We start from the raw sequence: 454,578 nt of genomic DNA on the forward strand, positions 1-454,578 counted from the left end.
CGCCATGTGTTGAGGTATGTGAATCACCGCAAACAATGGTCATGCCAGGTTGGGTGATTCCGAGTTGTGGTCCAACTACGTGGACAACGCCTTGATCGGCATCGCCAAGTGAGTGGATGCGAATTCCGAATTCCTTCGCGTTATTGCGCAAGGTATCGATCTGCAGCTTTGATACAGGATCTGCGATCGGCTTTAAGATATCGAGCGTTGGGGTGTTGTGATCTTCTGTTGCAATTGTCAGGTCTGGGCGGCGCACTTTTCGTCCAGCAAGGCGCAGACCATCAAATGCTTGGGCACTTGTTACTTCGTGAACTAATTGCAGATCGATGTAGAGCAGATCAGGTTCTCCTTGCGCCGAACGAACGACGTGGTCTTCCCAAATCTTCTCTGCCAGAGTTTTACCCATGCTCTTCTTCCTTTAAATCTTGCATCTCATTAGATGGGATGCTAATCTCACTGTGTGGAGAAGAAGAATAGCGGAGTTGGCGTTCTAGATAAAGCGGTAACCATTCTAGGTACGCTCGAATCTGGCCCTCATTCGCTGGCAGAGCTCGTTGCCGCAACTGGCATCGCTCGCCCCACCGCTCACCGTTTAGCCGTTGCCCTTGAGCACCATCGCCTTGTTACGCGCGATCTGCAGGGTCGTTTCGTTCTTGGACCTCGTTCTTCAGAACTCGCAGCTGCAGCAGGTGAAGATCGCTTACTGGCTGCTGCTGCCCCAGCACTTGCTGCGCTGCGCGATGCAACCGGCGAATCTGCACAGTTATATCGTCGCCAGGGAGATATCCGTATCTGTGTTGCAGTTGCTGAACGTTTATCTGGTCTTCGCGACTCTGTGCCAGTCGGTGCTTCGCTAACCATGCAGGCAGGTTCTGCTGCGCAAATTTTATTGGCTTGGGAAGATTCCGAAAAGATTCATCGCGGACTTAAGAACGCAAGATTTACAGCTGCACATTTATCTGCCGACCGTCGCCGCGGATGGGCGCAATCAGTTGGAGAACGCGAAGCAGGCGTTGCATCAGTTAGCGCGCCAGTTAAAGGCCCTAATGGAAAAGTAATTGCCGCAGTATCTATCTCTGGCCCTATAGAGCGTTTAGGACGCCAACCAGGGCGCGTACATGCAGCCGCTGTAGTTGCAACTGCCGCAAGACTTACTGAACATCTCGCCAAAAGTTAATTGTTAAGTAGATCCAACTCTTTCAACACTTGAGAGATTGTTCCAAAACCAAAACCCTTACGTTGCAGAAGCGACTGAATTCTGCGCACCTGCACCTCTGGTTCAAGGCGTGACATGGTGTTGTATTTCTTGAAGGCTAGATCAAAGGCGCTGCGGTATTCGGAGTCGTCATCTATCTCATCAAGTGCTTCATCGATCGCGCTCTGCATTACGCCCTTTTGGCGAAGCTCCCCCGCGATGATTCGCTTTGAGATCTTCTTATGGTTGTGGCGCGACTGCGCCCAGGCTTTAGCAAACTCTTCATCGTTAACGAGGCCGGCTTCTTGCAACCGGAAGATAATTGCTTGCGCAACATCATCTTCTACGCCCCGGGTCTTAAGGTGAGCGAGAAGCTCGCCCTTACTTTTCGCACGAGTAACCAGAGCGTTTAACGCAATGGTGTGTGCTACTTCGTAAGGGTCGGAGCCTTCGCCTCTTGAAACCTTTACAAAATCAAGGCTAATTAGAAATCAACCTCTGCTGCAGCTTCATCGATCGCCGCTACGAGCTCGGCATCAACTTCGATCGGCACAAAGTGTGCACGGATCTTGGTCTCGATCTCATTAGCTAGATCTGGGTTATCGAGAAGGAATGCACGAGAATTTTCCTTGCCCTGTCCCAACTGATCGGCTTCGTATGTGTACCAAGCGCCAGATTTCTTAACGACTCCGATTTCAACGCCGAGGTCGATTAATGAACCTTCGCGTGAGATACCTGTGCCGTAGATGATGTCGAATTCGGCTTGCTTAAATGGTGGAGCCATCTTGTTCTTGACGACCTTAACGCGGGTGCGGTTACCAACGGATTCGGTGCCATCCTTAAGAGTTTCGATGCGACGGATGTCGAGGCGAACAGATGCGTAGAACTTAAGTGCCTTACCGCCGGTTGTTGTCTCAGGTGAACCGAAGAAGACACCAATCTTTTCGCGGAGCTGGTTGATGAAGATCGCAGTTGTCTTCGATTGGTGAAGTGCACCGGTGATCTTGCGGAGCGCTTGAGACATAAGGCGTGCTTGCAATCCCATATGTGAATCGCCCATTTCGCCTTCGATTTCAGCGCGTGGCACAAGTGCTGCAACTGAGTCGACTACAACGAGATCAAGTGCGCCAGAACGGATCAACATATCCATGATCTCTAGCGCTTGTTCACCAGTGTCTGGTTGTGAAACAAGAAGTGCATCGATATCAACGCCGAGCTTCTTTGCATACTCTGCATCGAATGCGTGCTCTGCATCGATAAATGCGCAGATACCGCCGGCCTTTTGTGCATTTGCAATTGCGTGCAAGGTAAGTGTTGTCTTACCTGAAGATTCTGGTCCGTAGATTTCTACGATACGTCCGCGTGGTAGTCCACCGATACCGAGTGCGATATCTAGTGCGATTGAACCAGTTGGGATAACTTCGATGATCGCATTTTGACGATCAGACATTTTCATTACTGAGCCCTTACCAAATTGACGTTCGATCTGGGCTAGTGCGGTGTCGAGCGCCTTTTGGCGATCGGAGGTGTTTTTCTCTTCGGCTTTATTTGCTTTTTCAGCAGCCACGTTTTGCTCCTTTAGATAAGAACGTCTATGCGTGATGCATATTCGTTGGTAGTCGGCCCAGAAGGTACGGAAGGCCGCCGACGGCCTACGAGGCTTATAGAGAGCCTGTGGGCGGAAAGCGGAACCGCTCTGGTTGTGCAGGGATAACTTTATCCGAACATCTGTTCGAAAGGTAGCAGGAGGGGCTGACAAGGTCTTTAGGCGTGTCGCCCTCTAGTTCTCGGTAAGAAGGGGAGGATGCCCAGGTGTTGATCCTGCTACCCCCTTCCGAGAAGAAGGTTGAGACCAACAAGCCAGCGCCCGCGATCAACGTCTACACCGGAGTCCTCTACCAGGCCCTCGGCTGGGCCACTCTTAGCCCTGCGGCGCGTAAGCGGGCGGCGAGCGCAGTTGTGATCATCTCAGCCAAGTACGGAGCGGTGCGCCCCGACCAGTTGATCGAGAGCTACAAGGCGAAGATCGATAACAGCGCGATGCGCGAGCCGGTCGCGAAAGTTCTAGACCCAATCAAGACCCCGCTAATCGTGGACTGCCGTTCATCGACTTATAAAACGGTCTGGCACTCCCCCATAGAAAAGACTGTTGAGATTCAGATTTCAACTGTCGTCGATGGCGTGCGCAAAGTCGTTACTCACATGTCTAAGAAGACCCGCGGTGAAATTGCGCGCGTGCTCTTGCAATCACGGTCGGTGCCAAAGACCCCGGAAGATCTATATGCGATTGTTTCGGAGAAGTATCCATGTGCGCTGACGCCGAGCGATGGAGTAAATCCTTGGGTCTTGGAAGTAATTGCTGTTTAAAGCTTATGGAGTTTTAGCTTTATCCCGATCCAAGCTCCGGTAAAGGCAGTTGCGAAAAATACCCAGCCAGAGAGTGCGAATGACTGTGTTCCAGAGAGAAGAACTCCGACGGTGCAGCCAAGTGCGATCATCGAAGACCAACCGAGAAGCAGCCCACCAACGAGTGCGGTTAAGGCGTTGCGCCAACTAATTTGCTGGAATTTAAAGCGATTACCCGCTAACGCTGCCGCGAATGATGCGATAACGATTCCGAGAATCAACCAACCGTTATTTACGATCGCTGTAGAAACAACTGCGATGCAACCGGCCATTAGATCTAAGCCATCCAGGTTTTGTGGAATCCAACCTTGGCCCTCGAAGTAGGTTCGAGAGGTTGTGCTTATCTGGCGCGTTACACCAAGGGGTTCAATTCGCAGGTAAGCAAAGGTTCCGATTACTCCAAAGATTGCACCGGTAGTTAGCGGACGCCAACGATTGATCAGAAGTGATTGGCGCAGGCTTGCGAGATCAATCTTGTTCGCAACCGGATTTGAAAGTGGCGTTGAGTTTTTACCAAATTTAATGGCAACTACTGCGATCAACGCAAGTAGCAACAGGGTTAAGGCTAGCGATCCGCCATAACCTAGATAATGCGGAAACCAAGTTGTCGGTGCATCGCTAATTGATTTTGAGTACAGCGTGTTCCAACTCTTGAAACCAAGTCCGAATCCAATAAGCGAACCAAATAGCGCAGGGTATGCGCGCAGCGATCCTTGGCCAATGCGGTAGAGATGGCCGCTAATGCAGGCACCTGAGAGCGCCATACCGATTCCGAATGCCAGACCGGCGGCAACCAACGCGGTACTAACTGGTCCGATATGCGCATTAGGTGGAAGGCGATCTGAACTTGTATCAGGCAAGAACTGACCAAAAATAACTGCGTAACCAATTGCACCGACTGCAATGGCGCTAAGGATCGATAAAAACGGTGTTGTGTCACGGTCTTCAATGGCATCTCGGAAGATACAGAAGAAACAGAAGCGACCTCTCTCAAATGCGATTCCGAGAGCGCTACCAATCAAGAGCGAGAGCGCTGCGTTGGTACCAGTTCCTTCGTTATCGCTTAATTGGTATGCGGTGAAGAGCAATCCAATTACTAATAAGGCGGCTAACCCTGTTCTTACAGAATCGCCTTTGCTCCAGGTAGAAACCTCAGTAGAGGTTCCGGAATCTCCGGAACCTCTACCAAAGTTAGTAACTGCGCTAATTACGCTGCTCCCCAAACAGTTCCGGCTGGGTTGTTAATTGGATTTCCAACGCCGTTGCCGTATTCAGTCCAAGAACCGTCATAGTTCTTAACTTCATATCCAAGGATTTCGCTAAGTACAAACCAAGTAAGCGATGATCGCTCACCAATGCGGCAATAGGTGATGATCGGCTTCTTGCCGTCAATCCCCTTATCTGCGTAGAGCTTCTTGAGTTCTGCAACTGTCTTGAAGGTTCCATCAGCATTAACGTTCGCGCCCCATGGCACATTAATGGCACCTGGAATATGTCCTGCGCGAACTGCTAGCTCTTGGAATCCTGCCGGTGCGAAGATTTTGCCGTTGTACTCATCAGCAGAACGAATGTCGACTATATCTGCAGAACCTTTCTTGCGAACTGCAGGGAGCACATCGCGAATCAATGTAGCGCGGATTGATTTATCTGCCTTAGTGGCAACGAAATTGCCTTCTTTTGGTGTTGAAACAACAGTTGTGAATGGTCGACCATCCTTCTCCCACTTAACTCGTCCGCCATCAACTAGGCGAACATCTTCAATGCCGTAGGTATTAAAGATCCATGCTCCCCATGCAGCGAACCAGTTGTTCTTATCTCCATAGAGAACCACTGTTGAGTTCTTGTTAATTCCGGCAGCACGAGCAAGCTTCTGAAAGCGTGTGCCTGCGACGATGTCACGGTTAACAACTTCAACTAGATCTGTGTACCAATTGAACTTAACTGCATTCTTGATATGTCCACGCTCGTAAAGACCAGCTTCGGTGCTTACTTCGATGATCTTTACATCTGGATTATCGAGGTTCTTCTCTAGCCAATCAGCCTGAACAACAGAACGTGCCAAGTTCTTTGGCGCAGCGTTTGCAGGTGTGGATGTTACGCCGGCAATCAAGCCAAGGCTTAGTAAAGCAATAACAATATTCTTCGATCGAGCTACAACATTCTTAAACATACTTATCTCCTTAAAATAGTTTCAAATTTGAAAAATTGATTTAAATAATGGGTTTGGGGGCTTGCTTAAAGACAGCAGGCAGAAGTGTTTACACGGCAGAAATCAATTACGCGACGCTTTGTAAACATGGTGGAAATATAAGTTGTTAACTTGCTAAACGCAACACGCCAATTATTTGCAGATGCGATCTATATATCTTTATTTGTATTTAACAGTTTCATTTGGGTAGGCAGCACACACTGCACGCCATATTTCATGCGGCTCCAGCCCAGATTGCAACGCTTCATCAACGCTCTTACTGCCGAGTTCAGTAATTGCAATGTCTTTGCAGAAAGAAGGAGCCCATTGATCTCCGAATGAGAGAGTTAAACGTTCGCGAAGATCAGAGATACGCATTTAATCGATAATTAAGATTTAAAAGAGGGTGCGATCGACTAAGAGTTCTGCTTGTTCGCGTGACTGTGCCGGGGTTAGTGGTTGCATCGCCTGCCCCATCAGCCAGCGCATTGCAACGCCAGTGCCTGCTGCAGATTTAGTTGCGCTGTACAAACACTTAGCTAGTTCGAGATACAGGGGATGCTCTGCGTGAGAGAGCATTTCAGTGAGCGCTGCTTTATCGTGAACGCGCATCGAAGATAGGGCGCCATCTGTTGAAATATAGAGCGAGAGCTTTTCCAGGGCATCAGCCGGAGTGCCTGCTTTGTTTGCCAGGTCAATCATGAATTCAACTTCTGCCGTAATTAACGCGGAGATAACTGCAGATTTATCACGGTAATGGTTATACAAAGTCGCACGTGATACTTGTGAAGCATCAGCGATTTCAATCATGGAGATATTTGATAAACCAAATTGTGAAATTAATTTCTTGGCGCCTTCTAAAATTGCGCTCTCGGTGCGGCGGTGAGTTGCGCCCTGTGTGGCGTACTTAGGCTGCGTCGACAACGGACAACTTCGCACTCTCTTGAGACTTGAGCTCAAGTGAGACGTTGGTAATCACAGAAGAGAGAGTTAGATCAAGCGCTTCACAGATTGCATTTAATAATTCTGAGGATGCTTCCTTCTGGCCGCGTTCTACTTCAGAGAGGTAACCCAATGAAACACGTGCTTCGCGTGCAACATCGCGCAGTGTGCGTGACTGTTCAGTGCGGGCAGCGCGAAGGGTCTGGCCAACTGCAGTGCGTAGTAGCGCCATGGTGGTCATCCCTTCTCTTATTTATCGCGTTGTCTAAGGATACGCGCAAATGAGGCGATCGCGCTTGCTACGGTGGCGTTTCGCACAACTTCACGTTCACCAGAGAGCGAAAGTTCTATTACTTGAACTATCGGGCCAACGAAGGCTACGAAAACTCGGCCGGCATCAGAGCCATCGGATGGCCCAGGTCCTGCGACGCCAGTGGTTGCAATAGCCCAGGTGGAACCAAATGATTTATTGGCGCCGTGCCCCATAGCAATTGCAACTTCTTCGCTGACAACTGAGCGTTCTGCAATCACAGATTCATCTACTCCCAAGTGCGAAACTTTTATCTCAGGACGATACGCAGTAAGGGAACCAAGGAAAACATCTGAGGCGCCCGGAACAATTGTTAGCGCGTTGCTTAGCCCGCCTGCAGTAAGCGATTCTGCGGTGGAGAGAGTTTCGCCACGAGTGCGCAGCGAGTCATGGATATCGGAGACAAGGCCGAGAATCTCTTTTGAAAGCTCCATGGTGGCTCCGAATTAATCTAATTGGTGGTCTGTGGTCTAAAAGCAGATCGTACATAGTAAGCACCGGTCACGATAGTGAGTGCGATCGCAATATACATAAATCCATCACGGAACCAATAGAGCGAAGGATCTAGCGGCAGAACATAGAAACCTGTTCCGAAACCTTGGAAGGCAGCCTTTATCTTTCCGCCCTTATTCGCCGGAATTACTCCCCGCTTAACAATGGCTAATCTAAAGAAGGTTATTCCTATTTCGCGAGCCAAGATCACGATTGTGATCCACCAAGGCATGCGGTCGAGAATTGATAGGCAGATCATTGCCGTTCCGACCATCGCCTTATCCGCAACTGGATCTAGGAATTTACCTAGCTCGGTAATTTGCTGACGGCTGCGCGCTAACTTGCCATCGAAGATATCGGTCAGACCTAAGATAAAAAATATCCACCACGAAATAATCTGCCAGTTGTAATCATCTCCCCCGTTCATGAAAAGAGCAACTGCGCCAAAGGGAATTAAAACAAGACGTGCAATCGTTAAAGAATTGGGGGTAATAAAAGCAGGAAGCCTCACAGCGCTCGTGCCACCAAATCTGCGCCCATTGAATCGATCACCACAGCATCAATGTATTGCCCAACCTTGAAGTTGGTGCCAATAAATGAAGTTGTGCCGTCGACTTCAGGGCCTTGGTGTGCCGCGCGACCTTCTTGTAGTTCTTCATCTTCGATCAAGACGCGCACGCTCTCGCCAATACGGCCGGCAGCGCGCATAGAAACCATTTCATCGGCTAGCGAGGAAAGGGTTTCCACGCGCTGGCGAATTACTTCTTCTTCAACCTTGTCCGATAGATCTAGCGCTTCGGTGTTGTCCTCATCGGAGTATCCAAAGATACCGATCGCATCTAATTTAGCGGCGCTAATGAAGTTTGCAAGATCGTCGTAATCTTCTTGCGTCTCACCCGGGAAACCAACGATAAAGTTTGATCGGATTCCGGCCTCTGGAGATAGCGCTCTGATCTGAGCAATCAAATGCAAGAATTTTTCAGAATCTCCAAAGCGGCGCATGCGGCGTAAGACCGTAGGGCTGGTGTGCTGGAATGAGAGATCGAAATATGGAGCAACCTTTTCATTCTCGATCATCGCTTGCAGCAGTGATGGGCGCATCTCTGCTGGCTGTAGATAGGAAAGGCGAACTCTCTCGATACCCTCGATCGCAGCGAAGTCAGGAAGTATCTTCTCCATCAATTTTAAATCACCGAGATCTTTGCCATATGAAGTTGTATTTTCACTAACCAAGAAGAGCTCAGTGACCCCATTCTTGGCTAGCCATTTTCCTTCTTCGATGATCTCGGTTGGCTTGCGTGAGATAAATGAACCGCGGAAATATGGAATCGCACAGAACGAACAACGGCGGTCACAACCGGAGGCAATCTTTAGCGGTGCCCAAGGTGCATCACCTAAACGTTTGCGAAAGAGCGAACCGCCTGCGCCAAGTGAAGATGCAAACGATTCATCAATAGCCTCTTGGCGCGCGGCCGGGCGATCAGCAGGTGCATTTGGCAATAACGATCTGCGATCTCGTGGAACATGTGGCGTATGAGCATTTCCAGAAACAATTGATTGCAAGCGGGCTGATATATCTTGGTAATCATCGAAGCCCAAAATGCCATCGGCTTCAGGTAGCGCCTTTGCTAACTCTTGTCCGTACCGCTCGGCCATACATCCAACGGCGACAACCGCGCGCGTGGTTCCGTGGCCTTTTAGCGAATTAGCCTCAAGCAGTGCATCAATTGAATCCTTCTTTGCAGATTCAATAAAGCCACAGGTGTTAACAACAGCAACTTCGGCATCTTCAACTTCGCTAACCAGAGTCCAGCCATCGGCTGCTAGACGGCCGGCAAGTTCTTCGGAGTCGACTTCATTACGGGCGCAGCCCATGGTGACTATTGCAACTGTCCGACTCATTTGTCAGATGGTACAGCGTGCAGAGATTACTTGGATCTAAAAGTCTTACGAATCTCCTGATTACGCGCACCGAGCGGCGCTAATTTCTCTCCATTTAGCGTTAAATCAAGATCTCCCGCATTGCTTAGATAAACACTGATCGATGTTTCTGCGCTAAAGCTCTTGGTATCGCCTTGAAAGATCGGGTCTTGAAAAAGTGTTTTGCCACCGGCAACAACATGAATATTTGAACTTCCTCGCGTTGCCGAAATTGTTAACTTCATTTCTCCATCGGCTGCGGCAGGCACACTTTCAGTTGTGGCAGGTTCTGTAGCCGCTACTGAGGCAGAGGCCGAAGGTGTTGGCGTTGCAGATGGAGTTGTTGTAACAACTGGCGTTACCGTCGTTTCAGAATTCGAAATAATGATTTGACCTACTGCGATTGCAGATAAGAGAACCACTGAAGCGATTACAAGTGACTTAGGCTTAATTGATTTACGTTCCGTCGGTATTCGGGACACATTATTTTCAACCAACATATCGTGAATCTTCCGCGATTCACTGGAGTGCTCCTCGTTGTAAAGATCAATTAGCGTCTGTGGCTCCACGAAAATATGAGCGGCAATGTTGCGAAGATGTCCGCGCGCATATGTATCGCCACCACAATTAACGAACTTATTTTTTTCCATCTCAATAAGCAATCCAGGGCGAATGCTTAACCGTGATGCGAGTTCGTCAATGCTTAGGCCAGCGCTTTCGCGCGCGCCTTGCATAAATTGACCAAGTGACATTTCTGCTCGCAATGCTAAGTATCGGGATTACTGATGAGTAAAGTCTAGAACCGCAATCACCCCAGCGATAGCCATATACGTGAATCCTGAGTGAAATCACCCCCAGAGGTAGTCCCCTATTTGGTTACTGTCACCGCTCTTTAGTAATCGCGGAGCGTGGCGAGAACCGAATCGAGTTCATCAGGCTTAACCATCACAACTCGTGCCTTGGAACCTTCGGATGGACCAACGATTCCGCGAGATTCCATCAAATCCATCAAGCGGCCTGCCTTTGCAAAACCGACTCTAAGTTTACGTTGCAGCATTGAAGTAGAACCAAATTGCGTTCCAACAACTAACTCAATCGCTTGAAGAAGTAGATCTAGATCATCGCCAATTTCTTTATCAACCATCTTTGAAGATTGCGGAGCCACTGTTACATCTTCACGATAGCGAGGCGATAGTTGCTTCTTAACGTGGTTTGTAACCGCTTCAATTTCGCGCTCTGAAACGTAAGCTCCCTGAATACGAATAGCGCGGGAAGCGCCCATTGGAATAAATAAACCATCACCTTGGCCAACCAACTTTTCCGCGCCAGGGCTATCTAAGATAACGCGGCTATCGGCTAGAGAGCTTGTTGCAAAGGAAAGACGTGATGGAACGTTTGCCTTGATGAGGCCGGTAACAACATCTACTGAAGGTCGCTGTGTGGCGAGCACTAAGTGGATACCTGCAGAACGCGCCAACTGCGTAATACGTACAACCGATTCTTCAACTTCACGGGCTGCAACCATCATCAAGTCTGCGAGCTCATCGATGATTACAAGTAGATAAGGGTATGGCTCTACTACGCGATCGCTTCCTGGAGGTGGGATAACTTTTCCAGCACGAACCGCCTTGTTGAAGTCATCTATGTGTCTAAATCCAAAAGTTGAAAGATCTTCATAGCGAAGATCCATCTCGCGAACCACCCAAGTAAGAGCATCTGCTGCTTTCTTTGGGTTGGTAATAATTGGAGTAATCAGATGAGGAATACCTTCATATGCGGTTAACTCAACTCGCTTTGGATCGATTAGGACTAAGCGAACTTCATCAGGGGTCGCGCGCATCAAAATCGATGTAATCATCGCGTTAATCATCGATGACTTACCAGCGCCTGTTGCTCCTGCAACCAACAGGTGCGGCATTTTTGCCAAGTTGGCACAGACAAAGTTTCCTTCTACATCTTTGCCGAGCGCCACCAGCATTGGGTGGTGATCCTGGCCTGCAACAGTTGAGCGCATAACATCGCCCAATGCCACGATTTCGCGGTCGGTATTTGGAATCTCGATACCAACTGCAGATTTACCTGGGATCGGCGAGAGGATGCGCACATCGCTAGATGCAACAGCATATGAAATATTTTTGGCTAACGCGGTAATTCTTTCGACCTTTACCGCGTTTCCAAGCTCTACTTCATAGCGCGTAACAGTTGGGCCACGCATAAAACCTGTTACCTGTGCATCGATTTCAAACTGAAGAAAGACTTCGGTGAGCGCTCCAACAACGGTGTCATTCGCCTTTGATTTCGCCTTTGCAGCAGGGCCGGTGCGCAGTAAATCTTGTGGTGGAAGTGAATAGTTAGAGTCGGCGGTTAACAGGAGTTGTTCAGGACGTTTTCCAGTTGCTGGCGGCGCAGTTGTAGTAGCAGTCGGAGCCTGAACTACGCGAGGAACCTCAACTGTAAATTCTTCATCGAATGACTCTTCATCAATATCTTCTTCAGTTTCATCCGCATGCTGGTTCCAGGCAACCACGGGAGTTTCAAATGGAGGGGTGTCAGTAATTTCAAAGTCGGATTCTTCACGTTGCGGACGCTTTGACCAGAGCCAAATTCCAGTGTTCTTAAGGCGGATACCAACTGAAGAAAGCGGAGTCGCGGTTGTAACTAACAAACCGAAGCAGAACAGCGCGATCAAAAATGGATAGGCCAAGAGCGATGTCATCAAAGCTTCAAGTGGCATAGCTACCGCGTAGCCCAACCAACCCCCACCATGGCGTATTGCTGTTGCACCGGTTGGATTAACCGCACCTAGCGAACCATTTAACAAGTGTGCCAAACCAGATGCGCTAACAACAAGAGTGATTACGCCGACGATGATCCGTGAAGTTGCTTTGTGGCTATCTGGGGATCGGAATAAACGCATTGCAAAATAGAGAATTAAGATCGGTGCAAAGAAACCAATTCGGCCGAAGGCGCCATAGATAACTGCGTAAAGGTTTCGACCTACGAAGTTATCGGCTGCAAACCAAGTTCCAGCAAATGCAGCAAGAGCAAGAATTAAAAGTAGGAAAGCTAGGCCGTCGCGATGATGGGCCGGATCTAAGTCGCGGGCACCTCTAGCCAAGAAGCGCACTGTTGAACCCAGCGCCTTGGCGATAGTTCTCCAAAGGGCGCTAATTGAACGCCCAACAAATGAGAGCGCGGATTGCCCTGCGCCACCTGATTTGCGAGTAGTTGTGCGTTTTTTCTTAGCCACACCTTTAATCTTAGCGGTCAGACCTCAATAACTACGGGAACGATCATCGGACGGCGGCGATGTTTTCCGCCGACCCAACTGCCGATAGTGCGTCGAACTACTTGAGAAAGTTGATGAGTTCCATTTACACCTTCAGAAACCGCGTGCTTTAAGGCTTTTTCGATCTGCCCCTTAACTTCGTCAAAGAGCGCTTCATCTTCATTAAATCCACGTGCATGGATATCAGGGCCAGCGATGATCTTTCCGCTCTGTGACTCAATTACGACTACAACCGAGATAAATCCTTCTTCTCCCAAAATGCGACGATCTTTCAAAGATGATTCGGTGATATCCCCGATGCTCTGTCCATCGACGTAAACGAAACCGCAAGGAACTGCGCCAGCAACTTCGGCAACATGGTCTACCAAATCAACCACGATTCCGTTTTCGATAATAAAGGTATTTTCGCGAGGGACTCCAGATTGAATCGCTAGCTCGGCGTTGGCCTTTAAGTGGCGCCATTCACCATGCACCGGCAGGGCGTACTTTGGTTTCACAATGTTGTAGCAGTAGAGCAACTCCCCTGCGGCGGCATGTCCAGAAACGTGGACCATGGCGTTGGCTTTATGGACAACCTTGGCACCGAAGCGAGTTAATTCGTTGATAACTCTAAATACTGAATTTTCATTGCCGGGAATGAGTGAAGAAGCCAAGATAACTGTGTCGCCTTCACCAACGCGTATTTGATGATCGCCATTGGCCATTCGAGATAGCGCAGCCATTGGCTCGCCTTGTGAACCAGTACAAATCAGAACTACGCGATCATCGTAGTTATCAAGTTCTTTAGCATCGATAACAATTCCAGCTGGCACATTTAGATAGCCCATATCTTCGGCGATCTTCATATTGCGAACCATGGAGCGCCCGATGAAAACGACTTTCCGGTCATTCATCGCTGCCGTGTCAATTACTTGCTGTACGCGGTGAACATGCGATGAGAATGAGGCCACGATTACGCGCTTCTTGGTTGCGGCAATTACGCGATTTAGCGCCGGCATGATCTCGCGCTCAGCAGGTGTAAAACCAGGTACATCTGCGTTAGTTGAATCAACTAAAAAGAGATCGACGCCTTCATCACCTAAGCGCGCGAATGTACGCAGATCGGTAATGCGCCCATCAAGTGGCAATTGATCCATCTTAAAATCGCCAGTGTGAAGAACCGTGCCAGCTTTTGTATGAATGGCAACGGCTAAAGCATCAGGAATTGAATGGTTAACCGCGACGAATTCAACTTCGAATGGCCCGATATCTTCGCGCATTCCCTCTTTAACTTCGCGAGTTAGAGGTGAGATGCGGTGCTCTTTTAGTTTGGCAGTGACTAAAGCCAAGGTGAGTGCTGAACCATAGATCGCGATATCGCCGCGTTCTCGAAGTAGGTACGGAGTTGCTCCGATGTGGTCTTCATGGCCATGCGTTAAGACCAGTCCAACAACGTCATCTAAACGATCGCGGATGTAGCTAAAGTCCGGCAGAATCAAATCAATACCTGGTTGATTCTCTTCCGGAAATAGCACTCCACAATCAACAATCAATAACTTTCCATTTGTTTCAAAGACGGTCATGTTACGACCGATTTCGGCTAATCCGCCGAGTGCGACTATACGAAGCCCACCAGCAACTAACTTGCTAGGAGTACCGAGTTCGGGATGGGGATGCGTCATTGAGTGTTAATCAAAGCTATAAAGAGATACCGCCGGCGATGAGATCTTTGCGCAGTTGCGCGATCTGATCTTCGGTTGCATCTACGAGCGGAAGACGAGTATGGCCACCAGGTAGGCCCATCATATTTAGCGCGGCCTTGGTTAGGATCGCACCTTGAGTGCGGAATGTGCCAGTAAAGACTGGAAGTAACTTTTGGTGAATCTCTAGCGCTTTAGCTGCATTACCAGCGAACCAAGCATCGAGCATCGCCTTTAAATCTTTTCCAACGGTGTGGCCACAAACTGAAACCATTCCGACTGCGCCTACTGAGAGCAGAGGCAAGTTAAGAATGTCATCACCTGAGTAAACAGGGATTCCACAACGCTTAATTACCCAAGAAGTTGAAGCAACATTTCCCTTAGCATCCTTGAGCGCAACAATCTGTGGATGCTCGTAAAGGCTAACAATTGTGTCTGGTTCGATCTCAATTCCGCAGCGACCAGGGATGTCGTACATCATTACTGGTAAATCAGTTGAGCTAGCAATTGCTTTAAAGTGCGCGGCAACGCCTGCTTGTGGTGGTTTGTTGTAATACGGAGCAACAATTAGCAAACCGTCAGCGCCAGCTTTCTCGGTGCGCTTTGCTTGGTTGATTGAATAATCTGTTTCGTTATCGCCTGCACCAGAAACCACAAAAATCTTTGGCCCCACAACGTCTTTTACGACGCGGATGATCTCTTCCTTTTCAGAAGATTTAGTCGTTGGAGCCTCACCGGTTGTGCCATTGACTGCGATTCCATCGTGGCCATTTGCAACAAGATGTGCAGCCAGTTTTTCAACGCCCGGCCAATCGATCTTGCCGTTCTTATCGAACGGGGTCACCATCGCGGTGAGCATACGTCCGAATGGCGCCTCGATTGTCATGGGTGAAACCTACCGTTTTACGGTGCGATCCGTCCAGATTTCTCAAAGGCTCCGTATGTAAGCGGCATTAATTTTGCGAATTCGGCTTCCATTTTTTCGGCAACCATCTCGATTTCACGTTGTGGGTAGCTTGGAAAATGTGAACCTTCACGAGCGGTGCGAAGTGAGAGAAAGTTCATTAAGGCGCGCGCATTCATAGATACATACATCGATGAATATGTAGCAACTGGCAGAACAACGCGTGCAACTTCGCGTGCAACGCCAGCATCAAGCATCTTCTTATAACTGTCATAGGCAACTAAATATGCATCTTTCATTGCTTTAACAGAAATGTCGAATTGCTCTTTCGTGCCATCTTCAAATGTATACGCCCCAGTTTTACCAACCTGAATAAGTTTGCGCTCTTTAGATGGGATATAGAAGACCGGTTTCAATTCACGATAACGGCCAGACTCTTCGTTGTAAGAGGCGATGCGGTGGCGCATGAATTCGCGGAATACAAATATTGGTGCACTAACAAAGAAAGTCATTGAAGTATGTTCGAATGGTGAGCCGTGGCGTTCGCGAGCCAAGTAATTAATCAGCCCTGCAGAGCGCGCAGGATCCTCCCCGATCTCGTCCATTGATTGCTCACCAGCGGTAGAAACACGTGCTGCCCAAATTACATCGGCATCACTGGCGCTGGCTTTGACTAGTTCAACGGTTACATCGTCGCGGAAAATGACTTCATTACTCATGGGCGTCACCTTATATATATGCCGCTACCTCACCGAGGATATCTAGGGCAGAATGCACCCGTGTCTAGAGTGAACCGCGCCACCGCTGCGCAATCTTTGAGCGTTTCGCTCACTGTAGGCGCCTACGGGATCGCATTCGGTGCAGCCTCGGTAGCCGCGGGTTTCACGGTTCTTCAATCTTGCTTGCTTTCTCTCCTCACATTTACCGGCGCATCTCAGTTTGCGGTTGTTGGAGTTCTCGGTGCCGGTGGTAGCGCACTGAGTGGAATCGCAACTGCAACGTTGCTCGGAGTCCGAAACACTTTATATGGGCTAAGAATGGCGCCAGTTTTAAACGTCCGTGGTTTGAAGCGGGTATTCGCCGCGCAGTTAACTATTGATGAGTCAACAGGCGTTGCACTTTCACAAGAAAATTTAGGAGTTCGTGAGGCTCGCCAAGGTTTCTGGTTAACCGGAATCGGCGTCTACGTTTTTTGGAATCTCTTTACTTTAGCGGGAGCGCTCGGTGCGCAAGCAATGGGAAATCCCGCTGCGTGGGGACTGGATGCGGCAGTTCCTGCAGCATTCCTGGGCCTTCTTTGGCCACGGTTAACAAATAAGAGCGAACGTTTATTGGCCGTTGCTGCTTGCACACTGGCACTGGCGATGACGCCTTACTTTGTTCCTGGTTTTCCAATTATCGCGACGGCAGTTCTTGCTGTGATTTTCGGATTGCGAGCCAAGATATGGAAATAAATTTGATTGAACCGTTCTGGCTCGCCGTTATCGGCACCAGCCTTCTGGCTTTTCTACTGAAAATTCTGGGCTACAGCGTTCCAAAAAAGTGGCTCTCAAATCCAAGAGCTCTAAAGATTAATTCGCTGATACCGATTGCGCTACTTAGCGCACTGGTTGCCGTGCAGTCATTCACACAAGATTCACGAATCGTTGCTGATCAGCGAATGGCAGGAGTTGGCGTGGCTGTGCTCGCGCTAATTCTGCGAGCACCGTTTCCGGTTGTGGTTATTTCAGCAGCTGCGACATCGGCTGCGCTATTCCACTTAAATTAAAATTTATTAGATAATTTTTAGCGCTTGTAACTTTGCCTTGAGATCATTATCTGAAGGCTCAGTTAGATGTGTTCCATCTGAAAATACGATTACTGGGATTGACTGGGCTCCCCCGTTGATCTCAATTACCTTGGCAGCAGCTGATTTATCTGCTTCAACATCGATGTGATTTACCTGAACATCAAGTTCTTCAAGGAGGCGCTTCGAACGACGGCAATCTCCGCACCAGTCAGCACCGTACATAGTGATATCTGCTTTAGCCATTTGATTGCTCCTTACATAAATTTCTCAAGGCCGAAGGTCAGCCCTGGTTTTGAAATAACGCTGCGCACACCAAGTAATACACCTGGCATAAATCCGGCGCGATCTAGTGAGTCATGGCGAATCGTGAGGGTCTCACCTAAGCCACCAAGTAAAACTTCTTGGTGCGCGATTAGTCCGCGCAGACGAACTGAGTGAACTGGGATATCGCCAACTGTTGCGCCCCGTGCACCATCTAGCGAAGTCGTAGTTGAATCTGGCATCGCACCTAGCCCAGCTTCTTTGCGCGCCTTCGACATTAGCTCTGCCGTACGCGATGCAGTGCCAGAAGGAGCATCAACTTTATTTGGATGGTGAAGCTCAATGATCTCCGCTGATTCAAAGTATTTTGCGGCCTTGGTTGCAAACTCCATCATTAATACCGCACCAATTGCGAAGTTTGGAGCGATCAAGATACCGACCGATGGGTTAGCAGCGATTAACTTTTCTAGCGTTGCAATTCGTGCAGCGTCAAATCCTGTTGTACCGACGACTGCATGAATCCCGTTATTGGCTAAAAACTCAAGGTTGGCCATTACTGAATCAGGAGTAGTGAAATCAACGACTACTTGAGCACCGCTGCTCTTTAGAGTTTCAAGTGAGTCACCGAGATCAAGTGCGGCAACGAGTTCGAGATCTGCGGCTTCAGTAACAGCCTTAACGACCTCAGCACCCATGCGACCTCTCGCACCAAGTACTCCGACTTTGATCATGACTTCAACACCTTTTCAAATTTCGCTTCGCTCTTAAATGGTCCGACAAGAGCAAGGGTAGGCGATTTGGTGAGAAATTCGTTGGCAATTTCGCGGACATCAGTTGGGTTTACGCGTGAGATCGCTTTTAGGATCTCGTCAAAGCCCATTACCTGGCCGTAGACAATTTCATTCTTACCGATACGGCTCATACGTGAACCTGAATCTTCTTGGCTCAAAACTAGAGACCCACGAACCGCACCTTTTGCGCGCTCAATCTCTTCATGGCTCATTCCGTTTTCTGCAACATCAGCCAGAACTTCACGGATAATCTCGATAACTTCAATCGCCTTTGTTGGATTACAGCCGGCATAGAAACCGATCTGGCCAGAGCCAGCAAATTGTTGAGCGTAGGCATAGACCGAATAAGCAAGGCCACGCTTCTCGCGGATCTCTTGGAATAAACGTGAAGACATTCCGCCGCCAAGTGCCGAAGCTAGTACGCCCATTGCAAAGCGGCGTTCATCACTACGCGCAACGCCTTCCATGCCATAGAACATATGTGCTTGCTCAGTTTTGCGAGTCAATAATCCAACGCTCTGCATTGGCTTGGTCTTGAAAGGTGTATTTGGGCGAATCTGCGGAGATCCCTTAACGTCAAGGAAGTTATCGCGAGAAAGCGCTTCTTCAACCATGGCGACTACGCGCTTATGTTTAATATTTCCAGCAACCGCAACGACGAGATCCTGTGGCAGGTACTTCTTCTTATAGTAGTTAAAGACGCTGCTGCGGGTCATATCTGAAATCGATTTAATAGTACCCAGAATTGGACGACCTAATTGTGTATCGCCATAGTAAGTCTCGGCATATAGATCATGGACTAGATCGCTCGGATCATCATCGCGCATCGCGATTTCTTCAAGAACAACCTTGCGCTCTGCATCAACATCTAAAGCCGAAACAATAGATGAGGTAATTAAATCTGAGACAACATCGATCGCCATAGGTAGATCGGTATCAATTACGCGCGCATAGAAGCAGGTGTATTCCTTGCTAGTAAAGGCGTTCATTTCGCCACCGACTGCTTCGATCGTTGCTGAAATTTCTAAAGCGTTGCGGCGCGTGGTGCCTTTAAATAGAAGATGCTCTAGAAAGTGAGAAGCCCCAGCAACGGCCGGGGTTTCATCACGTGAACCAACATTTACCCAGATACCGATCGCGGCGCTGCGTACCGACGGAACTTCTTCCGTGACGATACGCAGACCGCTAGGTAATACTGTGCGCACTACTGGGCGACGAACTGACATTTAGAGTCTGTTCTCTACTTACTCAGCGCTCGGGGTTGATCCATCTTCGAGAACTGGAACAAGTGAGAGCTTGCCCTTGGGATCGATTTCACCGATCTCAACCTGAATCTTGTCGCCAACCTTCATAACTTCTTCAAGGTTTTCAATGCGCTTTCCACCATGCATCTTGCGAATCTGAGATACGTGGAGCAAGCCATCTTTACCTGGCATAAGAGAAATGAATGCACCAAATGCAGCAAGCTTTACAACGGTACCGAGGTAGCGCTCTCCAACTTCTGGCATTTGTGGGTTAGCGATCGCATTGATCTGTGCACGTGCAGCTTCTGCTGACGGACCATCGACTGCGCCGATGTAGATCGTGCCATCATCTTCGATTGAGATATCAGCGCCAGTTTCATCTTGGATCTGGTTGATGATCTTGCCCTTAGGCCCGATTACCGCACCGATCTGATCTACTGGAATCTTTACAGAGATGATGCGAGGAGCAAATGGACTCATCTCATCAGGAGTATCGATCGCTTCATTCATGACATCAAGGATCGCAAGACGCGCTTCCTTTGCTTGGTGAAGTGCTCCGGCAAGAACTGATGCAGGAATACCATCAAGCTTGGTATCTAGTTGAAGGGCTGTAACGAAATCTTTTGTTCCGGCAACCTTGAAGTCCATATCTCCGAATGCATCTTCTGCACCCAAGATATCTGTCAAAGCAACGTATTCAACCTTGCCATCGACGGTATCTGAGATAAGACCCATTGCAATACCTGCAACTGGAGCCTTTAGTGGAACACCAGCGTTAAGCATCGCAAGTGTTGATGCACAAACAGAACCCATTGAAGTTGAACCGTTTGAACCAAGTGCTTCAGAGACCTGACGGATTGCGTAAGGGAACTCTTCGCGAGTTGGAAGAACTGGAACAAGTGCACGTTCAGCAAGGGCTCCGTGTCCTATTTCGCGGCGCTTTGGTGTGCCAACACGACCAGTTTCACCAGTTGAATAAGGTGGGAAGTTGTAGTTGTGCATGTAACGCTTGTGGTTTTCTGGGTTCAAAGTATCGAGCTGTTGCTCCATCTTGAGCATGTTAAGAGTTGTGATTCCGAGAATCTGAGTCTCGCCACGTTCGAAGATCGCTGATCCGTGAACGCGAGGAATAACTTCAACTTCTGCAGATAGCGCACGGATATCGCGAAGACCGCGACCATCGATACGGATCTTGTCGCGCAATACGCGCTGGCGAACCAACTTCTTAGTGAGTGAGCGGAATGCGGCAGGAACTTCTTTTTCGCGACCTTCGAAGGCAGCAGAAACTGATTCCTTAGTTGCAGCAGAGATCTCATCGATCTTTGTCTCGCGCTCTTGCTTGCCAACAATTGTTAGCGCCTTTGCAAGATCATCCTTGGCAGCCTTTTCAACTGCTGCGAATACATCGTCTTGGTAATCCAAGAAGACAGGGAATTCAGCAGTTGGCTTTGCAGCAACCTTGGCTAACTTCGACTGTGCTTCGCAGAGAATTTTGATAAATGGCTTAGCTGCATCAAGTCCTTGTGCCACAACTTCTTCAGTAGGAGTTGGTTGACCGCTCTTGATTAGCTCGATTGTCTTAGCTGTTGCTTCTGCTTCAACCATCATGATTGCAACATCGCCATCGCTGATGCGACCGGCAACGACCATATCGAATACAGCGTTTTCAACCTGTGAGTGGTTAGGGAAGGCAACCCATTGTCCGTCGATCAAAGCAACGCGAACGCCACCGATTGGACCTGAGAATGGAAGACCAGCAAGTTGTGTAGACATTGATGCTGCGTTGATCGCGATCACGTCGTACATGTGGTCTGGATCAAGGGCCATAACTGTTACAACGATTTGCACTTCGTTACGAAGTCCCTTTACGAATGATGGACGCAATGGGCGGTCGATCAAACGACAAGTAAGAATTGCATCTTCTGAAGGACGGCCTTCGCGACGGAAGAATGATCCTGGGATGCGACCAACTGCGTACATCTTCTCTTCAACATCTACTGTCAAAGGAAAGAAATCGAATTGATCCTTTGGAGTCTTTGACGCTGTTGTTGCTGAGAAGATCATTGTCTGATCGTCTAAGTAAACAGCTGCTGCTCCTGCTGCTTGACGCGCTAGGCGTCCGGTTTCAAAGCGGATTTCACGCTTTCCGAATTTGCCGTTATCGATAACGGCTACTGATGACTGAACTTCTTGACCCTCCATAGGTCCTCCTTTTTATATGAACTTGCTTATGTACCCGAACCAGGTTCGCAAGGAGTTCTCGATTAAAAGTTAAGTAATGAATCGTCGATCGAAGTTCACGCACAGGGATAAACCTTGCGGAAACCACTACCGAGGACCATTAGCTTTAAAGATTAATGAAAAAGCCAAACTCCCCTGGCGGGTAGTTATTTAATTAGCGGCGAATACCGAGCTTTTCGATAATCGCGCGATAACGATTGATATCTGTCTTAGACAAGTACTGAAGGATGCGACGACGCTGACCTACGAGCAACAACAGACCGCGACGGTTGTGGTGATCGTGTGGGTTGGTCTTCAAATGTGTAGTGATGTCTTCAATACGACGTGAGAGCAAAGCAACCTGTGCTTCTGGGCTTCCGGTGTCGGTAGCTGATGAGCCGTACTTTGCGATGATTTCTTTCTTTACTTCTGGTGTTAACGCCATTTCTGGACTCCTTTTAGTTACCGCCACGACGGTGACCGGTTTGATACACGGTCACTCACTTTGATCGTTGGACAGGGGCAAGGTTACCAGCGGGGCTGTGGGTAAAGGAAATCGAGGGATTTAGCCCTCAGTTAACGCTCGTGCGCGATCGCAATCTAACTTCATCTGCGCCAATAGCGGCTCAAGGCCATCGAATTTCAAGGTATCGCGCAGGCGCCAGCCAAATTCAATTGAAGCGTTCTTGTCATAGAGATCTAATCCCTCTTGATCAAGTGCATATGCCTCTACTTGGCGACCACGTACGCCTTCAAATGTTGGATTGGTGCCGATTGAAATTGCTGCAGGCCAGAAGTTAATTCCGACCGTTAGCCATCCTGCATATACGCCATCGGCAGGAATTGTTTGGCCATCAATATTTCCTAAGTTGGCGGTTGGATATCCAATTTCGCGACCACGTTTTTCACCGTGCACAACAACGCCATCTAGGCGGTGTGGGCGAGAAAGTAAGGTGCGCGCTTCTTCAACCTTTCCTTCAACAACTAATTTGCGGATGCGCGAAGAAGAAATAACATCACTTTCTTCAGACTTTAACTCTTGGACATCTACGGTGAAGTTAAAGTTCAAACTATCCTTGATTAGCGACTCGATATTACCTGCTGCTTTATGGCCATAAGTGAAGTTCTTGCCCACGATAACTGTAGAAACGCTCAACTGGCTGACTAGAACATCCTTCACAAAATCTTCCGGAGACATAGCCGCAAATTTCTCGTTGAACTTAAGCACCGCCACTTGATCGGCGTTGTGGATCTTTAACAACTCCACGCGATCAGCCAAGGTGGTCAGCATCGTCGGAGCGCGATCTGGAGCAAATACCTGCATCGGATGTGGATCGAAAGTTAACGCGATTATTGAACGGCCATCGGCGATCTCTTTGGCGCGGTTAAGCAATAACTGGTGGCCTTTATGTACGCCATCGAAGACGCCTATTACGACGACGCTTCCAGAACTCATCTGCCTATTATCTCTGAATTAATTCGCCGCTGCAAAAACCGCTATCGGTTTTGCCTTGCCGGATTCGTTCTGTAAAAGTGCAATTAGGCGGTTATCTGGTGAGAGCGCAGCAAAGATATCTTCACCTGAATTTGAAGGAAGTGGTCTTCCGAATGAGAGTTCGGCAACCTCATCAAGCGCTAACTCGCGGACCGAGAATGTGGCACGCGCAACATCTGCTAGATCTAAAGTTTTAAAATCTTGCGCCTTGAGCGCATCGAAGGTAATCGCCTGATCAATTGCGAATCCCGCAACTCGCGTACGGCGCAACGCTGATAAGTGACCACCAACGGCTAATTCACTGCCTAGATCGCGTGCGATTGCGCGAATGAAAGTGCCAGCCGAACAAGTGACATCGATATCTATTTCGATTCGTGAACCGGTACGGCGAATATCTAGTACATCTAAAGATGAAATTGTGATCGTACGAGCGGCCAGCTCAAATACTTCGCCGGCGCGCACTCGGTCATAGGCGCGCTCTCCTGCAACCTTTACAGCAGATACCGAACTTGGGCGTTGCTGAATCTCCCCCACCATTCTGGAAAGGTCTACTCTAATTTCTTCGTCGGTAATCTTTGAAGCATCAGCTTCAGAAATGACTTCACCTTCTTGATCATCGGTAACTGTTGCCGCACCTAATACAACAGTTGCCAGATAAGACTTGTCGCCATCGGTGATGTACTGCAGTAAACGTGTACCGTTACCAAAACCGAGTACGAGTACACCGGTGGCCATTGGATCTAGCGTGCCAGCATGGCCAACTTTGCGCGTACCAAGGGCTTTGCGCGCAACTGCCACAACATCATGGCTGGTCATGGCAGGTGCTTTATCTACGACTAAGAAGCCATCCATTATTTAGGAGTTAATCTTCAATAACTTTTGGAGCTTTATAGGGATCTGCTCCCCCAGCAAATGTTGCATTCTTACGCAGTTGAGCAACCTCAGCATCTAGAACATGGACCTTATCCAAGAGCGAATCAAGCGCTTTCGCAGATTCAGGAAGTCCATCTTCAAAGAATTCGATAGTCGGAGTAATGCGAGTCTGAAGATCGCGACCTACAGCGCTGCGAATGACTCCTTTTGCGCTCTCAAGTGCAGCGGCAGTTGCAGCGCGTTGTTCTTCATCACCTAATACGGTGTAGAAGATCGACGCGTTTTGCAGATCGCCAGTTACGCGCGCATCTGTGACAGTGACGAAACCGAGACGAGGATCTTTAATCTTCGTCTCAAGCAGCTGCGCCACTACCACTTTGATGCGATCGGCAACTTTCTGAGTGCGATGTGATTGGCCCATGGTTATGCGCGCTTCTTCTCGCGCATCTCAAAGACCTGAATAGTGTCTCCGATTTGCAGATCCTTCATATTGCCAAGGCCAATACCGCACTCGAAGCCTTCTTTAACTTCGGTGGCATCGTCCTTGAAGCGCTTGAGCGAATCAATGGTGAGGTCATCGGCGATGATTTCAGTGCCGCGCATGATGCGCGCCTTGGCATTTCGCTTGATAGAACCATCGCGAACGATTGAACCTGCGATATTGCCGGCCTTTGAAGATTTGAAGATCTCACGGACTTCAGCGTTACCGAGAACGATTTCTTCGTACTCTGGCTTGAGCAAGCCCTTAAGAGATAGTTCGATCTCTTCAATTGCATTGTAGATAACTGAATAGAAGCGAACTTCTACGCCTTCTTGATCAGCATAGATCGCTGTCTGTGGTTCTGGCTTAACGTTAAAGCCAATAACTACAGCAGTTGATGCTGATGCCAAAGTTATATCTGACTTGGTGATTGCACCAACGCCACGGTGGATAACGCGTAGATCAACTTCTGCTCCGACATCGAGTTGCATAAGTGCATCTTCGAGCGCTTCGACAGAACCTGAAACGTCACCCTTAAGGATGAGGTTAAGTGTTGAGACCTTGGACTGCTCCATAAAGTCTTCAAGTGAAACCTTCTTACGCGCCTTAGCAAGTTGCGCGTTACGTTCTGCAGCCTGACGCTTTTCAGCGATCTGACGCGCAGTACGGTCTTCATCTGCAACCAAGAAGGTATCGCCCGCACTTGGAACCGATGTGAAACCGAGAACCTGTACTGGACGAGATGGTCCGGCGCTTTCTACGCTCTCACCGTGCTCATCGAGCATCGCACGAACGCGACCAAATGAACCGCCGGCAACAATTGCATCACCGATTTTGAGCGTTCCGCGTTGCACAAGAACTGTGGCAACTGGTCCGCGACCGCGATCGAGGTGAGCTTCAATTGCAACACCGCGCGCTGAATCTTCGGCAACTGCGCGAAGATCGATTGCAGCATCTGCTGTAAGAAGAATTGCATCAATGAGTTCGTTGACGCCAACGCCTGATTTAGCAGAGACGTTTACGAAGAGAGTTTCTCCGCCGTACTCTTCTGCGATCAAGTTGTACTCAGTCAATTGCTGGCGGACCTTATCTGGGTTCGCGCCTTCTTTATCAACCTTGTTAACGGCAACCACGATTGGGACATCTGCAGCTTGAGCATGGTTTAACGCTTCAATTGTCTGCGGCATGATTCCGTCATCTGCTGCAACAACGAGTACTGCGATATCTGTGACCTTGGCACCACGAGCACGCATAGCGGTGAAGGCTTCGTGGCCAGGTGTATCGATAAAGGTAATCGCACGGTTTACGCCGTCGTGATCATGGTGAATTTGGTAGGCACCGATGTGCTGTGTGATTCCACCGGCTTCGGTCTTTAGGACCTCAGATTTACGTATGGCATCGAGCAAACTGGTCTTACCGTGATCGACGTGTCCCATAACAGTTACAACTGGGGGACGTGCAACCAGTAGATCTGCATCCAGATCGGCAAGTTCTTGCGCAAGATCGATATCGAAATCTTGCAAGAGTTCACGGTCTTCATCTTCTGGGCTAACAATTTGGATTACATATCCAAGTTGTGCACCAAGAATTTCAAATGTGTCAGCATCAACTGATTGAGTTGCAGTAACCATTTCACCTAGGTGGAATAGCGCAGCAACCAACGCTGCTGCATCTGCACCGATCTTTTCAGCGAAATCTGCAAGAGTTGAACCGCGACGCATACGGATCTGAGTCTTTCCATCACCGTGCGGAATAACTGCGCCACCCAATTGTGGAGCTTGCATATTGTCGAATTCATCGCGCAGCGCTTTTCTTGATTTTGGTTTGCGCTTGCTGCTCTTACTTGCATTCTTTCCAAATGCACCTGCAGCGCCGCCGCGACCTGGACCGCGATTAGGACCGCCGCCGGGACGTTGTGGGCCACCAGTCGTTGGTGCACCAGTTGAAGGACCACTTGAACGATATGGACCAGAAGATGCACCTGGTGCACCTGCACCTGCAGGACGTGACTGATAATTTCCAGGACCGCCAGTACCTGCAGGACGTGGAGTATTTGGACGCGCTGCAAAACCTGGGCGAACAGAACCAGGACGCGGTCCTGACATTCCGGGACGTGCACCTGGTGCACCTGCAGGTCGTTGTGGTGGACGTGGAACCGCACCACCAGTTGAGAATGGATTATTTCCGGGACGTGGTGGGCGTGGAACCACAGGTGTTGTTCCACCCGCAGTTGAAAATGGATTGTTGCCTGGGCGCGGTGTAGTTGGTTTGCTTTCTGGCGCAGGAGTTTCCGCATCTGCAGTTGGTGCAGTTGGTGCAGTTGGTGCAGTTGGTGCAGTTGGTGCAGTTGGTGCAGTTGGTGCAGTTGGCGTTGCCGCTGCTTGCGCAGCGCTTTCAGCGCGCGATGCTTTTAGCGCCTCTAAATCAACGCCGAGTTCGGCGGCAAGTTCTGCGGCAAGTTCAGGGTTAACTTCTGCTGTTTTCTTAGCAGCGGTCTTCTTTGCAGCTGCTTTCTTAACTGGCTTCGCATCGGAAACTGGCTTGGCATCGGGATACATCTCGATGAGCTTGCGCACGACTGGCGCTTCTACAGTTGATGATGCTGAGCGGACGAATTCGCCCATTTCTTGGAGTTTTGCAAGGACAACCTTGCTCTCCATACCGAGTTGTTTTGCCAACTCATGTACGCGGACCTTTGACACATTTCTCCTGTCTTGGCCCGCAATCTTTATTCTAGATATTTATCTAGGGATGCGAGCCTTAGTTGTAAGACCTCATAATCTGAACGAGCTCATTTGAGTTTCATATCTTTCGCATCCATATCTTTAAGTTGACTACTGGTTTTCTAACTTTAAACGCTCATCTAAGAACGCTTTAAATTTTGAAATATCCGGCGCTTGCTCCAGCTTGAAGGCTGATTTAAACGCTTTCCGATCTATTGCGGTGTAGCCACAAGATAAGTGGAGCCAGGCTCCCCTACCGTGAGATTTTCCAACGCTTGTTGGAGTAATAACCCCGTCAAGACAGTTGACTCGCAATAGCTGCGAAGGCTCTTGAGATTTACGACAAACGATGCAGGTGCGTATCGGTTTGATACCTCTTTGCATTGCAGCCATTTCTCTAACCTTCAACAAGGGTTAAGGATAGCGAAGGGCGGCTATTTCACCTAAATCCCTGCGTAGCGGGTGCGTTTATTTGGGCCCAATCACCTAGGCGCAGTTGGCGTATCTGGATGGATATCAATGCGCCAACCTGTCAGACGTGCAGCCAATCGCGCATTCTGTCCATCTTTACCAATTGCAAGTGAGAGTTGGTAATCAGGCACTGTCACCTTTGCAGATCGCGTAGCAAGATCAACAATTTCAACCTTGGTAACTTTCGCTGGAGAGAGTGCATGTGCGACAAATTGTGCAGGATCTTCAGACCAATCGACGATATCAATCTTCTCACCGTGTAGCTCTTCCATCACTGCATTTGCGCGTGAACCCATCGGACCAATTAGAGATCCTTTAGGTGACACACCTGCGCGATGTGAGCGAACCGCCAACTTGGTGCGATGCCCTGCCTCGCGGGCAACTTCCATAATTTCAACGATGCGATCTTGGATCTCTGGAACTTCGAGTGCGAAGAGTTGTTTAACAAGCGCAGGGTGGCTGCGCGAGAGCATGATCTCTGGCCCTTTCATTCCCTGTTTAACTTCAACAACGAAGCACTTAATGCGATCGCCATGGTTGTAAACCTCACCAGGAACCTGCTCTTGTGGAGGGATTCGTCCTTCAACTTTGCCGAGGTTGACGTTAATCATCTTGGGATCACGACCTTGTTGCACAATTCCAGAGATAACATCGCCAACTGATGCGCTGAACTCGCCAACGATTTCGGCATCGTTATTGGCGCGCATCTTTAACTTGATGACTTGTCTAACTGTAGAAGTTGCAGTGCGTGCGAAACCTTCTGGTTCATCGCGATCTTCTGAGACTCGTTCGCCAAGCTCGTTAAAGGTTGGAACCCAGATAACGATCTCTCCAGTTTCGCGATCGATGCTGGCACGGGCTTGGCGCTTGGGCGCATCAGTCTCGTAATAAGCGGTCAAAACTCCTGCTTCAATTTCTGTAATCAAATCTTCCAGCGGCATCTGCTTATGGGTTGCCAGCGCAATTAGCGCATCGACATCGACCTGGCCTTTATTCATCGCCAGCCTCGTCAGTTAAATTCTGTGCTTCTTCTTTTCGATTAAATTCGATTTCAACTACCGCGCGCTTAACATCTGCGAAGTTAACGGTATGGGTTTTAATCCGACCCTTGATATTTTCAACAAGCGTGGCAGTTATTTCGTTAAATTCCGTGAGGCGACCTGTGGTAACAGTTCCATCTTGCAGAGTTACCTTTACCAAGCGAGTTAAGTTCTTGGTCCAGTGGCGAGGCAGAGTTAGCGGACGATCAACACCTGGTGAAGTTACCTCTAAGGTAAAAGGTGTTTCATCCATAAAGGTAGCGGTATCAAGCAGCTCGGAGATCAACCGTGAGACAACGGTAACTTGATCCAGGTTTAGCGGGCTTTGGCCATCAACGATGCAGGTAACTATGCGGTGGCTGCCAGCAGATGTTAATTGGACTTCTTCTAGGAAGAAACCGGCTTCAGTAACAGCGGGTTCGATCAACTGGGTAATTGATTGTGTCAGTGACACGTGTGACTCCTTTATTTACTTGTTATTTAGTTTTTTACTACGTCCCAAGTTTAGCACCGTTTAATTTATGGTTAACGCAGTGCGGTAAAGGTATCGAAGGCTACTTTTAGAATCAGCGCTGCTGTTATTCCCATAAAGACTTTTCGAACTAAACCTGAGCCGCCGCGTAGGGCTATGCGAACACCAATTAGCCCGCCACAGACATTTGCGATCGCCAGAGTGAGGCCGATTTTCCAGAGAATTTCACCGTTAACTCCAAAGACCAGAATGGCACCGCCGTTGGTAGCTACATTGACGACTTTAGCTATTGCAGAGGCTGATAGAAATGCAAATCCCATAACTGCAACCAGTAGAAGAATTAGAAAAGAACCGGTCCCTGGGCCGATGATGCCATCGTAGAAACCAATTACTAACGCCGCAACAGCCGAGATCTTCAACCGTTTGCTTTCGCTATGTCGCATGGATTCGATCTGACCTAACTGCGGACGTTTCCAGGTATAGATCAGAACTGCGATTAAGAGCGCAACAACTAGTGGTTTCAAAACTTCTGTTGGAATAAGTGAGGCAAGAGATGCTCCACCCATTGATCCGATGAAGGCAGGTATAGCCATAACGATCAATAACTTCGAGCTCACCTTAATGTTTCGGCGATATGTGAGCGCAGAAACTGTTGTTCCAAAGATAGATGGAACTTTATTTGTTCCGAGAACTACAACAGTTTCAGTTTTCGCAAGGCCAATCAACATTGCAGGAAGTTGAATTAGCCCTCCCCCGCCAGCGATCGCATCAATAAGTCCAGCGCAGAAAGCAGCAGCTGCCAGAAAGGCCAGTGTGTAGAGAGTTAGATCTGCAAACACTTTAGGAAAGTGATGCGATTAGAGTTGTGACGGCAGATATGGCATCGCCAACTGCAACTTCTGATTTCTCTCCTGATTTACGGTTACGGAGTTCAATCTTGCCATCTGCAAGTGATTTACCAACGACGATTATTACTGGAATACCAATTAGCTCGGCATCTTTGAATTTAACTCCAGCGCTTGGGTCGCGGCGATCATCGAGCATTACTGTGATGCCAGATGCCTCAAGCTTGGTTGCGATATCGAGTGCGGTATCGAAAGGCAGATCTTCTTTGCCAGTTGCTACGATATGTACTTTCGCAGGCGCTACTTCTAGCGGCCAAACGAGGCCAATCTCGTCATAACTCTGCTCAGCGATTGCAGCGACCGCGCGCGATACTCCGATTCCGTAAGAACCCATTGTGACGACTTGAGATTTACCGTTTTGGTCAAGCACGGTAAGACCAAGTGCATCTGCGTATTTGCGACCCAATTGGAAGATATGGCCAATCTCAATTGCGCGATCTATAACGACTGCAGTTGAACATTCTGGACATGAATCGCCTTCACGAATTTCAGCAGCTTCAACATATGCATCAGGTGTGAAGTCACGACCGTTAACTACGTTGCGGGCATGGCGATCTTTCTTATTTGCACCAGTTACCCAAGAAGTACCAGGTGCAACGCGAGGATCGGCGTATACAGTGATTCCAAACTTTCCAGCATCTTGTGGACCGATATATCCCTTAACTAAACCTGGGTGCTTTGCAAAATCTGCTTCTTCAAATACACGTAACTCTTCAACGCCGGGCAACCCTGCCTGCAGACGCTTAAGATCGACTTCGCGATCACCGGAAACCAAAACTGATATCGCTTTGTTATCGGCCATCAACAAAACATTTTTTAGAGTTGATGCACCGGTAAATCCACCACCGAATTTCGAATTGAGTACATCAACTAGTGAATCGATGGTTGGAGTATTTGGAGTATCGAGCTCTTCAAGCGCGGGAACTCCTGACGGATCAGCTGGTGCAACCTTGGTGATCATCGCTTCTACGTTGGCGGCGAATCCACACTTAGGACAGAGAACATAAGTGTCTTCACCGGTTGGGCAAGGCGCCAAGAACTCTTCAGATTTAGATCCACCCATCGCGCCAGAGACTGCCTTAACGATGTTGTATTTAAGGTGGAGGCGATCGAAGGTGGTGATGTAAGCATCGCGATGCTTATCATAAGAAATTCCTAGGCCCTCATCAGTTAAATCAAATGAGTAAGAATCCTTCATAACAAATTCGCGGCCGCGGATGATTCCGCTACGTGGGCGCGCTTCATCGCGGAACTTATTTTGAATCTGATAAATGGTCAACGGTAAGTCTTTATAGGATGAATATTCACCTTTAACCATCAAGGTAAACATCTCTTCGTGGGTTGGACCTAGTAAATAATCTCCACCTTTGCGATCTTGCAATCTAAAGAGCGATGGTCCGTACTCTTCCCAGCGATTGGTGGCCTCATATGCCTCTTTCGGCAAGAGCGCTGGAAAATGAACTTCCTGAAATCCAGCCTTATCCATTTCTTCACGGATGATATTTTCGACGTTGCGTAGAGTGATTACGCCAAGTGGCAACCATGAGTAAATTCCAGCCGCGATACGGCGGATATATCCCGCGCGCACTAAGAGCTTATGGCTTGGAACTTCTGCATCGGCAGGATCATCGCGCAGAGTGCGAAGAAATAGGCTGGACATGCGCAACATGGGCGCAACCTTATCGCGTAATTACTTAACTGTGACGGAAGGTTCGCCTGAACCAACGCCAGCGGCTTCCATTTCCTCGGCCAAACGCATCGCTTCTTCGATAAGAGTTTCAACGATCATCGCTTCAGGAACGGTCTTGATTACTTCACCCTTAACAAAGATCTGGCCTTTACCGTTTCCAGATGCAACTCCAAGATCTGCCTCGCGCGCTTCGCCGGGTCCATTTACGACACAACCCATAACTGCAACGCGAAGTGGAACTGTCATTCCTTCGAGTCCAGCTTGGACTTTTTCAGCCAAGGTATAGACATCTACTTGTGCGCGACCGCATGATGGGCAAGAGACAATCTCGAGCTTACGTTGGCGTAAGTTAAGTGATTCGAGAATTGAGATACCAACTTTTACTTCCTCAACGGGAGGTGCTGACATTGACACGCGAATTGTGTCCCCGATTCCTTCTGCGAGCAAAATTCCAAATGCGGTTGCAGATTTGATTGTTGCCTGGAAGGCAGGGCCTGCTTCGGTAACACCAAGGTGTAATGGATAATCACATTTTGCCGCCAAGATGCGATAAGCATTTACCATCGTTACCGGATCATGATGCTTAACTGAAATTTTTAAATCTGAGAAACCATGTTCTTCAAAGAGCGATGCTTCCCAGAGCGCAGATTCAGCGAGTGCCTCAGGCGTTGCTTTGCCGTACTTTGCAAGCAAACGTGGATCAAGTGAACCAGCGTTAACACCGATACGGATTGGGATACCTGCATCGCCTGCCGCTTTGGCTACCTCTTTAACCTTGTCATCAAATTGTTTGATATTTCCTGGATTTACACGGACCGCAGCACAACCAGCGTCGATTGCGGCAAAGATATATTTTGGTTGAAAGTGAATATCTGCGATAACTGGAATCTGTGATTTCTTTGCAATCTGAGCAAGCGCATCTGCATCATCTTGGCTTGGAACTGCAACACGAACAATCTGACAACCGGCAGCGGTTAGTTCAGCGATCTGCTGCAGAGTTGAATTCACATCGGCAGTTAGCGTTGTGCACATCGATTGAACGCTCACGGGTGAATCGCTACCTACCCCGACGTTGCCAACTCGCAACTGCTTCGTCTTACGTCGCGGATGAAGTGGAGCAGGAGGGGCGCTAGGAATTCCGAGATCAACCATGGGGCTATTCTGCACCAAAAATAGGTAATCGGCGATTTAACCGCCGCAGCGCTGCTTAGAAGTTGAGCGAAATTGGATTGAAGATATCTGCAATCAAAAGTAGGACTGTCAGCGCAGCCAAGATCACAAAGACCGTTGCAGTAATAGGTGTGAGCACTTGCACATCAATAGCGGCTGGTCTTGGCTTTCGGCGGATTCGTGCAAAGAGCGCACGAATTTCATCTGCAATAGCTACCGCCATATGGCCACCATCTAGTGGCAATATCGGTAAGAGATTAAAGAGACCTACAAAGATATTTAAACTAGCAACAATCAAAAGAAATGTTCCGAGACGTTCAGCCAGATCTAACTCACCGCTAGCTGCTGCTTGACCAGATACGCGGGCAACTCCGACGACTCCGACTAAACCATTTTGATCTCGTTCTTCGCCACCAAATGTCTGACCCCAAAGTGCAGGAATCTTGGTGGGAAGTTGTACAAGAGAGGTCGCTGATGCTGAAGTAAATCTCCAAGTTAACTCGGCTGCCCGAGTAACTGATGAGATTGGGCTCATCCGCTTGGTTCCGAATTCATTGATAATGCCGAGTACGTAACGTGATGTGCCATCTTCGATATCGGTCATGCGTGGTGCTGCCGAAATATCTTGAATAACACCGCCTCTTTCAATGGTGAAGGTGAGCGGGCGTCCGTCTGAGTTTCGGATCTTTAAAAGTTGATCTTGCCAATCGGTTGAGCGATCACCGTCAATTGCAATGATCTGATCACCTTTTTGAAAACCGGCCGCTGCTGCAGCGCTATTTGCGGCAACAGAATCAATGACGGGTAGAACTTGGTTTACGCCAACGCCAGCTAAGAGGACGAAGAGTAAGAGATAGCCGAGAACAAAATGAAGAAATGAACCAGCACCTAAGACAATTAATTTACGCCCTGATGATGCGCGATAGAAAGCACGGCCTTCTTCACCTTCTGGCATCTCATCGCGTGGAGTCATTCCGTCGATGCGGCAATAACCACCGGCTGGGATGGCTTTGATTCCGAACTCAGTTTCACCACGTTGACGCGACCAGATGCGCTTGCCAAATCCAACGAAGAACTCAGAGACTCGCATTCCGTAACGGCGCGCTGTGAGGTAGTGCCCAAATTCGTGAACCATCACTGAGAAGAGCAGGGCAAAGATAAAGGCGAGGATTCCGACGAGTTGCATTAACGGGCTGCTTTCTGAAGAAGTTCGGTGGCGATTGCTCGCGCATCCTCTTCGATGGCACTGACATCAGATAGATCACGCGGGGCGCTTGCCGATTTTCCGCCGAGCTTCTGGACGACTTCTTCAACTGTTTCCACGATCGAAGTAAAGCCAATTTTTCCTGAGATAAACGAGGCAACGCACACTTCGTTTGCCGCGTTGAAAATTGCAGGTAGTCCGCCGCCGAGCGCGCCACAACGTCGCGCCAAATCAATTGCTGGAAAGCGTTCGTTATCGATCGGTGCAAATGTCCAGGTATGAGATTGCGTCCAATCAATTGGCGCTGTTGCCGCCTTTACGCGATCTGGGTGGTTAATTGCGAAAGAGATTGGCCCCTTCATATTTGGAGGCGATGCTTGGGCAATCGTTGATCCATCTATGTACTCGACCATTGAGTGCACAACTGATTGCGGATGAATAACTGCTTCAATTTGTGAGTAAGGAATCGCAAATAGGTAGTGGGCTTCAATTATCTCAAGGCCCTTATTTACAAGCGTTGCAGAGTTAATTGTTACGACCGGACCCATCGACCAAGTTGGGTGGTTAAGCGCTTCTGCAACAGTGATCGCCGATAAATCAGTGCGGTCGCGAAATGGGCCTCCACTTGCGGTGAGAACTAACTTGGAAACTTCAGATTTCTTTCCACCCATTAGCGATTGCCAGAGAGCCGAATGTTCAGAATCAACCGGCAATAATTGATCAGGCTTTGCCAGAGACATCACTAATTCACCGCCTGCCACGAGTGATTCTTTATTGGCTAGGGCGAGGCGATTTCCCACACGAAGAGCTGCCAGAGTTGGGCCTAATCCAATTGAGCCAGTTATGCCATTTAAAACTACATCGCAAGTTATCGCTGCTATTTCAGTGGATGCCAGCGGCCCATCAATTACCGTTGCATTAGGTAGCGCAGCTTTAATTTGATCAGCGTTCTTAGTAACGCCAATTACGGGAACGTTGAATTTCTTTGCTTGGGAAATTAATAGTTCGGTATTACTGCCAGCTGCCGTTATAGCAACAACGCGAAATAGCGATGGATTGGCCTCAACAATTTCCAGTGCCTGAACACCAATAGATCCCGTTGAACCAAGGATTACTAAATCTTTCACTGCTGCTACCAATTAACTATCTATCGAGAAGATTTTGCGTTGGTGAATACGGAGTTCCGCTACGACGTTTTGCGATCGCAGATAAAGCTTCTAATACAACGCGGTTGGCAAGAATTGCGGTGATATCAGCGCTATCAAATGGAGGAGCAACTTCAACGACATCAATTCCGACAACGGGAAGTTCTAGACAGATACGACGCACTGCTTCAAGTAGTTCACGGCTAGTCATTCCACCTGGTTCGGGAGTTCCGGTGCCTGGAGCCATGCCTGGATCAACCACATCTATATCCACTGAGAGAAATACGCCATCGCATCCATCGGTAAGGGTTGCAAAGGATTCATCAAGAACTTTATTGAGCCCGCGGTGATGGATTTCTGTCATCTCGTATGAGCGCATACCTTGATCGCGCATCCAATTTAAAGTCTTGTCATCTGGCCAATATCCGCGAAGCCCTAGTTGCAGGAAGCGATCGCCACGAACCTGGCCTGATTCAATTAAGCGGCGCATAGGAGTTCCGTGGCCTATCAGCGCACCAAATTGATCTTCACCTGTATCAGCATGAGCATCGAAGTGGATCATGGAAATTTTGCCAAGGCCGCGGTGTTTTGCAATACCTGCAACATCTGCTGAAGCGATCGAGTGGTCTCCCCCAAGAATTACTGGAATCTTTCCAGCGCGCGAAATCTTTTCAGTCGCTTCTTCTAAAACTTTTAAGGATGAAACTAGATCTCCAGGTGGCATCAGCAAATCGCCTGCGTCATAAACCTTTAACGCCTTGAGCGCATCGATGCGCAGGGCAAGGTGTGGGCGCTCAGCATCATGTGGCAGATAATCTCCACCGCGAATTGCTTGCGGACCAAACTTAGTGCCGGAGCGATGTGAAGTTCCGGAATCAATTGGTGCGCCAACAATTATTACATCGGCATCGGCATAAGACTTTGGATCATCGAGATCGCATTGTTGGATACCGAGAAATGTAAAACTTGGTCCATACATATTGCCGTGGTTTGCCATTGGTTAAGGATAGTTGCTAATGATTAAGAATCGAACCCAAGGCCAAGCGAATCCAGGAGTTTTAGCCAGAGGTTGCGCTTGCCCTGGTGTTTATCTGCCTGATTGATCGACCACTGTGTGAGGCGGATAAAAATGAATCTGAGAGGTTCAGGTGGAAATGGCATCGGCTTCTTGCGAACCATCTTTAATCTGGTTCGTTCATTATCTTTACCGTCTAACAAATCGAGCATTACCTGGGCGCCAAAGCGCGTTGAACCAACACCCAAACCTGTGTAACCCAATACATATGCCACGCGTCCTCGATAAGCCATCCCCCAGAAAGGCGAGAAGCGCGAACAAGTATCGATTGCTCCTCCCCAACCATGGGTGAACTTAATTCCTCTAAGTTGCGGGAAGGTTTCTAAGAATGCTTCTGCCAGATGAGCATAAGTTTCGGCATCTGTTTCATACTCTTGGCGCACTTTGCCGCGGAAGTTGTAGATGGCATCGTATCCACCCCAAAGAATTTCATTATCTTTTGTCATTCGATAGTAATGGAACTGATTACCCGCATCAGATAGACCTTCGCGCTCATCCCAACCGATAGATTCGAGTTGTTCCGCGCTCAAAGGTTCGGTAACTAGTTGGAAGTCATAGACAGGTACTACATATTTATGCGCGCGCTTAATCAGTGACTTGAAAACATTTGTAGCAAGTGCAACCTTTGTGGCATAAACGCTTCCATATGGAGTGTGAACGATCATGCCGTTCTTGGTGCGCTCTAAACGATCAACGCGTGAATTTTCAAATATCTTTACACCCAGGCTTATGCATGCTCGCTCTAGCCCCCAAACTAATCGGGCCGGATCAACTAGAGCAGTTCCGTCAGGATCCCAGAGAGCTCCTTTGTAGATTGGAGATTTAATTCGGGATTGAATTTGTTGCTGAGATAAGAGTTCAACGTTGTCTCCGAATGAATTTCGGAGATTGGCTTCTTCCTCTAAGCCCTTCATCTGCCAATCTTCAACTGCAACTCGAAGTTCACCGTTCCATTCGAAATCACATTCGATGCCGTACTTCTTTATCGTCGCCTCGATAGCATCTAAATTCTCACGACCTAGCTTTTCAATGACAGCCATCTCATCTTTAAATCGGCCATACCCATTCATGAATCCATGGGTGAGCGAGTAACTGCAGAAACCGCCGTTACGACCGGAAGCGCCCGCGCCCGTTTCGCGTTGTTCGACAACAACAACTTCGCGCTCGGGATTTGCTTCCTTTGCTAAGAGCGCAGTCCAGAGACCGGTGTAACCGGCACCAACAATGCACAGATCAGATGTCACATCGCCGATAAGAGTTGGATGTGGAAGTGGCTCTAGTGGATCTTCATCCAACCAATAGAGCTGGGGTTGCATCTGCGATAAATGTTTAAGAATAGAAGGATCGATGGTAGCCATCGCTTTTTCCGGGAGCGCCCGGAAATCACCTCTTCAATTACTACTAGTAGTTGTCCCGGGTCCTCCGGAGTCCAACCCCATAACGCAGGTTTCCTGATTTACAACCTGTGGTTCGTTATAGATATCGCTTTATATTAGCGGGCTTTACGGCGATTTACTATCTGACCCGCCAGAACTATCGCAAGGGCAAGGAAGAACATGCTTGAGGCAATTACATTTGCTTGGGCGGGGATACCGCGAGCGGCCGCTGTATAAACAAATTTGGGAAAAGTTATAACAGTTCCTGAGTTGAAATTGGTAATAATAAAGTCGTCAAAGGAAAGACTAAATGCCAATAGCGCAGCGCCTGCAATACCAGGTGCTACCAGCGGAAGTGTTACTCGGCGGAAAGTTTGAAATTCATTGGCATACAAATCCATCGCAGCTTGTTCAAGTCGCGGATCAAGGCTGGCGATTCGCGCCTTCACTGTAACTACAACGAAGGAGATACAGAAAACCACATGCGCAATAACAGTTGGCCAAAATCCTGGGTTGATGTGAAGTACCAGGAAGAGAGAAAGCAACGATGCGCCAAGGACAATTTCAGGGGTAGCCATCGGTAAAAAGATCAAAAGATTTGAGGTTGATCTGCCTCTAAATTTATGGCGGCCTATTGCAAATGCAATCATTGTTCCGAGGATCGTTGAGAAGATCGTTGCCAGTAGGCCGATCTTGATCGAATTTGCTAAGGCGTTACAGACTTCAGGTGCACCACAAGGGTTCTGCCAATTATCGAGAGTAAAGCCCTTCCAGATTAGGTTGCTTTTTCCGGAATCATTAAATGAGAATGCAAAGGTGTAGGCAACTGGAATAAAGAGATAGGTGAAGGCCAAGAACATATAAACGCGGATTAAATTACGTCCAAACCAACGTTGGAATCTAAGAACCGGAGAAATTGTTGGCGCTTTTGCTTCAGCGATCTTCTTGCTCATACCAACTCCTCCGTTCCGGCCTTGCGGATATAGAGCGTTACCAAGATCAAGATTGCGGCCATCAAGGTAAATGAAAGTGCGGCGGCAGTTGGGTAATCAACAATCTTGAAGTAGCGAGATTCAATAACGTTACCGATCATCTTGGTATTTGGGCTGCCCAAGATCGCAGCATTTACATAGTCACCGGCTGCTGGAATAAATGTCAGCAACGTTCCGGCAACTACACCTGGCATTGATAGAGGCAGAGTGACTTTACGGAAGGTAGTAAATCCATTGGCATATAGATCACCTGATGCCTCAAGCGTGCGTGGATCAATACGATCGATCGAGGCATATAGCGGCAAGGTCATAAAGGGCAAGAAGTTATAGGTCATACCCATGACCACTGCAAAGGCGGTTGAAGTTAAAGTCGTGCTATCGCTGATAATTCCGATTGTTCGCAGAGTCGGAACTACGAATCCTTCTTCACCAAGTATCTGCTTCCAGGCAACTGTGCGAAGAATGAAAGATGTAAAGAACGGAGCGACGACTAGAACTAAGAAGAAGTTTTTATATTTGCCTGATTTAAAGGCGATTGCATAGGCCAGCGGATAAGAGATCGCTAGCGCTAGCAACGTTGCGATAAGTGCGTAGATAAATGAGCGGCCGAACTGTTCCTTATTCTCTATAAAGGCATCGATATAGTTTGCGAATCGGAAGGTTTGTTCGTATTGGCCGGTATCTCCCCCGCTTAAGGGCGTCTGGGTAGATGTCTGTGCCAAATTCGCGATCGGCAGGATGAAGAAGGTAAAGAGGAATGCAAAACCTGGCAAAAGAAGGAGGTAAGGCGTTCTGATCTTTTGCATCGAAGTTGCGACTTACTCTTCGTCTAGATCTTCGGGATTTACTTCAGAGCCAGCAGTTACATCTTCATCGCCGCGAAGTGCGAATGTGAAGACTGGCGCCCAAGAAATGTTCACGGCATCGCCCTTATTAAATGGCGCGACTCCATCATCATTTTGTTCAAAGACCATTAGCTCTTGTCCCCAAGGCATTTCCACCTGGTACTGGGTTGATACGCCGATGTAAGAAACATCTTCGATGCGTCCGCCGGTTAGAACGTTTCCGGAGACCGGTGTATCTAGCAACGAAATACGGAATTTTTCAGGGCGAATACCCGCATACATTGAGTTATCTACTGCATGCGAACGGTTCTTAGGAAGTGAAATCTTCTGTCCATAAAGATCGGCGATGATTGAATCGCCATCGTTTCCGGTGATTGTTCCCTTAATTAGATTTGATTGACCGAGGAAGTTCGCAACAAAAGCGGTCTCTGGATTGTCATAGAGATCTGCAGGAGATCCCATCTGCTCGATCTTTCCTTCATTCATAACCGCAATCGTGTCGGCCATAGTCATGGCTTCTTCTTGATCGTGAGTTACGTGAACGAAAGTAAGACCAACTTCTTTCTGAATCCATTTAAGTTCGATCTGCATTTGGCGACGCAATTTAAGATCGAGCGCGCCAAGTGGTTCATCGAGAAGTAGAAGTGCTGGACGGTTAACGATCGCACGAGCAAGTGCGATGCGTTGTTGCTGTCCACCAGATAGCTGAGTCGGTTTGCGACCTGCCAGATGCGGAAGCTCGACGAGGTTAAGAACTTTATTGACTTCGGCATCAACATCTTTAATGCCGCGACGGCGCAGGCCGAAGGCGATATTTTCAAAGATCGTTAAATGTGGGAAGAGCGCGTAGTTCTGAAAAACGGTATTGATTGGACGCTGATACGGCTTTGTAGTCGTGATATCCGTTTCACCTAAGTGAATGCTGCCAATCGTTGGTTCTTCAAGTCCTGCGATCATGCGCAAGGTTGTTGTCTTACCGCACCCTGAAGGTCCAAGTAGTGCAAAGAATGAACCTTTAGGGATGGTAAGTGAAAGATCATCTACCGCCTTGAAATCACCATACTCTTTAGTGATTCGAGTAAGTATTAAATCCCCTCGCGCCGAACTAGCGTCAAAAGACACTTAGTTGCCGGCGGCCTTCTGGAACGCTTCGGTCCAAGCAGTCTCTTCTGTTGGTGTTAGCGAACGGAAGACGCTGAGGTTCTTCATAGTTGCTTCAGTTGGGAAGATGTATTCGCTCTTAGCTAGATCTGGATCGATTTTTTCCATCTCAGCTTGAGCGCCCTTAACTGGAGTTACATAGTTAACGTAGGCAGCAACCTCTGCTGCAATCGCTGGGTCGTAGTACCAGTTGATCAACTTTTCAGCACTTGCCTTAGCTTCTGGAGTTGCAGTTGATGGGATCAAGAGGTTGTCACCTGAAATAGTTCCGCCTGATTCAGGAATTGCGAAGTCGAACTTGCCTTCATTCTCTGATGCCAAGATAAACATATCTCCTGACCAACCGATGACTGCTGTTGCATCGCCTGAAGTCAGATCTTCTGCGTATTCGTTGCCCTTTACGCCGCGAATCCAACCATCTGAAATCTTTCCAGCCATGAAATCAACAGCATTCATGTACTGATCTTCAGTAACAGTTGCAGGATCTGCACCTTGCGCTAGCAAGATAATGCCGATTGTGTCGCGAAGCTCAGAGAGCACAACGATCTTTCCCTTATTTGCTGGAGCAAAGAGATCATCGAGAGTGCGAATACCTTTTGGGTTCTTCTCAGTATTCCAACCGAAACCACCCATGATGCCTTGCCAGGTAAGTGTTGATTCGCGGTTTGGGTCGTAAGAAGGTGATGCAAGAGTGTCGAGAATATTTGTCTTATTTGGAATATTTGCAGCATCAAACTTCTGCGCATAACCAAGGCGAATCCAACGAGCCGCCATCCAGTCAGTTGGGCTGACTAGGTCATAACCAATATCTTCGTTGAGCTTTAACTGCGCTTGAACTTTTCCGTAGAACTCGTCGTTGTCGTTGTAATCTTCAAAGTATTTAGTTGCAATACCAGTTGCTTCAGTGAACTTATCGAGTGTTGGATAAGTCTTATTTTCTTCATCGAAATCTAAGTAGAGAGGCCAGTTGCCCCAACGAACTAATTCACCTGATGCAGCAGAATCTCCGCCTGAACCACATGCGGCGAGCGCACCAGCAGCGCCAACGCCACCGATACCTGCGAGAACTGCGCGACGTGAAACACGTGCGTTGATGATTGAACGTGCTTCTGGTGATAGAGGTGACTTCTTAGCCATGTTGATGGGCTCCTTTTTGATTTTCCGGAACAAGGGACGGTTGTGCAGGGCTCATTATGTAACCGATTTGCCCTGCACGCCAAACAATTTCGCTGTGATTTAGCGAAAATTTATCTTAATTTTTACCCGTTTAGGTTGGTCATGACGTGCTTGATGCGGGTGTAATCCTCGAAGCCGTAGCTCGAAAGATCCTTGCCGTATCCAGAGCGCTTGAAGCCGCCGTGTGGCATCTCGGCAACGATTGGGATATGGGTATTGATCCAGACGCATCCGAAGTCAAAGGCCTTGGCCATACGCATCGCGGTGCCGTGATCCTTGGTCCAGACAGATGAAGCCAGACCGTACTCGACGCCGTTTGAAAGCGCGATCGCTTCCGCCTCATCCTTAAATTTTTGGATCGTAATGACCGGTCCGAAGATTTCAGATTGGATGTGCTCATCCTGCTGACGAAGGTCTGCGATCACAGTTGGCGCGATGAAATAACCGGCGCGATCTAGGGCTGACCCACCTGCGACCACACGCGCATGTGATGGAACGCGATCTAGGAAACCTTTAACGCGCTCGAATTGAGCGGCATTATTTACTGGACCAACGATGACATCTTCATTTGGCATACCAACTGCGATCTCGTTAGTTGCTTGGTGGGCGAGAAGTTTGACCATCTCTTCATACACACCCTCTTGCACCAAGACGCGAGTTGCTGCGGTGCAATCTTGACCTGAGTTGAAGAATCCTGCGATCGCGATACCTGCTGCAGCTGCTTCCAGATCTGCATCATTAAAGACTACAACTGGAGCTTTACCACCGAGTTCAAGGTGAACGCGCTTTAACTGCTTAGCGGCGCTTCCGGCAACTTCCATACCCGCGCGCACTGAACCAGTAATTGAAACCATCGCTGGCGTTGCATGCTCAACAACAGCTTTTCCAGTTTCGCGTTCACCACAAATCACATTGATTACGCCATCAGGCAAAAATTCGCCCATGATCTCGGCCATAAATACTGTTGATGCTGGAGTTGTATCACTTGGCTTAAGTACAACCGAGTTACCGGCAGCAATTGCAGGTGCCCACTTCCAAACCGCCATCATCATTGGGTAGTTCCAAGGTGTTACTTGGCCGCAAACGCCAACTGGTTCGCGACGAATAAATGAGGTCATTCCCTTCATATATTCACCAGCAGATTTGCCCTCTAAGTTACGAGCTGCGCCTGCGAAGAAGCGGATCTGATCAATCATTGGTGGAACTTCTTCAGATGTAGTCAGTCCAATTGGCTTTCCGCAGTTCTCGGACTCAATGGCGATGATTTCATCAGCGCGAGACTCGATCGCATCGGCAATTTTAAGGAGCGCGCGTTGGCGCTCTGAAGGAGTTGAATCACGCCATTCGGTGAAGGCGTTAGCGGCAGCAGACATTGCCTTATCGACATCGGCCACGTTTGAATTCGGTGCAGTAGCAAATGCTTGTCCTGTTGCTGGGTTAATCAGCGTGGTTGTCTCACCCGATGATGAGTCAACGAGCTTGCCATTAACAAAGTTCTGCAACTTTTTCATTTTACTTCTGCCCCTTTACCGCGCGAATTAGTTGATCACCGTGATCAACTGGATGTTTGGAATAACCTTCTAACCATTTAGCAATTGTGTAGTGACCGGATTCTGAGTGAACCCCAGACTTTTCCAGATCTGACTCTTGCAGACGCTTAACAATGTCGAGTGAACCAGCCCGTACTGCAGCAAAGATAGCAATTGAGTTTTCAACTGGTGCGCTTTCATAACCAAGTTGCGGAGCAGTTGCCCAAAGATTTTCGTCATAACCTTGAATAATCGATCCTTCAGGTTCTGCAACTAAACGACGCAAGCGCGCATAAGACTGCGCTTCTGAATCTGCTAAGTGATGAATAATCTGACGAGCAGACCAACCTTCAGCATCTTTAACATCTAACTGATCCGCGGTTACTCCGCGCGCCAAATTTAAAAAATATTGAGTAGAAGATTCGTAGACTGCGGCCAATTCTTGGATGCTCATGCCCTGTGTATTCATGTCTTGGAGTCTATTTACTCTTTTCGGCTGCTGCCAACTGTCCGCAGGCGCCATCTATCTCGCGCCCGCGCGTATCGCGCACAGTCACGGGAACTCCATAGTTCTCCAGGATTCGGACAAACTCTTCCTCGTCTTCGCGGCGCGATGCGGTCCATTTCGAACCAGGCGTTGGGTTAAGCGGGATCAAGTTCACGTGGGCGTTGCGGCTCTTGAGTAAACGCCCCAATAAATCTGCGCGCCAAGATTGATCATTGATATCGCGAATTAGCGCATACTCGATTGAATAACGGCGCCCAGTCTTCTTCTCATATGCATCGGCTGCAGCCAGAACTTCGCGAACATTAAAGCGCGAGTTAATTGGCACAAGTGAATCGCGGAGTTCATCATCTGGCGTATGCAGAGAAACCGCCAAGGTGCAGTTGATGCCCTCATCCATTAACTTCTCAATCCCATTTACCAAACCAACTGTGGAAACTGTTACTGAACGAGCGGAAATTCCTAAACCATCTGGGTTTGGATCTGTGATGTTGCGAAGCGTGCGTACAACTGCGTTGTAATTTGCAAGTGGCTCGCCCATTCCCATAAACACGATATTAGAAAGACGCGCTTCTCCCCCAGGGAGTTCGCCATTTGCACAAGCTCGCGCTGCAGCCACAATCTGTTCGGTGATTTCACCAGCAGTTAGATTTCGAGTTAGACCAGCTTGACCGGTCGCACAGAACGGACAGTTCATTCCGCATCCTGCTTGAGATGAGATGCAAACGGTTACACGATCTGTATAACGCATTAATACAGATTCAACTAAAACACCATCATGCAATTTCCAGAGATCTTTCCGGGTCATGCCGTTGTCAGTAGTTCGTGATGTAACAAGTTGAATTAACTTTGGTGTTAGCGCATCAGCAATTGATTGACGTTCAGCCGTTGGGATATCGGTCCACTCTTCAGGGTTATTAGATAAGTGAGAGAAATAGTGAGTTGCAACCTGCGAGGCACGAAAAGGTTGCAGGCCAAGTTCCTTCGCCCAGATCTTGCGATCAGCAGGAGATAGGTCCGCTAAATGTTTTGGCGCCTTCTTGCGTTGCGGTGGCTCATCGAAAACTAATTTGAGTTCAGGATTTGCATCAGGTCTGGTGCTCATAAAATCCCTGAATCTTGTGCGCGATGCACAATTTCAAGGGCAAGCCATAGCGCAGGAGCGGCAAACAAAACTGAATCTAGGCGATCCATAATTCCGCCATGGCCGGGCAAGAGATTTCCCATATCTTTTATCGCCATATCGCGCTTTAGAGCAGATTCAATTAGATCTCCTGATGTTGCGGTGAAAACAGTTAATAGTCCAGCGAGTGCGCCTAACCACCACTCGGCGCCCATAATGTAATGAAATGCGATAGCGCCACCTGCAATAGTAAATACAAGTGAGCCAAGTAAGCCTTCTATGGTTTTCTTGGGACTGATCTTTGGCGCAAGTGGATGCTTGCCGAAAAGTACGCCAGTTAAATAAGCGAAGGTGTCATTACATCCAACCAAGACTACAAAAGTCATGACGCGCTCTAGCCCATTGCTCGGGCGAGCCAACAAGATTAAGAAGCCTGCTAAAAATGGTAGATAGACAAGTGCAAGTGCGGATGCGGATGCGGTTTTAACAAAGTTAACCGTTCCTCGTGGAAGTAGTAGAACCAAGAGGCAAGGAAAGGCAATTGCAGTAGCTACGGCTAGACCTGAGATTCCGCCGAACCAGGTAGCGGCACATAGGCCAACTGCAGCCGTAGTAAGTGACCAAAGTGGAATATGAATATCAATTGCAGTGAATGCTTTATTTAGCTCGCGAATTCCGAGTACTACCGCAATCGTAACCACTAGGGCAAAAATTGCGCGCTGATAAGCAAGTGCAAACCAAACAAGTGCGATTAGCGATAGCGAGACAGCGATAGAAGGAAGGAGTTTTCTTCCCGCACGCTTATTAATCGCCTCGTTTATCGAATGTAAATCAGACACTTGTTTGTATTAAGAACTTCTAGACCTCTAGAAGTTCAGCCTCCTTATGCTTTAAGAGTTCATCGATCTTGGTGACGTGCTCTGATGTAACTTTTTCAAGTTCTTTCTCGCCACGCGCTAAATCATCTTTTCCAATGTCGCCATCTTTTTCGAGTTTTTCCATAAGTTCTTTGGCGGCACGGCGAATATTGCGGATTGAAACCTTTGAATCTTCCGCCTTACCTTTGGCTACTTTGATGTAATCCTTACGACGTTCCTCAGAAAGTTGTGGCAGTGCAACGCGAATAACCACGCCATCATTGCCGGGATTTACACCGAGATCTGATTCGCGGATCGCCTTTTCAATGCTCGCCATCGCTCCTTTATCAAAAGGGGCAACGATTGCCATGCGCGCTTCGGGTACTTGAATTGAAGCTAGTTGCGAAAGAGGTGTGTAGGTACCGTAATAATCAACCATGATCTTATTGAAGAGCGCAGGGTGAGCACGACCGGTGCGGATCGTTGCAAAGTCATCCTTGGCAACTTCTACAGCCTTATCCATCTTGCTCTGAGCATCGGCTAGAGCACTTGCTACATCTGCCATTTTCTAACTCCTCTAATTTGGTAAAGCTTTGGTAAATCTCTGGGAAAACTTTTTTAAAATTAAGAAACTAACGTGCCAATCTTTTCGCCACGAACTGCGCGTGCGATATTGCCGCTTGCCATCAAATCGAAAACGATGATCGGTAGCTTATTTTCACGGCAGAGGCTAAACGCTGCGGCATCTGCGACAGCGAGTGATTTGGAGAGAACTTCGTTATAGGAAATCTCATCGAACTTTGTAGCTGATGCATCCTTCTTTGGATCTGCGCTATAAACGCCATCAACGCCGCTCTTGGCCAGAAGCAAAGCTTCAGAACCGATTTCAAGTGCGCGCTGTGCGGCAACTGTGTCGGTTGTAAAGAATGGCATTCCAGCGCCTGCGCCGAAAATTACTACGCGACCTTTTTCAAGGTGGCGAATTGCCCGACGCGGAATGTAAGGCTCTGCAACTTGACCCATGGTGATCGCGGTTTGTACGCGAGTGTCAACGCCTTCTTTTTCTAGAAAATCTTGGAGCGCAAGACAGTTCATAACTGTTCCGAGCATTCCCATGTAGTCAGCGCGGGCGCGATCCATACCAACTTGCTGAAGTTCGGCGCCGCGGAAGTAATTACCGCCACCAACTACAACTGCCATTTGCACGCCAGTTTTTACAACATCTTTAATTTGCTTTGCGACATCGCGCATCACATCGATATCTACGCCGATGCCTTTTTCTCCCCCGAAAACTTCTCCGGAAAGTTTAAGGAGCACCCGCCGATACGTTCCTCTTGTACCGGGCATGGGTGCTCCTTTTCTAAAACGTTGTTCTGGCTAGTTTACTGACCTACGCGGAAACGGTGGAATGCCTTGACGGCGGTTCCTGCCTCATCGAGGATCTGCTTGACGGTCTTCTTCGCATCTTTAGCGAAAGCCTGCTCGATCAAGGAAACTTCCTTGACGAAGCCGGTTACGCGACCTTCGATGATCTTTGAAAGTGAAGCCTCTGGCTTACCTTCTTCGCGAGCTGTTTCTTCAGCGATGCGTCGCTCATTTTCGATGAGATCTGCAGGAACATCTTCGCGATTCACAAACTTAGGTGCGAATGCGGCGATGTGCTGGGCAATATCTTTACCAACTTCAGCTGCTTCTTTAGCAAGTGAAACTAGTACGCCAACTTGTGGTGGAAGATCTGGTGAAGTCTTGTGTAGGTAAAGTCCAACTGGACCATCTACAACAGCGACGTTACGAATTTCGATCTTCTCACCGAGTGTTGCGTTGCCTTCATCTATAACTGATTGAACGCTCTTGCCATTAGACATTGTTGAAGCAAGGAATGCCTCAACGGTTGCTGTCTTTGAAGCAAGTAGGTGATCAACTAGTTCATCACCAAGTGCGATAAAACGCTCGCCCTTTGCAACGAAGTCTGTTTCGCAGTTGAGCTCGAGCATTACGCCGAGGTCTCCTGAAACCTTTGCAACTACTAGACCATTTGAAGTTAAGCGACCTTCGCGCTTGGTAACTCCCTTAAGTCCTTTTACACGGATGAGATCGAGGGCTTTGTCATAATCGCCATCTGCTTCATCAAGTGCCTTCTTGCAATCGAGCATTCCTGCTGCAGTTGCTTCGCGAAGACGTTTTACATCATCTGCTGAATAGTTAGCCAATTTACTTATGCCTCCGGAGTTGTTGGTGCTGCTTCAAGTAGCTCTTTTTCAAGCGCTTCAGTTGCCGCGTTCTTTGCAGCATCTGGAGCAGGTGCAGCTGCTGTGCGAGTCTTCATGCCCTCAACAATTGCATCAGTGATAACGCGTGTCAGAAGTCCGATTGAACGGATTGCATCGTCGTTACCTGGAATCTTGTAATCAACTTCATCGGGATCGCAGTTTGTATCAAGGATCGCAATAACTGGGATTCCCAGCTTCTTTGCCTCAGCAACTGCGAGGTGCTCCTTCTTGGTATCAACAACCCAAATTGCTGAAGGCAACTTGGTCATATGACGGATACCGTCGAGGTTCTTAAATAGCTTTTCGCGCTCACGACGAAGAACAAGAAGTTCTTTCTTTGTAAGCAAAAGGTCATTTGCATTCTCAAGAGCTTCAAGCTCCTTGAGGCGCTGAATGCGCTTGTAAACAGTTGGGAAGTTAGTGAGCATTCCACCCAACCAGCGCTCGGTGACGGTTGGCATTCCAACACGTGCAGCCTGCTGCATGATTGGTTCGTGTGCTTGCTTCTTTGTTCCAACGAATAGAACGTGTCCGCCCTTTGCGACGGTGTCCTTTACGAATTCATATGCTTGATCGATAAGTGCAAGTGATTGCTGGATATCGATGATGTAGATGCCGTTGCGCTCTGTGAAAATGAAGCGCTTCATCTTTGGGTTCCAGCGACGTGTCTGATGTCCGAAGTGGACTCCACTGTCGAGGAGTTCTCGCATTGTTACAACTGCCATGGCAGCGTTCTCCTTTTTAGGTTTTTGCGCACAGCGCAATAAACCTGCTCGGTTAATGGCTTAACAATTTGTTAGGCCCGTCGCACCTACAACGCCGACCAACCTTTGAAAATAAATTTCTTAAGTCGGACCGAAGTGGCTTGTATTCCCTGACATTTCAATTACTGAATTGGTCAGTTCATACATAAGTGCTGAGATGTCACCAAAGGTTCCTTTAAAGAATGGCTCTGGTGCAGGGGAAATCTTACCTGTCGCCGAGGGGTGCTAAATCCACCTTCTATGCGCGGGGGTGGGCTTGTTTAAAGGCTTTTTGCAGTCTCTCAGTTGATACGTGCGTATAGATCTGGGTTGTTGCAAGGGATGCATGTCCCAAGATTTCTTGAACCGTGCGAAGGTCTGCGCCTCCTTCTAGGAGATGAGTTGCTGCCGAATGGCGCAGAGCATGTGGTCCTAACTTCACTGCACCTTCCAAAGCTTGTAACGCTTGATAAACAACGGTGCGAACAGTGCGTTGATCAATTCGCTTACCGCGCGCTCCAAGAAAAACGGCACGATCTGATTTATCTCCAGCCAATGATGGGCGACCTTCTTTTAACCAAGCAACGAGTGCGCGCATCGCCGGATTTCCGAGCGGAATCGTGCGCTCTTTATTTCCTTTACCGATTACGCGAATAGTGTTTCGCTCGTAATCAATATCTTGTAGATCAAGACCGCAGAGTTCAGAGACGCGGGCACCGCTGGCATATAAGACTTCGACCATCGCGCAATCACGTTTTGATAGCGGTCCATCTTCATCTGCAACCCTGGTTGCAAGTGCATCCATAGCTAGGCCGGCATCGGCAATGTTTAATACCTCTGGCAAAGTTCGCGCACCCTTTGGGGTTGCAAGCGTTGCCCCCACATCTTTTGCTAGGTAACCCTTCTTAGTTGCCCATTTAGTAAATAAGCGAATCGAAACCGCGCGACGCGAAAGCGTGGTGCGCGCTCCCCCTTTGACTTGCTGGTTGGCGAGCCAAGAACGAATATGTGAAAGCTCGAGTTTAGAAAAGTCAGTTATATCTAATTTTTCTAAGTGTTCGAAGAAAGAATCCAGATCGCCTAAGTAGGCGCGAATTGTGTGGGCCGAAAGGTTGCGCTCGGATTCGAGGTATTTCAGAAAGGCGTCGCGAATTTCGCTTAGTGCAACGCTTCCCATGCGTTAAAGGTTACTCGGGTTTGCGACCTTGGCGCAGTAAGCCGAAGGTGACCGCATCTTCAAGTGCCATCGCAGATGCCGCAATAACGTTTTCGTGAACACCAACAGTGTTCCATTCGCCTTTGCCATCTGAAGTTTCTACAAGTACGCGGGTGATCGCACCTGTGCCAAGGCGTCCTTCGAGGATACGTACTTTGTAATCTGTAAGTTCCAGAACTTCTAGTTCTGGATACAACTGCTTTAAGCCAGAACGAAGCGCGTTATCGAATGCGTTAACTGGGCCGTTTCCTGAGCCTGAGCAAGAGATCTCTTTACCTTGCGCGGTCACAGTTACTTCCGCTTTCGTAACGATGCTCTGATCTTCAGCGCGCTCTACAGTTGTGAGCCAGTGATCAATTGTGAAAAATGAAGGACGCTTGCCAGAGATTTCTTCTAGCAAGAGTAGTTCGAATGACGCATCTGCTGCTTCAAAGGTAAAGCCGCGAGATTCCATCTCCTTTACGCGATCAACTACGCGTCCAACTAATTCGCGATCGCCGCCAAGATCTACGCCGAGTTCTTGTGATTTAAGTTCGATCGAAGCGCGACCGGCCATATCTGAAACCAGCATTCGCATATCGTTTCCGACTGATGCAGGATCTTCATGTTGGTATAAGAACGGATCGACTTTAATTGCAGAGGCATGAAGACCCGCCTTGTGTGCAAATGCGGAGACACCAACGTACGGTTGACGCGCCGATGGTGAAATATTGGTTACTTCTGCGACTGCATGAGAAATTCGGAAAGATTCGCGAAGCGCGTTTGGAGGCAAGACCAATTGCTTCTTCTTTAATTCTAAGTTAGCGATAATTGTTACGAGATCAGCATTTCCGGTTCGTTCGCCATAACCGTTAAGTGTTCCCTGTACGTGTGTGGCACCTGCAGCAACCGCGGCCATTGAGTTTGCAACAGCACACCCAGTGTCGTTGTGGCAGTGGATGCCGATACGGGCAGAAGTCGCAGTTAAAACATCATGAACAACATCGGCAATTTCATCAGGCAGCATTCCGCCATTGGTATCGCAGAGCGCAGCAACATCGGCGCCTGCTTCCATCGCAACGCGGATTACTTCAAGTGCGTAATCGCGGTTGGCGCGATAGCCATCGAAGAAGTGCTCAGCGTCAAGAAATACTCGTTGTCCTTCTTGGCGAAGGTGGGTTACTGAATCGCGAATCATCGCGAGGTTCTCTTCGAGCGTTGTCTTAAGTGCAAGATCAACGTGGCGATCAAATGCCTTTGCAACCAAGGTAACTGCAGGAGCGCCGCTATCGCGAAGCGCACCAAGTAATACATCATCAGCAGCTTTAACGTTTGGGCGACGAGTTGCACCGAATGCCACAAAGATGGCGTTCTTAAGCTTTAACTCTTTCTTAGCAAGGGCAAAGAATTCGGTGTCCTTTGGATTAGCTCCTGGCCAACCGCCTTCGATAAAACCAACGCCGAGATCATCAAGGTGACGAGCGATAGTTAGTTTGTCGTGAACGGAAAGATTTAAACCCTCTTGCTGTGCGCCATCGCGCAGAGTGGTGTCATAGATATGGAAAGCATCAGAGATGGTCATTAGATAACTCGTTTAACCCAGCCGTGCTTATCTGCAGTTGTACCGTGCTGAATTGCGAGCAAATGATTGCGGATTTGCATAGTGATCGCACCAGGCTGTCCATCACCTGTTACCCAAGTACCCATTGCGCTCTTAGCTTGGCCAACTGGTGAAACAACAGCGGCAGTACCGCAAGCAAAGATTTCGGTGATCTCACCGGATGAAACACCGATGCGCCAGTCGTCGATAGAGAGCATCACTTCATCGGTCTTGTAACCAAGATCTTTTGCAGCGGACAAAATTGAATCGCGAGTAATACCTGGCAATAAAGTGCCGGTTAACTTTGGAGTAATAACAGTTGCATCGGCGCCTTCGCCCTTTACGAAGTAAAGGTTCATGCCGCCCATTTCTTCAATCCACTTGCGCTCTTTGGCATCGATCCAAACAACTTGATCGCAGCCTTCTTTTGCGGCTGCCTTCTGTGCAACAAGGGAAGCCGCATAGTTTCCGCCGCACTTTGCTTCACCAGTTCCGCCTTGTGCTGCGCGGACATATTCAGTTGAGATCCAAACAGATACTGCCTTAGATGGATCAAAGTAAGCACCCGCTGGCGTTGCAATAAGAATGTAAGTTGCTTTATTTGATGGGCGAACGCCTAAACCAACTTCGGTAGCGATCATAAATGGGCGTATATATAGAGATTCGCCGACTTTATTTGGAACCCATCCTGCATCTTGCTTTACAAGAGTTTCAACTGTTTCGAGGAAAAGTGCTTCGGGCATTTCTGGAAGTGCTAGACGCGCTGCCGATTTTGCAAAGCGTCGCGCATTTGCTTCAGGACGAAATAGTGCGATTCCGCCATCTGGTTGGCGATAAGCCTTCATACCTTCGAAGATCTCTTGTCCATAATGGAAAACTGCTGTTGCTGGATCAAGTGAGAGCGGCCCGTAAGGAATTAACTCTGGTTCAGCCCAGCCACCATCTTGCGTCCATTCGCAGATAACCATGTGGTCTGTGTAGTACTTACCAAATCCGCCTTCGGCAACCAAAGCATCGCGAGTCGCGGCATCTTTAGCGTTGGGATTTAGTTTGATCTTCATTTTAAAGTTGCGCGAGTAGCGCATCTCCGATTTCTGTAGTGCTTCGCTTCTTATCAGCGCGTGCTAGTAAATCTGCATTTACGGCCGCTTCGATCTCACGAGCAGCATCTGCATAACCCAAGTGGTCCATCATCATCGCAACTGACATAACTGTTGCAGTTGGGTCAGCTAAGTTCTTGCCCGCGATATCTGGCGCTGAGCCGTGTACTGGCTCGAACATTGATGGAAATGCTCCGGTTGGATTGATATTGCCAGAGGCTGCAAGACCAATGCCGCCGCAGATTGCTGCTGCGATATCGGTCAAGATATCTCCAAATAAGTTATCGGTTACGACAACGTCAAAGCGTTCTGGGTTGGTAACGAAGAACATTGATGCGGCATCAACGTGCAGGTAATCAGTAGTTACACCTGGGAACTCTTTGGCAACTTCATTGAAGGTGCGGGTCCAAAGGCTGCCAGCGCGAGTTAATACATTGTTCTTGTGAACAAGCGTTAACTTCTTGCGATCGCGCTTTGCGGCGCGCGCAAAGGCATCACGAATTACTCGCTCAGCACCGCGGCGGGTATTTAGAGATTCTTCAGTTGCGATTTCGGCATCGGTTCCTTCAGCAAGAACTCCGCCAGCGCCAACGTATGGGCCTTCGGTTCCTTCACGAACCACGATGAAATCGATTGGCGCCTTTGTAGCAAGCGGACCAGTTACACCAGCGCGCAAGACAGCAGGACGCAAGTTGATGTAGTGATCGAATGCGAAGCGAAGCTTAAGAAGCAATCCGCGTTCTAGAACTCCACTTGGAACTGTTGGATCTCCAACCGCTCCTAGCAAGATGACATCTGCCTTAGCGATTTCAGCAAGAACGGAATCTGGCAGAACTTCTCCAGTGCGATGCCAATAACCTGCGCCAAGATCGTATTCGGTCTTAGTGAAAGTCACGTCGTACTTTGCGGCGACCTTATCGAGAACGCGAAGACCTTGGGCAACCACTTCTGGTCCAATTCCATCGCCTGCGATAACAGCAAGATTTATATTTTTCATATAGCGCCCATTAGTTCACTAAGGTAACTGAACGGACGAGATCGGCACCAGTTTCCTTAGCAACTGCCGAAACAATTGCATCAGCAACAGGTGAGTCAACGGTGATAGCCATCAACGCTTCTCCCCCAGCGCTAGCGCGGGCAACTTGCATTCCTGCAATATTGATTCCGGCTTTGCCAAGTGCGTTTCCGACTGCGCCAACAACGCCTGGGCGATCGGCATAACGCAAGAAGAGCAAGTTATCGGTTGGTGGAAGATCAAGATCGAAACCATCGATTGCGATGATCTTTTCAACTTTGCGGATACCCATCAAAGTTCCATCAACGGTGATCGACTTTCCATTTGCAAGTGCGCAATGCAAAGAAATCATGCTTCTGTATTCCGGGCTTACTGCATCAGTATCTGACGTTGATGTCAGATTGCGAGCAGCTGCAAGGCCTGGAGCGTTTACATATGTAACATCTTCAGCGCCAGTTGCAAGTAGTGCGCCCTTAAGTGCGCTAATGGCCAAGATTGATGAATCATGCTCAGAGATATCTCCGCGCACATGGACATCAAGATTGGTTGGAAGCTCTCCCGCAATTGCAGTTGCGATCTGCGCCATCTTTTCAACGAGTGGAAGCGATGGACGAATTTCCTCGTGGATTGCGCCACCCTTTACGTTGACTGCATCAGGAACTAGCTCGCCAGCAAGTGCTTTACGAACTGAAACTGCAACGGCAATTCCAGCGCGCTCTTGAGCCTCATCAGTTGATGCGCCCAAGTGTGGAGTTGCAACTACTTGATCAAGTTGGAACAAAGGTGAATCAGTACAAGGTTCGGTGACATAAACATCAAGTCCAGCACCAGCAACGCGACCTTCAACGATCGCATCGTGCAGAGCGGCCTCATCGAGAACGCCACCACGAGCTGCGTTGATGATGCGAACTGAAGGCTTAACTTTCTTAAGCGCTTCTACGCCGATCAAATTTGCAGTCTCTTTAGTCTTTGGCAAGTGAATTGTGATGAAGTCACTTCGAGTAAGAAGTGTGTCTAGATCAACTAGTTCAACGCCAAGCTGTGCAGCGCGGGCTGGCTGTAGGTATGGATCGTAGGCAACTACGTTCATGCCAAATGCCTGCATGCGATGAGCAACTAACTGGCCAATACGTCCGAAGCCAACAATGCCAAGTGTTTTTTCAAATAGTTCAGCGCCGGTGTACTTAGAGCGCGCCCACTTGCCATTACGGAGTGCCGCATGTGCTGGTGAGATGAAACGTGCTGAAGCAAGTAGCAATGAGATGGCAAGCTCTGCCGCAGAGACAATATTTGAAGTTGGTGCGTTAACGACCATTACACCTGCAGTTGTTGCTGCAGGAATATCAACGTTATCTAAACCAACGCCAGCGCGTGCAATAACTTTCAAACCCTTTGCCGCAGCGATTGCTTCTGCATCCATCTTGGTTGCAGAACGGATCAAGACCGCATCGACTCCTTTGCCAAGTTCGGCAAGGAGTTCGGTGCGGTTTGCGCCATCACAATTGCGTACTTCAAAATCCGGGCCTAGCGCTTCTAGGGTTGCCGGACTTAATTCTTCAGCGATTAATACAACAGGTTTAGCCACGCGCAGCGCTTCCTTCTCGGTAATCATCTTTATTTGAAGTCTTGATCCAGCTAAACATCTTGCGAAGTTCGCGGCCTACTCCTTCAATTGGGTGAGCCTCTCCCTTTGCACGAAGCGCCTTGAATTCAGGTGCTCCTGCTTCTTGGTCATCAATGAAGCGCTTCGCAAATGCACCAGATTGGATATCAGCAAGAACTGCCTTCATATTCTCTTTAACGCTTGGGTCGATAACGCGTGGACCAGAGACGTAATCTCCGTATTCAGCAGTATCTGATACTGACCAACGCTGCTTGGCGATTCCACCTTCGAACATCAAGTCAACAATAAGTTTTAGTTCGTGCAGGCACTCGAAGTAAGCAACTTCTGGCTGGTATCCAGCTTCAGTAAGTGTTTCAAATCCGTACATAACTAGTTGTGATGCGCCACCGCAAAGTACTGACTGCTCACCGAATAGATCTGTTTCGGTCTCTTCTGTAAATGTTGTGAGGATTCCGCCAGCGCGAAGTCCACCAATTGCCTTTGCGTAAGAAAGTGTTAGTGGCCATGCGTTGCCTGTTGCATCTTGTTCAACTGCAACGATTACAGGAACTCCACGACCGCCTGCAAACTCGCGGCGAACCAAGTGTCCTGGGCCCTTTGGCGCAACCATGCAAACATCAACATTTGCAGTTGGCTTGATGTAACCAAAGCGGATATTGAAACCATGGCCGAAGAAGAGAGCATCGCCATCTTTAAGGTTAGGCAAGATTGAATCTGTGTAGATGTGGCGCTGTACGTGATCTGGCGCCAAGATCATGATGACCGTGGCTTCCTTAACGGCTTCTGCAACTGTTACAACGCGAAGGCCTTCTGCCTCTGCCTTAGCGCGTGAAGGTGAACCTTCTTTTAGACCAACGCGAACATCAACGCCTGAGTCACGCAGGTTTAGTGCGTGCGCATGGCCTTGTGAGCCGTAACCGATGATCGCGACCTTGCGACCCTGGATGATTGATAGATCTGCATCCTCTTCGTGATACATCGTTGCCACGGTGTTTCTCCTTTTTCTTTTTCGAGTTAGTTTCTTGCTTAGTTTTGGTAATCAGGTTGGGTGTCGTGAACTTCTTTACCTTTGCCTGTCACATCTTTAATGGATATGACGCTGACAAGTTTGTCGAGCTGAGCAATAACTTGCTCGAGAGAGTGGCCTTCTACAGCTACTCCAATAACCATCTTTGAAATTGAGGAATCTTGAGTTGGTCCAACGTTGAGAGTTTCGATGTTGAATGCACGGCGCGAAAAGAGGCCAGCTACGCGGGCTAGAACTCCTGGTTCGTTTTCAACGAGAACTTCAAGAGTGTGTTGACGGCGGCTAGTAGTCATTAGAGCTCCTGTGAATCCCAGTCGGGCGCAGTAGCGCGAGCGATCATGATTTCATCATTTGAAGTTCCGGCAGCAACCATCGGCCAAACCATCGCATCGCGATGTACGCGGAAATCAACAACAACTGGTTGGTCATTGATCGACATCGCTTTCTCAATTGTCTTATCCAAATCTTCCGGGCGTTCGCAAGCAAGACCAACGCAACCCATACTTTCAGCGAGCATCGGGAAGTTAGGAACACGCTTTGATTCGAGGTTGGTATTTGAGTAACGACCTTCGTAGAACAAGGTCTGCCATTGGCGAACCATGCCGAGAGATTCGTTATTGATAATCGCAACCTTGATTGGAATATTGTTAAGTGCACAGGTAACGAGTTCCTGATTTGTCATCTGGAAACATCCATCACCATCTATCGCCCAAACAGTTGCATCTGGTGCGCCAACTTTTGCACCCATCGCAGCAGGAACGCCGTAACCCATGGTGCCTGCACCACCTGAGTTGAGCCAAGTGCGAGGATGTTCGTATGAAATAAATTGTGATGCCCACATCTGATGTTGGCCAACGCCTGCGGTAAAGATGGTGTCGGTACCAGATATCTGACCAATTCTTTGGATTACATGTTGTGGTGACAATGAACCATCTTCAGGTTGGTCATAACCCAATGGATATGTGGACTTAAGCGAATTCATCTGTCGCAACCATGCTGAGAGATCAGGTTGGTTCTTTGCAAGAGCCGCTTTAAGCGCAGGAATAAGAGCTGAAATGGTTTCACGTACATCTCCGACAACTGCAACATCGGCATGGCGGTTCTTACCGATTTCAGCAGGATCAATATCTGCATGAAGAATCTTTGCGTTCGGTGCAAATGTAGAAAGCTTTCCGGTAACGCGATCATCGAAACGAGCACCTAAAGTGATTAGTAGGTCGGCCTTTTGTAGCGCTGTAACAGCGGCTACAGTGCCGTGCATTCCTGGCATACCCATATGCAGCGGATGTGAATCTGGGAAAGCACCGCGTGCCATAAGAGTTGTAACAACGGGCGCTTCAAGAAGTTCAACAAGTTGACGAAGTTCTTTATGAGCGTTGGCCTTGATTACGCCGCCACCAACATAGAAGACCGGCTTTGATGATTGCGCGATTAGCGCAGCAGCATCGGTGATCGCCTGTGCATCAGGAGTTGTCTTTGGGTTGTAACCAGCAAGCTTGATCGAAGTTGGCCAGTTAAAAGAAGTCATCTTCTGTAGCGCATCTTTAGCAACGTCTACGAGAACAGGACCTGGACGACCAGTTGTTGCGATATGGAAAGCCTCAGCGATAACGCCAGGGATTTCATCGGGGTTGGTTACCAAATAATTGTGCTTTGTAAACGGCATGGTGATTCCGCGAATATCAGCTTCCTGGAATGCATCGGTACCGATTGCCGCAGATGGAACTTGGCCGGTGATTGCAATTAGAGGAACTGAATCCATTGCAGCATCCATTAAAGGCGTAACTAGGTTTGTCGCACCAGGACCAGATGTTGCGATACAGACACCTGCGCGCCCAGTAACTTGCGCATAGCCAGTTGCTGCGTGACCTGCGCCTTGTTCGTGGCGAACCAAGATATGGCGAATAGTTGAATCAAAGATCGGATCGTAAGCAGGAAGAATTGCGCCGCCTGGCAGTCCGAACATCACTTCTACATTTGCTGCTTCTAGGCTTTTCACCAATGAAGTAGCTCCTGTCATTGCTGTGCCGTTGGCCGTTGGTATGTGCGCCATCTTCTTACTCCTTTCCGTACTCTCGTTTTGGTTTCTAACTTTTTATTTCTACAATTCATTTTTTAAATGAAAAAACCCTCAGAGGATCTGAGGGCGCGTGCGTTAAAAAGGCACGCGCTATCGAATGACCACCACAATTACTGATGACGAGATGAGCGCGCACTTCTTTGACATACGAGTATTCTCCATCGCAGATGGCAGTTGAGTCAAGGTTTGAGATGTAAGTCTCAAATTGTGAAACTAGCCGCAGACAGCGCCCTTTGAGGCCGAGCCAACGGTCTTGGAATACTTCGCCAGAACCCCACGGGTGAATTTGTGAGGAAGCGGCTTCCATCCAACTTTGCGAGCTTCGAGTTCTGCCGGGTCAACTAAGAGATCTAAGGTGCGCGCCTTGATATCAATGCGCACTCGATCTCCATCTTTTATAAATGCAATCGGTCCACCGTCTACTGCTTCAGGTGCAACGTGCCCAACACATAGACCAGTTGATCCACCAGAGAAGCGACCATCAGTTAAGAGCAGAGTTGATTTACCAAGTCCTGCTCCTTTAATCGCACCAGTAATCATCAACATCTCGCGCATACCTGGTCCACCCTTTGGACCTTCGTAGCGAATCACAACTACATCGCCAGATTGGATCGTTCCATTTTCGAGCGCTTCCATCGCAGCTTGTTCGCGTTCAAAAACGCGCGCTGGTCCTTCGAAAGATTCGATACCTATACCTGCGGTCTTACAGACTGCGCCATCGGAAGCAAGTGAACCACCAAGAATTGTGATTCCGACATCTGTTGAAAGTGGTGTTGAAATTGCATGCAAAATATCGCCATCTACATCTGGAGGATTAATCCCCGCAAGGTTTTCGGCCATAGTTTTTCCGGTAACTGTCATTACATCGCCATGCAATAAACCGGCATCGAGAAGCGCCTTAAGTACAACAGGTACTCCCCCGACTTTATCCATGTCGCTCATTACATAGCGACCGAAAGGCTTTAAATCTCCGAGTAGTGGAACTTTTGAACCAATACGGTGGAAATCATCAAGCGATAAGTCAACTTCTGCTTCGTGTGCAATCGCTAGCAAGTGAAGAACTGCGTTTGTAGAACCACCAAGTGCCATAACGGCGGTGATGGCATTTTCAAATGCGCGCTTTGTAAGAATGTCGCGAGTTGTTAGACCCAGCTTGATCATATTTACAACTGCAGCACCTGATGCAACCGCGAAAGCATCGCGGCGGCGATCAACTGCAGGAGGTGCGGCAGATCCTGGAAGTGAGAGGCCGATTGCTTCGCCAACAGTTGCCATTGTGTTCGCGGTGTACATGCCACCGCAAGCGCCTTCACCCGGACAGATTGCGCGCTCAATTTGATCGACGCGTTCTTGGGTAATTAATCCGCGAGCACAAGCACCAACTGCTTCGAAGGCATCGATGATGGTTACATCTTTGCCATCTACTTGCCCTGGAAGAGTTGATCCGGCATAAACAAATACAGATGCAACATCTATACGTGCTGCCGCCATCATCATTCCAGGCAGTGATTTATCGCACCCAGCAAATGTAACCATGCCATCAAGGCGTTCGGCCTGCATAACTGTTTCAACTGAATCGGCAATTACTTCACGAGAAACAAGTGAGAAGTGCATTCCTTCGTGTCCCATAGAAATTCCATCAGAGACTGAAATAGTGCCGAATTGCATTGGGAACCCACCGGCATCAATTACACCTTGCTTAGAAGCTTTAGCTAAGCGATCTAACGAGAGATTACATGGGGTGATTTCATTCCAAGATGAAGCAATGCCGATCTGAGGCTTTACCCAATCTTCATCACCCATACCGACTGCGCGAAGCATTCCGCGGGCAGGTGCGCGCTCTAAGCCATCTGTGACCAAACCCGAACGTGGCTTCATCTGCGACATGGCAATGAGTCTAATAGACTCCACTCATTCACTTCAATATTTAACCAAATTGCTTAACGTTTCCGAGGAGATTTCTGTGTCAAAAAAGCCCGTCCAATTAGATAAAGATGGTTTAGATCCAAATCGCTGGCGCACGCTCTTTGTGGTTGCCATTTCTCAATTAATGGTCGTTCTCGACTCATCAATTGTAAATATTGCTATCCCAAGTGCAAAGGCTGATCTCGGGATTACCGATGCAAATCAGCAGTGGGTTATCACTGCCTACACCTTGGCTTTTGGTTCTTTGCTTCTAATTGGCGGGCGCATTGGTGACTTCATGGGCCGTAAGAAAATCTTTATCATCGGGCTCGCAGGTTTCGCAGCCGCTTCCGCTCTTGGCGGAGTAGCTGCAAATCAAGAGTTGCTCTTTGCTTCCCGTGCGCTACAAGGTGTTTTCGGTGCCCTTCTTGCACCTGCAGCACTGGCAATTATTTCTGTAACTTTCACAGTACCTGCAGAGCGCGCTAAAGCATTCGGTGTCGTTGGCGCAATCTCAGGCGGAGGCGCAGCCATTGGATTAATCCTTGGCGGAACCCTTACTGAGTACTTCTCATGGCGCTGGTGTTTAGGTGTCAACGTTCCGATCGCGGTATTCGCTGGCTTAATGGCCTTCTTCTATGTCAGAGAATCAAAAGCTGGCGGCGAACATAGCTACGACATTCCTGGTGTTATCACTGCAACTGCAGGTCTCTTCTCGCTGACTTACGGTTTTAATGAAGCAGCGACCAAGGGTTGGTCATCACAGAGCACAATTACATTCTTAGTTGTCGCCGTACTTCTCTTGGTTTCATTTGTTGTAATCGAAGCCAAGGTTTCAAATCCAATGATGCCGCTGCGCGTTGTAACAGAGCGCAACCGCGGTGGTTCATACCTAGGTTCCCTAATCGTCGGAGCCGGTCTCTTCTCGATGTTCTTATTCCTAGGTCTTTACCTACAAGTCGTACTTGGGTACTCACCACTTAAATCAGGTTTTGCATTCCTGCCATTTACTGCAGGAATCATCGTGTTCGCGGGAATTGCTTCTCAGCTCTTGCCTAAATTCGGTCCTCGTCCGCTGATGGTGCCAGGCTTAGTTTTCGCAGGTATTGGTCTGCTTATGTTGACCTTGATTACCCCAGAAACTTCCTACGTAACGCATGTGCTTCCATCGCTTCTCATTATGAGCTCTGGAATGGCGCTGGTCTTTATTCCACTAACTTCAACTTCACTACACGGGGTTAGCAATCAAGATACTGGCGTCGCTAGCGCGATGATCAATACCAGCCAGCAGGTTGGTGGATCACTCGGTACTGCACTACTTAATACAGTCGCGGCAACCGCTGCGACTAACTACATCGCGGCAAACCAAAGTATGGGCGAAAAGGTGCAAGCCTTTGGAATCACACATGGTTTCACAGTTGCATTTACCGTATCTGCTGGCTTGTTATTTGCTGGTGCGATCGTGCTCTTCTTCTTTATCAACGTTGGGAAAGATTCTCTCGTTGAAACAGAAGGCGTTTCAGTTCACTAATAAATTAAAATTAATTAGTTGGCTGACCTAAGTGGCCAAGTAGAAGCTCTCGTACGCGAGCAGCATCTGCTTGGCCCTTTGTCTCTTTCATGACTGCACCGATCAAAGCACCCGCTGCAGGAACATGTCCATTACGGACTTTATCTGCAGTCTCTGCTTGCTCAGCACAAACCTTCTCAATGGCTGCCATTAGCGCGCCATCATCGTTAACAACTTTAATACCGCGCTTTGCCACAACTTCGGAAGGCTTTCCTTCGCCAGCGATTACGCCTTCTACAACTTGGCGGGCCAACTTATCTGTTAGCTCGCCTGCAGCAACTAGCGCAACGATTTCAGCAACATCAGCAGGTGTGATTGAGAGATCTTGAATCGCAGAATCTTTTTCGTTTGCGATACGTGAGATTTCACCGAGCCACCAAGTACGCGCCTTAGTTGGTTCTGCACCAAGCAGAACGGTTGCTTCCACGATATCCAAAACGTCAGCGTTAATCATCGCGGCCATCTCTTTATCTGGAACAGACCATTCCTCTTTCAAGCGCTTACGACGTAGTGATGGGCGCTCCGGTAATTGCTTGCGAAGAGTTTCGATCCAGGCAGCATCTGGTGCAACTGGAACTAGATCTGGTTCAGGGAAGTAACGGTAATCCTCGGCTTGTTCTTTTGAGCGACCAGAACGAGTTAGCCCTGACTCTTCTTGGAAGTGACGAGTCTCTTGCTTAACTTTCTTGCCATCATTTAGAAGTTCAGCGTGACGAATCATTTCACCGCGGATAGCGCGCTCGACAGAGCGAAGAGAGTTTACGTTCTTGGTTTCAGAGCGCGTTCCAAGAACATCAGAACCGATTATGCGAAGCGAAACGTTGGCATCGCAACGAAGCGAGCCTTGCTCCATCTTTACATCCGAAACCTTTAAGCCGCGCAAGATGTCACGGAGTTCGGCAACGTATGCCTTAGCAACTTCTGGCGCGTACTTGCCAGTGCCAGGAACAATCTTGGTAACGATTTCAACAAGTGGAATTCCGGCGCGGTTGTAATCAAGGAGCGAATATTCCGCGCCATGGATGCGGCCAGTTGCGCCACCAACGTGGAGCGACTTTCCGGTGTCTTCTTCCATGTGTACGCGTTCAATTTCGATGCGGAACTGCTTTGGACCTTCTTCAGTTTCGATCTCAACATCGACATATCCATCGAAACAGATTGGTTCGTCGTACTGCGAAATCTGGAAGTTCTTAGGCATATCTGGATAGAAATAATTCTTGCGGGCAAAGCGGCTATATGGCGCGATCTGGCAATTAAGTGCCAAGCCAATCTTGATCGTTGATTCGATCGCTGTGGCATTTACAACTGGTAGCGCGCCAGGTAGCGCCAAGCAGACTGGGCACGTTTGAGTGTTCGGCTCTGCACCGAAAGTGGTGCTGCAAGAGCAGAACATCTTGGACTCGGTATTTAGTTCAACGTGAACTTCTAGACCAAGTACTGGTTCGTACTTTGAAATTACATCGTCATAGGTAAGCGCCATTACTTGGCACCTCCCAAAACTGGAACCTGGTCAATTAAATATCCGCCCCATTTGCTCACCAAAGCTGCTTCAAGTGCGCCACCAACTTCATATAGACGTTGGTCTTGCATCGCTGGCGCCATGATCTGGAAACCAACTGGCAGACCATCTTCATCAGCTAATCCTGCTGGCAGGCTCATTCCGCAAATACCGGCAAGGTTTACCGGAATTGTTGCTACATCTGCCAAATACATCGCGATTGGATCTTCAGATTTTTCACCGATCTTAAAGGCGGTGATTGGTGATGTTGGTGAAACCAATACATCTGCCTTAGTAAATGCCTTCTTGTAATCTTCAATAATCAAGGTACGGATCTTCTGTGCACTGCCGTAGTACGCATCGTAATAACCAGATGAGAGTGCATATGTACCGAGGATGATGCGGCGCTTAACCTCGCGGCCAAATCCTGCTTCGCGGGTTGCGTTCATGACTGTTTCGGCAGATGCGCCATCGACATCGCCTGTCCGTAGTCCATAACGCATAGCGTCAAAGCGGGCTAAGTTGGAAGAGCATTCAGATGGTGCGATCAAGTAGTAAGCAGCAAGTGCATATTCGAAACTTGGGCAATCAACTTCAACGATTTCAGCGCCAAGAGATGCAAGTAGCTCAAGTGATTCGTTAAAACGGGCAAGGACACCGTTCTGATAACCATCGCCCTGCAACTGCTTGATTACGCCGATCTTCTTTCCCTTTACATCTGCGCTACGTGCTGCAGCAACAACGTTTGGAACAGCGGCGTTAATGCTCGTTGCATCCTTAGGATCATGTCCGGCCATGACTTCATGCAAGAGCGCCGTATCTAATACTGTGCGACCAAATGGACCTGCTTGATCAAGACTTGAGGAGTAAGCGATAAGACCGTAACGAGAAACTGCTCCGTAAGTTGGACGAACGCCAACGATTCCAGTTAGCGCTGCAGGTTGGCGAATCGAACCGCCAGTATCAGAACCAACTGCGATGGGCGCTTCAAATGCGCTAACCGCTGCAGCTGATCCACCACTTGAACCACCTGGAGTGCGAGTTAAATCCCATGGATTAAAAGTTGGGCCATAGCCTGAGTTTTCAGTAGAAGAACCCATTGCGAATTCATCCATATTGGTTTTACCAAGAATTACAACGCCGGCCTGCTTTAACTTTGAAACGACAGTTGAGTCATACGGCGGTTTCCAACCCTGCAAGATCTTTGATCCCGCTGTTGTCGGTACGCCTTCTTGGGCTAAGACATCTTTAAGTGCAAGTGGAACACCTGCAAGTGGGTGCAACTTCTTTCCAGCAGCGCGTTCGGCATCAACTTTGGCGGCTTGGGCAAGTGCGTTTTCGCCATCGACATGTAGAAATGCTTTTACCTTTGAATCGACCTCACTGATGCGATCTAAATGGCTTTGGGTAAGCGCAACCGAAGTCGTCTCCCCCGATGTCAGGGATGCTGACATTTGTGCAGCAGTCTTTTTAATCATTCCGCTTCACCAAGAATTTGTGGAACGCGAAAGCGTTGATCTTCTTGTGCAGGGGCCCCAGATAACGCTTGCTCTGGAGTAAGGCTTGGTTGCACCTGATCTTCACGGAAAATGTTTTCAATTGGCTGCGGATGAGATGTTGCCTTAACGCCTTCTAAATCCAGCTCTTGAACTCGCGCTACTGCGTCGAGGATGCTGCCAAATTGTGATGCCAGATTTACGAGTTCATCCTCGGTCATCTCAATGCGGGCAAGCGATGCCAACTTTGCGACATCATCACGGGAAAGGCTGCTCATAGTGTGTGAAGTTTAATGAGAAAGCGGGTTACGAGCGAATTTGCCCATCACCCGTGACGATCCAAGTGGTTGTGGTCATCGCTTCTAAGCCCATTGGGCCGCGGGCATGAAGTTTCTGATTTGAGATGCCGATTTCAGCGCCAAATCCCATTTGTTCGCCATCAGTAAAGCGCGTAGAAGTATTGACCATCACGGCTGCGCAATCAGCAAGTGCGATGAAACGGTCTGCGTTCTCTTTCTTCTCAGTCACGATCGCTTCGGTGTGATTAGTGCCGTACTTTGCGATGTGATCTGCTGCAGCATCAACTGAATCAACAACTCCGACATTCATCTCAAGGATTCCGTACTCGGTGCACCAATTTTCATCTGTTGCAGGAGTTGATGCGATCCCAAACTTTTCAGCAACCTTTTGTGCAGTTGCATCAGCGTGCAAGATAACGCCAGCATCAGATAGCGCCTTGAGCGCCATCGGCAAAAATGTTGGTGCAATGGCTCGGTGAACCAAAAGAGTTTCGGCTGCGTTGCAAACACTTGGGCGATGGGTCTTGGAGTTAATCAAGATTGGAAGAGCTTTTTCAATATCTGCAAATTCGTCAACGTAGACATGGCAAACACCAGCACCGGTTTCGATAGTTGGAACTGTAGATTCATCGACCACCATGCGGATTAGCGCGGCGCTGCCACGTGGAATAACTAGATCAACTTTGCCACGTGCGTTTAGCAGTGCTTTAACGGTTGCACGATCTTCGGATGGAACCAATTGAATTACCTCTGGTGAAATTTTTGTTGTGGCTAGCGCATCTCGGATAACGGTTACGAGAACCTGGTTGCTCGCCGCCGCTGTAGAAGAGCCACGCAACAACGCTGCGTTGCCGGACATTAGCAAGATAACTGCAGCATCTACCGTGACATTTGGACGGGCTTCGTAAACCATTCCGATGACGCCAAATGGAACAGATACTTGTTTAAGATCTAAACCATTTGGCAGAGTTGATTGGCGCAACACTTGTCCAAGTGGATCTGGAAGATCAGCGACCAAGCGCGCGCCATTAGCCATTCCGGCAACTCGAGATTCGGTAAGAAGTAAACGATCCTGCATCTGAGGATGCATATCCTCAGATTTTGCTCGCGCAATATCTTCGGCATTAGCCTTTAAAATCTCGGCACTACGAGTTTCGATAGCGGCAGCAATTGCATATAAAGCAGCCTTGCGTTCGGTACCTGTTGCAGTAGATAGCGTGCGTGCCGCAGCACGCGCCTTTAGAGCTAAATCCGAAACTATCTCGACTGCATCCATTGGAAAAGTTTATCGGTTTCTATTTATCCGAGGAGGACTAAATCATCGCGGTGAACTAGCTCGCGCTCATATTCTGCGCCCAAAGTTGCCGCAAGCTCTTTAGTGGAGCGACCCAGCATCTGTGGGATTTCATGCGAATCAAATGCCACAAGTCCTCGTGCAATAACTTTCTTATCTGCACTCATTATTTCGACAGTATCCCCGGCGATGAATTCGCCTTCAACCGCAGTAACACCGGCAGGTAGAAGTGAAACTCCTCTTTCGAGAATCGCTGTTACTGCTCCAGCATCGAGAATTAAGCGACCGCGTGGAGTTGAGGCATGTGCCAACCAGAGCAGACGCGATGTAGAACGTGTTCCGTGAGATGCAAAGAAGGTTCCGACTTCAGCGCCGGCTAGTGCATTTGCTGCATTAGTAAGCGATGTAAGCAACATTGGAGTTCCCGCGCCCGTTGAGATGCGCGCAGCTTCAATTTTGGTAACCATTCCCCCGCTACCAACGCCGGCAGAACCTGCGCCACCAATATCAAAATTCTCAATATCTGCGATGTGATCGACAAATGAGATTGCTTTTGCGCCCGCATGTGAAGGTGGGGCGTCATAGAGCGCATCAACATCTGAAACCAGCACAAGTAAATCAGCGCCGATTAGTAGCGACACAAGCGCGGCTAAGCGATCGTTATCGCCGAAGCGGATCTCTTGCGTTCCAACTGAATCGTTCTCGTTGATGATTGGCACAACACCGAGTGAGAGCAGTTTATTTAACGTCTGTTGTGCGTTCTGATAGTGCGAACGACGAACCACATCTTCGGTTGTTAAAAGCACCTGAGATGAGACCAAGTTATGGCGTGAAAAGTTCTCGTTGTACTTTGCAATAAGCAAGCCTTGGCCAACTGATGCTGCCGCTTGTTGCGTCGCTAAATCCTTTGGACGGGTTGTTAAACCGAGTGGAGCAAGGCCGGCTGCGATTGCACCCGAAGAAACCAGAACAACTTCAGCACCACGTGAACGTAGTTGGGCAACTGCATCAACGATTTGTGAAACCGCTTGGCTATCGAGGGCAGAACCTGCAGAACCGGTTAGCGAAGATGAACCAATTTTAATGACAACGCGTTTCGCACTTGTAACTGCGCTGCGGCTCATTTACTTATCCTCTGCTGGTGTTGGATCCGTTAAGCGTGGAGTATGTGGGTCCTCCACGTTGTACTCCCATTGTTGCGCAATTTCATCATCACTTAGTTGATCGACAACACGTTCTTCTACAACCCATGAGCCTTCTAGGCGTGAGTCTTCGCCGCGACGATGCAAGTGACCGGCTAATTGTTCGGCGCCAGCTTCAATAGTTGGCTCCCATTCGAAGACAACTTCATTATCGCCAGATCCGATACGTACTTCACTTCCGGCAACCGCTCCCTGCTTGAACAACTCTTTTTCAACTCCGAGTTGTGCCAAGCGATCTGCCAAGTAACCGATTGCTTCAGCGTTCTTAAAGTTTGTCTGGCGAACCCAACGAACAACTTTCTGTCCGCGCACGCTAAATGAACCATCGGCATTGGCGCGAACAGTGAATCCTGAATCATCTACAGCTGTTGGACGCAAGATGATGCGAGTGCGTTCTTCGGTTGCAGCCTCGGCGCGCGCTTTCTGTACTAGGCGTGCCATTGCGTAGAGAAGTTCAGTTAAGCCTGCACGGCTTGCGGCAGAGACTGGGTAAACCTCATAGCCCTTATCGCGCAAAGTTTGCGCAACCATATCGGCCATTGCTTGGCCGTCAGGAAGATCAATTTTATTTAGCGCAATAATGCGCACGCGATCTTCGAGGCCGCCGTACTGTGCGAGTTCAGATTCAATGATTTCAAGATCTGTAATTGGGTTGCGATCTGTTTCTAGCGTTCCGCAATCGAGTACATGTACAAGTGCCACACAACGTTCGACGTGGCGCAAGAACTCAAGACCCAAACCTTTACCTTGTGAGGCTCCTGGAATGAGACCTGGAACATCGGCAACGGTAAAGCGGGTATCGCCTGCTTGAACAACACCTAAATTTGGAACCAAAGTTGTAAATGGATAGTCAGCGATCTTTGGGCGCGCAGCGGAAATTGCGGCAATTAACGAAGATTTTCCAGCGCTTGGATATCCAACAAGTGCAATGTCGGCAACTGATTTAAGTTCTAAGTAGAGAGTGCGTTCTTCACCTGGTTCGCCAAGGAGTGCAAAACCTGGCGCGCGACGCTTTGAAGATGAGAGAGCCAAGTTGCCGAGGCCACCATGTCCACCTTGTGCCGCAAGAAATGTTGTACCTACCCCAATTAAATCTGCAAGTTGATTTCCTTTATCGTCGAAAACCACTGTGCCATTTGGAACAGGAAGAATTAAATCTTCACCGTATGTACCATCTTTACGATCGCCATAGCCTTGTGAACCAGATGTTGCTTTGCGATGAGGTGAATGGTGAAAATCAAGGAGCGTTGTAACGCTGGAATCGACGATCAAGATTATGTCGCCGCCGCGTCCACCGTTGCCGCCATCCGGGCCGCCTAGTGGTTTAAATTTTTCGCGCTTAACAGAGACGCAACCATCGCCGCCTTTTCCGGCAGCGGCATAGAGCGTTACGCGATCAACGAATGTTGTCATCTCTTAACGCTCCCTTCTGGTTTTTACTAAAATTGAAATCCATAAACCGGCCTGATAAATAAAAAGAGCGAGCCACGAACGCGGCTCGCTCTCTTTGAGAAACCTAAATTAAGCGACCGGTGCAACCACGTTCACTACACGGCGACCGCGAGCGCGACCGAATTCAACTGCTCCTGCAGCTAGTGCAAAGAGAGTGTCATCCTTACCGCGACCAACATTCTTTCCTGGGTGGAAATATGTTCCGCGTTGACGAACCAAAATTTCACCAGCGTTTACTTCTTGTCCGCCAAAGCGCTTGATACCGAGGTATTGCGGATTGGAATCGCGACCGTTACGTGTCGAGGAGACACCCTTCTTACTTGCCATTGTTTACGCCCTTTATTTCACGCCGCTAATAGCGGTGATCTTGACTCGAGTTTGCTGTGCACGGAAACCTTGACGACGACGGTAACCGGTCTTGTTCATGTAACGAAGGATGTCGATCTTTGGACCCTTTACTTCGTCAATTACTTCACCGGTAACTTTTACACCGCTAAGAACTTTTGCATCTGTTGTAACGCTGGCACCGTCTACGACAAGTAGCGCAGGAAAAGTTACGGTTGCACCAGCAGCCTGGTCGATACGATCGACAGTGATGGTTTCACCAACGGTGACTTTCTCCTGGCGTCCGCCAGCTTTAACGATTGCGTACACGATTCTTGCTCCAGTTCAGTTCACGCTCATGAGGCCCAGGTGGGCTTCTTTCGAGCAGAGGCTAAGGGTACGGATTTCGTACCCCTAGGGTCAAATTGAGGCTTTTCTAGGCGGTGATGATCCCGCTGGAAGCAGCCCTGCGACGACGTCGCCCGGCTGGCTTGGCTTCTACTTCTACATCCTCATCTACCTCGGTTTTTGAAGACATTTCGGTATCTGTTTCTTCAGTATTTAGAGTTTCATGGAATTCATGTTCGGTTGCTTCAGATTCATCGGCATCGTCATGTGATGCTGATTGTGAATTTACTTGTGGCATCGGCGCCTTCATCTTTACCGGCTCCATATGGATATGAATTCCGCGGCCCGCACATGAATCGCAAGTTGTTGAGAAGGCTTCGATCAAACCTTGGCCAACGCGCTTACGTGTCATCTGCACCAAACCGAGTGATGTTACTTCTGCAACCTGATGCTTAGTGCGATCGCGGCCGAGACATTCAACTAGGCGGCGAAGAACTGCATCACGGTTTGATTCAAGAACCATATCGATAAAGTCGATAACGATGATTCCACCAAGGTCGCGCAAGCGAAGTTGGCGTGCAATTTCTTCGGCAGCTTCCAAGTTGTTCTTGGTAACTGTCTCTTCGAGGTTTCCACCCTTACCGATGAATTTACCGGTGTTGACGTCGATAACGATCATCGCTTCAGTGCGATCGATAACTAGCGAACCACCTGAAGGTAGATAAACCTTGCGATCAAATGCCTTAGCGAGTTGTTCTTCAACGCGGAAGTCAGCGAATAGATCGCCAGTTCCGGTGTACTTCTCAAGCTTGGTCACAAGTTCAGGAGCAATAGATCCCAGGTAAGAACTGATTTCTTCCCATGCTTCATTGCCTTGAATTGTTAACTTGCGGAAATCTTCGTTAAAGATATCGCGGATAACGCGCACTGCAAGATCTGGCTCTGAGAGTAGAAGTGCTGGTGCGTGGAAGTTTGGATTTTCAGATTTCTGATAAATATCTTCCCATTGCGCCTTTAGACGTGCGACATCGTTTGTGAGTTCTTCTTCGCTAACGCCTTCTGCAGCGGTGCGAACAATTACCCCTGCTTCTTCAGGGATTAAGTTCTTTAAGATCGCCTTTAAACGTGTGCGTTCTGATTCAGGAAGGCGCTTTGAAATACCGCTCATTCCGCCGCCAGGAACATAGACAACATAACGGCCAGGAAGTGAGATCTGGCTAGTTAAGCGCGCACCCTTTTGACCGATTGGATCTTTAGTAACTTGTACAAGAACAGGTTGACCTGTCTTCAAAACCATTTCAATTTTACGTGGTTGAGTTTCAGAGATACCTGCAGCATCCCAGTTAACTTCACCTGCATATAGAACAGCGTTGCGACCTTTGCCGATATCAACGAACGCCGCTTCCATAGATGGAAGAACGTTCTGTACGCGACCGAGATAAACGTTTCCGACATAAGAAACGTTGGCGTTACGGTTTACGTAGTGCTCAACCATGACTTTATCTTCGATAACTGCGATCTGAATGCGATCACCAATCTGGCGAACTACCATCTCGCGATCAACGTTCTCGCGACGCGCTAGAAATTCTCCATCGGTAATGATTGTTCCGCGACGGCGATATGGCTCGCGGTAATCTCCACGATTATCGTTACGTCCGCCTCGATCGCGATCGCGATCGCGACCACGGCTACGTGTTCCACGTTCGTTACGTTCTGCGCGAGCAGGACGTTCGGTGCGTTCACGAACTTCGCGGACCTTAACAACTGTTATTACGCCATCTTCATCAACGGTCTCGCCAGGTGTTACACCTTCGCCAGTTGCACGGCGGCGGCGACGACGACGATGAGTTGTACCTTCAGCGGAATCTTCGCTGGAATCCTCTGAAGTATCTGTTCCTTCATCTGAAGTATTTGCATCGGCGCCATCTGCACCCGGCTTACGACGACCGCGACCACCACGACGGCGGCGGCGATTGCGTCCACCACGGCCATCTGAATCTTCTGCATCGGCAGAATCTGGTGCTGCTGCAGAAGTGCTTACCTTCTCGTCAGATCCACTTTCGACTTCAACTTTCTTTGCGCTCTTCTTTGCAACAGCCTTTGGGGCTTTTTCGACCGGAGCTGCCTGAAAAATTGGGACAGGAATCGAAGGCGCTTTCTTCTTCGACTTACTTTCAACCGCCTCCGTTACCGGGGTTGCTTCAACATCTGCGCTTTGTTCAGCAGGTTTCTTCTTACTTGTCTTTTTCACCGCACGTTTGCGCGGTGACTTTGGCTCAATCGCCATGGCACCAAATCCTCTATGCGTTTAATTAAACGCGCTCTGGCTTGTAGATACTCAACTAGCTAGCGCCCCGAACGGGATGCGCACTTGGGTCAAATCCTTCAAGCAAATCTCTGTGGGTACTTCTGTGTTAGTCCGCCGCTGGCTGTGTGCCGCGAATTGGTTCGCGAGCCGCGCTGAACTGTTGGGGTAAGTATGCCAGAAGATGGGGGTAAATCGCGAAATGAGCGGGGTTTGCGCCTGAATTAGCCGCGGTGGCGAGCGTTTACGTTTTGCAATAGACCGAAACCGATCATATTGGCGAACATGCTTGAGCCACCATAAGACAGGAATGGCAGCGGAACACCAGTCATAGGCATCATACCTAGAGTCATACCGATGTTTTCAAATGTTTGAAATGCAAACCAAGCGATAACACCGGTGCAAACTAATTTTCCATAAGGGTCGCTAGATCTTCGGGCGATTCCAAATGCCCGCATCAAAATAATTAGATATAAGAGAATGATAAATCCGCAACCAAGAAAACCTAACTGCTCTCCAGCAACTGTGAAGATAAAGTCAGTTTGTTGTTCTGGAACAAAGCGGCCATTTGTTTGAGGCCCATTAAATAAACCAGTACCAAGTAAACCGCCTGAGCCCACGGTAATTCGAGCTTGGCGAAGTTGATAACCACTCCCCTGCGAATCCGCATTTGGATCAACAAAAGCCTGCAAGCGTTTAACTTGGTAATCATTTATAACGCCGACTTGCACAGCTGCAAAACTTCCTACAACGGCAACAATTATTAAACCTGCAACCCAACGCAGTGGCGCACCAGATACGGCGATGATGGTCACGACCGCGATGCTAATAATAAAAACAGTACCCATATCTGGTTGTGCCAAAATTAAGAGAACGGGGACTGCGGCGATAACTAAGGCCTGCATCACATCTCGGTGAGATGGCGAATCTGAATCGTGGTTTCGTTCAGATAAAATCATTGACATACCTACGATGATTGAAATCTTTGCGAGTTCTGCCGGCTGAACTTGGAATCCACCAGGTAGACCGATCCACGCGTTTGCACCATTTACTTCTTCGCCAATGCCTGGAATCAAAACCAGGGTAAGCCCAACAACGCCGCCGATCCATAAGAACGGCGTGTACGCGCGAATCAATCGGTAATCAATGATCGTGGTTCCCCAGGCAAGTAGCGAACCAATCAAAATATTTACAACATGGCGCTTTAAGTAGTACTCGGGATCTAAACCATTTGCCGCATACCAATTTCGCGTTGCGGCATAAACCAAAAGAGTTCCGATCACCAACAACGCAGCAACGGCAATTGTGAGGATTGGATCAAAACCGGCAAAAGCAGAGGGGCGCTGAGCTTTTCGGTAGTTAATGCGCTGGGACATCAAGCTCATTTGGCACCCTTAACTTTTGTTGCTGGAGAAATCTTCGGCAATCCTACGGGCGGAATTCCACTTGGGAACAAAATCTTCGCTGAACTTACCTTCGATCCCTCAACGCCAAATAAAGTCTCGTAAATCTTGCGCGTTCCTACACCTGATACTGATGCACCAAAACCACCCTGGCTCACCATCATGACGACGGCAAATCTAGGTTTATTGGTTGGACCGTAGGATGCAAACCAAGATGTATCTGCCTTCGCGCTGCCATTTGGATTGCGACCAAAAACTTGCGCTGTTCCGGTTTTTCCACTGATAGGAATCGGAAATGAGTTAAATGCTCCAGCACCAGTTCCACTGATTACAACTTCGCGAAGTGAACCATGAAGGAATTTAATCGTCTCCTTAGTTGCAGGAATTACTCCTAATTTCTCTGGCTTAAACTCCTTGATTACGGTGCCATCAGTTTTCACAATTGCTTTGGCAATAGTTGGCTTCAAAATAGTTCCGCCATTGGCAATCGCGGCGTACATCTGCGCCAGCTTTAGTGGAGATATAACTGTGTCACCCTGGCCAATTGAGAAGTTAACTGCATCTCCTGCGCGAATCTTGTCACCATCTAAACAGTTTTCATATGCGAGTTGTACCAAGAACGCGGTTTGCTGACTCTTTGAGGCGCGCTCTTTGTAATTGCAATAGAAATCTTTATTCTGTTCATACCAAGATTTACGCCATTCGCGATCTGCTAATCGTCCAGATGATTCAGATGGCAGGTCAATTCCCGTCTTTACGCCAACCTGAAATCCTTTTGCCGCGCTAAAGAAGTGGTCCTTTGCATTTGATTTAGGTTTTAGGCCACCATCGCGAAGCCATTCATCAAAGGCGATGCGATACCAAATAGTGTCACAGGAAACCGCAATCGCCTTTTTCATTGAAATTCGCCCCTGCGCTTTGCTTTCGAAGTTTTGAAAGGCGCGCGTACCTACTTCAACTTGTGAAGGACAATCGTAAGAAGCGTTTAAGTCATAACCTGCATTGGCTGCAGCAACTGCCGAAACTGCTTTAAATGTTGAAGCAGGAGCAAAGAGTCCTTGCAGTGCACGCGAAAGCGCTGGCACACCAGCCTTTTCGCTATAGAGATTCTTGGCTTCAGCAACAGTTAGTCCGCGCTCGTATGAATTTGGATCGTAAGTTGGATATGAAGCCAATGCAATTATCTGTCCATTACGTACATCCATAACGACTGCGGCTGCGCCATCTGATGGATATCCCATTGATCGCGCACGTCGCACTGCATCAGCTAGCGCCGATTCGGCAGCGGCTTGAACGCGAACATCAATACTTGTTACTAAGTGATTTCCACCAACTGGCTTTGAATTTTGAGTGGTACTTGTTACCGCCTCTTTGCGGTCAACAATCACCGTTTTTATTCCTGGTGATCCACGTAAATACTCATCGTATTGAATCTCAAGTCCTGCTTTACCAATTGACTCAGATCTGAAATAACTTCTGCCGTTAGCGCCCGATAAATCTTCTTCTGTTAGCGGTCCTATGTAACCAAGTAAATGCGCAGCATTAGCGCCAGCGTTTGCCGGATAGTTTCTGATCGAAACTGGCGTTGCCGAGACTCCGGGATATTGATCTGGGCGTTCAACTATACGTAGGGCAAGTTCAGGGTCTGCTTCTTTAGTTAACGGAATAGGTTGAAAGCGAGATCCGGTCCAGCATCCCGCACGTTCTCCCTTGGCAAGTTCTCCGCAAAGTCTGGTTCTTTGATAGATATCTCTATATTCAATCTTTAGCAAAGTTGAAAGACTTCGCAGAACTGCAACACCTTTATCTGACTGGCGATCCAATTTTGTGCGATCTACGGTGATAGCGACACCGACTCTGTTAAGTGCCAGTGGCACCCCAGATGAATCAACTATTAACCCACGTGTTGCAGGCGTGACAACATCGCGACTTTGAATAGATAGTGCGGCTTCACGGTATTTCGGACCTGCAGCAACCTGAAGATAGAACAAGCGGCCCATTAATCCAAAGAGCAGAGAGAAAATAAAGATTTGTACTACTAAAAGGCTAAGTCTTGCGCGCTGATTCATATCCGACTCTTAACATCAAAGAGCGCTTCATGAATTCTGGTAACAACAGGTAGTAGTAGCGGAGCAAGTGCTGCTGACCAGAAAGCAGAAGAGAACAGTGAGACAAAAATTGACCAAGTGCTGCCAATATCACTGCCAAGGAAGAGTCCAAGAATTAAGTAGATCAAGCGGATTACTACGACTGCTGCCGCGACTGTGAAGACCAATGAAATTGGATTACCTCGGAAGTTATCGTCACCGTAACCAAGATAAGAGACTGCAAAGCCCGCCAGGATCATTATCAAAGTCCACTGCCCCATAGGTCCTGAAGTGGTTTGAGAAAGATCCATTAAGAGACCAGCGCCAAAACCAGTTAGCGCTCCCATTTCTGGAGTGCCGAGCGCAGACCAGAGAAGCGCGAATATTAAAAATAGTGAGAATCCCCCACCGAATAATTTAAATTGGCTAACCACACTCTCTTGCAGAATATAGATAAGTGTAAATATTGGAAGTGAGATAAAGAATCTGCGGGCAAACATTTATGGGGCTGGCGATTCTGATGGTTGAGCGTAGATAGTCACAGTTGGAACTGGCGTTGGAACCGGCGCTCTTGGAACTAGCGCATCGCGTGGATCCTCTTTTGGCGCTGATACAACAACTGCCACAGTGCTAAGTGAAGAGAAATTAACGTAGAGCTTGATGTCAGCAGTTTGGGTTACCGCACCTGCTGCATTATCTACCGCGGTTACTTGGCCGATAGGAACGCCGGGAACAAATGGTCGATTGTTGACGCTGCCGCGAGCCAGAATTACATCGCCGACCTTAAGAGTGGTTTGGTTATCTAAAAGTTGAAGTACCGCTTTGGAGGTTCCTTGACCGCTTAATATTCCAATTTGTTGGCCGCCCGCGACTCTTGCTCCGACTTTAAATGCCGGATCGGTTGCCAGCTGCACCAGCGCGCTATTTGGATAAGAAATTTTCACAACGCCAACTAAACCTAGCCCAGTAATAACCGTCATATTCTGCCGAATACCGTTATTAGTTCCGGCATCAATAGTGATTGTTTGGGTGAATGAAGAAGTAGATCCGAGTGAAATTACTTTGGCATTAACAACTTTATATTTTGCGGTTCCGGCTAGATCAAGCACTGACTTTAATTTTTCAAGCTCGGCATCTGCGTTCTTGCGATCAATTAGCTCTTTGCGCAATTTTTCATTGGCCGCCTTCAAGCGCTCAATTTCTCCACGAGTGCGACCCAGTTGGGTTACGTCAGAGAAGAAATTTCCAACCGGGCGAAAGATTGTGGCGGCAACAGATTGAACTGGCGAAAGCGCAGATTGCGAACCATTACGTAGCCCAGTGATCACTTGTACGCCACGTAGATCTAAGGTAATTAGAAATAGCGCAGTAACAATCAGTGAAATGAGAAGGAGACGACCGCGGTTGTCGCCGCCGCTACGCATCTATAAAACCTATCGACGAGGCTCGGAGATCAAAACCTTTTCAAGGGCTTCGAACTCTTCAATGCACTTTCCGGAACCTTCAACAACTGCATCCAATGGACGGTCAGCGATATGAATTGGCATTCCGGTCTCTTTGCGAAGACGCTCATCTAGACCCTTAAGAAGCGCTCCTCCACCAGTAAGAACAATTCCGCGATCCATAAGATCTGAAGAAAGTTCTGGTGGACATTTATCGAGCGTGCTCTTTACTGCGTTGATGATCGCATTTACTGGCTCTTCGAGCGCTTTGCGAATTTCTGCAGCGGAAACAACGATTGTCTTTGGAAGTCCGGTTGCAAGATCGCGACCACGGATTTCTGCATCGTTTTCACCTTGTAGTGGATATGCAGAACCAATCGCCATCTTGATTTCTTCTGCTGTGCGCTCACCGAGAAGAAGTGAGAATTCGCGCTTAACCCAGTTAATAATTGATTGATCGAGCTCATCTCCACCAACGCGAATTGAAAGGGATGTAACGATTCCGCCGAGTGAGATAACGGCAACTTCAGTTGTTCCGCCACCTATATCTACAACCATATTTCCTGTCGGTTCGTGGATTGGAAGACCGGCACCGATTGCTGCAGCCATTGGTTCTTCGATGATGTAAACCTTGCGAGCACCTGCTGCATAACCAGCATCTTTAACTGCGCGCTGTTCTACACCTGTGATACCTGAAGGAACGCAAACGACGATGCGTGGCTTTGCCAAGTAACGACGGCGGTGAACTTTCTGAATGAAGTACCGGAGCATGCGCTCGGTTGTATCGAAGTCTGCGATAACGCCATCTTTAAGTGGACGGATCGCAACGATATTTCCAGGTGTGCGACCGATCATCTTCTTAGCTTCAAGACCAACAGCAAGGATTCCGCCGGTGTCTTGGTTTACAGCAACTACTGAAGGCTCGTTTAGAACAATGCCACGACCACGTACGTAGACCAGGGTGTTTGCAGTTCCCAAGTCAACGGCCATATCTCGGCCGATAAATGACATTTTATTACTCATGTTTAACCCTTCAGTTAATCGCTTTGCTTTGAATTAATTGGAATTACTTGCCGAAGAAAATTTCGATTTCGCGTGCTGCAGATTCTGGTGAATCAGAACCATGCACGATGTTCTGAACAACTTTTGTGCCTTGATCGCGAGCTAGATCGCCGCGAATTGTTCCGGGCGCTGCAACCGTTGGATCAGTTACTCCAGCAAGGGAACGGAAACCTTCGATTACGCGATTTCCTTCGGCAACTATTGCAACGATCGGACCTGACATCATGAACTCAACTAGTGGTTCGAAAAATGGTTTGCCTTGATGTTCTGCGTAATGACGTTCGAGAAGTGCACGATCTGCCTGCATCATCTTGAGCGCGGTTACAACATAACCTTTCTTCTCTATACGCGAAATAACTTCGCCTACCAATTGGCGGCGTACGCCATCTGGCTTTACGAGGATCAAGGTCTTTTCTGTGCTCACCTGCCTAGTCTATTAGGCATCTGGGTGTGTCCGCTCCATGGCTATTTCGCCCTACTTTTCATCGCCTTTGCGGTCGGCGGGGTTACCTTGCGCCAAAAGGGCGGCGCGGGCGGCCTCACCCTTACGGCCAACAATTATCGCCGCAATCCATAACCCCACGAACATGACATTAACAATCGCCATGGATGGAACAACAAAGCTATATGCAGCCATTGCGATCTGAAGAATTGAACCAAAGATCCAACCTGAGCGCTTCTTGAGAAGTCGAATTGCATAGATCATTAAAAACATAACTACTGCGCCATAAATTAAAGTCAGCGGCTCGCCGCTATCTTTCGCAAGCAACATTGCAAAACCCATAATCAAAAATTCCATGGAAAGCACAGCAGAACCAAGTATGCGCATTATTTGCCTTCCTCAATCGATGACTTCGCATATTTCTTTCGCACCGCAGTGCGAGCTTCGCCAACCGTGACTACTGATCCGGTTATCAAGATAGCTAACGATTCTTCACTAAGTGGACGAACTGAATCCTTAATGGCTTTATCAATTGCATCGGTAAGCGTTGGCTGAGCAAAGACTCGGTCAGCGCCAAATATTTGGGTTGCTAAAGCCTCTAAATCGCCAACTGCCATTGATCGTGCAGCCGAGTTAGTTGTAACAATTATTTGGTTCATTATCGGCTCCAGCGCCTGCAAAATTCCTAGAGCATCCTTATCTGCCATAAGGGCAACAATTCCTGTGACATCATCAAAGGTGAATTCACTCTGAATGGTTTCTGCAATCGCCTTAGCTCCATGCGGGTTATGTGCGGCATCCAAGATAATTGTTGGATCGCGATGAATAATCTCGCAACGCCCTGGTGAGGTCACATTGGCAAACCCGGCGCGCACCGCATCTATATCCAAATCTTGTTCTCCGAAAAATGCTTCAACAGCGATCAAGGCAGCCGCCGCATTTGATGCTTGGTGCTTGCCGTGTAGCGGCAAGAAAATATCGTCGTAATGTCCACGCAAACCTGTAATTGAGATCAACTGACCGCCTACTGCAATCGCGCGAGAATCAATTGAGTATTCAAGGCCTTCACGTGCTACATCAGCACCGACTTCAGCGGCTCTGCGTAGTAGTTCTACCGCTGCTTCGGGCTCTTGTTGTGCCAAGACTACAAAGCCTTGTTCCTTGATAATTCCCGCTTTAGTAGTCGCAATTTCTGCAATTGTGTTTCCGAGGTACTCCATGTGATCTAAGCCGATCGGCATAATCACCGATACATCGGCATCGACAACATTTGTTGCATCCCACTGTCCACCCATGCCGACTTCAATTACTCCGACATCAATCGGATGTTCTGCGAAAGCGGCAAAGGCCAGCGCGGTAATGGCTTCAAAGAATGAGATTGGGTTATCAAACTTGGTATCCATTAAATCTAGGTAAGGGCTGATGTCGTTAAAGGAGAAGATCATCTCTTTAGCATCGATCGGTTGGCCGTTGATACAGATACGTTCTAGATAACTTTCTAGGTGCGGGCTGGTGAAGCGACCCGTGCGTAGACCCATCTCAAATAGAAGTGAATCGACCATACGTGATGTTGTGGTCTTGCCGTTGGTGCCACCGATATGAATCGTTGGATAAGTAAGTTGTGGCGAGCCAAGCATGTCAACGAGTGCTGAGATTCTTTCAAGAGTTGGTGCGATGCGATTTTCTGGCCAGCGCGCGAGCAAAGCTTTTTCGATTGCGTCTATGCGCGCCTGATCATCTGGATTGATGTTATTCATAATTTATATGCGATTTACTTTAGCGCAGCAAGAGCGGCAGTAATGCGTTCGATATCTGAAGTTGTCTTGCCTAACCGCTCTTTGATCTCGACAACGACATCAGCCGGTGCCTTGGCCATAAAGCCAGCGTTGCCTAATTTAACTTCAGCGGTCTGAAGATCTTTCTTGGCGGCGGCTAAATCTTTCTCTAAACGTGCGCGCTCTGCGACTACATCGATTGAACCAGTTAAATCGAGTTCGATCTTGATGCCGCCAATTTCAAGAGATGCAGATGGTGTGAAATCTTTGTCTTCGAGTTTCAATAAGAAGCGAAGAGCGCTGGAGTATTCGAGCACATCGGCAGAGCCAGAGAAACGGCCCGGCACTTTCTGAGAAGGCTTAAGCCCTTGATCATTGCGGAAGCGACGAACTTCAGTAACGACTTCTTGCAGAGTTGAAATCAGTTTCTCTGACTTTTTATCAACGTGTGAACTATCTGCCTTCGGCCATTGAGCGACAACAAGGGACTCTCCCCCGGTGAGCGTGCACCAGAGTTCTTCAGTAATAAATGGCATTACTGGGTGCAGAGTGCGCAGCAGTTGATCAAGAACATGGCCAAGCACGCGTTGTGAATTTGCCTTGTTATCTGAGGCGAAAGTTTCTTTAGAAAGTTCTAAGTACCAGTCGCAGAGGTCATCCCAAGCAAAGTGGTAGAGAGTTTCGCAGGCGCGAGCGAATTCGTAACCTTCGAGAAGTGAATCAACATCGCGCAGAGTTTCGCTAAGGCGAGACAAGATCCAGCGATCAATTGCATTTAGCTCAGAATTTGCTGGCAGAGCGCCGTTTACATTGGCGCCGTTCATCATCGCAAAGCGAGTTGCATTCCAGAGTTTGGTCGCAAAGTTACGAGAACCGCCGATCCAATCTTCAGCCAAAGCTTGATCTGTGCCGGGGTTGGCACCGCGCGCTAAGGTAAAGCGCAGTGCATCGGCGCCGTACTTATCCATAAACTCAATTGGATCAATTACATTTCCGCGACTCTTCGACATCTTCTTGCCGAATTGATCGCGCACTAGACCGTGCAACATGATCGTTTTAAATGGAGCAACGCCATCCATTGCAAAGGTGGACATCATCATCATGCGAACTACCCAGAAGAAGAGAATGTCATAACCAGTTACAAGAACGCTTGTTGGATAGAACTTAGCAAGATCGGCTGATTTCTCTGGCCAGCCAAAGGTAGAAAATGCCCACTGTCCTGATGAGAACCAGGTATCTAAAACATCTGGATCTTGCGTCCAACCTGCGGGTGCAGTTTGGTCAGGTCCAACAACTTCAACTTCACCATTTGGTCCATACCAAACTGGAATGCGATGGCCCCACCAAAGTTGGCGAGAGATACACCAGTCGTGCATGTTATCTACCCACTCAAAATATCTAGGCGCAAGTGCTTCTGGTTCGATCTTTACTTCACCGCTGCGCACAGCATCAGCGGATGCTTTTGCAAGAGGCGCAACCTTTACAAACCACTGCTTTGAAAGTCTTGGTTCAACTGTTGTATCGCAACGTGAGCAATGCCCAACTGCGTGAATGTATGGACGCTTTTCAGCAACAACGCGCCCCATCTCTTTAAGCTTTGCAACTACGGCCACGCGGGCATCGAAGCGATCCATGCCATCGAATTCGGTTCCGGTGCCGGCCATTACGCCGTGCTCGTTCATGATCACAACGAATGGGACGTTGTGACGTACCGCCATTTCGAAGTCATTTGGATCGTGGGCTGCAGTTACCTTTACTGCGCCAGTTCCGAAATCCATCTCCACGAGTTCGTCAGCAATGATCGGAATCATGCGATCTACCAGAGGCAAGAGAACTTCAGTACCAATCATGTGCTTATAACGTGGATCATCTGGGTGAACTGCTACAGCGCCATCGCCCAACATTGTTTCGGCACGTGTTGTTGCAACAACGATTGATTGCTCGCCTTCGCCATAGCGGATCTGCACAAACTCTCCGGCATCATCTTGGTGATCAACTTCAATATCTGAAAGCGCCGTTAAACAACGTGGGCACCAGTTGATAATTCTTTCTGCGCGATAGATAAGCCCAGCATCATGCATCTTCTTAAAGATCGATACAACGGCCTTGGACATTCCTTCATCCATTGTGAAACGCTCGCGCGACCAGTCGACGCTAACGCCCAGGCGCTTCATCTGATCAAGGATTGCTCCGCCAGATTCAGCTTTCCATTCCCAAACTTTCTTAACAAATGCTTCACGTCCTAAGTCATGGCGAGAAAGCCCTTGTGCGCCTAATTGTTTTTCAACAACGTTCTGCGTTGCGATACCGGCGTGATCCATTCCGGGAAGCCAGAGAACTTCGTAACCCTTCATACGTTTCATGCGAGATAAACAATCTTGCAGAGTCTGATCTAACGCGTGACCAATATGTAGAACTCCTGTCACATTTGGTGGAGGAAGAACAATTGTGAACGCTTCTTTTGAAGATGAAGCATCTGCGGTGAAGTAATCAGCTTTCAGCCATTTTGAATAAAGGCTTGACTCAATATCGGCCGGATTAAAGGTCGATGCGAGTTCTTTGCCAGATGGCGAGCTTGAAGACATAGAGCGCAGTCTAGATTATGCGCTCTTCTCCTCTGTACCTTTTTCGCGGCGTGAAGCGCGCTTTGGAATATCGCCAGTGCGTGCAACCAGGGTAGGAGCCACATTTTCATCGATACATTCCTTATTAATGATCACTTTTGCGATATCGCTGCGACTTGGTACGTCGTACATTACAGATAACAGAACAGATTCCATGATCGCACGAAGTCCGCGAGCACCTGTGCCACGCTTTAGCGCAAGCTCTGCAATAGCATCGAGTGACTCGGAAGTGAATTCGAGTTCCACATCGTCCAAGTTAAAGAGGCGCTGATACTGCTTAACGAGCGCATTCTTTGGCTCCGTCAAAATCTGCATTAGCGCCGACTTATCTAGATTCTCGACGCTAGTAAGAACTGGCAGGCGGCCGATGAATTCAGGGATCATTCCAAACTTCAAAAGATCTTCTGGCATTACATCGGAGAAGATATCTTTGCGGTTCTTATCTGTAGCCTCTTGCAGAGTTGCATTAAATCCAACTCCAGCTTTTCCGCTACGCGCTTCAATGATTTTATCTAGACCAGCGAATGCTCCACCGACGATAAAGAGAACATTTGTTGTATCGAGTTGAATAAATTCTTGGTGTGGGTGCTTGCGTCCACCTTGAGGTGGAACTGATGCGACCGTGCCTTCAAGAATTTTAAGGAGCGCCTGCTGAACGCCTTCACCTGATACGTCGCGAGTAATTGATGGGTTCTCTGATTTACGTGCGACCTTATCGATTTCATCGATATAGATGATTCCAGTTTCGGCTTTCTTTACATCGTAATCTGCAGCCTGTAAAAGTTTGAGCAAAATGTTTTCTACATCTTCACCAACGTAACCGGCTTCAGTTAGAGCAGTTGCATCTGCAATTGCAAATGGCACATTGAGCATGCGCGCCAAAGTTTGCGCCATTAGAGTCTTGCCACAACCAGTTGGGCCAAGTAACAAAATATTTGACTTGGCTAGTTCTACGCCGTCTTCGCCTTTACCTTCACCTGATTGCACGCGCTTGTAGTGGTTATAAACGGCAACTGCTAAAGATTTCTTGGCACGGTCTTGACCGATTACATATTGATCAAGGAATTCAAAGATTGCCTGTGGCTTAGGAAGTTCGGTTAAGCCAAGGGTGCTCGCCTCGGCGAGTTCTTCAACGATGATCTCGTTACAGAGTTCGATACATTCGTCGCAGATATAAACGCCAGGACCGGCGATGAGCTTCTTGACCTGCTTCTGTGTCTTGCCACAGAAGGAACATTTGAGCAGGTCGCTAGTTTCACCGATACGAGTCATGGGATAAGAATAGTTTTTTGCCCGAAATTTTGTGGGTTAAATCAGGCTCGAGGTTGTTCGCCCATAGATGAATTACCTGAAGAGTAAGGCGGCTTGGTGGATTTCATCTCCTTAACTCCAGGTACAAATAAGACGATGCCGCAGATGAGTAAGTGAAATACCGCTACGCCGATCAAGAGTTCTTTCTCGCCAAAAACGCTAACCATTGGCCCCGCAAGTGCCATACCTAATGGCATTAAGCCAAGTGATCCCATGTAATCAATGCTAAAGACGCGCCCTTGATATTCGGCAGGAACTTCGCGTTGAACTTGAGTTGCCCAAAAAGCTTCCCAAGGTCCAACTGAAAATCCTGCTGCAAAATATGCCAGGAAGATTAATTCTTTCGAAGAAGGAAAAGCTAAGACTAGAGGTGCAAAGATAAACAATCCCCAGACGACTACTGAAACTAACCCTGGATTTTTAACTTTTGCTTTGATGCAAATAACGGCTGAAATTGCCCCACCCAAACTAAAGAGCGCAGCAGATGTTGCAAAAACTGAGGCTGTTCCAAAATCTCGTTTTGTAATCACTGGCAATAGTACGTTTTCAACTCCGATAACCATCATTAGTTGAACTGATGCCATGAGGATCATCGCTGCGATCCACTTGTAATACCAAACAACCTTTAAGCCTTCACGAATCTCAAGAAAAAATTGGTTCTCTTTCCCAGTTGGTGCAATTGCAGGACCTTCATCTATACGGAGTAGCAAGACCGCGCCGAGAAGAAAGAAAATAGAGGTTGCTATATAGGTTGCGTGCGTTCCCAATGAAACGACAATTACTCCAGCAACTCCTGGTCCAGCAATATGACTACCTTTTAACAAGATTCCGCGGATTACATTTCCAGAGGGAAGCAAGTGATCCGGAATCAGACTTGGAATAATTGCACCAGCAGCGGGACCACCAAATGCGTCGCTAACTCCCATCAGCACAACTATTCCGCCAAGAATCCACATGGAGATACTTTCCGGTCTGATGAAGATGACGATGCTTCCGATAACAGCTCTGAATCCATCAGAAAAAATCAGAATCATTTTTCTTGGCAAACGATCGACCCAGACACCGCCAACGGGAGCAAGTAACACTCCAGATAGAACTCGCGCCGCCAGGATTAATCCGAGTGTTGAAGCAGACCCGCCGGCATCGAGAACGGTTACTGCTAGTGCGATCGGAAAAGCAGACATTGCAATGACAGTGAGAACGTTTGAGATTAGAAGATTTCTATAGGCCTTATATGAAAAAAGAGCGCCGGGTTCGAAATATTTTTTCAACATTTCTAGACCGACGCCCCTTTATTGAGAGAATTAATTAAGAATTAAGCGGAAGGCTTCGCCTTGCGTGAAGACATAACCCTATCGATAATTCCGTATTCAACTGCTTCTGCTGCAGTAAGAATCTTGTCGCGCTCGATATCTTTCTCGATTTCTTCAATGCTCTTGTTTGAATGCTTTGCGAGCATTGTTTCGAGAAGGCCACGCATACGCATGATCTCGCGTGCTTGGATTTCGATATCTGAAGCCTGTCCCCCACCCTCAGATGAAGGTTGGTGGATAAGGATTCGAGAATGTTCTAGACCATAGCGCTTTCCTTTAGTACCACCAGCAAGGATGATCGCCGCAGCTGATGCTGCTTGTCCGAGACAAATTGTTGTGATGTCTGGGCGAACAAATTGCATAGTGTCATAAATAGCGGTGAGAGCTGTAAATGATCCACCAGGTGAGTTGATATAGATCGAGATATCGCGATCTGGATCCATTGATTCAAGAGTTAGCAACTGAGCCATGACATCGTTTGCAACGGTGTCATCAATTGGTTGACCCAAGAAGATGATGCGCTCTTCGAATAGCTTTGTATAAGGATCAAGGCGCTTGTAACCGTAAGCGGTCTTTTCTTCAATTGTTGGAAGAACGTAGCGGTTGGTAATTTCTTGGATATGTTTCATTACTTCTTGCCTCCCGCAACTTGTCCATCATTTGTAGCGATGTGATCGATAAAGCCGTATGCGAGCGCATCCTTGGCGTTGAACCAGTTATCGCGATCGGAATCAGCGATGATCTTTTCTAGAGGCTGACCAGTGTGCTTGGCATTTAGCTCAGACATTGTCTGCTTGGTAATTGCCATTTGTTCTGCCTGAATACGAATATCTGTTGCAGTACCGCCGATGCCGCCCAGTGGCTGGTGCATCAAGATGCGTGCATTTGGGGTTGCAAAGCGTTTTCCAGGAGCACCTGCTGTAAGAATGAATTGACCCATTGATGCAGCCATTCCCATCGCAACTGTTGCTACATCGTTCTTGATGTAATGCATGGTGTCGTAGATCGCCATACCTGCTGTTACAGAACCACCAGGTGAGTTGATGTAAAGGTAGATATCTTTCTCGGAATCTTCAGCGGCTAGCAAAAGCATCTGTGCGCAAATTGCATTAGCCATCTCGTCGCGGAATTCACCGGCAAGGAAGATGATGCGCTCACGGAGCAAGCGGTTGTAGATGTTTTCATCTAGCGCATTGCCGGTTGCTGCCCGAGACATTGATCCGGTCAATTGTGGGTCTTGATAATCCACGTAATCCTCCTGATTGATAACAACTTTTATATGTAGAGACCTTAACAATGCCTGAGGCGAAATGCTTCCCAAATATCGCAAAAAGGGTGCAAATCTACCCTTGTTCGCTCAGGGCAGAGGAGATTGGTTACGAAACGGTCAGCTTGAGCAGGTAGGTCTTCTTGCCATCGGTCAGCGATACCGAAGTTTTACCTTTTTTCAGAATGGTAAGCGATGGATTGGTTTCATAGGTTGATTGCGGGCCGCCTGGAACAAATTTGGCAATTGATGAGTTAATGACTTTGCCTCGCCAGATCTCTGGATTTTCAACTCTAAATACAACTACTCGCCCATTTTTTACTTTGATTGTCTTCGCCTTAAGCGGGTTGACCATGACCGGAGGTATGACTCTTGCCTGTGGTGCAATCTCGTCGACAGTAGCTGTCTCTGACTCATCCGCTGATGAAATCGCAGCTGGGTAGAGAGATGAGAAAAGTAGAACAAATAGCGTTACAAAGAATTTAAGTTGACGCATAAGACCGTCGACTTTAGTGGTGATTATTCCTCTGAATCAATAGGTGCAGCGGGTGGTGTCTGTGGGCGAAGCGCTTCTAGATCAACCTTGTTACCTGATTTGTCGACAACGTTTACGCGGCCAAGAACTCCAGCCAACGCCTTCGTGCGAGAAACCTCAGCGACCAATTGTGAAATCTGACCCGCATCCTGAAGTTGCTTTGCGAATTGCTCAGGCGGCATTCCGTAGCGCTGTGATGTACGGATTAGATATTCAGTTAACTCAATCTCGTTAACTTGAACTTCCTCTGCCTTAACAATTGCATCGAGCAAGAAATCCGATTTGATTGATGTGCGAACTTGGCCATCTACTTCAGCGCGGTGTTCTGCATCTTCAAGTCGGCCTTCGCCTTCTAGGTGTTCATTTACTTCGTCAGTTACCAACTTATCTGGAACTGGAATATCAAGATCATCGATCATCTTCTTAAGTAGCAAGTCGCGTGCTTGTGCGCCTTGTTCCATCGCCTTAACGCGCTTCAAGCGCTCAGCAAAATCAGCCTTCAATTCTGCAATTGTGTCGAACTCTGACGCCAACTTTGCAAAGGCATCATCAACTGGTGGGAGTTCGCGCTCTTTAACTGCCTTTAACTTAATTTCAACATCGCCCTTTTCGTCATCTTTCTGACCTACGAGCTGAGTTTCAAAGTTCTTAACGTCTCCGGCCTTCATGCCAAGAAGTGCAGCATCTAAACCATCGATCATGCGGTTTGAACCGACTTCGTATGAAATGTCATTTGCCTTGCCGCCATCAACTTCTGCGCCATCTATCTTGGCAGTTAAATCAACAGTTACGAAGTCGCCATCTTTTGTTTCGCGTTCAACAGTCATGAGAGTTCCAAAGCGAGCGCGGAGCTCATCTACTTGCTCATCGATATCTGAATCTGTGACAGCGAGATCATCAACTTCGATTGTGATCTTTGAAAAGTCAGGAAGCGTTACTTCTGGACGGACATCAACCTCAACTGAGAAGACCAACTTCTCATTATCGACGTATTCCTTGATATCCACTTCTGGGCGGCCAACGACTAGAACTTCATGTTCACGAGCTGCCATTCCGTAAAACTGTGGGAGTGCGTTGTTGATCGCTTCATCGATTACTGATCCGCGACCTACGCGTTGATCGATCATTGCTGCTGGAACTTTGCCTTTACGGAAACCTGGGATGTTTACCTTTGATGCGACAGCTTTGTAAGCATCAGCTACGTACTCGGTGAGATCTGCGTAAGGAACTTCGATATCGAGACGGACGCGAGTTGAGGAAAGTGTTTCGACCGTGCTCTTCACAAAGTGCTCCTTGAATTAGAGATACAAAGAAAAACCAAAAAATTCTGGTCGGGGCGGGGAGATTCGAACTCCCGATCTCCTGCTCCCAAAGCAGGCGCGCTAGCCACTACGCTACGCCCCGAGGCGCAAGAGGGGAGTCTAGAGTAATTTTTTACTCTCGGTTACCGAGGCAGTAGGCTTAGCCCTCACACGAAACCTTTACAGGTTTTAGCACCTTCCGCGGGTGTAGCTCAATGGTAGAGCCCCAGCCTTCCAAGCTGGCCATGCCGGTTCGATCCCGGTCACCCGCTCCATAGTTTTTATAAGGCCCCGATAGAGCCAACCAAGGTTGAATACATATACCCACTAAGACTAAGCGCATTAGAACCTGTTGATCCTTTGTCATCCGTGACCTTTATAGAAATCCCCACATCTGCAGAAGTCGTAGTGATCACACCAGTTATTACGAAGCTATATCTGTAATAAATCGGTTCAAGCTGAAAATTATCCTGCTTAGTGGGTGTGTAATTAAATCTTGAAGCAGAACTATCTTCATGGATGATATCTATTTCAAAAAGACCGGTTGAGGAGTTACTTAACCCAGTTAAATGAATCGTATAAACATACGACTTTCCCGCTTTAAACTTTGGCAAAATAGATGATGTTGATGAGGTGCGAGCAGATCCAGTGCTGAGCGTCCAATTAGGCAACGCATTTACGTAAACATTTGATGGACCAGTTGCACCAACGGTTCCGGTTTCACCCTTCAAACCCACTGCGCCATCTGCGCCCGCTGTTCCTGTCTCTCCTTTCGCACCTGTAAGACCTGTTGCACCTGCCGAACCGGTTGCACCGGTTGCACCGGTTGGTCCGGGTGATCCTCCACCTCCACCACCAGATGGACCTTGCGGTCCTGTTGCTCCTGTTGCACCAGCTGGTCCTGCAGAACCACTTGAACCTGGTGAGCCTGCTTCACCCTTCTCTCCCTTTTCACCCTTCTCTCCTTGTAAACCTTGCGCACCTATCGGGCCTGCAACGTTTGATGCGGTTGCAATTGTCTTTCCTTCACTTCCATTTTTTCCATCAACACCATTTGCGCCAACTGGGCCTTGTAAATTCTGAGGTAGCGGCCACTTTCCACTTTTCTTTGGACCATAAATCAAAAGGCTTCGTGTGTCTATATAGAAATCACCATCAATACCGATCTTTGATAGTGGCGCACCTTTGCCATTTAATATCGTATTTGGAATCGTTGTTGAAGTTCTGCCGGCGGCTTTTGGCTTATTTGCCGCACTTGTTAACGGCGCAGAAACTATTGAGAGCGTTGTAGCAAGAGCAATTGAAAGTGTGAAAACTACAGACATCCGTTTGCGATTCATGGAACCTCCGGGCCCACTTCGACGAATTGATTATTGAAAAGTGTGAATGCGGTTCCAAGGGGCGCGAAGAGGGCTTTCCCTGAGTTTTTCCTTAGAGCCAATAGGTGAAACCCCGTTTGTGAGCGTGGGCAGATGGCCAAATATTCGCACGGGTCTCACAGGATCTAGGGGTACTTTTCTGAGCATCAGGTAGTTATCTACGGGTAGTCGACAACGAGGGTTTCGACACAATGCTCAACGGGATGAAAGGAAGACATGCAAATGTCGTCAAAGAAAAACGTAATCGCAATCGCGATAACAACGGTTGCACTTACAGTAGCTAGCGTTGGAGTCGGTCAAGCGTCATCAAAAGTTAAATCAGTTTCAACAAAGGTAACTCGTACTTCTTCAACAGGAGTTGCTAATCCGATGTCAGTAAACGGATTAACTCGTGGCGGTGGACATGCTGCAGATCTAGCAGCAACACTTTCTGCTCTTGTTGCAAAGGGAACAATTACCCAGGCTCAAGCAGATGCAATTACTGCAGCTGCAACAGCTGCGCAAGCGGCAAAGGCTGCATCACGCGTTGCCGACCATGCAGCAATGGATGCAGAGCGCGCAGCAACTGAAGCGTTGATTTCAAAGACAATTGGCGTTGACTCAGCAACTATTCGTACTCGTTTAGCAGCAGGTGAATCTCTTGGCGCTATCGCTGGTGCAAAGAAGGCCGAATTAATTTCAGTTTTAGTTGCTGATCACACTAAGCGCATTGATGCCGCTGTAACTGCTGGAAAGTTGACTGCTGCACAAGCAACAACTCTCAAGGCTGACCTAACTACTCACGTGACTGCAGAAGTTGATCGCGTTGGTGGCAAAGGTGCATTTGGCGGTAAAGGTGGCAAGGGTGCAAAGGGTGAAAAGGGCGGACGCGGACACGGTGGTCGCGGACACGGTGGACCAGGAAAGGGCGGCATGGGGGCCGCTCCGACTATTCCAACACCAACTGCTTCACCAGCAGCTACTGCTTAACAAGTAAAAAGGCTTTGGAGTAACAACTTCATAACTCCTCCTAGGGTAAGAAAAACCCGTCGCGAATTCTCCTTCGCGGCGGGTTTTTTGATGCCCTAAAGAGTTGGTTATCCCTAATTAATTGGCTGCGTGAGAGACTTCGCATATGCGTTTACATATCGGTAGTGATCATGCAGGTCTTGAGTTAAAGAATGAACTCCTTGCCCACTTAGTAAATAACGGGCACGACGTTACCGACCACGGGCCTTACGAATATGACGCTTTAGATGACTATCCAGATTTCTGCATCCCGGCTGCTCAAGCAGTTGCGAAAGATGCAACATCTCTTGGCATTGTCATAGGCGGATCTGGCAATGGAGAACAAATCTCGGCAAATAAAGTTAAAGGCGTCCGTGCGGTGCTGGCATGGAATATTGAAACTGCGAAATTAGGGAAAGAACATAACAACGCCAATGTTGTTTCTGTCGGTGGCCGCATGCATTCAATTGAAGAGTGCAAAGTGATAATCGATGCCTTTATCGCCACACCATTTAGCAACGACGAACGCCATATCCGCCGGATAGATAAGATCTCTAAGTTCGAAAGAGAAAATCAGTAACTCTGTGATCTTTCGTTAAACCTTGTCCTTCAAAGCGCGTTAGGGGACGAGACTCTGGTCGATCAATGACTCCCCCAGTAAATAGCTCTGTCTCATTGAATTGCTCAGTAATCCATTCAGCATATGGAACCCAGTCAGTTGCAATATGTAGATACCCACCTGGCTTTAACTTCTTAGCAACTTCACTGATAAATCGTTGATTTACGATGCGGCGTTTATTGTGGCGCTTCTTTGGCCAAGGATCTGGGAAGTAGAGATGAACTCCATCTAGTGCGCCATCAGAGATCATGAAGTGAAAAACCTCAAAGACATCGCGTTCGATTAACTTCACATTTGTTAATTCATATTCATTTAACTTCGCCATTAGCTTTCCAACACCTGGCATATGCACTTCAACGCCCAAGTAATTAACATCTGGATTTGCTTTGGCTATCTGCCATGTGGCCTCCCCCATGCCGTAACCAATTTCCATTACTACGGGTTGAGCTTTTGCGAAAGAGGTAGATAGATCCAATAAAGACTCTTGGAATTCGATACCAAATTTGGCCCACAAAGTATCGCGCGCTATTTGCTGGGCAGGGGTGATCCTCACGCCGCGTAAGCGATAACTTCTATTGGTAACTGGTTCCACAGCACAACTCTTTCATGATTAGACTTACGAGAGCAAAACGGTCCGTTAAGCATCTAAAGGAGTTTTACGTGTCAGGCACAAATATCACGCAGATTGAAGCAGCCCAACGTTCTGAAGTTATCAAGGTTTCGAGTTACAAAATCGATCTTGATCTAACAACTGGTGCAGAGACTTTCTTGGTCAAGACAACAGTTAACTTCGCTGGGCTAAAACCTGGTGCAACTACCTTTATCGACTGTGTTGGTAAGCGCGTAATCAGCGCGAAGTTAAATGGCGCCGACTTCGATCCAAAGTTCGACGGCGAAACCGTCTTCTTGCCTGCGCTAGCTGCAGATAACGTCCTCGAGATTGAACATGAAGGTATCTACTCAAACTCCGGCGAAGGCTTACACCGTTTCGTAGATCCTGCCGATAACGAGGTCTACCTCTACACCCAGTTCGAAACTGGCGATGCCCGTCGTATGTACGCGTGCTTTGATCAACCAGATCAGAAAGCAACATTTACTATCAGCACGATTACTCCAAAGCATTGGGAGGTAATCTCGAACTACGGCATCGAGTCAACCAAAGATGTCGATGGTGATCGTAAGCACATTCAATTTGCTACTTCTCAGGTTATTTCAACATACGTCACAGCAATTGTTGCTGGTGCCTATAAATCTGTTTATGACGAATACAAGGGCGAGAAGACAATTCCGCTGGGAATTTATGCCCGCAAATCTTTCTTCCAGCACGTTGATGCTGAAAATATCTTCGAAGTTACCAAACAAGGCTTTGCCTACTTTGAGAAGACTTTTGGTCTGGCTTACCCATTCGGTAAGTACGACCAGATCGCCGTTGCCGAATACAACTGGGGCGCGATGGAGAACGTCGGCTGCGTAACTTTCCACGAAGATGTTTTGATCTTCCGCAGCAAGGTAACAGAGCGCAACTACATCAGCCGCGCCACAACTATCCATCATGAGATGGCGCATATGTGGTTCGGCGACTTGGTCACCATGAAGTGGTGGCAAGACTTGTGGCTAAATGAATCTTTTGCTGAGTGGGCTTCTTACATGTCCGTTAGCGAATCAACTCAGTACAAGCACGCTTGGACAGAATTTAACTCAGTGCGCAAGAACTGGGCATACCGCGTGGATCAGATGACATCTACCCACCCAATCGCAGTTGAGATGGAAGATCTCGATGCAGTTCGCACCAACTTTGACGGTATTTCATACGCCAAGGGCGCATCAGTGTTGCAGCAACTTGTGGCACACGTAGGTCGCGATAACTTCATCGCTGGCTTGCGTAAGTACTTTGCCAAGCATGCTTACAAGAACACAGAATTAAGTGATCTAATCACTGAACTTGAAGCAGCATGCGGAAAAGATTTAACTGCTTGGGTTAACACCTGGCTACGCACCGCTGGCGTTAATACCCTTCGCCCAGTAATCAAACTAGATGGCGATAAGTACGCATCAGTTTCTGTAAAGCAAGAAGTACCGCCACTGCCACTTGGCTCAAAGGAACTTCGCCCTCACCGTTTATATGTTGGTCTTTTTGATGTAAAGGGCGATGCACTTGTGCGCCGCGAAAGCATTGAGGTAGATATCGCAGGCGAGCTAACTGAGATCAAAGAACTAGCCGGCAAGAGCGCTGCAGATCTTTTGCTCATAAACGATCACGATCAGACCTACGCCAAGCTTCGTTTCGACGATCGCTCAGTTGAGACAATGAAGAAGTACCTTGGCCAGCTAGATGACTCACTAGCCCGCGGACTTATATGGGCATCGCTTTGGGATTCAACTCGCGATGGCGAACTTCCTGCAAGTGATTACATCACCATCGCACTTAACGCGCTAAAGGGTGAATCTGATATCTCGATGATCACTGCAACATTCATGCAGATTGATACCGCTATCTGGGCATATGTTGCACCCAAGAACCGCGAAGCAATTCGCCTTGCTGTTGCAAATGCAGCTGAGGCTTTACTTGATGGTGCAAAGCCAGGTAGCGATCACCAACTTCAATATGCACGCGCATTCGCAAACAACGCCGTTACACCTGCCCAGCTAGATCGCTTAAAGGCGATGCTCGATGGTTCGGTAAACGGCTTGACTGTTGACGCAGAACTTCGCTGGTACATCTTTATCTGCGGAGTAAAGCGTGGAGTATTTGGTCCAGCCGAAATCGCAGCAGAAGGTGATCGCGATAAGACTGCACATGGCAAGCAATATGTTGCATATGCCCATGCTGCGATTCCAACTCATGAGGCAAAGGTTGCGGCATTTAAATCAATCACAACTGATGATTTGAGCAACACGATCCACTCTTATAAGTGCCGTGGCTTTAACGAGAATATCCATTGTGATCTTCTTGAAGCATTTGTTGATGATTACTTTGATGCCATCTTGAAAGTCTGGGAGACCAAGGGCTTTGAGATCGCAGAGACAACGGCAACGCTGACTTTCCCAACTTGGTCAATTAGCGAAGCAACTGTCACGAAGGCGCAGCACTGGCTAGATGTCACAGGCAAAGATTCATCTCATGCTCTGCGTCGTTCAGTTACTGAAGGTCGCGATGCGATGACACGTGCGCTTAAGGCGCGCGCTGTAGACGCTACTCGATAGAGGTTATTGCTGAATCTGTACTTTTTGGCTTCTTGCGATCGCCAGTCATTGCGTAAGTGATTACTGAGATCAAAATGAAGAGCACCGTTGGTGCAGCGAAAAAGTAGGTAAAGGTTTCGACTGCGCTTAAGCCTTCGCCAGCGACTGTGCCATCTTCTTGGTTATCTAACTTCAAGAAGTTAATTGCGGATGCAAGACGAATCATCATGGGCGTAAGTCTAAGCGAATTAAGCGGTGGCTGCTGCCACGCCAAATGGCGCAAGGTATGGAAGCCAACGCGTATCTGTGCGACCTGTGCCAAGAATTCTCCAGGCAGCGCCAACTGGTTCGCGTGGAAGTGAGCGAAGTCTCCAACCTAATTCTTTCAGCGGTTTATCGGCCTTTAAGTGGTTGCACTTATGGCAAGCAGAGACAACATTTTCCCAGTTATGGCCGCCACCACGAGAGCGCGGGATCACGTGATCAATCGAAGTTGCAGGTGCGCTGCAGTAAACGCAGCGTCCGCCATCGCGTGCAAATATTGCGCGGCGTGAAAGTGGGACAGCATGGCGATATGGAATCTTTACAAATTTGTTTAAGCGAATCACAGATGGGAGTTCGATCTGACCTTGCGCGAAGTGCAAGATGCTTCCGGATGCTTCAACCATTGTTGCGCGAGAGTTAAGAACTAAGAGCAGCGCACGGCGTTCTGTAACAACACCTAGTGGTTCATAGGTGGCGTTTAGAACTAGTGAACGAGACATAGCTACCCCAGTTAATTCAGGCGCGTGGCTCGCGCCGATTGGTTTATCTTGCACTAATTTCGCGCGGATCGGGGTATTTGTAGGTCAATTTTAGGTAAAGAATTAGTTAGAGTTTGCGTTATGAGCGAGCAGACCCGCAATATCTTGGAATGGCTAAGCGGGGCCCCGCTTCGCGTCTTTAGCGTCTTGGTAGCCGCCTGGATTGCCCAGAGCATCGGTCACCGCGCAATCGTCAGAGCCGTCAACAAACTTGCGACCGCTGATTTAAAGCCAGGCCCAGGTTTTGCAAAGCGCCAATCTGAGCGCGCCCGAACAACTGGGTCGGTACTCACTTCGATATTGAAGGCGGCGGTTTGGATTATTGCGATCGCAATGATCCTGGGCGAATTCGGATTTAACTTAGGTCCGGTAATTGCATCAGCAGGCGTGATCGGCGTTGCTATTGGTCTTGGTGCGCAAACTTTGGTGCGCGATATCTTGTCAGGAATCTTTATGTTGATCGAAGATCAATATGGTGTTGGAGATCAGATCACAACTTTGGAGATTGAAGGTGTTGTTGAAAAAGTTGGTCTGCGCATAACAACGATTCGCGATAAAAAAGGCGTGCTTTGGTATGTACGAAATGGCGAAATATTAGTTATTGGGAATGCGTCTCAGAAGCATTAACCATTCCGTGCGCGGCCATCTCTAAATATTCGCGCAGCTGCACACGATGAATATCTGACATCTCCATACCTTCGAGTGCGCCCATAGCACAGTTAAGCCAAGCATTGCGCGCCGCTAAATCAATATGAAATCCGGCATGGCGCATACGAAGCCTTGGGTGGCCACGTTCTTCTGAGTAAGTAGTTGGTCCGCCCCAATATTGTTCAAGGAACATCTTTAGGCGAAGTGCTGCACCATGCATATCTTTCTCGGGATACATGGGGCGCAAAATTGGATCTGTTGCGACTCGGGCGTAAAACTGCGAAACGAAGTCGTTGAAGAAAGGCTCTCCCCCAACTTCTTCGTAAAACGTTGTCATGTTCGCAAGACCTTTTCGTCAACATTGCGCGCGATCTGTAATACAAAGTAAGCGGTAATGATGCACATTGCACCGCTTATGTAGAAGGCGACTGCATAATCGCCAAGTTGAACGCGCAAGATGGCGGCCCCGAAGGCAGCGATTGCTCCGCCAATTTGATGGCCTGTGAAAACCCAACCGTAAACGATGCTGGCTCTCTCCGGTCCAAGAATTGCGCGGCAGAGCATGATTGTTGGTGGAACAGTCGCAACCCAATCAAGTCCGTAGAAGATAACAAAGACCAAGGTGGATGCATGAATGTCGGAGAATAAAATTGAAGGCAATAGGAATAGAGAAAGCCCTCTTGTTCCGAAATAGAAAAAGAGCAGCTTTCTCGGGTCATAACGATCAGTTAGCCAGCCGCTAAAAACAGTTCCAATAACATCAAAGATTCCAACCATTGCAAGCAGCGAAGCAGCAAGCGTTGTTGGCATGCCGTGATCGTGCGCCGCAGGAATAAAGTGCGTACCAATCAGACCGCTAGTTGAAAGTCCACAGACAAAGAATGACCCATACAAATACCAGAAATCTTTCTTCTTTGCGCTCTGCTTCAAAGTATCGATTGCTAGCGCGCCGGCACTTAACTCGCTCTTTGCTGGTGGCTGCCAATCCGAATTGGCCCCGTATGGAAGGAGACCAACTTCAGCGGGGCTTTCGCGCAAGAAGAAAAATATAAAAGGGACAACTAAGATTGCAAATGACGAGACAGTTATTGAGACGCTCTTCCAGCCATAAGTATTGGCCAGGTGTGAAAGTCCAGGTAAGAAAATTAACTGGCCGGTTGCAGATGCAGCGGTAAGGACTCCGGTTACTAATCCACGTTTAGCAACGAACCAGCGGTTTGCAACCGTTGCGGCAAATACCAACGCCATTGAACCAGTGCCGATACCGACAATGACTCCCCAGGTAGCAATTAGTTGCCATGGCGCTTGAATAAAAATAGTGAGAAAGGCGCCAATTGAAATAGTTGTTAGCGCCGACATTACGACTCGTCGTATTCCAAACTTCTCCATAAGCGCTGCTGCAAAAGGTGACATCAGCCCAAAGAGAAGAACGTTTATCGCAACCGCTAAGGAAATATCTGAACGAGACCAGCCAAAGGCATCCTCAAGTGGAACGATTAGGACGGATGGCGCCGATCTAAACCCGGCCGTTGCCATAAGCGTTGCGAAGGTAACTGCAACGGCGATCCAGCCTGGGTGAATGCGGCGCGAAACTGGAGCCACTAATTACTCTCTTGGTAGCGCGAGAGGAATTCTCGCTCCGCATCGGTTAGCGGGCGTGACTTCTTGGTCTCCATAGATACAGCAACTTGCACAGTTTTGATCTTTGCAAAGATTTTGCCGCCGTCAGAGATTGTGTAGAAAAGAACAAATGAAGTGTTTCCGATTTTCTCAACAGTTATCTCTACATCAACAAAGCGACCGCCTTCGTATATCGGTTCAACGAAATCAACTTCAGCGCGGGCTACCACCATCTCGATTAGTGATGATTCGCGCATGGCTGCTGAGAATTCCTCAGTGGACCATAAGAACCGCGCCTCTTGAGCAAAGGTTAGGTAATTTGCATTGTTGACATGCCCGAAGGCATCAAGGTCATCCCAACGAACAAATTGCTTGTTGATGTACTTCATTAACGGGTTAGCTTTCGGTAGGTCGCACGATGCGGACGCGCGGCATCTGCACCAAGGCGAGAGATCTTGTTCTCTTCATAAGATTCGAAGTTTCCTTCGAACCAGAACCAACTGGAATCGCCTTCGTAGGCCAAGATGTGTGTTGCTACACGGTCAAGGAACCAACGATCGTGAGAGATCACAACTGCACAACCCGGAAATTCCAGGAGCGCATTTTCAAGTGATCCCAGAGTTTCTACATCGAGATCGTTCGTTGGCTCATCGAGAAGTAATAGGTTTCCACCGAGCTTTAAAGTCAACGCCAAGTTCAAGCGGTTGCGTTCTCCACCTGAGAGCACGCCGGCCTTCTTCTGCTGATCAGGGCCCTTAAATCCAAATGCAGATACATATGCACGAGAAGGCATTTCAACTTGGCCGACCTTTATAAAGTCCAAACCATCTGAGACAACTTCCCAAAGTGATTTAGAACCATCGATACCACCGCGTGACTGATCGACATAGGCGATCTTTACCGTTTCACCAATTTTTACAGTTCCAGAATCTGCTTTTTCGAGACCGAGAATAGTTTTAAAGAGCGTTGTCTTTCCGGCACCGTTAGGCCCGATGACTCCAACGATTCCGTTGCGCGGCAAGGTAAATGAAAGGTTATCGATCAAGATGCGATCGCCAAAACCTTTAACTAAGTTTTCTACCTCAACAACAACATTTCCAAGACGTGGTCCAGGTGGAATCTGAATTTCATCAAAGTCCAGCTTACGCATCTTGTCGGCTTCTGCCGCCATTTCTTCGTAACGAGCAAGACGCGCCTTTGATTTAACTTGGCGCCCCTTTGCGTTCTGGCGAACCCATTCAAGTTCTTCAGTTAAACGCTTAGCGCGCTTGGCATCTTTCTGTCCTTCGATTTTCAGACGCGTTGCCTTGGTCTCTAGATAAGTTGAGTAGTTACCTTCATATGGATAAGCGCGACCACGATCGAGTTCGAGGATCCATTGTGCAACGTTGTCGAGGAAGTAACGATCGTGCGTAATCGCAACGACTGCGCCAGGATATTTATTTAAATGTTGTTCGAGCCACAGAACAGATTCGGCATCAAGATGGTTTGTCGGTTCATCGAGAAGTAAAAGATCTGGTGCTTCCAGGAGCAACTTACAAAGTGCAACGCGGCGCTTTTCTCCACCAGATAGAACCTTCACATCAGCATCAGGTGGTGGACAGCGCAGGGCATCCATCGCCTGCTCAAGTTGTGAATCTAGCTCCCAAGCATTTCGGTGATCTAGCTTTTCTTGAAGGTCACCCATTTCGGCAAGTAACTTGTCGTAATCGGCATCAGGCTGTGACATCTCATCACTAATCGCATTAAAGCGATCGAGCATTGCAACGGTTTCAGCAACACCCTCTTTAACGTTATCAATTACATTTTTCTCTTCATTTAAAATTGGTTCCTGCATCAAGATGCCGACGGTGTAACCAGGAGTTAGGTATGCCTCACCATTTGATGGTTGCTGCAAGCCAGCCATGATCTGCAAGACCGTTGACTTACCAGCGCCGTTAGGACCGACCACGCCAATCTTTGCTCCGGGATAGAACATCAAGGTGACGTCGTCGAGAATTACCTTTTCACCATGCGCTTTGCGCGCCTTTTTCATCGTGTAAATGAACTCAGCCATAGAGAAAACCTTAGTGGTTGGTTTCGGTACAATTAACTAACGACCTCTGCAGGCGCCTGTAGCTCAGTCGGATAGAGCACTCGCCTTCTAAGCGAGTTGTCGCTGGTTCGATTCCAGCCAGGCGCACATGACTACACCTCTGCCCCACCTGATCTGGATCGATTGCGAAATGACCGGACTCGACTTGGCATCTGATGCCTTGGTTGAGATTGCGGTCTTAGTGACCGATTCTGACCTCAATGTAATTGGTGAAGGTGTAGATCTCGTTATCGCAACGACCCCTGAAAAATTGGCGGGCATGAACGAGTACGTAACCCAAATGCACACAACCTCAGGTTTGATCACTGAAATTCCAAATGGAGTAACTGCAAGTCAAGCCGAAGATGCGATTATTAAATATCTCGAATCCACCGAAACTGTTGCAGGTAAATCACCACTTGCGGGAAATTCCGTTAGCGTCGATCGCAATTTCATCGCCCGCGATATGCCCCGCCTTAATGAATACCTGCACTACCGAACTGTCGATGTTTCATCGATTAAAGAGTTGGCACGACGCTGGTATCCCAAGACCTATTTCGCAGCCCCCGCCAAGACCGGCAACCATCGCGCGCTGGGTGATATCCAAGATTCGATCGCTGAACTGGCGTATTACCGCTCAACCTTATTTATCCCGACCGCTACGACAGCCGAGTCAAACTAGATAACAGGTACGACCAGATAACAGGTACTATTGCCTTTCAATCAGCACATGGTGGACGTAGCTCAGCTGGTAGAGCACCCGGTTGTGGTCCGGGATGTCGCGGGTTCGAGCCCCGTCGTTCACCCCAAGTTTTTCTTTCCTACTTAAGCACTAAACGAGAGCGGTAATTATGATCTTCGACGTTGTAGTTGAAATCCCTGCTGGCTCGCGCAATAAATACGAAATCAATCACACAACTGGTGAAGTTCGTCTTGATCGCATGCTCTTTACCGCAACGCGCTTTCCGCACGATTATGGATTTGTAAAGAACACTCTCTCAAACGATGGCGATCCACTCGATGCTTTGATTATGTTGGATGAACCAACATTTCCTGGCTGCGTAGTTTCTTGCCGCGTTATAGGAATGTTCCGCATGACCGATGAAAAAGGCGGAGACGACAAGTTGCTCTGCGTTGCCGCTGGAGACATTCGTAAATCAAATCTCAATGATCTAGACGACGTCCCTGTTTACGAACTCGATGAAATCAAGCACTTCTTTGAGGTTTACAAGACGCTCGAGCCAGGTAAGGAAGTTCACGGCGGAGATTGGGTCGGACACGACGCCGCTGAAGAAGAAATCCTCGCGTCATATAAGCGATATAACGAAACCCACTAAGACTCCCCTTTAGCATTGCTCCATTGCTCCGCCACACATTAGGCGGTACAGATTTCGGAGAGCGCTGTGATTGATGTAAATACTGGTGATACCGCTTGGGTTCTAGCAAGCGCTGCCTTAGTTCTTTTCATGACACCTGGTTTGGCAGTTTTCTATGGTGGCATGGTTCGCGCCAAGAGCGCGCTAAATATGATGATGATGTCATTTGCCGCAATCGGTGTGTCAACGATTATCTGGGTGCTTTATGGATATTCGCTGGCCTTCGGTAAATCAAATGGTGGATTAATCGGAAACTTCGATCACATTGGTTTATCAAATACTTTGGATCAAGTAACTGGTGCAGAAGGTCATCAGATTCCAGTTCTTGCCTTTGCCATGTTCCAATTAACTTTCGCGATCATCACCGTTGCCCTTCTTTCGGGCGCAATCGCAGATCGTGCAAAGTACGGCTCATGGGTTGTCTTCGTAGCCGTTTGGATAACTCTGGTTTACCTACCTATCGCTCACTGGGCATTTGCCACACAAGGCGGTAACGGTGGATGGATCATCGACAAACTTGGCGCACTCGATTTCGCTGGCGGAACTGTTGTTGAAATCAACTCAGGCGCAGCAGCGCTAGCTCTTGCACTAGTTCTCGGAAAGCGGGATGGTTTCAAACGCGATCCAATGCGTCCACACAATATGCCGTTAGTTCTTCTTGGCGCAGGAATGCTCTGGTTTGGATGGTTTGGATTTAACTCGGGATCCGCACTATCTGCAGGATCTCTTGCAGCAACAGCAGTGATTAACACTCAAATTTCTACTGCAGCTGCAGCCATGACCTGGATCGCTTATGAAAAGAAGCGTGATGGCAAAGCAACAACCTTGGGCGTTGCATCTGGTGCAATCGCTGGCGCAGTAGCAATCACGCCTGCATGTGGTTTCTTAAACCCAATGGGCGCGCTAGTTCTTGGACTAATCGCAGGTGTTGCATCTGCTTGGGCGGTAACTCGCAAATACAAGTTCGGATATGACGATTCACTAGATGTTGTCGGCGTTCACGGCATGGGCGGACTTATCGGAATGCTCTTTATCGGTTTGGCAGCAACAGTTACTGCTAATGCTGCAGGTAAAGATGGCCTCTTCTTCAAGGGTGGCACGGACCTACTGCAATCTCAGGTAATCGCGATTGTCGCTGTTGCAACCTTCTCTTTCTGCGCAACATGGTTAATCGCAACCGTGATTTCAAAGACCATCGGCTTCCGAGCATTCCGCGACGACGAACTAAATGGCCTCGATACGACTTATCACGCCGAATCGGCATACGACATAACCGGAAACTCAAACCGGTACTAGAGTTCAAACAAGAGAAGCGAGATAAATATGAAGTTAATAACTGCAATCGTTAAGCCAGCAAAGGTCGACGACATCAAAGTTGCTCTACAAGCAGCCGGCGTTCACGGCATGACCGTCTCTGAAACCCGCGGCTTTGGCCGTCAAAAGGGCCACACCGAAATTTATCGCGGCGCTGAATACACAGTTGATTTCATTCCAAAGGTGCGCATCGAACTTCTTGCAGAAGATGCTGATGCCGCAAACCTTGTAGACATCATTGCAAACACTGCTAACACGAGATCTATCGGTGATGGAAAGATCTGGGTTACCCCAGTTGAAACCGTTGTTCGTGTGCGCACTGGCGAGCGCGGAGCAGACGCTCTTTAATTTGTCGGTGCTTTAAAGCCTGGGCATTTAGCAAGCAGGGATTGCATCGCGGCCTTTTCAGGTGGTGTAACCCAGAGGCCATACTTCGCCTTCACAACTATTTGTTGTGACACATAAGCACATCGAATATTTTTTAGAGGCGGAAGCCAAGTCGCAGCATCGCCATCGCCTTTCTGCGAATTAAGGCGGCCCTTTACCGCCAGTAAATTCATCGGGTCATTGGCAAATTCACGACGTTTCTCGTAACTCAACTTAAAGGCGCCGGTCTGCCAGGCATTTGATAACGCCACAACGTGATCTATCTGCACATCCATGCTGGACTTCACGCCGCGTTCAAATGAGATCTTCTCCCCCGAATACGGATCAACCAATATCCCAGATATAACCACGCAATCGCGGGTCCCTGATTTGAAAACGATTGAAGTTAAATCACGAGACAAAATATCGTTGCGGGTATCGCAGCCATTGCGATCGACATCAGACCATGCCGGACCAAATTGCGATCTCTCGTACCCAGTCTTTGGCGCTCTACCTTTAACGGCCAATGTTTCCAATACCGCTTCCGCTGTCTTGGTTGAAGCCTCAACTGGTACTTGACCCATGAAAACGCCTGCGGCCAATAGCACCGCAATACGTATCTGCCAGCGACTCATGTCACCATCTTCGCGTCAGCCGACGTGTTAGACAAGCCGCGCTGCCCTGATAGGGTCTGCTCTGCATTCAAACATTTGACCGTTTGAATGGGTTGTTAGCTCAGTTGGTAGAGCAGGTGACTCTTAATCACCGGGTCGGGGGTTCGAGTCCCTCACAACCCACGTATGTAAGTAAATCCGAGTTCCATTTCCAAACCTTGGATGTGGTTCAAATCCTTGAATAGTAGATATATCTGCCAAACCTTTATATCCAGTATTTGATCTCTTGACTCCTTTAGTCATAGGGAGAAGATGATTTTGGTTAGCGAATTAACGCGCTTCTAGGAACTGCTTTGAAACAGTCCGTGCCAGAATTGGCTTAGCGTTCGCCCAAGAAATTCCGTAGACCTTTTCAAAGGCTTGATCAAAAGTCATTCCTGACGCATATTTATCCAGTACATCAAAGGTAAATGAAATTCCACCAATCGATGTCAGTGCCTCAACAGCTATAAATCCGATGTCATAAATATGTTTACGTGTTGCTGAATCACATGGCTGCTGATGCTGCAGATCAAAGAATTTGTTGATACTTGCTTCTGAAAAATCAGGTAATCCACGCAGTGGCGGACGAAGCCAACTGCGACGGTTCTTTACGTATTCACTTAAACTTGCGCTGCTAGAAGTTTGCCCAACAACCTGCGGCTGTCCCTCAGAAAACCAGCAGGGAATCGAAAATCTCTTCAAGCCATACTTTTTGTAGATTGATTTCTGGATTGTGTGAGTAGTTTCGTGCGCATAGTGAGATCGTATAATTGCAGTATTTGTGTTTGAAGAGTTTGGTAATCCAGACACACCCTGAATTATCAACCCTGAATCAAGTGAAATATTTCCAAAAGCATTGTCACACTCTGCTTGCGAACTACAAGCTACGCCTACTTGATCTGAAAATGTGTCATTTAATGTGAATGGGGACGCAATCGTGCTGAGTCGAGTTTTTGCCCAATCCCTGTCGGTGAAATTAAACGCAACCACTAGGAATTTGGATTGTTTGGGGAAGTTTCCACCGAGTTGTTGAGCTCTAGAAATTCCATACTCAATTTCTGAGTAGGAATAAAGGATTTTTGTAGATTCACCTTTTTCAACATCCACCTTAATTGGCGTGCTCAAGGGTTGAGCAAAGAGTCTCTCGGCATCGACCCACACAGAATTAGGAATACCTTTGTAATTCGCTTCTAAATCTTCGAATGAAGTTGGCATTGCGGGAACGATTTCAATTTTAGGTGTTGGAGTTGGGGTCGGGGTCGGCGTTACGACTGGCATCGGCGTGGACAACTTCACGCCTTTGTTCCATATAAGTTTTTTGCCGGACTTGATGCATTTGTATTTGATTCCAGAAACAGTTGTAGCTGCATTAAGTTTGGTACAAGGCGCTCCCGCCTTAACTGCGCCAGAAGCCGACATCGCAGGAACCAGAACCATGATCAAGGCAAGAACGACTGCGGATATGGATCGCTTCATAGGATGATCTTAGATTTCCTTCTTAGTCGAGGCTAGTGGTGTTGAGGAGATTTTGAAGTGATTTTGTTACTTACCCAATGATTTCTTTCAATCCACCCACTAAACGATCAATATCGTCGCGCGTGGAATAAGGCGCCAATCCGGCACGAAGAGCACCTGCATCACCGAGCCCAAGCTTGCGAGAAGTTTCCAAGGCATAGAAATTAGATGCCGGAAGTGTCACGGCCTTCTTCGCCATAGCTTTATAGATCTCTGCACTTTCAAAGCCTTTGAATGAGAAGTAAAGCGTAGGCGTGCGTTTCTTAGCATGGCCGTAGAGAGTTATGCCTGGAAGCTCTTTGAGCGAACTTTCCATGTATTCCAAGAGTTCGTCTTCATAGGCTTCAAGCGCACGCATTGAGTTAACAATCTTGTCACGACGGCTTGTGGCACCGCCTGGCGCGAGATTTGCAATGTATTCAATTGCTGCAACGCTTCCCGCCATTAATTCATAAGGCAAGGTACCGAATTCAAATCTTTCCGGAACCATGTTAGTTGCAGGAAGCAACTTATCGTTCTGCAAAGTTTCAAGAAGTGCCGGAGCAGCAGCCAGTGCTGCGCAGTGTGGGCCGAACATCTTGTAGAAGGAAAACCCTATGAAATCGGCGCCAATCTCTTTTGCACTGATTGGTGCGTGCGGGGTTAGGTGAACTGCATCGACATAGAAGAGTGCACCAACTTTGTGGACTGCGGCACCAATCGCCTTTAAGTCGGGGCGAGTACCAATAGTGTTTCCAGCCCCGGTTACTGCAACAAGTTTAGTTTTGGCAGATAAAACGGATTCGACGGCTTCTACTGACAACTCTGTTGTATTTGGATCTAACTGTGCCCACCGAACGGTTGTGCCTACCGCTTCTGCCGCCTGTACCCAGGGGCGAACATTGGAATCGTGATCGAGAGTTGTGACTACAACTTCATCTCCTGGCCCCCAATTTTTGGCAAGGGTGCGTGAAAAATCGTACGTCAGCTGAGTCCAGGATCGGCCATAGACAACGCCACGTGGATCCACATCGATTAAATCTGCAACTGCCGCACGAAAACTTAGAACGATTTCTTCCGCGTTCTTTTCAGACTCAGTATTCACATTGCGATTAGAAATCGGCTTAGTGATGGCATCGGAGATCGTTTTGCCAACAACGTCAGGTACTTGGCTTCCGCCTGGTCCACAGAAAAATGCGAGGCCGGTATTTAACGATGGGAAACTTGCACGGACTTTGTTGACGTCATAGCTCATGTGGTTGAGGCTAACAGCGGTTGCATGAACTTCTCAATAGCAAAAGAGTGTGGTCGTTTACCTGCAAAACTGAGGCTTTCTCCGATACGCTTTTTAAATGACGCAGACTCGCCAGAATTTCACGCTCTCCGTTGGACGCAATCTTGAGTATTTAACCAACGGACTCAAATCAGAGGCCGCGATTATTCTGCATGCCGGAACTACACAAGACATAGCTGGTTGGCAGACCTGGCTTGATTACTTTGCTTCGAAAGGCATATTCGCGCTCTCATTTGGACGAAGTGGATATGCCGGAAGCACCAACCAGCCAGGGCGTATAACTCTTGATGTAGCCAAAGACGTTGCCGAACTTTCCCAACATCTCGGGATAACCAAGTTTGTAAACCTAGGACTTTCTGGTGGTGGGCAACATGCGATTGCTACAGGACTTGATCCTCGTTCAGTTGGCGTTGTAACGGTCGGAAGCTTGGCTCCCTTTGCTGAACTCGGTGAGCGCTTCTATGACGGCATGCAACAAGCTGATCTCGATGAATACGCAGATGCACTGCGCGATATCAACGACTTAATCAAACGTTTTCAGGGTTGGCAAGATGGAAACGTTGCCGATTCCGTTGCTGGAGCAGAATTGAGCGAACGCGATCAATTGGCAGCCTCAAAGCCAACTTGGAAGGTGGTGCTCGATTCCTGCGCCTTCACAATGGAAAAAGGCTGGGATTGGGTGGCAGATGATTACAGCTCATACCTGCAGCCATGGGGTTTTGATCCGCGTGATGTAAAGGTGCCAACAGTTATTTGGCAAGCAGAGTTAGATAAGAACGTGCCAGTTCAACACGGAAAATGGCTTGCAGAACACATGCCAAACAACCGTTTTGATCTCCGCGCCGGTGAAAGCCACTTAGGCCTTTACGTAAACTACGAAGAAGAGATCATGCAGAGCGCAATCGCTCTGCTTACTTCTTCTTAAATCCTGTTGGGCAGACTGGCTTGACGGCAGTCACCCTCTTGGAAGTTTTCCCCTTTACGCATGTGATGGTGGTCTTCTTTGCGACCGCAGGCTTTGCAACCGGAGTAGCAACCGGCTTGTCTGCTTCTTGTGTCAACTTAACGCGAACTGTTGGAGCCGAGTAGGTAAATCCATTTGCTGATAGGTAGAGCCAGCCATTCTTTTCGTTGACTGTAGTTGTGGCAACCTGAGCAGTTCCATCTGAAGAAACGATGCTAATCGTTGCAGATATCGGAGCCTTAGAGAATTTATATAGGCAACGCGCTGCTTCGGAGCTCAAAACTAGATTGTAGTTTCCAACATTGTCCTTGCCGTTAGCATCGTAATGTGGAGAGGAAACCTTGTAATCAAGTGACTGTGTTGCCTCATTGAATGTAGGAGGAGCTGAAACATACATATTGGCATTTGTCGTGACTATGCCCGTCAAATTAGTGTTGTTTGAAAGGCACGCAGACGTGCCCGAACTAAAAATTTCCTGCTGGCTTAGAGTTCTGGCAATCCAAACGGACTTAGTTCCGATTGCCTTGTCTTTAGCTACTTCAAGCCACCATAAATACTCTTTGAAGCCGTTTGCATCGTATTGATCGAATGCCTGCAGCAACTGGACGCTATCTCTTCCCTTGCCTAATTTATCGTCATATACGAAATTTCCGCCCCAATCATTCATGGCGTAGAGGTAGTCGTAAAGACCCTTAGGCATATCTGAATTCTTTACCCAAGCACTTAACACTGGAACAGAAACAGGTCCACCTTCAACTGAGAATATCTGTCTTCCCATCGAATCCGTTGAGATTTTAATTGTTGGATCAAGGAGGCGCCCATGCATAAAACTGGTTAACTGAATACTCGTTCTTATCTCAAGACGATAACGCACATCGTTTGGAAGTGGCCATGCCAGGCCACACTCACCGGTATCGCCAGTATGTGCACCAATTACGAAGCAGCCCATAGTTGGTGTATTTGAATACCAAGCTTTTCCAGATGAGTCTGCTTTTCCAGCTCTAACGCGAATATCTGGGTAAGAAGGATTCTTATCTGAAGACATCGCAAAAATGCCAGAATTAAATTGATATGGAGAGAGCATTGGCTTGCTTCCACCATAACCACCGGGGTGGAAATAATCTGCAAAGACTAGGAATTTATCTCCGCCTTGGTGAGTTATTCCATCAAAGGTCCAAATGGAAGGTAATCCTCCGTCGGGAATCTTTAGACTGGCATCACCTTTAAACGTGTAGTCAGACTTTTCTGGGAAGTTAACGACAAACTTTCCTGGAATTTCTCTGCCGGCTTTAATCGCCGTAACGCCAATAATGCAATTTGTATCGGCATCAGTTTTGCAAACATCGAGTACTGCGTCATACCAAATGTTATCTGCATTAGTGCAATTTGGATCTGAGTATGAGCGGCAAACAAAAGCCTCCTTCTGAACCCACGCACCATTTTTCTGCTCGTAATACATTCCAAGCAACTTAGAGTGACTGCCTGTGATGCGTCCTGCATCTTCAACTAAAATACCTGTGTAACCACCAACGTTCTTAACTGCAGGTCCCTGATCCTGAAACTGTTCAATTGGCTTGGTATCTGCGCTGGCGAGAATCGGAACCGATAGCCCCAAAATCAGAAGTGTTGAAAGTAGGCTCTTGATCAGCTTCTTGGACTTGCGCATTACGGCTCCCCCGCAGATTTAGAACATGGAACTATTTGAAACTTCACCGCATTTGGGGGCTCTTTTTATGCGCCGAAGTGGAAAAGTCATCAAAATTCTCCGCCCGTCTTGTGGGGTTATTGAAAAGCCACGCCTGCTTTTGCGAGTCTGGCGGTCATAGCCGCATACCCGGTGCTGAACTCTGGAGAATCAATCTCTGATTTCCAGCGGCCGCTCGTTGCCGCATCTGGAGTCATTGATTGAGTAAAGAAAGCCTGCATCGCGGGTTCATCCGTCACCTTTAGGAAGCCAAGGAGTTTCTTGTACGTGGCTTCTCGGTTCTTGATTGCGAGATCCTCTAGAGCGATCGTAATTTTCTTTTCTGGCTTAACTGCGGTCAAGGCTTCGTGGCCTGCCAGCAGTCGAGCTTCAATCCAATCCAAACCTTCTAGCGCAGTTGTTGGACCCCACTTCTTGGTCAGTAGCGAAGCTATAACATCGCGAGTATCGCGAACCATATTTACAAATAACGCGTTGGGAAAAAGTTCCTGGAGTTTATTAGCCTCTGGAATATTCATGGGAGTTGTCTCGACCCAATAGATCTCATCTCCGGCACCAAATTGTTTACTAATAAACGTGGCCATGAAGCGACGGGCAGCCCATTTGCGGTTGATCTTTAAATCACCTTCGAGTCTCTTGAGTAATTTTTCCAGATCTGCCTTTGCAATACCTGAGATTAGCCCGCGGCCATGTGGAGGAGGCGCATCAATATCCCACCACTTCTCCCAGATAAATTTATTGAACTCTGCAAGGATCTTAGAAAATCGTTCTTTCTCTTTTCTTTTACGTTTGCGGTAAGTACGAAAGTTAAGAATTGAAACTTTTCCTGCGCTCTTTTCAATCTCGCTGCTATATCCGAATACCACATCGACTAGTCCCGATTTATTGGTGAGGAACTTTATTTCAATAGGGGTGCTCGTTCTGATCTTGGAATGATTTCCAAGCAGATCTCCAACGACGGTAGTTCCGCTGCGGCCGGTTCCGCCCACAAAGACTGGGATGACCTTAGAACTCATTGGGTAAGACTAACTTGCGATGATTCGATAGCCGTTGATTACGATGACAGCTACTCCGACGAGGATCCCGATCTGCTTACGAGGTAACTTCACAACGATGCGAGCAGCGATTGGCGCCATTATGCAGCCACCGAGTGCAAGCCCGCCAACGGCGGCCCAGTTGATATCTAAGCGGTGCAGGTTCGCTAAGAAGCCAACGCTGGCAGAGACGGCAACGATAAATTCTGAGGCGCTCACTGTGCCGATAATTTTGCGAGGTTCTATCTGAGTAGTTGTCATAAGGGTTGGCGTGACAATTGGACCCCATCCCCCGCCGCCAGAAGCATCTACAAAACCACCAGTAAATCCTAGATAAGTTAAAAACCTTGGGTTGGTAACTTCAAGTGAATTCGTATTTACCTGTGGCTGAAAGATATTTCGGTATAAAAGTAAGAATCCAAGCAAGAGAAGAAGTGTTGAGATAAAGACTTTGGCGCTAGAAAGATCTATAGAAGATAGAAAGGTTGCACCTAGCAATGCGCCAATGCCACCTGGGATTGCGAGTTTAAAGAGAATTTTCTTATCTATGTTTTCCGCATGCCAGTGTGATGCGCCAGATACTAAGGTTGTGCCGATTTCAGCGGCGTGAACTGCAGCGGATGCAACCGCAGCAGATGCTCCTAAGGTCAACAACAGAGTTGAGCTAGTTAAACCAAAACCCATGCCGAGAGTGCCATCAATTAACTGTGCGACCGATCCTGCCAAAGCAAAGAAAATCCAGTTCATAGAGCCACCTTAAGTATCGCGCTAACACTGGCATCAAGATCTGCAGTGCCATCGATTGTAATCTCAGGTTTTGTTGGGCGCTCGTAATCTTGACCTACGCCGGTGAAGTTAGGGATCTCTCCCTTGGCTGCTTTCTTATACAGACCCTTTGGATCGCGAGAGATACATACATCTACTGGTGTATCTACGAATACTTCAATGAAATCACCTTCTGCAAATATCGAACGTGCGCGCTGGCGATCAACTTCAAATGGGCTAACTAGCGCTGTAATAACAATTAACCCGGCATCGACCATTAGTTTGGCAACTTCAGAGACTCTACGAACATTCTCTGCACGATCTTCGGGGGTAAAGCCCAAATCAACATTGAGACCCATACGTAGATTGTCACCATCTAATACATAGGCGTGCGCACCTTGAGCATGAAGGCGCTTTTCAAGAAGGTTGGCGATCGTAGATTTTCCTGAACCCGATAGACCGGTTAACCAGATAACTTTTGCACGCTGATTTTTGGCGACTTCGCGGGCTGTTTTATCGACTTCGTAGGCCTGTGCGGTGATGTTTTCACCACGGCGCAATGAGTGGCGAATCATGCCAGCGCCAACTGTTTGGAAGTTGGTGCGATCTACCAGAATAAAGTTACCGAACTCGCGAGACTGCTTATATGGATCTAGTGCGATTGGTTGATTGGTTGCAATTTCAACTTCGCCAATTTCATTCATGGCCAAGGTATTTACTGAGAGGTGCTCACCTGTATGAACATCAATCTTGTGACGAATCTTGGTGATGATTACTGGCGTCTCGCTAGGTCCTGATACGAGAAGATATGAACGGCTATGAATCAAGGCATCTTCATTTAGCCAGACTAGGTTTGCGTTAAAGCGATCAGATGGAGTTACAGCGCTTTGATTGGCGTAAACCAGATCACCGCGAGTTATATCTACCTCTGGCTCGAGTACCAGCGTCACCGCATCCGACTGAGCGGCAACTTTTTGGCTCTGCATGTCAGAAATTATCTGCGCAATCGTTGCTACTTGATTGCTAGGAAAGATCTTTACCTGATCGCCTAATTTGAAGTCACCTAAGTGAACCGTCCCGGTAACACCTCTGAAATCTTCGGCACGAGCGATAGATTGAACGCGCAGGCGAGCAGTTGCTTCTGCGGATTTGCCTGGTTGCCAACCTTGAATCGCCTCAAGCAAAGTCTCGCCTGAATACCAAGGCGTTGATTTGCTTCGATAAACAACGTTATCGCCAGCTAGCGCACTAAGCGGAATAAAGTGAACGTCGGCGATATCAAGGCGCTCTAGAGTCTTTTCAATCTCGCCCTTGATCTCGTTATAGATACTCTCTTGAAACCCAACGGCATCTAATTTATTGATCGCAACTAATACTCGCTGGACTCCCATTAGAGAACAGATAGTTAGATGGCGCAAAGTTTGGGTACGCACTCCCTTTGTAGCATCGACTAAAACTATTGAGATCTCAGCGCGTGATGCGGCAACAGCCATATTGCGCGTGTATTGCTCGTGTCCTGGAGCATCAGAGATGATTAAACGTCGTCCATCAAGAAGTGACATCGAGCGATATGCCACATCAATTGTGATTCCTTGTTCGCGCTCTGCTTCAAGGCCATCTGTAAGCAAACTAAAGTCGATTTCACCCGCTGGAATAATCGAACCCGCGCGACGAACTTTTCGCGTTGAATCGATAGTGTCGTGAGGAACGCTATCGGTCTCAACCAATAGACGTCCGATCAAGGTGCTCTTTCCGTCATCAACGCTGCCACAAGTTAAGAGACGAACAATTGGGGTCTGCATTAGAAGTACCCCTCTTTCTTCTTCTTCTCCATCGAATCTTCATTTGCTCCATCGATTAAACGCGTTGCTCGTTCGCTCAGCTTTACCTTCAGTACTTCGTCAACAACTTCAGAGATCGTTGTTGCAGTTGATTCAACGGCCGCGGTAAGCGGATAGCAACCTAGAGTTCTGAAACGAACCATCTTTGGCTCTGGAACTTCTCCAGGGTTAAGTGGGTAACGATCATCATCGACCATTATTAATTGGTCGCCGCGTTTAACCATGGGGCGATCTTTTGCAAAGTAGAGAGGATTTACTTCAATTTTCTCTTGTTGGATATAGCGCCAGATATCGCCTTCGGTCCAATCTGAAAGTGGAAAGACGCGCATTGTCTGACCAGACGCTAAACGAGTGTTGTAAGAACGCCAGAGTTCGGGGCGTTGATTACGTGGGTTCCAGCTATGGCCTTCATCGCGAACGCTAAAGATGCGTTCCTTTGCGCGAGATCTTTCTTCATCACGTCGTGATCCCCCAATAGCGGCATCTACTTCATAGTGATCGAGTGCCTGCCGTAGTGCAACAGTCTTCATGATGCGCGTGTATTCAGAAATTCCGGTAGTAAATGGATTTGCTCCGGAAGTCGCGCCCTCTTGATTGGTGTGAACAATCAAATTCAATTTGTGATCGGCGACAATCTTGTCGCGGAAGGAGATCATCTCTTTGAACTTCCACGTTGTATCGATATGCAGCAATCGAAAGGGAACTGGAGCCGGATAGAAGGCTTTGATCGCTAAGTGGAGGAGAACTGAAGAATCTTTTCCAATGGAATACATCATCACTGGGTTTTTGAAGGCGGCGGCAGTCTCGCGCAGAATCTCGATCGATTCAGCCTCAAGGGCCTTTAAAATTCCTTCATTCACATGCACGCGCCTACGCTACTGGTTAATCCTGCGATCTACCTGTATTTCTTCTGGCAGCGCGGGCAAAAATGCGATGATCTCGCACCAAATGTGATCCGACGAATAGGTGTTCCACAACGCGGGCATGGCTCATCGGTACACCCATAAGCCGCTAGGGCTTGTTCGAAGAATCCACTTTCGCCATTTACATTTATATAGAGATCATCAAATGATGTGCCACCTTGTTCGATCGCTTCACTCATGACCTCTGTTGCATAACTAATTATCAATGCGATCTTCTTCTTGGAAAGATCGGCGGTAGATACTTCTGGATGAACCTTGGCTCGCCAAAGCGTTTCATCGGCATAGATATTTCCAACACCGCTCATGATTTCTTGGTTTAGTAGCGCGGTTTTAATTCGGATCTTTCGCTTTGCAAACTTCTCAATCGTCTCTTGTAGATCAAAATGCGAATCAAAGGGATCGCGCGCAATGTGCTGGGCTGAACTTGGCACGCCATCATTTGTTTCCTCAACCGATACCCAACCAAAGGTTCGCTGATCATTAAAAACTAACTCGCGCTTGCGCATCTGCTTGGTCAGGTCAAACTGTGCGCGTACATGCTTTGCTCTGGGATGGCCTTGCTGATGAATTAAGAATTGCCCACTCATTCCCAAATGAGCAACTAATACCTGTGGGCGATCCAAAACAAACCAGAGAAACTTGCCACGTCGATTTAAATCGATGATCTTGGCGCCCTGAATTGATTTTAGCGGTGCGATTGATTCAGGTTTAAGCGCGCGTGGATGTAAATCATGCGCCCCAACAATTTTGTAACCTTTAACCAGGCTGACTAAACCGCGGCGAACCGTTTCTACTTCTGGGAGTTCAGGCACAACTTAACCTTTTTTTATCACGCTAAGTGCGGCAAGTGCGCTGTCATAACCCTTATCTTCTTTGCTTCCAGGAAGGCCAGCGCGCGCAGTCGCTTGTTCTAGGTTGTCGCACATAAGTACTCCAAAGCCAATTGGCTTAGATCTGCCTAGCGAAACATCCATTACGCCCTGAGTGACGCCCTGACAGACATAATCAAAGTGCGGAGTTTCACCACGAAGAACAAGACCGACAATGACAGCAACATCAAAGCCTTCATCAAAGGCTAACTGTGCAGCAAGTGGAAGTTCAAAAGAACCAGCAACGGTGCGAACTACAGGATTAGCTATTCCCGACTCTTTAAAACCACGCACCGCGCCGGCAACTAGCGCATCACATATATCTGGATGCCAGGCGGCAGTGATAACAATTGCCTTGAGATGTGGCATTTGTGGAATCTTTACTTCGGGGGCATGTCCAGCCATTAGAGCGCTCCTAACGCGTGGTTTAACTTATCTCGCTTGGTTTCTAGATACTTCTGGTTATGTTTGTTAGCAATTACTTCAAGTGGTGCGGTAGTTAGAGAAATTCCAGTTGCCTTTATCGCGGCAATCTTTTCAGGATTGTTGGTCAATAAAGTTAGTGATTTTACTTTTAAGCGGTTAAGGATCTCTGCAGCATCTTCATAGGTGCGATCATCTACAGGCTGACCGATTGAAATATTTGCTTCGACCGTATCTTGACCAGAATCCTGTAGCACGTAAGCGCGGATTTTCTCAGCAAGTCCTATGCCGCGGCCCTCGTGATCGCGAAGATAGATGACATATCCGTGGCCGTTTTCTTCAATCAGGCGAATTGCTTCTTGCAGTTGCGGACCACAATCACAGCGCTTGGATCCGAATACATCTCCAGTTAAGCATTCGGAATGAACGCGCACTACCGGCTGACTACTTGGAGTCTGGGCAAATTTAAGAACTGCGTGTTCTGCTCCAGTTGGTGAAATATATGTGGAGATCTGCCATTGCGCGCTGCCAAGTGGAAGCTCTGCCCATTCAAGGCTTGCTATATCAGTGCTCTTCTTTTCGGGCAGTACGCGAGATAGTTCATCGATAGAGATCACTTCTAAATCATGCGCTTTGGCAAATTCGGTTATCTGAGAACCGCGCATCATCGATCCATCATCATTTACTAATTCAGAGAGAACTGCACAAGGATTAGATCCAGTTAGTTCGCATAGAGCCATACTTGCCTCGGTATGGCCACGACGTTGGTGTAGTCCACCCGGTACTGATATCAGCGGAAACACATGTCCTGGTCGTGCAAAATCTGTCGGCAGTGAACTGGCATTAGCAAGTGCACGTAGTGTGTTTGCTCGCTCGGCTGCCGGAATACCTGTCGAGCGGCCAGCGATTGCATCGACCGTAACGGTGAAAGCTGTTGTGTGGTTATCTTCATTTCGCTTAACCATAAGTGGAAGTTTTAGCTTCTTGGCAGTTTCCTCAGTAATGATTCCGCAGATGACACCAGATGTGTATCGAACCATAAATCCGATATTTTCAGGCGTGGCTTTATCAGCAAGGAGAATTAAATCTGCTTCGTTCTCGCGATTTTCATCATCGGTTACGACGATGAACTTGCCCGCCTTGAATTCAGACAAGGCTTTTTCTAAATTACTCATTTGTCATCCTGTCCACGTGCAATAAGTCTTTCAACGTACTTTGCTAGAACATCTACCTCGACGTTGAGGGGATCAGAAATCTTTTTGGCAGCAAGATTGGTCTTAGCTAGAGTTTCTGGAATCAACCAGACAGATACTTGATCAAGCCCATCGTTTAGTTCGCCAACCGTCAGCGATACACCTTCAATACAAATAGAACCTTGTGCAACCACGTACTTCATAAGGTGGGCAGGTACTGCAATATCCATGCGCGTCCACTCTTTATCAGCCGAGATTCCAGCAACTTTTGCTACGCCATCAACATGGCCTTGCACGATATGGCCACCAAGGCGATCTTGTGTGCGGGTAGCAAGTTCCAGGTTTACAGGAGAACCAACAACAAGTGCACCTGTCGAAGTTAAGTTGAGCGTTTGCACCATTACATCTACTTCAAAACTCTGGCTGTCAAAAGAAGTAACAGTTAAACAGACACCGTTAACGCTAACTGAATCTCCTTGGGCTATTTGTGCGCAAATTTCGGCGCTCTTGATCTGCAGTCTGGCGCTGCTTTCTTGGCGCGCAATTGCAGAAACTTGACCGACAGCCTGAATTAGCCCTGTAAACATTAGCGCCCACCTTCTTCTTGGTTTGCGCTCTTGATAAGCGTGATCTTTAAATCTGCACCGATTACTTCAACATCTGCGATTTCGAAATCTAAGCGCTCTGAAATAGTTGCAACTCCCAAATCTGAAATAGAGGGAGTGCCTGAGCCAAAGAAAGTTGGCGCCTGATAGAGAATTACTTCATCGATCAAGCCTGCCTTCAAGAGCGCCGTTCCAAAGGTTGGTCCAGATTCAATTAACAATTGGTTGAAGCCACGTGCCGTAGCCAAGGTGATTAGCTCTTGAAGATCACGAGATTTGATGGCAATGGTTTCTGAATCGGCGTTAAGAATCTGCGAGATTGAAGCAATTTCAGAGCTACCCATCACAATACGGACCGGGTTCTTGCCGGCACCTTTACTGGTGAGCAAAGGATTATCGGCTTTTACTGTTGCAGTGGAAGTAACGATGGCATCGCTTTGTGAGCGAAGCACGGCAACATCTGCTCGCGCTAGTTCGCTAGTGATCCATTTAGAAGTGCCATCTGCGGTAGCAACTTTGCCATCCATAGTCGATGCGATCTTCCAAGTAATTCGTGGGCGCTCTTTGACAATCTTGGTTAGCCATGCACGGTTATCGAAGGCTGCTTCACTTTCCAATAACCCATCCTCAACTTCAATTCCCGACGCAAGAAGGTATTCTCCTCCCCCTGCAGCAATCAGATTTGGATCACCAACTGCATAAACAACTTTTTTAATTCCGGCGTCAATAATCGCTTGTGTGCAAGGTGGAGTTTTGCCCTGGTGGTTACATGGTTCAAGAGTTACATAAATGATTGCACCTGCTGGGATACTCTTTGCCGCATTTATCGCAACTACTTCAGCATGATCTGCGCCCTGATGAAAACCTTCGCTGATGAATTCACCCGTTGCGCTTGTGATGACTGCGCCAACAATTGGATTTGGGAAAGTCTTACCAAGGCCAAGGTGAGCACACTCGATGGCGCGCGCCATCGCAGCTTCTGCACTTAATACTTGGTTCATCTTCAACACCCTTTATCGAGATTTGGTGTCGCATCTCGGGGGTGGAAAAAGCGGTGGCAGCCGACGCACTAAACCCTTGAAGCAAAGTTAATTGCGCAAAGGGTGCGACAGCTACACGTTGGTTTTCTCTCATCCGGACTTTAACCGTCGGTTCGGGAATTACACCCAATCCACCGGTCATTGGCTATGACCGGGTCGCAGACTTTCACTGCCGGTTCGAAATTACATCGACCCCGAAAAACAACACGCTGATCATACACCGCAAGGTGGAAGTTAAAAACAAGCCATTTCTCGAACCTTGCGGTTATGGCGGATTAACGCCTTGGGTTTATATGCAAGAAAATTAAGCAACGCCTATCGCATCGACTACGAAGATTAGAGTTTCATTTGGTCCAATTGGTCCGCCGCCTTGTGCGCCATAACCTAGATCAGGTGGAATAACTAGCAAACGTCGTCCACCAACTTTCATTCCCGGAATACCTTGCTGCCAACCAACGATCACATTTGCCAATGGGAAGGTTGCAGGAGAACCGCCGTTCCATGAAGATTCGATTAACTGACCATTTGACCAAGTCATAAGTGTGTAATGCACGGTCATGGTTGAAGTTGGAAGCGCTTCTGCGCCAGTGCCGACGATTATGTCTTTTGTTACCAAGGTTGTTGGTGGGTTACCGGCAGGAGCCCCAATTGTTGGCGCCTCTCCTTGATTAGTTGTGACTGTTGGCAAGTTATCTGATGAAGCGCTCACTTCTTTTTCTCCACATCCGGTTAGTAAAAGGGTACAAATAGCAAATAGTGCTAATACTTTCTTCATTACTTCTTTTCTCCTTCACCAATTTCTTGGATCAACTTAAATTCTCCAGAACCAAGTTGGCCTTGATCGCGGTACATCTCAAGCTTGGCGCGGGTGTCTGCGATATCAAGGTTGCGCATGGTCAGCTGACCAATGCGATCAACCGGACCAAAAGCAGCATTTTCAGTGCGCTCCATCGACAATTTTTCAGGGTGATAGCTAAGCGCAGGCCCAGTTGTGTTGATGATTGAGAAATCATCGCCGCGACGCAGGCGAATTGTTACTTCACCAGTAACGGCAGATGCCACCCAACGTTGCAATGATTCCCGCAACATCAAAGATTGTGGATCTAACCAACGACCTTCATACAGCAGGCGACCTAAGCGGCGACCTTCTGCGTGATAGTTAGCAATTGTGTCTTCATTGTGAATTGCACTTAGCAAACGCTCGTAGGCGATAAACAAGAGCGCCATACCTGGAGCTTCGTAAATGCCGCGGCTCTTAGCTTCGATGATTCGATTTTCGATCTGATCGGCCATGCCTAGGCCGTGGCGACCACCAATTTCATTAGCGGCCTTCATGAGTTCAACAACGTCACTGAAATCTTTTCCGTTAATCGCAACCGGGCGGCCTTGCACAAATTGGATCTTTACATCTTCAGATGCGATCGCAACTGAGGAATCCCAGAATTTAACGCCCATAATTGGATTTACGATCTCAATTGAGACATCTAAGTTTTCTAGATCTTTAGCCTCGTGCGTTGCACCCAAGATATTGGCATCTGTTGAATAAGCTTTTTCAACGCTGTCACGATATGGAAAATTGTGCGCAACAAGCCATTGGGACATCTCTTTACGGCCACCGAGTTCACGAACAAAGTCAGCATCTAACCAAGGCTTATAAATTCTCAAATTTGGATTAGCTAATAGACCGTAACGATAGAAGCGCTCAATATCGTTACCCTTATAAGTCGAACCATCTCCCCAGATTTCAACTGCATCTTGCAACATCGCACGAACCAACAAGGTGCCGGTTACTGCGCGGCCAAGAGGTGTTGTATTGAAATATTGCTTTCCGCCAGAGCGGATATGGAATGCACCGCAAGCGATTGCTGCAAGGCCTTCTTCAACTAGAGAAGTTTTGCAATCAACGAGTCGAGATATTTCGGCGCCATATTCTTTTGCGCGAACTGGTACTGAGTCGATATCTGTCTCGTCATACTGGCCAAGATCTGCCGTGTAAGTGCAGGGAATCGCACCCTTGTCGCGCATCCAAGCAACGGCCACCGAAGTATCGAGGCCACCGGAGAACGCGATGCCGACTTTTTCGCCGACAGGAAGAGATGCAAGCACTTTAGACATACGTGTAAGTCTATCGGTTGAGCAGGGCTGCTAGCGCAGGCTTAACTTTCCAGAGCGAGAGCATCTCCTGATAGCGCTTCTCCTCAGATGAATCGGCAACTGCGCCCGTCTTTACTGCGCGAATCATCAAATTTCGCGGGGTGTGCTCTCCCCCAATAAATTCAATTGCTTCCACGCGATAGCCAGATAGCTTCATTATTTGTATCCGTAAACCATCGGTTATTAGATCGCCCAATCTCTCCTTCATTATTCCGTTCTTGGTAATCATTGACCAAGGTTCAGGTATCTCAACCATCTGGGCTTGAATATCGTGGTGACAGCATGGGGCAAGCAATACCAGTTTCGCACCTGTCATCACTGACCAAGCAAGAGCATCGTCAGTTGCCGTATCGCAGGCGTGTAGTGCAATCGCGACATCTGCGCTCTTCAGGGTTGTCTCAGAAATTTCTTCGGCTCTAAACTCAATCGAATCTGAAATACCTAACTTCTTGGCAATTTCATTATTTCTAGCGCGTGCGCTTTCGCGAATATCAATACCAATTACTTTGACTGCAATTCCCTGACTACGTAAGTACTGGTGGGCAGCAAAGGTTAGGTAGGCATGACCACAACCGAGATCGACGATGGTTAATGGGCTTTTCTCATCTGGTTTATTAATATGCCCGGCTTCAATTGCCGAATTAAGTGACGGAACCAAAAGTCTAAGAAACTCTTCCACCTGTAAGTATTTATCGTTCTTGCTGGCTTTAACTTTTCCGCCAGAGTCTGATATCCCAATTTCGATTAGGAAAGGATCCGACGGATCAAGCAGTCGGCTCTTATTTCGATCATGCGAAAGATCGGCGTTAAATTCACCGCTAGCTCGGCTTATCAGCGCCTCACCTTTCTTGGTGATTCGAAGTGAAATTGATTGATCTTTTTCTTCTAGATGGATATTGGCAAAGCCGGCTTCAAGCAGACCTAACTTCAGAAACTCATGTGGTGAGTAATTCTTAGTAGTCATTGCTCGCCCATCGCTCAGGGCTACCTGGTATTTGATTTCACCTTTGATTAGTACAGGCTTTACATGAATTCGTTCGTTAGGGGTCTGCATATTGCGCCGCCTTCCCGAGAGAACAAGTCTGACAAAGTTATCGGATTTACCGAGCTTCTCTACGATTTCATTGAGCGCATCAGCGAGCGACGTAGCCATGTAATTAAAGTACCGTAATTCTGGAAGTTACTTGCTGATGCTAATTCGGAATCCTGATTGTTACTGCTAATCCGCCTAATTGGCTCTTACTGAGTTCAAGTTCACCGCTATGTTCTTGAACTATCGCTGCGATGATGCTCAGACCCAAGCCTGAACCGCCACTTTCGCGTGAGCGCGATGGATCGAATCTATTCATAAATTTGATTTCACTTCCATATGCCGAATCGGGTAGTCCCGGACCTCCATCTTCGATCCTTAACTCTGCGCGTTTTCCGATATTGCGAAGTGAAACAGAGACGGGAGCATCGCTCGGAGTATGGCGGAGAATATTTGAAAGACAATTTTGTATTAAGCGACTTAGATGATCGCGAGAGCCCTGAACCAAGCAATCATCAGGTATTGCAGTAGTAACTGTCCGCGAGGTATTTAACACTTGGAAATCATTGAGATGGGCTTTAACTAGCTCGTCGAAATCAACTTCTGCAAAATTTACAGGCTTGCTCTCTCCGAGTTCGGCAAGAAGTAAGAGATCATGTATCAAACTCTCCATCCGCTCAATTTCAGAACTAACTCTAGAAAATGCGCGCGCCTGGTCTGAAACTTGCGTGAATTGCCCCTTGCTAAGCATCTCGTTGTAGCCCTTAATGACGGTAAGCGGAGTTCTTAACTCGTGCGAAGCATCACCTAAAAATCTCTGCATACGTTGCAGCGCCTGGGCATCTAACCCACGGTTGTGCCGTCTTAAGAAGTAGATCGAGAAAAATATAGCTAGCGCATCGGCCCCAGCGGTGAATATGCCAAGGTTCTTCAAATTTGATATGAAATTTTCGTTTAACTTATCAAGTGATGATGCGATTACTAGATAGTCGCCTCCAGCAATTGACGCTGATTGAAAACGAAATTCTGTAGGTTTTGCGGTCGTGAAAGCGCCAGCCAAACCCTTTCTTACCAAAGCTAAATCGGTAATACCTGGGTAGATTAAATGAGATTCGTTAATGATCGTCTCGTCGCCCTCTTGCGTGACTAGAGAAAGAGTTAAATCCAAACTTTCATCCTCGATAGTCAAGATCGCAGCGGATATTGCCTCCGATGGAAAGGCGTTAACCCTAGTTACAACTTTTTTAAGTGATTGATCGATCTGCGCTAAATCCGCACTCCGGGCAGCAAGGGTTGCATATCCCCCAATAAGTGTTGAAAGAACTGTTGTTACGATTATTGAGATTACTGCGAACTTGCTACCCGACTTCTTCATGCTTATTTCTGCTCAGATTTTGGCTGCGGTTTGGGTTCCTGTATTACAAAGCCAACGCCTCTCACAGTCTTGATCCCCTCAAATCCATCGCGATGCAATTTCTTACGAAGGTAAGAGATATATGTATCTGCAACGGTGCTCTCAGATTCAAAGGTAATTCCCCATACTTCATCAAGAAGCAAACTCTTACTTAAAACTCGATTCTTATTTTCAACCAAAACTTGCAAAAGTCGGAATTCAGTTGGGGAGAGATCGACTAACTCACCAGCAAAGGAGACGGTATGGCTTGCTTCATCTACCTTTATCGGACCGCACGTAAGATCTGTGCCGCTTGATGTTGAGATCTGTGAGCGACGCAAAATTGCCTTAACTCGCAAAAGAAGTTCTTCCAAGCCAAATGGCTTAGTTACATAATCATCTGCGCCAAGAGTTAATCCGCGCGTTACATCTGCACGATCTGCCCGCGCGCTAAGCATCAGAGCTGGCGTGTTATCTCCGGTAGAGCGAAGCCTTTCAACTAACTCGAAGCCATCCATCAGCGGCATATTGATATCAATTATCAAAAGGTCTGGCTTCTTATTTCTAATTGCCGTCAGCGCTGACATTCCATCTGAGGCGGTGGCTGTCTCAAAGCCCGCGATACGTAGAGCATCGCCCAATAACTCGCGAACTCCGGCCTCATCATCTACGATCAAAATCATCTCAGCCATGCGCTAAGCCTTTCATGTCGGCGATGAAATAGCCAAGCCTCTCGCAGAAATCTCTTCGATAAAGGTGTTTTCACCGAAATTTCACAAACTTAACCTTGATACTTAGGGCTAATTAATAAAGTTGTACTCGAGAAAGCGGAGCCAGGTGAATAAGACTAGAACAGCGGCAGTATCTGCTCTTGTTATTGCCTTTTCATTCGTGGCGCTACCGTTAGCAAGCGCTGACAATAAGAATCCAAACTCTCCATCTCAGACCGAAGTAAATAAAGACTTTAAATCTGCAATCGAGAAATTTAAGCAAGATCAAAAGACATTCTCTGAAGCGGTAAAAGCTTATGAAGCCGCGAGAAGGGCAATCAACAAAGCCTTTAAAGAGAGCGTTGATAAAGCTTTATCTGATGCAAAATCTTTGAGCGCACCGGGTCAGACTCAACTCCAAAAGCGTCAGAGCGCTGTGGCGAAACAGAGCGCTGTTATCGCGGCGACTGCAATCAGAGATGCTGCAATTGAAGCGCTCGGACCAGCTCCAGTACCGCCAACTCCACCTGCTAAAGCGCCACGCATGGAGAAAAGCAAGAAACCACAAACTGGTATTTCACCAAGCCCAGCATCAAATTAATCTATATCTGCAAGAGGTTTATTTCTTAAAGTTTCGCGATCGTGGCTCTTTGATTTCTCGTGATGCTTGCGAATTTGTAGTTCAAAGCTTTTAATCGCTTCATCAAATGCAGCAAGGTCATTAAACTCTGCGGCTTCTGCTCGCATCAGCGGTCCCGCACCATGGGAAGTTAAAATCACTCGATGTGCGTGTTTTCCTTGACGTGGATTTTGTTCATGCAAGATCTCTACTTCAACACGGTCAATGGTGACGTTAAATCTCTCCATGCTCATTAGCTTTTCATGGGCAATCTCGCGAAAATCTTCAGCGAGTTCTGCGTGACGGGCATGAATAACAATCTTCATATTCTCTCCCTATGTAACGACTTAGTGGTTATAACCATTCCACTTATTAGCTGCTTTGGGTAGAGTTAGATCAGAAAATAAAGCCCTTTAAAGAGGTAGCGCTACTACGGCAGCAGTGACCAACGCCGCATAAAGTGCGCTCTGGGCAAAGATCTTAATCGCAGTTTTTCGGTCTGCTGCACGATCTGCCTGATCTGAAACTTTTGAAAGTTTACCGAGAGTTCCAAAATTGAATGTACCTGCAAATCCATAAGCAAGGCAGAAACGTTTACGAGATTGCACCCAGCCAACTGACATGACTAGCGCGGGCAAGAAAATTCCCAAGCGAGATTGCCGGCTTGCCTCGGTAGAGATGAGAGTCGCCGCTGAAGATAAGGTAAGAATCAAACCTAGAACCGCGACCATTCGACGCCGAGTGAGCTCTCCCCCACCGATATTGCAAGTACCGGGTATGTATTCCGTTTGGCTCACTTATGCATCCTCAAATTCATCTTCATCTTCATCAATCCAAGCATCAGCTGGCGCATCTTCTTGGCGCTGTGCCCATGAGAGAAAACTTCCTACCGCCTGAAAGGCGACAGCCAGCACGGCGAAGAACGCCAACGCTCTGCGGAAGAATTTCATAACCTAAAAATACTACCTATCGCGGAGAATTTCCTTATTTAGCAGCGTGCAACGCGGAGTCGATATCAGCCCAAAGGTCTTCAACGTTTTCGCAGCCGACAGAGAGACGGATCAAGGTTTCTGGGACGCTAGAACTTTCGATGGGCCAGCGACGACGTCGCTCCCAAAGTGATTCAACTCCACCAAGGCTGGTTGCATAAGTAACTATCTTGGAAGAGGCGCAGACTTTGTCTGTACTTTCAGCGCTACCGACATATTCGAAGGAGACAATTGCTCCAAAACTCTTCATAAAAGCTTTCGCTTTTTCATGTTGCGAATCAGTAGGCAGACCTGGATATCTAACGTTTCTCACCAATGGGTGCGCGCTCAGGCGCTTGGCAAGTTCAAGAGCGTTCTCGCAGGACTTCTGAAAGCGCAGCGGGAAGGTGCGAATACCGCGCAGCGCCAGCCAAGCTTCAAAGGGACCAGGAATAGATCCATTAAATTTACGCGCATCTTCTAACGTCTTAAATTGCACAGCATCTTCAGTGCTTAGTGAGCCAAGTACAACATCGCTATGTCCGGCTAAATACTTTGTCACAGAATTCATGACGATATCTGCACCTAGGCCTAGTGGCTTCTGACTTAGAGCAGTGGCAAAAGTGTTATCTACCGCAACCGTTACGCCCTTTTCTTTTGCCGCCTTTATGAGTGCGGGAAGATCGGCAACTTCTAAACCTGGATTAGTTGGAGATTCGATCCAGAGCAGCGTTGCACCGGATAACTCATTGATAACTGCTGATGTATCAGCAACAGATACAAAAGAAACCTTTAAGCGATTTGCTGTGGCATAGTTGTTGAGCAGAGTCATTGTTCCTGAGTAACCTTGATTAGATGCGATTACCTTTGCACCAACAGGAAGAGTTGAAAATACTGCAGTGACAGCAGCCATTCCAGATGAGTAAGCCAGAGTGCGTCCGCCTTCTAGCGCGCTGATCGCTTCTTCAAGCGCAAGCCACGTCTCATTTCCGTAGCGACCATAACCAACTGCTCCACCTGCAACAAAAGTTGAGTTAAGTGAGATTGGATGATTCAAAGAACTATCTGGACCTACTGTTGGACGGCCCGCGGTAATTGCGATCGTCTCGGGGCTGAGCCCTTCATCTAAATTCATGACCTAAGCCTAATCCTTTGCCAGCACTGCCATCGCTGCATTATGGCCAGCGATACCGCTTACTCCGCCTCCACGTCGCGCACCAGCGCCTGCCAGAAAAATGTGGGAATCATCTGTTTCAGATCCCCATTTGATTGGGGCGCTCTCGGTTCCATCAATAAATGGAAAATCTAAATCGCGGTGGAAGATATTTCCGCGCGGCAGGCCAAGATCGTTATCCAAATCGATTGGAGATTTTGCTTCAATTGCGAGAGAGCCATCTCTGCAGACAGCTAGTACAGATTCGATTGGATCTTCTAAATATTGATTAAGGCTAGAAATTGCCGCAGCTTTAGCCGCCTCTTTTGCACCACTTGGATCTGCATCAAAGAGCGCAGCCGGAGTATGTAAACCAAAGAGGGTCAAGGTATGGAATCCGCGCTGGCTTAACTCTGGCGAAAGAATTGTTGGATCGGTCAAGGTATGGCAATACATTTCAAGTGGCAGGTCACTCGGGATATCACCAAGCTTTGAAACTTGGTAAGCCTTTTCTAACTGTGAATATGTTTCGTTAACATGGAAGGTACCTGCAAAGGCTAACTTTGGATCTACTCCAGATTTTAGTCGCGGAAGTTTAGATAGCAGCATATTGATTTTCATCTGCGAGCCATCAAGAGATGCGGGAGCCCTCTTGCCACGCAATTTCGCCAGGGTCTGTGGCGCTCCAGCAAACAAGAGATCAGAGGCCACATATTTATTTCCGGATGCTGTACTGACTGCAACTCCGTTAGAACTTGAGTCAATATCGGTTACGTGTGAATTCAAATTAATTTCCACTCCGTTTAATACCGCCACGCGATTTAACTCGGTGACAAATGCGCCCATGCCGCCTTGTGGGACTCGCCATTGCCCGGTGCCATTTCCGATCAAGTGATACAAGAAGCAGCGATTTGCCTGCAAATCTTGGGCAGAAGTAAAGGTTCCAATTAGCGCATCTGTTAACACGACGCCGCGAACAACATCATCCTGGAAGCGATCCTGAATTACCTCACCGATTGGTCGCTCCATCATGAACTTCCAAACTTCCGGAAGACCGATTTCAGATTTCAAATCAGCAGCAGATTTAAGGGGTTGCAACATATATGGAGCAATTCGCTCAGCAAGTACAGCTATTTCGTTATAGAACTCTTGCCACTTCTTGCCTTCTTCATCCCCACCAGTTAGCTCACGAAAACTTTCCGCAGTTCGAGCATCCCAGTTTTGAGAAATCAATAGCCCGCCATCTTTACCGCCCTTTCCATAGGGCGTATATGAAGCGATGGATCGCTCTAAAGTCTTAAAATTAATTCCTAAATCCGAAACTATCTGGTCAGGCAGTAGTGAAACTAGATACGAGTACCGAGAAAGACGGGCGTCGTATTCAGGGAACGGGCGCACGCTAGTGGTGGCCCCACCTAGTTCGGAGGCGCTTTCCAATAGAACCACGCTCTTACCCGCTTTCGCGAGATAAGTAGCGGCTACAAGTCCGTTGTGGCCACCGCCAACAACAATGGCGTCGTATTTCTTATCGGTAGTCATCTGTATTTAATTTATCCCGTGTATTTAAAGCGCACGAGCCATGCGATTGAAAGCTTCAGTAATTATCTCAGGACTGGTTGCAAAGTTAAGGCGAACATAATCTTTTCCGGAGGCGCCATAGATATGGCCCGGATTAAATGCCACTTTCGCACGCTCCACGATTGCAGCACCTGGATCTTCGCCAAGATTTAACTTACTTACATCAAGCCAAGCCAGATATGAACAATGTGGAATCGTGTAGCCAATAGTTGGAATCTTTTCTTTGATAAGTTCGGCGATGAGCTTTCTATTGTGATCTAGTTGTTCAATCACTGTATTTAGCCAAAGCTCGCCTTTTTCAAAAGCAGCCACCGTTGCAAAGGCTCCAAGCAAGGAAGCGCGATAGTGCAAGGCAGGTGGAAGTTCATTTAACTTCTCATGCATCTTCGCACTCTGCGAAATTATAATTGCGCATTTGAGCCCTGCGATATTCCATCCTTTACTAGCCGCGTTCACAGCCACGCCTACTTCAGCGGCATCTTCACCCAGTGCTAACAATGGGGTAAACGGTTGCTCTTTAAAGGTTAGCGGCGCATGAATTTCATCTGAGATAACTATGACGCCGTGCTTCTTGGATAGCGCAACTATGCGAAGTAAATCTTCGCGGCTGTAGACCTTGCCCATTGGGTTATGAGGGCTACAGAGTAAATGAACCTTTAACCCGCTTTGATAAGCCTTTTCAATGCCGGCCCAATCGTGGCTCCAACCTGTTCCATCGGCTTCTTCTGCGTTCTTTATAAATGGAACATCTACCATTGCAATCTTGGTCTCATTAATCCAGGTGTAGAAGTTTTGATAGACAGGTGAGCTGATTAAAACTTTATCTCCCGGCTTGGCGAATACACGCAATAGCTCGACAACGGCAACTCCGACATCAGTTGCGATGCGCACAAAAGTTGGCTCCACATCCCAGTTCCAACGGCGCTTTGCGAAACCAGAAAATGAAGTACCCATCTCGGGGATTGAGCCGAGATATCCCAAATCTGATTTCGAAATCATTTCAGATAAAACTTCGCGAATTCCGTCGGCTACTGGAAAATCCATCTCAGCGACAGGCAGCGGAAGGATGTCATGGGTAAAGCCTCGCCATTTCTCGCTGCGATGTGTCTGTAACTCAGCAAGAGAAGGTGCAGAAATTAGGCGATCGCTCATGTGCGTGAGTATGCCAGTTAAGCCTCGTTTGGTGAAAGGCGGCGCGTTGAATTTCGTACTACAAGCGTTGTTGGAAGAACTAGTGAATGCGGTTCAGCGCTTGGTTTTCTTAACCGTTCCATAATTGACCACGCTGCCATCTCACCCATTAACTGCACTGGTTGTTCGATAGTTGTTAAATCGGTGTATTCAGACATTTCATGGCCATCAAAACCCACAATAGAGAGATCCTCTGGCACTTTTAAGCCGTGGCGGCGAGCAGCTTGCATTGCACCAAATGCCATCTCATCTGATTCGCAGAAGATTGCAGTTGGGCGATTTGGGCGAGCCAATAGATCATCCATCGCTCTTGCTGCCGTGTGCATGGTGAAATCTCCGTGGACCTCAAGTGATGGAACCCATTCAATCTTGTTTTCTTGCAGCGCTTGAATAAATCCTTTACGGCGATCTTGTGGCACACTGAAATTAAAGGGATCATCCGGATGGCCCGACATCAAGCCGATTCTCTTGTGGCCCTGATTTACTAAATGTTGCGTAGCTGTTCTTGCTGCAGCAACATCATCGATTGCAACGCTAGAACATTTGTTATGGTGCATACCAACTAAAGAAACCGGTATTCCTAGATTCAAAATCGAGTCGAACTCTTCTTCAGTTGGCGGCAAACTAATTACGATCAACGCATCTACTCGACCCTTTAGAAGCTGATGTTGAAAGAGTCGTTCGCGGCCTTTCATCTGGCTGAAGTTGTAGAGAAGCAGATCAAAGCCCGCTTCGCGGAGCGCTTGTTCGGCACCACTGATTACTTGCGCGAAGTACCAACGCGAAATGAAGGGCGCAACTACTCCGATGCTGTTAGTTCTGCCGAGTGGGGTTTTATTAGTTGCTGGAGTAATCGGATAATTAAGTTTCTCCGCTGCAGCCATGATCTTTGCGCGAGTTGCATCGTTAACGTGGTGAAAGCCGCGCAGAGCGCGAGAGACCGTGGCAGTTGAAACGCCTGCCTCTTCGGCGATCTCTTTAATGCCCGCCATGGCTCCTCCTTTTATCGCTCCTGCAACCTCTGAAAATTTCTGCAACAGACTATGCAAGAACTGCAAAAGTACGGCAAGAGAGACGTTGGTTGCAAGGGGTGGAGTTTAGTTACTTGTTTTGGCTTATTTGGCTTCCAGGATCATTGAGACAGAGTTGATGCACCAGCGCTGATCAGTTGGAACCTCATAACCTTCGCCCTCAAAGACATGTCCTAGATGTGAGTCACACGATGCGCAACGAACTTCAGTGCGAATTCGTGGCGCAAGCGAGCGGTCTTCGATCAAGGTGACGGCATCATCGGCGGTAGGTGCGTAGAAAGAAGGCCAGCCGCAGCCGGAATGAAACTTGGTTTCCGAACGAAAGAGTTCTGCATTGCAAGCTTTGCAGCGATAAATACCCACAGTTTCGCTATCGGTGTATTCGCCAGTAAATGGACGTTCGGTGGCGCCATTACGTAGTACCTCATATGAAAGTGGGTCGAGTTTTGCCTTTAACTCTTCTTCATTGAGCTCAATTTTTTTCGCCATTAGATGCTCGCTCCTTGGGGAAATGCCGTGCCGGTACTTGAATGGCAGTCATATCCGTTGGGATTCTTCGCTAGATATTTCTGGTGATACTCCTCGGCTAAGTAGTACTCAACGCCAGCGGCGCTAAGAATTTCAGTAACAATCGCACCGATTCCATCTGCTGTGAGCGCGTTTTGGTAGAGATCTCTAGTTGCGAGCGCTTCGGTCATTTGTTCAGGCGTTGTCGTATAGATCGCGCTGCGATATTGGGTTCCGATATCTCCACCTTGCGCATTTAGCGAAGTTGGATCATGCATTGTCCAAAATTCTTCAAGCAGTCTGCGATAAGTAACAATTGCTGGATCAAATTCAACGCAGACCATTTCGGCGTGGCCTGTTGCTCCTGTGCATACAGCTTCATAGCTCGGATTGGCGATTGTGCCGCCCATGTAACCAACGCTGGTATTTGTTACTCCATCAATCTTCCAATAACGCCTTTCAGCGCCCCAGAAGCAGCCAGTTGCGAAATATGCGATCTCCATAGCGCGCATTCTTTCAGGTGATAGCGATTCCTGCTCAGTTAGGTAACCTAGGTCTACCTGCGCCCCCGTAGCTCAGGGGATAGAGCACCGCCCTCCGGAGGCGGGTGCACAGGTTCGAATCCTGTCGGGGGCACGCGACCTAAATCACCTCTCATTTACCAAATCTCTTTCCATTCATCCTTGTTTATCAACCTAGTAACAGGGAGAATTGGTCACTTACGCGAGAAGATTTTGAGCTTTGTCTTGATTTCATCGCGTCTTGGATTTCACTGCATTTACCAGAAGGAGATAACTCATGGATTGGCGACATCAATCAGCATGCCGCGACGAAGATCCAGAGCTCTTCTTTCCCGTAGGCAATACAGGCCCCGCCCTAACTCAAATTGAAGAGGCGAAAAAAGTCTGCAATCGCTGCATCGTTAAAGATGCTTGTTTAGCTTGGGCGTTAGAGAGTGGACAAGATGCTGGCGTTTGGGGCGGCCTCTCTGAAGATGAGCGCCGTGCGCTTAAGCGCCGTGCAGCACGTAATCGAGCGCGCATGATGGAGCAGAACAACTCCATTTAGTTTTAAATCAATTTAAATCGATTTAAATTGGAAAAGTTAAACGCGCTTCGGTTCCTGCAGTTGTACGAACCAGATCAATATTTCCGCGTAACTCATTTTCAGTCAGCGTGCGTACTATCTGCAAACCTAGGTTTGAAGATTCCGCCATTGAAAATCCTTTTGGTAGGCCGACTCCATCATCAAAGATAGTTATCTCGGCGCCACTTTGGCTGCGGGCAACCGTTATCGTTAAATGGTTTCCTGATTCGGCTAGGCCATGTTCTAGCGCGTTATGAATTAGCTCGGTCACAACTAGAGAAAGTGGCGTTGCGATGCGCGGATCAAGAGCGCCAAGTTCTCCCGTACGCGCGATCTGTAACTGACCCATTCGCGGACTCAGGTCTAATGCATGGGCGACTAGTCGATCTAAAACATCATCAAAGGCAACAGATGCTTCGGCGCTACTGGAAAGCGTTTCGTGAACGAGAGCGATAGATGCGATACGGCGGACTGCTTCATTTAACGCAGCACTTGCGGCAGGATCTTCAATGCGCCGTGATTGCAATCTAAGTAAAGCCGAAACGGTCTGCAAATTATTTTTAACGCGATGATGGATCTCGCGAATAGTTGCATCTTTTGTTACTAGTTCGCGCTCACGACGACGAAGTTCTGTAACGTTCTGCAAAAGTACAATTGCACCGATTCGATCGCCACCTGCAAGCAATGGAAGCGCTAACAGATCAACAGTTCCGCCAGCATTTTCAATTTCAACTCTTCGTAGCGCCTTGCCGCTCAAACCTACTTCGATCGCTTCTTCGTGCGCTTCAAGTTTTACGACCGAGACTTTACGTGCGGCTTGTCCGAGATTATTTCCTTCGAGTTCGCCGGCCCAGCCCATTCGGCTAAAGGCCGATTTTGCATTCGGGCTGGCGTAGATAATTGCACCGTTGATATCCAGCCTTATTAGTCCATCTCCAACACGAACTGCCGGATCAAAGAGTTCGCTATGTTCGGTATAAGGAAAAGTTCCTTCTGCCACCATGCGATAAACGTTATGGGCGACTTCTCGATAATTTAACTCAAGGCGACTTGGTTGGCGCATGAGTTCGGCGTTGCGATGTCGCGAAATTACTGCGATTACCTGATCACCGAGAATTACCGGAATTGTCTCTTCCTTAATGAAAATCTCTCCGAACTTTTCTGGTTGTGCATCGCGAATGATTTCGGCTTCCGATAGCGCCTGATCAATTCTGGGACGGGCACCCCATTCGATTTCATCGCCGATTACATCCTGGTTAAAAACGGTGGCAGCCGTTGTTGGGCGAATATGCGCAACCGCAACATATCCAGATGGCCAAGTCTTAAAATCTTTGCGAAGGGGAACCCATAGAATCAAATCAGCAAATGAAAGGTCGGCTAGGAGTTGCCAGTCAGAGGTTAACTCGCGAATGCGCCTAATCTGTTTAGCATCTAACGGGCTTCGATCCCGCAAAAACTCTTCTAATTTAGGCATCGCAAACTACCCTTGTAACCATTCATGGAGCGCTGGTTTTATCTCCTGAGTTGCAAACCAAGTTAGCTCTTCACCATCTGGTGAAACCAAGAAAGCGCATTGCACGTTCTCCCACTTGGCGAGATCCTTTAAAATCACAAAATTTTCACCGTGCTCGGCAATTTCGGGATCGCTAACTTCCAACGCCAAGATAAAGCCAGCACTTGTTGGATTTGCGCGCATCTCTAGCGCTTCATCGGCTGCGAGCATTGAAAGCAGGAATTCGCCTTCTTCTTCATCCATCTCGCTATTTGCTGTTAGAAACTTAATTGTTGGGGCATATAAAGGTCCGCACTCCATAGAATGTGATTCTAGGAATGCGGCGATTTCTTCAACCGTTACTGGAAGATACCCACGCATGGCGCTAAGGGTATAAGAGATTTAAGGCTGGCTTTACTTCCGAGAAATTGCGCTTATCGCCTGCGCGATCTTGCCGATCTCTTTGCGCAGCGCTCCCCTTTCAGAAGCTTGCACCAGAGTTGTGCGTTCATCGATTGCTAACTGGCAAGATCGCGGGTCCCAAGGAAGATTCCACTGAACCGAAGATCTGAGCGGCGCCCGCTTTGAAGCGTTTATCTCTTGATCGCGCTTATTCGAAGAATTTGTCTTCACAAGATGAATCTCGGCAGATATGGAGATATTTGTAAGACTTTGAACAAATTCATCGCATCGTTTCTGCGCCAGAAAAGTTGAGTTGGTTGTAAAGAAAAGTTGATTTGCATTGCGAGCTGCCCAAATCTTTACCGCTGAACTCCAACGTCTATCGGATAGTTCTCGAGCGAGGAATGCCACTGAGCCAAGATCAATAACTATCAGTTCGAACTTTTCTCCTGCAGCCATAACTTTTTCTTCAAAATCTGCGGTTGTCTCTTGGGTTAACTCCATTATTGATAAGTTCTCAGAAAAATCACGCCATCTTGCTTCGCTAGATAACTTACGTTGATCCAAGAGCGATGAGATAGCCGGTGCTTGAAAGCTGGCTTCAATCAGTAGAGTTTTAACGCCTAATAGAGCGCTTTCTTGCGCCAGATTTATAGCGATCGTTGTATTTGCAGTTCCATGCCCAATACCTCCAACAGCAACTACCTTGGCTCCGCACTTTGTATTTGCATGGATCATTGGCGCTCGAAAGCTAGAGGATCTGACATTTTCCAAGATGGCTAAGGTTAAGTTTTCCGGAGAAGTTGGCCTTGCAAAAACGTTGGAAAATCCTCGATCGTTTCCAGAATGATCGGCAAATCCAAAGAGTGAAGTACTAGGTGATTCCAACTTTTCTATCTCAGCTGAGCTAGCTCCGGGTAGGTCTGTTGAGAATAAAAGCAGAAGTTTTTTTCCTGAGTTAACAGATAACGCCCTTTGCAGTTCTGAAAAATCCATTACTCTGGCAACGACGTTCCATCCTTGGCTAAATAGCGCGCGTGAAACCTGTCCCTCAAATTCAGGATCTGCGATTGCAGTTATTACCGTTGGTACTTCTAAGAGATCCATGGGCTACTCCAAGGCGCGAACAATTACCAGTCGCCCACTAACTGTCGCATCGAGCAAGTTGATGATCTGCGAATCGATAAGCGAAATTGTTAGCGCGATATCGGATGAGAAATTGGCAGATTTTCTATCAATCGACCGAATATAGGCGCCCTTTACAACTATTTCTGGCATGCCAATCTGAACGCCGCCCATAGAGGGCTCGGGGACCCAATAGATATTGATCGCCTCGCCTATAGATATATCTATAGGTAAATCCGAACTGCGAACAGCAATTGGTACCTGCTGCGTGCGTTGACTTGGCGCGAGATCGCTAACGTCATCTATAGAAATTAACTCGCCGGCGCTCTGTGCTCTCGTGATAAAACTGCCAATCAGAGTTGTGCGACTTGAAAAGTACCTAGAAGAGCTCTCCCCTAGTGCAACCTTGACCTGTTCAATTTGGTCACCAGATATTTCAACTCCCGGGGCCAGTGCGTTCTTTGCCACCCAGTAACTATCGGTTCTATTTCCTAAAGCGGTCAGCGATAGCGCGGAGATTAGCGCTGCGGCAAATAATGAGACTGCAACGATAAATCTAGTTTGGGCTGCCTTCTTCTGTGTATTCATAGTGGGGTACTAAATGCCATCAGCGCACTTCATCGGCTTGCTTCTCCACAGTAATACTTTCGGATGAGAAGAAGCAGCACTTTAAATTGATGAGTGTTTCTGCATTGCGAGCGACCCTGCGCCATGACTACTCAAAGAGAATATACAGAAGTTAAAAGGGAGCTACGCCTGGTTTCTAGTTGCGAGGATCCAGCGCTATGGACCCATCCGCAGCTAGATCTTTACTCACTTTCCGAGATTGCCAATAAAAAGAAATTTGAGCCGCTTCCCCAGCAAAGTGCGAAACTTTACTTAATCCCATCCAACTTCGGTGAAGAGTATGAACCAGGGTTTGAACCTGTACCCACATCGGCAAGTGAATTGCCTGAGTTACATACTTGGACGATGAAATTTGCTGTAAGCGTTGTAGAAATTTGGGCCGGTCGCCGCCAGCCAGCACAATTGATATCACGCTGCCATCGCCATATCTATATGCAATTGCTAAAGCAGGTGGGAAGTCAGAAAGAGATTGGAAGAATTCGAACCATCCATCAGAGCCAACCCCTAGATGGTATTTGTGAATCAACGATTACCGTTAGATACGGTGATCGACTGCGCGCGATGGTAATCCGATTTGAAGGCGTTGATAAGCGTTGGTTATGTACGGAACTGCGTCTGCTTTAAGCGGCACCGTGGCAACGTTTGAATTTCTTACCTGAACCACACGGACATTGTGCGTTACGGGAAATTTCACCCTTTGTGGAAACACCAGATTCATCGGCTGCTGTGTATTGGAGCGCAGATAAATCAGAAGGTTTCTCAGTGATGCCTGCCGCAACAACTTCGGAGCCATCGCCTTGGACAGAAACTTCAACGTTGAAGACCAAACTTGCAAGCTCCTCTTTGATTCCATCCATCATCGCTGAGAAGAGTTCATAACCTTCGCGCTGGTATTCAACTAGAGGATCGCGTTGCGCCATTGCGCGCAGACCAATTCCCTCTTGGAGGTAATCCATCTCGTAAAGATGTTCACGCCACTTACGATCTAGAACTGAAAGCAATACCTTGCGCTCTAATTCACGCATCACACCTGCACCGAGTTCGAGCTGGCGTTTTTCATAAGCCGCTGTTGCATCTTCCAGGATTTGATCAGCTAAGTAATCGACATCTAACGCTGCGCGTGAGCCAATTTTGGCAATAAGTTCGTCGGCGGTAAAACCAATTGGATATACAAGCTTTAGCGCTTGCCATAGTCGATCAAGATCCCAATCTTCGCCGTAGCCCTCAGCGGTTTCGGCATTTACATAAGCAATTAGCGTATCTGCCAAGAAAGTTTGTACCTGCGTAGAAATATCTTCGCCTTCAAGTACTAGGCGTCGCTCACCATAAATTACTTCACGTTGGCGATTCATTACATCGTCATATTTCAAAACGTTTTTACGGATCTCGAAGTTCTGTGCTTCAACCTGAGTTTGAGCTGAGCGAATGGCATTGCTCACCATCTTTGACTCGATTGGTTCGTTATCTGGAAGACCTGCTGCAGATAAGAATCGCTCAACTAACGCCGAATTAAAGCGGCGCATTAACTCATCTTGCAGTGAAAGATAGAAGCGAGATTCACCTGGATCGCCTTGACGTCCAGAACGTCCGCGTAACTGGTTATCAATACGACGAGATTCATGGCGTTCGGTGCCAAGAACATAGAGGCCGCCAAGGGCAACAACTGCCTCATGATCTTTGGCAACTGCGGCTTTCTGTTTAGCAATTTCTTCTGGCCATGCCGCTTCATATTCAACTGGGTTATCAACAGGTGAAAGTCCGCGTCGTTGAAGTTCGAAGTCAGCCATGAATTCAGGGTTTCCACCGAGCATGATGTCCGTACCGCGACCTGCCATATTGGTTGCAACTGTAACTGCGCCGCTTACTCCAGCACGAGCGATGATTGAAGCTTCGCGTTCGTGATGCTTAGCATTTAGAACTTCGTGAGGAACTCCTGATTTCTTAAGAAGGGCTGAAAGCTCCTCAGATTTTTCAACTGAAACTGTTCCGACGAGAACAGGTTGGCCTTTACGATGACGCTCGACGATGTCTTGGGTAACCGCCGTAAATTTTCCGAGTTCAGTCTTATAGACCAGATCCGCCTGATCCATGCGCTGCATTGGGCGGTTGGTAGGAATTGGGACGACGCCAAGTTTGTAGATCTGTTGAAATTCAGAGGCTTCAGTCATCGCCGTACCGGTCATACCTGAAATGGTTTCGTATAGGCGGAAATAGTTCTGAAGTGTGATCGTAGCCAAAGTCTGGTTCTCATCTTTAATTTCGATGCGCTCTTTAGCTTCAAGCGCCTGATGTAAACCTTCGCTGTAGCGACGGCCCGACAACATACGGCCTGTATGCTCGTCAACGATTAAGAGCTCGCCGTTCATGACAACATAGTCTTTATCGCGCTTGAAAAGTTCCTTGGCGCGGACTGAGTTATTTAGATAACCAATTAACGTTGTATTTGCCGCCTCGTAGAGGTTTTCAATCTTAAGCAGTTCTTCAACCTTGGTCACACCATCTTCAAGAATTCCGATGGTCTTTTTCTTCTCGTCTACTTCGTAGTGAGTATTGCGCTGCAGTTTGTCGGCAATATTTGCAAACTCTACATACCATTTAGTTGCTTTATCCGCGGGTCCGCTGATGATCAAAGGCGTACGAGCTTCATCGATAAGAATTGAGTCAACTTCATCGACTACTGCAAAGAAATGATCTCGCTGAACACAATCATCGAGTGTCCATGCCATGTTATCGCGCAGGTAATCGAAACCAAATTCATTATTTGTACCGTAGGTAATATCTGAGTTGTACGCGATGCGACGCTCAGAAGGAGTCATGCTATTTACAATTACTCCGACGGTAAGTCCTAGGAAGCGATGGATACGACCCATCCATTCGCTATCGCGCTCAGCAAGATAATCGTTAACGGTAACAACGTGAACGCCTCGACCGGCAAGTGCATTTAAATATGAGGGAAGGGTTGCAACGAGAGTCTTACCTTCACCTGTTCGCATTTCAGCAATATTTCCGCGATGCAGTGCGGCGCCACCCATTATCTGTACGTCATAGTGGCGCTGACCAAGTGTGCGCTTTGCCGCTTCTCTAACTACAGCGAAAGCTTCAGGAAGTAAATCATCGAGAGTTGATCCAGCGGCAAAACGAGATTTAAATTCATCGGTCTTGGCGCGAAGCGCTTCATCGGAAAGGGATGAGATCGCAGGCTCAAAGGCGTTTACTTGATCGACAACCTTGCTTAACTCGCGAAGAATCTTTCCTTCGCCAGCCCGCATGATTCGGTCAATAATCTTTGCCATTTACGACCCTTTCCAAACCAATTCCTACCCATTTGGTATCCAGTTACTACAAATCTAGACCCCTTATCGTAGGGGTTTAGCCGTACAACTTGTTACCGCGCCAAGCACGGTAAAACCTGCAGTACGCAAGGCCCGGATCGCCTCGGCCAGGGTGGCCCCAGTGGTGATCAGATCATCAATAACAATAATCTTAGGTCCAGTATTCCCTGCGGAAAATTCAGTGGTGAAATCAGGTGATATTGAAAGCGCCCCAGAAATATTCTCTGATCTATCCATGAGATTTAACTGAGATTGATCTCTTACTTTACGAATATGTGTCAATGGCGATTGGTGAGATAGCCCTACTTCAATTGCTACCTGCGTTGTAATCTCTTGCAAGAAATTTCTGCCTCGTTTTCGATTAGCCGATTTTCTCGAAGGTATAGGTACAAGAGTTGCGGGGCCGTGACGGTTTACAAATAGTTTAAGTGAGTGAACTATTCCATTAACAATTAGTTGATCTGCTGCCTTAATTTGCGACTCCTTTGCGCTTAACAAGACGCGTGAAGCGATCGGAGAATATTGGATAGCAGAAAATACTGGGAAGCTTTCGCCACGACAATTTATCACTCGTTGATAAAAATGCGGATGCCACTGTTTGCGACATTCAGAGCAGATCGAAATTCCTAGCCTGGAACAACCGATGCAACGGGAAGGAAAAATAATTTCGGTGAGGTTAAACACCGCCGGAGTATTGCTTGGAAAATATCCACCCGAATTGAAATTAAATTGGCTGAGGATAATCTTTCGGTTGCGGACGTATTGGTCTACCGGAAATCTGAGATCCGGCAATTAGCGGAAGTGTAAGAACGAAGTGCGCTCCATGACCGAGCGCTCCCCAGGCATCGAGTTCGCCGTTGTGTAACCGTGCATCTTCAAGTGCAATTGAAAGACCAAGTCCTGTGCCACCGCGTACGCGCGCTCGAGATGGATCAGCACGCCAGAAGCGATCGAAGACTCGCGAGAGCGATGCAGGGTCCATTCCGGGACCAAAATCTCTTACTCCAACTCCAACTTCACTGTAGGTTGCAACAACAGAAACGTGAATTGGTTTCTCATCTGAGTGATCAAGAGCATTAGACAGTAAGTTGCGCATTATTCGCTCAACGCGTCGAATATCGGCCTTCACCATTACCTGCTCGGTTTCATGGTCAATTTCCACAGAAATAGTGTGGTCGTGGGCGTTAGCTCGAACATCTTCAATACATCTTTCGATCAGCCTTACCAAGTCGAAATCAACTGGTTCAAGAACCGCTACTTCTGCATCAAATCGGCTTACTTCTAATAAGTCTTCAAGTAACTTCTCAAAGCGATCAAGTTGGGCAACCAAAAGTTCAGAGCTCCGCGCAATATTTGGATCAAAACTTGCTTTCGCGCTGTAGATAACTTCTGATGCCATTCGAAGAGTGGTTAGTGGGGTGCGTAGTTCGTGCGAAACATCTGAAACAAATCTCTGCTGTACGCGAGATAGGTTTTCTAAACGCGTGATCTGTGATTCCAGTGAAAGAGCCATCTCATTAAATGCCGTGCCTAGTGTGGCAATTTCATCTGAGCTTTCCACCTTCATGCGCTGTGAAAAATCGCCTTCCGTAAACTGTTGGGCAATGCGGGCAGCTTCTCTAACAGGCCGAACAACTTGCCTTACTACCAACCAAGTGATTAAGCCGATCAGGAATAGCAGTGCCAGGCCGGTAAACAGCAGGGAACTTTTGATTAGTGAAAGGGTTGTATTTTGATTGGTTAGTGAGTAAACCAAGTACATCTCGTAGTTACCGGAGTCAGGAATCGCAATTCGTCGACCTGCGATCAAGACATTGGCATCTGCGCGGTTTTTATATTTTACTGTTGCGTACTTGTATTCGACTATGTCACTGGCACGAACGCGTTGTCTGAGCTCGGTGGGAAACGATGAGATATCTAACTCATCTGTTGCAGTGCTGTAATCGGGCGCTATTTCATTACCTAATGGGTCTGCGCTCTGACCGAAGCGACTGAGAAAGATTGATTTTCGATCTTGGTTAAGGCTTACTTCGGTCGAAGAAATAATTATCTCTTGAACTGTCTCGGTGATGATCTTGGTATTTGCGCCCTTTACCAAGAGAAATTCATATTGCGCATTGAAGAAGGATGAGCGAGCTTCGGCAAGTGAGGTCTCTAAATTAACCTGCTTAACGCCATCAGATAGCTGAGAATAAAGGGCTGAACCGGTAAGCCACACGACACCGAGCGATAGAAGAACCGTCGAGAAAATTACCTTAGACGCAAGGGAATTTCGAAAGGCAAATAAATTTCGGTTCATACTAGGAACCGCCCAAGACTCCTGCTTTATATCCAACTCCGCGCACAGTCATGATGATGTGTGGGTGCTCTGGATCATGCTCAACCTTGGAACGCAGGCGCTGCACATGGACATTTACAAGACGAGTATCCGTTGAGTGGCGATAGCCCCAAACCTCACCCAACAGCGCATCGCGTGTAAAGACGCGACCCGGCTCTTTAGCTAAGGCAACTAATAGATCGAATTCCAAACGAGTTAGCGCAATCTTTTTTCCGGCTCTGCTTACTTCATGGGCTGTAACATCAATTGAAAGATCACCGATTACGAGTAGCCCAGAGATGTCTGCATTTGTGCGACGCAAGCGCGTGCGAATACGAGCGATTAATTCGGAAGGGTGGCGAAATGGCTTAACCATGTAATCATCTGCACCGGCTTCAAGCCCGCGCACAACATCATGAGAGTCACCTTTTGCACTCAACATCACAATCGGCACCATAGATTCGGCGCGGATCAACTTACAAACTTCTATTCCATCTAAACCGGGAAGCATTACATCTAGCAGTACGAGATCTGGAGGATTATTTCTAAATACCTCCAGAACCTCGTCACCACGACTTACGAGATCGACATCGATGCCGGCACCGGTTAATACGATGCCGAGCATCTCTGCCAGGTCTTGGTCGTCATCGACGACCATAACCAAAGTCATTAGCTACCGTGCTCCCAAGAGTTGAGGTACATATCTTGTGCAGGAGTTAGCGTGTCGATACGGCCACCCATCGAAATCAACTTCAAGCTGGCAACTTCCTTATCGATATAAGTTGGAACGTTATGAACACCAGCAGGAAGATTCTTCGCTTCCTTAACTAGGTATTCAGCAGTTAGCGCTTGATCAGAGAATGACATATCCATGACTGATGCTGGGTGTCCTTCTGCTGCTCCTAGGTTAACTAGGCGACCTTCTGCAAGAAGCAATAGACGGCGTCCATCTGCAAGAACGTATTCGTCAGTTTGGTGACGCATCTTCGCATTCTTCTTCTTGGCGTTCTGCTCAAGCCAAGCAACATCGATTTCGATATCAAAGTGGCCTGAGTTAGCCATGATTGCGCCATCTTTCATTACAGCAAAGTGCTCATCACGAAGTACATCGCGGTTTCCTGTAACGGTGATGAAGACATCGCCAAGCTTTGCAGCTTCGACCATAGGCATCACGCGGAAGCCTTGCATCATCGCATCTAGCGCCTTGGTTGGATCGATTTCAGTAACAACTACATCGGCGCCCATACCTTTAGCGCGTTCTGCAACGCCCTTGCCGCAATATCCAAATCCAGCGACAACTACTACGCGTCCTGCAAGCAGGAAGTTTGTAGCGCGGAAGACTGCATCAAGTGTTGATTGACCGGTTCCGTAACGGTTATCGAACATGTGCTTTGTATCGGTGTCGTTGACAGCGATCATTGGGAATGTAAGAGCACCATCTTTGGCCATCTGATTTAGACGGATAACGCCAGTTGTTGTCTCTTCGCAGCCGCCAGCAATGTTAGGAAGAAGTTCCTTGCGAGTTGTGTGAAGAGTGTTTACGAGATCGCAACCATCATCGAATACTTGGTGAGGTTCGATATCTAGCGCTGCGTTGATATGTGAGTAGTAACCATCGCGGTCAACTGCATTGCGAGCAAATACAGAGATTCCGTATTCGTGAACGAGCGCTGCTGCGGTGTCATCTTGTGTTGAAAGTGGGTTTGAGGCGCAAAGTGCGATCTCTGCACCGCCGGCTTTAAGAACGCGCATCAAGTTTGCGGTCTCTGTTGTCACATGCATACATGCAGAGATACGTACGCCTGCAAATGGTTGTGACTTTTCAAAGCGCTCACGAATCTGAGCAAGTACTGGCATATTGCGTTCTGCCCATTCGATGCGCTTGCGGCCCTCGGCGGCAAGAGAAGCATCTGCGATATCGTGTTTTGGAATTGTTGTTACAGGTGTCATTGAAATATATCTCCCTAGTTTAAACGGCTGTTTTTTCGCTTGACCTTCGGCGTAGGGCTCTACTGTGCTAGTCGGCTATAGGCATAGCGTACTAGTTAAGGGATTAATACGAGGATGTCTAGGTCGCCACGGATCATGTTAAGTACATCATCTCGAACCTTTTTCATACGGGCTTCCGTGGAAGCCTCAACGTTGAGTCGAAGGAGGGGCTCAGTATTTGACGCACGTAGGTTAAACCACCAGGTATCGCCACTTATCGTCAGCCCATCAAGGTGATCGGCTGCTACGCCATCTTTCTTGAGATAAATCTCTTCAACGTGCTTCATCGCAGCGTTTGCATCTGCGACTTCAGAATTGATTTCGCCACTAGAGATATATCTTGAATAAGGTTTAAGAAGAGTCGAAAGTGAACCCTTCGCTTCGCCGAGAGCTGCAATGGCGTGGAGTGCTGCCAACATTCCAGAATCTGCTCTCCAAAAATCTTTGAAGTAGAAATGTCCAGAATGCTCTCCGCCAAAAACTGCTCCGGTATCTGCCATTAATTGCTTTATATAAGAATGGCCAACGCGCGAACGAATAGCCTTTCCGCCTTTTTCTTCAACAATTTCAACGACTGCTCGGGAAGAAATTAAATTGTAAATAATATTTGATCCTGGATATTTCTTTAATTCACGATCTGCAATTAAAGCCGTGAGAGTAGAAGGATTTACCAAATCTCCGTTTTCATCCACCAAAAAGCATCGGTCAGCATCTCCATCAAATGCTAATCCGATATCTGCCTTATGTTTTTTAACCGCCTTCTGCAAATCTTTCAAATTCTTGGGATCTATCGGATTGGCTTCATGGTTTGGGAATGTGCCATCTAACTCAAAATACATCGGAATTACTTCGCAGTTAAGTCGGTCAAAGACCGCTGGAGCGGTGTGTCCAGCCATTCCGTTTCCAGCATCAATGACCACCTTTAGCGGGCGGATCTCTGATAGATCAACCAATGAAAGTAGATGATCTACATATGAAGAAAGTAAATCCTGCTCTGACTCTTTACCTACGCTTCGAAAATCAATTGGAGATCCTTCATTTACAAATCGCTCAATAGTTAAGAGCCCCGACTCTTTTCCTATTGGGCGGGCTCCACTTAAGCAGAGTTTGATCCCGTTGTATTCGGCTGGATTATGGCTGGCGGTAAACATCGCCCCAGGGAAATTGAGTTTGCCTGCTGCAAAATAGAGCATGTCGGTAGATGCCAACCCGATACGGATTACATCTAAATCTTGCGAGGTCACTCCTGCTGAAAAAGCATCGGCAAATAATGGTGATGAAGGGCGCATATCTTCGCCGATAACAACTGTTCCGGGTTCACGTTCTTGTTGCAGGAATCTGGCAAAGGCAACTCCTGTTGCAAATGTAAAGTCAGCGGTAATTTCAACATCAACTAATCCGCGAATGTCATAGGCTTTAAATATTGGAATTTTCTCTTCCTTCGCTAATTAATCTCGAGAAGTAGCAAGAATCTAAGACGGGACTGCGCGTAAGTGTCCGCGCCGTCCAAGTGATGCGTTATCGGTTGTAACAGGATCCCCGTTTTGATCTTGCATCGACTCATGGTTTGCAGCAACTTCACGGACTGCATCTGCAATTGCCATCAGATCATCTTCGGATGGTCCAAGGCCTGCCTGCGAAGACTCTTCCTTGATTACTGTCCAACCATTAGGAACGGTTAGGCGCTTTCCATGTGCTTCGCAGAGATCATATGAATGTGGTTCTGAATAAGTAGCCAGTGGGCCAAGCACTGCTGTTGAGTCCGCATAAATATAAGTAAGCGTCATCGAAGCCATGCTTCGGCAACTTACCCGCGAACAACTGCGCCCTGTGCGCGCCAACTTACTCATGACGCTAAGGCTAGTGGTTGGGTAGCAAAAAAACTGGGATTGTCAGGGAGTTAAGACGCGAATATTCGACATTGGAACTGATGATTTAGTCAGAATGCTTCCTGCTGTAAGTGGGAAATATCCATATCCACTCTTGGTTGCAACCAGCCCTGCGCCATAAATTCCTTTTCCTGCGCCGGTAATAGATATCGAGCGAACCCCATCTGGAACCTTTACCGCGGCGATATCTTCCCCGTTAATGCGAACGGTTTTACGTTTGCCATTATTGAAGAGAAGTACAAGCTCGGCTTTAACTTTTGCTCCGATAAAGATTAATTGAGGGGCAAGACCTGCGACCGAAAAGTTGGATTGGGTCAATTCTGCCGCTGCTGTACTCCAGATAAAGTCTGATTTACCTTCAGAGATTGTCTGTGAAAATACTGAAGCAACTATCGGCTCATCGGAAGAAATTTTGATTCCGAATTTGCTCGCTGGTAAATTCGGATTCAAATCTAAAGTCGCGACCGATCCGCTCTTTATAACTTTGTCTTCTAGCCCAGCAGGAATAAATGATCCATCTGTCGAGTAGACAGAAACGGTGATGCGAGCATCTATTTCACCAGGTGCCAGGATCCGTAAGGTGTGCGGCAATTCAACTGATTTTGATCCGACTTTACGTACCGTATGTGGAATGGCAGGGATAAAGACCTCTTTACTTGCCTTTGGCGCAAAATTAACAATATCGCCACCAAGGGCGCGTAATCCTCGACCGCGTTCATCGATCATGTAACTCGTAACTCGACCTGCTCGTGTGATCGTCTTGATAACTAGCGATTGAGAACCGGGAGCTAGTGAATCAACTCCAATTTCAAGATATGAGTTTGCCTTAATGGTGATTGCCTTGGTTGGTTGCGCTCCAATTTCATTCCAAACTTCAATATCTACGATTGCAGCACTTAATCCACTGTTTACCAGGATCAACTTGCCTTTACTTGTTACATCAGCGGCTCCGCCAACAAACCATTGCTCAGTCTGCAATGATGAACAAATGGTGGAGCCGGCCCAAACGCCTTTTCTAATCTGCCACACAACCGGCGTTGCACCCTGTGACTCTAAAATTATTGGCGCTTTCTTCTGCATGTAGCGCAGAGTTTGCGCAGGAATGAAGGAGAGGGATTTAGTTCCAGTTGATCGAATCTGACTCTTTGAGGAAGGCAGAGAAATCGCACTGGTTAAACCGCTGGGCGTTGAAGGACAGACAACGGCAGGGTAATTTGAAGAGAATTTTCCATTTGATACTGCGACATCCGCCGCATTGGAAAGCGCTAAAACTAAAGCAAGGCCAGATGCCAGAGCCAATGGACGCCTGATCTTCATGCCAGCTCCGAATCTTCAATTTCGCGACGGCGACGTCCAGCGGGAAGTGCCAAGACTACGACTGTGATAAAGATGATTAACTCTAAAGAAATTAGCGCGCGACGAAGTGAGCCGTCATAAAGGAAGCTAACCGTCCCTGGTTGTAATACTTCAAACACCGGCAAGTTAACGACGCTGCGATTTCTATCTAGACGCTGACCTTCTTGCATAGCCCGCCAACCTTGAGCGTAATTCTCGGTAAGAGTTAAAGTCCCTGGCTCTGGAACTGTGACTTCAAATTCAGATTGACTTATCGGTAGCACCGTCGTCTTGCCAGCAAGATTAGTGAATAAAACTGTTCCGGTGTTTGCAGAAATCTTCCAGACGATTCCTGCATTTGTTGATGAGGCTCGAGTAAATCCCCCTAAGCCATCGATAATGCGAACTAAGTTTTCATCGGTCGGATTTTTGAGGAATAGATACTTGATTCCATTTAACGCAAATGTTGAACTAGAAGTTAGCCCACTTCCATCGGCAAGCTCAAGTACAGCATTGGTAATTTGTTCACGATTTGATGGCGCCATATCTGGATCGCCAAGTCTGGCATCTCCACCACGCGCCAAATAAAAGTTTAGTGATACATCTTCACCTACTGTGCGAGGTCTAATAACCATTGTCTTCGCATCTTTTTCAACCGCTAAGAATGGAGGAAGTACTATCTCGCGTCCACTTTGCAATGGAGCAGATCCTGCAGTCGTGGCTACCCAAAGCGTTGCCGAGAGCGCATATGTAGCGGTTGCAATGAGCATAACCGCAGCCGAGATGTGACGGAAATTCACATGCGTTGCTTTAAGCCTTTCTCGCAACTTGTCAGATACGGCAATTGCGGAGGCGATTGCCGTCATAGTTGTGATTGCCATAAGAGTTCCGGGGTAGAGCTGCGTTGCGATACTTGTGCCGTTACCTGTTATAGAGATTGCACTGAAAAGAATAGAAATTAACAGTGATACAAATCCAATTTCTGCGATAAAACGAGCACGGGTTGATGAGAAGAGGGAAATTACTAGTACCAAAGTAAGTGGACTAATTAGATACCACGGTAAGGAGCCAGGACCACCTGGGTTTCCTAATAATGCAAAGTTTGGACCACTTCCCTGCAGAAGAAAACCGGAATCTAAGAAAAATCTATTTGGATTAATGATTAACTCGAAACTCCAAGGTGCGCAGATGAGAAGTGGCGTAAATGTCAACGCTAAGCGGCGATAGAGACGAGCGTTGAATAAGACGATATTTACGCCGCTGCTGCTATCAATGTAGTCGCGATAAATTGAAAACCCAGTTAGAGCAATTCCTAAAATAAAGATAAATGGGGAAAATGCAAAAATAATCGAGACAAGAAGCGAAAGAGCAAAGACCTTGCGCCAAGAAAATTCCTCAATTTCAAACCAACCTCGGGCAGCGATAGCCAACAATGGCAGTAGCAGCAAGACAATTAAGGTGCTCAAGCGACCGGAGTTAATTGCTGAAATGGCAACTGGGGAAAGTGCATATAGAACAGCGCCGGATGTGGTGAGCCATCTATTTGTTGAGAACTCCTTAAAGAAGAGATGTCCGGTTAGCGCCAGCAATACTGGCGCCAGAAAGAAGAGCGCTGCAATAAAGAAGTTCACGTTTCCGAAGAATGGAGTAGCCGCCACCGCAAGAAAAGCCATCCACGTTGGGGCTGATGCGGATGTGCCCATAGCGATGGAGTGCCAACCACTGAAATAGGTATTCCAGAGCGCACTTACACCTGAAGGCTGTTCAGGTAAGGCGCCTCCAGATATTGAACCCAACCTAAATCTTGACCAGAAGAAAGTTAAAACAAATAAAAATAATGTGGCTGCGATTAATGGACGTTTTAAGAGCGTTATCCAACTGCGACTGTTAGCGGGAGTAAGCAAATCTTCTTCATCTAAATTCTCATCAAGCAGAGACGGGTTTCGGACTTCGGTAATCTCACTTGGGAATAGCTGCTCACGAACCCACTCTGCTGAACGCGAGGCGGCCAATCTAAGTTGTGACCATCTCGAAGGAATAAATCGAAGCGCAATCCCTGATGGAACAAGGCGTTGCGTTTTTCTTACCTTTCGGGCGCGAAAGAGTTCGCCCGGATGAAGAAATTGCGTTCCTACAGCCAAGATCTCATCACCGGCATAACCCGGCAGTTTTGCAAATAGAAAAGCGATGGACCTAAAAATCGCGCCCGCTAAGAGTTGTACGGTTAGAAAAGGAAGTCGCCACCAAGATGAATTAACTAATAGAACATATGCGGCATTTCGGCGATCTAATAAAAGTGGACGATGTAAGAACGCTTCGGCTACATCAACCGAGCGACGCTCATTTGCAGAAGCTTCTGCATGGAATGCAACAGCGCTTGAAACCGCTATAGCCGCAAATCCTGCTGAGTAGAGGCGCCAACCAAAATCAACATCATCGCGGAATAGATCTAAATTAGGATCAAATCCACCTAGTTGTTCAAATATATCTCGGCGAATCAAAGCACCTGCAGTGCTAACTGCGAGTACTTCATGAACTCCATCGCGCTGTCCTTGGTCATATTCAGCTGGCTCAAGTCCAGTCCAACGATTTCCATTTGCCGCGATGCTGATGCCAATCTCTAAAAGATGGGTGCGATCATGCCAACCAAGTAGTTTGGGGCCGGCCATTGCAACGTTTGGTCGTGTATCAACTTCTGCAATTAAATTTTCAAGTGCAGAACGATCTACAGAAAGATCGTCATGAATTATCCAGAGCCATTCGTGTTCCGGATCACTTGATGCAGGAAGAGTTGCAACAGCATGCGACACTGCTTCGCCGAAACCGGTATCGCGATCCATTGGTAGCACTGGAATTCGTGCGCCCTTAACAAGTTTCGCGGATGAATCAATAGAACCTGTATCAACGGCAACTATCGAATCAACTTGCAGAGTCTGCGAAGTTAAAGAGGCAACTACTTCGGGCAACCAAAGTTGTCCATCATGTAGTACCAGAATCGCGGTGACGCGATGTGAACTCATGAGAGTTACGCTGGGCGGCGCTTCAAACGGCGACGCTCACGTTCGGAGAGTCCACCCCAGATTCCAAAACGCTCATCGTGTGCGAGCGCGTATTCCAAACATTCTTGACGAACATCGCAAGAAAGGCAGACGCGCTTTGCTTCGCGAGTAGAGCCACCCTTTTCTGGAAAGAATGCTTCTGGATCTGTTTGTGCGCAGAGTGCGCGTTCTTGCCAAGAGAGCTCTAGGTTCTCTCCGCTTGCTAATTTAATTGATGGTCCAGCAGTAGGGGCTGTTGGATTGCCAGTAGGTGTAGCTTCTGGACGAATCGGCATCGACTAATCTCCTCAAGACCTTCGCAGCCAGCCTCGTGTTGAGGTCGGCTTCTCTAGAACGAATTACACGCTTGTAATCCCATTTAGTCAAGTGCGATCCCGAGGTTGAGACTCGAAAATCCGCACATTTCTCGAAGATTGCCGCCAAATCCACCACTTTTTCGGTGATTTATCGACTTAAGCAGGTGATATTTCTAAATTTTCCGTTGGAGATAAGTATTTCGAGACTATCTGCGCATCTGCTTGAACTTCACTTCCGTGGAGAATAAATGAATCGCGAATCAGCGCGCCAGCGCCGATCTTTACGTTATCGCCGATGATCGAGTTATCAATAGTTACACCCTGACCGATATCGCAATTAACTCCGATACTCGAACCACCAGTTGCCAAGCTGTCGGGACCAAAAGTGGTGCCCTCCCCCGCTGCAAAAGCGCCATTTACTAAATCTCGAGAGCCCTTAAAGAGCGCTGCCGGAGTTCCGATATCGAGCCAGTAAGACTGCTCGTTATATCCAAATACCGGGCGTCCCGAATTTACTAAGTTTGGAAAAGTCTCGCGCTCAACACTTACAACTTTATTCAGCGGAATCTCTGCAATGACGCTCGGTGAGAAGACGTAGCAACCGGCATTTATGGCGTTAGTTACTGGGTTATCCATTTTTTCTAGAAAAGCAGTTACACGTCCTTGATCATCAGTTGGAACGCAACCAAAAGCTCGGGCATCTGCAACGTTAATTAAATGTAAGGTGATATCAGCCTTATTCTTGCGATGAAACTCTAACTGCGCAGCAATGCTGTGGTGGCTAAGTACATCGCCATTAAAGATCACAAACTCTTCATCTGCAGCTTTTGCCGCTTCTAAATCTATTAGCTCTGCAGCATTTCGAATCGCGCCGCCCGTACCTAAAGGTTCTTTCTCAACGGCATATTTAAGTTTAATTCCCCATTTAGAGCCGTCTCCAAAGTAAGGGATAAAAACTTCAGATAGATACGAAGTTGCCAGAATTACCGTTGTGATCCCAGCTTTCTTGGCTGCAAGAAGTTGGTGCTCTGTTACTGGCAGGCCCCCCACTGGCAACATTGGCTTGGGGGTTTGATTTGTTAGCGGCTTAAGGCGAGTGCCAAATCCACCAACTAAGAGAATTCCAATAGCCATTTAAATCGCCGCTTTAATGCGCTGTGCAGCGCCAGATATCTGCGCATCCGTTGCAGTCATTGCGATTCGAATATGTGAAGCACCAAGAGCACCATAGAAGGAGCCTGGTGTTGCGACGATGCCCAATTTGGCCAGCCATTCCACAGATTTCCAGCAATCTTCTGACCGGGTGCACCAGATATATAAACCGGCGGCAGATTCTTCAATTTTAAATCCGGCTGCAATCAAGGCTGGTGCGAGCAATGCGCGTCGAGAGTTATAGCGATTTCGTTGTTCAACTACATGGGTCTCATCACTTAGCGCTGCCACCATTGCGTTCTGAATTGGCAACGGAACCATCATGCCGGCATGTTTGCGGACTTCTCGAATTTGCGAAATTAGCTTTGCATCACCGATCAAAAATGCTCCACGATAGCCAGCCATAGAAGAGCGTTTAGATAGCGAATGAACCACCAAAATATTTGAGTTATCGCCATCTGTGTATTTCAGAAGAGAAGTTGGCGTAGCGGTATCTCCGAAGTCGATATAACACTCATCGCAAACCAGCGTTGCACCCTGCTTACGCGCCCAGTTAATCGTTGCGCGGAGTTCGGATTCAGAGTGCACGCGCCCTGTTGGGTTAGATGGTGAATTTACCCATGCAAAATCCGCGCTCGGCCAAGTCGCTGCATCGATACCAACTGCAATAGGTTCTGATTGCGCAAGTAACGCTCCAACTAAATAAGTTGGATATGCGATTTCTGGAAAGATAACTTTCTGACTTTGTAAAAGAGTTGGTAGCCAAGCAACTAACTCTTTAGATCCGATAACGGGAAGTACATCGAAATCTCCCGTTGCACCTAAGTGGTTGATCGCCCAATTGCGAATAGCCTCTTGTAACTCTTTTGTTCCGGCGGTCACGGGATAGCGCGGCGAATCAGAACTTTCTTTAAGTGCGCTTTGAATAAGTTGCGGAGTCGCATCAACTGGAGTTCCCTGCGAAAGATCTATCGCACCATCTGGATGTTGACGTGCGATTTCAGAATATGGGGCGAGCGCATCCCATGGAAAATCCGGCAGTTTTTCACGCATCGTTTTTCCAGTGGATAAAGGGAATCAGCGTCTCTTAGAAATTATTCTTTAGGGGGAAGCGAAACCACATTTGGGTGGTCGCTATTAGTAAGGCCAACCTTGGCCGCTCCGCCTGGTGAACCTAGCTCAACGAAAAACTCGGTATTTACCTTTGAGAAATCTTTCCATTGTGATGGAACATCATCTTCGTAGTAAATCGCCTCTACTGGGCAGACTGGTTCGCACGCGCCGCAGTCGACGCATTCGTCGGGTTGGATGTAAAGCATGCGGTTACCTTCATAGATGCAATCAACCGGGCATTCCTCGATACAAGACTTGTCTTTGATATCAACACACGGCTGAGCAATTATGTAGGTCACGAGAGTTCCTCCAAATAAAGTCCACATCGCTCTGGGTGTTCAGAGCCTGCGATGGCGCTAATTCTAACCATGCACTTGGGCCAACGCCCGATTAAAGTAACGACATGAGCCCATCTAGCCAGAAATCGCAACCTAACCTGGCTGCTGCAATTGGCGCTCGAGTCACAGTACGGCTGCACGAAGCAACGGGTGGCTTTAGGGATGTCGTCGGGATTCTGCAGCGCTGCGGCGATGGCGTAAACGAGTTACTTAACTCCAAGGGTCAGATAATTTCCTTCTCAGAAGATGAGATTGCTATCTGGCGCGAAATTAGACCACTACCCGATCGCGCGGGAACGGGCGCTCCTTTCTCGCTACGAATTCAAGAGCTAGAACATCTCTCTGATTTAACTTGGCCAGCAGATGAAATTAAGGAAATTGGCAAATGGCGGTTGAGAATTTCTGATGGCTTCACTATGCGCGCAAATTCTGTTCTACCCACAGGTGCTGCTCCATTTGGAGAACCTAATTTAGATCTAAGCAAGGCAGTTGATGAAGTAGTAAAGATTTACCAAGAAAAAGATTTAACTCCAACATTTACATTGCCATTACCTCTGTACGAAGAACTTGATAATTACTTAGCTGGCCTTGGATGGAAAGTAAAAATCGGTGCAGAGTATTTAATCAACGACATTCCAGATAACCTCGATCTTGAAAGTGTCGATTTTCAAATTGTGATCACTTCCGAGCCAACGCCAGAATGGCTTGCTCTTCAATCTGACCATCAGCTCGAGCGTATTATGCGAAACTACCCAGCTCATTATGCGGAAATTAAATTTGATAACCAGACTGTGGCGATCGGAAGAATTGCAACTTTTGGAAAATGGTCGCTGGCTACTCGCGTATTTGTTAACCCTGAATTTAGAGGTAAAGGTATTGGCACATTGCTAATGCGCGCCTTGATGGCTGCTGCCAAAGGTGATGGTGCAACCAAAGTTGGGCTACAGGTAGATAGCGAAAACGGTGCAGGGCTGGCGCTCTATAAATCAATGGGCTTTCGCTTCCATCACTTCTATAACTACCGCGTTCTTTCGGATGTGAGCAAATGAGTATTTTCTCTATCTACAACACCCAGAGCCGCAACCTGCAGGCAGTAAATGTCATAGGCAGACCTGTTCGTATCTATTGCTGCGGGCCAACTGTTTATCGCGATGCCCATGTTGGTAACTTGCGGACATTTCTCTTAGCTGACTTGATTTCAAGGACTCTCAAATTATCTGGGCTAGAAGTTTTACTGATTCAGAACATAACCGATGTTGGTCATATGTCAGAGGATTTTGAATCCGAAGATAAAATGCTTAGCCAAGCCAAATTGGAAAAAGTAGATCCTTTTGAGATCGCCCGCAAATACGAAGTGAAGTTTCATACCGATATCGCGCGATTAAATATTGCACCTGCCAAGAGCTACCCACGAGCAAGTGAAACTATTCCAGGGATGCTTTTAAGTATTCAAACGCTGATTGAAAATGGAAGCGCATATGTCAGCGAAAGTGGCTCGGTCTATTTCAGCGCCGAGTCCTTTCCAAGTTATGGCGCAATAAGTGGCAATCGCCTTGATTCGCTAAAGCCCGGACATCGCTACGAATACTCAGAAGATGGAGAAAAGAAGTTCCACGCCGATTGGGCGCTCTGGAAATCAGCCGGCAACCGCAGTGAAATGGTTTGGGATTCACCTTGGGGTCGCGGATTTCCTGGTTGGCATATTGAGTGCACAGCGATGTCACTTGATCTTTTGGATAGACACGTAGATATTCATGTTGGTGGAATTGATCTTCGCTTTCCACACCATGAAAATGAACGTGCGCAATCGAATTCCATTATCGGAGGCGAAGCGGTGGACCTTTGGGTCCATGGAGAACATCTGCTTTTTGAAGGTCGCAAGATGTCAAAGAGCGCCAATAACGTTGTACTTGTCGAAGATCTAATTTCCAAAGGTTTAGATCCACTATCGCTGCGTCTGGCGCTAATGGAGAACCGCTATAGATCGCAAATGGATTTAACTTGGGACTCACTACGTGCAGCTAATTCAACCCTTAACCGTTGGCGTAGCGCAATGGCTAGTTGGGGCAACTCAGAAACGATTGGTTTTGACTCCGAAATTCATTCTTCCTTGCTTGCAGATTTAGATACTCCCCGCGCCTTACTGAGATTGCGCGCTATAGAAAAAGATCAATTACTTACTTCGGTGCAGAAGCGTGAAATCTTTAACTACGCCGACCAAGTATTTGCCTTAGATTTGAAACGAGTGGTCGAGGTTAAGCCGCTGACTTCTGAACAATCTGCCTTACTCGAGAGCCGAGCAACGGCCCGTGCAAATAAGAATTGGGGCGAGAGCGATCGCATTCGAGATTTGTTAGCCCGCGATGGAATAGTCGTAAGTGATAACCCAGAAGGTCAGAGCTGGGCTTGGTCTAACTGACCATTTTTAATTCGCTGGTAAAAGAAGTGCTGCGATAATTGCAATAAATGAGAAGGCTAGAAAATAGTTTCCTAAAGAATCTCCCTGGATAAAGATCTCATTTCCATTTCCGAAAGATGCACCGCGAGTGAAGATAAACATCCAAGCCAGCGTTGCTAATACTTTATATTTGCGTTTTCCATAACTTCTACCAACGGCCCAAATAGCGGTAAAGGTTCCAACGACCGCTAAGGCGATACCAAAAGGTGGAAGAAAAAGATGTAGAAAGACTGCGGCAACCCCGGCTGCTGCCCCCGCGACAAGAGAAGCAATTATCTTCATTTAAAGTTTGACTCCGGCAAATATGTCGCGCTCTCTACCATTTTCATCAAATGGCTCTGCTTTATCACCGCGAACCAAGGTGTAATACTCGTCGCCCCAGACTTGAAGCCCTAAATTATTTGATAGCGCAAAGAAAGGGCCATCGGTAGAAATTTGAGTTACATGGGCCTTCATCGCCGCCATTTTTTTCTCTACTTGTGAATTACCGTCGATTAGCGTTGTTACAAAGTGATCATCTTTTGCAAAGGGGAGATCATCAACGCTCTCAGCTCCGAAGAAATCTGAGCCAAGCTCTTTCATCTTTGCCATGCTTTCGGCGATTACCGATTTTGGCATTGTGTTCCAATAAATCTTTTGAATCTGCCAAATCGATTCATCCGCCGCCAACATCGCAATCCGGTGAGCCTGTATGTGATCGGGGTGGCCATATCCCCCAATTTCATCGTAGGTAATCAAGACATGTGGCTTAACTTCATCAATTACCGATACGAGATATTGCGTTGCTTCTGCGAGATCTGCCTGCCAGAAAACATCTGGGCGGTTATTTGGATCCGTACCCATCATTCCGCTATCTCGGTAAACCTTCTTACCTTCAGCTAAGAAACGGTGATCGGTTATGCCCAACTCGTTCATTGCATCGGCAAGTTCAGTAATTCGGTGCTCGCCTAACTTATCTGTTGCGCCACTTGCTAGATGTGTTAACTCTGGAACAAGAATGTCGCCTTCTTCACCGCGCGTGCAGGTCACGAGCGTTACAGATGCGCCAAGCTCTGCATAAAGCGCCATAGTCGCGCCATTGTTTATCGTCTCGTCATCGGGATGTGCGTGAACAAGCAGCACGCGATAACCCGAATAAGACTTTGTCATTAACGCTGCTCTTTAATAAACCGGCAGAGAGGTATCGATTTGCTTGGCCCAAGCGATGACTCCACCAGAAACATGCGAAGCGCCTGAAAAACCTGCTCCTTTAAGGATGGCAAGACATTCAGCCGAACGTACCCCACTCTTGCAGTGCAAAATAATTGGTTTATCTTGCGGAAGATCTGCCAGAACGGTTCCGTCTAAAAATCCTTGTTTAGGTAGCAGATGCGAACCTGGGATACGAACAATTTCAAACTCGCTTGGCTCGCGCACATCAATAAGATAGAAATCTTCTTTATTATCCATCTTAGATTTGAGTTCGCCTACAGAAATTGTTGATTCTTTAACTGCAACTTCTGCAGCATCTGACAGAGTTCCACAGAATGCTTCATAATCAGGGAGAAGCTCAGTCTGAGTTGGATTGTCACCGCACAATGGACACTTCGGATCTTTGCGAATCTTTACTTTGCGGAATGACATTTCAAGTGCGTCATAGACCATGAGTGAGCCAACCATCGGTTCGCCAACTCCAGTAATGACCTTTATCGCTTCCGTAGTTTGAATAGATCCAATGGTTGCGCAGAGAACTCCTAGTACGCCACCTTCGGCACAACTTGGCACCATTCCAGGAGGTGGAGGTTCTGGGTATAGACAGCGGTAGCAAGGTCCGTATTCGGCCCAGAAAACGCTCGCTTGTCCATCAAAGCGATAGATCGAGCCCCAGACATAAGGTTTCTTTAACAAAACGCAGGCATCATTTACGAGATAGCGCGTTGCAAAGTTATCTGTTCCATCAACAATGATGTCGTACTGCGCAAAAATTTCCTTCACATTTGTAACATCAAGTCGAACTTCATGAGTAATCACATTTACATAAGGATTAATCTCTGAGATTTTCTCTTTCGCAGATTGCGCTTTGCTCTTTCCAATATCGGATTGACCGTGAATTATCTGGCGCTGCAGATTAGATTCATCGACGGTATCGAATTCAACTATTCCTAGAGTTCCGATTCCGGCTGCAGCTAGGTACATAAGGGCTGGCGAACCAAGTCCTCCTGCGCCTACGCAAAGAACCTTTGCATTCATCAGCCGTTGCTGACCCGTCATAGCAACATCAGGAATAATTAGATGCCGGCTATAGCGGCGAACTTCATCAACAGTTAGCGCAGGGCCGGGTGAAACTAACGCTGGTATTGAATCGCGCTGTGAAGTCATGGTTCGTATTCTGCCGTAGCCATCGGCTGAGTGCCAATTCGATAACTTTCTTGCTGCAAACGACTCTCAACTGCATATCTCTCTTTCGCATTTGCCAGTATTGCCTCTACGATATGCGCAATGACTACTGTTGATCTAAATTCAAAAGGCGACAAAGCCCGCTTGCCACGCGATGAGCGTCGTGCAATTCTCTTAAACGCGGCGCTAGAAGTATTCACTGCAGCTGGCTACCACTCCGCTGCAATGGATGAGATCGCAGATCGCGCCAATGTCAGCAAGCCGGTTCTTTATCAGCATTTTCCATCGAAATTAGATCTTTACTTAGCGGTTTTAGACCTTCACATTGACTCTCTGGTCTACGAAATTCAAAAGGCAATATCTTCAACTCCAGATAACGCAAAGCGTGTACATGCCACGGTGGTTGCCTACTTCGAATTTATCGAAAATGAGGGTGAAGCATTCCGCCTCTTGTTCGAAAGCGATATGAGCGTTGAACCACAAGTTCGTGAGCGTTTAAATCGCATGACCTACGATTGTGCAGCTGCAGTAAGCGCTGTAATTTCAAATGACACTGGACTTCCTAAAGATGTCGCAATGCTCCTTGGCGTAGGTTTAATTGGCTATGTTCAAGTAGCTGCTCGCCACTGGTTAGAACGTGACGGCAAATTAACTAGACAACAGGCCGTTGAACTCGTTGAGAATTTGATGTGGCGCGGAATTTCAGGGTTCCCGCTCTCTGGCGGTAATTAACTCACGCCTTATCGCTTAATTTCTGGCAGATCTTTATGATGGATTTGCCGATAGGATATGGACATGAGTACAAAGAAGAGTGATTCAGGCGCAGCAACCCAAGTGCGCATCTCCGTAGCAAACATTGCAACAGATCTTGTCTTTGAGACTAACTCCTCTGTTGCTGAGGTAAAGAGCGCTGTCGCTGCAGCACTGGCAGGCGGCACCGCCTTAAATCTCCAAGATTCACGTGGCCACGAGATCATCGTTGCTGGCGACAAGATCGGTTTCGTCGATATCGGCGTCGCAACAGATCGTCGCGTTGGTTTCGGCGCTCTCTAAGGTGTCTATAACTTTTGCCGATCTCCCGCTGCGTCCTGAGACTCAAGCGGCTCTTGCTGAACATGGTTTCAAATCGCCCTTTCCAATTCAAGAGATGGTTCTACCAATCGCACTCGGCGATGGTGATGTAATCGGTCAAGCAAAGACTGGCACTGGCAAGACGTTGGCTTTTGGTATTCCCCTTATCGAACGAGTAATCGCACCGCTGGATAAAGAGTGGGATGCACTTGTTGCAAAGGGGCTGCCCCAGGTTCTTGTTGTTGTTCCAACGCGCGAACTTTGTGTGCAAGTAACAAAAGATATTGAAGAGTTAACCGGTAACCGCGGAATCCGCACCTTAGCTGTTTACGGTGGACGTGCCTTTGAACCACAAATCGAAGCGCTCGAAAAAGGCATTGAGATAGTTGTAGGTACACCAGGCAGACTCTTAGATCTCTATCGCCAAGGACAATTAAAGCTAAAGGAAGTTTCTCGCGTTGTTCTAGATGAAGCAGATGAGATGCTCGATCTAGGATTTCTTCCGGATGTAGAAAAGATCTTCACGAGCACTCCAAACCGCGCACAAACCATGCTTTTTTCAGCAACAATGCCTGGAGATATCATCGCTTTGGCGCGTAGGTTCATGAACCAACCAATTCATATTCGCACTCAAGATAATGAAGATGAGGGCGCGGTTGTCTCTCGCATCAAGCAATATGTTCTACGCGCACATGCCCTAGATAAGATCGAGATGTTGGCGCGAATTCTGCAAGCCGATGGCCGCGGACCAACCATCGTTTTCTGCCGTACTAAGCGCACCTGCCAGAAGACATCTGATGATTTAGCAGAACGTGGCTTCCGCGCTGCTTCAATTCATGGCGATCTTGGACAGAGCGCGCGCGAGAAAGCCCTTAACGACTTTAAGGCCGGTAAATCTGATGTTTTAGTTGCAACAGATGTAGCCGCTCGCGGAATCGACATTGATGGAATAACTCACGTAATTAACTATCAATGCCCGGAAGATGAAAAAACTTACGTGCACCGTATCGGCCGCACTGCTCGTGCTGGTGCAGATGGAATCTCCGTAACTTTTGTTGACTGGGATGATTTAGCGCGCTGGAAGATGATTGATACTGCGCTAACTCTGGGCCTAGGTGAACCTGAAGAGACGTACTCATCATCAGAGCACCTATATGAAATGTTAAATATCCCAGCAGGTTCTAGCGGTCGAATGGTTAAATCTAAGCCAGTAAGTGAAGCTCCAAGAAAAGAGCCAGCAAAGTCCTCTCCAACTAAAGTGAAGATGGCAAAAGAGAAGAGCGAAGACCGTACCGCTCGGGTACGAACCCGCACCAAGAAATTTACTTCTTAACTACTCTAGCCCTAACTTTTCCAGTATTGAGTAGCCAACGTTTCTAAAGCTTTCTGCACTTTCACTCGCCTTGTCATGAGTCAAAATTGAAAGCTTGGTTGCGGCAGCTGCCTCTAACTCAGTTGATTCAAGGAGCGGCTCATCAATTAGCTCTGCCGGAGCGATTAGTGTGTTTTCACCGATCGCTAGAGCCTTAACTTCAACTCCTGCCGAAATTGATTTGATCTGTAAATAGCCTCTGAGTGAGTGCAGGTTATTTCTTACTGGTACAACTACGAGTTGAGATACGGAAAGCGCCATAGATAAAGGCTGAGATAAAGATCCTGGTAGATCCAAGATAACTACGTCATAGCTCTTGGGAAGTTTAGATAGAACATTGGAAAGTGCTTCTACCGAGAAATTAGCGACGAGTCGTGAGTCGGCAGGAATGAAATCAAATCTCTCTGAAGTTGTTACCAAGTTTGAATCATTTATCTTGCTTCCGCTCAAGAAATCTGCGATTGATGTGCGCGGATTTTCAAAACCCAGTCGGAAAGTCAGTGCGCCAGCGGGATCTAGATCAATCAGCAAAGTCTTCTTACCAAATTCAGTAAATGAGACCGCGAGACAGTGCGCCAGAGTTGTTTTCCCGACACCACCTGCAGAATTGGCTATTGAGAGAACCTTCATTATGCGGCCACAGAATTCCAGCGAACTAACGCTTGCTTGTATATGGGTGGCGCGAGCAAAACTTCAGGAATTACTCCGAAGGTTGAACGAACTGCCTTAAGTGAAATATCGGTAATCAATTTCTGACCAGGTATCTGCGGAGTTCCATAAAGCTTGCGCGCCCATTGCGGAAGAGAACTTGCCGCAAGAAGTGCAAGCGAAGCCCAGGCAGGAGCTGCAGGGGTGGCAAATCTAACTGCGCTTGGCATTGGTGGAATGGTTAGAAATAGCGCTGCTCTCTTTGCATCATCAGATGCGCGCAGTTCTGGAGCAATATTCTGAAAGTAGCGCTGCATCTCTGCCATATTTGCTGGAACATCGGCAGTTGGAACTCCAACTAACTCTGCGAATAAAACCATCTCAGATACATATTGATCAGCCTGCAGATCGCTAATCGCCATACCCGAGCGACGAGCGATATCAAGGAATGAATCGACCATCGACATATGCACCCAGAGAAGCAGATGAGGATCATCTAAACCAAGAGAAGTATGAATTTTTCGCACCCGTGCAGCAAGGGCTTGTGACTGACTTCTCTCACCAAAGGTAATCGTTGAAACATAGTCACCGGTGCGTTGTAAGCGGCCCCACGCATCTTCGCGAAAGTTTGAATTCTTTGCCACGCCATCCATGGCAATCGGATGAAGTGCTTGCTGTAGAAGGGCTCGGATTCCACCGACTGCCATCGCGGGATCTGAATGAATCTTCCAGGCCATTGTTTCGGGTGAGAAGAGTCCGCGGGGATCTTCAAGTATTTGCGTTGTCATAAATTATCTTTGCTCGCTACTGCGCGGTGAAGGCTTTGATCGCATCAACCAACATCTGCACTGCAATAGCAGCGAGTAGCAAGCCGGCGATGCGCGCTAACAAAGTGACTCCAGAATCTTTAATGATTCCGAGGATTGTTGTCGAAGCCATAAGTGAAATAGCAATCACAACGTGTACTGCAACTACTGCTGCAATTAAGCCGAGGCTTTGCGCAGGAGTCTCGATTTGTTGGACGAAAATCATCGTTGCAACGATCGCCCCAGGGCCAGCTAATAACGGCGTACCTAGAGGTACAAGGGCAATGTTCTTATCTTTACCATCGGTCTCACCTAGATCTCTGCCGGTGAGAAGTTCTAACGCGACATAAAGAAGCAATAAACCACCAGCGGCTTGCAGAGCTTCGATGGAAACGTTCATGTATTCGAGAATGAAACGTCCAAAGATTGAGAAGAAGGCGATAACAATTAAGGAAACCAGCGCTGCTTGCCATGCCAGCTGAATTCGCTCGCGCTTGCTCTTATCAGCAACTAAGCCAAGAAAAATTGGGGTGGCACCTGGCGGATCTAAAATCACCAAGAGAGTAACGAATGCTTGAATAGAGAAAGTTAAGGTGCTGACTTCAGCAATATTCATGGCGTAACTACCCTTCGTTGACTTGCTAGAGATTCCAACCGCTCCCATTGTGCAGGATCAGTTAGGTTTTCGCCTAATGAATTTAACTTTCCTTGGCCGTGATAGTCGCTTGCCCCAGTAATTACTAGATTCAACTCAGCTGCAACTTGCCTTAACTCAGTGCGCTCACTTGAAGTGTGGTCACGATGATCGATCTCGATCCCGTGCAATCCTGCCGCAACTAAATCTGAAAAAATAGAAGTAGAAATTACATCTCCGCGCCGCGATGCCATGGGATGGGCTATTACGGCAACTCCCCCTGCTGCAACGATTGTGCGGATGGCCACTTCTGGTGTTGGCGTTGCATGGGTTACGTAATACTTTGAATCGTTTGTTAATAATTCTGCAAAGGCTTCATCTCGCGATTTAACTACGCCATTTTTGACTAGCGCATCGGCTAAATGTGGTCTTCCTAGAGTTGCACCTTCTGGAGTCGCTGCAATTACATCTTCCATCGTTATAGCGAATCCATCGCTACGTAGTAGTTCAACCATCTTCTTCATTCTGGGAATACGGGTATCTCGGGCGTCAGATAACATCGCTTGGATCTGAGAATTTTCTCCATCGAAGAGTAGACCGAGCATATGAACGCTAATTCCATCTTCGGTTAGCGTAGAAATTTCTGCACCAAGTGCCAGCGAAATTGGTTTTCTTGCAGCTGAAACCGCTTCTGCCCAACCTGAAGTTGTATCGTGATCGGTCAATCCAAGAACTGTGATTCCAGCAGAAAGCGCTTTGTTAACTAGCGCAAAAGGAGAATCAGTTCCATCGCTTGCGGTGGTGTGGGTATGTAAATCGATCATTATTCAGTCGCTACTTTATCTGCAGGGCTTGTGGGGCGCGTACGAAGAACAACAAGGGCGCAACCGAAGAGAATTAGTGCAATGCCTGGAACTACACCGAGAGGTGGACGTTGATCCATCCACCACATTGCAAGGATCGCGCTAACTGGAACTTCAAAGAATACGATCAATGAAACGACAGCGGGTGAAACTCTCTTCAGCACCGAGTTAAACATGGTGTGGCCAAGGAACTGTGCGCCAAATATTAGTCCCAGCAGGATCCACCATTCACGCGCTTCAAAGTTAAAAATTTGATTTCCGGCGATCAGCGCCATTGGTAGCGCAGTTATGGCGCAGAAGAAATAACAGATCGCTGTATATGTTGAAGTTTCTAAAGTCTGTTGGGCCTTTGACCCAACCAACATATAAACAGCCGCTAGCGCTGCAGAGATAATCGCTGCTAAGTCACCGAGAAATGCTCTAAATGAGATTTGTAGGTCGACTCCGGAAATCAAGAGAACTCCCCCGAAGCTAACAAACATTCCCATCCATGCGCGTGATGGAATATCTCCACCAGTTAGCTTTACAAAGAGCGCCGCAAATATTGGTTGAAGTGCAACGAGGGCAGTTCCTGCAGCAACAGTTGTCATTCGCATAGCGAGAAAGAATCCGATGAAGTGAAGTGCAAGAACGACTCCTGCAAATGTTGCCCATTTTGCACCTGTCCGATCGATGCGATGGCGTAGTGCAAATGGCGCAGTCATTATCGATCCACCTAGATTTCTCCAGAAGATCAAGGTGAGTACTGGCATTGCGCTCATGGCAATCAATGGACCTGAAGTGCCGATGCCAATAATTCCGAGGCCTAAGCGAATTAAATCTGGACGCGCAGGAATTTGTGTGTGGTTATCACGAGATAAAGGCTGCGACATGGAAGTAAAGGTAGCCGATACCCTTATCCAATGAAGGGAGGCCGAAAATGAGCGTTAGCCAAATAAATCGAGTCTTTATCGCCCGTCTAGCGGGTACCGCAGTATTTGATCCAAATGGAGATCCAGTTGGCAAAGTTCGCGATGCAGTTGCAACTCTGCGCAGCAACAATCAGCCTCCCCGAATTCTCGGCCTAGTTGTCGAGGTTCCGTTACGTCGTCGTGTCTTTGTTCCGATTACCCGAGTTACTTCTATCGAATCTGGCGCAGTTGTCATCACCGGCTTAGTAAATATGCGTCGCTTTGAATCACGAGCTGGTGAGTTGCTGGTTCTTGGCGAACTACTCGATCGTTCAATTAATTTAATTGAAAGTGGCGAATCGGTTGTTGTTGAAGATATGGGCATGGAACAAACTCGCACTGGTGACTGGTTTATCAACCGAGTCCATATTATGAAGAAGGGCAGCGGCCTACGTCGCAAGGGCGCTACCTCAACTGTTCAATGGGAAGAAGTAACTGGTTTCGCCCTACCTGAACATAACCAAGGCGTCACTAACTTACTTTCAACGATAAGTAATTTGCGCGCTGCCGACCTTGCTGCCGTTATTCAAGATCTAGCGCCAAAGCGTCGTGTGGAAGTTGCGCGTGCACTCGATGACGAGCGACTTGCTGATGTGCTGCAAGAAATGGATGAGGCAGAACGCGTTGCTCTCTTAGCTGAACTTGAAGGTGAACGTGCTGCAGATGTCCTTGGTGAAATGGATCCAGATGATGCTGCAGATTTGTTGCGTGAGGTTGGTGAAGAAAAGGCGCAAGTTCTAATTGATTTGATGGAACCAGAAGATGCCGAAGATGTTCTGCGTCTTATGACTTACGAGGATTATTCAGCCGGCGGAATGATGACTACCGAGCCGATCGTGATGAGCGCTGATTATTCAGTTGCTGATGCGTTAGCAAGTGTCAGAGCCCGTGAAGTATCTCCGGCTCTGGCATCGCAAGTATTTGTCTGTCGCCAACCGCTAGAAACGCCAACTGGGCGATATATCGGAATGGTTCATTACCAGCGTTTATTACGCGAGCCGCCTTCAACTTTGCTCGGTTCTATCGTAGATACAGATACGCAAGGGTTAAATCCCAACGCATCTCTGCATGAGGTTTCGTCATACTTGGCTAGTTACAACTTGTTATCTGTGCCTGTTGTAGATGCAAATGAGCGTCTACTTGGCGCAGTTACTGTCGATGACGTGCTGGATCACTTGCTGCCTGAGAACTGGCGTCTAGAACATCGCGACTCAACCCGCGGAACTGGGCCAAAGTTAAATCTCTCTGATGTAGCAGGTTCAGAAGTGAGTGAAGAAGATCTTGAATTAGATAATCAGATGGAAGAGGAGGCGCGCTAATGGCACGTTCAACAAGCCCTCGCAATAACGGTCTCGACACTCCACGCGAATCACGTCGTTCCATACGTCCTAATTACGATCCAGAAGTTTTTGGCCGACTATCTGAGCGCTTTGCACGTTTTCTGGGAACGGCTCGCTTCTTGGTCTACATGACTGTCTTTGTACTTTCATGGGTCTTCTGGAATGCACTAGCGCCACGAGATCTGCGCTTTGATGACTATCCATTTATCTTTCTTACCTTGATCCTCTCGCTGCAAGCATCTTATGCCGCACCACTTATTTTGCTCGCGCAAAATCGTCAAGCAGACCGTGATCGAATTTCGCTAAATGAAGATCGGGCCCAGAACGCGCGCTCAGTTGCAGATACCGAATACTTAACGCGCGAACTAGCAAGTCTGCGTATAACACTTGGCGAAGTTGCTACTCGTGATTTCTTGCGAAGTGAACTTGAAGATTTAGTAAAAGAGTTACGTGCTAAGCCCGAGTCGGACGCCAAGTAGCGAACTGCTTCGCACAACTAATTTTTCAGCGATCGCATAAATAGCTTGCGCACTAGGAGAATCCGGTGCGGCAATTACGATCGGTGTTCCTTCATCTCCCCCAGTGCGCAGCTCGGTACTAAATGGAACTTTTCCAAGCAGTGGAACATCGCTGCCCACTAAGTTAGATAGACGAGCCGCAGTTTCTTCTCCGCCGCCTGCACCAAATAAGGCAATTTCATCGCTGCAATGTGGACATGGAAATGCTGACATGTTTTCGATAACACCGACCACGCGCTGATGAATTTGGTGAGCAATGCGACCGGCGCGCTCTGCAACCTCGGCAGCAGCGATTTGTGGAGTTGTTACAACGACAATTTCAGATGTTGGAATCAACTGACCAAGCGAGATCGCTAAATCGCCAGTTCCAGGTGGTAGATCAATCAACAGTAGATCTAAATCTCCCCAGTAAGCATCAGAGAGCAACTGCTCAAGGACTCTGTGAAGCAGCGGACCGCGATAAGCCACAGCATCAGCGCGCTCTGGCTTAAACATTTCCATTGAGACAACTTTTACGCCATACGCCTCAAGTGGAATAAACATCTGGTCGATAGCAGTTGGTCGTTGCCCCATCAAACCCATCAACCTGGGAATTGAGTGGCCATATACATCTGCGTCCAAGATTCCGACACGTAAACCTTTACGCGCTGCAGCAACCGCCAAGTTAGTGGTGAGCGAGGATTTTCCTACTCCACCTTTTCCTGATGCAACGCCGATGACGCGAGTAAGTGATTCGGGCTGTGCAAATGGGATGAACTTCTCACGGCCGCCGCGCAATAACTTCTTTACATTATTGCGCTGTTCTTCATTCATGACACCGAATTGAACTTCGACAGTTGAAATACCAGCGAGTTTAGATACCGCTTCAGTGATGTCGCCGCGCAACCTATCTTGCATTGGACATCCCGAAATAGTTAAGAGGATCTTAAGTTTTGCCACACCTTGCGTGATTTCTACTGATTCAACCATTCCAAGTTCCGGAAGAGGGCGATGAAGTTCAGGATCAGAGACAGTTGCTAGCGCAGCATTAACTTGCTCTAGCAATTCAGCGGCGTTAGTCATAGCAGGTCTGGGTCAATCTTGGCGTTGAACTTTGGGGCTTTCTCAGCCGCATCTACTTCATCTAGCGCGTTTGAAATATGTTTTTTGATGAAAGCCTTGGGACGTAAATCTGAAGGTGAAAGATCTTCAAAGCCTGGTCCAAGATTTTCGCGCAGTTCGCTGGTGGCGCTATTTGCCATGGCTCTAACTTTCTTAATCAGCTTTGCCGCATCTACTGCTAACTGTGGAAGACGTTCTGGTCCTACCAAAATCACAGCAAGAACGCCCAAACCAAATATCTCACCGGCGCCAAAATCGAAGAACATAGTTGTTGATACTACTCTTTAATCAAAGATCCACACGCCGACTATTTGCCCGCGGTGAGAGTCACGGTTGTGGTGGCAGTTACATCGTTTCGGATGTAAGTAAGTTGTACTTTATCGCCGACGCTCTTGGAGCGAATAGCCACAATCAACTCTTCCGAGGTGTTGATTGTTCGGCCATCAAATTTGGTAATTAGATCTCCTGCTTTGAGACCGGCCTTAGCTGCTGGGCCACCTGGCAAGATCGCCTTATCGTTAGCGGCAATTCGTGCGCCATCACCTTCAAATTTCATATCTATTGATACGCCGAGTACTGGGTAGGTTGCCTTGCCGTTCTTAATCAACTGATCTGCAGTCTTGCGCGCTTGATTGATCGGGATTGCAAAACCAAGGCCGATAGATCCAGATTGCGAACCAAATGATGAACCAAGAGTTGCAATTGCGGAGTTAACTCCAATTACCGCACCAGTTGAGTCAATTAGTGGGCCACCTGAGTTTCCAGGATTAATTGCCGCATCTGTTTGAAGTGCGTTAATAAATGAATTATCACTTCCGGTTTCACCAGCAGTTACCGCGCGATCTTTTGCACTGATAATTCCGAGTGTGACTGTTCCAGAAAGTCCAAGCGGTGAGCCGATTGCGATCACTGAATCTCCAACTGCGACTTTGTCGCTATCCCCTAATTGAAGGGCAGTTAAACCAGTTGTTGCAATCTTTATTACCGCTAAATCGTAGGAGGCATCTCTTCCGATAATTTTGGCAACGTATTTCTGGCCATTATTAAGAGTCACATCAATATCACCGTTATTGGTTGCCGCTTCAGCAATCACGTGGTTGTTGGTGAGGATGTATCCATTGCTTTCGATGACAAATCCTGTTCCCGTTGAGCCACCATCTTTTGAACTGGCTTCAATTGAAACAACTGAAGGAATTACGCGCTGCGCCAGGTCGGCTACTGATCCAGGTGCGCGTTCCACAGAATTTGTGACGCGTGAAAGGTTTATTGATTGACCAAATAGGGAACCTGATGATGATGCGCCAAAAATTGCACCGACAAGACCTGCAACAAAGGCGAGCAAGATGGCATTGGCACGGGTAATGAAATTAGCTTTACCGTTTCGAGAAGCCGGCACCCACCAAGGTCCTGTGTTTGGTCCACCAATTTGCGGAGAAGTCATTACGCCATCTTCCTATAACTTAGTTGCTAGTAACAAACCATCGCCAGTTGGAATGAGTGAAACCACCCAATTCTCTGACTCGTTTTTCAAGGATTTCCCAGATTCGCGCAGCGCTACGGTTTTTGGATCGCGCTGCGCAGGATCTGAAACCTTTGAGCCACCGAAGAAATTATCGATCACAAATACACCACCACTGCGCAATATGCGATGTGCTTCGGTTATTGCATAAGGCAAATCTTCTGGGTTGTGGCGAAAAATAACTAAGTCATAAGCGCGATCTGCCAGTTTATTCATTACATCCATGACCGGATTAGTAATCAATCTAAAGCGCGCTGGTGCAATGTCAGCATCCTGAAACGCTGTCTTTGCAATATTGCTATGTTCCATTTCGTCATCAATTGATGTCAGCGTTCCGCTAGCTAGCATTCCTTCTAAGACCCAGAGCGCACCAACTCCTGAGCCAGTACCGATTTCGACTACTGATTGCGCAGAAAGATTATGTGCCAAATGTTTTAAGTATGCACCTGCTCCAGATGTTGCATCGATAACGCCAATTTCTTCACCGCGAGAACGGGCGCTCTTCTTAACTTCATCTTCGGAGATAAAGCTTTCAGCATAAGAATGTGGATCGATGATCATGAGAGAGATGTTAGCCATTCGATGAGCAATCGCACGCCGAAACCTGTGCCGCCTTTAGGATTTTCTCCAGAGTCGCTTTCACTGCGCGCAACCCCTGCAATATCAAAGTGAATCCAGGTGCGATCTCCGGCAAAGTGCTCTAGGAATAGGGCTGCGGTGACTGAACCTGCACTGAAATGTTTCTTCGATGTGATGTGGCTTAGATCTGCGATTGGACTTTCCAGCGCTTGCTTATAGTCATCCACCAACGGCATATGCCAGACGCGGTCTCCGGATCGCTCCCCTGCTTCTGAAAAACTCTTCGCTACTTTCTCATCTCGCGTATACATCGCAGCGTGTTGTCTACCTAAGCCAAGTGTTGCCGCGCCAGTAAGAGTTGCAATATCGATTAGGTAATCAGGGTTTAAATTTATATCTGCAAAGGCCAGGCCATCGGCAAGTACTAGGCGACCTTCTGCATCTGTATCTAATACTTCAACGGTCTTGCCACCGTAGTGGGTAATGACATCACTTGGGCGTTGGGAAGTTCCAGATAGCGCATTTTCGGCGAGCATCATCAAGACTGTTACTTGCACTTGTGGCTGGAAATATGGAAGAGCTGAGATAGCGCCTAACGCCGCAGCAGAGCCAGCCATATCTGATTTCATCGCTGTCATAAATTCGTAAGGGCGCTTTAGAGATACACCGCCAGTATCGAAGGTGATTCCTTTACCAACAATTACAACGTGCGGAAGTATCCCTGCAGATTTTTTCTTACCCTTTGGGTGATATGAGATTTGAACGAAACGTGGTCCGGGCTTTGGTGATGAATTACCAACTGCACGCAAGCCACCAAACTCTGCCAATTCTTTACCTGCTAAAACCTTTACTTCTAAACCGCTATCGGCGGCGATCTTCACCGCTTCATCTGCCAGCCAGAGCGGGGTCTTGATATTTGATGGGGTATGAATCAGATCTCTTGTGCGAGAAATAGCGCTTGCGATCGTTGATGCATCATTAATTACCACTGGGGAATCTGTATGAAATAGAAAGAGTGGGATTTCTTGGGTTGGTCCAGTTTTCTGTGTCCAAATATAAGCACCGAGTTGGACTGAGATGGCAAAGGCTTTTAACTGTTGTTCGTCTGAAACGCAGAGCGATGCGATTGTTACCGCTTTGCCTCGACCTTTTCTTCCAAGCGCCGCACCTGCTTGTCGTATCGCAGAATTTGACTCATCTCCAAGTCCGATTAAGAGAATTCGATCGGCAACAAATTGATTTGATGAAACAGGAATTTCAAAAATCTCGCCAGCTTTTCCAGTTGCTGCGAAGAAGGCCAATTCATCGCGCAGGTCTATCTCAAAAGTTTCTTCTAATTTTTCAATTAACTTAAGGTGAGACGGGAAGTTGTATTCCGGTTTCTCTTCTTTATCTGGATTTTTCTCTAGTTTTTTCTCTGGATTTTTCTCTAGATTTTTAATTGCTTGCGTAAACCCAATTGCAATAGATTGCGCATCAGCGAGCGCATCAGATAAAGATTTAAGGTCTACAGCAATGGGCTGAAGCACAAAAGTTACTTACTTCTTGATAAGTGCTACAGCTGCTTCAAGGGCGGCGCTGAGATTATTTGCTTCTTGGGGGTTGAGTTCGACGACAAGGCGACCGCCACCTTCTAGCGGAATACGCATAACTAGCGAGCGCGCTTCCTTGGTCACTTCCATGGGTCCATCACCAGTACGGGGTTTCATGGCTGCCATGGGGAGAACTCCTTTGATACATAAATGTCGGCCAGATTGCGCCGTTGGTTACTTAAGAGGAGAAGTATCTCGCAGAACTGGCTGAGTATGAAATCGGAGGTTGAATTAGCCCATTCCAAGCAGGGCGGTAATGCGAGATTTTCCCGAAGCCATCACCGTTGAGACTGATTTTTCAGGAACGCCTAAAAGGGTGGCGATATCTCCGACCGCCATCTGGCGAAGGTAATGGAGCGAGAGGATTATCCGCTCCTCCTCGGGCAACTGCGCCAAGGCCTCAGCCAAGGTAAGGGGCGCAGTCATAGCCCCAAGGTTACTCGCGTGGGCGCAGTGATGTGGAGAGGCGAGCCAATGAGATTCGCACCCCAACCCAGAGAAACGGTGCGATCGCTAGAAACTTTAAGCGAGAACACTCAATTGTCTCTGACCAATTGAATTTTGTTGATGTGGAGTTAATCGGTGAAAGTACAAAAGAACCGGTTCCTTTAAGAACTTTTCCCGTGTGCACTACATCGCAAATTTCAGGTGGTTGCCACTTTGTTACAACCATGGTGTCTAAAAGACCGAGCGATGAAAACTTCGGATAGAACTTATAAAACGGACCCGTAAATGCTGATATCGAAGTTCCGGCGCCTTCGCGAATTTGTGAAGTAACCCAAACTTTAGTTTGCAGCATCCAGTTGCCTTGTGATTCCCAATCTGCAATCGCCGCCCAAGCGCGTTCTTGAGGGCACGGTAGGTCAATTGTGATTCTAAGTGTGTTTGACATTTGCTTGCGCTACTTACTACTCGAGTTAATATTTGCGATATCGAGAGCTTGGTCAACGCTCTTTGCCCAATGTAGAAGCTCTCGCTGCCCTGGCTTCACAAAACCATGCTCTTCTAGATGATCAATCAAGGTAGCAAGCGGGGCATATAAATCGTAAGGATCTAAAATGATGACTGGCTTATTGTGAAACTTTAAGAATCGCCCAACCCAAATTTCAAAGAGCTCTTCCAGTGTTCCGATGCCACCAGGTAGTGCAATAAATGCATCGGAAAGATCTTCAATCATCGCCTTCCGATTGCGCATCGAATCCACGATATGCAGTTCATCGCACTCTTTATCGGCAAATTCAATATCTACTAAGCGCTGCGGGATAACTCCGATTGTTTTGCCACCGGCTTCGCGTGCACCGCGGGATACCGCTCCCATCGCCGAAATATGTCCACCGCCTGAGACCAATTCCCAAGAGCGAGCGGCAATTCCTGCACCCAACGAATGAGCCAGGTCGATGTATTTGGGATCGATGGCAAGGGATGAAGAACAGTAAACGGCGATGCGCATGTGGGAAAGGATAGGGGTTAGGCTTATCGCATGTCTGCTTCGCAAAATTCGCCACATCTGGCATCTGGCCACGGAATTGCAACTTATTCTGGAGAAACACTTTTGGATGTCTGGTTCCCAGAACCAGTTCTCGGTACGAATACTTCAAAAGCGCCTGCTGCGCTAAATGAACTTGCCGGAGTTGATGAAGTTAGAAAAGTAAGACGTGAAGTTATCTCTATTGAGATAGATCTCAATGTGGCGCCGACAAGTGCTGCTGATGCCTACTTGCGCCTTCACTTACTTTCACATCGCTTAATCAAGCCACATGGCGCGGTTATGGATGGCATCTTCGGGTTGCTCACCAACGTTGTTTGGACATCTGCTGGCCCATGTGCCGTCGAAGGTTTTGAATTGATTCGAGGAGCGCTGCGCAACAAATATGGCCACGTCACAGTATTCGGCGTCGATAAATTCCCGCGCATGGTTGATTACGTAATTCCATCTGGTGTTCGAATTGCCGATGCTGATCGCGTGCGACTTGGTGCACATCTAGCACCAGGTACAACAGTTATGCATGAAGGCTTTGTTAACTTTAACGCCGGCACTTTAGGAACTTCTATGGTGGAAGGTCGAATTTCAGCGGGCGTCGTCGTGGGCGACGGTAGCGATGTAGGTGGCGGCGCTTCAATCATGGGCACCTTAAGTGGCGGCGGTAAAGAAGTTATTTCGGTTGGCGAAAAGTGTCTGCTAGGCGCCAACTCTGGACTTGGAATTTCACTCGGAGATAACTGTGTAATTGAGGCAGGAACTTATATAACCGCGGCCTCAAAGGTAAAACTTCCAGATGGTGAAATTGTAAAAGCTGCATCTCTTTCTGGTGCCAGTAACTTGCTCTTCCGTCGTAATTCTCTAACCGGTGGTTTAGAAGTAGTAATGCGTACTGGAACTTGGGGTGGGTTGAATTCCATCCTGCACGCTAACTAATTTAGCGAAAACCAAGCTGAAGGCAGTTTGCTACGGCTTCTAAAAGTTTCACCGCGAAGTACGGCAAATGATCCATCTGAACTAATCGCTTGAATTAGCGCAACCGATCCTGCAGGGTTATTTGATAGAACTGTTAACGAAATAACATCCGGCAACGCAAAAGCTTGAGCAATAACTGCTTGAGATATTTCTCTGGTCCATGAAGCAAAGCGAGGATTTAGTGCAACATCAACGCTTGCGCTATCAGGAACGCTAACTGTGTAAGGGGTTGCAGTACCCCAGGCGTGCTCAGATGTTTCTGTTGTACCGCCCGATGATGAAGAGAAGTAAGCGGTAATTGGACGACCTTCGTAGGTAATTATCGAGCCTGCAGTTCGGTTAACTGCCGCCTTCCAAATTTCCCCAAATCTAGGTTCGCTCTCTTTTGAATAACCAGCAAAGGTTTGATCGCTGATCGTTGCGTATAAATGGCAATCACAGGCGGAGCGGATCTTTGTAGATTTTGCATAGGCATATGTTCTAGATGCGATCGCTTGCGCTTCGAGCGCTTGAGTTGGCCAAGATGAGGGCACCTCACCAATCCCCCATAGATACTCATCTTGTAGGCGCACAGAGTTGATAATCGCCAATCGCTTTCCCAAGGTTTTATCTCTAATTACTTTGAGGGATATCTGTCCATGGCGATATTTCTTCGTTGCGCCATTAGTTGTCAGCGAAATAACAGTTGGTGAACCAGCTTGATAGCGAGTTCCGGACCAACGTAGAGTGAAAGCACTTCCGGTCGTAATTGCCTTGCTAGTAGTTCCCCGCGTTGTACTAATTGCAAGTAGCCCATCAGTTAAATTCAAATTGAGTGAGGTCTTGCTTGGAAAGGTAAGTAAAGGTGTTGCCGTTTGTGTTTCACCTAAATCACCTGCAAATAGTTGAAGTTCTGCACCCTTAGAGTCACTTCTTAGCTTCGCAGATGTGAGTAAATTTCCAAGGTTAATTCGAAGGATCTGCGTATCAGTAACCGTTTCAACAATTGTTCCGGTGTAGTAATACTGCAAAATAGCGGTCGCAGATTCACCGGCTAAAGCTTTCGCTCTGGCACCGATCTGGCTCATTCCGACGCCATGGCCGTAGCCACTTCCTTGAAATGCAAAAGTTGCTGGAACTGTCTCAGCGTTGGCAGCGTTTGGTAGGAAAGTGATCGGTGAGACGGCAATTGAGATTGCAAGTGCAATCAGAGGCTTTTTAGACATCCTCATTTGCTGCTGCGCTCTTTCCGACCTGCATAAATTCGCGATACTGCTTGATAATCTCCGCTGGATTTCCGCGCGCCATCAACTTACCTTTATGTAACCAAGCAACTTCATTACAAACATCTTCGATCGTCGCCATTGCGTGGCTCACCAAAATAAGTGCACGGTCTGCGGTGCGCAGCTCTTTAATGCGGTTCAGGCTCTTCTCTTTAAAGTGGGCATCACCAGTACTGAGGGCTTCATCAACTATCAAAATATCTGGCTGCACCGTTGCCGCTACTGAAAATGCCAGACGCGCATACATTCCAGATGAATAAGTGCGCATAGGAGCATCTATTGCATCTCCAAGCTCTGAAAACTCAGCGATCGCATCAAACTGGCTATCAATTTCAGTACGCGACATTCCCGCAGCAAGTCCACCTAAGTAAACATTTGCGCGCCCGGTCATAGACGGGTTAAACCCAACACCGAGAGCCAAGAGCGTACTAACGGAACCGTGAACTTCAATGCGTCCTTGAGTTGGGGGAACGATTCCGGAGATAACTCGCATCAGTGAAGATTTGCCAGCGCCGTTTGATCCAATGACTCCGAGCACCGTGCCGTAGTGCACATCAAGATTTACGTGATCTAAAGCGTTTACAACACGAGTGTGCTTGCTGGAGCGTCCAATAGTTTTAAGGCGAGCCTTTAGCGTTGGTCGCTTAACGATCGAAGTCTTATAGGTAAGCCCAACGTTCTGCACCGAAACTGCAAGACCATTTTTCGGGTGAATTGAATTCTGTGAATTAGAGGCGGACAGCGAAATCACGCTCCCTAGATAAGAAGAAATATGTTCCTACAAAGAAGATCGACAGAGCCCAGATGAGTGCATGCGCTAACGAGAATAAATCTGGGGCTTGGGCATAGACCATTACTTGCGACCAAGCATCGAGGAGATAGAAAATTGGATTTACAATCTCAAAACGCTTTAACTCTTCCGTTAAGTCACTTGCCTGATAAAGAATCGGAGATAAGTAAAGAAGGCTGCGAGTCATGTAAGGCAGGAAACTTGCGATATCTCGGAAATAGACATTTATACAAGAGATCAGAATCGCCATTCCAAGACCCATCAATAAGGCGATCAGCAATATCGGAATAGCCCAGAACATATTCCACGAGTACTCAAGGCCCAGCGCTGTTCGCATAATGAAGAAGATAAATAAGGTTGGAATAAATTTAAATAGCGCAATCACCGATGCAGAAATTGGAAGCATCACGCGTGGGAAGGCGGTATTTAAAATCAAACGTTGACCAGCGGTGATCGACTTAACGCCGCCACTTAAGCTATTGCTGATCAAATAAAAGAGAAAGAGGCTGGCAGTTAGATGGCCGTATCGAGTGGCATCGCTTTGGCCACCGATAATGTAGATCAATAGAAAGTAAACGCCAGAAAGAAGTAGTGGATTTAAGACCAACCAGAGCTGGCCGAAGACCGAGCCATAGTTTTGTTCACGTAGTTCGGACCTTGAAAACTCTGTGATAAATGAGCGGCGGGCCCAAAGGGAGCGCAGGTATGAACCCAGCGGTGGCATGCCAGCGCGAAAGGGTTCGTAAACGGTTACAGGAGCGCTCATATGGGTAAAGGCTACCGCAGCGTTTTAGTTGAGGTGATGAACCCCGCGCCCCAAGCGAAATGCATTGTTGGAATAATCGCTAGAAGTGAAAAAAATTCACGCATTGACCGCGAAATCAGCGCAGCAGATAGCCCTACGAAAACTCCATAAACAAAGACTGGAATATAGAGAATCGGATGAATCAAAGCTCCACCGATTACTGAAGTTACACAACCGATTAGTGTCACCGGTGGGGCTAAGTAACGTAAATTAATTGTTCCGCTATGGCTACGTGAAACTACTCTTCGCCAAGTTCCATACTGAAAATACTGCTTTGCTAACTTTCTTAAATTCGGGCGCGGGCGATATGTAACTTGAAGTCTAGGATCGAAGTAAATCAAACCACCGTTTTTGCGCAATCGATAATTTAACTCCCAATCCTGTGCGCGGGTATATCGCTCATCAAAGCCTCCTGCTTGGTTAATTGCTTCACGCTTAAATGCTCCGAGATAAACGGTGTCTACTTCTCCGGCTTCTCCACCAGTATGAAAACGAGATGCTCCAACTCCTAAAGGGCTACGCATCGCACGAGCAACCGCCTTTTCAAAGCTACTTACTCCTTCTGCAGCCATAACTCCGCCAACGTTTACGGCGCCAGTTTGCTTAAGAATTTCAACTGCCAGAGTCAGATAGTCATGTGGAATTTTTGCATGGCCATCAACGCGAACAATTATTGGATGTGTAGAAGCAGCTACTGCCAAATTAAGCCCAGTCGCTGTTTTTCCATTTGGATTGGCTACCAATTTAACTCGCGGATCTCTGGCTGATAGCGACTTTGCAATTTCATCTGTGCGATCTTGAGATGGGCCGAGAGCGAGAATTACTTCAAAAGCCCCGCGATAATCCTGGGAAAGGATTGCCGAAATGGATTCTGCTAAGTGCGCCTCTTCATTTAGAACGGGAAGAATCACGCTAACTGCTGGTGAGACAGATAACTCGCCCATAGATGTCGACATAACCCCTCTACGCTATCGCCCAAGTAGAGTTCGTATGTGAAATCGACGCGAGCAGTAAAGGTTATTACATCACTTTCTGTGGGTGTAGTTCTTCTCGCATCGCTATCTTGGATCGGATTAGGCCAAGTAAGCGGCAGGATCGATCGCATTAGCGTCTTCGCTGGGCTAGATAATCGCCCTGAGAAAACATCTAAAGCTCTTAACTATTTATTGGTTGGATCAGATACGCGTGAAGGTCTAACTAAAGAAGAGATGAAAGCCCTGCGCGTTGGAAGTACCAAGACTGCAGCTGGCGGAAGATCTGACACGATGTTGTTGGTTCACATCAGCAAGAACCGCGATAAAGCTTTTCTGGTATCACTTCCGCGTGATTCGCTCGTAACAATTCCGGCACATTTGAGCACAGATGGAAAATCGCAGATTCCTGATCGTGAGAATAAGTTAAATGCGGCCTTCGCATTCGGTGGCGCACCACTACTTATCGAAACCATTGAACGTGCGACTAATTTAAAGATGGATCACTACATTGAAGTGAGCTTCGCCGGTTTTGCTGGAATTGTTAACGCTCTTGGCGGTATTGAAGTCTGTACCAAGGTAGATATCGATGATCCAAAGAGCCACCTAGTCCTCAGCGCTGGCACACATACCCTTGATGGAATTGAAGCCCTTAAATATGTACGCACCCGTGACTTTGATGGGCGCGGCGATATCGGACGTATGCAACGTCAACAACAATTTATGAGTTCTGTAATCAAGAAGGCAACAAGCACTGGAGTACTTCTCAATCCAATTAAATTGGTTAACTTTTTAAATGCCGCGATCTCTACCGTGAAAATGGATGAGAACTTAAGCAAGAACGATTTATTGGATCTTGCTAAACAGATGCGCGGACTCTCTTCCGGAAATGTTCGTACCTTGACAGTTCCACTTACGACTGCAAATGGCAGACATCCAACCGCGGGTTCGGTAGTAATTTGGGATCCAGTGTTAAGCGCTGATTTATGGACAAGAATTCGTGATGATGCAGCGCTAGTAGATGAAGTGACTCCATCACCATCAGCAAGTTCATCTTCATCGGCATCAGCATCTGCCAAGCCAGTTATTGTCGATAAATTTAAGACGCGTACCGCAGCGGAAAATCCATGCGGGGAAATCAAATAGAAGGTGCTTTAGACTAAAACCCTATGAAACTCTCAGTTATTGGTTGTGGCTATCTCGGAGCTACTCACGCAGCATGTATGTCATCACTTGGCTTTGAAGTTGTTGGCGTTGATACCGACCAGCACAAGGTAGATCTACTCTCTCGTGGCGAACTTCCTTTCTATGAACCAGGCTTAGATACCTTGCTCGCAGCAGAGATGAAGACCGGCCGACTCTCATTTACAACAGATTTTTCAGCAGTTGCTGATGCCGACGTTCACTTTATCTGCGTGGGAACACCGCAGAGTAAAGATGGCCTTGCCGCCGATTTAACATATGTGAAATCTTCCGTTGCAGCGATCGCGCCACACTTAAAAGATGGCGCACTCGTTGTTGGTAAATCAACAGTTCCGGTGGGCACCGCCCAATCGCTGCGCGATATTTTGGCAACTTCTGCACCACAGGCTGATTTAGCTTGGAACCCAGAATTTCTTCGTGAAGGTTTTGCAGTAGAAGACACTTTGACCCCTAACCGCCTCGTGGTTGGTGTGGTTAACGATCGTGCTGAAGAGATTCTCAAAGAGGTATACAAACCGATCATCGATCTTGGAACCCCATGGATTCGCGCCGATCTTCCAACCGCGGAACTTGTAAAGGTTGCAGCAAACTCATTTCTGGCAACGAAGATTTCATTTATCAACGCTATGGCTGAAGTTTGTGAAGCAGCCGGTGGAGATGTCACTGTGCTTGCTAAAGCCATTGGTTACGACCCACGAATTGGAAATCGCTTCTTGCAGGCAGGTATTGGTTTTGGTGGCGGATGTCTGCCAAAAGATATCCGTGCCTTTATGGCGCGCGCGCAAGAACTTGGCGCTGATCAAGCGCTCGAATTCTTGCGAGAGATTGATGCAATCAACCTACGTGCACGTCAGCGTGTAATCGATGTTGTGCGTGCTGATCTTTCTGAAGATTTAACGCAATATAAAATTGCAGTACTCGGTGCGACATTTAAGCCCGATAGCGATGATGTTCGTGACTCCCCCGCACTTGATATCGCTGCACAACTTCAAGCAGCAGGTGCCACAGTTGTTGTCCATGATCCAAAGGGAATTGAGCCTGCACGTAAGCGTTTCCCAAACCTAGATTTCGCCGAGAAAGTTACCGATTGCGTTAAAGGCGCCGATGCCATCCTCCACTTAACAGAGTGGAAGGAGTACCGCGAACTAGATCCATCAGTAATCGGTCAACTCGTTAAATCTAAATTCCTGATTGATGGCCGCAACGCCCTGGATCGCGATAAATGGCGCGCAGCAGGTTGGCGCGTTCACGCTCTCGGTCGCTCAGATTAAGAGTTAAAAACCAGTTTTTGTATTTCGTCGTGCGTTTAAATTTGCGCCCTTTGCTTTAGCTTCCTTATTTATTTCGGCGAGATTTAAAGCAACTTTTGCTGAAATTTCAGAATCACTTACTCCTAGGATTCGCGCAGCGAGAATTCCGGCGTTCTTGGCGTTATCGATTCCTACAGTTGCAACTGGAATCCCTGCTGGCATCTGAACGATTGATAGCAGTGAGTCCATACCTTCTAAATTCTTAAGCGAGACTGGAACACCGATTACTGGAAGCGTTGTAAGCGAGGCGACCATTCCAGGTAAATGTGCGGCCCCACCTGCACCAGCGATGATTACCTTGTAACCCTTTGTCGCTGCATTCTTTGCAAACTCAACCATTTCTTCTGGCATGCGATGGGCTGAGACAACATCGGCGGTGTAACTAATTCCAAATGAATCAAGGGCCTTCGCCGCTTCTTCCATTACCGGCCAATCAGAATCTGATCCCATGATGATTGCTACATCACTCATCGATTTCTCCGCTCATATAGTCGCGCGCGTGGGCGATAACTTCAGTTAATTCTAGAAGGTTTTCGCCGACAACGGTAACGTGGCCAACTTTTCGCCCTTTGCGGATCTCTTTCTTATATTGATGGAACTTCAGATCCGGATTACGTGCCATTAAATGTAGGTAAGGCCGGAACATATCTGTTTTATCTCCGCCTAAGATATTTCCCATAACTGCGTAAGGGGCAACCATTGAAGGATCTCCCAACGGAAGATCGAGAATAGCGCGCAAGTGTTGTTCAAATTGGCTGGTCTTTGCGCCTTCGATAGTCCAGTGGCCAGAGTTATGTGGGCGCATGGCAAGCTCGTTAATAAACAATTGTTCGCCCTTAACAAACATCTCAACTGCCATAACCCCAATTAAGGCTAGGTCGTTTGCAATCGAGAGGGCTAAGTGTTGTGCTTTCTCGGCGAGATCGAGAGAAAGTTTAGGAGCTGGTGAAATTGTGCTGGTGCAGATCCCATCAGATTGAATGGTTTGGGTTGGCGCCCACGTAACTGCTTGGCTATGCGCTGAACGTGCAACCATTACTGCAATCTCAAAATCGAATTCAACTAGCTCCTCAATTAACAACTGAGGAATCTCGTTTAATACCTCATCTAAATCATCGTGGTTCTTTATCTTCCAAACCCCACGGCCGTCATACCCCCCGCTGATGCTCTTGGCGATAAATGGGAAATCTAACAAGTTATCGCCATCGTTGATTAACTTCCACTTCGGCGCTGGATATTCAGTTAGTCGCTGGCGCATTAACGCCTTATTTTGCGAATACTGAAAAGAGTCTGAAGTTGGGAAAACTTTTACTCCAGCTGCTTCTAACCCTTTTATTACCGCGATTGGAACTAGCTCGTGTTCAAAGGTCACGAAATCGCATTTCTTAGCGAAATCCTTTAGCGCTTCGAGGTCGCGGTAATCACCGACTACATGCGGCGCAATTTGGGCAGCGCTATCTTGGTCGCTTTCTGCAAAAAGTAAGAGATTAACTCCAAGTGCTTCTGCCGGAGCTACGGTCATTCGAGCGAGTTGGCCAGCGCCGATGATGCCGACAGTCGGGAAGCGCTCGTTCACGTCACTATCGTAGATGAACTACATCTCCGACGTTAACTTCAGTGCCATCGCTAAGAATTAGCGCGCCCTGTGCGGTGATTGCTACCGCTTCTGCCTCAATTGAATCTCGCCCAAGCACTTCAACTCGTACTTGGCGACCGATAGTCGAACTTACCTGGCGATACTTTTCTAGAAAGTCACCTCCGGAATCCCACGCTTCGAAGATATCTGCAAAGCGATTTAAGAAAGCGCTGAGCAATAAATTGCGATCTAAATTATTTGATCCAGCCAGCGCCAGTGATGTCGCAGTTGGAACCGGAAGTTCATCAGCGCTCATTGCAACATTTAGCCCAATTCCGACAATTACTCCATCGCCGATTTGTTGCGCAAGCAAGCCCGCAACTTTCCTGTCGCCAATCAAAATATCGTTAGGCCATTTTAGCGAGACTTTATCTTTAATATCTTTTGAAATAACTTCGCGCATGGCGAGAGCGGCTAAGAAAGAGATAAAACTCCAATCGCTGCGAGCACGCTTCGGTGCAACGTAAAGAGAGAATAAGAGCGCGCTCTTTGGCGGCGCTTCGAATGTTCTATCTAGGCGACCGCGTCCATTACTTTGAAATTCTGCAGCAATTACTTCACCAGATTTTGCTACTGAAGAGTTAACTAACTCTGCAAGATCGCTTTGTGTGGATGCAGTGAGATCAACCACGCTTACCCGCCAGTACTGCGAAATATTTGCGTCGATGATCGACTTATTAAGTGGCGCTCTTGGCGCTTGGCTACCCACGACTAGTACCGTAGAGCCATGAGCCCAGATCTGCATACAACTTCAGGAAAAATTGAAGATCTCCGACTTCGTGTCGAGGAAGCGGTCCATGCCGGATCAGCGCGCGCCGTTGAAAAGCAGCATGCCAAAGGAAAGTTAACTGCTCGTGAGCGTATTGATCTACTGGTCGATGCTGACTCCTTTACCGAGATCGATGAATTTGCGCGCCACCGTTCTACGCAATTTGGAATGGAGAAGAACCGTCCCTATGGAGATGGTGTTGTAATCGGAACTGCCACAGTTGATGGGCGTCCAATCGCGCTTTACTCACAAGATTTCACCGTTATGGGTGGAAGTCTTGGTGAAGTTCATGCCGAAAAAATTGTAAAGATCGCTGAGTTTGCACTTAAGAGCGGTATCCCATTAATTGGAATAAATGACTCTGGTGGAGCCCGTATTCAAGAAGGCGTGGCATCGCTTAATGGATATGGAAAAATCTTCCGTTTAAATACCCGTTCTTCTGGAGTTATCCCTCAGATCTCTTTAATTCTTGGGCCTTGCGCCGGTGGTTCTGCTTATTCGCCTGCCTTAACGGATTTCACGGTAATGGTTAATGAGACTTCTCATATGTTTATTACAGGTCCTGATGTAATCAAAACGGTTACTGGTGAAGATGTCGATATGGAAGAACTCGGTGGCGCATTTACTCACAATACGCGTTCCGGAAATGCTCATTACCTAGCTGATAGCGAAGCAGATGCTATTGATTATGTGAAGGCACTTCTTTCATATCTGCCATCTAACAATATGGATGGCTCACCGCATCTTCCTCCAACTCAGAACCTAGATGAAAACGCGGCAGATGCTGCGCTAAATACCTTGATTCCAGATAGCCCTAACCAGCCATACGATATGAAGACTCTGATCACCACTCTGGTTGATGAGGGAGAGTTCTTAGAAGTGCACGCTTTGTATGCGCCAAATATCGTCGTCGGCTTTGCGCGCATTGAAGGCGAATCAGTTGGCATTATTGCCAACCAACCTTCGCAACTTGCCGGCACTTTAGATATCAATTCCAGTGAAAAAGCAGCGCGCTTCTTACGCTTCTGCGATGCCTTTAATATTCCAATTCTTACCTTGGTAGATGTTCCTGGATTCTTACCTGGCACCGAACAAGAGTGGAACGGAATCATTCGCCGTGGCGCAAAGTTGCTTTATGCATACGCTGAAGCATCAGTTCCGCTAGTTACTTTGATTACCCGCAAAGCCTACGGTGGAGCTTTTATCGTTATGGGTTCAAAGTATTTGGGTAGCGATATTAACTTTGCATGGCCGAGTGCGGAAATCGCAGTTATGGGCGCACAAGGTGCGGTAAATATCTTGTACCGCAAAGAGATTGCCGATGCTAAAGATCCAGAGAAGGTTCGTGCAGAGCTAGTTTCTGATTACACCGAGACGCTATCTAATCCATATGCAGCCGCAGAGCGCGGCACCATCGATAGCGTAATTGAGCCTCATCAATCACGAGCCTACATAACCAAAGCCTTCCGTACTTTAAAGACTAAGCGCGATACTTTGCCGGCACGCAAGCATGGGAATATTCCGCTCTAATGAAATTTACAATCACATCTGGCAATCCAACTGATGAGGAATTGCTTGCTCTAAAGGCTGCAATTGATCACCATAAGATTCAGAATTTGGTTCCAGTAATTAAGCGCAGCGTCTTTGGTCTGCCACAATTGCGCCAACCACTTCCCCATCAGATCACCTTTGGTGCCCGGAGAAAATCTCACTAATGCCAAAGATAGTTCTTGCTTCACAATCAACTTCGCGCCGCCGCTTGCTGGAGGGCGCTGGAATTAATCCGACGATCATCGTTAGCAACGTAGATGAAGAAACCGTTTTCTTTAACGCGATGTCACCGGCTGACATGGTTATTGCGCTAGCCGTGACGAAAGCTCACACAGTTCGCGAGCAGATTGATTACCCCGCGCTGATAATTGGGTGCGATTCAACTTTTGATGTTGATGGCGTCTCATTCGGAAAGCCAGGAACTCCAGATATAGCCCGCGAACGCGCCAAGAAAATTAGCGGTCGATCAGGTTTGCTACATACCGGCCACTGCATTATCGATACCGCTCAGGGACGAGAAATAGCAGATCGAGTTACAACAAAGGTGACTTTTTCAGAGTTAACCGATCACGAGATCGAGGATTACATAGCATCCGGAGAACCGCTTCAAGTTGCAGGTGGTTTTACTCTAGATGGTTTTGGTTCGCCATTTATTCCTGTTATCGAAGGCGATTACACAAATGTGGTCGGGCTATCAATGCCGTTCTTACGATCTGCAATGTCACAACTTGGATACTCTTGGCCAGAAGTTAAGGAGATGCGATGAAACGCGTTCTAATTGCTAACCGTGGCGAAATCGCGCTACGCGTTATTCGCGCTTGCCGTGATCATGGAATTGAGAGCGTCGCTGTTTACGCCGAGGAAGACCGCGATGCCCTACACGTTAAGAGCGCTGACTTTGCCTTCTCGCTAAATGGCGTTACTGCAACTCAAACTTATTTAGATATTTCAAAGATTATCGCTGCAGCAAAGTCTTCTGGAGCAGATGCGGTTCATCCAGGATATGGATTCCTTTCAGAGCGAGCAGATTTTGCACAAGCAGTTATTGACGCTGGATTGATTTGGATCGGCCCACCTCCTGCCGCGATTAGCGCGTTAGGTGACAAGGTTTCAGCGCGACGAATCGCTGCCAAAGCAGGAGCACCGCTAGTCGCCGGAACTAAAGATCCTGTGGCAGGTGCGGAAGAAGTCACCGCCTTTGCAAAAGAACATGGCTTACCTGTCGCAATTAAGGCAGCTTTCGGTGGTGGAGGTCGTGGATTAAAGGTTGCGCACACCATGGAAGAAATTCCTGAACTATTTGCATCTGCTGTTCGTGAGGCTATTGCTGGTTTCGGACGCGGCGAATGCTTTGTAGAACGCTACTTGGATAAGCCTCGTCACGTAGAAACCCAAGTCTTAGTTGATCAACATGGAAACGCAGTAGTTGTTAGTACGCGTGACTGTTCGCTGCAACGCCGCCATCAAAAGCTTGTAGAAGAAGCGCCCGCTCCATTCTTAACTGATGCGCAGAATGAAGAGCTCTACCGCTCAAGTAAAGCGATCATGAAAGAGGCTGGCTATGTGGGTGCCGGTACCTGCGAATTCTTAGTTGGCGCGGATGGAACTATCTCCTTCCTAGAGGTTAATACGCGCCTGCAAGTCGAACACCCAGTCAGCGAAGAAGTAACTGGAATCGACTTGGTACGTGAACAATTTAGAATTGCGATGGGCGAGAAACTTGGTTTCACGGATCCAGAAATTCGTGGCCATTCTCTTGAATTTCGAATCAACGGCGAAGATCCAGGACGTTCATTCCTGCCAGCCCCAGGTCAAATAACACAATGGAATTTACCCTCTGGTCCTGGAGTACGCGTTGATGCGGGATTTAAGAAAGGCGACACAATCGGTGGCAACTTTGATTCACTTCTAGCGAAGTTGATCGTCACTGGCGCAACGCGTAAACAAGCCATCGAGAGAGCACGTCGCGCACTTGCAGAATTTGAAGTGGATGGTTTAGCAACAGCAATCCCATTCCATCGCGCGATTCTGGAAGATCCGGCATACACAGAAGAATTCAAGGTCTATACAAGTTATATTGAAAATGAATTTAAGAACGATATCCCGGCATTTTCCGCCACACCTATTCCTGTAACAACTAAGGTAGCGGCAGAACATTTAGTTGCTGAAGTAAATGGCAAACGCTTCGAGGTAAAACTGCATACGCCAGAACCTGTTGTTAAGCGCCATCGTGCTAAAGAATCAAAGGTAAGCGGTGCAGGTGGATCAGGTTTAGCAAGCCCAATGCAAGGAACAGTAGTAAAAGTTGCAGTTGAAGAGGGCGCTCTTGTTGAGATTGGTGACTTGGTTATTGTCTTAGAGGCGATGAAGATGGAGCAACCACTGCTTGCCCACAAAGCAGGCAAAATCGCTAATCTAAAAGCGGTTATTGGCGAAATTGTTTCAAGTGGCACAGTTTTGTGCGACATTCTTGATGCATAATTTCCTTTCCTAACTCGCAATTCACAAGTTGATTTAATCCAGTTACGCTGGGGCTATGAACGCGCAGCTTTTGGCCGAAGTACAAGCCTGGATAGCCGATGATCCAGATCCAAAGACCGCAGCGGAGTTATCGAAACTTATTGAATCAGGCGACGAAACGACTTTAAGAAAGTATTTCGCAGGGTTTCTCCAATTCGGTACCGCTGGTTTACGTGGCCCTATTGGCCCTGGTCCTTCATGTATGAATCGCGCTGTTGTAGGGCGCACCGCTGCCGGTTTAGTTGCTTACATGAAAGAGCGCGGACTCAGCCGCGTGGTAATTGGACGCGATGCGCGTTACGGATCAGAAGATTTCACAGAAGAATCTGCTCAGATATTTTCAGGTGCAGGATTTGAGGTATTTGTCCTGCCGCGACCACTTCCAACTCCAGTACTAGCTTTTGCTACCCATGAACTTAACTGTGATCTCGGCGTTATGGTCACCGCTAGCCATAATCCACCGCAAGATAACGGCTACAAGGTTTATATCGGGCCAACTGCCGACGGTATTGAATACGCCGCATCACAAATCATCAATCCAACTGATGGCTTGATCGCAAAAGAGATTGATTTAGTTAACTCTCTCAAGGCTGTACCTAGAGGTAAATCATGGACTGTCTTAAATGATGTGGTTGTAGATAAATACGTTGCACGTACAGCAAAACTTGCGCCACGACCTGGTTCTCTCAAAATTGTTTACACCGCAATGCATGGTGTTGGTACTGAGACTGTAGAAAAGGTATTTGCTAAAGCGGGCTTTCCCAACTTGGTTTTAGTTAGTGAACAAGCAGAACCTGATCCAGATTTCCCAACTGTGGCATTTCCAAACCCAGAAGAACCAGGTGCGATTGATTTAGCGCTAGCAAAAGCGCGCCAAGTTGGCGCCGATTTAGTTATCGCCAATGACCCGGATGCCGATCGCTGCGCTGCTGCAGTAAATGGCCCAAGCGGTGGCTGGCGAATGCTGCGTGGTGATGAACTCGGCATAATCTTCGGAGAATGGATTGCGCGATCGATGGTGCAAGATAAGACAAAGACCGGCGCCTTTGGTAATTCGATCGTCTCTTCATCGGCGCTGAGCAAGATTGCTGCTCACTATGTAATCGACTTTAAAGAGGTTTTAACCGGCTTTAAATGGCTCGCCAAGATCGAAGATCTCGCCTTTGGTTACGAAGAAGCGATCGGTTACTCAGTCGATTCTGAGACTGTTAACGATAAGGACGGCATTTCTGCAGCACTTTTCTTAGCTCAAATTGCAACTGATCTAAACGCTGACGGAAAAACGCTCGTAGATCTATTAAATGAGGTTTGGGCTCGTCACGGTTTCCATGGCACTGAACAAATCTCAATTCGAGTTAGCGATATGTCCCGCATTACCGAACTTCTGGCGGGATTGCGTAAGAACCCTCCTGCAGAAATTGCAGGCCGTGCGGTATCGTCAATCGATGATTTGGCAGCGCCTAAAGATGGACTTCCCCCAACAGATGGGTTACGGATCTGGCTTGATGGAGGAATTCGCATCATTATCCGTCCGAGCGGAACTGAAGCAAAGATGAAGTGCTACATCGAGGTCATAACTAAAGATGAAAAGTCGGCAAACGATCTTTTGAACCAATTGCGCCAACCACTTAAGGATTTTCTCGCATGAGCTTCTATGGAATAGTCGATGGCAGTGAAGGTTCGCTTAAGAACTTTCTCTCACAACTTCCTGGCGTAGACCAAGTTGGCGCGGAAGCTCGCGCTGCCATGTTGGCAACTCGCAGCATCAAGACAACTAGCAAACGTTGGGCGATAGACACTGCCATTTCAATGGTTGATCTAACAACTTTAGAAGGTGCTGATACCCCTGGAAAGGTTCGCGCGCTTTGCACAAAGGCGGTACGCCCTGATCCAACTGATTTAACGATTCCAAGTGTTGGTGCGGTCTGCGTTTACAACGATATGGTTTCGATTGCACGAACCCATTTAGATGCGATCGGCGGCAAGCACGTTCCAGTTGCTGCTGTCTCAACTGCATTCCCATCAGGTCGCGCATCGATGGAAGTTAAGATCCAAGATACCCAAGATGCGATCGATGCTGGCGCGGCCGAAATAGATATGGTGATCGATCGTGGCGCTTTCTTATCGGGCAAATTTGGGCTGGTTTTTGATGAGATCGTAAAGATCCGCGAAGTTTGCGGTGATCGTGCGCATCTAAAGGTTATCTTTGAAACTGGCGAATTAGTTACCTATGACAATGTTCGCAAAGCCTCGTATCTAGCGATGCTCGCTGGCGCAGATTTCATCAAGACTTCAACGGGAAAGGTCGCACCTGCCGCCACTCCCCCAGTTGTCCTTGTGATGTTAGAGGCGGTCCGTGATTTCTATGCGATGACAAATCGCCGTATCGGAGTAAAGCCTGCCGGCGGAATTAGAAATACTAAAGATGCGATCAAGCAGTTAGTTCTCGTTAATGAGACCGCGGGCCCAGAATGGCTAACACCAGAGTTTTTCCGCATTGGAGCCAGCGCTCTTTTAAACGACCTTTTGATGCAACGCATGAAAATGGATGATGGCTACTACGCTAGCCCTAACTACGTAACGATCGATTAAGAGAAGGCGCAAAGGATCAGTCATGACTTTAGAATATGCACCAGCACCCGAGTCTCGCGCAATCGTTTCGATTAAACCGAAGTACGGACACTTCATAGATGGCAAATTTGTTAATGGGCGCAATCACTTTGCCACAATTAACCCAGCAACTGAAGAAGTGCTTAGCCAGATCGCTCTCGGAAACGCCAGTGATGTAGATAAGGCAGTTATTGCTGCGCAGAAGGCCTACACAAAGACTTGGTCAAAACTATCTGGCAAAGAACGCGGTAAGTACCTGTATCGCATAGCGCGCATCTTGCAAGAGCGCGCCCGCGAATTTGCAGTCCTTGAAACTCTAGATAACGGTAAGCCAATTCGCGAAACCCGCGATATCGATATTCCGTTAGTTGCCGCGCACTTCTTTTATCACGCCGGATGGGCCGATAAATTAGATTACGCCGGCATGGGTAAGTCACCAAAGCCACATGGAGTCGCCGGCCAGATAATTCCTTGGAACTTCCCGTTATTGATGTTGGCCTGGAAGGTAGCGCCAGCTCTTGCAACTGGAAATACCGTTGTGTTAAAACCTGCTGAGACAACCTCGCTGACCGCACTTTTATTTGCTGAGGTTTGCCAACAAGCTGAACTTCCAAATGGCGTTGTAAACATTGTTACTGGCGATGGATCTACAGGATCTGCGATCGTTAACCACCCTGGCATCCACAAGATCGCATTTACTGGTTCTACTGAAGTCGGCAAGAAGATTGCTCGCGCCATCGCCGGCACCAATAAGAAAGCCACCCTTGAACTAGGCGGAAAAGGCGCAAATATCGTCTTTGATGACGCCCCTGTCGATGAGACGGTCGAAGGCATTGTTAACGGTATTTTCTTTAATCAGGGACATGTCTGCTGTGCTGGATCACGTTTGATCTTGCAAGAAGGTATCGCAGATGAAATTACCGAAAAGTTAAAGGCTCGCATGTCAAAGATTCGCGTAGGAGATCCATTAGATAAGAACACTGATCTTGGCGCAATTAACTCACGCGAGCAGTTAGCAAAGATTCATGAGTTATCTGCAGCAGGAGATTCTGAAGGCGCCGAACGCTGGAGCCCGGCTTGCAACTTATCCGATAAAGGTTTCTGGTTTGCACCAACTATCTTTACCGGTGTTACGCAAGCCCACCGCATCGCGCGCGAAGAGATCTTTGGACCAGTACTTTCTATTCTCACTTTCCGCACGCCACAAGAGGCGATCGAAAAAGCAAATAACACTCCATTTGGGTTATCTGCAGGCGTATGGAGTGAGAAAGGCTCGCGAATTCTTTGGGCCACTCAACAACTACGCGCCGGCGTTATCTGGGCCAATACCTTTAACAAATTTGATCCAACATCACCATTTGGTGGATATAAAGAATCCGGCTGGGGACGCGAAGGCGGAAAACATGGCCTGGCTTCTTATCTGAAGGAGGGAAAGTAAATGTCACGTCTTGAAGTGAAGAAGACTTACAAGCTCTACATCAATGGCGCTTTCCCACGTAGTGAATCAGGGCGCATCTACGAAGTAACCGATGCAAAGGGAACTTTCATCGCTAATCCTGCGCTGGCATCACGTAAAGATCTACGCGATGCAGTTGTTGCCGCGCGCGCTGCACAGATTGGTTGGGCAAAAGCAACTGCCTACAACCGCGGACAAATTCTCTATCGCATTGCAGAGATGCTCGAAGGTCGCGCAGATCAGATTGCCAACGAAATTTCTGCCACATCTGGCGTAACTCCCAAGAAGGCGCATGAGCAACTTATGGCTGCGATCGATCGTTGGGTTTGGTATGCCGGCTGGAGCGATAAGTTGGCTGCAGCATTTGGCTCAACAAACCCAGTTGCTGGCCCTTATTACAACTTCACTATCCCTGAAGCGCAAGGCGTTATTGCAGTTGCGCCAAAAGATGAATTCTTAGCCTTTATCGATTCCATCGCGCCAGTTATTACATCTGGTAATTCAGTTATCGCCCTAGTGCCTGGTGCATCAGCGGTTCCGGCGATGACCTTTGCCGAAGTTTTAGCGACTAGCGATCTACCTCATGGAGTTATAAATATCCTTACTGGTTCACATGACGAGCTTGCTCCTTGGGCGGCATCACATATGGATATCGATGGCATGGATATATCTGGAATCGATAAGAAGAAGCGCACCGCACTTAAAGAAGCAGGCGCTGAAAATCTAAAGCGGATCCATCATTTTGACGATGCCCAGACCCCAAATCGTATCTATGCATTTATGGAAGCAAAGACGGTCTGGCACCCAATCGGGGTTTAACTCTTATTCAGCAGAAATCTTTGCAAAACCTGGCTTTACGATCTCATCGATAATCGCCAGACGCTCTTCAAATGGAATAAATGCGCTCTTTAGCGCATTGATAGTCACGCGCTGCAGATCTAAGAAACTCCAGTTAAAGGCTTTAACCAACTCGTTCATTTCGCGGGTCATCGAAGTTGCTGACATTAAACGGTTGTCGGTATTAACTGTTACACGGAAGCGAAGTTTGGCGAGATCTCCGATTGGGTGATCTGCAAAGTTTGCAGCAGCACCTGTTTGAATATTTGAAGAAGGACACATTTCCAAAGGAATGCGACGATCACGAACATAGGCGGCCAGTTTTCCAAGGCGAGCCGGTGTGTGATTCAAGTCAATATCGTCGATGATTCGTACGCCGTGACCCAAACGTTCTGCACCGCAGAGTTGAATCGCTTCCCAGATTGAAGGAAGTCCGTAAGCCTCGCCCGCATGAATTGTGAAGTGAGCATTTTCGCGGCGTAAGAATTCAAAGGTATCTAACTGATCACTTGGTGGAAAGCCATCTTCGGGGCCGGCGATATCGAAGCCAACGACGCCACGATCGCGGTATTTAACTGCTAATTCAGCTACTTCTTGCGAAAGTTTATTCTGGCGCATTCCGCACAGGAGCAGAACTGCGCGAACCTTGCCTCCAGTTTTAGCAACTTCTTTCTCGCCTTCTTGGAAACCTTGCAAGATCGCTTCAATCGCTTGGGAAAGAGTAAGACCTTTTTCAGTTAACAACTCGGGAGCCATGCGAATTTCGGCATAGACAACGCCATCTTCGGCTAAGTCGATCACGCATTCACGTGCAACTCGCACAATATCTGCAGGGCGCTGCATAACTGCAACAGTGTGCGCGAAGGTTTCAAGATAGCGGACTAGCGAACCTGAATCACATGATGCGCGGAACCACTCGGCCAACTCTGTTGCATCATAGGTTGGGAGTTCGTGGCCAATCTCTTTGGCAATATCAATAATTGTTTGCGGGCGAAGGCCCCCATCCAAGTGATCGTGCAGCAAAGCCTTAGGTAAGCGCTTGACTTGTTCTGGGGTTGGAATCAAATTTAAAGTGCTCATTAACCTATCCGCTCGATTACTAGAGGCAGACGATTTACTGTTCCACCTTCCTTGATGGAAATTGCACCTTCTAGAATTTCTAAGGCGCGTTCAAATCTAGCTGGTTCATCGGTATGCAAAGTAAGTAGCGGTGCACCTGCCTGAACATAATCTCCAGGTTTGGCATGCATCTCGATACCTGCACCTGCTTGCACCTTCTCGCCTTGCTTAGAACGGCCTGCGCCTAAGCGCCATGCACTTACGCCGACTTTCATCGCATCCATCGTGGTCATCGTTCCAGAATTTTGAGCGGTGATTACATGTTGTTCGCGTGCAACTGGCAGTTTGGCATCTGGATCTCCGCCTTGTGCGGCAATCATGCGGCGCCAATGATCCATCGCAGAACCATCTTGCAGGGCAACTGCAGGATCTTTTCCAACAATTCCGGCGGCATCGATCATCTCGCGCGCCAAAAGAATGGTTAACTCAACAACATCTGCAGGTCCCCCACCAGCTAAAACCTCAATAGATTCACGTACTTCAAGGGCATTTCCGGCCGTTAGCCCAAGTGGAACATCCATCGCCGTAACGAGAGCACGTGTCTTCACACCAGCATCGATGCCAAGTTGAACCATGGTGCGTGCAAGTTCGGCGGCTTGCTTCGGATCGCTCATAAATGCGCCGCTACCGGTCTTAACATCTAAAACAAGGGCTGAAGTACCTTCGGCAATCTTCTTAGACATAATTGATGAAGCAATAAGTGGGATCGCTTCAACTGTCGCTGTTACATCACGCAGTGCATAAAGTTTCTTATCGGCCGGAGCAAGGCCAGCACCTGCTGCGCAAATAACTGCTCCAGTGTCTTGCAATACTTTTAACATCTCTTCATTGGAGAGTGAGGCGCGCCAGCCGGGAATTGATTCGAGCTTATCGAGCGTTCCGCCGGTGTGGCCAAGGCCGCGTCCTGAAAGTTGCGGAACCGCACCACCACAGGCAGCAACTAGCGGTGCCAAAGGAAGAGTTATCTTGTCGCCAACGCCACCAGTTGAATGTTTATCTGCAGTTGGGCGATCAAGCATCGACCAGTTCATACGTTCGCCAGAGTTAATCATCGCAGTCGTCCAGCGTGAAATTTCGCGGGAGTTCATGCCATTTAGCAAGATCGCCATCAGGAGAGCTGACATTTGCTCGTCAGCAATTACTCCGCGGGTATAGGCATCAACTGTCCAGTCAATCTGTTTATCGGTAAGTTCGTTGCGATCGCGTTTGGCAGCGATAATTTCTACAGCGGCAAACGGTTCAACAGAGTTGCTAGTCAAGACGCTTTTCCATCTCTTCTGGGCCAAATGCCCAAGGCAATAGTTCAGCGAGAGTTTTGATGCCATCATCTGTTGCCAATTGCAGTTTTGAGCCGCCGTGTTCTTGAAGAAGTTGGCGACAGCGACCACACGGCATTAACAAGTTCCCTGAGATATCAACGCAGGTAAATGCAATTAAGCGTCCTCCACCAGAGTTAATAAGTGAAGAAACCAAGCCGCATTCTGCGCATAAAGTGAGGCCATAACTGGCATTTTCCACGTTGCAACCGGTCACGATGCGACCGTCATCTACAAGTGCAGCAACACCTACTGGAAACTTTGAATACGGTGCATAGGCCTGCTTCATCGCCGCAGTTGCCTGCTCTTTAAGATGCTCCCAATTAATTTGCATATGCTGCACTCGCTGCCGCATTGATCGCTGCGCTTTGGGCAGCTAACGGCTTAGATTTAATAACTATTTCAATTCCTTTATCGCTAATTCCGTAACGGTGTCCGTAGATGCCGGCTTTAGCATCAATAACATCCGAGAGTTGGCTGTTGTTAACTGCTTTGCCGATAATCGCAGATACTGCAACATCCACTCGCTTAACAACAGATGCAATAAGGTACTTCGAAGTTGCAGGAGTGACGCTTAGATAAAGATCAGGTTCGGTAATAATCAAATTAACTTCAGGGGCGTTCTTCTTGCGACTCTTTGAGGTGTTCGCCTTAACTATCGCCTCAAACAAACCATCAGCTGATCCAGTTGTGGCATCGTAGATGACATCTATACCTAGGGTAATAAGCGCCTTTGCGGAGACCACAGATTCAGTTGCGGTGTACTTTACAAAAGACCTAACGTTCTTCTTTGCTGCTGTAACGCCAAGGAGAAATCCATTTTCATAACCATCTGCATTTGAAGGCGTAGTTACCATCGCTACCTTGCCACTTTTAGTGGCTAGCGCTGCGCTATAACCCGCTAAGAATGCCGCTTCGTTCTCAGAGAAGATAATTGATGTGACATTTAAAGAAGGAATTGAGGCATCCCCGATAATGGCAAATTGGGTATTTGGAAATTCAATTGCGAGCGGTTCGATAATTTTTGCGTATTGACCGCCAACTGCAATTATTGTCGTGCAACTCTTGGTAGTGAGTGTGCGGATTCGCTTACTGCGATCGGCGTTGGTGCCATCAGTAACAACGCTTTCGAATGTAAATGAGTACTGACTCTGCGCCTTTTTAACGCCCGCTAGCGTTGCATCGTTATATGAGCGATCTCCTGGCCCACCAGTGTCATAAGCGATACAGATATTGCCTGCTGCACTGGCTTGTGGAGCGCTAAAAATCGAAAGCCCGATTGCAGCTATCGCTAGCGCTGCACGAAACTTCATTAGAGAACCAAGCCTAAATTTTTATAGGTCTGCGCCAGAGTTGCGCTGGCGACGGCGCGCGCTTTATCAGCGCCATCGTGAAGGACCTTGATTAGATGAGCCTCATCCTGCAGAAGTTCCAACGCCTGAGTGCGGATCGGACGTAGGTACTCAACAACTACTTCGGCAACCGCGCCTTTAAAGTCTCCATAACCTTTTCCGGCAAATTCATTCTCTAATTCAGAAACGCTCTTTCCGGAAAGGGCTGAATGGATAGTTAACAAGTTGCTGATGCCAGGTTTGCCTTTTTCGTCGAAGGTAACTTCGCGGCCAGCATCAGTGGTCGCGCTCTTAATCTTCTTGGTATTGGCCTCTGGCGTATCCATAACTTCTAAAACACCTGCGACAGAGCCTGCTGATTTGCTCATCTTATTTGTTGGCTCTTGTAGATCGTAAATTTTAGATCCAGATTTCAAAATGTAACCCTCAGGTATTTTGAAGGTATCGCCAAACTTTGTATTAAATCGGATCGCTAAATCACGAGTTAACTCGATGTGTTGACGTTGGTCTTCTCCAACAGGCACTTGATCTGCTTGATAAAGCAGAATGTCGGCAGCTTGCAACATTGGGTAGGTAAAGAGTCCTACGCGCGCAGTATCTGCCCCACCTTTTGCTGACTTATCTTTAAATTGGGTCATGCGGTTAGCTTCGCCAAAGCCTGCTATGCATTCCATAATCCAACCGAGTTGGTTATGTTCGGCAACATGTGATTGCACAAAGAGCGTAGATTTCTCTGGAGAAATTCCTAGGGCAATCAACTGCGCCGCAGATGAGAGAGTTCTTTTGCGAAGCAGCGCTGGATCGATATCACCGGTTAGGGCGTGCAGATCGACGATGCAGTAGAAGGCATCATTGCCGCTCTGGAGTTCGACCCATTGCTTTAGCGCACCGAGATAGTTGCCCAGGTGGAAGGAGTCACTGGTGGGCTGGATGCCCGATAGAACTCTCTTCTTTGTCATAGTTGTAATTCTCGCATGAATCGCTAGTTACGCGATATCAATAACTGCCCAGCGCGCTTGCCTTCCATAGTCAAAACAGTGATTCGAATCCCGTTAACGCCAACTACATCGTGTGCGACGGGAATTCTGCCTAAGAAATGCATCACAAAACCGCTCGCTGTTTCATATGGGCCTTCAGGGATTTCTATACCTGTCTGCTCACGTAAATCATCGATCGAAATCAGTCCATCAACCTCAAAATCACCTGTGCGCGATTCCATGGAAACATCGGCTTCATCGGTGTCGTATTCATCTTTGATATCGCCGATCAAGCATTCGACTAAATCTTCGAGGGTCACGATGCCGTCGGTGCCACCGTATTCATCGAGCACGATAGCTAAATGTTGGCGTTGATTGCGCATCTCGGTAAGGGCAGGAAGAACTCCCTTGGTGCCAGGCAGAAACATGATGTTTCGAACAAGCTCTTGAATCTTTCCGCCGGCGCTCACCAACGTTGTATCAAGTAGATCGCGAACGTGGATAAATCCAATTACCTCATCGGTTGATCCACGAACAACTGGATAACGTGAGTGAGCGCGATCAACGGCGAGCGCAATCGCCTTGCCTACAGTTAATGAGGCATCCATAAAATCAACTTCGGTGCGCGGAACCATAACTTCATGCACCTGGCGCTCTGAAGCGTTAAATACTTCTTCTACGATATCGCGTTCTTCTGCAGTCAAGGCAGCATGGCCAGTTACCAAATCAAGGAGTTCTTCTTCAGACATCTGGCTGCGTTGTTCTTTTGGATCAATTCCAAAGATACGTACAACAACATCAGTTGATCTAGAGAGCAGCCAAATCACAGGTCTAAAGAATTTGGCGGTTAAATCAATAGGGCCAGCGCTCCAAAGCGATATCTCTTCAGTGCGAAATAGCGCAAGACGTTTTGGAACGAGCTCACCAAAAACAAGTGAGAAGTAAGCGATTACTAAGGTGACGCCGATTAGCGAAGTTACATTTGCTGCATCATCTGACAGACCAAGATCAACCAACTGCGGAATGACATAAACGCCAAGTCTTTCTGCGCCAAGTGCGGCAGATAAGAATCCACAAACAGTTACGCCAACTTGAGCAGCGGCTAAGAAGCGATTTGGGTTAGAGGTAAGGACGGAAACCTTGGCGCCACGTTTACCTCTACTTGAGAGTTGGCGGACTTGGCTTTCACGAAGTGAGATCAAGGCGATTTCGGCTGCCACAAAGAATGAGCCGAGCAAGATCAGGCCAGCTACGGAGGCGAGATCGCCGATTAAAGAACCAATCGGGTAAGGGTCCATGATGGGGGTAATTCTACGGCTTAGAACTGAGAGATGTGAACTCGCCCAGAGGCTATCTCTCTAGCCCCTTCCCTATTTGCCCACGCTTGGCATATCCTTTGCGAGCCTAGCCAACCGGCTAGCACCTTCATCCTACGGACCGTCGGGCACGTACCTGCCCGGAGAAGGAGATACCTTAAATGGCATCTGTTGTATTCGAAAACGCAACACGTATCTACCCAGGCACAACCAAACCTGCAGTCGACAAGTTAAACCTAACCGTTAAAGACGGTGAATTCTTGGTTCTTGTTGGTCCATCAGGTTGCGGTAAGTCAACATCACTACGTATGTTGGCAGGACTCGAAGAGATCGACGAAGGTCGCATTCTTATCGGTGACCGCGATGTAACAAATGTTGCTCCAAAAGATCGCGATATCGCAATGGTTTTCCAGTCATATGCGCTTTACCCACATATGACTGTTGCAGAGAACATGGGATTCGCACTTAAGATCGCTGGAGTTTCCAAAGAAGAACGCGAAAAGCGCGTTAATGAAGCAGCGAAGTTGCTCGACCTTGAGCCATATCTAGAGCGTAAGCCAAAGGCTCTCTCTGGTGGACAGCGTCAGCGCGTTGCTATGGGTCGTGCGATTGTTCGCGAGCCACAGGTATTCCTTATGGATGAGCCTCTCTCAAACCTTGATGCGAAGTTGCGCGTTGCAACTCGTACCCAAATCGCTGCGCTACAGCGCCGTCTTGGAATCACAACTGTTTATGTAACACACGACCAAGTTGAAGCTATGACTATGGGCGATCGCGTAGCAGTTCTTAAGGATGGTCTATTGCAGCAAGTTGATACACCTCGCAACCTTTATGACTCACCTGCAAATGCATTCGTTGCAGGCTTCATCGGCTCACCTGCTATGAACCTTCTCTCTGCTCCAGTAAGTGGCGGAAAGGCGATGCTCGGAGATCTCGCAGTAGACGTTCCAGGATCTGCTGGTTCATCAGTAACCGTTGGAATTCGTCCAGAAGGCTTTGCTCCTGCATCATCTGGCTTCAAGGTTCTAGTTGAAGTTGTCGAAGAACTCGGCGCAGATGCATTCGTCTACGGCAAGCCTGCAGATTCATCTGTGAACTTTGCTAACTCAACTGATGAAGGCGCACAAGTAATTGTTCGCTGGGATCCAAAGCACCCACCAAAGCCAGGCGACACAATCACTGTCACCGCTGCGGCTGCATCAGTTCACCTCTTCAACTCAACAACTGGAGAGCGTCTAAAGTAATAAACAAGTAATTAATAAGTAGTAAATAACCCCCGTCACGCAATGTGGCGGGGGTTATTTACTTTAAGAGTTAAAGAGCTTTAAAGGGGCGGGCAAATTCTGTTTCTTCAGTTGCCTCTAACTCAAGTAAACGATTCCATTTCGCGGTGCGCTCTGATCCATGTGTAGAACCGACTTTAATCTGCTGCGCCCGCCAACTGGTTGCAATATCTGCCAGCCAAGAATCTTCAGTCTCACCGCTGCGGGCCGAGACAACCGTTGCAAAGTTATTTGCGTGCGCATGATCTAGGACGCGATGAGTTGAGGTAAGCAGACCATTCTGGTTGGCCTTGATCAAAATAGCGTTAGCGCTCTTTTCTGCAATACCGCGTTCCAGGCGATGTAAATTAGTTGTAAAGAGGTCATCTCCAAGAATTTGTAGATGTGCAGGAGCGCTTGCGGCAAAGGCTGACCATGAGGCCCAATCATCTTCGGCAAAGGGATCTTCAATCGATGAAATTGGGTAGGTAGTAACTAGATCAAGGATCTCTTCTACGAATTGATCTGGCGAATAAACCTGCCCAGATGTAGTTAACGAGTATTTGTGATCGGCAAAGAACTGGGTTGATGCAATATCGAGTGCCAGTGAAACTTTTCCAGATAGCCCAAGTTCTTCGATCTGCGACAAAACAAACTCGCAGGCATCGTCGGTTGTTGGGAATGAGAGTCCTAATCCACCTTCATCAGCAACTAAATGAGTAACGCCATGAGCCTTGCCATCACTTGCTGCTCGTTCACGAATTGCAACGATCCAGGAAAGGGCTTCGGCAAAATTACTTGCGGCATGAGGAACAACTAGAACATCTTGAATATCAAGGCTGCGATTGGCGTGGGCTCCCCCAGATAAAATATTTACCATCGGCATCGGCAGTAAGAGCGCACCTTCTGGCTGAAAGTATCTGACCAGAGATTTACCTGATGCATGCGCTGCTGCTTTTGCAACAGCGAGTGAGGTTGCTAGCGTTGCATTGGCGCCAATTACCTGATGACCCGGAGTTGGATCAACCTCGACGAGCAACCCATCTATCGCAGCTAAATTCAGGCTGTGGCCCAATAACTTAGGTGCAATCTTGGAATTAATATTTTCAACAGCTGAGTAAACAGATTTTCCGGCGTAGAAACTCTCTGCCTTCGTTGTTCCAGCATCTCTGAGTTCGCGTGCCTCATGTGCACCCGTTGAAGCCCCTGATGGCACTCGTGCGGTGTGAAGCGAGCCATCGCTTAAGGTAATTGTTACCGCAACAGTGGGGCGGCCTCGTGAATCGAGTACTTGATAGCCAAGTAACTTCTTAATATTCATTACTTGGCGCCTTCAAATAGCTGCTCAAAAGTCATAGTCGAATCTAACAGTGCAGACTTGGTGGTGGCTACCAGCCTTTGCTTCGCAGGCTCATCCAAGTAATTTACTGGTGATACCCCTTCAACCCGAGCCAAGGCGATGAGAGCAACATGTAGCGGAAGACTCTTGGCGATGCTTATCCGACTAGTTTCGCGATAAGAATTTGGGAAGTTCAAGGCAGTAGTGGCTAACGCATCTTTCTCTGCTTCGCTCTGCGTTCTTATAGTTTTGCATAACAGATGTGCGCTGACAAAAGCTAAATCAAAGACAGGATTTCCAGTATGTGCGACCTCGAAATCTAAGACTATGGGGCTGTGATCAGGCGTTGCCAGGATGTTCTTTGGCGAAAAATCTCCATGCACCAAGGCGATTTTCTCGGTCGTAATCTCTTCAATCAACGAGTTAATAACTTGTTGGAGATTAGGGTTCTTATCTGCAACTGCGCGATAGAAAGGACTTACTCGCAACTGCTCAAAAAGTTCGCCTTCCATAAACTTCGCCTTAATCGCTGAATCAACGGCAGTTGTGTTGTGCCACTGCGCCAATACCTTGCCGAGTTTTTCACCCATTTCCGGATGGATTCGTCCTTCCAACATATCCTGCTTCCAGTTGGTGCAGGTATTTGGAAGACGTGACATTGTCAAAGTGAAATTGGCTTCGTCGCAATCAATCAACTCTGGAACGCTATCTGGAGTAATCGATTGATAGACGCGCATCGCCTCTGCCTCAACAATTGCGCGGCGTTGATCGGCCACCCACTTTGCTTTTGTCTTTAGCTCAGGCAGAGCCTGCTTAACAACTAACTCGCGCTCGGCACTTTTGACCGCTAAGACAACACAGGAAACGCCACCTGTGAGAACTTCCACGGTGGCGTTGCCTGAAATTAATCCGCGCTCATTAAGGTAGGAAATTACCGAACCTTCATCGAGCACGAGGTTTCTTTACTTAACCCTTTAGCGAACCTGACAAGAGGCCACGTAAGAAGTAACGACCTAAGAATAGGTAGACGAGCAAGGTTGGGATCGAAACGATCAACGATGCAGTCATGTTATTTCCGTAGTAAACCTGGTTGCCAGAACCGGTGATGAAGTTAAGCGCTGTTGTTGCAACAGATAACTTCGGTGATCCACCAGTTAAGAAGATCGCAAAGAGGAAGTCGTTCCAGGCAGATGTGAACTGCCAGATAAGAACAACGACAAAGCCGGGAATTGAAAGTGGCAAGAAGATAGTACGGAAGATACGTACCATTCCGGCGCCATCAACACGTGCGGCCTCAATTAACTCGTTTGGAATCGCTGCGTAGTAGTTACGGAAGATCAATGTACAGATCGGAATACCGTAGATAACGTGAGCAAATACCAAGACGTAGATCGTGTTACCGATTCCGGCCCACTGATTGAACTTAGTTAGTGGAATCATGATCGCTTGGTAAGGAATAAACATTCCGAAGAGGAAAGTTGTAAATACAAATGTAGATCCGCGGAAACGCCACTTAGCAAAGACGAACCCGTTGATCGCACCGATTACGGCAGAGATAACTGAGGATTGAACTACGAAGAAGAGCGTGCGGAACATTGGTTCGCGCAAGATCTCCCATGTTGGGCCCCAGGCGCTGAAATCAAGTGAAGTCGGTGGAATGAACGCCGCTGACTGAGTTACACCGGTAATACCCTTAACAGAGTTGATCACCATGATGTAGATAGGCAGAGCGGCGATTACAAAGAGAATCGTTAGCGCGAAATAGCGGAAGACCAACCAGAATTGACCAACGCCATCGAGTTTCTTCTTATTGCGAACATCAACCTTGCGGGTGACGCGGGATGCGATATCTGAACTCATTTGTTCGCCTCCTCTGTCTTATTTACATAGATTAGATATGGAATGACTGCTACAGCGATCATCAAGAGGATCAAGATCGCAATTGCAGCTCCCTTGGCGTAGTTCTGGAAATCGAAGATAACTTGCCACATATAGATCGCAAGAACCTTGGTTACATAGCTCTTAGTTGCGATACCGAAGATGAGGTCGAAGACCTTCATCGAAATATGGCCCAAGATAATCAAGACCGTTAAGAATGTTGGTGATAGTTGTGGGAACAAGATGTGGCGATAGATCTTAAATTCGCTGGCGCCATCTACACGCGCTGCTTCGCGAAGGTCATCCGGAATACCGCGGAAGCCTGCCAAGAAGAGCGCCATCACATAGCCAGACATCTGCCAGATAGCAGGCAGTGACATCGCATACATGGAACCAGCTTCAGATGTGTACCAGTCGCTCTGAAGAGCGCCTAGACCTACTTGCTGCAACAGGTAGTTAAGGCCTGTTGCATCTGCATCGCGGGCTGAGTCCATCAACCAGCGCCATGAAGTTCCCATAGCGATAAATGAGATCGCCATTGGATAGAGATAAGTAGAGCGGAAGAAGCCTTCGCCCTTGATTCCCTTTTCTAACAATAAAGACATAATCAAGCCGGAGAGCAAACATCCGATCATAAATACTGCAGTGAATTTTAGAAGGTTAGAGAGTGCGTGAGTAAATTCAGGATCTTGCCAAAGTTCTACATAGTTGGCGAAACCTACATAGCTAACATCTTCGGTGTATGAGTTGGTGCGATTCATCAAAGATTCACGAAGTGTGTAACCAATCATTCCGTATACGAAAACCGCCATCGCGATAATTGATGGGAGTACGAAAAAGAATCCGCCCCATGGGCTATGGACTCGATTTTTCTTTACTTTCACTTAGGTGTCGCCTCTCAAAATATTTAGACTATTTAGAAACTTAAGAATCTCTAGAAATATTAAAAGTGTCGAAGTTCTGGCGAAACCTTTCGATCCCGCCAGAACTTCGACAACTTCTTTAAAACACTTACCTAAATAACTAATTAATTAGCTATTTACGTGTGCCTTTAGAGCTGCATCGAGTGCCTTTGCAAAGCCCTTCTTATCTTTTCCTCCGCCTGAATAGAAGCGTCCAACTGCTGAGTTGTACGCAGCCATTCCAGCATTGCCCCAGTTAACGCCGTGGACAGTTGAACCGACTAGGCGATCCTTCTTCCATGACTTCATTGCTGCCTGGAGGTAGCTGTCATATAGCTTTGGATTTGAATCTGTACGAACTGCGATTGAACCCTTCTTAGGGTTGAAGGCATCCTGTCCAGCCAAAGATCCGCAGACCTTCAACCAGGCGATACCTGCATCGCGGTTTACAGCGCCCTTAGGCAATGTAAATGAATCTGATAGCCACTGGTAGATACCGTTAGTACCTGGACCTGGAGCCCATGTGTAGTCCTTGCCTAGCTTTAGGCCTTCTGACTGCCACTGTGATGAAGCCCAGTCACCCATGATGAAGAAGCCGGCTTTACCTGTTGTTACAAGCTTGCCTGCATCTGGCCAGTCAAGTGACTTGCTTGAGTTACCGAATGCAAGAATCTTTGCAAGGTAATCAATTGCCTTAGCAACTTCTGGACCGCTCCACTTTGTCTTACCTGTCCATAGACCGTTGAACTTATCTGGTCCCATTGAAGCAAGTAGTACGTAGTCGAATAGGTGAGCAATCGCCCAGTCGCCGTTACCAGCAAGTGCGATTCCGTCGATTCCGACCTTCTTGAACTTGGCCATGTCAACGAGCATTGCATCTAGTGATGCAGGAGCCTTAGTGATTCCAGCCTTCTTTGCAGCTGCTGGATTCCACCATAGAACGTTTGAACGGTGAATGTTTACAGGAACTGAGTAGATCTTTCCGTTTGTTGTAAGGGTCTTTACGAGATCCTTAGGGAAAATCTTGTCCCATCCTTCTGACTTGTAAAGGAATGAAAGGTCTTCAACCTGTCCAGCCTTTACATATGATGAAAGTTCTTCACCAGCATGTGCCTGGAATGTGTCAGGTGGATTTCCAGCTTGCATACGTGATACAAGAACACCCTTTGCGTTAACGCCAGCTGCACCTGCAACTGTTGCGTTAATAAATGGAGTCTTTGGGTTCTTTGCATTGAACTCAGTTGTCATTCCTTCTAGACCTGCAGCTTCTCCGCCTGATGCCCACCAGGTAAAGATTTCAAGTTGCTTATCAGTTGCAGCAGATGATGCTGGAGCTGTTGTTACAACAAGTGCAAGTGCAGCGAAGACAGCTGCTACTTTTGACTTCTTTAGCATGTAACGCCTTTCTCGATGTAGAGGGATTTCCTACTACGGGATATGTATCAGCCTGGATTTTTTGGGGACCAGGAATCTACATATAGGTATCTTTGTTCGGGGTTAGGGGTGAGTCAACCCATTGCGGCCCTTTGGCGGTAACGTTTAGGTTACAAAGGGCGGGCTAAAAACCCCGCCCAACGAAGGGTTCTCTAGGTAAGAGAAGAGAGCTTGTAATAAGCGCCATTCCACTTGATTTCCTTGTGGAACTCATCGCTGGTGGTCCCGGCGCTGATGCGCAAGTGCTCTACGGAGGCGATATTGGCGAAATCATTTAGGGTCTCGATATCCAAAGATGTACTCAGGACGGTGTGGTGGGAGCCGCCGGCGTAGATCCAAGATTCGGCCGAAGTGGCAAGAGATGGGGCCGGCTTCCAGACCGCACATGCAACAGGTAACTTCTTTAACTCTTTATCTGGCTTAACAACTTCGATGTCATTTGAAACGATGCGAAAACGATCACCGAGATCCATTAAACCAACTACGCGACCTTGTGCAGGTGTTGCGTTGAAAACTAAACGAACTGGGTCATCTTTTCCACCGATACCAAGTGGATGAATTTCGCACTTTGGTTTTTGATCTGTAATTGTGGGACAGACTTCGAGCATATGTGCGCCCAAAACTTTTGGTTCGCCAGGTCCGAAGTGATAGGTGTAATCCTCCATAAATGAAGTTCCACCTTTCAGGCCTTCGGTCATGCTCTTAATAATGCGAAGTAGTGCTGATGTTTTCCAGTCTCCTTCCCCACCAAAGCCATAACCCTTCGACATCATGCGTTGCACTGCTAAACCTGGGAGTTGCTTGAGGGCTCCTAGATCTTCAAAGTTAGTTGTAAATGCGGTGAAGTTTCCGGCTTCTAAGAATCGCTCGAGCGCAATTTCAAGAGATGCCTGATAGCGCAGTGAATCGTGGCGGGCTCCACCTTTTTTAAGTTCGGCAGAAACTTCAAAGATCTTTTCATACTCGGCAACTAGCGAATCAATTGCGCTCTCTTCAACTGCAGCAACGGCGTCGACAAGTGCGTTTACACCGTATGCCTCAATAGACATGCCAAGTGCAATCTGCGCACTTGTCTTATCGCCATCGGTAACTGCGACATAACGCATATTGTCGCCAAAGCGAGCCAGCTTTAAGTTCTGCGCGGTGTGCCAACCAATTGCGGCGCGCATCCAATGTGCGATGCGAGTAGTGACGGTCTTATCTGAAACGTGGCCAGCGACAACTTTGCGCGCCATATGAAGTCGAGCTTGAACATGTCCATGTTCGCGGTCTCCGTGCGCTGCCTGGTTTAGATTCATGAAATCCATATCGATGGTTTCCCATGGAAGTTCAGAATTTGCTTGGGTATTTAAATGCAAGATCGGAACTTGCAGCGCATTTAGGCCGCCGATCCACATCTTTGCCGGTGAAAATGTATGCATCCAGGTAATAACGCCAATGCAATTTGGATTGGCAGATGCTTCTAAACAGAGCGCCTTAATTGCTTCAGGCGTTGTAAGAACTGGCTTCCAGGTAGCTTTAATCGGAAGATCACTTGCTGCATTAAGCGTTGCGACTACTTGCTTAGATTGTTCGGCGACTTGGGCCAAAATATCTTCACCATAAAGTGGCTGGCTTCCTGTGAGAAACCAAACTTCTAAACTTTTTTCGCTAAGTGATTTCATTCTGGAATAGTACATGAGGCCTAGTTATAGGGAAATAGTTCCTCGCTCATTTCAAACTCTCCACGCAATATGTGAACATTGCCGGCGCCGTACTTGCGCCACTTATCGGTAAGTACCAACGCAGTATTTTCATCGATGCCCAACAGGGCGGTGTCGGCATCTTTTCGAACAATCGCCGCGGTTACGCGATCTGGTAACCAACCCAAGAACTTGTCATAGTGTGGAATAACTTCTATATCCGGCAAGAGATTTAAGCCGGTGCTGATATGCGATCTGCGGATGCCAATAATTTTTCCGCCAAAGGCCATTGCGCCAGCGGAACACCCAGCAAGCGAAGCGCCATCGCGCCAGCTCTGCACAATCACTTGCCACATTGGAGTATCGACAAATATTTCTGCCAAATGAACTGGGTCTCCCCCAGAAAAGTAAATCAAACCAGCGCTCTTGATCTCGGCAATCCACTGTTCATTGAAAGCATCTTCACGAGTAAGCACTGGCAGATATTTCACTTCGCAACCTATTCGTGCGCCTTGTTCGGCACCGCGTTGGCGCCAAAAATCTAAACGGTCATCGCCTTCTTTCCCGGCGGCGGTAGGAATCTGTACATAAGTATTTGATTTACCGCGAGAAATACCGAAGCGCAGTAGCTCTGCTTCGAGCAACTGCGCTTCGCGTAAATATTCTCCAGAACCAACTAGCGCTAAAGCACCCGGTTGGTGGTCAGGCATGATTAAGCCATTGCAACTTTCAAGTTCTCATCAATTGAATTGAGGAACTCTTGAGTTGTTTGGTATGGCGCATCCTTTGAGATGAGAAGAGATAGATCCTTAGTCATCTTTCCTTGCTCAACTGTTTCGATACATACGCGCTCGAGAGTTGCACAGAACTTCGCGAGTTCCGCGTTGTTATCGAGTTTGGCGCGGTGGGCAAGACCCTGTGTCCACGCAAAGATTGATGCGATTGGGTTTGTTGATGTCGCCTTACCTGCTTGGTGATCGCGGTAGTGGCGAGTAACTGTTCCGTGCGCTGCCTCTGATTCGCAGATCTTTCCATCTGGAGTCATAAGTACTGAGGTCATCAATCCTAGTGAGCCGTAACCTTGTGCGACGGTATCTGATTGCACATCGCCGTCGTAGTTCTTACAGGCCCAGACATATCCACCTTCCATGCGAAGTGACATTGCGACCATGTCATCGATTAGGCGGTGCTCGTACCAAATGCCAGCAGCATCAAATTGTGGCTTGAACTCAGCTTGGAAGATCTCTTCAAAGATATCTTTAAAGCGACCGTCGTATGCCTTAAGAATTGTGTTCTTGGTTGAAAGGTAAACCGGGAACTTACGAAGTAGTCCGTAGTTAAGTGAAGCGCGGGCAAAGTCGCGGATTGAATCATCTACGTTGTACATCGCCATTGCCACGCCTGAAGATTCGAAGTTAAAGACTTCAGTGTTAATTGGCGCAGAGCCATCTTCAGGAACGAATGAGATCGTTAGCTTTCCTGGACCTGGAACTTTGAAATCAGTTGCGCGGTATTGATCGCCAAATGCGTGACGGCCGATAACGATTGGCTTAGTCCAGTGAGGAACCAATCGTGGCACGTTTGAAATGATGATTGGCTCGCGGAAGATCACTCCACCCAAGATATTGCGGATTGTTCCGTTAGGTGACTTCCACATCTTCTTAAGGCCGAACTCTTCAACGCGGGCTTCATCAGGGGTAATAGTTGCGCACTTGATACCAACGCCATGCTTTTGGATAGCGCGGGCAGAGTCAACAGTTACTTGATCATCAGTGGCATCGCGGTGTTCCATACCTAGGTCGTAGTACTCAAGATTTACATCAAGGTAAGGAAGGATTAAGGAATCTTTGATGAACTGCCACATGATGCGGGTCATCTCATCGCCATCTAGTTCGACGACAGTTCCGGTTACTTTGATTTTGCTCATATCTTTTCCTTACTAGAGAGTCTGTACATCTGCCTGCTTGGCACGGACTGCTTCCGCAGCTTCCTTTAGCCCAGCAAGTTCTGAATCGGTGAGTTTTGTTTCTACAACTTTCTTTACACCAGAGCGACCGATCTCGGCTTCGACTCCGAGGTAAACACCAGAGATTCCGTATTCGCCATCTACCCAAGCGCATACTGGCATTACCGCACCTGAATCTTCGATTACCGCTTTAGCCATACGCGCTGCTGCAGCAGATGGTGCGTAGTAAGCAGAACCGGTCTTAAGTAGTGCAACAACTTCTGCGCCACCGTTACGAGTGCGATCAACGAGTTCATCAATTTCTGCCTGTGAAAGAAGTTCGGAAAGTTGCTTTCCATCTACAGTGCAACGGCTTGGGACTGGCACCATCGTGTCACCATGTGATCCAAGAGTTAGCGTCTTGACTGAACCAACGGCAACGCCAAGTTTTTCAGCAACAAAGTTTGTAAAGCGTGCTGTATCAAGCATTCCTGCCTGGCCCATCACGCGATTCTTTGGAAAGTTAGTTGCAAGCTGAGTAAGCGCTGTCATTTCATCGAGTGGATTTGAGACCACAATGATCACTGCATTAGGTGAGTGCTTTGCAATATTTTCAGCAACGCCGCGAACGATTCCGGCATTTACACCGATCAGATCCATACGGCTCATACCTGGTTTACGTGGCAAGCCTGCTGTAATGACAACAACATCAGAGTTTGCAGTTGCTTCATATCCTGCGCCATCAGCAGTTGTAGTCGCACCGATGATCTTGGTTTCAAATCCTTCGATAGAACGTGATTGGTTCATATCAAGCGCCAAGCCTTCAGGCTTTCCTTCGAGGATATCTGTGAGCACAACGGTTTCGAAGATGTTGTATTCAGCTAGACGAAGGGCAGTTGTTGAGCCGTAGAAACCAGCTCCGACAACGGTGACTTTTCCGGAAATTGCTTTGGCAGACATAACCGACTCTTTCTCTTACGTTCTCTTGATATCGAGAGAAACTCTACAACCCGCGCGGAAGTGAAATCGCCACGGCCAAGAGGGCCAGCGCTATTCCGAGGGCTAAATACCGTTCAACTTTTCCAGTTTTCCAATGTGCGATCGCAATCACACCCATACCGATGGCGATCGCGATCGAGCCGAGGCGAACAAAGGATGCCACCCCAGCTAGAAAACCAAGGCCAATGATTAGGTATGCCAGACGCACACCGATTGAATTTATCTCTCGCATGCTTCAACAACATTCTGAAGCAACATCGCCCGAGTCATCGGTCCGATTCCACCAGGCATAGGCGCAACAAAAGAGGCAATGTTCATAACACCTGGGTCAACATCTCCGAGTAAACCAGCAGAAGTTCTAGAGATTCCAACATCAATAACAACTGCGCCCTGTTTAATATCGCTCGCCTTTAAGAAATGTGCGCTACCAATTGCAGCGATAACAATGTCGGCACGCTTAGTGTGTGAAAGCAAATCTTTAGTGCCGGTGTGGGTCAGAGTTACTGTGGCATTTTCTTGCTTGCGAGTTAGCAGCAACCCAAGTGGACGTCCCACTGTTAGGCCGCGACCAATAACCACAACTTCTGCACCTGCTAGCGGAATTTTGTAATGGTTGATTAATTCGACGATGCCTCGCGGAGTGCATGGAAGTGGTGCATCAAAACCAGAGACAAGTCGACCTAAGTTAATTGGATGTAGACCATCAGCATCTTTTACCGGATCAATTGATTCCAGAACTAATTGAGTATTTATCCCTTTGGGAAGCGGCAGTTGCACGATATATCCAGTGCACTCTTTAGCGTTGTTTAAATCCTTGATTGCTGCAAGCACATCGGCTTGCGATGCATCTGCCTTTAGATCAACGCGAATTGAATTGATTCCGACTTCTTGGCAGTCGCGATGTTTTCCCGCAACATAAGAAATAGAACCTGGGTCATCGCCAACGAGAACTGTTCCGAGACCTGGCGCAATCCCATTAGCCTTTAGCGAGGTTACGCGTGCAGCAAGTTGCCCTTTGATGGTGGCGGCAAGTGCTTTGCCATCAAGGATTGTTGCTGTCATAACTCCAGATCCTATTCGAGTTAGTTGTGGCTAGCGAAATTAGGCGTGCGAGAAGTGGCGTGTGCCAGTAAAAAACATTGCAATTCCTGCGGCGTTTGCTGCTGCAATTACTTCTTCATCGCGAACGCTGCCACCTGGCTGCACAACCGCTGTTACACCGGCATCGATCAGAATCTGTAAACCATCTGCAAACGGGAAGAAGGCATCACTTGCCGCAACTGTTCCGGCAACGCGATCGCCAGCGCGCGCAACTGCAAGTTTTGCAGAGTCCACGCGATTTACTTGGCCCATTCCGATTCCGATTGCTGCCCCATTGTGTGCCAACAAGATCGCATTGCTCTTAACTGCGCGCACCGAGCGCCAAGCAAATTCGAGATCAGCTAACACTTCAGCGGAAACTGCAGCACCTGTCACTTGCTTCCAGTTAGCTGGAGAATCACCTTCGGCGCTGATCTTGTCGGTATCTTGAAGAAGTACTCCACCTGATACGGGGCGAATTTCAAAGGGCGATAGAAAGGTATTAGCGCAGGTGAGAATTCTGATGGAAGGTTTACGCATCAGAATTTCCAACGCTGCTGGTTCGTACTCTGGAGCGATTATTACTTCAGTAAAAATCTGAGACAGCGGTTCGGCCATAGCAACGGTTACTTTGCGATTTGCCGCTACGACTCCCCCAAATGCTGAAACGGGATCACATGCATGCGCTGCTAAATAAGCGCTAGCGATATCTTTACCAGTTGCTATTCCACATGGGTTGGCATGTTTAATGATTGCAACACAAGGCTGTTGGTGATCTAACGCTGCGCGCCAAGCGGCATCAGCATCGGTGTAGTTATTAAATGACATCTCTTTGCCATGGCTCTGCACGGCGTTAACAATTCCCGGAGGACCACCGCGATAGATCGCCGCCTTCTGATGCGGGTTCTCACCGTAACGAAGCGAACTCTCACGGTTCCAGATCAAGCCAAACCAATCTGGAATATCCATACTGATCTGTGTGCCGAGCCAACTAGCGATTGTTAAATCGTATTCAGCTGTGGTGCGGAAAACTTCTAGAGCAAAGCGGCGTCGTTCTTCTAAAGTGGTTCCGCCTGCTTTTAACGCTGCAAATAAGTCGTCATATTGCGAGACCTTAGAGATAACTGCGACGGAACCGTGGTTCTTAGCAGCACCACGCAACATTGATGGACCGCCGATATCAATTTGTTCGATGCATTCGGCATATTCGGCGCCAGACATGATCGTCTGCAAGAACGGATAGAGATTGATAACAACTAAATCAAAAGGCTCGATATCTAATTCTGCTATCGCCGCTAAATGTTCGGGATTATCTTGATCGGCCAATATGCCTGAGTGAATCTTTGGGTGCAGGGTCTTTACGCGACCACCCATAATCTCGGGAAAACCGGTGTAAGAACTGACTTCGGTAACTGCGTAACCTGCTTGGGCTAACGTCTTTGCAGTAGATCCAGTTGAAAGTATTTCAATCTTGGCTTCGGTTAAAACCTTGCCGAGTTCTAAAAGACGATCTTTATCGTAAACGCTTACAAGTGCGCGACGGATAGCTTTGCGGTCAGTCATGAGACCTCACTGATTCGTTCAGTAGTTGTTGCAACGTCGCGACATAGAGACGTCTTTCGACAATCTTAATGCGTTCATGCAACGACTCTTCAGTATCGCTAGGCGTGATTTCAACTTCTTCTTGAGCGATTATCGCTCCGGTATCTACTCCCGCATCAACCCAGTGGATGGTGGTCCCAGTTTTTCTAGCGCCAGCGGCCAGCGCATCTCGAACCGCGTGGGCGCCTGGAAAGAGCGGCAACAAAGCTGGATGGCTATTTACGATCTTAAATTTAGATACACAATCGGCCGAAAGGATCCGCATAAAGCCCGCACTAACAACGAGGTCAGGTTGTAAATCAGTTAGCGCTGAAATAATTTGTAGATCCCAATCCAAACGATTTGCTGACACCGCAATTACTTTGCTCGGGATGCCTGCTGACTTTGCGCGATCTAATACCTTGGCACTTGCTTGATCAGAGATCACGCAGGCGATCTCTGCTTTTAAGTCACCGCTGTGCTGCGCATCGATAATTGCTTGGGCGATACTTCCGCTACCTGAAGCCAGTATGACGATTCGCGGATTAGTCATCGTTTAGCGCGAATTCTTATCTGCGGCAGTAGAACTACCAGCGCGATTCCTAAAGCAATCTCAACTGCGATTGAAAGGGTGAATTTCCAAATTGATAAGCCAACCGCGCTCATTGCCGGCGTCATTAAAGAACCGCTGGCTAGATAACTTAAAAGAGCGGTTGCGATCAAGAGATGTACGAAACTTTGAATAAGTGTTGTGGTACTAGAGCTCTGTGCCCAGATCGCAAGAGCAGCGCCTACGACTACAACTAGTGCGACCGCAATTAGCGCCCACCGTGAAGAAGTTGTAGGAAGCACTGATAGAAGAGGAAGTGCGGGTAGTTCACCTAAGCGATGCGTGAATGGTGAGACTAAAGTTCCGGCGCCAACTGCAAAGCCAGTTCCGGTGAAGTATCCGAGTATCGATAGCGCCGCATTGGGAAGATAGAAAGCATTTAGCGCAAATAGTAAGAACGAGCCGAGAATCCCCGGTTGTAAGACGATTGAGATATTTTTAAAGGTCGCAGTATTTGTAAAGATCAAAATTGCAAGAATGATAAATGAGAAGCCAAGCAAGATTGATAGAACGCGGCTTGCTAAAGATGCTGCCTGCGAAATTCGAACTCGTGATCCGGCAGTTAATGCCGCTAGGTAGGCGATCCCAAAGGTAAATATGGGCGTTAGATACCACTGTGGTGACACGTTGGTTGAACGGCTAAAGAGCGAAAGAAGTGTTGCGACCAATGCATATTGACCGGCAAAGATTGAACGAACGCTATTAATGTTATGAAAGTCGCCGTGTAATTTACTAAGGGCTTTAGTGAATCCAACTCGAAGGGCAAAGAATGGGATCAACATCGCACCAATCGGAAGGAAAGATAGATACCCAATCGTTGTTCCGCTTAAGTTAAATGGAATGTGGTGCGCACCTAGCCAGAGCCAGAGCGCTGCCCGCATTGGGTCTGAAGTATTTCCAGTTGCGCTTCCAGCTGTCGCCCAGGCGATTAGAGATATAAAGGCAAGCGGAAGAAGGATTACAAAGACGCTACGCAAAACCTGTGCAAACGAGACCGCTAGGACACGTTGCAACATTTGACCGCTAGCGACCGAGTATGGCGCGCATTAAGCGCGCAGTTTCACTTGGAGTTTGTCCGACCTTAACGCCAGCTGCCTCAAGAGCATCTTTCTTTGCTTGCGCAGTTCCAGATGACCCAGAAACGATTGCGCCTGCATGGCCCATCGTCTTTCCTTCTGGCGCAGTAAATCCAGCGACGTAACCTACAACTGGCTTGGTTACATATTCAGCGATAAATGCAGCAGCGCGCTCTTCAGCATCTCCGCCGATTTCACCGATCATAACAATTGCAGTTGTATCAGGATCATCTTGAAAAGCCTTTAGGCAATCAATATGTGTTGTACCGATTACGGGATCTCCACCGATACCAACTGCTGTAGAGAAGCCGATGTCGCGGAGTTCGTACATCATTTGGTAGGTAAGAGTTCCGGACTTAGAAACTAATCCGATTGGTCCGCGCTTGGTGATATCTGCAGGGATGATTCCGACATTTGACTGTTCTGGGCTGATCAGACCTGGGCAGTTTGGCCCGATGATCTGCGTTGTGCCCTTTTGCAATGAGTATGCGTAGAAGTATGCAGAGTCATGAACTGGAATACCTTCAGTGATCACAACAACTAGCGGCATCTTGGCATCAATAGCATCGATAACCGCAGCCTTTGCAAACTTTGGCGGAACGAATACAACTGAAACATTTGCCCCAGTTGCAGCCATTGCCTCAGCAACGGTGTTAAAGACTGGAAGTTGATGGCCATCGATATCGACGCTTTGTCCGCCTTTACCTGGCGTAACTCCACCAACAACTTTGGTGCCTGATGCCAACATGCGACGAGTGTGCTTGGTTCCTTCAGAACCAGTCATACCCTGAACAATTACCTTGCTTGCAGAATTAATAAAGATAGACATTACTTTGCCGCCAATTCTGCAGCGCGTGATGCTGCTCCATCCATAGTTTCAGCCTGCTCAATAAGCGGGTGGTTGGCTGCCTTCAAGATTGCGCGGCCTTCAAGGACGTTGTTGCCATCAAGGCGAACAACGATTGGCTTAGTGGCCTTTGCGCCAAGTAGCTCAAGTGCTTGCACAATGCCGCTTGCAACAGCATCACAAGCGGTGATTCCGCCGAATACATTTACAAATACGCTCTTTACATCAGGATCGCCCAAGATGATTGAGAGTCCATCGGCCATTACTTGGGCAGATGCTCCGCCACCGATGTCGAGGAAGTTTGCAGGACGCATGCCGCCGAATTTTTCGCCAGCATATGCCACAACATCGAGCGTTGACATAACCAGGCCAGCACCGTTGCCGATGATTCCAACCTGACCGTTATCTAGTTTTACGTAATTCAAACCTTTTTCTTTAGCCGCCGCTTCAAGCGCGTTTGCTGCATCGTGATCTACAAGCGCCTCATGTGTTGGTTGACGAAATTCCGCGTTGTCATCGAGAGTCACTTTGCCATCGAGTGCGATGATGCGACCATCTTCGGTCTTAACAAGTGGGTTGATTTCAACGAGAGTGGCATCTTCAGATTGGAAGGTTTCCCATAGTTTTACAAGAACATCTGCAACTTGATCTGCGATATCTGCTGGGAACTTAGCCTGCGCAACGATCTCTTTCGCTTTCGCAAGTGAGATTCCATCAACAGCAGTTACTGGAACCTTGGCAAGTTTTTCAGGTGCAGTGTGTGCAACTTCTTCGATATCCATACCGCCGGCAACTGATGCCATTACAAGGAATGTACGGTTTGAGCGATCTAGCAAAATCGACATGTAGTACTCGTCCACAATTGGCGCAGCTTGCGCGATCATAACTTTGTGAACTGTGTGGCCTTTAATATCCATTCCGAGAATGGCGCCGGCTTTCTCTTTCGCATCGTTTGCATCAACGGCAAGTTTTACACCGCCTGCTTTTCCGCGACCGCCAACTTTTACTTGGGCTTTAACAACTACCTTTCCACCCATTGCAGATGCTGCAGCGAATGCTTCATCAGCGGTAGTCGCAACAGCGCCTGCTAAAACAGGTACGCCGTGCTTTTCAAAGAGGTCACGTGCTTGATATTCAAAGAGATCCACAGATAACTACCATTCGAAGAATTACTAGCTCGTCTTTGTGCTAGCGGATGTGGATAATCCTAATCCTTGCGAAAGGCTACAAAACCACAACAGGGGCATAGCGCAGCAAGAGGCGTTTTTCGCCGTATTGGCCGAAGTTGATCGTCGCCTCTGATTTATCGCCTTCACCCGCTAGCGCCACAACGGTGCCGAGACCGAATGTGTCATGTGACACACGCTGACCAACTTCAAGAACCATCGCAGAAGATGTTTTGCCGGTCGCTCTCGGCGGAGGTGTTGTCGGAGTACGACGGCGAAGTCCAGAACTTCCAGATGAAGATGAGGAACGCGCTTCGTTCTTCCATTCGATTAAATCAGTTGGAATTTCATCTAAGAAACGAGAACCAGGGTTGTATTTAGGAGTTCCGAAAGTTAAACGATATTCCGCGCGCGAAATATAAAGTCGTTTTTCCGCACGCGTTAAACCAACGTATGCCAAGCGACGTTCTTCTTCAATCTCTTTTGGATCATCCAAGGTGCGTGCATGCGGAAAGATTCCATCTTCCATACCGGTGAGAAATACCGTCGGGAATTCAAGACCTTTTGCAGTGTGCAGAGTCATCAAGGTAACAACTCCCCCATGATCTTCACCATCGGGAATGTCGTCTGCATCGGCAACTAGCGAAACTTTTTCCAAAAATCCAGAGAGCGAAATTTCTTCATCTTCACCGAGCTCTTCAATTGGGCGTTCTTCATATTCCATTGATGCCGAGACAAGTTCCTTTAAGTTTTCAACTCGTACTTCATCTTGCGGATCGGTACTGGCCTCAAGTTCAGTCAGTAACCCTGATTGTTCAAGCACCGCTTCGATAATCACAGATGGCTTGGTCTTGGCTTCAACTAGGACAGAAAGGGCGGTAAGCATTGAGGTAAATGTGCCGATGGATTGCGCCGCTTTATTGGGAACGCTTGTTGCCTCAGTAACGCGCAGCAGCGCTTGCCAGAAAGAGATTCCGTTGGCCTGAGAAAAGATTTCTACTTCTTCGAGGGCGCGATCGCCAACCCCACGTTTTGGAAAGTTGATGATGCGGCGCAGCGAGACTTCATCATCTGGGTTAGCCAGCACGCGCAGGTAGGCAAGGAGATCTTTAACTTCTTTTCGTTCATAGAAGCGCAAGCCCCCAAAGACTTTGTATGGAATGGCAGCGCGCATAAAGATCTCTTCAAAGATACGAGATTGGGCATTTGTACGATAGAAAACCGCAGTATCTCCTGGATTGGAGTAACCCATATCTTGCAGTGAGCGGATTTCAGACTTTACGAATTCGGCTTCGTCATATTCGGATTCAGCGACATAACCGACAAGCGGTGCACCAGCACCGGCATCAGACCACAAGTTCTTCTCTTTACGAGATTCGTTCTGGGTAATAACTGCGTTCGCTGCGTTAAGGATATTTTGTGTTGAACGATAGTTTTGCTCTAGTAAGACGGTGGCAGCATTTGGATAGTCGACTTCGAACTGCAAAATATTGCGGATCGTTGCACCGCGGAAACCATAGATAGATTGGTCGGCATCGCCCACCACGCAGAGTTCGGCAATTGGAAAGCCATCGCCTTCGGTGCCGGTGAGCTCTTTAACTAAAACATATTGTGCGTGATTGGTGTCCTGATATTCATCCACCAAGATGTGGCGAAAGCGGGAACGAAAGCGCGCCTTGGTTTCAGGGGATTGTTGCAAAACCTGCACCGTCTTCATAATCAAATCATCGAAATCTAAAGCGTTGGCCTGCTTAAGGCGCTTTTCATACATCGTATAAACATCAGCGACGATAGTTTCAAATTGGTTCTGGGCCGCAGATAGATATTGATAAGGAGTTTGCAGCTCGTTCTTGGCATTTGAAATTAGCGATTGGAATTGGCGTGCGGGATAGCGCTTGGGATCAAGGTTTAAAGTCTCCATCACCCGCGAAATTAACTTCTGCGAATCGGCAGAGTCGTAGATACTGAAGGTGCTGCTGTAACCCAGACGTTCGATCTCTTGGCGAAGCAAGCGCACGCAAGCAGAGTGAAAAGTTGAGACCCACATTGATTTTGCGATCGGACCTACAAGTTCGGTGACGCGATCTTTCATCTCACCAGCTGCTTTATTGGTAAAGGTGATCGCAAGAATTTCGTAAGGTTTAACAGACCGCGCCGCCATTAAGTAAGCGATACGACGAGTAAGAACTCGCGTCTTTCCAGATCCCGCACCTGCCACCACTAAAAGAGGCGCGCCTTCGCTGGCAACCGCTTTCTGCTGCTGCGGATTAAGCCCCGCCAGTAGCGCTTGCGTATCAACCATGGCGCGGAGTCTATTAGGCTTAACTGTCATGGAGCCGCTACCAAATTCAGAGATAAAGCGCGTACTTGTCATCAACGCACATCCCGATGACTCTGATTTTGGCGCATCCGGAACTATCGCCCAATGGGTCAAGGCGGGCATTGAAGTCGCCTATGTCTTCTGTACTAATGGCGATCAAGGCGGCGAAGAATCGGGCTTCACCAAAGAAGAGATGCCAGCGATCCGCCAGCGCGAACAACGCGCAGCAGGTGCCGCAATCGGCGTCACCGACATTACATTTTTAAATTATGTTGACGGACATCTCGAACCAACACTTGGACTTCGCAAAGATATCGTCCGCCAAATTCGCATCAGCAAACCAGATCGCATGGTCTGCCAATCACCAGAGCGCAATTGGGATCGGATCGGCGCTAGCCACCCAGATCATTTAGCTGCAGGTGAGGCGGCGATCCAAGCGGTTTACCCAGATGCGCGAAATCCTTTTGCATTCACCGATTTATTAGATAACGAGGGCTTGCAACCACATCGCGTTAAAGAAGTTTGGATGATGGGCTTTGCAAACCCTGATCACTGGGTTGATATCACCGATACCTTTGATATGAAGATGAAGGCGTTAAACGCACATGCATCACAGACTGCGCACAATAAGGAACTTGAAAATATGGTGCGCGAGTGGGGTCAACGTAACGCTGGTATGGGCGGATTGCCTGAAGGTCGTATCGCTGAAGCTTTTAAGATTATCAATACCAATTAATAAATCTAAAAAATTATCGAACAGTCACCGATTTAATCTCGATCGGCTGTACCGGAATTCCATCGCCTGCGTAGTAAGCGTTTCCGGTTGATTGATCAACTTGGTACGCGCCAACTTTTTCAATGCGAAGCAGTAGCGGCAAACCCGTCTTGATCTTGCCCCAGATTGTGTAGCTCGGTGGAAGTGTTGTGTCCTTATAGACCAAGAAGAACTGGCTGCCGTTGGTATTTGGGCCAGAGTTAGCCATAGCTACTGTTCCTGCGGGATAGGTAAGAATCTTCTTAGTTGGAAGGTTCTCGTCTTTATAGCCTTTCCAAGAACCAGGTGAACCATTTCCTTGCGCTGAAGGATCTCCGCATTGCAGAACATAAATGCCTTCAGTAGTTAGGCGGTGGCAGAAAGAGCCATCAAAATATTTAGAACGAGCAAGCGTTGCTAAGTTGGTAACGGTTTGTGGCGCTGCTGGATCAAGCGCGATAGTAATAACACCACAATTTGTAGTAATCGTCATCGTCTTTGCAAGTTTCTTGTCAACGCTAGTTGGTTGCTTAAGCGTTGCTGGCACATGCGCCTTTGACGTTGGCTTGGCGCAACCCTTAACTGAAGTTGGGCGTTCAGCGGCAGGCGCAGCTGTTGGAGTTAATGAAGCAACAGCGATTGCCAGGGCACAGAGCGCAGAAATTCTTTTCATAGTCGGGTTCCTATTCCCATTCATTCTCTTTGCGAGTGTTCATTTCATTCCCACTCGATCGTTCCAGGCGGCTTACTCGTAACATCCAATACAACTCTGTTTACTTCGCGAACCTCATTGGTAATTCTCGTAGAAATTTTCTCTAGAGTTTCGTAAGGCACGCGCGACCAGTCTGCGGTCATTGCATCTTCACTTGATACCGGACGTAAAACTATTGGGTGGCCATAAGTACGGCCATCGCCTTGCACACCAACGCTTCGTACATCAGCCAAAAGAACTACTGGGCATTGCCAGATCTGACGATCAAGTCCTGCCGCCTTTAACTCTTCGCGCGCAATTAAATCTGCATGGCGCAGAATTTCCAGGCGATCTTGCGTTACTTCACCGATGATGCGAATACCGAGCCCTGGACCTGGGAATGGTTGGCGCCAAACGATTTCTTCAGGAAGGCCGAGCTCTAAACCAACTTGGCGAACTTCATCTTTAAATAAAGTGCGAAGTGGTTCGACAAGAGTGAACTTCAAATCATCTGGAAGACCACCAACATTGTGGTGTGACTTAATGTTTGCAGTACCTGTACCGCCGCCTGATTCAACGACATCTGGGTAAAGGGTGCCCTGTACTAAGAATTCAACATCTCCCCCGGCTGCGATATCTCGCGCTGCCTTTTCGAAGGAACGAATAAATTCACGGCCAATAATCTTGCGCTTAGTTTCCGGATCGGTGACTCCAGCAAGGGCACTTAAAAATTGATCAACTGCGTCGACAACTACTAGATCAATACCGGTGGCTGCTACAAAGTCACGCTGTACTTGTTCGGATTCGCCGCTGCGCAGCAAACCGTGGTCTACGAATACACAAGTTAGCTGAGCACCTACTGCGCGCTGCACGATTGCGGCAGCAACTGCTGAATCAACGCCACCTGAAAGTCCGCAGATAACGCGCTTGCTGCCAATTAGCGTCTTCGCTTTAGCAACTTCATTCTCGGCAATGTTTCCGGTTGTCCAGTTCGGTGTGCAACCGGCGATGTTGATCAACCAGTTTTTTAGGATTGCTTGGCCGTGTTCAGAATGTAGAACTTCGGGGTGGAACTGAACGCCGGCAATCTTTCCGCTGGCATCTTCGAAAGCGGCAATAGGAGTATCTGCTGTTAATGCACAGATAGTAAAACCTGCAGGTGCTTGAGTCACCGCATCGCCGTGCGACATCCAAACTCTCTGTGACGCAGGTAGCGTTGCAAAGATCTTAGAGCTTACTTCCGCTTTAATTTCAGTGCGGCCGAATTCTGATTTACCTGTCTGGCTTACAACGCCACCAAGAGCTGCGGCCATTGCTTGGAAGCCGTAACAAATTCCAAATACTGGAATACCGAGTTTTAGAATTTCAGCATCAAACTTTGGTGCGCGATCTGCATAAACACTTGAAGGCCCGCCCGATAGAACAATTGCTGATGGCGCCTTGGCCGAAACTTCTGCAGCGGTGATATGTGATGGAACGATCTCAGAAAAGACATTTGCTTCGCGAACGCGGCGTGCGATCAACTGCGCATATTGCGCACCAAAATCAACGACCAGTACGCCGTTCTGCGAATTACTCATTTACGCCCCGTGAATGATTACTTCTACGCGCTGGAATGACTTAACATCTGAATAACCAGAGGTTGCCATTGCGCGGCGAAGTGCGCCAAATAGGTTCATTGAGCCATCAGATGTATGTGATGGTCCGTTAAGAATTTCTTCAAGTGTGCCAACGGTGCCAACATTTACGCGCTCACCGCGTGGAAGTTCTTGGTGATGTGCTTCAGATCCCCAGTGCCAGCCAAGTCCTGGCGCCTGTGTTGCCTTTGCAAGTGGAGAGCCCATCATTACCGCATCTGCGCCAACGGCAATTGCCTTTGCGATATCACCAGAGCGACCAACTGAACCGTCTGCAATAACGTGAACATATCGTCCACCTGATTCATCTAAGTATTCACGGCGCGCTGCAGCTACTTCAGCAACAGCAGATGCCATTGGAACTTCGATACCTAAAACTTTGCGAGTTGTGTGTGCAGCGCCGCCACCGAAACCAACTAGAACACCAGCTGCTCCTGCGCGCATCAAGTGCAGCGCACCTGTTGCAGTAGCGACTCCACCAACAATTACTGGCACATCTAGTTCGTAGATGAATTTCTTGAGGTTAAGCGATGAATCATCATGTCCAACATGTTCTGCAGAAACTGTTGTTCCACGAATTACGAATATATCTACGCCAGCATCGATAACTGCCTTGTGAAGTTCAGCAGTGCGCTGTGGTGAAAGTGATGCCGCAACTGTGACACCAGAATCTCGAATTGTTTTGATGCGCTCTTTGATTAACTCTGGGCGAATCGGTGCGCTGTAAATTTCTTGCATACGTCGAGTTGCATGCTTATCTGGCATCGATGCGATTTCACCGAGCGGAATGCGGGGATCGTCATAACGAGTCCAAAGACCTTCTAGGTTCAGAACTCCGAGTCCACCAAGTCTTCCAATTTCAATTGCAGTTTCAGGAGAAACAACAGAGTCCATTGGCGCGGCCATCATTGGAATTTCAAATTTATAAGCATCGATCTGCCACGCAGTTGAAACATCTTCTGGGTTTCGAGTACGACGGCTTGGAACGATGGCGATATCGTCAAATGAGTAAGCCTGGCGGGCGCGTTTTCCTGGTGCGATCTCGATATCCATAGCGGCCTTCCTTAGCTCTTCTTGCTGTAGTTAGGGGCATCGGCAACGTGCAAGACATCGTGAGGATGGCTCTCTTGTAGCCCTGCTGCAGTAATTTGAATTAAGCGACCTTCACGGCGCAGCGTTTCGATATCGGGTGCGCCGGCATAACCCATTCCGCTGCGCAGTCCGCCAACGAGTTGGTGTACAACTTCAGCAACTGGGCCGCGGTAGGCAACTCTTCCTTCGATACCTTCAGGGACAAGTTTGTCTTCAGATAAAACATCGTCTTGCATGTAGCGATCTTTGGAATATGACTTCTGTTCTCCGCGAGATTGCATCGCACCTAGTGAACCCATGCCGCGATATGCCTTGTACTTTCGGCCATCGATTTCAACGAGTTGTCCTGGTGATTCTTCGCAACCAGCAAGAAGTGAACCAAGCATTACTGAATTTGCACCAGCAACAATTGCCTTAACAATGTCACCTGAATATTGAAGACCACCATCTGCGATTAGCGGAATTCCCGCCTTGTTACATGCCTTAGCTGCTTCCATGATCGCGGTAATTTGTGGAACACCAACACCTGCAACAACGCGCGTTGTGCAGATTGATCCGGGACCAACGCCAACCTTTACCGCATCAGCACCTGCGTTAATTAGCGCTTGCGCACCGGCGCGAGTTGCGACGTTGCCACCGATTATTTCGATAGTGGACGAAAACTTTTTAATGCGTTCGATCGCATCTAAGACAGCGCGGTGATGGCCATGTGCGGTATCAACTACAACTACATCTACGCCAGCTTCGATTAAAGCTTGGGCGCGAGCAAACCCATCATCGCCAACTCCAACAGCAGCTCCGGCTAAACCAACGTTCTTAACTAATTTAACGTGGGTTACTTGTTCTTCAATCGGAAGGTTGCGGTGAATGATTCCGATACCGCCGGCCTTGGCCATAGCGATCGCCATCGTTGATTCGGTGACGGTATCCATCGCAGATGAAACGACGGGAACGGCAAGTGAAATATTTCGAGTTAACCAGGTTGCGGTGTTTACTTCGCTAGGAACAACCTCAGAGGCATCTGGCAATAAGAGCACATCGTCGTAAGTCAGCCCGAGCATCGCGACTTTGTCGTTATCGCTGCTCATGAGCCCTCCGTACTGTGGTTGAGCGCCCTAGTCTAACTTGAGTTTTAGGCTCCTAAAGCCTGCTTAATCTGCGCGCAGGCTAGAGATAAATCATCAGCAAATGCCACATCGCCGCATTGATCGCGATCCCATCCCGGACCGCCCAAGATAAAGCGGGGCGCTGGGCGGATTGCAGGGATATCACGGAAGAATTTTGGGTCACCATTTTTTGATAGTTGTGCCCAAAGGAAAACAGCAGGTGGGGCGCTGCGGGTGACAACATTTGATAACGCCTCTAGCGGGGTGCGTGCACCTAAGAAATGGCAATCAACTTTCGCTTCAGCAAGGGCGGCATGAAGTGCATGCAACGCTAAGCAGTGAAGTTCTTCACCTACGGATGCCAATAAAACTGGACGAGAATTTAGCGGCGTCTTTAGCTGCTTTGATCGTTCGCGCAGAATTGCAGTAATGGTTTCAGAGAGTAAATGTTCGACTTCAATTCCGGTGCCTGTTTCTTGCCAGGCATCTCCTACTATTACTAATACGGGAACAATGACTTCCTGCCAACTATCAATAACCCCATATTTTTCAATATCTTTACGCAAGATACTTTCTACAAAATTTCGATCGAGTGAATTGGCTGCTTTGACAATTGCAGCGACAACATCTTCGCGAACTTCAAAAGTCTTTAAAATCTTTTCTACCTTTACTTCGCCTTTATGGGCCAGCGCTTGTTCTGCAGCATCTGCCGGGGCAACGCCAGCAGAGATCAATCGACGCATCAGAGTTAACTTGGCGAGATCACTGGCGCAATATCTGCGGTGTTCGCCGGCTTCGTGGCTGGAAGGTCCCAGGCCATAACGGCGAGCCCAGGTCCGCAGAGTTGCTGGGGCTACGCCGATTTGGCGGGCAACGGCTGCAACCGTCAGGAGCTCTTCCATGCGCCTATGGTGGCGTGAACTGGCCCACCTCACCACTTGAAACACGCTCACACCGTGACGAAACGAACAACTTTTGACCCGATAGGTACTTGAACAACCTATGGCGCGGTTGTATGGTTGGGCTAATCAACAAGGCAAGGAGAAAAACATGGCTGAACTAACACGTCTTCCGCTTCCAATCGCAGATCATTGGGAATGGCAGTACGAAGGCGCCTGTCGCGAACTTCCTGCTGAGATGTTCTTTCATCCAGATGGGGAACGCGGCCCACGTCGTCGCAATCGCGAGAACGCGGCGAAGGCTGTCTGCGCAACATGCCCAGTAATCCAGGCCTGCCGCGCACATGCGCTAGCAGTGCAAGAGCCATACGGAATCTGGGGCGGTTTATCTGAAGATGATCGCGCAGTATTGCTTGGCAAAGAAAAGCCAACTATTTACGAAGCATCATAAGAAATTAAAGAAAAATCCCCCGCACTCAGTGAGTGCGGGGGATTTTCTATTTACAAATTAGTGGCTACTTAGTGTGAGTGTCCTCCGGGACCATGTGAATGACCATGTCCGCCAGCTGCTTCGGCAACTTCATCTGCTGGACGCTCGTAAACAACCGCTTCAGTTGTAATGAACATCGCTGCAATTGATGCCGCGTTTGCAAGTGCTGAACGAGTGACCTTAACTGGATCGATTACGCCATCTTTTGCAAGATCGCCGTAGACATCAGTTGCTGCGTTAAAGCCTTCGTGGGCCTTAAGCGCACGAACCTTTGCAACTACTACGTAGCCTTCAAGTCCTGCGTTCTCTGCGATCCAACGAAGTGGTTCATCGCAAGCCTTGCGGACAAGACGAACGCCTACTGCCTTATCGCCAGTGAATCCAAGATCGCCTTCAAGAGCATCAGCTGCATGCACAAGTGCTGCGCCTCCGCCGATAACGATTCCTTCTTCAACTGCTGCGCGAGTTGCAGAGATCGCATCTTCAAGACGGTGCTTCTTCTCTTTCAACTCAACTTCAGTGTGTGCGCCAACCTTGATTACGCAAACGCCACCTGCGAGTTTTGCAACGCGCTCTTGTAGCTTTTCGCGATCCCAGTCAGAGTCGGTGTTAGCGATCTCGTTGCGGATCTCAGAGACGCGTGCAGCAACGACTGCCTTATCCCCTGCTCCATCAACGATCGTTGTTGCATCCTTAGTGATAACGATGCGACGAGCCTTGCCGAGATCCTCAATATTTACCTGATCTAGCTTCATACCAACTTCAGCAGAGATCACTGTGCCGCCGGTCAAGATTGCAATATCTTGCAACATCGCCTTGCGACGATCGCCGAAGCCAGGTGCCTTAACTGCCGCTGATGTAAATACTCCGCGCATACGGTTTACAACGAGAGTTGAAAGCGCTTCGCCTTCAACATCTTCAGCGATGATCAGAAGTGGCTTATTTGCTTGCGCAACCTTTTCAAGTACTGGCAGCAACTCTGCGAGCGCAGAGATCTTGTTGCCTGAGATCAATACGAAAGCATCCTCGAGGATTGCTTCCATACGATCTTGATCAGTTACGAAATATGGAGAGATGTAACCCTTATCGAATTGCATACCTTCAGTGAACTCAAGTTCCAGCGCTGTAGTTGATGCTTCTTCAACGGTGATTACGCCATCTTTGCCGACCTTATCCATCGCTTCAGCAATTAACTCGCCGATTGCGCGATCTTGGGCAGAGATTGTTGCAACGTCTGCGATCTGCGCCTTGTCTTTTACGACAGTTGCGTTCTCGGCTAAACGTGCAGATATAGCAACAACTGCTGCTTCGATACCTTGCTTTAGATCCATTGGCTGTGCGCCAGCGGCTAAGTTGCGAAGGCCTTCTTTAACCATTGCTTGGGCAAGCACGGTTGCTGTTGTTGTTCCGTCACCGGCAACATCGTTGGTCTTTGTCGCAACTTCCTTTACGAGCTGTGCGCCCATATTTTCTGCTGGATCTGAAAGTTCGATCTCCTTAGCGATTGTCACGCCATCGTTTGTGATGGTCGGTGCGCCAAAAGACTTTGAGATAACGACGTTACGTCCCTTAGGACCTAGCGTTACCTTTACGGTGTCAGCGAGGATATTTACTCCACGCTCCATCGCGCGACGAGCTTTCTCGTCGAATTCAAGAATTTTTCCCATTACTACTTCTCGATTACAGCGAGAATGTCACGGGCTGAAAGTACGAGGTACTCCTCGTTGTTGTACTTAACTTCAGTTCCGCCGTACTTGCTGTAGAGAACAACGTCGCCGACCTTGACATCCATAGGAACGCGAACGCCGTCATCGAAACGACCAGGACCTACGGCAACAACGGTGCCTTCCTGTGGCTTCTCTTTTGCAGTATCAGGGATAACAAGACCTGAAGCTGTGGTTGTTTCAGCCTCTGAGGCCTTTACAACGATGCGATCTTCGAGTGGCTTAATGGCAACTGCCATGGTGGTGCTCCTTTTATCTAGTTGTTACGTATAAAACTTCCTCTTTGGGAAGCCTGCGCGAATTAGCAGACTCGACCCTTGAGTGCTAACGCTAAGCCTAGGGGGCGTTATTCCCAGCGGCAAATTAAAGACTTACGCGCTCAACTGGCAGCGCAGAGTCAGCATCGAAGGCTTGTGGGCCAGGGGCTCGGCCAGCGGCGACCATCAGCGAGCCTAGGGCCGCGACCATCGCCCCGTTATCGGTGCAAAGGGCTGGGCTTGGAATCCGTAGGCGAACCCCAGCCTGGGCACAGCGCTCTTCGGCGACTGCGCGAAGACGTGAGTTAGCGGCGACTCCGCCTGCAATAACAAGTGAATCGATTCCGCTGGCTTTGCATGCAGCAAGTGATTTCTGCAGAAGTACATCGACGATTGATTCTTGGAAAGAAGCGGCAACGTCGGCTTTTGCATAATCCGGTGTGCTTTCTAAGTAACGAGCTACCGCCGTCTTTAAACCAGAGAATGAGAAATCATAAGGACGAGTTGCCCAGTCGTTGCTCGTTGTTAAACCACGCGGGAAGTCGATGGCAGTTGGTGAACCAGATTGTGCTGTGCGATCGATTGCGGGGCCGCCCGGAAAACCAAGTCCCATAACGCGGGCAATTTTATCGAAGGCTTCACCGGCGGCATCATCCATAGTCGCACCGAGTTTAGTAATCGATGAAGTTATGTCATCGACTTGCAAAAGCGATGAGTGGCCACCACTTACCAAAAGTGCGATCGTTGGATTAGTTGGCTGATCGTGAGTTAGAAAATCAACGCTGACGTGCGCCGCTAAATGGTTTACGCCATATAAAGGTTTACCAAGTCCAAGTGCTAAACCACTTGCCGATGCAACACCGACAAGAAGTGCGCCAACTAAACCAGGGCCTGCAGTGACTGCAACTGCATCAACATCTTTCAATGAAATCTTCGAATCTTTAACGGCCTTTTCAATGCTGGGCAGCATCGCCTCTAAATGTGCACGGCTCGCGATTTCAGGTACAACTCCCCCGAAGCGCGCATGCTCATCAACGCTAGAAGCAATTACATTGGCAAGCAGCGTGCGTCCGCGGACAATGCCGATTGCCGTTTCATCACAGGAAGTCTCAATGCCCAGGACTATTGGCTCGCTCATGCGCCAAACTCCTTACGCATCACAAATGCATCTAAGCCTTGGCCGTAATAATTTTTACGTGTGGCAATAGTTTGATAACCCAACTTTTCATACAAGGCGATGGCGCTTGAGTTCTCGGTTCCGACTTCTAGCATCATCGCCAAGGCTTGCTTCTCTTTAGACCATTTTTCGAGTTCGCCCATGAAGTGCGTGGCAATGCCTTTTCGCGCATATTCAGGCAGTACTGCCACCGTTAAAACATCGGCTTCAACGCCTGGGGCTACGACTAATACTGCGGCATAGCCAATGATCTGATCTTCCGCGTTTGTGGCAACTAAGAAGTGGCGAATTGTTGGAACGCCTTGGAAGGCTTCCTTAAATTGTCCGGTTGTCCATGGTGAATCGGCGAAAAGAACTCGCTCCATTGAAACTAGAACCGGAAGATCGAGTTGAATCGCGGCGCGGTAGCTAATCATTTACGCTCCGCGGTTGGTACTGCATCTGGACGTCGCAAGTACATTGGTTCTGAAATATCCTGTGACTTACTGAGCGCCACCAACTTCTTTAGATCTGGATACTGATCGATAATGAAGTCACTTACTTCGGCAGGTTTACTAACTTCAGGGCCAGCAACTCGCTTTCCATCTTTATAACTAGCCCAGTAAATCTCCTTGCGGCGCGCATCGATAGCAACCGTGTATTCACTCTTATCTATTGCAATTGCATCCAATGAGCAAACACCCATAACGGGAATATCACGTGCCATGGCAAATGTGTGAGCAAATGTTATGCCAACTCTTAAACCAGTAAATGGCCCTGGCCCCATACCGACAACTACTTGATCTGGCTTTGAGCAAACCGCTAAAGCTTTGACAACGAGTTCAGTAATCGCAAAACCATGTTCGGTGGCTCCTTCATGAAAGCTTTCAAATAGGACTTTATCGCCGTCGAGAATTCCGACAATTGTTCGTGAAGTTGCCGTATCAATTGCCAATGAAATTGTCATAGTTTGAAGCCCGCCCAACGAGGGCCAACCGCACGAATCGTGACTTCACGTTCCTCATCGGTGCGATCAATTTCAATCTCTAAGCGATCATCTGAAAGGCGAGCAGATTCGGCGCCACCCCATTCGATAACCGTGACTGCACTTTCGCGCGGCGTATCAAGATCGAGATCATCTAAGTAAAGAGCTGCATTGCCACTTTCAAGTAAGCGATAGGCATCGACATGAATTAACGAGAGCGCACCCTTATGAATGCGAGAGATAACAAAGGTTGGCGAAGTAACTTCGTTAAAGCCCAACGCTGATCCAATTCCTTGTACAAGAACCGTTTTACCTGCACCGAGCGGGCCATTTAGAAGAATCAAATCACCGGCGCGCAATTGAGAACCAAGTTGTTGGCCCAGGCCGAACATCTCTTGCGCCGTAGAAATCTTCACTCACGAAGGATAGTTGGTAATAAAAAGTAGAGAATGCGAAAGGGCCCCGAGTTTCCTCAGGGCCCTTTCGTACTTCAGATTTATCCGAAGTTGTACTTCAGATCAGTTGGACGATAATCGAGATCATCGTTTAGGTAAGGAACCTTCTTGGCGATGTATTGAACATACTTGCCAGTTGGGATCTTTCCTGATTTAGCAGAGACAGCCAACATGCGAACCCAGGCCATTGTCTGGTCCGTGGTGAACGATTGGTGTCCGACGCCAGATGGTGATGGAGCTCCAGCAAGATCAGGCAAGCCTGCTGCTGTGAACTTTGTGTAGGTCTCTGGTGTCATCGCATAGAGAGCAAGTGTGTTCCAAACTGGCTTCTTACCAGTCTTGCTTGCTTCCCACTTTGCAAGTGCTGCTTCGTAAACTGCGCGCTTCTTATCTACATAGCGAGCAGAGTTACCTGAGAACACAAGACGATCTGCTTCATTAGAAAGCAGAATCGTAGGATGCGTTGAGGCAAATGTTGATTTATCGAGCGCCTTGAACTTGGCGATTGCATCAGCGTTACCTGTAACGCGTGGCACAACAGCTAGAACTCCAAGCATTGCTGCGATCGCTTCATCACCTGAAAGTCCGAGGTTGTAACGACCAGCATCGCCCTCATCGAGCATCGCTGCCCAATCAGTCTTTGTGTTGTCGTAGAAGCCAGGACCTGTGAGTTCGGAGATTGATTGACCAGCAAGTGTGCCGGTTGCAATTGCTTCTCCCATGTTTTCAAGGATTGCAACTGTTGCGTTGATGCTGTGTTCAGCAATGACAGCATTTGTTGAGATTCCATCCATGTGTGCGCTCTTTGTTGGAACTCCAGTTAGAAGACCAGTTAGAAGTAGCGCTGAACGTTGTGGAATTGGTGATCCCTTAAGTGGTGCTGGATATTCAAGTCCTGGTGCACCGAGGTTTTTGCTCCAAGTAGTAAGTAGTGCAACTACTTTGAGAAGTTCGCCAACTGATGCCATATGGCCAGGAACTCCCTTAACGCCCATCGCCGCGCAACCCTTGATGGTTGGGTCAGCAAAGATGCTCAAGAGATAGAAGATGTCGCATGCAGATTGAAGTGCATCAGCAGGAGAAGGAGTAAGTCCAGCCATGATGCCGACTGAATCAGCATAAGTTGGATACTTTTCAACGAATGGAGTGATGATTGCTCCCGCTTGGGATGAGCCGTAAACAACCTTCTTCGTAATTCGGGTTGTGTACTTAGCCATCGCAGTATCGATAACTTCCTTGAGCATTTCTACACGGAAGGTGTTGTTCCAACCACGCATACCCTTGACGGTTCCATCGTATGCTGCAATGCCATAACCGGCGCGCAGCATCTCTTTTGTGACATCAGTTTTAGTAGTAGCGCTTGCAGGTGTCATTTCTTCGATACCAGTTGGGACAGCTGAAACACCTGGGTAGGTTGGACGGAATCCGTGCTCCCAGAAGAACATTGTTCCACCGAAGTTTGTTGGCACGATAAACCGGTATGCAGCGCCATTTGCAAGCGTTCCATTACATGTTTCAACGCCTGCTGCAGTTGCACAAACAGGTGCTGCTGCAGTTGCCGAAGGTGTAATCGCAACGCTAAGTGTTAGTGCAAGTGTTGCTGCACCAAGTGTTGCGATTGATTTACGCATTGTTAGTGATTTCATGTGATTAACCAACCTTTGGTAGGGCATCGGCTGCAATTGCAGGACGTGTGTACTTGAGTTCAGTTACAGCGCCCTTTGCAGAGTCTGTTGTCCAAACTTTACGAGTTGCATCAATTGGCTTTAATACTGTTGCTGCATCGTACTTACCGATCCAGAAACCAGTGAAAGCTTCGTGAGTCTTTGTGCTGTAACCAAGTGGTGACAGCGCCGCACTTGGAAGCTTTGCTGCATTTGCTTCGATGTATTTGATGATTCCAGGACGTGTTAGATCCTTACCAACACCCAATAGTGCAGATGTAGTTAGGTATCCAATATTCATTCCCTGAAGAATGTTGTTATCCCAACGCTTATCTGGACCCTTGTTGAACTCATCGTTGATCTTCTTAAATGCCTTTACGAACTCGTCATCTGCTTCACCTGGTGATGGAGCATGTGATGCTGAGATGGTTCCGGCTAGAAGAGCCGCTGAAACTGCTGGTGCAATTCCGCGAGCGCCAAGAATTGTCTGGAATGTAGTTGCATCTGCACCTACTGAGATAACGATCCACTGTGCTGGCTTGTAGCCAATCTTGTTTGCAGAAGAAACTGCTGCAGCAAATGCTGAAGCAACTGCGCCAACGACAACAACATCTACGTTGTTATCTTTGAGCTGCTGCATCTGAGCATCAAGGCCTGAACCCTGAGTACCCGCGATAAATGTTGCTGCGGTCTTCTTCGCTGTGAATGTCACGCCAGCTGTGGCAAGCCCTTCAACAGTGTTACGGCCGAAGTCATCTGTCTGATAAACGATACCGACAGTGTTCTTTGAGTAATTCTCCTTGATGTGCTTTCCAAGGATCTTCGCTTCAACGACGTATGTGCCGAGGGCGCCGAAAGTTGTTGGGTACTTCTTTGGATCTGTGTAGAAACCGCTGTATCCGCTGTTTACAAATAGATCTGGAATTCCACGACGGTTAATATCTTTGATAACAGAGATATGTGTCTGGGTTCCAACGCTTCCGACCATTGCAAAGACTTTATCTTTGTTGATCAGCGCAGATGCAGTAGAAACTGTTAGACCTGCCTTGTATGTATCGTCTTTGACGACCAAAGTTATCTTGCGTCCGTAAACGCCGCCCTTGGAATTTACATAATCAAAGTAGGCGCGCATTGCGTCATCTACTTTGTTATAGCCTGGGCTTGCTGCGCCAGTTTGAGGTAGTTGCATTCCAAGAACAATTTCAGTGGCTGAAACACCAGGAGTGCTTGCTCCTTGCGCTGGAACTGCTGAGAGCGCTAGCGCGCCAGCAAGTACAACAGCGGCAGTTGATATAAAACTGCGCGGTGATCTAGACAGAGATGCACGATTTCTCACTACATTCACTCTTTCTCTATTCAATGAATGCAATGGAGAAAACGAGGTATCCCCATTGCCACCAACCCTGAACTGGGTTGAACGGCTTCACTTTAACCGAATGTGAACGTAAAGTGAATGCGAGGCGACGAAACGCCGAAGGCGGAGGGGTGATCTCACGCCCGTGGGCGCCGCTTTATAACAATTATTTATGCTTGTGTTTATGCAGGTGGGTACCCGCGACCCCGGCGGGATTAATCACCACGGTCAAAATCAATAAGAGGCTAGAGACCAGGGCGGGCATGAAGTTAGAGACTTGCTCGCTTAATTCGAATTGGTGAAGCACCGCATCGATCCAATCAGGTAGGAATACAACGATTACCGTTCCGATAAAGGCTCCGAAGATGCTGCGAATGCCACCAAGAACTGCAGCTGTGAGAAGTAATAGCGAAAGTGAAACTGGGTAAACGCTGGGACCGACCAGACCGCGAAGTCCATAAAGGGCGCCAGATAAACCGGCGAAGGTTGCCGATACAACGAAGACAAATATTTTTTGGCGCGAGAAGTTGACGCCGCTTAGCGCTGCTGCTGTTTCGTTATCTCTAATCGCGCGCCACATACGACCAGTACGTGAGAGCAAAATATTGGAGGCCAAGAACAACGCGATCGCTGCAAATGGAAGTGCTACATAGAGCTGCCATTGTTCGTAACTTGGTTCGCCAAATAAATTTGTAAACCAAACTGGTGGATAACCAACATCTACCGGTAGTCCCTCATCGCCTTTAAGCACCGACATAAATCGGTTCGCCAGAGTTGGGATCGCAAGAGCGATAACAAGAGTTGTGCCTGCAAGATATGGCCCAGTTAAGCGCGCTGCTGCAATTCCCAAGAGCAGACCGGCAAGTGCTGATCCAACTATCGCCAAAGGAATTGCTACCCATAGCGAGTAGCTCTGATTGATCATCAATAGCGCCATGCAATATCCGCCCACCGCCATTAACGCGCCTTGACCAAGTGAGAGTTGGCCAGAGATTCCGGTTAACAAAGTTACGGAAAGGACTCCGATAAAGAGTATGAGAACTAAAGCCAACTGGGCTTGGTTGTAGGCATCGAAAGTAGATGCCGCGAAGAGAATTGCTGCGACAAAAAAGATTGTCCGGCGCAGACTCTTGCGAGCGATCGAGTGGTTCTTGGCTTTAGACACGGCGCGCATCCTTTGCTCCCAAGATTCCACGTGGTCGAATAATCAAGACCAGAATCAATACCGCCAAGATCGCTAAGAAAACATCTTCCGGTGTGTCATAGAAGCTAACAAATGAGATAACCATTCCGACAAGGAAGCCGCCAATTACAGCACCAGCCGGGCTATCAAGTCCACCTACAACTGCTGCGGTAAAGCCGATGATCAAAACTAAATCCAAAGTATTCGGTGAAAGGTTTGAAGTTGGCGTAATCAGAAGGCCAGCAAGTGAAGATGCCGCACCAGAAAACGCCCAGCTAAGTGAGCGAGTGAAGTTAGTTCTAATTCCACTGAGTCGAGCAACCTCTGAATTCAAAGCTGTGGCGCGCATTGCAAGTCCTACGCCGGTTTTCTTAAAGAAGAGCGTCGTTAAAGCCAAGGTAGATAAAACAACGGTAATTACAAATACATCGAATGAGGTAAATGGCATCACATTGCCAGCAACGGTGAAACCTTCTTGCGCATATGGCGCTGGAAACCCTCGTTCCTCAGCAGCCCAAATAATTCCTGCTAAAGCTTGTAGAACTCCCAAAATACCAAGGGATGCGATTACCGGAATCGCCGCGCGCATTGATTCGCTGCTCAAAAGTTCGGTCTTCTTTTTATTGGATAGTGGGCGCATTACCAAGATATCTAACAAGGCTCCCATTACAGCGCCTACTAAAATTGCAACAACAAATGCCAACCAGTAAGAATTTCCATTGGTAATCATGGTCGATGCGATGTAAGTGCTAAACATCGCTTGGCCCATCTGGGCATAGTTAAGGATTCCAGCCCCGCGCCAAACGATGACAAGACCCAGTGCAACTAATGCATAAATTGCTCCGCGAGATGTGCCAGAGAACAGGGCCGCTAGAAATGTATCCATCAGTACCCCAAATATGCGGCGCGCAAATTAGCATCCGCCCTTAACTCAGCTGCTGGTCGATCGGCAACGACTTTGCCAAGTGCCAAAAGAACTCCGTGATCGGCTACGCCAAGTGCCGTATTGGCATTTTGTTCAACTAGTAAAACTGTGAGACCAGTTGTGCGACAGAGAATATTTATTGAATCAATGATCTGTTCTACAACTAACGGTGCAAGGCCAAGAGATGGTTCATCTAAAAGCAGTAACTTGGGGCGCGAAACCAGCGCGCGACTAATGGCCAACATCTGACGTTCGCCACCTGAGAGAGTTCCAGCCAACTGTTTGCGGCGTTCTTTCAAACGAGGAAATAGTTCGAACATCTCATCCTGTGCAGCAATTACATCTGCTTTGAATTTACGGCGCCGAAATAGCGATCCCATTGAGATATTTTCTTCAACGGTTAACTCTGAGATAACGGCGTGGCCTTCAGGAACATGGGCGATGCCATCTCGCACAATATCTTCGGCGCGCTTGCCGATTAGAGATTTTCCGCTCCAGGTGATTGAGCCAGACGCTGGATGTTCTAGGCCAGAGATGGTGCGTAACAAAGTGCTCTTACCGGCGCCGTTTGCACCGATAACTGTTGTTATCTTCGATTCTTGTGCTGTAAACGAAACGCCGTCGAGTGCAATTACCGAACCAAAACTGGTTACTAAATCTTTAACTTCAAGCATTGTTGACTCCTAATTGATCGGTGCCACTTTGATTTGAAGTTCCAAGATATGCCGCAAGAACTGCTGGGTCGCGCTTAACGGTATCGAAGGATCCGCTGGCGATAACTTTGCCAAAATTCAATACGTAGACTTGATCTGAAATCGCACCAATGAAATCAACGTGGTGCTCAACGATGATAATTGCACAGCGTTGCTTTAACTGCCTTAGCAAGTCGGCGAACTTATCAATATCATCTTGGCCAAGTCCAGCAGCTGGTTCATCAAGAAGTAAAATCTTTGGTTCTGAAACTAGAGCTCTTGCAATGGATACGCGCTTTGTTTCGGGATACGTTAACTCTGATGGCGTCTTATCTGCTAAATCCAGCGCTCCTGCCCAGGCCAGCGCATCTTGTGCTTTAGCGCGGAGTTTGCGTTCTGATTTTGCAGATAGCCCAAAGAGATCTTTTAGGAAATTGCTCTCACGCTTCTTATCTGCACCCATCATGACATTTTCAATAACACTTAACCCGCTAAATAGACCAACGCCTTGCAAGGTACGGCTTATCTCAAAATTTGCTAGCTCGTAACTTTTTAGCCAATCAACTTTCTTGCCATGGATTGAGATCTCACCAGATGTCGGTGCGACTAAGCCTGAGATGCAATTAAACAAAGTGGTCTTGCCTGCGCCATTTGGACCAATTAGCCCAACGATCGAATTAGGCGCAACGTCGATGAAAACATCATCGAGGGCAATGAGTCCACCAAAGTTGACTCGTAAATTTGCAATCGCTAAAACGCTCATGGTTCGTAAATTCTAGGCACACGCGGGCCAATTCGGGTAACTATCTCGTAATTAATTGAGCCCGAAGCTGCACCCCAATCATCTGCCGTGTACTCGCCATCTGCACCGGATCCGAAAACTGTGACCCAATCGCCAGATTGCGCAGGGGAATCCGCTGCTAAATCAACAACGAATTGATCCATAGATACTCGTCCAATGATTGGCGCTTTTTCTCCCAGAAAACTGACACCCGCGCTTTGTGCAACACGAGGAATTCCGTCGGCATAACCCATCGCAACCAGTCCTAGCTTGGTCGCTGACTTTGTAACCGCCGTTGCTCCGTAACCAACTGGGCTTCCGGCGGGAACTTTCTTTACAAGATGTAACTTGGCGCGCAAAGTCATCGCAGGAATTAACCCAAGATCTTTAGATGTACCGAGTGTTTTTACATCAGGACTTAGGCCATACATAGCAATTCCAGTTCGCACCATGTCAAAGCCAGATGCCTGATCTTTGATCGTGGCAGCTGAATTTGAAAGGTGGCGAATCAAATTTGGGTATCCAAAAGATTCAAGGGATGCAACCATCTTTTTAAATCGATTGAGTTGACTTAAATTTTGTGGCTGTCCAGGTTCATCTGCGCGCGCGAAGTGGGAGAAGATTCCAACTATTTCAACCCCGTGTAGATGAAGTGCATCAATCTTCGGCCATTCATCCAAGAATCCGCCACGAGTCATTCCGGTATCAACTTCTAAATGAACGCGCGGGCGCTTGTCACTTTTTACTGCGCTAACTTCATCCAACGCCTTTATTGATGCAACTGCAATATCGATGTTGTTATCTACTGCGCTTTGAAAATCTGATCCCGGTGGAACTAACCACGCCAAGATCGGTGCAGTTATTCCAGCAGCGCGAAGAGCAATCGCTTCTTCAAGGAGTGCAACACCTAACCAAGTAGCTCCGCCATCAAGTGCCGCTTTTGCAACTGGCACGAGCCCGTGTCCATAAGCATCTGCTTTCACAACTGCCATCAAGTCAACGCCAGCTTTCGCCTTTAGCGTTGCCACGTTGGCTTTAATTGCAGAGAGATTTACGACTACTTCGGCGCGATTTGTCATCGTTCCACCACCACCATCGCCGATGCGATTCCGGCATCGTGAGATAAAGAAAGGTGCACGCGTGCACCATCTACTAACTCTGCTATCTCGCCGCGAAAGAGAAAATCTGGTTTACCGCTCTCGTGATTTATGACTTCGGCTTCGTGCCAAGAAAGTCCATGGCCGGCATTAAGCGCTTTCGCTAAAGCCTCTTTGGCGGCAAAGCGCGCTGCCAGTGAATGAATTGGTTTTACTTGTTCAGCAGGAGTGAACAGTTTTTCGCGAAGTGATGGCGTGCGCTCGAGCGATTGGGAGAAACGTTCGATATCTACGACATCTATTCCAATCCCATCGATCATGGGGTGGAGTCTAATTGGCGTTAGGAGAGTTGGCTATTAGATGGGTAATAGCGATCTACCGCGATCACCAAAACCAAGAGAGATGCGCCGATGAATAAACCGCCGAGTAGATCCGAGAACCAATGAGTGTCGCGGACTAAAGAGACTATGCAAACGGTCAAACTAATTGTGGCAACGCCTGCGCTAGCCAGACGGCCGCGATAACGATCGACGTGGGCATAGCGATAAATTAAATATGCAAGGACTCCCCAAGTAAGAAGTGCATTTGAGGCATGGCCACTTGGGTATGACATTCCGCCGAAGTGAAGTAGATCGATTCCAACCTTTGGCTTGGTGCGACCTAGGCCAAATTTAAATAGACCTACAACTAAGTTAAGAGAGATCAACGAAAGAATTGCCAAATTCAGTGGACGCCAGGTTTTAAATCTCCGCGCAATGTAGAAAGCGGCGATAAGAAGTGCGGTAGCAGTAACGCCACGCAAACCAAGGTCATCTAATCTGCGAATAATGAATCCACTTACTCCACGAAATTCTGGACGCTCTAGATCATGGATCCATTTGTCGATTTCAATTAGCGGCCCATTAATGATTACTTGATGAGTAATTAGGAGAAATCCAGCAAATAGAGCCGCAGACCAGCGCGCAGCACGCACCATCTGGGCGCGACGCGTATCGAGTACTGCCTGCATAATTATTCGACCGTAACTGATTTAGCTAAATTGCGCGGCTGATCGACATCATTGCCGCGCGCAATCGCCATTTCGTAGGCAAAGACTTGTAGCGGAACTGTAGCCAGGATTGGTTGGAAGAGCGGTGAGCATGCTGGGATGCGAATGATGTGTTCTGCGCCAACAACTTCTGCGCCTTCATGTGCAATGACAATTACGCGCGCACCACGAGCTTTAACTTCTTGGATATTGCTCAACATCTTTTCATCTAGCGAGTGATCGCTACCAGAAGGCAAGATCGCGATTACTGGCGTACCTTTTTCAGCATCGATTAACGCGATCGAACCGTGCTTGAGCTCTCCCCCAGCAAAACCTTCGGCGTGGATATATGCGAGTTCCTTCAGCTTCAAAGCGCCTTCAAGAACTACTGGATAGCCAATATTGCGACCGATAAAGAGAACGGTTTCAGATTTTGCAAAAGTGCGAGTCAGTGCGCGCAGTGGTTCTACGGTTTCGAGGATTTGTTCGATCTTGCCCGGTAGCTCGAGCATCTCGTTATATAGATCGCGAACCTGTTTATCTGTAAGTTCACCACGTACCTGCGCTAAGTGCAGACCAATTAAATCAACGGCAACGATCTGGGTTAGTAGTGCTTTAGTTGAAGCGACTGCAATTTCAGGACCGGCATGTGTGTAGAGAACAGCATCTGATTCGCGCGGAATAGTTGAGCTATTGGTATTGCAGATCGCAAGTACGCGCGCACCCGCAGCTTTGGCATGGCGGATCGCCATCAAGGTATCCATCGTTTCCCCAGATTGAGAAATGGCGATAACTAAAGTATTTGAATCAATGATTGGATCGCGGTAGCGATATTCGCTGGCAATTTCTACTTCTACTGAAATCTTCGCCCATTTTTCGATTACATATTTAGCGATCATGCCCGCGTGGTAAGCGGTGCCGCAGGCAATTACGACAATCTTCTTAAGCGCTTTAATTTCAGCCTCTGACATATGTAATTCATCAAGTTCGATCTTGCCGTTATCTGTTAAGCGGCCAATTAGCGTGTCAGCAACTGCCTTTGGTTGTTCGAAGATCTCTTTAAGCATGAAGTGTGAATAGCCACCTTTTTGCGCAGATGCTGAATCCCAAGTAATTGCATATTCCTTGGGAACCACTGCTTTGCCATCTAAGCCGATGATGCTGATGCCGGCTGGCGTCATGGTGATGATCTCGTCCTGGCCAAGTTCCACCGCGCGCTTGGTGTAATCGATAAAGGCTGCAACATCGGAGGCCATAAAGTTTTCGCCATCGCCTAAACCAACCACGAGAGGTGAATTACGGCGTACGCCAACAATAACTTCAGGGGCATCGGCGTGAACTGCAACGAGAGTAAATGAGCCGCGTAAGCGCTTTACCGCATCTAACATCGCAGCAGTTAAATCGCCGCCATGAGATTTACGAAGTTCAGAGAGTAAATGTGCAACTGATTCAGTGTCAGTATCTGATGAAAATTCGTGGCCGCGTGATTGGAGTTCGGCCTTTAGCTCTGAATAATTCTCGATGATGCCGTTATGGATAACGGCAAGCTTTCCTTCATTGTCAGTGTGCGGATGTGCGTTGCGATCAGTTGGTCCACCATGTGTTGCCCAACGAGTGTGGCCAATTCCAGAGTGAACAACCGGCATATTTGCAGGCAGTGAGCCTTCAAGATTTGTTAACTTACCGGCGCGCTTTTCAATAAATAGAGCGCCCGATGTACCAAGTGCGATTCCGGCTGAGTCGTAACCACGATATTCAAGGCGACGTAGACCTTCGATGAGCGGAGTAATTGCAGACTGTGGCCCTGTGTAACCCACAATTCCGCACACTGTTATCTACCCCAGCTCTGATTGAACGACCTTTGCCAAGTCGTTTGCTATTTCGCTGGCTAGGTTATCACTCTGGGCTTCAACCATCACGCGGACAAGCGGTTCGGTGCCAGATGCTCTTAATAAAACGCGACCATGTTCGCCAAGTTTTGCCTCTGCCGCTGAAACCGCTGCCTTAATCACTGCAGAATCTGCAAGACGCTCTTTGGCAACGTTCTTAACATTTACCAATACTTGTGGGAAACGCACCATTGTTGATGCAAGATCTTGCAAAGGTTGACCTGATTTAACAACTTCTTGCGCAAGTGCAAGAGCGGTCAATATTCCATCGCCCGTTGTTGCGAATTCGCGCATGATTAAGTGGCCAGATTGTTCTCCGCCAAGTGAATAGCCTTTTTCCAGCATCTTCTCTAATACATAACGATCGCCAACGGCAGTTGTTTCAACGTTGATATCAGCGTTCTTCATCGCGTGGAAGAAGCCGAGGTTGCTCATCACAGTTGCCACAATCGTGTTTGATTTCAGCGAACCAGATGCTTTAAATCCGCGCGCCAAAATCGTCATGATCGCATCACCATCTACTTCATTGCCTTGCGCATCTATCGCTAGCGCACGGTCGGCATCGCCATCGTGTGCGATTCCAAAGTCAGCGCCTTCGCGAAGCACTGCCGTGCGAAGCTGGTGTAGATGTGTAGAACCGCAATCATCGTTGATATTCCAGCCATCTGGGGCATCGAAGATTGAGATTACTTCGGCACCTGCACGGCGATAAGTATCAGGTGCAACAGTTGAAGATGCGCCATTTGCACAATCGACAACGATCTTTAAACCCTTTAGCGGAGTTGAAACTGAAGAGAGAAGGTGTGAGATATAACGTTCGCGAGCGCTTTCATCGTTGATCGCACGTCCCACACCGCTGCCGGTTGGGCGCTCCCATGGTTCGCCGATGCGCGCTTCGATCGCTGCTTCGATGGAATCGTCTAACTTTCCGCCACCACGTGAAAATAACTTGATCCCGTTATCGGGCATTGGGTTGTGTGATGCCGAAATCATTACGCCAAGGTCGGCACCGGATTCGGCAACTAAATGTGCAATTGCCGGAGTCGGCAGAACTCCCACGCGATAGACATCAACGCCAGCACTAGTTAGACCAGCAACAACTGCTGCTTCTAGGAATTCACCAGAGGCGCGAGAGTCTTGGCCTACAACAGCTTTCGGGCGATGTGATTTATCAGGATTTGTTTCAACGAGAATATGTGCAGCGGCAACGGCGACATCAAGTGCTAATTCAGCAGTTAAATCACGATTGGCTAAGCCACGTATTCCATCGGTTCCAAAGAGTGCCACGTTGGGGCGCCTTTGAAATTAACGCTTGCTGTATTGCGAACGCTTACGGGCCTTCTTCAGACCGTACTTCTTGCGTTCGATAACACGTGCATCACGTGAAAGGAATCCAGCCTTCTTAAGCGCTGGACGGTGTGCTTCAACATCGATCTCGTTAAGTGAACGAGCAACGCCAAGACGAAGTGCACCGGCTTGACCAGATACTCCGCCACCGTTGATACGAGCAAATACGTCGTACTGGCTTTCAGCACCAACAGTGCGGAAAGGCTCGGAGACTAGTTGCTGGTGAACTTTATTTGGGAAATAGTTTTCCAGGGTCTTACCGTTTACAACCCAACGTCCTGTTCCAGGTACGAGACGAACGCGAGCGACTGCTTCTTTACGACGACCAGTGCCTGCACCAGGTGCCTTGATTGCTGGGCGGTTAGTTGCAGCAGCTGGAGTTGCTGAAGAGTATGAAGTAGGAACTTCGTTCTCGTCTAGATCTGTAACTTCGTTATAAGTTGTATCTGACATTTGTTATGGGTCCCTTACTTTGCGATCTGTGAAACTTGAGTGAATACATATGGTGTTGGTGATTGAGCAGCGTGTGGGTGCTCAGGTCCTGCGTAAACCTTTAGCTTTGATGCAACCTGCTGGCCAAGACGGTTCTTTGGAAGCATTCCCTTGATCGCCTTTTCAACAGCGCGTGTTGGGTGCTTTTCGATTAGCTCGCCGTAAACAGTTGAGCGAAGACCGCCTGGGAAACCTGAGTGGCGGTGTTCAAACTTTGAAAGCGCTTTGTTTCCTGAAAGAGCAATCTTTTCTGCGTTGATGATTACAACGAAGTCGCCCATATCCATGTGTGGTGCAAATGTTGCCTTGTGCTTACCGCGAAGAAGAACTGCAGCATGTGTTGCAAGGCGGCCAAGAACTACATCTTGTGCATCGATGACGTGCCATTTACGGACGACATCTCCGGCCTTAGGACTATATGTACGCATGCTTTATTACCTTCTTCTTCTTAGTTTGAACCTAGTTTGAGCTTTAACTTCTCTGACTTGCCTTCGGCGCCTTATCTGGCGCAGGGGATGAACTTTACCTTTCATGCGTAGCAGGGTCAAAATGGCCTAAATCCACGCATACCAGCCGCCCCTTAATGGTCGAAGATCGGCTCTGGGCTCTCATAAACCTGGCCATTTGCCCCAAAGACCAAGAAGCGGGTAAATCCACGAGTAAACCAGCGATCGTGAGTTACAGATAGAACTGTTCCTTCGTAACGATCGAGCGCTTTCTCTAAACTCTCGGCGCTCGCTAGATCTAAGTTATCGGTTGGCTCATCAAGTAATAACAAAGTTGAACCAGATAGTTCTAGCAATAAGACTTGAAAGCGCGCTTGTTGTCCGCCAGAAAGGGAAGAGAACTTCTGTTCTGCTTGCTTATCAATTTCATATTTGCGAAGCACGCCTTTAGCGGGGCCAAGTTGAAGTGAATACGTCTCCCACAAGATTTCTAGCAGAGTCTTTGATTCAAATTCTGGGTGAGCATGGGTCTGTGCGAAGTAACCGATCTCAACGCGTGCACCAATTTTAAAAGTGCCACCGTATTTAACAGTTTCATCGCCAGCGATCATGCGCAGGAAGTGAGATTTACCGGTGCCGTTCTTACCAAGAACTGCGATGCGATCGCCGAAGAAGACTTCGAAGTTAAATGGTTCCGTTAAGTTAGCCAGAGATAAGTTTTCAAAGGTAAGTGCGCGCAGACCTGTGCGTCCGCCACGTAAGCCAACCTTTACATCTTGTTCGATAGGTGGCGCTTCTGGTGCACCCGCTTCTTCAAATTTACGTAGACGCGTCTGCATCGCGTGGTACTTGCTCGCCATATCGGGAGAGATCGCAGCTTGTACCTGCAAGGTCTTTACTAAATCAATTAGGCGTTGGTGTTCTTGTTCCCAACGCAAAAGCATCTCAGCGAAACGTTCGTTACGCGCCTTGCGGGCATCGTGCCAAGTCGAAAACTTTCCGCCATGCACCCAAGTGGTATTTCCATTTACGCCTTGTTCTAGAGTCACAATTCGGTTAGCGGTATTTTCAAGTAATTCACGATCGTGGCTAACGAAGAGAACGGTCTTCTTAGTTGCACCGATAACTTCTTCCAACCAACGCTTTGAAGGAACATCAAGATAGTTATCTGGCTCATCAAGTAACAAGACTTCCTCAGGTCCTTCTAGCAAGGCACGCAGAACTAATTTTTTCTGCTCTCCCCCGGATAAAGTGTTCACCTTTCGGGCTGCAACTTGATCAAAAGATTTATTTAACATCTCGGTGCAGCAGACATCCCAAATTAGTTCGAAGTCATATCCCCCGGCATCGCCCCAATCGATAATCGCTTGGGCGTAACTCATCTGATCTTTCTCTGATCCACTGGCATTCATCGCAGCTTCAGTTGTAACAACTTTTTCAGCGGCATCGCGGATTCGCTTTGGTGCAATTGAAAGCAGTAAGTCCCGCACCGTTGATTCATCGCGTACCGAACCAATGAACTGGCGCATCACACCTAAGCCACCAGTAATGGCAACCGCTCCTTCATCAGGTTTTAAATCTCCACAGATCATGCGAATTAAAGTTGTTTTGCCTGATCCGTTAGGACCAATTAGCGCAACCTTGGCGCCATCACCGACACGGAATGAAACATCGTTTAGCAATACTCGGCCGTCAGAGAGCGAGTATTCAACAGCGCTTACATCAATGTGGCCCATTAGTTATCTTCTTCTTCGCGGCGGGCAACGGTCTTCTTAGCGCGCTCAAGTAGCTCTGCCGCATCGGGATAATCGACTTTATAAAGGGATAAGCCGTGCGCTGGAAATACCAGCGAATCACTAACGCGCTCTTTATCTTCTAGCAACGTTGATATCCATTCGGGATCTTTGCGGCCATCGGCAACGCAGACTATTGCGCCGACTAAGTTGCGCACCATTGAGTAACAGAAGGCATCTGCAACAACATCGGCCACTAAGCAACCTTGATCGTCGCGGCGCCATTGGTAGGTCTCAAGAGTGCGGATCGTTGTTGCGCCTTCACGGTATTTACAGAAAGCGGCGTAATTGTGGGTGCCAAGCAGCAAAGCGCTGGCACGGTTCATTACATCTACATCCAATGGGCGATACCAAGATGCGGTATTCAATCGTGATAGCGGCTGAATAACTTTATTTTCATCAAGGATGCGGTATTCGTAGTAACGACGTAGCGCCGAGAATCGGGCGTGAAAAGCAGTTGGAGCGATCTCGATCTTATTGATTCGTACATCTTCATCAAGAATTCGATTTAACTTATAGGCAAGGTCTTCGAGCTCTAGGGTTTCTGGCAGATCAACGTGGATTACCTGTCCTGTGGCATGGACTCCGGCATCGGTGCGACCGGCAACGATTGTCTGCGCAGGAGATTGCGCCACAGTGCTGAGTGCGGTTTCGACTACTTCTTGCACGGTGCGGCGATCAGGTTGAATCGCCCAGCCCGAAAAGTTGGTGCCGTCGTAGGCGAGATCTATCCGTAAACGACGAAACCCACTCTCGGGATAGAGAGTGGGTTCGGTCATTGAAATATTTTTTCTTAGCGCTAAAAGCTAGAGATAAGTTTTAGTTATCTTTCTCAGTTAGAACTTCGATGACTGCCATTGGTGCGTTATCGCCCTTGCGAGGACCAATCTTGGTGATACGTGTGTATCCGCCATCGCGAGCTGCAAAACGTGGACCGATTTCAGTAAAGAGTGTGTGAACAACGCTCTTATTTGCAATGCGAGCCATGACCTGACGACGTGCTGGAAGGTCGCCCTTCTTTGCGAAGGTGATTAGCTTCTCAGCCAACGGACGCAGGCGCTTAGCCTTTGCCTCCGTTGTTGTGATCTTTCCATGTTCGAACAACTGCTCAGCAAGTGTGCGAAGGATTAGACGCTCATGTGATGGGCCGGAACCCAAACGAGGACCTTTAGTTGGTTTTGGCATTGTCGTATCTCCTAGGCCTGATCTGCTTCAGCGAAGTCGTCGTCTGATGCATTGAAGTTCTGGTGCTTTGTTGGATCGAATCCAGCTGGGCTGTCCTTAAGAGACATTCCCATTGAGACAAGCTTTGCCTTGATCTCATCGATGGACTTTGAACCAAAGTTACGGATATCGAGTAGGTCTGCCTCTGAACGGTTTACCAACTCGCCAACTGTGTGAATGCCTTCGCGCTTCAAGCAGTTGTATGAGCGAACTGTTAGATCGAGATCTTCGATTGGAAGTGCAAGATCAGCAGCGAGAGCAGCATCCATAACAGATGGCCCCATCTCGATACCTTCTGCATCAACGTTAAGTTCGCGAGCAAGTCCGAAGAGTTCAACAAGAGTCTTACCAGCTGATGCAACAGCATCGCGTGGCTTCATTGATGGCTTTGTTTCAACATCAACAACAAGACGGTCGAAGTCAGTGCGCTGTTCAACGCGAGTTGCTTCTACCTTGTATGTAACCTTCAAAACTGGTGAATAGATTGAGTCAACAGGAATGCGACCGATCTCGGCACCCGCTTGCTTGTTCTGTACAGCAGTTACATAACCACGACCGCGCTCAACTGTGAGTTCGATTTCGAGGTTTGCCTTGCCGTTAAGTGTTGCGATGTGGAGTTCAGGGTTGTGAACTTCAACGCCACTTGGAACAGCGATATCAGCGCCTGTAACAGCACCGGCACCTGACTTGCGGATGTAGATGACGCTTGGCTCGTCGTTATCTGATGAGAGCACCAAGTTCTTGATGTTCAAAACGATATCGGTGAGATCTTCCTTAACGCCTTCAAGAGTGGTGAACTCATGGAGTGCACCAGCAACGCGAATGCTTGTAACTGCTGCACCTGGAATAGATGAAAGCAGAGTACGGCGCATTGAGTTGCCGAGTGTGTAACCGAAACCTGGTTCTAGCGGTTCGATGATGAACCGTGAACGGTTTTCGGAGATTACTTCTTCACTGAGGGTTGGACGTTGTGCAATTAGCACTGCTGAGCCTCTTTCTTCTCGCGGAAATCCACTATTTGATTTCCTCTTTTGGAATTAAAAATTACTTGCTGTAGAGCTCAACAATGAGCTGTTCTTGAACTTGGGTATCGATTACTGAACGTGCAGGGACGCCGTGGATGATGATGCGCATTTGCGAACCAACAACCTCCATCCATGCTGGAACAGCCTTCTCACCGAGTTCTGCGCTTGCAACGATAAATGGTGTGAGATCGAGTGACTTTGGAAGAACATCGATGATGTCCATTGGAGAAACGCGATATGAAGGAATGTTTACCTTCTTGCCATTTACGAGGAAGTGACTGTGACGAACCAACTGGCGCGCCATGTCACGGCTCTTTGCAAAGCCTGCACGGAATACAACGTTGTCGAGACGTGTCTCAAGAAGAACGAGAAGGTTTTCACCAGTCTTGCCCTGCTTGCGGTTTGCCTCTTCGTAGTAACCACGGAACTGCTTTTCGAGAACACCGTAGATACGTGCGCACTTCTGCTTTTCACGCATCTGTAATAGGTATTCAGATTCCTTGGAACGTCCACGACCATGTTGTCCTGGTGGATATGGACGAGATTCGATAGGACACTTTGGTCCATCGCACTTTGCGCCCTTAAGGAAGAGCTTTACTTTTTCGCGACGGCAACGCTTGCAGTCTGCTCCGGTATAACGAGCCATTTATTCTCTTCCTTCCTTAAACTCGACGTGGTTTCGGTGGGCGGCAGCCATTGTGTGGAGCTGGAGTTACATCAGAGATGGCTCCAACTTCTAGGCCTGCTGCTTGCAATGAACGAATTGCAGTTTCGCGTCCGGAACCTGGTCCCTTTACGAAAACATCTACTTTCTTAAGGCCGTGCTCCTGTGCGCGACGAGCTGCTGCTTCTGCTGCAAGCTGTGCTGCGAATGGAGTCGACTTACGTGAGCCCTTGTAACCAACTTGGCCAGATGATGCCCAAGAAATTACAGCGCCGGTTGGATCGGTGATAGAGATGATGGTGTTGTTAAAAGTGCTCTTAATGAACGCCTTACCAACAGCAATGTTCTTCTTCTCTTTTTTACGTGTCTTGACTTTGCCCTTTGCAGGAGCAGCAGTCTTAGATTTAGGAGCGGCCATTACTTAGTCACCTTCTTCTTACCAGCAATTGCTTTACGAGGACCCTTACGAGTACGAGCGTTTGTATGTGTGCGCTGACCACGTACAGGAAGTCCCTTGCGGTGACGAATACCTTGGTAGCTCTGAATTTCAACTTTACGACGAATGTCGCCAGCGATTTCGCGGCGAAGATCGCCCTCAATCTTGTAGTTAGCTTCGATGTATTCACGAAGCTGTGCGAGTTCTGATTCCTGCAAATCCTTAACGCGTGTATCTGGTGAAATCCCAGTTGCCGCGAGAGTTGCATGAGAACGAGTTAGACCCATTCCGAAGATATAGGTGAGTGCGATTTCCACGCGCTTTTCGCGTGGGAGATCGACACCAACAAGACGTGCCATTTAATCAACCGATCTGTAATCCGGAGGTCCTTCGCAGTGCTTCTTGATTTGAATCAAGTCTCGGCCTACCGGTCCGAGAGTCCTAAGTAATTACTTACTTAGTTGCACCACGCGTATTTATGAAGTTGTAGAACTATTGAAGGAATTAACCTTGGCGTTGCTTGTGACGAAGGTTCTCGCAAATCACCATGACGCGACCCTTGCGGCGAATGACTTTGCACTTATCGCAAATCTTCTTAACGCTTGGATTAACCTTCATGATCTTGCTCCAGTCTTCGTTACTTGTAACGGTAAATAATTCGACCTCGGGTGAGGTCATATGGACTTAGTTCTACGATCACACGATCACCAGGAAGGATGCGAATGTAGTTCTTTCGCATCTTGCCGCTGATGTGCGCAAGAATTTTGTGCCCATTAGTTAGTTCAACGCGAAACATTGCGTTAGGTAAAGCTTCTGCAACGGAACCTTCGATCTCGATGGCGCCATCTTTGCTAGCCACTAACACCCACTTCTGTTTCAAATTGAACCCACGCCCGTTTGCGAGCGCGGTTGCACCCACCAAAAACCCTCAGGATTTTCGCTAGGCGCGAAGGTGCATTCTAAAGCCCCGCCCCTTATAAAGGGAAATTGGCTAAATGGCCCCTATTGGACCCCCTAGACACGCCCAGACTTTCGGGCGAAAAGGCGGTTTTAGCTCTGGAAATCCTCGCGGCGGACCCAGGTCACTAGCACCCAAAGAGAACAGACCAAGGTCACGATTAGGGCTGGGAAGTAGAAGATCTTGTCTACGAAGATGCCGATCGGTGGCGATCCTGGCATTAGCCCGCGAAGTGAGATCAAAGAATAGGTAAGTGCTGCAGCCCATGTAAGGGAGGAAAGCGTTGGTGGGCGCTGTCCGGTAACCACCATGTAAGTCATGATCGTCACCGAAATCATCGCTGTGATCATAAGTAACAAAATGATTGTTACGAGCAACTTAGTTGAATTAGAGCGAACTGCTTCAAATACTGAAGAAGATTGGCCGTTGTTAAATTCATCTACGGCCATATCAAATGACTTTGCATCATCCATTTTCACCGTTGTAAAGGCATCGTTCCAAAGGCCGTGGATCATATGGATATCAAAAGTGTCGATCTTCTTTGTGTAATCCAGTGGCAAGATGTTTAGCGTTGCTTGATCGCCATCTTCTAATGTGCCAATCGCGCTCATTGGTATCTCAAATGAATACTTATCCATTGGATACCAGCCCACATCAGAACGTGCACCAGCACCTGGTTGCTCATCTATCTGAACGTCAAAGCCACCGGTCGGAACATCTTTCTTAAAGCTATAGGTATTACTTCCACCATTGCTGGCACCGATCACTGAGTCAACAACTAAATCGACATCTTGGCTCGGCACCCAGCCACTCTTTAAGCGATAACCAACATCATCGCTATTAGGCCATGGCAGAACACGCGCATTTGCCGTTCCCTCAAGTGGATTAACGCCTGTTACCTGCACCAATAGTTCCAGGCGATTATCAGAGCTCATCTCAATTAACTTGTCGTCAATTGCCACTGCATCATCTGCTGGGCTCTGTGAAATAACCACAACTATTCCGAGATAGGCGACCGTGATCAAGATAAAGGTCTGAAAGAACTTGGTGCGGAAAACTTTCACTAGAGCCCCTACTTCTTCTTATAGCCAGCAGGGCACTTTGGTTTTACCGCAGTGACTTTCTTGCTGGTCTTTCCTTTGATACATGTAATTGTGACAGCCTTTGCAACTGGTTTAGTAGAGGCGCTCGGGGTCGCAAGAGGGTCAACTTCTTGGGAGAGCTTAACTTTGATGATTGGTGCTGAAAATTCAAAGTTGTTTGCCTTTAGATACAACCAACCGCTCTTCTCACCAACAATTACAGTTGCAACCTGAGCCTCACCATTTGAGTTAACTACTGAAACTTCTGCGTTAACGGGTGCGCTTGAAAAACCATATATGCACCTAGCTACCTCTGAGCGAATGACTAAGTTGTACTGCCCCCGCATAACTGATCCATCGGACATTAAGTGTGGTGCTGCTACTTGATAAGTGAGCGTTCCTGATTTGAATGCAGGAGGTCCGGCAGAGTAAGTCGTCGCATTTGTCATCAGAACACCATTGATTTGATTAGATTTAGCAAAGCATGCATCCGCACCGTTCATCTCTGATTTCGACAAAGTGCGAATCGACCAGGTATTTATGTTCGCACTCGCTTTGTCATTAACAGCTGGAAGCCATGCTTTGAGCTCTTGTATAGAACTAACTCCCGATGGAGGAGGGCTACCTACAAGAGTGTTTTTCAATGGATCTTCGGAACACCATCTGCAGCCATACGTAGTTCCGGGGAATCCACCCTTTAAATAGATATCTTTCAAATTCTTAGAAAGACTTTGCCACGTTTGTGATATTCCGATTACTGGCACTCGAGTAGTAGTGCCGGTAATCGATAAGCGAACTGCCGGCTTAGGACTAATAGATTCGATAGTAATTGTTGGGTTATCTAAACGTCCATGCATCCACCCCGAAGGTGAACTAGAAAGTCGAACTGTGGCAGTGAATTCAACGTCCGCTGGAATTGCATGTCGAGTTGCACAAAGTGCATCCCCTGACATAACGCAATCCAGTGTTTCGCCTTCGTAAGGTGGATAAACTCCTACAGCTCCTAAGAAGGGCCTCTTAGTTTTCTCATCAAATTTCTGCAACACGGATGCCGATCCATCATCAATTGGGGAGTTCGGATCTGATCCACTCCTGTGCACCCCAAGTGGCGCTTTTGATGCCGCAATAATTGATAAAGCAAATGCAGTATTTGTGAATTGCTCTTGCTTGACGGTTCTACTTCCGCGAAGCCCTGCATCTACAAAATAATCACTACCGCCTTTATGTTCTAGGCCGATGAACTTCCATAAACCGCCAGAGCTTGCCTCTGGGAGTCGCTCGGAAGATTTGGAAGCATAAGTCGTGTTTATCTTCTTTGGAAATACTTCAATAAATTGTCCCTTTATCTCCACCCCCGCTTTTTTCGCGGAAATGCCCTCTAAACAATCAAGAGAATCAGCCGAAGAGCAGACACTTAAACGAGTAAAGAATTCGAATGTACCCGAATCTTGCTTGCACTTTGAATCTGAAGTAGAAGAACAAAGAAGCGTTCCTTCACTTCCCTCCCATCCCGCTGAATTTCCTTTCCACGCTAAATAAGGGGCGCCTGCATCAAGGGATTGGGTGCTGCTATCTCTAAATTTTATGTTCACCTGTCCTTGCAATGGCAAGTCAGGTGGAATGTATCCCTCATCAACTATGCCGTCTGCGGCGTGCACCAATGAACTACTATTAGAAAAAGATGAAAGAGTTAAGACCAGCGCGATAAAAAAGGATGACTTTTTCACGTACCTGCCTACTTCTTCTTATAGCCAGCCGGACACTTTGGTTTTACCGCCGTCACCTTTTTACTGGTCTTGCCTTTGATACATGTAATTGTGACAGCCTTCGCAACCGGTTTGGCTGAGGCGCTCGGGGTTGGAGTAGCAGATGCAGTAGGAGTTGGTGTTGGCGCTGGTGCATCTTGTTCAAGTTTTACCTTGATAGTTGGTGATGAATAAGTAAATCCACCTGCAGAAAGATAGAGCCAGCCGTTCTTCTCACCAAGAATTTCAGTTGCGACCTTTTGATTTCCTTGATCATTAACAATTGAAAGCTCAGCCCTAATTGGTGCGCTAGTAAATCCATAAACGCATCGAGCAACATCTGAGCGCATAATCAAGTCATAAGTTCCAAGGAATTCATCACCCTTTGTTGTGAAGTGAGGTGCGGCTACTTTATATTCAAGAGTGCCTTCACCCTTATTTAGAGATGGCGGCCCAGCGGAATATTGAGTTGCATTTGTTGTGACAATTCCGGTTACACCTTTATCGCCACTGGTGAAGCACTGCGAAGCACCTTGAGTTTCATTTTCATCAAGTGTACGTACCGACCATGTACCCATGAGAGTTGTTGCCTTATCCCCCACAAAAGGTAGCCACACCTTTAATTGATCCATGCCAAATTTACTTGAAGCCGAAGGAGCAATGATCACATTTCTCGTCATTGGATCTTCAGTACAGGCGCTACGTCCACAACCTTGCGGCGCTCCATTTGAATTTGGAGATCGAAGTGCGACCTCTGGCTTGTATCCACCTGTTTTAATGTCGTACTCATCTTTGAGTGCTTGTGGCATCTCTGGATAGCGATACATCTTATAAACCACTGGAACGGCGACAGGATTTGCTGCGATATAGAAGGAATATCCACTGCTAATTTCGGTAAATGACACGTCTGGCTTTGCAATTCTGCCGTGCAACCAGCCCTTTGGCTTATTTTGAAGCTTTAGCTTTATATAGAACTTTTTATCGGCAGGGAATGAATATCTCTGAGCGCACAATCTTTCTTTAGCGCTACCTGCCACACAGAAGCTAGTTCCAGAAAAACCGAAGCTAGCAAATCGCCATTGACCAGCAGGATGACCATCACCGGCGCCTTTCGACATTGACATACCAGAATCAATTTCTTGGATTGCACTATCGCCAGATTCGAGTTTCACCGGAAAAATCTCGATATTCAAAGCTTGTAAATCTGCCCCATTCGCTTTATTCAGCGTGCCCTGCGTCAGTGCTGATACGTAATACAAGGTTCCACCGTCGTGTGGTGCACTCGGTAAATCAAAGATACTTCCCGTGGCACCAAACGGTAACCGTAATTTCTCGGATGCTTCAAATTTGTTTAGCGCCTCATTAGGAAAGTATCGCGAAAAAGCGGCCTTAGTTGTTTCACCACCGGAACTAATCACACCAAAATCTTCAATGCAGTAGACCGTACTAATAGTTCCGCACACAGGCAGCATCGATTTAAAATCGAGTGATCCTGCGGTGCAATTAGGGTCTTCTGCGCTCTTACATGTTGGATCTTTATAAGCATCGCTTTGGTACTTCTGAAAATCAATCAAATATGAGGCTGGTGTTCCTGGAGGGGAATCCAAGAATCTCTGAATATGCATACCGCGATCCGCATCGTTCGGAACGGCCCAGCTTCGTCCCGCATCTCCGACCGTTTCACCTGCAGCAACTACGGCGGAAGAGCCACCAAATACAAATGCGATGGCAACGATTATTGAAGTTAGTTTTTTCATATCTCTATCTCTTCTTATATCCGGCTGGGCACTTAGGGTTTACTGCAGTAATTTTTTTGGTGGTTTTACCTTTAATGCAAGAGATGGATGTCTTCTTCTGCACAGCTGGCTTAACAGCAGGAACTGGCGTTGGACTTGCCTCAGGATTTGGAGTCGCAACAACAACTGGCTTCTCTTGAGAGAGTTTTACCTTCACTACTGGATTCGAGAAAGTAAATCCGTTTGCAGAAAGCTTTAACCAACCACCTTTTTCGGTGAGAGACGTTGTTGCAACGCGCGCTTGGCCATCTGAAGATGTAACAGAAACTGTGGCCTGAATTGGAGCATCTGTGAAACCGTAAAGGCAGCGCGCAACCTGTGCATTAATAACTAAGTTATATGAACCCAGAAATTCTTTACCGTCCGGCAAGTAATGCGGCGCAGCTACTTTGTAATCCAAAGATTCTTCGCTCTTGTTAAATACAGGTGGGCCGGATAAATACTGGGTCGCATTGGTGCTAACAAATCCGCTTAAATTCGAAATGTTCCGATAGCAAACATCGCTTGTTCCATCAGAGCCCATTGTTTCCCAACGCCAAATTGTTGGAGCTTTGCTTGCCTTGTCTTTCAAAGAAGGCATCCATGCTAAAAATTCATCCATGGACTCTTGATCGGGTCGCAAGAAGCGAAGTACTGATACCCAGAATTCTGAAGCACATCCATTTGTTGCCGCGCCGCCGGTTGGATCGTTAGTACATCCAAAGCCAGCTCCGCCAACAGGTTGTCTTACCTTTGAATAGAATTCTGCCATTGACTTAGTTACTTCGGATTTCTTAATCCATCCGTACGCACTTGGGACCAGAATAGGGTTTCCTTGAATAGAGACAACTTGATTGCCGCTCGAATCCAAACTAATTTCGGAAGTTACACCATCCATACGCCCATGCAGCCAGCCTTTAACGGGGTTAGATAATCGCAACTTGAATCCGAATTGTGCATTCAGCGGAAGTGGGTACGGTTGTGCACATTCTGTGCCCGAATAAATTGGACAAGCCACAGTTGGGTTTGTCCAAGCGCCTAAACTCAAATCCAACTTGTTGTACCAATTCAGCGATGTTTGAATGCCTGGCAAACTATTATTTTTGGATTCAACCTTTACTGCGTAAATCGAAGCTCTGATATTTGGCGCATCAAATTTACTTGAGTTTGGAAGACGATAACCATCTGCGGTAACGACAACTAAATATTTATTTCCGCCAGCATGTGGAAGTCCCGGAATCGTAATCAGCGGCGCAGATCCACCCGATGGCAGTCCTACAGTTGAATCCCCTTTGAAATCTCCTGCACGCACGCCTGGAAATTGTTCTTTAGACGAGATTTCTAAGTTTGTCCCATCCTGATTTTTGACCGTTATTTCTGAAATACAGTCGGTTGAATCAGCAGTAGCGCAAATGCCTAGTTGAGCTTTGTATTGAAAGACTGATGCACCAACACATGCAGTGTCAGAGAGTGAGTTACAGAAACCAACACCCGTAACTTTGCTAACACCTATCTCATTTCCATCACTTTTCTTCCCAACTAGATAGTTGATATTTGTTGGGTATTCGCCTAAACCATTTGCTGACAAGCCGTAAGTTGGAAATAACTTCGGACTATCGGCAGGCATCTCAAGAACGTACTGTTCATCAGGTATTTCTGCACCAGTCGCCGGAATCGCAATTCCTACGAGAACTACGGTTGATAAAAATGCCGATAATAGTTTTTTCTTCATTTCTTCTTATACCCCGTTGGACACTTTGGATTGACGGCTGTTACTTTCTTAGTTGTCTTACCCTTTACACATGTAATTGAGGTTTTCTTTGCAGCAGCTGGTTTTGTGGCAGCTGGAGTCTGGGCAGGCGTTGGCGTACCTTCTTGCGACAGTCTTACTTTGATCGTTGGGTTTGAATAAGTGAAACCTTTAGCTGAAAGACGTAGCCAATTGTTTTTCTCGGATACGAGAGTTGTAGCTTTCTTGGCTTCGCCATCTGCATAAACAACGCTTAGCGTTGCCTGAATTGGGGCGCTGGTGAATCCGTAGATACAACGTGCAATATCTGAACGAATCGCTAGGTCATAAGTTCCAATTTGCACTTGGCCTTTAGAGTCGTAATGCGGTGAAGCGACTTTGTATGCCAAGTCTCCGTTTTGGAACTTCGGTGGCCCGGCAATATAGGCATTTGAGTTGGTGGTAACCATTCCGGCAACACCTGAATCTCCAATGCATTTCGCATAATCTTGATAACCCTGCATAGTTCTAAATGACCATGTTGATACGGTGGCGTAAGCCTTATCTTTAGCCACACCCACCCAGAGCATGTAACGTTCGAAGAATTTATCGTCAAATGAAGGATTGCGTTCATCCATTACCGCTTGAGTTTTTCGATCTTTCGAATCTCCGATGAAATAAGCAACACCTGCAAATTGGTTTCCACGAGAGATGAACTCTTCTTGAATCATTGAATCTAACTTTGCTGGCAGGTCCGTATTTTTTGCCCAAACAGCAAGAGTAGGAACGGTGATTGCCGAACCTTCAATATTGATAAGTGTCTGTCCATCACTGGTTTTTTCGCTGCTGATTTCAGGCGAACTCAAGCGGCCATGGAACCAGCCAATGATCTTGGCACCGGTTTTAACAGAAACTTTAAATGAGGAATCCTGCGGGAATGGCCACCGCTTGAAGCAGTTGGTCTTAGTAGTAAAGAAACAGGTATCCATCTGCGCGCCATCGATTGGAAGCTTAGATACTGCATAAAGACCGACATCCAGATTTGATGGGCCTGTTCCAGCAACATTTTGAAATTCAGCATTTAACTTTGGAATAAGTAGATACTGATCTCCTCCTTGGTGAGTCATCCCAGGTATTGTCCAAATTGAAACGTTTCCGCTATTTGGAATACCCCTCTGGATATCTCCCGTAAATGGCGTGTTATATCTATTTCGAGAATTTGTACTCATCTGTGAAAAAGAAGAAGTTAGAGTTTCGACAAGTGTTGCAGATATTAATGGGTTTTCTCCAATGCGGCCTGAAAGGCTGACTACGCAATCCCTTGTTCTCAAATCAGAACAAGGAGAGAGCGGGGTTTCGAAGAAGAGGTAATTGCTGCTCTTGCAAGGTTCTTCTTGCGAAGATAGACACGTGGTAGCCCCACTATCGGCAAAGTTCGCACTCCCCCATGCTTCTACATAGGTAAAGGCACGATAAAGAGTTCTTTGATCATCGTAATAAGCACCGGAGTAGCCACCAGTGTTTTCAACTGGAGGACGCGGGGTAGTTAATTGTTCATCTGGAATATCTGCAGCGATGACTGGAGAAAATACTCCTAGTGTTAAAGCAAATACTGTGCAAATTGCAATGAATAACTTTTTCATTTCTTCTTATACCCCGTTGGGCACTTTGGATTAACTGCGGTTACTTTCTTGGAAGTCTTTCCCTTTACACAAGTAATCGTCGCTTTTTTAGCGGTGGAAGGTTTAACAGTTGCAACTGGTGAAGGAGTTGGTGCCGGCGCTGCCTCTTGGGTTAGCTTCACTCGGACGGTTGGTGAAGAGAAGGTGAAGTTATAAGCAGCAAGATTAAGGAAGCCATCTTTTTCGCGAACCAAAGTTGTGGCAATGTTTGGTTCTCCTGATTCGGAGACGATTGAGATAGTTGCACCAATCGGTGCTTGCGAGAATCCGTATAGGCAGCGGGCAACTGCTGAACTCATAACAAGGTCATAGGTTCCCTTGAACACTTCACCTGATGAAGTTAAATGGGGTGCGGCAACCTTGTAATCCAATACGCCTTCACCCTTATCAAAGCTAGGTGGGCCATCTAGGTACTGGGCTGCGTTTGTCGACACAACGCCGGCAAAGCCATTTCCTTTAGCAAAGCAAGGATTCTGATTGGGATCACCAAAGGAAATCATGGTCTTTAACATCCACGCCGTTGGCATGCCTTGAGCCTTATCGCCAATCACTGGAAGCCAATTAACAAACTCTTTCATTGTGTTGGCATCATTGAAAGCGTTTCCGTCACGGCGAATTGCAATTTCAGAGAGAGATTGATCTTTGGTTCCAAAAGATACGCTTCCATAATTTGGCATTCCAGCGTAATACGCCTTCAGGCTTGTAGGCATCGCATCGTTATTTACCCAAACGTCAATTAGTGGAACCTTGATCGCATTTGCCTGAACTGTAAGGAGTTGCGTTCCGGAGGCTTCTTTTTCGATCGTGATATTCGGTGCTTTCATTCGCCCGTGTAGCCATCCGTCAAGTTTGTTATTCATTCTAAATTGCAGACCGAAGGCAACGTTTTGTGGAAGTGGATAACCCTTAGCGCATTCAGTTTCAAAGCTCATTACGCAGCGACCGGACTCTGGTGGATTTCCTACTGGTGCACCGATGGTCCAATCAACGCTTGGATACTGCTTTGGATCGATTGACATTGAGTTAAACCCAAAGGCACCTTTTTCGATTGCGACTGCGAAAATTCCAGTCTGCATACGTTGCATGTTAAATTTTGCAGTCGGTGAGTTATTGGCATCACGAACGCCAACCATCTCAGATTTAACTAGATACAAATCTCCACCGGCATGAGGTGCGCCAGGGATTCGAATCAGAATGGCTCCCCCGCCCGTAGGGAGATTTTGTGAAGCATCTCCGACAAAGTCAAACTTTCCTTTGTCTGCAAAGTTGCCCGCAGGGATGATCTCTAACTCTTTACCGTCATCTGTTTTTGCGAAGACCTTAGTTAGACAATCAACAGTAGTATTTGCATCGCAAATCTGTAGAACGGCGCGGTAGAACTGTCGAATTGTGAACTCGCAGCCAGCTTGCGAGAGTTTTGAACAGGCAGTGACGCTCTCTACTTTTCCGACTGAATCGAGCTTAAAGCTGATAAGTCCCGAATTGAATCGAGTGATTTCAGCAGAATCTTGTAGTAAATAGCCTTGGTGATTCTTGGCTGGGGCAGGTGACGATAAATGCTGTTCATCATATGAATCTGCGCCATGGGCAAGCGTTGGAGCAATTAGCGCTACCGAAATCAGTAGAACTACGAATTTTCCTAAACGCTTCACGCGATCCCCAGTCTTAGAAGTTTTTTAGAGTACTTACGAAGAGACCGCCCCCGGTTCACTAATTGCTTAGTGAACCGAGGAACGGTTTTGCCCTCGTTTATCTATATGGAAGAAGTGTCGAAACTACTTCTTCTTATAACCTGCTGGACATGCTGGCTTAACTGCGGTGATCTTCTTTACAGCCTTGCCCTTAACGCATGTGATGGTTGTCTTGTTCAAGATCTTGGCAGCAGGCTTGTAGCCCTTCTTGATGCCGATCTTGAGCTTTGGACGTGAGTATTCAAAGCCAGATACATCGATGATGATTCGGCCGTTCTTCACGCTGATGTTCTTGAGGAACGCTGCAGTTCCGCCTTCTTCTGTTGTTAGCGAGATTTCTAGAGCTGAAGCAGCATCATTTGGATTAGTCATACCCCAAAGAAGTGCAGCATCTGCTGTAGGAATTACCGCCTTGTAGAAGCCCTTGTTCACTGTCACACCATCTGGTGCAAAGTGAGGAGCAGCTGCGCGCCATGTGAATGCCTTATCCGCTTCGCTCCATACTGGAGTTGAAAGCCCGCAGACACCGTTTGAACCAACGTACATTCCACCGGAAGTACCTTCAACACCGAAGCCGGAGTTGTCGTCGTTGGCTGCCATAGCAATCATCTGGAATTGACGAACGTTGGCCTTTGATACGCCTTCTTCGCCTTCGCAATCCTTAACGTTCTTCGCAAGAGGAACGGTTACAGGAGTACCTGTGATTGAGATTGCGTTGTATTCGCCACCTGGCTCTTGCTTAACAACGATATCTGTACCAACAGCAACGGTAACGCCGGTCTGCATTTCGCCGACGCGAACCTTAACTGTAATTACGATATCTGAATCAAGGCTGACTGCATATGCCTTGTTACCGACCTGGCCTGCGAGGTTGGTCTTCTTATCAGCACCTGTAAGTGTTGGAAGAACATCGACGAATAGCATGCTTGATACGAACTCGTTAGGAGTACGTGCTTCAACATAAAGTCCGTCATAACCAAGTGCGCCAAGGTTTAGACCTTGCCAATCAGGGTGTGTCCAGCGACCGACAAGTGTGCGACCGGCTTCAGCTGGTGTACCAACTGCAACGCCAGGTTCTGGAGCAAGTGGAGCTGTTGCAGCTAATTCAGTTGCTTCAGCAGTTGCGCTCTCAGTAGTTGGTGTTGTTGTGGTTGCAGCAGCTGCTGGATCTGCAGGAACTGCAGCAGGTGTTCCGGCAACAGCCCATCCGTTAACAAGAGCATCGCGTGTAACCCAGATAGGAATGATGATTCCCTCTGTAGCCTTAAATGTCTTGGTAGCAGCATCGTAAGTTGTTCCCCATACTGGACGCTGTTGAGTTGCTGATAGTTCAGCAAGATCAATAAATGTCACGCCAGTAAAGTTAGCAATCTGCTTTGCTGCATCTGCTGCTGTTGGATAGAAGAAGAAGAACTTAACTTCATTATCAAGCACGAAGGCAACTGAACCCTTGTAGCAAGCACCAAATGTTGATTTAGTTGATGACTTAGTCGCGTTATTCCAGCAATCCATTGGATAGCTATAGAAATCTAGCGGCTTATTAATGTCATAAGTCTTAGTTTTTGGATCAAACTTCGCACCCTGTTCTGGGTGATTAGCTGTCCCGAAAAGTGAAGAGAGATCCTGCATTACGTATTTGCCTGAAGCAAGTACATCGCGCTGGTATTGAGACATCCACCAGTTGTTGTCGATTACTTTTCCACCCTTGATCTGTGCAACTGGTGCAAAGAAATCAACTGGTGTCTTCTTAGCTGGAACTTCTGCTCCGCTAGGCACATAGGTCAAAGGAATTTTCTGTCCTGAACCTGTGGCAATTGTTACTGATTCGATGCAATAAATACCGTTTTGAATTACACAGGCATTCATTGGTGACTTAGGCAGGCGGATAGTTGCAGCACTTGCTGAAGTAGCAGTGAGCAATCCCGCGAGCATTGCTAGGGACGCAGCCCCAGCGATTAGCTTCTTTTTCACATTTCCCCCATAGAGATAGGTGAAGCCACGGGTATGGCTTCATAGTGGTTACCGCACTATGGGGGCTAATTTATGCGCTTTGGGGGCAGGTAAAAAGGGGGTTTCCTAACGGAGTTGAGCTAGATACCAGTTCCACTGCCACGTTTCACGCGGAGATGTCTCCAAAGAATCCTTGAATTCAGGGAAGGTATAGACCAGCAGCGCCGTGCCTCCAGGCAGAACCGTTGTTGGCCGTGAGTCACTGACAATCGGGGTGTGATTGGTGAAGATGCCAAGTGATGGAGCAGTCGAAATCAAATCTTGAGTGTTGTTCTGCAGACTCAAAACCCAAGTAACTGGGCACTGTCCCCTGCCGCATCGCTCCCAAGAAATCTGTAAGCCCGTTGCAGTTAGCCCACCGAGAGTGTCACCGATTCCACCAGCACCACTAATAGCACCGAGATCGCCAACGCTCTGTTCCCATGTAACTGGGTAATCAGATTGCAGGCCAACGATCTCCGGCTGGCTATTTGAATTAGCGCCGTTAACTCCGCTATCAGATGCCACAATAATTGGAGCGGGTCTTTGAATTACTTCGTATATTCCAATGCTGGCTGCGCCAACGGCAATTACACCAAGTAAGGCAACGAGTGCGCGACGAATTCTTTGGCGGCGTACTTTGGCGATAATAATCGGAGCGAGGTCACGATTTTCTAGGACGCCAAGTGCCATCCACTGCATCTCGCGTTTAATTAGTGGATCTACATCACTCATTGTTATCCACCACTTCTGCGATTACCGTTTCGATTTCAGATGGTCGCTGAGAACTTCCAGTCAACTCTTTATTTGCAGATTTCTCTAACTCTGGAACTAACTCGACATAGGCAGCTACCGCTGCTTTGCCGCGGGCCAAGTGCGAAGCTGCAGTGCCCATTGGAATCTGCAGAACGTCAGCGACTTCACGCAAGACCATGCCGTGCTCGTAAATCAAAACAAGAACTGCGCGTTGTGCCGCACTCAGCGACTTTAGGGCTGCTTGGACAAGTAAGCGCTGAGTTACATCATCTGTTTGATCAACTAAGTCGCGAATATTTTCAGCCAGATCCCAGGAAGTTTCCTTCTCTTGCTGACGGCGCAACCATTTGCGACGCATATCGGCGTGCTTGCTTACCATCACGCGCATTAAATATGCTTCTGGATTTTCGTGGCTGCGGATCTTGCTCCAGCGCTTGTAAACATCTGCCAGCGCTTCTTGAAGAACATCTTCGGCGTTCTGGGTATCAAAACAAATTACCTTTGCAGCGCGCAGAAATGCCTTCTGGTTTTCACGTAACCAGAGGGTGAACTCAACTTGGTTCTGTTGGCTCATGCGCACTCCATGAGAGGAAGGTTACCTGCTTGCTGCACCAAAGAGCGAGGTCGCCAGCAATACTGATAGCCCGATAAATACTCCGCTTGCGCCAGCCGATGCGGCGAGTGCGCCTGCGGCGGCCGGTACTAAAAATTGTCCAAAGCGGTTGCCCATCAAGCGCGCTGAAACAGCAAGGGCGCGTTCATTGGCTGCTGTCTTTTGTGAAACCAAGGACATTGTTAACGGTTGGCCAATTCCAAGTGAAAATCCTGCGATAAAGACAATAGCGCCAAGAGTTAGTGGTGTTTTTGCAAAAGCCATACCTGCACACGCAATAACAGAGACCGTAGTGCTGACCATTAACAATTGATAGGTAGAGAAACGTGCACTTAATCTGCCGAGGAAGAAGCGAGAGATCATCGTTGTGCCAGCGCGAATCGCCAGAATTATTCCGATTGCATATGGAGAGAAGTTATTTTCTGTTCCAAATAGCGGCAAGAAAACAACGAGGACATCGGCAACAGATGAAATAGCTAGTGAGACATAAATCGCTGCCAAAATTCCGGGCTTCTTTAATAATGCAATTGCTGCGGCGTAAGTGCCTTCATCAGATTTAGCTTCAACACTTGGCTTTTCTTTACGCCAGTTGATAACCGGCACTAGTGCAACCACACAAAGGACAAACCCTAAAAGAAATGCGTTAGATGTTGATTTAGGTAGCGTTCCATCAGAACCAGCAACAAGTGCAGCAACTAGCGGTCCAACCAAATGGCCAAGGGAGGCGCTAAATGTGTAGTAACCAAAGTACTTATCGTAATTTTCACGAGGTGCACGAAGTGCAACCATTGATTGGCCACCGACCATACAAGCCAAGTGAGAAATACCAGCAAATGCAGTTGCAATAGCCAGCGTGAAAACCGAGTTAGCAAAGACCAGGGCAACGGCGGTTAGCGCCATAGATAAAGTTCCGAAGATGATGAACTTTCCTTCACCGATCTTTCCAACCATCCGGCCAAATTGCAGCGCTAAGAGAACTGGAAAGAGTGCGTAAAGCGCAGCAACTACTCCGATTTCATATGTACTGGCATCGAGTTCAATTGCCCGATAGGTAATCATCGGACGAAGAACGTAGATCGTGGCCTGAGTAAGGGTAGAACTCAATAAGAGCGGACGCGCCCACGGCAAAAGTTTTTGGGACGCCATTTACTTCTTTAGTGCAAGCTTCTTCTTAAAGTTCCAGATCATCGGACCGATAATCACAATAAGGAGGATTACGTAGAGGATTTTTGACATTGGAGTTGCATATAGCGCGCTAAGTTCGCCACCGCTGATCTGTAGCGCACGGCGCATCTGAAGTTCTGCCATTGGCCCAAGAATTAGTCCAATAATTAGCGGGGTAATTGGAACTCCAAAACGGCGGAATGCAAAACCAATTACACCAACACCCAGCGCGATCCAGAGATCAAAGATTGCATTGTTCGCAACGTACGCGCCCATCAATGCGAAGGCGGTGATTCCGGAGAAGAGATAAGGGCGTGGAATATTTAGAAGTTTTGCCCAGACGCGCACAAGCGGCAAGTTGAGCAACAAGAGCAAGGTGTTACCGATAAAGAGTGAAGCGATTAAGGTCCATACGATTTCAGGGTTTGTTGAAAATAGCATCGGACCAGGTTGAATGTTGTAAGTTTGAAGAGCGACAAGAATTACCGCCGCTGTTGCTGAAGTTGGAAGACCAAGTGCAAGAAGTGGAACAAGCGCACCAGCGGCATTGGCATTGTTAGCAGCCTCTGGACCTGCAACGCCTTCAATGGCGCCATGACCAAATTCCTCTTTATTCTTCGATAAAGACTTTTCTGCCGCGTAACTTAAAAATGTTGGAACTTCAGAACCGCCAGCAGGAATAACTCCTAAGGGGAAACCAATCGCTGTTCCGCGAAGCCAGGGGCGCCAAGAACGTTTTAAGTCTTGGCGAGTCATGATCGCCTTGCCCTTCATTGGAATGATCGACCAACCTGTTGCTTTGGCACGCCCTGCGATATACAAAGCCTCACCGAGAGCAAAGAGTGAAACGATAACGGTTACTGTTTCAATTCCGTCGATTGCTTGCAGGCTTCCAAATGTTAAGCGCACAGCGCCAGATTGCAGATCAGAACCAACTAGCCCAATAACAAGACCTACGCCAAGAGAAGCCATACCACGCAACATCGAATTGCCTAAGAGAGTTCCTACAGTTGTAAAGGCGATCAACATCAGCGCAAAGAAATCTGCCGCCGTAACTTTAAAGGCCCATTCGGCAAGTGAAGGTGCGGTAAATGCCAAGATCGCAGTTGCAATTGTGCCCGCAATGAATGAACCAATAGCTGCAGTTGCAAGTGCAGAACCAGCGCGCCCGCGCTTTGCCATCTGATGGCCTTCAAGTGCCGTTATGACCGAACCGGATTCACCAGGAGTATTTAATAAAATCGAAGTTGTCGATCCGCCATACATGGCGCCGTAATAAATAGCAGCAAACATAATTAGCGCAGATGCCGGGCTAACTGAATAAGTAATTGGCAACAAGAGTGCAATAGCAAGCGCAGGTCCGATACCGGGAAGCACGCCGACTAGCGTTCCAAGAATTGTTCCAAGTAAACCGAAAAGTAGATTGTTTAAGGTAAGGGCTGAGGCGAAGCCCTCCATAAGCGAGTTAAAACTACTCATTCAAAGATCCCCAGGATTCCTGCTGGAAGGCCAACGTTTAGACCTTTAGAAAATGCAAAATAAACGATAAATGAGAAGATGATCGAGATAAGTAAATTCTTAAGTAGATTTTTGGCACCGTATGCAAAGGCGACGCCAAAGAACACCACTGTGCTCGCGATGATAAATCCAGCACGCTCAATTAAAAGTGGGTAGGTCAACATTGAGCCGGCGACCATGGCTAAAGATTTAAAGTCTGTCTTTTCAACTATTTCGCCGAACTGGGTTCCTTCAGGTACGCCGAGATTTCCGCGGAAAATTTGTACAAATAAACCAAGAGAAATAAAAATGACAAAACCGCTTACTACGTAAGGAAATATTTGCGGACCAACGGTTCCAGATCCCGGTGGAACTAACATCTTGGAAGTGTCGTATAGAACGACCAACCCAAGAATTAGGAGAGAGCCCGCAAAAGCGAGCTCTCCCCCAATCTTCTTAGATTTCAAGAGGACTTATGCCAAGCCAAGTGAAACTAGCGTGGTTGTGATGTCCTTCTTTTGTGATGCAAGGAATGCTTCGAAATCCTTGCCGTAATCTGTTTGGTTCTGCCAATCCTTAGCAACCAATGTTGCCTTCCAGGCATCTCCTGCACGAGTTACATCAACAGCCTTTAGCCAGTTAACGCGCTCTGCTTCGGTAAGTGCTGCTGGAGCAAGAATTCCGCGCCAGTTACCGAATGTGAAGTTGATTCCCTGCTGGATCAATGTCTGACCCTTGATTGACTTCAAACGTGATGGTGATGAAAGGGCTAGAACACGTAGCTTTCCGGCCTTTACAAATGAAGCGAATTCAGATGTACCTGAAACGCCAGCTACTGTCTGTCCGCTGAGTACAGAAGTTGTAACTTCTCCACCACCTGCGTATGGAACGTAGTTCATTTCAGTGGCTTTTCCGCCAGCTTTTTCAACTAGAAGACCCATGTAAACGTGGTCAACAGTTCCCTTAGATCCACCAGCGATAGGTAGCTTTGGATTTGCAACGATATCTGCGAGTAGTTGATTAATTGTCTTGTACTTAGAAGATGTAGGAACAACAATCGCTTCATATTCGCGCATCAATCCAGAGATTGCCTTTGAATCTGCTTGGTTTAGCTTTGACTTAGTTGAAGCAACGCCTGCAACCATCGCAAAACCTGTAATGAAAGCAAAATCTTTAGCCTTTTGATCTTGGAAGTATCCAAGACCTACAGTTCCGGATCCGCCTGACTTGTAAGAAACTGTGTAATCGCTAAGCATGCCTTCTGCCTTCATAGCATCAGCAAATGCGATTGCAGTGGTGCCGTAACCGCCACCTACGCCAGATGAAGCAACCCACTCAAGCTTTGAGAGTGGGGTTACATCTTTGTACCACCATTTCAACTTGCCTTTTAGGGTTCCAGTTGAAACTACCAAACAGGTTAGATCGGAGCCTTCGACTCCACGACCCTTTGCTACGCGACCTGCGGTAATGCAGTCATCGCCAGCCTTTGCAATTGCTGCAGCTTTTGGTGCAGCTGTTGCTGTTGGAGCAACTGTTGCAACCATTGAAAGCGCCAATGATGCAACTAGTGCACCAGCAAATTTCTTTTTTAACATCAAGACTCTCCTTTAAGAGTTAGCCCACGAGGGATGGGGTTTGAGAAAGGTTATGCGTTACTGGCTAGCCAGGTAAAGGGATTTTTATAACGATTTAACTAATTAATGTGAGGTCAAACACCCGGTTCGCGCCGCTGAGCGTCAGGAGAGAAGGTCGGAAACTACAACGCCGAGAGAGGCTAACTTTGCCCGTCCCCCGTCAGCAGCCGTTAATACAAATGGCTTTCCATCTGGCAAAAGTGCAAATGAATGCTCGAAGTGGGCACCTCTAGATTTATCTTGAGATACAACCGTCCAGTCATCACCTAAAACTTTTGTCTTATGTGTTCCACGAGTAATCATCGGCTCAATTGCAAGTGCCATCCCGACAATTAACTCAGGACCATTTCCACCTTTTCCAAAGTTTAAAACATGTGGCTCTTGATGCATCTCTGTACCAATACCGTGACCGCCGTACTCTTGCAGAATTCCGTACTTACCTTGCGAATCGATGTAATTTTCAATTGCTGCGCTGATATCAGTAAGGCGCGCACCTAATTTACCCGCGGCGATTCCGCGCCACATTGACTCTTCGCAGACATCCATAAGTTTTTGATCTTGTGCGTCAACGTTGCCGACTCCGACAGAAAATGCAGCATCGCCATGCCAACCATCGATGATTGCACCGCAATCGATTGAGACTAGATCACCATCGTTGATGAGGCGATCCCCAGGGATACCGTGAACGATTTCTTCATTTACTGAAACACAGATCGTTGCGGGAAAGCCGTGATAGTTAAGAAAGTTGGGGGTTGCACCGTTTCTTTTGATGCAGGCTGCTGCAACTGCATCGAGTGCGCTAGTTGTCATTCCTGGCTTAATCGCAGCTCGTATCGCTTGGTGAATTTCGGCGACTACTAAACCGGCGCGACGCATTACCTTTAATTGTTCAAGGGTTTTTATCTGGATCGCCATAAAAGTACTTTAGTTACGAGAGGCGACCGAGCGCAGTAATTGCATGCTCGGTGATTTCAGAAACGTTTCCGGCTGCTGGGATAGTGATCAATAAACCTTCAGAGCGGTAGAAAGAGATAATTGGCGCGGTCTGCTCTTCATAAACCTCAAGACGTCGTGCGATAACTTCTTCTTTATCGTCTTCGCGCTGGTATAGATCGGTGCCGCTGCAAGAAGAACAATTGGTTGCTCCTGCTTCATTGGATGCACCGCATCCACGACAGGTGCGACGAGAAGATAAACGCTTGATGATTTCATCTGATGCGATAGCAAGTTCTAGCGCTGCTTGCAGCGGAGTCTTAGCCTCGGCAAGAAATGCGCGAAGAACTTCAGCTTGCGCAACATTGCGTGGATAGCCATCTAGAAGAAAACCATTGGCAACATCGTCATGGGTTAGACGATCTTTGACCATATCGTTGGTGACTGAATCAGGAACGAGTTCGCCGCGATCCATAAATGCTTTTGCTTGGTTACCTAAATCAGTTCCGGCTTTCAAATTAGCGCGGAAGATATCGCCAGTTGAAATATGCGGAATTGAATAGTGCGCAGATAGGAATTGAGCTTGTGTTCCTTTACCAGCACCTGGTGGTCCAACCAGGATTAAACGCATTAGCGCAAGAACCCCTCATATGAACGCTGTTGCAACTGGCTTTCGATCTGCTTTGCAGTATCAAGACCAACACCGACAACGATCAGGATCGCAGTTCCACCGAATGGGAAGTTCTGAGTTGCACCGAAGACGATAAGTGCACCGATCGGAATAATCGCAACGAGTGCAAGATAGAGCGCACCTGGCGCTGTAATACGTGAGAGAACGTATTGCAGGTATTCAGAAGTTGGGCGACCGGCACGGATGCCTGGAATAAATCCGCCGTACTTCTTCATATTGTCTGCAACTTCATCTGGATTAAAGGTAATCGCTACATAGAAGTAGGTGAAGAAGATAATCAAAGCTGAATAAGCAGTTACATAAAAGACGTTATCGCCATTTACGAGGTTACGAGAAACCCATACTGCCCAAGCCGCTTGGCTATTGGTGAAGTTAACGATCAAAGATGGGATGTAGAGAAGCGATGAAGCGAAGATAACCGGGATAACGCCAGCCTGGTTTACCTTGATTGGAATATAAGTACTTGTTCCGCCGTAAGCCTGACGTCCAACCATGCGCTTTGCGTACTGCACAGGAATTCGACGTTGCGCTTGCTCAACGAATACAACCGCTGCAACAACTGCAATACCGACCGCTAAAACAACGATAAATGCGAAAAGACCCTTTTGAACGCGGATGCTCCAGAGTTGTCCAGGGAAGCTCGCTGCGATAGATGTAAAGATCAAGATAGACATACCGTTACCGATACCGCGATCAGTGATCAGCTCTCCGAGCCACATGATTACAGATGTACCGGCTGTCATAACGATGATCATCGTTGCGATGCGCTGCCATGAAGTATCAGGAATGATCGCTTCATTACAGCCTGAGATCAAACGACCAGGTGTACGAGCAACTGCAACCAAACCTGTTGATTGAAGTACTGCTAAACCGATTGTTAGATAACGGGTGTATTGAGTTAACTTCGCAGTTCCAGATTGTCCCTCTTTCTTAAGAGTTTCAAAGCGTGGAATTACAACTGTAAGAAGTTGAATAATGATCGAGCTGGTGATGTAAGGCATGATGCCAAGTGCAAAGACAGAGAGCTGAATGAGCGCTCCACCTGAGAACAAGTTGATCAGACCGAAGAGACCACCTGTTTGAACTTGGTTAAGACATGTCTGAACTGCTGTGTATGAAACGCCAGGAGTTGGGACGACTGAACCGAAGCGGAACAGAGCCATGATTGAAAGAGTGAAGAAGATCTTCTTGCGCAGATCTGGTGTCTTAAAAGCCATTCCAAATGCTGAAAGCATCAATCTTCTCCCTCTATCAAATCAAACTAGCTAAGTATTTTTCTAAGAAACCTTAGAGAACCTTGGTTGAACCACCAGCGGCAGCAATCTTTTCAACTGCTGATGCTGAGAATGCATGTGCTGTTACAGATACCTTGACAGCGATATCGCCATTGCCAAGAACCTTTACAGGCAAGCTATCGCGTACTGCGCCCTTAGCAATTAGATCCGCAACTGTTACATCTCCACCCTTAGGGAAGAGATCGTTAATTGTTGCAACGTTAACTGCCTGGTACTCAATACGTGCTGGGTTCTTAAAGCCGCGAAGCTTAGGCAAACGCATAACCAACGGAAGCTGGCCACCCTCAAAACCTGGGCGAACAGTGTTACGTGCATGCGTTCCCTTGCCACCGCGACCGGCGGTCTTACCCTTTGATGCTTCACCGCGACCCTTACGAGTCTTAGCTTTCTTTGCACCAGGGGCTGGACGAAGGTGATGAAGTTTTAGCGTCATCTTTATTCGACCTCCTCAACCTTGATCAAGTGACGTGCTGCGTACACCATGCCACGAATTTCTGGACGATCTTCTTTGACGACAACATCGTTGATGCGCTTTAGACCAAGTGAACGCAAGGTCTCGCGAATCTCAGGTTTGTTACCGACCTTAGATTTAATTTGAGTTACTTTTAAACGTGGCATTAGGCACCAACTGTCATCTGTGAAGCGCGGATAATTGCTGCAGGTGCAACATCTTCAAGTGGACGACCGCGACGAGCAGCGATTGCTGCTGGTGACTCAAGCATCTTCAACGCTGCAACAGTGGCGTGAACCATGTTGATTGCATTGTTTGAGCCGAGTGACTTGGTCAATACATCTGAGATGCCAGCACATTCGAGTACTGCACGAATTGGGCCACCGGCGATAACTCCGGTACCTGGGCTTGCTGGGCGAAGAAGAACTACGCCAGCTGCTGTTTCTCCTTGTACTGGGTGAGGAACAGTTCCTTGGATGCGTGGGACTACGAAGAATGACTTCTTTGCTTCTTCAACAGCCTTAGCGATCGCTTGTGGAACTTCCTTAGACTTTCCGTAACCAATACCGACTGTGCCATTGCCGTCGCCGACAACTACTAGTGCGGTGAATGAGAAACGACGTCCACCCTTAACAACTTTAGATACACGGTTGATAAAGACAACGCGCTCCATGTAAGGAGACTTGTCCTTTTCACGATCGTCGCGACGTTCACGGCGTTCGCCATTTCCGCGGCCACGGCCTTTTTCAGAAACCTTGTCAGCGCCCTTGTTGTCTGGTGCAGTTGCGGTTGTTGGATTTTCAGCCATTAGAACTCCAATCCGTTCTCTCGTGCACTATCAGCAAGTGCTGCGATACGACCTGTGTACTTATTTCCTGCGCGGTCGAATACAACGGTAGAGATACCGGCATCCTTTCCACGCTTTGCGATCAACGCGCCAATCTCGCGAGACTTTGCAGTCTTATCGCCAGTTGACTTGCGGAAGGCTTCTTCCATTGTTGATGCGTAAGCCAAAGTCTTACCTTGTGTGTCATCAATGATCTGTACGAAGAGGTGACGCGCAGAGCGAGAAACGACTAGACGTGGACGCGCAGGAGTGCCAGAGACCTTCTTGCGGACGCGGAAGTGACGACGGGCGCGAGCATTAGTAGCTGACCCCTTGCGGACTTTTACACCGATTGCCATTACTTCTTACCTGTCTTTCCTTGCTTACGGCGAACAACTTCGCCTGCCAAACGTAGGCCCTTGCCCTTATAAGGATCTGCCTTACGCAGTTTCTTAATCTTGGCTGCTACTTCACCAACGAGTTGCTTATCAATTCCGGTGATGTGCAACTTGGTTGGAGATTCAACCTTGTAAGAAATTCCTTCTGGAGCTAGGAATGGAACTGGGTGGCTATATCCGAGCAAGAATTCGAGATCCTTACCCTTCTCAGCAACGCGGTAACCAACACCGACGATGTCGATAGTTAGCGTGTAACCAGTTGTTACGCCGGTGACCATATTTGATACCAATGTGCGTGATAGGCCATGAAGTGAACGTGTAACGCGCTCTTCATTTGGACGAGCAACGGTGATAACACCATCTGCTTGTGAAACTTGAATTGGTTCAGCGACGTTTAGTGAAAGTGAACCCTTTGGTCCCTTAACTGAAACGTTCTGACCTGCGATTGTTACTTCAACGCCAGCAGGAACAGCGATTGGCATACGACCGATACGTGACATATTCGATCACCATACGTAGGCGAGAACTTCTCCGCCTACACCCTGTTTGTTGGCTTGCTTATCAGTCAGCAATCCAGATGAAGTTGAAATGATTGCAACGCCGAGTCCACCAAGTACTTTTGGTAGAGCTGTTGACTTTGCGTAAACGCGAAGTCCTGGCTTGCTTACGCGGCGAAGACCGGCGATTGAACGCTCGCGGTTTGCACCGAACTTGAGGTCAAGAACTAGGTCCTTGCCAACACCGTTTGTTGCTGATTCAACGCGATAGCCTGCGATGAAACCCTCCTTTTGAAGGATCTCTGCAATGCGTGCTTTAACCGATGAAGACGGCATTGAAACCGAATCATGGTAAGCAGAGTTCGCGTTGCGCAGACGTGTCAACATGTCTGCGATCGGATCTGTCATTGTCATACGTGGCCTATGGCCTTTCTCGAAACAGTATCCAAGCAATTTGCCTGGACTTTCTTCGTTGTAGTTTTAACTAGCTTGCTCCGGTAAAAATGATGGCGCCATCATTTTTACCAAGAAGCCTTTGTAATACCTGGAAGTTCACCACGGTGCGCCATTTCACGGAAACAGACGCGGCAAATTCCAAACTTTTGATAGACAGAGTGCGGACGGCCGCAACGCTGACAACGTGTATAGCCACGAACCTTGAACTTAGGCTTGCGAGCAGCTTTAACCTTGAGTGATGTCTTTGCCATTCTTATGCCTCCCGGAAAGGAAAACCGAGCAACTTCAAGAGTGCGCGGCCTTCTTCGTCGTTCTTCGCTGTGGTTACAACAGTGATATCCATACCGCGTGGGCGATCGACCTTATCTTGTTCGATTTCTGGGAATACAACCTGCTCGGTTAGACCGAATGTGTAGTTGCCCTTGCCATCGAATTGCTTAGGTGAAAGTCCACGGAAGTCGCGGATACGTGGAAGAGAAATTGAGAGTAAGCGATCTGCGAACTCCCACATACGATCTCCACGCATTGTTACGTGTGCACCAATTGGCATACCTTCACGCAACTTGAACTGCGCGATTGATTTGCGTGACTTGGTTACTTGTGGCTTCTGGCCTGTGATGATTGCTAGATCGCGGACTGCGCCTTCGATTAGCTTAGAATCACGAGCAGCTTCGCCAACACCCATATTTACAACGATCTTTACGAGCGTTGGAACCTGCATTGGATTTTTATATCCAAATTGAGTCGTAAGTGCGCCAGCGATTTCGCTACGGTAACGAGCCTTTAAACGAACATCAGTCGTTGTTGACATTAGATGTCCTTTCCGGTGCGACGTGAGATGCGAACATTTTTGCCTTCTTCATCTTTACGAACGCCAAGGCGAGTTGCCTTGCCATCGCCATCGACGACCATGACATTTGAAATGTGAATTGTTGCTTCAGCAGTAACGATTCCGCCGACCTTGACGCCGCGTTCGGTTGTTGACTCTTTGGTGTGGCGCTGTACGCGGTTAACACCTTCAACAAGAATGCGGTTCTTATCAACATCGAGAACCTTGCCTGTAACACCCTTGTTCTTGCCAGCGATTACGAGCACTGTGTCATCTTTCTTGATCTTCGCCATGGTTAGAGCACCTCCGGAGCGAGTGAAATGATCTTCATGAACTTCTTGTCGCGAAGTTCGCGAGCAACTGGTCCGAAGATACGAGTTCCGCGAGGTTCGCCATCTGCTTTAAGGATGACTGCTGCGTTCTCGTCAAATTTGATGTAAGAACCGTCTGGACGACGACGTTCTTTAACTGTACGAACGATGACAGCCTTTACGACTTCACCCTTCTTTACTTGTCCGCCAGGAATTGCATCCTTAACAGAACAGACGATGATGTCTCCGATACCGGCGTAACGACGGGAGGAGCCACCGAGAACACGAATACAGAGAAGCTCTTTGGCTCCTGTGTTATCCGCGACGCGTAGGCGCGATTCTTGTTGAATCATTTTTTATCCTGCCCCTTACTTAGCTTTCTCGATGATTGAAACTAGACGCCAGCGCTTTGATGCTGAAATTGGTCGTGTTTCCATGATCAAAACACGATCTCCAGTACCTGCGCTATTGGTCTCGTCGTGAGCCTTTAGCTTTGTTGAACGAGACATAACCTTTGAGTACATACCGTGCTTTACGCGGTTTGATACTTCAACGGTGATCGTCTTATCCATCTTGTCTGAAATGACAATGCCTTCACGTGTCTTGCGATCTGCGCGATTTTCGGTAGTCATTAGGCAGCGCCTCCGATTCCTAGTTCGCGTTCGCGGATAATTGTGTAAAGACGTGCGATCTCCTTGCGGACTGCTCCGAGGCGACCATGTGATTCGAGCTGACCAGTAGCAGCCTGGAAGCGCAGATTAAAGAGTTCCTCTTTAGCCTCACGCACCTTCGATGCTAATTCGTCATCGGTTAATTGGCGTAGTTCTTCATTAACGTTAGCCACTTTATGCCTCCTCACGCTTTACTACACGACACTTCATTGGAAGCTTATGAATCGCAAGACGCATAGCTTCAGTTGCAATCGCTTCTGTTACTCCAGAGATTTCAAACATGATGCGACCTGGCTTCACGTTTGCAATCCACCATTCAGGTGAACCTTTACCGGAACCCATACGAGTTTCAGCAGGCTTCTTTGTAATTGGACGATCTGGATAAATATTGATCCAAACTTTTCCACCGCGCTTGATATAGCGAGTCATCGCAATACGAGCAGCTTCGATCTGACGGTTGGTTACGTATGCAGGCTCTAGAGCTTGGATACCGAAGTCACCGAATGCAACAGCTGTTCCGCCCTTTGATGCGCCTGAACGCGATGGGTGGTGCTGCTTACGGTGCTTGACCTTACGAGGAATTAACATTTACGCCTCGCCTCCTTCAGTTGCTGGTGCTGTTGCTTCTACAACTGGTGCTGCTTGAGTAGTTGTAACTTCTGCACGTGGTGCACGTGGTGTGCGAGGTCCGCGACGTTCTGGCTTTGGAGCGCGTGCTTCTGCAAGCGCCTTTTCAGCGCGCTCTGCGCGTGAACCAATAACTTCACCCTTGTAGATCCAAACCTTTACACCCAAGCGACCGAATGTTGTTGCGGCTTCATAGAAACCGTAATCAATATCAGCGCGAAGTGTGTGCAATGGAACGCGACCTTCACGGTAGAACTCGGAACGTGACATTTCTGCGCCACCAAGACGACCACCGCACTGAACACGAATGCCCTGTGCTCCGGCCTTCATCGCTGACTGCATTGACTTCTTCATTGCGCGGCGGAAAGAAACGCGAGCAGCAAGCTGTTCTGCAATTCCTTGTGCAACAAGTTGCGCATCAATCTCTGGGTTCTTAACTTCGAGAATGTTTAGCTGTACTTGCTTGCCGGTTAGCTTCTCAAGCTTCTGACGGAGTACGTCAGCTTCTTGTCCGCGACGACCAATGACGATGCCAGGACGCGCAGTGTGTAGATCGATACGGACGCGATCGCGAGTACGTTCGATCTCAATGCGAGATACGCCTGCGCGCTCCATACCTTTCTGCATCATGCGACGGATTTCGACATCTTCCTTGACGTAATCCTTGTAAAGCTTGTCTGCATACCAACGTGACTTGAATTCAGTTGTGATGCCCAGGCGGAACCCGTGTGGGTTAACTTTTTGACCCATTACTTGGTCGCTCCCTTCGCTGAATCATCAGCACGCTTTGGATTACGTGTCTGAGTCTTTGTTGATGTACGTGAAATTGATTTGCTAGTTGCCTTTACATCGCTAACTGCAACTGAGATATGGCTTGAGCGCTTCAAGATACGGAAACCGCGACCTTGTGCACGTGGGCGGAAACGCTTCATTGTGCGTCCTTCGTCCACGAGAGCTTCAACAACCCAGAGTTCAGATGCGTCGCGAATTGCAGGGTTTTTAGCCTTTGCATTTGCAACAGCAGAGTTAAGGAGTGTGTAGACATCTGAACCTGCAGCCTGTGGCGCAAACTTCAGAACGTTAAGTGCTTCGTCTGCACGCATTCCACGAACCAAGTCGACAACGCGACGAGCCTTCTGTGGTGTGTGGCGGATGTCGCGCAATACGGCGCGAGCGATCAAAGTATCTGCTTGAGGAGTTGTATTAGCCACGAGCTGCTCTCCGATCATCTTTAACGTGTCCACGGAATGTACGAGTTGGTGCGAATTCACCAAGCTTGTGTCCGATCATTGCGTCAGTTACGAAAACCGGAACGTGCTTGCGGCCATCGTGTACTGCGATTGTGTGTCCGATCATTGAAGGAATAATCATTGAGCGGCGTGACCAGGTCTTGATCACGTTCTTAGTGTTGGCATCGTTCTGTGCATCCACCTTCTTGGTGAGATGTCCATCAACGAATGGACCCTTCTTGAGACTTCTTGGCATAAGGGTTCTCTCCTACCGCTTCTTATTCGACTTGCGACGACGGACGATCATGGAATCAGATGCTTTCTTCTTACGGGTACGTGCTTCTGGCTTACCCCAAGGTGAAACTGGGTGACGTCCACCAGAAGTCTTACCTTCACCACCACCGTGTGGGTGATCTACAGGGTTCATAACAACACCACGAACAGTTGGGCGAATACCTAACCAACGCTTGCGGCCAGCTTTTCCGTAGTTGATGTTGGATTGTTCTGCGTTTCCAACTTCACCAACAGTTGCGCGGCAACGAACATCTACGTTGCGAATTTCGCCAGAAGGCATACGAAGTTGTGCGTATGGACCTTCCTTTGCAACGAGCTGTACAGATGCACCTGCTGAACGACCAATCTTTGCTCCGCCACCTGGGCGAAGTTCGATTGCGTGAACAGTTGTACCTACTGGGATGTTACGAAGAGGCAAGTTGTTTCCAGGTTTGATATCGGCCTTTGGACCGTTCTCAACTGTTGCACCTTGCTCAAGTTTATTTGGAGCGATGATGTAACGCTTTTCTCCATCTGCGTAGTGAAGAAGTGCGATACGCGCTGTGCGGTTTGGGTCGTATTCAATGTGTGCGACCTTTGCTGGAATTCCATCCTTATCGTTACGGACGAAATCGATCAGACGGTATGCACGCTTGTGTCCTCCACCTTGGTGGCGAACTGTGATGCGACCTTGATTGTTACGGCCACCCTTTGAGTGGATTGGACGTACCAATGACTTTTCAGGAGTTGTGCGTGTGATTTCAGCGAAATCAGGAACGCTTGCGCCGCGTTGACCGGGGGTCGTTGGCTTGAGTTTGCGAAGTGCCATGATGATCCTTTTCTAGAAATCCCTATTCGTAAGGTTGCCCTTAGGAAACGGGACCTCCGAAGATGTCGATACGGTCGCCAGCGGCCACATGAACGATTGCTCGCTTTGTGTCTTTGCGCTTTCCATCACCAAAACGTGTGCGCTTGTTCTTTCCGATGCGGTTCATAGTGTTAACACTTATGACCTTGACTCCGAAAACCTTCTCGACTGCGATCTTGATCTCAGTCTTGTTGGCATCTGGAGCAACAATGAATGTGTACTTGTTCTCATCTAGCAATCCGTAGCTCTTTTCAGAAACTACTGGCGCTAGCAAGACGTCGCGGTGATCTTTCATGCTGTTACCTCGCTTTCACGTGCAACAGATTTAACAGACTTACCGGCTGCCTTTGCTGTGCTCTTTGCCTTAAGGAAATCGTTGATCGCTGCTTCTGAGAAGACAACGTCATCGCTCTTCAAGATGTCGTATGCATTTAGCTGATCAGGAACTAGAAGGTGTAGATCATCAGCGTTGCGAAGTGAACGCCATGCAGCGTCTTCGTTACGTGAGACAACAACCAAAAGGTTCTTGCGTGTTGAGAACTGACGAACTGCTGCAAGCGCTGCCTTTGTTGAAGGAGCTGCTGTTACAGAGTCGATAACGTGGATACGTTCGTTGCGCTGACGATCAGAGAGGACGCCGCGAAGTGCTTGTGCGATCATCTTCTTTGGTGTGCGCTGGAAGTAAGAACGTGGACGAACAGCATGTGCTGCACCACCACCGCGTTGCAAAGGAGCGCGGATCGAACCCTGACGAGCGCGGCCGGTTCCCTTCTGCTTAAACGGCTTCTTACCTGAACCAGAAGTTTCACCACGGTTCTTAGCCTTTTGAGTTCCTTGACGTGCAGCAGCAAGTTGCGCTGTCACGACTTGGTGGATCAAAGGAATATTTGTCTGCGCATCAAAGATGTCAGATGGAAGATCAACGCTTCCAACTTTCTTTCCTTCTGCGTTCTTTACTTCAACGGTAAGCGCCATGGTTATGCACCAACCTTTCCTGATGCTGTTTCAAAGATTGCTTTCTTTGCAGCAGAGCGGATGAACACCAATGCGCCATCAGGACCTGGTACTGAACCCTTGATGAGTAGCAAGTTATTTTCTGCATCAACTGATTGAACTAACAAGTTCTGTGTTGTGACTTTCTCTGCACCCATACGGCCCATCATGCGCATTCCCTTGAAAACGCGACCTGGTGTAGAGCAAGCACCGATTGAACCTGGCATGCGGTGCTTACGATCAACACCGTGAGATGAACCAAGACCACCGAAACCGTGGCGCTTCATAACACCAGCAGTTCCTTTACCTGTGCTTGTGCCGGTTGCATCAACGATGTCACCAGCAGCGAAAGTAGTTGCGCCGATTTCTTGGCCAACTGTGTATTCAGCAGCTGACAGTGTGCGCAGTTCTGCAACGGAGCGACGAGGAGTGACGCCTGCCTTTGCATAGTGGCCTGTTAGCGGCTTTGAAATTTTCTTTGGATCGATTGCACCGTAAGCAAGTTGCACGGCTGAGTAGCCATCCTTTTCAGGTGTGCGAATTTGCGTAACAACACATGATTCAACTGAAACTACAGTTACAGGAATCATCTTGTTGTTGGCATCGAAAACTTGTGTCATTCCGAGCTTCTTACCGAGAACGCCCTTAATGGACGAGCCGGCAGATTGAGTTGTATATGTCATGTTTCTCGTCCTTTCCTTAGAGCTTGATCTCGATGTCGACGCCAGCTGGCAAGTCAAGACGCATCAATGAATCAACAGTCTTAGGTGTTGGGTCGATGATGTCGATTAGGCGCTTATGTGTGCGCATCTCGAAGTGTTCGCGGCTGTCCTTATATTTGTGAGGAGAGCGAATCACGCAATACGTGTTCTTCTCTGTTGGTAGCGGCACTGGACCCGCGACCGTTGCACCTGTGCGCTCAACTGTTTCAACGATTTTCTTCGCTGAAGAGTCAATCACCTCATGGTCATAGGCCTTGAGTCGAATGCGGATCTTTTGTCCCGCCATGTCGTTCTCCTCTTTCGTTTTTACTACTAGTTAATTTTTAGTTTTCAAGCTTTTACTTCTTTTAAAACTTTTCCTGTTTTTGCGCCGGCGGTTTTAACGCCGCCGGCGCATCAACAACGGATTTTTTGTTTACTTCTTGATCTTTGTAACGCGACCTGCACCTACTGTGCGGCCACCTTCGCGGATCGCAAAGCGAAGTCCTTCTTCCATAGCGATTGGTTGAATTAGCTGTACAGCCATTTCAGTGTTATCGCCAGGCATAACCATTTCGGTGCCTTCTGGAAGTGTTACTACGCCAGTTACGTCAGTTGTACGGAAGTAGAACTGTGGACGGTAGTTGTTAAAGAATGGAGTGTGACGACCGCCTTCATCCTTTGAAAGGATGTATGCAGATGCATCGAACTCTGTGTGAGGTGTGATTGAGCCAGGCTTGCAAACAACCTGACCACGCTCTACATCTTCACGCTTTAGTCCACGAAGAAGAAGACCGACGTTCTCGCCAGCCTGACCTTCGTCGAGCAACTTACGGAACATTTCAACGCCTGTAACTGTTGTCTTCTGAGCTTCAGTGCGGATACCAACGATTTCAACTTCTTCGTTGACCTTTACAACGCCGCGCTCGATACGACCGGTGATAACTGTTCCACGACCTGTGATTGTGAAAACGTCTTCAACTGGCATAAGGAATGGCTTGTCGATTTCGCGTGCTGGCTGTGGGATGAATGCATCTACTGCATCCATGAGCTCCATCAACTTATCTGCCCACTTCTGGTCACCCTCAAGTGCCTTAAGTGCTGAGATGCGAACGATTGGAGTGTCATCGCCTGGGAACTCGTACTTAGATAGAAGTTCGCGAACTTCCATTTCAACGAGTTCAAGAATTTCTTCGTCATCGACCATATCTGACTTGTTAAGAGCAACAACGATTGATGGAACGCCAACTTGGCGAGCAAGAAGAACGTGCTCTTTAGTCTGTGGCATTGGACCATCTGTTGCAGCTACTACGAGGATTGCGCCGTCCATCTGTGCAGCACCAGTGATCATGTTCTTGATGTAGTCAGCGTGGCCTGGGCAGTCAACGTGTGCGTAGTGACGCTTTTCAGTCTGGTATTCGATGTGTGCAATAGAGATCGTGATACCGCGTTGACGCTCTTCTGGCGCCTTATCGATATCAGAGAATGCTGTTGCAGCGTTAAGGTCTGGGAACTTGTCATGAAGCACCTTGGAGATCGCAGCAGTAAGAGTTGTCTTACCGTGATCGATGTGGCCAATGGTGCCGATGTTTACGTGCGGCTTAGTGCGCTCGAACTTGGCTTTTGCCATTTTGTTTCCTCTTTCGTTTTTCTAGTGCTAGTTATTAGGGGTTGTGCTTTGTTTAGGGAGTTTTATTCGCCACGAACTTTTGCGATGATTTCTTTCATCACATTGCCTGGAACTTCGGCATAAGAATCGAATTCCATGCTGTAGCTCGCGCGACCTTGTGTTCTGGAGCGGAGATCTCCGACATAGCCGAACATCTCTGACAACGGAACTAGCGCCCTAACAACGCGGGCACCTGACCGCTCATCCATGGCCTGAATTTGGCCACGACGACTGTTGATGTCGCCGATGACATCACCCATGAAGTCTTCAGGGGTAACAACTTCGACGCGCATCACTGGTTCGAGAATTGCAGGATCAGCAAGTTTTGCTGCTTCCTTAAACGCTGCGATACCAGCCACCTTGAAAGCGAGCTCCGATGAGTCAACATCGTGATACGCGCCGTCAAGAAGAGTTACTCGTACATCTGTAAGTGGGTAGCCAGCAAGAGGACCTGCGGTCATTGCTTCACGGCAACCTGCATCAACTGAAGGGATGTACTCGCGTGGAACGCGACCACCAGTGATCTTGTTTACGAACTCGTAACCGCCTTCAACTTCACCAGTTGGAAGTGGCTCAATTGCGATCTGAATCTTTGCGAACTGACCTGAACCACCGGTCTGCTTCTTATGTGTGTAGTCGTGACGTGCAACTGGCTTACGAAGAGTTTCGCGGTAAGCAACCTGTGGCTTACCAACGTTTGCTTCAACCTTAAATTCGCGACGCATACGGTCTACAAGAATTTCAAGGTGGAGCTCGCCCATACCAGCGATGATTGTCTGGCCGGTTTCTTCGTCAGTGTTGACGTGGAAAGTTGGATCCTCTTCAGATAGACGCTGGATCGCGACGCCGAGTTTTTCTTGGTCGCCCTTGGTCTTTGGTTCGATAGCAACAGAGATAACTGGCGCTGGGAAGTCCATTGACTCGAGGATTACTGGCTTTGCAGGATCGCAAAGTGTTTCTCCTGTTGTTGTGTCCTTAAGTCCCATAACCGCAACGATCATGCCCGCGCCAACGTTGTCGCGTTCTTCGCGCTTGTTAGCGTGCATTTGGTAGATCTTGCCGATGCGCTCTTTGCGATCTTTTGTTGAGTTAAGAATTGTTGAACCAGTCTCAAGTACACCTGAGTACACGCGGATAAATGTGAGCTTTCCAAGGTGTGGATCAGTCATGATCTTGAATGCCAGCGCTGAGAAAGGCTCGTCATTCTTTGGAAGACGCTTCATTTCCTTCTCTTTATCGTTCATGTCGGTACCGACGATTGCATCGATATCTAGTGGCGATGGAAGGTAACGAGTTACTGCATCGAGCATTGGCTGAACGCCCTTGTTCTTAAATGCAGAACCAGTAAGAACTGGGGAAAGCTTGGCAGCGATTGTTGCGCGACGGATACCTGCGATTAGCTCTGCCTCTGAGAGATCTTCACCTGCGAGGTACTTCTCCATTACGACATCGTCATTCTCGGCGAGAGTTTCGATCATCTCGTGACGAGCTTGCTTTGACTTCTCCAACATATCTGCTGGAATTTCTTCAATTGTGTAATCTTCACCCTTTTTGGTTTCGCCGCGCCATACAAGCGCCTTCATTGCTAGAAGATCGACGACGCCAATGAAATCTGATTCGTTTCCGATTGGAAGCTGTAGAACTAGAGCAACTGCATTTAGGCGATCCTTGATCATGCCTACGCACTTATCGAATGAAGCACCTGTGCGGTCTAGCTTGTTAATGAAACAAATACGTGGAACTGAGTAACGGTCTGCTTGACGCCAAACTGTTTCAGATTGTGGTTCAACACCGGCAACGCCATCGAATACAGCAACTGCGCCATCGAGAACACGGAGTGAACGCTCTACTTCAACTGTGAAGTCAACGTGGCCAGGTGTATCGATGATGTTGATGAGATGGTCTTTCCACATACATGTGGTTGCAGCAGAGGTGATAGTGATACCGCGCTCTTGCTCTTGTTCCATCCAGTCCATCGTTGCCGCACCTTCGTGCACTTCACCGATCTTGTATGAGATACCTGTATAGAAAAGGATGCGCTCAGTAGTAGTGGTTTTGCCCGCGTCGATGTGAGCCATGATTCCGATATTGCGAACCGTAGCTAGATCGATCTTTTCTACTGTTGACGTTGCCAATTAATTATCCTCTTCTCAACTTTTGAATTCTTTAGTTTCTTAATTACCAGCGGTAGTGAGCAAACGCCTTGTTTGCTTCTGCCATTTTGTGGGTATCTTCGCGGCGCTTTACTGCTGCTCCGAGACCGTTTGATGCATCGATTAGTTCGTTCATTAGACGCTCTGCCATTGACTTCTCGCGACGTAGTCGTGAGTAATCGATTAACCAGCGAAGTGCCAAAGTTGTTGAGCGACCAGCTTTTACTTCAACAGGAACCTGGTAAGTAGCTCCACCAACGCGGCGAGAACGTACTTCAACTGCAGGCTTGATGTTGTCGAGAGCGCGCTTCAAAGTGATGATTGGATCAACCTGAGTCTTTGTGCGTGTGCCTTCAAGTGCGTGATAGACAATGCTTTCAGCAGTTGAACGCTTGCCGTGAAGCAATACGCGGTTGATTAGTGCAGTAACAACTGGTGAGTTGTAAACAGGATCTGCAACAACTGGAGACTTTACGACCGGACCTTTACGTGGCATTAGCTAGCCTTCTTCTCTCTCTTAGCACCGTAACGTGAACGTGATTGCTTACGGTTTTTAACACCTTGTGTATCGAGTGATCCACGAATAATTTTGTAACGAACGCCAGGTAGATCTTTTACGCGACCACCACGAACAAGAACAATGGAGTGCTCTTGTAGGTTATGACCTTCACCTGGGATGTATGCAGTAACTTCCATGCCACTTGTTAAACGAACACGTGCCACTTTGCGAAGCGCAGAGTTAGGCTTCTTAGGTGTTGTTGTGTACACACGTGTACATACACCGCGACGCTGTGGTGAACCTTTTAGCGCAGGTGTATTTGTCTTCGTAGTCTTTTCTGCACGACCACGACGAACTAGTTGTTGAATCGTTGGCACTTCGTCTCCATTTCGGTTACTGCTTTTTTACGCTCGTTGTCCGACCCACGCGGTCGGGTGTGTTGCACCCGATGCGCAGTTGCAACTGATAATTTCTTAACAGGGGCAAGGCAAAAAGCTCTTAAAAGAGCAGACGCGAAGGGTATCGGGGTTCAGGCGTAAAGGTCAAAACGGCCCTTTTACTCTTCTAGGGCTCCCCTGGCCTCAAAATTGAAGATTTTTGGCGCTCGGCGTGTCGCTTTCGGCTCGCCGTTTAGAGACATAATGGCGCCCATGAGCCTTCACATTGGAGCCCAAAAGGGCGAAATCTCCGAGAAAATCCTCCTCCCAGGCGACCCTTTGCGGGCGAAATGGGTGGCCGAGAACTATCTGGATGGGGCCAAGCAGTACAACTCGATTCGAAATATGTTCGGCTACACCGGCACCTACCGCGGTGAGCGGATCTCGGTACAAGGCACCGGAATGGGCCTTCCTTCTCTATCTATTTACGTAACTGAGCTCTTCAATGAACACGGCGTTGAGTCTGCGATCCGTATCGGCACATGCGGTGCGATCCAAGAGAAGACAAAAGTCGGAGATTTAATTTTGGCGATGACGGCCTCGACTGATTCCAATATCAATCGTCGCTTCACAAACGGTTTGGATTTCGCACCGCATGCCGACTTCGGCTTATTGCAAGCAGCACATGAAGCTTCCAAGAAATTTGATCGCGTTCATGTTGGTGGAGTTTCATCGATGGATTATTTCTATGATGAAACCGATGCCAACGAAAAATTAATCAAGCACGGTGTACTAGCTCTTGAAATGGAAGCAAGTCAGTTGTACTCAATCGCTGCACGTAAGGGAAAGAAAGCACTTGCTGTATTAACTGTTTCCGATCATGTGATCACGCATGAAGCGATGGATGCAGATGCCAGAGAGCGCACTCTCAATGACATGGTGGAAGTTGCACTCGCTGCGCTAAGCGCTAATTAATTAGCGATATGTGAAGGAACAGCAATACCAGCAGCATTTGCTGCGGTAATTGGTGCACCGAGCTTTGTTTCAATCGGAAGTATGCCCGCCCAAATCGGTAGAGCTACATCTTCGTCATCATCTAAAGGATCACCTTCGCGTGACTTTGCCGAGATTTTATTGAGCGAGAGTTCAACGATCATCGTTGCAGCAATTTCTTTACTTACCAAGGGGCGACCGTATTTTGAAAGGCCAGGCACCAACTTTTCGGTAATTCGCTCCAGCGCTAGATCTTTCTCGGACTCTTCAAGTACGCGAGCAACCCCGAAGATCATTACCGATTCGTAGTTCATAGATGAGTTAAATGATGAGCGCGCTACGACAATTGCATTTAGCTGGGTTACAGTCACGCAGAGATCGATCCCTTGTGCGATCTGGCGCATCATGCGCGAACCAGTTGAGCCATGGAGCAAAATCCGGTCGTTGTCGCGAGCAAAGCCCATTGGAATAACAAAGGGAAGATGGTTATCTTGATCGATAAAGCCCACGTGGGCTACATATTGGTTATCTAATAAGCGATTTATTGCATCGCGATCAAATAGTTCGCGTTCATCGTGACGTGCAACGTGGAATTTTTTGCCATCGCTCATTGTGCGAGTGTAATAAGAAAGGCCTGTCCCAACCAACGATTTATTTAGATGGCAGGGGTTCCAGGAAAAGCAAAGAGGCCCAATCCGTTGTGGGATTGAGCCTCTTTGGTGATTTTAACTAGCGAGGAATCTCGACTTCATCCAAGCGAACTGCTTCGCCTGAACCACCCTGATCGAATGGTGTGAAGTCGTACTCATCGTATGCAGCGTAGACCGCAGCCTTTGCTGCCTCCGTTGGTTCAACGCGGATATTGCGGTAACGAGCAAGGCCGGTACCAGCAGGAATCAACTTACCGATGATTACGTTTTCTTTCAGACCGAGCAATGGATCGCTCTTCTCTGAAAGCGCAGCATCTGTAAGTACGCGAGTTGTTTCCTGGAATGAAGCCGCTGATAGCCATGACTCGGTTGCAAGTGATGCCTTGGTGATACCCATAAGTTCTGGGCGACCTGAGGCTGCCTTGCCACCTGTTGTGACTACGCGACGGTTTTCGGTTTCAAAGCGACCGCGTTCTACGAGTTCGCCAGGAAGTAGATCCGCATCTCCTGCTTCAAGCACTGTAATGCGCTTAAGCATTTGGCGAACGATTACTTCGATGTGCTTATCGTGAATGCCTACGCCCTGTGAGCGATAAACAGATTGGATTTCGTTAACCAAGTGAACTTGTGTTGCACGTGGTCCGAGAATACGAAGTACCTGCTTTGGATCAATTGCGCCGACGACCATCTTCTGGCCAACTTCAACGCGTGAACCTTCTTCTACAAGTAGCTTCTGGCGACGTGTGATTGGGTAAGCAACTTCTTCGCCACCATCATCTGGTGTTACGACGATCTTCTTACCCTTTGCATCTTCACGGAATGAAACAACGCCGGCGGTCTCTGCGATTGGCGCAACACCCTTAGGTGTACGTGCTTCGAAGAGCTCGACGATACGTGGAAGACCGTGAGTGATGTCATCACCTGCAACGCCACCAGTGTGGAAGGTACGCATTGTTAGCTGTGTACCAGGCTCACCGATTGACTGTGCAGCGATAATTCCGACTGCTTCGCCGACTGCAACAAGTTGACCTGCAGCAAGTGAGCGACCGTAGCAAGCTGCGCACTGTCCGACCTTGCTATCGCAAGTTAGAACTGAGCGGATCTTAACTTCGTCGACACCGGCAGCAACTAGTGCATCGATGACGCGGTCACCAAGATCTGAGCCAGCCTTAGCAAGAACGGTTCCGTTAACTTCAATGTCATCAGCCAAGGTGCGGCCGTAGACAGATGTTTCAACGTGATCGTGCTTTACAAGGTTGCCAGCTTGCTGACGTGTTGCGATTGGAAGTACGAGACCACGATCGGTTCCGCAATCTTCTTCGCGAATGATTACATCTTGTGCAACGTCGCAGAGACGACGAGTCAAGTAACCAGAGTCAGCGGTACGAAGCGCTGTATCTGCAAGACCCTTACGTGCACCGTGCGTTGAAATGAAGTACTCGAGTACTGAGAGACCTTCACGGAAGTTAGCCTTAATTGGGCGAGGAATAATTTCACCCTTTGGGTTAGCTACAAGTCCACGCATACCTGCGATCTGACGGATCTGCATCATATTTCCGCGAGCACCTGAGTAGACCATCATCCAAACTGGGTTGACGCGAGGGAAGTTTTCTTCCATCTCTTTACCAACTTCAGCGGTTGCCTTGGTCCAAATTTCGATGAGCTCTTGGCGACGCTCGTCATCTGTGATGAGACCCTTTTCGTATTGTGATTGAACCTTGTCAGCCTGTGTTTCGTAGCTTTCGAGGATCTCTTTCTTACGAGGAGGTGTAACAACATCTTCGATACCGATTGTTGCACCTGCGCGAGTTGCCCAGTGGAATCCAAGTGACTTAAGCGCATCAAGAGTTTGAGCAACTGTTACCTTTGGATAGAACTCAGCCAACTTGTCGACGATTGCACCAAGTTGCTTCTTGGTGACATCAACATCGACATATGGGAAATCTGCAGGAAGTGCTTCATTGAAGAGTGCGCGACCAATTGTTGTTTCAATTGTTTCGCCAGTCTTTGTGAGGCGGATCTTGATCTTTGCCTGCAATGAAACTGAGTGCTGATCATGAGCCATGATCGCTTCAGCAACAGAACCGAATGCGCGGCCTTCGCCGAGTTCGCCTTCGCGTTCCATGGTGAGGTAGTACAAACCAAGAACCATGTCCTGTGTAGGAGATGTAATTGGTCGACCGTTAGCAGGAGACAAGATGTTGTTTGAAGACAACATCAAGATACGAGCTTCTGCTTGCGCTTCAGCAGATAGTGGCAAGTGCACAGCCATCTGGTCACCGTCGAAGTCAGCGTTAAATGCTGTACATACGAGTGGGTGGATCTGAATTGCTTTACCTTCAACCAGTTGTGGTTCGAAAGCTTGGATACCTAGACGGTGAAGAGTAGGAGCACGGTTTAGAAGCACTGGGTGTTCTGCAATTACTTCTTCAAGAACATCCCAAACAACTGGACGTGCGCGCTCAACCATACGCTTTGCAGATTTAATGTTCTGCGCGTGGTTGAGATCTACAAGACGCTTCATTACGAATGGTTTGAAGAGTTCTAGCGCCATCTGCTTTGGCAGACCGCACTGGTGCAACTTCAACTGTGGACCAACAACGATTACTGAACGACCTGAGTAATCAACGCGCTTTCCGAGCAAGTTCTGACGGAAACGACCTTGCTTACCCTTGAGCATGTCAGATAGTGACTTAAGCGCACGGTTGCCGGGACCAGTTACTGGACGACCACGACGACCGTTGTCGAACAAAGCATCAACTGCTTCTTGCAACATACGCTTTTCGTTGTTGACGATAATTTCAGGAGCACCGAGATCAGCAAGACGCTTCAAACGGTTGTTACGGTTGATAACGCGGCGATAGAGATCGTTTAGATCTGAAGTCGCAAAGCGTCCACCGTCGAGCTGCACCATTGGGCGTAGATCTGGTGGGATAACCGGAACGCAATCGAGCACCATTGATGCTGGGTGATTGCTTGTTGTCATAAATGCATTTACGACCTTAAGACGCTTGATAGCGCGAGTCTTCTTTGCGCCCTTTCCATTTTCAGAAAGGTCGGTGAGGATCGCGTATTCAGCTTCGAGATCAAAAGTTTCTAGGCGCTTCTTAATTGCAGCAGCTCCCATGTCACCCTTGAAGTAGATTCCGTAACGATCGCGCATTTCGCGGTAGAGGTTCTCGTCGCCTTCTAGATCCTGAACCTTGAGGTTCTTAAAGCGAGCCCAAACATCTTCCAAGCGAGTGATTTCGCGTTCAGCGCGATCACGAAGTGCCTTGAGCTCACGCTCTGCAGATTCGCGAACCTTGCGCTTTACATCTGACTTTGCATCTTCTGCTTCGAGTTCAGCAAGATCAGATTCGAGCTTCTTCTGGCGAGCATCGAGATCATTGTCGCGACGGGTTTCAATCTTCTTACGATCGTTAGCCAGCTTCTTCTCGAGCTGTGGCATATCTTCTTCGCGGCCTTCTGCATCAACTTCTGTGATCATGTATGCAGCGAAGTAAATAACCTTTTCAAGATCCTTTGGAGCAAGATCAAGTAGATAACCAAGACGTGAAGGCACGCCCTTGAAGTACCAGATGTGGGTTACAGGAGCGGCAAGCTCGATGTGTCCCATACGTTCGCGACGAACCTTGGCACGTGTTACTTCAACACCGCAACGCTCGCAGATGATTCCCTTAAATCGAACGCGCTTGTACTTACCGCAATAACATTCCCAGTCACGAGTTGGTCCGAAGATCTTCTCGTCGAAGAGTCCGTCCTTCTCTGGCTTGAGTGTGCGGTAGTTGATTGTCTCTGGCTTCTTTACTTCGCCAAATGACCAATCACGAATGTTCTGAGCCGATGCGAGACCGATTCTTAATTCATCAAAGAAGTTGACATCTAACATAGTTATTTATCCCTCTCTCAAACTTCTTCTACAGAGCTTGGTTCAACTCGTGACAAGTTGATACCTAACTCTTCGGCGGCACGGAAAATTTCTTCATCGTTATCGCGCATTTCAATTGCGACACCTTCTGAAGAGAGAACTTCGACGTTCAAGCAGAGTGATTGCATTTCCTTGATAAGTACCTTGAATGACTCAGGGATACCTGGCTCAGGGATGTTCTCGCCCTTAACGATCGCTTCGTAAACCTTTACGCGTCCGAGAACGTCGTCAGATTTAATTGTGAGGAGTTCTTGGAGTGTGTAAGCAGCTCCGTAGGCTTCAAGTGCCCAAACTTCCATTTCACCAAATCGCTGACCACCGAATTGAGCCTTACCACCGAGTGGTTGCTGCGTGATCATTGAGTATGGACCAGTTGAACGTGCGTGGATCTTGTCATCAACCAAGTGGTGGAGTTTCAAGATGTACATGTATCCAACTGAAATTGGAGTTGGGTATGGCTCACCGGAACGGCCATCAAATAACTTAGCCTTTCCGCTTCGGCCGATTAGCTGAAGGCCATCGCGGTTTGGAAGAGTGCTTGATAGCAAACCTGAGATTTCATCTTCAAGTGCACCGTCGAAGACAGGTGTTGCGAACTTAGTTCCAGGAGTTCCCTTTTCTGCACCGATTGCGCGCATGTGCTTCTGCCACGCTTCATCGACGCCAGAGAGATCCCAACCAGTTTTTGCAACCCAGCCGAGGTGCATTTCAAGAACCTGACCGACGTTCATGCGACCTGGAACGCCGAGCGGGTTAAGAACTACATCTACTGGAGTTCCATCTTCAAGGAATGGCATATCTTCAACTGGAAGAATCTTGGAGATAACACCCTTGTTACCGTGGCGACCAGCAAGCTTGTCACCATCTTGAATCTTGCGCTTCTGTGCAACGTAGACGCGAACCAATTGGTTAACGCCAGCTGCAAGCTCGAAGCCTTCTTCTGATTCGAAGATCTTTACGCCGATAACTTTTCCTGACTCGCCGTGTGGAACTTTAAGAGATGTATCGCGAACTTCGCGAGCCTTTTCTCCGAAGATTGCACGAAGCAAACGCTCTTCAGGTGTTAATTCAGTTTCGCCCTTTGGAGTTACTTTTCCAACCAAGATATCGCCAGGGACGACATCTGCGCCGACGCGAATAATTCCGCGCTCGTCGAGGTCTGCAAGTACTTCTTCAGAAACGTTAGGGATATCGCGAGTGATTTCTTCGGCACCTAGCTTGGTGTCGCGAGCATCGACTTCGTATTCCTCAATGTGGATTGATGTAAGAACATCATCTTGTACGAGACGCTGCGAAAGAATGATCGCATCTTCGTAGTTGTGGCCTTCCCATGACATAAATGCCACGAGCAAGTTCTTACCGAGAGCCATTTCACCGTTTTCGGTACATGGACCATCTGCAATTACTGAGCCAACTTCAAGCTTCTGACCTTCAGAGACAACAACCTTCTGGTTGTATGAAGTTCCTTGGTTAGAGCGTGAGAACTTAGATAGTGAGTATGTCTGGTAAGTACCGTCATCGCCCATGACCTTTACTTCATCGGCAGATACTTCAGTAACAACACCTGAATGAGTTGCTGTAACAACATCACCGGCATCTACTGCAGCGCGGAATTCCATGCCAGTACCGATAAGTGGCGCTTCTGCGCGCATCAAAGGAACTGACTGACGCATCATGTTTGAGCCCATCAACGCGCGGTTAGCATCGTCGTGCTCAAGGAACGGAATCATTGCTGTTGCAACAGAAACCATCTGGCGTGGTGAAACGTCCATGTAATCAACTTCATCACCGATGATGTATTCAACTTCGCCACCACGACGACGTACGAGTACGCGCGCTTCTGCAAAGTGGTTGTCATCTGTAAGTGGTGCGTTTGCCTGCGCGATGATGTGTTCATCTTCTTCATCTGCAGTTAGGTAATCAACCTGATCTGTAACGCGACCCTTTACAACCTTGCGGTAAGGAGTTTCGATAAATCCGAAAGCAGTTACGCGACCGTAAGTTGCAAGCGAACCGATAAGACCAATGTTTGGTCCTTCAGGAGTTTCGATTGGGCACATACGTCCGTAGTGAGATGGGTGAACGTCGCGAACTTCGAAGCCTGCGCGGTCACGAGATAAACCACCAGGTCCGAGCGCTGAAAGACGACGCTTGTGTGTAAGACCTGAAAGTGGGTTTGTCTGATCCATGAACTGTGACAATTGAGATGTTCCGAAGAACTCCTTGATCGATGCAACAACCGGACGGATGTTGATCAGAGTCTGTGGAGTAATTGCTTCTACATCTTGAGTTGTCATACGTTCGCGAACTACACGTTCCATACGAGATAGACCGATGCGAACTTGGTTCTGAATTAGCTCACCAACTGTGCGAAGACGACGGTTACCGAAGTGATCGATATCGTCCTTTTCAACGCGAACTTCGCGGCCGTAATCCATTGTTAGATCGCCGCGGTGCAGCGCTACGAGGTAGCGAAGCGTTGCAACGATGTCAGAGATAGTAAGAATGCTCTGTGAAAGTTCTTGATCTAGACCGAGCTTCTTATTTACCTTAAAGCGACCGACCTTGGCCAGGTCATAGCGCTTTACATTGAAATAGAGGTTCTCGATAAGGTTTTGAGCAGCTTCCTTAGTTGGTGGCTCGCCCGGACGAAGCTTGCGGTAGATATCTAGCAGCGCTTCATCTTGTGTCTTGACTGTATCTTTTTCAAGAGTTGCACGCATTGATTCGAAGTCACCAAACTCTTCAAGAATTTGTTCTTCGGTCCAACCGAGCGCCTTCAAGAAGACAGTTACAGATTGCTTACGCTTGCGGTCGATGCGAACACCAACGAGATCTTTCTTATCAACTTCAAATTCAAGCCAAGCGCCGCGGCTTGGGATGATCTTTGAAGTGAATACATCTTTATCTGATGTCTTTTCGATTGTGCGTTCGAAGTAAACACCTGGTGAACGTACGAGCTGTGAAACAACAACGCGCTCGGTTCCGTTAATTACAAATGTTCCGCGCTTTGTCATTACAGGGAAGTCACCCATGAAGACAGTCTGTGACTTAATTTCACCGGTTTCGTTGTTGGTGAATTCAGCAGTCACGAATAGTGGCTGCGAGTAAGTCATATCGCGTTCTTTGCAATCTTCGATTGAATACTTAGGTGGCTCGAAGCGGTGATCGCGGAATGAGAGCGACATAGTGCCCTGGAAATCTTCGATCGGTGAAATTTCTTCGAAGATTTCTTCTAAACCTGATTTTGATGGAAGTTCTCCACGATTTGTATTTGTTGATTGCGCAAGACGTGAACGCCACAAGTCGTTACCCAATAGCCAGTCAACGCTCTCAACTTGGAGCGCTAATAGGTTTGGAACTTCTAGGGGTTCGCGGATCTTGGCGAATGAAATACGTTGCGGAGCTACAGAATTCTTTTTCGCGGCCAAGAGATGTCCTTCCAGACAATGTTCACTTACAACATTATTTTTTTAACAATGTCGATTCACAAAGTGCGAGAACGCACAACTATTAGGTCTCAGCCGCTATATGCCCTGACCATAGAAGATTTATGCGAAGGGCAAGAGTAACGCTCACCCCCTCAGCCTGTCCAACCGGCCTCTTATACCCCCAAACCCTCCCCTTTGTCAGGCGATTGTGGAAAGAAAATCCCTCGACTGGGCCGGGGACTTGCTCGTTAAAGTCCCCTTTTCCCCATTCGAGGGATTTCCTAAATTGAGCGAAAAATATTCAGAGAAAGAGAAAACCCCCTTGGTTGGAGCGAAGGGACTTTAACGAGCAAGTCCCAAGCCCGACCAAGGGGGTTTCCCCCAACTGATTATTTGAGTGTGACCTTTGCGCCAGCTGCTTCGAGAGCCGCCTTTGCCTTCTCTGCTGTCTCCTTGTTTGCCTTCTCAAGAAGTGTTGCTGGAGTTGCATCAACTAGGTCCTTTGCCTCCTTCAAGCCAAGGCTTGAATTGAGGTTACGAACTTCCTTGATCACTGCAATCTTCTGTGAGCCTGCATCTTCGAGGATAACTGTGAATTCATCTTGACCAGCATCTGCTGCGCCACCTGCTGCTGCGCCACCTGCTGCTGCAGCTGCAACTGGTGCTGCGGCTGTTACATCGAATTCAGTTTCGAATGCCTTAACGAACTCTGAAAGTTCGACAAGTGTCATTTCCTTGAACTGAGCCATTAGATCTGTTGATGAGAGCTTTGCCATTTTATATTTTCCTTTTCTTTATTCCGCTGGAGTTTCTGCTGCATCTGCTGCTTCAGGAGCAACTTCAGCGACAACTTCTTCTGTTACTTCTGCAACTGCTTCAGCAGCTGGTGCTGCTTCTTCAACCGCTGGAGCCTCTGCAACTGCTGGAGCTGCTTCCGCTACTGGCGCAGATGCCGGAGCACCTGCCTCAAGTTTGATACGAAGTGCATCGAAGATACGCGCTGCCTTAGCAAGCGATCCCTTCATTGCACCAGCAAGCTTTGCCAAGAGAACCTCACGGGACTCAAGATCAGCAAGCTGCATGATTTCTGCAGTTGTAACGAACTTGCCTTCGTAGATTCCACCCTTAACAACAAGTAGTGGGTTCTCCTTCTGGAAGTTCTTTAGATTACGAGCTGCATCAATTGGATCTCCCTTGATGAAAGCAAGTGCTGAAGGACCAACAAGTAGATCATCAGAGATGTCTACGCCGGCGTTCTTAGCTGCAATCTTTGTAAGGGTGTTCTTAACGACGCTGTACTTGGTATCTGAACCAAGGCTGCGACGCAATTCCTTCATCGAAGTCACGGTTAGACCGCGGTATTCGGTTAGGTAGGTTGCATTAGCTGACTTGAAATCTTCAGTCAGTTCAGCAACTGCTGCTTCTTTTACTGGGCGAGCCATTCGGTTCACCTTTCGCTAGTTTGATTGGCTATGGACGCTTGCGCTCTATAGCCACTTGCTTTTAGCGACCACAGGAAATAAAAAAATCCGTGACGCGTAAATGCGCACGGATTAATGTGAACACCTACGCGGGCTGATTTCTCAATTATCTGGTTCTTACGAGCCAGACCTGCGGTCTTTGGTTATGGCAGAACTTTAAGGGTTTGCGTAAAGCGGGGTCAAATCCGAGCGTAAAAAATCCGGCTACCGGTGGAGCGAAGGGACTTTAACGAGCAAGTCCCAAGCCCGCCGGGGCCGGATTTTTCCTAAAGAGATTAGTTAGCTGATGGTTCGCGAACTAGGTTTGGATCTACTTGGATTCCAGGTCCCATAGTTGTTGAAACAACTGCCTTCGCAATGTAGCGACCCTTTGATGAGTTTGGCTTTGCGCGGTGAACTTCATCGAGAGCTGCTGCATAGTTATCTGCAAGCTGTGCTGCAGTAAATGATGACTTACCGATGATGAAGTGAAGGTTTGAGTTCTTATCAATACGGAATTCAATCTTTCCGCCCTTGATGTCGTTAACTGCCTTTGTTACATCGGTTGTAACTGTTCCGGTCTTTGGGTTAGGCATAAGTCCACGTGTTCCAAGAACTTTACCGAGACGACCGACCTTACCCATCAAATCTGGTGTTGCAACAACTGCATCGAAGTCCAAGCGACCCTTTGAAACTTCTTCAATGAGTTCATCTCCACCGACGATATCTGCACCGGCTGCGCGAGCTTCGTCAGCGCGCTCTCCGTTTGCGAATACAAGAACGCGAGCAGTCTTTCCTGTGCCGTGTGGCAAGTTAACTGTTCCGCGAATTGCTTGATCGGCCTTCTTTGGATCTACGCCAAGAACTAGTGCAACTTCAACAGTTGAGTCGTACTTAGTAGTTGTTGTCTCTTTGGCAAGTGTTACTGCCTCAAGCGGTGTGTAAAGGTGGTCTTTCTTAACCTTCTCTGCTGCCGCTGTATATTTCTTTGAGCGCTTCATATCTTCCTCATTCCTAAGTCTTTCGACTTAGCTAGTGGTTGTGGTTAACGAACCAGCGAGGTTCTCCCACATCTACTTCTCACGGTGAGAAGTAGAAACTTAATTAACCGACAGTGATACCCATTGAGCGAGCAGTACCAGCGATGATCTTGCTTGCTGCATCAATGTCATTTGCATTGAGGTCAGCCATCTTGACCTTTGCGATCTCCTGAACCTGAGCCATGGTGATATTTGCAACCTTGGTCTTGTGTGGAACTGGTGATCCCTTTTCAACTCCGGCAGCCTTCAAGATAAGACGTGATGCTGGTGGAGTCTTAGTGATAAATGTAAATGAGCGATCTTCGTAGACAGTGATCTCTACCGGAATGATCTGACCCTTTTGAGATTCAGTGGCAGCGTTGTAAGCCTTCACGAACTCCATGATGTTGACACCATGCTGACCAAGGGCAGGACCTACTGGTGGTGCAGGTGTTGCTGCGCCAGCTTGGATCTGCAACTTGATGAATCCGGTTGCCTTCTTCTTTGGTGCCATTTTTTTATTCCTTTTCTAGTTTTCCGGTAATTAAATCTTCTGTACTTGTGCAAATGAAAGTTCTACTGGTGTTTCGCGTCCGAAGATTGAAACAAGAACCTTGAGTTTTGCTTGCTCAGGCATGATCTCGGAGATTGATGCAGGAAGCGTTGCAAATGGGCCATCCATAACGGTGACTGATTCGCCAACTTCGAAATCAACGACGCGGATATCGGCCTTGTCAGATTTCTTAACAGGGCGTGGAGCAAGAATCTTTTCAACATCATCCATGCTTAGTGGACTTGGGTGATGTGCGTTTCCGACGAAGCCTGTAACGCCTGGTGTATTGCGAACTGCAGACCAAGACTCGTCAGTTAGCTCCATGCGGACAAGAACGTAGCCTGGGTAGATATTGCGCTTAACCTGCTTGCGCTGGCCGTTCTTGATTTCCATAACTTCTTCTTCAGGAACTTCGATCTGGAAGATGAAATCTTCCATGTGAAGTGAAACTTTGCGGTTGTTGAGGTTATCGCGAACCTTCTTCTCATAACCTGCGTAAGAGTGGATTACGTACCAGTCGCCGATCGCTGCGCGAAGGGTGCGACGGAATTCTGCATTTGGATCATTTTCGTCTGATTCGAGATCGCCATCTTCATCGCTAGCGAGCGCAAGATCATCAACAGGTGCATCGTTGAGAACTACTTCCTCAACGATTTCTGGAGTAGCAACCTCAGCAACGATCTCGTCGGCATTAGCCGCAAGCGCTGCTTCGAAAGCATCAGGTGTCTGGTTCTCGGTCATTGTGTTCCTTACCCAAATACCCAGAAGACAAGCTTGGTGATTACCAAGTCAAAGATAGAAACGACTGCAATAACGAAGGTTACGAATACCAATACGACTGCTGTGTATGTGCTCAACTGCTTACGTGTTGGCCAAACTACCTTGGCGAGTTCGGAAACGATTTGGCGATAGAAAAGGCCAACGCGCGCAAATAGACCGAGCTTCTCGGCAACTTGTTCTGTTGACTCTGTCATCGTCGTTCCTTTCAATCGGTAAATCAATCGGTAAATACTTCGTAAAACTTTTACATATTTATTACTAATCTTTTACAACTTCTTGCAGGGCAGGAGGGACTCGAACCCCCAACCGGCCGCTTTGGAGACGGCAACTCTAGCCAATTGAGCTACTGCCCTTCGCGAGGGCATGACAAAACCCTAGGGAATTGCAAATCCTCGTGAGCGTCGAAGTGTAGAGGGTCAAAGGGGGGTAGGTAAAACTCGCGCTCAATTCTGCCCGCGCATAGGGCAGACTTCGCCTATGAGCAGAGTTTCCGCACGTATTGCCGCAATCGCAGAATCAGCCACTTTGGCGGTAGATGCAAAGGCCAAAGCGCTAAAGGCAGCAGGCCGTCCAGTTATTGGTTTCGGAGCAGGTGAACCTGATTTTCCAACGCCTGATTACATCGTTGAAGCAGCCGCTGCTGCAACGCGCGTTGTTGCAAATCATCGCTACACACCTGCTGCTGGTCTTCCGGAACTTCGCGAAGCAATTGTCACAAAGACAAAGCGCGATTCAAATTATGAAATTACCGCTGATCAAGTACTTGTAACTAATGGTGGAAAGCAAGCGGTCTACCAAGCATTTGCATCGATTATCGATCCAGGCGATGAAGTTCTTCTTCCATCACCATTTTGGACAACCTATCCAGAGTGCGTGCAACTTGCTGGTGGAAAGACTGTCGAAATCTTTGCCGATGAAACACAGAATTATTTAGTAACTGTTGAACAATTAGAAGCAGCCCGCACACCAAAGACCAAGGCTCTCCTGTTCTGTTCTCCATCTAACCCAACCGGTTCGGTTTACTCTGTCGAGCAGGTAAAGGCGATCGGCGAATGGGCAGTCAAAAACAACATCTGGATCATTGCAGATGAGATTTACGAACACCTTTTATATGACGGTGCAACAGCGCCATCTCTTCCGGTTCTGGTTCCAGCACTTGCCGATACTTGTATCATCATCAACGGTGTTGCTAAGACTTACGCGATGACTGGTTGGCGTGTGGGCTGGATGATCGGGCCAAAGGATGTAATCAAGGCGGCAACTAACTTGCAGTCACATCTAACTTCAAATGTTTCTAACGTTTCACAGCGCGCCGCGATTGCAGCTCTCACCGGAGATTTATCTGCTGTTCATAAGATGGGCGAGGCATTTAACCGTCGACGCAAGTTAATTGTTGGACTTCTCAATGAGATTCCAGGATTTGTCTGCCCAACACCAACAGGTGCTTTCTATGTTTATCCATCGGTTAAGGGCGTACTCGGAACAACTATCCGCGGTAAAACTCCAAAAACTTCTGCAGAACTTGCAACGCTTATCTTGGAAGAAGTTGAAGTTGCCGCTGTTCCAGGTGAAGCCTTTGGTCCATCTGGTTACTTGCGTTTCTCATATGCAACTAGCGATGAAGATATCGTCGAAGGTATCGGCCGCATCAAGAAGTTAATTACTGAAGGTTAAGCCCGATCAGATTTACTTCAGGCTCTAAGGTGATTCCGAACTTATCCTGAACATGCTGCTGAGCGCTCTTTGCAAGGGATGCAATATCTTGCGCGGTTGCATTCGCTGCATTTGTTAGTGCAAGGACGTGTTTAGTTGATACTCGCGCTCCCCCAAAAGCATCTCCTTTTTTAATTCCAGAGTTTTCAATGAGCCAAGCAGCGCTAGTTTTAATCCGTCCATCTGCTTGCGGCCAACGAGGAGCGCCTTCTGGCAAAGTTGCCGCAACTTCGGCGGAAACGATTGGGTTTGTAAAGAAAGAACCAGCTGACCAAGAATCGCGATCGCTTGGGTTTAACAACATGCCTTTTGCTGCACGAAGTTCAAGGACTGCCTTACGCGTTGCGGCTACCGGAGCTTTTTCGCCAACTGCGATCTCTAATTTAGTGGCGAGTTCTGCATAAGTAATTGGTGTTGTTTCAACACCGATTCGAAGTTGGAATTGCACCTCGATTACAACGTAGCGACCCGGATGAGATTTAAAGTAAGAATTGCGATAGGAAAATTCGCATTCTTGGTTTGTAAAAGTCTTAATCGCCTTTGCTTGGCGATCGTAAGTGCGTACCTGTGTAATGAATTCACTTACTTCATGGCCATAGGCGCCGATATTTTGAATCGGAGCAGCGCCAACTGTTCCTGGAATTCCACTAAGAGTTTCCAGTCCTGCGAAACCTCTTTCAATACCGATTTGAACGAATTTATCCCAGTTCTCACCGGCTCCGATTGCCAGCGTTGCACCGCTACATGCATCGACCTCTGACTTCAGCGCGTGATTAGTAATTCGAATTACTGTTCCGTCAAAACCGCTATCGGCAACCAAGATATTGGTACCGCCGCCGATGATTAAGACTGGGGTATCTCCTGCAGCTTCGATCGCCGCGATAATTTCAGATTCATTGTGGGCATCGACAAAGTTCTTTGCGGGGCCGCCTACGCGCAAGCTGGTGTAATTACGGAGTTCGGCCATTGAGTTAGTTTACCTGCGTGGAGACAAGATTGCGCTCTTGCCTCTAAAGCGCTCGAGGATACGGTCGTAGTTCTTCTTTGATTGAACTTCACGGAATTCTTCATCAGTATCGTAATAACCGTGATGGCGCGCTTGTTCTAGGGGTAGGTCTATCTGTAAAAGTCGACCATTGGCATGGCGCAAGCGCAACGAAAATTCGATATCTGCGTTGCGATAATAAATTGCGCGGTTGTTAAATCCGCCGGCATTTGTGGCATCCAGACAGTTAATCGCTAAGAAGTAACTAAATAAGACATCGACTTCACCGGCGCCTTTGTCGTCCACACTTCGCCATTCATCTTCAGTATTAACAAGTCCTCCGCGCCATCCGACTGCGCTGTATTGGCCCTTGCTTAACTCGGCTAGGACTGGGGCCATAGCATCGCTGGTAAATCTCGTTGATGGATCCATGATGACTAGGTATTTGGATGAGATGTTTTTAAGAAGTGCGTTGGCGTTCTCGCCCCAGCCAAAGTTTTCGGTAATCGCAATCAATTGAAATTGTGTATTTATCTCATTGACAAGTTCTGCCGGATCACCAATTACTAAGGCGATAACTGGCGTATTTGTATGAGCCTTTATGGTGCGTACAGTTTCGGCTGCATCTGCTGTGAATCCATCAACGATCATGGCAATTGCAATATCGCCAGTTATCTTGATTGGGCGTAGGTCGCGAGTAGATGCAAAAGTTGGAAAGCGTTCTTTGGCGCGGAATTCAAAGCCACCAGCAACATCGATTACTTCAAAGCCGAGTGCGGCTATTTGATCGCGAATTTGATCAGCCTTTATAAAATCCTTGGCTGCACGCGCATCGAGTCTTTCCTGCGCTAACTCTTCTTTGCTTTTAGAAGTCATTTCTTAATTACAACAGCTTTAGCCATGCCCAGCACTTTGACGCCGGCAGATGTGGCAACTAGATCGATTTTGATTTGATCAGCAGTTACTTCAGTGACTGTTCCGTTGATTGTTAAATCCACTTTTTCGCCTGCGGGCACGATCACTGGCTTAATGAAGCGAGCGCCGAATTCTTTAACGCTGGCTGTGCCGCCAGACCAATCGGTCACATATTTACCAACGAGGGCCATAGTCAACATTCCGTGGGCAATTACATTTGGAAGTCCCACAGAGACCGCGACTTCTTCGCTCTGGTGAATTGGGTTTTGATCACCAGATGCATCGGCATAAGCCTTGAGCATTTCACGATCAACTAGGACAACTCTTTCGGGAATTGCGAAGCCAACTTCAATATTTGTAGTCATGCGCGCACCACCAAAGTTGACCATGAAGAGACAACTAATTCAGAGCCGCGATGTAGGTCAGAACGCACGCTAACGATCTCGTTTCCGGCAGCTACGCGATAGCTTTCAATTGTTGCTGAGCAACTAAGTGAATCCCCTGCCTTAACTTGGGCGAAGATTTCAAACTTTTGATCGCCATGTACTAAGCGCGACCAATCCAAACCGATTTCAGGTTGGGTGAGAATGTTTTGAAATTGATCCAATGAGATGCGGATCGTAAATGTTGGGGGTGCAATGGATGTATCGGTCTCGCCAATTACGGCAGCGAAGGCATCGATTTCTGATTGCGAAATAGAGATTGAATCAGCACCAGCGAAGGTGCGCCCGACAGAATCGGGTGCGAGCATTAGCGAGTTTCGCGGTGTAGAGTTGAAGATTTGCAACGTGGACAGAACTTCTTGAGTTCCATACGGTCTGGATCGTTGCGACGGTTCTTCTTTGTAATGTAGTTGCGCTCTTTGCAGTCAACGCATGCCATGGTGATCTTTGGACGAACGTCCGCGCTCTTGCTTGCCATGGTCTTGCTCCTTCTATCGGTTTGTATCTCGTTTAGTACGAGGCGCTTAGGTTACCTGAGCGATCTCGTTGCGCGAAATTCACGCTTATTTAACTGCCAACTGCTGGTCGAACTAGTAGCGGAGGCGGGATTTGAACCCACGACACAGCGATTATGAGCCGCTTGCTCTACCAAGCTGAGCTACCCCGCCAAGGGTTGTGCACTTTCGAGCCCCCCACCGGAATCGAACCGGTGACCTTTTCCTTACCATGGAAACGCTCTACCGACTGAGCTAGGGGGGCAATAGGTAGAGGTGTGAGTGTACGACAGGTGCGGGGAAAGTTAAAAATTAGCGAGCAGGATCAAGCGTGACTTTGCCGGTTGTAGCCCGAGCCAGCATCGCTTGATGAGCCGCTTTTGCCTCAGATAATCCATAAGTTGCACCGATTACAGGTTTTAGCGCGCCAGATGAAATCAAAGCAAATAGCTCAATCAGAACATCGCCGAGCAACTCTTTCTTTCCAAAGCAATGTGCCAACCAGAAGCCTGCAACAGTTTTTGTTCCACCCATTAACGCACCCGGATGAATTGGAGTTGGCGCATTTCGCGATGCCATTCCGTAGGTAATCAATCGACCAAAAGGTGCAAGTACTTCAAGGCTGGCATCGAAAGTTTTTCCACCAACCATTTCTAAAACAATATCTACTTTCTTTCCACCATTTGCCGCCATCATCGCAGCAGCCAAATCGTTGGAATTTGCATCAACAACTTCATCTGCGCCCAATGATTTAGCAAGTTCATTCTTTTCCGCTGTTGATGTAACTGCAATAACTTTTGCGCCCCACATCTTGGCTAATTGAATTGCCAGAGAACCAACGCCACCGGCTGCAGCTTGAACCACAACCGTTTCACCTGGTTGCACATGCGCCATGGTTTTCAAGATATGCCAAGCAGTTGTTCCCTGAACAAGCATTGCAACAGCTTGCGCATCAGAAACACTTTCTGGAATATCAACGCACATCGCTTTATGTGCCAGAGCTTTCTGCGCATATCCCCCGGTGCTAACACTTGCTAAAACGCGGCGACCAGATTGGGTCTTGCCGACAACTTCGAGGCCAGGAATTAACGGTAGCTCTTGCTTGGAAAGATATGAATTCTCAGTTTGGTGGGTATCGGCATAGTTGACTCCGATACAAGAGACATCGATTAACTCTTCGTTTTCACTTGGCTGAGGATCAGCCAGTTCAACTAGTTCGAGTACTTCTGGTCCGCCAAATTTCGTTATCAGGATAGCTTTCATTAGTTATCGCAGGTGCAGCGTTGGTCGGCAGGCACTCCTTGAAGCGCTTCTTCAATATGTTCGCCGCAACCTGACCAGGTGTATTTACTGCACTTCTTGCATACAACACGTGAACACATTTACTTCTCCCTTGTAGCCGATATTAAATTCTAGCGTTAGAAATACTTGCGGAAAATCTTCTTAAAACGCTTAGTTATGCGCTTATTAATTTTTAAGGTCTGGTCAATCGGTGATACCGCCATCACTTTGGCATGGGCTGGCTCATCAGGAGTGATCACATCTTTAAGTGCTGGAGAGTTTTGATCTAGTGAATCAGCGATTCGTTCGATATTGGCAACCATCGAAAGTCCACGAATGATCTGCTCTTGGTCAGCATCTTTTGCATCTTCAATTAGTGATTCGGCAAGTGCGGCACCGGCTTCGCGCGCATCATCAGTTGCCGTGGTTGTAGTTTCAAAGTCTTCTTCATCATCTATTTTGGATGAGATGGCATAACTTGCCGCAGATAGCGCAACTGCGATCTGCTTCTTGGTGGAATCTGCGATACCTCCGCTGACGGCAGAGTCAAAGAGAGTTCTGGCAATTGTGCGCACCTGAACGAGGGTGTGCTCGATCGCAATTCCTTGAACGTAAACGTCTTCGGCTACATCTTTCTCTGCTGTTGGGAACCATCTGGCATGTCCGCGCGCTTCAACTGATTGTGCACGTATCGCGGGAACTGCTTCCATTAACAACCTTGCTTTAGCTAACCAATTACCCGCTTCTTTCTGGGTGTAACCAGCGGCAACGCCTTCAGACATTTTCGCTAACAACTCAGCAGCTTTGGCAGATACATCGGTGATCTGATCGATCGCACGATCAACTGGTGTCTTGGCGTGAGAGAAATAGGAGAAGACAATTGCAATTGCTGCGCCGATAAGAGTGGAACCAAGGCGATGCGCTGCAGTTGTTCCACTGATTCCTGGGCCGATAACGATGAGTGCAGTAACCGGGACATTTACCGATGCCACCTCACCTAAGTGAAGTGCGCGCGCAACAACTGCGCAGAAGATAACTGTTAAACCGACTGCGATAAAGCCAAAATCAAAGATAGAAACGTTGATTAAAGCAACGGTTGCACCAATGGCAGTTCCGACTATCTGCCCAAAGCCTTCGCGAACAGATTTATGAAGTGAGATGCGGATCGACAAGGTGCAGACAATTGCCGCAACTACGCCGCCATCTTCAACGAGTAGATCTCCAACTTGCCAGGCGACTGCTCCAGCAAGGCCGGCCACGAGTATTTGACGTACCCAAACCCGGCGGTCGGCAAATAACTTCTTTAACTTTTTCCACATGATGTGGCTAAGTTTAGTAGGCGCGCACCAATTCGCACATGCGAGCCGCGTTATCTGCAAGGTTTCCGCGCGAAAGGGCTCCACCAATCAGTAGCGCGCTGTCATTGCCATACATCTTTATCATCTCTGGAATTCGCCCTAAATTCATTCCACCTGCAGGAGCGACAAACATTGGGTTTAACTTGCCAAGTTTTTCACGTGAAAGCTCTGTTATATCTAGACAATGATCGCTGCTAAAGGCAAAACGTCCACCGATATTTGGAAAGATCGTGATGTCGGCCCCTGCAAGTCTCATCAAAGTGCCCAAGACAATTCCGTGTGAAATTCCCTCTGCTTTAGAGGTTATTAGTGATCCCAACATGGCAGGGTGTCCCTGAATAGGAAGTGCGATCGAGTCATCGGATGCGATCTTGCGCAACGAATCAAAGCCAGTTATTCCGGGAAGAATTAACAGCGCACCTGCACCTAAATCTTTTGCCGTGTGTGCAGCGTCAACTATCTGATCAAATGGAAGATTAAGGCTCGGTGCGTAAACAGATTTTCCACCGGTGACAGCATTTGCCTCTTTTACTGCACGAGAAATTAAAGTGACTCGCTCTTTCCATGTCGCCCAAGGTTGATTAGCAAGGCTGTGATCATCTTTAATCAAATCAAATCCCGCTAAGGCTAAGGTGCGGGCCATTTCTGCAAGTGTTTGCGCATAAGATCCCATTGGCTTTAGAGCAGTTGAAACAAGGGGGCGGGTTTCTGCGCCAAGTAATTTACGCAATCCACTGATTCCAAAACGAGGTCCACTAAATTTCGCGAGGAAAGAATCAGGCAGTTTTAAGCCAACAATCTTTACATTAGGGAATAGCGAAACATTTCCCCAGAGCACGTTAAGAAACTGGTTTAACTCTCCGCCAGTTACATCTGGGTTATAAGAAATAGTAATTAAGTGGCTAGTTTTATCTGAGGATGAAATCTCCTCAACTTTTCCAACCACTTCTTCCTGAATCCAACTTGGAGCTAATTCATAGGGAAATTCGATCGTCTGTTCAGCACGAATTACATCAGCGATCGACTTTGGGTCTTCGCCAGTGAATTTATAGGTTACGTAGATACGATCCACTTTAAGCGCCTCCCCATTTGCCATGGGCAATTATCTACCTAGGAAATGCCGCCGCAACACCACCATCGACGGCGATAACGCTTCCTGTTGTGCGTGAAGATTCATCACTTAAGAAGAATGCTGCAGCACGAGCCACATCTAGGCTTCTTACGCGTGCATTTAAAAGATTTCGAGAGGCATAGAAGTCCTCAAGTTCCTCTGGTTTCACACCATGTGCAGCTGCACGTTGTTCGCGAATACCGCCTTCCCACAACTTGCTGTTATCGAAGACTGCGTCAGGGTTGATTCCGTTGAAGCGAATTCCAGCGTTTCCACCTTCAAGAGCTGCAATGCGCATCAACTGCAACATTCCTGCCTTGCTAACTGAATATCCACCAAATCCTGCGCCCGGTGCAAATGCGTTCTTGCTTGCGATGTAAACGATCGAGCCACCCATTTTCTGTTTGCGCATTACCTTCATAGCTTCTTTGGTCAACATAAACGCGCTGGAAAGATTTATATCTAAACCGCGGCGCCATTTTTCAATATCCAAGTCTTCAAGCTTGTCGCTGATACCAATACCCGCGTTAATTACAGCGCCATCAAGTCCACCGAAGTGCTTAATGGTTTTTGTAACTGTCGCCTGAACATCTGCTTCCTTTGATTGATCACCCAATACCAATAGCGGCGGATTACATTTATTCTCAGCGAACTCTTTCTCAACTTCTAGAAGTCCTTTTTCTTCGATATCGGCAAGGACTACGTGAGCGCCACGTTTTCCGAGTTCAAGTGCCACGCCTCTACCAATGCCGCTGCCGGCGCCCGTAACGATAATGATGTGTCCATCTAGTTGTGCGGGGGCTGGCTTGTTCTTTAACTTAAATAGCTCCATTGGCCAGTAATCAAAACCAAAGATTTCCGCGTCAGAGATTGTGTCTCCATCACCAAATACATCGATGACTCGCGCTGCAACTTTGTGAGTATGTGAAGCGATATCTGCCAGCATCACATTCTCTTTAATTGTTGTTGCAGCAGTAACTGCACCTACGCCTGGAACAATAATTACGCGTGGATCATTCCCATGGCTTGAATAACCAGCAGGTAGCAGTGACTTATTCGCTTCAAAATATGCGCTGTAGTTCTCGCGGAATTCATTGATTCCAGTTTCAGTATCTTCCAAAGTCACTGTTGCTGACTTAGGGCGGATACGCAACATATGGTCTGCGCTAGATGCACCTAGAGCCAAGACCTTCTTCAGGTCTGGGCGCGATGCAATTTCAGCTAAACGAGTATCTGTTCTAAGTAACTGCTTCTTACCAAGAGTTCCGCGCAACTTTAGAAGCAAATCCTTTAACTCTTCATCGGGCAGATCTTGATGTTGGAAGTTTGCCGCTGGTCGTTTATTGAGCGAATCTAGGTATTTATCAGCCAATGCAACTGCATCAAGAGTCTTCTGGTAACAACGATCTGAATCTTCATCCCAAACAACTAGGCCGTGATGGGCGAGAACTACACCAGCGTAATCTCCTAAACCGCCAACTAACTTCGAAAGTTCAAAGCCGGGACGAATCCAATCGACATATGCGAATTCTTCACCGAGCGCTTCACGAACCGCTTTTTCACCTTGCGGATGATTGGTCAGTGCGCAGATCGCATCAGCATGCACGTGGTCAATATGTTTAGCGGGAAGAAAACCGTGCAAAAGAGTTTCGATAGATGGACGACGTGAAGTTGGATCAACCAGAGCTCGAGTTACATAATCAACCATCGTGTCATCATCTAAAGCGTCAAAATCACGTAACGCGAGTAGTTCTTCAAGATAAAGCGCTGGGTAATCGCGATCGATCGCGTACTGCATATCTGCGCCAGAACCTTTAACCCATAAAACTTTCTTAAGGCGACCGAGATGGTCCTTTACTTCACCTTTACTCGATGTGTTGCCGCCACCGTAAACAACCATTGATTGGTCGGCACCGATCTTCTGTGAACGTGCGACTAGGTCGTGTAATGGCTTTAGATCACTCATAGTGTTTGGCCTTCTGCTATTTCGTAGGATTGTTTCTCGGTTATTACTGCGCTTATGTACTTAGCTGGTGTGACGTCAAAAGCAGGATTGAAGGTCTTGGCTCCAATTGGTGCGACTTGGATTCCCTTGAATTGGGTTAACTCTTCATCTCCACGTATCTCAATATGTATTTCACTTCCGGTTTTGATGCTTCGATCAACCGTTGATTCGGGAGCAACAACTAGAAATGGAATTCCCGCAGCGTGACAAGCAAGAGCAACGCTGAGCGAACCAATCTTGTTTGCAGAATCACCGTTTTTAGCAATTCGATCTGCGCCGATAAGGGCAGCATCGATTCGACCACTCAGGATCGCCATCGCTGCCGCGCCATCAGGTTCAATGCGATAAGGAATTTCGGACTTCATTAACTCCCATGCAGTTAAACGTGAGCCCTGGAGTAGCGGACGAGTTTCATCTGCATAAACCTCTTTAACAAATCCTCGCTTATGCATCTCTTTAATCACACCTAGCGCGGTTCCGGTTCCGGTTGTAGCGAGTGAACCAGTGTTGCAATGGGTCAAAAGAGTCATTGGCTTGCTACCCAGTTTTTTGATCAGCCAATCTGCGCCAATATTTCCCATATCGGTACTTGATTGCTTATCTTCACTTGCTAACTGGTGGGCTGCGGCAAGAACTGCATCGCGTCCTTCTGGCAAATGTTTACGAATCTTCTCAACAGCCCAGGCCAAGTTAACTGCCGTTGGACGTGCATCGCGAAGTAAATCAAGGTTATGTTCTAACTCTTGCGCGCTATGACCTTTACGTGCAGCCTCATCAATAACCAAGACGACTCCGTAGGCACCAGCGACGCCGAGCGCAGGGGCGCCTCTAACAACCAACCTTTGAATGGCATCGATATATGGGGCTAGTTCGTCGTATGAAATATAAGTTTCAGATATAGGAATCTGCGTTTGATCAAGCAGAACAATCTTGTTTTCTTTCCAGACAATCGCTTCGAACCCGCTAGACATTTAAATGCTCCTTATTCAAGGTCTTGAACTTATCACTTCGCTTCGCAAAAAGAGATTGCTAAGCGTATGAATCCCAGTCGCCACCACTCAAGATTCCACCATCTATAACAATAGATTGACCAGTTATATATGAAGATGCATCCGTTGCCAGAAAGATTACTGATCCGATGATTTCGTCAGGATTTGAGAGGCGACCAATCGGAGTTGTTTCATCAAACCATTTTGTGCGGTGGGGTTCGCCCCATAGCGGCTTGGTGAAATCAGTCTTGATGACTGAAGGCTCGATGCAGTTAACTCGAATTTTATCTTTTGCCCACTCGCGAGCAGTGCTACGGGTTATTGAAGTAACCGCTGCTTTAGTTGCTGCATATACAGAGATCGTATTGAAGCTATAACGAGCGCTAAGTGAGCTCATATTTACAATAACTCCACCGCCGGCTGCCTTCATGATCGGATGTGCCGCCTGCGAAATAAAGTAGATCGCCTTCATATTTACGGAAACTATGGCGTTGAAATCTTCTTCGGTCACTTCAGTTATAGGTTTGCGACGATTTATTCCCGCAGTATTGATGACAATATCTAGGCCACCCATAAGCGCATTTGCCTCATTGACCACACTGGCACATTGATCTGGGCTAGATAAATCAGCGCTAATTGAGAAAGCCTTGCCTGATTCGCCAGAAATGGATTTGCGGACTTCATCGAGCCGTTCTTGATTTAGATCCTGGATAGTTACATCTGCGCCACGTTCGGCGAAGGCTTTAGCAATCAACGCACCTAGCGTTCCAGCGCCACCGGTTATGAGAACGCGCTTCTGCTTAAGATCGAATAATGGATCAAACATTTGCTACCCCTGTAACTTCTAAATAAGTAACGCTCTCGGGAGTTAAAGTCTGTGGCTTTAAATCAATTCCAGAGAATTTCACTTCCTGCTCAATAGTACTGAAATTAACCAGAATAACCTTTGCTTTTTGCCCTGAAGTAACGATTAGGCAATCAACTAACTCTGGAAGAGATGATGCGGTTGGTCTGGCATGAGTAAATCCCTTGAGATTCTTAAACAAGCGCCATACTGGAAATTCTTCACCTGCTTTACTTGCAAAGTTGAGTGCATCTTCACTTCCGGTAGATAGCTCGCGTATGCCACGCCATCCCAGAGTTTCAAAGTAAGTCAGCGTTGACATTGACTCCGACTCTGCAATAGAGCGGATAGACATCGCTGTCCAGCCTTCAGCCAACCAAGTGCGCTGACGTGCATCAACAGAAGAGGGCAAGGCAGTGTTGCTGAGATCTTTACTCGGTTGCGTTGCATTTGGGTTGTACCTAGGGCGAAGCGTTATTGGTCCAATGCTTACCTTTTTGCCTTTAGCAATCCGATGAGCATTTGTGGCAATCGCTTTCTGGGAGGCGGTGTTTTGTATAAGAGTTCGATCATCAAATGAGTGAACCTGGGGGTTGATTGAAAAATTGACTTGATCGATAAAGTCGACTGAGCCTTGATTGCGATTGAGTTCGGTGAAGTACAGATCTGTGCCACCAATGATTTTCGACTTATCCCCTAGTAGTTCTTCTGCAACTTGAATAAATCCAATTGGAGTTGTTTTCTCGCTAGCGGAGAAGATGTAGAAGGAACGAATCTGATCTTTAATTTCAATTATTGACTGCAATATTGCTTTAAGTTGTTCTGGGCTCTCAGCCTTTATCGCAAGATCAAGATCAATCTTTAGCTGCTTAGTTACCAAAAGAGCCTTCTCCACTGCAGAGCGAATTTGAGAATCACCGTTGAGTGCTAGGCGAAGATGTTTAATCGCAAGGTCCTCAAACCCCGCATACTCACTGACAATTAAATGTGCGGGTTCTTCGCTCAGCCCCAAACCAATTTCGGGAAGTTCAATCTCTTCGGCTCCAACCGTAATAACGGCGCTTTCATTCTTTGAAATTGCTGTCGTGTGCTCGCCGGAAATTGAGATGGTTATCTTTTGGCTAAGCACCTCCCCCGGAGTAACTTGCGCAGGAAAGGGTAGAGAAATTGGTGTGCAGTAAGTCTTATATGAGGCATCACTCCAGTTACGGTGATCTTCACTTTCAAATATCTCACCTTTGAAATTAACTGACACAACTTGCCCGCTTTGAAGCTTATGGCTAATGCCAGATAGATTTAAGAATGGTTGATTTGGAGAGATCGCATCAGGAAATCTGGATACTTCTACAGCGCCATCTGCCTTAGTTAATTCACATTCGCGGCCAGCTAAGCCTGCAACGGGATGGAGTAGGCAGAGTCCCAAGCGATTTCTCATAAATGAAACTGCTGTAGATGCGCTAAACCCGTAGGTAATTTCTCCGCTTTCCGAGCCGGTTATCTCTAACTCAACAGATAAATCTTTAGCATCGTGCGAACCCTGCGCTTTGATCTTCGCACTGAACGAACGATCAGCGATCTGCCAAATTTCATCTTTAATAACAAATGGCCGAGAAGTCCAATTAATATCCTGGAAAACCAGATAGATCCGACGAATTGCCTCTTCACTGCCGTTACTTATATTCCAAAGACTTCCCTCGGAATACTCCAGAGTTAACGGACCAGCAACAAGTTTTCTCATTTATCTACTACTTGAGTAGTGAACCAACGTTAAAGACTTGGCCTGACTCGGCTGATTCGTAAGCACCCAAGGTGATATCTAATAATTTGAGAGTATCTTCGCCGCTGGTTTCAGGAGTTCTGCCTGTTTTCAAGCATTCAATCCAGTGCTTATTGACATTCACGACGCTATCTTGAATTCCGTTCCATGGCTCAGAAGTCCAACCATGATCCGGAATTAAAACGACTTCGTTAGTTACAGAAGTTCCCGATACAACTTGTAGATGGTAATCGGCGGATAAGGTGATTGCTCCCTTGGTTCCTTCGATAATTACAAAGGTCTGCGGGTAGGTGCTGTGATCTGATTTTGTCTCATAACTAGCGTCAACAATGCAGCTGGCATCTGGCATATGCATCAGAATCGTCGCTGAATCTTCACCTTTAATTATCGGATTTACTCGATGCGCGGAAGTAAAGATCGTATTTGGTTCACCGATAAAGTAACGAGCAAGATCGAAGAGGTGAACTGCAACGTCAACGATAATCATTCGTTCGCTCTCAACCAGCCATGATTGAGCAGAGTAAACATCGTGTGCAGTTCTAAATGAAATTCGCCCGAAGAACGGGCGACCAATTGCGCCGCTATCGATAATCTCTTTGATTTTTCGCATTGGGGTCTGGAATCTAAAATTCTCGTGAACCATAAAGGGCAAGCCTTTATCTGACATCTCCTTAACCATTGACTTTGCATCAGCCATATCCCAAGCAAGTGGTTTCTGACAGATTGCTGCAACGCCATGCTTTGCCGCTAGTTCGACCATATATTTATGAGTTGGTGGAGTCGTAGCAATATCTACGAAATCTAAATCTTCATTGGCAAATAACTCTTCCGCACTTGCATAAGCCTTGCCTCCGAAATTGGCAGCAGCCAACTTCGCTTTTTCAAAATCAACATCGCAAGTTGCAATTAGTTCGACATCGGGATTTTGGCTCCATGCATGGAGGTGGTTCTGGGCAAAGAAGCCACATCCAATTAAGGCATATCTATATTTCTTCTGGGTCATAGCGCAATTTCTCTACTTGGATCTGTGATCCACTCGCTCCAAGAACCAACATACATTTTGCTTCCCGTGAAACCAGCGTGCTCCATAGCTAAGACATTTTGTGCAGCAGTTACGCCAGAGCCGCAATAGAAAATTGTGTTATCGGCGCTAACACCGTTGGTAAGTGATTCGTAGTGCTTCTTTAAATCAGCCTTGCTCTTAAAGAGCCCTTGCGCATCTGTAATTTCAGCGCGATCTGCCAGACCAGCGCCAGCGATATGTCCGCGTATTGGGTCATAGTATTTTCCGCCCCCGTGATATCCCTCTGCACCTCTGGAATCAAATACGCAGTAATTGGAATCATTTCTGGCCATTTCAACTTTTTCGACTTCGACTAAGAGATCGTTACGTAGCTTTGGAATGAAATTTGTAGGCGTTAAAACTTTCTTCTCTTGGTTTAAAGGTAAAGATTCGCGGTTCCATGCATTTAGGCCGCCATCTAGAACGGCAACTTTTTCATGTCCCATCCAGCGAAACATCAACCAAAGGCGTGATGCCGCCATCAAACCTGATTCTGCGTCGTAACAAATTACTTGGGTATCTGGGGTTATTCCCCAGTTAGAGAGAGTCTTAGTGAACGCTGCAACCGTTGGAAAAGGTCGGCGACCAGTTACACCCGGAATAATTTCTCCAGACATATCAGTAGATAAATCTGCGTAATGTGCACCTGGTATGTGGGATTGGTTATAAACCTTTCTTCCCCAGGATTCGTCATCTAATGTGAAGCGAACATCAAAAATTACAAACTCAGAATTTTCTAAGTTGCGCGCCAAATCGCTAGTGGATATCAACGTTGTATAACTCATTGCTGCACACTCTTCACAAGGTATTGGGTTGTGGTTAGGGTACTACAGTGACTCTGACTCCGAGAAGTTCGCTTGTAACACAAGGCCGTGACCGAAGCCCAAACCGCGCGATGTTAAGAGCGCTGGGCATGCAGGGCGATGATTTTAAGAAACCGCAGATTGGTATTGCATCTTCTTACAACACCATTACCCCTTGCAATATGTCGCTGCGCACCGTTGCTGAGGATGTTGCTGCAGGAGTAAGCGCTAACGGCGGATTCCCTATGGAGTTTGGAACGATCACCGTTTCAGATGTTATTTCTATGGGACACGAAGGAATGCACTTCTCCCTTGTTAGTCGCGAAGTAATTGCAGATTCTGTGGAAACTGTTATGCAAGCAGAACGCCTAGATGCGATGGTAACTCTCGCTGGATGTGACAAAAGTATTCCGGCGATGCTTATGGCAGCTGCGCGTATAGATGTGCCAAGTATTCTGATGTATGCCGGTTCATTACTTCCGGGAAAAACCACTCTTCAAGATGGCACGGAAATCAAAGTAAATATCGTCACTTCTTTTGAAGCAGTTGGTGCAAATGCGCGTGGCTTAATGTCTGATGAAGATCTCGATCGCATTGAAAAGGCTGCCTGCCCAAGTGCCGGAACATGCGGCGGTATGTACACGGCAAACACGATGGCTAGCGCTTCAGAGGCGATGGGAATGTCACTTCCAGGCTCTTCATCTCCATCTGCAGTTGATAATCGCCGCGAACCGCTTGCAAAATTAGCGGGCGAATCTGTAATCAACTTACTTAAACTTGGAATCACAACCAGCGACATCATTACTAAAAAATCTTTGGAAAATGCCATCACAGTTGTAATGGCGCTAGGCGGATCTACAAATGCAGTGCTTCATATGCCAGCGATCGCTCACGAACTAGGCATTGACTTATCACTCGATGATTTCAAGCGAATTGGCGCACGCGTTCCATTGCTTGCAGATCTGAAGCCATTCGGTGAATATGTAATGTTTGATCTAGATAAGGTCGGTGGCGTACCTGCAGTAATGAAGATTCTGCTTGATGAAGGTCTGCTCCACGGCGATTGCATGACCGTAACCGGAAAGACAATTGCTGAAAATCTCAAGGATGTTAATCCTCCTGCTGCTGATGGAAAGATTATTTATCCAGCCGCAAAGCCTTTTGGTAAAAATGGTGGGATAACTATTCTTAAAGGATCTCTCGCTCCTGAGGGTGCGGTTGTGAAGAACGCCGGTGTTGATGAGAAGAAATTCCAAGGCGCTGCTCGTGTATTTGATCGCGAAGAATCAGCGATGCAGGCGCTCTCTGATGGCACGATTAAAAAGGGTGATGTAGTTGTTATTCGCTACGAAGGTCCTAAGGGTGGGCCAGGTATGCGCGAAATGTTGATGATCACAAGTGCGATAAAGGGCGCAGGCCTCGGAAGAGATGTATTGCTCGTAACCGATGGCAGATTCTCTGGTGGAACAACTGGACTTTGCGTAGGCCATATTTCACCGGAAGCTGTAGATGGTGGGCCGATTGGGTTAATTAAAGATGGCGATCAAATTTCGATCGATATCCCAAATGGAACTTTGGAGCTACTCGTTACACCCGAAGAGTTGCAAGAACGTGCCAAGAGCTTTGTGCCGCTTCCACCAAGGTACACAAAAGGCGTGCTTTCTAAATATGTGAAGCTGGTTGGTTCTGCAACCTACGGCGCAGTTTGTTCTTAAAGACCAGTAATTTGAACTGCCGCCAAGGCAACGCCGGCAACAATTACCCAAGCGATTAACCCCATCACCATGGGGCGTGGGCCGATTGCTCGGATGGATTTCCAGCGCACGCTTGAACCAAGTGCAACTAAACCGGCGCCAAGAAGTAACTTACTTACCAGAACGACTGCATCATGAATTCCTGAGGGAATATCAAGTGTGTTTTGGATCGTTGCAACTGCAATAAAGCCAATTACAAAGAATGGAATTAGTGGCACTTTCGTTGTCTTGGTACTAACCGCTATTCCATCTTTTTCATTTTGCATTGCAACTGAAGTTAAGTAGCGGCGGTGGCGAATCGAAAGAATTAGAACAATCGGAGCCAACATACATACTCGCGCCAATTTGATTACGACGGCAGATTGCACCGCCTCATCGCTCCAGACAGATGCAGTCGCAATTACCTGACCAACATCGTGTACGGCAGCACCAGCCCAGGCACCAAAAGTCTGATCACTTAGCCCAATTAGGTGGCCAATAAATGGCAAGGTAAAAATAGAGAGGGTGCCGCAGAGTGAAATCAAAGCGATTGCATATGAGGTTTCTTCTTCGGTAGCGCGTGTTTGTGGGCGGATCGCAGCAACTGCAGTTGCACCGCAGACTCCAAATCCAACGCCAATCAAAAGTCCAAGTTCACCGCTCATTTTGAATGCTTTTGATAGCCCCAGGATTCCAAAAATTGTGAAGGTTACAACCAAGATGACAGTTAGTACTCCCTTGAAGCCAATTGCCTTGAGCGAGACAAGACTTACTTGTGCGCCAAGAAGTGCGACTCCGATGCGCATTAACTTCTTGCTCGCTAGCCCTGTTCCGGCAGCGGCAAAGCTTGGCCATCTACCAAAGTTTGCAACAGCAAATCCAAATGCGACGCAAAGCGCTAGCGGGCTTACCGCTGGTTGAAAGTCATTTATTAGAAAGGCAACGCCAACAATTGCAGCTATCAGACCTAAACCGGGAAGGTTCTTAACCATTTAGATCCCTAACTTCGTTGACCATTGCGCTAGCTGATCAGCAACCGAATCGGTGATCGTGATGTTTTCTGCATTGTCGGGACGCTCTGGATTAGAACGATTTGCTCCAGGTAAGCGGCCTCCAGCAGCGTTCACCAGCGCTGAAAAGTCTGCAGTTCTTGTGTTTTCGCCATCTACCGAAAGCTTCGCGCTATCGATAGCGATAATGAAATGTGAAATTTTCTGAGGATTAGCATCTTGTTCGCTAGCGAACATATCTGGAATGTCTTTTGCCAGTGATGGTCCAACCAACATTCCGGTTAGCGATTCAACAAGTACTGCAATTGCATAACCTTTAACTCCACCGAGCGGCGCGAGCATTCCGGCAAGTGCTTCCTTGGCATCGGTTGTCGGGCTGCCATCTTTTGTAAATGCCCAGCCAGGTTCAAGTTCGGCACCTGCTTGCGCTTTTGCTTGAATCTTTCCGCGTGCAACTGCGCTAGTTGCTAGATCAACAACAGTTGGTGGATTTGTTGGAATTCCCGCAGCGATTGGTGAAGTTGAAAGTAGCGCAGAGTTTCCACCCCATGGCGGCATAACCGCAGGTCCTGTACTAAATGCGATTCCAACTAGCCCGCGATTAATCATCGGCCAGACATAAATTCCGAGAGCGCCACAGTGGTTGGATCGTCCAACTCCGACAGCGGCAATTCCATTTAATGCAGCGCGTTCAGCAGCAACTTCTGCCGCCTTCTGTAACTGCCAATGGCCAAGACCATCATCGCCATCAAAGACCACCAAACTTGGTAGATCTGTTACTACCTTTAACTTTGCATCGGCTTTAATTCCACCTGCTTGCAAGCGCGCGAGATAGAACGGAAGTCTCATTAAGCCATGGCTTCCGATTCCCCAACGATCGCTGGCAACGATGCAACGTGCGGTTACATCTGCTTCTTGATCAGGAACACCGGCGGCTTTAAGAAGTGATTTCGCTAATTCGGTTGCCGAGCCAACAGTTAGCTGCGCCATTATTTTGCGTTTTCTTTGATTGCGCCAACAGCATGTGTGGCAACTTCGTCACTTAAGACTTTCATAATATTTGAAACAAGGATTTCATTGATACGCAATTGGCTTTCCTTAGTAATCCCTGCAACGTGTGGAGTTAGGATCAAATTCGCGATTTGCTCCATCTCGCCCTTAACTGGTGGCTCTTGAGCGCGCACATCTAGGGCAGCTCCTGCAATTACCTTGGCTTTTAACGCTTCGATTAAATCTGCTTCGTTAATTACTTCACCGCGTCCCACATTTACCAATACGGCATCTGGCTTCATCAACTTCAAAGTTGCAGCGTTAATTGAGCCATTTGTTTCGGGGGTCGATGGCATATGGATGCTGATTACATCGCTCTCCATTAAGACTTCTTCAAAAGACTTTAATTCGATACCGCTTAGATTTTTTGCGTAAGGGTCGAAGCCGATCATTTTGCAGCCAAATCCCTGAAGTAACTTTGCAGTGGCTATGCCAGTTGCACCACATCCAAGTAACCCCCAAGTCAAGCCCGATAGCTCGCGGCCTGGAGTGCGATTCCAATTTCCTTCGCGCGTGACCTGATCATGCCCTGGGATATTTCGTAACAAGGAAAGCGCTAATCCCAGAGTTAGCTCGCCAACGCTTACCGCGTTAGCTCCAAGACCAGCAACAACTACAACACCGGCAGCATCGGCTGCCTTGATATCAATGTTGTCCAATCCGACACCGGCGCGAGCAATTACCTTTAACTTAGGTGCCGCAGCAATTACATCTGCAGTTACCTTCGTTCTATTTCTTACAACTAAAGCAGTTGCATCTTTAAGAGCGTTCTTAAGCTCATCGACGTTATTCCAAAGATCGTCGTTTCGGACAATGGGAAAACTCCCCTCCAGCTTCTGGAAGGGAGTTCCCCATACATCTTCAGAGATGAGAATCATTATGCGGAGATATACAACTTTGTGAAGGTGAATTCACGGTGGCCCATAACTTCAGCCTTGCAGAGGCGTCCATTAACGGTCTGATTGATGACATCCATCATCATGTCGCCCGCCTTAGTTAAGTCGTATTCGTAACGCAATAGACCTGAAACATCTAGATCGATGTGTTCAGTCATTGAGTTAGCTGTCTTAATATTCGCTGTTAACTTGAGTACCGGAATAATTGGGTTACCAATCACATTGCCTTGTCCGGTTGGGAACAAGTGGATAACTGCGCCGCCCGCTGCCATCAGAGTTACGCACTCTGCAGCTGCGGAAGAAGAGTCCATGAAGTAAAGGCCCTTCTTCTTTGGGTCTGGAGCTTCGGCTGGCTTTAGAACGCCAACAACTGGAACTGAACCAGTCTTAGCGATATTTCCAAGCGCCTTCTCTTCAATAGTTGTTAGCCCGCCAGCGATATTTCCCTGCGTTGGCTGTGAACCTAGAAGGTTTGCACCAGTTGCTTCAATTACCTTGATGTAATTGTCGTAAGTTGTTTGGAACAAGTTACGGCAAGCATCATCGATGCAACGGTCAGCGATCAAGTGCTCGCCACCAGTTAGCTCAGAAGTTTCGCCGAAGAATACGGTTCCACCTGCTGCTACCCAGCGATCGACTGCTTGTGATGTTGTTGGGCATGAGCCAAGACCTGATGTTGTATCTGATTCGCCGCACTTGATCGACATAATCATGTCGCCCATTTCGGCTGCTTCACGCTCTAGGCCAGATGCATCTTGCAAGAACATTGCAGCAACGCGGCTAGCTTCCTGAATAACTTGGAGATCGCCCTTACCTTCAATAGAGAACGCTGCAACCGGCTTACCAGTCTTAGCGATGCCATCGGCAACTCTCTGTGTCCACTTTGGTTCGATACCAATTACAACTACAGCGGCAACGTTTGCGTTAACACCTGTTCCAATTAGCGTATTGAAAGTTAGTTCTAGATCTTCACCGAATTGCAAGCGCCCAAATGCATGTGGGAGTGCAAGAGTTCCTGGAATTACCTTCGCAACAGCTTCTGCAGCAGCATTTGAAAGATCATCAAGGGGCAAAATAATGACGTGATTGCGGATACCCATAGCGCCGTTTTCGCGGCGGTATCCCATTAAGCGCGGCTTGCTTCCCATCGATAACTCCTCATGTTGTGTGTGTGAATGTAATCGCCTTTTTTGATCGCAGCTGATGCGAGACCAACTTTGATTCCGTATTTAATAATCGCTTCGCCTTCTGCAATATCTGCAAGGGCAAATTTGTGGCCGAGCGGAATCGCGTGATTTAAGATCGCGGTGCTCTCTGTTCCTTCTTTCACGGATCGCCCGTGAAGAGTTCCTGGTTGCATATCCGCCATAGCAACAGCGACATTGTCACCGTCGTGATGGAGCAGATATTGCGGTGGCGTAATTGCCATATCTGACTTTCCTCTCTCGCATAAAGGGGGTAGTGGTCTGACCTCTTGGTGGAGTCTAGGTTAGGTGAGCGTATTTCGTCTAGCCCTCTGCCCAAATTATCGTAAGTGGTCTAACCTGTGGCTATGAAGAGCGAGCTTCGATACGGGGTTATAGGCGTCGGCAGTATGGGGCGCGAGCATATTTCCAACATCAAGGTGATGGGTGGAGCTGTCGTCACGGCCATGAGCGACCCTCACCAGCCCTCAATTGAAGCGGCTCTAGAAATGGTCCCGGGTGCAAAGGTCTTTAGCGATCACCGCGCGCTCTTGGATTCTGGCTTAATCGATGCCGTCGTAATCGCAACTCCAAATGACACTCATGCTGAGGTCTTAAAAGATGCTCTCGCTACAGATTTAGCAGTCTTTGTTGAAAAGCCACTCGCTACAACGGTTGAAGATTTGAAATCAATTCTGTCTTGGGATGAAAAGCGCAGCGCTCTTACCTGGATGGGCTTGGAATATCGATTTATGCCACCGGTCACTGAAGCGATTGCCAGAGCAAAAGAAGGTGAAGCCGGAAAAATTCATCAGATTTCGATTCGCGAACATCGCGAACCTTTCTATCCAAAGGTTGATAGCTGGAACCGCTTTACCGAAAGAACTGGTGGCACGCTAGTAGAAAAATGTTGCCATTACTTTAACTTGATGGATTTAGTTATTGGTGAACAACCTATCCGCGTATTTGCTTCAGGCGGCCAGAGCGTTAATCACTTAAATGAAAATTATGGCGGGCGCCAAGCAAATATGCTCGATAACGCATATGTAATTTTAGAATATGCCAGCGGTGCGCGTGGAATGCTCGATCTCTGTATGTTCGGCGAAGGTTCCTTCGATAAAGAGATTTTAACAATCATTGGAGATCAAGGAAAAATTGAATCATTCCTGCCTTCTCAAGTTGTTAAAGCCTCACGTCGTGATTCAGTTGGAAACCTCGATAACTGGGCAAGTGGTGCTAGCCGTGCGCGTGGCAGCGAAACAAAGATTGTTCATAACTACGATGTTAAGTACATGGGCCACCACTACGGTGCTTCATATATCGAACATACAAAATTCCGCGATGCGATTTTAAATTCCACTGCCGCTGAAGTTACCTTGCTAGATGGCGTAACAAGCGTTGTTACGGGGCTTGCTGCACACAAGAGCATCAACGAAGGTCGCGTCGTTGAAATTAAAGAGCTTTGGGGCTAATTACCAACTGCTCCAAGGCTTTGCGTAGGTATCAACGGTTTCAGCGAGCTTTTCCAAGCGTGGAATAGAGATTTCGCGCAGCGCCTTTGGAATATCAGGGGCTCCAACAATGTCGGCCCAAACCGCTCGTCCGGCAAGGAAACCGCTGGCTCCCCCAATTGCACAAGCCTTTACCGCTTCATTAAAGAACGGTTGCTTAACTCCGTTAGAAAGAACTACCCATGGAGATCCAATCGCTTCTGAAATTCGTTCTGCGTTCTTGGTTACTAAAGAAAGATCTCCTTCGCCATGAAAGGGAACTTCTGCTTTATACAAATCTGGCTTCCAAGTCGCTGCTTCACGCGCTGCGATAATTAACTCTTCTTCGCGATCAAAAGATCTTGAAGTATCAGTTGGTGGCTTCACGATGATTTCGATAATCGATGGCAGACCAGATACTTCGCATAACTTGTTAAATTCGGCTACGAGTTTGGCACGGCTATCCGGAGATTCATCGTTGCGCCACAGCACCAAGAATTTCAAACCAACGCTTTTGATATCGCGCATTCTGATCGGATCAACATTAGGATCGACAGTGGTATCAGTAGCTGCGCCACCTGCGGGACCAACCAATAAATCAGCGGCAGCGATTAATCCGCATGAACCTTTTAGCGCACCCTGATTGATAATCGCATCAATGCCAAACTCTTGATCAACTAAGAGCGCTGATGCATATGGTGAAAGTTCGCGAGCGACATCTACTTTAAATTGAGTTAACTGTGAGTCAGGAACCGGTGTACTCTGATGTGCCGCAAACATTCCGCGCAGAGCTTCACGTTGATCCACGGCAACCATTGCAAGTGCACCAGATGGACGGGCTAATTTGGTAAGTGGTGCTCTCATGATCTCTCCTTTAGGAATTTATCTAGCTCTGCGGTATTTGGAATCATCGATTGACCATCTAGTCCTCGACAAGAAAGTGCGGCAACGGCATTGGCGCGAAGTAAAGAGCGCTCAAGTGTGTGGCCTTGAATTACTTGAGCAAGAAGCGCTCCATGAAAAACATCGCCGGCGCCTAGCGTGCTTACAACATCAACGGCAAAGCCATCTGCGTGAACTAAGCCTGATTCGCTGGAATAACCAGTACTTCCCGCAGAACCTTGCGTTGCAACCGTTATATTTTTTGCGTTAACCGAATCTCTTTCAACTGCTGCACCTAATTGCAGGTCGGGATAACGAAGCGCCATCTGTCGATCAGTTGGAACAAATAGATCTACCTCTGAAGCATCGAAATCAGCAACGTTGTAGCCGGCATCAAATGAAATCTTCGGTCCGTTTCCACGAGCGATCTTTTCAGACTTTAAACGGTTAATTCCAACGTGATCTACGTGGAGCCACTCAGCCTGACTAATCAACTTCTTCGCTTCTGCGCTTAGATTTACTTGTTGCATTGGTTGACGGGTACTAATTGCGCGTGAGCTATGTTCTTTCGAAGCCACGATTACGCTTCCCGAAGTTGCGCTAGCACCGATTGAGATTCCTGAAGTATCAACGCCTTCACGGGCAAAAATCCGCAGAACTTCTGCGCCATCTTCATCATCGCCAATTGTTCCGGCAATTGCCGTTGAAACACCGAGGCGGCTTAGCGTGACTGCGGCAACGGCGGCTGGACCACCGCCTGCACGGGCTATCTGGTGGGCTAAAACTCTTTCATCTTCGCCTGGGTAGTTATCGACTAAGGCAATTGTGTCGATAGTTATTACGCCGAGACAAACAACTTGAATATTGCTCAACGCTCATTCTTTTCATTTGCATCGGCAAGGGCTACTGCACGTGCGCCAGAAATATGTTGCAGCGTTAACTTAGAGACCAGTTCTCCATCTCTTGCTTCAATGGCATCCAAAATAGCGTTGTGCTCGCGCTTTGATACATCTGATCTGCCTGGCAAACGCAAAGTGGTTTCCATCGACATCTTCATAACATCTTGTAAGACGTTGAGAGTCTGGTTGATAAATCTATTTTCGGCGATTCCGACGATTGTTAGGTGAAACTTTGCATCTAATGTCTGCAATTGGTTGTAATCAATTGGCGCTGTTGAAGTAACTGTCTCGATCTGATTTAAAGTTGCACGTAGTAGGCGGATATCTTCCTTTGTCGCCTTTTCCGCTGCCCACTTTGATGCCGGAACTTCCAGAACTTCACGAGCATCAAAGAGCTCATTTAAGCCATGGGTGGTGGCCATCATCGAAGCGCGCAGTTCTTGCGCAACTATCGGTTCTTGAACAAAAGTGCCTTGTCCATGCTTTATTTGAACCAGACCTTGCGCCTGCAGAATATGCAGAGCTTCGCGCAGAGATGGACGACTGACTGCTAACAATTCTGCAAGGGTTCGCTCTGATGGCAAGCGGTCGTTGGGCTTTAGATTCTGAATTTCAATTAGTTCGATTAATTGTGTGGCAATACGCGCTGCACGTTGCGGAGCAAGCGGGGTTACAGCGCTCATCAATTAACCCTTTACCGCTCCTGCTGTAAGACCAGCGATAAATGAGCGTTGCATCATGAGGTACATGATAACCATCGGAAGTGATGCCACCATTACCGCAGTGAAGAGCATCGAGAAGCTAACAAAGTATTCGCCACGGTATGCCAACATAGCTAGTGGAAGAGTTTTCTTATCTGACTCTTGAATAAGCAATAGTGGCCAGAGAAGATCGTTCCAGTTGATGACAAAGAGAAATATCGCTGTTGCACCCATCGCAGGTCGGGATAACGGTAGGGCGATAGAGCGATAGATGCGAAGTGGCGATGCGCCATCTACTTCAGAAGCTTCATACATATCTCGAGATATCTCGCGAAAGAAAGCGGTCAGAATAAAAATAGAAATTGGCAGGGTTGTGGTCACATTAATGATCACTAAGCCAAAGAACGAGTTAGTCAGCCCCAAATCTCGGAAGATGTAATAGATCGGAACAAGGTTGATCTGGGCGGGAATTGCCAAGCCGAGTGCAAATAAAGTTGCCAAGACTTTTCCGGAAACTGTGATCATTCTGGCGATAGCAAATGAAGCCAGGCTGGCAAATAGCAAGGTGAAAATTACAGATAACAGGGTTACAACCACGCTATTTCTAAAGCTGACTTCTAAATCGCTTTCACTGATCAAACGCTGGTAATTATCTAAATTCCAGTTTTCTGGCAGAGAGAGCGGCTTGTTATAGACCTCAGAGTCGGTCTTAAAGGAGCCTAGAACAACAATAAGCGAAGGAATCAGAATTAGCGCAGCAAAGAAAGTAAGCGAGATTATTCGAGAGCTCTTAAAGATCATTTCTTATCCCTCACTTCTCGTATCGTCCGCTAAATGCTCGGCGTTGTAGCCAAGTTATAAGCACCATAGTGGCCACCATAAAGATTGTCTGTGCTGCGGCGTATCCCAGGCGAAGTTCATTAAACAAAGTGAAATAAACCAAGGTGCTGAAAATACTTGTTGAGTTATTTGGTCCCGCGGTTGAGTTTGTCATAACCATGATCAAATCGAATGCGCGGAAAGATTGAATTGTTGTGTAGGCCATAACAACCAGAGTCGTTGGCATCGCCATCGGCCAGGTAATGCTGGTGAACTGCTTCCAGCGAGATGCGCCATCAACTTCGGCAGCCTCATATAACTCTTTTGGAATCTGCTGCAAGCCGGCGATATAGACAACCATCATCTGGCCGGTGTGGAACCAGACTTGGCTAAAGGCGATTGCGTAGAGCGCGCTGCTTTCGCTGCCTAGCCAGTTAAGTGCAAAAGATGGCAATCCAATGCTGTTAAAGAATAGGTTGATCGCACCGAAATTAGGGTCGTATAAGAAGAGCCAGATCATTCCGACAGAGACAGAAGAGAGAATTGTTGGGAAGAAGTAAAGAGTGCGAAGAGCAATATTGGTTTTGGAGTTTTTAACTAAGAAGACGGCAAATATCAAAGCTAGCGCGGTTTGGAATATAACAACCAGGAAGGTGAACTCGAGGTTATTTCCTAAAGTTTTGTAAAAGAGATCGTCATTGGTAAGTAAATTTGTAAAGTTTCTAAAGCCCACATTTTCAGGCTCGGTGATGCCATCCCAGCGGCGTGTGGCAAATTGCAGATTTTGCAGCGCTGGATATAGATAGAAGGCAAGAAAAAGGATTAGCGCAGGAGCGCCCATTACATAGTAAACAAGCGCATCTTTCTTACGCTTTTTACGGGTAGCAGAAGTACCGCTCCCACCATTGGTGGGAGCGGTACCGGTAGCTAGTTTGGTTTTAATCAGCCAGCCAATTTCTGCTTGATCTGCTTAGAGAAGTCAGGCAGAACATCGTCTGGGCTCTTGCCACCAACGATTTGAATGAGGGCATCCTGAGTCAAATCTGAAACCGAAGTGTTCAGAATCAAGAAACGTGGAGCCAACATTGTGTTCTTAGCCTGGAAGGCAGATGTATTTAGCAAGTCAACGTTTGATGAGTAATCAACATCGAGAACGTTTACGTGCTGTGTGGTTGCAGTTGCGTAAATTGCTGCAACTGGACCTGTAGCCAAGTATGAAAGGAAGGATTTAGCAATGCGCTGATCCTTCGGATTTGACTTAGCATTTACGCTTAGGTTGAAGGTGTTGTTCATAATTCCTTCAGCGACAACTTTGCCATCTGTTAGAACCATGCTCATCAACTGCATCTTGCCGGTTAGCGCTGGGTTCAGAGTCTTGATAGATCCCATTGAGAATGTACCGGTAGGAAGAATTGGTGACTTACCTGTCGCGAACAAGTTGTAAGCAGCAGCTTCAGTAACACCTGTTGGGTTATCTGGGAAGCATCCTGCGTTACGTAGCTTGACGTAGATATCTGCAACGCCCTTGAACCAAGTTGAAGTCAGATCGATCTTTCCTGAGTTCAAATCTGCCAAGTTTTCAGATAGCGCTTCGTAATCTGCTGCAGAGTTCATCAGAGCAGAGTTTGAGATCTGCGCTGCTTGTCCACGTGTTGCTCCTGGCCATGCAAGAGGAACATATCCCTTGGCCTTGGCATCCTTACACCAGGCGACCCAACCAGTTAGGTTCTTAGGAATATCCCACTTCTCTTTTGCCCAGAGTTCAGTGTTATAGACAGGGTTGTTAAATAGGTAGTGGTAAGGAACTGCGAGTACGCGGCCCTTTTCAACTCCTGCTGTTAGACCCTTTGATACGAGGTTGCGCTTTACGAAACGCTCGTTAGTTAGATCTGCTGGCAATCCACTCTTAACGAAATCGTTGAAGATTGAACCACGTGCTGCAGCGAATAGCGCAGCCTTTGGATTTGCAAGGATCTGCACACGTGCAGTTGCGTTGTAATCAGTTGTTGTCTTGATTACCTGAGTGATTTTTGTACCTGGGTACTTTGCTTCGTAAGCTGTAATGATTTTTTCGAAGTGAGCCTTATCTTCTGGGCGGTAGTGCCAGAATTCAATTGTTCCAGCTGGTGGTGCAATTTCCTTAATTGGTGCACCGAGGCTTGAGCTTAGGCGAACCTTCTGCCAAGTCAGCTTTCCATTTGATCCAGCCTTGCAAACAAGTGAAGTTGAACTTGTTCCGGTTGAAACACCTTCAACCTTGCAAGCCTTTCCTAAGACTTCTCCAGCTGCAAATGCCGATGGCAATGTCGAGACAGCGACTGCGAATGCAACCACAGCTACTGCGCCAAGGCGACGTGCACTAAAGGAAGTCATTCCTTGAGTTTTCATCATTTGTAGTCCTTTGCTAATCGAGGGTTTTAGTTGTTTTACCATTCTGTGAGGGGTATCCCTAACATCTTTGCCATTTGACGAATACCCGGACGCACATCTATCCACGAGATGACTAGATGATGCGGATATCCGCCAGTGACTATTCCATTTACTAACGCAGCAGCATCAGGTTGAGTGATAACTGTTGCGGTATTTCCTTGGAAGTGATTGGGAGCAGGGATAGATTCCCCTCGGCTCACAACCATTCGTAAACCCGTGCTGTTGCTCGGATCTACATCCCGATCAATACGGAACAGCGTTACTGGTCCGGTCTTGAGCGGAAAATTACCTGCAACGCCTAATTTGCGATTGCAGTGTGTTGTTTGTGTGGCATTTTGTGGATCTGCAGCCAACTTTGTCGCAGCTGAACCACAGTGCCAAAGTCGAACTAAACCTTTATCTGCATCTAGATCGACGATATCTACCAAATAGTTTTCATCTGAACCAAGTGACTCGCAAACCATCATTGTTACAGCGCCCAGCACATCGCGTTCGCAGGTTGTAACTGTGCCACGATCTGAAAGGCGGCCAAGCGAAGAACAGATGCAGGCTCCCATATCGGTTGGAAATTCTGGCCAGCAACGGATTGCAATTGCATCTAGTGACTCTTCTTCGCGCCAGGTATCTAGCGCAACTTCAACTCCATAAACTTTCTTCGCTTCATCAACATTTACTGAGGAAAGTGAAGGCTGTGCTGCTACTGCGTTTGCATAGGCTAATTCACGCGCTTCTTCCTTAACTTCGGCAATTCTGCCAAATGCATCATTAATTGTTATCTGGCGAACATCAAGACCAAAATACTTATTTATCTGTTGGGCATCAAATACGCAAGGAGTAAATCCAATTGGAGCATCTCCAACAGCGCCGATCTTTTTGCCCTTTAACCAAGCAAAAGCTTTTTCAACTTCGCCAGCGGGTGCAAATTCTCCGACTATAGATTTTGGAGCAGTTGCTTCAGGAAGTTTGCCAGCGAGCGCATCACGAATTGCACTGCGCACATTCGCTTCATCGGCGTTTCCATGGATATGTCGAATTGATTGCCCAACATTCATCAGTGCATGTGCCGCAAGATTTACACCGCACATTGAATTTAACTTAAGTCTTTCGCCAACTTCACCAGGTTCGCGCATCGACCAACCAAGAATTGGTCCTTTAACTTTTCCGAAGAGTTCGACTGCCGGTGATGCATCTGCAAATGAGGCCATAAATAAAATGTGAATGTCAGCCGCTGGAAGTTTTACCGCAGCGAGATCATCAACTGTCATAACTAGTTCGCTTGGCCCAACGACCGATGCACCTAGTTCCGTTAACAGTGCACGCGCGCTATCGAAATTAGCCTGGGCGCAGGTCAGATCAAAGGTAGGTCGCGCTAACGCGACGAGAGCTACAGTGCTCAATTTGCCTCCAGTGGTAAGACCTCTTGGTGAAGGGTGCCACTGGCGACCTAGCGAGTCAATGGGAAAGCGCGAGTTTTTCGCTTGTTATGAGACCGTTATGAGCAAGGCGAAGGGGTTATCTTTGAAGGATGAAGGGTCTGGTCCGACCATTGACCTCAAAAGCAGGCCAATTCGGATCGTTGGTGAGTATCTCAACCCCCGACTTGGTCGCCAAAATCGTATCTTCAGCCTTGCAGCCTTTACCCGTTGGGTTCCATGCGATCGGTTGGTTCTGCGCAATCAATCTGGCTGTTCCCTGGTTTGCTGGCCAATCACGAGGAAGGAAGCCGGTTGGCCCACCTTGGTGATGGTTCTGCCACTCATCCTTATCGAAACCATTTAGCGGGTAAGCAGCGATCGCAGCATTTATTGGATCTGAGAAAGGCCGACCAACCACAGTGGCATCGAACATCGCCGCCTCAACTTTAAATATTGATTCGTAGCCGTTTATCTCCTCTTGAGATAACTGCCCAAAACTGACAATTCTGGTTATTGATGCGATTAGCCCCTTATGTTTTGCGCATATTGAGGCCGAGACACGGTCTCCAATTGGCGTTGAGGTCGGTAGTGGATGGCGAAACTTGGTGACTCGCTCTTGGCCGGCAACGCCTAGAAATGCGATCTCTAAATTAGAGCGCCATAAGGAACTAGTTATTAGCGCTGCCACATCGATTTCTCGATCGCTACTTTTTACCTCTTTCATAGCGCTTCCTAGAGCTGATGCGGCTTCCAGGCAGATCTTCTTAAAGCGTTCTACATCATCTGCAATAAGTGAGCCGCGAATAATCTCGATCTCAACGCCTAGATCAACTCTGTCACCACCAGGTTGATCAGAACCAACTTTTGCTCCTGTTGGCAATAACGGATCGCGTCCTTGTGACCACGGCACGGTTTGTACTGAAACTTCTGCAGGAAACTCTTCAGTAATTAATCGTGGCGCCTCGACAACATTTGTTATTGCAACAGCAGAATCTTTTGTAATGATTAAATCAAAACAAGCCGCATCGATTGTTGTTGGAACATGTGCTCGTCCAGAAATGGCCCAAGCCAGATTTGGATTACGGCGAAGCACAAATGCATCAAGCCCTTTTTCAGCCATTAAATCTCGTACTGGTTGGATCCGAAGATTAAATGCGCTCATGGTAAGGATGCTACAACTTTGGGCTCATAAGAAAAAGTGAGCAAAATAGGCGTTACTGGTGGCGGGTGAAGGATTTGAACCTTCGAAGGCAGAGCCGGGGGATTTACAGTCCCCTCCCATTGGCCGCTCGGGCAACCCGCCAGGGTCATTCTTTTACGGCGGGCGCAAGATTACCTCAAATATTTAGCGAGGGGTAATCGGCTATTTTGCCCGCTTTTTCCAGATAAAAATCAAGATTAGTAAGCCACCAACAATCGCAGTAGCGCTAAGAATTAGATAGATAGAAAGTTTATTACCTGAAGGAGATGGTGAAGTGGTTATAGGTTCAGATTTAATCTCTGAAGTTGTTACTGCCGATGCTTCAACTGTGAAAGTAAATTCGCCCTCAATCACATGGCCATCAGCAGCAACTGCGCGATACTCGACTCTAAATACTCCAGTTTTGTCGCTGGTTTTTAGCGCTTTAGAAAGCGTTGGACCAGCAACTAAAACCTCACCTTGGCTTACATCATTATTGGTGGAGTCAAAAACCTTTATTGAATTCGAATCTCCAATAGCAATCAACTCTTCTGCGAAGGTGATGTTGATTTCTGGTGGAAGCGAATTAATCACTGATTCACTCTGAGGAATTGAGTTAACTAGCACTGTGTGCGCTGGCGCTGGAGATGCCGAAAATGCAAGGAAAATGGCTCCCGCTAAAGCGATAATCTGTCGTAAGCGCATGGATCAATTCTACTTCGCATAAACTTTATTAATCCTTCTAAGCGCGATAACCTAGCGCTATTCAAAGTGATCTTCACCGCTTTTAGGAGGGCCCCATGGCTGATAGCAGTTTCGATGTAGTTTCAAAGATTGATCGTATGGAGCTTGATAACGCGATCAACCAGGCGATCCGCGAGATTGATACGCGCTTTGACTTTAAAAATACCGGCGCAAAAATTGAAATGGCCGGCGAAAAGATAAATATTGAAGCTGATACCGAAGAACGCGCTAAGGCAACTCTCGACGTCATCAAAGATAAAATGATTAAGCGCGGGGTTTCACTTAAGCATATTGATCCAGGCGAGCCACAACTTTCTGGAAAGATCTACAAGATCTCTTGCCCGCTTAAAGAAGGTATCTCTACAGAGAATGCAAAGAAGATCGCTAAGTTTTTACGTGATGAGGGTCCAAAGTCAGTTAAATCTCAGATCCAAGGTGATGAACTACGCGTCACTAGTAAGAGCCGTGACGACCTGCAAGCCACGATGGCGATGATCAAAGAAGGTAAGTGGGAGTTCGCAGTTCAATTTGTGAATTTCCGTTAATTGAAAAAGCAGAAGCTTGGCCTCATATATGGGGTTAGCGCATATGTCTTGTGGGGAATGTTTCCTCTCTATTGGCCGCTGCTCGAGCCTGCTAACCCGCTTGAAATCGTTTCGCACCGCGCTGTCTGGACTTTGATCTTCTGTGTAATTGTTCTGGCAATCACTCACGCCCTTAAATCAACCCTGGCCACTTTTCGTCGCCCAAAGGTGGCAATCAAGTTGTTCCTTGCCTCAGTTCTGATCTCAATAAACTGGCTGATTTATATCTGGGCAACCAATAACGGGCACGTTGTAGAAGCATCACTTGGTTATTACATAAATCCGCTGATAATTATCGCCTTTGGTGTTCTCTTATTGAAAGAGAAGATGCGCCGGCTGCAATGGGGAGCAGTTTCAATTGCAACAGTTGGAGTATTCATCCTTACCGTTGATTACGGTCGTCTGCCTTGGGTTGCTTTGGGGCTTGCCCTTTCGTGGGGAACTTATGGACTTGTTAAGAAACAACTCGGTCTTGGTGCGCTAGAAGGTCTAGCGATCGAAACAATGATCGCCTTTATTCCCTACTGCGCATATCTATTCATTATTGGATCTAAGGGTGAAGGACAGTTTGGCAGCGGCGCAGGTTTAACCATTCTCTTGATTAGTGCGGGCGCAGTTACCGCTATTCCGTTGCTCTTATTTAACGGATCTACTACACGCCTTCCATATTCAACGATCGGGCTCTTGCAGTATATAACTCCAACGATTCAATTTTCGATCGGTGTTTGGGTAAACCATGAAGCGATGCCGACAGCGCGTTGGGTGGGATTTATCTTTATCTGGTTAGCGCTAATGACACTGGCAACGGATCTTTTGAAATCAGGCAGATCGGTCGACAACAGCATCGCATAGCGAGAATAAAGCGCTAGTTGCTGAATTAAGAGGCAGTGGGCCAAGTGCGGTGCGCGCATCTTTAGCAATATTTCCAAGCTGTTGACGGGCTTGTTGCAAGCCATCATGGGTGCGCAATGCGCGAAGAACTTGCTGCACCACAACTTCGTCATGAATAGGTGCGCTTAATAACTCTTTAAGTTCAGCATCTTCAGCTTTATTTGAAGCCATTACATTTAAAGTTACAAGGGTAGGAACGCCCTCACGCAGATCAGTTCCTGGAGTTTTTCCAGATTGGCTAGATTCGCTAGCGATGTCGATTACATCATCAGCCAGTTGGAATGCGATACCGATCTGTTCTCCAAATTTAGTTAGCGTTTCAACGGTTTCACGCGGTGCTCCCGATAGAAGTGCGCCAAAGCGTGCGCTAGTTGCAATTAGCGAACCGGTCTTATCCCCCACAACGCGCAGATAATGTGCGAGCGGATCTTCACCGTTCTGTGGTCCTTGGGTTTCCATGATCTGACCTATAACTAAACGTTCGAAAGTTCGCGCTTGTAAGCGAACCGCTTCAGGGCCTAAGTCGGCGAGTAGATCTGATGCCTTTGAGAAAAGGTAATCACCGGTCAAAATTGCGATGGTATTTCCCCAACGATTATTTGCACTTTCTACACCGCGACGAAGTGGCGCTTCATCCATTACATCATCGTGATACAGCGTTGCCAGATGCGTTAATTCACAGACCACCGCTGCAGGAATTACTTCCTTGCGCGTTGGATCACCAAAATGAGATGAGATAAGAGTTAATAGTGGGCGCAAGCGCTTGCCGCCGGCTGCAACTAAGTGGCGAGAGGTTTCTTCAACAAGCGGGTAATCGCCTTTAATGTGTTCACGGAGTAAATGTTCAACGCCTTGCATACCTGTAGCAAGATCTGCCTCAAGTGCGGGATCTAGATCAGGAATGCCGAATGATGACATTAGCGAAGGAAGGCAGCTGAACTTTGAATAAAGTTAATCAAAGGAGTTGGGTAGATTCCAAGTGCGAATGTTGCTACTGCAGATAACGTGATTGTGATCTGTGTGTAGATTGACGGGATTACAACGCTAGTTCCATCTTCGACTGGATCTTTAAAGAACATCAGAACAATTACGCGGATATAGAAGAACGCTGCGATTGCTGATGAAAGAACACCGGTAATCAAAATTGCTGTTGATCCACTTTCGTAGGCAGCTGAGAAGATCGAGAACTTTCCGATAAATCCGCTCGTTAGCGGAATTCCTGCAAAGGCCAGTAAGAAACCAGCGAAAGCTGTGGCAACCCAAGGAGAACGCTTTCCTAGACCGCTCCAGCGATTTAGATCGGTAACTTCACCAGCAGAATCGCGAACTAGAGTCACGATACCGAAGGCACCTACTGTGGCAATTCCGTATGCAAAGAGATAGAAGATTGAAGATTCCAAACCTGATTTGCTAAGCGCAATTACACCTGAGAGCAAGAAGCCTGCATGGGCGATAGATGAGTAAGCAAGCATGCGCTTTACATCGCGCTGTGCGATTGCAACTAGTGAACCAAAGACCATAGTTATCAACGCAATTGCGATGATCGCTGGACGCCATTGCCAGTAAGCCTCAGCGAATGAAACATAGAAGATACGGAGCATTGCACCGAACGCGGCAACTTTGGTGGCAGCTGCCATAAGGGCGGTAACTGCAGTTGGTGCGCCCTGATAAACATCTGGTGACCAAGCGTGGAACGGAACTGCGCCAACTTTAAAGAGAAGTCCGATTGAGATAAATGCGATTCCGAGAAGTAGATAAATATCATTTCCACTTCCACCAATTACCGCTGAGTGAATTCCAGCGAAGGTAACGGATGATGAATATCCGTAAAGATATGCGATTCCCATCAAGAAGAAAGCAGATGCGAAAGCGCCGAGCAAGAAGTACTTAAGAGCAGCCTCTTGCGACATCAAGCGGCGGCGGCGCGATAGGCCGGCCAATAGATAAAGTGGAAGCGAAAGAACTTCTAGCGCCACAAAGAGAGTAATTAAATCGGTAGCAACTGGAAAGAGCATCATTCCGGCAATTGCAAAGAGAGTTAGCGGGTAGACCTCAGTGACTCTTAAATCTTGCTGCAGTGATGCACGTTCTTCATCTGATCCTGGAAGAGCAGCAGCCAGCGCGGTGAAGTTCTCTTGATCTGCAAGCAAAAAGACCGCAATAATTGAAATAAGAAGTATCGAACCTTGAATCAACATTCCTGCGCCATCGAAGGTTACTGACTCCATCGCAGCCGCTGATGATGAGCGATCACGCACGCTAATTAGCGAAACTAGCGATAGGACCAAAGTGGCCAGAGTAATAAATAGTTGTGATGAAGCGCGTGATTTACGAGGAGCAAAGGCTTCGATGAGCACGCCAAGAACAGCGCCACCAAGCACGATCAGAATCGGTGCAAGAAGTGCATAATCAAGGGTTGGAGATACGAATTCAATCATTACTTGCCCTCACTCATGGTTGGCGCTGGATCGCTAAATCCTTGTTGCGAAATGATGGTCTGCGATGCTGGATTAATGATGTTTAACAACGGTGATGGGTAGAAACCAAGAACGACGATCGTTGCGATAACAGGTGCGATCGCAATTTTCTCGCGCAGAGTTAGATCGCTTAAATTCTCATTGCCCGGAGTTGTTGGGCCATGGAGCGCGCGTTGTACCGGAATCAAAATGTATAGAGCCGCTAAGACGATACCGAAGGTAGCGATAACCGCTGCAACTGGATATCGCGTAAAGGTTCCAACTAATACTAGGAATTCGCTAACGAAGCTAGAAAGACCCGGTAGCGCCAAGCTCGATAGACCGGCGATAAAGAATGACCAAGCCATGATTGGTGTGACGCGTTGTAGTCCACCGAAATCTGAAATTGTCGATGAGTTACGGCGAGTGATCATAAATCCAGCAACTAAGAAGAGCGCTGCAGTTGAGAATCCGTGGTTAAACATGTAAAGCGTTGAACCAGACATACCTTGCGAAGTCATCGCGAAGATTCCCATGGTGATAAATCCGAAGTGAGAAATCGAGGTATATGCGATCAGGCGCTTAATGTCTTTCGCACCAATTGCAAGAAATGCACCGTAGAGAATGGAGATAACTGCCAAGGTAATAATCATCGGAGTAAATGTCTTGCTTGCCTCTGGGAAGAGAGTTAGGCAGTAACGGATCATTCCGAATGTTCCGACCTTATCTAGAACACCTAAGAGCAATACTGAAGTTCCAGGGGTCGCTGATTTTGCAGCATCTGGTAGCCATGTATGTAGCGGCCAGAGCGGAGCTTTGATCGCAAATGCGATAAAGAATCCGAGGAATAAGACGTTCTCCATCATCGGAGTCAGAACTGTATGTAGCTGAGAAAGTGTTGTTATATCGAAGGTGCGGTTGCCGTAGCGAGTTGCCATTACATAAATGCCGATAATTGAAGCGAGCATTAGCAAGCCACCGAAGAGGCTGTAGAGCAAGAATTTAACTGCTGCGGCAGCGCGTTCGCCGGATCCAAAACCACCAATTAAGAAGTAAACCGGAACCAACATCGCTTCAAAGAAGACGTAGAACAAGAAGACGTCAGTTGAAGCAAAGACGCCGATTATCATTGTTTCAAGTACTAGAAGTAGTGAGTAGAAGACCTTGGGGCTCCAACGTCCGCCTTCAGATTCATTCCAGCCCGCAACTACGACGATTGGGGTTAAGAGAACAGACATCAAGATCAATACGAGGGCAATACCGTCAACACCCAAGGCATATTTGATACCAAAGGCAGGAATCCATTCGCGAGATTCTACGAATTGAAAACCTTTAGCGTTGAAGTCAAAGGAGATCGTCATGTAAATGCCAACAAGAGCAACCAATATTGTGGTCACAAGTGCGATCTGTTTAGTTAAAAGAACGTTTGTCTTAGGAGCTAGCGCGATGAAAGCGGTACCAATCAGCGGCAGCAGCATCAAGAAAGAGAGGATGTTCATATCTGCCAGGTTCACGTTGTTACCACCCAAATTGCCGCGATCAGCGCTGCTGCGCCAATCAAAATTAGAACTGCATAGCTACGAACAAAACCTGTCTGAGTTTCGCGGAGCGCAGATCCAGAGCCGAGCGCCATCTTTCCAACACCGCGAACTGCGCCATCAACAACTGAGCCATCAATCTTGACTAGGGCAGAAGTTAACGCTTGTCCTGGGCGCATAAAGAGCGCTTCGTTTACATCATCTTGGAGTAAATCGCGTCGTGCGATGCGAGTAAAGATTGAGACTTTCTCAGGTGCCACGTTATCAATTTCAGAGAGTTGGTACTTGATGACTGCAATTGCAACGCCAATTGCAACCATTGTGAGAGCAAGTCCAGAGACAACAATTGGAGGCAGAAGTTCGGTGTGCTCACCATGTTCTTCAAAGAGTGGCTCTAGCCAATGCTTGAACGCTTTTCCACGATAGAGCAGGTAGCCCGAGATAACTGAGCCGATTGCCAGAATTGCCATCGGAATCCACATCAAAGCAGGGGATTCATGTGGATGTTGGTTATCGTCCCAACGCTTTGGACTGGTAAAGGTCAAGATCATTACACGCGTCATATAGAAGGCCGTGATCGCTGCACCTAAGAGCGTGACTGAACCGAGAATAATTCCCTTTGCACCACCGGCATTTAGCGCCGTTTCGATAATCATATCTTTGGAGTAAAAACCAGCGAATGGTGGAACTCCGATAATTGCTAAGTAGCCAAGACCAAAGGTCACAAATGTGATCGGCATAAATTTACGCAGTCCACCATATTTGCGCATATTTACTTCATCGTTCATGCCATGCATTACCGAACCTGCGCCAAGGAACATTCCGGCTTTAAAGAATCCGTGGGTAAGTAAGTGCATGATTGCAAATGCGTAACCGGCAGGTCCAAGGCCTGATGCCAAGATCATGTAACCGATCTGAGACATCGTTGAAGCAGCAAGTGCTTTCTTGATGTCATCTTTAGCCATACCGATAATGGCACCGAACAAGAGAGTGATTGCTCCAACGATAACAACGAGAAGTTGTGCGGTTGGCGCGGCATCAAATACAAAGTTAGAGCGAACAATTAGATAAACGCCTGCTGTAACCATGGTTGCGGCGTGGATCAAAGCAGAAACTGGAGTTGGGCCAGCCATCGCATCGCCCAGCCATGCCTGCAATGGGAACTGCGCAGACTTTCCGACTGCCGCAACTAGCAACATAACTCCGATGGCAGTCATAGCTGCTTCAGATGCATGATGTGAATGTTCTTTTACTCCGCTAAATGAAACGGTGCCTAATGTGGCAAAGGCGATCATGATCGCAAAGGAAAGCCCCATATCGCCGATACGGTTCATGACAAATGCCTTCTTAGAAGCAGTTGCATATGCTGGTTTTTGATTCCAGAAACCGATCAATAGATAGGAGGCAAGTCCTACGCCTTCCCAACCGACATAGAGGTTGAGATAAGAATCGCCAAGAACCAAGAGCAACATCGCTGCGATAAAGAGGTTTAGGTATGCAAAGAAACGACGGCGATCTTTGTCGTGAGACATATATGAGATGGAATAGATATGAATCAAAGTTCCAACGCCGGTGATTAGCAGTACAAAGCAGATCGATAACTGATCTAACAAAAGCGATGCATCTACGTTAAAGCTTCCAACGCTGATCCAGGTAAAGAGCTTCTGCGTCACCGGGCGAAGCTCTGCTTCGCGATCAAGCATCTGTGAAAGTTGAATTAAACCAACTGCAAATGATCCAGCAGACATCGCAGTAGCAAGTAGGTGTCCCCACTTATCAGCCTTACGTCCAAGAAGCAGCAGGGCAAGTGCGCCAAAGAGTGGAAGCGCGATTAAATAAACAAGACCGTTATTGGTAGCCATTTTTATCGCTTCAACAAACTGGCATCATCGATAGATGCTGATCGGCGTGAACGGTAGATAGTGACGATGATCGCAAGGCCAACTACTACTTCACAGGCTGCAACAACCATCGTGAAGAAGGCAACCACTTGACCATCTAGCGTTCCGTTAATTCTTGAGAAAGTTACTAGTGAAAGATTTGCTGCGTTGAGCATTAGCTCAATACACATAAAGACAACGATTGCGTTGCGGCGAACGACTACGCCAACGGCGCCGATGGTAAATAGAATCGCGGAAAGGTAGAGATAGTTATCGAGGCTCATTACTTCTCCTCCACAACTGATGTATCAACATTGTCGAGTTGGAACTGAGCTGAATCAATTACATCTCCACGCGCCTTGAGCGTTGCAGAAATTGAAGAAGGAGCTGGCGTTCCATCTGGCAAAAGTGCTGGCACATCAACTGCGTTGTGACGAGCAAAGACGCCTGGGCCAGGTAGGCCGGCAGCGCCTGCTAGAGAATCTGAGCGGAAACGATTTACTGATTGTTCGCGCTGAGTTGGGCGCGGGGTTGTGCGTTGATGATGTGCCAGAACCATTGCGCCAACTGCTGCGGTAATTAGCAGCGCTGAAATAACTTCAAATGGCCATACGTACTTTGAGAATAAGAGTGCAGCAAGTCCCTGCACATTTCCTGGTCCATTTGCAGCGTCTAATCCAACTGGTTCGCGACCCAAAGTTGCACGACCAAGGAGTGAAACCATTAGTCCGCCAAAGCCGACTGCTGCAGTGATTGCAATAGGACGAAGTCCAGTAATTGTCTCGGTTAGCGAATCAGATGAATCAACACCGACCAACATCAAGATAAAGAGGAAGAGCATCATCACCGCACCGGTGTAGACAACCACCTGAACAATTCCGAGGAAGAGCGCGCCTTGTGCGATGTAGAAAATTGCGAGCGAGACCATAACCCACGCAAGTAATAGCGCTGAATGAACTGCCTTCTTAACTAACAACATTCCAAGTGAAGCAAGAACTGAAAGTGGTGCTAAGAACCAGAAGAGAACTGTCTCTGGCGTCTGAATAGTTAGTAAAGGTTCCATTATTTTTGCTCCTGTGAAGGATGAGCTTCCTTAACATCGCCGTTGTAATAGTTGGTATCGGTCATACCTGGATACATTGGATGTGGAGGTGGCAACATGCCTGCGCGAAGTGGACCTAGTAAATCGTCTTTTTCGAAGATCAATTTGCTGCGAGTTGAATCTGCTAGCTCGTATTCATTTGTCATGGTTAGCGCACGTGTTGGACATGCTTCAATGCAAAGCCCGCAGAAAACACAACGTAGATAGTTAATTTGGTAGACCTTGCCGTAACGCTCTCCTGGTGACATTTGATTATCAGGAGTGTTATCTGCACCTTCAACATAAATCGCATCAGCAGGGCATGCCCATGCACAAAGTTCGCAACCGATGCACTTTTCGAGTCCATCTGGGTGGCGATTTAACTGATGGCGACCGTGGAAACGCTCTGCAGTTGGCTCTTTAACTTCAGGGTATTGAACAGTGTTTACCTTCTTAAACATGGTTATGAAGGTGACCCAGAAACCCTGCGCCTGCTTGAGCAAACTCTTTGGACCAGGTTGCTCTACTTTTTCATAGGCAACGCTGGTGATATCTACATCTTTATTCTCTTTATTTACGAGTGGTTGAAATTCGTTTTGGTCAGCCACGATCGCCTCCCTTGTCTGAAACACTATTTGAAAGATTGATTGTGGTTATTTCGGATGGAAGCGATGGAACGGCAAAACTTGGAGCTGCTGCTTCTGGGTAAACATGTGCAGCGCGCTTTCTCTTTGAGGCATCAACTGCTGTAGAAATTCCCATAACGATGAGGACTACGACGCCAGCAAAAATAAATGTGGTGACACGAGATTGGCTGGTAGTAGAAATTAGACGAAGCGTTGCAACTACCAAGATCCAGAGCAACGAGACCGGAATCAAGACTTTCCAACCGAATTGCATAAATTGGTCGTAACGCAAACGAGGAAGAGTTCCACGTAACCATACGAAAACAAAGAAGAAGAAGAGAACCTTTAAGAAGAACCAAACGAGTGTGAACCAACCGCCGAGCCATTGCTCTGTAAAGCCCAGACCTGGAATTGCGTGGTAACCACCAAGGAATAACGTTGTTGCTAGTGCTGAAACAGCGATGATATTTACATATTCTGCCAAGAAGAAGAGTGCGAATTTAAGTGATGAATACTCAGTATGGAATCCACCAACGAGTTCGCCTTCAGCTTCGGCTAGGTCGAATGGCGCGCGGTTTGTTTCGCCAACCATTGAGATCGCATAGATAACAAAGGATGGGAAGAGAACTAGTCCGTACCACCAAGTGCTCTGCTGCGCGGCAACGATTGATGATGTAGACATTGATCCGGAGTAGATAAAGACTGAAACAAGTGAAAGTCCCATGGCGATTTCATAAGAAACAACCTGCGCGCTTGAGCGGAGCCCGCCAAGCAGCGGATAAGTCGAACCTGATGACCAACCAGCGAGAACAATTCCGTAGACACCGACTGATGCGGTGGCAAGAACATAGAGAACACCGACTGGAAGGTCGGTTAACTGCATAACAGTTTCTTCGCCGAAGAAGTTAACTGGGCCAGTCATTGGCATAACCGCAAAGGCCATAAATGCTGCGGTGGTGCTGATTACTGGAGCAATTACAAAAACAACCTTGTCGGCTGCAGCCGGAATCAAATCTTCTTTCAGCGCAAGCTTTACGCCATCTGCAAGCGCCTGAATTAAGCCGAATTTTCCAACGCGGTTAGGGCCAACGCGCATCTGCATACGAGCAACGATGCGACGTTCGCCCCATACAGACATGATCGTCAAGACAACGCAAACGGCAAAGACAATAACTGCCTTAAGGGTGATGATCCAACCCGGATCATCTAGCAATAACTGAGCGTTATTCATGCCTTCACCACCGATACAACATCGCCGTGCACGGCATTTAATGAGATCAAAGTTTGTGTACCGAATGAGTTGCGTGGCACCCAAACTGCATCATCGTGAATATCTTCAACTAAAGCAGGAAGTGAGATTGATCCGTGTGAGTTAGAGACTCGCAAGATATCGCCATCTTTAACGCCCATTGTTTCAGCGCGCTTTGGAGAGATAACTGCAACGGATTTACGCGCAGTACCAGCCAAGTTTGCTTCGCCCTTTTGCAAAGTACCGAGATCTAGCAAGCGACGCCATGAAGTAAGTAGCGCTTCATTTCCAGAAACCTTATTTGCACCCGCTGCAGAAACTGCTGCGAAGTTAGCGCGTGCGCCATCCCATTTACCGAGTGATGAAATCTCACGCGCTGCTTGAGTAACTGTGCCGAGCATTATTGATTCGCCCATTTCGTCAGCGATAGCCGACAAGATACGAAGATCTGAACGATTTAGTGAATCTGCAACTGCCGCATCGAAAGCACGTGCGCGGCCTTCCCAGTTAAGGAATGAACCAGATTTTTCAGTTACAGCCGCAACTGGCAGAACTACATCAGCCACATTGGTAACTGCAGAGTGTGCAATCTCGAGTGATACAACAAATGACTTTGAAAGTGCGGCAAGTGCGGCTGCGCTATTTGGCATATCTTGTGGATCAACGCCACCAACAACAACTGCATCAAGTGAACCGTTGCCAAGGCTTTCAATAATTTCAGAAGTTGTGCGACCAACGTTTGTAGGAATTGTTTGAACTCCCCAAACAGCCGCGATATCTACACGTGCTGCAGCATCGGCAACAGGGCGGCCACCTGGAAGAAGCGTGCCAATTGCACCAGCTTCAAGTGCGCCGCGTTCGCCTGCGCGACGCGGAATCCAAGCAAGCTTTGCGCCACTCTTTTCCGCAAGCGCAGCGGCTGCAGAAAGTAGACCAGTAGTTTCAGCAGCGCGTTCGCCAACCAAAATAACTGACTTACCGGTTAGAGAAAGTGCTGAAAGTGCAGCGCCTTCAGATCCTGGTGCGACCTTAATAAATTCAGCCTTTAACTTTTCAACGCCGATTGAAAGCTTAGTTGCAACTGCGCTGACCTTTAGCGCGCGCTTGCGAACCTGCTTGTTGATTCGAAGGAAGACGATTGGTGATTCTTCTTCTGGTTCAAAACCAATGAGAACCACATGATCTGCGATATCGATATCGCGGTAGGTAGTTGCTGAGCCAACAACTTTCGCGCCAAGGAAATCACGTTCTTCATCTGATGAAACGCGCGCACGGAAATCGATATCGTTTGTGCCAAGTGCGATGCGTGCAAACTTGCTGTAACCGTAAGCATCTTCGGCAGTTGCGCGTCCACCAACTAGAACCGCAGCGCGCTTGCCCTTAAGACCTGCTGCAGCTGCAGCGATTGCCTCTGGCCATGATGCAGGAGCAAGAACTCCGTCAGCGCCACGAACCATTGGAGTTGTTAGACGATCAACTTCAGTTACGTACTTAAATGCCCAGCGACCTTTATCGCAGTTCCATTCTTCGTTAACTGCGGCATCATCACCAGCAAGGCGACGTAAAGTCTTTCCTCGACGAACATCGGTGCGCATATCGCAACCGGATGCGCAATGTTCGCAGGCAGATGGTGTTGAAACTAAATCGAATGGACGTGCCCGGAAGCGATAAGCAGCCCCGGTAAGTGCGCCAACCGGACAGATCTGCACGGTGTTACCTGAGAAGTAGGACTCGAATGGTTGGTTCTCGTAGATACCAACTTGCTGCAGTGCACCGCGTTCGTTAAGAGTAATAAATGGATCGCCAGCAATTTGATCAGAGAAACGTGTACAACGAGCACAGAGAACGCAGCGTTCGCGATCGAGCAGAACCTGAGATGAAATCGCAACAGGCTTTTCAAATGTGCGCTTTACGCCTTCGAAGCGAGTCTCACCATTTCCGGTGCTCATCGCTTGGTTCTGCAATGGACATTCGCCGCCCTTGTCGCAAACAGGGCAATCAAGTGGGTGGTTAACAAGGAGAAGTTCCATAACACCGCGCTGTGCTTTTTCAGCAACTGGTGAAGTTAGTTGAGTCTTTACGATCATATTTGGTTCTACTGGAATCGTGCATGAAGCCTGTGGCTTTGGAAATGCGCGACCGTTAATTTCGATATCAACTAAACATTGACGACAAGCGCCAACTGGATCAAGAAGTGGGTGATCGCAGAAACGTGGAATCTGAATTCCTAGTTTTTCTGCGGCGCGAATAACCAAGGTTCCCTTTGGAACGCTGACTTCAAAACCATCGATAACAACGGTAATGAGTTCTACTGCTTGCGCGGTTGTGGTCTCTTGAGTCGTAGTCATTATGCGTTTGCTCCAGAGAAGAGAGTTGATTTAACTGGATCGAATGGGCATCCACCGTTTGTTAAGTGGGCGATGTATTCGTCACGGAAATATTTGATTGAAGATGTGATTGGGCTAGTTGCGCCATCACCAAGTGCGCAGAATGAACGGCCCATGATGTTGTCGCAGAGATCGAGCAACTTAGCTAGATCTGCTTCAGTACCCACGCCGTTTTCTAGATCGCGCAGAATCTGAACCAACCACCATGTGCCTTCGCGACATGGTGTGCACTTGCCACATGACTCGTGCTTGTAGAACTCAGTCCAACGCAATACTGCGCGAACCACACAAGTTGTTTCATCAAAGATCTGTAGCGCTTTAGTGCCGAGCATTGAGCCAGCAGCGGCAACGCCTTCGTAATCAAGTGGAATATCAAGGTGCTGATCTGTAAATAGTGGCGTTGATGATCCACCTGGTGTCCAGAACTTCAACTTATGTCCGGCGCGAATTCCGCCTGACATCTCAAGAATTTCACGAAGAGTAATTCCAAGCGGGGCTTCAAATTGACCAGGATTTACAACGTGGCCAGAGAGTGAATAAAGCGTGGTTCCCTTTGATTTTTCAGTACCCATTGACTGGTACCACTCAGCACCGTTTGCAATGATCGCTGGAACTGAGGCGATTGATTCGACGTTATTTACAACTGTTGGTCGTGCATATAAACCTGCGATCGCAGGAAATGGTGGACGCAGACGTGGTTGACCACGGAAACCTTCAAGTGAATCAAGCAAAGCAGTTTCTTCACCGCAGATGTAAGCGCCGGCACCAACGTGGAGAACAACATCAATACCTTTACCAAGATGGCCAGCTTTGTAAGCATCTTCGATCGCTTGATTTAAACGACGGACAACATGTGTAACTTCACCGCGGATATAGATAAAGGCATGCTTTGCACGAATTGCGTGGCAAGCAATGATGCAGCCTTCAATAAGTACGTGTGGGTTTGCCATCAAAAGTGGTGTGTCTTTGCAAGTACCTGGCTCTGATTCGTCAGCGTTTACAACCAGGTAGTGATCTTTGTTATCGCCCTGTGGGATAAAGCCCCACTTCATTCCGGTTGGGAAGCCTGCGCCGCCGCGACCGCGAAGTCCAGAATCTTTTACAAGTTGAATAACTGCATCTGGATCCATAGCAAGTGCTTTGGTAGATGCCTTGTATCCACCATGACGTGTGTATGCATCGATTGTGAATGAATCTTTCTCATCCCAATGTGCGGAAAGTACTGGAGCTAGTTTTGTCATTACTTGCCCTCTTTCGAAAGTTTTAAACCGAGAAGTGTTGGTTCGCCAGCTTGCAATCCTTCATTGGCTTTTCCATCGCTTAAACCGGCAAGAACAGCTGATGCTTCTTTCCAAGTAACCAAAGAGTTAGGTCCACGAGTTGGTGGTTTAGGTGTTCCCTTGCGCATTGAATCAACTAGATCTTTTGCAGTCTCAACGTTCTGGTTGTCGTAGAACTCCCAGTTAGCCATAACAACTGGTGCGTAATCGCAGGCTGCGTTGCATTCGATATGTTCTAGAGAAACTTTTCCATCAGCGGTAACGCCATCGTTTTCAACGCCGAGGTGATCTTTAAGCGCTGCAAATATCGCATCTCCGCCCATAACCGCGCACAAGGTGTTGGTGCAAACACCTACGTGGTACTCGCCTACTGGGCGGCGCTTGTACTGGGTGTAGAAAGTTGCAACGGCAGTTACTTCAGCAGTTTCTAATTCAAGCAACTTAGCAATTTCTTCAATGCCTTCGTTGGTTACATAACCGGCAAGTGATTGCACGTAATGAAGCAAAGGCATGATTGCAGAGCGGCTGCGTGGGTAGCGCTTGATAATCGAATTCATGATTTCGATCTGATCTGGTGAGTAAGCCATTAGCGGTCAACGCCTCCCATCACAGGATCGATTGAGGCAACGGCGCCGATGATGTCGGCAACCATTGAGCCCTCACACATTGCAGATGTTGATTGCAAGTTATTGAAAGATGGTTCGCGGAAGTGAACGCGGTAAGGACGTGTGCCGCCATCAGAGACTACGTGTGCACCGAGTTCGCCACGTGGAGATTCAACTGCTGTGTAAACCTGACCTGCTGGAACGCGGAAACCTTCGGTAACAAGTTTGAAGTGGTGGATCAAAGACTCCATTGATGTGCCCATGATTTCGCGGATGTGGTTAAGCGAGTTACCCATTCCATCTGCACCAATTGCAAGCTGTGCTGGCCATGCAATCTTCTTATCGGCAACCATTACTGGTGCGCCTTCAAGTGATTTAAGTTTTTCAGCACATTGTTCGATGATGCGAAGTGATTGTTCTAGTTCATTGATACGAATCAAGAAGCGGCCGTAAACATCGCAAGTGTCTGCGGTTACAACATCGAACTTGTAATTCTCGTAACCTGAGTAAGGCTGAATCTTGCGTAGATCAAGTGGCAATCCAGTTGCGCGAATAACTGGACCTGTGACTCCAAGTGTTGTTGCACCAGCAAGATCAAGGTAACCAATTCCCTCGGTGCGCTTCATCCAGATGCTATTTCCCACGAGCAACTTCTCGTTATCTTTAAAGCTATGACGCAGATCTTTTACCGTTGCCAAAACTTTCTCAACAGTGCCAGCAGGAAGATCTTGAGCAACTCCACCTGGGCGGATATAGGCCATATTCATACGAAGGCCTGAGATAAATTCAAAGATATCTAGAACTTTTTCACGTTCGCGGAAGCAGAAGATCATTGGTGAAAGCGCACCGAGTTCAAGCGCGCCAGTACCGAGCGCAACCATGTGTGAAGAGATACGGTTGAACTCCATCATCATTACGCGAATAACATCGGCCTTTTCAGGAACATCGCCTGTAATTCCAAGGAGCTTTTCAACGCCTAAGCAGTAAGCAGCTTCGTTAAATAACGGAGCTAAGTAATCCATACGAGTTACAAATGTTGTGGCCTGAGTCCAGTTACGGAATTCGATATTCTTTTCGATTCCTGTGTGCAGGTATCCGATTCCGCAACGAACTTCAGTAACAGTTTCGCCTTCGAGTTCTAGAACCAAGCGAAGCACGCCGTGCGTTGATGGGTGCTGTGGACCCATATTTACAACAACGCGCTCTTCTTTCGCCTGACCAATTTCAGTTACGAGTGAATCCCAATCGCCACCAGTTACAGAGAAGACAGTGCCTTCAGTGGTTTCGCGTGATGATGCATATGGATCTGCGTACGTACTCACTTGTAAGACCTCCGATCTGATGGAGGTGGTGTAACAGCGCCCTTGTATTCAACGCCGATTCCGCCAAGTGCGTAATCCTTACGTTGTGGATGTCCTTGCCAATCATCTGGCATCAAGATGCGAGTAAGTCCTGGGTGGCCATCAAAGATGATTCCGAACATGTCGTAAGTTTCGCGTTCGTTCCAGTTAGATCCAGCCCAGACTTCAACAAGTGAAGGAATGTGTGGATCGACATCTGGAACAGAAACTTCCAAACGAATTCGTTGGTTATTTGTCACTGATAACAAGTGGTAAACCGCGTGAAGTTCGCGATTGGTATCTTCTGGATAGTGCACACCAGATACGCCCATCGACATTTCAAATTTCAATTTATCGCGCAAGATAAGTGCAACTTCTACTAAACGCTCGCGCTTGATGTGCAGAGTTAGCTCGCCGCGATCAACAACTACGCGCTCGATAGCATCTGCAAAATCTGGATATGCGCGCTCTAGATCATCGGCAACCTGATCGAAATAACCACCAAATGGGCGCTGTGAAGAGCCTGCAGAAGCGGTCGCGCGAACTAGCCCACCGTAACCTGAGGTATCCCCCGTGCCGGCAGCACCAAACATTCCGTGTTGCTCATCAGACATTTAAGCCAACAACCCCTTCAACTGATGGGTTGGTACTGCAGCCATTGCCGCCGCTTCAACTTCCTTGATAACTTTTTCGCGGTTAGGTCCGAGTTTTTCGTCGTAAATCTGATCGTGCAATTTAAGAATTGCATCCATCAACATTTCTGGACGTGGCGGACAACCTGGAAGATAAATATCAACTGGTACTACGTGGTCAACGCCCTGCACGATTGCGTAGTTGTTAAACATTCCGCCTGAAGATGCACATGCACCCATTGCGATAACCCACTTTGGTGCAGCCATTTGATCGTAAATCTGGCGAAGCACTGGAGCCATCTTGTTTGAAACGCGACCGGCAACGATCATCAAATCTGCTTGACGTGGGGATGCGCGGAAAACTTCCATACCAAAACGTGCGAGGTCGTAACGACCTGCACCTGCCGCCATCATCTCAATTGCGCAACATGCTAAACCGAAAGTTGCTGGCCAAAGTGAATTTTTACGCATGTAACCTGCAAGTTTTTCAACTGAGGTTAAAACGATTCCGCTAGGTAACTTCTCTTCTAATCCCACTCGAGGCCTCCGCGACGCCAGACATATGCAAATGCAACGAAGACTGTTCCGATAAATATCGCCATTTCGACTAAACCAAATAGTCCAAGTTGATCAAAGGTGACAGCCCATGGATATAAGAAAACGATTTCAATATCAAAGATGATAAATAGCATCGCGGTTAGGAAGTACTTAACTGGAAAACGTCCACCTTGCGCTGCTTGCGGTGAAGGTTCGATTCCGCACTCGTACGCCTCTAACTTTGCGCGGTTGTAACGAGCAGGTCCGGTAACGGCGGCTGCGGCAAGAGAGAAAATTGCGAAGCCAAAACCAACGGCTGCGATAGCCAGAATCGGAATATATGGATTACCGGTCACAAGCGAAATCCTAAGGTGGCCACGGGGGTGGTCGTGACCGTTAGCCCTTTACGCCTCTGTGAACTGCAACAACCCCGAAAGTTAAGTTCTGCCAGCCGACTTGGCTCCATCCCGCAGCCTCGATCTTGGCGGCGAGCGCCTTCTGATTTGGCCAGGCGCGGATCGATTCGGCCAAGTAGATATAGGCATCTGGGTTAGAAGAGGTTTTCTTGGCGATCGCCGGGAGGGAGCGCATTAAGTAATTGGTATAGAGCTTTCGAAATGGAGCCCAAGTTGGGCTAGAAAACTCGGCTATGACGATCCTGCCACCCTTTTTGGTCACGCGTAGGGCTTCCCCGAGGGCTTTATCTACATCTGAGGTATTGCGCAGACCGAAAGAGATGGTCACAACATCGAATTCGCCATCGGCGAAGGGCAGATTTAAGGCATCGGCGAAGGTGAAGGGCAGGTGCGGGCGGGCTTTACGGCCGGCAGCCAGCATGCCTTCAGAGAAATCGGCTGGAATAACGTCGGCGCCAGCGGCAGCCAAGGGTTCGGAGCTCGATCCCGTGCCTGCAGCCAAGTCGAGGATCTTCATTCCAGCCTTTGGGGCGATGATCGCAGTGGTCGCACGGCGCCAAGCCTTGGTCTGGCCCAGGCTGAGCAGATCATTTACGAGGTCATAGCGCTTGGCCACCCCATCGAACATTGCGGCGACTTCATCGGGGTTTTTATCCATATTTGCGCGCGACATAGGCGAAGTCTCTCGCAATAGTAGGCTCACTCACAACTCCAAAGCCATAAAGGGGAAGTAAATGTCGATCTCAACCGGATCACTTCGGGCAACGGTCTTTCCTCGCAGCACTGCGCTAACCCATGCCACCTTTATCGTCGGCGGAACTTTGTTTATTGCCGCTTTGGCACAAATCGCTGTTCCGGTTCCGGGATCCCCAGTTCCTGTAACAGGTCAAACACTTGCCGTTTATTTAATCGGAACCACTTACGGTGCACGACTTGGATTTGCAACATTCGCAACGTATTTATTAGCCGGCGTTGCAGGAGCTCCAGTATTTGCTGCAGCAACAGGTGCAACTAGCCACGGTATTGCCCGTTTAACTGGTGCAACTGGTGGTTACCTAATCGGAATGCTCGTTGCCACAGTTGTTCTTGGCGCGCTCGCAGATCGCAAAGCCGATCAGAAATTTAAAACTTCATTTCCAGCGTTAACTTTGGGAAGCGCAATTGTCTTTGCCTTTGGATTGATCTGGTTAAAAACATCGCTAGATCTTTCTTGGGCAGCAACAATCAGTGCAGGCCTTACTCCATTTATCTTCGGTGAACTTTTGAAGATTGCAATCACCGCAACTTCCCTGCCACTGATTTGGCGCAAGATTGCACAAAAGTTAAATCGATAAACTAATTCTTTATGCCGCAACTTATCCCCGTTACTACTGCGCGCCTGGGCGAGCACTTACCGCTGCTGGAGCTACTTCCAGATAGCGCACCTGTTACTTGGGTTCGCGGCGGCGATGGCTTAGTTGGTTGGGGTTCTTACGCATCCACCACAGTGAGCGGCCCAAATAGATTTAAAGATGCTCGCACTTGGTGGCATCAACAGCTAGAAAAACTTGCGATCTCTGATTCAGTTCACGCCAGTGGCACAGGTCCAATTCTCTTTACCTCTTTCTCTTTTGATCAGAACGAAGAATCAGTTCTTGTCATTCCTGAAATCGTTGTCGGAATGCGCAATGGAAGCTCTTGGATCACATGGATCGGCGATCAAGCCCAGCCAAAACTCGCTGAAAGCGCACAGATGCTTGAAGATGCTGAATACAACTGGGGCGATGGTTCGATTAGCCCAGCGGAATGGCAGATTCGCGTTGCACAAGCAATTAAAGAGATTGAAAGTACCAAACTTGAAAAAGTTGTTCTTGCACGAGATTTAAAAGTTAACTCACATCGCGCCATTGATCCACGGAAAATTCTTCGTAACCTAAGCGCCGAATATCCATCTACATGGATCTTTGCAGTCGATGGCTTGATCGGTGCAACACCTGAGCTCTTGCTCCGCTTATCTCGCGGCATGGTTACGTCACGAGTTCTTGCTGGAACGATCAGCAAAACTGGCGATGATGAGAGAGATTTAGCGCTAGCCGCATCATTGGCACGATCGTCCAAGGATCTCGAAGAGCACGAATACGCAGTTAGATCAGTTGCAGATGCGCTCGATCCTTTCTGCACATCAACTAACGTTCCAGAATCCCCATTTGTATTGCACTTGGCAAACGTTATGCACTTGGCGACTGACGTTACTGGTGCGCTAATCGAAAGCAAGAAGAGCGTTGATGCTTTTACAATTCTTGAGAAATTACATCCATCCGCTGCTGTATGCGGCACACCAACTGAGATTGCTGCAAAGCTGATTAAAGATATTGAAGGGATGCCACGTGGTCGCTATGCCGGACCAGTAGGTTGGCTAGATGCGCGCGGTGACGGTGAACTTGGAATCGCCCTTCGTTGTGGGCAAATTACTGAAAATGAACTGCGCATCTTTGCGGGCTGCGGAATTGTGGCTGGTTCCAACCCAGAGAAAGAGTTAACCGAGAGCAACGCTAAATTTGCGCCGATGCGAAGCGCACTTTCATAAGCTTTAAAGCGATTTCATCTTCTCTGCCAGATCTTTAATTAGATCGGCATTTGCTTCACGGTTAGGAACATCCAGGACTACAACGCTTAGCCCCTTAATTGGTGCAGTTATCTCTTTACTTAATTCTGCGGTGTTATCGATAGTTTTTCCGCTGATTCCCATTGATTTTGCAATCGCCGCAGGGTCTAGCCCGTGTGGTGTTCCAAAAACTTCTTCAAATCCTTCTACTCCGCGTTGTGGCAAAGTTGAGAAAATTCCGCCACCATCATTATTTACAACGAAGATCTTGAGGTTTACCTGGTCGTGATGAATTAACCCAGTTAAGTCATGCAGGAAAGCTAAATCTCCAAGTACTGCAATTGCCGAACCGTGATGTGTTGCAATTCCGGTTGCGGTAGAGATATTTCCATCAATGCCTGCCAGACCACGATTTGCATAGGTTATGACTCCTGATCGTGCAGCTGCGAAAGCTTCGAGATCTCTAATGGGACGCGATGATGCGATAAACAGCGCTGTATCCGCAGAAAGGTTGGCTGCGATCTCACGAGCGATAAGTGGCTCAGACCAGATTGAAACATCTTTAACAACTTTGGCAGTGCGTTCAGAATATTTCTGCCATTTAGCGATCCATTCAGGATCGGCGGGTGCAACATAAAGTTCGGGAAGATCGGTAAAACGCTTATCTGCCGCGCGGTCTGAATCCACTGTTGCAATGCGCGGATCAATAACAAATGTGGAACGTGCAGATTTGATGAGTGCGTTAACTGATCTAGACAGCGTTGTACGGCCAATTACGATCACGGTATCTGGAGCTAAATCTTTTGCGATTGGAGTTGCTGTTAGAAATAGACTGGCATGGGCGTTTGCTTGCGCAAATGTCAGTGGATCCTCGCTAATTACCGGCCAACCGAGAGATTCAATAAATGCGCTAACCGCGGCAACTTCAAGTCCGCCACGGTCATGGCCAATTACTAGTAAGCCACGTGTTGATTTACTTGCGAGAGTTCCGGCTTTCTTGCGATCAAAGACTTTTGGTGGATTTACCTTTAAACCATCGAGCCACGCATCGTTATCATCACCAAGAAGTGGTTCTTCAAATTGCACATTGATATGTACTGGGCCGGTTTGAAGTGCGTTAAGTGGAAGTTCTAGCGGATAGGCCCCACCAGAAACATCGGAGAAGTAACGAACTGCTTTGCCAAAGATGCGTGCTTGCTCAGTGGTTTGGTTGGCGCCCGTTCGACGTAGTTCGGCTGGACGATCTGCAGTGATTACAAAGAGTGGGATATTTGAATGTGATGCTTCCAGAACTGCAGGATGGTAATTCGCAACCGCTGTTCCGCTAGTGCAGATAACTGGCACAGGACGATTACTGGCCTTTGCTAAACCAAGTGCGTAGAAAGCGGCAGTGCGTTCGTCGATGCGGATATGTAACTTAATCAAGCCGCGCTTTTGGGCCGCAACTAGTGCAAGAGATAAAGGCGCGTTTCGGGATCCTGGTGAAATAACTGCATCAGTTATTCCCGCCTCAAGAATTTGGCGAATGATTACCCGAGCCAGGGTTGTTGCTTGACTCATGTAAGTAACTTCCCGACTCTCATTATGCGATTCTTCCACCATTCGAAGCGATCGGGTGACACTTCAAGGCCATCTAGTTTTGGTGAAATCTGACCCAGCGCGATCTTTCCATCAACAATCTTATGTTCTGCAACATCACGTGTCAGAAGTGAGCCTGTCGCTAAACCACAATCAAAGCTCAGATCACTAATTGATGCGGCAAGTTCAAGTCCATATTCGATTCCGATGGCACTTTCTAAAGCGCTAGAAACAACGACGGGCAGACCGTGGTGTTGAGCAATCTCAAGAGATCGTCGAATTCCTCCGAGTGGTTGCACTTTAAGCATCACAACATCTGCAGCATCGGTGAGGTCTACTTTAAATGGGTCGGTTGCTTTGCGAATGACTTCATCTGCTGCAATACGTAATGGAATCTTGATTCTGCGCTTTAGTTCACGTAGCTCTTCAATAGTTGCACAAGGTTGCTCAACATATTCAAGTGGGCCAATCTCTTCGTAATATGCGTAAAGATTAGTGAGCGCTTCTTCTACAGACCAGAGTCCGTTGACATCAACGCGGATTGCAGCCTTTGGAGCGTTAGAAAATACTCGAGCAACTCGCATGACGTCTTCAGTGAGATTACCTCCCACCTTTACTTTGAAAGTTTTTGCACCTGAAAATGTGCGCATCAGGGCTTCGATCTCTTTTTTATCATTTAGCTCTGGAATGGTTCCGTTGACTGCTATTTCATTTCGGAAACGTTCGGGGCGAGCAACTGTTGCTGCTTCTATTGCACTAGCGAGCCATGGCGCGCACTCGTTATCGTCGTATTCCAGAAATGGTGAGAACTCTCCCCAGCCTTGCGGGCCCTGCAGCAGTGCAACTTCGCGATAAGTCACACCACGAAAATTGGTACGCGTGGGAATTGTGATTACGCGAAGGGTTGCAAGGAGGTCATCAAGCATAAGTTTTATGGACGTTTAGGGAATTTACCGAAATCTGGCGCGCGCTTTTCCTTATACGCATCGCGACCTTCTTGACCTTCTTCGCTTAAGTAGAAGAGCAGCGTGGCATCGCCAGCCAGTTGTTGAATTCCGGCAAGGCCGTCATCGGCGGCGTTCATAGAAGATTTCAGCAAACGAAGTGCAAGAGGAGAGTTGCGCAGCATCTCGCGGCACCAAGAAACAGTTTCGGCTTCAAGTTCTTTAAGTGGAACAACGGTGTTAACAAGTCCCATGGCGAGCGCTTCTTGCGCATCGTATTGACGAGTCATAAACCAAATTTCGCGGGCTTTCTTCTGTCCAACACTTGCGGCTAGTAAACCTGAACCATAACCACCATCGAATGAACCAACCATCGGACCGGTCTGCCCAAACTTTGCGTTATCGGCAGCGATTGTTAAATCGCAGACAACATGCAGAACATGTCCGCCGCCGATTGCCCAACCAGCGACCATTGCAACAACTGGTTTAGGAGTGCGACGAATTTGAATTTGTAGATCTAAAACATTTAAGCGGCCGATGCCCTTTTGTGCCAAAGGATCTTCGCCGAGATATCCATCATCTCCGCGCACGCTGATATCTCCGCCAGAACAGAAGGCTTCATCGCCGGTTCCGGTAAAGATGATTACGCCGACATCTGAGTTATCGCGCGCAAGTGAGAAAGCTTCTTGTAATTCAATAATTGTTTGGGGGCGAAATGCGTTGCGCACCTCTGGTCGATTGATCGCGATCTTGGCCATGCCGTCGCCTACTTGATAGGTGATATCGGTAAATTTCTCTCCACCTGCGCCAGTTGCCCACGCAGGGATAGAACGGTTACCAAATTCACGCTTGATCGGCTTGCTCACGATTCCTCCATCTTCGACTTCGAGCGATAGCCTACGCGTGCAATGGAGCAGACGTCACAACGAGAGATTCGTGCGATAGATCCCACGTGGGACCTCGCCGAGTTAATGGCGCGCCTTGCCAAAGCCCTTATTGGAGAAGGCCCGGCTCTGGCCCTTGGCCCAGTTTCAGTCGCCGGCGCCCCAGATCGCGTGGCGCTAGTAGTCAATACCAGTGGATCAACTGGGATAGCTAAAGAAGTTGGTTTATCGGCCAGCGCACTTTTAGAGAGCGCCAAGAGCGCAAATAAATTTGTTGGTGCAAAGCCAGGACAGATCTGGTCGTTGTTGCTGCCGTTAACTCATATCGCCGGAATAAATATTTTAGTTAGAAGTTTAGAACTTGGAACAGTGCCAATTGATGCCCGAGAAATTACTGGCAAATACCCGTTCGCTGATTTCACTGCAGTTGTGCCGACTCAACTATTTCGCGCACTAAATGGCGATGGCGATCTGCTGGAACATTTGATTTCTGCGCAAGCGGTATTGGTGGGAGGTGCGGCACTTTCTTCAGAGCTACGTGAAGCCGCACATGAAGCAGGTATCAAGGTAGTTGAGACTTACGGCATGACCGAAACCTCAGGTGGATGCATTTACAACGGAACACCTCTTGACGGAACCGAATTTGAAATTGACGATCTTGGAGTTATTTCAATATCTAGCAAATCGCTAGCCACAACTTATCTAAATGATCCAAAATCTTGGGATGAGAAGATCCGTAACGGATACTTTGTCACAACTGATCTTGGATATATCGAAGATGGAAAACTTGTCGTAACCGGCAGAAGCGATGATCTGATAATAACGGGCGGAGAAAATATCTCTCTGGCTGAAGTCGAAAGAATCGTTTCGACAACTTTTTCTGGAATTGATTGTGCGGCATTTGCGGTTCCTGATTCGCAATGGGGACAGGCGCTGCAATTAGCGATTGCTGGTGATGTTAAGCCAGAGCAATCTGCGATAAATGAATATCTCTCTTCACAAATCTCAAAAGCGGCAAAGGTAAAGAACTTCTTATATGTAAGCCAACTCCCCCGTACCGCCCTTGGCAAAATTGATCGCCGTAAACTTGCAGAGCTCGCGACTGAGGCAAACCATGGCTAATAAGTGGGTCCTTGGTGCGCGCCCGCGCACACTTGCTGCAGCTATTGCTCCGGTATTAGTTGCTACCGCATTTGCAGGAAGTGACTGGAAACCCTTCCCTGCAGCACTCGCGCTCTTAGTTAGTTTGTCGCTGCAAATCGGCGTCAATTACGCAAATGATTATTCAGATGGAATCCGCGGAACCGATGACTCTCGTATCGGTCCGATCCGTTTAACAGCAACCGGTCTAGCAAGTGCAAAATCTGTGAAGAACGCAGCGTTTATCTCTTTCTTCTTTGCTGCCGTCGCTGGGTTGGTTCTAGCGCTGCAAACTTCCTGGTGGTTAATTGCTGTCGGAGCGTTAGCAATCGCTGCAGCTTGGGGATACACCGGTGGTTCTAGCCCTTACGGATATAAAGGTTTAGGTGAAATCTCTGTATTCCTATTCTTCGGGATTGTTGCAACGGTCGGAAGTTATTACGTACAGACCGAAGAGTTGAATTTGCAGATATTTATCGTGGCAGTTCCGATGGGTGCTCTGGCATGTGCCATCCTGGCAATTAACAACTTAAGAGATCGCGGCCAAGATGAATTAGTTGGAAAGCGCACGATGGCGGTGCGGCTGGGAGATAAAGGTGCGCGTGCTCTTTACATATCTCTACTAGTTTCGGCCCACCTCTTTGCTCTGCTTACCTTCGAGCCTTTTGCTTTACTTACTTTGTTAGCGCTACCTCTCAGCGTATCTCTGGCACGTTCGGTCTGGGCTGGGACAATTGGCGCAGCGCTGATTCCACTTCTGGCAAAGACTGGCAAGTTACAGATGCTCTTTGCCGCCCTATTTGCACTCGGCCTAGTCCTCTAACTTTCGCTAGACTCTACCCATGCTCAGATTTCAAGCGCTCTTCGTTATCGCATCTCTTGCCTTAACTCTTTACTCGTTTATTGATTGTGCAAAACGTGATGAGTCGCTAATTCAGAAACTTCCTAAATGGGGTTGGCTGCTAATTATTTTGTTCTTCTCAGCTTTTGGAGCTATCGCTTATCTATTTATTGGTCGCACCCGCAGAGATAAAGGCCCTCGTCCACCAAAGCGCAGAATCTTGCCACCGGATGATGACCCAGATTTCTTACGTCGCCTTTAGTTTTTAACCTTTAAAGGCCGCTGTATGTGTGCTTTCCAGTTCCCCATACATTTACATATACATAGTTAAATAGAAATGTTGAGCCTGCAAATAAGCAGAGCCAAGCAGCGCGACGTCCACGCCAGCCAACTGTCACGCGCGCGTGGAGATATGCAGCATAAGCAACCCAAGTAATAAAGGCCCAAGTCTCTTTTGGATCCCAACCCCAGTAACGACCCCATGCGCTCTCTGCCCAAATGGCACCTGCGATTACCGAGAAGGTCCAAAGTGGAAAGACAAATGCAACTAATCGATAAGAGAGTTGATCTAGCGTCTCTAATTCAGGAAGACGTTTCGCCCAAGGTTTACGTCCACCGCGTTTCTCCATTGAATCTAAGTAAAGAAATGCTCCCGCAATTACATTGGCTAACAAGAAGACGCCACCAGAAATGATTGCGGCAACGACATGGATAACTAACCAAGTAGATTTCAGTGCTGGTACTAAAGGTGCGCTGTCGCGATAAAGCAAAGTAATTGCAGTACCGAGCGTCAACAAGACTGCAATTGAAACAAAGAGCCCAAGCCAGCGTAGATCGTGTTTACGAAGAGCAATTAGATATGCGCCGGTAAAAGCCAGAGCACCGGTGATTGAGAATTCATACATATTTCCCCATGGGACATGTCCATTGGAAATTCCACGCGCGATTACACCCGCGAGCAAAAGGAGAAAACCTAAGACCATCATCGCAGTTGCAATTCGCGCTGCACGTTCGGTTCGCGTGTAATCAAAAGTTCTAGTTAAAGTATTTCCTGTCGCGCTATCAGCAAGCTCTGGTGAGCGAACTGCCCAAGCAGTCTCGAAGGCATGGGCTAAGAAAGAGAGCGCAAAAACTGCCATCGCTGAATAAATAGAGTAATTAGAAATATATGCCCAAGTTGTTTGCATTACTTCTCATCTCTCATATGCGCGGTTAATGAAGCGATCTCTTCTTCAAGTCCAGGTGCACCATTCTTGGCTAGCCCTGCTACTTCCACAACTCCAGATGATGTGATCCTTATCCAAATACGGCGGCGTCTTCCGAAGAGCGATGCCAGCAGGCCAAGGATTGCGGCGATAGCGCCATAGAGCGCATATTGCTTTCCGGGATCGTTAACTATTTGCAGGTTTATCCAAGGTACAAAAGTTTCAAAGGTGATTGAGCCAGCGCTGAAATTGAAGGTTTCACCAGGCTTGAGCGAATCAAGTGCGATCCGCGACATCTCTGAAGTATCAATGCGATAGACAGATTGAGGAATTCCTGAATCTAAACCGAGGTCACCTTCCCAAATCGAGAATAGAAGTCTGGGATCTAGCGCTTCAGGAAAGAGTGAGATTCCGCCATCGACTGCTGAGCGTGAATAAGTAGGTAAGAAGCTTGCAACAAATCCAAGTTGGGGACGTGCATCAGGAACTTTGATCGAACCAATTGATTTTAGAAATCCGTCTTGCGGCAAGAATGGAACTGGACCTTGAAAAACAACAAAGCCAGCGGTATCTCTAACTGTAACAATTGGTGAGTAACCATTAGCCTGCAAATAAACGCGAGTATTTCCAAATGTAAGTGGGCTATTGACCTTCAAGATCTTCTCTTCAGAAACTTTTTCTCCAGGATTTGTTACCCGAACAGTTGCGGTGTAATCCCTTGGGGCTGCAGTAACTGGATCGTAATCTGCTTGGAAATCTTCCACTTCAATAATAAATGGATCGATTACATCTTCATTTACTAACTTTCCAAATGACAAGGTGTCATAAGAAGTCGGAACGCTAATGAACCGCTCTCCTTTGTTGACGATCGCTTCGCCGCGCATTCCAAAGAGCGATCCAACGCTGACGCCGACCAAGATCAAGATAAGTGAGAGGTGGAATAAGAGGTTTCCAGTTTCGCGCAAGTAACCCTTCTCTGCAGAAACTGCGCCGTCTTCGTAGCGAATTCGAAAACGTTTGCGCTTTAACCAAGCAGCGCCCTTATCAAAATTAGATTTATCGCCGCCAAAAGAAGTAAAGAACTCCATACGAGAGAGATTCTTTGGAGTTGCAGGCGGCACCGCGCGCATCGCTTTGAAATGCTCAGCCGATCTAGGTAGAACACAACCAATTAGAGAGATGAACAGCAGAATATAAATAGCGCTAAACCAAGGCGATGAATAAACCTCAAATCCTGAGAAGCGATCGATCCAGCGAGCTAACTGCGGATCATCAATAAAGTATTGCCGCACCGCCATTGGGTTCTGACTGCGCTGCGGGACGAGAGAACCTGGAATCGCAGCAAGGCCTAACATCATCAAGAGAATTAGCGCAGTGCGCATACTTGTTAACTGGCGCCAAGCAAAGCGCGCTAAACCACCTGCGCCGAGCTCGGGAACTTCTACTTGGCTACTCATTAGATCACCGGCGCAAAATCTGAAATTACTGAGCGAAGTGAGGCCATCAATTCAGACCAGAGACCAAGCAATTGTGCGATTCCGATCAGAATTAAAATCACTCCACCGATCTTGGAGATCAAATCACCACGTCTAACTAAGAACTTGCGCAACTTTTCGGATTTATCTAAAAAGAGTCCCGTTGCGATAAATGGCGCACCTAAACCGATGCAATATCCCAGAGATAAAATCGCTCCGCGTGCGGCACTTGACTCTTGAAAGGCGAGAGTTTGTACCGTTGCTAGCGCAGGTCCGATACATGGAGTCCAGCCGATTCCGAAGAGAAATCCCAGAAGTGGCGCGCCAATTAGCCCACCAGTTGTCGAAATACGTGGATGAAAAGTTGGCGCCATCGGAAAAATTCCCATAAAGAGCAGACCAAGGAGAATTGTTAAAACACCGAGAATTCGAGTTATCAACTCTTCTCGTGCAAATACTTCAGAACCGATTCCACCAAAGAGCGCACCGTAAGAGATAAAGAGCGCGCTAAATCCTGCTACAAAGAGAATTGATCCTAAGAAAACTCGGCCACGAGATTTAGAAAAGCCTGCGGCATAGGCGAGATAGCCCGGAACTAGCGGCAATACGCAAGGAGATAGAAAAGAGATGATGCCCGCGAAGATTGCAAAAGGAAGAGCGGCGAGTAGATAGCCGCCAAATAACTGATCAACAACAAAGTCAATCATTCTGCTTCCAACTTTCTAATTATCTTGCTCAGCGAAGTAAGCGTTACTTCACCAGAGATTCGTGCAGCAACATTTCCGTTCTTATCGATCAGAACAGTGGAAGGAATGGCATTTGCAGGAAGCGTAGATTTAAAGCCCAGCAAGAGCGCATCGTCGATAAAAGTTGGATAAGGGATATTCAATCTGCGCGCCAAAGCTTCCGCATTTACTGGGTTATCTCGAGTCAATATCCCCATAAATTGCACGTTTGGATATTGCTTTGCAAGTTCAATCAACGTTGGGATTTCTGCGCGACATGGTGAACACCAAGAAGCCCAAACATTTACTACCGCTACTTGGCCAGGATTAAAGATAAAAGTCTTACCCGTTAGCGTCATTCCAGATAGCGCTGGCGCAGCTTTGCGATCTTCCAAATTTATATTGGTAACCGCCCCGCTGCCTTCAATAAAACTTTCTTCCGCTATCGAACTTCCGCCACCGCACGCAGTTAAAGTAAATGCGATAAGCAGAAATGGCGCGAGGCTAGAAAGACTTTTGCGCATTACTTATTTCTTCTCGGGCAGTAAATGTCCGGCTGGTTCAGAATAGGAAAGTCCTGAAATAACGCCTTCATCATCAAAGTGAACGCTGGTCACTGAAGCGAGGGTGCAGATTCGCTTTCTTGGATCATGCAAAAGTGATCTACCTTCGATTGCACTTCTTAAAATCCAAATAGGCAGTTGATGAGAAACAACAATCGCATCTTTTCCATTGGCAGCTTTACGCGCGGCAAAGATTGCGGCAAGCATGCGGTTGATCTGCTCTTCATACGGTTCTCCCCAAGATGGTTTCCAGGGGTTATATAAATGGCGCCATGACGATGGATGTTTTAGCACTCCACTGCCTAGTTCAAAACTCTTTCCTTCAAAGACATTTGCAGCTTCGATTAGACGTTCATCGGTTGTTATCTCAATGCCGTGCGCGCGAGCAATTGGTGCGGCGGTTTCTTGCGCGCGTTGTAATGGCGAGACATGGAGTGCGCCAAGGTTTATCGATTTAGACCATTCACCGAGAGTCTCAGCCATTTGCTGTCCGCGCGTTGAAAGTCTCCAACCTGGTTGACGTCCATAGAGAATTTTCTCAGGATTCTCTACTTCACCATGTCGCGCGATGTGAACCGTTGTACTCATAGCGCTAAGCATAAAGCGTCTGAAGGCTATGGATTAAACGAGAAATAGCGCTGATAATCGCTAGGGTAGTGACATGTCACTCACCGTCAGACGCGCAGCGTTCTTTGACGTCGATAACACCTTGGTTCGTGGCTCAACAATTTACTTCCTGGGCCGCGGCATGTACCAGCGCGGTTTCTTCACTAAATCAGATATTTCGCGATTTGTATTAGCCAATCTGAGATTTAGATTAACGGGGACTGAAAAGCAGGATGAGATAAATCGCTTTCAAAAATCTGCCCAAGACTTTATCGGCGGCCATAACGTTTCTGAGATTAGAACTGTTGCACAAGAGATTTATGACGAATATGTCTCTCCCTCACTTTGGGAAGGCACTATCGAAATCGCGCAAGCGCATCTAAATGATGGCGTAGAAGTTTGGTTGGTCACCGCAGCTCCGGAAGATATGGCAACGCTTATTGCGGAAAGACTTGGTTTTACTGGCGCTCTCGGCAGTAAGGCGGCGATAGTTGATGGCCACTACACCGGTGCAATGAACGGTCCGCTTTTGCACGGTAAAGAGAAAGCAGTTGCAATTGCAGAGATTGCTAAAGAGCGCGGATTTGTTCTAGCCGATTGCTTTGGATATTCCGATAGCCACAATGATCTTCCTTTACTTCAAAGCGTTGGCCATCCATCTGCAATTAATCCTGATGCAAAGTTAAGAATTCGTGCACTTAAGGAGAATTGGCCGATCCATGACTTCCGCAGAATGCGCTCTATCAATCGCTATCTGGGTCCGATCGTCTCGCGCGCTGCCTGGCTGGGAACTCGCTTAACTCCACGCAGAGAATCCAGATAACTCTTACAGTTCGCGCGAAGCGGTCACTTGCCAGTAATGTAGGCAAGTTATGGAAACGCGCTCCTTTGCAGATTACTTACGTACCTTGGATGACGCTGCCCTAATATCCTTGTTTTCACATCGCCCAGATTTAATAACGCCGGTTCCACCTGATGTGGCATCTCTTGCAGTGCGCGCATCTTCTGCGCCCAGCCTGGCGCGCGCAATTGATGCGTTAAACGCCTGGCAATATCAAGTACTAGAAGCCTGCGCGATCGCTGCCGAACCATTTACCGAAAAAACCATTGCAGCGCTAACTGATAAAGCAGCGCTCTTTGTTATTCCAGGCCTGCTCGAACGCGGCCTTATCTATCAAGGTAAAGATGGTTTCTATCTTCCAACCACCGTTCGCGAAGTCCTTGGCAATGAAATACAAGGACTTGGCCCACAGACTGTCGTTAAGTTAAATCTAAAGAAGTTAGATGAAGCACCAGCTGCTGCACAGAAAGCTTTGGAAGCAATGGTCTGGGGTCCACCGCGCGGAACTGTTGCAGATGTAAAGAAGCCTGGCGCCGGCGTCGCTTGGTTACTTGAAAACAACTTTGTAGTTGCCGCTAATACCAAGACAGTTCTTTTAGTGCGCGAAGTAGCTCTTGCGCTTCGTGGTGGCAAGTTACATAAAGAGTTACAAGTCCAAGAACCTACTTTGAAAACTGAGAAACGCGATCTCAAGAGCGTGCAGTTAGCTGCGATCGCAAATATCACCACCTTCCTTAGATGGACAGAGGAGATTCTAAATTTCTGGGCGCAAGAGCCTGCCGATGCGCTGCGCTCTGGTGGCTTGGGAGTTCGCGATCTGAAAGTTCTCTCCACCCATCTTGGAGTCGATACCTCATGTGCCGCCTTTATCGCTGAGGTTTCATATTTGGCCGGACTCGTAACAATTGATGCCGATGATCGAATTCTTCCAACTACCCAATTTGATATCTGGTTGATGCAAACGCCATCTGCGAGATGGCAATCTCTTGTTTCACCTTGGCTAATAACTTCTCGCGTGAGCGGTCTAGTTGGTAAAGATGAAAGTAAGAACGTTGCTCCACTTGGCCCAGAGTTAGATCGCGTATCTGCTGCACCAATCCGTAAGTTAGTTCTGCGCTTACTTTCCGAAAACCCATCTGTAGCACCTGAGTTCAACTCATTTGCAGCCCTGGCCACTTGGCATATGCCGGCTAAGCGCAGCAACGGAATCCCAACTGATTATCTGCAGTGGGCGCTGCGCGAATCAGAATGGCTTGGAATTACTGGCCAAGGTGTAATTTCCAAATATGGCATCGAGTTCTTAGCAGGCGGTGAGTTAGAAAGCATTAACGAAGATCTACCTAAACCAGTTGATCACATACTTATTCAGAGCGATCACACCGCAATTGCCCCAGGACCTCTCGAACACGAAATCGCGCAAGAGCTTGCGATCTTGGCAGAGATTGAAAGTCGCGGTGGTGCGACTGTTTACCGATTCAGTGAAGCAACAATTCGCCGTGGTTTAGATCATGGCCGCAGTGGCGATGAAATTAAGGCCTTCTTAAAGAAGACTTCCAAGACTCCGATGCCACAGCCGCTTGAGTATTTGATTGCAGATGTTGCAAAGAAGCACGGCAAGTTGCGCGTTGGAAATACATCTGCGTTTATTCGATGTGAGGATGCTTCGCTAATCGCGCAGATCATGAACGATAAGCGTTTAGATCTCTTATCGCTGCGCCAGATCGCGCCAGAAGTTTTAATCTGCCAACACGATGCCGGTGATGCTATGAATATTCTGCGCAGCTTTGGTTACCTTCCAGCCGGTGAAGATTCGCAAGGCGCTTTGCTGAGCGGACCGCGAATTCAGCGCGCTAAAACAAAAGCACGCCCACCAAGAATTATCGGTGAGTTCGAGAGACCAGATGAGATTCAACTTGAAGGTGCACTACGTGCACTGCGCACTGGCGAAAAATCTAGCCACCGCCAAAGCACGATGCGAAATATTGCTTCCAATGCGCTGGGATCACTTCCTCGAACGACAGCCAATGAAACTTTAGATATTTTGGCTGATTATCTGCAGAACCAACCAGCTACATCTCTTTCAATCGGTTACGCCGATAACAATGGTCTGGTCTCGCATCGCATCATCGATCCGCTAAAACTCTCTGCTGGCTCACTTGTCGCGCGAGATCATGCGACCGGAGAAGTTCAAAGCTTCCGGATCGCTCGTATTACAGGTGTGGCAGCGATATGACGAGCGCCAATAGCGACCAATACGGCAGACTTAACCCTATGTTGGCAGCGATAGAAGCGTTGGTTCGTTGTGAATCACCGAGCGAAGATATTGAAGCTTGTCGCAACGTTGTTCGTTTAGCGAGCGATATTTCAACGCGCGTACTTGGAACACCTGCCCAGATAAAAGAGATCGAAGGCCGACCAGTTTTCTGGTGGGGATCAGATACTCCTGAAATTTTAATTTTGGCTCACCTCGATACCGTTTGGCCACATGGTTCTTATTCACCGCTCTGGGAAGTAAATGGCGATGTAGTTCGCGGCCCTGGCGTCTTTGATATGAAGGCGGGATTTGTTCAAGCCCTCTATGCGCTTAAGGGAATCTCTGAAGTTGGCGATCGCGTTGCACTTATTGCAACAACTGATGAAGAGACCGGAAGTTTTGCATCACGCAAATTAATTATGGATTTATCCGCCAAAGCGAAGGCGGTATTAGTTCTAGAAGCATCGCTTAACGGAAAAGTTAAGACCGGGCGTAAAGGCACCGCGATGTACAAGGTCAGCGCACATGGTCTGGCATCACATGCCGGCCTTGAACCAGAAAAGGGTGTCAACGCAACTGTTGAGATCGCGCATTTAATTCTGAAGTTATCTGCGTTAGAGGATTCAGCTCATGGAACAACTGTTGTCCCAACACTTCTTCGTTCTGGCAATAGCGCAAATACAGTTCCTGATTTAGCAGTGCTAGAAATTGATGCCCGATCTTTCTCAAAGGCCGAACTAGAGCGAATTGATAAGGCGATTAAAGCGCTGCCTTCTACGGTGTCTGGGGCGCGTATTGAAGTAACCGGTGGCTTAAATCGTCCGCCGCTACAACCTTCATCAACGAAAGAACTTTACGAGCGTGCAGAACGTGTCGCAAAAGAGATCGGCATGGCGCCTCTTGGTTGTGCCGAAGTCGGTGGCGCAAGCGATGGCAACTTTGCCGCGGCAGCTGGTGCGCAAGTACTAGATGGCTTAGGCGCAGTTGGCGGCGGAGCACATGCACCAAATGAATGGTTAAGTCTGAAATCGATCGAAGAACGAAGTGCGCTTCTGCATGCTCTAATAAAGGATCTCTTGAAATGAGCGAAGGCCCGCTAATTGTTCAGAGCGATAAGACGCTCCTGCTAGATATTGATCATCCGATGTCGACAGAATGTCGTCGCGCTATTGCGCCTTTTGCTGAACTCGAACGTTCGCCTGAACATATTCATACCTACCGTTTAACAAACCTTGGATTATGGAATGCGCGCGCTGCCGGCCACGATGCTGAGTTAGTTATCGATACTTTGATTAAGTATTCACGTTACGCAGTTCCGCATTCACTTCTTGTAGATGTTGCCGAAACTATGTCGCGTTACGGCCGTTTACGCCTTGAAGCCGACCCAGTACATGGCTTGATTCTTGTGACTACAGATGTCGGTGTACTTGAAGAAGTTATTCGTGCCAAGAAGATTGCACCGCTACTCGGTGTGCGAATCGATCCGGAAACTATTGCAGTTCATCCCAGCCAACGTGGTGCGATCAAACAATCACTACTGCGCTTAGGTTGGCCGGCAGAAGATTTCGCAGGTTATGTAGATGGCCAAGCACATGAAATCGCGCTAAAGCAGAGCGATTGGAAGATTCGTCCCTATCAAGAGTTAGCAGCAGAAGGTTTCTGGCACGGTGGTTCTGGCGTTGTTGTACTTCCTTGTGGCGCCGGAAAGACAATTGTCGGTGCTGCAGCAATGGCGCACGCCAAGGCAACAACTTTGATTTTGGTTACAAATACAGTTGCAGCGCGCCAATGGCGTGAAGAGTTGCTTCGTCGCACAACGCTTAATGAAGATGAGATCGGCGAATACTCAGGTGCTAAGAAAGAGATTCGCCCGGTCACAATTGCGACTTACCAAGTAATGACGAAGAAGAAGAACGGTGTTTACGCACACCTTGATCTCTTCGATACCCACGACTGGGGCTTAATCATTTACGACGAAGTTCACTTGCTTCCAGCGCCGATCTTTCGCTTTACCGCTGATATTCAATCGCGCCGCCGTTTAGGACTTACCGCAACGTTAGTGCGCGAAGATGGCATGGAGGGCGAAGTCTTTTCTCTCATTGGTCCCAAGCGCTTTGACGTTCCTTGGAAAGAGATTGAAGCGCAAGGGTATATCGCACCTGCTGAATGTATAGAGGTACGTGTAAATCTCACTGAAGCAGAGCGTCTCTTATACGCTACTGCCGAGCCTGAAGAGCGCTATCGCTACTGCGCAACTACCCGCACTAAACGTGATGTTGTTGAAGAACTTGTCGGTCTACATGCAGGAGAGCAGATTCTTGTGATCGGGCAATATATCGATCAGTTGGATGATCTCTCTGAAACGCTTGGCGTTCCGGTAATTAAAGGTGAGACACCAATCAAAGAGCGCGAAAAGCTCTTTGCAGCATTTCGTTCAGGTGAAATAACTTGTCTAGTTGTATCAAAAGTCGCCAATTTTTCAATTGATCTACCTGAGGCAACCATTGCGATTCAGGTATCTGGAGCATTTGGTTCTCGTCAGGAAGAAGCACAGCGCTTAGGGCGTATCTTGCGACCAAAGGCGGATGGACGAGGTGCAAAGTTTTACTCAGTTGTATCGCGAGACACTATCGATCAAGATTTCGCGCAAAACCGCCAACGCTTCCTTGCTGAACAAGGTTATTCATACCAAATTATTGACGCAGACGATGTGTATAAAGGCAAGATTTAAAACGCTCTACATCCACTCTGAAAAAATCATGATGCTCGCCATCGATATGAATCACCGGAACTTCGTGACCGTATAACTTTTCTAGTTCTGGACTTCCGTCAATCAGCTTTATCTCTAATTCAAAATTTAATTCTTCGGTAAGTCCCGCCAAAGTTACTTCAGCGTTCTCACATAAATGACAGCCGCTGCGTGAATAAACAGTTACTAGCGGTTTCACTTCTTCTTTTTCTTTGGTGATGTAAATGCTCGGTCAACCAACTCTTGAATAATTAAGGTGGCATCACCTTTAGCGCGATAAAGATTATCTTCTGCGTTCTTCAATAACGTCTCGGCAGTTGTCTTTGTGACAGTTCCTACTAATGGACCATACTTCTTTGAGAAAACCTTGTGAGCGATCTCGCCGATCGAATTTGCTAACTCGGCGCGAGCCTCATCCAAGGTTGGTTCTGGGCGCGCTGCAGAAGTATTGAAATCCAAGGTAATTGGTCGCTCAGATTTCATCCTTGAGATTACTTCTGTGAAATCTATGTCAACTATTTCTTCATTGGACTCAGGGGTCATGGCGACATTCTCGCATCCTGATAGCGTTAGGCGCTATGGCAAGGAAATTTATGCGAATTCCCACTCGCTCTGTTGCCATACTCACAGCAATCTCCTCACTTTTTCTGGGACTAGTTGCTCCGACATCAGCAGATGCTTTAGTTCTGGTTCGTCCTGCGACGCATTGGGGCAACGTTTATGCCGGTCCTGCAACAAACCTTCAGCAATCTCCAACTCCAAAAGTTGGAAAGCTAGAGAAGAAATCAAGAATTATTGTTAAGTACAACAACTTTCCAGAATGGACCAAGGTTCAGGTACAAGCCGCCGTTGATGTTTGGGCGGCAAACTTTGAATCCAGCGTTCCAATTTATATTGATGCGACTTGGGGAAGATCTTCCTCGTATAGCGTCTTAGGAAGTGCCCGACCTGGAAGTTACTTCTCAAATTTTAAAGGCGCTCCTGATTCCAGTCTCTGGTATCCATCGGCGCTAGCAAATGCACTTGCCGGTAAAGATTTAGATGGCGATAACCCCGAAATGATTATCACCGTTAACTCGTTAGCAAGTTGGTACCGTGGTACTGGATCTGGTCCAAGTAGAACTGAATACGATCTGCAATCTGTAATCCTGCATGAGATGGCACATGGATTGGGTTTTCTCTCAACCGATAGTTATGACGATTTCTTTGGTTACGGTTCCATTGATCAACCAACTCCATATGATGCATATGCGCAAACAGGAGACGGCCGCAGACTTTCCGATCTTCCTTCTCCTTCTCTTGAACTTGGTGAAGCGCTAACTTCGAAGTTAGTTTGGTCAGGACCACTTGGAGTTGCAGCAAATGGTGGCGTAAAGCCACTGCTATATACGCCTAAGAAATATGAAGATGGCTCTTCAGTTAGCCATTTAGATGAAGCAACATTTTCAAACGCAGGTAAAGATGCGGCGATGTCTCCCAATCTTGATGCCGGAGAAATTTTCCACGAGCCAGGGCCACTGCTACTTGCGATGATGCAAGATCTACGTAATAAGCCACCTGTGGGTATTGCCGTTGGCATTCCGCAGCAAGTTCGTAACGCTCAAGCACTCGTTTCAGATAGTTCAGCAATCATTCGCTTTGATCCACCTGCCAATGCTCGTGCTGCACAAATTACTAGCTACACCGTAAAGAACACTAAGACTGGTGCAGAGAAGAGTTTCACATCTGGCCCGGCTGTTATGACAGGGTTAAAGAACGGCACGCTGTATTCCTTTGAAATAACTGCATCTAATTCATTGGGAACTTCTGATCCAGTCACAACAAATTCCATAACTCCGCAAGAGCCTTGGAAGAAGACGGTGATTGATCCGAAGGTAGATGCACGTAATCTCACCAGCACTACCTTTAACGCCAATCCTGCGATTATTTATCAAGATGCGATAAATGGATCGCTTAAAGTTGCGCTCTGGAATGGCAAGCTGTGGAGCAAATTAACTGTTGACGGTCGTGGTGGATCTGCGGGCCGTACTCGCAACCCCATCGCAGGAGATGTCTCTGCCTGTGTAAGTGGATTTGGTAAGACCCAAGTACTTCATATCTTCTATTCGGATTCGGTAGATAAAGATCTACGTTATGCCACATACGATGGCAAGGGTTTCAAATATGAAATCATCGATGGCAACGGTCCAGCAGTAAATAGTTATGAAGATCCAATACGCGTGCGCACAGCTAGCGATGTCAGCGTTTCAAACGCCTGCTCAATTAGCTCAGCTGGTACCCAAGTCTTCTATCGCGATGAGTCTCAAGGAATTCTCTTGGGCGCCGTAAAAGCCAAATCTAGTACCGAATGGAAATATGAACTCGTTGATGGTGATCGTAAAACTGATGATCGAACAACTGGAGATGTGGCTTTCCATCTAGATGCGCTCTTTGATGGCAAGGAGACTGTTCTGCTCTATGACTCAATTCTCACAATTAACACTCGTAAGGAAGCAACCTCGGGTGCAATAAGAGTTGCTAAGCGAACTGGTCTAGCTGCGAGTAGTTGGCGCTACCAAACACTTGATATTTCAGGTGATGCCATATCAGTTGTGGGTTACGACGTAGCACTACATAAAGGCGCTCGTGGAATTATTGCTACCTGGCTTACCTCTTCAGTTCTCACTCTGCCGAAGGCAGAGCAGATTCGTTGGGCATATCTAGGCGCCCCAACTGTCTTCACCACACTGCCACCAACTAACTATGGAACTCCCTCTAAGTTTCTAAGTAGCGATGGAACGACAACGGCCTTCAACTGTCAGGAAAGACTCTGCGCAATTGATATCTCGAAGAAGACAATCTCGCTCGTTTCTAAAGAGCAGAGCTCAGATGGAATTGATTCAACTTGGATAGTCTTAAATAAAGTGCGTAATTTAATTGCCGGCGTTGGTAACCAACTTATTTCGCTGCGCCCACTCTAAATATTCCAGTTTCGGTTAATAGAAATAGTCCACCGCCAGCGGAGAAACCTGTTGATTTAACTTGACTCAATTCCGCAGCGGTAAAGGCGTTAATCAGTGAACCTTTACTATCAAACTGAAGAACAATACTTTGACCTTTTATTAACTTGGTTGGAGTTAAACCTTTAACTGCAGCGGTGGGTTCGAGAACAGCATAGAAGGAGTTATTGGGGCCATTTGATGCGAGCGTACTTCCAGTAGATGCGAAACGAGTTGTCCAGGTCGGTGCAAAAGAACTCGTGAATTTGGTAATTGCACTCTCACTCGTTGTTCCTGATCTAACTGAACCAGTCAGAAATAAAGTGCTAGTTGAATTAGTCCAACTGCGTTGTGCTCTCGGGGCAGAGCTTCGAACAACTGAAGAAATTGCTCCGGCTTTAGAGACTTTAATCAAGACTCCATCTTCGCGTCCTACCAATTTCTTACCAGCCAAAGTTTCAGTACTTGATCCAAATAAGTTAACAGTTCCATCACCGAGTCTGACTACAGAGTTCAACTTGGTCTTGGCTGTTCCGATCTTTAACTCTTTACCAAATTCACCTTTGAGGTTTGCTGAGATTAGAAATGGTCCAGATTCACGAGAACAGATAAGAGAAATGCCTGTTGCGCTAATTGATATCGCATCGACAATTGAAATCTCACTTTGGACGCTAGAAAAGGTTTCAATAACTTCACCAACCTTGCTTATCTTCCAGAGCGTTAACTGGCGCATATCTTGGCGAAGCGGAGTTACATTTTCTATCGCTACGTTATCTGGGTTTAGCGCGCTACCTGTTGCGGTAGCTGTATCTGCACTTGCCGCAGCGGCAGAATTGCCTGCCAGCCAGATATTTCCCTGGTTATCTGCAGCAATTGCTGTTGCAACCTCATCGCTGCCTGAATCAATGGTTTTTGACCAAAGGCTGGCGCCAGCAAAATCTCTCGCCTGAATCTCGATATTTGATGTGTTAGTCAATACGTTCTTAAGCGTGATTACTGACTCTGCAGTAACAGCGAAAAGTTCAACTTCAGCGCTCTCTGCCCATTTAACAGCGCTTTTTACCGTAACTAATTTTGGTGCTGCGCTGGCAGTTGTCGGAAATACCAACGCCGAAATTAGAGTTAGGACAAATAATTTACGCAAGTTCTTGTGAGCGATCACGTGCCGCCTTCATAGCTTTAGCAACGGTTGCCGAGATTTCAGAATCGTTAAAAGAATTGAGCGCTGCAAAAGTTGTTCCGTTAGGGCTAGTTACCTTTTCGCGAAGCGTAGTTGGGGAATCGCCAGATTGATCAAGTAGCTTTGCTGCTCCCACAATCGTCTGAATAGTTAATGTGGTTGCATCCTCTTTCGAGAGGCCGAGTGCAACCGCTCCATCGACCATCGCTTCTACAAATCTAAAGAAATATGCTGGGCCGGATCCGCTAGTTGCGGTTACGGCATCTTGTAGATCTTCATCTACTTCAATCACTTTTCCAACTGCACCCAAGAAGCCAAGGGTGAATGCTTTCTGTTCAGGCGATACCAGCGCACAGCAAGAGATAGCGGCCATGCCGGCGCCAACTAGCGTTGGTGTATTTGGCATTACGCGAATAACTGGGTTGGCAGAAGTTCCGATGATGTCGGCAATACCGCGGATCTGCTTACCGGCCACGAATGAGATAACTAGTACGCCCTTGCTGATCACAGGCGCGATTTCAGCCAATACCGTGGCCATATCTTGTGGCTTAACGACTAGAAGAATTAGATCGCTCTGCGCAACGTTCGTGGCTAAATCAGCGTTTGCCACTTTGTAACGAGAAATTAACTCAGCAGCGCGTTCTTCGCGCTTTTCAGAGATAGTGATATTTGTTGGCTTAACTCCGTAGGTAATCAAGGCAGAGATCAGTGCTTCGCCCATTACTCCGGCCCCAATAACTGCGACCTTGGAGTCGATTAGAGATTTCTCTGAATTAGCCATAGCGAAAGAGTACGCGTAGGCTCTGCGACTATGTCAGAAATTAAGCCAGGTTTCGCACGCGATTGGGTCGAATTCTCAGATCCCAACGATCCTGAGGAAATCTTTAAATGTGACTTAACGTGGCTGACTTCATATTGGACCTGTATTTATGGCGATGGTTGCAAAGGCGTATTTGAAAACCGTCCCAATGCAGGATGCTGCACAGAAGGTGCGATGTATTCCGATGAAGATGACGAAGAACGCGTTCGCAAAGCCGCCGCTGATCTAACTCCCGAGATGTGGCAGTTCTACGATCAAGCGCGCCCGAAGAAACCAAATGGGCAACTTCGTATCTCAGATTTAGATGAAGATAAAGAACGTAAGACTCGCACCATTGATGATGGATGTATCTTCTTAAACCGTAAAGGTTATGAAGCGCCTGGCTTTACCGGAAACTTCGGTTGCGTTCTGCATCATTTAGCTCAAAAAGAAAATCGCCACTTCGTTGATACCAAACCAGATGTTTGCTGGCAGTTGCCGTTGCGTCGTAGTTTTGAAACGCGCGAAGTAGGCGAACGCGAATATTCAATTACCGTAATTGGTGAATACGAAAGACTTGCATGGGGCGATGGCGGAGATGATTTCGATTGGTACTGCACAAGCAATACCGATGCACACGTCGGTAGCGAACCGGTTTACATCTCTAACCGCACCGAACTCCAAGCGCTAATGGGTGAAGCTGCATATGCAGTACTCGCCGAACATTGCGATAAGCGCGTTCAGGGAATTAACGATGCGAAAGCGCGCTCACTTCCACTCTTTGTAATCCAACACCCAGCATCTATCGCCGCTGGGAAGTAGTCAGCCCAACCCTCTAGAGTTTGGTCATGGCCAAGGTAGAGAAAGATCCATTCCGCTGTTCTGAATGCGGTTGGGGCTCCCAAAAATGGGTTGGTCGCTGCGGTGAATGTCAGGCTTGGGGCAGCGTTGAAGAACTTGCTGCACCGAAGAAACTCTCACTTGTTCCCGGCAAAGTTACACATGCAGCAACACCAATTGGTGATGTCGATCTTTCATCTGCGCGCGCACGTGCAACTGGCGTCTCTGAACTAGATCGCGTACTGGGTGGCGGACTTGTTCCAGGTGCTGCAATCTTGCTCGCCGGCGAACCCGGCGTTGGTAAATCAACACTTCTGCTTTCAGTTGCTGCACAAACTGCCGCTAAAGGAATTCCTGCGCTCTACATCAGCGGCGAAGAGTCTGCATCCCAAGTTCGCTTACGTGCCGAACGAATTAACGCAGTCGATCCCAAATTATTTTTAGCATCTGAAACCGATCTCGGAGCGGTTATCGCACATATTGATTCAGTTAAACCTGAGCTTTTAATTATCGATAGCGTGCAGACCATTGGTTCTGCAGCGGCAGATGGCTCACCTGGTGGTGTAACGCAAGTACGCGAAGTTGCCGGCGCACTTATCCGCATCTGTAAAGATCGTGACATCACGTTGTTGTTAGTTGGACATGTTACAAAAGATGGCTCAATTGCCGGTCCTCGTCTGCTCGAACATATCGTCGACGTTGTACTGCAATTCGAAGGCGAGCGTCACTCACGACTACGTTTAATTCGCGCAATTAAAAATCGTTTTGGAGCATCCGATGAAGTTGGTTGCTTCGACCTGAGTGACACCGGAATCGAGAGCGTTCTTGATCCAACTGGTTTATTTACTTCACGCCATGCCGAGCCAGTGCCAGGTACTTGCGTAACAGTTACCCTCGAAGGTCGCCGCCCGTTATTAGCCGAAATTCAAGCGCTGGTAAGCCAAGGTCGTGAAAATGATTTCGGAAATTCACGTCGCGTTACCAGCGGACTCGACTCTGCTCGCACCGCAATGACTTTGGCTGTTCTCGAACTTCGTGCGGCCGTACGTGTTGGTGGTCGCGATGTTTACGCTGCAACAGTTGGCGGAATGAAGATGTCTGAACCCGCTGCTGATTTAGCGCTTGCTCTTGCCGTTGCATCTGCCGCAAAGGCTTTAGCGCTACCCGCAGATTTGGTTGCAATCGGTGAAGTCGGTCTTGCTGGAGAAATACGTAAAGTCAGTGGTGTCTCTCGTCGCTTAGCCGAGGCATATCGTCTTGGATTTAAACGAGCTCTTGTTCCTGCAGGTAGCGATGTAAAGATTGATGGCATGGAGATCGTTGAAGTATCTCGCCTTGATCAAGCGTTGCAGCGCGTCAAAATAACTGGCGATTAATACTTCTTTAAAAGCGCGATAAAGTTGCAGGTATGAGCCATCTCGTAGCGCTAGCAGCAGCGCTTGGACCAGATGCCACACTGATCTCCGATCCAGATATAACCGCTTCTTATTCACGTGACCATGCACCATTTGCAGTAAGCGCTCCGCCTTTTGCCGTTTTACTCGCTAAGAACGCACAGGAAATTTCTAAAGCTTTAATTTTTGCCAACGAAAATAATATCCCGGTTGTTACTCGTGGCGCCGGAAGTGGTCTATCAGGAGGCGCAAACTCAGATGCGCAAAGCTTGGTTATCTCTCTTGAAAAGATGAATCGGATTCTTAGCCTTGATGCAGCAAATCAAATTGCACGTGTGCAAGCAGGTGTAATCAATATTGATCTAGATACTGCCGCTAAAGAACACGGTCTGGCCTATCTGCCTGATCCAGCAAGCCGCGAATGGTCAACTCTTGGCGGAAATGCTGCAACCAATGCCGGTGGCATGTGCTGCGTTAAGTACGGCGTCACCTCAGCCCATGTACGTGCACTGCAAGTTGTATTGGCAACAGGTGAAATCATTGAACTAGGTAGCGCAACTAAGAAATCTGTAACAACTTATGACTTGGTCCATCTATTCGTTGGCTCTGAAGGAACGCTCGGAATCATTACTGAGTTAACTCTTAACCTGGAAATTCGCCCGGCTCCCCCAGCAACGCTAATTGCAACTTTCCCCAGCGTTACTAACGCTGCAGCAGCTGCGGCTGCGCTACTTAAATATCGTCCCTCAATGCTCGAAATTGTTGATCAAACAACTTTGAAAGCTGTCCAAGCTTGGCACCCACTTGGCTTTGAAGTAGCCGGCAGTGTTCTGTTGATGCAGCTAGATGAAAACCATTCACTCTGCGAAGCAGCGCTAGAGACCTGTAAAGATTTTGATCTAATAGATGGCGTTTACTCAGATGACCCAGCCGATGCCGCGGATTTAATTCGCGTGCGAAAGTTGGCCTACCCCGCACTAGAACGCATGGGTGCAACGCTGCTCGATGATGTTGCGTTGCCGATTACCAAGATCGCTGAGTTTGTTGAAAAGGTTGAAGCGCTAAGTCGCGAGACCAATTTAGTTATCGGAATCTTTGGCCATGCCGGCGATGGAAATATGCACCCAACAATTGTTCACGATCACGGAGATACAGCAGCAGCTGATCGCGCTAAGCAAGCCTTTGCACGGATCGTTGAAATTGCTCAATCACTAGGCGGAACGGCAAGTGGCGAACACGGAATTGGTTCGATTAAGCAAGGCTTTGTGGCAAATGAAATTTCGCCAAAAGTTGCAGGGTTACAGCGCGAAGTTAAGAAAACCTTTGACCCTAACGGGATTTTAAATCCCGGTAAGAAGATTTAATTACTTAGTTGCTTCAGCGAGATCTTCTGGTGAGTCAGGCATTGTCGCCTTAGGCGCACCAGTGAATGTGAACTTCGCTTCAGCATCGACACCTTCAACATCTACAACGATGATCTCGCCGGCCTTTAGCTCGCCAAAAAGAATTCGCTCTGAGAGTGAATCTTCGATTTCGCGCTGAATAACGCGACGCAATGGACGCGCTCCAAGAAGTGGATCATAACCACGAGCGGCAAGGAGATCCTTCGCTGCTTGAGTAAGTTCGATACCCATATCTTTCGCCTTCAAGCGATCATCAAGGTTTGCAACCATTAGATCAACGATGTGAATAATCTGATCCTTCGTCAACTGGTGGAAGACGATTACATCATCGATACGGTTTAAGAACTCAGGGCGGAAGTGGTTCTTGAGTTCATCTTGAACCTTGCCCTTCATGCGATCGTAATTTGTTAGATCGTCATCGACGTTGGCAAAGCCAAGTCCGAGGCTCTTAGAGATATCGCGAGTACCAAGGTTGGTAGTCATGATGATTACAGTGTTCTTAAAGTCAACGGTGCGACCTTGTGAATCAGTTAGTCGACCATCTTCAAGTACTTGAAGCAGTGAGTTGAAGATATCTGGGTGAGCCTTTTCGATTTCATCGAAGAGAACTACTGAGAATGGGCGACGGCGAACCTTTTCAGTTAGCTGTCCACCTTCGTCGTAACCGACATATCCTGGAGGTGCACCAAATAGTCGTGAGGTTGTGTGGCGCTCTGAATATTCAGACATATCGAGTTGGATAAGTGCGGTCTCATCACCGAATAGGAATGAGGCAAGTGTGCGTGAAAGTTCTGTCTTACCAACACCTGATGGGCCGGCGAAGATAAATGAACCACCAGGGCGCTTTGGATCTTTCAAGCCAGCGCGAGTACGGCGGATTGCTTGTGACAACGCCTTGATCGCTTGATCTTGTCCGATAACGCGACGGTGAAGTTCATCTTCCATGCGAAGCAGACGTGCAGTCTCTTCTTCAGTTAACTTAAATACCGGGATACCAGTTGAGGCAGAGAGAACTTGTGCAATTAATTCTTCATCAACTTCGGTGACCTTATCTAGGTCAGTTGCCTTCCAATTCTTTTCAGCTTCTGCTTTCTCAGCGATAAGAGTCTTTTCCTTATCGCGAAGTGCGGCAGCGCCTTCAAAGTCTTGGCCATCGATTGCAGACTCTTTCGCCTTACGTGCTTCAGCGATCTTGTCATCGAATTCGCGGAGTTCAGCAGGTGCGGTCATGCGCTTGATGCGAAGACGTGAACCAGCTTCATCGATTAGATCGATCGCTTTATCTGGCAAGAAGCGATCTGAAATGTAGCGATCTGCCATATTTGCAGCAGCCGCTAGTGCGCCATCAGTAATTGATACGCGGTGGTGGGTTTCGTAACGATCGCGAAGTCCCTTAAGAATTTCAATTGTGTGAGCAACTGATGGCTCTTTAACTTGAATTGGTTGGAAGCGACGTTCTAGAGCAGCATCTTTCTCAACATGCTTGCGGTATTCATCGAGAGTTGTTGCACCAATTGTCTGGAGCTCACCGCGAGCAAGCATCGGCTTCAAGATGCTGGCAGCATCGATCGCACCTTCTGCAGCGCCTGCGCCTACAAGTGTGTGGATTTCATCGATAAACAAAATAATGTCGCCGCGAGTTTTGATCTCTTTCAAAACTTTCTTTAGGCGCTCTTCAAAGTCGCCGCGGTAGCGGCTACCGGCGACAAGTGCACCGAGATCGAGTGAGTAAAGCTGCTTATCTTTAAGTGTTTCTGGAACATCGTTCTTGTAAATTGCTTGTGCGAGACCTTCAACAACTGCAGTCTTTCCTACGCCTGGTTCGCCAATTAGCACTGGGTTATTTTTAGTACGACGTGAAAGAACCTGCATAACGCGTTCAATTTCGGTTTCGCGACCGATAACTGGATCAAGCTTTCCTTCGCGCGCTGCCTGTGTGAGGTTACGACCGAATTGATCGAGAACAAGTGAAGTAGATGGCGTGCCTTCTGCAGGACCGCCAGATGTTGCCGCCTCTTTTCCTTGGTAACCGGAAAGCAGTTGGATAACTTGCTGACGTACGCGATTTAAATCAGCGCCAAGTTTTACAAGAACTTGTGCAGCAACGCCTTCACCTTCGCGGATTAGGCCGAGCAAAATATGTTCTGTGCCGATGTAGTTGTGGCCGAGTTGCAACGCTTCGCGAAGTGAGAGCTCAAGAACTTTCTTGGCGCGAGGTGTAAATGGAATATGGCCGCTAGGTGCTTGCTGACCTTGGCCGATAATTTCTTCAACTTGTGCGCGAACGCCTTCAAGTGAGATGCCGAGCGCTTCGAGGCCCTTTGCAGCGACGCCTTCACCTTCGTGGATGAGGCCAAGGAGGATGTGTTCAGTGCCGATGTAGTTGTGATTGAGCATTCGTGCTTCTTCTTGAGCCAAGACAACAACGCGTCGGGCTCTATCGGTAAAGCGCTCAAACATGGGCAAGGCTCCTTCTATTGGTTACTGCGTCAAGCCTATAACCCAACGCAGGGAAGACGCGAGGTGGATGGCTGGTACCCCTTAGAACCCCAGATTTAGCGGGGATATTCCCTATTAGGCCTACTTGTGGGGCTAAAGAGTCAGGAGCATGCGGGTATTGCCAAGGGTATTTGGCTTTGCCGCTTCGAGATCCAAGAACTCAGCCACACCGGCATCGTAAGAACGAAGGAGCTCTTGATAAACATCTGGTGCAACTGGCGTTCCTTCAATTTCAATAAATCCGTGGCTGCCGAAGAACTCAGTTCTAAAAGTTAAACAGAAAATTCGTGCAACGCCAACTTCGCGGGCGCGTTCGATAATTCTTTCCAGGATTTGATGTCCAACGCCTTGGTTATGAAAACTTTTTTCAACGGCAACGGTACGAACTTCAGCTAGGTCATCCCAAAGTACGTGGAGTGCGCCACAACCAATAACTTTTCCATCTACTTCAGCAACGGTAAATTCCTGAACGCTTTCATACAAAGTAACTGTCTCTTTAGAAAGCATCTGTCCAGGTGCTGCATAAGAATCAACTAACTGGCGAATTGCTTTGACATCGCTAGTGCGCGCGGGGCGGATATTTACCATGAGAAAACTTTGCGTTATTCGATTTCTGGCTTAACGAGTGGGAAGAGAATTGTTTCGCGAATACCAAGACCAGTAAGTGCCATAAGCAAACGATCAACGCCCATTCCCATTCCACCCATTGGTGGCATTGCAAATTCCATCGCGCGCAAGAAATCTTCATCAACTTGCATCGCTTCTAAATCACCCTTGGCACCGAGCGTTGCTTGTTCTACTAAACGCTCGCGCTGGATAACTGGATCAATTAATTCAGAGTAACCGGTTGCTAGTTCGAAGCCATCAACGTAGAGATCCCACTTTTCAGCAACGCCTGGAATCTCGCGATGTGCGCGAACAAGTGGTGATGTATCAACTGGGAATCCCATGACAAATGTAGGCTCAATTAACTGATCTTTTGCCACGTGTTCGAAGATCTCTTCGGCTAATTTGCCAGTGATCCACTTCGGATCGATCTTCATACCGAGCTTGGTTGCAATCTTCTTTAGATCATCAATCGGGGTAAGCGCTGTAACGGTTTCTCCAACGCCTGTTGAAATAGCGTCATAGAGCGAAATCTCTTTCCACTTTCCGCCAAGGTCAGCCTGGCGACCATCATGATGAGTAACAGTGTGCGAACCGGCAACTGCCATCGCAGCGTTCTGTACTAGTGAACGAGTTAAATCTGCGATCGAACGCCAGTCACCATATGCCTGATAGCTCTCGATCATTGCAAACTCAGGAGAGTGTGAAGAATCAGCGCCTTCATTGCGGAAGTTACGGTTAATTTCAAATACGCGCTCGATGCCACCAACCACACAACGCTTCAAGAAAAGTTCTGGCGCAATACGCAGGAAGAGATCCATATCGTAAGCATTTGAGAAAGATTTGAAGGGACGAGCTGCTGCGCCACCGTGCATTACCTGCAACATCGGTGTTTCAACTTCAATGAAGTTCTCGTTATGGAAAGTCTCGCGCAGTGAACGCATTACCGCTGGACGCAGACGTGCATTAGAGCGCGCTTCTTCGCGAACAATGAGGTCTACATAACGCATGCGCACACGCGTTTCCTCAGACATTGGCTTGTGATCATTAGGAAGCGGACGAAGTGACTTTGCTGCAATTGCATATGAGTTTGCCAAGATTGAAAGTTCACCGCGCTTTGAAGTGATGATCTCGCCAGTAACGCTGACGATATCTCCAAGATCGATATCGCTCTTCCAGGAATCTAAAACTTCTTGACCGACTTTGTCTAGAGAAAGCATCGCTTGAAGTTCAGTGCCATCGCCTTCGCGCAGAGTTGCAAAACAGAGCTTGCCGGTATCGCGCTTAAAAATTACGCGACCCGTAAGGCTTTGAATATCTCCGGTGGCTTTATCTATTTCGAGATCTACGTACTTAGCGCGGATATCAGCCAGTGATGAGGTGCGAGCAACAGCAACTGGGTAAGGCTCAACGCCACGTTCGATTAAGCCAGCGCGCTTTTCGCGACGGATGCGCAGTTGTTCTGGCAGATCGTCTTCGATTGGCGCTTGTGGTTCGTTGCTCATAATGACAAGAGTCTACCTATTAGATATTTCGCTCGTGGATCAGGCGCAGGCCAATTAGCGTGAGATCAGGCTCATGCTCATCAATAGTTTCGGCAACGCCAATAATTAGCGGGGCTAAGCCACCAGTTGCAATAACGGTTGGTGCTTGGTCATAACTCTGCGCTAATTCGGCAGTAATGCGATCGACCAAACCATCTACCTGGCCAGCAAATCCAAAGATCGTTCCCGATTGCAAAGCTTCAACGGTGTTCTTACCAATAACGCTCTTCGGACGAATCAACTCAACTTTACGCAATTGCGCAGCGCGCGCAGCAAGGGCATCGACTGAAATTTCAATTCCGGGTGCAAGTGCGCCACCAAGGAATTCACCCTTTGGTGAAACAACGTCGAGATTTGTAGAAGTTCCGAAATCAACGACAATCGCTGGGCCACCATAGAGAACATGTGCAGCCAGAGTATTAACAATGCGGTCTGCGCCAATTTCCTTTGGATTATCAACCAACAGTGGGACGCCCGTCTTTGTTCCTGGCTCCACAATTGTTGTTGGAATCTTTGAGAAGTAAGAGGCGATCATGGTGCGCAGTTCTCGTAAAGTTGCGGGAACAGTTGAACAGATTGATAAACCTGTTACTTCGTAATCCGCAACTAAAGCATTGAACTGCAACCAGAGCTCATCAGCGGTTGTACGTGGATCGGTCTTAACGCGCCATGAGCGCACAAGTTCTTCGCCATCGAAGATTCCGAGGACCGTATTAGTATTTCCGACATCTACAGTTAACAACATAACTACTCCGCTCTCAGATCTAGACCGATATCAAAAACTGGCGCTGAATGTGTAAGGGCTCCGATGGCGATGTAATCAACGCCGCTTTCGGCATAGGCACGTGCGTTCTCTAGAGAAATTCCACCTGATGCTTCGAGTTTGCAAGCACCGTTAACAATTGCAACTGCTTCAGCGCATTGTGCGGGGCTCATATTGTCGAGCAGAACTAGGTCGGGCTTCTGCGATAAAACTTCACGCAATTGATCGAGCGTATCTACTTCGATTTCAATCTCTGAATCTGGGTACAAAGCGCGCACTTTGGCAAAGGCTTCTACTACGCCACCAGCTGCTGCAATGTGATTATCTTTAATAAGCGCTGCATCACTCAAGTTCATGCGATGGTTGGTGCCGCCACCCATACGTACTGCGTATTTTTCAAGCACTCGCATACCCGGAGTTGTTTTGCGGGTATCGCGAACTTGGCATTTCGTACCGGCAACTTCTTTAACCCAGAGATTTGTTAGCGTCGCTACTCCACTTAATTGGCTAAAGAAGTTAAGCGCGGTGCGCTCGGCCAATAAAATTGCCCGGGTATTTCCAGAAACGCTGAGCAAAATATCTCCAGCGCTTACATGATCACCATCGTTCTTTACTCGCTTAATTTCAGTTAAACCAACCTCACGCAATACCGCTTCGGCAACTTCTATACCAGCGATGACTCCACTCTTGCGCGCAGTGAAATCAGCCTTGGCAGTTGCCTTTGCGTCAATGGTGGCAACGGAAGTTATATCTTCGCCGCCCGCCAAATCTTCAACGATAGCTGCTTTTATCAAATCAAGATCCGTAAGTGAAAGTTTCATTACTTTCCTACCTCCTGATAGCTAGTGGTCCAATCGCCGCGTTTATCTAGTTGCTGGACAATGCGCTTTCGCCAGTTGTTCTGTGTCTCTGGAAAGTCTTCACGCCAGTGTGATCCGCGTGTTTCTTGGCGAATCAACGCTGCCTTAAGAATTGCCTGCGCAAGTTGGAAGAGATTGGTGGTCTCCCAAGCTTCAACACATGGTTTATCGCTAGTGCGATCTTGAATACGAGTTAGATCAGCACTGGTTTGCAATAGCGAATCAGATGAACGAAGCACGCCGGCACCACGGCTCATACTTAACTGCAACTCACGACGCGTTTCTGGATCTAGTAAAACGCTTTCGGAATTGTTTTCAATGGGTTCGCTATGTTCAGTCAAATTACCGGCGATATCGGCAGCAATTCGCGCACTGAAAACCAAACCTTCGAGCAGTGAATTTGAAGCCAAACGGTTGGCTCCGTGAACTCCAGAACAAGCAGTTTCACCGCAGGCATAGAGGCCATTGACGCTGGTGCGGCCATTTAAATCAACGCGAACTCCGCCTGATGCGTAATGTGAAGCCGGAGCAACTGGGATCAAATCTTTTGCAGGATCAATTCCATTTGCGATGCAAGATGCGTAAATAGTTGGGAAGCGCGCTTCAAAGCCACTTAAATGTCGAACATCTAACCAGACGTGATGTGCGCCAGTTTTATTCATGGTGCGCATAGATGCGATTGCAACAACATCGCGCGGTGCAAGCTCAGCTAACGCATGTTCGGCAACCATAAAGCGCTCACCAGCATCGTTAAGCAAATAAGCGCCTTCACCACGAACCGCTTCGCTAATTAGCGGTTGCTGACCTTGGGTATTATCGCCAAGCCATAAAACTGTGGGGTGGAATTGGATAAATTCCACGTCAGCAACTTTTGCACCAGCGCGAAGTGCCAGCGCGACACCATCACCAGTTGAGACTGATGGGTTTGTGGTTTGTGCGAAAACTTGTCCGAGTCCTCCGGTTGCAAGCACAACTGCTTTACCAAGTGCGCGTCCAACGCCATCGCGACTACCTGCACCGATTACGTGCAAGGTAACACCACAAACAGAACCACTGGCATCTTTAATTGCATCTAAGACGAGTGCATGTTCAACAACTTCAATCTCTGGGTCATCATGAACCGCGGCAAGAAGTGCGCGTGATACTTCAGCACCTGTTGCATCGCCACCCGCGTGCAAGATGCGATTACGTAGATGACCACCTTCGCGAGTTAACGAGATTTCACCGCTTGCTTCAGTATCAAAAATTGCACCGCGTTCGATTAACTTGCGAACGGCTTCTGGTCCTTCGGTAACAAGTACGCGGACAGCTTCTTCATCGCATAAATCTGCGCCCGCAACTAACGTATCTTTTAGATGTTGATCAGGTGTATCCCCTGGACCAAGTGCTGCAGCAATACCGCCTTGCGCCCATTTAGTAGAGCCTTCATCGACCTTTGATTTAGTAACAATCAAAACCGAAAGTCCATAAGTTCGCGCCTGTAGAGCGGTAGTTAACCCAGCGATTCCAGAACCAACAACAATGACATCTGCTTGGGCGGTCCAGCCAGGAGCGGGCGCTAACAACTTCATCGCACAGATCCTAACTTCATCTCCATATTGTCGATCAAACGCACCCCATTTAGCCAACCGGCGATAATCGCACGCTTATTTGCCGTCGCATCTATCGCCTTTGAAAAATCCTTCTCATCGATGATCTCGGCATAATCCAAGTCGAAGCCTTCTTGTGAAACAGCTACCGATTGCAGAGCAGTTCGCGCGGTATCTAGATCCAAAGATAGCGCTGCAGCATTTAGTGCACGGTAGAGAACTTGTGCTTGCTCGCGCGCTTTTTCATCCAATCGCACATTGCGAGATGACATCGCAAGGCCATCGGTTTCACGGATTGTTGGTGCGGCAACAATTTCAATATCTGATTTGAGCTCTGTGATGAGCTTTCGAATAAGTGTTAACTGCTGAAAATCTTTCTCACCAAAGATCGCAGTTTTTGGTCTAACCAATTGAAATAACCTTGCAACTACGGTTACAACGCCATCAAAGTGTCCAGAACGAGAAGCGCCCTCATAGAGATCTCCCAATGCACCAGCAGATCGCTTTGCAAAGCCTGTTGGATAAATCTCTTCGTAGGTAGGTAACCAGAGATGAGTAACGCCAGATTCTTTCGCTAGTTCAATATCCCGATCAGGAGTTTTGGGATATTTTGTTAACTCTGCCTGGTCTTCAAATTGCAGCGGATTTACAAAGATGCTTGCGACAACGTAATCTGATTTTTCACGCGCTAATTTAAATAGCGAAGCATGGCCTTGATGAAGCGCGCCCATCGTCGGAACAAATGCGCAGCCGTCAGCGAGTTCGGTTGAACTAGTGACTATCTTCATGATCTTGGCTCCAGTCCTTTCAGGTACCGGGCGGTGATGAAGACAAGTTTAAGGCTTTACGGCAATTGCACCAAAAGCTCAGAAATCTTGCCATGGGTAAGAAGAATCGCCTCAGGATCAATCGAAACCCAGGGTTCAAGTACGAAACGCCTCTCATGTGCGCGTGGATGCGGGAGCTTTAATTCATCAGCAGAACTTAAAAGTGATCCGTATTGAATCAAATCTAAATCAATAGTGCGTGGTCCCCATTTTTCCAGGCGCTGTCTGCCAAGTGCTTTTTCGATACCGTGGAGTAATGAAAGTAAATCCATGGCAGGCAGTTCGCTTTCAACGATACAGACTGCATTTAGATAATCAGGTTGCTCGATATCGCTGACGGGTTTTGTGGAGAAATACTCAGAAACAGAGATTACATCCGTGGCCTCGCGCAACATCGCTACCGCTAAATCCATCTGTGCTTTGGGATCTCCAATATTTGCACCTAGCGCGATTACCGCTTTCATCGTGAGATGGTGACCGAGATGTCTTTTACTTCAGCCGCAACTGGCGCTTGTGGTTTATGAACAGTGACAGTTACTCGTGCTGCTTGAGCAAATGTAATCTTGATTCGTTCTGCAATACGACCGGCCAGTTTTTCAATTAGTGAAACTGGATTTGTGGTGATCTCTTCAACAACTAAATCGATGACTTCCGCGTAGTTAATTGTGTCTTTCACATCATCGCTGATACTTGCCCGAGTTAGGTCGACTTCAAGTTCTACATCGACATAGAAATCTTGGCCGTTGGCGCGTTCTGCCTCAAAGACTCCGTGATAACCAAAGCCTTTAATTCCAGTGATGCGAATTAGATCAGCCATGGTTTACAACTAAATCTTTATGTGATTTCACGCTATGAACTCTAACTGCCCAAATACTTTTATCAAGTAAAGATTTGGTGAGCGCTATCGTCGCTTCTTCACGCTCATCAGGAGTGCTGCCCCCAAGGAAACGTTTGCGCGATCCTCCAATTAGCACTGGATATCCAAGTTCAGTGAATTCACCTATGCGATTTAAGATCTCCCAGTTATGTTCGGCCTCTTTAGAAAAACCTAAGCCTGGATCAATTATCAAGTTATTGCGGGCAATTCCAGCCTTTAACGCTAGATCGATCTGCAACTGCATTTCTGCAATTACTTCTTTGACCACATCGCCGTATGTCGCAAGCGAATTCATATCTTTGGAATGACTGCGCCAATGCATCAAAATATATGGGCAACCCATTTCGGCAACGCTTTCATGCATCAAGTCATCAGCTAGCCCGCCACTTACATCGTTGACGATACTTGCGCCAGCTTCAATTGCTAGCGCTGCTGTTTCGGCGCGCATTGTGTCGATACTTATGGGAACTCCGGTTTGCGAAAGTTTTTTTATAACTGGCAAGACTCGAGATTGTTCTTCTGCGGCGGATACCCGATCCGCACCCGGCCGAGTTGATTCGCCGCCAATATCGATAATGTCTACGCCTTCGGCGATCATCTCTAAACCGCGAGCAACCGCCTTTTCGTAAGTGTCATGCTTGCCACCATCTGCAAATGAATCAGGTGTGACATTCAAAATGCCTATGATCTTCATGATTTATCGATTGCTTTAGCGAATTAGTTAGCGGTTGGTGATCAGGCTGATCGCTTCAGCTCGTGTTGCTGGATCGCGCAGAACACCACGCACTGCACTTGTGGTTGTGCGTGCTTGTGATTTACGAACCCCGCGCATCGACATACATAAATGTTCGCAATCAATAATCACAATCACGCCCATCGGATCGAGAATCTTCACCATCGCATCGGCAATTTGAGTTGTTAAGCGCTCTTGCACCTGTGGGCGACGGGCAAATAAATCAACTAAACGTGCAACTTTGGAAAGTCCCGTAATTTTGCCACGCGGAATATATCCAACATGTGCGACTCCGTGGAATGGAGTTAAGTGGTGTTCGCAATGTGAAAATACTTCGATATCGCGGATGATTACCAACTCTTCATGGCCGATATCAAAGGTGGTTGTTAACACCTCTTCTGGCGACTTCCAGAGTCCTTCAAAGTTCTCTTTAAAGGCGCGGGCAACGCGCGCTGGAGTCTCTTTTAAACCTTCGCGATCTGGATCTTCACCGAGAGCTAGAAGAAGTTCGCGAACTGCAGCAGTTGCGCGCGCTTCATCGTATGGGTGCAGAGCGCGCCCATCTTCAGGTCCCATTGAAACCGGAGTTACATCGTTCACTCTTGATCGGAATCTTTCTTTGCGCTCTTGCGAACTCGTGAAGGTTTCTTTTCAGATTCTGGTTCGATGACAATACGTTCTGGAACATCAACCGGTGGTTGCTGTGAAGGAATACGCGTTGCTGAACCTGTCCAGGCCGGACGGCGTGGCCAAGAGTTAACTTTCTTAAAGATCTTTGCAATTTCTTCTTTATTGAGAGTCTCTTTCTCAAGAAGCTGCAGAACCATCGCATCTAAAGTAGCGCGGTTTTCTACCAAGATATCAAAGGCTTCTTGGTGGGCATTTTCAATAAATTTACGGATCTCAGCATCAACGGTTGCCGCAATGTTTTCAGAGTAATCACGTTGGTGACCATAATCGCGACCCATAAATGGTTCTGATGCATCTGCTCCGAGCTTGATCGCACCGATAGTTTCGGTCATTCCGTATTGCGTAACCATGGCGCGGGCTAGTGCGGTTGCCTTTTCAATATCATTTGATGCGCCAGTTGATGGGTCATGGAAGATTAACTCTTCAGCAGCACGTCCTCCGAGTGAGTAAGCAAGTTGATCTAACAACTGATTGCGCGTTGTTGAGTACTTGTCATCATCTGGCAGAACCATTGTGTAACCAAGTGCGCGACCGCGCGGCATGATCGTAATCTTGTGAACTGGATCAGTATGTGGAAGTGCATGCGCAACAAGTGCGTGGCCAGCTTCGTGATAAGCGGTAACGCGACGTTCATCATCAGACATAATCCTTGATTTACGCTGCGGACCAGCCATTACGCGATCAATTGCTTCATCGATCTGGCTATTTGAAATTACCTTCTTCTCCTCGCGTGCGGCAAGAAGTGCAGCTTCGTTAAGAACATTTGCTAGATCTGCACCGGTAAATCCTGGGGTGCGACGTGCATAAGTAATTAGATCTACTTCATCTGAAAGTGGTTTGGTCTTGGCATGCACTTTGAGAATTTCTTCGCGACCCTTTAGATCTGGGCGATCAACTGCGATCTGGCGATCGAAACGACCTGGACGCAATAGCGCAGGATCAAGTACATCTGGGCGGTTAGTTGCTGCGATCAAGATAACTTGACCGCCAGTTTCAAATCCATCCATCTCGACAAGAAGTTGGTTAAGAGTTTGTTCGCGTTCGTCGTGACCGCCACCCATACCGGCGCCGCGCTGGCGACCAACTGCATCAATTTCATCTACGAAGACAATTGCGGGTGCATTGGTCTTTGCCTGCGCAAATAAATCGCGAACTCGCGCTGCACCAACACCAACGAACATTTCAACAAAATCTGAACCAGAGATTGAATAGAAAGGAACTTGCGCTTCTCCTGCTACTGCGCGAGCAAGAAGTGTCTTACCGGTTCCGGGAGGGCCGTAGAGAAGGACGCCTTTAGGAATCTTCGCGCCAAGGAGTGCGTACTTAGGTGGGTTAGCGAGAAAGTCTTTTATCTCTTCTAGCTCGGCGATCGCTTCATCAGCGCCAGCTACATCGGCAAAGGTATTTTGTGGAACATCGTTATCTTGTAATTTGGCGCGAGATTTTCCAAATGAGAAGACGCGATTTCCACCTTGCGCGCGGCTCATCAAGAAGAAGAACAGGAAGCCAATTAAGAGAATTGGGAATATTGAGAATAGAAAAGAAAGAAATAGCGATTGTGATGGAACTTCAACGGTCCAGCCTTTTACAGGAGAGTTCGCGCTTAAAGCATCGATAAGCGTTGGCTCTTGGCGGGCAATATATGAAGCTTCGACTTTGCTATCGCCTTTGATTAATACACCTGGCTTTAGGATCAAACGAATCTTTTGTGATCGATCAACCAAGACCGCAGATTCAACTTCGGATTGTGAAATTGCAGCGAGTGCGCGTGAAGTATCAATTTGGGTATAACGATTACCGGCGCCTGTAACTTGTCCGAAGATAGTTACCGCCAAGATCGCTGCAACTATCCAGAAGAGTGGGCCACGAAAAATCTTTCCAGCGCGGGAAGTCGGCGCCTTCTTGGGGGTCTTCTTAACGCTCTTCGAATTTGTTGAACTTTTCTTCTTCAACAAATTCTTGCCATCAATTTTCTTTTTTTCCATTAGCGAGAGCGCCGTCCCTACGAATACATGTGCTTTGCGAGCACACCGATAAAGGAGAGGTTGCGATACTTCTCGTCAAAATCAAGTCCATAGCCAACTACGAAATCTTTAGGAATATCAAAGCCGACGTATTTGCAATCAACTTCTACTTTCGCCGCCTCTGGTTTGCGCAAGATCGCGAGAATTTCAACACTGGCTGCGCCTCGTGACATTAGATTTGCGCGTAACCAAGAAAGTGTTAAACCAGAATCGACAATATCTTCAACGATCAAGATATTGCGGCCAGTGATATCGCGATCTAGATCTTTCAAGATACGAACAACGCCGCTGGACTTTGTGCCAGATCCATAGGAAGAAACTGCCATCCAATCCATTTCAATATGGCGTTGCATCGCGCGAGTAAGATCTGCCATCGCCATGATTGCACCTTTAAGAACTCCTACAAGAAGTAAGTCGCGGTCTTTGTAATCTGCATCAACGCGTGCTGCAAGCTCCGCAACTTTTTCGCGAAGTTGATCTTCGGTAACGATTACGCGTTCTACATCTGTGCCGACTGCAGCTAGATCCACTTAAGGACTCCTTCATGTGGTTATGAGGTGATCAATTTGGACGGGCCAAGAGCGAAAGTCTGCCCGAAATCCGGGCAACCTTCACACCACCCGGCAGGCTCGCCTCCCCTTGTCCGTGCCAAGAAGTGACCAGCGCCTCAACGGCAGCGAGGTGATCTGCGCTTATTGAGCCACCTGGAGCCCCTGCTGCATAGATCGCAGCCCTCAAAATCCGAGAACGGATCGCTCTGGGAAGTTCGGCAAGGGCTGCGCAATCTAGATCTTTGAGGTCAACTCGAGAGATAACTGCTTGCGCCATCTCATCTAAAGCATCAGCATCATCGCGCAAGATCGCTGCACTGCGGGAAAGCGCTGCAGCAATTCCTGGGCCGATCTCTGTTTCCATAATTGGCAAAACTTTATTGCGCACTTTAACGCGCGTGAACTTTTCATTTTCATTATGTGGGTCGTTCCAGGGTTTCAGATCTGCTTCGGTGCATGCAGCAACTGTTTGTTCACGAGTAAGGCTTAAAAGCGGTCGTGCGTACTTTCCATTAACAACTGCCATTCCGGAAAGTGAACGTGTGCCAGAACCGCGCGCTAACCCGAGTAAAACTGTTTCGGCCTGATCATCGCGAGTATGTCCCAAGAAAATTTGAGAAGCGCCAAATGCATGTGCAGCAGAATCAAGAGCGGCATATCGTGCAGCGCGCGCATCGGCTTCTAATCCGGATTTTTCGACAATATCTACTTTTTCAATTAATACTTCTTGATAACCCATATCTTTTAAAGTGCTTTGTACTTTTTTAGCTTGATCTGCCGAACCGCTTTGTAATTGATGATCAACGGTTACGCCAATTAAGGTGATTGCTAAAGCTGGCGCTTCTTTAATAAGGGCATAAGCAAGCGCAAGTGAATCTGCACCACCGGATACCGCGACTAGCGCACAATCACCAGCGGTTAGGTTTTCTAAAAATGGTCGGACAGCGTTTCGTAGGTCAACGAGCGCGCTGGTCATGCGCTAACTCTAGACCCGACCACCAAATGGCATAAGTCCTTTAACGCTGTAGATATTCGAGTAGAGCAGGCCTTTCCCCTTTGAATTGGCCTCCCACATCATTCCGTTACCAGCATAAATAGTGATGTGGTGGATCGATGAAATTGTTCCCTTATATGAATAGAACAATAGATCACCTGGAACAAGTTCATTTAAAGATACATGTTTGGTATATCCCGCATAAAGTGATGAGTTTAAGCGATCCCAATTTGGCCAACCGAGTCCTGCCGCTTTGTAAGCGGCGTAAACCAAGCCAGAACAATCAAATGAGTTTGGCCCTTCCGAACCCCAGATATATGGCTTGCGCGCTAAAACCTGCTTCTTTGCGAAAGCGACCGCAACTGCACGTTGTTCTTCAGTTGTGCGGATTGTAGAACGTCCCTTAAATCCGGTATCTGCCCAAACCTTTTTCTGGCCAGAAGTATTAGCCGCTGTATTAGCAAGACTTTCTTCAAGGAGTGCAAGTGCACGTTGCTGTTCAAGCGTAATTCGCACTTTTTTTGCGCTGGCAAGTTCGCGCGCTAACTTATCTTGAATCGCTTGCAACTTATCTACTTCTTTTTGTTGCAGGGCTTTTGCATCATCTGCAACTTTTTTAGCCCCCGCAACTTTTGCAGTTGCAGTTTCTTGCACAACCTTTGCCGCATCGGCCTTTACCTTTGCATCGCGCGCAACAATTTCTGCAGCTTTGTAGCGATCGAGCGCCATCGTGTTCTGCACACCCAACTTATCCAAGGTTGAAATCTGATCAATTAAATCTTGTGGGCCATTAGCGCTAAGCAGTGGTTCGATATCTGTCATCGATCCACCCATTATGTAAGCATTCGCTGCCAGCTTGCCAATTACTCGGTGCGCTTGTGCAACAGCTTCTTGCGTCTCGCGGGCATACTCTGCGGCGGCTACCGCAGCAGCAGTTGCTACAGCGAGTTCACGCTTTGCCTTTACATATAACGCCTGCGCTGCATTTGCTTTGGCGGTCAAAGTTCGAAGAGTTTGATTGGCTGCCGCTAATTTCTTCGCGGCTACATCGGCGGCTTTTTTCTTCGCGGCTTCAGCTTTCTTCGCCGCCTCAATCTGCGCCAGAGTTGGTTTTGGAGTTGCTGCGACGGCAGGAGTAATCGGTAGCGCGAGCCCAAAAATCAAGGCTAGCGCTAGCGCTTTTCTGCGATGCAACACAAAACCCCCAAGTGTTAAGCCCCCAGAATAAGTGAGCAACCTGTGGAACTCCGTTAAAAGGTGGTGAGTGTCGCTAGTTGGCTACATCTCGTTTTGTGAATAGAACGGTTGCGATAACCAAAGCGATTCCCACGTAAATCCCAGAAAGCGAAAGGGCATGGGTATAACTAATTGTTTCGGTTCCACCAGCAGCAACTGTTGCCAACTGACTTCCGGGCAACCATTCCAAAGTGCTGGATTTAACTGCGCCCACAATGTTTTCTACAATCAATAGCCACAATACGCCAAGTGAAATTGAGCTAATTGGTGAGCGGAAGAGAATTCCCAGAACCATGCCGATGATTCCAAAGCCTAAGATCGAGATGAAAACATTGAGCAGAGTTTTCGCTATTTCAATACGTCCATCGCTATTGAACCAAAGCGTGGTGCTGACATCTTTACTTCCGGCCAGTATGTAAGAAACACCGATTGAAATTACGGCTCCGACCAAAGTCATAATGACTGCGAAGGCTTTCATCGATGCCAATTTGCCGATTAATAAGCGGATACGGCCAGGTTGACGTACCAAAAGATTGCGCAGCGTTCCGAGTGAGTATTCCTGAGCGGTTTGAGCCGCAAATACACACAGAGCGATGATTCCGAGTAGGTTTCCGATACTCGTAAATGCTTGTGTAGAACCACTTGGCAGCGCGAGCATTTCGCGGGTAATTCTTACCCCACGGTCGCCATTGCCTTGTGGTGAATCGATAAGTAAGAAAAGTAGTGAAGAAACCAAGACGCTAAAGAATGCAACTGCTCCCATAGTGCCCAGTAGCAAGGTAGGACGTCGTAATTTGCGCCATTCAGCAAAGAAGATTCTAGTTAGGCTGCCGATCATTTCTGATCTCCTGTCATTTCAAAGAAAGTTTCTTCGAGGTTAGGTAGTTGCGGTGAAAGCTGGGTAAGTAATATTCCGGCCTCAAACGCCAACTTATTTAGAACTCCCGCCCATTCTGCAGGTCCTTCAATATGTGCAACTCCATCGCGAATATGTGCTTTATGCCCAGCGCCTTCGGCAAGAGAAATAATTTTTTCTAAATCGCTTAACTTTTCAGTCTTAACCAGCATAAATGGTTGCTGCGCATCGAAAAGGTCTTGCATTGCGCCTGCAAAAACTACTTCTCCCTTTCGCAACATAACCAAATACTCGCTAATGATTTCTAACTCTGAAAGTAAATGTGATGAAACAAATACTGTTGTACCGCCATCTGCCAGCGAACGAAGAAGTTGGCGAATCTCTTGAATTCCTTCAGGATCTAATCCATTAGTTGGTTCATCTAAAATCAAAAGCTTTGGATTTGGCAGAAGTGCAGCTGCGATACCCAAGCGCTGTTTCATACCAAGTGAGTAAGTTTTGTACTTTGATTTTCCGCGATCAGCGAGCCCAACTTGTGCGAGTAATTGATCTACACGTTCAAGGGGAAAGCCTCCAAGGGTTGCTAGAACTTTTAGATTCTCAGCGCCAGATAGAGCTGGATAGAAAGCAGGGCCTTCGATCATCGCCCCTACTTGAGAGAGATATTTCTCTGGAGATGTAATCGGCTCACCCAAGATGCGCCCCGTGCCACCGCTAGGTGAGATAAGTCCGAGCAACATGCGGATCGTCGTTGTCTTACCAGCGCCATTTGGGCCAACAAATCCGCAGATCGTTCCGGCTGGCACCTCAAAATTGGTATGTGAAACGGCAAAGCCAGAGTCATATTTCTTACTTAAATCGCTAACGGATATCGCTAATTGAGGCATGTACTCAATATAGCAATTGCACCTTAGAATTCTCGGTGTGAGTAATGAGATCTGGGGTTATCAACCAACCAATCAACGGCCTGCACCAGATTGGGAAATCAACCCTCAAACTGCAGCAGTGCGTGCCGGTCTTGCTCGTTCTGGTTTTGGCGAAACATCTGAGGCCCTTTATTTAAATAGTGGCTTTACATATTCCTCCGCGCAAGAAGCATTTGATGCATTCGCTGATGAGACAGATCATTACTTATATAGCCGTTTCCATAATCCGACAGTGCAGATGTTTGAAAAGCGTTTAGCAGCAATTGAAGGCGCAGAATATTGCGTTGCAACAGGTTCTGGAATGTCCGCCATGTTCGCATCTGTCGCCTGTCTTGTTAAAGCTGGAGATCACGTAGTCGCATCAGCCGCGATGTTTAGTTCTTGCCACGTTGTGTTAACTGAGATATTGCCCAAGTGGGGCGTTACCGTAGAGCTTGTAAAAGGAAATGACTCAACAGTTTGGGCTGCAGCGTTAAGCAAACCGACAAAAGTCGTCTTTATCGAATCTCCAAGTAATCCTTTAATGGAAATAGTTGATATCCGTATGGTTAGCGATCTGGCTCATAAAGTTGGCGCCACTGTGATCGTTGATAACGTTATGGCTTCTCCGGTTTTGCAGAAACCCCTTGAACTCGGTGCAGATGTAGTTATGTACTCCGCAACAAAACATATTGACGGTCAAGGGCGCGTACTTGCTGGAGCAGTTCTTGGTTCCTTCTCCTATATTCACGAACATTTAATTCCATTTAATCGCCACACTGGTCCATCACTAAGTCCTTTTAACGCCTGGGTGCTTTTAAAATCTTTAGAAACTATGGAGATGCGCGTTCAACGTATGTGTGAAAATGCCCATGCGATTGCTGAATTTCTAGAGACTCGCAAAGAGATTAAATCTGTTAAATACCCTGGGCTAAAGTCGCATCCAGATTATGTAACTGTTCAGAAGCAAATGACTGGCGGCGGAAGCACAATCGGGATCGAATTTGCTGGCAGCCAAAAAGATGCTTTCGCCTTTATGGATGCTCTGCGAATTATTGATATCTCTAACAATTTAGGCGATAGCAAATCACTTATTACCCACCCATCTTCTACAACTCATCGCCGTTTAGCGCCAGATGTTCAAGCCGAGATGGGTATTACTCCTTCAGTGCTTCGCCTGTCAGTTGGGCTAGAGCATGTAGATGATTTGATAAAGGATTTAACTCAAGCCTTTAAAAGTTGAGCCGCAACAAGCAAAACAGATAGCAGGCTCAAGTAAGTAATAGACCATTGAAAAATTTTTCCTGCAGTTTTCTCATAATTTACTGATTTTTCATTTAAGCCACGGAGTTGAGCGGCGAAAACTAATCCCAGTGCAACCGTAACCGCCATCGCCCAGTTCTGTAGCTCTGCATTAATTATTAGCGCTACTGACGAAGCAATCATGGCAATTGTATAGATCCACATCTGACGAAGTAGATGTGTCTTACTGGCTACAACTGGCAGCATTGGAATATGCGCGGCAGCGTAGTCATCCTTATATTTAATTGCTAAAGCCCAAAAATGAGGCGGTGTCCAGAAGAAGATAACTAGGAAAAAAGACCACGCGGTAACCGAGAGCGAATTTGTAACAGCAGCCCAACCGATTAGCGCTGGCATACATCCTGCTGCCCCGCCCCAAACAATATTCTGCGGAGTGCGCTTCTTTAGCAAAATTGTGTAAACCCAAACGTAGAAAACAATTGCAGTTGCAGTTAGTGCGGTTGTTAGCGCGTTTGTATATACCGCAAAAATTAGAAGTGATATCAAGCCAATTAAAGTTGCAAAGATTAGCGCTTCGGCTTTTGTAAGTACACCAGTTGCAAGTGGCCGCTTTGCCGTGCGCTTCATTAACTTATCTGATTCGGATTCGATCACCATGTTAAATGCATTTGCACTTCCGGCAGCGAGGGTTCCACCAATTAAAGTTGCCATGGTTAAGGTGAGTGAAGGCAGACCTTCATTTGCTAAGACCATCGAAGGAAGAGTTGAAACCAATAAAAGCTCGACTACGCGTAACTTCATGAGGTCTACAAATCCGCGAACCTTTACAGAAGGTTTTAAGCGTGAATTCGTGGACACAGGCAAAGATTACTCAGCATTAATGTGCCGCGTTCTCATGGTCCTCTAAGGAAGGACGCCTATTGTGCGTATTGACGCTAAAACTTGCTATCAAAGATAGGGATATGACCAATGACACCTCCAAAGAAGCCTGACTGGATCGAGATCGCCGAAAACGATGGCGGTTTAAATCAACCAGCACCTAAGGCAAAGAAGAGCGGTCCAGTACTTATTGCTGCGACTGCATTGGTTCTGACTTTCGGTGGCGCTGTTGTAGCCCAAACAAATCAAGGTGGGACTGGGGATACTCAGCAGCCTCAATTGGTGCAGGCATCGCAATCAGCCACAATGGCGACTCCGGCGCTAAGCGCCGTAACGCCACAATCAACATCTCCAAATTTATCTAGTTCTGTGCAATCACCGTCGATAAAAGCTCCTTCAATTGGCAAAAACACTCTTCCGGCCATTGCTACCCCACCAAATATGAATGGCGGAGATGACGATGATGAAGATGAGGACGAAGATGAGGACGAAGGTGATGACGAAGATGATGACGACCGTGACGATCATTAATGCCAGTAAAGTTAGCGAGTGCCTCGCAAACTAGTTAAGAAGATTTCACTGGCAGTTACTTGTCTGCTCCTAACTGGCATCGCTAGCCCGATTAGCCAGGCGAATAGCCAAGATCTTTCTGCTTCGAAAAAGATCGTTTTAGTAAAAACCATTAACGGTGCGATTGCACCTAAATCGGTTGAGGCATCAAATAGCGGGCTAGTCAGCGCCCATAACATGATGTATCGCCATAGCGTGACCCTTTATAACGCGCAGACGATGGAGCTTGAAGCTACGATTCCTGATTCGGTAAAACTCTCAGATTTTGGCTACTCGAAATATTCTGGAACATATAAAGGCTCACCTGTAGAAGGCGCCTTCTCTCCTGATGGCAATTATCTTTACTTCACAAATTATGCGATGTATGGCAAAGGCTTTAACAGAGAAGGAACCGACACTTGTTCTCCTAGCGATAACTACGATAAAAGTTTTCTATCGCGCGTAGAACTTTCAACTAAGAAAATTGATGCGATCTATCCTGTCGGTTCAGTTCCTAAGGTTGTTAAAGTCTCACCGGATAATAAATATATTCTTATATCGAATTGGTGTTCCTACACAGTCACAATCATTTCTGTAGAAACTCAACAGGTAGTAAAAACTATAAAAATTGGTCGATATCCGCGGGGCATTGCAATCACCAGCGATAGCAAATTCGCTTATGTTGCCGAAATGGGTGGAAACCGAATCCACCAGATCAACCTGGAAGATTTCTCAGTTAATTACATACCAATTGGATCAAACCCTCGTGCAATTGTGCTCTCCCCAGATAACACAAAACTTTATGCAACTTTGAATATCTCGGGAAAAGTTATCGCTTGGGACTTAGCTACAAATAAGGCGATTAAGAGCGTGGCTACTGGAAAATCCGCACGTAGTTTGGCGATCTCAACAGATGGCTCAGCGCTTTATGTAGTCAATTTTAGAAGTGGGACTCTATCTGTCGTCAGTACAGAAACAATGAAAGTCTTACAGAACGTAAAAGTCTGTAGCGAACCTATCGGAGTTACTTACGATCAAACCGAATCAAAGACCTGGGTGGCTTGTTACGGCGGTTCAATTAAAGTATTTGCACCTCAGTAACAACAGTTGCGCTTTCCGGTGCAGGGATAGCCAACGGCGCAGCAATCTTGGCTAGATAACGATCTAAAGTCTTGCGTGCACGATCACTTGCTGAATTAGTTCTACGAATCTTGTCGGCGATGATTACAAAAGCGTATTCACGATCTCCTGATTGCACATAGCCAGCAAGGCTTACCGTGCCGGTAAGAGTGCCGGTCTTTGCCTTAACCAAACCAACCGCATCTGGAGCCGTCTCGATATAGCGATTTCGTAGCGTTCCACTTTCTCCACCGACCGGAAGGCTCTCAATCAACCTTGAAAGAACCGGATCGGAATGAATTTTGTAGAGCAGTTGTGCAAGTGCGTGTGCAGTAACTTTATTCTGTCGCGATAAACCACTGGCATCGATAACGACTATCTGCGCTGGATTTATCCCAAATGAAATCAAAATTTCTGCGAAGGTAACTGCTACGCCTTCATCGTTAAATTCATTGCCGGCATACTTTGCTGCGATCTTAGCCATGCGTTCTGAAAGTTGGTTATCACTCCAAAGCAAGAACCAATCAAGCATCTTTATAACTTGTGGTGATTCTGAAGTTAATATCTCTTCGCTAACCAATGAAGTCGCCTTTTCATCGCTTACCTTGATAAATGCAGCGGTAACTCCACGTTTCTTGTAGAAGGCTTTATAACTTGCAACTTCGTTGGCATAGATACCGTTGTAATAAACCTTTAACTTCTTTATCGAACCGCCTGAGCTCTCTTTAACTTTACTAAGGCTATTAAAGGCAATCCGTGGAAAAGAGGTGCGCTTCATCTTTGTTGCAACCCGATGATCCATCGAAATCCAAGGATCAAACTCGCCATCGATAACAATTGAATCAGGAACCGTGCCGAGTGAAACTCGAGTTGTAAAGACTTGGTCAGGCTGTAAGTGTTTTAAGGTGGCCGCGGCTGCAAGAATCTTCATTGTCGAAGCGGGCTTGCGTTGTGAAAATGCATTTGATTCAAAGACGATCTCGCCGGTGCTTACATCAATTAACGACACCGATGGATTACTTAACTCTGGCTCTACCGCTAGACGTGAGAAAACGCTGGCTGCTGAGATGGGATCAAATGCAGAAGCGCTAGGAGTGATAGCCAATACCGCTGCGGTCAGCAGCGCAGAGCGCCTAACAAAACTATTAAACAAGCGCTGTCTTACCCAACTGTGGCGATAAGAATATTGAGAACTGTTAGGCCAATTAACGTTAGCCAGATGCTCTTCTTTAATTCGCTCTTCTTCGCGTTTATGTAGCTAAGTACCAGAATGGCTAGGACTACCAAGAGCTTTATTCCAACTTTGGTGTGATCTAAGGTCTCATCTGGTTTTGCCGATGAATAAGTACCAACCATCACAAGACCTGCCAGTAGCGCAGTCGCTGCGGAATGCATTACACCTTTAGAAAGTTTACGAGGGCTCTTATTCCACTGATGAAGCAGCAATCCCAAAATTCCAGCGATCGCCAACATATGCGCGATATATGCGATTAGAAATACAGTCTTCATTGTTATTAGCCCTTTCTAGCCTTTCTTACATATTAAGTTTAGAGTGCGCACATGGAAATAAATACACCTGCCACGATCGGCCCAGGAGAATTTTTTCCTGTTGTAGGTGTTGGTCCTCATGAAAAACCTTGGCCAACAGGTGCTCAATATGACTCAGAATTGCTTGAGAATGGTGATCGTCGCAATGTTCTAGATCACTATCGCTATTGGTCCGTTGAAGCAATTGTTGCTGATCTCAATACTAAGCGCCATAAACTGCATATCGCTATTGAAAATTGGCAACATGACTTAAATATCGGTTCAGTTGTTCGAACTGCAAATGCCTTTAATGTTTCGGCCGTACATATCGTTGGAAAGCGTGACTGGAATAAGCGTGGCGCAATGGTTACAGATAGATACCTAACCGTTATTCATCACCCCACAATCGCCGACTTTGCAACTTGGTGTAAAGAAAATAACCTGCCGATTATCGGAATCGATAACGTCCCGACTTCTAAACAACTTGAAGGAGCGCAATTACCTGAATCATGTGTGCTTTTATTCGGACAAGAAGGCGCCGGAATGTCAGATGAAGGTATTGAAGTCTGCGAAGTGCTCTATGAGATACGCCAATATGGATCTACTCGTTCCATGAACGCTTCAGCTGCTGGCGCGATAGCGATGTATCACTGGGCGCTGCAACACCTACCTCGTTAACTCCTGCAGCAAACCATCTATCGCACGTTCCACCATTCCGAGAACTTCTTCGAATGCCGAATCAGGTAGCGAATAAGGATCTGGAACTTCGCGATCGCCAGCAATTGTGTAATCAAAGTCGCGCAAGAAATGAACTTTACCGTGCAGTTCTTGATTTTCAGTAAGCGACAAAACATTTCGGTGGTTGCTGCGATCCATCACCAAAATCAAATCAGATTTCTCCATTCGTGCAGCAGTCATTTCCGACGCGATGTGATCGAACTTGTAACCTGCTGCTTCCCAAGTTTTCTTGGAAGGTGGATTTGGACCTTCACCTACATGCCAATTTGAAGTTCCCGCACTATCGACCAGAATTTTCGGTGCGCTCCAAGTAGAAGTTCTATTTGCTAAAACCGCTGCCGCCATTGGAGAACGACAAATATTTCCTAGACAGACCATGGTGATTAAAAGTTCATCGCGATTTCGCAGATGAGATAAATCAGGCACGAGTTATTTAGTCGCCTAAATCATCCGAGACGGGGACATCTTCCATCGCCTCGCGCACAGCAACCAAGCGGCGGTCGATTTCATCTGCTTCAGCCATACGACCAAGAGCGCGAAGCACTTTGGTCATACGGGTTTCGATATCAACAATTAGTTCGAAATCCTTTGGTTCTTCTTCAGAAATAATCTGCAGAACACCATCTAACGTCGCCAGACCTTCATCGAGTTTTCCGAGTAGAACTTCGGCTTTTCCGTATTCGTAGAGCGCAAAGGTTTCACGGCGGTGATCATGGCCGGTTTCAAAGACATCGATCGCCTTGCGAGCAGCTTCGATCGCTTTTTCGCCATCGCCGAGTTCGACATAGCAAGATGCGATCTTCTGATCACAGCGTGCAACTTGAATAACTTCTTTTTCGGTCTTAAAAATCAAACGAGCTTCTTTAAAGGTAGTAATTGCCTGGTCGTACTGCTTTAGCTCGCGATATGCGCAACCAAGCAAATGGAGATCATTAGCGGCACCGATTTGATTTCCATCAACTAAATGCTCTTGCGCACATTCATCCATGATCTCGACAACTTTTACAAAGTTCTTCGAGGCATACCACCACTCACCCAATGTGCAGGCAAGTTCTAATGAGAGTGGAGATTTGCTCTCGCGCAAAATTTCCACAGCTTTGCTCATGGCAGTGGCCGCTTCATCCATACGCTTTAACTGATTTAAGTTATAACCAATTGCAGAGTAAGCCTGCGCAAGTCCTTCGCTAGATTCAGCAGCGCCGAGTTCAGAGAAGATATCGCGCGCGGTTTCGGCAAGTGCTAAAGCTTCGTCGTACTGTCCGCGTGCAAAAATTCGCGCACTTAATTCGTAATATGTATTTGCACGATCTGCGCCATGGACCTCTGGAATTCGATCCCAGAGCATCTCTTCGGTTACGAGCTCGTCCTGGCTTTCATCATCGCTCATGGCGGCGAGATTACTCTTAAATAATTAGGAAGGCGCGTTATATTGTGTAAACGCCATGCGCCAATTTCCCAACGGGCCAAGCGCTGCGCCTTTCAAAATATTCTCAGTTACTGCACGGATTTGCCGTTGGGTCGCCTTATCGAAGCGGTGTCCCCATGGGCAGCGATCTTCCATCGCACAAACCCAGCCATTTGTAGCCATATTCAGGGCGCCCGCACCGGATGGGCGGGTGTAATAAGTGGCCATTGATGGGACGGATTTTTCAAAAGGCAGAATTGAAGATCGCGCGATCGTCTCAACTGGCGGACCGTTAAATGTAATCGGAGTATCGGCTTCATAACCAACGACGCCTTTGATAACTGCCCCAGGTTTTAATACATCAAAAGGCCAGAGGCTGGTTTCAACGACCATATCTCGTTTAAAACCGAGTGAAAGATATTGCGAACCTAAGAGCGTGACTTCTGGTCGGCCTAAATCACGCCAAGGTGTAACGCCAGAAATCGTTTCGCCATTTATATCAATCCGGTTATAGGCGGTATTGCCACCAAGGACAATTAGATTAACTCCACGGTCAACCGCTGCTTCAACTGCATTGCGCATTTGCGTTGTCCAGTATTCGCTGTGTCCACCAAAGACCAGTGCCTTGGTCTTACTTGTTAAATCAGGGTTGCGATCTAAATCAAAGTCGGTGGCATAGTTAATGGAAAGACCTAGCTTTTCTGCTGCTTTTATTACGGGGTATTCCATGTAGCGGAACTGCCCCGATCCATCACCATCGTAAGGACGCGCAAAGGAAACTTCGCTGGCGCGAGTTTCGCGTTTTCCGTCAGGGCCTTTATAAAGGCTGTATCCACCCCACTGGTTGTAAGTCTGCCAAGTTATAACTGATGAGATAAAAGTTAAATCACTTTCAACGTCAGGATTGTTTATGACTAGCGGAATAAAAGTTGCTTCGCGATTTGGAGCCTGTAACTTAAACAAATATTGACCAGGCAGATACTTTTCAGAGGCGACAAAATTCCAACCATCTCTTGCAGATAAAGATGCAAAACGGCGAGCGCCAATGCCGTCGTAGTAACCCATGCGATAGATAGTGACCTTGGCTTTTTCACTTTCAACAAGGGTTAACTTCGCACTTTCTCCGCAACGAAGTGAGGTGGTATCGAAATAACCTTCTGCGCGATCAATTGCCTTGCGCCTTGAGAAATCTGCGCTGAGGCGAAATGGCACACCCTTGCTCCAGGTGGGATCGCCCTTTCGAGCGTTCTCAGATTGAACCCATCCCTGCCCCGGCTGCGAGCAGCTTTGTGCACGAGCAGGCGTTGCCATAGCTGTCGCTCCAGCAAGGACTACAAGGACGCTAACGATCAATTTACGCATGATGTGCGAAAGGATAGGCGCCCTTATTGGGTAGCGCCTGTGAGCCAACCAAGGATTTTGCAGATGCGAATGATTTGCATCTGGCTTACAATTTACGCATGCATATCCCTGATGGCTTTATCGACCTGCCCACCTCTGCCGCCTTCGCCGCGGTAGCCGCAGCAGGCGTTGCCATCTCCATCCGTGGCGCAAAATCTTCGCTTGATGAGAAGACCGCGCCGTTAGCCGGACTTACTGCAACCTTTATCTTTGCGGTGCAGATGCTCAATTTTCCGGTCGCTGCCGGAACTAGCGGACACTTACTTGGCGCAGGACTTGCTGCAGTATTGATTGGTCCTTATGCAGCAACTTTGGCGATAACAATTGTTTTGATCTTGCAAGCCCTGCTCTTTGCAGACGGTGGATTAAGCGCACTTGGCTTAAGTATCTTTAATATGTCACTCGTTGCCGTCTGGTTTGGTTACGGCGTCTTTCTCTTGGTTAAGAAGATTGCACCGAAGAAGAAACTTTCAATCAGCATCGCAGCGGCAATCGCAGCGTTGTTATCTGTACCAGCTGCTGCCGCAGGATTTGTTCTGCAATATGCAATCGGTGCCAATGCCACTTTCTCAGTCTCTGCAGTCTTCACTGCGATGATCGGTACACACTTCCTTATCGGAATCGGTGAAGCGCTAATTACCTTCTTCGCCGTTGGTGCAGTACTAGCCAGTCGCTCAGATTTGGTTTACGGATATAAGAACGAGAGTTCCAAACTAGAGATTCGTGCCAACTAATGAAGCAGAAAACATTTTTGATCACGGGGTTTATTGCCTCACTATTTCTTGCAGGAATTGTTTCGTTCTACGCATCGTCCAATCCTGATGGCCTAGAAAAGGTTGCTGGTGACATTGGTTTTATTGATACGGCGAAAGAGAACACCAATAGCGAAGGAATACTTGCTGACTATGGCGTCAAGGGCGTAGATAACCAGCGTCTTTCAACAGGTGCAGCAGGTGTAATTGGTGTTGTTGCCACGGGAGCAATTTCAACTGGACTCTTCTTCTTAATTCGCCGTAAATCTGGTGACAAAAAATAAAACTTCAGACCACAGAACTTGATCTCGTACATACCCATGGCCACCACCACGGCCACGATGTGGGCGAGCGACTTTATCTACACCGCCATTCAGTAACGCATTCACTGCCCTCACACGTAAAGATTCTGACCGTTCTTGTCTTCATCTCAGTCTCTGTTGCAACGCCAATTACTCGCTGGCCTGCATTTATCGCCTTTTTTAGCCTGCTTATCTTCACAGCAGTTATGAGCAAGATTCCGATTCTTCTGCTCTTTAAGCGTGCGTTAATTGAGATTCCATTTGTCTTCTTTGCAATCCTGATGCCATTTTTTGGTGAAGGTGAAAAGTTCTCCATCTTTGGCGTAATGGTTTATCGCGATGGTTTATTGGCTGGAACTTCTATTGTGGTTAAGGGAACGCTTGGCGTTCTAGCCGCGGTGATTCTTTCAACTACAACAACGGCGCGCGAAATCCTGCGGGGCTTAGAAAAACTCAAACTTCCAATGATCATGGTTCAGATCGCCTCATTTATGTTGCGCTATATCAATGTGATTAGCGATGAGATGGAGCGGATGAAAGTTGCCCGCGAGTCACGTGGCTTTATTGCAACTGGGATCAAACATTGGAAAGTTTTAGCAACCGCAGCAGCTGCTCTCTTTATTCGCTCTTACGAGCGCGGTGAACGAGTTCACTTAGCGATGCTCTCTCGCGGCTTCGATGGCGCACTTCCATCGCTAGATTCTCATTCCGTAACTACACGTGAATGGTTCACTGCGCTATCAATTCCAGGCCTCGCCTTAATTGCTTCAATAACCGCATCACTGATTGGTTGGTAGAAATGTCTAACGTCCCAAGCTTGCAGATCACCGAATTGGCATTTGCTTATCCCGATGGCAACCAGGCGTTGTATGGCGTAAATCTGACAATCCAAAAGGGTGAGCGCGTTGCACTACTAGGTCCTAACGGTGCCGGCAAGACAACACTGGTTATGCATATGAATGGAATTCACCCAACAATGCAGGGTGAAGTACGTATTTCAGGCGAGCTAGTCGATAGCAAAAATAAAGAGTCTCTAAAAGCGATTCGCTCCAAAGTAGGAATCGTCTTTCAAGATCCAGATGATCAACTATTTATGCCTACCGTTGGAGAAGATGTCGCCTTTGGCCCATACAACATGGGGCTCCGCGGTGAAGCGCTAGATAAAGTCGTTGCAGATGCTTTGACTCAAGTCGGAATGATCGATTTCATCGATCGCCCGCCGCACCATTTATCTTTCGGACAACGTCGCCGTGTTGCTGTTGCAACAGTGCTTGCGATGAAGCCTGAGATCTTGGTCCTTGATGAACCATCTTCTAACTTAGACCCTGCTAGCAGGCGCGAACTTGCAGATATCTTGCGTTCGCTAGATATCACGATCGTCATGGTTACCCACGATCTGCCATATGCCTTTGAACTCTGCGAGCGTTCGGTAATTCTCTCTGGCGGCATCATCGTCGCCGATGACAAGACCGGTCAGATTCTTAACGATGAGAAGCTACTTAAATCGCATCGCCTAGAACTGCCAGTTGGGTTTTCATTTAACTAACGAAAGTTTGATGCGATTTTGACCGATTGCAGCGCCCAGAAGAACGACGAGTGCTCCAACTGGTTCATACCAATGAATCTTCTCTTGCAAGAAAATCACACCAACAATTACCGCGACCACTGGCGTTAAATATGTGACGCTGCTTGCAACAGCGCTTCCTGCCAGCGCCATAACTTTAAAGTTCCAAATGTATGCAAAGCCGCTACCAAATACGCCAAGCGCGATCATCGCAAAAACGGGAGCTGCTTTGTACTCATATTTATCTATGCCGTTGTAGATAAAGAAGGGAAGCAAAGTCAGCGCGCCCAGCGTTACCTGACCAGCAGCAATAGATTCTGGCGCCAATTTATGCTGTAGAACGAAGCGGCGTGAATAAGGAAATGAAAACCCATAACAAGTAACAGCAGCAAGCAAAATTAGAATTGCCCAGAGCGGATTGTCACCAAGACCTTTCCAAGCACCTAAAACAGTTAATACTCCAGTAAACCCAATCAAGATACCTACTACCTGATGAAGTTTCGGTTTCTCATTTCGCGTAACAACCATAATTGCTAGCAAAGTCATTAGAGGTGTTACCGCGTTAATAATTCCCGCTAGAACAGAAGTTACTTCTGTTTCGGCTAGCGCGAAGAAGACCCCTGGAATAACATTTAAAAGTAGTGAAACAACCCAAAGGTGAAATAGAACCTTCTTTGATTCGGGAAGTGCAATTCCTTTGTACTTAGCCCATGCCAGCAAAGTCAGCGCGCCAAGTGCGCAGCGACCAAAGGCAACTCCAAATGGAGTTAGAAATTCAAGTCCCAACTTGATAAATATGAATGAACAGCCCCAGACAGCACCGAGGGCTAGGTAGATCGGTAGCCACGAATTGTCTTTCTGCGGCTGCGAGGATGACACGTGGGCCCTGTCGGGCTCGAACCGACGACCCACGGATTAAAAGTCCGTTGCTCTACCGACTGAGCTAAAGGCCCCACTGTAATTCGGCAAAAGTAGCACCGAACACTCGCCGTATCTTAGCGGAGTTTTATCTCCCCTTTGACGCTCGCATTAGGCGGTCGCGGATGGCAAGGGCCAATCCATCACCGGTTGGCTCTTGAACTACAACAGTTTTAAGGCCCTTTTTATCGGCATCGCGAAGTGCTGAGTAAATGACGCGTGCAAATTCTTCGATGGTTTTTGGTGAAGCTAAACGAATAACGCTTTCTGGTGTTTCAAATTCTGCGAGAGCAATAAAACCTTCTGTGGCAATTGGTGTTCGATTTAATTCAACGGTTGCACTTGGTGCGTAATGGTTTTCTAAAGAACCGCTGACTCGGATATTCGCTGCTTCAGTTAAAACTTTCAGTCCGGTGGCTTCTTCAATCATCTCGGTTGTTATTGCACCTGGGCGCAAAATACGCGGTGCGGTTGATGTGCAGTCAATGATTGTTGACTCAACTCCGACAGATGATGAACCGCCATCAAGAATTTGATCAGTTGGAGCTAAGTAATCGGCTAGCTCTTCACGTACTGCATCCGCTGTTGTTGGTGAGACATGGCCGAAGCGATTGGCGCTGGGGGCTGCGATTCCTTTGCCACCAATCTTTTCGAATGAAGAAAGTAAAGCGAGCGCAACAACGTGGTCAGGTACTCGTAAGCCAACGGTTGGTTGGCCACCAGTTACAAAATCTTCAGCGAGCATTGAGCGCTTTAAAACTAAAGTCATTGGGCCAGGCCAGAAGTTGCGGGCAAGTGCGATTGCATAATCAGGGATTTCATCGGCCCACTCGCCCATTGCTTGCATCGAATGGATATGAACAATTAGCGGATGATCTGCGGGGCGGCCCTTTGCTTGATAAATGCGAGCAACGGCTGCAGCGTTTGTGGCATCGGCGCCAAGGCCATAAACAGTTTCGGTGGGGAAAGCTACAAGGCCGCCATATTTAATTAACTGGGCTGCCGTTGTTAGAGCGTCAGCGGTGCAATTTGAGACGAATTCACCACTGGTCATGTGCGCAATTATCGCGCCTTTTTGCGAGAAGATAACCACATGGCCGCGCAGGTAAAGGTAATGCAGATAATCGCCCGCATGAATGTGGGTGGTCCTGCCGTGATCGTGGCCGAACTCATGCGCGGGCTAGATAAAAACCAGTTTGAGCAAATCTTGGTCACTGGGTACTGCGATGAGAATGAAGCAGATTATTTAGACACTGTTGCCAAAGATATTAAGGCAACGCGCATTGCAGGTTTGGGGCGTTCAGTTTCACTCATTGCAGATCTCAAAGCTTTCTTTGGTTTGGTTTCGCTAATCCGCAAATACAAACCAGATGTAATCCACACCCACACTGCAAAGGCTGGAGTGCTCGGTCGCTTGGCATCTTTGTTGGCTGGTCGCGGAGCTGTGCGAGTTCACACATTCCATGGACATTTACTACATGGGTATTTCAGTTCTGCGCTAACTAAGTTAGTTATATTGATTGAGAAGTTCTTTGCCGCGCGCACTAGCGTGTTAATCGCAATTGGCAGCAAAGTAAAAGAAGATTTATTGGCAGCCGGAATCGGGCGCGCCAATAAGTACCGAGTCTTCTTCCCTGGTTTGCCTGCGCCAAAGACTGGTTCTAAAGCAGCGGCGCAGAGCGCGCTAGGTATTTCATCTGAAGTCTTGTACTGCACTTTCGTTGGCCGCTTAACGCAGATTAAACGCCCCGATCGTTTGTTAGATGTAGCCGCGGAATGTAAGCTCCGTGGAATTGATCTACGTTTCTTGGTTGCCGGAGAAGGCGAACTATTTGAGAGTTCAAAGCAGCGCGCACTGAAAGATCAATTAAATGTGACCTTCTTTGGCTGGCGCAGTGATATCGATCAGATATTTGCGTCAAGTGATATCGCGATTCTGACTTCAGATAATGAAGGTATTCCACTTACTTTGATCCAAGCAGCACAAGCTGGTCTACCAATTGTTGCGACAAACGTTGGTTCGATCTCGGATATCGTCATAAATGAGAGCACGGGCTATCTCACCTCAACAACTGCCACAGAAATGGCTGATGCGATTGAGAAATTGGTGCGTGACCCACAACTTCGCCAAATGATGGGCGCTGCAGGAAAAGCACATGCCGAGCGCTATTTCTCGCTAGATCGCATGATCAAGGACCACTCAGATCTATATCGCTCGCTATAAATCACACCTTTTTCACAGAACCTCCACAGTCACGTATAACTAAATAGGAGATACTTATCCCATGATAACTACACGTACTCGCAAAATAGCCGCCGCACTAATCGCACTGACATTAGTTGGGGGAATTGCAGCTTCACTTCCCGCAGAGGCAGCAACCACTGCTACTCGCTATGTCACCGTTAACTCTGATGGATCTGTAAAGGTCACTCCAGATGCGGTTCGCCTAAATGCGAATGTAAGCGTTGTCGCAGGATCAAATAAAGAAGCGCTGGCAAAGACCTCAACTTCAGCAGCTGCTGTTCGCGCTGCTTTAACTGCTGCAGGTATTGCTAAGGCAGATATCGCAACCCAGAGCATCAGCGTCTATCCCGAGTACAACTACACCCAAGATAAAGGTTCAGTTCTAATCGGCTACCGCGGATCACAAGGTTTTGTCGTAACTATTAAGAACGCTGAAAACGCTGGTGCAGTTGTAGATGCTGTAGTTGCAGCTGGTGGAGATAACTTGCAGATTCAAGGCGTAACTCCATTTGTTCTCGATTCATCAAAGGCAACAGAATCAGCGCGCGCAAATGCGGTGAAGAATGCAAAGGCAAAGGCAGCTTCTTATGCGAAGTTGCTCGATACAAAACTTGGTCGCGTTAATTACTTAGTTGAGAACTCAAGCCCAGTTAACTATCCACCAGTAATCGCGATGGCAAAGGCTTCAGATTCAGAAGCGACTGTTGTTGATTTAGGTCAGCAGGATGTAACTGTCTCAATCACTATTCAGTGGGCGCTTCTTTAAAATACATCGCCTTTTCTCGCTGTAATTCGCGCTTTTGCGGGGGCATTTAACCAATTTGGGTTAGCGCCCCTCTAACGGGTACGATTTGCGAGCCTCAAACGTCCCCATCGTCTAGGGGCCTAGGACATCGCCCTTTCACGGCGGTAACACGGGTTCGAATCCCGTTGGGGGCACGCAAGACCAGAGAAATCTGGAAGTAACGGCTTTAAGGTGACATAAGAGCCACTTATGTTTTCATTCTTTAAGGCCCGGTAGCGCAGTTGGTTAGCGCGCCGCCCTGTCACGGCGGAGGTCGCGGGTTCAAGTCCCGTCCGGGTCGCGAGATGGGAGTGTCCACACACTCTCATCTTTTTTAATGGTTTTTAACTATTGAAATCACAATTAAATATTGGCTCGGTAGCTCAGTTGGTACGAGCGCGCGACTGAAAATCGTGAGGTCGACAGTTCGATCCTGTCCCGAGCCACTCAAGCATTAAACACTTAAGTAATTAGCTAATTTTAAAATTAACCAGCAGATCCTGAACCAGATGGTCCTGCTTTGCGCTGAACTTGTGGGGCGCCGCCGCTGCGTTGACCACCACGAATCTTGGAACCGCCTTCTGCATGGTTCTGTGTTCCTGGTGCGCCCTTCTTACCTTTTTTTGCTTCAAGGGCAGCGAGCATTCTCGCCTTTACATCGTCGTTGTTAGTCATGTCTTCAGTCTACCCCTCAGATGGAATACGTAAGAAGTAAACCAATTTAACGAGCCAAGCAACGCCACCAATCGCCATTAACTGATAGCCCCAGGTATCTGGCCAGGTATAGATCGCGAGTGCGATTGCGCCGTAGAACGCTGCGAAGCCCCACAAAGTAAATGCAGTCGCGCGGCGTTGTAAGCCAGCGCGCATCAAGCGATGTGAAAGGTGATCGGTGCCACCTTGAAACGGTGAAATACCGCGATAGATACGTGACGTAACAGCAACCGTTGTATCCAGAATCGGAACGGCCATCAAAGACAATGGAATCGCAAAAGATTTAACTTGCGGAACAACGCCTGGGCTTAAGCGAATAGTTAATACCGAGATGATGATGCCTAGAAAGAGCGCTCCGGCATCGCCCATATAGATCTTGGCGGGAGCGCGGTTCCACATAAGGAATCCTGCTGTTGCGCCCATGGTCACGATTGCGAGTGCGCTAACCAAGATCTGTTGGCGGTCATAGGCGATAAAGAATAAGAAGAAGGTAATAACTGCAACTGTGCCGGCAGCTCCACCGTCAAGATTGTCGAAGAAGTTAATGGAATTACAGACACCGACGATCCAGAGAACTGAGACTGCGTAGTTTAAAAAGGTGTTGTTAAAGGCGACGCCCATGGTGTCGGTTGATGTCAGGATTACCGCAACGATTACACCAGTTGCTGTTTGTGCAATTAAGCGCGGCCATGGTTCAAGACCTTTTAGGTCATCAATCAAACCCATCAGCGAAATTGCCATCGCTGGAACTAAAACAAAACTTGCTAAGCGAAATGTCTCCATTGAGAAATCGACTGCAAGCAGTGATCCGTAAGAAGCTCCGACAACGCCAATCGCGATTGCAACGCCACCTAAATAGGGAACTGGCTCCTTCTGAGATTTACGTGCCAAGTTGGGTGCATCAACTGCGCCAACGCTAATTGCGATCTTGCGCATCAGCGGCGTAATTGCTCCAACAAAGATAAATGTGAGCGCGCCAAGTAAAAGGAATTGCGAAACTGAATATTCCATCTGGTTAGTTACTTATCTTCACTCTTAAAATAGTTATTACGAAGATCATCAACTTCTGATTTACGGAATCTGCGATGGCCACCGAGTGTGCGGATCGAAGTTAACTTGCCGGCTTTCGCCCAACGTGTAACAGTCTTTGGATCAACGCCGAATAGTTCAGCTACTTCGCGTGGGGTGAGCAAGATTTCTGCATCAGGCAGACGATTCATAACGCACCTTTTCCATCAGCTCAGGCAACGCGATTGCGATGTCCGATTTGTAACGAGTGTCGGAAGTATCCGCCAAAGTGAGCGTAAATAGCAATAGCCAGCAAGTGCGGCTAGATAGCTGATTCGAAGCCTTGAACCATGCGCCAGCGCGTGACTAAACGCTCGTAGCCCTGACCAGCCATCTGTCCATCGCCTGCGGCTAGGCCAGAGAGTGAATGCAAGACATCTTCAACTGAAGTATCTGCTTCGATTCCGGTTTCTTCTCCCGCTAATTTCATTCCGAGATCGAGATACCCAGCTAGCCCGCCGTAATCGAGTTCAACGAGTGATTGTTGATGGAACATCTCAAGCCATTCCAGTAAATGTTCGATCTCCGCTTCTACTGATCCTTCGCCAAATGCGCCCAAGACTGTTTGGTGGGCAACTTGGGTACGAGCAATCGCATCAGAAAGCTTGGCGCGCATAATGCAGAAAGGTCCATCTTGATCAACACCGCGCGCACGTTCTTCTGGCATAAACATCGAGAACCAGCGTGGAGGAATAAGCCAATTTTCGGTGATGATATGCGGAACGCGATCTTCCATCAGATCAACACCAGCGGTGATTACATCCTCTAAATTCTGCGGCAAGAAAAATGGTGTGACAGAGGATGGAAGTGAATCTTTGAAATCATCGAGTGCTGCCCAACAACGAGTTGCCGTCGACCAGGGAGATACATAACGAACGCCATCGATATCTAAAATATGTGCGCCATCGGGGCGACCGGCTGGTGGTTCTGGAAAAACTAAACGGCGCAGCGCCAACTTTTGTTCATTACGAGTTGAATTTTCATCTGCAACTAAGTCTTGCCAGCGCAGACGATCGGCCGGTTCAAATGCGGAAAGTGGTTCGTAGATTCGAAGCGATGCTACGTACGGAGTTGGTCTCAAGGCTTTTACTTTACCCGCGAGAAATTAAGCACGCGGAATATAATTTCCTTCAGCAAAGGGATCTTCGTCATCGCGAGATTTATTTGCAGGATCTTCGCCATGGAGTTCTTTCGCAAGACGATCGAGGTCCATCTCCTGAGAGTTGTACTTGAGATCTCTGGCGACTTTTGTCTGTTTAGCTTTTGCACGGCCGCGACCCATAGGGCGACCTCCTTACCAAAGTGAAATTCGTCAAGACGCGAAGGTTATCGCGTCCTGTAGTTACCTTCCAAAGCAGCGGCACCGGGGCCGTTTTGAGCGTGAATTGAGCCTGCCACCCAGGCTTTCATGCCCCGGGCGGCCAGTGAACGGATGGTCAGGTCGGCGATCTTTGGATCGACGATGGCGACCATACCGATGCCAGCGTTCCAGGTGCGTTCGAGATCGGGCTGTGGAACTTCGGCGATTTTTGCCATGAAATCCATTTCGGCAGGAAGTGCCCAAGTACTGCGGTCGTACTTTGCAATCAAACCATCTGGAATAACGCGCGCAGTGTTATCGGCTAAGCCGCCGCCGGTAATGTGAGAAAAAGTGCGAAGGTTTTCTTGCTGCGCTTTGATCAACGCTAAACAATCAAGGGTGTAAATCTCGGTTGGCGTAAGAAGTATTTCACCAAGCGATTTTGTTAAACCTTCATAAGTTTTATTGAGATCCAGTTTCTGTGTGGCCAGGATATGGCGCACAAGTGAATATCCATTGGCATGGAAACCACTTGCTGGCATCGCAATGATTGCATCTCCTGCTTTAACACGATGTGAACCGAGTTGCTTATCGGCATCAACTACGCCAGTTGCAGCGCCAGCGATATCAAATTCATCTTCTTTAAGTAGACCTGGGTGTTCGGCAGTTTCGCCACCGATCAACGCGGTATTGGCTTTAATACAACCGCGTGCAATTCCGCCAACAATTTCAGCGATGCGTTCCGGGATCACTTTGCCAACTGCAATGTAATCAGTCATGAAGAGTGGTTCTGCACCACAAACAACTAGATCATCGACAACCATCGCAACTAGATCTTCGCCGATGGTGTCGTACTTACCCATCAATCGGGCAATCTCAGTCTTAGTTCCGACGCCATCAGTTGAAGTTGCAAGAAGTGGTTTCTTGTAGCTCTTTAGCGCGCTGGCATCGAATAAACCAGCGAATCCCCCAATGCCACCTTGCACTTCTGCACGAGTCGCTTTAGCGATTGAAGCTTTCATCAATTCAACGGCGCGATCTCCAGCATCGATATCGACGCCTGAATCTTTATATGTGCTCATGGTTTTTCACCACCTCTGTAACTTCAAGACGCATCTTTCCTTCGGACATATCGGCAGGTACTGCGATCGGGTATTTGCCGGTAAAACATGCGGTGCAGAGCTTGTTTTCATCGATCGTTGTAGCGGCAATCAGTCCTTCCATCGACACATAACTAAGTGAATCTGAGCCGATCGAGCGGCGGATCTCTTCGATTTCTAGGCCGCTTGCAATTAATTCGGCACGGGATGCAAAGTCGATTCCGTAATAACAAGGCCATTCAACTGGCGGGCTAGAGATGCGCACGTGAATTTCGAGAGCACCCGCTTCACGCAGCATCCGCACAATTGCGCGTTGGGTGTTTCCGCGAACAATCGAATCATCAACAACGACAATACGTTTGCCCTCAATTATTTCGCGAAGTGGATTCAACTTAAGGCGAATACCAAGTTGGCGAATGGTTTGTGATGGCTGAATAAAGGTGCGACCAACATATGAGTTCTTAACTAAGCCAAGGCCATATGGAATTCCTGATTGTTGCGCGTAACCAATCGCAGCTGGCGTTCCGGATTCAGGAACTGGAATAACTAAATCTGCTTCAACTGGCGCTTCGATTGCTAAGCGCTTTCCGATCTTCACGCGAGTTGCATGAACGCCTTGGCCCGCAATTGAAGTATCTGGGCGTGCTAAATAAACATATTCAAAGATGCAGCCTTTGGGATCTGGTGTTGCCCACATCTGCGAGCGAATTCCATCTTCGTTAATTGCTAAGAACTCACCTGGTTCAACTTCGCGAACAAACGCTGCGCCAACAATATCTAGCGCTGCGGTTTCAGAGGCAACAACCCAGCCGCGTTCGAGTTTTCCGATTACGAGTGGGCGAACGCCATGACGATCGCGTGCGGCGTATAAAGTTTTTTCATCCATAAAGACAAGCGAGAAAGCGCCTTCTAGCTTTGGCAGCACAGCAATTGCACTTGCTTCAACGTTCTTCTCATCCTGCAAACCAATCAACGCAGTCATGATCTCGGTATCAGTTGTGGCACCGCGTCCGGTTTTGGCGTTCTCGCCTTCGAGCTTCTGCACCATTTCGGCGAGATCGCCAGTGTTGGTGAGATTGCCGTTGTGGGCTAACGCCAAAGTGCCGTATTTAGTGGGTCTTAGCGTTGGTTGAGCGTTAACCCAAGTGCTTGATCCGGTGGTGCTATAACGACAGTGGCCAATTGCCAGATCGCCAGTAAGTGATGCCAAATCTGTTTCAGTAAAGACCTGCGATACCAGACCCATATCTTTGTAAATCAAAATGCGTTCGCCATCAGATGCTGCGATACCTGCAGATTCTTGTCCGCGATGTTGCAAGGCATAAAGTCCGTAGAAAGTTAACTTGGCAACTTCTTCGCTAGGTGCCCAAACGCCAAATACTCCGCAAGCATCTTGTGGAGCTTTATCGTCATCTAAAACGTTGTGATTGAGCAGACCATCAGGGCGACGTGTCACGACTTCACCTCCAACGGTAATAGTTCAGTTAAATCTGCGCGAACACCGGATGCGCTAATCAAACCAGCAGACATGGCATCTGCCCAACTGCGCTCACCGCTTGCTAGTGCCAACCAAGTTTCGGCGTTCATCTCGATCACATTAGGTGGCGTGCCACGTGTATGAGTTGGACCGTCTCCGCACTGCACCGCGGCATACGGCGGAATACGAACTTCGATTGCGCGACCCGGAGCGCGTTCGGTTAAGAGCGCCAGGCTTGCTTTAACCGCTTCGAGAATTTTAGGATCGCGCATCTTTTATCCAAACAACTTTGGGAAAGTTTCAGTGTGTGCCTTACGGAGTTCAGCAAGAGAAATCTTGGCGTTATTTATCTCCAACGCATCTCCCCCGGTTGATCCGATCTTGGTAATCGCAATTGAGTGCTCACTTGCAAGTACGGTAAGTGACGAAGCCTGGCTTGGATCAACTGCAACAACAACACGACCTGGAGTCTCACTGATTAGTGCAACGCCGACGTTTTCCAAAGTTACCTTTGCACCTACGTTATGGCGCAAGACCATTTCAGTAAGCGTTGCTGATAAACCACCTTGGCTTAAATCATGTGCGGCGGCGAAGATCTTCTCGGTACGCCCAGCAACCAGCACCTCAATAAGGCGCATTTCACGCTGTAAATCAGCGATTGGCGCAGATCCTCCGTGCTGCCCATGGATGTTTGCCCATTCGCTGCCGGCGATATCTGCGTTGGTTTCACCAAGTAGATAAAGATCAAGCCCTGCTTTATCAAAACTCATTGGTGTGCGGGTGCGCACATCATCAATAACGCCAAGCACGCCAATCACCGGCGTAGGCAAGATAGCAACTGCACCAGTTTGGTTATAGAAAGAAACGTTTCCACCTGTTACAGGCAGCCCCATCTCTAAACATCCATCAGCTAATCCGCGAACAGATTCAGCGAATTGCCACATCACACCTGGATCTTCTGGAGAGCCAAAGTTAAGGCAGTTAGTAACCGCAAGTGGCTTAGCGCCAGCAGTTGCAATATTGCGCGCAGCTTCGGCAAGTGCCAACTTCGCACCTTCGTAAGGATTTAGGTAAGACCAGTTTGCGTTGGCATCTGTAGCAACCGCAACACCAAGATGTGTCTTCTCATCAATGCGTACCATTCCAGAATCATCAGGTTGAGATTGAATAGTGTTTCCCTGAACATAGCGATCGTATTGTGATGTCACCCAAGATTTATCTGCCAAGTTTGGCGTTGCAGCCAGCTTCAAAACTGCTGCTTTGATTTCATCTGCACTGCTTGGAAGTGCCACATCAATAATTTCTGCGTTAACGCGATCGATGTAATCAGGCTTGGCAAGGGGGCGGTTATAAACCGGTCCATCGTGCGCCACTGTGCGAGGTGGAACATCAACGATTAAATCGCCATGCCAGGTAATTTCTAGGCGATCTCCATCAGTAACTTCACCAATAACAGTGACTGTGACATCCCATTTCTTGCAGATTTCCAGGAAGCGCGCGATGTGCTTTGGCTCGACAATTGCGCACATGCGTTCTTGTGATTCAGACATCAAGATTTCTTCAGGTGAAAGCGTGGCATCGCGCAACGGAACGCGATCGAGTTCGACCTTCATGCCACCGCTGCCGCCTGAGGCGAGCTCGCTGGTGGCGCAAGATAAGCCTGCCCCGCCAAGGTCTTGGATGCCTACAACTAAATCTTCGGCGAAAATTTCTAGCGAACATTCAATTAAAACTTTTTCTACAAATGGATCGCCAACTTGAACCGCTGGACGCTTTGCAGGACCGGTTGATTCAAATGTTTCCGATGCAAGGACGGATACGCCACCGATTCCATCGCCACCAGTTTTTGCGCCATATAAAACAACTAGATTTCCGGCACCCGCAGCTTTAGCAAGTTTGATATCGCTATGTTTCATAACGCCAACGCAGAGCGCGTTAACAAGTGGGTTACCTAAGTAAGTCTGATCAAAGACAACTTCGCCACCAATATTTGGCAGACCTAAACAGTTTCCATAACCACCAACGCCAGCGATTACACCTGGCAAGACGCGGCGCGTATCTGGATGATCTGCCGGTCCAAAACGAAGCGGATCCATAACTGCAATTGGGCGCGCACCCATCGTCAAAATATCGCGAACGATTCCACCGACGCCGGTTGCAGCGCCTTGATACGGCTCAATAAAAGATGGGTGGTTATGTGATTCGATTTTAAAAGTAACGGCATATCCCTGGCCAACATCGACAACGCCCGCATTTTCACCGATACCAACTAGCAACGCATCGGTCTTAACTGCCTTGTCACCAAATTGCTTTAAGTGAACTTTCGATGATTTATAAGAACAGTGCTCAGACCACATAACTGAATACATCGCGAGCTCAGAAGATGTTGGACGACGTCCCAAAATCTCTTTGATGCGTGCGTATTCATCGGGCTTTAAACCGAGTTCGGCAAAAGGTTGTGATGTTCCAGGGTTTGCAGTTGCAATCGCGACGGTATCGAGAGCCATTTACTTCACCATCGCGCTTAGTACTGAGGTAAAGAAGCCAAGACCATCTGCGGTTGGGCCGGTTAACGTGTCTATCGCGTGTTCTGGGTGTGGCATTAGGCCAACCACGTTGCCGCGTTCATTAGTAATCCCGGCGATTTTATTGCGTGAACCATTGGGATTTTCACCTACATAGCGCGCAATGATGCGGCCTTCGCCTTCAAGTTTGGCCAGCGTTGCATCATCACATTGGAAGGAGCCTTCACCGTTTTTTAGCGGGATCACAATCTCTTGCCCAACTTGGTAAGAAGATGTCCAAGCAGTGGTGTTATTTGTGATCTCTAACTTCTGATCACGACATAAGAAGTGAAGCTCGTGGTTGCGAGTCAACGCACCTGGAAGCAAATGCGCTTCGCATAAGACTTGGAAACCATTACAGATTCCAAGTAGCGGCATACCGCCATTTGCAGCATCAATGATTTTTTCCATCACTGGCGCAAAACGTGAGATTGCACCACAGCGCAGGTAATCACCATAAGAAAATCCGCCGGGCAAGATGACCGCATCTACACCTTTGAGATCAGCATCTCCGTGCCAGAGCGAAACCGCAGTTGTGCCAGCATGTGTTGCCGCGCGCGCAGCATCGCGATCATCTAGCGTGCCAGGAAAAGTTACAACGCCAACTTTCATTTACTTCTCAACTCTTACCGTGAAAGTTTCGATAACTGGGTTTGCAAGGAGTGTTTCAGCGGCTTTTTCAACTTCAGCAAGCTGCGCAGGTGTTGGTTCGCCATCTACTTCAATCTCAAAGCGCTTTCCTTGGCGCACGCTCTTGGCAAAGTTAAATCCCAGACGAGGAAGTGCAGCAGATACGGCCACGCCCTGTGGGTCGAGGATTTCTGGCTTAAGCATTACATCAACCACGATCTTCGCCATCTTTATCTCCTTTTGGAACTTGGATTAGAACTTGCTGCCGGTAATACGGAAATACGCTTCTTCATATCGCGCAGCAGTTTTCTCGACGATTTCTGCCGGCAATTCTGGTGGTGGGCTCTTCTTATCCCAGCCGCTTTGAGTAAGGAAATCTCTAACGAATTGTTTATCAAATGAACCCCGTGCGCTACCCGGCTGCCAGGTTGATAACTCCCAGAACCTTGATGAATCAGGCGTTAGCGCCTCATCTCCAAGGGTTATTACACCCTTAGCATCGCGGCCGAATTCGAATTTGGTATCAGCCAGAATGATGCCGCGGCTGCGCGCAAAGTCGGCCGCTGTTTCATAGAGCGAAAGAGTTAAGTTGCGAAGTTCGGCGGCATCATCTGCACCAACAATCTGTGCCGCTTGGTCGAAGTCAATATTTATATCGTGATCGCCGATTTCTGCCTTCGTTGCGGGCGTGAAAATACTGTTTGGAAGTTCGGATCCATCAACTAGCCCTGCCGGCAGCGCGTTTCCGCAAACCGCTTGGTTGGATTTGTATTCAGCCAAGCCACTTCCAGTTAGATAACCTCGCGCTACACATTCAATCTCAAACATATCTAGTGGCTTAACAATTACTGCGCGGTCTGCAACTTGATCTGGAACATCATCTCTGATGATGTGGTTTGGGACAATATCTTCAAGGAGTTCAAACCAAAAGAGCGAAAGTTGAGTAAGGATCGCGCCTTTATTTGGAATTGTGGTCGGCAATACCCAATCGAATGCCGAGATGCGATCAGATGCAACTAATAAAATTTCATCGGAGTCGTTCTTATATAGATCGCGTACTTTTCCTGTGCGTAGGTGTTGCCAACCGTTGATAGTTGGTGCTGGCGGTGCGCCAGCTACGCCGAAGCCGCTCACCGGATCGAGTGCGGTTTGTACTGCGCTGCGGCAGGGTGCGCGGATGTAATCGCATCGATGCGATCTACAACTCGAGCAATTTGTTGGCGAGCATCGCCAGTAAATTCAATTGGTTGGCTAATCAGCGCATCAAGGGCGGCGCGATCAAGCGGTAAGCGCTCATCTGAAGCGAGTGCATCAAGAAGTGTGTTTGCCTTACCTGCGCGCATTAACAAAGCCGCTTTTACAGCGTGCTCCTTAATAACTTCATGCGCTACTTCGCGACCAACTCCAGCTTTAACTGAAGCCATCAAGATCTTGGTTGTCGCTAAGAAAGGTAGGTAACGATCGAGTTCGGCAGCGATTACTGCAGGGAAAGCGCCGAATTCGCTAAGAACAGTGAGCGTTGTTTCAAGCAAACCATCGATGGCGTAGAACGCATCTGGCAAGGCAACGCGACGAACCACGCTGCAAGAGACATCGCCTTCGTTCCATTGATCGCCGGCAAGTTCTGAAACCATCGATGCATATCCGCGCAAGATCACGCTTAAGCCATTGATACGTTCGCAAGAGCGCGTGTTCATCTTGTGCGGCATCGCAGATGAACCAACTTGTCCGGCTTTAAATCCTTCAGTGACAAGTTCGGCACCAGCCATCAAGCGGATTGAAGTCGCAAGCGAAGATGGACTAGCAGCGAGTTGTACAAGAGTTGTCACAACATCGTAATCAAAAGAACGTGGATAGATCTGACCGGTTGAATCAAGTACGCGATTGAAACCAAGTTCGTTAGCGATCTCTAGTTCCAGGCTGTGATGCGCTTTCGATGAACCAAGCAGGTCAATTGAATCTTGTGAAGTTCCAACTGGGCCCTTGATACCGCGCATTGGATAGCGATCTTGCAGTGATGCTAAACGTTCGTAAGCAAAGAGCAGCTCTTCAGCAGCAGATGCAAAACGCTTTCCGAGCGTTGTGATCTGCGCTGGCACATTGTGAGAACGGCCGGCAATTGCCTGATCGGAATACTGTGCTGCCTTATCGGCTAGTTGTGCAAGAACTGCAACAACTTTGTCATGGACAATCGCTAAACCGTTTTTGATTTGGAGTGCTTCGATATTTTCAGTTAAGTCACGGCTGGTCATACCGGCGTGAATTGCTTCGTGGCCAGCTAGTGCGTTGAACTCTTCGATGCGCGCTTTCACATCGTGACGAGTCTGCTTTTCGCGAGCATCGATAGAAGCCAAATCAACTTTATTGATTACCTTTTCGTAATCGGCGATGACTGCATCTGAAATTGCATGGCCAAGTTTGTTTTGCACACGGGCCACAGCAAGCCATAAACGGCGCTCGGCGATGATCTTCTCTTCAGGTGCGAAGATGGCGCGCATTGCAGTTGATGCATAACGATCAGCAAGGACGCTCACTGGCTTATTCTCCCCCATTTAATTGCCCTTCTCGGCGACCGACGCATTGAAAGCGATATCGCTGCGATAGAAAGAGCCTTCAAGTTCAATCTGTGAGATTGCGCGGTATGCGCGATCGCGGGCCTCAGTTAAATCCGTGCCCAAACCAGTCACTGTTAAAACGCGACCTCCACTAGAAACTAAGCCAACGCCGTTAAGTGAAGTACCAGCATGAAAAATCTGCGTCTTTGAAATTGCTGGAATATTTGTAATTGCGCCCTTGGTCTTTGGTGATTCGGGATATCCCTGCGCTGCAAGCACAACTGTTACCGCGCTTTCATCGCGCCAAGAAAGTGCAACATCATCAAGTGAATCAGTCGCTGCTTTGTATAACAATTGTGCAAGCGGTGTTGCAAGTCGTGGAATCAAAACTTGAGTTTCGGGATCTCCAAAGCGCGCATTGAATTCGATAACTCGTAACCCGTGATCAGTTAAAGCTAAGCCTGCATAGAGGAGTCCAACAAATGGTGTACCGCGCGCTGCCATTTCGGCGATTACCGGCGCCAAGACTTTTTCGTAAGTCTCTTCCATGATGTCATCGGGTGCCCAAGGAAGCGGTGAATACGCGCCCATGCCACCGGTATTTGGACCTTCATCGCGATCGTAGGCGCGCTTGAAATCTTGTGCCGGTTGCATCGGCAGAACATTGCGCCCATCTGAAATTCCAAATAATGAAATCTCTGGACCATTTAGAAATTCTTCAATTACAACGCGCTTACAAGCAAGGGCATGTTCTAAAGCTTTGGCGCGATCATCTGTAACGACAACGCCTTTGCCTGCGGCAAGACCATCATCTTTAACAACGTAAGGTGCGCCGAAAGCATCGAGCGCGTTTTCAATCTCTGCTTGAGTTTCGCAGGTAAAACTGCGCGCTGTTGGAACGCCCGCATCGCGCATGACGCCTTTTGCAAAATTCTTCGATCCTTCGAGTTGTGCAGCCGCTTTTGATGGGCCAAAGACAGCCAAACCCGCTGCCCGCAGCTCATCGGCTACGCCATTTACAAGCGGAACTTCCGGGCCAATTACAACTAGATCAACGGCTAATTTCTTAGCGAGTTCAACGATTGCGCTGTTATCGGTAATTGGAATTGGATGGAGCGTTGCAATTTCTGCGATACCTGGATTTCCAGGTGCGCAATGAAGTTCAGTACAACTCGGATCTGCTTGTAACCCTAGTGCGAGTGCGTGTTCACGACCGCCGCTTCCGACTAGGAGGATTTTCATGGTTTAGATGAAATCCTTCACGACAATTGTTTGGTCGCGACCCGGCCCGACGCCGATTGCGCTCATCGGCGCACCGGAAATCTTTTCTAAGAAGGCGATGTAATCCTGTGCGTTCTTCGGTAAATCACTGAGTTTGCGCGCACCAGAAATATCTTCAGTCCAACCAGGCAAGTTTTCATAAATTGGTTTTGCATGGTGGAAATCTGATTGTGATGCAGGAAGTTCTTCAACGCGCTTGCCATCGATTTCATAGGCAACGCAGACTGGAATTTCTTTCCAACCGGTTAAGACATCGAGCTTGGTTAAGAAGAAATCGGTAAGTCCGTTAACGCGAACTGCATAACGTGCAATCGGTGCGTCATACCAACCGCAACGACGTGCACGACCAGTTGTTACACCGATTTCACCGCCGATAGTGCGCAACTTTTCGCCATCTTCATCGAAGAGTTCTGTTGGGAATGGGCCCGAACCAACGCGAGTTGTGTAAGCCTTAACAATTCCGATTACGCGATCGATCTTGGTAGGTCCGATTCCAGAACCTGTACAAGCGCCACCCGCAGTTGGGTTTGAGGATGTTACGAATGGATAAGTACCGTGATCTACATCGAGCAGAGTGCCCTGTGATCCCTCAAGCAATACGCGCTTTCCGGCCTTTAACGCTTCATCTAGCAGCAGAACCGTGTCTGCAACATATGGGCGCAAGATTTCGGCATAAGCAAGGTACTCGTTTAGAACTTCATCAACATCGATGTTCTTGCGGTTAAAGACCTTGATTAATACTTGGTTCTTATCGCGAAGTGCACCTTCGATTTTCTGACGCAAGATAGATGGATCAAAGAGATCTTGTACACGGATACCGATGCGGTTGATCTTGTCTGCGTAAGCAGGTCCGATGCCGCGACCAGTTGTGCCGATCTTTGATTTACCTAAGAAGCGTTCAGAAACTTTATCGATGGTGCGGTGATACGGAGTAATCAAATGCGCATTAGTTGAGATAACTAACTTGGAGCAATCGATTCCGCGTTCAGTTAAGCCACGAATTTCTTCAAGCAGAACACCTGGATCAATCACAACGCCATTGCCGATTACTGGAACAACGTTAGGACTCAAGATTCCGGATGGAAGTAAGTGAAGTGCGTACTTCTGATCGCCGATAACTACGGTGTGGCCCGCGTTGTTGCCGCCTTGATAGCGAACAACATAATCAACGCGGTCACCGAGAATATCTGTGGCTTTACCCTTGCCTTCGTCGCCCCATTGAGCTCCGAGCAGAACTAACGCTGGCATGGCAAAACCTCTCCGCAGGTGTTAATGGTTATTAAAGTTTATTTACTTTTTAAGTGATGTGCCTGTTGAACGAAGATCTTCGCAAGCATGTGCAACGCGAGCTGCCATTCCTGCTTCAGCAGCCTTACCCCACGCACGTGGATCGTAAGTCTTCTTATTTCCAACTTCGCCATCGATCTTTAGAACGCCGTCGTAGTTCTTGAACATGTGATCAACAACTGGGCGGGTGAATGCGTACTGAGTATCGGTATCTATATTCATCTTGATTACGCCGTAATCAAGTGAGTCGCGGATCTCTGAGAGAAGTGAACCTGAACCACCGTGGAATACAAGATCCATTGGCTTGCTACCTGCAGCAAGGCCCTTCTTGGCAACAACTGCATCTTGCAGAGTCTGTAAAATCTTTGGCTGCAAAACAACGTTGCCTGGTTTGTAAACGCCGTGCACGTTACCGAATGTTGCAGCAACCATGTAGCGACCGCGTTCTCCGAGGCCAAGAGTTTCGATTGTCATCAACGCATCTTCAGGTGTTGAGTACAACTTTGCATCGTGCTTTGCTTCAACGCCATCTTCTTCGCCACCGACAACGCCGATTTCGATTTCAAGGATTGTGCGCGCAGCAACTGACTTTGTTAGAAGTTCATCTGCGATCTTCATGTTTTCATTCATATCAACTGCTGAGCCATCCCACATATGTGAGTTAAAGAGTGGCGCTTGACCGTTCTTGATGCGCTGTGCGCCAATTTCAAGAAGCGGACGCATGTAGCCATCTAGTTTTTCTGCTGGGCAGTGATCTGTGTGGATTGCAATATTTACGTTGTAGTTCTTTGCAACAACGTGTGCGAACTCAGCGAGCGCAACTGCACCATCGACCATGTTCTTTACTGTTGAGCCAGATGCGTATTCCGCACCGCCCCATGAAAATTGGATGATTCCATCTGATTCGGCTTCGGCGAAACCACGAAGCGCGGCGATGATGGTTGAAGATGATGAAACGTTAATTGCGGGATATGCGAATGCGCCAGCTTTCGCGCGATCAAGCATCTCTGCGTAAATTTCAGGGGTTGCAATGGCCATGATGACTCCAAATTATCTCGGGGCGTAATCCCTGACCGAGCGCTTCATTGGGCCGCATTCAGGCTTACGCCTAATCCAACCACCTCTGCGGGCGGATGAAAAATCGCCATTCCCTATACGCATAGGACCATTCTCTACACGCGTAGGAATTGGCGATTCTCCAGCCGGTTCGACTCCTTTTACGGATTGAGGGTCTTCTGCAGGAAGGCGATTAGGCCAGCGAGCAGAGCAGGGCTATTGATGATTTTTAGTAAGAGCGCTAGGAACGTTGTAAGCATTTTTCTCCTTTTCTTAAATAGTTCTTCTCTTGTTCTCGAGACTGGGGATCATCCCTCTTATCTTCTTTGCCACATCGCTAAAGCCTTCCGCCTGTTGATATTCACGGGTAATCTGCTGAGTTATGAGCAACCCATCAACCGGTGATTCCAGCGGCGATTCAATAGAAAACCTCTCCCACGAAAATCGCCACTTTCCTCCGAGCCCAGCCTTTGCAGCTCAGGCCAATGCCAAATCTGATTTATATGCACATGCTGAAAAAGATCGACTTGCTTTCTGGGAAGAACAAGCGCGCGAGTTAACTTGGGATAAAAGTTGGGAGACAGTTCTTGAGTGGAACTCTCCTTATGCAAAATGGTTTATCGGCGGCAAGATAAATGCATCGGTAAATGCTCTCGACCGCCACGTTGCAGCCGGTCGCGGAGACCGAACCGCATTTCATTTTGAAGGAGAACCTGGCGACACTCGCACAATCACTTATGCGCAGATGTTGGCAGATGTCAGCAAAGCTGCACATGCCTTAACGCAAATTGGAATTAAGGCCGGCGATCGCGTTGCCATTTATATGCCGATGATTCCTGAAGCAGCGGTTGCGATGTTGGCATGTGCGCGAATCGGTGCAGTGCATTCAGTTGTCTTCGGCGGATTTTCTGCTGATGCACTTCTATCTCGTATTCAAGATGCCGATGCCAAGTTGGTAATTACTGCAGATGGTGGATTTCGCAAAGGTGCCGCTTTTGCGCTTAAGCCCGCAGTTGATGAAGCGCTAAAGGGAAAGCACAACGTCGAGAAGGTTTTAGTTGTAAAGCGCACTGGTCAAGAAACTGCGTGGAACGCAGATCGCGATATCTGGTGGCACGAGCTCGTTGATAGCCAAAGCAGCGAACATAAGCCTGAATTCTTCGATAGCGAGCATCCGCTCTTTATTCTCTACACCTCTGGCACAACCGCTAAACCAAAGGGAATCTTCCATACAACAGGTGGTTATTTGACTCAGGCGGCGTACACACATCGCGTGGTATTTGATATCAAGCCCGAGAAAGATGTTTATTGGTGCACCGCAGATGTGGGCTGGATTACCGGCCACTCTTACGTTGTTTACGGTCCGCTAATCAATGGTGCTACTCAAGTTATGTATGAAGGAACACCTGATACTCCACATAAAGGAAGAATGTTTGAGATCGTTGCAAAGTACGGCGTAACAATTTTGTACACCGCACCAACCTTGATTCGTACCTGGATGAAATGGGGAGATGAATTTCCTAAGGCGCACAACTTATCTTCACTTCGTTTACTTGGTTCAGTTGGTGAACCGATTAACCCAGAAGCATGGATGTGGTACCGCGAAATTATTGGTGCAAACAATTGTCCGATTGTTGATACTTGGTGGCAGACCGAAACTGGTGCGATCATGATTTCGCCACTGCCAGGAGTTACATCAACTAAACCAGGCTCTGCGATGAAAGCCATCCCTGGTATTAGTGCAGTTGTCGTTGATGACAATGCAAACCCTGTTCCAAATGGACATGGTGGTTTCTTGATTTTAGATAAGCCTTGGCCTTCTATGTTGCGTGGCGTTTGGGGCGAGGATGAGCGTTACAAGGAAACTTACTGGTCGCGCTTTAAGGGAATTTACTTTGCAGGAGATGGCGCAAAGTTAGATGACGAAGGTGCGATCTGGTTGATGGGTCGAGTCGACGACGTCATGAACGTTTCTGGACACCGTATTTCAACAACAGAAGTTGAATCTGCACTTGTTTCACATGAAGCAGTTGCTGAAGCTGCAGTCGTTGGGGCAGCAGATGAAATGACGGGTCAAGGAATTGTTGCCTTCGTTATCTTGCGCGGCGGTATTCCTCACGCTGGCGGTGAAGAGTTAGTGAAAGAGCTTCGCGCCCATGTAACTAAGGAAATTGGCGCTATTGCCCGTCCACGTCAGATCATGGTTGTTGCAGAATTGCCGAAGACTCGTAGCGGAAAAATCATGCGTCGTTTGCTTAAAGATGTCGCTGAAAATCGCGCAGTTGGCGATGCCACAACGTTGGCAGATCCAAATGTTATGAAGTTGATTTCAGAAGGTTTGAATTCTTCTAAAGACGAAGATTAAGAAACTCTTCCTTAACCCAATCGTTTGCTTGGGTGATTAGCCCCGGAATGTAGGGCTGAACTTTAGGAAGAATCTGGCTATCGGTGATTTGGTTTTGCGCTGCCTGCCATGGTGACCAGAGCAGAACCGTTGCGATCAAGTAAAGCGCGATTACGGTGCGCGCGATTTCCAGAAGAGCACCAGCAACAGAATCTAAGAAAGCAATTGGGCCACGAAAAATTGAGGCCCGCAGACCCTTGGCTAGCGCTCCTGCGATAAATGAACATAAGTAGCCACCGCCAACAATTGATGCGATAACAAAGCCAATTCGCTTTATATCCAGCGACCAATCGTGTGAGAACTTAAGGGAAAGGTAGATTCCAAGAACTCCGCCTGCAACAAATCCGACAAATTTAAAGAGGGTGCGGATCAAGCCATTGCGGTAGCCAATAATTGTTGAAAAAACTAGCGCCACGATAATTACTAAGTCAGCAATCATTAAATCTTCACTCCTAGATGTTTCTCGGTTAAATCTATTAACTCTTGCTCAGATTTTACTTCGCCGATCTTCTTAAACTTGACATCGCCTTGGGCATCGATAAACCAGGTAACTGGCACGCCCATTCCAAAGTAACTACGAGTTTTGTTCTCGCGATCGTAGAAGTTAGGCCAACTCATGCCGTTTTCTATGATGAATTTACGAGAATTATCTGGAGATGATTCTTCTACTGCGACGCCGACTAACTGAACTTTGCCTTTAGCTTTCTTATAAAAGCTAACAAATTCAGGTGTTTCGGCCAAACAAGTTGAACACCAAGAACCCCAAATGTTGATGATCATCGGACCGCGGAGAGATTCCATGCTGGCACCGGCCGTGCCATCTAGACATTCAATAGTTGTGCCTTTGGTAATTGATTTATCGAAAGTAATTGACGCACAGGAAATTACTTCGCCTTTTATCGCAACGGGTTCTGGTGAAGAACATCCAGTAAGAAATAGTGCTGCGACAACAAATAAGGCGCGCTTCATCGGAAATCCTCATCGCTTTTAACCAAAGCCTTGGCTTTTATTTTATCCATTTCGCCAATTCCGAATGAAGGGCAAATTTTTGCAACAGGACATGCGCCACACGCTGGTTTGCGTGAATGGCAGATGCGCCGGCCGTGCCAGATCATCCGTTGCGACAAATTAGTCCATTCTTCTTGAGGGATTAACTCTCCCACTTCGAATTCAACTTTAACGGGATCTTTCGATTCGCTCCACTCAAATCTTCGAGAAAGGCGACCGAAATGGGTATCGACTGTAATTCCGGGAATATCAAAGGCATGTCCTAGAACAACATTGGCAGTCTTTCGACCTACACCGGGCAGAGTGATTAACTCTTCCAAAGTTTGTGGAACGTCACCGTCAAAATCCTCGATGATCTTTACAGCAAGACCTTGGATATGGCGAGCCTTGGCGCGAAAGAAACCGGTTGTATAAATCAAATCTTCAATATCGTTTAGCGAAGCTTTGGCGTAAGCGAGCACGTTCCTATATTTTTTGAAGAGCGCTGGTGTAACCGCATTGACTCGCTTATCAGTGCACTGCGCAGATAAAACTGTTGCAATCGTGAGTTCTAATGGGTTGGAGAAATCTAGTTCGCAGCGCACATTGGGATAAGTTTTGGTCAATATTCGATATATAGCCCTTGCGCTTTTACGAGTTTCGCTATCGGGGGCCATGCGAGTAAACTACCCACGTGCCTCAAGAAGATGAAGTCGTACGCAGAGCCCCGCTCTTTACCGCCCTCGATGACGCTGCCGCAGTATCCCTGCGCGCCTCGATGGATACTGTAAAGATCGCGAAGGGTTCAATCCTCTTTAAAGAAGGCGATGACGGCGAGCACCTTTATGTAATTATCGAAGGCAAGCTAAAGCTCGGAACCTCCAGCGGAGACGGTCGCGAAAACTTGCTCTCTATCCTCGGGCCTGGCGAAATGTTTGGCGAACTTTCACTCTTTGATCCCGGCCCACGCACTTCAACTGCAACTGCAGTGACCGATGCAAAATTACTTTCACTTAGCCATGAAAAAGTTATTCCTTGGCTTAAGCAGAACCCAGAAGTTTCACTGCAATTGCTTGCACGTTTGGCACAGCGCCTACGTCGCACCAATGAAGCGGTCGGCGATTTAGTTTTCTCTGATGTTCCAGGTCGCGTTGCTAAAGCCCTGATCGATCTCGGTGATCGCTTTGGAAAGACTACTGCTGAAGGTTTGCTCGTTAACCACGATCTAACTCAAGAAGAACTTGCACAGCTTGTTGGCGCATCACGCGAAACAGTAAATAAGGCTCTCGCCGATTTTGCTGGTCGCGGATGGCTAAAGCTTGACGGTCGCTCAGTGCTAATTACTGATGTCGAACGTCTGAGCAAGCGCTCTCGCTAAGTAATTAGCTAAATTAACTAAGCAACTTCAACGGTGAGTTCAACCTCAACCGGTGAATTCAAAGGAAGCTCTGCAACGCCAAGTGCGCTACGTGCAGCAATTCCTGGTTCTCCCCAGATATGCATAAATAACTCTGAAGCTCCGTTTGCAACAAATGGTTGGCTGATAAATCCTGGGGCGCCATTTACATAACAAACTATGCGAACAATCTTGACGATTGAATCAACTGGTGCCACTAACTCAACTGCTGCTAAACAATTAAGTGCACAGATTTCTGCAAGCTCTTTTGCTCGTTCTTGAGTAATTTCAGCGCCAACTTTTCCTGTATCAGCCATTGATCCATCAACGAGAGGCAACTGGCCTGCGGTGAAAACTATATTTCCGGTGCGTACTGCAGGGACATATGCAGCTACTGGCTTTGCTGCAACTGGAAGTGTTAAACCTTTTTCGGCCAACTTGGCGCGGACATCAACTGCCATTTTTACTTAACCTCTCGCTTCATGTAAGCAACGAGTTGTTCGCCGCCAGGTGCTGGAATAACTGTTACGAGTTCCCATCCATCAGAACCCCAAGTATCGAGAATCTGCTTTGTTGCGTGAGATAGAAGTGGAACGGTGGCATATTCGAATTTCATTAATTTCCTCCGGCTAGCGCTGCTTTAACAAGTGATGAAACCATTGAGCCATCTGCTTTTCCTGCGATCTGTGGCTTGATCGCGCCCATTACCTTGCCCATATCGGCAGGTCCGGCAGCTCCTGTTGATGCAATCGCTGCAGCAATCAACTTCTTAACATCATCTTCTGAAAGTTGAGCAGGTAAATACTTTGCGATTACTTCGCCTTCGGCCTTTTCTTCTGCAGCTTTCTCAGGGCGGTTACCTTTTGCAAATTCTTCAGCAGCTTCGCGGCGCTTCTTTGCCTCACGCGAAAGAACCGCGATGATCTCTTCTTCGCTAAGTGTGCGCGCCTCTTTGCCAGAAACTTCTTCGTTTGTGATCGCGGTTAAAACCATGCGGATCGTGCCTGATACAACCTTGTCGCTGCTGCGAATCGCCTCAGTTAGGTCGCTCTTAAGTGTCTCTTTAAGTCCCACTTGATTGTTGCTCCAAACCTTTGAATTGCTCGAACCCTTGAATTGCCCGAACCCTTTAATTACCTAGGTGTATCTTCTCATGCAATGAGTTATCAACTTCGCCAGGCCGAGATCCCAATCCTGCCCGCTGGCCACGCACCGATCCGCGTTCTGCACTTCTCGGATCTGCACCTGACCCCTGCGCGCAAGACCGAGATCGCCGATATCAAATCCTTTATCGATCTCTCCCCCGATTTAGTTATCTCAACCGGCGATTTTTTGGCACATATGCAAGCAGTTCCGGTCGCACTTGATGCCCTTGATGCACTACTAAACCTTCCTGGTTTATTCGTCTTCGGTTCTAACGATTATTACGCACCAAAGCCAAAGAACCCACTTAAGTACTTACTGCCAAATCACGGAAAAAGAATTCACGGTGAAGATCTACCTTGGCCAGATCTAGATAAAGGTCTGCAATCGCGGGGGTGGATAAATCTAAATCGCTCACGTGCCACAATAAAAATTAAAGATACAACTATCGAAACTCGCGGTACTGATGATGCCCATCTCGAATTTGATGATTACTCACTCGTTGCAGGAAAACCTGGACCATGTGACATCGCGATCGGCGTTACCCACGCACCGTATTTAAGAATTCTCGAAGGAATGTCGCGCGATGGTCTGGATGCAATATTTGCTGGCCACACACATGGCGGCCAAGTTCGTTTGCCGATGCCTGGTGGTTCACGTGCACTTACGACTAACTGTGACTTACCAACTTGGCGCGCACGCGGCTTAACAAAGTTTGGAAGCGAGCCTTACTTACATGTATCAGCAGGAATGGGAACAAGTCCCTTTGCCCGAATTCGTGTTGCAAGTCCGCCAGAAGTAAGTTTAGTAACGCTTACTGCAAAGCTTTAATGTCAGCGTCAACCATTAATTCAGCCAACTCTTTCCAATGAGTTGTGGCTTTCCAACCAAGGGCTTTAGTTGCCTTTGATGGATCTCCGATAAGCGCATCAACTTCAGTTGGGCGGATGTACTTCTTATCGGTCTCAACATGGTCTTGCCAATTTAAACCTGCGCGCGAAAATGCTGCTTCAGCAAAGTCTTTAACTGTTGCTCCAACGCCTGTGGCAACCACATAATCTGAAGGCTTATCTTGCTGCAACATCAGCCACATAGATTCAACGTATTCCTTGGCATAGCCCCAGTCGCGAACCGCATCGAGATTTCCGAGGAATAACTTGTCCTGCTTGCCAGCTTTGATCGCCGCAACTGCGCGAGTGATCTTGCGAGTTACGAATGTTTCACCGCGACGTGGAGATTCGTGGTTAAACAAAATTCCGTTTGTGGCATGCATTCCGTAACCATCACGGTAGTTAACGGTGCACCAGTACGCCATTAGCTTTGCTGCCGCATATGGAGATTGTGGGCGGAACATAGAAAGTTCGTTCTGTGGTGGTGGAGTTGAACCAAAGAGTTCAGATGTTGATGCTTGGTAGAAACGGGTATCAATATCTGCTGAGCGAATTGCTTCAAGGAGACCAACTGCGCCAACCGCATCTACCTGTCCGGTGTACTGCGGCATCGTGAATGAAACCTGCACATGTGACTGTGCGCCGAGGTTGTAAACCTCAGTTGGTTTGATTTCGCGAATTAAATTTGTAAGTCCAACGCCATCAATTAGATCTCCGTAGTGCAAGAAGAGCTTTGGATTTTTAGCGTGTGGATCTTCGTAAATATGATCGATACGAGAGGTGTTGAAAGTTGAGGAGCGGCGAATAAGTCCGTGTACTTCGTAGCCTTTAGCGAGCAAGAACTCTGCAAGGTATGAGCCATCTTGGCCGGTAACACCAGTTATGAAAGCAACTTTTTTACTCATCGTCGACTTACTCCCTTTGCAGTTGCATCGATGTACCACTCGATTGTTGAAGCGATTCCGTCTCTTAGTGAGATCGCAGGTGACCAACCTAGCGATTTAACCTTCGTAACATCAAGAACCTTGCGTGGTGTTCCGTCAGGTTTCGATGAATCCCAAGCGATTTCGCCAGTAAAACCCGCAACTTCAGCGACTAATTCAGCCAAAGCCTTGATCGTTAGATCTTCGCCGCTGCCGATATTTAAGTGCTGCGCAGAATCATATTTTTCACCCGCGAGAACAACTGCAGAAGCCAAATCATCTACATGCAAGAACTCGCGCATTGGTGAACCGGTGCCCCATAAAGTTTCTTTAGCGCGACCAGACTCTTTCGCTTCAACAAAGCGGCGGATAAATGCTGGCAGTACGTGCGAACCTTGAAGCTCAAAATTATCGTTCGGACCATAAAGATTTGTTGGCATTAGTGAGATCCACTTGCGGTAATACTCTTTACGGAAAGATTTAATCAATTCGATGCCCGCAATCTTGGCGATTGCATATGCAGAGTTTGTTTCTTCCAGCGGACCAGTTAATAAATACTCTTCTTTGATTGGCTGTGCGCAATCGCGTGGATAGATACAACTTGATCCAAGGAAGATGAATTTTTCGACATCTGCCGCATGTGCAGCTTCCATAAGGTTGCTTTGAATTCGCACGTTATCGGCCAGGAACTCAACCGGGAAAGCGTTATTAGCTCCGATTCCACCAACCTTGGCTGCGGCATCGACAACGATCGCAGGCTTAGCCTTCTTAATGAAATCAATGGTTGCATCGCGGTCGAGAAGATCGCAGACGCTGCGATTGATGCCGATTACCTTCTCGCCAGTTTTTTCGTAGGCGCGTACGATTGCTGAACCAGCAAGACCGGTGGCACCTGCGACAACGATGGTCATGCGGTGAGTCTACAGGCGAAGCGTTGCGGAATTAGCGAGTGAATTCAGCGGCAACGAGCTCTGCGATTTGTGCAGTATTTAACGCTGCACCCTTACGCAAATTATCGCCGCAGACAAATAAATCAATCGCCTTTGGATTATCCAAAGATTGGCGTACGCGACCGACCCAAGTTGGATCAGTACCTACGACATCAGCAGGAGTTGGAAATTCCTTCTTCTCTGGATTGTCGTAAAGGAGAACGCCCTCAGCTTTTTTCAGTGCGGACTGTGCAGCTTTACGAGTGATTGTCTTTGAGAAGACTGCATGCACAGTAAGTGAGTGTGTTGTTATTACAGGAACGCGTACGCAAGTCACAGCGACTTTTAGTTTAGGCATACCGAGAATCTTGCGTGATTCATTGCGAACCTTAAGTTCTTCAGATGAATAACCATCTTCCTTAAGAGAACCCGCCCATGGAATAACGTTCATAGCGAGTGGTGCTGGGAACGGTCCAAGATCTGTAATTACTCCACGCAGATCTTTAGCAACTGATCCCAGGTTCTTTCCTGCAACCTTTGAAATCTGATCATGTAGCGCATCGATTCCTGGTTGCCCAGCACCAGATGCTGCTTGGTAAGAAGAGACAACTAGTTCTTTCAGACCAAACTTCTTGTTGAGCGCACCCATCGCAACGATCATAGAAAGTGTTGTGCAATTTGGGTTAGAGATAATTCCCTTAGGACGCTTCTTAATATCTTTTGGATTTACCTCTGGCACAACCAAAGGAACTTTCTTATCCATACGGAACGCACCTGAGTTATCGACGACTACTGCACCGCGAGCGGCGGCAATTGGCGCCCACTCGGCAGAGATCTCATCTGGAACATCGAACATCGCGATATCAATGCCATCGAATGCTTCAGGTGAGAGTGCAACAACGGTTAGCTCTTCACCGCGGCAAACCAACTTCTTGCCAGCACTTCGAGCTGATGCGATCAAACGGATCTCACCGTAAACATTTTTGCGCTTACTCAAGATATCGAGCATCACGGTTCCGACAGCGCCAGTTGCACCGACTACTGCCAGTGATGGAAGTTTCTTCGCTGACTTTGCTTTCTTAGCTACTTTGGCTTTTTTCTGAGTCATCGACCTGTTCCTCCATATACGACTGCTTCGACTTGATCAGCATCTAATCCGAAGGCGGTATGCGCTGCGCGAACACCCTTTTCGAGATCGCTTTCGCGGCAGATGATTGAGATTCGGATTTCAGATGTTGAAATCATTTCAATATTGAGCCCGGCTTCAGCCATTGCTGCAAAAAACGTTGCTGTTACGCCTGGATGTGAACGCATTCCAGCGCCAACCAGCGAGAGCTTGCCGATGGAATCGTCGTATTGAATTGAAGCGAAACCAACTTCACCCTGAATGCGCTTCAAGATCGCAGTTGCGTTTGCGCCTTCGGCCTTTGGAACTGTAAATGAAATATCGGTAAGGCCAGTTGCTGCGGCAGATACGTTCTGCACGATCATGTCGATGTTGATATCGGCATCAGCAATAGCTTGGAAGATGCGTGCAGCAATACCAGTGCGATCAGGTACGCCAACGATCGTGACCTTGGCTTCGGATTTATCGTGTGCGATACCCGAGATGATTGCTTGCTCCATGTTTCCTCCTTCAGGATGGTTTTCAACCACCCAGGTTCCTTCGTTTGGTGAAAATGATGAACGTACGTGAATTGGTAAGTTGTAACGACGCGCGTATTCAACGCAGCGCAAGTGCAGAACTTTTGCGCCAGCTGCAGCAAGTTCCAACATCTCTTCATATGTAACTGTCTTTAACTTGCGCGCAGTGGGAACAACACGTGGATCCGCACTAAAGACGCCGTCAACATCTGTGTAAATTTCGCAGACATCTGCATCGAGCGCTGCAGCAAGTGCAACTGCAGTTGTATCTGAACCACCGCGACCTAAAGTTGTGATGTCTTTTGTATCTTGCGAAATTCCTTGGAAGCCAGCAACGATTGCGATTGCACCGTCGGCGAGCGCTTCTTGAATTCGTCCCGGTGTTACATCGATGATGCGTGCGCGACCGTGAGCAGAATCTGTAATCACGCCAGCTTGTGAACCGGTGAATGAAAGAGCTTCATGTCCCAAATTTGAAATCGCCATTGCAAGTAGCGCCATCGAAATGCGCTCACCGGCGGTTAACAACATATCTAGTTCGCGACCGCCAGGAATTGGGGTAACGGCGTTAGCTAAATCGATTAGCTCGTCAGTGGTATCGCCCATCGCGCTGACCACCACAACGACCTGATTGCCATCCTTCTTCGCCGCCACGATGCGAGCGGCAACACGCTTCATGCCCTCGGCATCGGCTACGGAGGATCCGCCATATTTCTGAACGATTAGTCCCATGGCGCAATAGTGAACTAATTCGGGGCGGCTTTCCACCCGATTAGGGAAAATCTCAATATATGGAACAGCCATTCGATCAAATAGTGAGACGATCAGCTTTCTACGTTACGACGGCCTTCAAAAGCGCGACCAAGGGTTACTTCATCTGCATATTCGAGATCTCCGCCAACCGGCAGGCCGCTGGCTAAACGAGAGACGTTGATGCCAAGTGGCTTAATCAAGCGAGCTAAATAAGTAGCCGTTGCTTCGCCTTCGAGGTTCGGGTCGGTGGCCAAGATGACTTCGGTGATATTTGAGTCAGAGAGTCGAACCATTAATTCGCGGATGCGAAGTTGGTCAGGACCAATTCCATCGATCGGACTAATGGCGCCACCGAGCACGTGATACTTGCCGCGGAATTCGCGGGTGCGTTCGATTGCGATTACATCTTTGCTCTCTTCAACTACACAAATTTGCGCGGGATCGCGACGTGGATCGCGACAGATGCGACATTCCGTTTCTTCAGAAACGTTTCCGCATTGGCTGCAGAACTTGACGCGCTCTTTAACGGTGCGGATTGCATCAACTAAAGCAATAGCCGCATCACCATCGGTCTGCAAGATATGGAATGCAATTCGTTGTGCGCTCTTTGGACCAATTCCAGGCAGGCGACCTAAAGCATCGATGAGATCTTGGATCGCACCTTCGTACATCCCTGTGCTCATTATTACTTATTCTTTTCGCTGATCACAGTTGCACCAAGTTCGGCGGCGAGTAGCGCTGCACCTGATAACAAGTTCTTATCTGATGGCGCTTCATCCTTGCGAACTGCGCGCGCTTCAGGGGTTGAAGTTGCATCAATTGATGCATCAACAACTACTTCGATCTTGCGATCGATGCCAACGATTTCGATAAATGCTTGTCGCAGGATCTCGTCTGATTCAGAGCGCACGAATGAGTCGCGGGCGCCGGCGTTGACTATGCCGATTGTGATTAGTTTGTCGTCTACGGCGATTATCTGCGCAGAGGCGGAGAGCAAAGACCACGTTAGACGACGGCGCTTCTTAACGTTTTCGATCACATCTGGCCAAAGGCGACGTAAACCAGCTATATCGAAGGATTTAACCGAAGCAACCGGTTTGGCTTGCTTTTCGGAAGCAACCTTCGGAGATTCGGGAACAGCTTCTTTAGAATCTCCTTCTGTTGCTTCCTTCTCGACTACAACCGTTGGAATCACTTCAACTTCAGCTGCTTTTGAAGTCTTCGAAATCGCTGGTGGGGTGGGAGAAGTGGATGGTGTTGCGATGTTTTCGACGCGTTCGAGGCGTTCGATGCGGGAAAGTAATCCGGCTTCGGAGTTATCGCCGCCGGGCAGAAGCATGCGGCCGCAGATAAGTTCGAGAATTAATCGTGGTGCTGTTGCACCGCGCATTTGAGTTAAACCTTCTGATGCAATATCTGCAGAGCGAGATAAGTTGGCAGCGCCAATGTTGGCAGCTTGTTTGCGCATGCGCTCGAGTTGATCATCAGGAAGTCCGCGCAAGATTGAATTCGCATTGGTTGCTTCTAATGCATCAACGATCATGAGATCGCGCAGACGTTCAAGTAAATCGCCAGCAAAGCGACGTGGATCGTGACCGGATTCGATTACGCGATCAACGGTTTTAAATAACGTTGCGCCATCGCGCGCAGCAAGTGCATCAACGGCATCATCCAGTAATGCGCCGTCAGTGAAACCAAGTAATTGGATAGCGATTTCATAGCTAACTCCATCTGGGCCAGCACCTGCGAGCAGTTGGCCAAGTACAGATAAAGCATCACGCACTGAGCCGCCGCTAGCGCGAACAACTAGTGGAATAACGCCTTTAGCAACGGTTACGCCTTCTTCTTTACAAATCTTTTCGAGGTGCTCAGCCAAGATTCCAGGTGGAACTAATCGGAATGGATAGTGGTGAGTACGTGAACGAATAGTTGAAATCAACTTTTCAGGTTCGGTTGTAGCGAAGATAAAAATTACGTGAGGAGGTGGTTCTTCAACAACTTTGAGAAGTGCGTTTGCCGCACCTGGCCCAAGCTGGTGCGCTTCATCGATGATGTAAATCTTGTACTTGCTTTGTACTGGTGCAAAGAATGCTTTATCGCGCAGATCGCGTGCATCGTCAACTAAACCGTGGGTGGCCGCATCAAGTTCAATAACATCAAGTGAACCCGGACCATTTGCAACTAAATCTTTACAGGATTGGCAGAGGCCACATGGAGTTGGTGTTGGGCCTTTTTCGCAGTTAAGGGAGCGCGCCATGATGCGAGCGCTAGAAGTTTTTCCGCAACCACGTGGTCCGCTAAATAAATATGCGTGATGAGTTTTTCCAGATGTAAGTGCGTTAGAGAGTGGAACAGTTACGTGTTCTTGTCCGATTACATCCGCAAATACAGATGGTCGATACTTGCGATACAACGCGAGTGACATATTCACTCCTCTCATCTCGGCTTCAACTACATCACAAAGTAAACAGAGTTCACAATACTTAAGGGACCCCTCACGCACCCATCAGAGCACGCCTACCCTTGCTGTATTCCTACCCTGGGGGAGTTCAGCGCGGTAATGCCGCGTGAGGGATCTGGCGTAAGGATAGTTGTTACACCTATACCCTTAGCCAGTCGGGAGCGATCCCGCCGGGAGGATTCGCATAGCGGCCGAGTGCGCACGCTTGGAAAGCGTGTAAAGGGCAACCTTTCGAGGGTTCAAATCCCTCATCCTCCGCAGGGTGTATTTCAGCCATCGCCAATGGGTGGGGATAACCTGATTAAGGTCGTCAGAGCTTTTCTCTATTTTTCAGGAATGCCAATAACTATTCCTAAATCATTACTTCTCGTACCTAAAATCCCCAGCATCGCTGTTGTTGGTTTACTAGCAGCCCAATTTCTTATCCTTCAAAGTATTGGAGGTACTGAACCTAAGTGCACTTTAAATGTCGAGAGGCCACACTATTCAACAAGTTTGTCTGAAAATCAAAACATCGATGCCATTAAACTGAATATCACCTCGATTTGTAATGTCTCACAAAAATACACTCAACTAAGCGCATCTATACAAAAAATTAAGAATAACCGCGAAATCACTGCCTACTCATTTGTAAATGAAAGAAGGAGCTCGACCACCAAATCACCTAATGTCGCGAGCTTCAAAGAGCTCTTCGGTCCATGTCAGAAGGGGGTATCCGCCGCATATCGTGGCACCGCCCAGGGTTATGTGTACTTAGAAAATGGCAAAAAACTGGCTGTTAAGGGAGACTCAGGAAAATTTGTAGCGGCAGGATGCTTGATAGGTGCACAATAAAGGTGTGAGTTATTTTGAAGAGTGCTTAACATCTGGTGGTCTTCTTTTCCAAGAAGAAAGAAGAGCTCTTTATAAGTACCTGCTTGAAATAAACAAGGACTTTTATGTTAATCAAGCAAACATGCTTCTAGAGAAAGGTATTACAAGTAGAAGTATCGCTAATGGTGAAGCTACTTATTTCCTTAAGGGTAGAAAAGTGAATTACTCCGCAAGAGAGTTAAACTCTGATGAAATTCAATCTGAAGTTCGGGAAATCAAATTGACTAGGATTAGAAAATACAACATTAGAAAACTTGAGAAGTTTTTCGCGCAATGCGATGTAGACGTAATCTCGAACTTTCCTATCCCTGGACAAATTCCGAAGGCAGAATCAGGATACGGCTTTAATACATACCCTTTCTACACTCTTGCTTATTACGCCGACGGTAGGAACTACATAAAGGGAATAGTCAAAAAACTTAGGACAAATGACAACGAGATTCTTACAAAGCTTCGAACAGTGATTTAATCTATTTGATGAAATAAATTGGTTTAAATGTAAGTTAGATTTCGACGCCAATGTATTTGGTCTCGAGGAATTCGTGGATGCCGTCGAAGCCGCCTTCGCGACCAAGGCCGCTCTGCTTAACTCCACCGAATGGCGCTGCTGGATCTGAAATCATTCCGCGGTTTATCGCAACCATTCCGGATTCAAGGGCCTCAGAAATCTGGATCGCGCGCTTTAAATCTTCAGAGTAAACGTAGCTAATAAGTCCGAAGTCAGTGCTATTTGCGAGTTCAATCGCTTCAGCATCGGTATCGAAGATAACCACTGGTGCAACCGGACCGAAGACTTCGTGGTTAAGAATTTCCGCTGATTTATCAACTTCTAGAACTGTTGCAGGATAGAAAGCGCCTGGACCATCAGGGGTCTTGCCGCCTGTTAATACCTTGGCTCCAGACTTAACTGAGTTATCAACTAGCTCTGCAATCTTGTTGCGTTCTTTAATTGAGACGCTCGCACCAAGTTGTACGCCAGTATCGCGACCGCGTCCCATTACAAATGCGCCCATTGCTGCCGCAAACTTTTGAGTGAATTCTGCAGCAACTTTTCTCTGTACATAAATACGATTTGCAGCGGTACAAGCAGCGCCGCCATTGCGCATCTTTGCCAACATCAAACCTTTAATTGCTTCATCAACATTGGCATCATCCATAACAACAAACGGTGCATTTCCGCCGAGCTCCATAGAGCAACGAATTACATTATCGGCAGCTTCTTTAAGGATGATGCGACCAACTTCAGTAGAACCAGTAAATGAAAGATTCTTAACACGTGGATCATGCAACATCTTGGCGATTGCAGGACCTGTTGGTGTTGGAAGAATTAAATTGACAACGCCCTTAGGAACGCCGGCGCGATCAAGAATGTCCATGATGGCGAGCGCGGTTAGAGGTGTTTCACCAGCTGGTTTTAAAATCATTGTGCAACCTGCAGCAATTGCAGGACCAATTTTACGTGTTGCCATTCCGGCAGGGAAGTTCCAAGGAGTAATAAGAAGTGAGAGACCAACAGGTTGGTGTGTAACTAAAATTCGCTTATCGCCACTAGGTGACATGCGGAATTCTCCTGCAATGCGTACTGCTTCTTCAGAGAACCAGCGGAAGAATTCTGCGGCGTAGGCAACTTCACCTTTAGCATCAGGTAGCGCCTTGCCATTTTCTTTGGAAATTAACTCTGCTAAGTAATCTGCTTCTTGAATCATTAACTCAAATGCTTTACGTAGCATCTCTGCGCGCACGCGGGGCGCGGTCTTGGCCCAGGCAGGTGCGGCGCGGTGGGCGGCAGCTAGGGCGGCCTCGATCTGCGCATCTCCGGCGGTGGCTACCTTGGCAATTACTGAGCCATCACTGGGATCTGTTACATCTAAAGTGCCATTTCCATCTACCCATTGACCGTCTATATATAACTGAGTGCGCATAAGATGAGCATACTAAATAGTTAAATGGACGCGCTAGCCGCGGTAACTGAAGGAGTTTTTGTGCCCAAGTCGTGGACAGATGGTGCGCCTGAACCAGTTGCTCTCCAAGAAACTGCGCATGTAAAAGATCCGCTTAGCTACAAGGTAAAGCGCCGTCTTTTAGGTAATGCGCTTAACCGACATTCGCTCGGACATCAACGTTTATCAAAGCGCTACGCACTCGGAATTCTCTCTTCCGACTGTATTTCATCTTCGGCTTACGGTACTGAACAGATTCTTATTGCGCTCTTGCCAGCATTTGGATTAGCAGCTTTCGCAATATTGATGCCAATGACAGCGGTTGTTTTGGTAATTCTTACCATAATTACACTTTCATACCGCAATGTGATCGATGTTTATACAAAAACTGGTGGCGCATACATTGTCGCGCGAGATAATTTCGGACCTGTAACAGCGCAGATTGCAGCAGTTGCTTTGATTCTTGATTACGTCGTAACAGTTGCAATTCAATCTGCAGCAGGTGTTGCCGCAATCATTTCTACATTCCCATCACTCGATCCATGGAAAATTCCAATGATCTTGTTGGTAATCGTTCTACTTACTTACGGAAATCTCCGCGGTGTTAAAGAAGCCGGAAAAGCTTTTGCATTCCCAACTTACTTCTTCGTCGGTTGTATGTTGATTGTCTTCGGAATGGGTTTCTGGCGACTCTTCAACGGAACGCTTCCAGTTCTTGCAACTGATCTACCCGGTGCGGTTGAAGTTGGACAAGAGCAAGGACTTTTAACGGCAGCTGCAATCTTTATCCTGCTTCGTGCATTTGCAAATGGCGGATCTTCACTAACTGGTTTGGAAGCAATTTCCGATGGCGTTGCGCTATTTAAGACACCAGAACATGTAAACGCAAAACGCACACTCGTGATCATGAGCTGCATCCTTGGAACTCTCGTACTTGGAGTTTCTTACTTTGCTCATCACATTCAAGCAATGCCTTATGAATCAGGAACTCCTACAGTTATTTCGCAGATCGCCAAGGCTGCAATCGGTGGTGGTGCTTTCGGCAGCTTTATGTTCGTAATGGTTCAGCTTGCAACGATGCTTATTCTCTTTGCTGGCGCTAACACCACATACAGCGCTTTCCCACTGCTCTGTAACTTTGTTGCAACTGATGGCTACCTTCCACGCCAATTAACTAAGCGCGGCCACCGCCTGGCTTTCTCAAATGGCATCTTGCTACTTGCCGGTGGTGGAATTGTCTTGGTTTTGATTACCGCAGGTTCGGTTGAGCATCTAGTCGCTTTCTATGCACTCGGCGTATTTACTGGTTTTGCACTGGCCGGTTTCGGTATGACCAAGCATTCAATTCGAGTAAAACCCGACGGCTGGAGAGTACGAGTTGTAATTAATTTCCTTGCGGGATCTGTCTCACTCGTAATTGTGATCATCTTCTCTGTTGTGAAATTTACACAAGGCGCTTGGTTGGTTCTGGTGGTTGCTCCGATCATGGTTGTTTCATTCTTACGCTTACGTCGCCAATACACTCGCGAACAAGATGCTTTATTAGTCCGACGTGAACAAGAGCGTGCTACAACGATCGTTCGCCACAACGTTACAGTTCTGGTCGATAACGTGGATTTAGCAACAGTTGGAGCCATTCGGTATGCGCGTAGTTTGAAACCAAGAAATCTCAGCGCTGTTCACTTCGTAATCGATGATCGTCGAGCAGAAGCAATTAAAGAGGCCTGGGCCAAGTCAGATGCGCTAGATGATGTCACTCTCGAATTAATCGACTGCCCTGATAGACGACTTGCAAATTCAGCGCTCGACTATGCAATCCGCATGACGGAAAAGAATGATGTCGAGTTGACGCTTCTGCTTCCTCGTCGTGCATATTCTGGTTTCCTTGGCCGCTTGTTGCATGATCAAACAGCGGAAGAAATTGCCGCACCTATTTCTCAATTGCAGCGCGTTGTTGCAACTATCGTTCCTTTCGACGTGGATCGCATTACATCTGCAACACAATTAACAGTTGCGCCTCAAGGTGAAGCAAAACCAGCGGCAACTCCAGTTGCAAAATTTAAGCCTGTTGAAGATGTAATAAAGAACGTCGAACCAATTAGCCATTACGCAGAAAATATGACGCCAATTGGTGAAATCCAGTGGCGCAAGCGGGCTCATGTTCAGGGTCGCGTAACTGCAATTAAAAGCGCGCCGCGAGGATCTGCGCCAATTCTTCAGGTAGAAGTTTGGGATCAGACCGGTGGGGTTACTCTGCAATTCTTGGGACGTCGCGAGATTGCAGGCTTAGAAGTCGGTTCGCAACTACGCGCCGAAGGAATGGTCGGAGAAGAAGAAGGCGCTTTGACTATCTTGAACCCTTCTTACGAACTTCTTGTTTAGCGCTGACCTTCAAAGAAATCTCGCAGTAAATCAGCGCATTCACTTTCGCAGATTCCTGCTGTTACATCTAGCTTGTAAAGCGAACGTGGATCACGAATAACATCCCAAACTGAGCCAACTGCGCCGCCTTTGGCATCCCATGCGCCAAATATCAGATGTGAAATTCTTGATTGGGCAATGGCTCCGGCACACATTGGACAAGGCTCCAAAGTTACAACAAGCGTGCAACCATCTAAACGTGAATTTTGTAATCGTGCGGCAGCGTTGCGAATTGCAACAATTTCAGCGTGTGCAGTCGGATCATTATTTGCTTCTCTTTCATTAGATCCCGTGCCAATAACTACGCCATCTTTATTGATTACTAAAGCACCGACAGGAACATCTCCAGTAGCGGTTGCTTGACGTGCAATTGCGATCGCTTCTTGCATCAGCGATTCAGGCGTGTGGGTAGAAATTCTTATAACTCCAATAGCTCCGCAAATTGATCTGCGAATCCTAAGCGACTAGCAATTGCTTCGAGTTGTTCATCAGGGAAAAGTTCTGCATCATCACAGAGAGCAGAGATCTCCATTGAGTTAACGCCAAGGTCTGCCAAAATTTCTAGATGTCCAACCGGAAGTGGTTCATCATCTTCTTCTGGTGAATCTAAATCACAAAGCTCTAAGAATTCTGCAGCAACTTCATAATCAAGTGCGCAAGTTACATCGCTTAAAAACATACTTATATGTGAACCTAAAACTCGAATCAACATAAAAAATTCTTCATCAATTGCTAGAAGTGCTATCGCGCCGCCATTTGTTTGTTGTGATTTAAGTCGATCAATAATGTGCGGCAGATCATGTGCGTCAGGTAACAACGCTAGGTTCCAGCGCCCCTCCTCGTGCCAGGCAGCAACGGCGATATCAACCTCGTTAGCCGCGACAGCCCCGTCGGAACTTGCTTCGTAATTTGCATCACTCACATCAGACATATTGGCACTCATTGGGCTAGATGAAAACCCCTGTAAGGTAGGCGCTATGAAAGTTCACGTCGCCGACCACCCGCTTATCACTCATAAGTTGACCGTCCTGCGCGATGAAAGAACTGATTCACCAACTTTCCGTCACTTGGTAGAAGAACTTGTGACTCTGCTTGCCTACGAGGCTACGCGTGAAGTCAGAACTGAAAAAGTTTCTATAAAGACTCCAGTCACACAGACGACTGGCTTAAAACTCTCTGATCCCCGTCCGGTTGTTGTTCCGATCTTGCGCGCTGGCCTTGGAATGCTTGAAGGCATGACGCGTTTGATTCCAACTGCAGAAGTCGGATTCTTAGGCATGGTTCGTGATGAAAAAACTTTAAAGGCAAGCACCTATGCAAATCGTCTCCCTGAAAATTTAGCTGGGCGTCAATGCTTTGTTTTAGATCCGATGTTGGCAACTGGTGGAACTTTAGTTGCTGCAATTAACTTTCTTATCGAGCGCGGTGCAGATGACATAACTGCAATCTGTATTCTCTCAGCGCCTGAAGGAATTAAAGTTTTGGAAGATGCCTTTGCAAAATCTGGCGTTCCAATTACTTTAGTTACTGGCGCACTTGATGAAAAGCTAAACGAACACGGGTACATCGTTCCCGGTCTTGGCGATGCCGGCGATCGTCTTTATGGTGTTGTTTAAGTGGCCTCAACTTCCCCAGGATACGGAATCACAATCCGTGTTGAAGGTTCACCTGATTTACAACCTGTTGCGCTAATTACCGCAACGATTACAGGTGCCGGCGCAACAATTACTGCACTTGACGTTGTTGAGTCACTTCTTGAAAGAGTTGTCATCGACGTAACTTGCGACACCATTGATGCTGATCATGCACAAGAAATCAATCTGGCTTTAACCGCACATAAAGGGCTAACGGTTCGCAAGGTTAGCGATCGAACATTTCTACTCCACCTTGGTGGGAAACTCGAGGTTCAATCAAAGGTCCCACTAAAGACTCGTGATGACCTTTCGCGCGCGTACACACCTGGTGTTGCGCGAATCTGTCAGGCGATTGTTGATGATCCAGCAGATGTGCGTCGCCTAACCATGAAGCGAAATACCGTCGCTGTTGTCACTGATGGTTCTGCAGTTCTCGGGCTTGGAAACATAGGACCATCAGCTGCCTTGCCGGTTATGGAAGGAAAGGCTGCGCTCTTTAAACGCTTTGCAGATGTGGATGCTTGGCCAGTCTGCCTTGATACCCAAGATGTTGATGAGATCGTTCGTACGGTTCAATTGATTGCACCTGTATACGGTGGAATTAACTTGGAAGATATCTCAGCTCCACGTTGTTTTGAAATCGAAGAACGTTTGCGCGAATTGTTAGATATTCCAGTTTTTCATGATGATCAACATGGCACTGCGATTGTTGTTCTTGCGGCACTCACTAACTCACTCAAACTGGTCAATAAGAAGATGAATGAGATCACTATCGTCATGAGCGGCGCTGGCGCTGCCGGAACTGCAATTGCGCGGCTATTATCAAAGAGTGGCGCCTCAAAGATAATTGCTTTCGATAAAGATGGTTGCGTTACCGCTGGATTTTCGGGGAAAATTTCAGATGCCATGAAGGGCGCTGATGTCTTTATTGGCGTTAGCGCTCCAAATGTATTAACTGAAGAAGATGTCGCTGGAATGGCCAAGGGCTCTATTGTTTTTGCACTCGCTAACCCAGATCCAGAGATTGATCCCGTTATTGCTCGCAAGTATGCAACCGTTGTTGCAACCGGTCGCAGCGATCAACCAAATCAAATTAACAATGTTCTCGCCTTCCCCGGAATTTTCCGTGGTCTTTTAGATGCTCAGGCTCACAAGATCACAGATGAATTACTGATTGCAGCAGCTGAGGCGATCGCATCTTGTGTCTCCGAATCTCAGTTAAATGCTTCTTTTATCGTTCCTAGCGTCTTCGATTCTCAGGTCGTCGCAAAGGTGGCGGCTGCAGTTAAAAAGAGCGTTTAAATGGAGATTGCAGCCTCTTTTGATGCACAACTCTCTACCCTCGCACCATTTATCTTCTACGTCGTAGTTGCCGGGATTGTCTTTATTGAAACGGGCCTGCTATTCGGGTTCTTCTTGCCTGGTGATTCGATTCTCTTTAGCGCCGGACTTGTGGCGGCTATCCATGGAAATATAAATATCGTAATTCTGGTAACTGCGATCTTTCTCGCCGCATTCTTCGGTGATCAAGTTGGATTCGTAATTGGTCGAGTTGTAGGTCGTCCTTATTTAGATAAGCGCGAATCTCTGCGCGTACAGAAGATGATTAAAAACGCGGAGGATTTCTATGAAAGTACTGGTTGGTGGGCTGTTGTCGCCGCTCGATTCTTCCCATGGATTCGCACCTTCGTTCCACCAATTGCCGGTGCTGCGAAGATGAATTACTACCGTTTCTTATCTGCAAACGTTCTTGGCGCACTTTTATGGGGTGTGGGAATAACTCTTGCCGGGTACTACGCGGCATCCATTCCTTGGGTTAAGAGTTTTTCTTACGCAATCGCCGCTTTCTTTATTGGCGCTTCAGCAATCTCCGCTTTTGTGAATTACCGACGCCACCGACAACCACGCCCAGATAAGTCATAAGAATTCCAGTTACTAAGTAAGCGCTAATCTGTACACCTTGAGTCGGTGAGTAAAGGTCGATAAGTAAGGAACCAACGAGTTGTCCACCCACGCTAATTAAAGTAAATGTCAGAACGCCTAAATGTTGAACAATTGTTGATGTAAATGCGATGTAGATAACTCCGATTGTTCCGCCGGTGTACATCCACCAAGGACCAGATGGAAGTGCGACTATTTCAACTTGAGTCACTAGCGCCGCAACGATTAGGAATACAAGTAGAAATGTTGTACCCATGATGAAGTTGAGCAAAGAAGTTGTGAAACTTTGTTGAGTGCTCTCGTTAATCTGACCATTTAACGCTCTTTGAACGCCAACAATCGCTCCTGCAAAAACACCGAAAAAGACCGCAAATAGCGAGAGATTTCGCGCATCAATTCGATCAATTACCGAAACCAAGACGGCAAATACAGTTACAAACGCTGCCAAAACTCGACGCTTGGTGATCGCTTTCTTGCCACCGCCGGTTAACCCGATCCGGTCAACAAATAGCGATGATGCAGTCTGTCCTGCAATCGATGCCACTGAATAGATTGCAACGCCAACTATTGGAACTACCTGCGTTTGAAAAGCGACAAAACTGCCGCCGAGCATTCCTGCAAAGAGAGTCCAGACTGGAATCTCTTTCTTTGTTACAGCGCTCTTTAGATTGCGGATACCTTGCTTGATTGCAGGATTGAAGGCGGCGATTAACGAAATCACAATTAATCCAGAGCCAAATGAAACTAGCGCTGCTTCAATTGGGTTTCCCATGCGATGTGAAAGTTCGCCATTGGCGCGCGCTTGGAGCGCGATCATTACACCGGAGATAGCCGCTAAAAAATTTAGGCGGGGATTACTTTTATTCACTACTTATGAGTGCCGACAAATTCACGCTTATCTGCGATCCAATCCATCAAAGCGAAGAGAACGCCAGAAATAACAAATGTCAGGTGGATTGCGATTCGCCAGATGGTGCCTTCACCGACTTCAGCTTCACCAGCTAGTTCGATGAAATCTTTGAGAAGTTCGATTACCGAGATAGCAACTAGCGATCCAATTAACTTGATCTTAAGCCCACTAAAATCAATGGTTCCCATCCAATGTGGCCGATCTTTCGATTCAGTTGCAATATCAATTCGAGAGACAAAGTTTTCATAACCGGCGAAGATAACCATCAAAATTAAGTTAGCTAGTAGCGTTAAATCGAGAAGTGCAAGAAGCGCCAAGGTGAATTCGCTGGCGTTCATTGAAGCTGTCTTCTCCGCCAAATGCCAAAATTCAATTACGAAGCGGTAGGCAAGCAGTCCAAGCGCCCCGACTAAACCTAAGTAAAGAGGCGCCAGTAAGAAACGGCTGCGAAAGAGAATGGCTTCAACGGCATGGGATATACGACTCATAACTTTATTTTAACTCAAAGGCCAAGTTGAAGGGTAATTTCTAACCATTCTTCTTCGCGAGAGTTGATTTCTGCGCGTTGTGTTTCTAGTTCTGCGCTGATCCGAATCAACTCTGTCGGGTCGAATGCGGCTTTTTCTTGCGCGCTTTCAAGCTCTGCGATCTTTTCCTTAGCCTTCTGAATCTGTCTTTCGACGCGAACCAAATCTTTTTTCAATTGTCGCTGCTCCGCCGCAGAAGATTGAGATTTTCCTTTTGCTGCTTCAGCTGGTTTTTGCAGCGACTGCGCTCGTTGTTCCAAGTATTGATCAACACCACGTGGCAAATCGCGTAATTCTTTATCTCCTAGCAGCCCAACGAAACGATCACAGACGCGTTCCAGGAAATATCGATCGTGTGAGATGACTATAAGTGTTCCACCGTAGCTATCCAAAAGATCTTCAAGTTCAGTTAGCGTCTCAATATCAAAATCATTTGTTGGTTCATCAAGTAATAAAACATTTGGGGAATCCATTAACAAGCGCGTTAGTTGTAAGCGACGTTTCTCTCCCCCAGATAGATCTCCTACAGGAGTCCATTGCGAGTCTTTATCAAAGCCAAGACGTTCGCAGAGTTGTGATGCAGAAAGTGACTTACCATTTCCAAGTTCGATATGTGAAGCAACCTTTTCAACCGCCTCTAAAACTCGCCAAGTTGGATTTAACTCATCAAGATGCTGCGTCAGGAATGCCGCTTTAACAGTGACACCGGTTACGAGTTTTCCAGCATATGGTGGAATTTCCCCCGCCAGCGTGCGCATTAAGGTGGTTTTTCCAGCGCCGTTTACGCCGACAATTCCTATGCGGTCGCCAGGACCAACGTTCCAGTAGAGATCGTCGATCAACTCTTTCTCACCGGCGCGAATTTGCGCATGGTGAGCTTCATAAACAGTGTTACCTAATCGGTTACGTGCAAATTTCAAGAGCTCACCTTGATCGCGCGGCGCAGGTTCTTCAGCAATCAATACATTTGCGGCATCTACTCTAAATTTCGGTTTTGTTGTTCGTGCAGGAGCACCGCGGCGCAGCCACGCCAATTCTTTACGAATCAAGTTATTTCGGCGCGCATCCATCGCACTTGCTTGTCGGGAACGTTCAGCCTTAGCCAAGACGAATGCAGAATAACCACCGTCATACTCTTCTACTTTGCCGCCAACAACTTCCCACGTTCTATCAGTGACCGCATCAAGAAACCAACGATCGTGAGTAATAACTAGGACCGCTAAATTCTTTCGTTGGTTTAAATGCTCTGCCAACCAAGCAACGCCTTCCACATCTAAATGGTTTGTCGGCTCGTCCAACAGAATTAGATCAAGGTCATCGATCAGAAGTTTGGCTAATCCAACACGACGTTTTTCACCGCCAGAGAGTGTGGCAAATTTTCTTTCAAATAAGTGGTCATCAAAGCCACCGAATAACCCGGTAAACACCTCGCGGATTCCAGAATCACTAGCCCATTCATGTTTTTCTCTATCGCCAATTACAACATCACCCACTGTTGAATTGGGATCTGCTTTATCAACTTGGGAAAGCAGCCCGATCTTCACGCTATTTGCTTTAGTTACGCGGCCTTGATCTGGTTGTTCAACAGCAGCAATAATCTTCATTAGCGTGCTTTTTCCAGAACCGTTACGGCCAACGATTCCGATGCGATCGCCTTCAGAAACGCCAAGTGAAACTCTTTCAAGCAGCGCTCTAATATCAAAGGCCTTTGAGACCTCTTCGATATTGACAAGATTGCGCGCCACGATGGGAGAGCGTACCTTTCAACTATGAAAGCCACTGACCGACAATTTGCCATCGATCTTGATGAACGCGATCCATTAGCGCGCTTCCGTTCGCAATTTGTGATCAGCGATCCAAATATCTGTTATCTGGATGGCAATTCGCTAGGTCGTTTGCCTCTTTCAACGATCGAGGCAGTCAACTCCTTTATGCGAGATGAATGGGGTCCCGAAGTAGTTACCGGTTGGGGACACTGGGTTGATGAGGCGCAACCAACTGGCGATCTAATTGGTCGTTCGACTCTTGGAGCTGCGGCCGGACAAGTCTTGGCTTGCGATACAACATCCGTAAATTTCTATCAGTTAGCACTGGCTGCAATTAACGCCCGCCCAGGACGCAAAACAATAATTACCGATGCTGCAAATTTTCCGACAGATCGCTACATACTTGAAGGAATTGCAAAACAGTTAGGGCTTAAATTAATAATTATTGATAACGAAACGCCAGGCAAAGCAGAGAATGAGCGAATAACTTCTGAAATCTTGGAACCTTACTTAAGCGATGATGTTGCTCTAGTTACTCTAGAAGTTATTCAGTATCGCTCAGGTGCGCGCAATGACATCAAGCCCTTAACTGACTTAGTTCGCAAATACGGGGCGCTCATGCTCTGGGATGCCAGTCATGCAGTTGGTGCGATTGAGATGGACTTTGATAAGAATGGCGTTGATATCGCGATCGGTTGTACATATAAATATGGAAATTCAGGACCTGGTTCCCCCGCTTGGTTATATGTAAATAAGAAGGTACAGGCCGAACTTCAGGTTCCAATTCAAGGTTGGTTCTCTCAAGGTGATCAATTTGCAATGGGTCCAGTATTTGAAAAGGCGGAAGGGATTCGTGGTTTCCAAATTGCTAGCCCTTCACTCATTGGGCTTCGCTGTATAAAGAGCGCGTTTACGATGATCGAAGAAGCAGGTATCGGCGCTATCTCTGAAAAAGCAGCGATCGGAACCGAGATGATGATTCAGCTTTACGATGCGTGGCTGGCAGAACTTGGATTCACTTTACTTACTTCACGAAATCCCCAAGAACGTGGTGGGCACATTTCACTTGGCCATCCAGATGCTGCGCGTATTTGTGTTGCGCTACGCGAGTTCGCAGATGTAATCCCTGACTACCGCACTCCAGATTCAATACGTCTAGCTATAGCGCCACTGCCAACTTCTTATGTTGAAGTTTGGGATGGTTTTGCGCGCATTAGAGATCTAGTTTCATCACGGCAATACGAAAAGATTGAAAAAACAGATTCGCGTGTGACATGAGCGATCAAGATTTCGATTCTGCACTTACCTACACTTCGTATCTGGCAGTCGATGAACTTTTAAAGTTACAAAAGCCACTATCTAAAAGTCCAGATTCAGAAGGTCCCGAGCATGATGAAATGTTATTCATCATCATCCACCAAAGTTACGAACTCTGGTTTAAGCAGTTAATTCATGAATTTGAGGCGGCTGCAAAATCTCTTGAAGCCGGAGATACCCACCGCTCTCTCGCAATTCTGGGGCGTATTCGCACGATCTTAAAAGTCTGCGTAACGCAGGTAGATATTTTAGAAACTATGACTCCCCTACAGTTCAACGCTTTCCGCGGTTATCTTTCATCATCAAGTGGATTCCAATCTGCACAATTTAGAAAAGTTGAGGCGCTCTTGGGGCGCAGAGATTCAAAGATGGCTTCACACCTTCCTGTAGATGTTCAGGAAGAAATCCGCGAAATCACTTCACGAAATTCGATCTGGGATTCAACTCTCGCCTACCTTGCAAAGCGCGGACATAAGATTCCTGGCGATGTATTGGAGCGTGATAAAAGCACTCATTACCAATCCGATCCACGAGTACTCGAGGCGCTCCTTGAAGTACACCGTAGCGATCCTGAATCTGCAATGGTTTGTGAGCGATTAGTAGATATCGATGAGGGCTTGCAAGAATGGCGCTATCGCCACGTGAAAATGGTGGAGCGAACCATTGGCCATAAAGCTGGCACGGGTGGCTCTGATGGGGTTAAATATTTAGCGAGTACTTTATTTAACCCGGTCTTTAAAGATCTCTGGGAGATCCGATCTCAATTTTAATTAGTAATTAAATTCTTCCCGTTGAGACAAGATAGATAATCACAATTATTGAAATAACAGCACCTACGGCGATCAGGGCTAATTGAGCCCACTTTGGTATTCCGGCTTTATCTGCAGCTTTCTGGGCGTAAGTTCTTGTATGAACCATTACGCGCGCCGCCCATGCAAATTCTGTCGCCAATATTCCAAGCCCGGCTAAAACAATAAGGATTCCAGGTCCTGGACCAACTAGAGCAATTGCGCCAGCAACAGTTATAGCACCGCCAATCACACCAATAATTATTCGCCAAACTAAGCGACCGATTACTGTTTTCTTAAACCAAGTTCTGATTCTCATTTTTTTCTTATTCCCTCAGTTAGTTCTCCGTAAGCGGCATCTGCAATTTCTCTACGTCGCATTTTATAACTTTCAGATGCGCCAGTTATTAAATGTTCAAAACGTCTACTGCCCTTAATTAGCGGGTGAAGGCTTTTTGCAGTGTTCTCTTCTCCCCAAATTGGAGCTTCTTCGCGTGTTGTTTCAACGTTAGCATGTGGGCGCAGTTTGCGATAAACAAGTGCGAGTCTGCGCAAACCAAGATATGCAACATGGCGCAGACCGCGATTTAAATGTTCTTGGATATTTAAGCGGATAAAGGTGGCTCGAGAAGGACGCACTGGCTCTTTTGCCGTAGCTAGCTCGTAGAGAATCTTTGCAATCTCGGCGCCACCAGTTGTTTCGGGAAGCTCTGCACATTTAGCGCTTAACGCAGCCCTTACTTGTGGGTTCTGTAGTTCGCGCACCTTCGCAGAAATATCTGCTAAATCTGCTTGATCGGCGCGAAGTGCAAAGCCAAAGTCGTGGCACCACTTTGCGCGGGCATCTTGATCATCAGTGCCGCGAATATTTGAGACAAAGACCGTTGGCACCAACGCCGGCAAGAGTTCATGAACTCCGTTGTAGCCAGTCGCACAAACGCTGGCATCAAATGCGTGGAGAACTTTTGCCAGCGGGAAGTAGCGAACGACTCGGATATCTAGCCCTTCTGGAGCCAGAGATTTTCCATCTTTATCTAAAGGTTGCTTGGTAAGGATTACTTGCAGATCTTTCCAACCTAAGAGACCTGAAAGCGCTGCGGTCATCTTCTCGTTGACATCGCTATCGCCAGTTCCGAGCTGAACCAATACAGCAGGGCGGTTTAAATCTAGCCCCAGAATCTGGCGGGCCTCATCGCGGCTAAATGCAGTGCTCTTATCAAAGAGTGAAACCGGCGAAGTTAGCGTTGCATCTTTGCGAGTTGCAGTTGGCCCAAAATCATATGCGCGCGCAATATCTCCTGGTTCAACGATGTGATCCATCATCTTTGATTGCAAACCTAAGACAAATCTCTGCGGTTTCTTCTGCCAGAGACCGCGACGTACCCATACTAAAGAAAGTTTTGGATGGCTAAATTTTGCAGCAATAACACCTGGGTACGGAACTACTCCATCAAAAGATAGAACTCGTGCACCAGTTTCATCAACTAACGCTAGTAAACGATCGCGCAAGTAAATATCCCAGTTATCGCGCGTCATCCACATTCGATCTTTACCAGGAATGTATTCGCAACGTATTCCCATAAAGTCCGGAACTTCTGCTATTCCGCCAGCCATAGAAACAATAATTGGATTTGCAATCTCTTTTAGAGAATATGCAATTGCAGATGCACGAGCTAAATGGCCCATTCCTACGCCATTGCTTGTTGCAAGAATTATTGTTGGTTTTTCCATAACGCCCTAAAGTTTATGAGAAACGCCCGAACTTCTCGCATAAAATGGCCTAGGGGTTGCAACTTTTTTTGACTTCAGAGATACTTAACCCACATTCGAAAGAATGAAAGGATCGGGAGAGTACTTCTCAAACGAGTTTCTAAATCAGAAACCTTTGCCGTACAGCTTTAAAATGATTACACAATCGCATCATGCGGAAAGTTTTAGATTAGTACCAGCAACATCAACGCCTGTCTCGCCTGAAAAAGTAGCCTCTTTACTTGCCTCAGAGTGGGAGTTATTTACTAAGAACACTAAGGGATCGCTCGCTGAGAGCGCACGCTCCATGAAATCCCTTCCTTTAGGCGTTACCTCAAGTTTCCAACACTGGGATCCATATCCAATTTCAATTGTCTCTGCGCAAGGCGCATGGATGACCGATGTTGATGGTCGTCAGCTGCTCGATCTTTCAATGGGCTTCGGAGCAATGCTCGCTGGCCACTTAAACCCAGTCGTCGTTGAAGAAGTTAAGGCATCGCTCGATACCGGGATGCTCTTTGTCACCCCTTCACCTATCTCAACCGATGCTGCTGAACGTATCTGCCGTCGCTTCGGTATTGATCAGGTTCGCTTTACTAACTCTGGCACCGAATCAACTATGTATGCCGTTCGCGTGGCTCGGTCTGCAACTGGTAAGCGCGATATCGTAAAAGTTGAGGGCGGTTATCACGGAAGTTACGACCCATTTGTAGTTTCAGCAAAACCAAAACTTGATGCTGCTGGCGATGCTGATTTCCCAACCGCTGTGGTTGATGAGAATTTAGTTGCCGGAAATGTTCACGTTGTTCCTTATAACAATCCTGAATCGCTAGAACAAATTTTCGCTAAGCACGCATCTACCATCGCCTGCTTCATCGTTGAACCAGTTCTCGAAAATATCGGAATTGTTCTTCCAGATGCCGGTTACCTAGAACGTGTTCGCGAACTCTGCGATCAATACGGAATTGTCTTAATCTTTGATGAGGTAAAGACTGGTTTAACTGCTGGCCATCAAGGTGCAGCGCAACGTCTTGGCGTTAAGCCAGATTTGATTACTCTTGCAAAATCAATTGGTGGCGGATTAACTCTCGCTGCATTTGGTGGCAAGCAGAAATATATGGATTTCGTTGTAAATGGAAAGATGGCTCACTTCGGAACATTTAACGGCAACCCGCTTGCCATGGCCGGAATTCGCGCTGTCGATAAAATTTGTACCGCCGAAACTTTGGCTGCTGCTGAAGCGCTTAATCAACAAGCACTTGAGCGCATCTCAGAGATTATCGAGGAGTATCAACTTCCTGCACACACCGTTGGATTCGGTGTTAAGGGCTGTATTACTTGGTCGACAACTCCAGTGCGCAACTACCGCGATTACAAAGCAACCGACTTTGGCGTAGCCGAACTCTCTTGGCTCTGGTCACTTAACCGCGGAATCATTACGCCTCCGGGACTTGATGAGCAATGGTTGATCAGTTTGGCTCACGGACAGAAAGAGATCGACATCTTGGTCGAAGATTTCCGTTCACTTGCCGCAGCGCTTCGTAGCTAATTACTTTTTAGCTAATCGATCCGAACTACGAAATCTGCTCGCGCACGCCCGCGTTCGATTAATTGGGCATTTGCTTCATCAGTTCCCTTTGCCCACGCTTTGGCAGCTTCTGGTTCTTTTCCGTAAGCGATATGGCGCGAGATTAAGCGAGCAATTCTCTTATCGTCATCTACATCAACCATCCAACTCTCATCCAATAAGTCTTTTACCGCTTCCCAACCGCCAGCATCGTGTAATAAGTAATTACCTTCAATAATTACAACCTTGGTATCTGATGTAACTACGCCCTGAGCCGCGATTGATTCTTCAATAGCACGATCAAATATTGGATAGTAAATATTCTGTGTTTGCTCAGATCTAATTCGCTTTACAAGGGATGCAAAACCTGCAACATCAAAGGTATCTGGAGCGCCTTTTCGATCAGCGCGCTTTAGATCCTTTAAAACCTTATTACTTAAGTGATAACCATCCATCGGGACAACAGTTACAAACTCTTTGGGAAGTTTGCTCATTAAGAACTTTGAGAGCGTGGATTTTCCGGCGCCAGGTTTGCCAATTATTCCGATAAGCACGCGCTCAGTTGAGTCAGAGAGAAAGCCTTGAATCCTTGCTAAAGCCGCCTGTTGGTTTGCTAATTGTTCGGGCACTTTTCAAGTTTAGCGCTTGAACTTAACGCAATACTAGGGAATCATAATTTCATGATAAAAAACGGAATCATCAACGGAGATCTCGCCTCACTTCTAGCCAGATTTCGCCATGTAAACACCATTGCGATTGTTGATGGCCCATTTCCGACTTATCCAAACGTTGAAACCATCGACCTCGCTCTAGTCATGGGCACTCCAACGGTTTCACAGGTACTCGACGCGATTTTGCCGCACCTAGATTTAACTGGAATGTATTTGGCGGCAGAGTTTGAGGCGAAGGTTGATGCCGCAACAGTTGCTGAGTACAAAACTCATCATCGCGGATTAGCAACTACGGTAATTCCTCATGAAGAATTTAAAGTTAAAGTTGGCCAAGCGCTAGGAATTATTCATACTGGCGATGCTGTTCCGTACAGCAGCGTTATTTTGCGATCAGGCTGAAATCTATCTCTTCAATTTTTGGATAAGAAGATTGCGCTCCCTTTCGGGTAACGCTCTTGGTTGCACAATCGATTCCAAATTGAACTGCTGATTCTTCGCTTGCACCCGATGCTAACGCAGCGGCAAATGCGCCAATAAAGCAATCGCCTGCACCAGTTGTATCCGTCGCCGTTACTTTCTTAGCTGCGAATCGCTTAACAGAACCGTCTGCAGTTACTAGCGCTGCCCCATCGCTTCCCAAAGTTACGATCGTGCGGCCAGTTTTGCGAAGCGATGCAATAACTGCATCTGAATCCGGTGCACGATGGGTCTTATCGAGTTCAGCAAATTCAATCTCGTTAGGTATTAACCAATCTGTTAACTCGAGCAGGTCATCTGTAAGTGGTTGATAAGGCGCAGGATTAAGGATTGTTGTGATCCCAAGTTCCTGAGCGGTACGAAAAGCAGCCAGTGTTACTTCTTGTGGAATTTCACATTGTGCGATTAATACGCTGACTGCTTTTAACTTGGAGACTTCATCAATTGCATTCTGTGGTGTCAGCGCAAAATTTGCGCCTGGAACAATTGAAATTCGATTCTGGCCTTGGCCATCCACCCAGATATGTGCCACGCCAGTGTGTGTTGGCAATTGCAGAACTGAAGTTGTATCCATTCCACAGTTCTTAAAGTTAGCCAAGCTTTCGCTACCAAATCCATCGTTTCCGATGCCGGTGATCATTGTGACTTTAGCGCCAGTACGGGCTGCCATTACCGCTTGATTGGCGCCTTTTCCACCGAATCCAGTTGTAAAACTTTCTCCAAAGCGGGTTTCACCGGCGGCCGGAAGAATGTCTGCATAGACAGTTAAATCCATCATGGTGCTGCCGATTACAGCGATCTTGGTTTTGGAAAAGTCTTGCATCTTTACAACGCAACTTCTGTACGAGTTTCATGTGATTTCATCGCTGCTGCAAATGTGCGATGCGAATCAACAACTTCAGAAACGGAGGCGCAAGCAAATTTATCGCCAAGTTTCCCTTCGCGTTCTGCGAAGTATGCAGCCCACATCTGCAATAGCGCATCAGGAAAACCAAATTCAAAGATATGTCCGGTGATCACTGGCCAATTTGAAGCGTGACCTGGTTGGATCTCAGACCAGACTTGTTCTCCGTTACGCAGCGCAAAGGTGTGATAAACCGCAGGGTTCTTTGTACTAAAGCGAACTCCCCCGGTCATTCCAATTGCGCTAAAGAAGAAGGTATTGCTTTCACCTGGAGCGATTCGCTTCATCTCCCAGAACATCGGAAATTCGCGATCGTTGTCGGGGTTGGCAGCGCGCATCGCAAGGACTGCGTTATCAAAAGTATCGCAAGGCACTTGCTCGCCTGCAGCGCTTTCACGATGCGTAACGATGTCATCAAGAATTGCAAAGACCTTTGTTGGTTTATATCCCAAGCGAAGTGGGATATGCGCCGCGTGCATTCCGAGATCACCGAGTACGCCGATATCGCCGCAGAATTTACGTTGACGCTTCCAGTTTATTTTCTTCTTGCGATCGATATCCGATGAGTGAAGTAGCCCAGAACTAACTTCTACTATTTCTCCTAGATTGCCACTGCGCGCTTCGCGAATAGCAGCCTGTGCGCCTGGAAAGAATGGCAGTTCGCTAGATACGCGTACGAAATTTTTCTTACCAACTAGCGCTGCCTCAATCTTTTCTGCAGCCGCTAGATCGATTCCGAAGGGCTTTTCACCTAGAAAATCTTTACCAGCGTTTATCGCGGCAATATAAATTTCTTCATGCAGGTTATGCGGAACGGCGATGTAAACCACATCAACGTTAGGGCTAGCTAACAACTCTTTGTAGTCACTGTATGACTCAGAAACTCCTGCATTGGTAAAGAATTCGCGCACCGCATCAGAGGTATCTGCGATCGCGGTAATCACTGGGCGAACTGGATGATCTAGGAGCGCATCCCAGCGCCCAACTAGAGCAAGTAGTTCACGGCCCATTAGGCCACCGCCGATAATTCCGACCTTTACCGTCTTCTGTGTAGACATATCAAGCAGAGACAATCTTTAGCGCATCCTGTGCGGATGTGCCTTTATGTAACATCGCCATCAACGCTTGGGTCATCTTCGCTGGTTTTGGATGAGCGATGATATTTCGACCGTAAACAATTCCCGCTGCGCCTTGCTTTAGAACTTCGGCGGTGCGATTTAGCAGTTCCTCGTCAGAGACACGTCCACCACCACGAACTAGAACTGGTACTGAACCCGCAGTTTGAATGACGTGGTGATAATCAGCTGCGACATCTGTTGGATCTGCCTTAATTACATCCGCGCCTAATTCAATTGCCTGTCGCACAAGTGGGACAACTTTTTCAAGCTCACCATCTGATGTGTATCCGCCGGTTGTTGCATCCTTCATAACTAGAGGCTCAACCATTAGCGGCATTCCGTAATGCTCGCACTGCGCCTTAAGAGTCATGATGTTGCGAATACAAGAATCGCGAAGTTCGGGGCGGCCCGGCAGATCAAGTAGGTTCACAACCACAATCGCGGCATCAAGACGTACTGCCTGCAGCACCGCATCTTCAAGCAAAATACTAAAGAGATGATCTGGAATTACCTTGCCATAAACGTTTGCAACATCTGTGCGCAACACCAGCGCCGGTTTATTTGGCTTCGGATTGTTCTGTAGGTGCTTGGCTTGCCCTAGGGTCAATTGAATTGCATCAGGTGCAGCATCAATCAAGGTATTAACTGCAGCGCCCATATCTTCAATGCCTGCAAGGAATGTTCCTTCACCAAAGAAGCCATGGTCAACTGCGATATCGAAGCAGCGGCCATTGTTAAATAAGCGCTTTAGGCGAATTGATACATCAGACATTAAGTGGCTCCATTTTCGCTGGTAATTTCATTAACTCTGCAAGTAGTCTAGAACCATGTCACAGAGTTCAACCACCCCTTCCAAGCTACCTTCTAATCAATTTGATCACTTTTATCGCGGTGGCAATCGAATCGGCGCCTTACGTCACGGCCCCGGAGGACCAATGCGTCCTGAAGAGTGGATCGGTTCGATCACAACTCGTTTTGGTGAAGCAGAGCAAGGGCTTTCACGTTTAAGTGATGGCACTTTGCTACGCGATGCAATCAAGAACGATTCTGATGGTTGGTTGGGTGCAGATCACGTAAAGAACTTTGGCTTAAGTACAGAAATTTTAATCAAGTTGCTAGATCCAGATCAGCGCCTTCCAGTTCATTACCATCCAAATAAAGCCTTTGCGAAAACTCATCTCGGTTTAGATCATGGAAAAACTGAAGCGTGGATTATCTTAGAAGCGCCAGCCGGTTCTGGAGTTGGACTCGGATTCGCACAGAAACAGAATAAAGAAGATCTACTTAAATTGGTCCGCGCGCAAGATTCTGCGGCACTTCTTGCATCACTTCGTCGCACCGAAGTTCAAGTTGGCGATGCGGTTTTAGTTCCAGCAGGAGTTGCACATGCAATTGATGCTGGAATATTTGTTTTGGAACTACAAGAGCCAACTGATTTATCAGCGCTTCTTGAATGGGAAGGCTTTGCAGTGGATGGAATCAAAGATGGCCATCTCGGTTTAGGTTTTGAAACCGTTACCGACGCGCTGCTACTTGATCCTTTAACTGATTCTGAATTTGATTCACTAATTACTCATAACGTCTTTTCGGGTGGGGCGCTTCGTTCGGTTCTGCCTCTGAAATCAGATGGGTACTTCCGAGCGCATTTAGCGCCTGGTTCTGGTGATTTCCAAGCTGGCTTTGCCGTCGCACTTGTCTTAGATGGATCAGGATCAATTTCCTTCGCTAACGCACCAGAAATGGGGATAACTAAAGGCGATGCCATTGTGATTCCACATAGCGCTGGTGCGTTTGCTTTCAGTGGAGCGAACGCGATTGTCTGTCGCCCACCACTTGCAGAACTGGCGCGAGTTGCGCCGTAAGCGTCACGATTAAAATGTCTCAACAAATTTTGATCGGTGTCGATATCGGCACATCTCGAATCAAGGCAGTTGCAACAGATATTGATTTAAAGGTAATCGCTGAGTACGCCGAGCCAACTCCTTGGCGCCATGAGAAAAACAATAGCGATATAGATATGTTGCTCTTGGCTAAGACGGTCACCGCAGTTGCAGCGAAAGCGGCAGAACTTGCTGGTGGGAAAGTCGCAGCAATTGGTTTCACCGGCTTTAGCGAAACCGGAGTTTTGATTGATGGTGCTGGTAAGCCACTGGCACCTGGTTTAGCGTGGCACGATCCGCGTGGCTTAACTGAACCAATCATCAAAGAGCTTGGCGATTACGAATTTAGAGCGCGCGCTGGTGCACTGCTAAATGAAATTGCATCGATTTCAAAAACGCTCTGGTTAAATCAGGAATACCCTGAAACGCGCAAAGCCAAACACTTTCTCTCAGCGCCAGAATGGGTTGCTTACTGCCTTGGCGCCGATTTGGTAAATGAACTATCCCTAGTTAGCAGAACTGGTTTCTACGATGTCGAAGCGCGTGCGCCTTGGCGTGA

At 47.7% G+C, this 454,578-nt stretch carries 463 protein-coding genes, 15 tRNA genes, 1 other RNA gene, 2 pseudogenes and 1 riboswitch (2 of these 482 cut by a window edge); of the genes and pseudogenes, 91 read left to right on the plus strand and 390 right to left on the minus strand.

The features are described 5' to 3' along the window. Nucleotides 1-406, minus strand: the 5' portion of a protein-coding gene (gene leuC / locus A1sIIB106_RS04320) for a 3-isopropylmalate dehydratase large subunit (protein ID WP_095677480.1). 986 nt of this gene lie to the left of the window's left edge; 406 of the gene's 1,392 nt are visible here — the first part of the coding sequence; its start codon is at nt 404-406; the stop codon falls past the left edge of the window. A 54-nt stretch (nt 407-460) separates the two neighbouring features. Here leuC and A1sIIB106_RS04325 point away from each other — a divergent pair, with 54 nt between their 5' ends. After that, nucleotides 461-1,177, plus strand: a complete 717-nt coding sequence (locus A1sIIB106_RS04325; RefSeq protein ID WP_095671261.1) for an IclR family transcriptional regulator — start codon at nt 461-463, stop codon at nt 1,175-1,177. Here the strand turns inward: A1sIIB106_RS04325 and A1sIIB106_RS04330 are convergent. Together A1sIIB106_RS04330 and recA are read right to left on the minus strand one after the other, a co-directional pair. Further along, on the minus strand, nt 1,174-1,680 hold the full coding sequence (locus A1sIIB106_RS04330) for a regulatory protein RecX (protein ID WP_320410424.1): 507 nt from the start codon (nt 1,678-1,680) through the stop codon (nt 1,174-1,176). The genes A1sIIB106_RS04325 and A1sIIB106_RS04330 overlap by 4 nt on opposite strands. Further along, complete coding sequence (gene recA / locus A1sIIB106_RS04335; protein WP_095677482.1) at nt 1,680-2,762, minus strand: recombinase RecA; 1,083 nt, start codon at nt 2,760-2,762, stop codon at nt 1,680-1,682. The genes A1sIIB106_RS04330 and recA overlap by 1 nt, the downstream gene beginning before the upstream one ends. Nucleotides 2,763-3,007: 245 nt before the next feature. Here recA and yaaA point away from each other — a divergent pair, with 245 nt between their 5' ends. Beyond that, nucleotides 3,008-3,562 (plus strand): peroxide stress protein YaaA, encoded by a 555-nt coding sequence (gene yaaA, locus A1sIIB106_RS04340; protein ID WP_095677483.1) that lies wholly within the window; start codon nt 3,008-3,010, stop codon nt 3,560-3,562. Here the strand turns inward: yaaA and A1sIIB106_RS04345 are convergent. The 13 genes from A1sIIB106_RS04345 to thyX all read right to left on the minus strand — a co-directional run bounded on the left by A1sIIB106_RS04345 (nt 3,559) and on the right by thyX (nt 16,044). Further along, nucleotides 3,559-4,824 (minus strand): YeeE/YedE family protein, encoded by a 1,266-nt coding sequence (locus tag A1sIIB106_RS04345; RefSeq protein ID WP_095677484.1) that lies wholly within the window; start codon nt 4,822-4,824, stop codon nt 3,559-3,561. The two genes, yaaA and A1sIIB106_RS04345, sit on opposite strands and share 4 nt — an antisense overlap. After that, nucleotides 4,809-5,771, minus strand: a complete 963-nt coding sequence (locus A1sIIB106_RS04350) for a sulfurtransferase (RefSeq protein ID WP_095677485.1) — start codon at nt 5,769-5,771, stop codon at nt 4,809-4,811. The genes A1sIIB106_RS04345 and A1sIIB106_RS04350 overlap by 16 nt, the downstream gene beginning before the upstream one ends. A 198-nt stretch (nt 5,772-5,969) precedes the next feature. After that, nucleotides 5,970-6,167, minus strand: a complete 198-nt coding sequence (locus tag A1sIIB106_RS04355; protein WP_095677486.1) for a DUF3046 domain-containing protein — start codon at nt 6,165-6,167, stop codon at nt 5,970-5,972. Nucleotides 6,168-6,185: 18 nt separating this feature from the next. After that, a complete protein-coding gene (locus A1sIIB106_RS04360) occupies nt 6,186-6,713 on the minus strand; it encodes a TetR/AcrR family transcriptional regulator (RefSeq protein WP_223299471.1) in 528 nt (175 codons plus the stop codon). Further along, nucleotides 6,697-6,963, minus strand: coding sequence for a helix-turn-helix domain-containing protein (locus tag A1sIIB106_RS04365; protein ID WP_095671834.1), 267 nt, complete (start codon nt 6,961-6,963; stop codon nt 6,697-6,699). The genes A1sIIB106_RS04360 and A1sIIB106_RS04365 overlap by 17 nt, the downstream gene beginning before the upstream one ends. Before the next feature lie 17 nt (nt 6,964-6,980). Continuing rightward, the gene (locus A1sIIB106_RS04370; RefSeq protein ID WP_095677488.1) at nt 6,981-7,475 is read right to left on the minus strand and encodes a CinA family protein; all 495 of its coding nucleotides are present in this window, start codon (nt 7,473-7,475) and stop codon (nt 6,981-6,983) included. Between the two features lie 17 nt (nt 7,476-7,492). After that, nucleotides 7,493-8,044 carry a CDP-diacylglycerol--glycerol-3-phosphate 3-phosphatidyltransferase gene (pgsA, locus tag A1sIIB106_RS04375; RefSeq protein ID WP_095677489.1) on the minus strand — a complete coding sequence of 184 codons (552 nt, stop codon included), beginning with the start codon at nt 8,042-8,044 and terminating at the stop codon, nt 7,493-7,495. Beyond that, nucleotides 8,041-9,435 (minus strand): 30S ribosomal protein S12 methylthiotransferase RimO, encoded by a 1,395-nt coding sequence (gene rimO, locus A1sIIB106_RS04380; protein ID WP_095677490.1) that lies wholly within the window; start codon nt 9,433-9,435, stop codon nt 8,041-8,043. Before rimO ends, pgsA begins: the two co-directional genes overlap by 4 nt. A gap of 26 nt (nt 9,436-9,461) precedes the next feature. Beyond that, nucleotides 9,462-10,205 (minus strand): helix-turn-helix domain-containing protein, encoded by a 744-nt coding sequence (locus A1sIIB106_RS04385; protein WP_095677491.1) that lies wholly within the window; start codon nt 10,203-10,205, stop codon nt 9,462-9,464. Between the two features lie 140 nt (nt 10,206-10,345). Then, the gene (locus tag A1sIIB106_RS04390) at nt 10,346-12,703 is read right to left on the minus strand and encodes an FtsK/SpoIIIE family DNA translocase (protein WP_095677492.1); all 2,358 of its coding nucleotides are present in this window, start codon (nt 12,701-12,703) and stop codon (nt 10,346-10,348) included. 17 nt (nt 12,704-12,720) lie between these two features. After that, complete coding sequence (locus A1sIIB106_RS04395; RefSeq protein ID WP_095677493.1) at nt 12,721-14,403, minus strand: ribonuclease J; 1,683 nt, start codon at nt 14,401-14,403, stop codon at nt 12,721-12,723. A gap of 16 nt (nt 14,404-14,419) precedes the next feature. Next, nucleotides 14,420-15,307 (minus strand): 4-hydroxy-tetrahydrodipicolinate synthase, encoded by an 888-nt coding sequence (dapA, locus tag A1sIIB106_RS04400; RefSeq protein ID WP_095677494.1) that lies wholly within the window; start codon nt 15,305-15,307, stop codon nt 14,420-14,422. 17 nt (nt 15,308-15,324) lie between these two features. Then, nucleotides 15,325-16,044, minus strand: a complete 720-nt coding sequence (gene thyX / locus A1sIIB106_RS04405; protein WP_095677495.1) for an FAD-dependent thymidylate synthase — start codon at nt 16,042-16,044, stop codon at nt 15,325-15,327. 60 nt (nt 16,045-16,104) lie between these two features. Between thyX and A1sIIB106_RS04410 the strand changes: the two genes are divergently transcribed. Continuing rightward, the gene (locus A1sIIB106_RS04410) at nt 16,105-16,779 is read left to right on the plus strand and encodes an AzlC family ABC transporter permease (RefSeq protein WP_223299472.1); all 675 of its coding nucleotides are present in this window, start codon (nt 16,105-16,107) and stop codon (nt 16,777-16,779) included. Then, nucleotides 16,770-17,093 (plus strand): AzlD domain-containing protein, encoded by a 324-nt coding sequence (locus A1sIIB106_RS04415; RefSeq protein WP_223298652.1) that lies wholly within the window; start codon nt 16,770-16,772, stop codon nt 17,091-17,093. The genes A1sIIB106_RS04410 and A1sIIB106_RS04415 overlap by 10 nt, the downstream gene beginning before the upstream one ends. A gap of 6 nt (nt 17,094-17,099) precedes the next feature. Here the strand turns inward: A1sIIB106_RS04415 and A1sIIB106_RS04420 are convergent, their stop codons facing one another. The 40 genes and pseudogenes from A1sIIB106_RS04420 to ilvD (A1sIIB106_RS04615) form a co-directional block, all read right to left on the minus strand. Continuing rightward, entirely contained in the window at nt 17,100-17,357 is a 258-nt protein-coding gene (locus A1sIIB106_RS04420; RefSeq protein WP_095677497.1) for a glutaredoxin domain-containing protein, read from the minus strand. 11 nt (nt 17,358-17,368) lie between these two features. After that, complete coding sequence (dapB, locus tag A1sIIB106_RS04425; RefSeq protein ID WP_095677498.1) at nt 17,369-18,106, minus strand: 4-hydroxy-tetrahydrodipicolinate reductase; 738 nt, start codon at nt 18,104-18,106, stop codon at nt 17,369-17,371. Beyond that, nucleotides 18,103-19,392: a M16 family metallopeptidase gene (locus tag A1sIIB106_RS04430; protein ID WP_095677499.1), complete on the minus strand. Its 1,290-nt coding sequence runs from the start codon at nt 19,390-19,392 to the stop codon at nt 18,103-18,105. Before A1sIIB106_RS04430 ends, dapB begins: the two co-directional genes overlap by 4 nt. Nucleotides 19,393-19,410: 18 nt before the next feature. Next, nucleotides 19,411-21,612 carry a polyribonucleotide nucleotidyltransferase gene (locus A1sIIB106_RS04435; RefSeq protein WP_095677500.1) on the minus strand — a complete coding sequence of 734 codons (2,202 nt, stop codon included), beginning with the start codon at nt 21,610-21,612 and terminating at the stop codon, nt 19,411-19,413. Nucleotides 21,613-21,805: 193 nt separating this feature from the next. Beyond that, the gene (gene rpsO / locus A1sIIB106_RS04440) at nt 21,806-22,075 is read right to left on the minus strand and encodes a 30S ribosomal protein S15 (protein ID WP_095527135.1); all 270 of its coding nucleotides are present in this window, start codon (nt 22,073-22,075) and stop codon (nt 21,806-21,808) included. 120 nt (nt 22,076-22,195) lie between these two features. Then, nucleotides 22,196-23,086, minus strand: a complete 891-nt coding sequence (locus tag A1sIIB106_RS04445; RefSeq protein ID WP_095677501.1) for a bifunctional riboflavin kinase/FAD synthetase — start codon at nt 23,084-23,086, stop codon at nt 22,196-22,198. Between the two features lie 18 nt (nt 23,087-23,104). Then, nucleotides 23,105-23,977 (minus strand): tRNA pseudouridine(55) synthase TruB, encoded by an 873-nt coding sequence (gene truB, locus A1sIIB106_RS04450; RefSeq protein ID WP_095677502.1) that lies wholly within the window; start codon nt 23,975-23,977, stop codon nt 23,105-23,107. A 10-nt stretch (nt 23,978-23,987) separates the two neighbouring features. Further along, a complete protein-coding gene (rbfA, locus tag A1sIIB106_RS04455) occupies nt 23,988-24,419 on the minus strand; it encodes a 30S ribosome-binding factor RbfA (protein WP_095677503.1) in 432 nt (143 codons plus the stop codon). Nucleotides 24,420-24,421: 2 nt separating this feature from the next. Continuing rightward, nucleotides 24,422-27,181, minus strand: coding sequence for a translation initiation factor IF-2 (gene infB / locus A1sIIB106_RS07225; protein ID WP_095677504.1), 2,760 nt, complete (start codon nt 27,179-27,181; stop codon nt 24,422-24,424). A 132-nt stretch (nt 27,182-27,313) separates the two neighbouring features. Continuing rightward, entirely contained in the window at nt 27,314-27,595 is a 282-nt protein-coding gene (locus A1sIIB106_RS04465; protein WP_095677505.1) for a YlxR family protein, read from the minus strand. 89 nt (nt 27,596-27,684) lie between these two features. Then, on the minus strand, nt 27,685-28,671 hold the full coding sequence (gene nusA / locus A1sIIB106_RS04470) for a transcription termination factor NusA (RefSeq protein ID WP_095677506.1): 987 nt from the start codon (nt 28,669-28,671) through the stop codon (nt 27,685-27,687). Continuing rightward, complete coding sequence (gene rimP / locus A1sIIB106_RS04475) at nt 28,664-29,167, minus strand: ribosome maturation factor RimP (protein WP_095677507.1); 504 nt, start codon at nt 29,165-29,167, stop codon at nt 28,664-28,666. Before rimP ends, nusA begins: the two co-directional genes overlap by 8 nt. A 71-nt stretch (nt 29,168-29,238) precedes the next feature. After that, nucleotides 29,239-30,024: a sulfite exporter TauE/SafE family protein gene (locus tag A1sIIB106_RS04480; protein WP_095677508.1), complete on the minus strand. Its 786-nt coding sequence runs from the start codon at nt 30,022-30,024 to the stop codon at nt 29,239-29,241. Nucleotide 30,025: 1 nt separating this feature from the next. Next, entirely contained in the window at nt 30,026-31,759 is a 1,734-nt protein-coding gene (locus A1sIIB106_RS04485; RefSeq protein ID WP_095677509.1) for a proline--tRNA ligase, read from the minus strand. Between the two features lie 21 nt (nt 31,760-31,780). Continuing rightward, entirely contained in the window at nt 31,781-32,932 is a 1,152-nt protein-coding gene (gene ispG / locus A1sIIB106_RS04490; RefSeq protein WP_095677510.1) for a flavodoxin-dependent (E)-4-hydroxy-3-methylbut-2-enyl-diphosphate synthase, read from the minus strand. A gap of 55 nt (nt 32,933-32,987) precedes the next feature. After that, entirely contained in the window at nt 32,988-34,136 is a 1,149-nt protein-coding gene (locus A1sIIB106_RS04495) for a M50 family metallopeptidase (protein ID WP_095677511.1), read from the minus strand. Further along, nucleotides 34,136-35,281 (minus strand): 1-deoxy-D-xylulose-5-phosphate reductoisomerase, encoded by a 1,146-nt coding sequence (dxr, locus tag A1sIIB106_RS04500; RefSeq protein WP_095677874.1) that lies wholly within the window; start codon nt 35,279-35,281, stop codon nt 34,136-34,138. Before dxr ends, A1sIIB106_RS04495 begins: the two co-directional genes overlap by 1 nt. A gap of 16 nt (nt 35,282-35,297) precedes the next feature. Then, on the minus strand, nt 35,298-36,296 hold the full coding sequence (gene speB, locus A1sIIB106_RS04505) for an agmatinase (RefSeq protein WP_095677512.1): 999 nt from the start codon (nt 36,294-36,296) through the stop codon (nt 35,298-35,300). Between the two features lie 23 nt (nt 36,297-36,319). Then, the gene (locus A1sIIB106_RS04510) at nt 36,320-37,732 is read right to left on the minus strand and encodes an NAD(P)/FAD-dependent oxidoreductase (protein ID WP_095677513.1); all 1,413 of its coding nucleotides are present in this window, start codon (nt 37,730-37,732) and stop codon (nt 36,320-36,322) included. Nucleotides 37,733-37,866: 134 nt separating this feature from the next. Beyond that, entirely contained in the window at nt 37,867-38,703 is an 837-nt protein-coding gene (locus A1sIIB106_RS04515; protein ID WP_095677514.1) for an ABC transporter permease, read from the minus strand. Next, nucleotides 38,700-39,548 carry an ABC transporter permease gene (locus A1sIIB106_RS04520; protein WP_095677515.1) on the minus strand — a complete coding sequence of 283 codons (849 nt, stop codon included), beginning with the start codon at nt 39,546-39,548 and terminating at the stop codon, nt 38,700-38,702. The genes A1sIIB106_RS04515 and A1sIIB106_RS04520 overlap by 4 nt, the downstream gene beginning before the upstream one ends. A gap of 12 nt (nt 39,549-39,560) precedes the next feature. Continuing rightward, on the minus strand, nt 39,561-40,709 hold the full coding sequence (locus tag A1sIIB106_RS04525) for an ABC transporter ATP-binding protein (protein ID WP_095671299.1): 1,149 nt from the start codon (nt 40,707-40,709) through the stop codon (nt 39,561-39,563). Beyond that, a complete protein-coding gene (locus A1sIIB106_RS04530) occupies nt 40,710-41,885 on the minus strand; it encodes an ABC transporter substrate-binding protein (protein WP_095677516.1) in 1,176 nt (391 codons plus the stop codon). It lies immediately after the preceding gene. A gap of 122 nt (nt 41,886-42,007) precedes the next feature. Then, a complete protein-coding gene (locus tag A1sIIB106_RS04535; RefSeq protein WP_095677517.1) occupies nt 42,008-43,435 on the minus strand; it encodes a gamma-aminobutyraldehyde dehydrogenase in 1,428 nt (475 codons plus the stop codon). A 1-nt stretch (nt 43,436) separates the two neighbouring features. Further along, entirely contained in the window at nt 43,437-43,922 is a 486-nt protein-coding gene (locus tag A1sIIB106_RS04540; RefSeq protein ID WP_223299473.1) for a DinB family protein, read from the minus strand. 10 nt (nt 43,923-43,932) lie between these two features. Beyond that, on the minus strand, nt 43,933-45,063 hold the full coding sequence (gene rlmN / locus A1sIIB106_RS04545) for a dual-specificity RNA methyltransferase RlmN (protein WP_095677519.1): 1,131 nt from the start codon (nt 45,061-45,063) through the stop codon (nt 43,933-43,935). Further along, on the minus strand, nt 45,060-45,920 hold the full coding sequence (locus A1sIIB106_RS04550; RefSeq protein WP_095677520.1) for a phosphatidate cytidylyltransferase: 861 nt from the start codon (nt 45,918-45,920) through the stop codon (nt 45,060-45,062). The genes rlmN and A1sIIB106_RS04550 overlap by 4 nt, the downstream gene beginning before the upstream one ends. Nucleotides 45,921-45,939: 19 nt before the next feature. Next, entirely contained in the window at nt 45,940-46,503 is a 564-nt protein-coding gene (frr, locus tag A1sIIB106_RS04555) for a ribosome recycling factor (protein ID WP_095671305.1), read from the minus strand. A gap of 59 nt (nt 46,504-46,562) precedes the next feature. Then, nucleotides 46,563-47,285, minus strand: coding sequence for a UMP kinase (pyrH, locus tag A1sIIB106_RS04560; protein ID WP_095671306.1), 723 nt, complete (start codon nt 47,283-47,285; stop codon nt 46,563-46,565). A 35-nt stretch (nt 47,286-47,320) separates the two neighbouring features. Next, complete coding sequence (gene tsf, locus A1sIIB106_RS04565; RefSeq protein ID WP_095671307.1) at nt 47,321-48,148, minus strand: translation elongation factor Ts; 828 nt, start codon at nt 48,146-48,148, stop codon at nt 47,321-47,323. A 5-nt stretch (nt 48,149-48,153) separates the two neighbouring features. After that, entirely contained in the window at nt 48,154-48,933 is a 780-nt protein-coding gene (gene rpsB, locus A1sIIB106_RS04570; protein WP_095677521.1) for a 30S ribosomal protein S2, read from the minus strand. A 277-nt stretch (nt 48,934-49,210) separates the two neighbouring features. Next, the gene (locus A1sIIB106_RS04575) at nt 49,211-50,128 is read right to left on the minus strand and encodes a tyrosine recombinase XerC (RefSeq protein WP_095677522.1); all 918 of its coding nucleotides are present in this window, start codon (nt 50,126-50,128) and stop codon (nt 49,211-49,213) included. 10 nt (nt 50,129-50,138) lie between these two features. Further along, nucleotides 50,139-51,728 (minus strand): citramalate synthase, encoded by a 1,590-nt coding sequence (gene cimA, locus A1sIIB106_RS04580; protein ID WP_095677523.1) that lies wholly within the window; start codon nt 51,726-51,728, stop codon nt 50,139-50,141. Further along, on the minus strand, nt 51,728-52,807 hold the full coding sequence (locus tag A1sIIB106_RS04585) for a branched-chain amino acid aminotransferase (RefSeq protein ID WP_095677875.1): 1,080 nt from the start codon (nt 52,805-52,807) through the stop codon (nt 51,728-51,730). The genes cimA and A1sIIB106_RS04585 overlap by 1 nt, the downstream gene beginning before the upstream one ends. 1 nt (nt 52,808) lies before the next feature. Further along, entirely contained in the window at nt 52,809-53,843 is a 1,035-nt protein-coding gene (locus A1sIIB106_RS04590; RefSeq protein WP_095677524.1) for a 3-isopropylmalate dehydrogenase, read from the minus strand. Between the two features lie 10 nt (nt 53,844-53,853). Beyond that, the gene (serA, locus tag A1sIIB106_RS04595; protein ID WP_190277164.1) at nt 53,854-55,473 is read right to left on the minus strand and encodes a phosphoglycerate dehydrogenase; all 1,620 of its coding nucleotides are present in this window, start codon (nt 55,471-55,473) and stop codon (nt 53,854-53,856) included. Continuing rightward, a complete protein-coding gene (ilvC, locus tag A1sIIB106_RS04600; RefSeq protein ID WP_190276918.1) occupies nt 55,439-56,464 on the minus strand; it encodes a ketol-acid reductoisomerase in 1,026 nt (341 codons plus the stop codon). The genes serA and ilvC overlap by 35 nt, the downstream gene beginning before the upstream one ends. A gap of 98 nt (nt 56,465-56,562) precedes the next feature. Beyond that, nucleotides 56,563-56,805, minus strand: a pseudogene (gene ilvN / locus A1sIIB106_RS04605) (acetolactate synthase small subunit); the annotation flags it as partial. Then, complete coding sequence (locus tag A1sIIB106_RS04610) at nt 56,805-58,565, minus strand: acetolactate synthase large subunit (protein ID WP_095677526.1); 1,761 nt, start codon at nt 58,563-58,565, stop codon at nt 56,805-56,807. The pseudogene ilvN and the gene A1sIIB106_RS04610, both read right to left, overlap by 1 nt. A 240-nt stretch (nt 58,566-58,805) precedes the next feature. After that, nucleotides 58,806-60,479, minus strand: a complete 1,674-nt coding sequence (gene ilvD / locus A1sIIB106_RS04615; protein ID WP_095677527.1) for a dihydroxy-acid dehydratase — start codon at nt 60,477-60,479, stop codon at nt 58,806-58,808. A gap of 4 nt (nt 60,480-60,483) precedes the next feature. On the opposite strand from ilvD (A1sIIB106_RS04615), the gene A1sIIB106_RS04620 reads away from it, so the two are divergent. Continuing rightward, nucleotides 60,484-62,028 (plus strand): MFS transporter, encoded by a 1,545-nt coding sequence (locus tag A1sIIB106_RS04620; protein ID WP_095671839.1) that lies wholly within the window; start codon nt 60,484-60,486, stop codon nt 62,026-62,028. A gap of 10 nt (nt 62,029-62,038) precedes the next feature. Here A1sIIB106_RS04620 and gatB read toward each other — a convergent pair whose 3' ends face one another. The 25 genes from gatB to A1sIIB106_RS04745 all read right to left on the minus strand — a co-directional run bounded on the left by gatB (nt 62,039) and on the right by A1sIIB106_RS04745 (nt 88,950). Beyond that, nucleotides 62,039-63,547 carry an Asp-tRNA(Asn)/Glu-tRNA(Gln) amidotransferase subunit GatB gene (gatB, locus tag A1sIIB106_RS04625; RefSeq protein ID WP_095677528.1) on the minus strand — a complete coding sequence of 503 codons (1,509 nt, stop codon included), beginning with the start codon at nt 63,545-63,547 and terminating at the stop codon, nt 62,039-62,041. Beyond that, the gene (gene gatA / locus A1sIIB106_RS04630; protein WP_095677529.1) at nt 63,547-65,043 is read right to left on the minus strand and encodes an Asp-tRNA(Asn)/Glu-tRNA(Gln) amidotransferase subunit GatA; all 1,497 of its coding nucleotides are present in this window, start codon (nt 65,041-65,043) and stop codon (nt 63,547-63,549) included. Before gatA ends, gatB begins: the two co-directional genes overlap by 1 nt. Further along, nucleotides 65,040-65,339, minus strand: coding sequence for an Asp-tRNA(Asn)/Glu-tRNA(Gln) amidotransferase subunit GatC (gatC, locus tag A1sIIB106_RS04635; protein ID WP_095671318.1), 300 nt, complete (start codon nt 65,337-65,339; stop codon nt 65,040-65,042). The genes gatA and gatC overlap by 4 nt, the downstream gene beginning before the upstream one ends. Before the next feature lie 28 nt (nt 65,340-65,367). Further along, complete coding sequence (locus A1sIIB106_RS04640; RefSeq protein ID WP_095677530.1) at nt 65,368-66,636, minus strand: glutamate-5-semialdehyde dehydrogenase; 1,269 nt, start codon at nt 66,634-66,636, stop codon at nt 65,368-65,370. A 23-nt stretch (nt 66,637-66,659) separates the two neighbouring features. After that, nucleotides 66,660-67,778, minus strand: a complete 1,119-nt coding sequence (gene proB / locus A1sIIB106_RS04645; protein ID WP_095671320.1) for a glutamate 5-kinase — start codon at nt 67,776-67,778, stop codon at nt 66,660-66,662. Further along, the gene (gene obgE / locus A1sIIB106_RS04650; RefSeq protein ID WP_095671321.1) at nt 67,779-69,269 is read right to left on the minus strand and encodes a GTPase ObgE; all 1,491 of its coding nucleotides are present in this window, start codon (nt 69,267-69,269) and stop codon (nt 67,779-67,781) included. Nucleotides 69,270-69,377: 108 nt separating this feature from the next. Beyond that, nucleotides 69,378-69,635 carry a 50S ribosomal protein L27 gene (gene rpmA / locus A1sIIB106_RS04655; RefSeq protein ID WP_095671322.1) on the minus strand — a complete coding sequence of 86 codons (258 nt, stop codon included), beginning with the start codon at nt 69,633-69,635 and terminating at the stop codon, nt 69,378-69,380. Between the two features lie 12 nt (nt 69,636-69,647). Beyond that, nucleotides 69,648-69,965 carry a 50S ribosomal protein L21 gene (rplU, locus tag A1sIIB106_RS04660; protein WP_190276919.1) on the minus strand — a complete coding sequence of 106 codons (318 nt, stop codon included), beginning with the start codon at nt 69,963-69,965 and terminating at the stop codon, nt 69,648-69,650. Nucleotides 69,966-70,068: 103 nt separating this feature from the next. Next, a complete protein-coding gene (locus tag A1sIIB106_RS04665; RefSeq protein ID WP_095677531.1) occupies nt 70,069-72,267 on the minus strand; it encodes an Rne/Rng family ribonuclease in 2,199 nt (732 codons plus the stop codon). A gap of 242 nt (nt 72,268-72,509) precedes the next feature. Next, nucleotides 72,510-73,661 carry a rod shape-determining protein RodA gene (rodA, locus tag A1sIIB106_RS04670; protein ID WP_095677877.1) on the minus strand — a complete coding sequence of 384 codons (1,152 nt, stop codon included), beginning with the start codon at nt 73,659-73,661 and terminating at the stop codon, nt 72,510-72,512. A 5-nt stretch (nt 73,662-73,666) separates the two neighbouring features. Further along, nucleotides 73,667-75,757, minus strand: coding sequence for a penicillin-binding protein 2 (mrdA, locus tag A1sIIB106_RS04675; protein ID WP_095677532.1), 2,091 nt, complete (start codon nt 75,755-75,757; stop codon nt 73,667-73,669). Continuing rightward, the gene (mreD, locus tag A1sIIB106_RS04680; protein ID WP_095677533.1) at nt 75,754-76,275 is read right to left on the minus strand and encodes a rod shape-determining protein MreD; all 522 of its coding nucleotides are present in this window, start codon (nt 76,273-76,275) and stop codon (nt 75,754-75,756) included. The genes mrdA and mreD overlap by 4 nt, the downstream gene beginning before the upstream one ends. After that, a complete protein-coding gene (gene mreC, locus A1sIIB106_RS04685; RefSeq protein ID WP_095677534.1) occupies nt 76,276-77,199 on the minus strand; it encodes a rod shape-determining protein MreC in 924 nt (307 codons plus the stop codon). Between the two features lie 9 nt (nt 77,200-77,208). Then, nucleotides 77,209-78,240, minus strand: coding sequence for a rod shape-determining protein (locus A1sIIB106_RS04690; protein WP_095671328.1), 1,032 nt, complete (start codon nt 78,238-78,240; stop codon nt 77,209-77,211). A 43-nt stretch (nt 78,241-78,283) separates the two neighbouring features. Then, on the minus strand, nt 78,284-78,703 hold the full coding sequence (ndk, locus tag A1sIIB106_RS04695) for a nucleoside-diphosphate kinase (RefSeq protein ID WP_095671329.1): 420 nt from the start codon (nt 78,701-78,703) through the stop codon (nt 78,284-78,286). Nucleotides 78,704-78,754: 51 nt separating this feature from the next. After that, nucleotides 78,755-79,108, minus strand: a complete 354-nt coding sequence (locus A1sIIB106_RS04700) for a DUF4233 domain-containing protein (RefSeq protein WP_095677535.1) — start codon at nt 79,106-79,108, stop codon at nt 78,755-78,757. Next, on the minus strand, nt 79,108-80,478 hold the full coding sequence (locus A1sIIB106_RS04705; protein ID WP_095677536.1) for a bifunctional folylpolyglutamate synthase/dihydrofolate synthase: 1,371 nt from the start codon (nt 80,476-80,478) through the stop codon (nt 79,108-79,110). The genes A1sIIB106_RS04700 and A1sIIB106_RS04705 overlap by 1 nt, the downstream gene beginning before the upstream one ends. 14 nt (nt 80,479-80,492) lie before the next feature. Beyond that, nucleotides 80,493-83,081, minus strand: coding sequence for a valine--tRNA ligase (locus A1sIIB106_RS04710; RefSeq protein ID WP_095677537.1), 2,589 nt, complete (start codon nt 83,079-83,081; stop codon nt 80,493-80,495). A 15-nt stretch (nt 83,082-83,096) separates the two neighbouring features. Then, nucleotides 83,097-84,392, minus strand: coding sequence for an ATP-dependent Clp protease ATP-binding subunit ClpX (clpX, locus tag A1sIIB106_RS04715; protein WP_095677538.1), 1,296 nt, complete (start codon nt 84,390-84,392; stop codon nt 83,097-83,099). 41 nt (nt 84,393-84,433) lie between these two features. Next, the gene (locus A1sIIB106_RS04720; RefSeq protein ID WP_095677539.1) at nt 84,434-85,705 is read right to left on the minus strand and encodes an MFS transporter; all 1,272 of its coding nucleotides are present in this window, start codon (nt 85,703-85,705) and stop codon (nt 84,434-84,436) included. A gap of 41 nt (nt 85,706-85,746) precedes the next feature. After that, on the minus strand, nt 85,747-86,373 hold the full coding sequence (locus tag A1sIIB106_RS04725; protein ID WP_095671335.1) for an ATP-dependent Clp protease proteolytic subunit: 627 nt from the start codon (nt 86,371-86,373) through the stop codon (nt 85,747-85,749). Next, entirely contained in the window at nt 86,373-86,960 is a 588-nt protein-coding gene (locus A1sIIB106_RS04730; RefSeq protein WP_095671841.1) for an ATP-dependent Clp protease proteolytic subunit, read from the minus strand. The genes A1sIIB106_RS04725 and A1sIIB106_RS04730 overlap by 1 nt, the downstream gene beginning before the upstream one ends. 160 nt (nt 86,961-87,120) lie before the next feature. Next, nucleotides 87,121-87,507, minus strand: coding sequence for a hypothetical protein (locus A1sIIB106_RS04735; RefSeq protein ID WP_095677540.1), 387 nt, complete (start codon nt 87,505-87,507; stop codon nt 87,121-87,123). Between the two features lie 23 nt (nt 87,508-87,530). After that, the gene (tig, locus tag A1sIIB106_RS04740) at nt 87,531-88,829 is read right to left on the minus strand and encodes a trigger factor (protein ID WP_095677541.1); all 1,299 of its coding nucleotides are present in this window, start codon (nt 88,827-88,829) and stop codon (nt 87,531-87,533) included. A gap of 45 nt (nt 88,830-88,874) precedes the next feature. Continuing rightward, nucleotides 88,875-88,950 (minus strand) — tRNA-Pro (locus A1sIIB106_RS04745). Between the two features lie 98 nt (nt 88,951-89,048). On the opposite strand from A1sIIB106_RS04745, the gene A1sIIB106_RS04750 reads away from it, so the two are divergent. After that, nucleotides 89,049-89,122, plus strand: a tRNA-Gly gene (locus A1sIIB106_RS04750). 6 nt (nt 89,123-89,128) lie between these two features. On the opposite strand, the gene A1sIIB106_RS04755 is transcribed toward A1sIIB106_RS04750, so the two are convergent. Further along, nucleotides 89,129-90,187 carry a collagen-like protein gene (locus A1sIIB106_RS04755; protein WP_190277165.1) on the minus strand — a complete coding sequence of 353 codons (1,059 nt, stop codon included), beginning with the start codon at nt 90,185-90,187 and terminating at the stop codon, nt 89,129-89,131. A gap of 261 nt (nt 90,188-90,448) precedes the next feature. On the opposite strand from A1sIIB106_RS04755, the gene A1sIIB106_RS04760 reads away from it, so the two are divergent. Next, nucleotides 90,449-91,195, plus strand: a complete 747-nt coding sequence (locus A1sIIB106_RS04760; RefSeq protein ID WP_095677543.1) for a hypothetical protein — start codon at nt 90,449-90,451, stop codon at nt 91,193-91,195. A gap of 145 nt (nt 91,196-91,340) precedes the next feature. Then, entirely contained in the window at nt 91,341-91,793 is a 453-nt protein-coding gene (locus A1sIIB106_RS04765) for a ribose-5-phosphate isomerase (protein WP_095677544.1), read from the plus strand. Here A1sIIB106_RS04765 and trmB read toward each other — a convergent pair. Next, nucleotides 91,768-92,424, minus strand: a complete 657-nt coding sequence (gene trmB / locus A1sIIB106_RS04770; protein ID WP_095677545.1) for a tRNA (guanosine(46)-N7)-methyltransferase TrmB — start codon at nt 92,422-92,424, stop codon at nt 91,768-91,770. The genes A1sIIB106_RS04765 and trmB overlap by 26 nt on opposite strands. 68 nt (nt 92,425-92,492) lie before the next feature. Between trmB and pepN the strand changes: the two genes are divergently transcribed. Continuing rightward, nucleotides 92,493-95,036, plus strand: coding sequence for an aminopeptidase N (gene pepN / locus A1sIIB106_RS04775; protein ID WP_095677546.1), 2,544 nt, complete (start codon nt 92,493-92,495; stop codon nt 95,034-95,036). Here pepN and A1sIIB106_RS04780 read toward each other — a convergent pair. Further along, nucleotides 95,026-95,244 (minus strand): hypothetical protein, encoded by a 219-nt coding sequence (locus tag A1sIIB106_RS04780; protein WP_223299475.1) that lies wholly within the window; start codon nt 95,242-95,244, stop codon nt 95,026-95,028. The genes pepN and A1sIIB106_RS04780 overlap by 11 nt on opposite strands. A gap of 19 nt (nt 95,245-95,263) precedes the next feature. After that, entirely contained in the window at nt 95,264-95,779 is a 516-nt protein-coding gene (locus A1sIIB106_RS04785) for an HNH endonuclease (protein ID WP_095677879.1), read from the minus strand. A gap of 120 nt (nt 95,780-95,899) precedes the next feature. Here A1sIIB106_RS04785 and A1sIIB106_RS04790 point away from each other — a divergent pair, with 120 nt between their 5' ends. Next, nucleotides 95,900-96,445, plus strand: a complete 546-nt coding sequence (locus tag A1sIIB106_RS04790; RefSeq protein WP_095671343.1) for a mechanosensitive ion channel family protein — start codon at nt 95,900-95,902, stop codon at nt 96,443-96,445. Here A1sIIB106_RS04790 and A1sIIB106_RS04795 read toward each other — a convergent pair. The 4 genes from A1sIIB106_RS04795 to ettA are packed head-to-tail and all read right to left on the minus strand — an operon-like array spanning nt 96,417 to nt 100,142. Further along, the gene (locus A1sIIB106_RS04795) at nt 96,417-96,803 is read right to left on the minus strand and encodes a globin (RefSeq protein WP_095677547.1); all 387 of its coding nucleotides are present in this window, start codon (nt 96,801-96,803) and stop codon (nt 96,417-96,419) included. The genes A1sIIB106_RS04790 and A1sIIB106_RS04795 overlap by 29 nt on opposite strands. Beyond that, nucleotides 96,800-98,068 carry an MFS transporter gene (locus A1sIIB106_RS04800; RefSeq protein WP_223299476.1) on the minus strand — a complete coding sequence of 423 codons (1,269 nt, stop codon included), beginning with the start codon at nt 98,066-98,068 and terminating at the stop codon, nt 96,800-96,802. The genes A1sIIB106_RS04795 and A1sIIB106_RS04800 overlap by 4 nt, the downstream gene beginning before the upstream one ends. Then, on the minus strand, nt 98,068-98,475 hold the full coding sequence (locus A1sIIB106_RS04805; RefSeq protein ID WP_095677548.1) for an acyl-CoA thioesterase: 408 nt from the start codon (nt 98,473-98,475) through the stop codon (nt 98,068-98,070). The genes A1sIIB106_RS04800 and A1sIIB106_RS04805 overlap by 1 nt, the downstream gene beginning before the upstream one ends. Next, the gene (gene ettA, locus A1sIIB106_RS04810; protein ID WP_095677549.1) at nt 98,475-100,142 is read right to left on the minus strand and encodes an energy-dependent translational throttle protein EttA; all 1,668 of its coding nucleotides are present in this window, start codon (nt 100,140-100,142) and stop codon (nt 98,475-98,477) included. The genes A1sIIB106_RS04805 and ettA overlap by 1 nt, the downstream gene beginning before the upstream one ends. A 52-nt stretch (nt 100,143-100,194) precedes the next feature. Here ettA and A1sIIB106_RS04815 point away from each other — a divergent pair. From A1sIIB106_RS04815 to A1sIIB106_RS04840, 6 genes are all read left to right on the plus strand, one after another. Continuing rightward, nucleotides 100,195-100,268, plus strand: a tRNA-Arg gene (locus tag A1sIIB106_RS04815). Between the two features lies 1 nt (nt 100,269). Continuing rightward, nucleotides 100,270-100,842, plus strand: coding sequence for an oligoribonuclease (orn, locus tag A1sIIB106_RS04820; RefSeq protein ID WP_095677550.1), 573 nt, complete (start codon nt 100,270-100,272; stop codon nt 100,840-100,842). Between the two features lie 51 nt (nt 100,843-100,893). Continuing rightward, nucleotides 100,894-100,969 (plus strand) — tRNA-His (locus tag A1sIIB106_RS04825). Nucleotides 100,970-101,011: 42 nt separating this feature from the next. Then, nucleotides 101,012-101,497 carry an inorganic diphosphatase gene (locus A1sIIB106_RS04830; protein ID WP_095677551.1) on the plus strand — a complete coding sequence of 162 codons (486 nt, stop codon included), beginning with the start codon at nt 101,012-101,014 and terminating at the stop codon, nt 101,495-101,497. Between the two features lie 66 nt (nt 101,498-101,563). Then, the gene (locus A1sIIB106_RS04835; protein WP_095677552.1) at nt 101,564-102,832 is read left to right on the plus strand and encodes an ammonium transporter; all 1,269 of its coding nucleotides are present in this window, start codon (nt 101,564-101,566) and stop codon (nt 102,830-102,832) included. 27 nt (nt 102,833-102,859) lie between these two features. Beyond that, a complete protein-coding gene (locus tag A1sIIB106_RS04840) occupies nt 102,860-103,198 on the plus strand; it encodes a P-II family nitrogen regulator (protein WP_095677553.1) in 339 nt (112 codons plus the stop codon). Here the strand turns inward: A1sIIB106_RS04840 and A1sIIB106_RS04845 are convergent. Further along, a complete protein-coding gene (locus A1sIIB106_RS04845; protein ID WP_095677554.1) occupies nt 103,195-103,851 on the minus strand; it encodes an HNH endonuclease family protein in 657 nt (218 codons plus the stop codon). The genes A1sIIB106_RS04840 and A1sIIB106_RS04845 overlap by 4 nt on opposite strands. 89 nt (nt 103,852-103,940) lie before the next feature. On the opposite strand from A1sIIB106_RS04845, the gene A1sIIB106_RS04850 reads away from it, so the two are divergent. Further along, nucleotides 103,941-104,013 (plus strand) — tRNA-Lys (locus A1sIIB106_RS04850). A gap of 147 nt (nt 104,014-104,160) precedes the next feature. Here the strand turns inward: A1sIIB106_RS04850 and A1sIIB106_RS04855 are convergent. Together A1sIIB106_RS04855 and A1sIIB106_RS04860 are read right to left on the minus strand one after the other, a co-directional pair. Continuing rightward, a complete protein-coding gene (locus A1sIIB106_RS04855) occupies nt 104,161-105,348 on the minus strand; it encodes a hypothetical protein (protein ID WP_095677555.1) in 1,188 nt (395 codons plus the stop codon). A 70-nt stretch (nt 105,349-105,418) separates the two neighbouring features. Continuing rightward, entirely contained in the window at nt 105,419-106,621 is a 1,203-nt protein-coding gene (locus tag A1sIIB106_RS04860; RefSeq protein WP_095677556.1) for a cysteine desulfurase-like protein, read from the minus strand. A 97-nt stretch (nt 106,622-106,718) separates the two neighbouring features. Between A1sIIB106_RS04860 and A1sIIB106_RS04865 the strand changes: the two genes are divergently transcribed. After that, nucleotides 106,719-107,585: an alpha/beta fold hydrolase gene (locus A1sIIB106_RS04865; protein ID WP_095677557.1), complete on the plus strand. Its 867-nt coding sequence runs from the start codon at nt 106,719-106,721 to the stop codon at nt 107,583-107,585. On the opposite strand, the gene A1sIIB106_RS04870 is transcribed toward A1sIIB106_RS04865, so the two are convergent. From A1sIIB106_RS04870 to A1sIIB106_RS04940, 15 genes are all read right to left on the minus strand, one after another. Next, nucleotides 107,572-109,290 (minus strand): hypothetical protein, encoded by a 1,719-nt coding sequence (locus A1sIIB106_RS04870; RefSeq protein ID WP_095677558.1) that lies wholly within the window; start codon nt 109,288-109,290, stop codon nt 107,572-107,574. The two genes, A1sIIB106_RS04865 and A1sIIB106_RS04870, sit on opposite strands and share 14 nt — an antisense overlap. Before the next feature lie 116 nt (nt 109,291-109,406). Next, nucleotides 109,407-110,345: a sulfotransferase gene (locus A1sIIB106_RS04875; protein ID WP_095677559.1), complete on the minus strand. Its 939-nt coding sequence runs from the start codon at nt 110,343-110,345 to the stop codon at nt 109,407-109,409. Between the two features lie 9 nt (nt 110,346-110,354). Next, nucleotides 110,355-111,110, minus strand: a complete 756-nt coding sequence (locus A1sIIB106_RS04880) for a sulfite exporter TauE/SafE family protein (RefSeq protein ID WP_095677560.1) — start codon at nt 111,108-111,110, stop codon at nt 110,355-110,357. Next, the gene (gene cysC / locus A1sIIB106_RS04885) at nt 111,107-112,930 is read right to left on the minus strand and encodes an adenylyl-sulfate kinase (protein ID WP_095677561.1); all 1,824 of its coding nucleotides are present in this window, start codon (nt 112,928-112,930) and stop codon (nt 111,107-111,109) included. Before cysC ends, A1sIIB106_RS04880 begins: the two co-directional genes overlap by 4 nt. Next, nucleotides 112,930-113,829: a sulfate adenylyltransferase subunit CysD gene (gene cysD / locus A1sIIB106_RS04890; RefSeq protein WP_223299477.1), complete on the minus strand. Its 900-nt coding sequence runs from the start codon at nt 113,827-113,829 to the stop codon at nt 112,930-112,932. Before cysD ends, cysC begins: the two co-directional genes overlap by 1 nt. Before the next feature lie 35 nt (nt 113,830-113,864). Further along, nucleotides 113,865-114,704 carry a bifunctional DNA-formamidopyrimidine glycosylase/DNA-(apurinic or apyrimidinic site) lyase gene (gene mutM, locus A1sIIB106_RS04895; protein ID WP_095677563.1) on the minus strand — a complete coding sequence of 280 codons (840 nt, stop codon included), beginning with the start codon at nt 114,702-114,704 and terminating at the stop codon, nt 113,865-113,867. Between the two features lie 3 nt (nt 114,705-114,707). Next, entirely contained in the window at nt 114,708-115,166 is a 459-nt protein-coding gene (gene ribH / locus A1sIIB106_RS04900; protein WP_095677564.1) for a 6,7-dimethyl-8-ribityllumazine synthase, read from the minus strand. Beyond that, complete coding sequence (gene ribB / locus A1sIIB106_RS04905) at nt 115,166-116,359, minus strand: 3,4-dihydroxy-2-butanone-4-phosphate synthase (protein ID WP_095677565.1); 1,194 nt, start codon at nt 116,357-116,359, stop codon at nt 115,166-115,168. Before ribB ends, ribH begins: the two co-directional genes overlap by 1 nt. Beyond that, a complete protein-coding gene (locus A1sIIB106_RS04910; RefSeq protein ID WP_095677566.1) occupies nt 116,356-116,964 on the minus strand; it encodes a riboflavin synthase in 609 nt (202 codons plus the stop codon). The genes ribB and A1sIIB106_RS04910 overlap by 4 nt, the downstream gene beginning before the upstream one ends. Continuing rightward, nucleotides 116,964-117,983, minus strand: a complete 1,020-nt coding sequence (ribD, locus tag A1sIIB106_RS04915) for a bifunctional diaminohydroxyphosphoribosylaminopyrimidine deaminase/5-amino-6-(5-phosphoribosylamino)uracil reductase RibD (protein ID WP_095677567.1) — start codon at nt 117,981-117,983, stop codon at nt 116,964-116,966. The genes A1sIIB106_RS04910 and ribD overlap by 1 nt, the downstream gene beginning before the upstream one ends. A 117-nt stretch (nt 117,984-118,100) precedes the next feature. Beyond that, a riboswitch (FMN riboswitch) is annotated at nt 118,101-118,229 on the minus strand. A gap of 97 nt (nt 118,230-118,326) precedes the next feature. Continuing rightward, nucleotides 118,327-118,797, minus strand: a complete 471-nt coding sequence (locus A1sIIB106_RS04920) for an FKBP-type peptidyl-prolyl cis-trans isomerase (protein ID WP_095677568.1) — start codon at nt 118,795-118,797, stop codon at nt 118,327-118,329. Further along, nucleotides 118,797-120,137, minus strand: a complete 1,341-nt coding sequence (gene argG, locus A1sIIB106_RS04925) for an argininosuccinate synthase (protein WP_095677569.1) — start codon at nt 120,135-120,137, stop codon at nt 118,797-118,799. The genes A1sIIB106_RS04920 and argG overlap by 1 nt, the downstream gene beginning before the upstream one ends. Nucleotides 120,138-120,147: 10 nt before the next feature. Continuing rightward, entirely contained in the window at nt 120,148-121,329 is a 1,182-nt protein-coding gene (locus A1sIIB106_RS04930; protein WP_095677570.1) for a class I SAM-dependent methyltransferase, read from the minus strand. Nucleotides 121,330-121,369: 40 nt separating this feature from the next. Next, complete coding sequence (locus tag A1sIIB106_RS04935) at nt 121,370-122,581, minus strand: sensor histidine kinase (RefSeq protein WP_095677571.1); 1,212 nt, start codon at nt 122,579-122,581, stop codon at nt 121,370-121,372. A gap of 2 nt (nt 122,582-122,583) precedes the next feature. After that, the gene (locus A1sIIB106_RS04940; RefSeq protein ID WP_095677572.1) at nt 122,584-123,291 is read right to left on the minus strand and encodes a response regulator transcription factor; all 708 of its coding nucleotides are present in this window, start codon (nt 123,289-123,291) and stop codon (nt 122,584-122,586) included. Between the two features lie 145 nt (nt 123,292-123,436). On the opposite strand from A1sIIB106_RS04940, the gene A1sIIB106_RS04945 reads away from it, so the two are divergent. Then, nucleotides 123,437-123,910 carry a hypothetical protein gene (locus tag A1sIIB106_RS04945; RefSeq protein WP_095677573.1) on the plus strand — a complete coding sequence of 158 codons (474 nt, stop codon included), beginning with the start codon at nt 123,437-123,439 and terminating at the stop codon, nt 123,908-123,910. Here A1sIIB106_RS04945 and hpf read toward each other — a convergent pair. The 9 genes from hpf to msrA form a co-directional block, all read right to left on the minus strand. Next, a complete protein-coding gene (gene hpf / locus A1sIIB106_RS04950) occupies nt 123,907-124,254 on the minus strand; it encodes a ribosome hibernation-promoting factor, HPF/YfiA family (protein WP_095677574.1) in 348 nt (115 codons plus the stop codon). The genes A1sIIB106_RS04945 and hpf overlap by 4 nt on opposite strands. 87 nt (nt 124,255-124,341) lie before the next feature. Beyond that, on the minus strand, nt 124,342-124,725 hold the full coding sequence (locus A1sIIB106_RS04955) for a hypothetical protein (protein WP_095677575.1): 384 nt from the start codon (nt 124,723-124,725) through the stop codon (nt 124,342-124,344). Next, the gene (locus A1sIIB106_RS07155; protein ID WP_190277166.1) at nt 124,726-124,878 is read right to left on the minus strand and encodes a hypothetical protein; all 153 of its coding nucleotides are present in this window, start codon (nt 124,876-124,878) and stop codon (nt 124,726-124,728) included. It abuts the gene before it with no gap. 34 nt (nt 124,879-124,912) lie between these two features. Beyond that, entirely contained in the window at nt 124,913-126,031 is a 1,119-nt protein-coding gene (locus A1sIIB106_RS04960; RefSeq protein WP_095677576.1) for a trans-sulfuration enzyme family protein, read from the minus strand. Nucleotides 126,032-126,040: 9 nt separating this feature from the next. Further along, nucleotides 126,041-127,588 (minus strand): phytoene desaturase family protein, encoded by a 1,548-nt coding sequence (locus A1sIIB106_RS04965; protein ID WP_095677577.1) that lies wholly within the window; start codon nt 127,586-127,588, stop codon nt 126,041-126,043. 24 nt (nt 127,589-127,612) lie between these two features. Beyond that, a complete protein-coding gene (locus A1sIIB106_RS04970) occupies nt 127,613-128,779 on the minus strand; it encodes a MalY/PatB family protein (protein WP_095677578.1) in 1,167 nt (388 codons plus the stop codon). A 17-nt stretch (nt 128,780-128,796) separates the two neighbouring features. Further along, nucleotides 128,797-129,810, minus strand: coding sequence for a LacI family DNA-binding transcriptional regulator (locus tag A1sIIB106_RS04975; RefSeq protein ID WP_095677579.1), 1,014 nt, complete (start codon nt 129,808-129,810; stop codon nt 128,797-128,799). Between the two features lie 123 nt (nt 129,811-129,933). Beyond that, nucleotides 129,934-130,338, minus strand: a complete 405-nt coding sequence (msrB, locus tag A1sIIB106_RS04980; protein ID WP_095671401.1) for a peptide-methionine (R)-S-oxide reductase MsrB — start codon at nt 130,336-130,338, stop codon at nt 129,934-129,936. Beyond that, entirely contained in the window at nt 130,338-130,868 is a 531-nt protein-coding gene (gene msrA / locus A1sIIB106_RS04985; protein WP_095671402.1) for a peptide-methionine (S)-S-oxide reductase MsrA, read from the minus strand. Before msrA ends, msrB begins: the two co-directional genes overlap by 1 nt. 52 nt (nt 130,869-130,920) lie before the next feature. On the opposite strand from msrA, the gene A1sIIB106_RS04990 reads away from it, so the two are divergent. Further along, a tRNA-Arg gene (locus A1sIIB106_RS04990) sits at nt 130,921-130,992 on the plus strand. Between the two features lie 162 nt (nt 130,993-131,154). Beyond that, complete coding sequence (locus tag A1sIIB106_RS04995) at nt 131,155-131,424, plus strand: WhiB family transcriptional regulator (RefSeq protein ID WP_095671403.1); 270 nt, start codon at nt 131,155-131,157, stop codon at nt 131,422-131,424. A gap of 22 nt (nt 131,425-131,446) precedes the next feature. Here the strand turns inward: A1sIIB106_RS04995 and A1sIIB106_RS05000 are convergent, their stop codons facing one another. From A1sIIB106_RS05000 to A1sIIB106_RS05015, 4 genes are read right to left on the minus strand one after another with little or no spacing between them, the layout of a single operon-like run. Then, on the minus strand, nt 131,447-132,916 hold the full coding sequence (locus A1sIIB106_RS05000; RefSeq protein WP_095677580.1) for a sensor histidine kinase: 1,470 nt from the start codon (nt 132,914-132,916) through the stop codon (nt 131,447-131,449). Nucleotides 132,917-132,922: 6 nt separating this feature from the next. Continuing rightward, a complete protein-coding gene (locus tag A1sIIB106_RS05005; RefSeq protein ID WP_095677581.1) occupies nt 132,923-133,315 on the minus strand; it encodes a DUF6912 family protein in 393 nt (130 codons plus the stop codon). Between the two features lie 33 nt (nt 133,316-133,348). Next, on the minus strand, nt 133,349-134,443 hold the full coding sequence (locus tag A1sIIB106_RS05010; RefSeq protein ID WP_095677582.1) for a CpaE/TadZ family protein: 1,095 nt from the start codon (nt 134,441-134,443) through the stop codon (nt 133,349-133,351). Between the two features lie 3 nt (nt 134,444-134,446). Then, nucleotides 134,447-135,049, minus strand: a complete 603-nt coding sequence (locus A1sIIB106_RS05015; protein ID WP_095677583.1) for a flagella basal body P-ring formation protein FlgA — start codon at nt 135,047-135,049, stop codon at nt 134,447-134,449. Between the two features lie 123 nt (nt 135,050-135,172). Here A1sIIB106_RS05015 and A1sIIB106_RS05020 point away from each other — a divergent pair, with 123 nt between their 5' ends. Next, a complete protein-coding gene (locus A1sIIB106_RS05020) occupies nt 135,173-135,712 on the plus strand; it encodes an Rv3235 family protein (RefSeq protein WP_095671408.1) in 540 nt (179 codons plus the stop codon). On the opposite strand, the gene secA is transcribed toward A1sIIB106_RS05020, so the two are convergent. From secA to fdxA, 13 genes are all read right to left on the minus strand, one after another. Further along, on the minus strand, nt 135,709-138,381 hold the full coding sequence (gene secA, locus A1sIIB106_RS05025) for a preprotein translocase subunit SecA (protein WP_095677584.1): 2,673 nt from the start codon (nt 138,379-138,381) through the stop codon (nt 135,709-135,711). The two genes, A1sIIB106_RS05020 and secA, sit on opposite strands and share 4 nt — an antisense overlap. Nucleotides 138,382-138,444: 63 nt before the next feature. After that, nucleotides 138,445-139,104, minus strand: coding sequence for a ComF family protein (locus A1sIIB106_RS05030; RefSeq protein ID WP_125932741.1), 660 nt, complete (start codon nt 139,102-139,104; stop codon nt 138,445-138,447). Nucleotides 139,105-139,144: 40 nt separating this feature from the next. Continuing rightward, a complete protein-coding gene (gene mtrB / locus A1sIIB106_RS05035) occupies nt 139,145-140,719 on the minus strand; it encodes an MtrAB system histidine kinase MtrB (RefSeq protein WP_095677586.1) in 1,575 nt (524 codons plus the stop codon). 1 nt (nt 140,720) lies between these two features. Continuing rightward, the gene (gene mtrA, locus A1sIIB106_RS05040; protein ID WP_095671412.1) at nt 140,721-141,407 is read right to left on the minus strand and encodes an MtrAB system response regulator MtrA; all 687 of its coding nucleotides are present in this window, start codon (nt 141,405-141,407) and stop codon (nt 140,721-140,723) included. Further along, nucleotides 141,407-142,687: an adenosylhomocysteinase gene (ahcY, locus tag A1sIIB106_RS05045; protein WP_095677587.1), complete on the minus strand. Its 1,281-nt coding sequence runs from the start codon at nt 142,685-142,687 to the stop codon at nt 141,407-141,409. The genes mtrA and ahcY overlap by 1 nt, the downstream gene beginning before the upstream one ends. A gap of 95 nt (nt 142,688-142,782) precedes the next feature. Beyond that, nucleotides 142,783-144,156: a phosphomannomutase/phosphoglucomutase gene (locus tag A1sIIB106_RS05050; RefSeq protein ID WP_095677588.1), complete on the minus strand. Its 1,374-nt coding sequence runs from the start codon at nt 144,154-144,156 to the stop codon at nt 142,783-142,785. 42 nt (nt 144,157-144,198) lie between these two features. Next, the gene (locus A1sIIB106_RS05055) at nt 144,199-144,576 is read right to left on the minus strand and encodes a DUF3499 domain-containing protein (RefSeq protein WP_095677589.1); all 378 of its coding nucleotides are present in this window, start codon (nt 144,574-144,576) and stop codon (nt 144,199-144,201) included. Between the two features lie 42 nt (nt 144,577-144,618). Further along, the gene (locus A1sIIB106_RS05060) at nt 144,619-145,932 is read right to left on the minus strand and encodes a DUF5719 family protein (protein WP_095677590.1); all 1,314 of its coding nucleotides are present in this window, start codon (nt 145,930-145,932) and stop codon (nt 144,619-144,621) included. Continuing rightward, nucleotides 145,929-148,970 (minus strand): glycosyltransferase family 2 protein, encoded by a 3,042-nt coding sequence (locus A1sIIB106_RS05065; protein WP_095677591.1) that lies wholly within the window; start codon nt 148,968-148,970, stop codon nt 145,929-145,931. The genes A1sIIB106_RS05060 and A1sIIB106_RS05065 overlap by 4 nt, the downstream gene beginning before the upstream one ends. 5 nt (nt 148,971-148,975) lie before the next feature. After that, nucleotides 148,976-149,284: a WhiB family transcriptional regulator gene (locus tag A1sIIB106_RS05070; protein ID WP_223299370.1), complete on the minus strand. Its 309-nt coding sequence runs from the start codon at nt 149,282-149,284 to the stop codon at nt 148,976-148,978. 177 nt (nt 149,285-149,461) lie between these two features. Continuing rightward, entirely contained in the window at nt 149,462-150,439 is a 978-nt protein-coding gene (locus A1sIIB106_RS05075; RefSeq protein ID WP_095677592.1) for a nucleotidyltransferase family protein, read from the minus strand. Next, nucleotides 150,440-151,510, minus strand: coding sequence for a succinyldiaminopimelate transaminase (gene dapC / locus A1sIIB106_RS05080; protein WP_095677593.1), 1,071 nt, complete (start codon nt 151,508-151,510; stop codon nt 150,440-150,442). A 41-nt stretch (nt 151,511-151,551) separates the two neighbouring features. Continuing rightward, the gene (fdxA, locus tag A1sIIB106_RS05085) at nt 151,552-151,869 is read right to left on the minus strand and encodes a ferredoxin (protein ID WP_095671419.1); all 318 of its coding nucleotides are present in this window, start codon (nt 151,867-151,869) and stop codon (nt 151,552-151,554) included. A gap of 104 nt (nt 151,870-151,973) precedes the next feature. Between fdxA and A1sIIB106_RS05090 the strand changes: the two genes are divergently transcribed. Both A1sIIB106_RS05090 and cysS read left to right on the plus strand, forming a co-directional pair. Next, on the plus strand, nt 151,974-152,957 hold the full coding sequence (locus A1sIIB106_RS05090; RefSeq protein WP_095677594.1) for a GNAT family N-acetyltransferase: 984 nt from the start codon (nt 151,974-151,976) through the stop codon (nt 152,955-152,957). Continuing rightward, on the plus strand, nt 152,954-154,327 hold the full coding sequence (gene cysS, locus A1sIIB106_RS05095; protein WP_095677595.1) for a cysteine--tRNA ligase: 1,374 nt from the start codon (nt 152,954-152,956) through the stop codon (nt 154,325-154,327). Before A1sIIB106_RS05090 ends, cysS begins: the two co-directional genes overlap by 4 nt. A 6-nt stretch (nt 154,328-154,333) precedes the next feature. Here cysS and A1sIIB106_RS05100 read toward each other — a convergent pair whose 3' ends face one another. The 3 genes from A1sIIB106_RS05100 to moeZ are packed head-to-tail and all read right to left on the minus strand — an operon-like array spanning nt 154,334 to nt 156,724. Beyond that, nucleotides 154,334-154,648: a hypothetical protein gene (locus A1sIIB106_RS05100; RefSeq protein ID WP_095677596.1), complete on the minus strand. Its 315-nt coding sequence runs from the start codon at nt 154,646-154,648 to the stop codon at nt 154,334-154,336. Next, the gene (gene mshB / locus A1sIIB106_RS05105; protein WP_095671423.1) at nt 154,649-155,515 is read right to left on the minus strand and encodes an N-acetyl-1-D-myo-inositol-2-amino-2-deoxy-alpha-D-glucopyranoside deacetylase; all 867 of its coding nucleotides are present in this window, start codon (nt 155,513-155,515) and stop codon (nt 154,649-154,651) included. Nucleotides 155,516-155,527: 12 nt separating this feature from the next. After that, nucleotides 155,528-156,724: an adenylyltransferase/sulfurtransferase MoeZ gene (moeZ, locus tag A1sIIB106_RS05110; RefSeq protein ID WP_095677597.1), complete on the minus strand. Its 1,197-nt coding sequence runs from the start codon at nt 156,722-156,724 to the stop codon at nt 155,528-155,530. 120 nt (nt 156,725-156,844) lie between these two features. Here moeZ and A1sIIB106_RS05115 point away from each other — a divergent pair, with 120 nt between their 5' ends. The 3 genes from A1sIIB106_RS05115 (at nt 156,845) to A1sIIB106_RS05125 (ending at nt 159,146) form a co-directional block, all read left to right on the plus strand. Then, on the plus strand, nt 156,845-157,474 hold the full coding sequence (locus tag A1sIIB106_RS05115) for a TetR/AcrR family transcriptional regulator (RefSeq protein WP_095671425.1): 630 nt from the start codon (nt 156,845-156,847) through the stop codon (nt 157,472-157,474). Nucleotides 157,475-157,537: 63 nt separating this feature from the next. Continuing rightward, nucleotides 157,538-157,795 carry a DUF3107 family protein gene (locus tag A1sIIB106_RS05120; protein ID WP_190277167.1) on the plus strand — a complete coding sequence of 86 codons (258 nt, stop codon included), beginning with the start codon at nt 157,538-157,540 and terminating at the stop codon, nt 157,793-157,795. 1 nt (nt 157,796) lies between these two features. After that, on the plus strand, nt 157,797-159,146 hold the full coding sequence (locus A1sIIB106_RS05125) for a DEAD/DEAH box helicase (RefSeq protein WP_095677599.1): 1,350 nt from the start codon (nt 157,797-157,799) through the stop codon (nt 159,144-159,146). On the opposite strand, the gene A1sIIB106_RS05130 is transcribed toward A1sIIB106_RS05125, so the two are convergent. The 5 genes from A1sIIB106_RS05130 to A1sIIB106_RS05150 are packed head-to-tail and all read right to left on the minus strand — an operon-like array spanning nt 159,147 to nt 163,008. After that, nucleotides 159,147-159,815: a ParA family protein gene (locus A1sIIB106_RS05130; RefSeq protein WP_095677600.1), complete on the minus strand. Its 669-nt coding sequence runs from the start codon at nt 159,813-159,815 to the stop codon at nt 159,147-159,149. After that, entirely contained in the window at nt 159,815-160,621 is an 807-nt protein-coding gene (locus tag A1sIIB106_RS05135) for an oxygenase MpaB family protein (protein WP_095677601.1), read from the minus strand. Before A1sIIB106_RS05135 ends, A1sIIB106_RS05130 begins: the two co-directional genes overlap by 1 nt. 16 nt (nt 160,622-160,637) lie before the next feature. Further along, nucleotides 160,638-161,255: a MarC family protein gene (locus A1sIIB106_RS05140; protein ID WP_095671430.1), complete on the minus strand. Its 618-nt coding sequence runs from the start codon at nt 161,253-161,255 to the stop codon at nt 160,638-160,640. Further along, a complete protein-coding gene (locus A1sIIB106_RS05145; RefSeq protein WP_095677602.1) occupies nt 161,252-162,097 on the minus strand; it encodes a PHP domain-containing protein in 846 nt (281 codons plus the stop codon). Before A1sIIB106_RS05145 ends, A1sIIB106_RS05140 begins: the two co-directional genes overlap by 4 nt. Then, nucleotides 162,097-163,008 (minus strand): DMT family transporter, encoded by a 912-nt coding sequence (locus A1sIIB106_RS05150; protein WP_095677603.1) that lies wholly within the window; start codon nt 163,006-163,008, stop codon nt 162,097-162,099. The genes A1sIIB106_RS05145 and A1sIIB106_RS05150 overlap by 1 nt, the downstream gene beginning before the upstream one ends. Before the next feature lie 47 nt (nt 163,009-163,055). On the opposite strand from A1sIIB106_RS05150, the gene A1sIIB106_RS05155 reads away from it, so the two are divergent. Both A1sIIB106_RS05155 and A1sIIB106_RS05160 read left to right on the plus strand, forming a co-directional pair. After that, on the plus strand, nt 163,056-164,405 hold the full coding sequence (locus A1sIIB106_RS05155) for a magnesium transporter MgtE N-terminal domain-containing protein (RefSeq protein WP_095671433.1): 1,350 nt from the start codon (nt 163,056-163,058) through the stop codon (nt 164,403-164,405). Further along, entirely contained in the window at nt 164,405-164,905 is a 501-nt protein-coding gene (locus tag A1sIIB106_RS05160; RefSeq protein WP_095677604.1) for a DUF1003 domain-containing protein, read from the plus strand. The genes A1sIIB106_RS05155 and A1sIIB106_RS05160 overlap by 1 nt, the downstream gene beginning before the upstream one ends. Here A1sIIB106_RS05160 and A1sIIB106_RS05165 read toward each other — a convergent pair. The 9 genes from A1sIIB106_RS05165 to A1sIIB106_RS05205 form a co-directional block, all read right to left on the minus strand. Then, nucleotides 164,873-166,006 carry an Mrp/NBP35 family ATP-binding protein gene (locus tag A1sIIB106_RS05165; protein WP_095677605.1) on the minus strand — a complete coding sequence of 378 codons (1,134 nt, stop codon included), beginning with the start codon at nt 166,004-166,006 and terminating at the stop codon, nt 164,873-164,875. The two genes, A1sIIB106_RS05160 and A1sIIB106_RS05165, sit on opposite strands and share 33 nt — an antisense overlap. Next, nucleotides 166,003-166,311: a sec-independent translocase gene (locus tag A1sIIB106_RS05170; RefSeq protein ID WP_095677606.1), complete on the minus strand. Its 309-nt coding sequence runs from the start codon at nt 166,309-166,311 to the stop codon at nt 166,003-166,005. The genes A1sIIB106_RS05165 and A1sIIB106_RS05170 overlap by 4 nt, the downstream gene beginning before the upstream one ends. A 41-nt stretch (nt 166,312-166,352) precedes the next feature. After that, complete coding sequence (locus A1sIIB106_RS05175; RefSeq protein ID WP_095677607.1) at nt 166,353-167,486, minus strand: S1C family serine protease; 1,134 nt, start codon at nt 167,484-167,486, stop codon at nt 166,353-166,355. A 12-nt stretch (nt 167,487-167,498) separates the two neighbouring features. Beyond that, nucleotides 167,499-168,125 (minus strand): O-methyltransferase, encoded by a 627-nt coding sequence (locus tag A1sIIB106_RS05180; protein ID WP_095671849.1) that lies wholly within the window; start codon nt 168,123-168,125, stop codon nt 167,499-167,501. Further along, nucleotides 168,122-169,672, minus strand: coding sequence for a leucyl aminopeptidase family protein (locus A1sIIB106_RS05185; RefSeq protein WP_223299479.1), 1,551 nt, complete (start codon nt 169,670-169,672; stop codon nt 168,122-168,124). The genes A1sIIB106_RS05180 and A1sIIB106_RS05185 overlap by 4 nt, the downstream gene beginning before the upstream one ends. 9 nt (nt 169,673-169,681) lie before the next feature. Then, nucleotides 169,682-169,861, minus strand: a complete 180-nt coding sequence (locus tag A1sIIB106_RS05190) for a DUF3117 domain-containing protein (protein WP_020045748.1) — start codon at nt 169,859-169,861, stop codon at nt 169,682-169,684. Between the two features lie 105 nt (nt 169,862-169,966). Then, a complete protein-coding gene (locus A1sIIB106_RS05195; RefSeq protein WP_190276873.1) occupies nt 169,967-170,161 on the minus strand; it encodes a sigma factor-like helix-turn-helix DNA-binding protein in 195 nt (64 codons plus the stop codon). 10 nt (nt 170,162-170,171) lie between these two features. After that, entirely contained in the window at nt 170,172-170,627 is a 456-nt protein-coding gene (locus A1sIIB106_RS05200; RefSeq protein WP_095677608.1) for an SRPBCC family protein, read from the minus strand. Nucleotides 170,628-170,636: 9 nt separating this feature from the next. Further along, nucleotides 170,637-171,185 (minus strand): LOG family protein, encoded by a 549-nt coding sequence (locus tag A1sIIB106_RS05205; protein ID WP_095677609.1) that lies wholly within the window; start codon nt 171,183-171,185, stop codon nt 170,637-170,639. Between the two features lie 30 nt (nt 171,186-171,215). On the opposite strand from A1sIIB106_RS05205, the gene dapD reads away from it, so the two are divergent. Continuing rightward, nucleotides 171,216-172,151: a 2,3,4,5-tetrahydropyridine-2,6-dicarboxylate N-succinyltransferase gene (gene dapD / locus A1sIIB106_RS05210; protein ID WP_095677610.1), complete on the plus strand. Its 936-nt coding sequence runs from the start codon at nt 171,216-171,218 to the stop codon at nt 172,149-172,151. On the opposite strand, the gene A1sIIB106_RS05215 is transcribed toward dapD, so the two are convergent. The 4 genes from A1sIIB106_RS05215 to A1sIIB106_RS05230 are packed head-to-tail and all read right to left on the minus strand — an operon-like array spanning nt 172,148 to nt 176,003. Next, nucleotides 172,148-173,395 (minus strand): SpoIID/LytB domain-containing protein, encoded by a 1,248-nt coding sequence (locus A1sIIB106_RS05215; protein ID WP_095677611.1) that lies wholly within the window; start codon nt 173,393-173,395, stop codon nt 172,148-172,150. The genes dapD and A1sIIB106_RS05215 overlap by 4 nt on opposite strands. After that, on the minus strand, nt 173,388-174,203 hold the full coding sequence (locus A1sIIB106_RS05220; RefSeq protein ID WP_223299373.1) for an ABC transporter ATP-binding protein: 816 nt from the start codon (nt 174,201-174,203) through the stop codon (nt 173,388-173,390). The genes A1sIIB106_RS05215 and A1sIIB106_RS05220 overlap by 8 nt, the downstream gene beginning before the upstream one ends. Then, on the minus strand, nt 174,181-175,008 hold the full coding sequence (locus A1sIIB106_RS05225) for an ABC transporter permease (RefSeq protein ID WP_095671442.1): 828 nt from the start codon (nt 175,006-175,008) through the stop codon (nt 174,181-174,183). Before A1sIIB106_RS05225 ends, A1sIIB106_RS05220 begins: the two co-directional genes overlap by 23 nt. A gap of 11 nt (nt 175,009-175,019) precedes the next feature. After that, a complete protein-coding gene (locus tag A1sIIB106_RS05230; RefSeq protein WP_095671443.1) occupies nt 175,020-176,003 on the minus strand; it encodes a glycosyltransferase family 2 protein in 984 nt (327 codons plus the stop codon). A gap of 36 nt (nt 176,004-176,039) precedes the next feature. Here A1sIIB106_RS05230 and A1sIIB106_RS05235 point away from each other — a divergent pair, with 36 nt between their 5' ends. Together A1sIIB106_RS05235 and A1sIIB106_RS05240 are read left to right on the plus strand one after the other, a co-directional pair. Beyond that, the gene (locus tag A1sIIB106_RS05235) at nt 176,040-177,164 is read left to right on the plus strand and encodes an LCP family protein (RefSeq protein ID WP_095671444.1); all 1,125 of its coding nucleotides are present in this window, start codon (nt 176,040-176,042) and stop codon (nt 177,162-177,164) included. 23 nt (nt 177,165-177,187) lie between these two features. After that, complete coding sequence (locus A1sIIB106_RS05240) at nt 177,188-178,492, plus strand: UDP-glucose dehydrogenase family protein (protein ID WP_095671445.1); 1,305 nt, start codon at nt 177,188-177,190, stop codon at nt 178,490-178,492. A 3-nt stretch (nt 178,493-178,495) separates the two neighbouring features. Here the strand turns inward: A1sIIB106_RS05240 and purE are convergent, their stop codons facing one another. From purE to A1sIIB106_RS05255, 3 genes are read right to left on the minus strand one after another with little or no spacing between them, the layout of a single operon-like run. After that, nucleotides 178,496-179,002 carry a 5-(carboxyamino)imidazole ribonucleotide mutase gene (gene purE / locus A1sIIB106_RS05245; protein ID WP_095671446.1) on the minus strand — a complete coding sequence of 169 codons (507 nt, stop codon included), beginning with the start codon at nt 179,000-179,002 and terminating at the stop codon, nt 178,496-178,498. Further along, nucleotides 178,995-180,107 (minus strand): 5-(carboxyamino)imidazole ribonucleotide synthase, encoded by a 1,113-nt coding sequence (locus A1sIIB106_RS05250; RefSeq protein WP_095671447.1) that lies wholly within the window; start codon nt 180,105-180,107, stop codon nt 178,995-178,997. Before A1sIIB106_RS05250 ends, purE begins: the two co-directional genes overlap by 8 nt. Nucleotides 180,108-180,111: 4 nt before the next feature. Then, complete coding sequence (locus A1sIIB106_RS05255; RefSeq protein WP_095671448.1) at nt 180,112-180,912, minus strand: biotin--[acetyl-CoA-carboxylase] ligase; 801 nt, start codon at nt 180,910-180,912, stop codon at nt 180,112-180,114. Between A1sIIB106_RS05255 and A1sIIB106_RS05260 the strand changes: the two genes are divergently transcribed. From A1sIIB106_RS05260 to A1sIIB106_RS05295, 8 genes are read left to right on the plus strand one after another with little or no spacing between them, the layout of a single operon-like run. Then, entirely contained in the window at nt 180,895-182,466 is a 1,572-nt protein-coding gene (locus A1sIIB106_RS05260) for an acyl-CoA carboxylase subunit beta (protein WP_095671449.1), read from the plus strand. The two genes, A1sIIB106_RS05255 and A1sIIB106_RS05260, sit on opposite strands and share 18 nt — an antisense overlap. Further along, nucleotides 182,466-182,651 carry an acyl-CoA carboxylase subunit epsilon gene (locus tag A1sIIB106_RS05265; RefSeq protein WP_095671450.1) on the plus strand — a complete coding sequence of 62 codons (186 nt, stop codon included), beginning with the start codon at nt 182,466-182,468 and terminating at the stop codon, nt 182,649-182,651. The genes A1sIIB106_RS05260 and A1sIIB106_RS05265 overlap by 1 nt, the downstream gene beginning before the upstream one ends. Continuing rightward, a complete protein-coding gene (locus A1sIIB106_RS05270) occupies nt 182,651-183,253 on the plus strand; it encodes a Maf family protein (protein WP_095671451.1) in 603 nt (200 codons plus the stop codon). The genes A1sIIB106_RS05265 and A1sIIB106_RS05270 overlap by 1 nt, the downstream gene beginning before the upstream one ends. Further along, nucleotides 183,250-184,968 (plus strand): acetyl/propionyl/methylcrotonyl-CoA carboxylase subunit alpha, encoded by a 1,719-nt coding sequence (locus A1sIIB106_RS05275; RefSeq protein ID WP_095671452.1) that lies wholly within the window; start codon nt 183,250-183,252, stop codon nt 184,966-184,968. The genes A1sIIB106_RS05270 and A1sIIB106_RS05275 overlap by 4 nt, the downstream gene beginning before the upstream one ends. Before the next feature lie 55 nt (nt 184,969-185,023). Next, the gene (locus A1sIIB106_RS05280; protein ID WP_095677612.1) at nt 185,024-186,655 is read left to right on the plus strand and encodes a phospho-sugar mutase; all 1,632 of its coding nucleotides are present in this window, start codon (nt 185,024-185,026) and stop codon (nt 186,653-186,655) included. Then, the gene (deoC, locus tag A1sIIB106_RS05285; protein WP_095671454.1) at nt 186,652-187,599 is read left to right on the plus strand and encodes a deoxyribose-phosphate aldolase; all 948 of its coding nucleotides are present in this window, start codon (nt 186,652-186,654) and stop codon (nt 187,597-187,599) included. The genes A1sIIB106_RS05280 and deoC overlap by 4 nt, the downstream gene beginning before the upstream one ends. Nucleotides 187,600-187,621: 22 nt before the next feature. Further along, nucleotides 187,622-189,055 (plus strand): aldehyde dehydrogenase family protein, encoded by a 1,434-nt coding sequence (locus tag A1sIIB106_RS05290; protein WP_095671455.1) that lies wholly within the window; start codon nt 187,622-187,624, stop codon nt 189,053-189,055. Then, the gene (locus A1sIIB106_RS05295; RefSeq protein ID WP_095671456.1) at nt 189,056-189,892 is read left to right on the plus strand and encodes an aldehyde dehydrogenase family protein; all 837 of its coding nucleotides are present in this window, start codon (nt 189,056-189,058) and stop codon (nt 189,890-189,892) included. A 3-nt stretch (nt 189,893-189,895) separates the two neighbouring features. On the opposite strand, the gene A1sIIB106_RS05300 is transcribed toward A1sIIB106_RS05295, so the two are convergent. From A1sIIB106_RS05300 to A1sIIB106_RS05325, 6 genes are read right to left on the minus strand one after another with little or no spacing between them, the layout of a single operon-like run. Then, nucleotides 189,896-190,990, minus strand: a complete 1,095-nt coding sequence (locus A1sIIB106_RS05300; protein WP_095671457.1) for an adenosine deaminase — start codon at nt 190,988-190,990, stop codon at nt 189,896-189,898. After that, complete coding sequence (locus A1sIIB106_RS05305; RefSeq protein ID WP_095671458.1) at nt 190,990-192,288, minus strand: thymidine phosphorylase; 1,299 nt, start codon at nt 192,286-192,288, stop codon at nt 190,990-190,992. Before A1sIIB106_RS05305 ends, A1sIIB106_RS05300 begins: the two co-directional genes overlap by 1 nt. Further along, on the minus strand, nt 192,281-192,679 hold the full coding sequence (locus A1sIIB106_RS05310; protein WP_095671459.1) for a cytidine deaminase: 399 nt from the start codon (nt 192,677-192,679) through the stop codon (nt 192,281-192,283). The genes A1sIIB106_RS05305 and A1sIIB106_RS05310 overlap by 8 nt, the downstream gene beginning before the upstream one ends. After that, complete coding sequence (locus A1sIIB106_RS05315) at nt 192,669-193,658, minus strand: BMP family ABC transporter substrate-binding protein (RefSeq protein ID WP_095671460.1); 990 nt, start codon at nt 193,656-193,658, stop codon at nt 192,669-192,671. Before A1sIIB106_RS05315 ends, A1sIIB106_RS05310 begins: the two co-directional genes overlap by 11 nt. Next, on the minus strand, nt 193,658-194,656 hold the full coding sequence (gene trpS / locus A1sIIB106_RS05320; RefSeq protein WP_095671461.1) for a tryptophan--tRNA ligase: 999 nt from the start codon (nt 194,654-194,656) through the stop codon (nt 193,658-193,660). Before trpS ends, A1sIIB106_RS05315 begins: the two co-directional genes overlap by 1 nt. A 23-nt stretch (nt 194,657-194,679) precedes the next feature. Next, the gene (locus A1sIIB106_RS05325) at nt 194,680-195,972 is read right to left on the minus strand and encodes a hemolysin family protein (protein WP_095671462.1); all 1,293 of its coding nucleotides are present in this window, start codon (nt 195,970-195,972) and stop codon (nt 194,680-194,682) included. A 179-nt stretch (nt 195,973-196,151) separates the two neighbouring features. Here A1sIIB106_RS05325 and A1sIIB106_RS05330 point away from each other — a divergent pair, with 179 nt between their 5' ends. Continuing rightward, nucleotides 196,152-197,234, plus strand: a complete 1,083-nt coding sequence (locus tag A1sIIB106_RS05330; protein ID WP_095671463.1) for an ABC transporter ATP-binding protein — start codon at nt 196,152-196,154, stop codon at nt 197,232-197,234. Between the two features lie 70 nt (nt 197,235-197,304). Here A1sIIB106_RS05330 and eno read toward each other — a convergent pair whose 3' ends face one another. The 17 genes from eno to pcrA form a co-directional block, all read right to left on the minus strand. Next, the gene (gene eno / locus A1sIIB106_RS05335) at nt 197,305-198,573 is read right to left on the minus strand and encodes a phosphopyruvate hydratase (RefSeq protein ID WP_095671464.1); all 1,269 of its coding nucleotides are present in this window, start codon (nt 198,571-198,573) and stop codon (nt 197,305-197,307) included. Then, a complete protein-coding gene (locus A1sIIB106_RS05340; RefSeq protein ID WP_095677613.1) occupies nt 198,573-199,544 on the minus strand; it encodes a phosphotransferase family protein in 972 nt (323 codons plus the stop codon). Before A1sIIB106_RS05340 ends, eno begins: the two co-directional genes overlap by 1 nt. A 13-nt stretch (nt 199,545-199,557) precedes the next feature. Continuing rightward, entirely contained in the window at nt 199,558-200,451 is an 894-nt protein-coding gene (locus tag A1sIIB106_RS05345; protein WP_095677614.1) for a carbohydrate ABC transporter permease, read from the minus strand. Then, on the minus strand, nt 200,448-201,281 hold the full coding sequence (locus A1sIIB106_RS05350; protein ID WP_095677882.1) for a carbohydrate ABC transporter permease: 834 nt from the start codon (nt 201,279-201,281) through the stop codon (nt 200,448-200,450). Before A1sIIB106_RS05350 ends, A1sIIB106_RS05345 begins: the two co-directional genes overlap by 4 nt. 219 nt (nt 201,282-201,500) lie before the next feature. Next, the gene (locus A1sIIB106_RS05355) at nt 201,501-202,766 is read right to left on the minus strand and encodes an ABC transporter substrate-binding protein (protein WP_095671467.1); all 1,266 of its coding nucleotides are present in this window, start codon (nt 202,764-202,766) and stop codon (nt 201,501-201,503) included. Nucleotides 202,767-202,957: 191 nt separating this feature from the next. Continuing rightward, a complete protein-coding gene (araA, locus tag A1sIIB106_RS05360) occupies nt 202,958-204,469 on the minus strand; it encodes an L-arabinose isomerase (protein ID WP_095677883.1) in 1,512 nt (503 codons plus the stop codon). A 20-nt stretch (nt 204,470-204,489) separates the two neighbouring features. Beyond that, a complete protein-coding gene (locus A1sIIB106_RS05365) occupies nt 204,490-205,197 on the minus strand; it encodes a Type 1 glutamine amidotransferase-like domain-containing protein (protein ID WP_095677615.1) in 708 nt (235 codons plus the stop codon). 2 nt (nt 205,198-205,199) lie between these two features. Next, nucleotides 205,200-206,414 carry an NADP-dependent isocitrate dehydrogenase gene (locus A1sIIB106_RS05370; protein WP_095677616.1) on the minus strand — a complete coding sequence of 405 codons (1,215 nt, stop codon included), beginning with the start codon at nt 206,412-206,414 and terminating at the stop codon, nt 205,200-205,202. Between the two features lie 12 nt (nt 206,415-206,426). Then, nucleotides 206,427-207,392, minus strand: coding sequence for a malate dehydrogenase (gene mdh / locus A1sIIB106_RS05375; protein WP_095677617.1), 966 nt, complete (start codon nt 207,390-207,392; stop codon nt 206,427-206,429). A gap of 43 nt (nt 207,393-207,435) precedes the next feature. Further along, nucleotides 207,436-207,663 (minus strand): hypothetical protein, encoded by a 228-nt coding sequence (locus tag A1sIIB106_RS05380; RefSeq protein WP_095671472.1) that lies wholly within the window; start codon nt 207,661-207,663, stop codon nt 207,436-207,438. Next, nucleotides 207,651-208,493, minus strand: coding sequence for a bifunctional methylenetetrahydrofolate dehydrogenase/methenyltetrahydrofolate cyclohydrolase (locus tag A1sIIB106_RS05385; RefSeq protein WP_095671473.1), 843 nt, complete (start codon nt 208,491-208,493; stop codon nt 207,651-207,653). The genes A1sIIB106_RS05380 and A1sIIB106_RS05385 overlap by 13 nt, the downstream gene beginning before the upstream one ends. Before the next feature lie 39 nt (nt 208,494-208,532). Continuing rightward, nucleotides 208,533-210,074: a bifunctional phosphoribosylaminoimidazolecarboxamide formyltransferase/IMP cyclohydrolase gene (gene purH / locus A1sIIB106_RS05390; RefSeq protein WP_095677618.1), complete on the minus strand. Its 1,542-nt coding sequence runs from the start codon at nt 210,072-210,074 to the stop codon at nt 208,533-208,535. Continuing rightward, complete coding sequence (purN, locus tag A1sIIB106_RS05395; RefSeq protein WP_095677619.1) at nt 210,067-210,645, minus strand: phosphoribosylglycinamide formyltransferase; 579 nt, start codon at nt 210,643-210,645, stop codon at nt 210,067-210,069. The genes purH and purN overlap by 8 nt, the downstream gene beginning before the upstream one ends. Then, on the minus strand, nt 210,642-211,718 hold the full coding sequence (locus A1sIIB106_RS05400; RefSeq protein WP_223299481.1) for a cell division protein PerM: 1,077 nt from the start codon (nt 211,716-211,718) through the stop codon (nt 210,642-210,644). Before A1sIIB106_RS05400 ends, purN begins: the two co-directional genes overlap by 4 nt. Nucleotides 211,719-211,725: 7 nt before the next feature. Then, a complete protein-coding gene (gene sucD, locus A1sIIB106_RS05405) occupies nt 211,726-212,607 on the minus strand; it encodes a succinate--CoA ligase subunit alpha (protein ID WP_095671476.1) in 882 nt (293 codons plus the stop codon). Next, entirely contained in the window at nt 212,607-213,773 is a 1,167-nt protein-coding gene (sucC, locus tag A1sIIB106_RS05410) for an ADP-forming succinate--CoA ligase subunit beta (protein WP_095677620.1), read from the minus strand. The genes sucD and sucC overlap by 1 nt, the downstream gene beginning before the upstream one ends. Before the next feature lie 76 nt (nt 213,774-213,849). Next, nucleotides 213,850-216,093 (minus strand): DNA helicase PcrA, encoded by a 2,244-nt coding sequence (gene pcrA, locus A1sIIB106_RS05415; protein WP_095677885.1) that lies wholly within the window; start codon nt 216,091-216,093, stop codon nt 213,850-213,852. Nucleotides 216,094-216,121: 28 nt separating this feature from the next. On the opposite strand from pcrA, the gene A1sIIB106_RS05420 reads away from it, so the two are divergent. Continuing rightward, entirely contained in the window at nt 216,122-216,847 is a 726-nt protein-coding gene (locus tag A1sIIB106_RS05420; protein ID WP_095677621.1) for a PIG-L deacetylase family protein, read from the plus strand. A 13-nt stretch (nt 216,848-216,860) separates the two neighbouring features. On the opposite strand, the gene A1sIIB106_RS05425 is transcribed toward A1sIIB106_RS05420, so the two are convergent. The 5 genes from A1sIIB106_RS05425 to A1sIIB106_RS05445 are packed head-to-tail and all read right to left on the minus strand — an operon-like array spanning nt 216,861 to nt 222,293. Next, on the minus strand, nt 216,861-217,538 hold the full coding sequence (locus tag A1sIIB106_RS05425; protein ID WP_095677622.1) for a peptidylprolyl isomerase: 678 nt from the start codon (nt 217,536-217,538) through the stop codon (nt 216,861-216,863). Nucleotides 217,539-217,582: 44 nt separating this feature from the next. Next, nucleotides 217,583-219,136 carry a glutamine-hydrolyzing GMP synthase gene (gene guaA, locus A1sIIB106_RS05430; RefSeq protein ID WP_095677623.1) on the minus strand — a complete coding sequence of 518 codons (1,554 nt, stop codon included), beginning with the start codon at nt 219,134-219,136 and terminating at the stop codon, nt 217,583-217,585. Then, nucleotides 219,137-220,246: a GuaB3 family IMP dehydrogenase-related protein gene (locus tag A1sIIB106_RS05435; protein ID WP_095677624.1), complete on the minus strand. Its 1,110-nt coding sequence runs from the start codon at nt 220,244-220,246 to the stop codon at nt 219,137-219,139. A gap of 11 nt (nt 220,247-220,257) precedes the next feature. Then, nucleotides 220,258-221,373: an IMP dehydrogenase gene (gene guaB / locus A1sIIB106_RS05440; protein WP_095671481.1), complete on the minus strand. Its 1,116-nt coding sequence runs from the start codon at nt 221,371-221,373 to the stop codon at nt 220,258-220,260. Between the two features lie 44 nt (nt 221,374-221,417). Continuing rightward, nucleotides 221,418-222,293, minus strand: coding sequence for a MerR family transcriptional regulator (locus A1sIIB106_RS05445; protein WP_095677625.1), 876 nt, complete (start codon nt 222,291-222,293; stop codon nt 221,418-221,420). 148 nt (nt 222,294-222,441) lie between these two features. On the opposite strand from A1sIIB106_RS05445, the gene A1sIIB106_RS05450 reads away from it, so the two are divergent. Further along, complete coding sequence (locus tag A1sIIB106_RS05450) at nt 222,442-222,741, plus strand: WhiB family transcriptional regulator (RefSeq protein WP_095677626.1); 300 nt, start codon at nt 222,442-222,444, stop codon at nt 222,739-222,741. A gap of 68 nt (nt 222,742-222,809) precedes the next feature. Here A1sIIB106_RS05450 and groL read toward each other — a convergent pair whose 3' ends face one another. From groL to rpsL, 69 genes and pseudogenes are all read right to left on the minus strand, one after another. Further along, complete coding sequence (gene groL, locus A1sIIB106_RS05455; RefSeq protein WP_095677627.1) at nt 222,810-224,447, minus strand: chaperonin GroEL; 1,638 nt, start codon at nt 224,445-224,447, stop codon at nt 222,810-222,812. Between the two features lie 2 nt (nt 224,448-224,449). Continuing rightward, nucleotides 224,450-224,743 (minus strand): co-chaperone GroES, encoded by a 294-nt coding sequence (groES, locus tag A1sIIB106_RS05460; protein WP_095526936.1) that lies wholly within the window; start codon nt 224,741-224,743, stop codon nt 224,450-224,452. 124 nt (nt 224,744-224,867) lie between these two features. Beyond that, the gene (gene tsaD, locus A1sIIB106_RS05465; protein WP_095677628.1) at nt 224,868-225,899 is read right to left on the minus strand and encodes a tRNA (adenosine(37)-N6)-threonylcarbamoyltransferase complex transferase subunit TsaD; all 1,032 of its coding nucleotides are present in this window, start codon (nt 225,897-225,899) and stop codon (nt 224,868-224,870) included. Beyond that, nucleotides 225,896-226,354, minus strand: coding sequence for a ribosomal protein S18-alanine N-acetyltransferase (rimI, locus tag A1sIIB106_RS05470; protein ID WP_095677629.1), 459 nt, complete (start codon nt 226,352-226,354; stop codon nt 225,896-225,898). The genes tsaD and rimI overlap by 4 nt, the downstream gene beginning before the upstream one ends. After that, on the minus strand, nt 226,351-226,884 hold the full coding sequence (tsaB, locus tag A1sIIB106_RS05475; RefSeq protein ID WP_095677630.1) for a tRNA (adenosine(37)-N6)-threonylcarbamoyltransferase complex dimerization subunit type 1 TsaB: 534 nt from the start codon (nt 226,882-226,884) through the stop codon (nt 226,351-226,353). The genes rimI and tsaB overlap by 4 nt, the downstream gene beginning before the upstream one ends. Further along, nucleotides 226,881-227,318, minus strand: coding sequence for a tRNA (adenosine(37)-N6)-threonylcarbamoyltransferase complex ATPase subunit type 1 TsaE (tsaE, locus tag A1sIIB106_RS05480; protein WP_223299483.1), 438 nt, complete (start codon nt 227,316-227,318; stop codon nt 226,881-226,883). The genes tsaB and tsaE overlap by 4 nt, the downstream gene beginning before the upstream one ends. An 80-nt stretch (nt 227,319-227,398) precedes the next feature. Beyond that, on the minus strand, nt 227,399-229,003 hold the full coding sequence (locus tag A1sIIB106_RS05485; protein ID WP_095677632.1) for a hypothetical protein: 1,605 nt from the start codon (nt 229,001-229,003) through the stop codon (nt 227,399-227,401). 4 nt (nt 229,004-229,007) lie between these two features. Next, the gene (locus A1sIIB106_RS05490) at nt 229,008-230,357 is read right to left on the minus strand and encodes an ABC transporter substrate-binding protein (RefSeq protein ID WP_095677633.1); all 1,350 of its coding nucleotides are present in this window, start codon (nt 230,355-230,357) and stop codon (nt 229,008-229,010) included. A gap of 184 nt (nt 230,358-230,541) precedes the next feature. Further along, entirely contained in the window at nt 230,542-231,540 is a 999-nt protein-coding gene (locus tag A1sIIB106_RS05495; RefSeq protein ID WP_190277169.1) for a branched-chain amino acid ABC transporter permease, read from the minus strand. Continuing rightward, nucleotides 231,533-232,444 (minus strand): branched-chain amino acid ABC transporter permease, encoded by a 912-nt coding sequence (locus A1sIIB106_RS05500; RefSeq protein WP_095671492.1) that lies wholly within the window; start codon nt 232,442-232,444, stop codon nt 231,533-231,535. The genes A1sIIB106_RS05495 and A1sIIB106_RS05500 overlap by 8 nt, the downstream gene beginning before the upstream one ends. Further along, entirely contained in the window at nt 232,444-233,157 is a 714-nt protein-coding gene (locus A1sIIB106_RS05505) for an ABC transporter ATP-binding protein (RefSeq protein WP_095671493.1), read from the minus strand. The genes A1sIIB106_RS05500 and A1sIIB106_RS05505 overlap by 1 nt, the downstream gene beginning before the upstream one ends. Next, nucleotides 233,150-233,938: an ABC transporter ATP-binding protein gene (locus A1sIIB106_RS05510; RefSeq protein WP_095671494.1), complete on the minus strand. Its 789-nt coding sequence runs from the start codon at nt 233,936-233,938 to the stop codon at nt 233,150-233,152. Before A1sIIB106_RS05510 ends, A1sIIB106_RS05505 begins: the two co-directional genes overlap by 8 nt. Further along, on the minus strand, nt 233,935-235,035 hold the full coding sequence (alr, locus tag A1sIIB106_RS05515; protein WP_095677635.1) for an alanine racemase: 1,101 nt from the start codon (nt 235,033-235,035) through the stop codon (nt 233,935-233,937). Before alr ends, A1sIIB106_RS05510 begins: the two co-directional genes overlap by 4 nt. Then, nucleotides 235,032-235,373 carry a holo-ACP synthase gene (locus tag A1sIIB106_RS05520; protein ID WP_095677636.1) on the minus strand — a complete coding sequence of 114 codons (342 nt, stop codon included), beginning with the start codon at nt 235,371-235,373 and terminating at the stop codon, nt 235,032-235,034. Before A1sIIB106_RS05520 ends, alr begins: the two co-directional genes overlap by 4 nt. 20 nt (nt 235,374-235,393) lie before the next feature. Beyond that, entirely contained in the window at nt 235,394-236,062 is a 669-nt protein-coding gene (locus A1sIIB106_RS05525) for a phosphatase PAP2 family protein (RefSeq protein WP_223299484.1), read from the minus strand. Nucleotides 236,063-236,064: 2 nt separating this feature from the next. Beyond that, a complete protein-coding gene (gene glmS, locus A1sIIB106_RS05530; protein ID WP_095677637.1) occupies nt 236,065-237,909 on the minus strand; it encodes a glutamine--fructose-6-phosphate transaminase (isomerizing) in 1,845 nt (614 codons plus the stop codon). A 6-nt stretch (nt 237,910-237,915) separates the two neighbouring features. After that, a complete protein-coding gene (gene glmM, locus A1sIIB106_RS05535) occupies nt 237,916-239,256 on the minus strand; it encodes a phosphoglucosamine mutase (protein ID WP_095677638.1) in 1,341 nt (446 codons plus the stop codon). An 18-nt stretch (nt 239,257-239,274) separates the two neighbouring features. Next, entirely contained in the window at nt 239,275-239,769 is a 495-nt protein-coding gene (gene rpsI, locus A1sIIB106_RS05540) for a 30S ribosomal protein S9 (RefSeq protein ID WP_095671499.1), read from the minus strand. A 14-nt stretch (nt 239,770-239,783) separates the two neighbouring features. Next, nucleotides 239,784-240,236, minus strand: a complete 453-nt coding sequence (gene rplM, locus A1sIIB106_RS05545) for a 50S ribosomal protein L13 (protein ID WP_095671500.1) — start codon at nt 240,234-240,236, stop codon at nt 239,784-239,786. A 152-nt stretch (nt 240,237-240,388) separates the two neighbouring features. Next, complete coding sequence (locus A1sIIB106_RS05550) at nt 240,389-241,990, minus strand: ABC-F family ATP-binding cassette domain-containing protein (RefSeq protein ID WP_095671501.1); 1,602 nt, start codon at nt 241,988-241,990, stop codon at nt 240,389-240,391. Continuing rightward, a complete protein-coding gene (truA, locus tag A1sIIB106_RS05555; RefSeq protein WP_095677639.1) occupies nt 241,990-242,826 on the minus strand; it encodes a tRNA pseudouridine(38-40) synthase TruA in 837 nt (278 codons plus the stop codon). The genes A1sIIB106_RS05550 and truA overlap by 1 nt, the downstream gene beginning before the upstream one ends. Nucleotides 242,827-242,878: 52 nt before the next feature. Beyond that, nucleotides 242,879-243,232: pseudogene (gene rplQ / locus A1sIIB106_RS05560) on the minus strand (50S ribosomal protein L17); the annotation flags it as partial. 11 nt (nt 243,233-243,243) lie between these two features. Then, complete coding sequence (locus A1sIIB106_RS05565; protein WP_095526917.1) at nt 243,244-244,254, minus strand: DNA-directed RNA polymerase subunit alpha; 1,011 nt, start codon at nt 244,252-244,254, stop codon at nt 243,244-243,246. A 61-nt stretch (nt 244,255-244,315) separates the two neighbouring features. Next, the gene (gene rpsD / locus A1sIIB106_RS05570) at nt 244,316-244,942 is read right to left on the minus strand and encodes a 30S ribosomal protein S4 (protein ID WP_095671504.1); all 627 of its coding nucleotides are present in this window, start codon (nt 244,940-244,942) and stop codon (nt 244,316-244,318) included. A gap of 16 nt (nt 244,943-244,958) precedes the next feature. Beyond that, entirely contained in the window at nt 244,959-245,378 is a 420-nt protein-coding gene (rpsK, locus tag A1sIIB106_RS05575; protein ID WP_095671505.1) for a 30S ribosomal protein S11, read from the minus strand. After that, on the minus strand, nt 245,378-245,755 hold the full coding sequence (gene rpsM / locus A1sIIB106_RS05580) for a 30S ribosomal protein S13 (RefSeq protein WP_095671506.1): 378 nt from the start codon (nt 245,753-245,755) through the stop codon (nt 245,378-245,380). Before rpsM ends, rpsK begins: the two co-directional genes overlap by 1 nt. A 145-nt stretch (nt 245,756-245,900) precedes the next feature. After that, nucleotides 245,901-246,014: a 50S ribosomal protein L36 gene (gene rpmJ, locus A1sIIB106_RS05585; protein WP_017955275.1), complete on the minus strand. Its 114-nt coding sequence runs from the start codon at nt 246,012-246,014 to the stop codon at nt 245,901-245,903. A gap of 19 nt (nt 246,015-246,033) precedes the next feature. Further along, nucleotides 246,034-246,255, minus strand: a complete 222-nt coding sequence (gene infA / locus A1sIIB106_RS05590; protein ID WP_095527782.1) for a translation initiation factor IF-1 — start codon at nt 246,253-246,255, stop codon at nt 246,034-246,036. A gap of 191 nt (nt 246,256-246,446) precedes the next feature. Beyond that, a complete protein-coding gene (locus tag A1sIIB106_RS05595; protein WP_095677640.1) occupies nt 246,447-247,418 on the minus strand; it encodes a DUF4436 family protein in 972 nt (323 codons plus the stop codon). 8 nt (nt 247,419-247,426) lie between these two features. Further along, the gene (locus tag A1sIIB106_RS05600; RefSeq protein ID WP_095677641.1) at nt 247,427-249,163 is read right to left on the minus strand and encodes a hypothetical protein; all 1,737 of its coding nucleotides are present in this window, start codon (nt 249,161-249,163) and stop codon (nt 247,427-247,429) included. Nucleotides 249,164-249,171: 8 nt separating this feature from the next. Beyond that, complete coding sequence (locus A1sIIB106_RS05605) at nt 249,172-250,938, minus strand: hypothetical protein (RefSeq protein WP_095677642.1); 1,767 nt, start codon at nt 250,936-250,938, stop codon at nt 249,172-249,174. A 4-nt stretch (nt 250,939-250,942) separates the two neighbouring features. Continuing rightward, nucleotides 250,943-252,688: a hypothetical protein gene (locus A1sIIB106_RS05610; protein ID WP_095677643.1), complete on the minus strand. Its 1,746-nt coding sequence runs from the start codon at nt 252,686-252,688 to the stop codon at nt 250,943-250,945. Further along, nucleotides 252,685-254,328, minus strand: coding sequence for a hypothetical protein (locus A1sIIB106_RS05615; RefSeq protein WP_095677644.1), 1,644 nt, complete (start codon nt 254,326-254,328; stop codon nt 252,685-252,687). The genes A1sIIB106_RS05610 and A1sIIB106_RS05615 overlap by 4 nt, the downstream gene beginning before the upstream one ends. Next, complete coding sequence (locus tag A1sIIB106_RS05620) at nt 254,325-256,019, minus strand: hypothetical protein (protein ID WP_095677645.1); 1,695 nt, start codon at nt 256,017-256,019, stop codon at nt 254,325-254,327. The genes A1sIIB106_RS05615 and A1sIIB106_RS05620 overlap by 4 nt, the downstream gene beginning before the upstream one ends. A gap of 123 nt (nt 256,020-256,142) precedes the next feature. Continuing rightward, nucleotides 256,143-258,029 carry a hypothetical protein gene (locus A1sIIB106_RS05625; protein ID WP_095677646.1) on the minus strand — a complete coding sequence of 629 codons (1,887 nt, stop codon included), beginning with the start codon at nt 258,027-258,029 and terminating at the stop codon, nt 256,143-256,145. 105 nt (nt 258,030-258,134) lie between these two features. Next, nucleotides 258,135-258,782 (minus strand): hypothetical protein, encoded by a 648-nt coding sequence (locus tag A1sIIB106_RS05630; RefSeq protein WP_095677647.1) that lies wholly within the window; start codon nt 258,780-258,782, stop codon nt 258,135-258,137. Further along, nucleotides 258,775-259,377, minus strand: a complete 603-nt coding sequence (locus tag A1sIIB106_RS05635; RefSeq protein ID WP_095671513.1) for an RNA polymerase sigma factor — start codon at nt 259,375-259,377, stop codon at nt 258,775-258,777. The genes A1sIIB106_RS05630 and A1sIIB106_RS05635 overlap by 8 nt, the downstream gene beginning before the upstream one ends. A 21-nt stretch (nt 259,378-259,398) precedes the next feature. After that, nucleotides 259,399-260,562, minus strand: a complete 1,164-nt coding sequence (locus tag A1sIIB106_RS05640; RefSeq protein ID WP_095677648.1) for an MFS transporter — start codon at nt 260,560-260,562, stop codon at nt 259,399-259,401. Further along, the gene (locus A1sIIB106_RS05645) at nt 260,563-262,059 is read right to left on the minus strand and encodes a tripartite tricarboxylate transporter permease (protein ID WP_095677649.1); all 1,497 of its coding nucleotides are present in this window, start codon (nt 262,057-262,059) and stop codon (nt 260,563-260,565) included. Continuing rightward, entirely contained in the window at nt 262,056-262,544 is a 489-nt protein-coding gene (locus A1sIIB106_RS05650) for a tripartite tricarboxylate transporter TctB family protein (protein WP_095677650.1), read from the minus strand. The genes A1sIIB106_RS05645 and A1sIIB106_RS05650 overlap by 4 nt, the downstream gene beginning before the upstream one ends. Nucleotides 262,545-262,550: 6 nt before the next feature. After that, nucleotides 262,551-263,672, minus strand: a complete 1,122-nt coding sequence (locus tag A1sIIB106_RS05655) for a Bug family tripartite tricarboxylate transporter substrate binding protein (RefSeq protein WP_095677651.1) — start codon at nt 263,670-263,672, stop codon at nt 262,551-262,553. A gap of 141 nt (nt 263,673-263,813) precedes the next feature. After that, complete coding sequence (gene map / locus A1sIIB106_RS05660; protein ID WP_095677652.1) at nt 263,814-264,626, minus strand: type I methionyl aminopeptidase; 813 nt, start codon at nt 264,624-264,626, stop codon at nt 263,814-263,816. 13 nt (nt 264,627-264,639) lie between these two features. After that, entirely contained in the window at nt 264,640-265,275 is a 636-nt protein-coding gene (locus A1sIIB106_RS05665) for an adenylate kinase (protein WP_095677653.1), read from the minus strand. Continuing rightward, entirely contained in the window at nt 265,275-266,570 is a 1,296-nt protein-coding gene (secY, locus tag A1sIIB106_RS05670; RefSeq protein WP_095671520.1) for a preprotein translocase subunit SecY, read from the minus strand. Before secY ends, A1sIIB106_RS05665 begins: the two co-directional genes overlap by 1 nt. 52 nt (nt 266,571-266,622) lie before the next feature. Then, nucleotides 266,623-267,063, minus strand: coding sequence for a 50S ribosomal protein L15 (rplO, locus tag A1sIIB106_RS05675; protein ID WP_095671521.1), 441 nt, complete (start codon nt 267,061-267,063; stop codon nt 266,623-266,625). 2 nt (nt 267,064-267,065) lie between these two features. Continuing rightward, nucleotides 267,066-267,248, minus strand: coding sequence for a 50S ribosomal protein L30 (gene rpmD, locus A1sIIB106_RS05680; RefSeq protein ID WP_095526899.1), 183 nt, complete (start codon nt 267,246-267,248; stop codon nt 267,066-267,068). Beyond that, a complete protein-coding gene (gene rpsE / locus A1sIIB106_RS05685) occupies nt 267,248-267,889 on the minus strand; it encodes a 30S ribosomal protein S5 (protein ID WP_095671522.1) in 642 nt (213 codons plus the stop codon). The genes rpmD and rpsE overlap by 1 nt, the downstream gene beginning before the upstream one ends. Beyond that, complete coding sequence (gene rplR / locus A1sIIB106_RS05690) at nt 267,889-268,266, minus strand: 50S ribosomal protein L18 (RefSeq protein WP_095671523.1); 378 nt, start codon at nt 268,264-268,266, stop codon at nt 267,889-267,891. Before rplR ends, rpsE begins: the two co-directional genes overlap by 1 nt. Continuing rightward, on the minus strand, nt 268,266-268,805 hold the full coding sequence (gene rplF / locus A1sIIB106_RS05695) for a 50S ribosomal protein L6 (protein ID WP_095671524.1): 540 nt from the start codon (nt 268,803-268,805) through the stop codon (nt 268,266-268,268). The genes rplR and rplF overlap by 1 nt, the downstream gene beginning before the upstream one ends. A gap of 6 nt (nt 268,806-268,811) precedes the next feature. Continuing rightward, entirely contained in the window at nt 268,812-269,216 is a 405-nt protein-coding gene (gene rpsH, locus A1sIIB106_RS05700; RefSeq protein ID WP_095671525.1) for a 30S ribosomal protein S8, read from the minus strand. Nucleotides 269,217-269,323: 107 nt separating this feature from the next. Beyond that, entirely contained in the window at nt 269,324-269,509 is a 186-nt protein-coding gene (locus tag A1sIIB106_RS05705; protein ID WP_095526894.1) for a type Z 30S ribosomal protein S14, read from the minus strand. Between the two features lie 2 nt (nt 269,510-269,511). Continuing rightward, nucleotides 269,512-270,069, minus strand: coding sequence for a 50S ribosomal protein L5 (gene rplE / locus A1sIIB106_RS05710; protein ID WP_095671526.1), 558 nt, complete (start codon nt 270,067-270,069; stop codon nt 269,512-269,514). Further along, nucleotides 270,069-270,380 (minus strand): 50S ribosomal protein L24, encoded by a 312-nt coding sequence (gene rplX / locus A1sIIB106_RS05715; RefSeq protein WP_095671527.1) that lies wholly within the window; start codon nt 270,378-270,380, stop codon nt 270,069-270,071. The genes rplE and rplX overlap by 1 nt, the downstream gene beginning before the upstream one ends. Before the next feature lie 2 nt (nt 270,381-270,382). Further along, a complete protein-coding gene (gene rplN, locus A1sIIB106_RS05720) occupies nt 270,383-270,751 on the minus strand; it encodes a 50S ribosomal protein L14 (RefSeq protein WP_095526891.1) in 369 nt (122 codons plus the stop codon). A 15-nt stretch (nt 270,752-270,766) separates the two neighbouring features. Beyond that, complete coding sequence (gene rpsQ / locus A1sIIB106_RS05725) at nt 270,767-271,030, minus strand: 30S ribosomal protein S17 (RefSeq protein WP_095671528.1); 264 nt, start codon at nt 271,028-271,030, stop codon at nt 270,767-270,769. Next, the gene (gene rpmC / locus A1sIIB106_RS05730; protein ID WP_095671529.1) at nt 271,030-271,242 is read right to left on the minus strand and encodes a 50S ribosomal protein L29; all 213 of its coding nucleotides are present in this window, start codon (nt 271,240-271,242) and stop codon (nt 271,030-271,032) included. The genes rpsQ and rpmC overlap by 1 nt, the downstream gene beginning before the upstream one ends. A gap of 1 nt (nt 271,243) precedes the next feature. Beyond that, the gene (gene rplP / locus A1sIIB106_RS05735; protein WP_095671530.1) at nt 271,244-271,657 is read right to left on the minus strand and encodes a 50S ribosomal protein L16; all 414 of its coding nucleotides are present in this window, start codon (nt 271,655-271,657) and stop codon (nt 271,244-271,246) included. Further along, a complete protein-coding gene (rpsC, locus tag A1sIIB106_RS05740; protein WP_095677654.1) occupies nt 271,658-272,446 on the minus strand; it encodes a 30S ribosomal protein S3 in 789 nt (262 codons plus the stop codon). It lies immediately after the preceding gene. Then, entirely contained in the window at nt 272,446-272,907 is a 462-nt protein-coding gene (gene rplV / locus A1sIIB106_RS05745) for a 50S ribosomal protein L22 (protein ID WP_420021959.1), read from the minus strand. The genes rpsC and rplV overlap by 1 nt, the downstream gene beginning before the upstream one ends. Then, nucleotides 272,900-273,181, minus strand: a complete 282-nt coding sequence (gene rpsS, locus A1sIIB106_RS05750) for a 30S ribosomal protein S19 (RefSeq protein ID WP_095671533.1) — start codon at nt 273,179-273,181, stop codon at nt 272,900-272,902. The genes rplV and rpsS overlap by 8 nt, the downstream gene beginning before the upstream one ends. A gap of 12 nt (nt 273,182-273,193) precedes the next feature. Next, nucleotides 273,194-274,027: a 50S ribosomal protein L2 gene (gene rplB / locus A1sIIB106_RS05755; RefSeq protein WP_095671534.1), complete on the minus strand. Its 834-nt coding sequence runs from the start codon at nt 274,025-274,027 to the stop codon at nt 273,194-273,196. 40 nt (nt 274,028-274,067) lie between these two features. Next, nucleotides 274,068-274,361, minus strand: coding sequence for a 50S ribosomal protein L23 (gene rplW, locus A1sIIB106_RS05760; protein WP_095671535.1), 294 nt, complete (start codon nt 274,359-274,361; stop codon nt 274,068-274,070). Then, nucleotides 274,358-275,041, minus strand: a complete 684-nt coding sequence (rplD, locus tag A1sIIB106_RS05765) for a 50S ribosomal protein L4 (protein WP_095671536.1) — start codon at nt 275,039-275,041, stop codon at nt 274,358-274,360. Before rplD ends, rplW begins: the two co-directional genes overlap by 4 nt. 2 nt (nt 275,042-275,043) lie before the next feature. Further along, the gene (rplC, locus tag A1sIIB106_RS05770; RefSeq protein ID WP_095671537.1) at nt 275,044-275,742 is read right to left on the minus strand and encodes a 50S ribosomal protein L3; all 699 of its coding nucleotides are present in this window, start codon (nt 275,740-275,742) and stop codon (nt 275,044-275,046) included. 16 nt (nt 275,743-275,758) lie between these two features. Then, nucleotides 275,759-276,067, minus strand: coding sequence for a 30S ribosomal protein S10 (rpsJ, locus tag A1sIIB106_RS05775; protein ID WP_017955300.1), 309 nt, complete (start codon nt 276,065-276,067; stop codon nt 275,759-275,761). A gap of 129 nt (nt 276,068-276,196) precedes the next feature. Next, the gene (gene tuf, locus A1sIIB106_RS05780; protein WP_095671538.1) at nt 276,197-277,390 is read right to left on the minus strand and encodes an elongation factor Tu; all 1,194 of its coding nucleotides are present in this window, start codon (nt 277,388-277,390) and stop codon (nt 276,197-276,199) included. Between the two features lie 62 nt (nt 277,391-277,452). Further along, on the minus strand, nt 277,453-279,564 hold the full coding sequence (fusA, locus tag A1sIIB106_RS05785; RefSeq protein WP_095671539.1) for an elongation factor G: 2,112 nt from the start codon (nt 279,562-279,564) through the stop codon (nt 277,453-277,455). Between the two features lie 43 nt (nt 279,565-279,607). After that, a complete protein-coding gene (gene rpsG, locus A1sIIB106_RS05790) occupies nt 279,608-280,078 on the minus strand; it encodes a 30S ribosomal protein S7 (RefSeq protein ID WP_095671540.1) in 471 nt (156 codons plus the stop codon). Continuing rightward, entirely contained in the window at nt 280,078-280,458 is a 381-nt protein-coding gene (gene rpsL / locus A1sIIB106_RS05795) for a 30S ribosomal protein S12 (RefSeq protein ID WP_095526877.1), read from the minus strand. The genes rpsG and rpsL overlap by 1 nt, the downstream gene beginning before the upstream one ends. A 273-nt stretch (nt 280,459-280,731) precedes the next feature. Here rpsL and deoD point away from each other — a divergent pair, with 273 nt between their 5' ends. Further along, nucleotides 280,732-281,433 carry a purine-nucleoside phosphorylase gene (gene deoD, locus A1sIIB106_RS05800; RefSeq protein WP_095671541.1) on the plus strand — a complete coding sequence of 234 codons (702 nt, stop codon included), beginning with the start codon at nt 280,732-280,734 and terminating at the stop codon, nt 281,431-281,433. Here the strand turns inward: deoD and A1sIIB106_RS05805 are convergent. From A1sIIB106_RS05805 to A1sIIB106_RS05850, 10 genes are all read right to left on the minus strand, one after another. Beyond that, nucleotides 281,430-282,062 carry a pyridoxamine 5'-phosphate oxidase family protein gene (locus A1sIIB106_RS05805; RefSeq protein WP_095677656.1) on the minus strand — a complete coding sequence of 211 codons (633 nt, stop codon included), beginning with the start codon at nt 282,060-282,062 and terminating at the stop codon, nt 281,430-281,432. The two genes, deoD and A1sIIB106_RS05805, sit on opposite strands and share 4 nt — an antisense overlap. 118 nt (nt 282,063-282,180) lie before the next feature. Beyond that, nucleotides 282,181-285,993, minus strand: a complete 3,813-nt coding sequence (locus tag A1sIIB106_RS05810) for a DNA-directed RNA polymerase subunit beta' (protein ID WP_095677657.1) — start codon at nt 285,991-285,993, stop codon at nt 282,181-282,183. Between the two features lie 17 nt (nt 285,994-286,010). After that, entirely contained in the window at nt 286,011-289,463 is a 3,453-nt protein-coding gene (gene rpoB, locus A1sIIB106_RS05815; RefSeq protein ID WP_223298671.1) for a DNA-directed RNA polymerase subunit beta, read from the minus strand. A gap of 389 nt (nt 289,464-289,852) precedes the next feature. Continuing rightward, on the minus strand, nt 289,853-290,239 hold the full coding sequence (gene rplL / locus A1sIIB106_RS05820; protein WP_095671545.1) for a 50S ribosomal protein L7/L12: 387 nt from the start codon (nt 290,237-290,239) through the stop codon (nt 289,853-289,855). Between the two features lie 18 nt (nt 290,240-290,257). Then, the gene (gene rplJ / locus A1sIIB106_RS05825) at nt 290,258-290,905 is read right to left on the minus strand and encodes a 50S ribosomal protein L10 (protein ID WP_095671546.1); all 648 of its coding nucleotides are present in this window, start codon (nt 290,903-290,905) and stop codon (nt 290,258-290,260) included. 314 nt (nt 290,906-291,219) lie between these two features. Beyond that, the gene (gene rplA / locus A1sIIB106_RS05830; RefSeq protein WP_095671547.1) at nt 291,220-291,924 is read right to left on the minus strand and encodes a 50S ribosomal protein L1; all 705 of its coding nucleotides are present in this window, start codon (nt 291,922-291,924) and stop codon (nt 291,220-291,222) included. A 103-nt stretch (nt 291,925-292,027) separates the two neighbouring features. Then, a complete protein-coding gene (gene rplK / locus A1sIIB106_RS05835) occupies nt 292,028-292,456 on the minus strand; it encodes a 50S ribosomal protein L11 (RefSeq protein ID WP_095671548.1) in 429 nt (142 codons plus the stop codon). A 30-nt stretch (nt 292,457-292,486) separates the two neighbouring features. After that, complete coding sequence (nusG, locus tag A1sIIB106_RS05840) at nt 292,487-293,236, minus strand: transcription termination/antitermination protein NusG (protein WP_095677659.1); 750 nt, start codon at nt 293,234-293,236, stop codon at nt 292,487-292,489. A gap of 8 nt (nt 293,237-293,244) precedes the next feature. Next, nucleotides 293,245-293,469 (minus strand): preprotein translocase subunit SecE, encoded by a 225-nt coding sequence (secE, locus tag A1sIIB106_RS05845; RefSeq protein ID WP_095677660.1) that lies wholly within the window; start codon nt 293,467-293,469, stop codon nt 293,245-293,247. 85 nt (nt 293,470-293,554) lie between these two features. Then, nucleotides 293,555-293,628, minus strand: a tRNA-Trp gene (locus A1sIIB106_RS05850). Nucleotides 293,629-293,752: 124 nt separating this feature from the next. On the opposite strand from A1sIIB106_RS05850, the gene A1sIIB106_RS05855 reads away from it, so the two are divergent. After that, entirely contained in the window at nt 293,753-294,949 is a 1,197-nt protein-coding gene (locus tag A1sIIB106_RS05855) for a pyridoxal phosphate-dependent aminotransferase (protein WP_095671551.1), read from the plus strand. Here the strand turns inward: A1sIIB106_RS05855 and A1sIIB106_RS05860 are convergent. The 16 genes from A1sIIB106_RS05860 to A1sIIB106_RS05935 form a co-directional block, all read right to left on the minus strand. Then, nucleotides 294,936-295,955, minus strand: a complete 1,020-nt coding sequence (locus tag A1sIIB106_RS05860) for a UDP-N-acetylmuramate dehydrogenase (protein WP_095671552.1) — start codon at nt 295,953-295,955, stop codon at nt 294,936-294,938. The two genes, A1sIIB106_RS05855 and A1sIIB106_RS05860, sit on opposite strands and share 14 nt — an antisense overlap. A 9-nt stretch (nt 295,956-295,964) precedes the next feature. After that, nucleotides 295,965-296,849: a glycosyltransferase family protein gene (locus tag A1sIIB106_RS05865; protein ID WP_223299380.1), complete on the minus strand. Its 885-nt coding sequence runs from the start codon at nt 296,847-296,849 to the stop codon at nt 295,965-295,967. Next, the gene (locus A1sIIB106_RS05870; protein ID WP_190276876.1) at nt 296,846-297,253 is read right to left on the minus strand and encodes a MaoC/PaaZ C-terminal domain-containing protein; all 408 of its coding nucleotides are present in this window, start codon (nt 297,251-297,253) and stop codon (nt 296,846-296,848) included. Before A1sIIB106_RS05870 ends, A1sIIB106_RS05865 begins: the two co-directional genes overlap by 4 nt. Continuing rightward, on the minus strand, nt 297,250-297,639 hold the full coding sequence (locus A1sIIB106_RS05875; protein ID WP_095671554.1) for an FAS1-like dehydratase domain-containing protein: 390 nt from the start codon (nt 297,637-297,639) through the stop codon (nt 297,250-297,252). Before A1sIIB106_RS05875 ends, A1sIIB106_RS05870 begins: the two co-directional genes overlap by 4 nt. Then, complete coding sequence (gene rpmG / locus A1sIIB106_RS05880) at nt 297,639-297,809, minus strand: 50S ribosomal protein L33 (RefSeq protein WP_017955317.1); 171 nt, start codon at nt 297,807-297,809, stop codon at nt 297,639-297,641. The genes A1sIIB106_RS05875 and rpmG overlap by 1 nt, the downstream gene beginning before the upstream one ends. A 116-nt stretch (nt 297,810-297,925) precedes the next feature. Beyond that, nucleotides 297,926-297,999 (minus strand) — tRNA-Met (locus tag A1sIIB106_RS05885). 18 nt (nt 298,000-298,017) lie between these two features. After that, nucleotides 298,018-298,090: transfer RNA gene (locus A1sIIB106_RS05890), tRNA-Thr, on the minus strand. Between the two features lie 47 nt (nt 298,091-298,137). Beyond that, nucleotides 298,138-299,088 (minus strand): quinone oxidoreductase family protein, encoded by a 951-nt coding sequence (locus tag A1sIIB106_RS05895; protein ID WP_095671555.1) that lies wholly within the window; start codon nt 299,086-299,088, stop codon nt 298,138-298,140. Nucleotides 299,089-299,243: 155 nt separating this feature from the next. After that, on the minus strand, nt 299,244-300,425 hold the full coding sequence (locus A1sIIB106_RS05900) for an FUSC family protein (protein WP_095671556.1): 1,182 nt from the start codon (nt 300,423-300,425) through the stop codon (nt 299,244-299,246). Nucleotides 300,426-300,438: 13 nt separating this feature from the next. After that, a complete protein-coding gene (locus tag A1sIIB106_RS05905) occupies nt 300,439-301,536 on the minus strand; it encodes a RuBisCO large subunit C-terminal-like domain-containing protein (protein WP_190276877.1) in 1,098 nt (365 codons plus the stop codon). 34 nt (nt 301,537-301,570) lie between these two features. Beyond that, nucleotides 301,571-303,541 (minus strand): SDR family oxidoreductase, encoded by a 1,971-nt coding sequence (locus tag A1sIIB106_RS05910; RefSeq protein ID WP_095671558.1) that lies wholly within the window; start codon nt 303,539-303,541, stop codon nt 301,571-301,573. Further along, on the minus strand, nt 303,538-304,551 hold the full coding sequence (gene mtnA, locus A1sIIB106_RS05915; protein ID WP_095677661.1) for an S-methyl-5-thioribose-1-phosphate isomerase: 1,014 nt from the start codon (nt 304,549-304,551) through the stop codon (nt 303,538-303,540). Before mtnA ends, A1sIIB106_RS05910 begins: the two co-directional genes overlap by 4 nt. A gap of 58 nt (nt 304,552-304,609) precedes the next feature. Then, the gene (locus A1sIIB106_RS05920) at nt 304,610-305,395 is read right to left on the minus strand and encodes an SDR family NAD(P)-dependent oxidoreductase (protein WP_095677662.1); all 786 of its coding nucleotides are present in this window, start codon (nt 305,393-305,395) and stop codon (nt 304,610-304,612) included. Continuing rightward, on the minus strand, nt 305,388-307,151 hold the full coding sequence (locus A1sIIB106_RS05925; RefSeq protein ID WP_095677663.1) for a D-apionate lactonase family protein: 1,764 nt from the start codon (nt 307,149-307,151) through the stop codon (nt 305,388-305,390). Before A1sIIB106_RS05925 ends, A1sIIB106_RS05920 begins: the two co-directional genes overlap by 8 nt. 7 nt (nt 307,152-307,158) lie before the next feature. After that, entirely contained in the window at nt 307,159-308,193 is a 1,035-nt protein-coding gene (locus A1sIIB106_RS05930; protein WP_095677664.1) for a Gfo/Idh/MocA family protein, read from the minus strand. After that, a complete protein-coding gene (locus tag A1sIIB106_RS05935) occupies nt 308,190-309,038 on the minus strand; it encodes a sulfurtransferase (RefSeq protein WP_095671563.1) in 849 nt (282 codons plus the stop codon). Before A1sIIB106_RS05935 ends, A1sIIB106_RS05930 begins: the two co-directional genes overlap by 4 nt. A gap of 47 nt (nt 309,039-309,085) precedes the next feature. Here A1sIIB106_RS05935 and ilvD (A1sIIB106_RS05940) point away from each other — a divergent pair, with 47 nt between their 5' ends. Continuing rightward, entirely contained in the window at nt 309,086-310,771 is a 1,686-nt protein-coding gene (gene ilvD, locus A1sIIB106_RS05940) for a dihydroxy-acid dehydratase (RefSeq protein WP_095671564.1), read from the plus strand. Here the strand turns inward: ilvD (A1sIIB106_RS05940) and A1sIIB106_RS05945 are convergent. From A1sIIB106_RS05945 to A1sIIB106_RS05965, 5 genes are read right to left on the minus strand one after another with little or no spacing between them, the layout of a single operon-like run. Then, a complete protein-coding gene (locus A1sIIB106_RS05945) occupies nt 310,768-311,781 on the minus strand; it encodes a YeiH family protein (protein ID WP_095671565.1) in 1,014 nt (337 codons plus the stop codon). The two genes, ilvD (A1sIIB106_RS05940) and A1sIIB106_RS05945, sit on opposite strands and share 4 nt — an antisense overlap. After that, a complete protein-coding gene (locus A1sIIB106_RS05950) occupies nt 311,782-312,789 on the minus strand; it encodes an Ldh family oxidoreductase (RefSeq protein WP_095677665.1) in 1,008 nt (335 codons plus the stop codon). Continuing rightward, nucleotides 312,789-313,727: an NAD(P)-dependent oxidoreductase gene (locus tag A1sIIB106_RS05955; RefSeq protein WP_095677666.1), complete on the minus strand. Its 939-nt coding sequence runs from the start codon at nt 313,725-313,727 to the stop codon at nt 312,789-312,791. The genes A1sIIB106_RS05950 and A1sIIB106_RS05955 overlap by 1 nt, the downstream gene beginning before the upstream one ends. Beyond that, nucleotides 313,727-314,893, minus strand: coding sequence for a UxaA family hydrolase (locus A1sIIB106_RS05960; protein ID WP_095671568.1), 1,167 nt, complete (start codon nt 314,891-314,893; stop codon nt 313,727-313,729). The genes A1sIIB106_RS05955 and A1sIIB106_RS05960 overlap by 1 nt, the downstream gene beginning before the upstream one ends. Continuing rightward, nucleotides 314,872-315,174 carry a UxaA family hydrolase gene (locus A1sIIB106_RS05965; protein ID WP_095671569.1) on the minus strand — a complete coding sequence of 101 codons (303 nt, stop codon included), beginning with the start codon at nt 315,172-315,174 and terminating at the stop codon, nt 314,872-314,874. The genes A1sIIB106_RS05960 and A1sIIB106_RS05965 overlap by 22 nt, the downstream gene beginning before the upstream one ends. Before the next feature lie 123 nt (nt 315,175-315,297). On the opposite strand from A1sIIB106_RS05965, the gene A1sIIB106_RS05970 reads away from it, so the two are divergent. Next, on the plus strand, nt 315,298-316,401 hold the full coding sequence (locus A1sIIB106_RS05970) for a Gfo/Idh/MocA family protein (RefSeq protein WP_095677667.1): 1,104 nt from the start codon (nt 315,298-315,300) through the stop codon (nt 316,399-316,401). On the opposite strand, the gene A1sIIB106_RS05975 is transcribed toward A1sIIB106_RS05970, so the two are convergent. From A1sIIB106_RS05975 to A1sIIB106_RS06020, 10 genes are all read right to left on the minus strand, one after another. Next, nucleotides 316,402-317,283, minus strand: a complete 882-nt coding sequence (locus tag A1sIIB106_RS05975; RefSeq protein ID WP_095677668.1) for a hypothetical protein — start codon at nt 317,281-317,283, stop codon at nt 316,402-316,404. Next, the gene (locus A1sIIB106_RS05980; protein ID WP_095677669.1) at nt 317,280-318,173 is read right to left on the minus strand and encodes a carbohydrate kinase family protein; all 894 of its coding nucleotides are present in this window, start codon (nt 318,171-318,173) and stop codon (nt 317,280-317,282) included. The genes A1sIIB106_RS05975 and A1sIIB106_RS05980 overlap by 4 nt, the downstream gene beginning before the upstream one ends. Continuing rightward, nucleotides 318,170-318,883, minus strand: a complete 714-nt coding sequence (locus A1sIIB106_RS05985) for a FadR/GntR family transcriptional regulator (protein WP_095677670.1) — start codon at nt 318,881-318,883, stop codon at nt 318,170-318,172. Before A1sIIB106_RS05985 ends, A1sIIB106_RS05980 begins: the two co-directional genes overlap by 4 nt. 3 nt (nt 318,884-318,886) lie before the next feature. Continuing rightward, nucleotides 318,887-319,702: a carbohydrate ABC transporter permease gene (locus A1sIIB106_RS05990; protein ID WP_095671573.1), complete on the minus strand. Its 816-nt coding sequence runs from the start codon at nt 319,700-319,702 to the stop codon at nt 318,887-318,889. A 10-nt stretch (nt 319,703-319,712) separates the two neighbouring features. Further along, nucleotides 319,713-320,561, minus strand: a complete 849-nt coding sequence (locus tag A1sIIB106_RS05995) for a carbohydrate ABC transporter permease (RefSeq protein WP_095671575.1) — start codon at nt 320,559-320,561, stop codon at nt 319,713-319,715. Nucleotides 320,562-320,662: 101 nt separating this feature from the next. Further along, entirely contained in the window at nt 320,663-322,111 is a 1,449-nt protein-coding gene (locus tag A1sIIB106_RS06000) for an ABC transporter substrate-binding protein (protein WP_190277170.1), read from the minus strand. Nucleotides 322,112-322,146: 35 nt separating this feature from the next. Further along, nucleotides 322,147-323,547 carry a hypothetical protein gene (locus A1sIIB106_RS06005; protein WP_095677672.1) on the minus strand — a complete coding sequence of 467 codons (1,401 nt, stop codon included), beginning with the start codon at nt 323,545-323,547 and terminating at the stop codon, nt 322,147-322,149. 115 nt (nt 323,548-323,662) lie between these two features. Then, the gene (locus A1sIIB106_RS06010; protein ID WP_095677673.1) at nt 323,663-324,727 is read right to left on the minus strand and encodes a M24 family metallopeptidase; all 1,065 of its coding nucleotides are present in this window, start codon (nt 324,725-324,727) and stop codon (nt 323,663-323,665) included. A 56-nt stretch (nt 324,728-324,783) separates the two neighbouring features. Beyond that, nucleotides 324,784-324,868, minus strand: a tRNA-Tyr gene (locus A1sIIB106_RS06015). Nucleotides 324,869-324,928: 60 nt separating this feature from the next. Continuing rightward, the gene (locus tag A1sIIB106_RS06020; protein WP_095671579.1) at nt 324,929-325,450 is read right to left on the minus strand and encodes a copper resistance CopC family protein; all 522 of its coding nucleotides are present in this window, start codon (nt 325,448-325,450) and stop codon (nt 324,929-324,931) included. Between the two features lie 95 nt (nt 325,451-325,545). On the opposite strand from A1sIIB106_RS06020, the gene A1sIIB106_RS06025 reads away from it, so the two are divergent. Both A1sIIB106_RS06025 and rarD read left to right on the plus strand, forming a co-directional pair. Further along, the gene (locus A1sIIB106_RS06025; protein WP_095671580.1) at nt 325,546-326,034 is read left to right on the plus strand and encodes a YajQ family cyclic di-GMP-binding protein; all 489 of its coding nucleotides are present in this window, start codon (nt 325,546-325,548) and stop codon (nt 326,032-326,034) included. Next, a complete protein-coding gene (rarD, locus tag A1sIIB106_RS06030; protein ID WP_095677674.1) occupies nt 326,035-326,925 on the plus strand; it encodes an EamA family transporter RarD in 891 nt (296 codons plus the stop codon). It abuts the gene before it with no gap. Here rarD and A1sIIB106_RS06035 read toward each other — a convergent pair. The 16 genes from A1sIIB106_RS06035 to A1sIIB106_RS06110 all read right to left on the minus strand — a co-directional run bounded on the left by A1sIIB106_RS06035 (nt 326,893) and on the right by A1sIIB106_RS06110 (nt 343,664). Continuing rightward, the gene (locus A1sIIB106_RS06035) at nt 326,893-327,882 is read right to left on the minus strand and encodes a polyprenyl synthetase family protein (protein WP_095677675.1); all 990 of its coding nucleotides are present in this window, start codon (nt 327,880-327,882) and stop codon (nt 326,893-326,895) included. The genes rarD and A1sIIB106_RS06035 overlap by 33 nt on opposite strands. Next, a complete protein-coding gene (gene nuoN / locus A1sIIB106_RS06040; RefSeq protein WP_223299485.1) occupies nt 327,882-329,402 on the minus strand; it encodes an NADH-quinone oxidoreductase subunit NuoN in 1,521 nt (506 codons plus the stop codon). The genes A1sIIB106_RS06035 and nuoN overlap by 1 nt, the downstream gene beginning before the upstream one ends. Next, entirely contained in the window at nt 329,402-330,919 is a 1,518-nt protein-coding gene (locus A1sIIB106_RS06045; RefSeq protein ID WP_095677887.1) for an NADH-quinone oxidoreductase subunit M, read from the minus strand. The genes nuoN and A1sIIB106_RS06045 overlap by 1 nt, the downstream gene beginning before the upstream one ends. An 11-nt stretch (nt 330,920-330,930) precedes the next feature. Further along, the gene (gene nuoL / locus A1sIIB106_RS06050; RefSeq protein ID WP_095677676.1) at nt 330,931-332,820 is read right to left on the minus strand and encodes an NADH-quinone oxidoreductase subunit L; all 1,890 of its coding nucleotides are present in this window, start codon (nt 332,818-332,820) and stop codon (nt 330,931-330,933) included. A gap of 2 nt (nt 332,821-332,822) precedes the next feature. Next, a complete protein-coding gene (gene nuoK / locus A1sIIB106_RS06055; protein ID WP_095677677.1) occupies nt 332,823-333,122 on the minus strand; it encodes an NADH-quinone oxidoreductase subunit NuoK in 300 nt (99 codons plus the stop codon). Further along, nucleotides 333,122-333,901, minus strand: coding sequence for an NADH-quinone oxidoreductase subunit J (locus tag A1sIIB106_RS06060; RefSeq protein WP_095677678.1), 780 nt, complete (start codon nt 333,899-333,901; stop codon nt 333,122-333,124). The genes nuoK and A1sIIB106_RS06060 overlap by 1 nt, the downstream gene beginning before the upstream one ends. Next, complete coding sequence (gene nuoI / locus A1sIIB106_RS06065; RefSeq protein ID WP_420021916.1) at nt 333,901-334,422, minus strand: NADH-quinone oxidoreductase subunit NuoI; 522 nt, start codon at nt 334,420-334,422, stop codon at nt 333,901-333,903. Before nuoI ends, A1sIIB106_RS06060 begins: the two co-directional genes overlap by 1 nt. Before the next feature lie 97 nt (nt 334,423-334,519). Further along, nucleotides 334,520-335,776, minus strand: coding sequence for an NADH-quinone oxidoreductase subunit NuoH (gene nuoH / locus A1sIIB106_RS06070; protein ID WP_095677679.1), 1,257 nt, complete (start codon nt 335,774-335,776; stop codon nt 334,520-334,522). Then, nucleotides 335,773-338,142: an NADH-quinone oxidoreductase subunit G gene (locus A1sIIB106_RS06075; RefSeq protein ID WP_095677680.1), complete on the minus strand. Its 2,370-nt coding sequence runs from the start codon at nt 338,140-338,142 to the stop codon at nt 335,773-335,775. The genes nuoH and A1sIIB106_RS06075 overlap by 4 nt, the downstream gene beginning before the upstream one ends. Continuing rightward, nucleotides 338,142-339,422, minus strand: coding sequence for an NADH-quinone oxidoreductase subunit NuoF (gene nuoF / locus A1sIIB106_RS06080; RefSeq protein WP_095677681.1), 1,281 nt, complete (start codon nt 339,420-339,422; stop codon nt 338,142-338,144). Before nuoF ends, A1sIIB106_RS06075 begins: the two co-directional genes overlap by 1 nt. After that, a complete protein-coding gene (gene nuoE, locus A1sIIB106_RS06085) occupies nt 339,422-340,048 on the minus strand; it encodes an NADH-quinone oxidoreductase subunit NuoE (protein WP_095677682.1) in 627 nt (208 codons plus the stop codon). The genes nuoF and nuoE overlap by 1 nt, the downstream gene beginning before the upstream one ends. After that, on the minus strand, nt 340,048-341,388 hold the full coding sequence (locus A1sIIB106_RS06090; protein WP_095677683.1) for an NADH-quinone oxidoreductase subunit D: 1,341 nt from the start codon (nt 341,386-341,388) through the stop codon (nt 340,048-340,050). Before A1sIIB106_RS06090 ends, nuoE begins: the two co-directional genes overlap by 1 nt. Next, nucleotides 341,385-342,020, minus strand: coding sequence for an NADH-quinone oxidoreductase subunit C (locus A1sIIB106_RS06095; protein ID WP_095671592.1), 636 nt, complete (start codon nt 342,018-342,020; stop codon nt 341,385-341,387). The genes A1sIIB106_RS06090 and A1sIIB106_RS06095 overlap by 4 nt, the downstream gene beginning before the upstream one ends. Beyond that, on the minus strand, nt 342,021-342,575 hold the full coding sequence (locus A1sIIB106_RS06100) for a NuoB/complex I 20 kDa subunit family protein (protein ID WP_095671593.1): 555 nt from the start codon (nt 342,573-342,575) through the stop codon (nt 342,021-342,023). Further along, nucleotides 342,566-342,931 (minus strand): NADH-quinone oxidoreductase subunit A, encoded by a 366-nt coding sequence (locus A1sIIB106_RS06105; RefSeq protein ID WP_095677684.1) that lies wholly within the window; start codon nt 342,929-342,931, stop codon nt 342,566-342,568. Before A1sIIB106_RS06105 ends, A1sIIB106_RS06100 begins: the two co-directional genes overlap by 10 nt. A 40-nt stretch (nt 342,932-342,971) precedes the next feature. Further along, nucleotides 342,972-343,664 (minus strand): demethylmenaquinone methyltransferase, encoded by a 693-nt coding sequence (locus A1sIIB106_RS06110; protein ID WP_095677685.1) that lies wholly within the window; start codon nt 343,662-343,664, stop codon nt 342,972-342,974. Between the two features lie 61 nt (nt 343,665-343,725). On the opposite strand from A1sIIB106_RS06110, the gene A1sIIB106_RS06115 reads away from it, so the two are divergent. Continuing rightward, nucleotides 343,726-344,325, plus strand: a complete 600-nt coding sequence (locus A1sIIB106_RS06115) for a biotin transporter BioY (protein ID WP_095677686.1) — start codon at nt 343,726-343,728, stop codon at nt 344,323-344,325. 11 nt (nt 344,326-344,336) lie between these two features. Then, nucleotides 344,337-345,557, plus strand: coding sequence for an isochorismate synthase (locus A1sIIB106_RS06120; RefSeq protein WP_095677687.1), 1,221 nt, complete (start codon nt 344,337-344,339; stop codon nt 345,555-345,557). A gap of 3 nt (nt 345,558-345,560) precedes the next feature. Here the strand turns inward: A1sIIB106_RS06120 and menD are convergent, their stop codons facing one another. From menD to menB, 3 genes are read right to left on the minus strand one after another with little or no spacing between them, the layout of a single operon-like run. Further along, a complete protein-coding gene (gene menD, locus A1sIIB106_RS06125; protein WP_095677688.1) occupies nt 345,561-347,135 on the minus strand; it encodes a 2-succinyl-5-enolpyruvyl-6-hydroxy-3-cyclohexene-1-carboxylic-acid synthase in 1,575 nt (524 codons plus the stop codon). After that, entirely contained in the window at nt 347,132-348,079 is a 948-nt protein-coding gene (locus A1sIIB106_RS06130) for an o-succinylbenzoate synthase (RefSeq protein WP_190277171.1), read from the minus strand. Before A1sIIB106_RS06130 ends, menD begins: the two co-directional genes overlap by 4 nt. 5 nt (nt 348,080-348,084) lie before the next feature. Beyond that, nucleotides 348,085-348,924: a 1,4-dihydroxy-2-naphthoyl-CoA synthase gene (gene menB / locus A1sIIB106_RS06135; RefSeq protein ID WP_095671863.1), complete on the minus strand. Its 840-nt coding sequence runs from the start codon at nt 348,922-348,924 to the stop codon at nt 348,085-348,087. Between the two features lie 81 nt (nt 348,925-349,005). Here menB and A1sIIB106_RS06140 point away from each other — a divergent pair, with 81 nt between their 5' ends. From A1sIIB106_RS06140 to A1sIIB106_RS06150, 3 genes are read left to right on the plus strand one after another with little or no spacing between them, the layout of a single operon-like run. After that, nucleotides 349,006-350,103: an AMP-binding protein gene (locus tag A1sIIB106_RS06140; protein WP_095677690.1), complete on the plus strand. Its 1,098-nt coding sequence runs from the start codon at nt 349,006-349,008 to the stop codon at nt 350,101-350,103. Next, nucleotides 350,096-350,944, plus strand: coding sequence for a 1,4-dihydroxy-2-naphthoate polyprenyltransferase (locus tag A1sIIB106_RS06145; protein ID WP_095677691.1), 849 nt, complete (start codon nt 350,096-350,098; stop codon nt 350,942-350,944). The genes A1sIIB106_RS06140 and A1sIIB106_RS06145 overlap by 8 nt, the downstream gene beginning before the upstream one ends. 19 nt (nt 350,945-350,963) lie before the next feature. Beyond that, on the plus strand, nt 350,964-351,224 hold the full coding sequence (locus A1sIIB106_RS06150; RefSeq protein ID WP_095671601.1) for a PLD nuclease N-terminal domain-containing protein: 261 nt from the start codon (nt 350,964-350,966) through the stop codon (nt 351,222-351,224). A 10-nt stretch (nt 351,225-351,234) separates the two neighbouring features. Here A1sIIB106_RS06150 and ccsB read toward each other — a convergent pair whose 3' ends face one another. From ccsB to A1sIIB106_RS06175, 5 genes are read right to left on the minus strand one after another with little or no spacing between them, the layout of a single operon-like run. Continuing rightward, nucleotides 351,235-352,149 carry a c-type cytochrome biogenesis protein CcsB gene (gene ccsB / locus A1sIIB106_RS06155; RefSeq protein ID WP_095677692.1) on the minus strand — a complete coding sequence of 305 codons (915 nt, stop codon included), beginning with the start codon at nt 352,147-352,149 and terminating at the stop codon, nt 351,235-351,237. Next, entirely contained in the window at nt 352,149-353,624 is a 1,476-nt protein-coding gene (gene resB / locus A1sIIB106_RS06160; protein ID WP_095677693.1) for a cytochrome c biogenesis protein ResB, read from the minus strand. The genes ccsB and resB overlap by 1 nt, the downstream gene beginning before the upstream one ends. Next, nucleotides 353,624-354,349 (minus strand): cytochrome c biogenesis CcdA family protein, encoded by a 726-nt coding sequence (locus A1sIIB106_RS06165; protein WP_095677694.1) that lies wholly within the window; start codon nt 354,347-354,349, stop codon nt 353,624-353,626. The genes resB and A1sIIB106_RS06165 overlap by 1 nt, the downstream gene beginning before the upstream one ends. Further along, complete coding sequence (locus A1sIIB106_RS06170; protein ID WP_095677695.1) at nt 354,346-354,891, minus strand: TlpA family protein disulfide reductase; 546 nt, start codon at nt 354,889-354,891, stop codon at nt 354,346-354,348. The genes A1sIIB106_RS06165 and A1sIIB106_RS06170 overlap by 4 nt, the downstream gene beginning before the upstream one ends. Nucleotides 354,892-354,894: 3 nt before the next feature. Continuing rightward, nucleotides 354,895-355,518: a histidine phosphatase family protein gene (locus A1sIIB106_RS06175; protein WP_095677696.1), complete on the minus strand. Its 624-nt coding sequence runs from the start codon at nt 355,516-355,518 to the stop codon at nt 354,895-354,897. 73 nt (nt 355,519-355,591) lie between these two features. On the opposite strand from A1sIIB106_RS06175, the gene A1sIIB106_RS06180 reads away from it, so the two are divergent. The 4 genes from A1sIIB106_RS06180 to A1sIIB106_RS06195 are packed head-to-tail and all read left to right on the plus strand — an operon-like array spanning nt 355,592 to nt 361,362. Beyond that, a complete protein-coding gene (locus tag A1sIIB106_RS06180; RefSeq protein WP_095677697.1) occupies nt 355,592-356,359 on the plus strand; it encodes an HAD family hydrolase in 768 nt (255 codons plus the stop codon). Between the two features lie 49 nt (nt 356,360-356,408). Further along, on the plus strand, nt 356,409-358,610 hold the full coding sequence (locus A1sIIB106_RS06185; protein ID WP_095677698.1) for a helicase-associated domain-containing protein: 2,202 nt from the start codon (nt 356,409-356,411) through the stop codon (nt 358,608-358,610). Continuing rightward, entirely contained in the window at nt 358,607-359,716 is a 1,110-nt protein-coding gene (locus A1sIIB106_RS06190; protein WP_223299486.1) for a M20/M25/M40 family metallo-hydrolase, read from the plus strand. The genes A1sIIB106_RS06185 and A1sIIB106_RS06190 overlap by 4 nt, the downstream gene beginning before the upstream one ends. Further along, nucleotides 359,713-361,362: a DNA repair helicase XPB gene (locus A1sIIB106_RS06195; protein ID WP_095677699.1), complete on the plus strand. Its 1,650-nt coding sequence runs from the start codon at nt 359,713-359,715 to the stop codon at nt 361,360-361,362. Before A1sIIB106_RS06190 ends, A1sIIB106_RS06195 begins: the two co-directional genes overlap by 4 nt. Here the strand turns inward: A1sIIB106_RS06195 and A1sIIB106_RS06200 are convergent. Both A1sIIB106_RS06200 and A1sIIB106_RS06205 read right to left on the minus strand, forming a co-directional pair. Beyond that, nucleotides 361,325-361,579: a glutaredoxin family protein gene (locus tag A1sIIB106_RS06200; RefSeq protein ID WP_095677700.1), complete on the minus strand. Its 255-nt coding sequence runs from the start codon at nt 361,577-361,579 to the stop codon at nt 361,325-361,327. The genes A1sIIB106_RS06195 and A1sIIB106_RS06200 overlap by 38 nt on opposite strands. Further along, nucleotides 361,576-361,923 carry a hypothetical protein gene (locus A1sIIB106_RS06205; protein WP_095677701.1) on the minus strand — a complete coding sequence of 116 codons (348 nt, stop codon included), beginning with the start codon at nt 361,921-361,923 and terminating at the stop codon, nt 361,576-361,578. The genes A1sIIB106_RS06200 and A1sIIB106_RS06205 overlap by 4 nt, the downstream gene beginning before the upstream one ends. A gap of 35 nt (nt 361,924-361,958) precedes the next feature. Here A1sIIB106_RS06205 and A1sIIB106_RS06210 point away from each other — a divergent pair, with 35 nt between their 5' ends. Beyond that, complete coding sequence (locus A1sIIB106_RS06210) at nt 361,959-364,340, plus strand: fibronectin type III domain-containing protein (protein WP_223299487.1); 2,382 nt, start codon at nt 361,959-361,961, stop codon at nt 364,338-364,340. Here A1sIIB106_RS06210 and A1sIIB106_RS06215 read toward each other — a convergent pair. Together A1sIIB106_RS06215 and proC are read right to left on the minus strand one after the other, a co-directional pair. Next, nucleotides 364,318-365,520, minus strand: coding sequence for a hypothetical protein (locus tag A1sIIB106_RS06215; RefSeq protein WP_095677703.1), 1,203 nt, complete (start codon nt 365,518-365,520; stop codon nt 364,318-364,320). The two genes, A1sIIB106_RS06210 and A1sIIB106_RS06215, sit on opposite strands and share 23 nt — an antisense overlap. Further along, on the minus strand, nt 365,495-366,319 hold the full coding sequence (gene proC, locus A1sIIB106_RS06220) for a pyrroline-5-carboxylate reductase (RefSeq protein ID WP_095677704.1): 825 nt from the start codon (nt 366,317-366,319) through the stop codon (nt 365,495-365,497). Before proC ends, A1sIIB106_RS06215 begins: the two co-directional genes overlap by 26 nt. 30 nt (nt 366,320-366,349) lie before the next feature. On the opposite strand from proC, the gene A1sIIB106_RS06225 reads away from it, so the two are divergent. The 3 genes from A1sIIB106_RS06225 to A1sIIB106_RS06235 are packed head-to-tail and all read left to right on the plus strand — an operon-like array spanning nt 366,350 to nt 369,935. Further along, nucleotides 366,350-367,159 (plus strand): DUF3109 family protein, encoded by an 810-nt coding sequence (locus tag A1sIIB106_RS06225; protein ID WP_095671616.1) that lies wholly within the window; start codon nt 366,350-366,352, stop codon nt 367,157-367,159. A gap of 26 nt (nt 367,160-367,185) precedes the next feature. Next, nucleotides 367,186-368,553: a DNA repair protein RadA gene (radA, locus tag A1sIIB106_RS06230; RefSeq protein WP_095671617.1), complete on the plus strand. Its 1,368-nt coding sequence runs from the start codon at nt 367,186-367,188 to the stop codon at nt 368,551-368,553. Between the two features lie 32 nt (nt 368,554-368,585). After that, nucleotides 368,586-369,935 carry an FAD-binding oxidoreductase gene (locus A1sIIB106_RS06235; RefSeq protein WP_095677705.1) on the plus strand — a complete coding sequence of 450 codons (1,350 nt, stop codon included), beginning with the start codon at nt 368,586-368,588 and terminating at the stop codon, nt 369,933-369,935. Here the strand turns inward: A1sIIB106_RS06235 and A1sIIB106_RS06240 are convergent, their stop codons facing one another. The 17 genes from A1sIIB106_RS06240 to A1sIIB106_RS06320 all read right to left on the minus strand — a co-directional run bounded on the left by A1sIIB106_RS06240 (nt 369,936) and on the right by A1sIIB106_RS06320 (nt 387,510). Next, the gene (locus A1sIIB106_RS06240; protein ID WP_095677706.1) at nt 369,936-372,434 is read right to left on the minus strand and encodes an ATP-dependent Clp protease ATP-binding subunit; all 2,499 of its coding nucleotides are present in this window, start codon (nt 372,432-372,434) and stop codon (nt 369,936-369,938) included. 132 nt (nt 372,435-372,566) lie between these two features. Then, nucleotides 372,567-373,061, minus strand: coding sequence for an amino-acid N-acetyltransferase (locus tag A1sIIB106_RS06245; RefSeq protein WP_095677707.1), 495 nt, complete (start codon nt 373,059-373,061; stop codon nt 372,567-372,569). A 14-nt stretch (nt 373,062-373,075) separates the two neighbouring features. Continuing rightward, nucleotides 373,076-374,584, minus strand: a complete 1,509-nt coding sequence (gene lysS, locus A1sIIB106_RS06250) for a lysine--tRNA ligase (protein ID WP_095677708.1) — start codon at nt 374,582-374,584, stop codon at nt 373,076-373,078. A 19-nt stretch (nt 374,585-374,603) separates the two neighbouring features. Further along, nucleotides 374,604-375,368 (minus strand): type III pantothenate kinase, encoded by a 765-nt coding sequence (locus tag A1sIIB106_RS06255; RefSeq protein WP_095677709.1) that lies wholly within the window; start codon nt 375,366-375,368, stop codon nt 374,604-374,606. Nucleotides 375,369-375,370: 2 nt separating this feature from the next. Beyond that, entirely contained in the window at nt 375,371-376,207 is an 837-nt protein-coding gene (gene nadC, locus A1sIIB106_RS06260; RefSeq protein WP_095677710.1) for a carboxylating nicotinate-nucleotide diphosphorylase, read from the minus strand. Then, entirely contained in the window at nt 376,207-377,817 is a 1,611-nt protein-coding gene (locus A1sIIB106_RS06265) for an L-aspartate oxidase (RefSeq protein ID WP_095677711.1), read from the minus strand. Before A1sIIB106_RS06265 ends, nadC begins: the two co-directional genes overlap by 1 nt. Further along, nucleotides 377,814-378,623 carry a pantoate--beta-alanine ligase gene (gene panC, locus A1sIIB106_RS06270; protein ID WP_095677712.1) on the minus strand — a complete coding sequence of 270 codons (810 nt, stop codon included), beginning with the start codon at nt 378,621-378,623 and terminating at the stop codon, nt 377,814-377,816. Before panC ends, A1sIIB106_RS06265 begins: the two co-directional genes overlap by 4 nt. A 56-nt stretch (nt 378,624-378,679) precedes the next feature. Beyond that, nucleotides 378,680-379,126: a 2-amino-4-hydroxy-6-hydroxymethyldihydropteridine diphosphokinase gene (gene folK, locus A1sIIB106_RS06275; protein WP_095671626.1), complete on the minus strand. Its 447-nt coding sequence runs from the start codon at nt 379,124-379,126 to the stop codon at nt 378,680-378,682. Continuing rightward, the gene (gene folB, locus A1sIIB106_RS06280) at nt 379,123-379,479 is read right to left on the minus strand and encodes a dihydroneopterin aldolase (protein WP_095677713.1); all 357 of its coding nucleotides are present in this window, start codon (nt 379,477-379,479) and stop codon (nt 379,123-379,125) included. The genes folK and folB overlap by 4 nt, the downstream gene beginning before the upstream one ends. Continuing rightward, nucleotides 379,472-380,233, minus strand: a complete 762-nt coding sequence (gene folP / locus A1sIIB106_RS06285) for a dihydropteroate synthase (protein ID WP_095677714.1) — start codon at nt 380,231-380,233, stop codon at nt 379,472-379,474. The genes folB and folP overlap by 8 nt, the downstream gene beginning before the upstream one ends. A gap of 27 nt (nt 380,234-380,260) precedes the next feature. Then, nucleotides 380,261-380,848, minus strand: coding sequence for a GTP cyclohydrolase I FolE (folE, locus tag A1sIIB106_RS06290; protein ID WP_095677889.1), 588 nt, complete (start codon nt 380,846-380,848; stop codon nt 380,261-380,263). A gap of 20 nt (nt 380,849-380,868) precedes the next feature. Further along, nucleotides 380,869-382,947, minus strand: coding sequence for an ATP-dependent zinc metalloprotease FtsH (ftsH, locus tag A1sIIB106_RS06295; RefSeq protein WP_095677715.1), 2,079 nt, complete (start codon nt 382,945-382,947; stop codon nt 380,869-380,871). Between the two features lie 17 nt (nt 382,948-382,964). Next, nucleotides 382,965-383,516, minus strand: coding sequence for a hypoxanthine phosphoribosyltransferase (gene hpt / locus A1sIIB106_RS06300; protein ID WP_095671630.1), 552 nt, complete (start codon nt 383,514-383,516; stop codon nt 382,965-382,967). Nucleotides 383,517-383,547: 31 nt separating this feature from the next. Beyond that, a complete protein-coding gene (gene tilS / locus A1sIIB106_RS06305; RefSeq protein ID WP_095671631.1) occupies nt 383,548-384,513 on the minus strand; it encodes a tRNA lysidine(34) synthetase TilS in 966 nt (321 codons plus the stop codon). A gap of 9 nt (nt 384,514-384,522) precedes the next feature. Then, on the minus strand, nt 384,523-385,728 hold the full coding sequence (locus A1sIIB106_RS06310; RefSeq protein WP_095677716.1) for a C40 family peptidase: 1,206 nt from the start codon (nt 385,726-385,728) through the stop codon (nt 384,523-384,525). 73 nt (nt 385,729-385,801) lie between these two features. Continuing rightward, nucleotides 385,802-386,605, minus strand: coding sequence for an ABC transporter permease (locus A1sIIB106_RS06315; protein WP_095677717.1), 804 nt, complete (start codon nt 386,603-386,605; stop codon nt 385,802-385,804). Further along, nucleotides 386,602-387,510 carry an ABC transporter ATP-binding protein gene (locus tag A1sIIB106_RS06320; protein ID WP_095677718.1) on the minus strand — a complete coding sequence of 303 codons (909 nt, stop codon included), beginning with the start codon at nt 387,508-387,510 and terminating at the stop codon, nt 386,602-386,604. Before A1sIIB106_RS06320 ends, A1sIIB106_RS06315 begins: the two co-directional genes overlap by 4 nt. Before the next feature lie 37 nt (nt 387,511-387,547). Between A1sIIB106_RS06320 and metZ the strand changes: the two genes are divergently transcribed. Next, nucleotides 387,548-388,771: an O-succinylhomoserine sulfhydrylase gene (metZ, locus tag A1sIIB106_RS06325; protein ID WP_095671636.1), complete on the plus strand. Its 1,224-nt coding sequence runs from the start codon at nt 387,548-387,550 to the stop codon at nt 388,769-388,771. Here the strand turns inward: metZ and A1sIIB106_RS06330 are convergent. Beyond that, complete coding sequence (locus A1sIIB106_RS06330) at nt 388,753-389,649, minus strand: heme o synthase (RefSeq protein WP_223298678.1); 897 nt, start codon at nt 389,647-389,649, stop codon at nt 388,753-388,755. The genes metZ and A1sIIB106_RS06330 overlap by 19 nt on opposite strands. A gap of 111 nt (nt 389,650-389,760) precedes the next feature. Between A1sIIB106_RS06330 and A1sIIB106_RS06335 the strand changes: the two genes are divergently transcribed. Continuing rightward, a complete protein-coding gene (locus A1sIIB106_RS06335) occupies nt 389,761-390,201 on the plus strand; it encodes a hypothetical protein (RefSeq protein ID WP_095677719.1) in 441 nt (146 codons plus the stop codon). Between the two features lie 18 nt (nt 390,202-390,219). Beyond that, nucleotides 390,220-391,320 carry a YncE family protein gene (locus A1sIIB106_RS06340; protein WP_095671638.1) on the plus strand — a complete coding sequence of 367 codons (1,101 nt, stop codon included), beginning with the start codon at nt 390,220-390,222 and terminating at the stop codon, nt 391,318-391,320. Here the strand turns inward: A1sIIB106_RS06340 and A1sIIB106_RS06345 are convergent. Both A1sIIB106_RS06345 and A1sIIB106_RS06350 read right to left on the minus strand, forming a co-directional pair. Continuing rightward, complete coding sequence (locus tag A1sIIB106_RS06345; protein WP_223298679.1) at nt 391,298-392,443, minus strand: D-alanyl-D-alanine carboxypeptidase; 1,146 nt, start codon at nt 392,441-392,443, stop codon at nt 391,298-391,300. The two genes, A1sIIB106_RS06340 and A1sIIB106_RS06345, sit on opposite strands and share 23 nt — an antisense overlap. A 56-nt stretch (nt 392,444-392,499) precedes the next feature. Then, on the minus strand, nt 392,500-392,847 hold the full coding sequence (locus tag A1sIIB106_RS06350; protein ID WP_095677721.1) for a hypothetical protein: 348 nt from the start codon (nt 392,845-392,847) through the stop codon (nt 392,500-392,502). A gap of 51 nt (nt 392,848-392,898) precedes the next feature. On the opposite strand from A1sIIB106_RS06350, the gene A1sIIB106_RS06355 reads away from it, so the two are divergent. Continuing rightward, on the plus strand, nt 392,899-393,543 hold the full coding sequence (locus A1sIIB106_RS06355; RefSeq protein ID WP_095671641.1) for a TrmH family RNA methyltransferase: 645 nt from the start codon (nt 392,899-392,901) through the stop codon (nt 393,541-393,543). Here A1sIIB106_RS06355 and A1sIIB106_RS06360 read toward each other — a convergent pair. From A1sIIB106_RS06360 to A1sIIB106_RS06370, 3 genes are read right to left on the minus strand one after another with little or no spacing between them, the layout of a single operon-like run. Then, nucleotides 393,532-394,029 (minus strand): low molecular weight protein-tyrosine-phosphatase, encoded by a 498-nt coding sequence (locus A1sIIB106_RS06360; protein WP_095671642.1) that lies wholly within the window; start codon nt 394,027-394,029, stop codon nt 393,532-393,534. The genes A1sIIB106_RS06355 and A1sIIB106_RS06360 overlap by 12 nt on opposite strands. Before the next feature lie 7 nt (nt 394,030-394,036). Beyond that, a complete protein-coding gene (locus A1sIIB106_RS06365) occupies nt 394,037-394,990 on the minus strand; it encodes a tetratricopeptide repeat protein (RefSeq protein ID WP_095671643.1) in 954 nt (317 codons plus the stop codon). A 24-nt stretch (nt 394,991-395,014) separates the two neighbouring features. Next, complete coding sequence (locus A1sIIB106_RS06370) at nt 395,015-396,370, minus strand: N,N-dimethylformamidase beta subunit family domain-containing protein (RefSeq protein WP_095671644.1); 1,356 nt, start codon at nt 396,368-396,370, stop codon at nt 395,015-395,017. Between the two features lie 98 nt (nt 396,371-396,468). Between A1sIIB106_RS06370 and A1sIIB106_RS06375 the strand changes: the two genes are divergently transcribed. Genes A1sIIB106_RS06375 through A1sIIB106_RS06390 form a run of 4 tightly spaced genes read left to right on the plus strand, consistent with a single transcriptional unit; the run spans nt 396,469 to nt 399,009 of the window. Continuing rightward, complete coding sequence (locus tag A1sIIB106_RS06375) at nt 396,469-397,143, plus strand: energy-coupling factor ABC transporter permease (protein WP_095671866.1); 675 nt, start codon at nt 396,469-396,471, stop codon at nt 397,141-397,143. Beyond that, on the plus strand, nt 397,143-397,445 hold the full coding sequence (locus A1sIIB106_RS07200) for a PDGLE domain-containing protein (protein WP_095671645.1): 303 nt from the start codon (nt 397,143-397,145) through the stop codon (nt 397,443-397,445). Before A1sIIB106_RS06375 ends, A1sIIB106_RS07200 begins: the two co-directional genes overlap by 1 nt. 59 nt (nt 397,446-397,504) lie before the next feature. Then, on the plus strand, nt 397,505-398,260 hold the full coding sequence (cbiQ, locus tag A1sIIB106_RS06385) for a cobalt ECF transporter T component CbiQ (RefSeq protein WP_190276879.1): 756 nt from the start codon (nt 397,505-397,507) through the stop codon (nt 398,258-398,260). Between the two features lie 2 nt (nt 398,261-398,262). Next, nucleotides 398,263-399,009, plus strand: coding sequence for an energy-coupling factor ABC transporter ATP-binding protein (locus A1sIIB106_RS06390; protein WP_095677722.1), 747 nt, complete (start codon nt 398,263-398,265; stop codon nt 399,007-399,009). On the opposite strand, the gene A1sIIB106_RS06395 is transcribed toward A1sIIB106_RS06390, so the two are convergent. The 3 genes from A1sIIB106_RS06395 to A1sIIB106_RS06405 form a co-directional block, all read right to left on the minus strand. Then, the gene (locus A1sIIB106_RS06395; protein WP_095677723.1) at nt 398,998-399,906 is read right to left on the minus strand and encodes a DMT family transporter; all 909 of its coding nucleotides are present in this window, start codon (nt 399,904-399,906) and stop codon (nt 398,998-399,000) included. The genes A1sIIB106_RS06390 and A1sIIB106_RS06395 overlap by 12 nt on opposite strands. A 1-nt stretch (nt 399,907) precedes the next feature. Continuing rightward, a tRNA-Lys gene (locus A1sIIB106_RS06400) sits at nt 399,908-399,980 on the minus strand. Between the two features lie 53 nt (nt 399,981-400,033). Continuing rightward, nucleotides 400,034-400,999 (minus strand): L-threonylcarbamoyladenylate synthase, encoded by a 966-nt coding sequence (locus A1sIIB106_RS06405; RefSeq protein ID WP_095677724.1) that lies wholly within the window; start codon nt 400,997-400,999, stop codon nt 400,034-400,036. Between the two features lie 39 nt (nt 401,000-401,038). On the opposite strand from A1sIIB106_RS06405, the gene A1sIIB106_RS06410 reads away from it, so the two are divergent. The 5 genes from A1sIIB106_RS06410 (at nt 401,039) to A1sIIB106_RS06430 (ending at nt 403,420) form a co-directional block, all read left to right on the plus strand. Further along, entirely contained in the window at nt 401,039-402,169 is a 1,131-nt protein-coding gene (locus tag A1sIIB106_RS06410) for a glycosyltransferase (protein WP_095677890.1), read from the plus strand. A 61-nt stretch (nt 402,170-402,230) separates the two neighbouring features. After that, on the plus strand, nt 402,231-402,956 hold the full coding sequence (locus tag A1sIIB106_RS06415; RefSeq protein ID WP_095677725.1) for an SIMPL domain-containing protein: 726 nt from the start codon (nt 402,231-402,233) through the stop codon (nt 402,954-402,956). Nucleotides 402,957-403,056: 100 nt separating this feature from the next. Continuing rightward, a tRNA-Glu gene (locus A1sIIB106_RS06420) sits at nt 403,057-403,129 on the plus strand. Nucleotides 403,130-403,201: 72 nt separating this feature from the next. Next, nucleotides 403,202-403,275 (plus strand) — tRNA-Asp (locus A1sIIB106_RS06425). Between the two features lie 71 nt (nt 403,276-403,346). Beyond that, nucleotides 403,347-403,420 (plus strand) — tRNA-Phe (locus A1sIIB106_RS06430). 40 nt (nt 403,421-403,460) lie between these two features. Here the strand turns inward: A1sIIB106_RS06430 and A1sIIB106_RS06435 are convergent. From A1sIIB106_RS06435 to fbaA, 16 genes are all read right to left on the minus strand, one after another. Next, nucleotides 403,461-403,649 (minus strand): DUF5302 family protein, encoded by a 189-nt coding sequence (locus A1sIIB106_RS06435; RefSeq protein ID WP_095677726.1) that lies wholly within the window; start codon nt 403,647-403,649, stop codon nt 403,461-403,463. 9 nt (nt 403,650-403,658) lie between these two features. Continuing rightward, nucleotides 403,659-404,699 (minus strand): MraY family glycosyltransferase, encoded by a 1,041-nt coding sequence (locus A1sIIB106_RS06440; RefSeq protein WP_095677727.1) that lies wholly within the window; start codon nt 404,697-404,699, stop codon nt 403,659-403,661. Between the two features lie 8 nt (nt 404,700-404,707). Beyond that, nucleotides 404,708-404,908: a BldC family transcriptional regulator gene (locus A1sIIB106_RS06445; protein ID WP_095671654.1), complete on the minus strand. Its 201-nt coding sequence runs from the start codon at nt 404,906-404,908 to the stop codon at nt 404,708-404,710. A 110-nt stretch (nt 404,909-405,018) separates the two neighbouring features. After that, complete coding sequence (locus A1sIIB106_RS06450) at nt 405,019-405,837, minus strand: DUF8083 family protein (protein ID WP_095677728.1); 819 nt, start codon at nt 405,835-405,837, stop codon at nt 405,019-405,021. Nucleotides 405,838-405,861: 24 nt separating this feature from the next. After that, the gene (locus A1sIIB106_RS06455; RefSeq protein ID WP_095671656.1) at nt 405,862-406,038 is read right to left on the minus strand and encodes a DUF3073 domain-containing protein; all 177 of its coding nucleotides are present in this window, start codon (nt 406,036-406,038) and stop codon (nt 405,862-405,864) included. 44 nt (nt 406,039-406,082) lie between these two features. Further along, on the minus strand, nt 406,083-407,138 hold the full coding sequence (gene purM / locus A1sIIB106_RS06460; protein ID WP_095677729.1) for a phosphoribosylformylglycinamidine cyclo-ligase: 1,056 nt from the start codon (nt 407,136-407,138) through the stop codon (nt 406,083-406,085). Next, on the minus strand, nt 407,125-408,612 hold the full coding sequence (gene purF, locus A1sIIB106_RS06465) for an amidophosphoribosyltransferase (protein WP_095677730.1): 1,488 nt from the start codon (nt 408,610-408,612) through the stop codon (nt 407,125-407,127). The genes purM and purF overlap by 14 nt, the downstream gene beginning before the upstream one ends. Next, nucleotides 408,609-408,905 (minus strand): sterol carrier family protein, encoded by a 297-nt coding sequence (locus tag A1sIIB106_RS06470; protein WP_095677731.1) that lies wholly within the window; start codon nt 408,903-408,905, stop codon nt 408,609-408,611. Before A1sIIB106_RS06470 ends, purF begins: the two co-directional genes overlap by 4 nt. A 3-nt stretch (nt 408,906-408,908) precedes the next feature. Continuing rightward, nucleotides 408,909-411,140: a phosphoribosylformylglycinamidine synthase subunit PurL gene (gene purL, locus A1sIIB106_RS06475; RefSeq protein ID WP_095677732.1), complete on the minus strand. Its 2,232-nt coding sequence runs from the start codon at nt 411,138-411,140 to the stop codon at nt 408,909-408,911. Continuing rightward, nucleotides 411,141-411,809 (minus strand): phosphoribosylformylglycinamidine synthase subunit PurQ, encoded by a 669-nt coding sequence (purQ, locus tag A1sIIB106_RS06480; RefSeq protein ID WP_095677733.1) that lies wholly within the window; start codon nt 411,807-411,809, stop codon nt 411,141-411,143. Further along, a complete protein-coding gene (gene purS / locus A1sIIB106_RS06485; protein ID WP_095671662.1) occupies nt 411,810-412,055 on the minus strand; it encodes a phosphoribosylformylglycinamidine synthase subunit PurS in 246 nt (81 codons plus the stop codon). Nucleotides 412,056-412,079: 24 nt separating this feature from the next. Next, nucleotides 412,080-412,961: a phosphoribosylaminoimidazolesuccinocarboxamide synthase gene (locus A1sIIB106_RS06490; RefSeq protein WP_095677734.1), complete on the minus strand. Its 882-nt coding sequence runs from the start codon at nt 412,959-412,961 to the stop codon at nt 412,080-412,082. After that, nucleotides 412,958-414,379, minus strand: a complete 1,422-nt coding sequence (gene purB, locus A1sIIB106_RS06495) for an adenylosuccinate lyase (protein ID WP_095677735.1) — start codon at nt 414,377-414,379, stop codon at nt 412,958-412,960. Before purB ends, A1sIIB106_RS06490 begins: the two co-directional genes overlap by 4 nt. Next, nucleotides 414,380-415,624: a phosphoribosylamine--glycine ligase gene (purD, locus tag A1sIIB106_RS06500; RefSeq protein WP_095677736.1), complete on the minus strand. Its 1,245-nt coding sequence runs from the start codon at nt 415,622-415,624 to the stop codon at nt 414,380-414,382. 3 nt (nt 415,625-415,627) lie between these two features. Further along, nucleotides 415,628-416,911, minus strand: a complete 1,284-nt coding sequence (locus A1sIIB106_RS06505; protein WP_095671666.1) for an adenylosuccinate synthase — start codon at nt 416,909-416,911, stop codon at nt 415,628-415,630. 42 nt (nt 416,912-416,953) lie between these two features. Further along, nucleotides 416,954-417,988: a class II fructose-bisphosphate aldolase gene (gene fbaA, locus A1sIIB106_RS06510; protein WP_095671667.1), complete on the minus strand. Its 1,035-nt coding sequence runs from the start codon at nt 417,986-417,988 to the stop codon at nt 416,954-416,956. A gap of 400 nt (nt 417,989-418,388) precedes the next feature. On the opposite strand from fbaA, the gene acs reads away from it, so the two are divergent. Continuing rightward, nucleotides 418,389-420,371, plus strand: a complete 1,983-nt coding sequence (gene acs / locus A1sIIB106_RS06515; RefSeq protein WP_095677737.1) for an acetate--CoA ligase — start codon at nt 418,389-418,391, stop codon at nt 420,369-420,371. Here the strand turns inward: acs and A1sIIB106_RS06520 are convergent. From A1sIIB106_RS06520 to nth, 3 genes are read right to left on the minus strand one after another with little or no spacing between them, the layout of a single operon-like run. After that, nucleotides 420,355-420,849: a CvpA family protein gene (locus A1sIIB106_RS06520; RefSeq protein ID WP_095677738.1), complete on the minus strand. Its 495-nt coding sequence runs from the start codon at nt 420,847-420,849 to the stop codon at nt 420,355-420,357. The genes acs and A1sIIB106_RS06520 overlap by 17 nt on opposite strands. Next, on the minus strand, nt 420,849-421,379 hold the full coding sequence (locus tag A1sIIB106_RS06525) for a TlpA family protein disulfide reductase (protein WP_095677739.1): 531 nt from the start codon (nt 421,377-421,379) through the stop codon (nt 420,849-420,851). The genes A1sIIB106_RS06520 and A1sIIB106_RS06525 overlap by 1 nt, the downstream gene beginning before the upstream one ends. After that, nucleotides 421,376-422,074 (minus strand): endonuclease III, encoded by a 699-nt coding sequence (gene nth, locus A1sIIB106_RS06530; RefSeq protein WP_095677740.1) that lies wholly within the window; start codon nt 422,072-422,074, stop codon nt 421,376-421,378. Before nth ends, A1sIIB106_RS06525 begins: the two co-directional genes overlap by 4 nt. Before the next feature lie 17 nt (nt 422,075-422,091). Here nth and A1sIIB106_RS06535 point away from each other — a divergent pair, with 17 nt between their 5' ends. Next, nucleotides 422,092-422,775, plus strand: a complete 684-nt coding sequence (locus tag A1sIIB106_RS06535) for a Crp/Fnr family transcriptional regulator (protein ID WP_095671672.1) — start codon at nt 422,092-422,094, stop codon at nt 422,773-422,775. 17 nt (nt 422,776-422,792) lie between these two features. On the opposite strand, the gene A1sIIB106_RS06540 is transcribed toward A1sIIB106_RS06535, so the two are convergent. From A1sIIB106_RS06540 to A1sIIB106_RS06545, 3 genes are read right to left on the minus strand one after another with little or no spacing between them, the layout of a single operon-like run. After that, entirely contained in the window at nt 422,793-423,254 is a 462-nt protein-coding gene (locus A1sIIB106_RS06540; protein ID WP_095677741.1) for a RidA family protein, read from the minus strand. A gap of 2 nt (nt 423,255-423,256) precedes the next feature. After that, on the minus strand, nt 423,257-423,409 hold the full coding sequence (locus A1sIIB106_RS07160; protein WP_017954825.1) for a Sp36 family protein: 153 nt from the start codon (nt 423,407-423,409) through the stop codon (nt 423,257-423,259). Beyond that, on the minus strand, nt 423,409-423,867 hold the full coding sequence (locus tag A1sIIB106_RS06545) for a GatB/YqeY domain-containing protein (protein ID WP_095677742.1): 459 nt from the start codon (nt 423,865-423,867) through the stop codon (nt 423,409-423,411). The genes A1sIIB106_RS07160 and A1sIIB106_RS06545 overlap by 1 nt, the downstream gene beginning before the upstream one ends. Nucleotides 423,868-423,951: 84 nt before the next feature. Between A1sIIB106_RS06545 and A1sIIB106_RS06550 the strand changes: the two genes are divergently transcribed. After that, entirely contained in the window at nt 423,952-424,767 is an 816-nt protein-coding gene (locus A1sIIB106_RS06550) for a metallophosphoesterase (protein ID WP_095677743.1), read from the plus strand. On the opposite strand, the gene gmd is transcribed toward A1sIIB106_RS06550, so the two are convergent. The 7 genes from gmd to ffs all read right to left on the minus strand — a co-directional run bounded on the left by gmd (nt 424,751) and on the right by ffs (nt 431,655). Beyond that, nucleotides 424,751-425,731, minus strand: a complete 981-nt coding sequence (gene gmd, locus A1sIIB106_RS06555) for a GDP-mannose 4,6-dehydratase (protein WP_095677744.1) — start codon at nt 425,729-425,731, stop codon at nt 424,751-424,753. The two genes, A1sIIB106_RS06550 and gmd, sit on opposite strands and share 17 nt — an antisense overlap. After that, nucleotides 425,728-426,660: a GDP-L-fucose synthase family protein gene (locus A1sIIB106_RS06560; RefSeq protein ID WP_095677745.1), complete on the minus strand. Its 933-nt coding sequence runs from the start codon at nt 426,658-426,660 to the stop codon at nt 425,728-425,730. The genes gmd and A1sIIB106_RS06560 overlap by 4 nt, the downstream gene beginning before the upstream one ends. Nucleotides 426,661-426,691: 31 nt before the next feature. Beyond that, entirely contained in the window at nt 426,692-427,786 is a 1,095-nt protein-coding gene (locus A1sIIB106_RS06565) for an aspartate-semialdehyde dehydrogenase (protein WP_095677746.1), read from the minus strand. Next, on the minus strand, nt 427,783-429,054 hold the full coding sequence (locus tag A1sIIB106_RS06570; RefSeq protein WP_095677747.1) for an aspartate kinase: 1,272 nt from the start codon (nt 429,052-429,054) through the stop codon (nt 427,783-427,785). Before A1sIIB106_RS06570 ends, A1sIIB106_RS06565 begins: the two co-directional genes overlap by 4 nt. A gap of 92 nt (nt 429,055-429,146) precedes the next feature. Further along, a complete protein-coding gene (recR, locus tag A1sIIB106_RS06575; protein WP_095677748.1) occupies nt 429,147-429,746 on the minus strand; it encodes a recombination mediator RecR in 600 nt (199 codons plus the stop codon). Between the two features lie 14 nt (nt 429,747-429,760). Beyond that, the gene (locus A1sIIB106_RS06580; protein WP_095677749.1) at nt 429,761-431,500 is read right to left on the minus strand and encodes a DNA polymerase III subunit gamma and tau; all 1,740 of its coding nucleotides are present in this window, start codon (nt 431,498-431,500) and stop codon (nt 429,761-429,763) included. 58 nt (nt 431,501-431,558) lie between these two features. Then, nucleotides 431,559-431,655, minus strand: an RNA gene (gene ffs, locus A1sIIB106_RS06585) — signal recognition particle sRNA small type. 54 nt (nt 431,656-431,709) lie between these two features. On the opposite strand from ffs, the gene A1sIIB106_RS06590 reads away from it, so the two are divergent. The 3 genes from A1sIIB106_RS06590 to A1sIIB106_RS06600 all read left to right on the plus strand — a co-directional run bounded on the left by A1sIIB106_RS06590 (nt 431,710) and on the right by A1sIIB106_RS06600 (nt 432,878). Further along, nucleotides 431,710-431,794 (plus strand) — tRNA-Ser (locus tag A1sIIB106_RS06590). 78 nt (nt 431,795-431,872) lie between these two features. Beyond that, nucleotides 431,873-432,370, plus strand: coding sequence for a hypothetical protein (locus A1sIIB106_RS06595; protein ID WP_125932742.1), 498 nt, complete (start codon nt 431,873-431,875; stop codon nt 432,368-432,370). Nucleotides 432,371-432,374: 4 nt separating this feature from the next. Further along, nucleotides 432,375-432,878, plus strand: coding sequence for a hypothetical protein (locus A1sIIB106_RS06600; RefSeq protein WP_125932396.1), 504 nt, complete (start codon nt 432,375-432,377; stop codon nt 432,876-432,878). 34 nt (nt 432,879-432,912) lie between these two features. On the opposite strand, the gene A1sIIB106_RS06605 is transcribed toward A1sIIB106_RS06600, so the two are convergent. Next, nucleotides 432,913-434,331 carry an NAD-dependent succinate-semialdehyde dehydrogenase gene (locus A1sIIB106_RS06605; RefSeq protein ID WP_095677751.1) on the minus strand — a complete coding sequence of 473 codons (1,419 nt, stop codon included), beginning with the start codon at nt 434,329-434,331 and terminating at the stop codon, nt 432,913-432,915. Nucleotides 434,332-434,355: 24 nt separating this feature from the next. Between A1sIIB106_RS06605 and A1sIIB106_RS06610 the strand changes: the two genes are divergently transcribed. Then, complete coding sequence (locus A1sIIB106_RS06610) at nt 434,356-436,731, plus strand: amino acid permease (RefSeq protein ID WP_223298681.1); 2,376 nt, start codon at nt 434,356-434,358, stop codon at nt 436,729-436,731. On the opposite strand, the gene tadA is transcribed toward A1sIIB106_RS06610, so the two are convergent. Both tadA and A1sIIB106_RS06620 read right to left on the minus strand, forming a co-directional pair. Continuing rightward, a complete protein-coding gene (tadA, locus tag A1sIIB106_RS06615) occupies nt 436,728-437,162 on the minus strand; it encodes a tRNA adenosine(34) deaminase TadA (protein WP_257789611.1) in 435 nt (144 codons plus the stop codon). The two genes, A1sIIB106_RS06610 and tadA, sit on opposite strands and share 4 nt — an antisense overlap. A gap of 26 nt (nt 437,163-437,188) precedes the next feature. Beyond that, the gene (locus A1sIIB106_RS06620; RefSeq protein WP_223298682.1) at nt 437,189-437,701 is read right to left on the minus strand and encodes a tRNA adenosine deaminase-associated protein; all 513 of its coding nucleotides are present in this window, start codon (nt 437,699-437,701) and stop codon (nt 437,189-437,191) included. A 46-nt stretch (nt 437,702-437,747) separates the two neighbouring features. Between A1sIIB106_RS06620 and upp the strand changes: the two genes are divergently transcribed. From upp to A1sIIB106_RS06635, 3 genes are read left to right on the plus strand one after another with little or no spacing between them, the layout of a single operon-like run. Then, on the plus strand, nt 437,748-438,386 hold the full coding sequence (upp, locus tag A1sIIB106_RS06625) for a uracil phosphoribosyltransferase (RefSeq protein WP_095671687.1): 639 nt from the start codon (nt 437,748-437,750) through the stop codon (nt 438,384-438,386). Then, nucleotides 438,387-439,706 (plus strand): NAD-dependent malic enzyme, encoded by a 1,320-nt coding sequence (locus tag A1sIIB106_RS06630; protein ID WP_095677752.1) that lies wholly within the window; start codon nt 438,387-438,389, stop codon nt 439,704-439,706. Further along, the gene (locus A1sIIB106_RS06635; RefSeq protein ID WP_095677753.1) at nt 439,707-440,327 is read left to right on the plus strand and encodes a DedA family protein; all 621 of its coding nucleotides are present in this window, start codon (nt 439,707-439,709) and stop codon (nt 440,325-440,327) included. Here A1sIIB106_RS06635 and A1sIIB106_RS06640 read toward each other — a convergent pair. Genes A1sIIB106_RS06640 through A1sIIB106_RS06650 form a run of 3 tightly spaced genes read right to left on the minus strand, consistent with a single transcriptional unit; the run spans nt 440,254 to nt 443,527 of the window. After that, nucleotides 440,254-441,174 (minus strand): DMT family transporter, encoded by a 921-nt coding sequence (locus A1sIIB106_RS06640; protein ID WP_420021962.1) that lies wholly within the window; start codon nt 441,172-441,174, stop codon nt 440,254-440,256. The two genes, A1sIIB106_RS06635 and A1sIIB106_RS06640, sit on opposite strands and share 74 nt — an antisense overlap. 38 nt (nt 441,175-441,212) lie before the next feature. After that, complete coding sequence (locus A1sIIB106_RS06645) at nt 441,213-441,743, minus strand: TIGR00645 family protein (protein WP_095671691.1); 531 nt, start codon at nt 441,741-441,743, stop codon at nt 441,213-441,215. Between the two features lie 14 nt (nt 441,744-441,757). Next, complete coding sequence (locus A1sIIB106_RS06650; RefSeq protein WP_095677755.1) at nt 441,758-443,527, minus strand: ABC-F family ATP-binding cassette domain-containing protein; 1,770 nt, start codon at nt 443,525-443,527, stop codon at nt 441,758-441,760. Between the two features lie 24 nt (nt 443,528-443,551). Here A1sIIB106_RS06650 and A1sIIB106_RS06655 point away from each other — a divergent pair, with 24 nt between their 5' ends. Both A1sIIB106_RS06655 and A1sIIB106_RS06660 read left to right on the plus strand, forming a co-directional pair. After that, nucleotides 443,552-444,826 carry a kynureninase gene (locus A1sIIB106_RS06655; RefSeq protein ID WP_095677756.1) on the plus strand — a complete coding sequence of 425 codons (1,275 nt, stop codon included), beginning with the start codon at nt 443,552-443,554 and terminating at the stop codon, nt 444,824-444,826. After that, entirely contained in the window at nt 444,823-445,635 is an 813-nt protein-coding gene (locus A1sIIB106_RS06660; protein WP_095677757.1) for a tryptophan 2,3-dioxygenase, read from the plus strand. Before A1sIIB106_RS06655 ends, A1sIIB106_RS06660 begins: the two co-directional genes overlap by 4 nt. 7 nt (nt 445,636-445,642) lie before the next feature. Here the strand turns inward: A1sIIB106_RS06660 and A1sIIB106_RS06665 are convergent, their stop codons facing one another. Together A1sIIB106_RS06665 and A1sIIB106_RS06670 are read right to left on the minus strand one after the other, a co-directional pair. Continuing rightward, nucleotides 445,643-445,972, minus strand: coding sequence for a PGPGW domain-containing protein (locus A1sIIB106_RS06665; protein ID WP_095677758.1), 330 nt, complete (start codon nt 445,970-445,972; stop codon nt 445,643-445,645). After that, nucleotides 445,969-447,384, minus strand: coding sequence for a glycosyltransferase (locus A1sIIB106_RS06670; RefSeq protein ID WP_095677759.1), 1,416 nt, complete (start codon nt 447,382-447,384; stop codon nt 445,969-445,971). The genes A1sIIB106_RS06665 and A1sIIB106_RS06670 overlap by 4 nt, the downstream gene beginning before the upstream one ends. 172 nt (nt 447,385-447,556) lie before the next feature. Between A1sIIB106_RS06670 and A1sIIB106_RS06675 the strand changes: the two genes are divergently transcribed. After that, nucleotides 447,557-448,951, plus strand: coding sequence for an aspartate aminotransferase family protein (locus A1sIIB106_RS06675; protein ID WP_095677891.1), 1,395 nt, complete (start codon nt 447,557-447,559; stop codon nt 448,949-448,951). 11 nt (nt 448,952-448,962) lie between these two features. Here the strand turns inward: A1sIIB106_RS06675 and A1sIIB106_RS06680 are convergent, their stop codons facing one another. After that, entirely contained in the window at nt 448,963-449,598 is a 636-nt protein-coding gene (locus A1sIIB106_RS06680; protein ID WP_095677760.1) for a nucleoside/nucleotide kinase family protein, read from the minus strand. Nucleotides 449,599-449,649: 51 nt separating this feature from the next. On the opposite strand from A1sIIB106_RS06680, the gene A1sIIB106_RS06685 reads away from it, so the two are divergent. Then, nucleotides 449,650-450,039 (plus strand): RbsD/FucU domain-containing protein, encoded by a 390-nt coding sequence (locus A1sIIB106_RS06685; protein WP_095671698.1) that lies wholly within the window; start codon nt 449,650-449,652, stop codon nt 450,037-450,039. Here the strand turns inward: A1sIIB106_RS06685 and rbsK are convergent. The 3 genes from rbsK to A1sIIB106_RS06700 are packed head-to-tail and all read right to left on the minus strand — an operon-like array spanning nt 450,020 to nt 452,911. Further along, on the minus strand, nt 450,020-450,940 hold the full coding sequence (gene rbsK / locus A1sIIB106_RS06690; protein ID WP_095677761.1) for a ribokinase: 921 nt from the start codon (nt 450,938-450,940) through the stop codon (nt 450,020-450,022). The two genes, A1sIIB106_RS06685 and rbsK, sit on opposite strands and share 20 nt — an antisense overlap. 2 nt (nt 450,941-450,942) lie before the next feature. Further along, nucleotides 450,943-452,079, minus strand: a complete 1,137-nt coding sequence (locus A1sIIB106_RS06695) for a Gfo/Idh/MocA family protein (RefSeq protein ID WP_095677762.1) — start codon at nt 452,077-452,079, stop codon at nt 450,943-450,945. A gap of 1 nt (nt 452,080) precedes the next feature. Beyond that, complete coding sequence (locus A1sIIB106_RS06700) at nt 452,081-452,911, minus strand: class I fructose-bisphosphate aldolase (protein ID WP_095677763.1); 831 nt, start codon at nt 452,909-452,911, stop codon at nt 452,081-452,083. Between the two features lie 55 nt (nt 452,912-452,966). Here A1sIIB106_RS06700 and A1sIIB106_RS06705 point away from each other — a divergent pair, with 55 nt between their 5' ends. Both A1sIIB106_RS06705 and A1sIIB106_RS06710 read left to right on the plus strand, forming a co-directional pair. Then, nucleotides 452,967-454,001, plus strand: a complete 1,035-nt coding sequence (locus A1sIIB106_RS06705; RefSeq protein WP_095677764.1) for a phosphoheptose isomerase — start codon at nt 452,967-452,969, stop codon at nt 453,999-454,001. Nucleotides 454,002-454,015: 14 nt separating this feature from the next. Then, nucleotides 454,016-454,578, plus strand: the beginning of a protein-coding gene (locus A1sIIB106_RS06710; protein WP_095677765.1) for an FGGY-family carbohydrate kinase. Its footprint extends 751 nt past the window's final position; the window shows 563 of its 1,314 coding nt (coding positions 1-563); it begins with the start codon at nt 454,016-454,018; the stop codon falls past the right edge of the window.

The sequence above is a fragment of the Candidatus Planktophila lacus genome, from assembly GCF_002288325.1.
GTDB classification, from domain to species: Bacteria; Actinomycetota; Actinomycetes; order Nanopelagicales; family Nanopelagicaceae; genus Planktophila; species Planktophila lacus.

What these genes read in the sequence shown, in the direction of transcription:
- A1sIIB106_RS04690 (WP_095671328.1), bottom strand. Translation starts at nt 78,240, where the DNA reads ATGAGTAATAAAATGTCATTTATCGGCCGAGATATGGCCGTTGACTTG.
- rpsS (WP_095671533.1), bottom strand. Translation starts at nt 273,181, where the DNA reads ATGCCAAGAAGTCTCAAGAAGGGTCCATTCGTTGATGGACATCTCACC.
- A1sIIB106_RS05610 (WP_095677643.1), bottom strand. Translation starts at nt 252,688, where the DNA reads ATGAAGAAAAAACTATTATCGGCATTTTTATCAACCGTAGTTCTCGTA.
- A1sIIB106_RS05640 (WP_095677648.1), bottom strand. Translation starts at nt 260,562, where the DNA reads ATGGCGTCCCAAAAACTTTTGCCGTGGGCGCGTCCGCTCTTATTGAGT.
- rplR (WP_095671523.1), bottom strand. Translation starts at nt 268,266, where the DNA reads ATGGCAATCGGTGTAAAAGTCCGCAAGGGGTCAGCTACTAATGCTCGC.
- rpsD (WP_095671504.1), bottom strand. Translation starts at nt 244,942, where the DNA reads ATGGCTCGTTATACCGGAGCAGACTGCAAGCGTTGCCGTCGCGAAAAA.
- A1sIIB106_RS06435 (WP_095677726.1), bottom strand. Translation starts at nt 403,649, where the DNA reads ATGACTAACAACGACGATGTAAAGGCGAGAATGCTCGCTGCCCTTGAA.
- A1sIIB106_RS06195 (WP_095677699.1), top strand. Translation starts at nt 359,713, where the DNA reads ATGAGCGAAGGCCCGCTAATTGTTCAGAGCGATAAGACGCTCCTGCTA.
- A1sIIB106_RS06370 (WP_095671644.1), bottom strand. Translation starts at nt 396,370, where the DNA reads ATGCGTAAATTGATCGTTAGCGTCCTTGTAGTCCTTGCTGGAGCGACA.
- A1sIIB106_RS05200 (WP_095677608.1), bottom strand. Translation starts at nt 170,627, where the DNA reads ATGTCAAACACACTTAGAATCACAATTGACCTACCGTGCCCTCAAGAA.
- purE (WP_095671446.1), bottom strand. Translation starts at nt 179,002, where the DNA reads ATGAGTGATGTAGCAATCATCATGGGATCAGATTCTGATTGGCCGGTA.
- A1sIIB106_RS05075 (WP_095677592.1), bottom strand. Translation starts at nt 150,439, where the DNA reads ATGGCTATTGGAATTCTCTTAGTTGGTGGATTTGGCACTCGCCTTAAG.
- A1sIIB106_RS04575 (WP_095677522.1), bottom strand. Translation starts at nt 50,128, where the DNA reads ATGGGAAGCGTTGCACTAAGCGAAATTCGCGACGCCTTTCTGAAATAC.
- A1sIIB106_RS05875 (WP_095671554.1), bottom strand. Translation starts at nt 297,639, where the DNA reads ATGCTCGCACCCGATTCTGTCGGGCGCACCTTCGCTGGTGCTGATTCA.
- dapB (WP_095677498.1), bottom strand. Translation starts at nt 18,106, where the DNA reads ATGATCAAAGTCGGAGTACTTGGTGCGAGAGGTCGCATGGGTGCTGAG.
- guaB (WP_095671481.1), bottom strand. Translation starts at nt 221,373, where the DNA reads ATGAGCAGCGATAACGACAAAGTCGCGATGCTCGGGCTGACTTACGAC.
- A1sIIB106_RS05990 (WP_095671573.1), bottom strand. Translation starts at nt 319,702, where the DNA reads ATGATCTTTAAGAGCTCTCGAATAATCTCGCTTACTTTCTTTGCTGCG.
- A1sIIB106_RS05215 (WP_095677611.1), bottom strand. Translation starts at nt 173,395, where the DNA reads ATGTCTAAAAAGCCTCTGATTGCACTTGCAATCTCAATTGCCGTCTCA.
- A1sIIB106_RS04435 (WP_095677500.1), bottom strand. Translation starts at nt 21,612, where the DNA reads ATGGAGGGTCAAGAAGTTCAGTCATCAGTAGCCGTTATCGATAACGGC.
- purQ (WP_095677733.1), bottom strand. Translation starts at nt 411,809, where the DNA reads ATGAAAGTTGGCGTTGTAACTTTTCCTGGCACGCTAGATGATCGCGAT.
- A1sIIB106_RS04705 (WP_095677536.1), bottom strand. Translation starts at nt 80,478, where the DNA reads ATGAATAACATCAATCCAGATGATCAGGCGCGCATAGACGCAATCGAA.
- A1sIIB106_RS05810 (WP_095677657.1), bottom strand. Translation starts at nt 285,993, where the DNA reads ATGTTAGATGTCAACTTCTTTGATGAATTAAGAATCGGTCTCGCATCG.
- A1sIIB106_RS06660 (WP_095677757.1), top strand. Translation starts at nt 444,823, where the DNA reads ATGAGCGATCAAGATTTCGATTCTGCACTTACCTACACTTCGTATCTG.
- A1sIIB106_RS04725 (WP_095671335.1), bottom strand. Translation starts at nt 86,373, where the DNA reads ATGAAACATATCCAAGAAATTACCAACCGCTACGTTCTTCCAACAATT.
- A1sIIB106_RS06185 (WP_095677698.1), top strand. Translation starts at nt 356,409, where the DNA reads ATGGAAACGCGCTCCTTTGCAGATTACTTACGTACCTTGGATGACGCT.
- A1sIIB106_RS04940 (WP_095677572.1), bottom strand. Translation starts at nt 123,291, where the DNA reads ATGGCTGAGATGATTTTGATCGTAGATGATGAGGCCGGAGTTCGCGAG.
- ftsH (WP_095677715.1), bottom strand. Translation starts at nt 382,947, where the DNA reads ATGGAAAAAAAGAAAATTGATGGCAAGAATTTGTTGAAGAAGAAAAGT.
- A1sIIB106_RS04430 (WP_095677499.1), bottom strand. Translation starts at nt 19,392, where the DNA reads ATGTCAGTTCGTCGCCCAGTAGTGCGCACAGTATTACCTAGCGGTCTG.
- mrdA (WP_095677532.1), bottom strand. Translation starts at nt 75,757, where the DNA reads ATGAATCAGCGCGCAAGACTTAGCCTTTTAGTAGTACAAATCTTTATT.
- A1sIIB106_RS05010 (WP_095677582.1), bottom strand. Translation starts at nt 134,443, where the DNA reads ATGGATCTCTTAGAAGTACCAACGGTAATAACTGCAATCGCAGATCCT.
- rplD (WP_095671536.1), bottom strand. Translation starts at nt 275,041, where the DNA reads ATGGCGCTTACCGTTGAAGTAAAGAACGCAGAAGGAAAGAAAGTTGGA.
- ahcY (WP_095677587.1), bottom strand. Translation starts at nt 142,687, where the DNA reads ATGACACCTGTAACAACAATTCCAAAACACGATATCGCAGATGCTTCT.
- A1sIIB106_RS05995 (WP_095671575.1), bottom strand. Translation starts at nt 320,561, where the DNA reads ATGGGCGCTCCTGCGCTAATCCTTTTTCTTGCCTTCTATCTATATCCA.
- A1sIIB106_RS05345 (WP_095677614.1), bottom strand. Translation starts at nt 200,451, where the DNA reads ATGAGTTCAGATATCGCATCCCGCGTCACCCGCAAGGTTGATGTTCGC.
- tilS (WP_095671631.1), bottom strand. Translation starts at nt 384,513, where the DNA reads ATGACCAGCGCGCTCGTTGACCTACGAAACGCTGTCCGACCATTTTTA.
- A1sIIB106_RS05015 (WP_095677583.1), bottom strand. Translation starts at nt 135,049, where the DNA reads ATGAATACACAGAAGAAGGCAGCCCAAACTAGATTTATCGTTGCAGTC.
- A1sIIB106_RS06445 (WP_095671654.1), bottom strand. Translation starts at nt 404,908, where the DNA reads ATGAATCGTCTGCCTGATGCAGAAATCTTGCTCACCCCACGCGAAGTA.
- A1sIIB106_RS06350 (WP_095677721.1), bottom strand. Translation starts at nt 392,847, where the DNA reads ATGAAGACTGTATTTCTAATCGCATATATCGCGCATATGTTGGCGATC.
- A1sIIB106_RS07155 (WP_190277166.1), bottom strand. Translation starts at nt 124,878, where the DNA reads ATGAAATTCTTCCGCAGAGCGTTGGCGTTCTTCGCCGTGCTGGCTGTC.
- A1sIIB106_RS04930 (WP_095677570.1), bottom strand. Translation starts at nt 121,329, where the DNA reads ATGGCTACGTCGCTCGCTGATGCGCTCAATGAAATCGTAGAGAAGCTC.
- A1sIIB106_RS06665 (WP_095677758.1), bottom strand. Translation starts at nt 445,972, where the DNA reads ATGAGAATCAGAACTTGGTTTAAGAAAACAGTAATCGGTCGCTTAGTT.
- A1sIIB106_RS06405 (WP_095677724.1), bottom strand. Translation starts at nt 400,999, where the DNA reads ATGACCAGTGGTGAATTCGTCTCAAATTGCACCGCTGACGCTCTAACA.
- A1sIIB106_RS06205 (WP_095677701.1), bottom strand. Translation starts at nt 361,923, where the DNA reads ATGACCCCTGAGTCCAATGAAGAAATAGTTGACATAGATTTCACAGAA.
- orn (WP_095677550.1), top strand. Translation starts at nt 100,270, where the DNA reads ATGACTACACCTCTGCCCCACCTGATCTGGATCGATTGCGAAATGACC.
- trpS (WP_095671461.1), bottom strand. Translation starts at nt 194,656, where the DNA reads ATGACAAAGAAGAGAGTTCTATCGGGCATCCAGCCCACCAGTGACTCC.
- A1sIIB106_RS04910 (WP_095677566.1), bottom strand. Translation starts at nt 116,964, where the DNA reads ATGTTTACAGGGCTAATTCAGGCTGTCGGTCAAGTTTCTGCAATTGCG.
- secE (WP_095677660.1), bottom strand. Translation starts at nt 293,469, where the DNA reads ATGACAGAGTCAACAGAACAAGTTGCCGAGAAGCTCGGTCTATTTGCG.
- A1sIIB106_RS06335 (WP_095677719.1), top strand. Translation starts at nt 389,761, where the DNA reads ATGACACCTCCAAAGAAGCCTGACTGGATCGAGATCGCCGAAAACGAT.
- dapA (WP_095677494.1), bottom strand. Translation starts at nt 15,307, where the DNA reads ATGACAATCGAGGCGCCATTCGGACGTATGCTCACCGCGATGGTGACC.
- rpsC (WP_095677654.1), bottom strand. Translation starts at nt 272,446, where the DNA reads ATGGGTCAAAAAGTTAACCCACACGGGTTCCGCCTGGGCATCACAACT.
- A1sIIB106_RS06560 (WP_095677745.1), bottom strand. Translation starts at nt 426,660, where the DNA reads ATGACCATCGTTGTCGCAGGTGCCACCGGTCTTGCTGGTTCAGCAATC.
- A1sIIB106_RS06525 (WP_095677739.1), bottom strand. Translation starts at nt 421,379, where the DNA reads ATGAAGCGCGCCTTATTTGTTGTCGCAGCACTATTTCTTACTGGATGT.
- A1sIIB106_RS06670 (WP_095677759.1), bottom strand. Translation starts at nt 447,384, where the DNA reads ATGGAAAAACCAACAATAATTCTTGCAACAAGCAATGGCGTAGGAATG.
- A1sIIB106_RS06605 (WP_095677751.1), bottom strand. Translation starts at nt 434,331, where the DNA reads ATGCGCACTCAGTTATATATAGACGGTCAATGGGTAGATGGAAATGGC.
- rpsO (WP_095527135.1), bottom strand. Translation starts at nt 22,075, where the DNA reads ATGGCGTTAACACCAGAAGTAAAGAAAGAAATCATCGCAAAGTACGGC.
- rbsK (WP_095677761.1), bottom strand. Translation starts at nt 450,940, where the DNA reads ATGCAAGACTTTTCCAAAACCAAGATCGCTGTAATCGGCAGCACCATG.
- A1sIIB106_RS05115 (WP_095671425.1), top strand. Translation starts at nt 156,845, where the DNA reads ATGACTACTGTTGATCTAAATTCAAAAGGCGACAAAGCCCGCTTGCCA.
- nuoF (WP_095677681.1), bottom strand. Translation starts at nt 339,422, where the DNA reads ATGACAAAACTAGCTCCAGTACTTTCCGCACATTGGGATGAGAAAGAT.
- A1sIIB106_RS04585 (WP_095677875.1), bottom strand. Translation starts at nt 52,807, where the DNA reads ATGAAGATCAAACTAAATCCCAACGCTAAAGATGCCGCGACTCGCGAT.
- A1sIIB106_RS05160 (WP_095677604.1), top strand. Translation starts at nt 164,405, where the DNA reads ATGGCACGTTCAACAAGCCCTCGCAATAACGGTCTCGACACTCCACGC.
- purD (WP_095677736.1), bottom strand. Translation starts at nt 415,624, where the DNA reads ATGAAAATCCTCCTAGTCGGAAGCGGCGGTCGTGAACACGCACTCGCA.
- A1sIIB106_RS05290 (WP_095671455.1), top strand. Translation starts at nt 187,622, where the DNA reads ATGACTTTAGAATATGCACCAGCACCCGAGTCTCGCGCAATCGTTTCG.
- A1sIIB106_RS06020 (WP_095671579.1), bottom strand. Translation starts at nt 325,450, where the DNA reads ATGCGCTTACGACAGATTATCGCTTTAGCGGGAGCCATTTTCCTTGCA.
- A1sIIB106_RS06035 (WP_095677675.1), bottom strand. Translation starts at nt 327,882, where the DNA reads ATGTCATCATTCGGCATTCCTGATCTAGATCCCGCACTTGAGGCAGAT.
- A1sIIB106_RS05100 (WP_095677596.1), bottom strand. Translation starts at nt 154,648, where the DNA reads ATGAAGATAATTGCTTCTCTTGTCGCGGGGGCAGCAGCCGGGGTTGCC.
- A1sIIB106_RS05000 (WP_095677580.1), bottom strand. Translation starts at nt 132,916, where the DNA reads ATGCCTAAATTAGAAGAGTTTTTGCGGGATCGAAGCCCGTTAGATGCT.
- A1sIIB106_RS04760 (WP_095677543.1), top strand. Translation starts at nt 90,449, where the DNA reads ATGTCGTCAAAGAAAAACGTAATCGCAATCGCGATAACAACGGTTGCA.
- A1sIIB106_RS05240 (WP_095671445.1), top strand. Translation starts at nt 177,188, where the DNA reads ATGAAACTCTCAGTTATTGGTTGTGGCTATCTCGGAGCTACTCACGCA.
- A1sIIB106_RS06390 (WP_095677722.1), top strand. Translation starts at nt 398,263, where the DNA reads ATGTCTAACGTCCCAAGCTTGCAGATCACCGAATTGGCATTTGCTTAT.
- A1sIIB106_RS04730 (WP_095671841.1), bottom strand. Translation starts at nt 86,960, where the DNA reads ATGTCTCGGGCAGCAACCGGCAATGCGCTAGATGAAAACATCTACAAC.
- nuoL (WP_095677676.1), bottom strand. Translation starts at nt 332,820, where the DNA reads ATGGCTACCAATAACGGTCTTGTTTATTTAATCGCGCTTCCACTCTTT.
- A1sIIB106_RS04780 (WP_223299475.1), bottom strand. Translation starts at nt 95,244, where the DNA reads ATGATGATTCGTCTTGCATCCGCAATTAACTTCTTGAAGTTAGATAAC.
- A1sIIB106_RS05090 (WP_095677594.1), top strand. Translation starts at nt 151,974, where the DNA reads ATGAGCCCATCTAGCCAGAAATCGCAACCTAACCTGGCTGCTGCAATT.
- moeZ (WP_095677597.1), bottom strand. Translation starts at nt 156,724, where the DNA reads ATGACTTCACAGCGCGATTCAATACCAGCGTTAGTTTCACCCGGCCCT.
- A1sIIB106_RS04805 (WP_095677548.1), bottom strand. Translation starts at nt 98,475, where the DNA reads ATGAAGTACATCAACAAGCAATTTGTTCGTTGGGATGACCTTGATGCC.
- A1sIIB106_RS05865 (WP_223299380.1), bottom strand. Translation starts at nt 296,849, where the DNA reads ATGACTTCTAAAAGCAAAGAAGAGTTAGCGCAGGAAAGACTCGATGCG.
- secA (WP_095677584.1), bottom strand. Translation starts at nt 138,381, where the DNA reads ATGGCAAAGATTATTGACCGAATCATGCGGGCTGGCGAAGGAAAGATT.
- A1sIIB106_RS05265 (WP_095671450.1), top strand. Translation starts at nt 182,466, where the DNA reads ATGAAATTTACAATCACATCTGGCAATCCAACTGATGAGGAATTGCTT.
- rpsJ (WP_017955300.1), bottom strand. Translation starts at nt 276,067, where the DNA reads ATGGCGGGACAAAAGATCCGCATTCGACTCAAGGCCTATGACCATGAG.
- A1sIIB106_RS06075 (WP_095677680.1), bottom strand. Translation starts at nt 338,142, where the DNA reads ATGACTACGACTCAAGAGACCACAACCGCGCAAGCAGTAGAACTCATT.
- araA (WP_095677883.1), bottom strand. Translation starts at nt 204,469, where the DNA reads ATGAAATCACTTAGCGAAAAAAGTTTAGAAGTTTGGTTTCTCACAGGA.
- A1sIIB106_RS05260 (WP_095671449.1), top strand. Translation starts at nt 180,895, where the DNA reads ATGAGCCCAGATCTGCATACAACTTCAGGAAAAATTGAAGATCTCCGA.
- A1sIIB106_RS06255 (WP_095677709.1), bottom strand. Translation starts at nt 375,368, where the DNA reads ATGTTGTTAACTGTAGATGTCGGAAATACTAATACGGTCCTCGGAATC.
- mreD (WP_095677533.1), bottom strand. Translation starts at nt 76,275, where the DNA reads ATGTTTGCCCGCAGATTCTTTATCTCACTTCCAATATTTACACTTATC.
- A1sIIB106_RS05955 (WP_095677666.1), bottom strand. Translation starts at nt 313,727, where the DNA reads ATGATTCTCATCTCTGAAGATGTATGGGGAACTCCCTTCCAGAAGCTG.
- rodA (WP_095677877.1), bottom strand. Translation starts at nt 73,661, where the DNA reads ATGTCCCAGCGCATTAACTACCGAAAAGCTCAGCGCCCCTCTGCTTTT.
- A1sIIB106_RS06595 (WP_125932742.1), top strand. Translation starts at nt 431,873, where the DNA reads ATGCCAATAACTATTCCTAAATCATTACTTCTCGTACCTAAAATCCCC.
- mtnA (WP_095677661.1), bottom strand. Translation starts at nt 304,551, where the DNA reads ATGTCTAGCGGGTTCGAAGCGATTGTCTGGAAAGAAAACAAGATTGTT.
- A1sIIB106_RS06140 (WP_095677690.1), top strand. Translation starts at nt 349,006, where the DNA reads ATGGAGCAGACGTCACAACGAGAGATTCGTGCGATAGATCCCACGTGG.
- eno (WP_095671464.1), bottom strand. Translation starts at nt 198,573, where the DNA reads ATGAATATTAAGAAGTTACTTGGCTATCAAGTACTCGATTCACGAGGC.
- A1sIIB106_RS05435 (WP_095677624.1), bottom strand. Translation starts at nt 220,246, where the DNA reads ATGGATATCGAGATCGCACCAGGAAAACGCGCCCGCCAGGCTTACTCA.
- upp (WP_095671687.1), top strand. Translation starts at nt 437,748, where the DNA reads ATGAAAGTTCACGTCGCCGACCACCCGCTTATCACTCATAAGTTGACC.
- A1sIIB106_RS06355 (WP_095671641.1), top strand. Translation starts at nt 392,899, where the DNA reads ATGGAAATAAATACACCTGCCACGATCGGCCCAGGAGAATTTTTTCCT.
- rplL (WP_095671545.1), bottom strand. Translation starts at nt 290,239, where the DNA reads ATGGCAAAGCTCTCATCAACAGATCTAATGGCTCAGTTCAAGGAAATG.
- rplW (WP_095671535.1), bottom strand. Translation starts at nt 274,361, where the DNA reads ATGAAAGATCACCGCGACGTCTTGCTAGCGCCAGTAGTTTCTGAAAAG.
- A1sIIB106_RS05635 (WP_095671513.1), bottom strand. Translation starts at nt 259,377, where the DNA reads ATGAGCCAACAGAACCAAGTTGAGTTCACCCTCTGGTTACGTGAAAAC.
- A1sIIB106_RS04920 (WP_095677568.1), bottom strand. Translation starts at nt 118,797, where the DNA reads ATGAAGAAAGTATTAGCACTATTTGCTATTTGTACCCTTTTACTAACC.
- A1sIIB106_RS04495 (WP_095677511.1), bottom strand. Translation starts at nt 34,136, where the DNA reads ATGCAACTCGTCGGAATCCTCGCCTTTATCTTTGCCCTGCTCTTCTCA.
- rpsB (WP_095677521.1), bottom strand. Translation starts at nt 48,933, where the DNA reads ATGGCAGTTGTAACAATGCGAGAACTCCTCGACAGTGGAGTCCACTTC.
- rbfA (WP_095677503.1), bottom strand. Translation starts at nt 24,419, where the DNA reads ATGGGCCAATCACATCGCACTCAGAAAGTTGCCGATCGCATCAAAGTG.
- rpmD (WP_095526899.1), bottom strand. Translation starts at nt 267,248, where the DNA reads ATGCCACGTTTAAAAGTAACTCAAATTAAATCTAAGGTCGGTAACAAA.
- A1sIIB106_RS06175 (WP_095677696.1), bottom strand. Translation starts at nt 355,518, where the DNA reads ATGAGTACAACGGTTCACATCGCGCGACATGGTGAAGTAGAGAATCCT.
- A1sIIB106_RS06375 (WP_095671866.1), top strand. Translation starts at nt 396,469, where the DNA reads ATGCATATCCCTGATGGCTTTATCGACCTGCCCACCTCTGCCGCCTTC.
- A1sIIB106_RS05155 (WP_095671433.1), top strand. Translation starts at nt 163,056, where the DNA reads ATGAGCGTTAGCCAAATAAATCGAGTCTTTATCGCCCGTCTAGCGGGT.
- A1sIIB106_RS04790 (WP_095671343.1), top strand. Translation starts at nt 95,900, where the DNA reads ATGAGCGAGCAGACCCGCAATATCTTGGAATGGCTAAGCGGGGCCCCG.
- A1sIIB106_RS06520 (WP_095677738.1), bottom strand. Translation starts at nt 420,849, where the DNA reads ATGATTGCTGACTTAGTAATTATCGTGGCGCTAGTTTTTTCAACAATT.
- rplO (WP_095671521.1), bottom strand. Translation starts at nt 267,063, where the DNA reads ATGACGCTAAAACTTCATCACCTTCGTCCAGCCCCTGGTGCAAAGAAA.
- dapC (WP_095677593.1), bottom strand. Translation starts at nt 151,510, where the DNA reads ATGCGTGAAAAACTGCCGGATTTTCCATGGGATGCGCTCGCCCCATAT.
- nth (WP_095677740.1), bottom strand. Translation starts at nt 422,074, where the DNA reads ATGGCCCCCGATAGCGAAACTCGTAAAAGCGCAAGGGCTATATATCGA.
- purH (WP_095677618.1), bottom strand. Translation starts at nt 210,074, where the DNA reads ATGACTGACCGCAAAGCTATCCGTCGCGCACTTGTAAGCGTTTACGAT.
- A1sIIB106_RS06415 (WP_095677725.1), top strand. Translation starts at nt 402,231, where the DNA reads ATGATAACTACACGTACTCGCAAAATAGCCGCCGCACTAATCGCACTG.
- pcrA (WP_095677885.1), bottom strand. Translation starts at nt 216,093, where the DNA reads ATGGTTGATACGCAAGCGCTACTGGCGGGGCTTAATCCGCAGCAGCAG.
- A1sIIB106_RS05450 (WP_095677626.1), top strand. Translation starts at nt 222,442, where the DNA reads ATGGCTGAACTAACACGTCTTCCGCTTCCAATCGCAGATCATTGGGAA.
- A1sIIB106_RS06655 (WP_095677756.1), top strand. Translation starts at nt 443,552, where the DNA reads ATGAAAGCCACTGACCGACAATTTGCCATCGATCTTGATGAACGCGAT.
- A1sIIB106_RS04640 (WP_095677530.1), bottom strand. Translation starts at nt 66,636, where the DNA reads ATGGATGCAGTCGAGATAGTTTCGGATTTAGCTCTAAAGGCGCGTGCT.
- A1sIIB106_RS04720 (WP_095677539.1), bottom strand. Translation starts at nt 85,705, where the DNA reads ATGTTGAAAAAATATTTCGAACCCGGCGCTCTTTTTTCATATAAGGCC.
- deoD (WP_095671541.1), top strand. Translation starts at nt 280,732, where the DNA reads ATGAGCCTTCACATTGGAGCCCAAAAGGGCGAAATCTCCGAGAAAATC.
- gmd (WP_095677744.1), bottom strand. Translation starts at nt 425,731, where the DNA reads ATGAGTAAAAAAGTTGCTTTCATAACTGGTGTTACCGGCCAAGATGGC.
- A1sIIB106_RS05275 (WP_095671452.1), top strand. Translation starts at nt 183,250, where the DNA reads ATGAAACGCGTTCTAATTGCTAACCGTGGCGAAATCGCGCTACGCGTT.
- panC (WP_095677712.1), bottom strand. Translation starts at nt 378,623, where the DNA reads ATGAAGATAGTCACTAGTTCAACCGAACTCGCTGACGGCTGCGCATTT.
- nuoK (WP_095677677.1), bottom strand. Translation starts at nt 333,122, where the DNA reads ATGAGCCTCGATAACTATCTCTACCTTTCCGCGATTCTATTTACCATC.
- A1sIIB106_RS04445 (WP_095677501.1), bottom strand. Translation starts at nt 23,086, where the DNA reads ATGAGTTCTGGAAGCGTCGTCGTAATAGGCGTCTTCGATGGCGTACAT.
- A1sIIB106_RS05630 (WP_095677647.1), bottom strand. Translation starts at nt 258,782, where the DNA reads ATGAGTGATGTAGATCCACTAATTAAACGCGAGATGCAGTGGATGGCA.
- A1sIIB106_RS06695 (WP_095677762.1), bottom strand. Translation starts at nt 452,079, where the DNA reads ATGTCTACACAGAAGACGGTAAAGGTCGGAATTATCGGCGGTGGCCTA.
- A1sIIB106_RS04535 (WP_095677517.1), bottom strand. Translation starts at nt 43,435, where the DNA reads ATGAAAAAGTTGCAGAACTTTGTTAATGGCAAGCTCGTTGACTCATCA.
- rpmA (WP_095671322.1), bottom strand. Translation starts at nt 69,635, where the DNA reads ATGGCAAGTAAGAAGGGTGTCTCCTCGACACGTAACGGTCGCGATTCC.
- A1sIIB106_RS05705 (WP_095526894.1), bottom strand. Translation starts at nt 269,509, where the DNA reads ATGGCAAAGACATCACTCAAGGTTAAAGCTGCTCGCAAGCCTAAGTTC.
- A1sIIB106_RS05900 (WP_095671556.1), bottom strand. Translation starts at nt 300,425, where the DNA reads ATGTGGAAAAAGTTAAAGAAGTTATTTGCCGACCGCCGGGTTTGGGTA.
- A1sIIB106_RS04420 (WP_095677497.1), bottom strand. Translation starts at nt 17,357, where the DNA reads ATGGCTAAAGCAGATATCACTATGTACGGTGCTGACTGGTGCGGAGAT.
- sucD (WP_095671476.1), bottom strand. Translation starts at nt 212,607, where the DNA reads ATGTCTATCTTTATTAATTCTGCAAGCAAGGTAATTGTTCAGGGTATG.
- A1sIIB106_RS05805 (WP_095677656.1), bottom strand. Translation starts at nt 282,062, where the DNA reads ATGAGCGATGGCAAAAAATTCCACGTTGCACGTCACGATGAACGCGAA.
- A1sIIB106_RS06110 (WP_095677685.1), bottom strand. Translation starts at nt 343,664, where the DNA reads ATGTCGCGCGCAAATATGGATAAAAACCCCGATGAAGTCGCCGCAATG.
- A1sIIB106_RS05550 (WP_095671501.1), bottom strand. Translation starts at nt 241,990, where the DNA reads ATGGGCCACATTGATGTAAGCGCTGTTGAATACTCGCTCTCTGACGGC.
- A1sIIB106_RS05190 (WP_020045748.1), bottom strand. Translation starts at nt 169,861, where the DNA reads ATGGCAGCCATGAAACCCCGTACTGGTGATGGACCCATGGAAGTGACC.
- groL (WP_095677627.1), bottom strand. Translation starts at nt 224,447, where the DNA reads ATGGGAAAAATTCTTGAATTCGACGAGAAAGCTCGTCGCGCGATGGAG.
- A1sIIB106_RS05400 (WP_223299481.1), bottom strand. Translation starts at nt 211,718, where the DNA reads ATGTTGCAACGTGTCCTAGCGGTCTCGTTTGCACAGGTTTTGCGTAGC.
- rplJ (WP_095671546.1), bottom strand. Translation starts at nt 290,905, where the DNA reads ATGGCTCGCCCAGTAAAAGAAGCAGCAGTTGCTGAACTGACTGAAGAT.
- A1sIIB106_RS05205 (WP_095677609.1), bottom strand. Translation starts at nt 171,185, where the DNA reads ATGCGCATCGCCGTTTACTGTTCTTCATCCCTTGCCATCGATCCCAAA.
- A1sIIB106_RS04765 (WP_095677544.1), top strand. Translation starts at nt 91,341, where the DNA reads ATGCGTTTACATATCGGTAGTGATCATGCAGGTCTTGAGTTAAAGAAT.
- A1sIIB106_RS05230 (WP_095671443.1), bottom strand. Translation starts at nt 176,003, where the DNA reads ATGTCGACATCTATGGGCGAGTTATCTGTCTCACCAGCAGTTAGCGTG.
- ispG (WP_095677510.1), bottom strand. Translation starts at nt 32,932, where the DNA reads ATGGTTGATCTCGGAATTCCTAGCGCCCCTCCTGCTCCACTTCATCCG.
- A1sIIB106_RS04970 (WP_095677578.1), bottom strand. Translation starts at nt 128,779, where the DNA reads ATGAGCGATCGCCTAATTTCTGCACCTTCTCTTGCTGAGTTACAGACA.
- A1sIIB106_RS04975 (WP_095677579.1), bottom strand. Translation starts at nt 129,810, where the DNA reads ATGGCGGGCATTAAAGAGATCGCCGAAGAGGCAGGCGTTTCAACTGCC.
- dapD (WP_095677610.1), top strand. Translation starts at nt 171,216, where the DNA reads ATGTCTGCTTCGCAAAATTCGCCACATCTGGCATCTGGCCACGGAATT.
- A1sIIB106_RS04620 (WP_095671839.1), top strand. Translation starts at nt 60,484, where the DNA reads ATGAGTCTAATAGACTCCACTCATTCACTTCAATATTTAACCAAATTG.
- purS (WP_095671662.1), bottom strand. Translation starts at nt 412,055, where the DNA reads ATGGCGAAGATCGTGGTTGATGTAATGCTTAAGCCAGAAATCCTCGAC.
- A1sIIB106_RS04735 (WP_095677540.1), bottom strand. Translation starts at nt 87,507, where the DNA reads ATGCGTCAACTTAAATTCTTTGTAACGCTATTTGTTCTACTTTTCTCA.
- A1sIIB106_RS06045 (WP_095677887.1), bottom strand. Translation starts at nt 330,919, where the DNA reads ATGAACATCCTCTCTTTCTTGATGCTGCTGCCGCTGATTGGTACCGCT.
- nadC (WP_095677710.1), bottom strand. Translation starts at nt 376,207, where the DNA reads ATGAAACTTTCACTTACGGATCTTGATTTGATAAAAGCAGCTATCGTT.
- gatC (WP_095671318.1), bottom strand. Translation starts at nt 65,339, where the DNA reads ATGAGCAGCCTTTCCCGTGATGATGTCGCAAAGTTGGCATCGCTTGCC.
- truB (WP_095677502.1), bottom strand. Translation starts at nt 23,977, where the DNA reads ATGGATGGCTTCTTAGTCGTAGATAAAGCACCTGCCATGACCAGCCAT.
- A1sIIB106_RS06645 (WP_095671691.1), bottom strand. Translation starts at nt 441,743, where the DNA reads ATGAGTCGTATATCCCATGCCGTTGAAGCCATTCTCTTTCGCAGCCGT.
- A1sIIB106_RS06120 (WP_095677687.1), top strand. Translation starts at nt 344,337, where the DNA reads ATGCCGCAACTTATCCCCGTTACTACTGCGCGCCTGGGCGAGCACTTA.
- A1sIIB106_RS06620 (WP_223298682.1), bottom strand. Translation starts at nt 437,701, where the DNA reads ATGTCTGATGTGAGTGATGCAAATTACGAAGCAAGTTCCGACGGGGCT.
- A1sIIB106_RS05615 (WP_095677644.1), bottom strand. Translation starts at nt 254,328, where the DNA reads ATGAAAAAGTTATTCATTGCAATTTGCACAGTATTTGCTTTAACACTA.
- A1sIIB106_RS05485 (WP_095677632.1), bottom strand. Translation starts at nt 229,003, where the DNA reads ATGAAATCACTAACAATGCGTAAATCAATCGCAACACTTGGTGCAGCA.
- speB (WP_095677512.1), bottom strand. Translation starts at nt 36,296, where the DNA reads ATGGCAAACCACGGCAATATGTATGGACCAAGTTTTACATTTCTCGGT.
- rpsI (WP_095671499.1), bottom strand. Translation starts at nt 239,769, where the DNA reads ATGTCAGATACAACTTATAACGAAGTTACAGATCTAGACGAGAACGAA.
- A1sIIB106_RS05975 (WP_095677668.1), bottom strand. Translation starts at nt 317,283, where the DNA reads ATGAGAGCACCACTTACCAAATTAGCCCGTCCATCTGGTGCACTTGCA.
- A1sIIB106_RS05920 (WP_095677662.1), bottom strand. Translation starts at nt 305,395, where the DNA reads ATGTTTGATCCATTATTCGATCTTAAGCAGAAGCGCGTTCTCATAACC.
- tsaD (WP_095677628.1), bottom strand. Translation starts at nt 225,899, where the DNA reads ATGAGCGAGCCAATAGTCCTGGGCATTGAGACTTCCTGTGATGAAACG.
- rplN (WP_095526891.1), bottom strand. Translation starts at nt 270,751, where the DNA reads ATGATTCAACAAGAATCGCGCCTACGCGTCGCGGATAACACAGGAGCC.
- A1sIIB106_RS05280 (WP_095677612.1), top strand. Translation starts at nt 185,024, where the DNA reads ATGAACGCGCAGCTTTTGGCCGAAGTACAAGCCTGGATAGCCGATGAT.
- rpsQ (WP_095671528.1), bottom strand. Translation starts at nt 271,030, where the DNA reads ATGACTACCGAAAATCGCGCAGATCGCAAGACACGTGAAGGCATTGTC.
- A1sIIB106_RS04880 (WP_095677560.1), bottom strand. Translation starts at nt 111,110, where the DNA reads ATGAACTGGATTTTCTTTGCTTTGGCAGGATCGGTCGCACAGTTAATT.
- A1sIIB106_RS05930 (WP_095677664.1), bottom strand. Translation starts at nt 308,193, where the DNA reads ATGACCCAGAAGAAATATAGATATGCCTTAATTGGATGTGGCTTCTTT.
- clpX (WP_095677538.1), bottom strand. Translation starts at nt 84,392, where the DNA reads ATGACTCGTATCGGTGAAACTAGCGACCTGCTCAAATGTTCCTTCTGT.
- hpf (WP_095677574.1), bottom strand. Translation starts at nt 124,254, where the DNA reads ATGAAGATTGTTATTCATGCCCGTCACGCAGAACTCGCTGAAGATTTT.
- A1sIIB106_RS04935 (WP_095677571.1), bottom strand. Translation starts at nt 122,581, where the DNA reads ATGAAGAAGTCGGGTAGCAAGTTCGCAGTAATCTCAATAATCGTAACA.
- rplE (WP_095671526.1), bottom strand. Translation starts at nt 270,069, where the DNA reads ATGTCAACAACGACTGATGTTCGTTTAAAGGCTCGTTACCGTAGCGAA.
- purL (WP_095677732.1), bottom strand. Translation starts at nt 411,140, where the DNA reads ATGGCTCTCGATACCGTCGCGATTGCAACTGCAAACCCTGGAACATCA.
- A1sIIB106_RS05270 (WP_095671451.1), top strand. Translation starts at nt 182,651, where the DNA reads ATGCCAAAGATAGTTCTTGCTTCACAATCAACTTCGCGCCGCCGCTTG.
- A1sIIB106_RS04395 (WP_095677493.1), bottom strand. Translation starts at nt 14,403, where the DNA reads ATGACGCATCCCCATCCCGAACTCGGTACTCCTAGCAAGTTAGTTGCT.
- A1sIIB106_RS05195 (WP_190276873.1), bottom strand. Translation starts at nt 170,161, where the DNA reads ATGACTGCGCCCCTTACCTTGGCTGAGGCCTTGGCGCAGTTGCCCGAG.
- A1sIIB106_RS07200 (WP_095671645.1), top strand. Translation starts at nt 397,143, where the DNA reads ATGAAGCAGAAAACATTTTTGATCACGGGGTTTATTGCCTCACTATTT.
- A1sIIB106_RS04520 (WP_095677515.1), bottom strand. Translation starts at nt 39,548, where the DNA reads ATGCAAAAGATCAGAACGCCTTACCTCCTTCTTTTGCCAGGTTTTGCA.
- A1sIIB106_RS05500 (WP_095671492.1), bottom strand. Translation starts at nt 232,444, where the DNA reads ATGGATACATTTCTAGCGGCCCTGTTCTCTGGCACATCTCGCGGAGCA.
- rplP (WP_095671530.1), bottom strand. Translation starts at nt 271,657, where the DNA reads ATGTTAATTCCTCGTAAGGTCAAGCACCGTAAGCAGCACCACCCATCG.
- A1sIIB106_RS04795 (WP_095677547.1), bottom strand. Translation starts at nt 96,803, where the DNA reads ATGACAACGTTTTACGAAGAAGTTGGGGGAGAGCCTTTCTTCAACGAC.
- mshB (WP_095671423.1), bottom strand. Translation starts at nt 155,515, where the DNA reads ATGACAAAGTCTTATTCGGGTTATCGCGTGCTGCTTGTTCACGCACAT.
- purB (WP_095677735.1), bottom strand. Translation starts at nt 414,379, where the DNA reads ATGGGGGAGAATAAGCCAGTGAGCGTCCTTGCTGATCGTTATGCATCA.
- A1sIIB106_RS06145 (WP_095677691.1), top strand. Translation starts at nt 350,096, where the DNA reads ATGGCTAATAAGTGGGTCCTTGGTGCGCGCCCGCGCACACTTGCTGCA.
- A1sIIB106_RS05020 (WP_095671408.1), top strand. Translation starts at nt 135,173, where the DNA reads ATGACTACTCAAAGAGAATATACAGAAGTTAAAAGGGAGCTACGCCTG.
- A1sIIB106_RS05925 (WP_095677663.1), bottom strand. Translation starts at nt 307,151, where the DNA reads ATGAGAAAACTTGTTGCTGGTCCGTTAACTCTGGAGTATTCCGAGGGA.
- folK (WP_095671626.1), bottom strand. Translation starts at nt 379,126, where the DNA reads ATGAAAGCGGTAATCGCGCTAGGTGCAAATATTGGAGATCCCAAAGCA.
- rpsH (WP_095671525.1), bottom strand. Translation starts at nt 269,216, where the DNA reads ATGACAATGACAGATCCGATCGCAGACATGTTGACACGTCTGCGCAAC.
- A1sIIB106_RS04365 (WP_095671834.1), bottom strand. Translation starts at nt 6,963, where the DNA reads ATGGCGCTACTACGCACTGCAGTTGGCCAGACCCTTCGCGCTGCCCGC.
- A1sIIB106_RS05170 (WP_095677606.1), bottom strand. Translation starts at nt 166,311, where the DNA reads ATGTTCTTCGATTTTGGCGCCGGTGAGATATTTGGTTTGGGCGTTCTT.
- A1sIIB106_RS05065 (WP_095677591.1), bottom strand. Translation starts at nt 148,970, where the DNA reads ATGAGTTCACATCGCGTCACCGCGATTCTGGTACTACATGATGGACAA.
- groES (WP_095526936.1), bottom strand. Translation starts at nt 224,743, where the DNA reads ATGGCAGTTGCCATTAAGCCACTCGAAGATCGCATCGTTGTAAAGGCC.
- rpmG (WP_017955317.1), bottom strand. Translation starts at nt 297,809, where the DNA reads ATGGCAAGCAAGAGCGCGGACGTTCGTCCAAAGATCACCATGGCATGC.
- ilvC (WP_190276918.1), bottom strand. Translation starts at nt 56,464, where the DNA reads ATGTATCACGAAGAGGATGCAGATCTATCAATCATCCAGGGTCGCAAG.
- A1sIIB106_RS04485 (WP_095677509.1), bottom strand. Translation starts at nt 31,759, where the DNA reads ATGTTGCGCATGTCCAGCCTATTTCTTCGCACTCTGCGCGATGATCCT.
- A1sIIB106_RS06190 (WP_223299486.1), top strand. Translation starts at nt 358,607, where the DNA reads ATGACGAGCGCCAATAGCGACCAATACGGCAGACTTAACCCTATGTTG.
- A1sIIB106_RS05895 (WP_095671555.1), bottom strand. Translation starts at nt 299,088, where the DNA reads ATGAAAGCTATCCTGATAACGAAATTTGGCGGACCAGAAGTACTCGAA.
- ribH (WP_095677564.1), bottom strand. Translation starts at nt 115,166, where the DNA reads ATGGCTGGACATGCCCCCGAAGTAAAGATTCCACAAATGCCACATCTC.
- A1sIIB106_RS06265 (WP_095677711.1), bottom strand. Translation starts at nt 377,817, where the DNA reads ATGAAGTTGTTAGCGCCCGCTCCTGGCTGGACCGCCCAAGCAGATGTC.
- A1sIIB106_RS05655 (WP_095677651.1), bottom strand. Translation starts at nt 263,672, where the DNA reads ATGTTAAAAAAGAAATTTGCTGGTGCACTAGTTGCATCATTGGCGCTT.
- A1sIIB106_RS04350 (WP_095677485.1), bottom strand. Translation starts at nt 5,771, where the DNA reads ATGTTTAAGAATGTTGTAGCTCGATCGAAGAATATTGTTATTGCTTTA.
- A1sIIB106_RS05180 (WP_095671849.1), bottom strand. Translation starts at nt 168,125, where the DNA reads ATGATCATCGATCCACATTCTTATGCTGAAAGCTTTATCTCCGAAGAT.
- A1sIIB106_RS05605 (WP_095677642.1), bottom strand. Translation starts at nt 250,938, where the DNA reads ATGAAAAAACTAACTTCAATAATCGTTGCCATCGCATTTGTATTTGGT.
- A1sIIB106_RS05420 (WP_095677621.1), top strand. Translation starts at nt 216,122, where the DNA reads ATGGAGCCGCTACCAAATTCAGAGATAAAGCGCGTACTTGTCATCAAC.
- nusA (WP_095677506.1), bottom strand. Translation starts at nt 28,671, where the DNA reads ATGAATAAAGGCCAGGTCGATGTCGATGCGCTAATTGCGCTGGCAACC.
- mreC (WP_095677534.1), bottom strand. Translation starts at nt 77,199, where the DNA reads ATGCGTAGCGGCGGCGACAACCGCGGTCGTCTCCTTCTCATTTCACTG.
- A1sIIB106_RS06505 (WP_095671666.1), bottom strand. Translation starts at nt 416,911, where the DNA reads ATGCCAGCGTTAGTTCTGCTCGGAGCTCAATGGGGCGACGAAGGCAAG.
- A1sIIB106_RS04710 (WP_095677537.1), bottom strand. Translation starts at nt 83,081, where the DNA reads ATGTCTTCAAGCTCGCCATCTGGCAAAGAACTCGCATCGACCTTTAAT.
- folB (WP_095677713.1), bottom strand. Translation starts at nt 379,479, where the DNA reads ATGGCTGATCTAATTCGCATCACTGGAATTAAAGGCTTTGGTTATCAC.
- A1sIIB106_RS06470 (WP_095677731.1), bottom strand. Translation starts at nt 408,905, where the DNA reads ATGCGCGATCCTAAAATTCTCGAAGCGGTTAAAGCAAGCCTGGCGCTC.
- A1sIIB106_RS04385 (WP_095677491.1), bottom strand. Translation starts at nt 10,205, where the DNA reads ATGTCACTTGGTCAATTTATGCAAGGCGCGCGCGAAAGCGCTGGCCTA.
- A1sIIB106_RS04960 (WP_095677576.1), bottom strand. Translation starts at nt 126,031, where the DNA reads ATGAATTTAGATGAAGGGCTCAGCCCCGAGACGATCGCAATTACCGCG.
- A1sIIB106_RS06235 (WP_095677705.1), top strand. Translation starts at nt 368,586, where the DNA reads ATGAGCCATCTCGTAGCGCTAGCAGCAGCGCTTGGACCAGATGCCACA.
- acs (WP_095677737.1), top strand. Translation starts at nt 418,389, where the DNA reads ATGAGCAACCCATCAACCGGTGATTCCAGCGGCGATTCAATAGAAAAC.
- A1sIIB106_RS05645 (WP_095677649.1), bottom strand. Translation starts at nt 262,059, where the DNA reads ATGAGTAGTTTTAACTCGCTTATGGAGGGCTTCGCCTCAGCCCTTACC.
- A1sIIB106_RS04785 (WP_095677879.1), bottom strand. Translation starts at nt 95,779, where the DNA reads ATGTCTCGTTCACTAGTTCTAAACGCCACCTATGAACCACTAGGTGTT.
- A1sIIB106_RS04840 (WP_095677553.1), top strand. Translation starts at nt 102,860, where the DNA reads ATGAAGTTAATAACTGCAATCGTTAAGCCAGCAAAGGTCGACGACATC.
- A1sIIB106_RS05295 (WP_095671456.1), top strand. Translation starts at nt 189,056, where the DNA reads ATGTCACGTCTTGAAGTGAAGAAGACTTACAAGCTCTACATCAATGGC.
- A1sIIB106_RS04755 (WP_190277165.1), bottom strand. Translation starts at nt 90,187, where the DNA reads ATGAATCGCAAACGGATGTCTGTAGTTTTCACACTTTCAATTGCTCTT.
- A1sIIB106_RS06565 (WP_095677746.1), bottom strand. Translation starts at nt 427,786, where the DNA reads ATGACTCAGAAAAAAGCCAAAGTAGCTAAGAAAGCAAAGTCAGCGAAG.
- A1sIIB106_RS05300 (WP_095671457.1), bottom strand. Translation starts at nt 190,990, where the DNA reads ATGAGCACTTTAAATTTGATTCCAACCCCAGAACAAGTCAAGCGCTTA.
- A1sIIB106_RS05445 (WP_095677625.1), bottom strand. Translation starts at nt 222,293, where the DNA reads ATGGAAGAGCTCCTGACGGTTGCAGCCGTTGCCCGCCAAATCGGCGTA.
- A1sIIB106_RS05060 (WP_095677590.1), bottom strand. Translation starts at nt 145,932, where the DNA reads ATGAAGATCAGGCGTCCATTGGCTCTGGCATCTGGCCTTGCTTTAGTT.
- fbaA (WP_095671667.1), bottom strand. Translation starts at nt 417,988, where the DNA reads ATGGCCATTGCAACCCCTGAAATTTACGCAGAGATGCTTGATCGCGCG.
- A1sIIB106_RS05070 (WP_223299370.1), bottom strand. Translation starts at nt 149,284, where the DNA reads ATGCCGATTCGTCCAGAAGCTACACCTACTGGCAATCCAACAGCCCCT.
- A1sIIB106_RS04515 (WP_095677514.1), bottom strand. Translation starts at nt 38,703, where the DNA reads ATGAGCAAGAAGATCGCTGAAGCAAAAGCGCCAACAATTTCTCCGGTT.
- A1sIIB106_RS04510 (WP_095677513.1), bottom strand. Translation starts at nt 37,732, where the DNA reads ATGGCTACCATCGATCCTTCTATTCTTAAACATTTATCGCAGATGCAA.
- tuf (WP_095671538.1), bottom strand. Translation starts at nt 277,390, where the DNA reads ATGGCAAAAGCCAAGTTCGAGCGCACTAAGCCGCACGTAAACATCGGC.
- A1sIIB106_RS06675 (WP_095677891.1), top strand. Translation starts at nt 447,557, where the DNA reads ATGATTACACAATCGCATCATGCGGAAAGTTTTAGATTAGTACCAGCA.
- mdh (WP_095677617.1), bottom strand. Translation starts at nt 207,392, where the DNA reads ATGTCTGCCAAAGCAATTTCCGGAAAAGTCACCGTTGTCGGAGCTGGT.
- A1sIIB106_RS04865 (WP_095677557.1), top strand. Translation starts at nt 106,719, where the DNA reads ATGACGCAGACTCGCCAGAATTTCACGCTCTCCGTTGGACGCAATCTT.
- serA (WP_190277164.1), bottom strand. Translation starts at nt 55,473, where the DNA reads ATGATTACCGAGAAGGAAGCGCTGCGCGTGGCTAAACCTGTTGTATTA.
- secY (WP_095671520.1), bottom strand. Translation starts at nt 266,570, where the DNA reads ATGCTTTCAGCATTTGGAATGGCTTTTAAGACACCAGATCTGCGCAAG.
- A1sIIB106_RS04415 (WP_223298652.1), top strand. Translation starts at nt 16,770, where the DNA reads ATGGAAATAAATTTGATTGAACCGTTCTGGCTCGCCGTTATCGGCACC.
- A1sIIB106_RS05350 (WP_095677882.1), bottom strand. Translation starts at nt 201,281, where the DNA reads ATGGCGGTTTTCGTATACGGAATGATTGGTTACACACTTCGTGAATCT.
- A1sIIB106_RS05520 (WP_095677636.1), bottom strand. Translation starts at nt 235,373, where the DNA reads ATGATCGATGGGATTGGAATAGATGTCGTAGATATCGAACGTTTCTCC.
- A1sIIB106_RS04700 (WP_095677535.1), bottom strand. Translation starts at nt 79,108, where the DNA reads ATGCGCATACTTGGTTCTGCTGTGCTTTCCATGGAATTTTTGATTATG.
- ribD (WP_095677567.1), bottom strand. Translation starts at nt 117,983, where the DNA reads ATGAACCAAGTATTAAGTGCAGAAGCTGCGATGGCGCGCGCCATCGAG.
- A1sIIB106_RS04860 (WP_095677556.1), bottom strand. Translation starts at nt 106,621, where the DNA reads ATGAGCTATGACGTCAACAAAGTCCGTGCAAGTTTCCCATCGTTAAAT.
- A1sIIB106_RS05175 (WP_095677607.1), bottom strand. Translation starts at nt 167,486, where the DNA reads ATGACTTCTCCGCAAATTGGTGGACCAAACACAGGACCTTGGTGGGTG.
- A1sIIB106_RS05950 (WP_095677665.1), bottom strand. Translation starts at nt 312,789, where the DNA reads ATGGCGCAGCTAACTGTTGGCTCGGCAACCGAATTAGCGAAATCACTT.
- msrB (WP_095671401.1), bottom strand. Translation starts at nt 130,338, where the DNA reads ATGGCGAAAAAAATTGAGCTCAATGAAGAAGAGTTAAAGGCAAAACTC.
- A1sIIB106_RS06150 (WP_095671601.1), top strand. Translation starts at nt 350,964, where the DNA reads ATGCTCAGATTTCAAGCGCTCTTCGTTATCGCATCTCTTGCCTTAACT.
- resB (WP_095677693.1), bottom strand. Translation starts at nt 353,624, where the DNA reads ATGAGTAGCCAAGTAGAAGTTCCCGAGCTCGGCGCAGGTGGTTTAGCG.
- rplA (WP_095671547.1), bottom strand. Translation starts at nt 291,924, where the DNA reads ATGAAGCGCTCAAAGAAATATACAGCGGCAGCAGAGAAGGTTAAGAAA.
- A1sIIB106_RS06320 (WP_095677718.1), bottom strand. Translation starts at nt 387,510, where the DNA reads ATGCCTCAATTAGCGATATCCGTTAGCGATTTAAGTAAGAAATATGAC.
- purM (WP_095677729.1), bottom strand. Translation starts at nt 407,138, where the DNA reads ATGAGCACATATAAAGATTCAGGCGTCGATATCGATGCTGGAGATCGC.
- rplF (WP_095671524.1), bottom strand. Translation starts at nt 268,805, where the DNA reads ATGTCACGTATCGGTCGTATGCCAATCGCTGTTCCTGCTGGCGTTGAA.
- argG (WP_095677569.1), bottom strand. Translation starts at nt 120,137, where the DNA reads ATGTCTAAAGTGCTTGCATCTCTTCCTGTCGGCGAAAAAGTCGGCATC.
- A1sIIB106_RS05525 (WP_223299484.1), bottom strand. Translation starts at nt 236,062, where the DNA reads ATGCAGGCAGTACTCGATACGCGTCGCGCCCAGATGGTGCGTGCTGCG.
- msrA (WP_095671402.1), bottom strand. Translation starts at nt 130,868, where the DNA reads ATGCGCGCTATGGAGATCGCATATTTCGCAACTGGCTGCTTCTGGGGC.
- A1sIIB106_RS05315 (WP_095671460.1), bottom strand. Translation starts at nt 193,658, where the DNA reads ATGAAGTTTCGTGCAGCGCTAGCGATAGCTGCAATCGGGCTTTCGATT.
- nuoN (WP_223299485.1), bottom strand. Translation starts at nt 329,402, where the DNA reads ATGATTGAATTCGTATCTCCAACCCTTGATTATGCACTTCTTGCACCG.
- A1sIIB106_RS04590 (WP_095677524.1), bottom strand. Translation starts at nt 53,843, where the DNA reads ATGAAAAATATAAATCTTGCTGTTATCGCAGGCGATGGAATTGGACCA.
- A1sIIB106_RS05385 (WP_095671473.1), bottom strand. Translation starts at nt 208,493, where the DNA reads ATGACAGCAACAATCCTTGATGGCAAAGCACTTGCCGCCACCATCAAA.
- A1sIIB106_RS05960 (WP_095671568.1), bottom strand. Translation starts at nt 314,893, where the DNA reads ATGGGAAGCAAGCCGCGCTTAATGGGATACCGCCGCGAAAACGGCGCT.
- ilvD (WP_095677527.1), bottom strand. Translation starts at nt 60,479, where the DNA reads ATGTCGCAGATGAAGCCACGTTCGGGTTTGGTCACAGATGGCTTAGAG.
- A1sIIB106_RS06365 (WP_095671643.1), bottom strand. Translation starts at nt 394,990, where the DNA reads ATGAGCGATGATGAAAGCCAGGACGAGCTCGTAACCGAAGAGATGCTC.
- truA (WP_095677639.1), bottom strand. Translation starts at nt 242,826, where the DNA reads ATGACCGAACCCACTCTCTATCCCGAGAGTGGGTTTCGTCGTTTACGG.
- A1sIIB106_RS06010 (WP_095677673.1), bottom strand. Translation starts at nt 324,727, where the DNA reads ATGAGCGCATTTAATCTTCGGATCCAACCAGTACGAGATTTAATGGCT.
- A1sIIB106_RS04870 (WP_095677558.1), bottom strand. Translation starts at nt 109,290, where the DNA reads ATGCGCAAGTCCAAGAAGCTGATCAAGAGCCTACTTTCAACACTTCTG.
- A1sIIB106_RS05005 (WP_095677581.1), bottom strand. Translation starts at nt 133,315, where the DNA reads ATGCGTGGGTATCTTCCAGTAACGGTTGAAGAAATCGCCGCATTCCTA.
- A1sIIB106_RS06410 (WP_095677890.1), top strand. Translation starts at nt 401,039, where the DNA reads ATGGCCGCGCAGGTAAAGGTAATGCAGATAATCGCCCGCATGAATGTG.
- A1sIIB106_RS05965 (WP_095671569.1), bottom strand. Translation starts at nt 315,174, where the DNA reads ATGGCAATTACGCCACCGCAATATCTGCTCCATCACGACGGTGACAAT.
- rplK (WP_095671548.1), bottom strand. Translation starts at nt 292,456, where the DNA reads ATGGCACCAAAGAAGAAGGCAACCGGATTCATCAAGTTGCAGATCCAA.
- guaA (WP_095677623.1), bottom strand. Translation starts at nt 219,136, where the DNA reads ATGAGTAATTCGCAGAACGGCGTACTGGTCGTTGATTTTGGTGCGCAA.
- A1sIIB106_RS06570 (WP_095677747.1), bottom strand. Translation starts at nt 429,054, where the DNA reads ATGGGACTAATCGTTCAGAAATATGGCGGATCCTCCGTAGCCGATGCC.
- gatB (WP_095677528.1), bottom strand. Translation starts at nt 63,547, where the DNA reads ATGGCGCTTACCTATGACGATGTAATTTCAAAGTACGAACCAGTACTT.
- folE (WP_095677889.1), bottom strand. Translation starts at nt 380,848, where the DNA reads ATGGGACCTGAAGATGGGCGCGCTCTGCACCCATACGATGAAGCGCGC.
- A1sIIB106_RS06540 (WP_095677741.1), bottom strand. Translation starts at nt 423,254, where the DNA reads ATGGCAGTTGATGTCCGCGCCAAGTTGGCCGAAAAAGGTTTAACACTT.
- A1sIIB106_RS06225 (WP_095671616.1), top strand. Translation starts at nt 366,350, where the DNA reads ATGTCAGAAATTAAGCCAGGTTTCGCACGCGATTGGGTCGAATTCTCA.
- A1sIIB106_RS04610 (WP_095677526.1), bottom strand. Translation starts at nt 58,565, where the DNA reads ATGGCGCACATACCAACGGCCAACGGCACAGCAATGACAGGAGCTACT.
- rpmJ (WP_017955275.1), bottom strand. Translation starts at nt 246,014, where the DNA reads ATGAAGGTTAATCCAAGCGTTAAGAAGATTTGCGATAAGTGCAAAGTC.
- A1sIIB106_RS05910 (WP_095671558.1), bottom strand. Translation starts at nt 303,541, where the DNA reads ATGAGTGATCTAAAGCCATTACACGACCTAGTCGCACGTTCACAGAAG.
- cimA (WP_095677523.1), bottom strand. Translation starts at nt 51,728, where the DNA reads ATGACCATCTCTGATGCTTTCCATATCTATGACACCACTCTGCGCGAT.
- A1sIIB106_RS06180 (WP_095677697.1), top strand. Translation starts at nt 355,592, where the DNA reads ATGTCACTCACCGTCAGACGCGCAGCGTTCTTTGACGTCGATAACACC.
- A1sIIB106_RS04355 (WP_095677486.1), bottom strand. Translation starts at nt 6,167, where the DNA reads ATGCGTATCTCTGATCTTCGCGAACGTTTAACTCTCTCATTCGGAGAT.
- rpsG (WP_095671540.1), bottom strand. Translation starts at nt 280,078, where the DNA reads ATGCCACGTAAAGGTCCGGTCGTAAAGTCTCCAGTTGTTGCAGATCCT.
- cysS (WP_095677595.1), top strand. Translation starts at nt 152,954, where the DNA reads ATGAGTATTTTCTCTATCTACAACACCCAGAGCCGCAACCTGCAGGCA.
- rpsK (WP_095671505.1), bottom strand. Translation starts at nt 245,378, where the DNA reads ATGGCCGCTCCTAAATCTAAGACTGCTGCTCCTGCAAAGGGCAAAGTC.
- A1sIIB106_RS05055 (WP_095677589.1), bottom strand. Translation starts at nt 144,576, where the DNA reads ATGAGTAAGTTGGCGCGCACAGGGCGCAGTTGTTCGCGGGTAAGTTGC.
- rpsE (WP_095671522.1), bottom strand. Translation starts at nt 267,889, where the DNA reads ATGGCTGAAAATCCAACAACCGCAACTGCACCAGACAACAAGGGCGCT.
- A1sIIB106_RS05150 (WP_095677603.1), bottom strand. Translation starts at nt 163,008, where the DNA reads ATGTCGCAGCCTTTATCTCGTGATAACCACACACAAATTCCTGCGCGT.
- A1sIIB106_RS05355 (WP_095671467.1), bottom strand. Translation starts at nt 202,766, where the DNA reads ATGCTAAAGAAGTCAAAAGTAGCAGCTGTCTTCGCTGCACTTGCACTT.
- A1sIIB106_RS04875 (WP_095677559.1), bottom strand. Translation starts at nt 110,345, where the DNA reads ATGAGTTCTAAGGTCATCCCAGTCTTTGTGGGCGGAACCGGCCGCAGC.
- folP (WP_095677714.1), bottom strand. Translation starts at nt 380,233, where the DNA reads ATGAAGATCATAGGCATTTTGAATGTCACACCTGATTCATTTGCAGAT.
- rlmN (WP_095677519.1), bottom strand. Translation starts at nt 45,063, where the DNA reads ATGAGCACCAGACCTGATGCAAATCCTGAACTCAAATTAGTTTTCGAT.
- A1sIIB106_RS05380 (WP_095671472.1), bottom strand. Translation starts at nt 207,663, where the DNA reads ATGCGAGAGATAAATTCAATCGGTGTGCGTCTGGCATACCTAATCATT.
- obgE (WP_095671321.1), bottom strand. Translation starts at nt 69,269, where the DNA reads ATGACAACATTCGTTGATCGCGTAACGCTCTATGCCGCTGCCGGAAAA.
- mtrA (WP_095671412.1), bottom strand. Translation starts at nt 141,407, where the DNA reads ATGACTTTGGTTATGGTCGTCGATGACGACCAAGACCTGGCAGAGATG.
- A1sIIB106_RS05860 (WP_095671552.1), bottom strand. Translation starts at nt 295,955, where the DNA reads ATGGCCGAACTCCGTAATTACACCAGCTTGCGCGTAGGCGGCCCCGCA.
- purN (WP_095677619.1), bottom strand. Translation starts at nt 210,645, where the DNA reads ATGACTAATCCGCGAATCGTCATACTGGCTTCAGGTAGCGGAAGTATC.
- A1sIIB106_RS05225 (WP_095671442.1), bottom strand. Translation starts at nt 175,008, where the DNA reads ATGAGCGCTCCTGTAACCGTTTACGAACCCTTTCGCGCTGGCATGCCA.
- A1sIIB106_RS06115 (WP_095677686.1), top strand. Translation starts at nt 343,726, where the DNA reads ATGTCGATCTCAACCGGATCACTTCGGGCAACGGTCTTTCCTCGCAGC.
- A1sIIB106_RS04665 (WP_095677531.1), bottom strand. Translation starts at nt 72,267, where the DNA reads ATGGCGATTGAGCCAAAGTCACCGCGCAAACGTGCGGTGAAAAAGACA.
- A1sIIB106_RS04845 (WP_095677554.1), bottom strand. Translation starts at nt 103,851, where the DNA reads ATGAGTCGCTGGCAGATACGTATTGCGGTGCTATTGGCCGCAGGCGTT.
- A1sIIB106_RS06165 (WP_095677694.1), bottom strand. Translation starts at nt 354,349, where the DNA reads ATGATTGACTTTGTTGTTGATCAGTTATTTGGCGGCTATCTACTCGCC.
- A1sIIB106_RS06000 (WP_190277170.1), bottom strand. Translation starts at nt 322,111, where the DNA reads ATGATGAAAACTCAAGGAATGACTTCCTTTAGTGCACGTCGCCTTGGC.
- recR (WP_095677748.1), bottom strand. Translation starts at nt 429,746, where the DNA reads ATGTACGAAGGTGCGATCCAAGATCTCATCGATGCTTTAGGTCGCCTG.
- A1sIIB106_RS05330 (WP_095671463.1), top strand. Translation starts at nt 196,152, where the DNA reads ATGGCATCTGTTGTATTCGAAAACGCAACACGTATCTACCCAGGCACA.
- A1sIIB106_RS05310 (WP_095671459.1), bottom strand. Translation starts at nt 192,679, where the DNA reads ATGCAAATTAATTGGGAGCATCTTAAAGAGCAGGCAACTGCGGCGATG.
- A1sIIB106_RS06685 (WP_095671698.1), top strand. Translation starts at nt 449,650, where the DNA reads ATGATAAAAAACGGAATCATCAACGGAGATCTCGCCTCACTTCTAGCC.
- A1sIIB106_RS04540 (WP_223299473.1), bottom strand. Translation starts at nt 43,922, where the DNA reads ATGAATACACAGGGCATGAGCATCCAAGAATTGGCCGCAGTCTACGAA.
- map (WP_095677652.1), bottom strand. Translation starts at nt 264,626, where the DNA reads ATGGCGATCCAGATAAAAACCCTTGAACAATTAAAGGTAATGCGTCGC.
- A1sIIB106_RS06170 (WP_095677695.1), bottom strand. Translation starts at nt 354,891, where the DNA reads ATGCGCAAAAGTCTTTCTAGCCTCGCGCCATTTCTGCTTATCGCATTT.
- A1sIIB106_RS05855 (WP_095671551.1), top strand. Translation starts at nt 293,753, where the DNA reads ATGAGCAGAGTTTCCGCACGTATTGCCGCAATCGCAGAATCAGCCACT.
- thyX (WP_095677495.1), bottom strand. Translation starts at nt 16,044, where the DNA reads ATGAGTAATGAAGTCATTTTCCGCGACGATGTAACCGTTGAACTAGTC.
- A1sIIB106_RS05985 (WP_095677670.1), bottom strand. Translation starts at nt 318,883, where the DNA reads ATGAGCGCTGTAACCCCGCTTGCTCCGCAACGTGCAGCGCGTATTGCC.
- A1sIIB106_RS06025 (WP_095671580.1), top strand. Translation starts at nt 325,546, where the DNA reads ATGGCTGATAGCAGTTTCGATGTAGTTTCAAAGATTGATCGTATGGAG.
- deoC (WP_095671454.1), top strand. Translation starts at nt 186,652, where the DNA reads ATGAGCTTCTATGGAATAGTCGATGGCAGTGAAGGTTCGCTTAAGAAC.
- A1sIIB106_RS05120 (WP_190277167.1), top strand. Translation starts at nt 157,538, where the DNA reads ATGAGTACAAAGAAGAGTGATTCAGGCGCAGCAACCCAAGTGCGCATC.
- rplC (WP_095671537.1), bottom strand. Translation starts at nt 275,742, where the DNA reads ATGACATATACAACTCAATCTGCCGGCTCGTCCATTAAGGGCGTTCTC.
- A1sIIB106_RS05945 (WP_095671565.1), bottom strand. Translation starts at nt 311,781, where the DNA reads ATGGTTAAGAACCTTCCCGGTTTAGGTCTGATAGCTGCAATTGTTGGC.
- nusG (WP_095677659.1), bottom strand. Translation starts at nt 293,236, where the DNA reads ATGACCGAGAACCAGACACCTGATGCTTTCGAAGCAGCGCTTGCGGCT.
- lysS (WP_095677708.1), bottom strand. Translation starts at nt 374,584, where the DNA reads ATGAGCAACGAACCACAAGCGCCAATCGAAGACGATCTGCCAGAACAA.
- ccsB (WP_095677692.1), bottom strand. Translation starts at nt 352,149, where the DNA reads ATGCAAACAACTTGGGCATATATTTCTAATTACTCTATTTATTCAGCG.
- A1sIIB106_RS04465 (WP_095677505.1), bottom strand. Translation starts at nt 27,595, where the DNA reads ATGGCTGCAATGCAAAGAGGTATCAAACCGATACGCACCTGCATCGTT.
- A1sIIB106_RS06455 (WP_095671656.1), bottom strand. Translation starts at nt 406,038, where the DNA reads ATGGGTCGCGGCCGTGCAAAAGCTAAACAGACAAAAGTCGCCAGAGAT.
- A1sIIB106_RS05510 (WP_095671494.1), bottom strand. Translation starts at nt 233,938, where the DNA reads ATGAGCGTTTTAGCGATTGCAAATTTACGAGTCAACTTTGGTGGACTC.
- menD (WP_095677688.1), bottom strand. Translation starts at nt 347,135, where the DNA reads ATGAGTCAAGCAACAACCCTGGCTCGGGTAATCATTCGCCAAATTCTT.
- ribB (WP_095677565.1), bottom strand. Translation starts at nt 116,359, where the DNA reads ATGAGTAATTTAGAAAAAGCCTTGTCTGAATTCAAGGCGGGCAAGTTC.
- A1sIIB106_RS05365 (WP_095677615.1), bottom strand. Translation starts at nt 205,197, where the DNA reads ATGCCTGACCACCAACCGGGTGCTTTAGCGCTAGTTGGTTCTGGAGAA.
- A1sIIB106_RS05935 (WP_095671563.1), bottom strand. Translation starts at nt 309,038, where the DNA reads ATGAGTTATACAACGTTGATATCCACTAGCGATTTGGCGCGCAACTTA.
- rplB (WP_095671534.1), bottom strand. Translation starts at nt 274,027, where the DNA reads ATGGCACTTCGCAAACTCAAGCCAACGACCCCCGGTCAACGCGGCGCA.
- rplX (WP_095671527.1), bottom strand. Translation starts at nt 270,380, where the DNA reads ATGGCGAAGATCAAGAAAGATGACACAGTGCTCGTAATCGCTGGCAAG.
- proB (WP_095671320.1), bottom strand. Translation starts at nt 67,778, where the DNA reads ATGAGCCGCAGCGCAGTTACAAGTGCGAAACGCGTTGTCATTAAAATT.
- A1sIIB106_RS06210 (WP_223299487.1), top strand. Translation starts at nt 361,959, where the DNA reads ATGGCAAGGAAATTTATGCGAATTCCCACTCGCTCTGTTGCCATACTC.
- A1sIIB106_RS04855 (WP_095677555.1), bottom strand. Translation starts at nt 105,348, where the DNA reads ATGAAGCGATCCATATCCGCAGTCGTTCTTGCCTTGATCATGGTTCTG.
- A1sIIB106_RS05135 (WP_095677601.1), bottom strand. Translation starts at nt 160,621, where the DNA reads ATGACAACGCAAATACTTGAAGATCCCCGCGGACTCTTCTCACCCGAA.
- A1sIIB106_RS06700 (WP_095677763.1), bottom strand. Translation starts at nt 452,911, where the DNA reads ATGTCTGATGTATCAATTCGCCTAAAGCGCTTATTTAACAATGGCCGC.
- gatA (WP_095677529.1), bottom strand. Translation starts at nt 65,043, where the DNA reads ATGATTAAAAAGACTGCTGCACAAATGTCAGCATCCCTGACATCGGGG.
- A1sIIB106_RS06240 (WP_095677706.1), bottom strand. Translation starts at nt 372,434, where the DNA reads ATGTTTGAGCGCTTTACCGATAGAGCCCGACGCGTTGTTGTCTTGGCT.
- alr (WP_095677635.1), bottom strand. Translation starts at nt 235,035, where the DNA reads ATGACAAATCGCGCCGAAGTAGTCGTAAATCTCTCTGCAATTAAAGCC.
- rimI (WP_095677629.1), bottom strand. Translation starts at nt 226,354, where the DNA reads ATGATTAGCTACCGCGCCGCGATTCAACTCGATCTTCCGGTTCTAGTT.
- A1sIIB106_RS06705 (WP_095677764.1), top strand. Translation starts at nt 452,967, where the DNA reads ATGTCACAGAGTTCAACCACCCCTTCCAAGCTACCTTCTAATCAATTT.
- A1sIIB106_RS05425 (WP_095677622.1), bottom strand. Translation starts at nt 217,538, where the DNA reads ATGAAAAGAATTTCTGCGCTCTGTGCCCTGGCAATCGCTGTTGCTTCA.
- A1sIIB106_RS06580 (WP_095677749.1), bottom strand. Translation starts at nt 431,500, where the DNA reads ATGTCACTCGCGTTGTATCGCAAGTATCGACCATCTGTATTTGCGGAT.
- tsaB (WP_095677630.1), bottom strand. Translation starts at nt 226,884, where the DNA reads ATGACAATTTCATTGGCAATTGATACGGCAACTTCACGAACAATTGTC.
- nuoE (WP_095677682.1), bottom strand. Translation starts at nt 340,048, where the DNA reads ATGGCTTACTCACCAGATCAGATCGAAATCATGAATTCGATTATCAAG.
- cysC (WP_095677561.1), bottom strand. Translation starts at nt 112,930, where the DNA reads ATGCAGACCCCAATTGTTCGTCTCTTAACTTGTGGCAGCGTTGATGAC.
- rpsM (WP_095671506.1), bottom strand. Translation starts at nt 245,755, where the DNA reads ATGGCACGTCTTGTTGGTGTCGATCTCCCACGCGAAAAGCGCGTGGAA.
- A1sIIB106_RS05870 (WP_190276876.1), bottom strand. Translation starts at nt 297,253, where the DNA reads ATGACTACAAATATTGAAGTTGGCTTCGCAATTCCCGAAAGAGTTGTC.
- A1sIIB106_RS06245 (WP_095677707.1), bottom strand. Translation starts at nt 373,061, where the DNA reads ATGGTAAATATCCGCCCCGCGCGCACTAGCGATGTCAAAGCAATTCGC.
- mtrB (WP_095677586.1), bottom strand. Translation starts at nt 140,719, where the DNA reads ATGAACCGAAATTTATTTGCCTTTCGAAATTCCCTTGCGTCTAAGGTA.
- A1sIIB106_RS05255 (WP_095671448.1), bottom strand. Translation starts at nt 180,912, where the DNA reads ATGCAGATCTGGGCTCATGGCTCTACGGTACTAGTCGTGGGTAGCCAA.
- A1sIIB106_RS06095 (WP_095671592.1), bottom strand. Translation starts at nt 342,020, where the DNA reads ATGTCTGATGAGCAACACGGAATGTTTGGTGCTGCCGGCACGGGGGAT.
- pyrH (WP_095671306.1), bottom strand. Translation starts at nt 47,285, where the DNA reads ATGCCCGGTACAAGAGGAACGTATCGGCGGGTGCTCCTTAAACTTTCC.
- A1sIIB106_RS05970 (WP_095677667.1), top strand. Translation starts at nt 315,298, where the DNA reads ATGAAGAGCGAGCTTCGATACGGGGTTATAGGCGTCGGCAGTATGGGG.
- A1sIIB106_RS06440 (WP_095677727.1), bottom strand. Translation starts at nt 404,699, where the DNA reads ATGGAATATTCAGTTTCGCAATTCCTTTTACTTGGCGCGCTCACATTT.
- A1sIIB106_RS06610 (WP_223298681.1), top strand. Translation starts at nt 434,356, where the DNA reads ATGGACGCGCTAGCCGCGGTAACTGAAGGAGTTTTTGTGCCCAAGTCG.
- rimO (WP_095677490.1), bottom strand. Translation starts at nt 9,435, where the DNA reads ATGAGTCGGACAGTTGCAATAGTCACCATGGGCTGCGCCCGTAATGAA.
- A1sIIB106_RS05165 (WP_095677605.1), bottom strand. Translation starts at nt 166,006, where the DNA reads ATGACTAACGCCGCTGAATTGCTAGAGCAAGTTAATGCTGCGCTAGCA.
- radA (WP_095671617.1), top strand. Translation starts at nt 367,186, where the DNA reads ATGGCCAAGGTAGAGAAAGATCCATTCCGCTGTTCTGAATGCGGTTGG.
- A1sIIB106_RS05505 (WP_095671493.1), bottom strand. Translation starts at nt 233,157, where the DNA reads ATGCTTGAAGTTAAAGATTTAGTAACCAGTTTTGGTTCGGTAATTGCA.
- A1sIIB106_RS05665 (WP_095677653.1), bottom strand. Translation starts at nt 265,275, where the DNA reads ATGCGTTTAATCCTGGTTGGACCACCAGGTGCTGGTAAAGGAACACAA.
- A1sIIB106_RS04965 (WP_095677577.1), bottom strand. Translation starts at nt 127,588, where the DNA reads ATGACTACCGATAAGAAATACGACGCCATTGTTGTTGGCGGTGGCCAC.
- ettA (WP_095677549.1), bottom strand. Translation starts at nt 100,142, where the DNA reads ATGGCTGAGTTCATTTACACGATGAAAAAGGCGCGCAAAGCGCATGGT.
- A1sIIB106_RS06130 (WP_190277171.1), bottom strand. Translation starts at nt 348,079, where the DNA reads ATGCTTGATGACCTCCTTGCAACCCTTCGCGTAATCACAATTCCCACG.
- frr (WP_095671305.1), bottom strand. Translation starts at nt 46,503, where the DNA reads ATGGCAGATGTAGCAAGTGCTCTAGCCGATGCTCAGAGCAAGATGGAT.
- A1sIIB106_RS06060 (WP_095677678.1), bottom strand. Translation starts at nt 333,901, where the DNA reads ATGGAACCTTTACTAACTATTCAGACGCCAGAGACAGTTCTCTTCTGG.
- A1sIIB106_RS04830 (WP_095677551.1), top strand. Translation starts at nt 101,012, where the DNA reads ATGATCTTCGACGTTGTAGTTGAAATCCCTGCTGGCTCGCGCAATAAA.
- A1sIIB106_RS04370 (WP_095677488.1), bottom strand. Translation starts at nt 7,475, where the DNA reads ATGGAGCTTTCAAAAGAGATTCTCGGCCTTGTCTCCGATATCCATGAC.
- A1sIIB106_RS04530 (WP_095677516.1), bottom strand. Translation starts at nt 41,885, where the DNA reads ATGGCTAAGAAGTCACCTCTATCACCAGAAGCACGTTCAATCATCAAC.
- A1sIIB106_RS05145 (WP_095677602.1), bottom strand. Translation starts at nt 162,097, where the DNA reads ATGATCGATTTACATACCCACACCACCGCAAGCGATGGAACTGATTCT.
- A1sIIB106_RS06315 (WP_095677717.1), bottom strand. Translation starts at nt 386,605, where the DNA reads ATGATCGGCAGCCTAACTAGAATCTTCTTTGCTGAATGGCGCAAATTA.
- A1sIIB106_RS06550 (WP_095677743.1), top strand. Translation starts at nt 423,952, where the DNA reads ATGAGTTATCAACTTCGCCAGGCCGAGATCCCAATCCTGCCCGCTGGC.
- A1sIIB106_RS06635 (WP_095677753.1), top strand. Translation starts at nt 439,707, where the DNA reads ATGGAGATTGCAGCCTCTTTTGATGCACAACTCTCTACCCTCGCACCA.
- proC (WP_095677704.1), bottom strand. Translation starts at nt 366,319, where the DNA reads ATGGCTAATTCAGAGAAATCTCTAATCGACTCCAAGGTCGCAGTTATT.
- nuoH (WP_095677679.1), bottom strand. Translation starts at nt 335,776, where the DNA reads ATGAATAACGCTCAGTTATTGCTAGATGATCCGGGTTGGATCATCACC.
- A1sIIB106_RS05325 (WP_095671462.1), bottom strand. Translation starts at nt 195,972, where the DNA reads ATGGACCCTTACCCGATTGGTTCTTTAATCGGCGATCTCGCCTCCGTA.
- A1sIIB106_RS05370 (WP_095677616.1), bottom strand. Translation starts at nt 206,414, where the DNA reads ATGAGCAAAATCAAAGTAACCGGAACTGTCGTCGAACTAGATGGCGAT.
- A1sIIB106_RS07160 (WP_017954825.1), bottom strand. Translation starts at nt 423,409, where the DNA reads ATGAAATTCGAATATGCCACCGTTCCACTTCTATCTCACGCAACAAAG.
- A1sIIB106_RS05130 (WP_095677600.1), bottom strand. Translation starts at nt 159,815, where the DNA reads ATGAAGGTTCTCTCAATAGCCAATTCTGCAGGTGGTGTCGGGAAAACA.
- A1sIIB106_RS05140 (WP_095671430.1), bottom strand. Translation starts at nt 161,255, where the DNA reads ATGAATATTGCTGAAGTCAGCACCTTAACTTTCTCTATTCAAGCATTC.
- rplM (WP_095671500.1), bottom strand. Translation starts at nt 240,236, where the DNA reads ATGCGTACATATAGTCCTAAGGCCGGAGATGTCGTCCGTAAATGGCAC.
- A1sIIB106_RS04995 (WP_095671403.1), top strand. Translation starts at nt 131,155, where the DNA reads ATGGATTGGCGACATCAATCAGCATGCCGCGACGAAGATCCAGAGCTC.